Below are 359878 nucleotides of genomic sequence, written 5' to 3'. Positions count from 1 at the left end.
GCACGCCGCCAGCGTTCGTCCTGAGCCAGGATCAAACTCTCCAACAAAAACCTTGTCGAACAGCACATCCTGACAACAAACAAATGTTGCCAAAGGAATCCCAGCCGACCAAACCCGAAGATTCAGCCAACCCGGGGTATAAATCATCATTGGCACTGGCTTATCAAGCACCCTGTTGAGTTCTCAAAGAACAACCACACACCACCCGAAACCCCGCAACCGCAGAGCCCCGACCTGAGGTATCTCATCCACCGCACCTCACGCTCCCGCGCTTGGCACTTTTACTACGTTACCCGGTGGTATCCGCCATGTCAAACCGCTCTGTCGCGATCCACACCACTTCCACCACATTTTCCGCACACCACGAACACCCCGGCTCACACCGGAGACCCTCGTGATTTCCGACAGACCGGCCGCTGCGGTCACCCGCACACTCGCCCGATTTCCTGCCGGCGTCACACACTACCCGGTCGGTTTCGCCCCATCAAATCGACCCCTGGTCGATCCAGGACACCACCCGGACCAGACTCCACCGGAATCGATCCGTGAAGTCGGCACTACACTCCGCGCCCCGGCCTTCAGGGCATTCGCCCCACTTCGTCCGTTCCGCGCTGACAGGGAGAAAGTTACGCGCCGACCGAGAGCACCGTCAAATCGAGCGGACGCTTCCCCGGCCGCGATACCGGTACCACCCGGCGGACTGCGCCTTTCTGCCGCCGGCAGGCCCTCCGACGATCGCCTGGAGCTGGACAAAGACTACTGGGAGGACCGCCGGGTAGGCCGAACGGTCACATCCGGGAGCACGGTTGGCGTCGGCACGGCCGACGTCGGTTCTCCCGAGCCGACAGCGGCGCAGCCGGCCAGGCGTAGAGGCGGCCCTCCAGCCCGACAACGGCGCGACCCCTCCAGGCGGCGGACGACACCACCACGGCCCGTCACGCGGGTCGGCCCGCATCGGGCGCCGACCCGGCCGGCGTGGCCGGCACCGGGGCCGGCGACCGGGCCGGCAGCCGGGCCTGAGGGCACACCGGCCGGGGCGGACGGGGCCGACACCGGGGCCGGCGACCGGGCCAGCGGCCGGTCCAGCGGGCACACCGGCCGGGCCGGACGGTGCCGACCGGTCACCCGGATCGATGCGTGGACCGTACCGGGGTCCGGTCACCGGCGGCACCGGTCGCCGGTAGTGTCTCGCCCCATCGTGGCCCGCGGGGTCACCCACGCGGACCTGGGATCGCCGAGGATGACGGAGGCTGGCTATGTCCACCGGGGAGGAGTCGTCCGCGTCGCGTGACGACGGGACGTCACGGCCGAGCTTCGAGCTCGCGTTGCGCGGCTACGACAAGCGACAGGTGGACCGGTACGTCGAGCAGATGGACAGTGCGCTGTCCAGGCTGACCGCCGACCGTGCCCAGGCGGCCGGCCAGATCCAGGGGCTGACCACGCACATCCAGCGGCTGCAGGCGGAGCTGACCGAGCTGCGCCAACGTCCCACCCAGGTGGACCGGGCGTCCTTCCGCGACCTCGGGCCGATGGTGGACCAGATCCTCGCGTTGGCCGAGAAGCAGGCCGCCGTGATCACCGACTCGGCCGCCCAGCGGGCGAACCAGCTCCAGAGCGAGGCGGAGAAGACGCTCGGTGAGGCCCGGGACCGTACCGCGCAGGCGCTGCGGGACCTGGACGAGGAGTTGTCCGCCCGCCGGGACGAGCAGGAGAAGGCGTACCAGGAGCGGCGGTCGGCGGTCGACGCCGAGCTGGCCGAGATCCGCGAACGGGCCGAGAAGCTGCGGGCCGAGGGGGAGGCCGCCCACGAGCGGGCCCAGCAGGAGGCGAAGCGGATCAGCGAGCAGACCGCCAAGCAGATCACCCAGACCCGGGCCGCCGCCGAGGCGTTGACCAAGGCCGCGCGTACCCAGATCCAGCAGGAGATCCAGGCGGCCCGGACCCAGAGCCAGCAGGAACTGGCCCAGTGGCAGGCCACCGTGGAGCGGGAGGTCGGCGAGCGGCGGGCCGCGGCCGAGCAGGAGCTGGCCGAGCAACGGGCGGCGGCGGAGCGGGAGCTGACCAGTCAGCACAGCGCCGCCGAGCAGCAGATCGCCGCCCTGATCGCCGAGGCACAGCAGTACGCCACCGAGGTCCGTCAGCGGGCCGACGAGCAGACCAGCGGCCAGCAGGAACAGCTGGCCGTGGTGCAGCGGGAGATCGCCGAGCGGCAGAAGGCCCTCACCGAGGCGCAGGGTGAGCTGGAGACGGCCCGCGCGCAGCTGGCCGAGATCCAGCAGGAGGGCGACACCACCGAGCGGGAGCTGGCGCGGGCCCGGCAGCGGTTGGAGGAGGTCCGTCGGGACCTGACCGCCGAGAGCCGGCGGCTGGACGAGGCCCGGCAGGCCGCCGAGAGTGTGGAACGGCACGCCAAGGACGTCCGTGCCCGGGTGCAGCGGGAGGCGAAGCGGGTCGCCGACCTGGCCGCCGCCGCGGTGATGGCCGCTGCCGCCGGGGGTGGCGAGACCGCCGAGTATCCGACCGTGGCGGCCCGACCGGCCGTCGAACCACCGGCCGCCGCCGGCAGCGAGCCGCCGGTCCACGCCGGCAGCGAACCACCGGCCGGCAGGGTGCCGACCAACGCCTGACGGCAGCCGTACGGCCCGGAGCCAAATCGCTGTGCTCCGGGCCGGTGGGGACGTAGCCTGACGGCCCGTCCCCGCGACCCGATCGAAGGTGTATTTCCGTGCCCGTGCTCCGCGTGCCGACCGTCCGCCTCCCGCGTCCGTCCACGCATCCCCGGAGTCACCGACATGGACCTCGATCGTAGTTTCGTCATCCGCGAAGGCGACCTTCGCATCCTCAACCCGTTCGACGCCGACAAGCTCGCCACCCTGGGGCGGGCGATCCGGCTACGCCCCGACGACACCCTGCTCGACCTGTGCAGCGGCAAGGGTGAACTGCTCTGCACCTGGGCCCGGGCACACGGGGTCCGGGGTACCGGCGTCGACATCAGCACCGTGTTCACGGCCGCCGCCCGGCGGCGGGCGGTCGAACTCGCCGTGGCCGACCGGGTCCGGTTCGTGCACGACGACGCCGCCGGCTACCTCCACCCCGTGCCGGTCGACGTGGCCGCCTGCCTCGGCGCGAGCTGGATCGGCGGGGGCGTGACCGGCACCATCGACATCCTGGCACGGGCGCTGCGTCCGGGCGGGATGCTGCTGGTCGGCGAGCCGTACTGGCTACGGGAGCCGCCGGACCAGGAGACCGTCGTCGACTGTCACGCCACCGTCCGGGACGACTTTCACGACCTACCCGGCCTGGTCCACCGGATCCAGGCGCACGGGTGGGAGGTGGTCGAGATGGTCCTCGCCGACCGGGACAGCTGGGACCGTTACGCCGCGGCCCACTGGCTCACCCTGCGCCGTTGGCTGGACGCCCATCCGGACGACGATCTCGCCGGGCGGTTCCGGCAGGAACTGACCGAGGACCCGCTCCGGCACGTCCGGCACCGGCGGGAGTACCTGGGTTGGGGCGTGTTCGCCCTGCTGCGGCGGTGAACCGGCGGTGGCGGCCCGACTCCGGCCGGGCCGCCACCGCCGCCGGGCCACCGCCGCCGGAGCGGTGGCGGCGTGCGCGGTCAGCCGGCGGCGATCTCGTTCAGCACCCGCTGCTGGAACGCGCGGGCCGCGGCGTCGTCCGGCAGCGGTCCGCCCGCGCGGGCGTCGACACAGCGTCGTACCAGCTCCGGATCCCGGCCGAGGGCGATCACCCGGTGGCCGGCGGCGACCTTTGACAACCAGTCGCCGTCGTGGAGCCGGACCAGTGCCCGGCAGGCCCCCAGCACCGCGTCCACCGTCGCCGGGGCGGGGTCGTCGCCCGGCGGGGCGGAGCGGGCCAGCCACCAGCGCAGCGCCGCCACCAGCAGGTCACGGAGGTCACCCGGGGACAGCTCGGCGAAGACCTCACCGGCCGGCGGCCCGGTCAGCGGACGTCCCCGCTGGTGCAGGATGCTGCGGTCCAGGCCGTACCAGAAACGGCCGTCCGCGGCGGGCCGGTCGGCGGGGGTGAGGGTGGCCCGGAACGGCATCCGTGATCCGGTGTTCAGCTCCACCTCGAACCCCGGCTCGGGGGTGCCCGAGCCGGCCACCGCCCGCGTGTAGGCCACCAGTTCCAGGCCCCGTGCCGGGCAGGGCAGCGCCTCGTGCCGCAGCCGGGAAACCAGCTGCTCCCGTGCCCGCCGGGGCAGCGTGTCCCGGCAGACCAGGGCCACGTCCACGTCGCTGCGGCCCGGCCGGTAGGCGTCGAGCGCCACCGAACCGGCGGCGTAGACCCCGACCAGCTCCGGGCCGAGCACGTCCTGCACGGCGGTGACCAGGCCGTCGAGGTAGCGGCGTACGACGGGGTCCATGGCCGCCATCCTGCCGCTGCCGCCGGGCTCTGGCCGGGCCGGGGTCCGGTGCGGCGGGTGCGGCCCGCCGCCCGGTGTGGTCCGACCGGCGGCCACCCCTGGCGCGGACGCCGTCGGTGGGACAGACTTGAGGCCCGACACCGAGGACGGGGGCATGGGCAGCTCCACACAGGACGATGCGGCGACGGAATTCGTGCGGGAACTGACCCACTGGCGGCACCAGCGGGGGATGTCCAAGAAGGAGCTCGCCGAGCGCACCGGCTTCGACCCGTCGTACGTCAGCCACATCGAGAACGGGCGGCATCAGCCCACCGAGGAATTCGCTCGCCGGGTCGAGCTGGTCCTGGACAGCGGCAACCGGATCTGGCAGCAGTACGTGGCCTTCGCCGACAGTCGGGGCCAGGGTGGACGCCGGTCGCCGCTCGGCCCGACCGCGGTTCCGCCACCGGCCGGTTCGCATCTGGTGATCGAGGACGAGCAGGCCTCCCTCTCGTTGGTCGACGGCGTGTACGAGTGCCGGTTCCGACGGGTGCTGCACAGTGTCGGCACCGAGCCGATCACCCGGCACACCGTGCAGATCGACATCGACCGTTTTCCGGATGATCCGGCCCGGTCCACCGCCTTCCACAGCCGTCACCCCCTCACCATCGACGAGGTCGGTTTCCGGGCCACCATCGGCACCGAGCAACCGGAGCCGATGCGGTGGCGGGTCAGTCGCAGCCGGGACGCCTTCCTCAAGATCGTGCTGTTGTTGGACGGCGGGGGCACCCCGGTGCCGCTCTATCCAGGGCAGCGCACCGTGGTGGACTACGCGTACCGGGTGCCGGCGTGGAAGTTCGGCGACTGGTTGCAGCGCGACATCCGGCTGCCCACCCGTAACCTGGTGATCCGGCTCGACTTTCCGGCCGAGACCGGTCCCACCGTCTGGGGCAGCGAGACCTCGTTCACCTCGGAGACCACCGCCGAGGTGCACCCGGACCGCCGCGAGCGGCAGGGTCGGGTCGCGTACGAGTGGGCGGTGTCCCGGCCCCGGCTGCGGGCCCAGTACCGGGTCGACTGGCGGTACGCCGATCCCCGGGCGGCCCTCGTCGACGCTCCGACGGATATCCGACCGTTGGCCTGCTGAGGGCCGCCGCCGGAGCCGGGCCGCCGCCGCCCTCCCGGGGGGCCGGAAGTTCCCCTCGGACCGGCCGACACGGTGTCGTTTCCGACAGATCCGGCCGGTTGTCCCGACTCGGCATAGCGGTGCAGCGGGCGCGACCGTTAGGCTCAAAGGCTGAACGGGGTCGACGACAATATCGTTCCTGATCAATGCGGATTGCGAGTATTGGCTGGTTGTGGCACCGGAAGGCAGGCTGGAGTGACCCGAGAAGGTGAGCCTGGGCCTCGATTCGCCCACCGCGCGGACAACAAGCGGGTGGCGTACGAGGAGACCGGCGCTCCCGACGGGCTCCCCGTCTTCCTGATGCACGGCACACCGGGCAGCCGCCGGGGGCCGAAGCCCCGCGGGATCGTGCTCTACCGGTTGGGCATCCGGTTGATCGCCTACGACCGTCCCGGCTACGGCGACTCCGACCGGTTCGAGGGCCGCGACGTCGCCGACGCCGCCCGGGACGTGGAGGCCATCGCCGACCAGCTGGAGCTGGACCAGTTCGCGGTGGCCGGGCGCTCCGGGGGCGGGCCGCACGCGTTGGCCTGCGCCGCCGACGAGCGACTGCGCAGCCGGGTGACCCGGGTGGCGGTACTGGTGAGCCTCGCCCCGTCGGACGCCACCGGGCTGGACTGGTTCGACGGCATGAACCCCGACAACCAGCGGGGATTCGGCGCCGATCGACCCGACACCGACGCGGTGGTGGAGGAGATCCGGCAGCGGGCCACCCGGGCGGCCGAGGACCCCCGGTTCCTGCTACGGGACCTGATGGCGCAGATGGGTCCACCCGACCGGCGGGCGATCAACGACGCGGCCCTGCGCGGGATCATCTTCGACACCTACCAGGAGGCGCTGCGCGCCGGCCCGTACGGGTGGATCGACGACGTGCTGGCGCTGCGCCGGAACTGGAAGTTCGACCTCGGCGCGATCGACACCACGGCCACGCCGGTCCGCCTCTGGCACGGCGCGGAGGACACCTTCGCCCCGGCCAGCCACGGTCGCTGGCTCGCCCGCCAGATTCCCGGTGCCGAGATCGAGGTGCAGCCGGACGCGGCACACTTCGACGCCATGCAGCAACTGCCGCGCATCCTCCGCTGGCTCACCGGGACGGACGCGCCGGTGGGCACCGACGTGCTCATCGGCGCCCGGCCCGGTCAGTAGGGGTGCGGGTCGAGGACCCGGCGCACGTACCGCCCGTCGCGGAGGACCACCACGCTGGGATGCTCCTGGCCGATCAGGTCGGCCAGCCGGTCGGCCAGCCGCACCCGGCCGATACTCACCACTCCCCCGCTCGTCGCCTGGTGCGCGGTCTCCACGTTGCCGAGGCTGCGCAACGTGTCCGGGTGGTCGGGGCCCAGCGCCGCCGTCAGCCGGTCCACCACGGCCCGGAGCTTGACCAGCCCCTCCTCGTGCTGACCCCGCATGATCGTGAAGACCGCGACGTTGTTGTCCGCCCCCATGCTGAACGGGTGCGCCGCGCCGAGCACCTCACGCAACCCGTCGGCGGCGGCGACGGTGACCGTGAACGCCTCGTCCCGGTCCGCGGTGTCCCAGAGCGCCACCCCCCGGTTGATCCCGCACACCAGCGAGTACGGGTGCCGCGGGCCGAACACCTGGGCGAAGAGCTGCTCGATCTCGATCAAGTCGTGCCGGGCCTGCTCGTCCTGCCCTTCGAGCATCATGTTGGCCGCGCGGCTGAGCGCGGCGAGGAGGGTCTCCGGGTTGGTCGGCCCGAGGCTGGACCGTAGCCGTTCGGTGGCCTCGTCGAGCAGCCGGCCCGCCTCGGCGATCCGCCCGGTGCTGCGCAACGACGCCGCCAGGTTGGCCTGGGCGGTGAGCACCGGCCGGCCGTGCTCGCCGAAGATCCGGCGGTACCCCTCGACCACCTCCCCCAGCAACGCCACCGAACCCTGGTAGTCGCCGATCTCCCGCAGGTCACGGGCGTAGTTGTTGGCGGACAGCAGGGTCCGCGGGTGCTCCGGGCCGAGGACGACCCGCAGGCGGCGGTAGGTGGCCTCGTCGCTGTCGCGCGCCCGCCCGAACTGGCCCATCAGCCGGTGGGAGGCGGCCAGGTTGTTGACCGCGTTGAGCGTCCGGTGGTGGTCCTCGCCGAACACCTCGACACACGCGGAGTGACTGCGCACGTCCCGCTCGAGGGCGTCCTCGTACCGACCGAGCGCCCGCAGGTCCGCCGCGTACCCGCCGGCGGTCATCAGGGTGTAGGGATGGTTCGCGCCGATCAGCTCCTCCTGCTGGCCCAGGGTTTCCTGGTCGAGGCGGAGGGCCTCGGCGAAGCGGCCCAGGCTCCGCAGCAGGTTGGCCCGGTTGAAGCGCAGGCTGAGCAGTTGGATGCGCAGCGTACGGTGGGCGGCGGTCTCCGGGGACAGCCCTTCGAGCATGGTCGTCCAGGTCTTGTCCACCTGGTCGGCATACTGGGCGCCCTGCTCGAAGCCGCCGTTGAGGAAGATGTACCGGACCCGGTCGATGACCAGCTGACGCACCGTGTCGTCGTGGCAGGACACCGCCTCCGAACCGTCCAGGTGCGGCCACAGGTGCCGGTACCCGACCTGGAAGGCCGGATCGTCCACCTCGCCGGAGGGTCGTGAGCCGGCGAGGATCCGGTGCACGTCGTGCTTGACCTCCCGTAGCTCCGGTTCGGGCATCCGGGACCGCATCGCCGCCTGGAGCAGCCGGTGGATCTGGACCCGCTGGGCGTGCAGGTCCACCTTGATCAGCGCGAGCCGGTTGATCCGCTGAACCAGCGCGGCCGCGATGTCCCGCTCCGAGACCCGGTCGGTGACCTGGGCGGCGACCAGCGGATCGTGCGGGGCGATGACCTTCGCCACCTGGTCGCCGTAGAGCAGGTCGAGGGCGATGTCCGGGGCGAGCACCGAGCCGAGCTGCAACAGCCGGTAGGCGCCCGGGGACTGCTCCCGCAGACCGTCCAGCGAACGGCCCCACACGTCGCTGTCCGGACCGGTCCGCGCCAGGCCGGCCAGGTAGGTGGCGACCGAGTCGGGGCTCTCCGCCAGCCAGGCACCGGCCAGCGCCACCAGGATCGGGACGTCCTCCACCGCCTCGGCGACCTGCTGTGCCTCGGCGACCGTCATGCCCCGTCGGCCGGTCCGACCGATCAGGTGGGTGACGCTCTCGCCCCGCTGGAAGGCCTCCACGTCGACCGCCCGCGCCAGGTCCCCCCAGTCCGGGTTGCGGGTGGTCACCAGCACGTGCCCCTCACCGTGCGGGAGGAAGTCCCGGACGTGTTCGTACTGGTCGACGTTGTCGAAGACGACCAGCCAGCGACGAGGGGGCTCGTCGGCACTCCGCCGGCCGCCGTGGCCGAGCCAGTCCCGCACCGCCCGGATGTTGTCCGGCACGTTCTGCAGGTCCGGCAGGCCGAGCCGCCGGCCCAGGTCGGCGAAGCGGATGTCGATGAACTGCGCCGGGTCCGCGTCGATCCACCAGACGACGTCGTACGCGCCGTGGAAGCGGTAGGCGTACTCCATAGCGAGCTGGGTCTTGCCGATGCCCGCGCCGCCGCGCAGCGCCACCGGAACCCGCTCCCGCGCCGCCGTCTTCAGCTCCTCGCGCAGCGCCAGCAGCAGCCGGTCCCGGCCGGTGAACCGGACGTTGCGCGCCGGGGCGTAGAAGACCAGCGGCTCGACGCCCGGGTACCGGGTGGCCGGCACCGGCCGGTCGCGCCCGTCGGAGGGGCGTCCGACCAGCTCCCACACCTGTTCGGCGGCGGCGGTGGCGCCCCGCTCGTAGACGGTGGCCCAGCTGCCCGGCGGGGTCTCCACCGACGGGGTGGTGTCGTCCAGGTGCAGGGCGAGCACGGGGGAACCGGCCTGCCGGACGGCCCCGCCCGCCGCCCGGCGGGCGGCGAGGTAGGACCGCGACACCAGGTGCAGCTCGCGGGAGGCCGCACCGGCCGGCGGCGTCGCCGGGACACCCAGCGGGGTGGCCAGCACCCGCAGGTCGACGGCGTGCAGCGCGGACTGCGTCCACTCCGCCCAGGCCTGGTCCTCCGGCGCGTAGCGCAGCACGATCAACTCGTCCACGATCACCGGCTTGCGCTCGAACCGCTGGACGGTCTGCCGCCGCAGCCCGTCGTCCATCCGGGGCAGGCCGGTGACCGCGCCACCGGTGATGTGCCGGGCCAGCGCCTCGTACGCCGACAGCAGCCCGCGGCTGCCCGGCACGTCGCCGAAGGTCGCCAGGGTCTCCTCGTAGGCGTAGTACGCCCGGTAGGGCACCTCGACGGAGAGCCAGTAGTCCTGCCGTTCCAGCTCGGTCATGCCGCTGGGCAGCCCGACGAACCGCTGCATGGCCAGCGCCCGCCCGGCGTCGGTCTTGATCTTCTCGCCCTCGTCGACGCGCATCGGCACCGGCAGCACCCGGCGGGCCCGCCGTCCCTCGTAGCCCCGGACCCGGGCGGCGACCGTGGCCGCGCCGTCGATGCCCTGGTCGCTGAGGGTGAAGCAGTCGACCAGCACGTCGGGCAGGTGGATGGTGCAGATCTCGGCGACGTCGCTGATCCCGGTGCGGCTGTCGATCAGGGTGAAGTCGTAGTGCCGCTTCATGTCCGCGCGCAGCGCGTCGAAGAACTGCGCCCCACCGAGCCGGTTGTAGAAGTTGTCCCAGTTCAGCCCGGTGACGCTGGTCGCGTAGTCGGGATTGTGCCGGCCGGCGAGCAGCAGGTCGAGGGTGCCGCCGCCGGGGAACTCCCAGGTCACCGAGAAGGCGTACTTGTGGACCCGGGCGTACTGGCGGTGCCAGTCGCCGGGGCGGGTGTCCCCGCCCTCGGTCCGGCGGCGGACGTTCTCCCACTCGTACTCCAGGATCAGGTCCATCACGCCGCCGGTGGAGGCGACCTGCTCCGGGTCGAGGAACGGCGCGAAGAACCGGTGCAGGCCGGGGGATTCCAGGTCCCAGTCGGCGACGAGCACCCGGTGGCCGTTCGCGGCGAGGATCCAGGCGGTGTTCGCCAGCGCCATGGTGCGACCGGTGCCACCCTTGTACGAGTAGAAGGTGACGACCTGGCCGTCGCGGGGTGGAGTCATCGTTCTGCCTTCCCTCGCCGTACGTCGAACGGTCCGGCCGGCCCCAGGCTCGGCTTCGGATCGTGCGGGCCCTCCGGCGGGTCGACCGGACCGTGCCGGAGGAACTGTTTGCGCGCCTCGGTCACCAGCAGCGGCGCACAGCGCTCGAACTCGTCGATGGTGCGTACCGGCAGTACCCGGGGAAACCTGGCGTCCTGCAAGCTACCGGCGATCGCCTCGGGTGTCGTTTCGCCACGCGCGTGGTCGGCGGCGATGACGAGCGGGACCACCCACGGCGGCAGCCCGTCGAGGGCGGCGCGGGCCGCGTCCACCCCGACCCCGGCGTCCACCAGCACCACCGCCGGGCTGCGCGACGCCCGGTCCCGGGCCTCGGCCAGCTCGACCACCCGGGTGGGCAGCCCCAGCCGCTCGGCGGTCGCGGCCACGTAGTCGGCCACCGCCAGCTGGTGCTGGTCGCCGTACGGTCGCCAGCGCGCCCGGTCGGCGGCGAGCGTGGTCACCACCAGGGCGGTGCCCGGCCCGTCCGGGACCGGGCCGCTGGTCAGCGCCGCCGCCCGGGACGGCGCGAGCGGTTCGTGCTCGGCCACCGTGACGATCCGGTCGGCCAACGCCCCGAGCAGGCTGCGGTACTGCGCGCGGTAGGCGCTCAGCTTGCACAATGCGCGCAGCCCGTTGTCGGCGTAGTCGGCGCGGTCGTCGGGGTCGCCCACCAGCTCCAGCGCATGGACGGTCTCCGGACGGTCCTCCCAGGACGGCAGCGGCATCCAGAGCACCGGCAGCACGTGCCGCTGCGCCCGCGCCGCCGGCAACCGGACCAGCCGGCTGCGGAAGGACTCCCGTTCGCCCAGCGCCCATGCGTTGCGGAAGTAGTTCGGTGAGTAGAGCGGCACGAAGACGTGCGCGAGGCTCAGCGCGTCGGTGAGCATGCGGCGCAGGTCGACGCCGGGGCTGACCTGGCCGTCGAAGAAGCCCGCCTCGATCTCGGCGGCCCGGCGGGGATGGCCCCGGACCGCCTCGACGAGATCGTGGAAGAACTGGCCGACCCAGTAGTCGGTGTCCGGCCGGGCGGCGTCCGACAGCGGGACGGAGTGCGCGTAGCTGAGGAAGAAGTAGGTCTCCTGCCCGGCGACTCCGGCCGGGACGACGTCAGGCCAGCTCATGCCCGTCCTCCTCGAACCGGTCGTGCAGCAGCCGCAGGTCGGTCGGGACCATCGCCTCGACCCAGTGCGTGCGGTACGCCCGGGCGATCCGCTGGGCCAGCCGCCACACCACCGCGTCGTAGGCGTCCTTGCCGTTGCTGCCGAGGCTGAGCAGACCGTAGATGCCCTCCTCGTGGTACTGCGGGGCGATCTCCGAGGGTAGCCGGGTGGGGGTGAACATCTGCCGCCGCGACACGACCGCGGGCACCTGGGGACGTTCCACCACCGACCAGTTGACCGGGATCACCGGGGTCTCCCCCGCCGACGGTTCGGCGCCCGGGCGGGGTCGGGCCGTCCGCCGGGTGAACGCGTTCCACTCCCGGGCGCACCACTCGCTGCGCAGGTACTGCGGTGAGATCAGCGGAATGAAGACCTGGCAGTGGCCGGCGGCGAAGGCGAGGTCGTCGGTCCACAGCTGTCCCCCGTCGAGCATCCGGTCCATGAAGCCGGCCGTCCGGCCCGGACCCAGGCCGAGCAGCTCGACGACGTGGTCGGAGAGGTCGACGAAGAGCTGGAAGACCTTCTGGTTGGTGTCCCGTGGCGGCGCCCCCACCCGGTTGCGGCTGCGGGCATAACTGAGGAAGAACACGGGGGCGCTCTCGTCCTCCCGGAACTGATCCTCCGCCACCTACCGCTCCCGCCCGGTGTCGCCGCCCCCGGCCGACCACAGTATCGACAGGGGCCAAACCCGCGCTGTCCCGTTCACGCCAGTCGGTGCTCATCCATCCACTCCCGAGCGACGTCGACGGCGCGGCGCAGCCGGACGCGACGGCCGTCGGCCGCGCCGACCGGCCCGCACCGTACCGACCCGCCCGCCACCACGGCCGCGCCGATCAGCGGGAAGTCGCTGTCGTCGAGGTGCGGGGCCTGGAAGTCCCGGCGGATCCGCCGGCCCGCCGGGTCGCGGACATAGCACCGGTACGCCCGGCGCGGCGCGGGCCGCCGGCAGCGGTACTCGGCGAGGTGGAACGCCGTGCACACCGACCAGTCGACACCCAGCAGCAGCACCAGGGCGTCGGCGGCGTACAGCGCCCCCAGCGGCGACCGGTCGCCGAGGTGGCAGTCCAGGTCGTGCCGGGCGGTCAGCGCCGCGGCGGCCGGGCCGAACGCGGCGAACGAGGTCTGCGGGTGGGCGCTGCGGCGGGCACCGGCCTGCCGGCGGACGTGCTCGGCGAACACCCCCATCCCCTGCGCCGGGCTGCGCGCCGGGTCGAACGGCTCGATGGCCGCCTCGACGGCGGCGGCCCGGGCCGGGGTCAGCCCCGCCGTGGCGGCCCGGAACGCCGGCGAGGTCACCGAGTTGCCGGCCGTCTGGGTCGGCACGACCACGGTGCCGTCGTCGCCGAGGACGTCCCGCAGCGCCGCGAGCAGGGTGGCCGGGCCACCCGGGCCGGGCCGGACCCGGGACAGTGCGCTGTGCACCAGCACCGTCGCGCCCGCCGGCACCCCGAGCGCCCGCAGGTCGGCGGCGAGGGTGGACCGGCCGGTCACCGCCAGTCGTCCAGGGTGGCGCGCAGCCGGCGGACGAACCGTTCCCCGTCGACGGTGAGGCTGCCCAGGTCGAGCAGGGCGTCGACCGCCCCGTCGGTCCACTCCCGGTAGCGGCGGAAGTGCGCGGCCGCCGCGCTGCCCGGCCGGTGCCGCCACACGTCGGCGACGGCGAGGTGCGCGTAGACGCCGTGCAGCGCGCCCTCCACCGGGCGGGGGTCGTCGCGCCAGGGCACCCGCAGCCGCCGGGCGTCGGCGGGGTCGAACAGCTCACAGACGTCGAGGACCGCGTCGAGCTTGAGGTGCTGCACCTCGTGGACGAGCAGCACCGCCAGCGCGGCGTCGTCGACGACCGGCGTGACGGCCACCGCGCCGAACGCGGACCGGGCGGCGGCGCTGCGGGACCGGCCGGTCGGGTCGGGACGCAGCGGCACCACGGCGCGCAGGAGGGCACGGACGCCGGCCGCGTAGCCGACGGCCTCGGTGTCGAGGCGGTGCACCGCCCGCCGCACCTGGCGGGTCCAGCGGTCGGCGACCGCCGGGGTGAGCCGGGCGGCCACCGCCAGGTCGAAGCAGTCCCGGTCCGGGTCGGTGTCCTCCAACAGGACGGGCCCGCCGTCGGTGTGCACCGTCCGGGTCGGCTGCCACCGGTCCGGGTTCGGTTCGGCCCCCGGGCGGACCCGGACCCGGCGGCGGCCGGCCCGCAGCTCGACGACACCGCCGGAGATGACGACGGGCACGGTGTCGGCACCGGCGTCGACCACGATCGCCCCGAGCGTCGGCAGGTGCACGGCGCCGGCCCGTACCGGCAGCACGAGGTCGACGTCGACACCGGCCCGGACCGCGGCGGCGGCGGCCACCGCGGCGAGGTGGGGCAGCTCACCGGTCGCGCCGGCCCGGCACCGCTGCGCCCACCGCCGGACGAAGGGGTGGCCGAGCACCCGGTCGACGGCCTCGGGCGCGGACACGTCCAGGTTCACCAGGAGACGCCAGCCGGCCGCCGCGACCGGGTCGGCGGCCGCCGCCGGGCTGAGCGCGACGGTCAGCGCCCGGGTGATGCCGTGGTGGACGGCGGCGAGGTGGGCCACCGATTCGGCGCTGCCCCGGCCGGAGCCGAGGTCGTCCAGGACGGCGGGGGGCAGGGTGTCGACCGGGCGGTCCCCCTGCGGGTCGGCCGGGACGGCCGTGGCCCGGATCAACGCGGCCAGGTCGGCGCAGTAGGCCGACGGGTTGTCGAAGCCGGTGCCGGTCCGGTACCGGTGGGCGAGCAGACCGCCACCGCACCGACGGACCAGCGGGCACGATCGGCAGGTGGCGCAGAGCCCCGCCATTCCGGACTGCCGGACCACGATGCCGGGGTGGGCCGCCGCCTCGTCGACCCGGTGCCGGAACACGTCCAGGCCGGTGGCGGCAGCCCCGTGGAAGGCGGACTTGAGCGAGTCGACCTGCTCGAAGGTGCCGTCGGTCTCGACCACCACCAGGTCCACCGGGGCGAGCCCGACCGCCTCGGTGGCGGTGCTGCCGCCGGTGGCGGTGGCCAGCAGCGACTCCAGCAGCCGGATCGGCACCGGCTGCCCGTCGGCCAGCCAGGCCCGGTGGATCGTCAACAGCCAGTCCGCGTACGGGGTGGCGGCCCCGTCGGGTCGGGCGGGTGGCCGGTCCCAGTTGGCGTGCGGCAGCAGGAAGTCGATCGCGGGCGGGTCCTCGGCGAGCAGTGCCCGGTAGACCCGGATCGGGTCGTTGGCCAGGTCGACGGTGCACAGCAGCCCGGCGTAGACGCCGCGGTACTCGGGACGACGCATCAGCGCCAGCGCCCGTCGCACCTGGTCGTGGCTGCTCGCGCCGTTGGCGTACCGGCGGTGCCGGTCGTTGGCCGACCGGTCGCCGTCCAGGGAGATGCCCAGCCCGATGTCGTGGGTGACGAGGACGTCGGCGATCTCGGGGGTGAGCAGCACGCCGTTGGACTGCATCCGCAGGTCGAGGCGGGCCACCGGGCCGATGGCCCGCCGCAGGGTGACGGCGGCGGCGGCGATCCGGGCCGCGCCGGCGAGCAGGGGTTCCCCGCCGTGCAGGACCACCCGTACGGCGGGGAGCCGGTGGGCGGCGGCGTGCTCGGCGATCCGCCGGGCGGTGGCCTCGACCGTGTCGGACGTCATCAGCCGGGGCTGACGACGCCACGACTGGTCGGGGTGCTCGTAGACGTAGCAGTGGTCGCAGGAGAGGTCGCACCGGCTGGTCAGCTTGAGGACGTACTGACTGAGCGGGGCGATCGTTCCCGCGGGCGCGGCGGCGTCAGAGGTGCGAGCTGAAGGCGGCGACATCGACCCGGGTCGGGTGTGTTGCCCGATGATCGTCGATGCGGGCCACGGCGTTCGCCCGGTCGACCGGAATGCGGCCGAGCGGCGTGCGCCGCAGGTCGCTCAGCGGCGTCGGGAACGGATCGGACGGGGTTTGGGTGCGGTCCACGTCGGGCCCCCATCTGTGTCGGAGGTGGACGAACGTCCGTCCACGTCGACGGCCAATCACGGATATCGATGATGCTAGTCGCCACGACCCGTGATGTCACTGCTGCGCAGCGCCGTCTTCCTCGATCATTTTGGCCATCCAGGCCGCGTTGGACTGGGCGATGATCCGTTCGGCCTCGGCCACCAACGCGTCGTCGTCGCTCCAGCCGTGCCCGGCCGCCCGGGTCAGCCGCAGCCGGGTCAGCTGGTCGGCCGTCCGGGCGTACTCGAGGTGCTGTTGCTCGTAGCGTTGGGCGGCCCCGTAGCCGACCAGCGCCGTGGTGACCACCGCGGCGACCCCCACCCAGGCGGTCAGGCCCAGGCCGTCACCGAGCACCCCGGTGACCGCGGAGAGCAGGGCGACCAGGACGGTCAGCACCGTCGCGGTCCGGCCGATCCGGGCGGCGGACCGGCCGGCCCGCCGCGCGGCCGGCAGGTAGTAGCCGTCCACCTGCCGCTGCACCCGTTCGACGAGGTAGCTCGGCACGTCGGTGACGGCCGGCAGCGGGCGGTCGGCCGGCGGGTCGTCCAGGGTCTGCCCGACCAGGTCGCCGGCGTCCGCCATCAGCAGGTCGTAACGGCGCAGCAGGACGGCGTCGGCGTCGGCGTCGGCATAGGGGGCGGCGCGGGCGAGGTAGCGGTACAGTTCCGCCTTTGACGCCTCGGAGACCGCCCGGAGCCGGGTCCAGGTGGCCACCGCCTCCCGGGACGACCAGCGCCCGGCCACCGGCACCAGCAGCAGCGACGCGCCGGCGACGATCGCCAGCACCCGGCTGGCGGCCGGCGCGGCCGTCGCCAGCATCGCCGCCGCGGTGCCGGCGACGGCGGCGACGGCGGTGAGGGCGGCGACCAGCCGTCGCCCCCGGGTGATCCGTCGCTTCACCCGTTCGGCGGCCTGCGACCAGAGTGCCTGCCTCCGCCAGACCTGGGTGGCGGCGAGGGTTCCGTCGATGTCCGGCACAGCCGCATGGTAGGCGATCGGCGCCCGCCCGGGTCGTGCCCACCGGGCCGAGCACGACGGACATGACGACGTTGTCGTACTGCTGGCCGACCGGGCGTATGCGCAGCCGCCGCGCGTTCCGGCGAACACCCTCAACTGGGACGGCCGGCCGGAAAAGATCCAGCGGGGATCACCTGTTCAGGGCGGGGCGCACGACCACCGTTCATCGATGGGCAACAGTGGTTTCGACCACCCGACCGAATGGTTGCCCCGGTCAACCCATTGATATGGATCTCCACCCGTGTGATCGTGCCTCCAGCGGTCGCCAACCCCCGGCGACTCGTGACGGACGGTCACCCCCACCGGGCCCGCCGGCAGCCCGGAGACCCCCCGTCACCGCCATGCCTCAGCGCAGCACCGGCGCCGCGACCCCACCGGGCGCGGGCGCCGCCCGAGAACAGGAGCACCCCCCTTGAAGCTCTCACCCCGCCTCGTCGCGCTCTCCGGCGCGGTCGCGGCCGGTCTGATCGCCGCGGGCACCACCGCCGCGGTCCAGGCCGCGCCGGCACGTCCCGCCCCCGACCCGGCCCAGGCCCGCGCCACCGCCACCGGCGCGGCCGCCGCACTCGTCGCCAGCCGCCCCGGCTACCTGCACGCCAGCGCCGACGACGCGTTCGTGCAGCGGCCGGTCATCTCCTCCGAGGGCATCCAGTACGTGCCGTTCGAACGCACCTACAAGGGTCTGGCCGTGATCGGCGGCGACTTCGTCCTGGCGACCACCGCCACCGGGGAGGTCAGCTACGCCTCCGTCGCCCAGCAGCAGAGCATCGGCGACCTGTCCACCACGCCGAGGCTCACCGCCACCGCGGCCGAGCGGACCGCCCGCGCCCTGCTGCGGAAGGTCACCGGCGTCGAGGGCACCACGCTGGTCGTGCACACCCTCGGCGCCCGACCCGCACTGGCCTGGGAGACCACCGTCACCGGCACCGGCGCGGACGGCCCCAGCCGGCTCACCGTCGACGTGGACGCCGTCACTGGCGTGGTGCTCGGCACCCAGGAGCACGTCATGCGGGGCACCGGCACCGGGGCGTGGAACGGCCCGGTCACCCTGGCCACCACCCAGTCCGGCAGCACCTACTCGCTGAAGGACCCGGGCACCACCAACCTGAGCTGCCAGGACGCCGCGAACAACACGACCTTCTCCGGCCCGGACGACGTCTGGGGCAACGGCACCGGCACCAGCAGGGAGACCGGCTGCGTCGACGCGCTGTTCTCGGCGCAGACCGAGCACAAGATGCTGTCGCAGTGGCTGGGTCGCAACGGCGCGAACGGCAGCGGCGGCGCGTGGCCGATCCGGGTCGGCCTCAACGACCAGAACGCCTACTACGACGGCAGCCAGGTGCAGATCGGCAAGAACACCGCCGGGCAGTGGATCGGCTCGCTCGACGTGGTGGCCCACGAGATCGGCCATGGCATCGACGACACCACCCCCGGCGGCATCTCCCGGGGCAACACCCAGGAGTTCGTCGCCGACACCTTCGGCGCGGCCACCGAGTGGTTCGCCAACGAGCCGTCCACCTACGACGCACCGGACTTCCTGGTCGGCGAGAAGATCAACCTGGTCGGCAGCGGCCCGATCCGCAACATGTACAACCCGTCCGCGCTGGGCGACGCCAACTGCTACTCCAGCAGCATCCCGGGCCAGGAGGTGCACGCGGCGGCCGGCCCCGGCAACCACTGGTTCTACCTGCTGGCCATGGGCAGCAACCCGACCAACGGCCAGCCGACCAGCCCGACCTGCAACAGCAGCACGGTGACCGGCCTGGGCATCCAGAAGGCCATCAAGATCATGTACAACGCGATGCTGATCAAGACGACCAGCTCGTCCTACCTGAAGTACCGCACCTGGACGCTGCAGGCCGCCAAGACCCTCTACCCGGGCAGCTGCACCGAGTTCAACACGGTCAAGGCCGCCTGGGACGCGGTGAGCGTGCCCGCGCAGTCCGCCGACCCGACCTGCACCGGCGGCACCCCGACGCCCACCCCGACCGCGACCTCGACCCCGACGCCGACCCCCACCTCGGGCGTCTGCTCGGGCCAGAAGCTGACCAACCCCGGCTTCGAGTCCGGCGGCACCGGCTGGACCGCCACCTCGGGCGTGATCACCTCGTCGGCCAGCCAGGCCGCGCACGGTGGCTCCTACAAGGCGTGGCTCAACGGGTACGGCTCGACCCACACCGACACCGTCACCCAGTCGGTGGCCATCCCCGCCGGCTGCCGGGCCACCCTCTCCTTCTGGCTGCACATCGACACGGCCGAGTCGGGCAGCACCGCGTACGACAAGCTGACCGTCAAGGCCGGCGGCACCACCCTGGCGACGTACTCCAACGTCAACGCTGCCAGCGGCTACGTGCAGCGCAGCTTCGACGTCTCGGCGCTGGCCGGCGGCACCGTCACCATCTCGTTCAGCGGGGTGGAGGACAGCAGCCTGCAGACCTCCTTCGTGGTGGACGACACCGCGCTCACCCTGAGCTGACCCCGCACCGCCGGCAGCGGCCGGTCGTCGCCACGCGCGACGGCCGGCCGTCGGCGTTCCGGCCGCCGCATGTCGCCCGCAGATGCGATCCTCTCCCGACTTCCAATGGTGTCGTTGCGAGGGCTGATCACCCTTCCGGCCCGCACCTGCGAGCCGCTAGGGTAACCGGGTGAGTGTCTTCCGGATCCGCGAGGCCGCCGAGTTGCTCGGCGTCAGCGACGACACCGTGCGGCGCTGGGTGGACGCCGGCCGGCTGCCCGCCCAGCGGGACGCGCACGGTCACCGCCTCGTCGACGGCGTCGACCTGGCCGGCTTCGTCCGGGCCCAGTCCGCCGGGCCGGACGAGGGCGCCGAGTTCTCCTCGGCCCGCAACCGGCTCCGCGGGATCGTCACCGCCGTCGTCCGGGACACCGTGATGGCCCAGGTCGACATCCAGGCCGGGCCGTTCCGGATCGTCTCGCTGATGAGCCGGGAGGCGGTCGACGAGCTGGGGCTCACGGTCGGCTCGGTGGCCGTCGCGGTGATCAAGTCGACCACCGTCGTGGTCGAGCGACCCACCCCGGTCGGTGCCGCCAGGGGACGGAGCCAGCCGTGAGCCGTCCCGCCCGCGCCCTCGCCGGCCTGCTCGCCGCGACCGTCCTCGTGCTCGCCGGATGCGGTGCCGACACCCCGGCACCGGCCGCCGACGGCGACCCGACCGGCACGGTGACCGTCTTCGCCGCCGCGTCGCTGACCGAGTCGTTCACCGCCCTCGGCCGGCGGTTCGAGGCGGACCACCCGGGCACCACGGTGACCTTCAACTTCGCCGGCAGCTCCGCGCTGGCCACCCAGATCACCCAGGGGGCGCCTGCCGACGTCTTCGCCTCCGCCGCCCCGAGGAACATGGCCACCGTCACCGACGCCGGCCACGCCGCCGGCACACCCGCCGTCTTCGCCCGCAACCAGCTCGTCATCGCCGTACCCGAGGGCAACCCGCAGCGTGTCGCCGGGCTGGCCGACCTGACCCGGCCGGGGCTGAAGGTCGCCCTGTGCGCCGCCCAGGTGCCGTGTGGGGCGGCGGCGACCACCGCCCTGGATGCGGCCGGGGTCCGGCTCACCCCGGTCACCCTCGAACAGGACGTCAAGGGGGCACTGGCCAAGGTGAAGCTCGGTGAGGTCGACGCCGCCCTGGTGTACCGCACCGACGCCCGGTCGGCCGACCTCGACGTCGACGGCGTCGAGTTCCCCGAGTCCGCCCGCGCCGTCAACGACTGTCCGATCGTGGTGCTGGCCGACGCGCCGAACCCGACCGCCGCCCGGGCCTTCGTCGAGCTGGTCCGTTCCGCGCCCGGCCGGGCGGCCCTCACCGACGCCGGATTCCAGCCGCCGTCCGGCTCGTGAGCCCGCGCACCCGGCGGCGGCGCGGCACCGGTCAGCGGGTGCCGGTGGCGCTGCTCGTACCCGCCGCCCTCGGCCTGCTGTTCCTGGTGCTGCCGTTGGGTGGCCTGCTGCTGCGCACCCCGTGGACGTCGCTGGGGTCGCGGCTCACCGCGCCCGGGGTGCTCACCGCGCTGCGGCTGTCCGTCCAGTGCGCCACCCTAGCCACGCTGCTCTGCCTCGCCCTGGGCGTACCCCTGGCCTGGTTGCTGGCCCGGGTGGAGTTCCCCGGCCGGCGGCTGGTCCGGGCACTGGTCACCGTGCCGCTGGTGCTGCCGCCGGTGGTCGGCGGGGTGGCGCTGCTGCTGGTCCTCGGCCGGCGCGGGCCGCTCGGCGGCTGGCTGGACGCCACCTTCGGGGTCACCCTGCCGTTCACCACCACCGGCGTGGTGCTCGCCGAGGCGTTCGTGGCGATGCCGTTCCTGATCATCGCGGTGGAGGGGGCGCTGCGCGGCGCCGACCACCGCTACGAGGAGGCCGCCGCCACCCTGGGCGCCGGCCGGTGGACCACCTTCACCCGGGTCACCCTGCCGCTGGTCGCCCCCGGCATCGCCGCCGGGGCGGTGCTGTGCTGGGCGCGGGCGCTCGGCGAGTTCGGCGCAACCATCACCTTCGCCGGCAACTACCCGGGCCGGACCCAGACCATGCCGCTCGCGGTCTACCTGGCCCTGGAGACCGACCTGGAGGCCGCCGTCGTACTCAGCCTGGTGCTGCTCACCGTCTCGGTGGTGATCCTCGCCGGGCTGCGCGACCGCTGGATCACGGCTCCGTGACCGGCCCGCTGCTGGACGGTCACCTGGTCGTCGACCGGGCCGGTTTCCGGCTGGACGTCCGGCTGCGGATCGCCGCCGGTGAGGTGGTCGCGCTCCTCGGCCCGAACGGGGCCGGCAAGACCACCACGCTGCGCGCCCTCGCCGGGCTGCACCCGCTGACCGCCGGCTGGCTGCGCCTGGACGGGATCGAGCTGGACCGCCCGGACGCGCGGCGGTTCGTGCCGCCCGAGCGGCGACCGGTCGGCGTGGTGTTCCAGGACTACCTGCTCTTCCCGCACCTGACCGCCCGGGACAACGTCGCCTTCGGGCTCCGGCGGCAGGGGCTGCCCCGACGGGCCGCCCGGGAGCGGGCCACCGCCTGGCTGGAGCGGGTCGGCCTGGGCGCGCACGCCGGGCGGCGACCCCGGCAGCTCTCCGGCGGGCAGGCCCAGCGGGTGGCGCTGGCCCGGGCGCTCGCCGTCGACCCGACCCTGCTGCTGCTCGACGAGCCGCTCGCCGCGCTGGACGCCGGCACCCGGCTGGACGTCCGGGCCCACCTGCACCGCCACCTCACCGACCATCCCGGGGCCGCCCTGCTGGTCACCCACGATCCGCTGGACGCCCTGGCGCTGGCTGACCGGTTGGTCGTCGTCGAGGACGGCCGGGTGGTCCAGGAGGGGGATCCCGGCACCGTCACCACCCGGCCCCGCACCGAGTACGTGGCCCGGCTGGTCGGGCTCAACCTGTGCCGAGGCCGGGCGGACGGCCGGCGGGTCCACCTCGCCGACGGGTTCACCGTCCCGACCACCGACCGGCTCACCGGGGACGCCTTCGTGGTCTTCCCGCCCACCGCCGTCTCCCTGCGCCCGCAGCGACCCGACGACCCACGGACCGACGGTGGCCCGCCGCACGGCTGGCCCGCGACCGTCGCCGGGGTGCACCGGCACGGGGACCGGCTGCGGGTGCGGCTGACCGGGGCGGTCTCCGCCGCTGCCGAAGTCACCCCGGCGGTCGCCGCCGGGCTGCGGCTGCTCCCCGGGCAACAGGTCTGGGCGACCGTCCAGGCTACCGAGGCGCGTGCCTACCCGGCCTGACTGGCATCCGGTCGGCGGCCGTGGGCGACACGCTGACTCCTGTCGATCGGCGGAGTTCGTACTAGGGTGACCGCAGGTGTGCCGGGAAGACTGGTCGGCGTGCGCTAACCCGTGCCCGAAACACCTTCGAGGAGTCGCCGTGCGCGCCAAGGACCTGGCGGTGCCGTTTCCCACGATCACCGTCGACGCCCCCGTGCTGGAGGCGGCCCGGCTGCTCGCCGGGCACAACCTGCCCGGACTGATCGTCGTCGACGCCGCCGGTCGTCCCGTCACGGTCCTGCCGGGCACCCAGGTGCTGCGCCTAGTCATTCCCGGCTACTGCCGGGAGGATCCGACCCTGGCCCGGATGATCGATGAGCCGTCGGCGGACGTGTTCCTGCGCGGTGCCGAGGGCCGTACGGTGGCCGACCTGCTGCCCCACGAGCAGCCGGGACCACCCGTGGTCGAACCGCAGGCCACCATCCTGGAGGTCGCCGCGGTGATGGCCCAGAAACGCAGCCCACTGGTCGCGGTCGCCGCCCGGGGCGCGGCGATGACGGGCGGAATCACCCTGGATGCTCTGCTCGACCGGATGCTGGGCACGGCGTGAGCGGCCTGGCCTGGGCGGCAGTGGCCGTCTTCACCGTCGCGTACGTGCTGATCGCCACCGAGAAGATCCACCGGGTCGCCGCCGCCCTCGGCGGCGCGGCGGTGATGTTCCTGATCGGGGCCACCGACACCGAGCACGCCTTCTTCTCCGAGCGGTCCGGCATCGACTGGAACGTCATCTTTCTGCTCGTCGGCATGATGCTCATCGTCGCGGTGCTCAAACGCACCGGCGCGTTCGAGTACGTCGCGGTGTGGGCGGCCAAGCGCGCCCAGGGACGGCCGTTCCGGGTGATGGTGATCCTGGTGCTGATCACCGCCATCGCCTCGGCGGCCCTGGACAACGTCACCACCGTGCTGCTCATCGCCCCCGTGACGTTTCTGGTGTGCGAGCGCCTGGACGTGCCGGCGGTGCCGTTCCTCATCGCCGAGGCGATGGCGTCGAACATCGGCGGTACCGCCACCCTGGTCGGCGATCCCCCGAACATCATCATCGGCAGTCGGGGCGGGCTGAGCTACAACGACTTCCTGGCCCACCTCGCCCCCCTGGTGGTGGTGCTGCTGGTGGTCTTCCTGGGCCTGTGCCGGGTGCTGTTTCGGCGGGCTTTCCGCTACGACCCCACCCGCGCCGCGCAGATCGCCGCACTGCGGGAGAGGGACGCGATCCGGGATCCTCGACTGCTCGTCCTCGGGCTGACGGTGCTCGGCGCGGTGACCGCCGCATTCGTCCTGCACACCACGCTGCATCTCGAACCGGCGGTGGTCGCCCTGCTCGGCGGGCTGCTCCTGCTCGCGCTGTCCCGGCTGGACGCGGGGGAGGTCAGCCGGGACGTCGAGTGGCCCACCCTGGTCTTCTTCGCCGGCCTGTTCATCATGGTCGGTGCGCTGGTCAACACCGGGGTGGTCGAGCAGATCTCCCGGGCCGCGATCGACGCCACCGCCGACCGCCTGCTGCCCGCCACGATGGTGCTGCTGTGGGGATCGGCCGCGTTGTCGGCGATCGTCGACAACATCCCCTACGTCGCGACCATGAGCCCGGTCGTTGCCGACATGGTCAACGCCGACGGCGACACCGGCCAGTCCCGGGTGCTCTGGTGGGCGCTGGCCCTCGGTGCCGACCTCGGTGGCAACGCCACCGCCGTCGGCGCGTCCGCCAACGTCGTGGTGCTGGGGCTGGCCGAACGCGCCGGGCAGCGGATCACCTTCTGGCAGTTCACCCGGTACGGGCTGGTCGTGACCCTGGTCACGGTGGGGCTGGCCGTGCCGTACCTGTGGCTGCGTTACTTCGTGCTGGCCTGAGCGTCGTCGGCGTCGCCGGGCCGGTCGGCCCTGTCTCCCGGTCTCGGCCGGGAGACAGGCGAGGGGCGAGGGACAGCGCGTCGCCACCGGTGCACCACCCCGTGCCACGCCGGTGCCTCCCGGGCCTCGTCGAAGGCGCGCGCCACCACCACGTCGGTGGAGGAGTGCGCCAAAATCGAGATGACGATGGTCAGCGCGACCAGGTGGAACACCTCGTCACCGGCGGCGATGCCGGACTCCAGGACCAGCAGCCCGTAAACGACCGAGGCGAACCCCTTCGGCCCGAACCACATCGCGGCGGCCTGCTCGCGCAGGCTCAGCCCCGAGCGCAGGAAGGAGATCCACAACGCGAGCGGACGGGCCACCACGATCGCCAGCACCGCGAAGACCCAGCCAGCCCAGGAGATCTCGCCGAGGAACTCCACCGAGATCAGCGCACCGAACACCAGCAGTGCCGCCAGCTTCAACAACTCGGCGACGTTCTCCCCGAAGTGCTCGAACGCGGCCCGTTCCCGGGGCCCGAAGGTGGCCACCGTGATGCCGGCGGCGAAAGCGGCCAGGAACAGGTTGCCGTGGGTGACCTTGCCCAGCGCCAGCACGAGCAGGCCGATGGCGACCCCGTTGAGCGGCGCGTACGCCGCCGAAGCGGCGAACCACCGGGTCCGTTCCAACGCGATCGCCGCCAGCGGCACCAGCACCCCGATGAGCAACCCCACCGCCAACTCGGTGCCCAAATCCCCCAGGTGCAGGTCGGTAGAGCCAGCCGCGACCGCGAGCAGCACCACCACGAACGGCAGCGCCAGGCCGTCGTTGACCCCGGACTCGACGTTGAGCAGGTGCCGCAGCCGGGCCGGCACCTTGTCGTTGCCGACCAGCGCGGCGGCGAACACCGGGTCGGTGGGGGCCAGGATCGCGCCGATCAGCAGCGCCTCCGGCCAGTCCAGCCCGGCCACGTAGTGCGCCAGCACCGCCGTCACCAGCAGGGTCAGGGGCAGGCCCCAGCCCAACGCGCGGCCCGGCAGCCGCCAGGCCGCGCGCAGGTCGGCCCAGCCGACCCGCATCCCGTCGGTGAACAGCACCGCGAACAACGCCAGCTCGGCCAATTGCGCCACGATCGGCGAGTCGGCCCGCAGGTGCAGCACCCCGGTGGTGTTCTCACCGAGCAGAAACCCGGCGACCAGGAACAACGCCGCGGTGGACAGGATCGTCCGGTGGGCCAGGGCGGACACCAGCACTGCGGCGAGCAGGACGGCGGCGAAGCAGAGCAGCAGCACGGCGAGACCTTCCGGGGCACGGACCAGCACGGTGCCGACCAGACTTCCCGGCGCTCCTCGGATCGCGGTGATCATAGCGACCAGGTGGGGGGCACCGCTGCGGTGGCCGGGTCACCGCCCGGCGGGGCGCTCCGACTCCGGTTCGAAGACGTCCGGCACGCCGTCGCGGTCCAGGTCGACGCTCTCCGCGTCGTGCACCCGCCGGTAGACGCGCCCCCGGGCGCGCAGGATGACGCTGGCCAGCAGCGCAGACAGCAGCGAGCCGGCGAGTACGGCGATCTTGGCGTGGTCGTCCCGCTCACTGCCGAGGCCGAAGGCGAGTTCCCCGATCAGCAGCGAGACGGTGAAACCGATTCCGCCGAGCAGTGCGAGGCCGAGCACGTCGAGCCAGTTGAGGCCCTCGTCGAGGTCGGCGCGGGTGAACCGGGACACCAGCCAGGTCGCGATCAGGATGCCGACCGGCTTGCCGACGATCAGGCCGACGACGATGCCGACCGCGACCCGGTCGGTCAACGCGGTGGCCAGTCCGGCGATTCCACCGACAGTGACGCCGGCGGAGAGGAACGCGAAGAGCGGAACGGCGATCCCGGCGGAGATCGGCCGGACCCGGTGCTCGAAGTGTTCGGCCAGGCCGGGCCCGGCGTCCGGGCCACCGGCCGCCGCGCTGCGGACCACCGGGACGGTGAAGGCGAGCATGACGCCGGCCACCGTGGCGTGCACGCCCGACTCGTGCACCAGCACCCAGGTGAGGGCCGCCAGGGGCAGCAGCAGCCACCAGGACCGGACGCGACGCTGCACCAGGAACGCGAAGGCGGCGAGCGGCAGCAACGCGCCCAGCAGCGGGCCGACGGACAGGTCCGAAGTGTAGAAGACCGCGATGATCATGATGGCGAGCAGGTCGTCGACCACTGCCAGGGTGAGCAGGAAGGTCCGCAGCGCCGACGGCAGGAACCGGCCCACCACGGCGAGCACCGCCAGGGCGAAGGCGATGTCGGTGGCGGTCGGGATGGCCCAGCCCCGACCGGCGTCGGCACCCGCCCCGGCGGCGATCACGTAGTAGAGGACGGCGGGCACGACCACCCCGCCCACCGCCGCGGCCACCGGCACCGCAGCCCGGCGGGGGTCGCGCAGGTCACCGGCGACGAACTCGCGCTTGAGTTCCAGGCCGGCGACGAAGAAGAAGACGGCCAACAGACCGTCGGCGGCCCAGGTGGCGAGGCTGAGATCCAGGTGCAGCGCCGCCGGGCCGACGGTGAGGTCCCGTAGCGCCTGGTACTGCCCCGACCAGGGAGTGTTGGACCAGACCAGGGCGATCAACGCCCCGACGAGCAGGAGTGCCCCGCCGACGGTCTCCTTGCGGAGAATGGTGGAGATGCGGCTGGTCTCGCCCCACGAACGGCGGGCGAACAGGCTGGTACGGCGCCGGTCGGCGTCGGTCACGGAAACTCCTCGTCGGCAGGGGTCACGTCGTCCATCGCCGACCAGACTTCCCGGCACACCAGGAACCAGCCTATCCGCCGACGCGGCGGACACATCGACGTTCGCGAACTGGGCGCAGACCCGGGCGCTGTCGGTACCCGACGGCGGCCCGTAGCGGCTCCCGCGCGCCGGGGAATTCCCGGTGTGGCGCCGTACCCGGGTTCCTGACGTGGCCGACCAGGTGTCCCGCACACCCGGTGGGGGATTGGCCGTCCGGCCAGCGGCGCGGTGCATTCCCGGGCCGCTGACCGGCTGAACACCGGGCCTCGGCGCGGTCCGGCGAGGCGCGGCATACCGGTCCCGGCCGGGGGGTGCCCGGCCGGGACCGGAGCGGATCAGAGGGTACGGGCCAGCCGGTCGGCGAGCAGCCGGGCGAACCGGGCCGGGTCGGCCAGGTCGCCGCCCTCGGCCAGCAGCGCCGTGCCGTAGAGCAGCTCGGCCGCCTCGGTCAGCGACGACAGGTCGTCACCCCGCTGGTGGGCGGCCCGCAGACCGGTGACCAACGGGTGGGTCGGGTTGAGTTCCAGGATGCGCTTGATCGACGGCAGCTCCTGCCCCATCGCCCGGTACATCTTCTCCAGGGTCGGGGTGATGTCGTTCGCGTCGCCGACGATGCACGCGGGCGAGGTGGTCAGCCGGGAGGAGAGCCGGACCTCCTTCACCGTCTCGGAGAGCGCCTCGCCGAGGAAGGTGAGCAGCGTGGCGTACTCCTTGTTCTGCTGGTCCCGGGCGACCTCGGTGGCCTTGCGCTCCTCCTCGGTCTCCAGGTCCACCTGCCCCTTGGCGATGGAGCGCAGCGGCTTGCCGTCGAACTGGCCGACCCGCTCCACCCACACCTCGTCGACCGGGTCGGTGAGCAGCAGCACCTCGTAGCCCTTGGCCCGGAACGCCTCCAGGTGCGGGGAGTTCTCCAGCATGGTGCGGTTCTCGCCGGTGGCGTAGTAGATCTCGCCCTGGCCCTCCTTCATCCGCGCCACGTAGTCGCCCAGCGTGGTGGGCTCGGTGGCGTGGTGGGTGGAGGAGACCGTGACCAGGTCGAGGATGGTCTCGGTGTTGTCCGCGTCCTCCAGCAGACCCTCCTTGACCACCCGGCCGAACTCGGACCAGAAGGTGGCGAACCGCTCGGGATTGCCGGCGCGCATCTCCTTGACCGTGCCGAGCACCTTGCGGACCAGCCGGCGACGGACGATCTGGATCTGCCGGTCCTGCTGGAGGATCTCCCGGGAGATGTTCAGCGACAGGTCGTGGGCGTCCACCACACCCCGGACGAAGCGCAGGTAGCTCGGCATCAGCGCGGCGCAGTCGTCCATCACGAAGACCCGCTTGACGTAGAGCTGCACCCCGCGACGGCCGTCGGCCTGGTAGAGGTCGTAGGGCGCGTGCGCGGGCAGGAACAGCAGCGCCTCGTACTCGAAGGTGCCCTCCCCGCGCATGTGGATGGTCTCCAGCGGGTCGGTCCAGTCGTGGCTGACGTGCCGGTAGAACTCCCGGTACTCCTCCTCGGCGACCTCGTCGCGCGAGCGCGCCCAGAGCGCCTTGCGGGAGTTCAGGGTCTCCACGGTGGGTTCGCCGCCGTCGACGCCCGGCACGGTGGTACGGATCGGCCAGGCGATGAAGTCGGAGTACCGCTTGACGATCTCCCGGATGGTGCTCCGGTCGGTGTAGTCGTGCAGGCTGTCCTCGTCGTCGGCGGGCTTGAGGTGCACGGTGACCGAGGTGCCCTGCGGGGCGTCGTCGACCGTCTCGACCACGTACGTGCCCTCACCGGTGGACTCCCAGCGGGTGCCCTCGGTCTGCCCGGCCCGCCGGGTGAGCAGGGTCACCCGGTCGGCGACCATGAACGTCGAGTAGAACCCGACGCCGAACTGCCCGATCAGCTCGCCGCCGACGTTCTCCTTGGACTCCTTGAGCTTGCGCAGCAGCTCGGCGGTGCCGGAACGGGCGATCGTGCCGATCAGTGACACGACGTCCTCGCGGGACATGCCGATGCCGTTGTCCCGGATGGTGAGGGTCCGCGCCTCCGGGTCCGCCACCAGCTCGATGTGCAGGTCGGAGGTGTCGACGTCCAGGTCGGAGTCGACCAGCGACTCCAGCCGGAGCTTGTCCAACGCGTCGGAGGCGTTGGAGATCAACTCGCGCAGGAAGACGTCCTTGTGCGAGTAGATGGAGTGCACCATCAGGTGCAGCAGCTGGCGTGTCTCCGCCTGGAACTCCAGCGTCTCGGTCCGAGTGCTCACACCAACCTCCTCGTACGGGCGTGCCAGATCCGCGCAACAGAATAGAGGTGCCGTGGCGGCCCGGTCACGCCCGGTCGTCGTCCCGACGGACCAGCAGGCAGGCCTGCGGGGTGCGTTCGGTCGCGCCGTCGAACTCCTGCGGGGCGCGCAACATCCGGGCCCGCTCCGGCAGCCCGGCGGCGTGCAGCAGGGCGGCCACCTGGTCCGGTTGGCGGCGACGGAAGGCCAGGGAGACCGGGTCACCCCACGCCTCGGTGTAGCGGACCGTCTCGTCGCCGACCTGGAAGGCGACGAGCGCGTGCCCGCCGGGGGCGAGCACCCGGTGGAACCCGGCGAAGACCCGGGGCAGCCACTCGTCGGGCACGTGGATGACGCTGTACCAGGCGACCAGGCCGGCCAGGACGCCGTCGGCCACCGGCAGGTCCAGCATGGACCCCTCGACGAAACGCAGGTCGGGGTGGGCCAGCCGGCCCTGGGCCAGCATCCCCGGGGAGAGGTCGAGCCCGGTGACGCTCAGGTCGAGAGCGCGCAGGTGGCCGGTGATCCGGCCCGGGCCGCAGCCGACGTCGAGCACCGGTCCGCCCCCGCCGGCCAGGACGGTCTCGGCGAACGCGGCGAGCACGGCCCGGTCGACCGGGCGGGCGGCGAGTTCGGTCCGGAACCGGGTGGCGTACCCGGCGGCCATCGTGTCGTACGAGGCGCGGGTCTCGGCGAGGAAGTCGGCGTCGGTCACGGCCGCGGACCCTACCGGCCGGGCGGCGTCACCGGGGGCTGCGCCACACCGACCGACCCCGCCCCCGACGTCGACCCCGGGGGCCACCCGCGACCTCGGCTCGGGGGTCAGCGGGTGGTCGTCGGGCGGGTGACGTCGTGCACGTGGTGCTCCACGTCGTGCAGGAAGTAGACGGCGAAGCGACCGACGGTGAACACCGAACCGTTGCTGCGCCGGCCCGACCGGGCCCACTGCGCGGCCGTGACGGCGTCGAACGCGGCGGCGGTCGCCTCGGCCTGGTCGGCGAGTTCCCCGGCCACCCGTGCCGGGTCCTGGTGCAGGTAGTCGTCCTCGACGGCGGTGGCGTCCTGGTCCCAGTTGGGGAAGACCGGGTCGTCCTCGTCGAGCATCAGCGCCAGCCGGCCCCGGAAGATCCGGCAGGTGTCCCGCACGTGGCAGGCGTACTCCGTCGGCGACCAGACGGTCGGCGCGGGCCGCCGGGTCGCGTCGGGCCGGGACAGCACCGCTCGCCAGACCGGGACGGTGGCGCGCAGCCGGTCCCCGGTGGTGTCGGCCCGCTGCGGTACGAAGCCGCACTCGGCGCACCCGTCGTCGATGACGAAGGTCCAGTCCCGGTCCTCCGGGATGATCGCCGTCAGGTCGTCCATGCGGTGATCATGCCAGGTCGTCACGGACCGACGGGTCGGGCACGACCGGACGGTAGGGTGGACGCCGACGGACGGGCGGGGCGGGGAGGTCGTGGTGGCGCGGGACGCGGAGCGCAGGCCCATCGCCGTCAACAAGAAGGCCCGCCACGACTACACCGTCCTCAAGTCCTACGAGGCGGGCCTGGTGCTGGCCGGCACCGAGGTGAAGTCGCTGCGGGAGGGGCGGGTGTCGCTGGTCGACGCGTTCGCCCAGGAACGCGACGGCGAGCTGATGCTGTACGGCCTGCACATCGCCGAGTACGGCTACGGCACCTGGACCAACCACCAGCCCCGGCGGACCCGCAAGCTGCTGCTGCACCGGGTGGAGATCGCCCGGATCCTGGAGAAGCTGCGTGACCCGGGGGTGACCCTGGTGCCGCTGTCGATGTACTTCAGCAACGGCTGGGCCAAGGTGGAGATCGGGCTGGCCCGGGGCCGCCGGTCCTACGACAAGCGGCAGGTGCTCGCCGAACGCGACGCCAACCGGGAGATCGCCCGGGAGTTGGGCCGCCGGCTCAAGGGCTGCCGTCCGGCACACTGAGGCGTGCGCTGGACGCGTACTGGCGGCGGCCGGCCGGGCGGCGCGCAATCTCCGCAAGCCATTTTTTCGGTACGCCGAAACGGCTGACCGCCCTGCGCCGGGTGTGGGTGGCCGCACGGGCTTTCCCGCCCCAGGATCACTGAAGCGAATTTCTCGCTGGTCATGCGCGCTTTCGTGTGATCACCGCAAAGGCGGTCGACCCCGATCTCCCATTTTGGACGAATTCATTTATAGGACATAAAGCATAATATGGGACCACGAATCGGACAGCTGACAGCCAATAGCGTCGATGCGCTTCACCATGGTGAAGCGGCGCAAACAGGAGTTCGCCGCTTCCAACCATTCGGGGAGAAGTCATGCAAAGGCTCAAGCGAGCAACGATCACCGTCGGCGTGCTCATGGCGGCGACCGCGATCGTGCCCGTCGTCTCGGCAGGTCCCGCCTCGGCCCACGCCGCCTGCGGTGTGTCGGTCGACGACAAGGACAGCAGCACCTGGCGGGCCACCGGTGGTGGCGCCAACATGCGGTCCGGGTCCAGCACGTCGTGCAGCATCAAGGGCACGGCGGGCAGCGGGCAGCGGTTGGACTACCACTGCTGGACGCGCGGGAACGACGGCTACACCTGGACCTTCCTCCGCAACGACAGCACGGGCAAGACCGGGTGGGTCCGGGACGACCTGCTGTCCGACAACGGCAGTCTCGTCTACTGCGGGTTCTAGTACGGCAGCAGCCTCGCTGGACAAGGCATGGGTTCGGTCGAGGCGGCCCGGTGGCGACAAGCCGGTGTGCCTGGTGACCACGCAGTCTCCGCACATCGCATGATGGGCAGGTGACCGGGTCCGGCTCCCTGCCGCGTCATTCGTCAATGCGACGACAGGCCGAGTCGGCGTCGATCGACGATGGCCCCCCGAGACAATCTCGGGGGGCCATTCCGCATCTGTCTGGTGGATCGCCGTCTCCGCCGGCAACATGCGTTCATTGAACCGGGCGCCACCGACGAAGAATGTCGTTGATCTGTCGTCTACGCAATTCCGGCAGGCGCAGGGAAAGCTCGGTGGAAAACCTCGCGGCCACTGCGGTCAAATAATCTCGGCGTCGATAGACGTGCGGGGGAAGGTGAACTCCGACGTTTTGTGAGCTGGCGGGAATTGCTTCGGCGCGCGCCGCCGCGGCCCGTGAATGTCGCACACGCGCTGTCGATTGATTGCGGACAGGTTGCCACGTCCCGAATGGTTCACGCCGGGCCGCCCTCCGCACCGGCGGTGTCGGCGGTGCCCGGTGAGCTGGCCAGCACCACCGCCGCGGCCACGGTGGCCAGGGTGGCCAGGACCGCCCAGGGCAGCCAGCCGGCCCGCACCCCGTCGCCGAGCAGCAGTACCCCGGCGACCGACGGGACGACGATCTCGACCGCCCAGAGCACGGCGGTGACCGGCCCGACCTGCCCGTGCCGCAGCGCGTGGGCGTAGAGGATCGTCCCGGCCACGCCGGAGACGACCAGTCCCCAGCTGACCGGCTCCCGCAGCAGGTCCCACAGCACCGTGCCGGGCTGGCCCAGCGGGTCGGTCGGCGGGGTGAACGCCCGCGCGCAGAGCGCGGTGATCCCCCAGGACACACCGGCCAGGGTGGCGGCGACGATCGGCCGGGCCACCCGCAGGGCAGCGACCCCGGCGGCGGCGGTCAGCACCGCCGCGACGGCCAGGCCGTACCGCAGCGCCGTCGACGCGGCGACCGGCGGTTCGGGGCCGGCGGCCAGCGAGATCACGGTGAGGGCGGCGACGGTGAGCAGGATCGCCCCGGTGTCCCGGCGGCGCAGCCGCGCGCCGAGCACGATCCGGGCGATGACCACGGTGACGGCGAGGGAGCCGGCGGTCACCGACTGGACCGCGTACACGGGCAGCTTCTGGAGGGCGACCAGGGAGGCGAGCCAGGCCAGCGCGTCGCAGCCCAGCCCGGCGAGGTAGAGCGGGTGGCCGAGTGCCCGCAGGGTGCTGGCACCGCGCCGGGCCCCGACGGCCTGCAGGACCGAGCCGACACCGTAGCCGAGGGCCGCGCCGAGCGCGAAGGTCAGCGCGAGCCCGGACGTCACCGCCCGCTCCCGGCCCCGCCGGGTCCGGCCGCTACCGCCGATCCGCTCATCGACACCGCCTCCGGCTCACGGGCCGGCCGGTCCGCCGGCCGATGCTCCCGTCGGATTGTCCCCGCCCGGTGTGCGGTCCGCAGCGCGTCGACCGTCGGCCCGCCGCGCCCAGTTAGACAAGAAGTCTTGTACTTCAAGTGTTGTTCTTCTACCGTGGCGGTATGACGGAGGAGCACACCCGGCACCTGACCGACCCGCGGGCGATGCGTGCGTTGGCCCACCCGACCCGGTTGCGGCTGCTCGGCGAGCTGCGTGTGCGGGGCCCGCAGAGCGTCGGCATGCTCAGCGACGCCATCGACGAGGCGGTCGGCTCGGTCAGCTACCACCTGGGCAAGCTGGCCGAGCACGGCTTCGTCGAGGAGGCCCCCGAGCACGCCCGGGACCGCCGCGAACGCTGGTGGCGCGCGACCCACGCCCGGACGTCCTGGGAGCCGGTCGAGCTGCTCGCCGACCCCGAGCGGCGGGCCGCCTCCGACCTGCTGCGCCGCGCGGTCCTCGACCGGTACACGGAACGGCTCGGCCACTACCTCGACGTCGAGGCGACCCTCGACCCGCAGTGGGTGCGCGGCACCGCCAGCAGCGACTCCTGGCTGCACCTGACCAGCGACGAACTGATCGAGCTACGGGCCGACCTGGAGGCGCTGGCCGCCCGCTGGCAGGCCCGCAGCGACCCCGCCCGGCCGGGGGCCGCAACGGTGACGTTGATGTACCACGCCTTCCGGGACCAACGGTGACGAAAACCCGCCATCGCGCCCCGCTGGTCGGCCTGCTGGTCGGCCACACGGTCTCGCTCACCGGCAACATGCTCACCCTGATCGCGCTGCCGCTCTACGTGCTCGCCGAGACCGGCTCGCCCGCCGCCACCGGCCTGACCGGCGCGGTCGCCGCCGTACCGATGGTGCTCGGCGGCGCGCTCGGCGGGGTGCTGGTGGACCGGATCGGCTACCGCCGGGCCAGCGTCCTGGCCGATGTGGTCTCCGGGCTGACGGTCGCCGCGGTGCCGCTGCTCGACGCCACCGTCGGCCTGCCGTTCTGGGCACTGCTCGGGCTGGTCTTCGCCAGCGGCCTGCTCGACACCCCCGGACAGACCGCCCGCAACGCCCTGCTGCCGGAGGCGGCCACCGCCGCCGGGGTGCCGCTGGAGCGGGCCGTCGGCTGGTACGAGGCCAGCGAGCGCGGCGCCCGGCTGATCGGCGCACCGGTGGCCGGGCTGCTCGTCGCCACCCTCGGCGCCCTCCCGGTGCTGGCCCTGGACGCCGCGACCTTCGCGGTCTCCGCGCTGGTCGTGACGGTGCTGGTGCCCCGCTCGCTGCACCCGGCCCCGCCGACCGACCCGGCCGGCGGGGGCTACTGGCGGGACTTCGCCGCCGGGGTGCGCTTCCTGACCCGGGAGCCGCTGTTGCGGGCGGTGGTGCTGCTGGTGCTGGTGACCAACTTCTTGGACGCGACCAAGAGCAACGTGCTGCTGCCGGTGGTGGCAGACCGGGAACTCGGCGGAGCCACGGCGTTCGGCCTGCTGGTCGGCGCGATGGGTGGCGGCGCGCTGGCCGGCTCGCTGCTGTTCAGCGCGGTCGGCCACCGGCTGCCCCGCCGGGCCACCCTCGTCACCGCGTTCGCCCTGGCCGGTGCGCCACCCTTCTGGGCGCTGGCCGCCGCGCCGCCGCTGCCCTGGATCGTCGCGGTCTTCGCCACGTCCGGATTCGCCGCCGGTGCGATCAACCCGCTGCTCGGCGCGGTGGAGCTGGAACGGGTGCCGGCGCATTTGCGGGCTCGGGTCTTCGGGGTGATCGGGGCGGGCTGCTGGGCCGGCATCCCGCTGGGCGCGCTCGCCGCCGGGGTGGCCGCCGACCGCTTCGGCACCACACCTGTCCTGTTCACCGTGGGCTGCTGCTACCTCCTGGTGGTCCTCACCCCACTGCTGGGCGGCCCCTGGCGCACGATGGACCGCCCGATCACCCCCACCCGCCCGGCCCCCACCCCCACACCCGTCACCTGAGCCGAATCCCGCCGCCCGGTTCCCATTCCCGGTTCCCATTCCCGCCCTCGGTTCCCGCCCCCGGTTCCGGCCCCGGTTCCCGTTCTCGGTTCCGGCCCCCGGTTCCCGTTCTCGGTGATCAAGAGGTTTACGTCAACTTGAAGATCGAAGTTGACGCAAACCTCTTGATCAGCTGACGCAAACCTCTTGATCACCGGGGCGGGGCGGGGCGAGCGGGGTGGGGCGAGCGGGGAGCAGGGTGGGGCGACCGGGGTGGGAAGTGGAGTCGAGTGGGCACGACGCGTCTACCGGCGGGCGTGCCGGTCGTGGCACGGGTCGGGATCGCCCCGGGGGCGGGCGCGACGCGGGTCGGGCTGGGCGGCCGGGATGACGCGGTCACCGTGGACGTCGGGTGTGCCCGGGGTCAGTCGCGGCGGAGGTCGGTGTGGGCGGCACGGAGCCGGTCGACGGTCGGGTCGGTGCCGGGCGGGACGTGCCGGTCCAGCTCGGCCCAGACCTCGGCCAACGCATCGGTCACCGCCCGCAGCTCGGCGGCGTGCCGGCGGGCGCCCTGTCGGTGCGACTCCTCCAGGCGACGGGCCCAACCTGCGGTCACCGTGCCGAGGCGCTCGTCGTCGGCGCGGGCCTGGGCGGCGCTGCGCGCGGCGGGGGCCGGCACGATCGCGGCGACCGGCCGGGTGTCGCCGTCACGGGTGACCAGGGTGACCGTGTCGGTCAGCTCGGCCATCGCGATCAGCTGGGTCAGCCGGGTACGCAGCTCGCGCAGCGGCACGGATCGGGGTTGACCACTGTGGTGGGACAGCGCGGGGGCAGCCATGCCCACATCCTCCGATCCGGGTACGACATTTATCGCCATGACGGTCCGGATGGGGGAACCATGACGGTCCGGGTAGGGGAAAACAGGCGGTCCGGGTGGGGTGGACCAGGCGTCCACCCCACCCGGGTCGGTCAGCTCGCCTGCAACGTCACGTCGTCGATGACGAAGCTGGTCTGCAGCGAGGAGTCCTCGGTGCCGGTGAACTTCAGGGTCACCGTCTGGCCGGCGTACGCGCCCACGTCGAACGAGCGCAGCGTGTAGCCGGTCGCCTTGTTGAGGTTGGAGTACGTCGCCAGCGTGGTGCTGCCGACCTGGACCACCAGCTTGTCGTACGCCACGGTGGTGGTCCGCTCGGCGGTGTCGATGTGCAGGTAGAAGGCGAGGGTGTAGGAGGAGCAGCCGGCCGGCACGGTCACCGACTGGGAGAGCGTGTCGGTGCTGGTGCTGCCGTTGCCGTTGAGCCACGCCTTGTATGAGCCGGTACGGGCCGGCTGGCTGGACGAGTTGGTGATGACGCCGGTGGTGGCCGTCCACGGGCTGGTGCCCGACTCGAAGCCGCCGTTGCCGACGACCTGCCCGCCGGTGCAGCTACCGGTGCCGCCCGTGACGGTCAGGGTGTAGCTGGCCGTCCGGGTGGCCGAGCCGGTGCCGGTCACGGTGAGGGTGAAGGTGCCGAGGGCGGCGCTCGACGACGCGCTGACCGTCATGGTGGCCGAGCCGCCGGAGGTGACCGACGACGGGCTGAACGAGACGCTCACGCCGCTGGGCGCACCGGAGGCCGACAGGGCGACGGTCTGGGCGCTGCCGCTGGTGGTCGCGGTGCTGACCGTGGCGGTGGTGGATCCGCCCCGGGCGACGCCACCCGAGGTCGGGCTGACCGCGACGGAGAAGTCGTTGGTCGGGGTGCCGCCGCCGACCGCGAGGTCCCAGATGGCGTACGCGACGCCGTCGGCACTGCGGTTGAGCCCGGTGGCGTTGATGTTGCTGGTGGTGTCGCAGGACGAGTGGTAGCACGGGTCGTACGCCGCGTTGGCGGTGCCGCCCCACTTGCTGGCCTGCGAGCTGGTCTTACGGGCGCTGGCCCCCATCGCGTAACCGGAGGTCGGGATGCCGGCCTGCTGGAACGAGTAGTCGTCGGAGCGGCCCTGGCCCTCGGTGTTCTCCTCCGGCGACAGCCCGAGCGAGTCCCAGTACGCCTTGAGCGGCGCGGCCGTGCTGGAGGTGACCCGGTTGATGAAGTAGCCGCCGTTGGTCGAGGCGACCATGTCGAAGTTGTAGTAGCCCTTGATGTAGCCCTTCTGGGCGGTGGTCAGCGAGTTGACGTAGAACTTGGAGCCCTGCAGACCCTGCTCCTCGCCGTTCCACCAGGCGAACCGGACCCGCTTGGTCATGCCCGGGTTCTGCTGGGCCAGCACCAGGGCGTTCTCCAGCAGCACCGACGAGCCGGAGCCGTTGTCGTTGATGCCCGGCCCGGCGGCCACGCCGTCCAGGTGCGCGCCGAACATGACCACGTCGTCGGCGGGGCCCTGCGGCCACTCGGCGATCACGTTGTTGCCCCGGTAGGTGCAGGTGGTGCAGGTCTGTTCGGTGACCGTGTAGCCGGCGGCCTGGAGCTTGGACTTCACGTAGGCGACCGAGGCGGTGTAGCCGGCCGAGCCGGCCCGCCGGTTGCCGCCGTTGCTGGTGGCGATGCTCTGGAACTGGGCCAGGTGCGCCTGCACGTTGCTGACCGAGACGTCCGGCGCGGCGAGCGCGGCGACGGCCGGCGCGGCGGTGGCCGGCCGGGCGGTCGTGGCGGCCGTGGCCGGTGGCGCGGCCAGGGCGAACGTCACCGCGGTGACGGCGGCGATCGCCAGGGTTCTGCGCTTCATGCGTGCTCCTCATGGGGGTCGGCGGGGCATCCGCCCGGGCGTCACCGTCCCGTCTGTCGGCTACGACAAGGGGTGGACGGGAGCCCGCGGCCCGGGGGTGGGACCGCGGCGGAAACGCCGGGGAAGGAAACACTGACATGTATCAATCTGCGGGTCAATCCGTCGACCGGTGTCACATTCGCCGACGCCGGGGAGCGCACCGCCGGGAACCCGTCCCGACAAGGTCAGCGCGGGGTGTAGACAACGCATGTATACGCCGTGTGTATAGTCGCCGGCATGTCCATCGGCCAGACCTTCCTCGGCCTGCTGGAGGCGACCCCCCGGCACGGCTACGACATCAAACGGCGCTACGACGAACACTTCGGCCACTCCCGCCCGGTCGCCTACGGCCAGGTGTACGCGACCCTGTCCCGGCTGCTGCGCGGCGGTCTGGTCGAGGTGGAGGCGGTGGAGCCCGGCGAGGGCCCCGACCGCAAGCGGTACGCGATCACCGAGGCCGGCGTCGCCGACGTGGCCCAGTGGCTGGCCCGCCCGGAACAACCCGAGCCCTACCTGCAGAGCATCCTCTACACCAAGGTGGTGCTCGCCCTGCTCACCGGCCGCGAGGCCGCCGAACTGCTCGACGTGCAGCGCGCCGAGCACCTGCGCCTGATGCGGGAGCTGACCCGGCGCAAGCGCGACGGCGACCTCGCCGAGCAGTTGATCTGTGATCACGCGCTCTTCCACCTGGAGGCCGACTTGCGCTGGCTCGAACTCACCACCGCCCGCCTCGACGACCTGGCCGCGCGGGTGCGCGCATGAGCGCCCCGCTGCTGGTCGCCGAGGGCCTGTACCGCAGCTTCGGCGAGACCGTCGCGCTGGTCGACGCCGGGCTGCGCATCGACGAGGGCGAGGTGGTCGCGGTGCTCGGGTCGTCCGGCTCCGGCAAGTCCACCCTGCTGCACTGCCTGGCCGGGATCGTCCGCCCCGACCGGGGCCGGGTCGTCTTCGACGGCCAGGACCTGGTGACGATGACCGACGCCCGGCGCAGCGCCCTGCGCCGGGAGGCCTTCGGGTTCGTCTTCCAGTTCGGCCAGCTGGTGCCCGAGCTGACCTGCCTGGAGAACGTCGCGCTGCCGCTGCGGCTGGCCCGCGTCCCCCGCCGCGAGGCCGAGCAGCGGGCCGGGCAGTGGCTGGAACGGCTGGAGGTGACCGAGGTGGCCGGCAAGCGCCCCGGCGAGGTCTCCGGCGGCCAGGGGCAGCGCGTCGCGGTGGCCCGCGCGCTGGTCACCCGCCCCCGGGTGATCTTCGCCGACGAGCCGACCGGCGCGCTGGACTCGCTCAACGGCGAACGGGTCATGCGGCTGCTCACCGAGGCCGCCCGGGACACCGGGGCGGCGGTGGTCCTGGTCACCCACGAGGCGCGGGTGGCCGCGTACTCCGACCGGGAGGTCGTGGTGCGCGACGGGCGGACCCGCAGCCTGGAGGTGGCGGCGTGACCGGTCGGGGCGCGCTCGCGGACCTGGCGATGGGTGCCCGGATGGCCGTCACCGGCGGCCGGGAGGGTTGGACCCGGGCGCTGCTCACCGCCGTCGGCGTCGGGATCGGGGTGGCCATGCTGCTGCTGGCCACCGCCGTGCCCGGGGCGCTCGACGCCCGGCAGGCGCGCGGCGACGCCCGCGACGATCTGCGGTTCGGTGAGAAGATCGCGGCCGGTCCCGGCACCCTGCTGGTGCACGCGCTGGACACCGAGTTCCGGGGCCGGCCGGTGCGGGGCCGACTGGTGCGGCCGGAGGGACCGGCCGCCCCTGTCCCGCCGGGACTGACCGCCCTGCCCGCCCCCGGGGAGGTGGCCGTCTCCCCCGCCCTGCGCCGGCTGCTCGACTCCCCCGACGGCGCGCTGTTCGCTCCCCGGCTGGGCGGCGCGCGGGTCACCGGGACCATCGCCGACGAGGGCCTCGCCGGCCCCAACGAACTGGCCTACTACCAGGGCGACGGCCGGCTGTCCGACACGTCCGGGGCGACCCGGCTGGACAGCTTCGGCGGTGGGCTGCCCGGCGAGGGCCTGAGCCCGGTGCTGATGCTGCTGGTGGCGATCATCTTCGTGGTGCTGCTGCTGCCCATCGCGGTGTTCCTCGGCTCCGCCGTGCGCTACGGCGGTGAGCGACGTGACCGGCGGCTCGCCGCGCTGCGCCTGGTCGGCGCGGACACCACCATGGTCCGGCGGATCGCCGCCGGCGAGGCCGCCGCCGGTGCCCTGCTCGGGGTCGTCGTCGGCATCGGGTTCCTGCTCGCCGGCCGCCAGCTCGTCCCGCTGGTCACCCTCTACGACATCAGCGTGTACGCCGCCGACATCCGACCGCCCACCGCGCTGCTGCTGGCCGTCGTGCTGGCCGTGCCGGCGCTGGCCGTGCTGGTGGCGATGCTGGCGCTGCGTGCGGTCGTGGTCGAGCCGCTCGGCGTCGCCCGGCGCAGCACCCCGGCCCGCCGGCGGCTCTGGTGGCGGCTGCTGCTGCCCGCCGTCGGCCTGGCCATGCTCCTGCCCGTGGCCGGTCTGCGCGAGGGCGACGGCGGGGTCACCCGCTGGGTGGTGCCGGCCGGCGCGGTGCTGCTGCTGACCGGCACGGTCACCGTGCTGCCCTGGCTGACCGACCTGCTGGTCCGATGGCTGCGCGGCGGTCCGGTTTCCTGGCAGCTGGCGGTCCGCCGGGTGCAGCTGGACAGCGCCACCTCCGCCCGGCTGGTCAACGGCATCGCCGTGGCCGTCGCTGGCACCATCGGCCTGCAGATGCTCTTCGCCGGGATCGCCGGGGACTTCACCACCGCCAGCGGGCAGGACACCTCCCGGGCGCAGGTGCAGGTGCAGTTCCAGGACCAGCCGGACCTGGCCCGGGTGCTGCGGCAGCTCGGCGGGGCCGACGGGGTGACCGCCGCGACCGGCACCCTCAGCGCCGGGGCCAACGCCGGCTCGTCGGACGGCCCACCGGTGGAGATCCGGGTCGGCGACTGCGCCGCGCTGGCCGAGTTCGCCCGCCTCGACCGGTGCGTGGACGGCGACACCTTCCTGGTGTCCGATCCGGGTGACCCGGCGGTCGTCCCCACCGGCACGGTGCTCACCGGCGAGGACGGGTCACGATGGCGGGTGCCCGCCACGGCGCGGCCCGCGACGGCCCGACCCGACCCGGCCGGCTGGATGGCGAACGCGGTGCTGGTCACCCCCGGCGCGGTCGGCCCGCGGACCCTCGGTCCGCTGCGCTCGACCGTCTACCTCCAGCTCGACCCGGCCGCCCCGGACGCGGTCGAACACGTCCGCAACGCCGTCGCCGCGATCGACCTCACCACGCCCGTGTCCGTGCTGTCCTCGACCATCGTGTCGCCCCGGTTCGCCGACATCCAACGCGGCCTGGCCATCGGCACGGTCGTCACCCTGCTGCTGATCGCCACCAGCATGCTCGTCGGCACGCTGGAGCAGCTGCGGGAACGCCGCCGCCTGCTGGCCATGCTGGTGGCCGTGGGCACCCGACGCAGCACCCTCGGCTGGTCCGTGCTGTGGCAGACCGCCCTGCCGGTCGGGGTCGGGCTGGTGCTGGCCACCGGCTTCGGGCTCGGCCTCGGCGCGGCCCTGCTGCGGATGGTGCAGGCCCCCGTCACGGTCGCCTGGCCGCTGGTCGGCTTCGCCGTCGGCCTCGGCGGGCTGGCCGTCCTGGCGATCAGCGGGCTGAGCATGCCGCTGCTGTGGCGGCTCACCCGCGCCGACGGGCTGCGCACCGAGTGACCGCCCGGTCCGGGGCCGCCGTGCACCGGCGGCCCCGAACCGGAGGACCGATGATCAGCCGGCGTACGGGGTGGCGACGTCGAGGACCCAGGTGACGCCGAACCGGTCGGTGAGCATGCCGAACCCGGGTGCCCACGCCGACGGGCCGTACTCCTCGATCACCTGGGCGCCCTCGGCGAGCCGGTGCCAGAGCACACCGACCTCCTCGGCGCTGTCGCCCCGGACGGAGACGAAGAACCGCTCGCCGGTCAGCGTCGTGCCGTTCGCGCGGGTGGTGGCGGTCGGCGCGGCTGCGGCGGGGGCACCGGCGGGCACGTCGTAGGCCATGATGGCGAAGCCGTTGTCGGCGGTGACCTGACCGAAGACGACCTTGTCGGCGTCCGGCAGGTCCTTCGGCATCCCCAGGTCGCCGTAGCTGACGACGGTGCGGTGGCCACCGAACACGGCCTGGTAGAACTCCAGCGCCGCACGGGCGTCACCCCGGAAGTTGAGGTGTGTGGTGGCGGAGATGGCCATGGTCGACTCCTTGCTGATGGTGCTCGACGCCCGGTAGTGGGCTGGTCAGGAGCAAGATTCGCAGCAGTAGGTGACAGGGTGTGGCACCTACTGCGGGCAGAATCGGACTCATGCCGACCACGTCCGCCCGACTGCTCGCCCTGCTGTCGCTGTTGCAGACCCGCCGGGACTGGTCCGGCACCGTGCTGGCCGAGCGCCTCGGCATCAGCCTGCGTACCGTGCGCCGCGACGTCGACCGGCTGCGGGAACTGGGCTACCCCGTCGCCGCCGTCAAAGGTCCCGACGGTGGTTACCGGCTCGACGCCGGCACCGAACTGCCCCCGCTGCTGTTCGACGACGAGCAGGCCGTCGCCCTGACCGTCGCCCTCCAGGTCGCGGCGACCGGCGCGGACGGGGCGCTCGCGGACGCCGCCGCGCGGGCGCTGCACACCGTACGACAGGTGTTGCCGACCCGGCTGCGGCAGCGGGTCGGGGCGCTCAGCGTGACCGCCGTCGCGCGACCCGCCGGCACGCCGACCGCGCCGGTCGACGGCGGGGTGCTGCTGGCGCTCAGTGCCGCCGTGCAGACCCGCGAGATCCTGCGCTTCGACTACGGGACCGGCGGCACCGACCGACCGGCCCGGCACGCCGAACCGCACCACGTCGTCACCTGGGACGGCCGGTGGTACCTGGTCGCCTGGGACCTCGACCGGGCCGACTGGCGCACCTTCCGCGTCGACCGGATCACCCTGCGCCCGCCGCACGGGCCACGCTTCACCCCGAGACCCCTGCCCGGCGGGGACGTCGCCACGTACCTCACCGGGGTCTTCCGGGGGTCGGCCGGCGGGTCGGCGGACTGGCCCTGCCGGGGCACGGTGCTCCTCGACCTGCCCGCGGCGACCGTCGCCCGGTACACCCGCGACGGCCTGGTCGAGGAGATCGCTCCCGACCGGTGCCGGCTCACCCTCGGGTCGTGGTCCTGGGTGAGCCTGGCCGCCGCCGTCGCCCGGTACGACACCGGGATCACGGTGGTCGGCCCGCCGGCCCTCACCGAGGCGTTCGCGCTGCTCGCCGACCGGTTCACCCGCACCGCCGCCGGGGAACGGCCGGGCTCCGCCGCCCCGGCGCTATCCGGCGAGCAGCGGGAGCGCGCCGAAGGTGTGGTCCCGCCACAGCAGCCGTGAGGCGTCCTCCGGGTACGCGGCCACCGTCGACCGCTCGTCGAAGATCCGGGTACGGCGACCGGCGTCGTACAACGGCCAGCCGGGGTCGCCGGTCGCGGCGAACGTCGTCCACGCCCCGCGGAGCTGCCCGGACAGCTCGTGCGCCGCTGGGGTGGGCGGGTCACCGATCAGCATCGCGGGCTGCCCGCCGGTCAGGTTGCCGAAGACCAGCGGCACGTCCAGGCCGTGACAGGCACCGAGGCCGCCGCCCAGGCCCGGCGCCGGCCAGGTCAGCTCGTAGAGGTACGCCCGGCCGCCCCCGGCGAGCTGCGCGTCGGCCAGGTGCAGGCTCGGCATCCGGAACAACCAGTCCGCGTTGACCAGCTCGTACAACTGCTCGTCGGTGGCGTCCGGGAACGCCTCCCGGTAACGGCCGGCACCGTCCCGCCCCGGGGCCAACATCCGCAGCGCCGTCCCGGTCTGCTCCGGGGTGACCTGGCCGAGCACGCCGTCGAGCAGGCTGAACAGCCGGTGCTCGTCCCGGGTGTGCCCGACGAGCAGGTCGACGTCCCGCGCGGCACCGTCGGCCAGCGCCCGCCACGGGGTCGCCGGCAGCACGTCCCCGTCGACGACCGGCGCGAACGGGATCGGCCGGTGGGTGATCGACCCCCACCGCTCCCGCCACCGGACGATCCCGGCCGAGACCGCCTCGCCGACGGCCGGCAGCCGGGCCGGCGGCACCGTCGACAGGTCGGCAACGGTCGGTCGTACCCCCAGCTCGGCGGCGCAGGCGGCGGTGACGTCGGCGGCGAGGTCGGGTGAGAAGAACGTCCCCGGGACGCTCTGCGCGACCGCCCGCCGGAACAGCCCGGCGGCGCGCGGCATGGCCAGCAGCGCGGCGACCGAGCCGCCGCCGGCCGACTGCCCGAAGACCGTCACCCGGCCCGGGTCGCCGCCGAAGGCATGGATGTTGTCCCGCACCCACTCCAGGGCCGCCACCTGGTCGAGCAGCCCCCGGTTGGCCGGTGCCCCGTCGAGCTGCCCGAAACCCTCGAAACCGAGGCGGTAGTTGAGCGTCACCACCACCGTCGCGCTGCGGGCGAGGTGCCCGCCGTCGTACTGCGGCAGGCCGGAACAGCCGACGAGGTAACCACCACCGGGGATCCACACCATCACCGGCAACCCCGCCGCCAGGTCCGGCTCCGGCGTCCACACGTTGAGCGTCAGCCAGTCGTCGCCGGTGTCCTGCGGGGACGTCCCGAACGCGTCGGGCTGGGGCGGCGGCGGACCGAAGGCGACCGCCGGGCGTACGCCGTCCCAGTGGGATACCGGCTGCGGCGCGGCGAACCGGAGGGCACCGACCGGCGGCTCGGCGTACCGGATGCCCCGGAACACCGCCAGGCCCGCCTCCCGGCAGCCGCGCAGGACACCAGCCACGGTACGGACTTCCGGCTCGGACTCCGACGGCATGCTGGCCCCTCCCCGCTCCCGGTCGGCCGCAGCATCCCAGCGCCCGCCGACCCCCGGCAATCCATTTAGGGCCTTCGAACGACGTCGATCAGGTTGAACACTCAGGTCAGGTCGGCGAGGAGGCGGGCAACGTGCTGGCGGATCTCGTCGCGGATCTCGCGGACGACGGACAGCGGCTGGCCGGCGGGGTCGGTGAGTTTCCAGTCCTCGTAGCGTTTGCCGGGGAAGACGGGGCAGGTGTCGCCGCAGCCCATGGTGACGATCACGTCGCTGGCCTCGGCGGCGTCCCGGTCGAGGAGCTTCGGCTGCTCGGCGGTGATGTCGATGCCGACCTCGCGCATGGCGTCGACCGCGACGGGGTTGACGTGGTCGGCGGGTTCGGAGCCGGCGGAGCGGACCTCGACGGTGTTTCCGGCGAGGTGGCGCAGCCAGCCGGCGGCCATCTGGGAGCGGCCGGCGTTGTGGACGCAGACGAACAGCACCGATGGCGTGGTGGGCCGGGCGGGGGTGCTCATGGGTGGACCTCTTTCGGTGCTGCGGCGGTCAGGTGACGGTGGGGCTGCGGCGTTCGATCAGGACGACGTCGCGCCATCGGTCGTGGTGGCGGCCGAGGCGTTCGCGGACGCCGATGGTGCGGAAGCCGCAGGCGTGGTGCAGGGCGAGGCTGGCGGTGTTCTCGGGGAAGACGCCGGACTGGATGGTCCAGATGCCGGCCCGTTCGGTGGAGTCGATGAGCCGGTGGAGCAGGAGCCGGCCGACGCCTCGCCCCCGGGCGTCGGGGTGGACGTAGACGGAGTGCTCCACGACCCCGGCGTACACGCACCGGTCGGACACCGGGGTGCACGCGACCCAGCCGAGCACACGGTCGGCCGCCGTGTGGTCGACGGCGACCCAGCGGTGTCCGGGCAGGCGGGTGGCGGTGAACCGGGCCCAGGTGGGTGGTTCGGTCTCGAAGGTGGCGTCGCCGGTGGCGATCCCGTGCCGGTAGATGTCGAGCACTGCCGGGGCGTGCCCGTCGGTCATCGGCACGAGATCGGGGCGGGGCGGCCGGACGCCGGTCATGAGGCGGCCCGTTCCGGCTGCGCCGGTGCCAGCTCGACCGCCACCCCGTCCCGCTGTCGGACGGTCGGATACCACCAGGTGGTCGCGGCGACCGCGACCCCGACGGCGGCGAGTTGCGCGGCGACGAATCCGGCCGCCGAGGTGGGGGCGATGCCGGCGAAGGTGTCGGTGAAGATGCGGCCGATCGTGACGGCCGGGTTGGCGAACGAGGTGGAGGCGGTGAACCAGTACGCGCCACCGATCCACGCCCCGACCGCCGCCGGAGCGAACGCGGTCCGGCGGGTACGGGCCAGGGCGGCGACCAGCAGCAGGAGCCCGGCGGTCGCGACGACCTCGGCCAACCACAGTCCGCCCCCGTCGCGCTGGCGGGTGGAGATGGTGACGGCAGGCAACCCGAACATCAGGTGTGCCAGTACCGTGCCGCCGACCGCACCGAGCACCTGCGCCACGACGTACGCGCCGAGATCACGGGACGACAGACCGGCTCCCGTCCGGCGGGCCTGCCACCAGTCGGCGAGCGACACGACGGGGTTGAAGTGGGCGCCGGACACCGGGCCGAAGATCAGGATCAACGCGCCGAGGGCGAACGCGGTGGCGATGCCGTTCTCCAGCAGTTGCAGCCCCACGTCGCGCGGCGACAGGCGGGTGGCGGCGATCCCGGAGCCGACCACGGCGGTGACGAGCAGGCCGGTGCCGACCAGTTCCGCCGACGCCCGACGCAGCACGGCGTGCGGCGGGTCGGGCGTCACCGGGTCGGCCCGGTTGACGCGGCGGCAGCCGAGACGTCCAGGAGCTGGGACAGGACGGCGAGGCGGGCCGGGACGATCCAGTAGTAGACCCAGGTGCCCCGGCGCTGGCAGTCGATCAACCCGGCCTCGCGTAGCACCTTCAGGTGGTGGGAGATCGTCGGGCCGGTCAGGGTGAACGCGTCGGTCAGTTCGCACACGCACACCTCGCCGCCGGCCCGGGCGGCGATCAGGGACAGCAGCCGCAGGCGCACCGGATCGCCGAGGGCCTTGAAGCCGCGCGCCAGACCGGCGGCGGCGTCCTCCGTCAGGGCCTCGGTGACCATCGGCGCGCAGCAGGCCGACGGGTCGGCGAGCATCGGCAGTTCTTGTCTCGACACCCGTCTAGTTTGACAAACATCTAATCAGAGTGCAATTCTCTGCCTAGACAGTCATCTAAACAACCGGAGGTGTGGGATGTCCCGCGTCCAGCTCGCCCTGCGCGTCTCCGACCTGGAAGGGTCGATCGCGTTCTACTCGAAGCTGTTCGGCACCGAGCCGGCCAAGCGGCGACCCGGCTACGCCAACTTCGCCATCGCCGAGCCCCCGCTGAAGCTGGTCCTGCTCGAAGGCACCCCGGACCAGGCCACCGCGATCGACCACCTCGGCGTCGAGGTGTTCGACGGCGCGCAGGTCACCGCCGCCACCGACCGGCTCACCGAGGCCGGGCTGATCACCCTGACCGAGAACGACACCTCCTGCTGCTACGCCGTGCAGGACAAGGTCTGGGTTCGCGGACCCGGCGACGAGCGCTGGGAGGTGTACGTGGTCAAGGGCGACTCCGACCAGTACGGCACCTCCGCGCAGACCCCGCCCGCAGCCGGCGACGAACGCACATGCTGCGAGACCACCGCCCCGTAGCCCGCCCCGTTGCCACAACCCGGCGTCGTTCCGGTCCCGCGACCAGTCAGGAGTCGTCAGGGCCTGACGGCGCGGCAGGGAAGTCGAAGCACTGGCGCCTGGTGGTTATGCCGGTGGTGGGGGTGGGGTGAGCAGAGAGTTCAGGCGCCATCCCACTCCCCCCTTCCCGCATCTCGATAACGCCACATACACGAGCCCGACCAGAATCCGGATTCGCGTTCCGCGATGTGGCGGTATCCCCGCACCTTGGATACCGCCACATCGCGGAAACGTAGCCCTGTCGGCGGCCGGGGCAGCTGGCACGACCAGTGGGCGAGGGAACGCCGCCAGGCGTAGCGCCGCGTCGTCCAAGTCCATTGGCCGGCCCGCCACCGAACTGCCTGGCCCAACGCCGCGACCGTTCACGGTCATGCCACTAGCTGATAACCCACTTCGCGTAGTCGCCCGCCCCACTCGGAGGTGAGGATGGCGACGAAGAGGGAGAGGGTGCAGGGCTTCCACCCGCATTCAGACACGACATCAGCACGACGATGGTCCCCGGTGCCGGGTTATTCCCGTAAATAGAGAGACACCAACCGCCTGACAGACCGCTCAGCAATCTGCCACCATTGGTGAGGGTCCACTTTTGGTTGGGGTTGGTGGAGCCGCAGGTCTAGTCGAGCACGGAAGTTCCGTCGGCGGTCACGCCATTCAGGACATCGACACATCGACTCGGATCGGCTTGGGACGAGAGGTTGCCGGCGTTCCCGGCACTGAAAGCCCAGCTCATAGGCCTCCCACCTTGAGCGCATGGCATGACAACCAGCGGCGCCCCATCGAACATGTTGCCATTGTAGAGCGTCAGACACAATCCGGAGTCTGGATTCTTGAGCTGATAGTAGTTAGCGTTGACACCCGCCTGTGCGCCATTCCGATCGGACGCTTCCAGCTGCGCCGTCGCGCCGGCGGCCGGCCACACCAGAAGACTCAGCGCGAGAAGGACGGCTCCGAACCCTGCCGTGAGGGCACGACGATCACGATGGAGATGATTCATGCGTTGGTCCATTCGTAGATATGAATGCCACTCATGAGTATCCGGACGCGAGAAGGAGATTGCAATAGCCGTTCGACCATTGCATCGATCACCGCCCCTCCCCCTGATCGCCCAGCGATCTTTCCGAGACGCGGGTACCAGGCCACTGGCTCCGCGAGCACCAAACTCTTGTGACCGATCAGGTGGCCGGCGGCGGGTTCGGTGATCTCAAGCGTGGGAATGCCGGCATGCGGCAGGAAAACGCGGCGCTGCGGGCGGAAAAAAGCGACCGGTACTGGGCAGCGCGGAGCAGCAAGAAGACAGTGTAAGCGTCGACACAGCTCAACCTGCACCTGAACCAATGGCGTTCGGCACCTGCTCACGACCCGGAGCGTCACCAGTCGACAGGTTCAGGCCGCATCCCGCGGCGGGGCTTCCCAAAATTGGGCGAGGGTCAGCGATCCACGCGGCTACGGTCGGCGGCGTACAGCTCGCGGGGAGCCGTTCGGCGCGGAAGATCACGATGACCGGGATGCCCTCACCCATCTTCCAGCTCGCGTCGCTCGGCGGGGGCAGGCATCCGGGCGGTAGCGGTGTCGCCCTTGAGGAGAGTCACCGTTTCGGTCGGCTCGGTGGCGCGGACGAACGTGCCGCGCGGTGGTTCCACGATGACGAGCCCTTCCGACCGGAGCAGTGCCACCACTTGTCGGACGCTCGTACGACTCAGCCCGTACTCCTGAGCCAACCGCAGCTCGCTGGGCAGTGAGCCCCCCACCGAACCGACCCGCAACGACCCCAGGGGCCGGATGGCCGAGCGGGAGGGCTACCTACTCGACAACGAAGACGCCCACACCAGGCAGGGTCTCGGTCATGCCCTTGATCCGTAGCACCTGCATGGCGCGGTCGATGACGGGTTCCGTGACGTCGTACTGCTCGATCAACTCTCGTCGGCTGGGCAGCTTGGAGCCCGGCGGGAACTCGCCGGACTTGATGCGCCCGGCGAGGTCGTCGGCGATCTGCTCATAGCGGTAACGCGGTGGCACGGTGTTCTCCTCGGTTGGCAACACGAGTAGACCACCTACGCCGACCTGACTACCTAACGGCACCCGTGGAGAGTTGCTCACGGGGTCGGTTTTCGCGGATGCCGGGCGGGGCGGCATCAAGGCGCAGCGAGAATAGCTGCGGCCCGCTGGTCGAGCTGCTTCGCGAACGGGGGCAGGCGCGGGCCGAAGCTGCTGAGCCGGGTACGCATGTTCTTCACGGCCACGGTGGCACGGCCGGACCGGACGCCGACCATCGAGTCCAGCGCATCGTTCCAGCTTTCGGTCGCCTCGCGCAGCCGTCCTCGAACACACTGGACGTCGGCGAGGTTGGCCAACGTCAGGGTGTGGATCCGCCGGTAGGCCTCGGTGTCGCGGGTGGCGACCGAACGGCGCAGCTCGGCTTCCGCAGCGGGAAGATCACCCAGGTCACGCAATGCCTGGCCGGCCTGACTCGCCAGCGAGGTCGGGGTGAAACCGCTGGTCTGGATCCAGGTCGGCTCGTCGTCCGGGGACGCCTTCGCGAGGTGGGTCTCGGCAGCCCGGAGCGCCGCCGACATCTTGGCCCGGTCACCCGTCGCGGCGTGCCCCCGGGCGGTCAGAACGGTGAAGAGCGCGGTCGCCGCCGGGGTCGCCCTCCCCCGCGACCAGGCGAGGGCCGAATTGGCCAGTTGCAACGCCTCCGCACCATGTCCCAGGTCGACGGCCTGATGGGCCATCGCCCGAAGCGTGAAACCGGCCAACGCCCGATCGTCCGCCTCGTTGGCCAACCGCAGCGACTGGAGATAGTACCGCTGGGCCACCCCGTGCAGGGACGAGTCGAACGCCTTCCAGCCCGCGAGATAGGTCAACTCGGCGGCGGCACTGAACATGGCCCGACGGTCCTGGTCGGACGCGAAGGTGCCCTGAAGGTAGCCGGCCACGTCGGAGGTGAGGTACTGGACCACGGCGAGCCGCGCGTGCCCGCCGCCGAACCGCTCGTCGGCTCTGCTGAACACCGCAAGCATGTCACGCACGGCGTCGATCTCGCGGCGACCCACCGCCGCGCCCCCGCCTCGCGCCCGTCGACCCCGCTCCGCGATGTCCTCCCAGGAACCCAGCGGAACGGCAAGCGCAGCCAGCGAGTATAGGGCGGTGAATCCGAACGCCCGTCGTTCCACGTCGGCTCTCCCGAGCGTCAGGAGATCAGTGGCCGGGTCGCGCTTCCACCAATCCAGGCCGGTCAGATCAGGTTCCAGGCTATCGCCGACGACAAGCCCGAGATCGGCCGGACCGACGACCCGGCCCAACCGGCGGGAGAAGGCTTCGGCCAGGTAGCGGGAGGTCGTCTCGGTGGGCTTCACTCCGGCTATCCAGTGCCCCACATGGGAACGGTCGCAGGACGGGAGCGCGCCACCGTTTTCCAGCGCGATGGCGCGTACCGCAGCGGCACAGGCGTCATACGACCACCGGCACTCGCGAACGAGGGCCAGCAGCCTTTCGTTGCGTCGCCGTACTGCCATCGGTGGCCTTCCCCGTTGCGACTGCGTTCCACACGTTCAACATCAATGACACCCGGCGCGACTTCCGAGCGTCCGGGCATGCCCGTTTACTGCGAGTAGACCCTAGGGGACAGCGAGTGATCGGCGCAACGGTCGCCCGCTTCCCGACAGGCGCGGCAGAAAGCGAGAGCGCAGATGATTTCCCAGGTCCTGTCGGTCCTGTTCGGAGGGCTGGTGCCGGGCTTCCTGCTCGGGCTGCTCGCGTTCCGGGTCAAGTCCCGGTGGTGTCCCCGCTGCGGCGAGGCCACCCACGCCATGCCGGTGCCGGGGCACGACCGGTGACCGGCCCCGGCCGGCAGCGCCCCGGAAACGAGCCGCCGATCGGCCGCCGGATGGCCGAGTTACGGGCCCGCCGGGGCATGAGCCAGCAGGTCTTCGCCGACCGGATCGGCAAGTCCAAGAGCTGGGTCGACAAGGTCGAGCGCGGGGTGCGTACCCTCGATCGGCTCTCCGTCATCGACACCGTGGCCGGTGCGCTCGGCGTCGCACCGCAACTGTTGCTCGCCGGGCGGACCCCGCCGGCACCGGTCACCGACGTCGGAGCCGGCGTGGAACGGGTCCGGGCCGCGCTGGCCCGCCACGACACCCCGGCGTCCACCCCGGCCGGTCCCCTGCTGCGGCAGCTTGACGACCAGGCCGGGTACGCCTGGGCGGCGTACCGCAACGGCCAGCACCCCCAGGTGCTACGGATGCTGCCCGACCTGCTCGCCGACAGCCGTCACGCCGGCCACCCCGGCCCGGTGGACCCGCCCGTCCTCGACCTGCTGGTGCGGGTGCACCGGCTCACCGCCCAGACGCTGGTCAAGCTCGGCCACGCCCACCTGGCCTGGCTGGCCGCCGACCGGGCCATGATGACCGCCACCCGTGGCGACCCGATCCGGATCGGCCGGGCGGCGGTGACCCTCGCGCAGGTGCTCCGGGCGCTGCGGCGGGGCCGGCTGGCCAGGACCGCCGCCCTCACCGCCGTACGCCAGCTCGATCCGGCGGCGGCGCAGGGCGACCCGCCGGCGCTGGCCCTGACCGGGGCGCTGCTGATCGAGGCCGCCCTCGCCGCCGCCAGCTACGGCGATGCCGCCACCGCCCACGACCTGACCGAGCGTGCCGTCCCGCTCGCCACCGCCGACGAGCCACCCGACCCGGACGGCATCACGTTCGGCCCGACCAGCGTCGACCTCGCCCGCGCCCTGGCCGCCACCCACCTCGGCGACCACCATCGGGCCGTGGCCCTGCACCGCCGGGCCACCGAGCGGGACGGCTGGCGACAGCTCCCCGCCGAACACCGCGCCGCCCACCTCATCGACATCACCCGCAGCCACCTCGACCTGGGCGACCCCGACGCCGCCGGGCGGGCCCTGCTCACCGCCGACCGCACCGCCCCCGGTGAGACCCGCACCCGCCCGGCCGCCCGCGCCGCCCTGACCGCCGTGCTCCGCGCGGGCCCCACCCCAGCCGACGTCGCCCGCCTCGCCGCCACCGTCGGGCTGGCCCACCCCTGACCGGGGCGGGCCACGGAGCCGGGCGGGTGCCGGGCCACGACCGTTCGGGGTCGCGACCCCAGGTGGCCGGTCCGGGGGCCGGACCGGCCACCCCGACGCTCAGCTGGGCCCGACGCCGCTCACGGCCTCGATCCAACCGGCGATGAAGTGGGTCGTCAGGCCGTAGGCCAGGTTCGACTCGTTGTCCGCGATGTGGATACCGTAGATCTTGTCGAGCCAGTAGATTCCCGCCCCGGAATCACCGCTCGCCGTCACACCGCTTCCATAGCTTTCCAGGCGCATGGCGCTGTTGCCGGCCCCCACGATGTCGTGGTGAATGCCGTAGTCCGTCACCCGCATGCCGCAGATCTGCAGGGTGGAGGGCTGGGTGTAACTCCCGCGGGTGGTGCTCCCCCAACCGCTGATCGACGGGGTGGAGTTGATGGGGGGATATGCCGCCGAGTAGCCCACGGCGATGCGGGACCAGTTCGGGACGTCCTGCCAGAGGTTGAGGAGCATCGCGTCCTGGAAGGGCTCCTTGTAGATTCCGGCGATCGCCATCAGGTGGCCCCGGGCGAACCCGCGTTCGCCTGCGGCCACAAGGCTGTTGTTGACGTTGCCGCCCGTTCTGTCGAAACAGTGTTTGGCCGTGAGGACCCAGTTGCTGGCGATGAGCGTGCCGGTGCACTTGTAGGAGTCGTTGACGAAGATCTGCACCTGACCACGCAGGTACCCGGCGGAGTTTCCGCCGATGACGGCGCCGGCCGGCTGCGCGGTGCCGGCCACAGCGGCAAGGGGAGTCAGGGACAGGGTCACCGCGACGGCTACCCGCCGCAGTAACGATGGTGTACGCATACGTCTCTCCATTTCGGTACAGGTGTAGGGATTCCCGATGCCGTTTCGGCAACAGGTCGCCGGCTCGCGGAGATGCCGGCGACGAAGGGGACTTCTTGATCCTGTACTGCGCATGGGGATCGGCATATCCCGCCTGCTGGTCACCTCATGGTGGCGCAGGCCGTACGCCGGAACTCCAGAGTGGAGGATGACACCAGACGGCTCCGCATGGGATGGGGCAGCGGGTCTTCGACGCGTCCCGGGAGCCGCTGCGCTCAGCTGACGACGGTGGCCATCCGGCGTACCGCCTCGGTGAGCAGCTCCGGGGAGGTGGCCAGGTTCAGCCGGACGTGGCCGACGCCGCCGGTGCCGAAGGCCAGACCGGAGTTGAGCGCCACCCGGCCCCGGTCGAGGAAGGCGGCGGCGGGATCGTCGCCGAGGCCCAGCCCCCGACAGTCGAGCCAGGCGAGGTAGGTGGCCTGGCCGGGTCGGTACCGGACGGTCGGCAGGTGCTCGGCGAGGAGCGCGGCGAGCAGCCGACGGTTGTCGTCCAGACCCGTCAGCAGGGCGTCGAGCCAGTCACCTCCGTCCCGGAACGCGGCGGTGTGCGCGATCACCCCGAGGTGGCTGGTGCCGACGCTGACCTCGAAGGGAACCCGGGCGACGTCCCCGGCGGCGGCCGGGCCGGCGACGAGCAGCCCACCCCGCAGACCGGCCAGGTTCCACCCCTTGGAGGCGGACATCAGCGACAGGCCGTGCTCCGCGCCGGGCACCGAGAGGTACGGCACGAAACGCGCTCCCGCGCTGACCAGCGGCGCGTGGATCTCGTCGGCGACCACCCGCACCCCGTACCGCCCGGCCAGCGCGGCGACGGCGGTCAACTCGTCGGCGGTGTGCAGGACACCGGTCGGGTTGTGCGGGTTGCAGAGCAGGTACACCGCCGGTCGCCCGCCGGAGCGGGCCACCCGGAACGCCTCCTCCAGGGTGCCGAGGTCGATCCGCAGGTCGTCGCCGAGCGGTGCCTCCACGATCCGGCGGCCGGCGTACCCGACGAACCCGTAGAACGGCGGGTAGACCGGGCAGTTGACGACCACCGCGTCACCGTGCCCGGTGAGCAGCCGCAACGCCTCGACCACGCCGTGCATCACGTCGGGCACCAGCGCGGTCCGCTCCACGGCCAGTCCGTCCCAGCCCCACCGACGCCGGGCGAACTCCGCCAGCGCCTCCGGGTACGCCGTGCCGGCGGTGTAGCCGGTGTCCCCGAGCGCTACGGCGTCGGTGATCGCCCGCGCGACCGGCTCGGCGAGCGGCACGTCCATCTCCGCCACCCAGAGCGGCAGCACGTCGTCCGGGTACTCCCGCCACTTGACGCTCGTCCGTCGCCGGAGCTGGTCCAGCCGAAGCTGGCGCAGGGGATTCGCCTGGTCCCGGGAGCCCGGATGCTTACCACTCATGACATGAAGGATATTCCCCTGTCACGCCCGGGGGCGCCGAGCCACGACAACGACGACTGATCGGCAATTTTGGATCGCACTGATCGACATACGTCTGTCTGTTTCTCGACAGCGGCACTCCAACGATGTTCGACCCGGTCCAGAATGGCCGCATGACCAGCCGCAGAGGACCGAATATCGAAATCGACCGGGGAAATCCTCGGTATGTCATGCGGCCCGAGAAGAGGGATTTTCGATGAGAGCAGGAACAATCGTTGGTCGGCGCCGAAGGCACCCCATCCTGGCTCTGGCTCTGGCCCTGCCGCTGCTGACCGTCGGCCAGCCGGCGCAGGCGGCTCCGCACGCCGACGGTGACAGCATCCGTCAGGTGGGCACGACCGTCAGCGCCGAGGCGTGGGCGGCCGGCAGGCAGCGGTACGGCGCGCAGGTGACTGCCGACGCGGCGATCGAGGCGTACTGGACGCCCGAGCGGATGCGCAATGCCAGGCCCGTCGAGGAGTCTCCCTCGTACAAGGCCGCCGCACGGCGTTTCGCCCAGAGTGGAGGGACCTCGTCCGCCGCGCCGACCAACCGGTCCGCGCCGGTGGATGTGCCTCCGGTGGCGGGCCTGATGGGTACCCCGGGCATGTCCACGCAGGTCATCAACCCGAACCTCGGCTCCAACCACCCGACCGCCCGGTCCAACGGCAAGGTCTTCTTCACCATGGACGGCGGATCGTGGGTCTGCTCCGGCGCGGTCATCAACTCGGTTGGCTTCAACACCGTGTGGACGGCTGGCCACTGCATCCACGGCGGCCCCGGCAGCAGTCTCGCCACCAACTGGTCGTTCGTCCCGGCGTACGACGATGACCTGGCCGACCCTCGGCCGCACGGTACCTGGACGGCCCGCGAGCTGTGGACCTGGAGCAGTTGGATCGACAGCTCCAACTGGGAGGCCGACATGGCCGTGGCCATCATGAACACCCGGAACGGCGTCCACATCGTCAACCAGTTCGGGGGCCACGGCTTCCGTACGCAGCAGGGCTTCGCGGTCGGCATCAACAACTTCGGCTACCCGAGCGACGCGCCGTTCGACGGCGGCAACCTGTTGAGGTGCAGCGGCAACTCGACCCAGTCCGGGGCGCGGATCCGCATCAACTGCGACCTGACCGCAGGCGCCAGCGGCGGCCCGTGGTTGATCAACTGGGATGGGAACTGGGGCTACCTCAACGGGGTCAACAGCACGCTCAACTCGTACGCGGCCCCGACCTTGTGGTGGTCGCCCTATTTCGACGACACCGCGTCGGATCTGTACAACTTCACCGCCACTCACTGACCGGTGTCCGGCGACAGATATCTTGTTCCGGTATTACGCCCTTGACCTGAGCGGGCCTCCTCCAATGGCGAATGACCGAGCGACTTGTCGCCATTGGAGAAGGCCCGCGGCGTGTCGGGGCGTCACTATTCGTGAAAGCCTTCATCAAGCCCGGACCGGCACCGGGCCTGCTGTCCTCGTCACCCTGCACGACACCTCGACACGACCCCACCGCCGCGGTGACCAGCAACCACCCGACAACGCACATGACCCGGGGGCGTCGACCGGTCTAACCCTTCACACAGACCACCTGCTTGAGGTGGGCCACCACCTCGACCAGGTCGTCCTGCTGGGCCATCACCGCGGTGATGTCCTTGTACGCGCCGGGGATCTCGTCGACCACCCCGGCGTCCTTGCGGCACTCCACCCCGGCGGTCTGCCGGACCAGGTCGGCGGTGCTGTACGTGCGCTTCGCCTGCCCCCGCGACATCCGCCGACCGGCCCCGTGCGACGCCGAGCAGTACGCGTCCGGGTTCCCCCGACCCCGCACGATGTACGACCCGGTGCCCATCGACCCCGGGATGATCCCCAGGTCCCCCCGACCGGCCCGGATCGCCCCCTTGCGGGTCACCAGCACGTCCACCCCGTCGTAGCTCTCCTCCGCCACGTAGTTGTGGTGGCAGGAGATCGGCTCCCCGTAGCTGACCTGCGGGAAGGCGTCCCGCACCACGCCGCAGAGCATGGCCAGCATGACCGCCCGGTTGCGCCGGGCGTACTCCTGCGCCCACCACAGGTCCCGCCGGTAGGCGTCCATCTCCGGGGTGCCGGCGAGGAACACCGCCAGGTCCCGGTCGGGCAGGTCGGCGTTGTGCGGCAGGGTACGGGCCACCCCGATGTGCCGCTCGGCCAGCTCCTTGCCGATGTTGCGGGAACCGGAGTGCAGCATCAGCCAGACCTGCCCGGCGTCCGGGCCGTCCTGCTCGACGCAGACCTCGATGAAGTGGTTGCCCCCACCGAGGGTGCCCATCTGCTGCCGGGCCCGGGTCTCCAGCTGCGCCACCCGGCGGTCCAGGGCGGCGAACCGGCCCCAGAAGTCGTCCCAGCCGCGCTGCTCCAGGCCCCGGACCCGACGCGGGTCCACCGGGTCCGCCCGCTTGGCGAAGCCGACCGGCACCACCGCCTCGATCGCCGACCGCAGCGGCGCGAGGTTGTCCGGCAGGTCGGCAGCGGTGAGCGAGGTGCGGACCGCGCTCATCCCGCAGCCGATGTCCACCCCGACGGCGGCGGGCGAGACGGCCTGCCGCATCGCGATCACCGAGCCGACGGTGGCGCCCTTGCCGTAGTGCACGTCCGGCATCACGGCGACGCCCTGCACCCAGGGCAGCGCGCCGATGTTGCGCAACTGCTGCGCGGCCTGTGGCTCGATGCCGTACGGGTCGGTCCAGACCCGTACCGGGGCCTTCGTGCCCGGCAGCGGGGTGAATGCCATGGTCGTTCTCCTCGTTCGTGGGAGCAGGGGTGACCGGATTCGAACCGGCGACCGTCGGGTCGGGAATCCGGTGCGCCACCCGTTGAGCTACGCCCCTCGGCGGGTGTCGGGGTCGAAAAAGCCGCCCGGTCCCCTGGTGGGGTGGGCGGCTGCGCACGTCGCGCCGGCGCTATCCGCGCCGCCACCCCGATCGCCGCCGACAACCCCGGGCTCGTTCGCCGGCCGGCAACAGCACACCGCCGCGCGGCGTGGACCGCGTGGTCTCGGTGCTGAGGTACGGCGACACGGTGTGCTCCCCGGTTGGTCGGTGTGGCGTCGATGTCGAACCTAGGCGGACACCCGCACCGCCGCAACGGGATATCCGCTTTGGCCCGGGTGTCGGCGGGCCTGGCGACCGCCCCGGTGCCACCGGCGGCGACGTGACCCGCCGCCGCCCGTCAGGGGGTACGGTCCATGACCATGGCATTGCTGCGGTGCGACTTCGACTCCGAGGCGCTGGGCATGGGCACGTCGATGACGGTGATCCTGCCGCAGCCCGACCCGGCCCGGCCCACGGCGGCGACCGACGCGGACCCGCCGGTGCTCTACCTGCTGCACGGCCTCAGCGACGACGACACCGGCTGGACCCGCCAGACCTCGATCGAGCGCTACGTGTCGTCGCTGGGTCTGGCCGTGGTGATGCCCCAGGCGGGGCGCAGCTTCTACACCGACGAGACGCACGGCAACCGGTACTGGACCTTCCTCACCGAGGAGCTGCCCCGGGTCTGCCGGTCGTTCTTCCGGATCTCCGACCGCCGGGAGGACACCTTCGTGGCCGGGCTGTCGATGGGCGGCTACGGGGCGGTGAAGTGGGCGCTGCGGCAGCCGGAACGGTTCGCCGCCGCGGCCAGCCTGTCGGGGGCGCTCAACGTCGCCCACCGCCGGCACGCCCCGGACCGCCCGCTCGACCCGGACGTCTGGCACACCGTCTGGGGGGACGCCCCGACGGCCGGGGCCGACGACGACACGGTGGCGCTGGTGGGCCGGGCCGGGGCCGACACTCCCCCGCTCTACGTCGCCTGCGGCACCGAGGACTTCCTCTACGACGACAACGAGCGTTTCGTCGCCGCGGCCCGGGACCGGGGTGTGCCGGTGACAGTGGACTTCTCCCCCGGCGACCACGACTGGCCGTACTGGGACGCCCAGATCCAGCATGTGCTGGCCTGGCTGCCGCTGCGCACCCGGCCGCCTGTCAGCTGACCCGCCGGGTCGCACCGATGACGGGCGGGTCAGCGGGGCAGGGACGACCGCGCCACCGGGAAGTCGAAGTAGGTGTCCGGGTAGGGCTCGTCGGCGTACCGGTAGTGCCACCACTCCCGGTCGTAGTTGACGAAACCCTGCTGCGTCATCAGGCGTTCCAGCAGTTGCCGGTGGGTCCGGGCGGAGCCGGTGACCCGGGGGTCGGCGGTGTGCGCGAGCGGGTCGAAGCAGTCGAAGCCGGTGCCCATGTCGAGGCTGCCGTCGGCGAACCGCCGGTCGGCCGGGTCGGTGCAGGCCACCAACGGCTGGCCCGGGGCGTACGAGGCGCGGGCCGGGGCCGGACGGGGTTCCAGGGTCAGGTCGAGGGTGCTGCCCCGGCTGTGCGCGGTGGGCGCGCCGAGGTAGCCGTCGGCGAACAGCCGTGACTTGGCCACCCGGGGATAGAACTCCGCCTTCGTCTGCTGCGCGGCGGGGTCCTTCGCCCACCGGACGAACTCGTCGGCGGCGCGCTGCGGGCGGTAGCAGTCGTACACCCGCAGGCTGAGCCGTCGGGCGCGGGCGGCGTCCTGCACCCGGCGCAGCGCCTCGGCAGCGGTACGGGTGAGCAGGCACAACGGCTCGTCGTAGCCGTCCACCGGGCGGCCGACGAAGTTGTGCGGGCCGGCGTACCGGATGTCCACGACGATGCTCGGGTCGACCTCGGACAGCAGCACCACGTCGGCCGGCGCACGAGGCCCGGTCGGGGTGGGCAGGGCGGTCGGGGTGGGCGGCGTGGTCGGGGTGGGCAGGGCGGCGTCCGGCACCGGCTGCGGCGGCCGGTCGCAGCCCACCGCCACGGTCAGCACCGCGACGACCAGCAACCCGACCAGCACCCCCCGGGAGCGGTGCGCGCCGGCTCTCACCGTCGGCGGCGTCCGTCGTGGGGTCGGTGCCGCAGGGCGAACAGCAGCCCGGCGAGCCCGGCCACGACGGCCGCCAGGGAGACCGCGACCAGCGGACGTGACCAGGGGTGACCCGGCGGGTCGAGCCGGCCCGGACCACCGGCGGCGGCCAGCGGGGGCGGGGGGACGGCGGTCGCGGACGGGCCGGCGGTCAGCTCACCGGGGTTGACCAGGCGACCCACGGCCGCGCCCCGGGGCACCCCGAAGCCCCAGTCGAGCAGGGCCGCCCCCTGCTCCCAGCCCCGCTTGTCGACGACCTCCGCACCGAGCAGGGTGACCACCAGCCGTCGTCCGCCGCGTTCGGCGGCCCCGACGTAGGTGTGCCGGGCCAGGTCCGTGTAGCCGGTCTTCCCGCCCAGCGCCCCCGGGTAGCGGTAGAGCAGCTGGTTGTCGTTCTCGATCGGAAAGGCCTTCTCGCCCAGCGCCGGCTGGGCCGGGATCGTCACCTCCCGGGTGGTGTCGTAGCGGCGGAAGGTGGCGTCGGCGAAGCAGGCCCGGGCGATCAGCGCCAGGTCGTACGCGCTGGTGAACTGGCCCGGCCCATCCAGCCCGGAGGGGGTCACCGCGTGGGTCTGCAACGCGCCGAGGTGCCGGGCGTGCGCGTTCATCGCCCGCAGTCCGCCGGGCAGCCCGTCGGGGCCGCCGCCGAGTCGGGCCAGTGCGTTGGCCGCCTCGTTGCCGGACTTGAGCAGCAGGCCCAGCCAGAGCGTCTCGATCCGGTAGCGGCCGCCCTCGGCGAACCCCACGGCCGAGCTGCCGGGCTCGATGTCGAGGTCGCCGGCAGTGAGGGTGACCACCTGTCGGGGGTCGAGCGTCGGCAGCACGGTGGCGGCGAGCAGCAGCTTCTGCACGCTGGCCGGGGTGCCGTACTCGTGCGGGCCGCAGCCGCCGAGCACGTCGCCGCTGTCCAGGTCGGCGACCAGCCAGGAGGTGGCCTGCACGGCGGGCGGCACGCGCGTCCCGGTCGGCCGTACCTGCGCCCTGGTGGCCAGGGCGGGGCCGCCCACCGCGCGGGCGGCGGGATCCGCGCGCGGCGGCACCGGTCGGGGTGGCCGGGACGCCGCCGGCACGGGCGCGCACGGGCCGGTGGTCACCGCCCCGACGGCGGCGACGGCACCGGCGGGCACGCCGACCGGCGACAGCAGGAGGGCGGCGATGGCAGCCGCGGTACGTCCCCGAACTCTCACGCTGACGAACGTAGTGATGCCGGGTCCGGCGATCCGGTGATCCGGCGAACTCCACCCGGCGGAGCGTGCCGGGGCGGTAGCATGCCGCCTCCGGCGCGGTGAATCCGCCGGTCAGCGCGGGTCGAGGCGGGCAGGGGACGCGCCCGTCGGTCAGCCGGCCGGCGACGGGGAGGTGTCGACGACCGTCCATGGGGGTAGCGGAGGGTAGGACCGGTGAAGGAGGAGACCATGACCGACCCCCGTTACGCTCCGCTCGGCCTCGCGGTCGGCGGTGACCTGGTCGACGTCGACGACGTCGACACCCGTCCCGTGGTGGGCGCGGACGACGCCCGCGCCGACGCCGCCCGCGCCGGGGCGGAGGTGGACCTGTCCCACGCCGACCGGGACGGCGACGGCGTGCCGGTCGGTGCGGCCGACGCGGACGCCGACCGGACCCGCGCGGCGGGCGAGTAGGGCTGACCTCCGGGCGGGGGCGAGTGATCGCCCCCGCCCGTCAGGTGCGCCGGCCCGACGGGCCGGACCGCTCAGTGGCTCGGGGCCGGGCCGGACCGCTCAGTGGCCCCGGATGGCGCGGTGGATCTGCACCGGCAGGGCCGGAGCGCCGTCCACCGGGGCCGGGTCCTCCGGGGTGGGCGCGATGCCCCCGGCGGCGATCCGGTCCAGGGTGGCCAGCCCGGCGGCGTCGATGCTGCCGAACACGGTGTAGTTGGGTCGCAGCGCCGAATCCGACTGGACCAGGAAGAACTGGCTGCCGTTGGTGTCCGGCCCGGCGTTGGCCATGGCGAGCGTGCCCCGGGCGTAGAGCCGCCGGACCCCGGTGGGGTCGGTCGGCGCGGGCGGCAGGTCGGTGGGCAGCTCGTCGCGGTAGCGGTAGCCCGGCCCGCCCTCACCGGTGCCGGAGGGGTCGCCGCACTGGAGCACCTGCAGCGTCGGGTAGGCGGTCAGCCGGTGGCAGGGGGTCCAGTCGTAGAACCGGTGTCGCGCCAGGTGCAGGAAGCTCTGCACGGTGCACGGGGCCTGCTCCCGGTCCAGGGTCAGGCCGATCGGCCCCTGGCTGGTGCGCAGGGTGACCCGGACCGTGCCGTGGTCCGGCGTCCGGCGCGGGTCGGGCGGCAGCGGCACCGGCCGGGCCGGCGGCTCGTCGGGGGTGGACGTGTACGCGCACGGGCCCTTCGTGGTCCGGGCGATAACCGGCCCGTCGGCGGGTGCGGCGACGGCGGCCGTGCCACCGGCGACGACCAGCGTCGCCGAGGCCAGCGCCACCCCGGCGAGGCGGGCCAGCCGGCCGTGGGGGCGCGACCCGGCGGCGGACGGTCGGGGTTCACTCGACACTGTGGGTCCTCCTGGACTCGTGGTACCGGAGAGACGGGGACACCCGCGGAAGCGGGTGGTACCGGAACGACCGGAGTCTATGGACGGACGGCTGTCAGTCCCAGGCGACGCGCCGCCGGACCCGCCGCCGGCTCCGGCGGCGACGGCCGACCACGAGCAGGGCGACCAGCACCCCGACCAATCCCACGACGCCGCCGACCAGCACGCCACCGGGCGGGTGCGGTGCGCCCACCGGCGTGCGGGCGGGCTCCGGGGCGGCGGCCACCCGGGCGGGCGGCGATGCCGACGCGCTGGCGGCGGTCACCTCACCGGGGTCGACCAGCCGGCCCACCGAGGCGTCCCGGGGCAGGCCGAAGCCCCAGTCGAGCAGCCGCGCCCCCTGCTCCCAGCCGCGCACCGGGCGGGCCTCCGCGCCGAGCAGGGTCACCACCAACCGTCGACCACCGCGTTCGGCGGCCCCGACGTAGGTGTGCCGGGCCAGGTCCGTGAAGCCGGTCTTGCCGCCCAGCGCACCGGGGTACCGGTAGATCAACTGGTTCTCGTTCTGGATCTGGAAGCCGGGTTTGCGCAACGCCGGCTGGGCCGGGATCTGGGTCCGCTCGGTCAGCGCGTACCGGCGGAAGGTGGGGTCGGCGAAGCAGACCCGGGCGATCAGCGCCAGGTCGTACGCGCTGGTGAACTGGCCCGGCCCGTCCAGCCCGGACGGGGTCACCGCGTGGGTCTGCCCCGCGCCGAGGCGACGTGCCTCGGCGTTCATCTCGCGTACCCCGGCTGACGCGCTGCCCGCGCCGAGGCGGGCCAGCAGGTTCGCCGCGTCGTTGCCGGACTGGAGCAGCAGGCCGAGCCAGGCGGTCTCGACCGCGTAGCGACCACCGACGAGCAGGCCCACCGCCGAGCTGCCCGGCTCGATGTCCAGGTCCGCGCGGGTCACCGTGACCACCTGCTTCGGGTTCAGCCGGGGCAGCATGGTGGCGGCCAGCAACAGCTTCTGCACGCTGGCCGGGGTGCCATACTCGTGCGGGCCGCAACCGCCGAGGACCGCCCCGGTGTCCAGGTCGGCGACGAGCCAGGAGGCCGCGGTGACCGGGGGCGGCGTGGGCACGCCGGGCGGCACTGTCAGGCCCGGGGTGGCCAGTGCCTCGCCCCCCACCGCCTGCTGCGCGGGCACCGCCGGGGGCGGCACGGGCCGGGGCGGTCGGGTCACCTTCGGCGCGGGCAGCTTCGGGCACGGCACGACGGCGGCGCGGGCCGCACCCGCGTGGACCGGGGCGGCCGCACCCGCGTGGACCGGGGCGGGCGTGCCCGCGGTGAGGAGTACGGCCGCGACGGCGGCGGCCACGACCCGGGCTCTCATGGAGAGGCACCCTACCGATGCGGGACGCCCGTGCCCCGGGGGCCGCCCGACCGGCCACCGTCCGGCCCGTCCCGCCGAGAGAGCCGCCGAGGTGGCGCTGGATCACCAATCGATTACCCAGGGTGGGGAAAAATGCCGCCCAGGGCTGCCCCTGGAAGCGCTTCCACCGGCCCTGAACTGGCCTTTCTCTCCGTCACCACGCAGCGCGACGAGAGGCTCACGAAACTTCTTGAACGATCTCCGTGCGGTCGCCGTATCCATCGCCGCAAGGACGGATCGGGGCAGCCCCAGCGCCGCGGTCCTCGGGTGAACCCAGCCACCGTCGGGGCCCGGACGCGACACTCGTCGACGGCCCGCCGGAGATCAGAGGAGAGGTACATGGCCAGGCCAATGCGGAAGAATTCCGTCCTCAAGCTCGGCGGAGTCGGCGCCCTGGCGGTGCTGCTCCTGGGTGGCGGTCTGCAGCTCGCCTCCGCCGCCGAGAACACCGGCAGCAGCGCCGCGCAGACCGTGAACTGCCCCACGGTACGGGACAAGCTGCCGGCCGTTCCGGCGGCGGCCGCCGCCGGGGTGGAGCGGGAACTGGCCAACCTGGACGAGGAGATCGCCCGGCAGAACGAGCGGCTGGCCAAGCAGGCCGCCAACCCGCAGGGCGGCGCGAACTTCATCAACAACGCCATCCTCGGCCCGCTGAAGAGCAAGCGCGTCGCGGTGCTGGACCGTATCGAGATCAACTTCAACCGGGTCGGTGCCCAGCGGCCCAACCTCGACAGCCTCGCCACCTGCGGGCTGAACGCCCCGGGCGTCGCCAGCGCGTTGAACAGCTCCGTCAAGGCCGGCAACGCCGCGACGGGTGGCAACAACACCACGGCCGCCGCCCAGACGGTGAACTGCCCGACGCCGCAGATCCCCGCCGTGCCGGCCGCCGCCGCCGCGAACGTGCAGGCCGAACTGGCCAACCTCGACAAGCAGATCAACGAGGCCAACGCCCGCCTCGCCCAGCAGGCCGCCAACCCCCAGGGCGGCGCGAACTTCATCAACAACGCCATCCTCGGCCCACTGAAGGACAAGCGCCAGGCCGCCCTCGACCGCATCGAGATCGCCTTCAACCGGGTCGGCGCCCAGCGCCCCAACCTCGACAACTTCGCCGCCTGCGGCCTGAACGGCGCGGGCGCGGGCAACGCCGGAGCCGGGAACGCCGGTGCGGGCAACGCGGGCGCGGGGAACGCCGGAGCCGGGAACGCGGGCGCGGGCAACGCCGGTGCGGGCAACGCCGGTGCCGCCCGGACGGTGAACTGCCCGACGCCGCAGATCCCCGCCGTACCGGCCGCCGCCGCCGCGAACGTACAGGCCGAACTGGCCAACCTCGACAAGCAGATCAACGAGGCCAACACCCGCCTCGCCCAGCAGACCGCCAACCCCCAGGGCGGCGCGAACTTCATCAACAACGCCATCCTCGGCCCACTGAAGGACAAGCGCCAGGCCGCCCTCGACCGCATCGAGATCGCCTTCAACCGGGTCGGCGCCCAGCGCCCCAACCTCGACAACTTCGCCGCCTGCGGCCTGAACTGACCCCTCGCCCACGAGCGGCCCGGCGGACCATCCGCCGGGCCGTTCGGCGTTCCCGGTCAGCCCTCGTCGGCCGGCCCGGTCTCGGCCAGGTAGTCGTACAGTGCGGCGGAGGCCCGCAGCCGGCACAGGCTGCGGCGGTGCAGTTCCTGCTCCCGCCGGGCCAGCTCCGCCCGGACCCGGTCCGGTCGGCCCGTGCTACGCAGCTCGTCGAGGACCGCGGTGACGATGTCGAACGGATAGCCACCCCGGCGTAGCAGCGCGACCACCTGGGCCGCCCGCCACTCGGCCGGGTCGTACACCCGGTAACCGGTGCCCCGCTGCCGGTGCGGCCGGAGCAGCCCGCGCTGCTCCCAGAGGCGCAGCTGCGAGGTACGAACGCCGAGTTGGGCGGCCACCACACCGATCCGGGCGTCCCGGCGGGGCGCCGCCGCCACCGGACTGCCCAGCACCGTCTCGAAGGCCCCCAGCACCCGGGCGATCTCAGCCCGCTCGCGGTCCAGCTCGGCGTGCCCGGCGTCGAGCGCGGCGAGCGCCGCCGGCAACTCACCCCGGTGCACCGCGGCCAGCACCTCCCGGGTACGCGACCAGCCGTGCCCCTCGGCCATCCGGCGGGCCACCGAGAGGGCCCGTACGTGGTGTCCGGTGAGCATCCGGTAACCGCTCGCGGTGCGCCCGGCCGGCGGCAGCACCCCGTCGGCCAGGTAGTTACGCACCTGCTGGGTGGAGATCCCTGCGCTCGCCGCGACGTCGACCATCCGCCACCGTCGCTCCGCCACCCGTCCACCCTAGTGTTTGTTCCGTGGTTTGAGACTTTCCACCCGAGTCGCCCAGGGCGGGAGCGCTAATAGTCGACGAAAGTCCCTACAGGATCATGAATGAGAAAATTCAAGGTATGGAGCACTCAACCCAGCCCGCCGCCGACCGCCACGACGTGATCGAGGTCCGGGGCGCCCGGGAGAACAACCTGACCGGGGTGTCCGTCGACATCCCCAAGCGGCGGCTCACCGTCTTCACCGGCGTCTCCGGCTCGGGCAAGTCGTCCCTGGTGTTCGGTACCGTCGCCGCCGAGTCCCGCCGGCTGATCAACGAGACGTACAGCGCCTTCCTCCAGTCGTTCATGCCGACGCTGTCCCGTCCCGACGTCGACTCGCTGCGGAACCTGACCCCGGCGATCGTGGTCGACCAGGAGCGGATGGGGGCGAACTCCCGCTCCACCGTGGGCACCGCGACCGACGCGTACGCGATGCTCCGGATCCTGTTCAGCCGGCTCGGCGAACCGCACGTGGGCGGGGCCGGGGCGTTCAGTTTCAACCTCGCCGAGGGGATGTGCCCGACCTGCGAGGGGCTGGGCCGGGTCTCCGACCTGGACGTGTCGGTCATGGTGGACGTGGAGCGCTCGCTCAACGACGGGGCGATCCTGGTCCCGAACTTCGCCGTCGACTCCTGGTACTGGCAGATCATGGCCGGTTCCGGCCTGTTCGACCCGGACGTCAAGCTCCAGGACTTCACCGAGCAGCAGTGGGCGGACTTCCTGCACAAGCCGGCCACGAAGATCAAGGTGGGGAACAGCACCTGGACCTACGAGGGACTGGCGGTGAAGGTCCGCCGGCTCTACCTGACCAAGGAACGGGACTCCATGCAGGCGCAGCACCGTGCCTTCGTGGAGCGGGCGGTCACCCTGAAGACCTGTACCGCCTGCGGTGGTGCCCGGCTCAACGCGGCGGCGTTGTCGTCACGAATCGCCGGACGCACCATCGCCGAGTGCGCGGCCCTGCAGATCAGCGACCTGGCGCGGATGATCGGCGGGATCGACGCCCCGTCGGTCGCGCCCCTGGTGGCCGACCTGCGTAACTGCCTGGACTCGCTGGTGGAGATCGGCCTGGGCTACCTCAGCCTGGACCGGGAGTCGGGCACCCTCTCCGGCGGCGAGGCGCAGCGGGTCAAGATGGTCCGCCACCTCGGCTCCAGCCTCTCCGACGTGACCTACGTCTTCGACGAACCGACGGTGGGGCTGCACCCGCACGACATCGCCCGGATGAACGACCTGCTGCGGCAGCTGCGGGACAAGGGCAACACGGTGCTGGTCGTGGAGCACAAGCCGGAGACGATCGCGATCGCCGATCAGGTGGTCGACCTCGGCCCGGGTGCCGGATCCGCGGGCGGCCGGATCTGTTACACCGGCGATGTCGCCGGGCTGCGGCGCTCCGGCACGCTGACCGGCCGGCACCTCGACCACCGGGTGGCCCTGCGCCCGGCCGTCCGGCAGCCCACCGGCCACCTGGCGATCCGGGGTGCCGACCTGCACAACCTGCGCGACGTCGACGTCGACCTGCCGCTCGGGGTGCTCACCGTGGTCACCGGGGTGGCGGGGTCGGGCAAGAGTTCGCTGATCCACGGGTCGCTGCCCCGCCGGGACGGGGTCGTGGTGGTCGACCAGTCCCCCATCCGGGGCTCCCGGCGCAGCAACCCGGCCACCTGGACCGGACTGCTCGACCCGATCCGCACCGCGTTCGCCCGCGCCAACGGGGTGAAGGCGGCGCTGTTCAGCGCCAACTCCGAGGGGGCCTGCCCGACCTGCAAGGGGATCGGGCTGGTCTACACCGACCTGGCGACGATGGCCGCCGTCGCCACCGTCTGCGAGGCGTGCGAGGGGCGGCGCTACACCCGCGAGGTGCTGGGGTACACGCTGCGCGGCCGGAACATCAGCGAGGTGCTCGGCATGTCGATGACCGAGGCGCGGGACTTCTTCCCCTCCGGGCCGGCCCGGGTCGTGCTGGACCGCCTCGCCGAGGTCGGTCTCGGCTACCTGACCCTGGGGCAGCCGCTCACCACGCTCTCCGGTGGGGAACGCCAACGGCTCAAGCTGGCCGTGCACATGGCGGAGAAGGCCGGCACCTACGTGCTGGACGAGCCGACCAGCGGCCTGCACCTGGCCGACGTGGATCAGCTGCTCGCGCTGCTGGACCGCCTGGTCGACGCGGGCAACACGGTGGTCGTCATCGAGCACCACCAGGCGGTGATGGCGCACGCGGACTGGATCATCGACCTCGGCCCCGGGGCCGGTCACGACGGCGGGCGGATCGTCTTCACCGGCACCCCCGCCGACCTGGTCGCACGGGGCGACACGCTGACCGCCCGTCACCTGCGCGAGTACGTCGCCCGCCGGTAGCCGGCCCGGTCAGGGGGTGGGGAGCCGCCGCAGCCAGGCCCGCTGCCAGGGGGTCTCCACGGCCTTCGGGTGGTAGTGGTCGCGCACCCAGCGCACCGCCTGCCGGGCCGGCAGCCCGTCGAGGACCGCCAGGGCGGCCAGGGCGGTGCCGGTCCGGCCGATCCCGCCCCGGCAGGCGACCTCCACCCGCCGGCCGTCGTGCGCGCCGCGCAGCGCCTCGCCCAGGGCGTCCAGGGCGTCCGCGCGGTCCAGCGGCAGCCAGAAGTCCGGCCACCGGATGCGCCGGTACGGCCAGTCGGGGGTCGGCCCCGGCGCCAGGATCAGAGCGAAGTCGGCGGGCGACACCACGTCGGCGACCCGCCGGCCGCGAACGGTCACGCCACTGGGCAACGTCACCACACCGGGAGAGCTGGACCAGTCCACACCGGTCATTCTGCCCGGTACGCACACAGCGCGCCGCCCCCGACCCGGGTGGGTCGGGGGCGGCGCGTGTCGACGTGCGGGTCGCCTCTCGGCGCGTGGCGCAACGCGGCTCCAGCCGGACGGAACTCCGCGAGGGCGGTTCAGATGAGGCCCGGGGACACCGAACACATCGACACCCTGCACAACGCCGGACCCCGCGGGCTCCTTCCCCGCGCCGCGGTGACCCCGGTCACCCTCCCCGCCCGCCGACCACCGGTCCGGCGCGGTGGCCGCCGCCGAGCTGGGGATGGAGTGGGCGGTCGGTCACCCTCCCGGCCCGCCGGACACCGGTCCGGCCGGTGCCGACCCGCCGACGGCCGGCACCCCGGGTGGGGGTGCCGGCCGTCGGTGTCGTGCGGGTGGTCGTGTGCGGTCAGCTGTTCCAGTGGTCGGTGACGAGGTCGGCGGCCTGCTGTTCCCACTGGGCGTAGTGGTCGGGGTAGGCGGAGACCTGGACGGTCTGGGCGGCCTTGGTCAGGGGCATGTCCTGCCAGCCGTCGACCTGCTTGAGGCCCTTGAGGAACGCGGTGGTGGCGTACTCGGGGTCGGTGATCTGCTCGACGGTGCCCCAGCCGGAGGAGGGGCGTTGCTGGAACAGGCCCTGGGAGTCGTGGTCGTTGCGGTCGCCGAGGTGGCCGAGGTTCTCCAGCTTCGACTCCTGCAGGGCGGTGGCGATGGACACCACGGCGGCGCGTTCGTCCATGCCCGCCTTCTTCGTGGCGGCGATGATGGCCTTGACGTTGGCGGTCTGCTCGTCGTCGAGGTCGATGCGGGACTGCTCGCCCTGCACACCGTGCGGGATCAGCTTGTCCTTGTCCACGGCCGGCTTGTCGGCTTGGACGGTGGTGGTGACGCCGGTGGTGGGGGTGGTGGCGTGGGCGTGGGTGGCGGGGCCGGCGAGGATGCCGCCGGTGAAGGCGAGGCCGGCGATGCCGAGGGCGGTCTTACGCAGGATGGTGGTGTTCATGGGGGGCTCCTTCGGGGGTCGACACCCTGGCTCCCGGCCGGCGAGGGTCGGGGGTGCGCCTGTCCCGGGGGACTGGCGCGGCGGGTGTAGGCACCACGTCGGGCGCTCATGCGGGGGTGGGGTGCGGGGGTGCGGCGGGGCCTGCCCCTGGGGGCGGCCACTCGTGCCGAGTCAGGTGTAACGACCGCCGGCCCCGGGTCATTCCACCGGGGGCGACGGGACCTGCCGGGCGGGGGTGGGATCTGCCGGGCGGGATGCTGCTGCGGTCGTACGCAGGGTGTAACGCCGTCGGCCCGGCCGGGATTCCGGCCCGGGGATGCCGCCGGTCACGGCGAGCCGGTCATAACCCACCATATCCGGCATCCGGCGCAGGATCCCCCGGGGCACACCGCCCGTCGGACCACCGCAGGGGTCACCGGGCGATCCGGGACTCGACCTTCGCCGCGCAGGCGGTCACCACCGACCGGGCGTCCAGCCCCAGGCTCTCGATGGCGATCAGGGCGGTGAAGACCACGTCGGCCAACTCGGCGGCCACCTCCTCGTGGCTGTGCGTCACGCCCTTGCGGGGGTTCTGGCCGAGGACGCCGATCCACGCCCCGGCCGCCTCGCCGGCCTCCTCGCTGAGCTTGAGGATCCGGCAGGTCAGCTCGGTCCGGTCGGTGCCGTTGGCGGCGTCCAGCCAGGCACGGGCCGCACGGGCCGCGTTCCAGATCACCTCGTCCATCCGCCCAGTCAACCGGACACGGGTGCCCGCCGGCCCCAGCGGGGCCGGCGGGCACCTTCGCGTACCGGAGTGATCCGGGTCAGCGGGTCATGCCGAACCGGTGGCGACGCCGCCACCCGAAGGCGGTGAGCATCAGCACGACACCGGCACCGACCAGCCCGCCGCCGACCTTCAGCGGCGTGCTCAGGTTGTCACCGGTGACCGGCAGGTGCGGGTGCTTCTTCTTCGGCAGCACGGTGATCGTCGTGCTGGCCGTGCGACCCGAGGTACGCCCGGTCGCGGTGAAGGTGAGCCGCCCGACGTCGCTCGGCCGGTAGCTCACGGTGAAGTTGCCGTTCGCGTCGGTCTGCGCCGTGAAGTGCCGCGGCGCGGGCTGCGGCTGAGAATAGTCCACCTTCACCATCGCGACGGTGGTGCCGTCGCTGCGTCGGGCCGGCGCCTGCCCCGGCACGGCCGCGGCGAGGGGCGCCACGGTGACGTCGATGTCGACGATCTCGTTCGGCCCGAAGCCGGTGCCGGTGAGCACCACGGTCTCGCCGAGGAAGATGGTCGTCGGGTTGGCCGTCAGCGAGGGCGTGACGGGTGGGTACGGTGGCGGCTGCGGCGTGCTGTCGGCGGGTGGCTGCGGCTGAGCAGCCCCCGCGGCGGTCGGCACGGCCACGATGGCCAGACCGACCGTCAGCGCCATGAGAATGCGGGATAGCCGCATGATGGTCTCCTCCTACTGTTTGCAGCTAGGTGCGGGAACTACTTGGGTGGTCCATGGGGTGGCGGTCGGTGTGTGCCAGATGTCAGGGGTTCCGGCGGTGTTCCTGCTGGTCAGCAGGTCCACGTCGAGGGTTCGGGTGGCGTTGGGCGCGACGTCGACGGTCGCGATGACGACCTGCCGGCGTCGTTCGGTCCCGCTGCCCAGCGAGGTCGGTTTCCCGTCCAGCCGGGCGCCGAGGACCGTGCCGCCGGCCGGGCTGTAGATGGACACCAGGGTCCGGGCGGTGTACGGGTCGTCGGCCTTGGCCAGACCGAGCACCGACTTGCTGAGCCCGCTGTCGGGGGCCGAGGAGTGCAGGGTGAAGCGCAACCGGAGTTGCCGCCGCCCCTCGTCGGCGCAGTCACCCATGGTGAGGGTGGCCGCCGGCCGCAGGTAGTAGCCGAGCTTGGCGCCGCTGCCGTCGTTGAGGAAGACCCCGACGGTCGGTGCGGCCTCCTGTTCGGGAAGCACGCCGGCGAGCCGGGTGTCGTGGAACGTCCGCTGCTCCTCAGATCGGGCACTCCAGAACAATATCCGCCGTTCAGTGATGGAGCGGTCTAAAGCCGACAAAAGCCCTCTAGGGTTGACCTTCTTGGTGAGGAAGGCGTCGAAGACCGCGGACGCCGAGGCGGCGAAGAAGGCGTCCTGTCCGCTGTCGTCCCGCCCCTGGTAGGCATCACTGAGCAGGGTGCGGACCACCTGACTGCTGACCAGGGTGGCGTCGCCCGGCACCCGCACCGGGCCGGTGGCCTGGAGCAGGTACGAGAGCATCACCGGGTCGACGGCCAGCACCCCGTCGACGGTCTCGCCGCTGTGCCGTCGGTACATCTCCCGGTAGAGCTTCGCGGCGGTCGGGAAGTGCGGTGTGAGGTTGACGTCGGCGGGATAGATGCCGGGCAGGTCGGTGTAGATGCGGCGCACCTCCTCGGCCACCGGCAGGGCCGGGGTGAAACGACCGAACTGGGCGCTGGTGCCCTGCTCCCGCAGCCGGATCCGCCCGTCGTCGGCATGGATCACCGCGTACGCGCCGAACATGCCGCCGGTGGCCCGCAGCTCGGCGAGGTTCTGCGAGAGCAGCAGGTAGCTGCGCGGTCCGTCCGCCCCGAGCAGGGCGGGCAGCACCCGGGCACCCCGTTGCGCCGCGCCGGTCAGGCCGGCCAGCCGGTCGATCTCGGTGCGCAGTTCGCCCAGCGCGGTGCGGAGCTGGCTGACCAGATCCTCGGCGGGTACCGCGTCGAGATCGACCCGGGACCTGCGGACGGCGGCGTCCGCCTCCGTCAGGCCCGCCGAGGCGGCCTGCAACCGGGCCAGGTCGAGCCGCCCCTCGGTCGGCACCAGGGTGGCCAGGTCGGTACGGAGCAGGACCGGGAAGGCGTTCCGGGCGAGGTCGTCGATGGCGACCGCGATGCTCCGTACCGCCGCCACGTCGTCCCCGGCGTACGGGGCGTGCCGGGCGACCCACCAGCCGGGGTCGCCGGTGGCGGCCCGCGCCGCGCCGGCCTGCTCCTGCAACGCCGCCAGCGTGCGCTGGGCGCGGTCCAGGTCGCCGGCCAGCACCTGGGTGCTCAGCTCCCGGGCCAGCCCGGCCGCGTTGACCAGGTGCGCCCGCGCCTGCCAGCCACGGAACCCCACCCATCCCGCAGCGCCGAGCAGCACGGCCGTGACGACCAGGCCGACCAGCAGGACGCGACGGACCCGCCGCCGGGTCCGCCGGCGCAGCCGGCGTCGACCACGTCGTGACCCATGGCTCTCTGCCACGCCACACTCCGCTCCTACTTCGGGGGAAATGACCGTTCATGAGGTTTCTAGCACGAATGTCGGTGCTCTAGATTGATAACAGGTTCTTTGCCGCTTTAAGTCGGTTTACCGGGCACGATCCGGCCGGCCGGCGGTCGCCGCGACGTGGGTCAGCAGCGTCTCGATCCGGTCCACCCCGGCCCTCAGCGACATCTCCCGCAGGTACGTCTCCCGCCCCCGCCGGCCCATCTCCGCCCGCGCCGGTGGCGGGATCGTGGTGGCCAGCCAGAACCGGTCGGCCAGCGCGGCCCAGTCCTCCGGCGGGCAGGAGAGCCCGGCCCGGGCCCGCTCCACCAGCGCCGCGGTGTCACCCCCGGCCGAGGCCACCAGCGGCGCGGCGCAGGCCAGCGCGGACTGCACCTTGCTCGGCACCGTCCCGTGCAGCTCCGGAAGGTCACGCAGGGCCACCAGCTGGTAGTCGGCGGCGGCGTACAGCTCGGGCATGTCGGTCGGCGAGCGCCGCTCCAGGAAACGGACGTTGCCGGCCCCCAGCTCCGCGGCGAGCCCCCGGACCCGCCGCTCCTGCGCCCCGGATCCGACCAGCACCAGATCCATCCGGTCGTCGAGCGCCGCCGCCGCGCGGACCGCGGTCTCCAGCCCCTGGCGTACGCCGATCGTCCCGGCGTGCATGACCACGCAGCGGGCGTCCCGGCGCACCAGCTCCCAGGCGGTCCGGCCGGGGCGCACCGGTTGGAAGATCCGCTCGTCGGTCCAGTTGAGTACGGTGTGCACCCGCTCACCGGCGACCCCGTCGGCGAGCACCAGGTCCCGCATGGAAGGTGCGGTGACCGCCACCGCGTCGGCGGCGCGCAGCACCCGGCGCATCGTGGTGGCGACCCGGCCCTGCCCCTCCTCCCCGGCGGCCCCCTCCCCGGTCCAGAGGTCCTGCACGTGCAGGACCGTCGGCACCCGGCCGAGCAGCCGCAGCAACCCGGCCGTGGCGAAGGTGGTGGCGGGGAGCTGGAAGACGTACAGCACGTCGACGTCGGCCAGGTAGCGCCGTCCCACCAGGGCGGCGCTGCCCGCGAAGGAGAGATAGCCGGCCATCCGGGCGGCGGGCGAGGCGTCCCCACCGGCGTACCGCGGCACCCGGCGCACGGTCAACCGCTCGCTGCGGGTCAGGTGCCGCCAGCGCTGCCGCCAGCCCGGGTAGACGTGACCACCGGGATAGTCCGGGAACCCGGTCAGCACCCGGACCTCGTGCCCCCGACGGGCCAGCTCCTCGGCCAGGCTGCCGGGGATGAAGGCCGGTTCCGGCGGGAAGTGGTAGGACAGGATCCCGATCCTCATCGCCACCCGCTCCCCCGCCCCGCCGCCGACGCCCCACCCCACCGGGCGGTGGACCGGACGTCGGCGACGGAAACCGCGACGGCACTCACTGGGACAGCCGGGTGAGTTCCTGCGTCCGGTCCTCGACGGGGTGCAGGTCCTGGTCGCCGCGGTGGGCGGCGGCGCGGTCCGCCGGGACGGACGGCGTGGTGGTGGCCACCCGGTACGCCTCGTACTGGTAGGCGTCGACCCGGGCCACCTTGGCCATGTTGAGCACACAGCCGAGCAGCCGCACCGACACCGAGTGCAGGGAGCGGGCCGCCGCGGCGACCTGCGCCCGCGAGGTGCGGCCCTGCTGGGTGACCAGCAACGCGCCGTCGGCCTGCACGGCCACCACCACGCCGTCGGTGACGGCCAGCAGCGGCGCGGTGTCGATGACCACGATGTCGGCGGACTCGCGGAGCGCCAGCAGCAGATCCGCCATCGCCTTCGCGCCGAGCAGCTCGCTGGGGTTCGGCGGGGTCGACCCGCTGGGCAACACCAGCAGGGACTTGTCGCCCCAGCGCTGCACCACGTCACCGACCTGGACGTCGCCGACGAGCACGTCGGTCAGGCCGATCCCGCCGTCGATGCCGAGGTAGTCGGCGACCTTCGGGCGACGCAGGTCGGCGTCGACGAGCAGCACCCGCCAGCCCGCCTCGGCCAGGGCGATCGCCAGGTTGCAGGAGAGCGTGGTCTTCCCCTCGCCCTGCAACGCGCTGGTCACCGCGATCACCCGGGCCGGTTCGTGCACGTCCACGAACCGCAGGTTGGTCCGCAGCTTGCGGACCGCCTCCGCGCGGGCGGAGGTCGACGCCTCGCCGACGATCAACGGCTTCGCCTTGGCGGCCACGTCGAACGGGATGTCGCCGAGCAGCGGGCTACCGGTGGCCCGTTGCAGTCCGGCGGCGTCCCGCAGCCGGACGTCGACCATGCCGCGCAGCACCGCCAGGGCCGCGCCGAGCAGCAGCCCGACCAGCACCCCGAGGGCGATGTTGCGGTTCGGCTGCGGGGCGACCGGGCTGGCGCTGACCCGGGGGCCACCGACCACCTCGAGCCGGGTGGGGCCGGCCTTGCCGTCCGAGGTGGTCTCGATCTTCTGGACCAGCTCGACGAACTTCGCCGACAGGACCTCCGTCGTCTTCAGGGCGCGGGCCTGGTCGGTGTCGGTGACGTTGGCGCGCAGCAGCACGGTGCCGGTCTCGGTCGAGGTGGCCACCCGGTGCTGGATGTCGTCGGCGGTGAGACCGAGGGAGTTGTCGGCGACCATGGCCTGCGCCAGGCGGTCGCTGCGCAGCAGGTCGGCGTAGGACTTCACGCGCTGCTGGAGGAAGAGTTCGCCCTGGTAGGCGTTGGTGACGCCCTGGCTGGGGGCGGTGACGAAGAAGGTCACGGACGCCATGTACCGCGGCGGCGTACGGACCGTGACCAGGGCCGCGGCACCGACCGTGAGCATCAGGGTGACCAGGACGATCCACCAGTGTCGGCGGACCAGGCGCAGGCAGGTACGGACGTCCATCACGCCCTCCGTTCCGGCGGCGGAACGGCTAGCCGGTGAAAAAGCACGAAGTCTCCCTAGGTTCTGATAAGCACATGAGAGTATCTAAACCCTGCAAGTAGCCTGTTAAGCGGCAAACGCAATGTATACGATCGAAACCTCGTGCTCACGGTGAATCATCTCAATAACGGGACAAAACGTAGAGGACGCCCATGGATCACACCGACCCCCTCACCGACTCCACCACCCGACGCGACTGGGTCACCCGGCGTGCGAAGACCCTGTCCTTGCTAACGCTCGACACCGCCTCCTGGTGCGCGGGTTTCCTGGTCGCGTCCTGGGCCCGGTACGAATTCGGCATCACGCCGCGCCAGTGCGCGTCGGCCCTCGGCGCCGCCGGAGTCTGCGCCGTCGTCCACGCGGCGCTCGAACAGGTCCGCTTCACCGCCCGGGGTCGGCACCCGGTCGGCAGCGTCGGTGACGCACGCGACCTGGGTGGGATCGTGCTGATGACCGCTGTGGTCGCCCTGGCCGCGCTGCTGCCGATGACCGACCGACCGGTCCCGGCCAGCGTCCCGGTCCTCGGCGCGGCCGTCGCGCTGCTGGCGATGGGCGGCGGCCGGGTCTTCTACCGGTGGCGCCGCGACCGGGACGCCCGACCGGCCCGCTCGGCCGACCGGACGCTCATCTACGGGGTGGACGCGGCCAGCGAACGCCTGATCCGGGTGCTGCTCGGCGACCCCGCCAGCGGCTACCTGCCGGTCGGCCTGCTCGACGACGACCCGGAGCGGCAGGGGCTACGGGTGGCCGGGCTACGGGTGCTCGGCGGCCGCAACGAGCTGACCCAGGCGGTCCGGCGTACCCGGGCCAGCACGGTGATCTTCTCGATCAACGGCTCGGACGCCGCGCTGATGCGGGACGTCCGCAGCCGCACCCTCCAGTCGGGTGCGGCGTTCAAGGTGCTGCCTCCTGTCCGGGAGCTGCTGGACCGCCCGGTCACCGCCGACGCCGTCCGCGACCTGCAACTCACCGACCTGCTCGGACGCGCCCAGCGGGTCGCCGAACTGACCGTGGAGCGCAGCGGCCTGGCCGGACGCCGGGTGCTGGTCACCGGGGCCGGTGGGTCGATCGGCTCGGAGCTGTGCCGGCAGATCGCCCGCTGCGACCCGGGAGAGCTGATGATGCTGGACCGGGACGAGTCCGCCCTGCACGCCCTGCAGATGTCCCTGCACGGCCGGGCCCTGCTGGACGGCCCGGAGCTGATCCTCGCCGACATCCGCGACGCCGACGCCATCACCCGGATCATCGCCGAGCGGCAGCCCGACATCGTCTTCCACGCCGCCGCCCTCAAGCACCTCACCCTGCTGCAACGGCACCCGGGCGAGGCGATCAAGACGAACATCCAGGGCACCGTGAACGTGCTGGAGGCGTGCCGTGACGTCGCCGAGTTCGTGAACATCTCCACCGACAAGGCGGCCAACCCGATCAGCGTGCTCGGCTACTCCAAGCGGATCACCGAGCGGCTGACCGCGCACTACGCCGACCGGTACGACGGCGCGTTCCTCAGCGTCCGGTTCGGCAACGTGCTCAGCAGCCGGGGTTCGGTGCTCACCGCCTTCCAGGCCCAGGTCCGGGCCGGGCTCCCGATCACCGTGACCCACCCGGACGTGACCCGGTACTTCATGACCCTCCAGGAGGCGGTGCACCTGGTCCTCCAGGCCGCCGTCGTCGGCCGGGGCGGCGAGGCGCTGGTGCTGGACATGGGCGAGCCGGTACGGATCGCCGAGGTGGCCCAGCGCCTGGCCGCCGAAGCGCCGAAGCCACCCGAGATCGTCTTCACCGGCCTGCGACCCGGGGAGAAGCTGCACGAGGACCTGTTCGGCGTCGACGAGATCGACAGCCGCCCGCTGCACCCGCTCATCTCCCACGTCCGGGTGCCCCCGCTGGCCCCCGCGGAACTGGCCGGACTCGACCCGTACGGGGAGCCGGAGGAGCTGGTCAAGCGGCTGGCGGCATGCTGCGACCGCAGCCGTGCCCGGCTCGACGACGCCGCCCGGCCCGACGACGCCGCCCGGCTCTCGGCGCTGCCGGCGCCGCGCTGACCGGGCGTCCGCCCGGCACCCCGTGCGCGGGTGCCGGGCGGACGCTGGTCACCGGCCGCGCCGCGGCGCGGGATCCCGCCCGTCCGGCTCCGTCTCCTGCAGTGCCTCGGCGACCGGCTCGGTCAGGTCGTCCCCCGGCACCGCCACCGCCTCGGCCCGGTCCTGCTCGTCGGGGCGGGCGTCCGCCGGGGTCTGCGGGGCGGTCGCCCCGCCCGCGAAGCCGTACTCGTTCGGCTCGTCGTGTCGCCGCATAGCGGGATCCTTCCCGTCACGTCCGGTTCGTGCCCTGCTCGCCCCGGTGGGGGCCTGGTTGTCTTACCCCCCGCCGGGGGTCGGTAGTCGGCGGCGGGGACGGTCACCGCGGATCGCCGGTGCCCCCGGCCGCCCCGGCATGGAGCTGCCGTCGCTCGTGGCTGATCTCCCGGCGGAGCACGACGTTCAGCGCGGTCCGGATGGTGGCGATCGCCGCCAGCTGACCGAGCTGGGCGAAGCTCGGCGACACCGCGGTACGCAGGATGTCCGCCGCGAGCTGGAACTCCAGGCCGAGGGTCAGGAACCGGCCGAGGGAGAGCCGGATCGGGGTGAACACGGCGGCGCTGCGGTGCCTGAGCCCTTCGACCACACACCGCAGCGCCGCCCAGAGCGCACCGGCGACGATGGTCCCCGCGCCGAGCGCCTCCACCACCCCCACCGCTACCAGGTCACCGTGCCGCAGCAGCTCGTCCAGCCTCACCGCGGGGCGTTACCCGCCCCCGGACCCGCTAGTCGGTGCTCAGGACAGTTCCCGCACCGCCTCCAGGATCAGCCACAGACCGCAGACGGCGAAGAGCACCGCGGCGCCGTACCGGATGGTCCGCTCCGGCAGGTGCCGGCCGAGCAGCCGGCCGACCAGGATGGCCAGCGCGTCGGCGGCCACCATGCCCAGCGTCGAGCCGAGCCAGGTGCCGAACCAGCCGTACTTGGTGGCCAGGGTGATCGTCGCGAGCATCGTCTTGTCGCCCAGCTCGGCCAGGAAGAACGCCACGCCCACGGCGAAGACGGCCGACTTGCCGGTCTTCTCCGCCTTGCGCTTCTCCTCCTCGGTGAGCTTGTCCCCGCGCAGCGTCCAGACCCCGAAGCCGAGGAACGCCAGACCGGCGACCAGGGAGATCCACCCGGTCGGCAACGCGGCGTTCAGGCCCACCCCGATCGCCACCGAGGCCAGGTGCACGATCGCGGTGGCGACGGTGATGCCGATCAGCACCGGGACCGTCCGGAACCGGGTGGCGAACGTGAGCGCCATCAGCTGGGACTTGTCCCCCAGCTCGGCGACGAAGATGACGCCGAAGCTGACCACCAGCGCGACGAGAAAACCGTCCATGAGAACCTTCCCGATCAGGCCGGGAAGAGGTATGGGGCGCCCTCGACCCGGCTGCGACAGCCTGAGTCGAAGGTCTCGCCCGCCCCATCCGGGGATGGGGCCGCGTGGCCGGGTGCGGAACGCACCAGTGTGTCGACCACGACATTGGGGGCTACTCCCCTTCGCGCCCGCCAGCCTAGCCGACCGGCCCGCCGCCCCGGGGCCGGGGTGCGCGGCGTCACCCCGACCCGCCGGCGGGCCGGGTGCGCGGCGTCACCCCCACCCACCGGCGGGCCGGTCGGGTGACGCCCACCGGCCGGCGTGGCTCAACAGGCCCGCGCCAACGTCACCCCGAACAGGCCGTCGGGGTCGGTCCAGAACTCCGCCGGCACGAAGCCGGCCGCCGTCAGCTCGGCCCCGATCCCCTCCGGCCGGAACTTCGCCGACACCTCGGTAAGCAGCTCCTCACCCTCGGCGAAGTCGACACTCAGCCCGAGCGCCGCGATCCGCACCCGCATCGCACGGCTGGCCCGCAGCCGCATCTCGATCCACTCCCGGGCCGGATCCCAGACCGCCACGTGGGCGAACGCCGCCGGGTCGAAGTCGGCGGCCAGCTCCCGGTTGACCACCCGGAGCACGTTGCGGTTGAACTCGGCGGTGACCCCGGCCGCGTCGTCGTAGGCCGGCACGAGCACCGCCGGGTCCTTGACCAGGTCGGTGCCGACGAGCAGGTGGTCGTCCGGCTCCAGGGCCGCGCGCATCGCCGCCAGGAAGCCGGCCCGCTCGGCCGGCAGCAGGTTGCCGATGGTGCCACCCAGGAAGGCCACCAACCGCCGGCCGCCGGTCGGCAACCGGTCCAGCTGCCGGGTGAAGTCACCGACGATGCCGCGTACCCGCAACGCCGGGTAGTCGGCGGCGATCTGCGCGGTGGACTGCCGCAGCGCGCTCACCGACACGTCCAGCGGCACGAAGGTGCCCAGCCCGCCCTGCCGGGTGAACGCGTCCAGCAGCAGCCGGGTCTTCTCCGACGAACCGGAGCCCAGCTCGATCAGCGTCTTCGCCCCGGTCGACGCCGCGACGTCGGCCGCCCGGGCGGCGAGCACCGCCCGTTCCGCCCGGGTCGGGTAGTACTCCGGCAGCCGGGTGATCTCCTCGAACAACTCGCTGCCCCGGGCGTCGTAGAACCACTTCGGTGGCAGCCACTTCGGATCGGCGGTCAGCCCGTCCCGCACATCGGACCGCAGTGCCCGGTCGAGGTCCCGCTCCTCCAGGTAGATCTCCAGCGGTTCCGCGCTCATCAGTTCCCCTCTCCTGCGCCGACATCGTCCCGTTCCGCCCGGTCATTCCATTGCGCCGGGGCGCGCCCGGTCACCTTCGAGCGCCGAGGCGTGCCCGGTCACCCCAGTGCGCCGAGGCGCACGCCGTCCGGCCCGGCCCGCACCCACCGCCCGTCCGGCACTTCCCGCCATTCCGGCGCGTCGTCCACCGGCTCGGAGGCCAGCAGCACCGCCCCGGAGGTGACCCGCACCGACAACGCGTGGTCCCACACGCTCGCCACCACCGACACCCCGTCGGTGAGCAGCAGGTTCAACCGGGAACCCGGTGCCGCGGCGGCCACCTCCCGTACCGTCGCGGTGACCGCCTCGTCCATCGACGCACCGGCCCGCAGCCGGTGCCGGACCAGCGCCCACAGCAGCGCCGAGTCGGTCGGCGCGTCGAGGGTGAGCAGGTCCCGCACCGGCAGTGCACCGGCCGGCCCGAGCACCGAGTCCGGCCAGCCGCGCACCACCCCGTTGTGGCTGAACAGCCACCGCCCCTCGGCGAAGGGCGCCGCGGCGCTCTCCTGCACCGGCATGCCGGCCGTGCCGGAGCGCACCGCCGCCAGCACCGCGCCGGCGGTGGTCACCGCGGCCAGCTCGGGCAGGGTCGGATCGGACCAGATCGGGCCCGCCCGCCGGTACCGCACCGGGGTCGCGGTGCCGGGATACCAACCGACGCCGAAGCCGTCCGCGTTGACCGTCCCGCCGCCCCGCATGTCCCGCGGCGCCCAGGACTGCCGCACCAGCGAGTGCGGCGGGTCGTAGAGCAGCGCCCGCAGGGTCACCGCAGGTCCGAGGTACGCCAGGTGCCGGCACATCAGGCGACACCGCCGGTCACCCGTGGGCCTCCTCGGGCCGGGCGTCACGGGCGCAGCGGAAGCCGCTGAAGATCTGCCGCCGGATCGGGTGGTCCCAGTTGCGGAAGGTGCCCCGGCAGGCCGCCCGGTCGGTGCCGAACGACCCGCCGCGCAACACCCGGTAGTCCCCGCCGAAGAACACCTCGGAGTACTCCCGGTAGGGGAAGACGGCGAACCCGGGGTGGCCGTGGAAGCCGCTGGCCGTCCACTCCCAGACGTCGCCGACGAGCTGGTGCACGCCGAGCGGCGACGCCCCCGCCGGGTACGCCCCGACCGGCGCCGGCCACAGGTGCCGCTGCCCCAGGTTGGCGTGCTCGGCGGTCGGCTCGTCGTCGCCCCACGGCCAGCGGCGGGACCGGCCGGTCGCCGGATCCCAGCGGGCCGCCTTCTCCCACTCCGCCTCGGTGGGCAGCCGTTTGCCGGCCCAGCTCGCGTACGCCTGCGCCTCGTGCCAGCAGACGTGCACCACCGGCTCGTCGTCGCGGACCGGCGCCCACCGGCCGAACCGCTGGTAGGCCCAGCCGTCGCCGTCACGTCGCCAGTGCATCGGCGCGGTCAGTCCGGCCCCGGTGCGGTGCCGCCAGCCGGCCGCGCTCCACCAGCGCGGATCGTCGTACCCGCCGTCGGCGATGAACTCCCGGTACGCCCCGTTCGTCACCGGCGCCGCGTCGATGACGTACGCGGGCAGCTCGACGGTGTGGGCGGGCCGTTCGTTGTCCAACGCCCACGGGTCGGTCGAGGTGCCCATGGTGAACCGTCCCGCCGGCACCAGCACCTCGGCGGCGACCCGTGCCCGCGGCTCGGGGGGCGGTGGCGCGTCGAGCACCGGCGGGCCGGCCCGGAGCTGGTGGGTGGCGAGCATAATCTCGTCGTGCTGCTGCTCGTGCTGCACGATCATGCCGAAGACGAACCCGTCGGCAACCAGCGCCCGGTCGGTGAACCGGATCCCCTCCAGCAGGTCGTGGACCTTGTCCCGGACGGTCGCCACGTACGCCCGCGCCTCGGCCGGGGGCAGCAGCGGCAGCGCCGGCCGGTCCTTGCGGGGCTGCTTGAAGGCGTCGTACAGGTCGTCGATGTCCTGGCGGACGGGCGTCCGCCCACCCACGTCGCGGACCAGCCAGAGCTCCTCCTGGTTGCCCACGTGGGCGAGGTCCCAGACCAGCGGGGACATCAGGGTGGAGTGCTGGCGGACCAGGTCGTTGTCGTCGACGGCGGTGGTGAGCGCGTCGGTACGGGCCCGGGTGCGGGCCAGTTCGGCGGCGATCCGGCTGCGCAGCGACTCGGCCTCGGTGCCCGGCTGCTCGGTGGTGGTCACCGGTTCCCCCTCTCCGCGGCGGCGATCCGTCGCCGGATCCCGCGGTCGATCTCGTCGTGGGTCTGGGCCGGCAGGTCCAGTGCCGGCAGGTTCCGCCGGGCCAGGTCGAGCAGGGCAGCGGCGGCCGTGGCCAGCGGTGGATCGGCCAGGGCGTGCCGTGCCGCGCGGTGCCAGCGGTCGGCCACCGGGGTGGCGATCTCCCGGGCGGCCCGGACCGTCCGGTCGTCGTGCAGCAGCGCGGTCAGCACGGCCAGCGGGATCGTCCAGTCCCGGCCCGGCTGGGCGTCGAGGTAGCGGACCTCCAGGTAGCCGCGCGGACGCACCGGCGGGAAGAGCGTGCTGACGTGGTAGTCCAGGTCGTCGGTGGTGGGTGGGAACGGCAGCGCTCCGGCGATCCAGTCGGCGAAGGTGACCCCCGGTGGCGGCGTCCAGTCCGGGCCGGCGTGCCGCAGGCAGAGCAGCGGAGCGGCGAGGACGTACTCGGTCCAGGCGGCCACCGGATCCCGGTCCGGCTGGTGCGCCGACCAGACCGGCCCGGTGCGGGCCGGGTCGATGTCCAGCCAGGCGGCCATCCGGGCCGAGGCCCAGCCGGTGGGTCGGCCGGCGTGCCGGTCGGCGGTGGCGAACGCCGCCACCAGCGGCGGTCCCATCGCGTGCACCGCCGCCCAGCGGTCGGGCAGCCCGGCCGGCTCCCCGACGTCGAGGCAGACCTGGAGACCGGCGGTGCTGTACATCATGGTCTGCCCGGCCGGGCCGCGGCGGTCGAACACGCAACGCATGGCGCGGTAGCGCGGGGTGTCGACCACCGGGCGCGGGTTCCGCCACGGGTCGATGCCGCTGCGCCCGAGCACCAGCCCGGCCCGGCCGAGCAGGGCGTCGAGTTCGTCGATGTCGGCCTGGGTCGCCGAGACCAGCGCGGCGACCGAGGTTCGCGGCGCGGTGGACACCTCCACCTGGCCACCGGGCTCGACGGTCACGGTACTGCCGTGCCGGAGGGGGCGGGCCGGGCTGGTGTCGTCGAGGGTGGGTGGGCTGTGCGGCCCGAGTGCCGCCCGTAGCCGCGCCCGGTCCAGTGGCCGGGCGGGGTCGGCGGCGTCGTGGACGGTCCATTCCAGTTCGACGCCGGTGAGGGTCGGCGGCCCGGTCTTGAAGCAGATCCGGGCGAGATGTCCGGCGGCGCCGGACACCTCGCCGAGCACGATCGACCGGTCCAGCTCCGGCGATGTCACCACGGTGCGACCCCCTCCCGACAGGGGATCCGACCCCACCGGCCGGCCGGGCAGGCCGGCGGTGGAGACCGCCCCCGTCCCTCCATCCTCTGTCTAACGGACGGATACCGCAGGCCCGGGGAAAAGAAACATTCCGCGAAGCCTGGTCGACTAGTTCTTCGGGCCGGGGCTGGGCGTGCCGCCGGGGCCGCCGGCGGAGCCGGGGCCGGTGCCGCCCTTGGGACCGGCACCGCCCTTGGGGCCACCGGTGGCGGGGCCGGGCGCGGGACGGTCGGGGACGAGTGCCCGGCAGTACTCCTCCACCCGCTCGGGTCCACCGGCGGCGGCGACCAGGCCGGCGAAACCGGGCTTGGTCAGCGCCTTCGCCCGCTGCTCGGGCGGCTTGGCCAGGTAGGCCCGGCACTGCCCGGTCCATCCGCCGTTGCCGGTCGGCTTACCGTGGGACGGGGTGGCGGGAGGGACGGCGGTGCCCGGGGAGACGCCTCCCGGTGCGGCCGTGGGCCGGCGTGACGGGTCGTCCGGCCGGTGCGGGGTGGGGCTGGTGGACCCGGTGTCCGAGGCGGACGGGACGGGTCCGGGGGCGCGCTCGGCGGGCCGGTCGTCGAGGGTGACGGCGGCGAACGCCACCCCGGCGGTGGCGGTGACGGCCAGCCCGGCGATCCAGGCCACCACTCCGGTGGTCAGTCGACGCCGCCGCCGGCCGGGCACCGGGGCGGCGGCGCCCCGCGCGGCCCGGAAACCCGCCATCGCCGCCTGCTCACCGGCGAGTTCCCCGGGCCGGGCCGGGGCGGCGGCAGCAGCCAGGAGCCGGGCGAGCGGATCGTCGGCGGACGACGGCACGCCGAGAGCGGTCGAATCGAGCAACCGCTCGGCCTCGGCCCGGTCCACCGTCCGACCGGGCCGGGCCGACCGGCGGAAGTTCATCCAGTTTCCCCTCACGTCAGCCGTCCGCCGGCTCGGCCCGGGACGCGTGCGGCGCCGGCCGGGGTCGGGGCGGGGTGGCCCGTTCGTCGTCGGAGGGCTGCGTCGCGTCGCGCCGCTCCAGCAACGCCGCCAACCTGCGCAGCCCGCGGTGCGCGGCCGTCCGGACCGCACCCGGTCGCCGGCCGAGCACCTGTCCGGCGGTCTGGGCGTCCAGCCCGATCACCGCCCGCAGGAGCACCGCCTCGGCCTCCCGGGGCGGCAGGGTGGCGATCAGGGCCAGCGCGGACTCGGTTCCGATCGTCTCGCCGGCCCGCTCGGCGGTGTCGGCGTCCCCGGCGAGGTCGGTGAGCGCCTGCACCGGGACCGGCAGCGCCGGGCGGCGACGCTGCCGGCGCAGGTGGTCCATGGCCCGGTTCCGGGCGATCGTCACCGCCCAGCCGCGGAACTCGCCGCTGGTGAACCGGGACAGGTCCCGGGAGATCTGCAACCAGGTCTCGGAGGCGACGTCCTCGGCGTCGGGGCCGACGAGCGCGGTGAGATAGCGCAGCAGGCCCGGTTGGAGGCTCCGGTAGAGCAACCGGAACGACTCCTCGTCACCGGCCTGCGCCGCGGCGACCGTCGCGGCCAGGTCATCGGTCATGGTCGTACCGCTCCCACCGGCCGACCGGCCCGCTGCCGGACGGACGCGGGCCGCAGCCCGGCAGGCGGTTCCTCTCGCGCACCTTCAGTCCCCCGCTGACCCCGATCACACCCCGGCACCGCAGGCCGAGGACCCGTCCGCACACCGCCGCGAGAATACGGCGTCGTCGATGGCGACGCGGTACGGGCAGCAGGGCGGCCAACACTAGGAGCACACCGCCGGTGGAGGCAAGTCGACGGCGCAGCGGTCGGGCGGGAGGGATCCGGCCGGGTCGCCGGTGACGGCGAGTGGTCCACCGACCACCCAACGCCAGCCGCTTCGGCGGGCGGACCTGGGCGGGTCGCCCGGCGAGGACGCGGAAGGGATATCGGCATCTGCCGGACGGGAGGACCCTGGGTACGGTATGGGGGTGTTGTCATCCGAGCTCGTGCTCAGCGGTCGCTACCGCCTGGACGAACGTGTCGCCACCGGCGGCATGGGCGATGTGTGGCGGGCCACCGACCTGGTGCTCGGCCGCCAGGTGGCGGTGAAGGTACTGCTGCCGGCGCTCGTCTCGGACCCTGACTTCATCGCCCGGTTCCGCTCCGAGGCGCGGATCATGGCCGCGCTGCGCAACCCCGGCATCGTGCAGGTCTTCGACTGTGGCGAGGACCGCCTCGCCGACGGCACCCGGGCCGACTACCTGGTCATGGAGTTCGTCGAGGGCGAGCCGTTGTCCCGGCGGATCGAGTCGGCCGGCCACCTGGACGTGGCCGAGACGATGTCGATCGTGGCGCAGGTCGCACAGGCCCTGCACGCGGCGCACGCCGGCGGGATCGTGCACCGCGACGTCAAGCCGAGCAACCTGCTGGTGCAGGAGGACGGCACGGTGGTGCTGGTCGACTTCGGGGTCGCCCGCTCCACCAACGTGACGAGCATCACCAGCACCAACGCGGTGCCGGGCACCGCCCTCTACATGGCGCCGGAGCAGGCGTCCGGTCGGCCGGTCTCGGCCGCCACCGACATCTACGCCCTCGGCGCGGTGACGCACTGCTGCCTGACCGGGCAGCCGCCGTTCACCGGGGACAATCCGCTCCAGGTGGCCGTGCGGCACCTCGACGACGAGCCGCCGGAGTTGCCGGCCGACATTCCGGGGCCGGTCCGCGCCCTGGTGGCGCGGGCGCTGGCGAAGGATCCGGCGGACCGGTTCGCCACCGGCGCCGAGATGGCCGCCGCCGCCCGCGCCGCCACCGGAGACGGCACCGCCGCCCTGACCGCCCTGGTGACCCCGTCGCTGCGCGACCCGTCCGGGGCGAACGGCCCGCGCGTCGACCCGTCCCGCGCCCCGCGGACGGTGGTCGGCCCCGAGGCCCGGCGCAACCGCCGCGGCTCCCTGGTCGGCGCGCTGGCCGCGGTGCTGGTGGCGCTGACCGCGCTCGGTGCCGCGCTGGGCGCCACGAAGTCGCTCGACAGCGGCACGCCGAACATCCGCAACACCGGGCCGGCGGTGGCGCCCACCGACCAGAGCGCGGTCCCCACGGTCGTCGAGGAGACCGGCTCCGAGGAGCCGGACCGCACCAACCGCCCGGAATACCAGAACACGAAGCCGTCACCGTCGGTGTCGGTCAGCCCGACGCCGCTGCCGGGCGGCTCGTCCCTGCCGGCACCGACCAAGTCGGCCCCGGCCACCCCGGTGGACCCGCCGCCGACCACCGCGCCGACCCCGGTGGACCCGCCGCCGACCACCGCCCCCACTCCGGTGGACCCGCCGCCGACCACGGCCGACTCCGGCGGCGGGGGTGGCAACAATCCGCCGCCGGCCGGCACCTGACCCGCTCCGGATCCGGGGCACCCGGAAATACCAAAACGGACTTAGATCGCTATATCGCCAGTTAGGCTCCTCGGCGGGACACATCTGCCACGGGAGCCCAGGTGAACACAGAGAAGCTCGTCGTCATCGGTCAGGGATACGTCGGACTGCCGCTGGCCATGCGCGCCGTCGAGGCCGGGCTGGACGTGGTCGGGCTGGACGTCGACGCCGACCGGATCAAGCGGCTCGCCTCCGGTGAGTCGTTCGTCGAGGACATCCCGGCCGACCGGCTCGGCCGGGCGCTGGCCAGCGGCCGGTACCGGCCGAGCACCGAGTACCCGGACGCCGAGGGCTTCGACATCTGCGTCATCACCGTCCCCACCCCGCTGCGCGAGGGTGCCCCCGATCTGAGCTACGTCGAGCAGGCCGGCACCGCCGTCGGCCCGTACGTCCGGCCCGGCTGCACCGTGGTGCTGGAGTCGACCACCTACCCGGGCACCACCGAGGACCTGCTCCGGCCGTTGCTGGAGGCGGCGAGCGGACTGCGCAGCCCGGGTGACTTCCACCTCGGCTACAGCCCGGAGCGGATCGACCCGGGCAACCCCACCTGGCGGCTGGAGAACACCCCGAAGGTGGTGTCCGGGGTCGACGCGGCGTCGCTGGCCCGGGTGGACGGCTTCTACCGCCGGCTGGTCGAGCGGACCGTGCCGGTCGACTCCACCCGGGTCGCCGAGCTGACCAAGCTGATCGAGAACACCTTCCGCCAGGTCAACATCGCGCTGATCAACGAGCTGGCGATGGCCTCCCACCACCTCGGCATCGACGCCTGGCAGGCCATCGAGGCCGCGTCGTCCAAGCCGTTCGGGTTCATGCCGTTCCGCCCCGGGCCGGGCGTCGGCGGGCACTGCCTGCCGATCGACCCCTGCTACCTGTCCTGGCAGGTCAAGCGCACCCTGGGTCGGCCGTTCCGGTTCATCGAGCTGGCCGACGACATCAACCACCAGATGCCCGAGCACGTGACCCAGCGGGTGATGGCCGGGTTGAACCGGATCGGCCGGCCGGTCAACGGTGCCCGGTTGCTGCTGCTCGGGCTGGCGTACAAGAAGAACACCGGCGACATGCGCGACTCGCCCGCGGTGGACGTGGCCCGGCGCCTGCAGGCGCTCGGAGCGGACGTGCACGCGGTGGAGCCGTACGCCGCGCCGCAGCACATCCCGGGCGGGGTGGTGGTGGTCGACCTGACCGCCCGGGAGGTCGCGGCGGCGGACGCGGTGGTGCTGGTGACCGACCACGACAGCTTCGACTACGACCTGGTCACCCGGCACGCCCGGTACGTCTTCGACACCCGGGACCGGTGCCGGGGCGAGATGGTGGAACGGCTCTGACCGCTCTGCGCCGGCCGGCGTGGCGTGACCCCGGCCGGCGGCCCGCGGTCGGGGTCACTCCACGCCGAGCGCCTCGACCACCGGCCGGGACAGCGCCCGCCGGGCGGGCAGCACCGAGGCGGCCAGCGCGGCGAGCACCGCCACGGCCAGGATCAGCCCGAGCCGCCCCCAGGGCAGCACCAGCGTGAAGCCCCCGCCCAGCCGGGCCACGAAGGCCACCGTCCCGGCGCTGACGGCCACCCCCAGCGCGGTGCCGAGCAGCGCGCCGACCAGCGCGGTCAGCACCGCCTCGACGGCCAGCAGCAGGCGCATCCGGCCCCGGGACAGCCCCACCGCGCGCAGCACGGCGTTCTCCCGGGTCCGCTCCACCACCGAGAGGCTGAGCGTGTTCGCGACGCCGACCAGGGCGATCACCACGGCCAGGCCGAGCAGCGCGGTGACGAAGGCGAGCAGCATGTCCACCGTGCCGGTGAGCGACTTCTTGTAGGCCGCCTGGTCCAGCAGGTTCACCGTGGGATACCGGGCGACCACCGTCACGACGGCGGCGCGGGCCTGCGCGGCGGACACCCCTTCCGCCGGGTCGACCTCGACCAGGTGGCCGCGTTCACCGGGGTAGAGCGCGGTGAACGTGGCGTCCGCCAGGTCGACCACGTGCCCGGCGGGCACCCCGGGCGAGGTCGGGCCGTCGGCGGTGACCACGGCGGCCACCCGGAACGCACGCCCGGCGACGGTGACCGTCGAGCCCGCCCGCCATCCCCGGGCGGCGGCCAGTTCGCGGTGCACCAGCACCGACCCCGGCCCCAGGTCCGCGACGTCCCCGGCGTCCACCCCGGCGAGGGTGCGCCGCACCAGCGCCGGATGCGCCGAGCGCACCTCGACACCGTCGACGACCCGGCTGCGCTGCTCGTGCACCACCCCCACCTCGGGCCGGGCAGCCAGCTCACCGGCGAGCCGGGCGGGCAGCTCACCCCCGAGGCCGGTGACCACGTAGTCCACGCCGATCCGGGCGTCGACCCCGCGCTCGATGCCCACCTTGACGCTGCCCGCGCCGACCACGAACGCCGAGACCAGCCCGATGCCGATCACCAGGGCGGTGGCGGTGGCCGACACCCGACGCGGGTTGCGGGCCGCGTTGGCCACGGCGAGCGCGCCGGTGGCCCCCAGCACCGGCCGCAACGGCAGGCCCAGCACCCGCACCAGCGCCGGCACCAACCACGGGCCGAACAGGACGATGCCGAAGAAGGTCAGCACCCCGCCCACGGCGACCAGGGCGATCTGGCCGACCGCGGCGGCCCCGGCCAGCGCGGCGAGGCCGGCGACGCCGACCAGTGCGCCGACGGTCAACCGGATCCGCCCGGCGCCCCGGGCCGGCTGACCGGCGGCGGCGGTGAGGGCGGCTATCGGCGGCACCCGGGTGCCCTGCCAGGCGGGCAGCAGCGCGGACCCGACCGTGACCAGGGTGCCGAGCAGCAGGCTGAGCCCGATGGTCCGGGCGGTCAGCGTCAGGCCGTCGGAGACCGGCAGGTCGAGCCGAGGGGCCAGGGCCGCCGCCCCGGCGGCCAGCCCACCGCCGAAAGTCACCCCGAGGGCCGAGCCGACCAGGCCGAGCAGCACCGCCTCCAGCACCGCGGCCCGGAAGACCTGCCCCCGGTGGGCCCCCACCAGCCGCAGCAGTGCGGTCCGCCGGGCCCGCTGGGCGAGCACGATGGCGAACGTGTTGGCGATGACGAACCCGGCCACCACCACCGCCACCGCGGCGAAGAGGAGCAGCACCAGCCGGAACTGGTCGAGGTCACGCACCGCGTCCTCGACGGCCTCGTCGAGGATCCGCTGACGCGACTTCACCGTGGCGTCTCCGCCGACCACCGCGGTGACCCGGTCGGCCAGCGTCGACCCGGGCACCCCCGGCACGCCGGCCACCATGATCCGGCCATAGCCCGGTTCCCCGCTGGCCGCCAGCGCGTCCGCGCCGACCAGCCCGACGAACGGTCCGCCGATGTCCCGGCTGGTGCCGGCCACGTCGACCGTGCCGACCAGGGTGTACGGGCGGGCCGCGCCGGTGGCGCCGCCGACCGGGACCTCGCCGCCGAGCACGAAGCCCTCGGCGGCGACCGTGGGCGCGTCGAGGACCACCTCCCCGGGGCGGTCGGGCAGCCGGCCGGCCACCACGTCGTACGAGCGCAACGCGGGTTCGGCGGGGATCGCGGCGAGCATTCCGACGCCCAGCACGGGCCGGCCGTCGACGCCGACCACCCCGGCGAGGGCGGTCAGCTCACCGGCCGCCGCGGTGACCCCGTCGACCGTGCGGACCCGGTCGACCAGGGACGGCGGCAGGGCGGTCCGGCCGGCGTACACGCCCAGGTCGGTGTGCCGGTCGAAGGTGCCGGCCCGCTCGTACGCGCCGGCACGCATGCCGTCGGTGAGCATCAGCGTGCCGGCGAGGAAGGCGACACCGAGCACGATCGCCACCGAGGAGAGCAGCAGCCGCAGGGCGTCGGCACGCAGCGTACGCAGGGTCAGTCGCCGCATCGCGGTCACCGCCGACCGGTGGCGGGAACCGTGACCGCGACGGACCGGCCGGGCGCCCGGGGGTCGGCGGCGGGCGGGACCGGCGCGCGGGCGTCGGCGGCGGGCGGGACCGGCGCGCGGCGGCCGGCAGGGGTGACGGGAACGGGGACGGACATCGGGACTCCCGGGCGACGGAATGCGGGTCGCCTCCGACGCTAGGCAGCGCCGGACCGGCCCGCGTCCACCCGGACGCTCGGGCCGGCTGCGCCGTAGGTCGCCCCCGACCGGGGCGACCCGTACGACCCAGGTCGCACCCGGGCTCAGCGACCCTGTCGCCCCCGAGCCCGGCCGGCCCTGGTCGCCCCCGGCTCAGCCGCCGGGGGTGACCAGACCGCTCTCGTACGCCAGGACCACCACCTGGACCCGGTCGCGGAGCTGGAGCTTGGCCAGGATCCGGCCGACGTGGGTCTTCACGGTCGCCTCGGCGACGTGCACCCGGGCGGCGATCTCGGCGTTGGCCAGGCCCTGGGCGACCAGCAGCAGGATCTCCCGTTCCCGGTCGGTGAGCTGGGCCAGTCGCGGATCCTCGGCGGGGGCGGGACCGAGCCGGTCGGCGAACCGGTCCAGCAGCCGGCGGGTGATCGACGGGGCGACCACCGAGTCCCCCTCGGCGACCACCCGGATGGCGGCCAGCAGCTCCTCCGGGGGCACGTTCTTGAGCAGGAAGCCGCTGGCTCCGGCGCGGAGCGCGGCGAACGCGTCGGCCTCGGTGTCGAAGGTGGTGAGCACCAGCACCCGGGGCCGGCCGTCGGTGGAGGCGGCGCAGATCCGGCGGGTCGCCTCCACCCCGTCCATGGTCGGCATCCGCAGGTCCATCACCACCACGTCGGCCTCGACCGTCGCCAGCACCCGCAGCGCGTCCGCGCCGTCGATCGCCTCGCCGACGACCTCCAGGTCAGGTTGGGAATCCAGCACCATCTTGAAGCCGGCCCGGACCAGCGCCTGGTCGTCCACGATCACCACTCGTACGGTCATGCCGCGATCACCTCCGGGTCCGGGGTCGACGGTAGCGGCAGCCGGACCTCGACCTGCCACCCGCCACCGCGGCGCGGGCCGGCGACCAGCCGACCGTCGTACACCCCGACCCGTTCGCGCATCCCGACCAGGCCGTGGCCGCCGGAGGGGGCCGGACGGACCGGGGTACGCCCGCGCCCGTCGTCGGTCACCCGGACCACCAGGTCGTCCTCGACACCGAGCCCGACCGTGACGTCCGCGCCGACGCCGGCGTGCTTGAGGGCGTTGGTGAGGGCCTCCTGCACCACCCGGTAGACGGTCAGGTCGAGCCCCGGGGGCAGGGTGGCCGGCACGTCCTCGGCCCGGTAGCGGACCCGCAGGCCGGCGTCGCGGAACCGGCCCACCAGCGCGGGCAGCTCGGCGACGGTGGCGCGGCGGCGTTCCGGGTCGCCGGTGGGGGCGGTCGCGTCGGGGTCGGTCGCCGGCTCCGGCGGCTGGGGTTCCCGCAGTACGTCGACCAGCCGCCGCATCTCCTCCAGCGCCTGCCGTCCGGTGTCGGCGACCACCTTGACCGCGTGTCGGGCGGTCTCCGGATCCCGGTCGAACAGCAGCCGGGCCCCGTCGGCCTGGACGATCATCACGGCCATGCTGTGCGCCACCACGTCGTGCAGCTCGCGGGCGATCCGGGCCCGTTCGCCGACCACCGCCGCGCGGGCCTCCGCCTCACGCTCCCGCTCCAGGGTGGCGGCCCGTTCCTCCAGGCTGAGCACGTAGAGGCGGCGGGTGCGGACGTTCAGCGCGGCCAGCCACACCCCGCCGGTGACCAGCCCGAAGTAGATCGCGGTGGCCCACCAGACGACGTTGGCCCCGGCCTGCGAGGCGGCCAGCAGCACCCCGACGGCGGCCACCGCTCCGGCCAGCACCCCGTCGCGCAGCCGGTCGGCGTACTTGACCACGCTGTAGAGGGCGATCAGCACGGCGAGGTCGTAGGGCAGTGGACCCCAGCCGGCGAGCACCTGGATCAGCGCCAGCCCGGCCACCACCGTCGCGACCAGTGACGGGTGGCCGCGGCGGAACAGCAGGGCCACCGCCATGGCGAGGCCGACCAGGGCGACCGCCCAGCCACCGGGCACGGCCGACGTCGCGGGTTGGGCCGTCGTGACCAGGATGGAGAGCACCACCAGGGCGCTGACGGCGACGTCGAAGGCGACGCCGCGCAGCGGACGGCCAAAGAGGGTACGGCTCACGGTGACCGAGCGTAGTGCCCCGGCGCGGACGGCTGCCCCCGCTCGACGGGTCCGACGCTCGGCGGAGCCGGTCGGGGCGACGGGTCCGGTCGGGGCGGCGGTCGACGCGGAGCGGGCCGGGCCGGGCCGGTCGCCGGTCAGACCAGCTCGCGCAGCCGGGCGATCTCCACGGCCTGTTCGGTCGCGACCGCGTTGGCGAACTCGTTGAGCTGCTGGTCGGCACCGGCGGAGAGCAGTTCGGTGGCCATCGCCACCGCGCCCTCGTGGTGGGCCGTCATCAGCTGGACGAAGAGCCGGTCGAAGGCCGTCCCCCGGGCGTCGGTGAGTTGCCGGATCGCCGCGGGTGACGGCATGCCGCGCATCCCGCCGTGGTCGTGGCCGGGTTCGTCGGCGGGCAGGCCCCGGGTGTCGAGCCAGCCGCGCAGCAGCCCGATCTCCGGGCCCTGCGCGCCCCGGATCCGGGCGGCGATCGCCTTGACCTGCGCGCTGGCGGCCCGCTCGGGTGCCAGCTCGGCCATCTGGAGGGCCTGCTGATGGTGCGGGATCATCATCCGGACGAACCAGACGTCGGGGGTGTTGTACCGGGGCGGGCCGGCGTCCCGGGCCTGCTGCGCGGGCCGGGTCACGGCGGGCTCGCCCGGCCGGCCGGGCACGATCACCGCCGGGGCGTCGGTGGGGAGGGTGGGCGTCGGGGCGGCCGGGCGGCCCGCCGCCGGCTCCGGCCGGTCCTCCGCGCGCAGGGCGAGCCCGATCGACAGCAGGACGGCGACGGCGGCTGTGACGGCGAGCAGGACCCGTCCACGTCGGCCGGTCATGCGGCTCCCCCTCCGGTCGAGGTCGCCGCGATCGTATCCATTTACCATCACGATTATATGTGACGTGAATCACATCGATAGACTTCGTTGACGCGTAAGGTATCTGACACGCGTCGTCCCCTTTGAAGGGTTCTGCCGATGACCAGATTCCCCCTGCCCCGACGACGGCAGCTGAGAACCGTCAGCCTCATCGCCGCCGGCCTGCTGGTGGCCGGCGTCGCCACCAGCCCGGCGGGCAACGCCGCGCCGGCCACCACGACGCGGGACGCCCCGGCGGCGGCACCGAGCCTCGGCGTGGACGAGATCTCCAGCAGCCCCAACCTTCGCCAGGTCGCCAACCTGCCCAAGCAGGCCCCCTTCGACACCACCGGCGCGTTCGGCACCGACATGGCCTTCCAGGGCCGGTACGCCTTCGTCGGCAACTACAACGGCTTCGTCGTCTACGACATCGGCCGCCCCAACGCCCCGACGATCGTGTCGCAGGTGCTCTGCCCCGGTTCACAGAACGACATCTCGGTCTACGGCAACCTGCTCTTCCTCTCCACCGACTCCTCGCGCAACGACGACTCCTGCGCCAGCGTGACGCAGCCGGCGACGGTGAAGGAGTCCTGGGAGGGCATCAAGGTCTTCGACATCAGCGACAAGGCCAACCCGCGCTACGTCACGTCGGTCGAGACCGCCTGCGGGTCGCACACCCACACCCTCGTGCCCGGCAAGGACCGCAGGACGGTCTACCTGTACGTGTCGTCGTACAGCCCGCGGGCGGACTACCCGGACTGCCAGCCGCCGCACGACTCGATCTCGATCGTCAAGGTCCCGGTGCACGCGCCCACCGAGGCCGCGGTGGTGGCCACGCCGAACCTCTTCCCGGACGGCGGCTACGAGGGCATCCCGGGGCAGACCTCGGCCACCACCGGATGCCACGACATCACCGCCTACCCGACCAGGGACCTGGCCGCCGGCGCCTGCATGGGCGACGGCGTCCTACTGGACATCCGGGACCGCGAGGCGCCCCGGGTGATCAACCGGATCCGGGACACCGTCAACTTCTCGTTCTGGCACTCGGCCACCTTCAACAACGCCGGCACCAAGGTGGTCTTCACCGACGAACTCGGTGGCGGCGGCGCGGCCACCTGCAACGAGGTCGTCGGCCCGACCCGGGGCGCGGACGCCGTCTACGACATCACCGGCCGGGGCGACGCCCGGAAGATGGTCTTCCGCAGCTACTACAAGATCCCCCGGGCCAACGCCGACACCGAGAACTGCGTGGCGCACAACGGCTCGCTGATCCCCGTCCTCGGCAAGGACATCATGGTGCAGGCCTGGTACCAGGGCGGGGTCTCGGTCTGGGACTTCTCCGACTCGACCCGGCCGAAGGAGATCGGCTTCTGGGAGCGCGGGCCGCTGTCGGACACCCAGCTCACCACCGGTGGGGCCTGGTCGACGTACTACTACAACGGGCACATCTACTCCAGCGACATCCAGAAGGGGCTGGACGTACTGAAGCTCAGCGACTGGCGGACCTGGACGGCCGACCTGGTCCGGATCCCCGAGCTGAACGTCCAGACCCAGGCCGGCTACCTGAGCTGGTGACCCGGCAGCCCGGACGACCCGGCCACGACGGTCGGGCCGTTCGGGCGGTCCGGCGGCGGACCCGCACCGGCTGTGCGAGGATCAGGCGCCGTGACACCTGCCGGCGGCCCGCCGCCCGTACCGACCGACCGGCCCCGCCGTCCACGGCTGCACCCACTGGACCAGGTGGCGATCGGGCTGGCCCTGGCCGGCCTGGGCGCGGTGCTCACCGGCCTGCTCCCCCGGGCCGACGCCGCGGCGACACTGCACCGCGTCCTGCCGCTGCTGCTCTTCCTCGGCGCGGTGGTGGTGCTCGCCGAGCTGACCGCCGTCGCCGGGGTGTTCGACGTGCTGGCCACCCGGCTGGCGATCGCCGCCCGGGGCAGCTTCGCCGCGCTGTTCCTGCTCTGCGTCGGGTTCGCCGCGCTCACCACCATCGCCCTCAACCTGGACACCACCGCGGTGCTGCTCACCCCGGTGATGATCGCGCTGGCCCGTAAGCTGGGCACCGCCCCCGGGCCGCTGGCGATGACCACCGTCTGGCTGGCCAACACCGCCAGCCTGCTGCTGCCGGTGTCGAACCTCACCAATCTGCTCGCCGCCGACCGGGTCGACCTGACCCCGGCGGCGTACGCGGCCAGGATGGCGTTACCGCAGCTCGCGGCGATCGGGGTGACCATGGCGGGGCTGTGGTTCTGGCACTGGCGGCGGGGGCGGCGCGACGCGGACCGGTTCACCCCGCCCACGCCGCACCGGCCCGCGGACCGGCTGCTGTTCGGCACGGCGGTCGCCGGATGCCTGCTGCTCGTCGCCGGCATCCTGGCCGGGGTGGAGATCGGCGTCGCCGCCGCCGTCGCCGCCGGGCTGGTGGTGCTCGGCTTCGCGGTCCGCTCCCGGCGGACCCTGCGCCCGGCGCTGCTGCCCTGGCGGCTGCTGGTCTTCGTGACCGGCCTGTTCCTGGTGGTGCAGACCCTCGGCCGGCACGGGCTGGACGACGTGGTGTCGGTGCTGCTCGGCGAGGCCGGCGGCACGGTGGGGGCGCTGCGGGCCGGGGGCACCGGCGCGTTCCTGGCCAACCTGGTCAACAACCTGCCCGCCTACCTGGCCGGCGAGGCGGTCCTCCCGCCCGGCGACGAGACCCGGCTGCTGGCCCTGCTGATCGGCACCAACGTCGGCCCGCTGGCGGTCCCGTGGGCCTCGCTGGCCACCCTGCTGTGGTACGAGCGCTGCCGGGCTGCCGGGGTGACCGTGCCGCTGGGCCGGTTCGTGGCGACCAGCGCGGTGGTCGCGGTGCTCGCCACGCTGGCCGCGGTGCTGGCCCTGCTGGTGGCCGGCTGAACGGCGGCGGGAGCGCCCACGGCGCGCTGGGGCCGGTCACCCCGGACGGCATGGCGGGGCCGGTCCGCGCGGCGGGTCGCCGGGGACGGCCTCAGCTGCCCATCTCGGCCTCGTACGCCGAGCGCAGCCGGGTCCGGGCGGCCGGGGCCAGGCAGACGTGCCAGGTGGACCCCTCGTCGATGACGTTCACCTCACCGGCGGCCTGTCGGGCCAGCAGGATCTCGGCCAGCACGTCCCGCGCGCCGAACCGGGCGTACCAGGCCAGCTCCACGTCCACCGCCCAGCCGAGGCAGTGGCCGCTGGGGAGCATGGCCGGGTACCCGAGCCGACGCAACCGGTACTGGTGTTCGGCGCTGTGCGCCAGGCTGGTCACCCACAGCGGCGGGGTGTCCGGCGGGGCGGACCGGGCGAACTCCCGGGCCAGGTCGTTGAGGAGCGCGACGATCTCCCGGCGGGTCCGCCGGAAGGGCACCCCGGCGGTACGCGGGGCGGCCTCCGGCACCAGCCGCTGCCGCAGGCCACGCACGCCGCGACCGAGGACACCCGCCGGCTGCTCCCGGTAGCGGAAGCCGAGCAGGCCGCGACGGCGCAGCCACTCCAGGTCGATCAGGTCGGGGTGGGTGTCGACCTGCTCGTCGGTGCGCAGCACCGGGGCGTCCCGCCACCACATGAGGTCGATGCGGGAGAGCAGGTAGATCCGGACCAGCGCGGTCAGGTCCGGGGCCGAGGCGCGGGCGTCGGGTTGGTGCCGGGCCAGCTCCAGCAGCAGGCTCTCGCGGGCGCCGAGCAGGCCCTGCTCGGTCGCGTCGAGCACGTCGGCGATGGCCGGTTCGCGCAGCCGCTCGTCGAGCAGCACCTGACGGGCGGCGGTGGCGGTGACGCCGGCCAGCGCGCCCACCTCGACCAGCAGTTCCGCGACCGCCGTCCGGTAGGCGTCGAGGTCGGGGGCGACCAGCCGGTCGGCGCGGGTCGGCACGGGCGACCGCCGGGCCGGGGCGGGTGGGGTGACGCCGGGCTGGGGGCCGGGGCTTCGGCTGGGCACGCGCATGGTCGGTCCTCTCCCGGTACGCGGTGCGGATGAACCTGAACGCACCGTAAACGCTGTGAACCGGCAGAGAAGGAGCATTCCTCCCACGACCCTCGAAGGGCGACGTCCGGACACGGCCGCCGGGGCACCGGACCACGACCCGCCCCGGCCGGTCGGTGGGGACGCCGGACCACCCCGGGCCGCCCGCCGTGCGGCACGGGCGGCCCGGGGTGGACGTGGGGTCAGCGCAGCGTGCAGGCGGTCCCGTTCACGGCGAACCCGGTCGGGGTCGCGTTGGTGCCGGTGTACGAGGCGTTGAAGCCGAGGTTGACCGAGGCGTTCGGCGCGACCGCGCCGTTGTAGCTCTCGTTGGTCACCGTGACCTCGCTGCCGCTCTGGCTGAACCGGCCCGACCAGCCCTGGCTGATCTGCTGGTTACCGGTGAACCGGAAGGTCAGCCGCCACGACGACCAGGCGGCCGCGCTGGTGTTGGTCAGCGTGACGCTACCGGTGAAGCCGGTGCTCCAGCTGTTCGCCGAGTACGTCACCGCGCACCCACCGGCCGGCGGCGGCGTGGTGGTCGGCGGGGGCGTGGTGGTGGGCGGCGGGGTGGTGGTCGGCGGGGGCGGGGTGGTGGTCGGCGGCGGCGTCACCGTGGGGGTCGGCGTCGGGTCCGGCCCGGTGCCGGTGCCCGCCTGCTCGGCCGCCCAGTGCACCAGCCAGGCCATCGCCGAGTTCCAGTTGATCGCCACCTCGTTGACCGAGTACGCCCCGATGTCGTCGACGAAGCACTTCTGCGGCTTGCAGCCACCGAGCTGGGCCTGGACGACCGGGTCCTGCAACTCGCTGTTCGGGCCGCCGGAGAGCGAGCCGGGCGGCGCGGTGGGCAGTGAACCGTCGTTCTGGTTGGCCCAGAACCGGTGGTGCACGTTGCGCACCGGCTTGTCGCCGTAGCCGGCCACGTAGGACTGGTTGAGCGGGTTGCGGCCGAGCAGGTAGTCGTAGGCGGCGAAGGCCCCGTTGCGGTACTTCGTCGTGCGGGTCAGGTCGTAGGCCACCGCGAGGACGTTGGCGTTGTTGGCGACCGCGCCGTTGGAACCCCAGTAGTACGTGCCGTTGCCGCTGCCCGGGGCCGGGTAGCCCTGGTTGGCGATCTGGGCGAGCATCCGGTCGGCGAAGCCGACGATCGCCGAGCGGATCGCGCTCACGTCGCCACTGGCCAGACCGGTCGGCACCAGCGCCAGGGTGGTGTCGCCCAGCCCGGCCGTCCAGCTCCAGTCGTACGCGCCCCGGGTGAAGCTGGCGCCCCGGGCGTGCGGGGAGCTGCTGAGGTCGTTGCGGTAGCCGGTGTTGCCGGTGGTGGCGTACAGCTCCGCCGCGGCCCAGTAGAACTCGTCGGTGACGGTGTTGTCCTCGTACGCCCCGCCGCCGGTGTTGTCGGTGGCGGGGGCCAGCCGGTTCGGGTTGGCCTTCGCCGCCGTGTACGCCTTCTCGGCGGCGGCCAGCGCCCGGGAGGCGAAGGCGGCGTCGAACGGCTTCCACAACCGGGACGCCTGGGCGGCCACCGCGGCCATGTTGAGGGTGGCGGCGGTGCTCACCGGGGAGAGCAGCCGCGCCTCACTGTCCAGCTCGGGACGGGTGGGCAGCGCGGTCCAGTTCTGGTCGTGGATCTTGTGGTGGACCATGCCGGCGTTGGTCCGGCCGTCCGGCACCTGCATCTTGAGCAGGAACTCCAGCTCCCAGCGGGCCTCGTCGAGCACGTCCGGCACCCCGTTGGACCGCTCCGGGATGGCCAGCGTGCCGTCGGCGACGGCCGACTTGTCCGCCCCGGCGACGTGCAGGGTCCGCTCGTAGATGTTCTGGAGCTGCCAGGTGGCCAGGCCACCGTTGACCACGTACTTGCCCTGGTCACCGGCGTCGTACCAGCCACCGCGCACGTCCAGGGTGTAACCGCAGGAGGTGCGGCACGGGACGTTGTTGTCGCCTCGGTTCGGGGCGACGTTGACGTGCCCGGCCGGGCGGGCGTACCGGGAACCCACGTACTGGGCGTCGATCGGGGTGCCGCTGCGCTGGTGGTAGAAGAACGCCAGCGAGTCACCGCGCAGCCGGCGGACCGGGTCGGCGGAGATGTCGAACGGGTAGCTGTTGCTCCCGCCGACCGACAGCACGTAGCCCGTGCCCGGGGTGTCGTAGGCGGAGAAGTCGGCGATGTGCACCGAATCGCCGGAGAGCGCGTCGGTGCCCCGTACCGTGGTCTGCCCGGAGGCGACCGTGGCGCCGCCGGAGTTGCGCAGCGTCCAGCCGAGCGGGGAGTTCGCGGAGTTCACGACGGTGGCCTGCTTGGGCAGCCCTGGCACGTAGGCGACCTGGTTGACCTTGACCGGTGAGCCGGGGTCGGGGGCGGCGGAGGCGAGCTGCGGCACGGCCGCGAGCCCGCCGAGGGCGAGCAGGGCGGCAGCCGCGAGCGCGACCGGACGCCGTCGGGGATGCTGGGGCATGGGGCCTCTTCCGGTGGTGATGGCAGTGACCATCCGACCGGGCTCCAGCGCAGCATTGATCCGCCGGGCGGTCGGACAGACCGTCGACGGGAGCGCTCCACCCACCATAGAGCAGCGTCATTCCGTTGGGAAGCCACCGCCCAACGGCTGCACCGTCCGGGTGTCGCCGTCGTAACTGCGCGCCGCGACGAACCGACCCGCCGGCCGGTCGCCGTCGACCACCGCGCGGGCCAGCCGCCGGTCGTGGTCGCGGAAGCGCAACGCCAGGCTCAGGTGCGGAATCCAGTGGCCCGGGGCGTGCCAGGGCCGCCGGCCGTCTGCGCCGTCGAGCGCGGCCCAGACGGCCCGGTGCAGACCGGTCAGCGCCGCCGTGGGCCGCACGGGCCAGACCAACGGGGCGCTGCCGTCGAGCACCGTCGCCCGGTCCAGCCGGACCGGCAGGGGCAGCGCGTCGTCGAAGAGCCCGGCGAGCCGGTCCGCCGCGCCGGGCGGGAAGTCGTCCACCGCGGCCAGGGTCAGGTGCGGCCGGTTCGTCGGATGACCGTGCCGCGCCAGGCTGGGCAGCCCCGCCCCGGCCAACCGGCCCCAGGCGGCGCGGACCGCCTCCTCCAGCGCCGGACAGCAGAGCAGCTCGACCGTCCGCACGTCCGTCAGGCTATCGGGCGGTTCCCGCCGCCGCTGTGCCGACCGGCACGGTTGTGCCGGTCGGCGGAACGGCCCGACGGGGGTGATGGAAAACTTTGCCCCATGAGTTCCGCACCCACACCGACCGACCTCTCCGCGCCCGGCGAATCCGACGGGGTGCCCGCCTTCGTCGATCTCGGGCTGCGCGCCGAGCTGCTGGGCGCCCTCGCCGCCCTCGGCTACGAGGAGCCGACCCCGATCCAACGGGAGGCGATCCCGCTGCTGCTGGCCGGCCGGGACCTGCTCGGACAGGCCGCCACCGGTACGGGCAAGACCGCCGCGTTCGCCCTGCCCCTGTTGCAGCGGATGCCGGAGGATCGCAGCGGCGGCGACCCGGTGTCGCTGGTGCTGGTGCCCACCCGCGAACTGGCCGTCCAGGTCTCCGAGGCGTTCCACCGGTACGGCAAGGATCTCGGCGCCCGGGTGCTGCCGATCTACGGCGGCCAGCCGATCGGCCGCCAGTTGCGCGCCCTGGACCTCGGGGTGGACGTGGTGGTGGCCACCCCGGGACGGGCGCTGGACCACATCGCCCGGGGCACCCTGCGGCTGGGGTCGTTGGCCACGGTGGTGCTGGACGAGGCCGACGAGATGCTCGACATGGGTTTCGCCGAGGACATCGAGGCGATCCTGGAGCACGCCCCCGCGCAACGCCAGACGGTGCTCTTCTCGGCCACCATGCCGGCCCGGATCGACGGCCTGGCCCGTAAGCACCTGACCGACCCGGAGCGGATCCAGATCGGCCGCGAGCAACCGGTGGCCGGCGAGGCCCCCCGGGTGCGGCAGAGCGCGTACATCGTCACCCGGGCACACAAGCCGGCGGTGCTGGGTCGGGTGCTGGACGTGGAGTCCCCGACCGCCGCGATCGTGTTCTGTCGCAGCCGGGAGGAGGTCGACCGGCTGACCGAGACCATGAACGGGCGGGGCTACCGGGCCGAGGCGCTGCACGGCGGGATGAGCCAGGAGCAGCGGGACCGGGTGATGGGCCGGCTGCGCGCCGGGACCGCCGACCTGCTGGTGGCCACCGACGTGGCGGCCCGCGGGTTGGACGTCGAGCAGCTCACCCACGTGGTCAACTACGACGTGCCGTCGGCGCCGGAGTCGTACGTGCACCGGATCGGCCGGGTGGGTCGGGCCGGTCGGGAAGGGGTGGCGATCACCCTCGCCGAGCCCCGGGAACACCGGATGCTCAAGACCATCGAGCGGGTCACCGGCCAGCGGATCGACATCGACAAGATCCCCACGGTGGCGGACCTGCGGACCCGCCGGATGGCGCTGACCCAGGCGGCGCTGCGGGAGAGCCTGCTGGAGGACGATCTGGACCCGTTCCGGGTGATCGTGGAGTCGCTGTCGGACGAGTTCGACCTGATGGAGGTGGCGCTGGCGGCCGTCAAGCTGGCCCACGAGGCGGCCCTGCCCGGCTCCGACGACGAGGAGGAGATCCCGCAGGTGACAGTCCGCCCGCCCCGCGAGTCCCGGCCCGGGTTCGACGGTCGGGGCGGCGACCGGCGCGGCGGGGGCGGCCGCCCCCGTACCGGCGGCACCGCGCAGGTCTTCATCGGCCTGGGTCGCCGCGCCGGGGTCCGCCCGCAGGACCTGGTCGGTGCGATCACCGGGGAGACCCGGGTCAGCGGCCGGGACATCGGCTCGATCGAGATCGCCGACCGGTTCTCCCTCGTGGAGGTGCCGCAGGGTGTCGCCGACGAGGTGATCGCGGGACTGCGCAACAGCACCATCAAGGGCCGCAAGGCGACCGTACGGCGCGACCGCGGCGGCGAGGGGCACTGACACCCCCGGGTGACCGGCCCGCGCCCCGTCCCGGGCGCGAGCCGGTCGCTGGTGCTCAGAGCGGGTACGGCCCGAACCGGCCCCAGGCCACGATCGCCGCCAGCACCAGCAGCACCGCGGTCAGCGCGGTGCCGGGGTGTTCCTTGGCCCGGGCGTGCACCACGACCGCGCCGGCCATCACGATCACCAGCCCGACGGCGGCCAGCGGGGTGAGCACCGTGGCGATGCCGGTGAGGCCGGGCAGGACCAACCCGACCGCGGCCAGCACCTCGGCCGCGCCGAGCGCCTTGACCTGGGCGGGTGGCACGTTCTCCACCCAGCCCATCCGGTCGCGCAGCTTCTCCTTGGGTTGGCTCAGCTTGGTCAGTCCCGCGCCGGCGAAGAGTGCGGCGAGCAGGATCTGCAGGATCCACAGGAACACGTTCACGGAAGATCGCCTCCGGGGGGGTGCCACCGTGCGGTGACGGATGCGGGAAACGGGAACGTCCAGGCTACGGGCCGGTCCGCCCCCGACGCCCGGACGGGACGTCGGGAACGGACCGGTCGTCGGAGGGGACGGTGTGTCGGACGGGACGGTGTGTCGGACAGGACGCCTCAGGCGGCGCCGACCGGCTGACCGCCGAGCGCCCCGGCCTCGATCTCGGCCGGGCGCAACGCCAGGGCGAGCACGTCCGCGACGTCGGCCAGGGTGTGCACGGTCAGCGCCTCGCGGACCTCGGTGGGCAGGTCGTCGAGGTCCGGTTCGTTCCGGGCCGGGATGATCACCTCGGTCAGTCCGGCCCGGTGCGCGGCGAGCAGCTTCTGCTTGACCCCGCCGATCGGCAGCACCCGCCCGGAGAGCGTCACCTCGCCGGTCATCCCGAACTCGGGCCGCACCGGCCGGCCGGTCACCAGGGAGGCCAGCGCGGTGACCATGGTGATGCCGGCGCTCGGTCCGTCCTTCGGCACCGCGCCCGCCGGGACGTGCAGGTGGATCCGGTGTCCGGCGAGGACGTTCGGGTCCAGCCCGTACCGCCGTCCGTTGGCCCGCAGGTACGACCAGGCGATGTGCGCCGACTCCTTCATCACGTCGCCGAGCTGCCCGGTCAGGGTCAACCCGGGCTCACCCTCCATGCTGGTCGCCTCGATGAAGAGCACGTCGCCACCCGCGCCGGTGACCGCCAGGCCGGTGGCCACGCCGGGCACCGCCGTCCGCTCCGCCGACTCCGGGGTGAACTTCGGCCGGCCCAGGTAACGGGCCAGGTTGCCGGTGTCCACCCGGACCGGGGCCGGGTCGGTAGCCAGGGTGACCGCGACCTTACGCAGGATCTTCGCCAGCGCCCGTTCGAGCTGCCGTACGCCGGCCTCCCGGGTGTACTCCCCCGCGATCCGGGCGAGTGCCTCGTCGGCCACGGTGGCCTCGTCGGTGGTCAGCCCGGCCCGCTGGAGCTGCCGGGGCAGCAGGTGGTCGCGGGCGATGGCGACCTTCTCGTCCTCGGTGTAACCGTCCAGGGTGACCAGTTCCATCCGGTCCAGCAGCGGGCCGGGGACGGTCTCCACCACGTTGGCGGTGGCCAGGAACAGCACGTCGGACAGGTCGAGGTCGACCTCCAGGTAGTGGTCCCGGAAGGTGTGGTTCTGCGCCGGGTCGAGCACCTCCAGCAGGGCGGCGGCCGGATCGCCGGCGTACCCGACGGCCAGCTTGTCCACCTCGTCGAGGAGCACCACCGGGTTCATCGAGCCGGCCTCGCGCAGGGCACGGACGATCCGGCCGGGTAGCGCGCCCACGTAGGTGCGCCGGTGGCCGCGGATCTCGGCCTCGTCGCGGACGCCGCCGAGCGACACCCGGACGAAGTTGCGGCCCAGGGCACGGGCCACCGACTCGCCGAGGCTGGTCTTGCCGACGCCGGGCGGACCGGCGAGGGCGAGCACCGCGCCGGAGCCGCGTCCGCCGACCACGCCGAGGTTGCGCTCGGCCCGACGGTTGCGCACCGCCAGGTACTCCAGGATGCGGTCCTTCACGTCGGCCAGGCCGGCGTGGTCGGCGTCGAGCACCGCGCGGGCCGCCGCCAGGTCGGTGTTGTCGTCGGTACGCGTGCTCCACGGCATCTCCAGCACCGTGTCCAGCCAGGTGCGGATCCAGCCGGCCTCCGGGGAGGCGTCGCTGGCCCGTTCCAGCTTGCCGACCTCGCGCAGCGCCGCCTCGCGGACCTTGTCCGGCAGGTCGGCGGACTCCACCCGGGCGCGGTAGTCGGCGGAGCCGTCCGGCTCGTCCTCGCCCAGTTCCTTGCGGATCGCGGCGAGCTGCTGGCGGAGCAGGAACTCCCGCTGGGACTTCTCCAGCCCCTCCCGGACGTCGCTGTTGATCTGCTCGGTCACCTCCTGCTCGGCCAGGTGCTCCTTCACCCAGCCGACCAGGAGCTCCAGCCGGGCGGTGACGTCGGGCGCGGCGAGCAGCTCGGTCTTCTGCGGCAGGCTGAGCCAGGGCGCGTAGCCGGCCGCGTCGGCGAGTTCGGACAGGTCGGTCATCCGTTCCATCGCGTCGATGACCTGCCAGGCGCCCCGCTGCTGGAGGACCGAGGTCATCAGGGCGCGGTACTCCCGGGCCAGGTCGCGGGCGCGACCGGCGGGAGCGGGTTCGTCGAGTCGGGTGGCCTCCACCCAGAGGGCCGCGCCGGGGCCGGGAACCCCGGAGCCGATCCGGGCCCGGGCCAGGCCGCGCACCACCGCGGCGGGTTCACCGTCGGGGAGCCGGCCCACCTTCTCGATGGTGGCGATCGTGCCGACGGGGCCGTACTCGCCGTCGATACGCGGCACGGCGAGCAGGGTCTTGTCGCCGCTGGCCCGCGCCGCGTCCACGGCGGCCTGGGTGGTCGGGTCCAGGGTCACCGGGATGACCATGCCGGGCAGCAGGACGACGTCGGTGAGGGGAAGTACCGGAAGGGTTGCCATCGGACACCTGCCATCGGGTCTAGTTGAGCGTGTCTCACTCAAGTCACAAACCGTGCCCCGTGTTCCTCCCTGTGACCCAGGACACATCCCGGGTGCCGCCGACCGCAGTGCCCAGCATTGCCCGGTGCGGGATTTCCCAGGATTGGCGCGACCCGCCAAATGAAGGAGAGCCATTTTGTTGCGGATTTGCCGTCAGATACGTCAAACTCTTAGCACACCCCGCTCAACACAGGGAGTAATGGCGATGGCAAGGAAAGTAATCACCGTTCTGACCGACGACCTCGACGGCGGAAAGGCCGATCGGACCGTCGAGTTCAGCCTGGACGGGGCGGCGTACACCATCGACCTCTCCGACGAGAACGCGGGGGTGCTGCGCAAGGCGCTGGACGCCTACATCACCGCTGGCCGTCGAATGGGGCGCGGTGTGGTCGAGGCCGGCCGTCCGGCCCGCCGCCCAGCTCGGGCCGGTGTCTCGGGAATGGATCGCGAGCAGAACCGGGCGATCCGGGAATGGGCCACCAAGAACGGCCACGAGATTTCCGAGCGCGGCCGCATCCCGGTCTCGGTCGTGGAGGCGTGGAAGAACCGCTGACCGGCAGGTCGGATCACGATCGGGTGCGCCGGGGTCACGCTGGGATATCAGCGTGCCCCCGGCGCATTTGCGCTGTACACAATTTCCACGCGGTGGCGGGGCGGCGAAAACCGTTGCCGACCCACCCCGGGGGACGACACAGAGCTGCGGGCCGTCCCGGGGTCTCCCCCGGGACGGCCCGCAGCCGTCGTCCGTGTCGGTCAGTTGACCCGGATACGCACCACGTCGAAGGCGGGGGTCTGGTTGGCCCGCTCCATCATCGGCACTCGGTGCGAGCCGTCACCGGCCCAGACCGCGCACTGCGCCGTACCCGACTGCGGCAGGCCCGGGATCTGGATGGTCACGTCGTCGGACTGGTTGCCGCCCTTACCGTCCTCGGTGGCCACGAAGAACGCCGGGACGTCCTGCGGGTTGGACGGCGCCTGGTTGGTGTTCTGCAGCATCCGGCAGGCGGTGTGGAAGTGACCACGGGTCAGGCCCTGCCCGTTGAGCACCGAGCTCTCCAGGTAGTAACCGCCCTGCCCGGCCGCCAGGAAGCGGTCCCGGACCAGGTTACGGGTGGAGACCTTCAGGCTGAAGGCCTGGTTGCGCTGCACCTGGTTCGGGAACTGCGTGATCAGCAGCGACGGGTTGTTGGCCGCCGCGCCGACCTCGCCGAACGCGGTGCTGACGCAGCGGTTGCCGTTCTGGAAGCCGTCGTGCGGCTGCAACCGGCTGTTGGCGCAGTCCTTGGCGAGCACGCCCAGGGCGTTGCCGTTGTTGCCGTTCTGGCCGCCGTTGTTGCCGTTGTTGTTGCCGCCGTTGTTGTTGCCGCCGTTCTGACCGCCGTTGTTCTGGCCGCCGTTCTGACCGCCGTTGTTGTTGCCGCCGTTGTTCTGGCCGCCGTTGTTGGCCGCCACCTGGCAGCCGGCGAGCTGCTCCAGGCCCTGCGGGCGCTGGGCGAACCGGCCGATCGCGGTGGCGATCCGGTTCAGCGCGGACCGACGCTTGTCGGCCAGCGGGCCGAGGATGGCGTTGTCGATGAACGCCTTCCCGTTGCGCCCCTCGGCGGCCAACCGCTTGTTGGCGTCGTCGATCTGGGTCTTGAGCAGGGCCAGTTCCTTGTCCACCTCGGCCTTGGCCTGGGCCGGGATCTGCGGCAGCCGCGGGGTGACCTCCGGGCAGGCCACCGTGGAGGCCAGCGTGGTCACCGGGGCGTTGCCGGCCTTGACCGCCTGACACTCGGCGACGGACATCTGCCCGTCACCCCAGTGGTTCCGAACCCAGCGACCGTTCTGCCACGTCTGGGTGGTGCTGCCGCGCCCGCTCGGCGAGGTGGCACCGGGGCTCGGTGCGACGCAGGCCGACGAGACGTTGCGGGTCTGCTGCCGCGGCTTGTCCCCGGCCGATGAGATCTGGGTGACGGCGGCGATACCGCCGAAGACGACGAGCGCACCGACCGCCGCCAGCAGCCGCTTGCTCCGCGCGTTACCGGATGACCGGCGTGCCCCTGTGGACCTGCGCATCGAATTGCTCTCCTTCTCGATCCGGTACCTGACTCGTGTCCCCGACGAGGAGACGCCCATTCGGGTCCGTCGCCCCCGTCGAGGGGCACTGCGACGTTCCGGTCGCACGTCGATGGCCGACGATGCCTTTCCGCACCGTCCGCCGCGTCGGGTGGCGCGGCTGGGAAGATCCTGTCCATTCCCGCTTAGGTACGGGCCGGGTCGGGCGAAGGTTCAACACGATCCGAAGGAACCGGGACTGTTTTCCGGGCGGGCCGGAATGTCACCAACCGTCGCCGGTAAATGACGGCGGGTCGTTCCGATGGGTCAGTCCACGCAGAGATGGTCGAAGGCGAACGGCGTGCTCAGCTCGTCACGCCGGTCCCGCAGGGCACGGATCTGTCGGCGCAGCTCGTCCCGGTCGAGCAGGGTGGCGTCGTCGCACTCGACGTCGGCCAGCCGGTCGCCCACCGCCACGGCCGCGAGATCCTCGGCCAGCCGGCCGGGGTCCACCCCGCAGTGCAGCCGGCTGCCGTGCACGGTGACCCGTTCCACCAGGCACCGGCCGGGCCGCACCTCGACCCAGCTCCAGCCCTCGGCCACCGCACCGTGCCAACGCACGTGCAGTCCGCGCACGATCGGGTCACTGAGCCGCCGCGACACGTACGCCTCGACGGCCGCCGCCCGGGACAGCGCGCCGAGATCGTTGACCGGTCCCGTGCGCCCGTCCGGCAGCCGGCCGACGATGTCGCGGTAGTCGACCCGGGCGTCGTCCGGCTCGTCCGGGGCCGCACCGGCGGTGTAGGCACGCGCGTCGACCAGGTACGTGACGATCCGGCGGCCGTGTCCGGCGGCCCGCAGCGTCGGCGAGCCGATCCGTACCACCGGCAGGCCCACCGCCGCGCACACCGCCGCGCACGTCCGCTCGGCCCGCTGCCGCGCCGAACCGGCCGCCGCCACGGGGCCGACGGTCAGGGCGAACAACGGGACACCGGTGCCGGCGGCGCAGACGACGTGGTCGAACTCCTCCCGCACGGCCGAACTCCACTGGTGCCCGGTGACCCCGGCCGGCCGCCGCGCCACCAGGTCACCGAGCCGACGGGGGCCGTACACCGCCTGCCCGGCCCGGACGACCAGCGGCGCGGCACCGGCCGGCACCGGCCGCAGCCGGGCGTCGTCGGTGGCGGTACGCGTCATCGTCGGTCGGTCCGTCCGTGCTGGGGAGGGTGACCGCAGGAGTCTAGGACGCCGGACCCGGTTCCCGCCTCGCCGGTACCGCCGGGACCGGGCGGCACGTGCGGGCACCGACCGGTGTCTCTACGCTCACGGGGTGCTGCACGACGGACCGGCCCCCCAACTGTTGACCAAACGGAGTCTCGTCACGGTCTCCCACGCCATCGAGCGGTCGGCGCTGACCACCGCCGAGGACGGCCCGCTGGTGGTGATCGCCCTGTTCCAGCGGATGCCGTACTTCCTGCGGGAGCAGGAGCGCTACCGTCGGATCACCGCGGGCGCGGCGGTCACCGTGGTCGGGCTGGTCGGACAGACACCGCCGGAGCTGCCGCCCGGTGGGTACGCGGTGGCGCTGGCGGAGACCGAGGAGCTGGCCCAGGAGTGGAGCGTGGTCGCGTTGACCCCCCGGTTCGGGGCCAGCCTGGTGGCTCGGGACCAGCGGGCGGTGACGGTCGCCGGCACCCTGGAGGAGGGGCGACTCTTCTCCGGCCACTGGGGGTTCCGGCGGGACGAGGCGCTGCACGAGGTGATCCGGCTGCGGGCGCTGCTCGGCGACCGGCTGCCCCCGGCCGCGCTGACCGCGATCGACCAGGTGCTGCGCCGGGTCCTGGACCTGCCGGCGACCCCCGGCGAGAGCCGCGCCGAGGCGGCGCTGCGGCTGATGGCCGAGCGGGTCGACCGCGCCCACCACGGTGGGCCAGGACGGGCCGCCGTGGTGGAGGAGGGCGCGTCGGGCCTGGTCGACGAGGCGACGCTGCACCGCTGGACGGGGCGGGACGGGGTGACCGCCGCCGGCACCCTGCCGGTGGCGCTGATCGGGGTACGGGTCGGTGAGCCGGCCGGCGCCCCGGAGCGCTTCGGACGGCGCAGCGCGGCCCGGGAGGCGCAGGCGGTGATCGCCGCGTTGACCGCGCCGCTGCGCCCGGTCGACCGGGCGGTCCGCCTCGCCCCCGACGAGTACCTGCTGGTCCTGCCGTCGCTGAGCCGGCAGGAGGCGCTGGCGGTGGCCAGTCAGGTGCACACCTCGGTGGCCGGGCTGGCCCGGTCGTACCCGTTCGTGTCCTTCGCGGTGCACACGGCGGTCACGGTGACCGACCGACGGCCGCTGCCGGTGGCCGACGTCCGGCACGCCGTCGACTGGGCGGCTCGGGAGGGCGTCCCGGTGGCCACGGTCGCCCGGGAGGCCGTCGCGAGCGCCGTGCCCTGAGCGGGGGGACACCGGGGTGGTCCCTCGGGGACTGGGCGGTGGCGGCGGCTCAGGCCACCGGGGTCACTCCACCCGGCGTCCGGGCCGCCGCCTCGTCGTCCAGGTCGTACCCGATGGTGCTGGTGACCTGGACCACCCCGCTGACCTGGCCGGCGAGCTTCACCGCCAGCTCGGCGGCGGTCCGCCGGTCCAGCCGGCCATCCAACCGCACCGCCCCGTCGCGGACCTGCACGGTGACCAACCCGTCCCGGACCGCCAACACCCGCCGCAGCACCTCCTGCACCACGTCCTCGCGGATCTCGGCGTCGCTGCGCAGGTGCACCCGGAGCAGGTCGCTGCGGGTGACGATGCCGACCAGCCGGCCCAGGTCGTCGAGGACCGGCAGCCGCTTGACCGCCTCCCGGTCCATCAGCCGGGCCGCCGCCGGCAGTGACGCCCCCGGGTGGGTGGTGACCGCAGGCGCGGTCATCAGCTCCCCCGCCAGCAGCGCCTCCGCCTTCTCCCGGGAGGCCCGGCGTCGCCGCCCGGCGAAGGCCCGCCGCTCCTCCTGCACCCCGGAATGCTCCACCTTGTGCAGCAGGTCCGCCTCGGACACCACCCCCAGCACGCGCCGGAACCCGTCCACCACCGGCACCGCGCTGATGCCGCGCCGGACCAGCACGTCGACGATCGCCCGGTAGGGGGTCTCCTCCCCCACCGTGGCGACCTCCCGGGTCATCACGTCCTCCACCTGCCACGTCCTCATCACGACCTCCTCGGGGCTCTCGCGACCGACGCTAGGGCTGGCCGCACCGGTCGGGGCAGAGGCGGACGGACCGGGGCCGGCGGGGCCGAAGGTCCCGCCCGGAGGCCGGTGCCGGGGGACTTAGGTCCCGCCCCGGCACGGACCGGTCGGCCCTGCCGGGACGGCCGCCGTCGGCGTGGAATGTAACTGCCACCGGGAAGTGCGGTGCCAGGCAGAGAAGGGACGTGGAGACCATGACCGCGACGATCGAGCGGAACACCACCGCCGGGACCATCGCACCGGTGGCGGGAACCGAGACCACCCGGCAGCGGGCCGCCCGGTACGTCTGGGCCGGCACCCGGATCGCCCTCGGCTGGATCTTCCTCTGGGCGTTCCTGGACAAGCTGTTCGGCCTCGGTCACGAGACCGAGACGAAGAACGCCTGGATCAACGGCGGCAGCCCGACCAAGGGTTTCCTCGCCTTCGGCGCGAAGGGTCCGTTCCAGGGGCTCTACCAGGACATCGCCGGCGCGGCCTGGGCCGACTGGCTGTTCATGATCGGCCTGGCCGGCATCGGGGTGGCCCTGCTGCTCGGCATCGGGATGCGGCTCGCCGCGGTCGCCGGTGGCCTGCTCATGGTGCTGATGTGGACCGCCGTCCTGCCTCCCGCGAACAACCCCTTCATGGACGACCACCTGATCTACGCCGCGGTGCTGGCCGGTCTCGCCCTGGTCGGCGCGGGGAACACCCTCGGTCTCGGCCGGGTCTGGGCCACGCTCCCGCTGGTGCGCCGGTTCGGCTGGCTCAGGTGACCGACCGCACGGCCAGGGGCGCCACCTCGACGGTGGCGCCCCTCGCCGGGCGTCCGCCCCGGGTCGGGATTCCCGGCCCCGGGACCGCCGGGAATCGGCCCGTCACGATCGGGCAGGATCGACACCGACCGGACGATCGTGCGACGACGGAGGAGACAGCGATGAACACGCCCCAGGCAGGCAAGCCGGAGATCGGTCCGATCGAGGGCGCCCCGCCGGCCGACCTCGTGATCGAGGACCTCACGGTCGGCGACGGCCCCGAGGCCCAGCCGGGTCAGCTGGCCAACGTGCACTACGTCGGGGTGTCCCACTCCACCGGCCGTGAGTTCGACGCCTCCTGGAACCGGGGCGAGGCCTTCGAGTTCCCGCTCGGCGGCGGCCGGGTCATCGCCGGCTGGGACCAGGGCGTGGTGGGCATGAAGGTCGGCGGCCGTCGCCGGCTCACCATCCCGCCGCACCTGGGCTACGGCAGCCGGGGCGCGGGCGGCGTCATCAAGCCGAACGAGACCCTGGTCTTCGTCGTCGACCTGCTCGGCGTCCGCTGACCTGCGGTGGGGTCGCCGGCACCGCCCGGCGGCCCCACCGGCACGTCTACCGGAACCCCGGGCCGAACTGCCCGGGATCTACGGCCGGGCCGTACGCCGGACCCGGCACCGGACGGACACGGTGCGGGCCGGAGGCGATGCGGGACGGCCACGGCACCGGCCTGAGGCGGCACGGGCCGACGGCACGAACACGGCGCGGGCCGGAGGCGGGATCGTGGCGGTCAGGCGCAGGCGGCCAGGGGACGGTGCGTGACCTCGACCGGGGCGTCGCCGTGCCGGACCGCGATGATCCGGTGCAGGCCGGTGGCCCGCAGCACCCGGGCGACCACCGGATCGGGGTCGACCACCACCAGCTCACCGCCGCGGGCCCGCACCCTGAGGTGGGCGGCGACCAGCGCCCGCACCCCGGCGGCGGAGAGCACCTGCACGCCGGAGAGGTCGAGCCGGAGCACCGGACGGGCCGGTGCGGCCCAGAGCGCCGCCCGGAACGCGCCGACGGTGGCGATGTCGATCTCGCCGACCGCGCGCAGCTCGGCCACGTCGTCGGCCACCCTGAGCCGCACGTGGAAGCGGTCGTCCTCGCCCTGCGTCATGCCCCGAATCTAGCCCGTCCCCCCGACATTTCCGCCCTGCCCAGGGCGGGTCTCCGGGTAGTCCCAGGGTCGCCCCGGAGCCGACCCCTACTCCTCCTCAGGGTGGAGAGCCGCCGGCCACGCGCAGCCGCACCCGAGGAGCCCGTAAGGCGTACGGACCCCGGGCGGGAGGCGGTACGACCGGCCGCCGGTGACCGACGGGCCGGGCGTACCGCGATCGTCCTCCCCGGCCGGTGTCAGCCGCCGCTGGGCGACGGCGCGGGCGACGAACCGCCGGCGACCGCCCCCGGGTGCGACGGGCTGGTGGTGGGCGCCGGCTTCAGACCCGGCGGTACGGGCAGCGCGCTGCCCCGGGCGAACTCGGCCCAGCTGGTGTTCCAGGCCGTCCAGCCGTTGCCCGGCCGCAGCGGCACCTCGGTGCCCTTCACGGTGACCAGGTCGCCGACCTGGGTGACGCCCATCAGCCAGTCGGCGGCGGTGGACGAGACGTTGGCGCACCCGTGCGAGACGTTGGTGTACCCCTGGTCCCCCTCCGACCAGGGCGCGGCGTGGATGAACTCGCCGCCCCAGGTGAGGCGCTGGGCGTCCTCGACGTCGACCACGTAGCCGCCGTCCGGCTCACCCCGGGTGTCGAACCGGGTCTGCTGGTGCTTCTCCATGATCACCATCTTGCCGCTGGAACTCGGCGTGCTCGGCTTGCCCAGGCTGACCGGGATCCGGCGGACCAGCCGGCCGTCCTGGAAGACCGACATCTGCTTGGTGGCGTTGTCGATGTCCAGGGCCACCTGCCGGCCGATCTTCGAGGTGGACCGCCGGTCGGCGTCGCCGACGTACTCCTTGCCGATCGGCAGCCCCTCCAGGGCGGACCGGACGCTGATCGTCGTCCCGCTGCGCCAGAAGTCGGGCGCGCGGTAGTACACCTGACTGCCGTCCTCCAGCCACGACCAGGTGCCCGGCTGCGGCGGATCGGTCTCCACGAACAATCGTCGCTGCACGGCCGCCCGGGCCTCCCGGGGAATTGCCGGTTCGAAAGCCACCGTCACCGGCATCGCGGTGCCGTACGTCTGGTTACCGGCGAAATAGAGCACACTGGTCAACGCCTGCCGGTTCGTATTCGTCGCCGTGGTGAACGTGGTCCGCCCGACGGTCGTCCGGCCCGCGTCACCGGTCGCGGTCACCTCCGCGGTGTACGTCCGGCCGCCGGCCAGCGGGGCCGCCGGCACCCAGCTCGACCCGTCCTCCCTCGGCTCCCCGGCGACGACCTTCCCCTTGTCGTCGGTGAGCTTCACGCTGGTCACCCGCCCGCGCTGCACGACGGTGCCGACCTCGGCGCTGACCGGAACGTCCTTCGCCCGGTCGGCGGGCGTCACCGACACCGTGGGACCGGACGCCCCGCCGGTGGCCGCGCCGGCCGGCCGCTCCCGCTCGGCGGTGCACCCGCCGAGGGCCAACGGCGCGGCTGCGATGGTCACCGTCAGAAGCGTCAATCGCCGCCTCAGGTCCATATTCCGTCCCCCATTTCCAGTCCCCTTGGCCACATTCTGTACAGCGCTTCTCGGGCCGGGTCGTGCTTTTCGGGGAACCGGTCGGCCGACGCCGGGCATATGGACCCCGGCGATGTCGGACGGGGCGCAGTGGCACCGATGTCCGGGATCGCCCGTGCCGGGGCGGCACGGATCGTCAGTCCCAGTCCTGGTCACCGTGGTTGCGCAGCCAGCGCCCACCGACCGGCGGGGTGTCCAGCCGGAGCGCCGCCACCGCGTTGCCGGCGAGGTCGTTGTCCTCGACCCGGCAACCGACACAACTGCCCCGGGCGGTGATCCAGAAACCATGGGTCTGGGTGCGCTCGTCGTGGTTGTCCCAGATCCGGTTGCCCCGCACCGTCGCCCCGTCGAACGCCGCGTCGATCGCGATGCCGGCCCGGGTCGGCGGCGCGGCCGGCAGCTCGTACGGGGTGCCCGGCAGCGGGGTGTCCCCGCTCCAGGCGGTGAAGGCGTCGGGGCGGACCGGGGCGAGGTGCAGCTCGGTGGCGGTGTTGGCGGCCACCACCGCGACCCGCTGGCCGACCCGCAGCACCTTGCCCCGGTGGCTGTCCGACGCCCAGGTCGCCGAGCGGTCGACCAGGGACCGTTCGGCGTAGCGGACCGACTCGCCGCCCCCACGGGACGCCTCCGCGCACTGCCGGCCGTTGTTGCGGATGCGGTTGTCGAGCAGCATCGCGTCGGTCATCGGGCGGTCCACCCGGATCGCGTCCAGGCCGTTGCCCCAGAACTCGTTGCTCTCCACCACCACGTCCTGCGCCGGGTGCGGGTAGCCCCGGCCGAGATCGTGCTGGTGGTAGCCGTACCCGCCGTTGTCGCTGATCCGGTTGCCGCGCACCGTGTACGGCCCCGGGGTGTTGCCCACGCTGACCCCGTCGCCCACGTTGCCGTCGATCACGCAGTCGGTGAGCAGGCCGCCCCGGCCGGCGACACCGGCGGTGCCGTTGCCCGAGACGTCGTAGCCGGCCTCCAGGTTGCCGGTCATCGTGCAGCCGGTGACGATCAGCCCGTCGGCGCCCCAGTCGGAGATGCCGAACCGGTTGCCCTGGCTGTGGCAGCCCACGATCCGGTAGCCGCGCGGCGGCGTCCAGTAGTCCTTCTGGAGTTCGAGGAAGATGCCGTTGGTGCCGTTGGCCAGGGCGGTGCAGTTGGCGATGGTGAGCCGCTCCATGTCGCCCCAACCGCCGATGCCGATGCCGATGCCCGCGCCGCCCATCTGCTCGCCGTTGTCCAGCCGGCCGCAGCCGACCACCACCACCCCGTCGATCAGGGTGTCCTGGAGGAAGTCGCAGCCCAGCCCGCTCGCCCCGGTGTGGTGGATGTAGAGGTTGCGGAACACCCCGCGCACCACGTACTGCAGGCCCAGGCCCTTGGCCAGGTAGTTGTACTCGGCCATGGCCACCCCGGAGCCGTCGATCTCGAAGTCGGCGAAGGTGCAGTCGGCGATGTGCCGGTCCCGGTCCGCGCCGTGCTGGAGCACCGTCCAGAACGCCAGCGGGGTCGGGTCGCTGCGGTTGCCCTCGTTGCTGAGCAGGAACCGGGTGGCGGCCGGACCGGCGCCGATCAGGGACACCCCGCTGCGCCACACCGTGCCGGCGTCCCGGATGGAGTAGATGCCCGGCGGGCACCAGATCACCCGGGCCCGCCCGTCGGCCGCGTAGCCGGCACCGAGCCGGTCCACCAGGGCGGCCAGCGCCGGCTGGTCGTTGGTCACCCCGTCCCCGGTCAGGCCGTAGTCGTGGGCGTCGCACCACAGCGGCGCACCGGCGACGGGCGGACGGCGGTCCCGCAGGGCGACGGGCAGACCCTGGTACGGCACGGGGAACTCCTCTCGGCGGCACGGCCACGACCGACGGCGGTTTCCCGGCCCGCCGACCGGAAAACCCCGCCGCGACCCGCCGGCCGGACGAAGCGGACGAACGCCCGGCGCGACGACGGAGCCGGCCACCCCGCCCAGGGGTGACCGGCTCCGGACGTACCGCTCAGACGTTCGCCACCAGCAGCGCCGGCTGCTCGACGCAGTCGGCGACGTGCCGCAGGAAACCACCGGCCACCCCGCCGTCGCAGACCCGATGGTCGAAGGTCAGGCTGAGCTGGGTGACCTTGCGGACCGCCAGCTGCCCGTCGACCACCCACGGCTTGTCCACGATCCGCCCGATCCCGAGCAGCGCGGCCTCCGGGTGGTTGATGATCGGGGTGGAACCGTCCACTCCGAACACCCCGTAGTTGTTCAGGGTGAAGGTGCCACCGGTGAGCCGGGCCGGCGGCAGGGTGCCGGCGCGGGCGGCGGCGGTCGTCTCGGCCAGGGCGGCGGCCAGCTCCCGGGTGGTGAGCCGCTGGGCGTCGCGCAGCACCGGGACGAGCAGGCCCCGGTCGGTCTGCGCGGCGATGCCCAGATGCACCCCGGCCGACTGGACGATCCGCTGCCCCTCGGTGTCGACGTGCGCGTTGAGCTGCGGGAACCGCCGCAGCCCGCTGAGGCAGATCCGGGCCAGCAGGGCCAGCACGCTGACCGGGGCGTCCGGGGTGGCCGCGTTGATCGCCGCCCGGGTCGCCAGCAGCGCGGTGGCGTCCGCGTCGACCCAGATGGTCACCTCGGGGATCTCCCGGCGGCTGCGGGAGAGCTTGTCGGCGATCACCCGACGGATGCCGGTCAGCGGGATGACCACGTCGGACGCGTCGGCCGGGGCCGGCTCGCCGTGCGCCGCCGGGGCCGGTGCCGCGACGGCGGCGGGCCGGCCGGGGTCGCCGGTGTGCTGCTGCGGCGCGGCGGCCAGGGCGGCCTCCACGTCGGCCCGGCGGATCACGCCGCCGGGGCCGGTGCCGCGCAGCCCGGTCAGGACCACCCCGTGCTCGCGGGCGAGCCGGCGCACGATCGGCGAGATGACCAGGGGTGCCGTCGCGGCGGCCGGGACGGTGCCGTCCCCGGCCGGCGGGACGACGCCGTCGGTGGACATCCCGGAGGCCGGGGCGTCCCCACCCGCGTCGGCCGGGATCCTCGGCGCGGACGACGGGCCGACCGTCCCCACGGGGGCGGGGGGCACGGGGGACACGGCAGCTTCGGCCGCCGGCTCCGGCGCCAGGGTCAGCCGGGGGCGTCGCCGCCGCCGGGTGCCGCCGTGGCCGGTGCCGTACCCGATCAGGACGTTGCCCGAGCCGGCCCGCTCCTCCTCGCGGTAGGTGGCGTGCCCGGCGGGCTCGTCGCCGTCGTCGGCCGGCGCGATCGTGATCAGCGGTTGGCCGACCGGACGCGTCTCACCGGCCGCGCCGTGCAGGGCGACCACCCGGCCGGCGTACGGGCAGGGCACGTCGACCACGGCCTTGGCGGTCTCCACCTCCACCACGCTCTGGTCCACGGTGACCAGGTCACCGACGGCGACCTTCCACTCGACGATCTCGGCCTCGCTCAGCCCCTCGCCCAGGTCGGGCAGGAGGAAGACCCTGGTGCCGGTGGCGGTGCGGGCGTTCACGCCGCGCTCCCCTGGGCCAGCCAGCGCGGATCGGGCCGGTCGTCCCACTGGAGGCGGGCCACGGTGTCGAGGACCCGGTCCACCCCGGGCAGGTGGGTGTGCTCCAGCATCGGCGCCGGGTAGGGGATGTCCAGCCCGGACACCCGCAGCACCGGGGCGTGCAGGGCGTGGAAGCAGCGCTCCTGCACCCGGGCGGCGATCTCCGCGCCGACCCCGGCGAAGCCCTGCGCCTCGGTGACCACCAGACAGCGGCCGGTCCGGCGGACCGAGGCGGTGACGGTGGCGTCGTCGAACGGCACGATGGTCCGTACGTCGACCACCTCGAGGTCCCAGCCGTCCTCCCGGGCGGCCTCGGCGGCCTCCAGCGCGACCGGCACCGCCGGACCGTACGCGACCAGGGTGGCGTCGGTACCGGGCCGGCGGACCACGGCCCGGCCGAACGGCGCGGTCCGGGCCGGCAGCTCGGCCTCGCCGCTGGCGAAGTAGAGCTTCTTCGGCTCCAGGAAGACCACCGGGTCCGGGTCGGCGATCGCCTCCCGCAGCAGCGAGTACGCGTCCTCGACCGTCGCCGGGGTGACCACCTTCAGGCCGGGGGTGTGCGCGTAGTACGCCTCGGACGAGTCGCAGTGGTGCTCCACCCCGCCGATCCCACCGGCGTACGGCACCCGGATGACCATCGGCACGCTCAGCGCGCCCCGGGTGCGGTTGCGCAGCTTCGCCACGTGCGAGGCGATCTGCTCGAACGCCGGGTAGGCGAACGCGTCGAACTGCATCTCGACCACCGGCCGCAGCCCGGACATGGCCAGGCCGACGGCGAACCCGACGATGCCGGCCTCGGCGAGCGGGGTGTCGAAGCAGCGCTTGTCACCGAACCGGGCCTGCAACCCGTCGGTGATCCGGAAGACCCCGCCGAGCTGCCCGACGTCCTCGCCGAAGACGAGCACCCGCTCGTCGTCGAGCATCGCGTCGGCGAGCGCCGCGTTGAGGGCCTTCGCCATGGTCATGGTGGCCATCAGGCGTCCCCCTCCGCGTCGGCGGCCAGCTCGGCCCGGACCATCTCCCGCTGCTCCACCAGTTGCGGGGTCGGCTCGGCGAAGACGTGGTCGAACAGGCTCAGCGGGTCGACGACGGGTTGCGCGTTCATCCGCTCCCGCAGGTCGGCGGCGTACCGCTCGGCCTCGGCGGCGACCTCCGCGACGGCCGCGTCGTCCAGCTCGCCCCGGCCGCGCAGGTACGCCTCCAGCCGGGCCACCGGGTCGCGGTCCCGCCACGCCTCCACCTCGTCGGGATCCCGGTAGCGGCTCGCGTCGTCGGCGTTGGTGTGCGCCTCCATCCGGTAGGTGTGCGCCTCGACCAGGTACGGCCCGTGCCCGGCGCGGGCGTGCGCCACCGCCCGGCTGAGCACCGCGAGGACGGCCACCGGGTCGTTGCCGTCGACCTGTTCGCTGGGCACCCCGTAGCCGACGCCCTTGTAGGCCAGGCTCGGCGCGGCGGTCTGCCGGGACAGCGGGACGCTGATCGCGTACTTGTTGTTCTGCACGAAGTAGACGACCGGGGCCTTGAACACGGCGGCGAAGTTGAGCCCCTCGTGGAAGTCGCCCTCGCTGGTCGCGCCGTCGCCGATGAAGGCCAGCGCCACGGTGTCCCGCCCCTGGTAGGACTCGCCGTAGGCCAGGCCGGCGGCGTGCACGCACTGGGTCGCCAGCGGAGTGCACTGCGGCGCGGTGCGGACCACCGTCGGGTCGTACCCGCAGTGCCAGTCGCCACGCAGCAGGGTCAGCACCTCGACCGGGTCGATGCCCCGGGCGGTCAGCGCCATCGACTCCCGGTAGGTGGGGAAGACCCAGTCGTCGTCGCGCAGCGCGAGCACCGCACCCACCTGGCAGGCCTCCTGCCCCCGGGAGGACGGGTAGACGGCGAGCCGCCCCTGCTTGGTCAGCGCGGTGGCCTGCGCGTCGAAACGGCGGCCGACGACCATCCGACGGTACATCTCGCGCAGCACCCCGGCGGGCGGCTCGGGCAGGTCGGCGCGGGGCGGCAGCGGGGTGCCGTCGGGGGCGAGCAGCCGCACCGGCTCGATCTGCGGGAGCAGGCCGGCGGTGGGGTCGGGGGCGACCGGGGTGGCCGGTCGACGGGTACGCGGGGATGCCCTGCGGACCGCCTGGGGTGTGGTCGTCACGGCGGGGACCTCCTGGACGTGTGGTGGACCTATGCTCCTGCCGTTGGATGATTGACTCAACATCCGTGGTGAACGCGGGACGATTGGCCTACCGGGGAGTATCTGATGAGCCAGCAGACCAGCCCACCGCCGGGCCCGCCGGGCGGAACGGGACGTTCGGTCACCCCGCTGGACGAGGTGGACCGACGGGTCCTCGACGAGCTGACCCGGGACGGCCGACTGTCCATGCGTACGCTCGCCGAGCGGGTGCACGTCTCGCGCACCAACGCGTACGCCCGGGTGGAGCGGCTGCTGCGGGACGGGGTGATCACCGGGTTCCGGGCCCGGGTGGCGCCCGAGCCGGCCGGGCTGGGCACCTCGGCGTACATCTCGCTGACCATCCAGCAGAACACCTGGCGGGAGGTGTCGGCCGAGCTGGCCCGGGTGCGCTACATCGAGCACGTGGCGCTGCTCAGCGGGGAGCACGACGTGCTGGCCCTGGTCCGCGCGCCGGACAACGCCACCCTGCGGGACGTGGTGCTGAGCCGGGTGCAGGGCATCGCCGGGGTGCTCTCCACCCGGACCTGGCTGGTCTTCGACGAGTTCGACGGGGCCGGCAGCCCCTGGGCCTGAGTGGCGGCCCGCCCGGTGTGTCGGCCGGCCCGGCGCGGTCGGTGTGTCGGCCGGCCCGACGCCATCGGTGTATCGGCTAGCCCGACCGGGGCGGTCAGCGTTGCGGCGGAGCAGCCGTGCGGCCGGTCAGCGTTCGGGGCGGGCGGTCATGCGGGCGGTCAGCGTTCGGGGCGGGCGGTCATGCGGGCGGTCAGCGTTCCGGCGGGGCGGCCAGGCCGGCGCGGTCGGCCAGCGCCAGCAGCGGCTCCAGTGAGTAGCGGTCGCCGTCCAGGCCGGCGTGCGGGTCGCCGCGCTCGGCGAACCGGGCCGGCATGCTCAGCACGTCGAAGTCCTCCGGCCGAGCGTCGTCCAGCTCGGCCCAGTCCAGCGGGGCCGACACCAGCGCCGCCGGGGTGGGCCGGATCGAATACGCCGAGGTCACCGTGTGGTCACGGGCCATCTGGTTGTAGTCGATGAAGACCGGCTTGTCCCGCTGGTCGCGCCACCAGGTGGTGGTGACCAGGTCGGGCAGCCGCCGCGCCAACTCGTGGCCGAGGGCGAGCACCGCGCGCCGGCACTCGCCGAAGCTCCACCGGGGCTCGATGGAGAAGTAGACGTGCAGGCCGCGCCCGCCTGTCGTCTTCGGATAGCCGATCATGCCCAGCTCGGCGAGGAAGGCCCGGACCTCGTGCGCCACCGGCACCACCCGGTCGAAGCCGACCCCGGGCATCGGGTCGAGGTCGATCCGGAGCTGGTCGGGGCGCTCCACGTCGGCCGCCGTCACCGGCCACGGATGGAACCGCAGGGTGCCCAGGTTGGCCGCCCAGATCACCACCGCCAGCTCGCCCGGCGCGATCTCGTCGGCGGTACGACCGCTGGGAAAGGTGAGGTGCGCCGTACGCACCCAGTCGGGAGCACCGGCCGGCAGCCGTTTCTGGTAGAAGGCGTCACCCCGGTTGTCCTGCCGGGTGCCGATCGTCGCCCCCTCGAACACGCCGCGCGGCCAGCGCTCCAGCATCGTCGGCCGGTCCCGCAGGGCGCGCAGGATGCCGTCGCCGACGGCCAGGAAGTAGCCGACCACGTCCCGCTTGGTCAGCCCGCGCTCGGGAAAATACGGCTTGTCGGGGCTGGAGACGCGGACCAGCCGCTCCCCCACCCGGATCTCCTCGGCCGCCGTCGCCACGCCTCACACCGTAACGGCCACCCCCGACACCCGACGCCGGCTCACCGAATCGGACGCCGAGGCGGGCCACTGCCCCGCCTCGTGGTGCGTGGTTACGCCTCGGGTTGCCCGACGTAGGTCCCGCGCTGCGGCACCGTATAGACCAATCCGCGCTCGCGAAGCTCCGCGACGGCACGTCGGGCGGTTCCGCGGGCCACCCCGAACTCCTGCACGATCGCCGCCTCGCTCGGGATCGGTCGGTGCGCCACAAGGTCACCGCTGGCGATGCGCTCGGCCAGGATGTCCGCCACCTGCCGGTAGACCGGCACCGGGCCGTCTGGGTCGATCACGAGACGACGCTAATCGAGAAGAGGGTCTTTAGCTATCGCGCCCGAACGCCGAACCGTTCAGCGTTCGTCGTCGTCCGCGCCGCGCGGTTGATTCGGCCGGTACTTCCTGATCCACGCGTCGACCGCGGCGCGATCCCAGACGCGGACCTTGCCACTGGCCACCGTGTCGATCGGCGTCGGGAAGGTCGGACGGTTGGTGATCTCGGTGGCCCTGGTGCGCGACACGCCACCGAGCATGTCCGCGATGTCGGAGAGGGCTACGAGTCTCACGCTGCGACCGTAGGTACGTGCACCGTGCACACGTTGCCACTTCCAACCTTGACGGTGTGCACGTTGCAGGTGATGCTGAAGGGGCACATCCGGTGGCGGTCCGGGTGCCTGATCGGGGATCGGTGCCCGGACCTGCCTGTCGACGGGAGGCCGCTCATGCCGATGGACGAACCGATCACGCCCGCCCTGGTCCGGTGGACCGCGCAGCGGGTGTGGCCCAGCACCACGGGGCACCTGACGAGCCCCGACCGCTACGCCGCTGCTTCCAGTGCTGCGACGACGGATGCCACATGCTGACCTGGGCGCGCTCGGTGCTGCGGGCTCACCGGCAACCGACGCCGCTGCCCCACTAGGCTCGCCGCCATGGCGACCTATCTCGACGTACACCCGGAGAACCCGCAGCCCCGGACGATCGCCCGGGTGGTCGACCTGCTGCGCGGCGACGGCCTGATCGCCTATCCGACCGACTCGTGCTTCGCGCTGGGCTGCCAGCTCGGCAACCGGGACGGCCTCGACCGGATCCGGGAGATCCGGCAGCTCGACAGCAAGCACCACTTCACCCTGGTGTGCCGGGACTTCGCGCAGCTCGGTCAGTTCGTGCACATCAACAACGCGGTGTTCCGGTCGCTGAAGGCGGCCACCCCGGGCAGCTACACGTTCATCCTGCCCGCCACCAAGGAGGTGCCGCGCCGGCTGCTGCACCCGAAGAAGAAGACCGTCGGGGTACGCATCCCCGACCACCCGGTCGCGCAGGCGCTGCTGGCGGCGCTGGGTGAGCCGTTGGTGTCGAGCACCCTGCTGCTGCCCGGCGAGTCCGAGCCGATGACCCAGGGTTGGGAGATCAAGGAACGACTCGACCACGCGATCGACGCGGTGATCGACTCCGGCGAGTGCGGCACGCTGCCCACCACCGTGGTCGACTTCTCGGCCGACGAGCCGGAGATCGTCCGCTACGGCGCGGGCGACCCGACCCGCTTCGAGTAGCCGCGCGTCGACCTCGCGTCACACCCGCCACCTCGACCGGCCTATTACCCCTGCTCTGCTGCCCGCCGCACCCTGTCGCGTAACGGGCACCCCTGCTCTGCTGCCCGTCACGCGACAGGGCGTGGCGGGCGGGCGCACGGCCAGCCGTTGAGCTGGTCAGGAACCGGATTCGACAGGCGGCAGCGGCAGCGGCTCGACGACCGGGTCGACGTCGCGGGCAGAGTGGACAGGTGCCGGCCGGGCCGGACCCGTCGTCCGGCTGTGTCGGCGGCCCGCGCCCGCCGGCCCGGCGTGTCGGGCCACCTCACAAGTGACCAGGTAGATCGGGGCCGGCGGCACGGCGAACTTCCCCGGACCCCAGCGCACCCAGAGGGCGACCCGGCCGGCGGCGGCCTCCGCCGCGAGCTTCTCCCAGGTACGCCGCCGATCGGTGTGGTCGACCTCGATCACCACCGGCGGCCCGTCCCGGCGGGCACACGCCACGTCCAGCACCGAGTGCCGGTCGGACATCGGCGGGGGCAACGGCAGCACGCTCGCCGCCCGACGGTAGGACCGCCAGCCCTGCTCGGCGGCCCAGGCCAGCACGGCGTCGATGATCCGCCCGGTCACCTCGTCGGTGCCCAGGTCGGTGAACTCCAGCCGGCTCAGCCACCCGGTGAGCGATGCCGCCACCCGTTCGCCGCCCGCCCCACCATCCATCCCGCCGTCCACCACACTGTCCACCCCGCCGTCCACGCGCGCAGGGTATCGCCCGCCCCGCCCCACTCCACCACCCGAACCCCACCATTCCCACCCCACCACCCCCCACTCGGGGAGCGCCGCCTCCGCCGCCGCAGGGAGTCCTGTAGATCTTGGAAAATTCTGGCCCCCAGGGGGGCCGTTTGCCACCAAGATCTCCCGGCAGCAGGGCCGCTGACCGACTGAGTGGCGGGCCGACGCGCGGGCCACGGCAGGGCGGGCAGGGCGGGGCGGGTCAGGCGGGGCGGGCAGGTCGGGCAGGGCGGGGCGGGTGGACGGGGCGGGCGGGGCGGGCGGGGCGGGTGGACGGTTATCGGGGTGGAGGCGGGGGTAGGCATGGGGGCATGGCGGAACTGGCGGCGCTGTGGATCGTCCGGCACGGTGAGAGCACGGCGAACGTCGCCGCCTCGACAGCCGAGGCGAACGGCGCGGAGCTGATCGACCTGACCCACCGGGACGCCGACGTGCCCCTGTCGGACACCGGCGAGGAGCAGGCCCGGGCCACCGCCCGCTGGCTGGCCGGGTTGCCGCAGCGGCACCGGCCCGACGTGGCGGTCGTCTCGCCGTACCGGCGGGCGGCGCGGACGGCCGAGCTGGCGCTCGCCGGCACCGGCATCCCGGCCAGCGTCGACGAGCGGCTGCGCGACCGGGAACTGGGCATCCTCGACGGGCTCACCGGGCGCGGGGTGGCCCACCGGTTCCCCGAGGAGGCGGCCCGTCGGCAACGGCTCGGCAAGTTCTACTACCGCCCACCGGGCGGCGAATCCTGGACCGACGTGGCGCTGCGGCTGCGTACCCTCCTCGGCGACCTGCGCCGCGACCACGAGGGGCGGCGGGTGCTGCTGTTCGGGCACGACGCCCTGGTGTTCCTGCTCCGCTACCTGGTGGAGGGGCTGACCGAGGCGGAGCTGATGGGGCTGACCCGGGAGCACGTGATCGCCAACTGCTCGGTGACCGGCTGGTCGGCGGACGCCGGGGGCCGCCTCGTCCCGGACATCTTCAACGACGTCACCCACCTGCACGCGCAGGGCACCCCACCCACCACGGAGGACGAGATCCATGCCGAACCGGTCTGAGACCCGGGTCATCACCCCGGGGCTGCTGCGGGACTGGGCGCTGCCGGTGCCGACCGGCGGCAAGGACAACCGGGGCACCGTGCTGGTCGTCGGCGGTTCCCGGTTCACCCCGGGCGCGGTGCTGCTGGCCGGGGTGGCCGCGCTGCGCGCCGGGGCCGGGGTGCTGCAACTCGCCGCCGCCGAGTCCACCGCCGCCGCACTGAGCATCCAGGTGCCCGAGGCCATGGTCGTGGGCCTGCCGGAGACCGCCGACGGCGCGGTCGCCGGTGACCCGGGCGACCGGCTCGGCGAGCTGGTCGAGCGGGCCGACGTGGTCACCGTCGGGCCGGGCCTCAACGACATCGACCAGACCGGCGCGCTGCTGCGCCTGGTGCTGTCGGCGGCCGGGCCGCACACCGCACTGGTCTTCGACGCGTACGCGCTGGGCGCGCTCAGCCACGAACCGGACCTGCTGGTCGGCGCGGACCGGAAGGTGGTGCTGACCCCCAACCTGACCGAGGCCCGGCACCTGCTCGGCCGCGACCCCGGCGACGACCTGGACGCCGACTCCCGCGAACTGGCCCGCCGGTACGAGGCGGTGGTCTCCCTGTACGGGCACATCGCCACCCCCGACGGCCAGGGCTGGCGGGAGGAGAGCGGCGACGCCGGGCTGGGCACCTCGGGCAGCGGCGACGTGCGGGCCGGGCTGCTCGCCGGGCTGCTCTCGCGGGGCGCGGAACCCGCTCAGGCGGCCTGCTGGGCGGCGTGGGTGCACGCGGTCAGCGGGCAGCGGCTGGTGCCCCGGTTCGGCCGGATCGGGTTCCTCGCCCGCGAGCTGCTCGACGAGATCCCGCACACCATCGCCACCGTGTGAGGGTGTCGGACATTCGCCGCCCGCGATCCGTTTCCGCAGTTCATCCCGGGGTACCGGGATTGCCGTCAGCTGATCAAGGAGGTCCACCGTGTCCACCGACGCCATCGTCCTGCTCAAAGAGGACCACAAGGAGATGCGCCGTCTCTTCCGGGAGTTCGAGAAGGCGCAGGAGGGGCCGGCCAGCCGCCGCCGCACGGTGGTCGACGAGATCGTGGCCGCCCTGACGACGCACACCTACCTGGAGAACGAGGTGATGTACCCCGAGGTCCGCAAGCTCCTGCCGGATCTGGAGGACGACATCCTGGAGTCGTACGAGGAGCACCACGTCGCCGACGTGCTCTGCGCCGAGCTGGCCGCGATGGACGCCGACGACGACCACTTCGTCGCCAAGACCACGGTGCTGATCGAGAACGTCGAGCACCACGTCGAGGAGGAGGAGCAGGAGTGGTTCCCGAAGGTGCGGGAGGCGCTCGGCCGCAACCAGCTCCAGGAGATCGGCGAGCGGATGATCGCGCTGCGCCCGGACGCGCCCCGATCCCCCAGCGATCCCAAGGCGATCAGGAGCGCCCGGCACGCCACCACCGCCTGACCCCCCGCGTTCGACCCGTACCACGTCAGGAGGGGCCCGACCGTCGGTCGGGCCCCTCCTGACGTGGTCGGCGCGGGCGCTCGCGGTTCGCCCCGCGTAGCCCACCACCCACCGGTGGGCGCGGCCCGGAATTCGCGGTTCCCGCCCCGCGCGGCGCCGGTCACCCAGCCGGTCGGCTCGGCCTGGACGACGTCGCAGCGGCGACCGGGCGGCGGGCGGCGGCGAGCGCGGCCTCGTTGCCGACCGCCCAGTCGGCGAGGCCGGACAGCGGGCCGAGCAGGCTCTGCCCGAGCGGGGTGAGCCGGTACTCGACGCTGGGCGGGACGGTGGGATGCACCTCGCGCAGCACCAGACCGGCCGACTCCAGACCGCGCAGGGTACGGGTCAGCATGCGTTGGCTGATCCCCCCGATGGCGCGGTGCAGCTCGTTGAAGCGGTACGGCTGACGACCCAGCAGGACCAGCACCAGCATCGACCACTTGTCGCTGAGCAGCCGCAGCAGCCCGGTGACCGGGCAGCCGTCGTACTCGTCGGCCGGTACGGGCATCGGCAGGGCCGTCGCCACCAGGGAACGAACATCCGTGTTCGGTACGGACATGACACTGCCTTCTTCCGCTGTCACCGGCCTTCGCAGAGGATTGTGCCGGTCACGATCCGGGGTCGACGTCCGGTGCCCCACGGGGGCCGCCGGGCGACGGGAAGGGGCGGTATGCGGGTCACGGTCATCAGCGGCGGCACCGACGGCATGGGTCGGGGCACGCTCGAAGCCCGGCTCCGACGCGGGGACGAGGTCGTCGCCATCGGCAGCAACCCCGCGAAGGGGCGATCCGTGCAGGCGCTCTCCGACCGGGCGCACTTCCTCCGGGCGGACCTGCGCTCGGTGGCGGAGACCCGCCGGGCCGTCGACGTCATCCGGCACCGGTGGCCGACGGTGGACGCCCTGGTGTTGTGCGCCAACCGGCAGTCGCCCCGGCGGGTGGTCACCGACGAGGGCCTGGAGCAGACCTTCGCGCTGTACTACCTGAGCCGTTACCTGCTCAGCCACGGCCTGCGCGATCAGCTCGACACCGCCGAACGGCCGGTCGTCGTCAACGTGGCCGGCGTCGGCGTCACCCGTGGTGCGATCCACTGGGACGACCTCCAGCTCGCCGACGGGTACGGCATGGTCGACGCGCAGTTGCAGGCGGGCCGGGCGAACGACCTGCTCGGAGTGGATTTCGCGGCCCGCTCCGGCGGGCGGACCCGGTACGTGCTCTACCACCCCGGCTTCACCCGCAGCGGCGACCTGTCCACCCTGCCGGCACCGGTCCGTGGGGTGGTCCGGGCGGCGTCGGTGTTCGCCAGGCCGGTCGGGACGTCGATCCGCCCCATCGTGAGGTGGATCGACGACCCGCCGTCGGACGCCCTGACCGCCAACGACCGGGGCCGACCCGTACCCCTGTCGACCGGGACGCTCGACCCCGTTGCCGCCCGCCGTCTCGGGACGCTGACCGACCAGCTGCTCGCCCGCCTCGACGCCGGCTGAGCGGATGGTTCACCAGGCGGTCAGCGGGGTGCCCTCCGGGGCCGGCAGAATCCGCCGCACCCGACCCGGTGGGAGGCGGCGCTGCCGCCACTCCCGGGGGTAGCCCACCGAGACCTCCTCGAACCGCACCCCGTCCTTCCAGGTGGTACGCGGGATGTGCAGGTGCCCGTAGACGACCGCGGCGGCGGCGAACCGGCGGTGCCAGTCGGCGGTGGCGTCCGTCCCGCACCACTGCGCGAAGATCGGGTAGCGCAGCACCTCGGTCGGGTGGCGGTCCAGCGGCCAGTGGTTGACCAGCACGGTGGGCAGCGCCGGATCCCGGGCGGCCAACCGGCGGGCGGTCTGGTCCAGCCGGGCCGCGCACCACTCCTGCCGACTCGGGTACGGGTCGGGGTGCAGCAGGAACTCGTCGGTGCAGACGATCCCGGTCTCGTACGCCTCCGCCAGGGCGGCCTCCCGGGTGTCGAACCCGGGCGGTCGCCAGCTGTAGTCGTACAGCAGGAACAGCGGTGCCACCAGCGCCGGGCCGCCCGGCCCCCGCCACACCCGGTAGTCGTCCTCGGGGGTGACCACGCCCAGCTCCCGGCATCGCCGCACCAGCAGCTCGTAGCGGGCCACCCCGCGCAGGGTCACCGGGTCGGCCGGCGGGGTCCACAGCTCGTGGTTGCCGGGTGCCCAGATGACGGTGTCGAAGCGCTCGGCGAGCAGACCGAGCGCCCACTCGATGTCGGCCACGGTGTCCGCCACGTCACCGGCGACGATCAGCCAGTCCCGTGGCGAGGCGGGTCGTAGCGCCTCGACCAGGGCACGGTTCTCCGCGTACCCGACGTGGAGGTCGCTGATCGCGACCAGACTGCCCTCGGTGTCCTCCCCCAGCATCCGCCGATCGTATGGCAGAAGGTCACCCGGCGCCGTGCGCGCGGTGGCGACGCCGGGGTCCTCAGTCGGCGGAGCCGGGTTCGGCCATCCGACGGTGCTGCTCGGCCTTGAGCCGGTCCGGCGTGAGCCGGGCCGCCGCCGCCTGGACCCTGTTCTTCAGCGAGCCGGCGACGACCTTCTCCTCGCCCCGCATCATCGCCGCGAAGCCCTGCGCGGCCACCGTCGCCGGATCGTCCTTGTCGTCCGTGCCGACCTTCGTGTCGCCCATCTCGGCACGGTCGAAGAACTTCGTCTCGGTCGGGCCGGGCATCAGGGCGGTCACCGTCACCCCGGTCTCCTTCAGCTCGTTACGCAGCGCCTCGGCGAAGGACTGCACGAAGGACTTGGAGGCGTTGTAGACCGCCTGGTAGGGGCCGGGCATGGTGGCCGCGATCGACGAGGTGAACAGCACCCGGCCGGCACCCCGTTCGACCATCCCCGGCAGCACCCGCTTGGCCAGGTGCACCGTCGAGGTCACGTTGACGTCGATGATGTTCAGCTCGTCGCGCAGGTCGGTGCCGCCGACGAAGGCCCCGCCCGCGCCCCGTCCGGCGTTGACCGCCAACGCGTCGACCGGCCGGCCGGCCGCCTGCACCGCCTCGACCAGGGCCGTCACCCCGTCGGAGGTCGCCAGGTCGACCTGCACCGGCCGGATCTCGGCCTGGCCTTCGCGGCGCAGGTGGTGGGCCGCCTCGGTGATGCCGGCGTCTTCGGCGGCGATCACCACGTCGTAGCCGTTCCTGACGAACTCGCCGGCCAGCTCGTACCCGATGCCGCTGGACGCGCCGGTCACGACGGCCAGCGGTCGTCCCGTGGGGGGTGCGCTCATCTGCCTGGTCCTCTCCTCGGGGGATTCCGCCGCCCGGATGTCCCCTGCGCCTGCATTGCCCCGGATCGGGCCGGTCAACCATCCGGCCGGCAGCCCGCCGGAGGTGCTCCGGACGCCTTCGCCGGGCACCCGGTAGGATCGTCGCGGGCCGTGACTGGCGCGTGGGGATGGAGCACCATCGGGAAGCGGCCCCGTCATGAGGACGCACGCCGAGCGCCTGGGCCTTCCGTACGCCACCTGGAGGTCGCATGTCGCTGAACGCCGAATCCACCGCCTTCCGCAGCGCGCTCGAGGTGATCCGGGCCGTCGAGCCCCGGGTGGCCGACGCCATCGGCGCGGAGCTGGCCGACCAGCGGGAGTCGTTGAAGCTGATCGCCAGCGAGAACTACGCGTCCCCGGCGACCCTGCTGACCATGGGCAACTGGTTCAGCGACAAGTACGCCGAGGGCACCGTCGGCCGTCGCTTCTACGCCGGCTGCCAGAACGTCGACACCGTCGAGGCGCTCGCCGCCGAGCACGCCAAGGAGCTGTTCGGGGCCGCCCACGCGTACGTGCAGCCGCACTCCGGCATCGACGCCAACCTGGTCGCCTTCTGGGCGATCCTGGCCGACCGGGTCGAGTCCCCCGCGCTGAAGAAGGCCCAGGTGCGTCAGGTCAACGACCTGACCGAGGCGGACTGGTTCGCGCTGCGCCGCGAGCTGGGCAACCAGCGGATGCTCGGCATGTCGCTGGACGCCGGCGGCCACCTCACCCACGGTTTCCGGCCGAACATCTCCGGCAAGATGTTCGACCAGCGCAGCTACGGCACCGATCCGGCCACCGGCCTGATCGACTACGACCGGGTCGCCGAGGCCGCCCGGGAGTTCAAGCCGCTGATCCTGGTCGCCGGCTACTCGGCGTACCCCCGGAAGGTCAACTTCCGGATCATGCGGGAGATCGCCGACTCGGTCGGCGCGACCTTCATGGTCGACATGGCGCACTTCGCCGGCCTGGTCGCCGGGAAGGTCTTCACCGGCGACTTCGACCCGGTGCCGCACGCGCACATCGTCACCACCACCACCCACAAGTCGCTGCGCGGCCCGCGCGGCGGCATGGTGCTCTGCGGCCCGGAGCTGGCCGACCAGGTGGACCGGGGCTGCCCGATGGTGCTCGGTGGCCCGCTGCCGCACGTGATGGCGGCCAAGGCGGTCGCGCTGGCCGAGGCCCGTCGGCCCGACTTCGCCGACTACGCCCAGCGGATCGTCGACAACGCGCAGGCCCTCGCCGAGGGGCTGCTGCGCCGGGGCACCACCCTGGTCACCGGCGGCACCGACAACCACCTGGTGCTGCTCGACGTCTCCGGCTACGGGCTGACCGGCCGGCAGGCCGAGCAGGCGCTGCTCGACTCGGGCATCGTCACGAACCGCAACGCCGTCCCGCAGGACCGCAACGGCGCCTGGTACACCTCGGGCATCCGGATCGGCACCCCCGCGCTGACCAGCCGGGGTCTGGGCACCGCCGAGATGGACGTCACCGCCGAGCTGATCCACACCGTGCTCAGCCAGACCACGCCGGGGGCCAACGCCGACGGCACCCCGTCGAAGGCCAAGTACGTCCTCGACCCGGCGGTCGCCGACAAGATCAGTAAGCAGGCCACCGACCTGCTCGCCGGCTTCCCCCTCTACCCCACCATCACCCTGAGCTGACCCACCCTCCCCCTCGTTCCCCCTCCCCCGCCCCTTCCTCCCCCCGCCTGATCGTGGTGATCAAGAGGTTCAGGTCACGAAACCTCCCGCCGCTGACCGAAACCTCTTGATCACCCACACCCACCACCGGCCCCTCCGGTTGATCAAGAGGTTTCGGTCAGTGGAGGCGGGTGGGGTGACCTGAACCTCTTGATCAACCGGGGAGGGGCGGGCAGGGCGGGCGGGGCGGCGACGAGGGCGGGGGTGGGTACGGGGGCGGTGGGTTAGGGGAGGGGGCGCTTGAGGTGGTAGCGGTGGACCTCGGTGCTGCCCTGGATGTTGTTGACGTCCTCGGCGGCGGAGACCAGCTCCCAGCCCTCCCGACCCACCCGGTTCAGGTGGGCGATGGCGGTGTCGCCGTAGGCGGTGACGTCGGTGCGTGAACCGTCCGGGCCGTACCAGACGAACGAGACGTGGAACTGGCGTCCCTGCCCCTGGTAGCGGCGGACCAACAGGGCGTACTCCCAAGCGATCATGCGTCCATTATGGCCATCCGACCATCCAGCGCACAGCACAGCAGGTGGCGGCTCGACGACACCGGGTGGTGACCACCTACCGTGGACCGCCCGCCGGGAAGGCAGCAGAGCGGCAACGCGGGACAACCGCAGGACCGCACGCCCGGACAACCGCAGGACCGCACGCCGGGACAACCGCAGGACCGCATGCCGGGACGGCGACATCCGTTCGGGTGCGACGGCGGGAGCCGGTCGGGGCCACCGTCGCCGCTATCCGGCGGTCACCGGGCGGACAGGCGGGCCAGTTCGTCGGTGATCAGGGCGGCCAGCCGGTCCAGGCCGACGTCGATCTGCTCCGGGGTGACCGCGCTGACCGAGAGCCGCAGCGCGTCGACCGGGCGACCGTCGTCGTAGAAGTGCGCCATCGGGGTCCAGAGCACGCCGTACCGCTCGGCGGAGCGCCGCAGCAGCGCGTCGTCGACCGGGAACGGCACGGTGACCACGACGAAGAAGCCGCCGGCCGGGGCGTTCCAGCGCACCGGCGAGCCGGCCGGGAAGCGTCGGCGCAGCCCGGCCAGCAGGTGGTCGCGGTTGCGGGTGTACGCGGCCCGTTCCCGCCGGTTCGCGGCGACCAGCGAGCAGCCGTGCTCCAGCAGCGCCCCGCCGATCACGGCCTGGGCCAGCGGAGACGTGTTCACCGTGACCATGCTCTTGATCTTGGCGAGCTGGTCGGCGAACAGCCCCACCGTGCCGTCGGCACCGGCGACCCGCTGGTCGGCCACCAGATAGCCGATCCGGGCACCGGGCAGCACCGTCTTGGCGAACGAGCCGAGGTAGACCACCCGACGCCGGGTGTCCAGCGCCTTCAGCGTCGGCCGCCGGTCGGCGTCCCCGGCCGGGAACAGCCCGTACGGGTTGTCCTCGATGAGCAGCAGGTCCTCCTCGGCGGCCAGGTCGAGCAGGCGTCGACGGTCGACCACCGGGATGCTGGTGCCGGAGGGGTTGGCGAAGTCGGGCATCACGTAGCAGGCCCGGGGACGCAACCCCTCGGTGCGCGCCCGGCGCAGCTGGAGCCGCAGGTCGGCCAGGTCGATCCCGGTCGGGCCACCGGCCACCGGCCGGACCGGCAGGTCCACCAGCCGGGCCGCGCCGGTCAGCCCCACGTACGTCGGGGCGACGGCGAGCAGCACGTCGGACGGCCCGGCCCGCAGCGCCCGGAGCACCAGCAGCATCGCCTCCTGGCAGCCGACGGTCACCACCACCGCCTCGTCGTCGACGTGGACGTCCTCGTCCACGGCGAGGTTACGGGCGATCAGATGGTGGATGATCCCCTTCGTCCGGCCGTACTGGAACAGGGTGCGGCGGACCTGCTCGGGCTGCTGCCCGAGGTCGTCGGCGAGGTGCCGGCGGAACCGGTCCAGCCAGCGCCCCGGCGCGTCGTCGTCGAAGAACTCCTCGTACGGCCGCCCGGCCGCCAGCGACACCGCGTCGGGCCAGTGCCCGGCGACCTCGTTGAGGAAGTTCATCGAGTTCAGCGCCGGGTCGTCGACCGCCGGGTGCAGGGTCGCCAGGTCGAGGTCCACCGGATGGTCCACCGGGTCAGCCTCCGGTCAGGGTACGCAGCCGCCGGGCCTGCCCCGGGTCGGCGCAGCCGGTCAGGGTCAGCCCGTCGCGCAGCTCCACGGCGAGCAGATCGAGGGCGGCCTGTGCCCCGGCCCGGCCACCGACCGCCAACGCCCAGAGCAGGGGGCGGCCGAGCAGCACCCCGGTCGCGCCGAGGGCGAGGGCACGCAGCACGTCGGTGCCGGACCGTACCCCGCTGTCCACCAGCACCTCGATCCGGTCGCCGACGGCCGCGACCACCTCGGGCAGCATGGTGGCGGTGGCCGGCGCCCCGTCGAACTGCCGGCCGCCGTGGTTGGAGACCACCACCGCGTCCACGCCGGCGTCGGCGGCGCGGACCGCGTCGCGCGGGTCGAGGATACCCTTGACCAGCAGCGGCAACCGGGTACGACCCCGCAGCCAGGCCAGGTCCGCCCAGCTGAGCGCGGGGGCGAAGACGGCGCCGGTGTGCACGGCGACGGCGGACACCCCGGGGGTGCCGGCGTGCGCCAGGTCGTCGCGGCCGCCGGGCAGGTTGGCGGCGATCACCTCCGGCGGCAGGGCGAAGCCGTTGCGGGCGTCGCGCAGCCGCCGGCCGAGCACCGGCACGTCCACGGTGACCATCAGCGCGGCACAGCCGGCGGCGTGCGCCCGGTCGAGCAGGTCGGCGACCAGCGCCCGGTCACGCAGCCAATAGAGCTGGAACCAGACCGGCCCGTCGGTGGCGGCGACGACCTCCTCGATCGGCGCGCTGCTCAACGTGCTGAGCACATAGGGAACCCCGGCCGCGCCGGCCGCCGCCGCGAGGGCCGGCTCGCCGTCGGGGTGCAGCAGCCGCTGGTACGCCATCGGGGCGACCGCCACCGGCATGGACTGCTCCCGGCCGAGCAGCACCGCGTCGGTGCGCGGCTGTTCCACCCCGGTGAGCACCCGGGGCAGCACGGCGACCCGGTCCAGGGCGGCCCGGTTGGCGGCAAGGGTGGTCTCCACGCCGCTGCCTCCGCTGACGAAATCCCAGACCTCGGCCGGGAGCACCTCGCGGGCCAGATCGGCGAAGTCGGCCAGGCTGACCGGAGACCGGGCGAGCTGCCCGTCAGCGGGCCGGGGCGCCACCGTCACCGGCCCTCCCCCACCGAGGCGGCACCCGGGGCCTCGACCGGAGCAGCAGCCGGGGTCTCCACCTGGGCAGCGGCCGGGGCAGCAGGCGGGGCGGCGGGCTGGGTGCCGGCCGGGGCGGCGGGCAGCCCGAAGACGTCGCGGAGGAAGGCGGCGGCCTCGTCCTGGGCTCGGCGGCCGGCGTCGAAGATCCCGGGCATGGCGAAGAAGCCGTGGATCATGCCGGGATAGCGGCTGGCCCGCACCGGCACCCCGGCCTCCCGCAGCCGCTGCGCGTAGCGCTCCCCCTCGTCGCGCAGCGGATCGTGCTCGGCGGTGAGCACCAGGGCCGGGGGCAGGCCGGACAGGTCGTCGGCGAGCAGCGGCGAGGCCAGCGGGTCGGCCGCGTCCGCCGGATCGGCCAGGTAGTGACCGCGGTACCAGTCGACGGAGTGCCGGTTGAACAGGAGCGGATCCTGGTCGTCGGCAGGCCGGTCGGCGTCCGGTCCGTCCCCGGCGGGCCGGTGGGCGGCGCGCTGGTCGGTGTTCGGATAGACCAGCAACTGCCCGGCCAGCCGGGGGCCGCCCTCGGCGCGGGCCAGCAGGGTCACCGCCGCCGCCAGGTTGCCGCCGGCGCTGTCCCCGCCCACCACCAGCCGGTCCGGGTCCACCCCCAGGTCGGCGGCGTGCTCGGCCAGCCACCGGGTGGCCGCGTGACAGTCCAGCACGGCCGCCGGAAAGGGGTTTTCCGGGGCCAGCCGGTAGCCGACCGTGACCACCTGGCATCCGGTGGCGTTGGCCAGCCGGCGGCAGATCCCGTCGGCGGTCTCCACGCTGCCCAGCGTCCAGCCGCCGCCGAAGAAGTAGACCAGGGTGGGCAGCGGGCCGGCACCGGCCGGACGGTACACCCGGACCCGCAGGTCGCCGGCTGGGCCGGGGACGGTCGTGTCGCGTACCTCGTGGACCGGCTCGACGTCGCCGCCGCCGGCCCGGATCGCGGCGAGGTCGGCGGCGCGGGCCTCGGCGAGGGTCTGGGTGTACAGCGGCGGGGTGCCGGTGGCGGCCCGCGCGGCCCGGTAGGCGACCACCTGGGGATCGAGGGACATGGGCTGACTCCTAACCGCCGGTGGTGACGAAGAGCTTGTCGATGCCGCGCAGGAACAGGCTCCCGCTGTAGTCGGGCTGCCGGCTGACCGCGAGCCCGGGGAAGCGGGCGAACAGCCGGGGCAGGCCGATCCGGCCCTCCAGGCGGGACACCGCCGCGCCGAGGCAGAAGTGCGGACCGACGCCGAAGGCCAACGACGGCGGGCCGGCGCGGCGCGGGTCGAACCGGTCCGGCCCGGGGAAGCGGCGCGGGTCGCGGTTGGCCCCCGCGATGATCAGCAGCACGTTCTCGTCCCGGGCGACCGGCACCCCGCCCAGGTCGGTGTCCCGCGGCGCGGCGCGGGCCAGGAAGTGCACCGGGCTCTCCAGCCGTAGCACCTCGTCCACACAGCCCTGCGCCAGGGCGTCGTCGCCGGGCAGCGCGGCCACGGTGTCCGGGTGGTCGAGCAGCACCGGCAATCCGTTGCTGAACATGTAGACGGTGGTGACGAAGCTGGCGTTGAACAGCACGATCAGGTTGCTGATCAACTCCTCCTCGGTCAGGTCGACCTCGCCGGAGTCCAGCGCCTCGACCAGCCCGGAGATCAGGTCGTCGCCGGGTCGGCCCCGGCGGTGCGCGATCAGGTCCCGGTACAACGCCCGCAGCTCCTCGGCGGCCTGGTTGGCCAGCGCCAACCGCTGCGGGGTCTTGCCGGCGACGTCGAGGAACTCGTCGATCCAGTCGACCCGCTGCCGGTACCAGGCCAGCTCGCTCTCGGGCAGGCCGATGAACTCGGCCATCACCAGGGCCGGCGCCGGGTAGGCGAACTCCGCGACGAAGTCGACCTCGCCGCCGTCGGCGCCCGCGTCCGCCATCCGGTCCAGCAGGGTGTCGACCACCCGGACGATCACCGGCTCCAGGGCGCCCAGCCGGCGTGGGGTGAAGGTACGGGCGAAGACGCCGCGCATCCGGCCGTGGTCGGGCGGGTTGACGAACATCATCGACGACTGGAAGGTGCGCAGGATCTCCTGGTCCTGCCAGCCCGGCGGGGCCTGCTTGTACCACTCCGGGTCGCGCAGCACCTGGTCGACCAGGTCGTAGCCGACGGCCACCGCGGAGATCGTGCTGTGCTCCGGGCGGGTCGGAATGGCGCTGATCGGCCCGTGCTCGTGCAGGGCGGCGTACCACGGGTAGGGATGTTGCCGGCCGGCGTCGCTGTAGAGGCCGGTCATGATCTCGTCGACGTCCACGATGGTGCTTCCTCCCCAGGAAATGACCGGTGGGGCGGCGGGTCACCCCCGCCGCCCCGCCGGTGTCACAGACCGAGCAGTCGAAGGGGTACGGCGTCGGCCAGCGCCTGGTTGCCGGCGTCGTTCGGGTGGATGTGGTCACCGGCGTCGTACGCCGGCAGCAGCCGGCTCGGCTGGGCCGGGTCGCGCAGCACCGCGTCGAAGTCGAGCAGCCCGTCGAACTCGGCAGCTCCCGGGCCCCGCAGCCAGGTGTTCACCGCCTGTCGGGTGGTCTCCTTCTCCGGGGTCCACACCCCAGGGTTGCCGTGCCCCTCGTACGGGGTGAGGGTGACCGCGAGGCTGCGCAGGCCACGCGCCTTGGCCTGCTTGTTGATCTGCCGCAGCGAGGCGACGATCCGGTCGGCGGAGTCGTCGGACATCCAGATGTCGTTGATGCCGAGGTGGGTCACCAGGGTCTTCACCCCGGTCTGCGGGAAGACGTCCTCGTTGAGCCGGGCCAGCGCGTTCGGGCCCAGCTCGTAGTAGCCGGGGAAACCGCCCGCGCCGGGCTCGGTGCCCTCGTGGTTGAGCCGGTTGCCGGCCAGGCTCAGGTTGAGCACCCCGGGGGTACGCACCTCGGGGCGGGCCGCGACCAGCCGCCCGGCCAGCAGCTCCGGCCAGCGCTTGTTGGCGTTGACGGTGCTGCCGTTGGCGTCCCCGATCGAGTCGCTGAGCACCACCACCGCGCCGGGGCTCTGCGGCCGCAGCACGTCGATGCCGGACAGGAACATCCAGCAGCAGTCCGGGCGGATGGTGAAGCCGGCGCCGTCGGCGGCGGTGGTCAGGTCGTTCGCCCCGATGAAGGTGGTGACCTTGGACTGGCCGTGGAACGTGACCGGCCCGGTGAGCACCGGGAAGTGCAGGGTGACGATCAGGTCCTCCTGCTCGCCCACCGGGTAGGTCAGCGGGTCGCTGAGCAGCTCGGCGCCCTTGTTCATGGTCGCCGAGGTGGACCCGCCGAACTTCAGCTCCCGCAGGGTGCCGGGAAGGATGTCCGACCGGTCGGTGAGGGTGGCGGCGTTCGGGCGGGCGACGGTGGCGTGCCCCACCTGCACCGCCTGCTCGCCGTAGAGGTTGCTCAGCCGGACCCGCAGCCGCTCGCCACCCACGGTGGTCCGCACGGTCATCCGGATGCTCTGGTTGTTCAGGCCGGTGTTGGTCAGTCCGGCGGTGTTGCCGCGGGTGACCGCCGCGGCCCAGGTACCCGCCCACTGCGGCCGGGCGGCAGCCTCACCGCCGTCGGAGTCGGACGGACCGGCGCTGGCCACCACCGCCGGGGCGCTCACGACCAGCAACACGGCCGCGGACGCTATGACCTGCCATCTCTTCGGGGTCGACATTGAACCTCCATGGTTGGCCGCCCAGGGCCGGCGTCCATCGACGGCACCGCCCGGACGATGGTCCAGAAACCTAGCCGTGCCGTCTGACAGGCGTCAATCGCCCCGATAGACATGATCAAATGTCCATGGTGGCCGGCCCCTCGCCGTTCGGCCCTGTCCCCCGGCGACGCCGTCGGCCTAGGCTCGCAGACGGCGGCGGTGCGGTCGCCCACTCCCCGCACCCCGTCGCGGACCGGGCCGTGACCTGCCCGGACGCCATCCCGGCCGGTCGGCACGGCAGGCCCACCGGCCCGCCGACGACCCGCCGCTCGACCTGGGGGCTGTGCGATGACCGACGGGGCCGACGTTTCCACCACCTACGTGCACGACGCACTGGAGCTGTTCGCCCGGTTCGGCGACCGGGAGGCGCTGGTCGGCGACGGACGCCGGCTGACCTACCCGCAGGTCGCCGCCGAGGTACGCGGGCTGGCCCACGCCCTCACCGGCCACGGGGTACGCCCCGGAGCGGCGGTGCTGGTCATGCTGGGCAACGCCGTCGAGGGTCCGCTGCTCCAGCTCGCCCTGCACCTGCTCGGCTGCCGGAGCATGTGGATCGCCCCGGTCACCTCCCGTCGGGAGATCGACGAGTTCGTCCGGCTGGCCCGCCCCGACGTGTTCGTGCACCACGCGTACGCCCCGGACGGGCTGGGCGGTCAGATCGCCGCCTCGCTGCCCGGGGTGCCGGTGCTGCGGCTGGGTGTGGAGCTGACCGCCGACGCCCCGCCGGTCGAGCTGCCCGCCGTGGTGCCCGCCCCGGAGTCGTTCCTCCAGACCAGCGGCACCACCGGCACCCCCAAGCTGGTGCACCACCGGGAGAGCTTCTACCGGCAGGTGCTGGCGTTGGCGGCCGATTTCCGGGCCGCCGGCCTCCCGCTGCTGCGGCACCTGTCGCACTCCCCGATGTGGCTGGCCAGCGGGCAGATCACCACCCTGTTCAACCTGTTCACCGGCGGGGTGCTCTTCCTGCGCCAGCAGTGGGATCCGGCCGCGTTCATCGCCACCGTGGACGCCGAGCGGCTCACCTCGACCTTCGTCACCCCGCCGATGCTCTACGAGGTGCTCGACCATCCGGCCCTGCCCGGCGCGGACTTCTCCGCGATGTTCATGTTCAACGTGGGCGCCGGGCCGGCCGCGCCCGCCCGGCTGCGCCAGGCCATCGCCCGGTTCGGGCCGTGCCTGCGCATCGTGTACGGCCTCAGCGAGGCGGTGGTGATCTGCGCCCAGCCCGGCCTGACCGAGGACCCGGCGCACCCGGAGCGGCTGGGCTCCTGCGGCCGGCCGTACGGCGACGTCACGGTGGAGATCCGCGACGCCGACGGGCGGGTGCTGCCGGCCGGCACCGACGGCGAGGTGTGGGTGCGGACGAAGCTGAGCTTCCACGGCTACCACGGTCAGCCCGAACTGACCGCCGAGACGCTGGTCGACGGCTGGGTGCGGACCCGCGACATCGGCCACCTCGACGACGACGGCTTCCTCTACCTCGTCGACCGGTTACAGGACCGCATCCTCACCCGGCAGCGCAGCTGGCCGATCTACTCCCGGCCGATCGAGGACGTCCTCGCCGGGCATCCGCAGGTGCGCGCGGCGGCGGTGATCGGGGTGCCCGACCCGGTCGCCGGGGAGCTGCCGTATGCGTACGTGGTGCGGACGCCGGGGGCGACGGTGACCGGGGCGGAGCTGATCGGGCTGGTCACCGCCGAGCTGAGTGACACCTGGGCGCCGGGCGCGGTGGAGTTCGTCGACGAGCTGCCGCTGAACCGGTCGGCGAAGGTGGACAAGCGGGCGCTGCGGGACCGGTACGCGGCCGGGCGTCCCGCCGACCCGGTCGGCAGCCCGTCGTGACCGCCGACGCCGACGCCGGCCCCCGGACGACCACCGACCCCGTGCCCGACCCGTGGCCGGCCACCGACCCCGGGGCTGGTCCTGCCACCGACCCCGGGGCTGGTCCTACCGCCGACCCCGGTGCCGGTGCCGGTGGCCAGCCGCACGCCGGCCGGCGGGGGAAGTGGGCCGGCGGGATGCCGGCGGGAGAGGTCGGGTCGCCGGCCCGGCGGGCCGCACGGCGGGAACTGGTCACCCTGGTCGCCGCCGATCTGATCTCCAACCTGGGCAGTCGCATCTCGGTGGTGGCCATTCCCTGGCTGGTGCTCACCACCACCGGCAGCCCGGCCAAGATGGGCATCGTCGCGGCGGCGGAGTTCCTTCCGTACATGCTCTCCAGCTCGCTGGCCACCCCCTGGGCGGACCGGTTCGGGGTACGGCGTACCTCCATCGTGGTGGACGCGGCGAGCGCGGCCGTCATCGCGGTGGTGGCGCTGGCACCGTGGCTGGGGTTCGGGGCGCTGGTCGCCCTCGTCGCGGTGGCCGGCGGGCTGCGCGGCATCGGCGACCGGGTCAAGCACGTCATGTTCCGGCCGGCGGCCCAGCGCGCCGGGGTGGAGCTGATCCGGCTGACCTCCACCTACGACGGGCTGCTGCGCGGGGTGGCCCTGTTCGGCACGGTCGTCGGCGGCCTGCTCATCGACTGGGTGGGGGTGACCCGGGCGATCTGGATCGACGCGGGGACCTTCGCGCTCTGTGCGCTGCTGGTCGGGGTGCTGGTCCGGCCGCCCGCCGCCGACGCCCCGGTCGCCCCCCGCGAGGGCTACTTCCGGGCGCTGCGTACCGGCTTCGGCTATCTGCGCACCGACCGGGTGCTGCTGACCATGCTGGTGGTGGTCTCCGCGTTGAACATGTTCGCCGCCGCCAACACGGCGGTCTGGGTGCCGCTGTGGGTCCGCGACGAACTCGGCGACCCGGCCGGCTTCGGCCTGGTGCTGGGGGTGTTCGCCGGGGGCGCGTTGCTCGGCAATGTGGTCTTCACCGTGCTCGGCCCCCGGCTGCCCCGCACCCTGGTGTTCGCCGCCGGGGCGGCGCTGAGCGGCGCACCCCGACTGCTGGTCCTGGCGCTGACCGACCATCTGGTGGTGGTGCTGGTGGTGACGTTCCTGTCCGGGGTCGGGATCGCGGCGGTCAACCCCCTGCTCGGCGCCACCCTCTACGAACGGGTGCCGGACGAGTTGCAGACCCGGGTGCTGGGGATCTCGGGTTCGCTGGCGTTCGTCGGGCTGCCGGTGGGCGCGCTGCTCGGCGGCTGGTCGGTGGCGGCCCTGGGGCTGCGGCCGGCCCTGCTGGTGATGGCGGTGGTGTGCGCGGTGCTGACCGTGCTTCCCCTGGTCGCCGGGCCGCTGCGGATGGGCCGCTCCACACCCCCAACGGCGACCACGGCGACCTGACCGGGGCCGTCCGCCGGCCCGACCCCGGGAGCGGTTTTCCGGGAGCCGTCGGCCGACCGGTGGCGGGTCAGCGCTGGTGGCGCAGCATCACCACGCCGTTGCCGAACGCCCGGGTCTCGATCAGTCGCAGGTCGTCCGCATCGCCCACTCCGTCCGCCGTGTCCCGGCCGGTCCGCGTCGTCCGGTGCCGGCAACCTACCCGCGGGGTCCAACAGCATCGGCGGCACGGACAGCGTCGGCCGGGCGCGGACAGCATCGGCCGGGGGCGGACAGAATCGGCCGGGCGCGGACAGCATCAGTGGGGGCGGACAGCATCGGCCGGGGGCGGACAGAATCGACGCTCGGGACGGCTCGGCGCACCCGGACGACCATCAGGCGATCGGCGCGGTCACGGAGATCGACGCCACCGGTCGGGTCGGCTACATTGCCGCCCATGTCATCGACGTTGACCGAAGCCACCGATCCGTACTGCCTGCGTGAGGGGGAGAGCGCCGCGCTGTTGCACGGCCATCCGTGGCACCGGTTCGTGGTGCTCGGCGACAGCGTCGCCGAGGGGATGTGTGAACCGGTCGACGGGTACCCCGACGTGCAGTGGGCGGACCGGATCGCCGCCGAACTGTCGGCGGTGCGCCCCGGGTTGGCGTACCTGAATCTGGGTCGGCGCGGGCTGCGAGCGCAGCAGGTCCGGGCCGGGCAGTTGGACCGGGCGCTGGCCTTCTCCCCCGACCTGGCGCTGGTGGCCTGCGGTGGCAACGACGCCTTCCGGACGGCATTCGACCCGGACGCGGTCGACACCGAGCTGAGCGCGATCGTCGGCGCGTTGCGCGACGCCGGAGCGGACGTCATCACGGTGGGCATGTTCGACGTCTCGCACAGCCCGGCCGTCCCGCCGGCGCTGCGCCCCGGCCTCAACACCCGGATGCGGCTGCTCTCCTCGCGTACCGGCCGGCTCGCCGACCGGCTGGGCGCGTTGCACGTGCACCTGACCGATCATCCGGCCGGCAGCGACCCGTCGATGTACAGCAGCGACGGCCGACACGGCAGCGCCCGCAGCGACGCCATCGCCGCAGCGGAGACGATCCGCCGCCTCGGCGCCCACCTGGCCACCCGGCTCCCCCACCACCCCAACCCCTGACCTCGAACCCCCGCCAAACCCCTCTCCTCCCTTTCCATCCCCCGCCGGCCCGGCCGGACCAGGCGGTCGATCAAGAGGTTCAGGTCAGGAAAACGGCCCAGGCTGACCTGAACCTCTTGATCACCCCACGCAGGGGCGGGCCGGAGGGGTGGGGGGTGAGGGGTCAGGGGGTCAGGAGGATGCCGGTGAGGAGGACGCCTCGGGCGAGGTTGAGGACCTCGTCGCAGCCGGGGTAGCCGACCCGGGCCAGGGCGCCGGAGCCGGTGCGGCCGAACAGGTACGGGGCGATGCTGTACGGCACCTCGGCGGTGACCGTCTCGCCCGTCTCGATCTGCACGAAGTCCATCGCCACCCGGTCGGCGGGCATGTACCGCTGGAGGATGTCGCCGCCCCGGTCGAGGGCGGCGCGCAGCCCGTCCGCCCACTCCCCCGGGCTCAGCTCCCGGCCGATGAGCACCCCCTGGCCGGCCGAACCGTCGGCCGGCTTGGCGACCAGGTTCTCCCGGTCGGCCAGCGCCCGGTCCAGTTCGGCGGCGGTGAACGCCACCGTGTGCGGCACGTACCGGCGGATCAGGGCCTGGTCGGCGGCGGGCAGCAGGTCGAGGTCCTGGTAGAGCCAGGCAAAGTTGATCTTGTTGCCGAGCAGCCAGGCGGCGGCGCTGACGAACATCGGCAGGGTGCCCGCGTCGAGCGCCCCGGCCACCGCCGTCAGCCCGGCGCTCGGGGTGACCCGGTTGGGCACGAAGAGCCGGAACAGCGCGTCCACCAGGGCGCCGTCGACCACCAGCCGCCGGTCGGCGTCCAGGGTGGCCGTGGCGACCGGGGCGATGACCAGGTCGATGCCGAACGGGCGGGCCTGGTCGACCAGCGGTGACAGGATTCGGATGAACGTCTCCGGGTCGTCCAGCCCCGGGTAGTCGGCCTCGAAGTCCATCAGCAGCGCCACCCGGGCCCCCTCGGGCAGGCTCAGCTCGCTGCGGATCGCCACGAACCGCTGGTCCAGCAGGGACGGCGCGGGCCGGACCGGCAGCCCGTCGAGCAGCCCCCGCTCCCGGTAGAGCGCGCCGAACCGCTGGATCACCGTGTCGGCGTCGAAACCGCCGCCCAGGCTGCTGTCGATGTTGTACTCGACGATCCGCGGCTCCCCGCCGGAGAACAGCACGTCCGGCCGGTACGCGGCCAGCAGCGCCTCGGTCAGCGGCTCGTCCTCGTCCAGCAGCCGGGTCTGCCCCGCCGGCACCCCGAGCAACGCGCGCAGCTCACCGGCGGTGGCCGCGCGCCGACGGCAGGCGTCCAGGATGAGCTGGGCGATCCGGTCGCAGACCTCGTTCAGCTCGCGGAACGCGTCGGCGCTCAGCACCGGCGGCCGGGCCAGCCGCCACTGCTTGTTGTACGTCGCCCGGCCGTGGAAGATCCGCTCCCACTCCTGCGCCCCCGCGGCGACCATCGCCGTACGGCTCGACTCCGGCAGTTCCGCCCAGGCCCGGCCGGGCTCCGGCCACGGGTAGTTCACATCGATCATGGACAGTCCTTGGTCACGTGGTGGATGGCGGCGGTGAGGGCGGCCCGGCCGGGCTGTACCGCCCGGTCGAGTCCGGGCGCGAACGGCAGCACCGCGCCGTCCGGCCGGGTGACCCGACGGGGCGGCGCGGTCAGCGGCACCCGCTCCAGCACCGAGGTGATGATCTCGGCGGCGATGCCGCAGGAGCGGTTGGAGTCGTCGACCACCACCAGCCGGCCGGTGCGCGACACCGAGTCGACCAGCGCGTCGAGGTCGAACGGGTAGAGCGTGCGCGGGTCGAACACCTCCACCGACACCTGGTCGGCCAGCTCCTCGGCGACGGCCAGCGCGTCGTGCACCAGGTGCCCGACGGCGACCACGGTGACGTCGTCGCCGGCCCGGCGGACCACCCCGCGCCCGAGCGGCACCGGGGCGAGGGTGGCGAAGTCCACGTCGTCGCGGACGTCCAGCGCGGCGGCCGGGGCGAAGACCACCACCGGGTCGTCGTGCCGGATCGCCGACGCCAGCAGCCCGTACGCGTCGGCCGGGGTGGCCGGCACCACGGTGACGATCCCGACGTGCGCGAAGAGGGAGTACGGGTGGTCGGAGTGCTGCCCCGCCCAGCCCGTCCGGGAACCGGAGCCCGGCACCAGGTAGGTCACCGGCACCGAGCACTGCCCGCCGGTCATCATCGGGAACTTGTGCGCGTGGTTGACGATCTGCTCGAAGACCAGGAACAGCAGCGACGGGATCTGGAACTCCACCACCGGCCGCAGCCCGGCCAGCGCGGCCCCGGTGGCGAAGCTGGTGAACGCCTGCTCCGACAGCGGGGTGTCCAGCACCCGGTCCGGCCCGAACCGCTTCAGCAGGCCCGGGGTGACGTTCGACGCGCCCACCCGGATGTCCTCGCCGAGCAGGAACACCGACTCGTCCCGGGTCATCTCGTCGGTCAGCGCCCGGGTCAGCGCCTTGCGGTACGACAGCCGTGGCATCAGCTACCTCCCCGGGCGGTCAGCCCACTGGCGTACAGGTGGTCCAGCGCCCCGGCCGGGTCGGGCTCCGGGCCGGCCAGCGCGAACGCGACGGCCGCGTCGAGGGTCGCCTCCACCTCGGCGTCGACGGCCTCCCGGGCGGCGGCCGGCAGCCGGGCACCCTGGATCTCCACCGGATCCCGGGACCGGCCGTCGGCCACCTCCTGCGGCGTGCGGTAGTCGAGGCGTACCGAGTGTTCGAAGGTGTGGTGGGCGTCGAACCGGTAGGTACGGGCCTCGACCAGCTCCGGCCCGCCGCCGTCGCGCATCCGCGCGACGGCGGCGGCGGTGACCCGCCGGACCGCCTCCGGGTCCTGCCCGTCGACGACCACGGCCGGGATGCCGAACGCCTCGGCCCGGCCGGTGATGGTGCCGGCGACCGCGCCGGCCACCGGCATGGTGGTGGCGTAGCCGTTGTTCTCGCAGACCAGCAGCACCGGCACCCGCCAGAGCGCGGCCAGGTTGAACGCCTCCAGCAGCATCCCCTCGTTGACCGCGCCGTCGCCGAAGAAGCTCGCCCCGACCACCGCGTTGCCGCGCCGCCGGTGCGCCCACACCGCGCCGGTGAGGATCGCCGGGGACGCGCCGACGATGGCGTTCGCGCCGAGCACCCCGATGGACAGGTCCGCCGCGTGCATCGAGCCGCCCCGGCCCCGGTTCAGTCCGGTTTCCCGGCCGCACAGTTCGGCCATCATCCGGGCCGGGTCGGCACCCTTGGCGAGCACGTGCCCGTGCCCGCGGTGGGTGCCGGTGACCAGGTCCCCCTCGCCGAGGGCGGCGCACACGCCGGCGGCGATCCCCTCCTGACCGAGGTAGGGGTGGATGCCGCCGACGATGTGCCCGGAGCGGACCAGGGCGATGGCCCGCTCCTCGAACCGACGGATCAGCCGTACCGTGCGGTAGAGCCGGGCCGGGTCGGCGTCGGTCACCGGTCGCGGCCCTCCTTGACGGCGGCGAGGATGTCGTCCCAGAGCTGCGCGCGGGCGGTCAGCGCCAGGTTGACCGTGTCGGCGCACTCCTGCCACTTGGTGTCGTCGTCGCCGCACAGGTCGGCGAGCATCTGCATCGCCATCGGGGTGTGCTGCTCGCCGTCGACCTCGATGTGCCGTTCCAGGTAGTCGACGAAGGTGTGCAGCCGGTTGCTGCGCTCGTTGACCGCGACGACCTGGGTGAACATGTCGGGGATCAGGTCCTCCCGGCCGAACGCGAAGGCGGCGGCCTGGCAGTGCACCGGGGTCGAGGAGATGATCTGCCAGGTGGTGGCGGCGAAGGCCCGCGACGGCGCGGGCACACCGGCCTCGACCAGCGCGTCGGTCACCGACGCCCCGCCGCGCAACAGCTCCACCAGCCGGTCGACGGCGGTGGTGTCCGCGCCGGCCTCACCCATCCCCCGCACGTACAGCTCGAAGTGGCTGATGAAGCCCTCACCCAGCTCGTCGCTCTCCTCCACCATCACGATGTCGTTGATCAACCGGCGGCTGCCGGTCGGCCCGGTGGGGATCCAGGGCACGTCGACGCAGGTGAGCTGCCGCTGCAACGACTTCAGCAGGGACATGAAGTCCCAGACCGCGAAGACGTGGTGCTCCATGAAGGTCACCAGCGCCTCGTGGGTGTCCAGGTTGGCGTAGAGCGGGTGCTTGACCACCACCTCGCGACGGGCGGTCACCGCCTGCTCCAGCCGCTCGATGCCCGGGTGTGTCTTACCCCAGTCGTACCGTGACATGTTCTAGCCTTCCTGCTGGGCGCGCTCGCGCCAGATGACCGGGCAGTAGTCGGGATCCGCGTAGTCCGGCCGCCCCTCGGGGGTACGCCGGACCAGCACGTCGTGGTTGTACGCGGCGAGGGTGCCGTCGGAGAGCGGGAACTCCCGGTGGGCGTTGTCGCCGTCCTGCAGGTGCAGCGAGATCGCCCGACGCGGGCGTCCGCTGACGTTGGGGCCGCTGCCGTGATAGGTGCGGCAGTGGTGGAAACTCAGGTGTCCCTTGGGGATCACCATCGGGATCTTGCGGATCTGCGCGCCGTTGTGCGCGGCGTTCTCGGCCAGCATCTCCTCCAGCTGGTCGCGGTCGCGCTCGGCGAAGTGCCGGACCACGGTGTCGTCCGCGCCGGTCTCCGACCACCGGTGCGAACCGTCGACCATGGTGATGGTGCCCATCTCCTCCCCGCAGTCGTGGAACGGGATGAACGCGGTGAGCATCTGCTCCGACGACGAGGACGACCAGTAGTGCTTGTCGAAGTGCCAGGGCACGATGTTCGACGGCTCACCGGAGATCGGCGGCTTGTAGATCAGGGTCGACTGGAAGATCCGGATCTCGTCGGCCCGGGCCAGCCGGGCGGCCACCGCGCCGATCAGCGGCTTGCGCAGGATCGCGGCAATGCCGTCGTGCTCGTAGTGGACGTAGTCGTTGTGTCGCTGCACCGGCCCCTTCGACGGCTCCCAGTAGGCCAGTTTCGGCGGGCGGACCGGCAGGGTGCGGTCCCGCTCGCCGTCGTAGTAGCGGTCGGTGGCCGCGGTCAGCGCGTCCACCTCGGCGTCGGTGAGCAGCTTCTTCGACAGGTACCAGCCGTGCTCGGCGTAGTGGCGCACGTCGGCCTCGGACGGCAGCAGCGCCGCCTCCTGCGCCGTCAACCCCGGATGCGTCGTGGTCATGCCCAACTCCTCATGCCGTGCCGGCCGCGACGGCGGGGGTCGCCCCCGCCACGGCCAGCTCCCGTTCCTTGGCCTCGTAGAGCGCCCTGATGTTGCCGCTGCCGAAGGTGCGCGCCCCACGCCGCTCGATGAGTTCGAGGAACAGGGTGCGCCGGACGTGCATCGACTCGGTGAAGATCTGCAGAAGCTGCCCGCCGTGGTCGGCGTCGACCAGGATGCTGAGGTCCCGCAGCTGGTCCAGGGGCGCATCGACCTTGCCGACCCGCTGCTCCAGCGTGTCGTAGTAGGCGGCGGGGGTGCCGGCGAACCGCACCCCGCGCGCCCCGAGCGCGCCGACCGCGCCGACGATGTCGTCGGTGCGCAGCCCCAGGTGCTGCACCCCGGCCCCGTGGTGCTCGGTGAGGAACGCGTCGATCTGACCGGGACGCCGGCCGGCGTCCGGCTCCAGCAGCACCAGGGTGACCCGCCCGGAGGCGTCCTGCACCACCTTGGAGTTCATCGCCTGGCCGGCGACCTCGATGTGCTCCTCGAAGATCTGCGCGAAACCGAAGACCCGCTCGTAGTGCGCGACGGTGGCGTCGAGCTGACCGGGCGGCACACAGACCGCCAGGTGGTCGATCTCGGCCAGCAGCCGCGGGTCGGCCCCGCCGGGCGGCGCCGCCTCGATCCCGCCGGGCAGGAAGTCGTCGGCGTCACCGCGCCGCTCCACCAGCCGGTGCAGCACGTCCCCGAAGCCGCCCACCTCGGCGGTCACCACCTCGGCGTCCGCGCCGGTCCAGGTGCGCGGTGGGGTCACCGGCGTGGCACCCCGCTCCACCAGCTCCGCGTACGCCCCGGCGGCGTCGCCGACCTCCACCGCCACCACCGCGATCCCGTCACCGTGCCGGGACACGTACTGCGCGGCGGGGTGCTCGGCGGTGAGGCCGGTGGTCAGCAGCATCCGGATGTCGGCCTGGCCCAGCAGCAGGGAGCGCTGCCCGGCCAGCCCGGTCTCCGGCCCGCCCTGCCCCCGCAGGGTGAAGCCGACGGCGGTCCCGAAGTAGAAGGCCGCCTGTCGGGCGTCCCCCACGTACAGTTCGATGTGGTCTATTCGACGAATGTCCATCTCTCCAGCCCTTCCCCATGTCCCCCCGTGACTGCCGTCCGGGCACGTGCGGCCCGGGTCGCAGGACCGATCACCTCCCCGGCACGGCGGGTCGGGCATCGGCGCCGGTGGTCCGCCGCAGCAGCAGGCTCACGTTCTGCCCGCCGAATCCGAAGGAGTTGGTGAGCGCGAGATCGGTCCGGGTGTCCCGGGGGGTGTCCCGGACGTGGTCCGCCGGGCAGTCCGGGTCCGGATCGTCCAGGTGGTACGTCGGCGGCAGCAGACCGGCCCGCAGCGCCAACGCGCACGCCGCCGCCTCGACCACCCCGGACGCCCCGAGCAGGTGCCCGGTGAGCGCCTTGGTGGAGCTGACCGGTACCCCGCCGACGCCGAAGACCTTGCCCAGCGCGGCGCTCTCGGCGATGTCCCCGAGTTTGGTGCCGGTGCCGTGGGCGTTGACGTAGCCGACCTCGGCCGGTGCGACGTTCCCGCTGGCCAGGGCGGCGCGCATGCAGTCGGCCGCGCCCTCGCCGTCGGGCCGGGGGATGGTCGGGTGGTGGGCGTCGGTGGTGCTGCCGTAGCCGGCCACCTCCGCGTACGTCCGGGCGCCCCGGGCGGCGGCGTGGCCGGCGCGTTCCAGCACCAGCAGCGCGGCGCCCTCGGCGAGCACGAACCCGTTGCGCCGCCGGTCGAACGGCCGGCTCGCCTCGGCCGGGTCGGCCCAGCCCCGGGCCAGCGCGCGGGCGTTGCCGAAGGTGTCGGCGAAGGTCGGGAAGAGCGGCGCCTCGCTGGCCCCGCAGAGCACCACGTCGGCCTCACCGGCCCGGATCAGCCGAGCCGCGTCGGCGACCGCCTGGGCACCGGAGGCGCAGGCCGTGCCGACCGCCGAGCTGTAGCCCCGGATGCCGTGGGCGATGGCGATCCGCGCCGACGCCATGTTGGGCAGGATCCCGGTCAGCAGGTACGGGCTGACCGCCGAGCGGCCCCGGGCGACCCGGGCGATCACCTGGCTCTCCAGGGTGGCCATCCCGCCGACCCCGCCGACGATGACGCCGATCCGCCCCGGGTCGACGTCCCGGCCCACCTCGATGCCCGCGTCGGCGAGCGCGTCGGCGGCGGTGAGCAGGGCGAACAGCACCACCCGGTCGAGCACCCTGGTCTCCGGCCCGGTGGCGACGGTCCGCGCGTCGATCGGCGGGAGCACCCCGGCGACCTCCAGCGACTCCCGGGCCGGGTGCCCCTCGGGCGGTCGGCTCAACCCGGAGCGGCCGGTGGTGAACGCGGCGAAGGTGGCGTCCACGCCCCGTCCGACCGGGCTGAACAGGCCCATCCCGGTGATCATGACGGTCATGACGACGACCCGGCCAGATAGCGCTCGCGCAGCGCCACCTTGCGGACCTTGCCGGTGACGGTGACCGGGATGTCGTCGGCGCGGACCGGCACCACCCGGCGCAGGGTCGCCCCCACGTCCGCCCCGAGCGCGGCCCGGATCGTCGCGGTACGGTCGACGGCCGGGTCGGCCCCGGCGGCCAGCTCCAGCAGCACGTCGGTGGTGACCGTGTCGCCGTCGGCGACGATCAGCACGGTGCAGTCGGCGACGTCCGGGCAGGCGGCGAGGATCCGCTCCTCGGACAGCGCGGTGAAGAACCGCCGCCCGTCGGGCAGCGTCACCGAGTCCACCGCCCGGTCCAGGTGGTAGTAGCGGCCGTCGGCGTCGGCCTGGACCAGGTCACCGGTCAGGTACCAGCCGCGCAGCCGGAACCGGTAGCTGGTGGCCGAGTCGTTCCAGTAGCCCCGGAACAGCGACGGCGAGTCGACGCCGAGGAAGCCCACCTGGCCGGGGGGCAGCTCGTTGCCCTCGGCGTCGAGGACGGCCACCCTGGCGAACCGGTAGGGCCGGCCCACGCAGCGGCCGTACCGGTCGGTGTCGACGGTGTGCGTGATGTGGAAGATCGAGTGCCCCATCTCGCTGGAGCCGAGGCCGTCGATGAAGACCGAACCGGGCACCCGGGTGACGCCCTGCCGGGTGGACACGTCCCGCGAGCCGACCGCGACGAGCCGGCGGACGTGCGGCTCGTGCGAGCAGTCGCCGGTGTTGAACCACAGCCGCACCGACTCCAGGTCGTACCCGCCGAGGTCGAAACGGGCCAGCTCGGCCCAGGTCACCGAGAAGCCGAACACGCCGTCGGGCCGCCACCCCTGGATGGCGTCGAGGACCCGCTCGCCGCCCTGCTCGGACAGCAGGAGCATCTCCGCCCGGTTGCCCAGCGCCTGGTTGACCATGAGCACCGTCGCGGTGTGCGGGGCGGGCAGCGCGTTGAGGATCCGGCGGGTGCCCTGCGCCTGCGGCATGGACAGCAGGTGCCGGGTGGCGGCGAAGAGGCTGGCGTGCGAGTGCAGCACCGCCTTCGGCACCCCGGTGGTGCCGGAGGTGTGGGTGATGACGATCGGGTCGTCGGGGTGGTGCCGGTAGTGGGCCGGTGCCTGCGCCGGGTCACCGCCGCCGGCCTGTTCCGGGGTGCCCAGCAGCGGTACGCCGAGGTCGTGCCCGGCCAGCAGGTCGGTGTGCGCGGCGTCGGCGAGCACCCCGACGCCGCGCAGCCGACGGACGTACTCGGCGGCGATCTCGGGGCGCAGCCTGCCGTTCATCAGCGCCGGGATCGCGCCGAGCCGGGTCAGCGCCAGGAAGCTCAGCACCATGTCGGCGGCGGCGGTGGCCCAGACGGCGACCGGGTCACGCGGTCGCACCCCCCGGTCGTGCAGCCAGGCCGCCCGGGCGGCGACCCGTTCGTCGAGCTGGCCCAGGGTGAGCGGCTGCCCGGCCGGACGTCCGTCGACCGGCGTGTCGAAGGTCAGCCCCGGCCCCTGCGGATCCGCGCCGTGGGCCAGCACCCGGGCCAGCACGTTCCCGGCACCGAGTTGCGGATCGGCGGCGAGCACGCCCCGCAGTCCCCTCGTCCTCATGGACCGTCTCCTCCCCCCAGCAGCACCGCGACCGCACCGGTGGGCGTCGCGTCGGGTGCCTCGTCGATCAGGACCAGCAACGCCTCGTCGGCGTCGCCGTCGTACAGCAGCAGTTCCGCCTCGGCGGTCGCGTCGGCGCGGGGGTCGCCGGTCGGGCTCAGGCAGACCACCGGGCCGGTCAGCCCCCACCGCGCGGCGACCTGCCCGGCGACGCTGTTGGGCACCGACTGGAAGAAGAACAGCGGGCCGACCCGTCCCCCGGCGGCGACGACGGACCGGACGTGCGTGGCGCTGGGCCGGTCACCGGCCGCGCTGACCAGCACCACCGCGCAGCGGGTGCCGGCCGGGGCCGGGGCGGGCCGGCGGTGCAGGCACCGCCCGGCCGCCGCCGCGACCAGCGGCGCGAACGTCGAGTGCACGAATCCGGGCAGCGGCGGCGGCGGTCCGTCACCCGGCTCCGGCCAGCGCGCCTGCGCCAGCATCCGGGATGCGCCGTGGCCGGCCGGACGGCCCGGGACGATCCCGGGCCCCGGGCCGCGCGTGCCGGTCACGGCGCACCGACCAGCAGGGCGGTGTTCGCGCCACCGAAGGCGGCGTTGAGGCTGAGGGCGTACCGGCTGGTCACCGGGCGGGGCGCGGCGACGACCACGTCCAGCGGGCAGGCCGGGTCGGGGCCGAGCCAGCCGGCGTTGACCGGCAGCTTCCCGTGCCGCAGCGCGGCCACGGTGACCACCAGTTCGAGCAGTCCGGACGCTTCCAGCGCGTGCCCGTGCAGGGCCTTGGTGGAGCTGACCGGCACCTGTCCGGCCCGCTCCCCCAGCGCCGACCGCAGCGCCGCCGCCTCGGAGGCGTCGCTGTATCCGGTGCCGGTGGCGTTCGCGTTGACGTAGCCGACCACCCCGGCGGGCAGGTCGGCGCGGTGCAGCGCCGCACCGATCGCCCGGGCCAGCCCACCACCCTGCGGATCGGGCTGGCAGGGGTGGTGCGCGTCGCCGGCCCGCCCCCAGCCGGCCAGCGTCGCCACCGGGTCGCCGCCCCGGGCGCGCAGCGCGGCGGCGGACTCCAGCACGACCGCGGCCACCCCGTCGCCGAGCAGCAAACCGGTGCGCCCGGTGCTGAACGGGCGGACCGCGCCGTCGACGGCGAGCGCCCGGCCGGTGTCGAAGAGCGCGAACTGGTCCGGCTCGACCAGGTAGCCGGCGGCCACCACGACCCGGTCGGTGTCCCCCCGGCGGATCGTCGCGGCGGCGTCGGCCACCGCGCTGGTCGCCGAGACGCAGGCGGTGGTGTAGACCCGGGTCGGGCCGCCGAGCCCGCACCGGCGGGCCAGCCGGGCGGCCAGCGTGGGCAGCTCCGGCCAGGCCGGACCGTCGTCGGCCCGCTCGCCGCCGGCCCACCACGGGTCGTCGGTGTCCGCGACCGGCCGGTCGTCGGCGTACGGGCCGGGCAGCGTGGCGGGGCCGCCGTGGGTGGCCAGGAACAGCGCCGACCCGGCCCGCTGCGCGGGGTCGAGCCCGGCCGCGTCGCAGGCGGCGTCGACCGCGTCGGCCAGCTCCTGCGGCAGGGTGGCCACGTCGGGCCGGGTGGCCGCGACGGTCACCCGGCGGCCGGTGGTGGCGAAGCGGCGGACCGGCCGGAACGTCGGCGTTCCGGACAGCACCCCGGCCAGCAGCGCGTCCACCCCCCTGCCGAGGGCGCTGACCGCGTACGTGCCGGAGATCGTGACGGACGCCCGCTCAACCATCAGCGGCGGCGGTCAGCGAGGCGTGGAACACGGTCAGGGCGTCGTCCACGGTACGGATGCCGGCGAGCTGGTCGTCGGTGAGATCCATCCGGACGTCGTAGCGCTGTTCGACCAGGTGCACCAGCCAGGCCAGCTCCATCGAGCCGAGCCGGTGCGGGATCTGGTCGGCGGGTTTGCCGGTTAGCTCGGCGAGCATGCCCACCAGGTCAGCTCGCCCCAGGTCGGGCTGACCGGACATCAGCGGTTGTCGGTGGTCGCCCCGGCGACCCGCTCGGCGACCATGGTGGTGAACTCCCCCACCGTCATCAGGGCCAGCTTCTCCGACTCGTCGTCGGCGAACCGCAGCCCGTACCGGTCCTCCACCCGGACGGACAGGTCGGACAGCGCGAGGGACTCCAGGTCCACCCCGGACGGGCCGAGGGTGGTGTCGTCGTCGATGCCGTCGACGTCGTAGTTCATGTCCTGGAGCTGGTCGATGACGAAGGTGCGGACCTTGTCTCGCATGGCGGTAACCTCTCTCGGTGGGCGAGTCGCCGGTGCCCGGTCGGGGCATCGGGCACGGGTGGTGCGGGCGTACCACCGACGGTCGGCCGGTGGTGACGCGGTGCTGCCGCCCCGGCGGTCCCCGGGGAGCGTCCGGTGGGCGGGGTGCAGCGGACCGGTCACGGCGTCACCGTGCGCAGCACGTCCAGCGAGCGGACCAGCTTGCCGGTGGTGGTCCGGGGCAGCTGTGCCACCAGGTGCAGGGTGCGCGGCCGCTTGTAGCCGGCCAGCCGTTCGGCGAGCAGCGTGTCCAGCGTGTCCTCGGTCAGCGGCCCGTCGGGCTGCACGTACGCGGTGATCCCGTCGTCGTAGGCGACCACGGCGGCGGCCACCCCGGGCAGCCCGGTGAGGGTCGCCTCGACCTCGGTGAGATCGACCTTCAGGCCCCCCACGGAGACCTGCGAGTCGAGCCGGCCCCGGACGGTGACCAGACCGGTGGCCGGGTCGACGGTGCCGGCGTCGCGGGTCCGCAGCCAGCCGTCGGCCCAGCGGTCGGGGTCGCTGAGCCCCACGTACGGCGAGGCGGGGCAGCTGATCAGCAGCTCACCGCCGGACTCGCGGACCTCGATGCCGGGTGCGGGCGCGATGGCCGGGCGGTGCAGGCCGTGCAGGTCGGTGCCGATGACGCCGACCTCGGTCATCCCGTACATGTTGCCCAGGGGTACGCCGTACCGGTCGGTGAACGCCTGCACGACGGCCGGCGGGACAAGCTCCCCGCCGGTGGTCATCCGCGCGAACTGGGGCAGCGGCCGGTCGGGGCGGGTGGAGGCGAGCAGTCCGATGTGGAAGGGCACCCCCAGTACGGTGGCCGGGGTGTCCTGGGCGGCGATGGCGGCCAGCACGGCGTCGCCGCCGAGCCGCTGCGGCGGGACCAGCTCGACGCCGGCGTGCAGGCCGTAGAGCAGCCCGCCGACCAGGCCGAGCACGTGCACCATGGACGGCAGCAGGATGATCCGCTCACCGGGGCGGGCCACCCCGTCGATGCGGGTGTAGCGGTGCACCTCGGCGACCAGGTCGGCGGCGGTGCGTCCGATCACCTTGGACGGTCCGGTGGAGCCGGAGCTGAGCTGGATCACCGCGTGGCCGCTGACCGCCGGGCGGTCCGCGTAGCCGGTGACGGTCTCGGTGACGTCGACGAAGACCTTCAGCGCGCCCCCGCCGGTACGCTCCGGTGACACCACCACCTGCGGGGTGAGCCGCCGCAACGCCCGGTCGACCTCGTGGTCGGTGAGCCGGTGGTCGAGCAGGACGGCCTGGCCGCCGCAACGCCAGGTCGCCAGCAGGTTGACCACGTAGGACAGTGACGGGGGCAGGCGCAGCGCGGCGGCCCCACCGGGGCGCAGTCCGGCAGCGCCGAGCCGGGCCTGCGCCGCGGTGACCAGGCGGTGCAGGGTGGCCCGGTCGACCGGCTCGGGCAGTCGGAGACAAACGTCGGTCGGACGGCCGACGAACAACACGTCGTCCACCCAACCGGGGTCTTGCGCCGCAGGATCTTCCGTCGGGCGATTACTGGTCACCGCCGGCCACCGTCCAGCATAGAATCGGGCTGAATCCACCCAAAAGTGATGTCTCTTGGCGTGCTCACGGAACCCTACGACAGCCGCGAACAGCATTACTAGATGCGAATGGCTAGATCAGAAAAGGCGGCCGGTTGGATTGCCGCCGCTCGATCGGCGGGGCAGGATCAGGCGCGTGCGCCGGCCCGCGACCGTACCGCCGGCCCCGCCGTGCCCGCCCCTCCACAGTGGATCGATGCATGATCGGGCAACTCGGCGGAGGCCGGGCCGCCGGGCCGGGCCGCCGGGCCGGGCCGCCGGGCCGGGCCGCCGGGCCGGGCCGCCGGGCCGGGCCGCCGGGCCGGGCCGCCGGGCCGGGCCGGGCCGCCGGGAACGCAAGATCAGATTGCCGTCCCGCGCATCGTCCCCGGCGTGTCGGCCACCTTTCGGCAATCTGATCACGAGACGAGACGGAGCGCGCCACGATGGGCAGGCCCGGACCCGGCGCGGGCGGACCGGCGCGGGCGGACCGGCGCGGGCGGACCGGCGCGGGCGGACCGGCGCGGGCGGACCGGCGCGGGCGGGGGCGGGGGCGGTGGGGGGCTGGCAGGTGAGGGAGGCGGGCGGGGCCAGGTGAGGACGGACGGACCGGGGGCGCGGCAGTGGCGGGTGCGGCGGCCGGGGGTGTCACGCCGCCCTGGGCCGGGGGTGTCAGGCCGCCCCGGGCGGGGGTGCGCCGTGGAGCACCAGCGCGCTGTTGAACCCGTCGAAGCCCCGCGCGCAGACCAGCGCCACCCGGCTGCCGGGCCGGCGGGGGGCACGCAGGAAGTCCAGCTCACAACCGGGGGCAGGATCGACCGGTCCCGCCGAGACGGGCAGCGTGTCGTGGCGGAAGGCGAGCAGGGCGGTCGCCACGTCCAGGGCCGACCCGCCCTGGTGCGCCCGGCCGGTCAACGACTTGTGGGTGCTCACCGGTGGCGGCCGGTCACCGAAGACCGCCCGCAGCGCCGTCGCCTCGCTCCGGTCGTAGCGGGCCACCCCGAGCGCGTCGGGGACGACCAGATCCACCTCGTCGGCGGTGTTCCCGGCGCGGGCCAGCGCCAGCCGCATCGCCCGCGCGTACGTCGCCGGGTCACCGGCGGTGTCCGGGCCGGTGTGCACGGCGTCGTGGGTGGCCGCCCAGCCGGTCACCTCACCGTAGACCCGGGCACCCCGGGCCAGCGCGTGCTCCCGCTCCTCCACCACGAAGACCGCGCCCCCCTCGGCGGGCACGTAGCCGCCGGCCGCCCGGTCGAACGGCCGGTACGCCAGCGCCGGGTCGCCGACCTCGCTGAGCAGCCCGGAACGGAGCTGACAGGCCAGCGCGTACGGGCTCAACGGGCACTCGGTCGCCCCGGCGACCACCACCGACGTGCCCCGCCGGATGGTGCGTACCGCGTGCGCCAGGCTGTCCAGCCCGCCGGCGGCCTCGGCGACCAGCACCCCGGACGGCCCCTTGAACTGGTGGTGGATGGAGAGCTGCCCGACGCTGGCCGCATAGAACCAGGCGATCGACTGGTACGCCCCGACGGTGCGGCTCGACCCGCCCCAGAGTCGTTGCAGCTCCCGCTGCCCGAACAGGTTCCCGCCGGACGAGCTGGCCAGGGTGACCGCCCAGTCGTACGGGTCCGGGGCACGGGCGGGCAGCCCGGCGTCGGCGAGCGCCAACGCGGTGGCGGCGAAGCCGAGCTGGGTCCACCGGTCGGTCTGCACGAGCTGCCGGGCGTCGACGTAGGCGGCCGGGGCGAACCCGGGCACCTCCCCGCCGATCCGGGTCGGGTAGCCGGCCGGGTCGAACAGGGTGATCGGTCCGGTCCGCCGGATCCCCCCGGTCACCGTACGCCAGTGGGCGTCGACGCCGATGCCGCTGGGCGCGACCACCCCGATCCCGGTGACCACCGCCCGCGCCTGCCCGCGGCCCGCTCCACCGGACCGGGCCGCGCCGGGAGCGGTCGTGCGGAGTCGCGGGGCCGGCGCGGTCACGACGCCGCCAGCCGACGGAACAGCATCGCGGACTGGAAACCACCGAAGCCGCTGCCGACCGACAGGGCCACGTCGACCGGGGTCTCCCGGGCCACGTTCGGCACGTAGTCCAGGTCGCACTCCGGATCCCGGGTGGTCCAGTTGGCCGTCGGCGGCACCACCCCGTACTCGATGGCCAGCGCGCACGCGGCCATCTCGATGGCGCCGATCGCGCCCAGCGAGTGCCCGACCATCGACTTGATCGAGCTGACCGGCACCCGGTACGCCGTCGGGCCGAGCGCCCGTTTGAACGCCGCCGTCTCGTGCCGGTCGTTCTGCCGGGTGCCGGAGCCGTGCGCGCTGACGTAGGAGACCGCCGACGGGTCGAGCCGCGCCTGCCGCAGCGCCGCCGTGATGGCCAGGCCCATCTCCACCCCGTCGGGCCGCAGCCCGGTCATGTGGAAGCCGTTGCTGCGACCGGCGTAGCCGGCCACCTCACAGTAGACGTGCGCGCCGCGCCGTCGGGCGTGCCCCCACTCCTCCAGCACCAGCACCGCCGCCCCCTCGGCGAGCACGAAACCCTGCCGGTGGGCGTCGAAGGGCCGGCTGGCGTGCGCCGGGTCGTCGTTGTCCGGGCTGGTCGCCCGGATCGCGTCGAACGAGGCGACGGTGACCGGGGAGATCGGCGAGTCGGCCGCCCCGGCCAGCACGATGTCGGCCTCCCCGTCGGCGACGAGCTGGTGGGCGTAGCCGATGGCGTCGATGCCGGAGGTGCAACCGGTGGAGATCACCTGCGCCGGGCCGTGCAGCCCGTGCCGGCAGGCCACGTCGGCGGCGAGGCTGCTCGGCACCAGCGCCTGGTAGAGGTACGGCCCGCCGAGGGCGTGGTCGACCAGCCAGTGCCGGCCCGAGTCGCTGACCCGGACGTACTCCTGCTCCAGGGCCGTGGTGCCGCCGACGGCGGTGCCCAGCACCACCCCGGCGACGTCACGGTCGGCGTCGGTCAGGTCGAGCCCGCTGTCGGCCAGCGCCTCGGCGGCGCAGGCGAGCGCGAACTGCGCGTACCGGTCGGAGCGTTGCCGCTGCGCCGGGGTGAGTCCGGCGGCGTCCGGGTCGAAGTCGCACTCCGCGGCGATCTGCGACCGGTACGGCGACGGGTCGAACAGGCTGATCCGTCGGGTGGCCGTCCGGCCCTCGGCGAGGGTCTTCCAGAACCGGTCCCGGGTGACGCCGCCCGGGGCGACCACCCCGATTCCGGTCACCACCGTGCGCCGGCCGGTCACGACGGTCCCCGCTGCTCCACCAGTTCGGTGTCGACGTGGCCGAGCTCCGGGCGGGGGGCGAGCGGACCGAGGTGGAAGACCACCTCGGCGGTGGCGTCCCCGGTGTTGCGCAACCGGTGCCGCACGTTCCGCGGCACGAACAGCGCCTCCCCGGCGGCCAGCGGAACCGGCTCGTCGTCCAGGTCGACGGTGATCGCGCCCCGGACGAGATAGAGGAACTCCTCGCTGTACGGGTGGTAGTGCTCGGCCACCCGGTCACCGGGAGCCACCGTCACCACCCCCATGAACCCCGAGGTGCTGCCGACGGTACGCGGGCCGAGCAGCACCCGCAGCTCCCCGCCGCGCCGCCGGTCGGCGGGCACGTCCCGGGCCGCGACCAGTCCGGTGGTGACCTCACTCATCGCCGGCCTCCGCGTACGCCCGCTCGATCCGCTCCTTGATCAGCGCCAGTTGCGTCCGGCTGTTGGTGTTGATCCGCTCGGTCATCGCCGCGTCGTCCACCGGGGCGGTCGGCTTCATCGCGAAGTCCTGTACCCAGGTCATCCGGGTGCCCGCAGGCTCGGTGTCGTAGTACCAGTGGATCCGCATGTACTCGAACGGGCCGGTCTCCACCCGCCGAGCCCGCACCTGCCAGGTCGTCGGGTCGGCGGTGCGTTCGCTGACCCAGCTCCAGGCGACGCCGTTCTCGTCGGGGTGCATGGTGAGCCGGAAGCGCACCGTGTCACCCTCGCGGTGCAGGATCTCCACCACCGCGTACTCGGTGAACAGCTCGGTCCAGCGCGGCACGTCGTTGGTGATCTCCCAGACCAGTTGCAGCGGGGCGGCGATCACGATGCTGTTCTCGGTGTGCCCGGCGTCGGTGGCCGCCGGGTCGCCGACCGTCGGTCCGGCGGGACCGGCCCCGGCCACCAGGTCGGCCACGCCGGCGATGCTGAGCCGTCCGGCCTGTTCGGGGATGCGTACCCGCCAGCGGTCGGCGACCACGGCGGACAGTTCCAGCAGCGCCAGCGAGTCCATCCCCAACTCCTCCAGGGTGGCGGCGGGCGCGCGGGCGGCGGCATCGGCGTCGAGGCCGCAGTGGGTCACCAGGATCTCGGTGATCTCACCGGTGAGCGGTCGGCCGTGGGTGACGGTCATCTCGGGTCCTCCTCGGTTACGGGTCCAGCGCTGCTCCCCGGCGGCCGTCGCCGCGCGGGCCACCCGGCGGTCGGGACGATCAGCGGACGGTCCATCGGTGCGGCCTCCCCACGGCGTACCTCCACCGGGCGACTGGCCCCGGTGTCCGACACCCTGCGGCCGGTCCCGTCACCCGGGCGTCACCCGACAGCCCGTCTCATGGTGACGGTGCGTTGACGCAGGCTGTGTAACAGCTATGCGCTCGCTGTCCATCGCGACGACACTTCGCAGTTCAGGAGCATTACGGCCCAGTCGCGATACTTACACCTTCATTGACCGAGAGTAATCACATTGGTAGTGTTCGTGCCGGTCGGCCCGGCAGGCACGGCGCCGTCGCGGAGCGACCAGGCCACGGCGTCGCGGGAGACCGCGTCGAGGCACCGGACGGGCTGAACCCAGGTTCTCCGTGCAGGGGGTGCGCCAGTGACCGGTCAGGCCAGCCCGCCGACCAGCGACGTCCCGGGCGACCCCCCCGTACACCTGCATCTGCTCGGCGGTTTCCGGCTGTTGCACGGCGACACCCCCGTGGTGGTGCCCCGGGGGCTGCAACGGGTGATCGCCGTGATCGGGCTGCGCCCCGGCGCCACCCGCAGCAACCTGGCCGGTCTGCTCTGGCCGGACGTGCCGGAGGAGCGGGCGCTGTCGTCCCTGCGCACCGCCCTGTGGCGACTCCGCCAGGACCCGTGCTGCCCGCTGCTGGCCAGCGGTGACACCGTCCGTCTCGACCCGACGGTCCGGCTCGACGTGGACGACCTCGTCGCCGCCGCGGCCCGGGTCCGCAGCGGCGACGACCCGCACGCCGCCGCCCTCGCGCTCGCCGCCGGAACCCGCGACCTGCTCCCCGGCTGGTACGACGACTGGGTGCTCCTGGACCGCGAGCGGCTGCGCCAGCTCCGCCTGCACATGCTGGAACAACTCGCCGCCGACCAGCTCGAGGCCGGCCGGCACGGCGAGGCGTTGCAGGCCGCCCTGGAGGCGATGGCCGCCGAGCCGCTCCGCGAGACGCCGCACCGTCTGGTGGTACGCATCCACCTCGCGGAGGGCAACGCGTTCGAGGCGGTGCACGCCTTCTACGTCTATCGGGACCTGCTCATGCGGGAGCTGCGGCTGGAACCGTCCCCGGCGATGTGCGCCCTGGTCGACGAGACCCTCGCGCCGATCCGGCAGGCCACCCGCCGCACCCCGGCCACCCGCCGTCACGATCCCTCCGAACGGCGTGACGAGCAGGTGACAGCACCACCGCCAGGGTGGACCCACCGTGAGCCCCGCACCGACCGGGGCACACCACCGGCGAGAGGGGTACGATGAGCCGTCTGGTGATCGTCAGCAGGATCATTCCCGGCGCGGAGGGGCGGGTCGCCCAGATCTTCGCCGAATCCGACGCGACCGAACTACCCGCTCTCACCGGGCTGCGGCACCGCTCCCTGTACCGTCTGCACGACCTGTGCGTGCACCTGATGGAGACCACCGACGTGGACGTCGACACCCTGGTCACCGCCCACCACCACCCGCTGTACCAGCGGACCAACGAGCGGCTGTCGGCACACACGTCGTCGTACCTGCCGACCTGGCGGTCGCCCCGGGACGCGCCGGCCGGCTGCTTCTACAGCTGGGACGTCGCCGACGCGACCACCCCGGAGGCCCTGCGCTGAACCGTCCCGCCGTCGCCGTCGGGGAGCGCCGTCGCCGTCGGGCCGAACCGGCACCCCCGGGCAGCGCCGCGCCGTCGGGCCGAACCGGCACCGCCGGGGAGCGCCGTCGCCGCTGGTGGGGGCGCTGCGGCGGGCGCGGCCGCGACGACACCGCGTCGCGGTGTCGGCACCGCCCGACACCGGGCATTCCACCTGCGCAACGAGGGGCGGTCCTCCCTGTCGTCCGACATACGCGTGTGCGAAGCTGCGGCGGGTCTTCGCGTTTTCCTCGCGACGACGACATACGCAATAGGGAGGTAGCCGTGCCGTCGACTTTCGGGCAATGGCTGATCGTGATTCTGGCCCTGCTGGTCGGCCTGGCCGGCGGGTGGGCGCTGTGGGGACGGCAGAAGCCGACCGTGACAGCGCCCATCGTGGAGGGTGACCCGGTCGTCGGGCTCTCCCCCGAGGAGAAGGCCGCCGCCACGATCGACGCCCCGCGCCCGGACGCCACGGTCGACGCCGCCCCGCTGCCCGCCGCCGTCGTGGACGAGCCCGCCCCGCACCAGGCCACCACCGCGCCGGCCACCGGTGACGCCGCCGCGACCACCGGCCCCGCCGCACCCGTCGACGACACCCCCCTGGCCGACCGGGTCACGGCCGACCCGACCCCGGTCGACCAGGTTCCCGTAGCCGTCGACGGCACGCGCACCACCGTCGCCGCCGACCGGCCCGTCCCGCTGACCGACATCGAGGACGAGCCGGCCGCCGCCGACCGCACCGTCGCTGACCCGACGGCCCCGGTCACCGTCACCGACGGGAGCACCGCGTCGGTCCCCGCCCCCCGGACCGCCGTCGAGGACACCCCCGACCCGGCCGCCGACCTGCCGGAGCCGACCCCGGCCGACGCGGAACCCACCGCCACCGGACCGGCCGCGAGCGACCCGGTGACCGAGCGTCCCGCCGAGCCGACGGCCGAGGCCGCACCGGCCGACCCGGCGACCGCGCCGGACCCGGCCACCGCGCCGGACCCGGCCACCGCGCCGGACCCGGCCACCCGTACGCCGATCACCGGCACGGAGCCGGAGCCGGCCACCCCCGACGACGCGCCGGCCGCCCCCGACACCGACGACGCACCGACCACCCTGGTCACCGCGCCGGAGTCCACCACCCCGGCCGCCGCCGACACCGACGACGCGCCGGCAACCCCGGCAGCCGCGCCGGAGCGCACCGACCCGGTGGCCGCCGACGTGGATGGCGCGCCGGCAGGCGTGGCGGCGGTGGTCCCGACGCAGCGCACCGAGCCGGACCGCGCCCCCGTCGCGGGCACCACCCCTCTCCAGGACACCGCCCTTCTCCAGGACGCCGCCACCGGGCAGGACGAGCCGGCGGACGACTTCCGCCGCATCCAGGGCGTCGGCCCGAAGATCGCCGCCGCCCTCCAGGCTGCCGGTGTCCGCACCTACCGGCAGCTCGCCGAACTCGACGAGGCGAGCCTGCGGGACACGATCCGCGCCGCGGGGCTGCGCGCCACCGCCAGCCTGGCCACCTGGCCGCAGCAGGCGAGGGTACTGGCCGGTGCGGGTGCCGAGGCCACCCGGGTGCTGCCGACGCCGACCGGAGGCGACGCCCAGGACTGATCGGCTCGGCCGCGGGGGCCGGTGGGGCGTACCCGGCACGTGCCCACCGGCCCGCGCACCCACCGGCCGGAAACTGACCGTTCCGGAATACCGTTTATCCGGTCCCGACCGGTGGGTACATGGGCGTCACCTCAAATACAACACCAGCCGGGAGGCACCCCCATGCGCGGTTCGTCGATCCTCGGAGTCATCGTCGTCATCTGGTTGATCATCGGTGCTGTCGCCGCCGGTCAGCGCGGTTACTACGGAAACGACGACACCAACTGTGCCGAGGCCGGCACCATCCTGGTGACCATCGTGGCCGGGCCGCTCAACTACATCGGCGCCAACCCGAAGATCGACTGCAAGCTCCCCGAGCCTTCGAAGTAGACCGCGCCCGCCCGGCCCGCGCCCACCCCTCGGGGCGCGGGCCGCCTCATGTCCGCTCCAGATCACTACCCGGTCGCCCACTCCACACCCGCTGACCTTCCTAGGAACCCACCCTGCATCCTCGATCACCTCATCCATCGACGCCCACCACTCGTCGATCAAGAGGTAATGGTCAGCATGGCGCGCTCTGGTGACCTGAACCTCTTGATCACCGGCGCAAGCACGGGCGGGAGCCGGAGCGGGGCGGGAGCGGGGTCAGCCGGCTACGTGGATGCCGGGGCGGCGGGAGGGGTCGGGTTCGCTCTTGCGGATGATCTCCCGGACCACCGGTGGGGTGTCGCCGCGGCCCAGGATCAGGTAGCGCAACAGATGGGCGATCGGGTTGCCCTCCGACCACTCGAAGTGGGCGTGCGGGCGGACGCCGGTGCCGTCGCGCAGCGCCAGCAGGATCGCGGCGATCGCGTTCGGCACCGCCGGGCTGCCGGCCCGCAGCACCCGGAACCCGCCCACCTCGACCCCGCGCACCCGGAGCACCCGACTGAACTCCGAGGGATCCACCACGTCGATCTCCAGGAAGAGCACGTCGGAGGCGCCGGGCACCGGGTTCATGCCCCGTTGCGCCCGCTCCTTGACCCGGTACTCCTTGAGCGCGCCGCTGTCGCGCTTGTGGGCGATCAGGTGCAACCGGCCGTCGTGGGCCAGCGACTCGGCGACGAAGCGGCGGGCCGGCTCGTCGAACTCGATCCGCTCGGCCCGCAGCTCGGTGGTCCGGGTGACCCGGGAGACCAGCGAGACCACGACGATGCCGGCGACGAACAGTCCGGAGATGGCGATCCCGTCCGGCTTCGCGATCACGTTCTCGGTCAACGCGTAGAGCAGCACCGCGGTCAGCACCGTGAAGCCGACCGCGGCGAACCGGTGGTGGGCCCGGACCGCCGCGATGGTCACCGCGACCGCGCCGGAGACCATCATCGCCAGGATCCCGGTGGCGTACGCGCCGGCCTGGGCGTTCACGTCGGCCCGGAAGGCGACGGTGAGGATGATGCTGATCAGCGTGTACACCAGGACCACCGGCCGGACCGCCCGCCCCCACTCGGGCGCCATCCCGTACGACGGCAGGTAGCGCGGCACGATGTTGATCAGGCCGGCCATCGCCGACGCCCCGGCGAACCAGAGGATCAACACGCTGCTGATGTCGTAGACCGTGCCGAAGCCCTCCCCGAGGTGCGCGTGGGCGAGCCAGGCCAACGCCCGGCCGTTCGCCGCGCCCCCGGGTTGGAACTCGCGCGGCGGGATCAGCACGGTGGTGACGAACGCGGTGGCCAGCAGGTACACCGACATGATCAACGCGGCGGCGGTGAGCAGCCGCCGGGTGTTGCGGATCCGCGCGGCCAGCCGCTGCTGGCGATCCGCCCCCGCCCCACGGACCAGCGGCATCATGCTCACCCCGGTCTCGAAGCCGGACAGGCCGAGGACCAGCAGCGGGAAGGCCAGCACGGCCGGGCCGAGCACGGCACCGAACCCGTCGCCCCCGGCGGTCAGCGCGGCCGTCCAGTCCGTTACGGCGGCCGGGTCGGCGGCGATCTCGGCCAGACCGGCCGCCACGGTCACCGCGTTGAGCGCGAGAAAGACCACGACCAGCGGTACGGCCACCAGCACCGCCTCGCTGAACCCGAGCAGGAACACCCCGCCGAGGACGAGCAGCAGCGCCACCGTCACCAGTACGGCCGTCCCGGTGCCGTGCGGTGCCGACGACGGCAGGTACGGGTTCTCCAGCAGGTGCACCGTCGCGTCGGCGGCGGACAGGGTGATCGTGACGATCCACGAGGTGGCGACGAAACCGAGCAGCACCAGCACGAAGAGCTTGCCCCGCCAGAACGGCAGCAGCCGCTCCAGCATCGCCACCGAACCCTGCCCGTGCGGGCTCTCCCGGGCGACCCGGCGGTACATCGGCAGCATCCCGAACAGGGTGAGCGCCACGATCAACAGGGTGGCCAGCGGGGAGAGCGCGCCGGCGGCCAGCGCCGCGATACCCGGCAGGTAGGACAGGGTCGAGAAGTAGTCGACGCCGGTCAGGCACATCACCTGCCACCAGGGGTGTCGGCGCTGGCTGCCCTCCTCGGTCTCCGGGCCGACCGGCTGCACCCGGTGCGCGAAGAGCCACCGGCGCAGCCCGCCCTGGGGTCGCGCCGGCCGGGCGTGGCTCTCCACGCACTCCGGCAGCCGCACCGGCCCCGGCCGGGTGCGCTCACCCTGGCCGGCGGACCGGGCCTCCCGCAGCGCCCGCCCGTGCCCCGGCGACGGCGTGCTCCCCCGTCGTTCCCGGGGCCGCCGTTCGCGTGCGCCGTCCCGCCCGTCCACCGTCCCCCCGACCGCCCTGGTAGCCCCTGTTCCCGACGGTAGGCGCTGGCACCGGCTCCGCCGGCCGGAACGGGGAAGCCGGGCGATCCCTCAGGCCGGGCACATCGTCAGGCCGGGTGGGTGGCGGTCGGTGGCGCGACGGACAGGGCCGCCAGCAGGGCGTCGGGGTCGGTGACCGTCACCGTGGCCGCCGGGTGGCGCAGCCACCGGCCGGGGGCCAGCCCCGGCACCGGCGAGCCGAACCGCAGGCACACCCCGGCCGTGGTGCCGGTACCGAAGGTCACCCCGCCGTCGGCCAGCGACAGGTGCGGCCCGACCACCCGCCACCAGCGGTACGGCCCACCGCGCCGGGCACCGACCACGTTCCCCCGCGCGGTACGCAGCCGCCAGGGGCCGAACCGGATCGCCACCATCTCGTCGTCGACCACCACGGCACAGGTCTGCGGCCGGATGCCGAGCAGCGCCAGCGGGGCCTGGAACCTGGGGTCGAACCGGAACGCGAACCGGTGTACGGGCATGGCCGACGGATACCCGGTGCACGTCACCCGACACCCGGCCCCGCCGACGGGTGGCCCGGACTCCAGGAGCGCGGACCGGCAGCGGCCACGGACCGGACCGGCACGCCGGCCCCCATGCCCGGACCGACACGCCTTCCGGCCAGCATGCCGGCCCCGTGCCCGGACCGGCGGGTGACGGCGGGAAGGTGTCAGGTCAGGGCGCGGGTCCAGTCGTCGACGTGTGCGGTCAGGTGGTCGGCGACCGACCGCCAGTAGGGGCCGTCCTCGGCGTGGATCCTGGCCCACGGCTGCACGCCGTCCCGGGCGCCGTCGCGCAGCAGGTCGTACATCGCGCGGGCCCGGGGACCGAGGGTCGCGGCGAGCGCGGGACACTCCGCCGCCGGCAGGCCGTAGCCGTCGACCAGGACCCGCAGCCGGTGGGCCGACTCCGCGACCGGCCGGTCGGGGCGCATCCCGGCCATCGCCTGCGCGGCGTACGCCAGCTCCCAGCGGCGGGTGCCGGGGCCGGCGCCGTCCCAGTCGATCAGCACCCAACCGCGCGGGGCGCGGACCAGGTTCCACGGTGCCGCGTCGTGGTGGCAGATCAGATCCGTGCCGTCGGGGCGGATCGGCACCTGCCACCGGGCCGACGCCGGGGGCACGAAGTCGGCCACCGCGCGGTGCAGGTCGGCCAGCAGGCGACCGATCGAGGCCAGCTCGGCGGTCCGGTACCGGCCGGCGGGGTGTCCGCACTCTCCCGGCACGTACTCCAGCACCTGACGGCCCCGGTCGTCGCGGCCCAGCGGCCGGGGCGCACCGTCGAAGCCGGCGTCGTGCAGGTGGGTCAGCAGTGCGTCGACCGCATCGGTCCACGGGCCGACCGGCCGGCGGACGGTGTCACCGACCCGGACCACCCCGGTGGTCACGTTGCCGGGCAGCGGCTGTTCGTCGGGGCGCATCGCACCATCCTGGCCGAACGGACGCGTCCCCGCGCGCCGGTTTCCCGGCGCGCGGGGACCCCCCGTCGCGGCTGCTACTGCAGGAACGCCCCCAGTGGTGACAGCAGCAGCCGACCGAGCGCAGCGGCGTTGTCGTCCAGCCGGGTGCGCTCGCCGTCACGGGCCTGCGGATCGTGCCGGCAACGCCAGATCTTCTGCGCGTTGCGCCAGGCCACGTCCCTGGTGTACTCGACCAGTTCGCCCTGGTACCAGTCGTCGATGTCCCCGTTGAGCATGTCGAGGAGCAGCTGCCACCGCTCCAGGTAGCCGCGCCGCAGCGAGGGGATCTTGTCGGCGAAGATGTCGTTGATCTTGAGGTAGTCCCGGTGCTGCTCGGTGCCGTCCACCGGCTCGGACTCCAGGTGGTCGAACGTGGTCACCAGGGCGAACGGCAGGTCGAAGTTGATGTGCGCGTTCACCCCCGCCGCCGCCGACGGCAACGGCCGGGCGTCCGGGCCGCGCATCCGCTGGAACAGGCAGGACCAGGCGCGCGGGGTGGTCGGGCTCGACTCGGTCCACAACCGCATCGCGTCGAAGTAGCGGGCCGCGAACTCCACGTCCAGCCGGGACAGGAAGACCGGGTCGGCGAAGTAGTCGTCGTAGAGCCCCTCCAGCACCCGGCTGGTGATGGTCAGGTAGAGCCGGTTGAAGTCGGCCAGCGGGCAGCTCCGCTCCAACGGCGGCATCCGGACCAGCAGATCCTGGAGCTTGGTGAGGTGGTCGACCACCGCCGGCACGTCCTCCGGATGATCGGCGAGCAGGTCGACGATGTCCGCGTGCACGGGCCCCCAGACCGGTTCCCTCATGACTCCTCCACAGTGGTCGGGGCAGCGCCGCGCCGTCGTTGTCGAGGGACAGCCTGTCAGCGCCGGTGTCGTACCGGATCAGTAGAACGACGTATTCGACACCGCGCCGGACGTACGCTCACGCGCCCCGGGTGCGCAGGTGGATGGCGCTGGCCTGCACCCTCGTCCGCACCTGGAGCTTGTCGAAGATGTGCGACACATGCACGCCGATGGTGCGTTCGCTGATGAACAGCCGCTGGCCGATCTCCCGGTTGGTCAGCCCCTCGGCCACCGCGGCGAGCACCTCACGTTCCCGTGCGGTCAGCGTGGTCAGCTCGTCGGCGTCCGACCCGGACGGTGCGCCGGCCCCGTCCGCCCCGCCGGCACGGGCGCGGCCCGCCCCGGCCGGCCGGCTCCGACCCGCCCGCGCACGCGGGACACCCGTGGCCGGCGCGGACGGGGCGCGCTCGGTCAACTCCACCCGGGCCCGCCCGGCCAATGTCCTGATCTCGCTGGTCAGCGGCACGGCCCCCAGGCCCTGCGCCATCTCGTGGGCCTCCCGCAGCAGCCGGCCGACGGCCTTGCCCCGGCTCCGCCGGGCCAGCAACGCCTCGGCCTGCCGCAGTCGCGAGTAGGCCGCCGGGTAGGGATGGTGCCGCTTGTCCCACTCCGCCGCCGACCGGGCCCAGGCCTCCGGGTCGCCCCGCCCGTCGAGCCGGGTCAGCTCGGCCATGCTCAACACCAGGAAACCGTCGGCGCTGAGCCGGACCGGACCGGCCGCCGTCGTGCTCTTGCTGGCCACCCGGTCGAGCGCGTCGCGCAGCCGGCGGACCGCCGTGGGGTCCACCGCGACGGTCCGGCTGGCGTGCGCCTCCGCCTCGGCCCGCAGCCCGTGCCAGGCCAGCGTGCCCAGCAGCACCACGTCGTCGGAGCGGCTCTCGGTCAGCCCCCGCTGCACCGCCTGTCGGGCCACGTCGTGCCGGCCCTGCCACATCGCCAGGCCGGCGCGCAGGATCAGCATCGGCAGTACGTGCCGGGGTGCGCCACCACCGGCGAGCATGGTCGCCACCGCCTCCAGGTCCCGGTCGGAGGCCTCGACGTCGCCGTACCCGACGGAGAGCCGGCAGCGGGCCAGCAGCAGCTCCACCGCGTCGGCCCCGGACGGACGGTGCCGCAGCGCCGCCGCGACCACCTTCTCCGCCTCGGCCCACTGGCCGACCCGGAACAGCCCGTTGGTGGCGATGGCCAGCAGCCGGGTCTCGTAGGTGCGGCCCAGCCCCAGCTCGGCGACCCGCTCGGCGCCCCGCCGGGCCACCACCACCCCCTCCTCGAGGTTGTTCAGCGGCCCGGTCATCAGCTCCGCCAGATGCAGGTACGCGCAGGCCACGTCCTCGGGGCCACCGGAGCGCTCGGCGGTGTCCAGGGCCCGGCGGACCACCGCCAGGCCCGCGTCCGGGTCCTCCAGGAACGCCTCGCTGAAGCCCAGCGCGGAGCTGGCCAGTACCACCTCGGTGGTGCTGCCGCCGACCGTCGCCGCCAGCTCCAGCGCCTCGCGGGCGCGCTGCCCGGCGTCGGCGTACCGGCCCAGGTGCAGCAGCAGCTCGGCGAGGCGGGCGGCGGCCGTCGTCCGTTCCCGGGTGGTGCACTCGGCGGATTCCAGCACGCTGCGGTACTCCGCCTCGGCGGGGGCGGACCGGCCCGCCGCGGCGAGGTAGCGGGCCCGCCGGATGCGCAGCCCGCAGGACGGGTCGAGCGGTTCGCCGCCGGTCAACTCGGTCAGCAGGGACAGCGCGCGGGCGTGCTCGCCGCTCTGGTGGGCGGTCTCGGCGGCGTGCTCCAGCAACACCGCCCGGTCCACCTCGGGCGGGGTCGCCCCCGGTCCGCTGACCGGGGTGGCGGCGAGCTGCAACGCCGCCGTCCAGTGCCGGTGCGCCTCGGCGAAACCGTAGAGCCGTTCGGCCTCCCCGGCGGCGGCCATCGCCGCCGGCAGGGCGCGGCCGGGCTCGCCGGCCAGCCGCCAGTGGTGTGCCAGCCGCGCCTGGTGCAGCTCCGCCGGTGCCCGGGTGAGCGCCTCTGCGTAGCGGCGGTGCAGACCGGTCCGCTCCGCCGGGAGCAGCTCGTGGGCGAGCACCTCGGCGACCAGCCGGTGCCGCAGCCGGTAGCCGTCGTCCGCACCGACGAGCAGCCGGTGGGCGACCGCCTCCCGGAGCGCCTCGATCAGCTCCGCCTCGGGCAGGCCGAGCACCTCGGCGAGCAGCCAGTGCTCGACCGGTTCGACACCGACGGCGACCGCGTGCACCGCCGCGTGCGCGTGCCGGGGCAGCGCGTCCACCCGGGACAGGAAGATCTCGCGCAGCGTGTCGGACAGTCCGGCGCGGCCGTCGCGCAGGTCACGGGCCAGCTCCTCGACCACGAACGGGTTGCCGCCGCTGCGCTGCCAGATCTGCTCGGCGGCCTCCGGCGCCAGCGGCGTACCGACGATCTCGACGGCCAGCCGGTCGGTGTCGGCCCGGTCGAGCGGGGCCAGGTCGAGCACCCGCACCGACCGCAGCCGGCGCAGCTCGGTGAGCACCCGACGCAGCGGGTGTGCCCCCTGCAACGACTCGGCCCGCACCGCCGCCAGCACCGACAGTTGCAGGTCACCGAGGCCGGCGAGCAGATAGAGCAGCAGTTGCCGGGTGGTCCGGTCCACCCACTGGAGGTCGTCGAGGACGAGCACCAGCGGACGCCCCTGGGCGATCATGCTCAGCCCCCGGGAAACCCGCTCCAGCAGTGCCCCGGCGCTGTCGGCTCCCCCGGTCTCCTCGACGAAGGTCCGCAGCAGGCCGCGCACCGTCGACGAGGTGCGGGCCTGACCGGCGGCGAGCTCGGCGTCGAACCGGCGCAGCGCCTGGAGCACCGGGTGCAGCGGTGAGGCGTCGCCGATGTCCAGGCAGGAGCCGGTGAGCACCACCGCCCCCGCGTCCCGTAACCGGGCCGCCGCCTCGGTGAGCAGGCGGGTCTTGCCCACCCCGCTCTCGCCGCTGACGAAGACCGCGGCGGTCTGCCCGGGACCGATGTCGTGGTGGAGCGCGGCGCACAGCACCGCCAGCTGGTCGGCGCGGCCGACGAGCGGTGCGGTGTCCACATCGCTGGCCATGTCCGCAGCCTAGTCACAGGTCCCCGCACCCTTCTACGGGCTTAATACCTCACCGGTACCTCTCGCGTCGACATTGCGACTAAAGGTGCTGTCGCGCCGACATACGTCGTTCGGCAGATCCCCCGTCAGCCCGGTGGTGGAAGTCTCCGATCGTCGTCAACACCACTGCGGATGAAGGGTGGGTGGGATGCCACTGTCCACGGTCGGTACCGGTCGGGAAGACGTCACCACGTCGCCCTGGCCGGTACCGCAGGAACGGCGGACACTGACGGTGCTCTTCGCCGACATCGTCGGGTCGACCGCGCTGACCGAACGGCTGGACCCGGAGGACGTCCGGGCGGTGCAGTTCGCCTACTTCGACATCGTCGCCGGTGTGCTGCGCCGCTGGCAGGGCACGGTGGAGAAGTACGTCGGTGACGCGGTGATGGCCTTGTTCGGCGCCCGAACCTCCGACGGGCTCGACGGCTACCGGGCCGTCCGGGCCGCCCTGGAGATCCAGACCGCGCTGGACCGGCGGGTGCTCCCCGGCGGGGTGCGGCTGCGGGTCCGGGTCGGTGTCGCCACCGGCGAGGCGGTGGTCGACCTGGCCGGCGTCCGCGACGGCGGCCACGGCATGGCCTCCGGCGCGGTCCTCACCACCGCCGCCCGCATCCAGGAGTACGCCCCGGCGGGTGGCGTGGTCGTCTGCGCCGCCACCCACCGGGCCACCGCCGGCCTGGTCGACCAGCACGCCCTCGCCCCGGCCACCCTCACCGGCAAGGCGCTGCCGGTCGACGTCTGGCGGGTCACCCGCACCGGACATCCGCGCCCCACCCGGCACCACGGCCCGCTGATCGGCCGGCGGCGCGAGGTCGCCACCGTCCGTGACCAGCTCACCCGCGCCGCCCGCGAGCACCGTCCACGGTGGGTGGCCCTGGTCGGGCCGGACGGCATCGGTCGCAGCCGGCTGCTGGCCGAGCTGCGCCACCGGCTGCCGGAGGTCGACGGCACCCCGGTGTGCTGGACGGTGGCGCACTGCCCGCCGTACCCGGAGCAGGTGCTCGGGCCGGTCGCGGAGCTGCTGCGGGACCTCGCGGGGCTGGCCGCCACCGACCCGGCGGAGACCGTCCACGCCCGGCTGGCCGCCCTGGTCGAGGGCCTGCTACCGGCGCACCGGGCGGCGGTGACGGTGGCGGCGCTCGGTGCGCTGCTGGCCGCCCCGGACCGGTCGGCGGAGACCGGGGCCGCAGCGGTACGCCAGGTGCTGCTCGCCCTGGCCGCCCGCCGACCGGTGGTGGTCGGCGTGGACGACCTGGACCGGGCCGCCCCGCAGGTGAACCACTTCCTGCACACGCTGTTCGCCACCGCGACCGCCCGGGGGCTGCCGTTGGCGGTGCTGGCCACCCACCGGCCGGAGCACGTGGACCCGCTGCCGCTGCCGGGGCACCGCCGCCAGCCGGTGGAACTGCCACCGTTGGACACCGTCCACACCGGCCGGCTGCTGCGTCGGCTGGTCGCCCGGGCCGGTCGACCGGCCACGGACGTCGTCCGGCTGGTGCCGCTGGTCGCCGGCCGCCCCGGCTACGCCGCCGCCTACGTCGACGCCGCGCGACCGGGCACGCCGCAGCCGCCGGCCGGCCGGTCGGCCGAACCGGCGCTGCCCGAGTCGCTGCGCCGCCGCGCCGCCGCCCGGCTGGACCGGTGCGACGGCCCGCACCGGGCGGTGCTGATGGCCGCCGCGACCCTCGACGGCGAGTTCACCGCGTCGGCGGTGGCCGGGCTGCTCGGCTGGACGCCCGGTCGGGTGGCGGACAGCCTGCGCCGGCTCACCGACGCCGGGCTGGTCCGGCCCGGCGCGCGGGGCGGCCACGTCATCGCCGACCCGGCCCTGCGCCGCTGCGCGTCCGACCGGCTGCCCCGGACGGTCCGCGCCGACTTCGCCCGCCGGGCCGGCACCGCCCTTCCGGCCGCCCACGCCGACTTCGCCCGCCGCGCTGGCACCACCCTCCCCGCCGCCCACGCGGACCTCGCCCACCGGGCCGGCACCGCCCTACCCGCCGCGTCCGCCGGCCGCGGCGACCTCGCCCACCGGACCGGGGTCGGGCGGGCGGTCCCGGGTATCCGGCCGATCGGCGGGTCGACCACGGACATCCGGTCGATCGGCGGGTCGACCACGGACATCCGGTCGATCGGCGGATCGACCACGGGAAGCCGGTCGCCGTGGCGGCGGGCGGTCGTCACGGCAACGGCCGGTGACACCTTCCGGCTGCGGACGGTCCCCCCGGACGCCATCCCGTCCCACGACCCCCGCCGGGTGCCGGTCAACGTCGACGGACCACGCCGGTTCGACCCGCTGCGGCGGTCCGGAGGGTCCGGGGACCGCGATCCACGGCCCGGCGCCGGGGTGGCGCGCGCGGGCGCGGTGGTCGTGCCGCTACCGGTCCGGGTGGCCGCCGCGCCGGCCGGTCCCCGACCGGGCACCGGTGGCCGGCGACGACGGGGGGAAGGGGTGCCGCGCCCGGCCGTACCGTTACCGGCGCGGGCCGCCTGACCGTCACCGGCGCTCAGTGGATCGCCCCGGTGACCGGTGGGGGCGGGTCGTCACGCATGGCGCGTACCGCCACACCGGCGAAGAGACACGCGGCGTGGTGACCGGGGGCCACCTCGACCGCGGGCGGATCCGTCTCGGCGCAGTCGGGACGGGCCTGCGGGCAGCGGGTCCGGAACCGGCAGCCGCTCGGCGGGTCGGTCGGGCTGGGCAGCTCACCACGCAGGATGATCCGTCGCCGGTCGCGCTCCACCCGGGGGTCGGCCACCGGGATCGCCGACAGCAGGGCCGCCGTGTACGGGTGTGCCGGCTCCCGCCAGAGCTGCGCCGGGGTGCCCGTCTCCACGATCCGTCCCAGGTGCATCACGGCGATCCGGTCGCTCAGGTGCTCCACGGCGGCCAGGTCGTGCGCGATGAACAGGTAGGTCAGCCCGAGGTCACGTTGCAGCCGGCGCAGCAGGTTCATGATCTGCGCCTGCACGCTCAGGTCGAGCGACGCGATCGGTTCGTCGAGGACGATCAGGTCGGGCTCACCGGCCAGCGCCCGGGCGATCCCGACCCGCTGGCGCTGGCCGCCGGAGAGTTCGTGCGGGTGCCGGCCGGCCGTCTCGGGTCGTAGCCCCACCAGGTCGAGCAGCTCGGCGACCCGACGCCGACGGGCCTCGGCGCTGCCCGCGAGCCGGTGGACGACCAGCGGCTCGGCGATGCTGGCGCCGACGGTGCGGCGCGGGTCCAGCGACGCCTGCGGGTCCTGGAACACCATCGCCACCCGGCGACGCAGCCCGCGTAGCCGACGACGCGACCAGCCGGTGACGTCCTGTCCGCCGACCCGGATCCGCCCGGCGGTCGGGTCGACCAGTCGCAGCAGCGCCAGACCGGCGGTCGACTTGCCGCTGCCGGACTCACCCACCAGCCCCAGCGTCTCGCCGGCCCGCACCGCCAGCGACACCCCGTCCACCGCACGGACGGGTGGGCCGCCGGGGCTGGGGAACCAGACGGTCAGGTCGTCGAGTTCGGCGACGGGTGCCGTACTCATCAGCCCTCCGGGATGGGTCGGTCGTGGCCCGTGCCGGCGGTCGACACACCGGTGGACCGGTCGTCGCCGGTGGCCGGACGGGCACCGGTGGGGAAGCCGTCGGCGGTGGGGCGGTCGCCGCCGGTGGGGCGGTCGCCGGCGGTGAGGAGGCCGTCGCCGGTGGGGGAACAGAAGGTGCGGACCCGGTGCGCGGGGGCGATCGGGATCAGCGGCGGCAGTTCGTGGGCGCAGCGGGGGTCGCCGCGCACCGGGCAGCGGGGCCAGAAGGCGCAGCCCGGCGGCAGGGCGAGCGGGCTGGGCGGCGCACCGGGGATCGCGGCCAGCTCCTCCCCCGCCATGCCGGGCCGGGGCCGGGCGGCCAGCAGACCCCGGGTGTACGGGTGGCCCGGCGCGGCGAAGACCGCGTCGACCGGCCCCTGCTCCACGATCCGCCCGCCGTACATCACCGCGACGGTGTCGGCGATGCCGGCCACCACGCCGAGGTCGTGGGTGATCCAGACGACCGCGGTGCCGAGCCGGCGGCGCAGGTCGGCGACGAGCTCGACGATCTGCGCCTGGGTGGTGACGTCCAACGCGGTGGTCGGCTCGTCGGCGATCAGCAGCTCCGGCTCGCAGGCCAGCGCCATCGCGATGACCACCCGTTGCCGCATCCCGCCGGAGAACTGGTGCGGATGGGCGTCCACCCGGCGTTCGGGCGACGGGATGCCGACCAGGTCGAGCAGCTCGACGGCTCGGGACCGGGCCTGCCGACGGCTCATCCCGAGGTGCTCCTCGCACGCCTCGGTGACCTGCCGGCCGACGGTCAGCACCGGGTTGAGGGTGGTCATCGGGTCCTGGAAGACGAAGCCGACGTGCCGGCCGCGCCAGCGGCGGCGGTCCGCGCCGGACATGGCGGTCAGCTCCCGGCCCAGCAGCCGGACCCGGCCGGTGACCGTGGCGGAACGCGGGGCCAGGCCGGTGGCGGCGAGCACGGTCATGCTCTTGCCGCTGCCGGACTCGCCGACCAGGGCGAGGGTCTGCCCGGGGGACACCGACCAGTCGACGCCCGCGACCGCCCGGGCCGGGCCGTCGCGGGTGCCGAGGGTCACCGTCAGGTCGCTGATCTCCAGCACCGGCGTGTCCCCGGCGGCCCGGGGCGACGGCACGACGGGTCCGCTCACCGGATGCTCCTGCGGGCTTCGCCGAGGGTGAGCCGACGGGGGTCGAGCACGTCCCGCAGCGCGTCGCCGACCAGGTTGAAGGCGAGCACGGTCAGGAAGATCGCCGCGCCGGGGAAGACCCCCAGCCACCAGGCGTCGGTGACGAACCCGCGCCCGTCGTAGAGCATCCGGCCCCAGGCCGGCGCGGGTGGCTGGACGCCCAGCCCGAGGAAGGACAGCGCCGCCTCGGACAGGATCGCGAAGGCCAGCGACAGCGAGGTCTGCACGATCAGCGGCGCGGCGACGTTGGGCAGCACGTGCCGGCGCAGGATACGCAGGTCCGAGGTGCCGATGGAGACGGCGGCCCGGACGAAGACCTGTTCCCGGACGGCGAGCACGCCGGCCCGGGTCACCCGGGCGAAGATCGGGGTGTAGACCACCCCGATGGCGACCATCGCGGTGACCAGCCCCGGGCCGAGCACCGCGACGATCGCCACGGCGAGCAGCAGCACGGGGAAGGCGAACAGCACGTCCATGCCGCGCATGAGAACGGTGTCCGCCCAGCCGCCGTACCAGCCGGCCAGCAGGCCGACGGTCACCCCCACGGCCAGGGCGATACCGACGCTGACCAGGCCCACCTGCAACGACACCCGGGCCGCCACCAGCACCCGGCTGAGCACGTCGCGGCCCAGCTCGTCGGTGCCGAACGGGTGCGCGCCACTGGGTGGGCGGAGCATCCCGTCGACGTTCACGTCGTTGATCCCGGCCGGCGCGAGCCACTGCCCGGCCAGCCCGACCACCAGCAGGACCAGCAGCACCACCGTGCCGGCGACGGCCGGCGGGTCGTGCCGCAGCGCGGTCAGCGTACGCCGCAGGGCACCCGCCGGGGCCACCGTCGGCCACGGGTTCCCGTCGACCGGGCCGCCCGGCGGCGGGGTGACGGACGACGGGTCGCGAGCGCCGTGCCACGCGCCGGTGGGCGGCGTCCGGTCCCGGGCGCTCATCGCAGCCTGATCCTCGGGTCGAGGCGGGCGTACAGGACGTCCACCAGCAGGTTCGTCAGCAGGAAGAGGGTGGCCACGAAGAGCACCGCGCCCTGGAGCACCGGATAGTCCCGGGCCTGCACGGCGTCGTAGGTGAGCCGGCCGATGCCCGGCCAGGCGAACAGCACCTCGATCACGATCACCCCGCCGACCAGGCTGGCCAACTGCACCCCCACCACGGTGACCACCGGGATCAGCGCGTTGCGCAGCACGTGCCGGACGACCACCACCCGCCGGCGCAGCCCCTTGGCCTCGGCGGTACGGACGTAGTCCTCGGCGAGCACCTCGAGCACCGAGGAGCGGATGAAACGGGTGAGGATGGAGGCGGTGACCAGGCCGACGGCGGCGGCGGGCAGCGCCACGTGGGACGCCCAGCCCGCCGGGTCGTCGGTGAGCGCCACGTAGCCCGACGGCGGCAGCCAGCCGAGCACCCCGGCGAAGAGCAGGATGCCCATGATGCCCGTCCAGAAGTCGGGGACGGAGACCCCGAACTGGCTGAACACCCGGGCGGCGTGGTCGACGAACGAGCCGCTGCGCACCGCGGAGAGCACGCCGAGGGGGAAGGCGACCAGCAGGGCGAGCAGCACGGCGGTCACCGCCAGCGACCCGGTGGCGGGGAGCCGCTCCAGCACGATCGTGGTGACCGGCTGGCCGCTGCGGAAGCTGACCCCGAGGTCACCGGTGAGCGCGTGGCCGACGTAGCTGAGGTACTGCACCACCAGCGGCCGGTCCAGCCCCGAGCGTTCCCGCAGCGCGTCGTAGGTCTGCTGGTCGAAGCGGGTGCCGAGGGAGACCCGGACCGGGTCGCCGGGGACCAGTTGCAGCAGCAGGAAGACCACCAGGGTCACCCCGAGCAGGACGACGACCGACTGGAGCAGTCGCCGCAGGACGAAGCGTCCCACCCCGCCCCCCTCAGCGGCCCAGGGCGACGTCACGGAACCGGATCGCCCGGTCGGTGCGGACCCGGTAGCCGGTGACCTTCGTCGACCAGCCCTGCACCACGTCCGGGTTGTAGAGGTAGATGTAGCTGGCGTCGTCGACGATCTGCTTGGCCGCCCGGGCGTACGTCTGCTGGCGTACCCCCTTGTCGGTCTGGGTGCGGGCCTGGTCGAGCAGGGTGTCCACGGTGGGGTTGCTGTACCCCTGGAAGTTGAACGTGCCGCCGGTACGGTGCTGGGCGTAGTAGAAGTCGTCCGGGTCGATGTTGCCGAGCCAGCCGAGCAGGAAGGCGTCGAAGTTCCCCTTGCCCTGCTCGTCGAGCCACTGGGCGAAGTCCAGGGTACGGATCTTCACGGTGATCCCGACCTCGGCGAGCTGGGCCGCGATCACCTGCGCGGCGGTGACCGTCTGCGGGTACTCGCTGGTGACCATCAGGTCCATGGTGCGGCCCGTGACGCCGGCCCCGCCGAGCAGCCGCCGGGCCTGCTCCGGATCGTGCCGGTACGGCGCGTAGTCGTAGTGCCAGGAGCTGCCCCGGGGGATCGCGGTCTGGTTGGCGGTGGCCTGCCCGAACGTGGCGGCCTTGGTGATCGCCTCCCGGTCCAGGGCGAACGCGACGGCCCGGCGGACGTTCGCGTCGTCGTACGGCTTGCGCCGCTCGTTGAGGGCGAGGTACCAGTAGTCGGTCGAGGGGGTGGTCTCGACGGTCACCCCGCCGGCCTCCTTCAGCGCCGGCACCTGCTGCGGCGGCAGGTTGTCGGTCCACTGCACCTCACCGCCGCGCAGGTTCTGCAGGGCGACCGTCGGGTCCTTGACGAAGGTGAAGGTGACCCCGTCGAGCTTCGGTTTCTGCCCCCAGTAGGCGTCGTTGCGGGCCAGCCTGATCGTGTCGCCGGCGGTGTAACCGGCCACCGTGAACGGTCCGCTGCCCACCGGCCTGGTCTTGATCGCACCGGACTCCACGTTGGACTTCTCGACGATCGCGACACCCTTGTATCCGCCGAGGTTGGCCAGCAGGTTCGGTGTCGGCGCGGTCAGCGTGACCACCACCGTCGCCGGGTCGGGCGCGATCACCGACCTGACGGTGGCAAACCGGAACGACGCGTTCAACTTCTCCCTGATGATCCGCTGGTACGAGTAGACGACGTCCTCCGAGGTCAGTGGCGACCCGTCGGAGAAGGTCACGCCCTCGCGGAGGGTGAACGTCCAGGTGAGCTGGTCACTGCTGGTGGTCCACCTGGTGGCCAGCGCCGGCCCCATGGTCAGGTCGGCGTCCGGCTCGACGAGGGTGTCGTAGACGTTCTCCAGCACCTCGAAGCTGTGGTAGGCCGAGGTCTTGTGCGGGTCGAGCTGGTCCGGCTCGCCGCCGATGGCGGCGGTGAGCGTGCCCCCGGCCGCCGGGCCGGCGGACGGGCCGCCCCCGTCGACGTCGACGCTCTCCCCCGCGCTGCATCCGGCGAGGCCGGTCAGGGCGACGACGAGCGCCGCCGCGGTGATCCTCGATCTGGTCATGGACACGGTCACCCTCCGTCGCCTGGCAGATCAAAACGCGAGTCTTCTCCGCCAATGAGGACGATGTCAATGAAATCAGCGCAATTCCCCGATCACCGGCCGTCCGTCCGATCGGGACCGCGCAGCGTGGACCGTGGACACCACGGTGCACCGGTTACCGTTTCCTGTCCACCGCCGGTCAAACCTCATTCCACCGACGGGATCCGGACCGCCGCCGGACGGGCCTGGCCACCACGGACCCGCCCCGGCCGGGTGACGGTACGGCTCAGCCCTCGACCGGCCGGGAGGGTACGGCTCAGCCCTCGACCGGCCGGTCGAGGGTGCGGCTGCGGCCACGGAACTCGGCCACCACCTCGTCGCCCCGGGAAACGGTGACGTCGTAGATGCCGCTGCGGCCGTACCGGACACGTTCGGTGGCGTACGCGGTCAACAGGTCGCCCTGGCGGACCGGACGCAGGAAACTGATCTCACCGCCGGACGCGACCGTCGCCGGGCCGTGGGTGTTGCAGGCCAGCGCGAAAGCGGTGTCGGCGAGCAGGAACAGGAAACCGCCGTGGCCGATCCGGTGCCCGTTGACCATCCCGGCGGTCACCCGCATCCGGGCCACCGCCGCCCCGTCGCCGGCGGAGACCAGCTCGATGCCGAGGCCCCGGGACGCCACGTCGGCGTCGAACATGTCGTGGGCGGCCGTCCGGCCCGCCCCGGGTTCCTCCGCCACCCGCCCGCCGGGCTCCTCGGTCCCGGTCCCGCCGGGATTCTCCGTCACGACCCCGACGGGAGCCTCCGTCACGACCCCGACGGGAGCCTCCGTCACGACCCCGACGGGAGCCTCCGTCACGACCCCGGCGGGGGCCTCCGTCACGGTTCCGCCGGGAGCCTCCGTCACCTCCCCGGGCGGGTCCGGGAGCCGGCCGTCCCGCCACCCGTCGGTCCGCTCGACGACATCCGGATCGCTGGGGCGTGGGCTACGGTCCGGCACGGTTCCTCCTGGGTCACCCGGCGCGACGCCCGGGGCCGACGCCGGTCGCCGCTGCCGACCGTACGCCGCCGGGTCGGCGACCACCTGTCGCGGGTGCCGGGCGCGATCCGGCCACCCGCCCCACCACCATCTCCTCCGGCCATCCGCCCCACCACAACCTGCTCCGGCCGCCCGCCCCACCGCCACCTCCTCCGGCCGCCGGGACCGGCGGGCGGCGTTATGCTCACGGACGTGCCGGCGGTGCGGCTGCCGTCCCGGCCCCGGCCGGGAGAACCGCGCCGGACGCGCCGACGGCCCCTGCCGGTGGTGCACGTACCGGTGGGGAGGGCTCCCGATGTCGCGGTGGTCAGCGCGGCGCGTCGACCCCGACGTCGACCTGCGCGTTCCGGCCGACCGGGGTGAGCTGACCGCGCACCCGGCCGCCGTGCTCGGCGCGATCGCCGCCGGTGGGGTGCTGGGTGCGCTCGCCCGCGCCGGGGTGCAGACCGCCCTGCCCCACGCGCCGACCGGGTTCCCCTGGTCCACCTTCGCCGTGAACGTCACCGGTTGCCTGCTGATCGGGGCGCTGATGGGGGTGCTCGGCCGGCGTCGGGCCGGTCCGCTGGTCCGGCCGTTCCTCGCCGTCGGGGTTCTCGGCGGCTTCACCACCTTCTCCGCGTACGTGGTGGACGTGCACCGGGCGCTGGCCGCCGGGGCCGCCGGGACGGCCCTGGGCTACCTGGCCGCCACCCTGGTCGGCGGACTGCTGGCGGTCGCCGTCGGTGACGCGCTGGTCGCCCGGTGGTGGGGCACGGACGCCGGCCGGGGCCACCGCGCGCCCGGATCCGGCCGGAGCGCCCGGCGGCCCGGATCCGGCCGGAGCGGTCGACGCCCCGGGTGGGGACGGGACGACCGGCCGCCGGGTCCGGGCCGGCCGCAGCGGGAGGTCCCCCGGTGACCGTACTGCTCATCGCGCTGGGCGCGGCCCTCGGTGCGCCCCTGCGCTACCTCACCGACCGGGCCGTGCAGGCCCGGCACGACTCCCGGTTCCCGTGGGGGACGCTGACCGTCAACGTCGCCGGCTCGCTGCTGCTCGGCGCGGTGGTCGGGGCACCCGTCGGGCCGGCGGTGACCGCGCTGGTCGGCACCGGCTTCTGCGGCGCGCTGACCACCTGGTCCACCTTCGGCTACGAGACCGTACGGCTGGCCCGCACCGACGCCCGGCGGCAGGCGGTGGCCAACGCCCTGACCAGCGTCGTCGCCGGTCTGGGCGCGGCCAGCCTCGGCTTCGCCCTGGCCCGGGCGCTCACCGGCTGACCGGCCTCAGCGGACCGTCGTCACGTCCCGCCCGGTGGTGTGGTCGTGTCGGTGCCGGCCGTCGTGCCCGTGCTGACCGGCGTGGTCGTGCCGACCGGCGTGGTCGTGGCCGTCGTGCCCGTGCTCGCCGGCGTGATGGTGGTGGTGGTGGCCGTGGCCGTCGACCGGGTCGTCGGGGTGGTCGTGCGGGGTCTGCGGGCGGCCCACCTTGTCGGCGAAGCCGGGCATCAGCACCCGGTACGCACAGGTGTCGCAGTTCATCCGGATGTCGCCCCGCAGCGCCTCGGCGTGCCGCTCCAGCACCAGGTCGGCCAGGGCGTCGCAGTCACCGATCAGGTCGGCGACCCGGACGTCCAGGTCGGGACGGTCCGCGGCGAACGCCTGCGACTGGGCCACGATCCGGTCCGGCAGCACCCCGGCGAACAGGAAGTAGGGGGCCACCACGATCCGGCGGGCACCCAGCCGGACCAGCCGGTCGAGCACCGCCGGCACGGACGGCTCGGCCAGCGAGATGAACCCCGGTTCGACGCCGGCGTAGCCGCGCCCCTCCCACAGCAGCCGGGCCACCTTCGCCACCTCGGCGTTGGCGTCCGGGTCGGTGGCGCCGCGCCCGATCAGCGCCACCCAGGTGCCGGCCCGGTCCGCCCCGTCCAGCGCGGCGTCGATCCGCTGCTCCAGGATGGCGTGCAGCAGCGGGTGCGGGCCGAGCGGCCGGCCGTACCGGTAGGTCAGGCCGGCGTGCCGCTCCTGCTCGCGGGCCATCGCGGCCGGGATGTCGCCCTTGCCGTGGCCGGCGGCGGTGAGCACCAGCGGCAACGCGACCAGCGACCGGTGGCCCCGGGCGACCAGCGCGGTGACCGCATCGGTCAGCGGCGGCCGGGACAGCTCGATGAAGCCACCCTCGACGTCGCCCCCGGCCCGGCCCCGGACCCGGTCGACGAGGGCGGCGAACTGGTCGACCCCGGCCGCGCTGCGCGTACCGTGCCCGACGATGACCAGTGCGGTCATTTTTCCTCCTGGTAGAGCAGGGCGTTGAGGGCGGCGGCGGCGACCGCCGAGCCGCCCTTCTCGCCGACGTTGGACACGGCGGGCAGGCCGCTGGCCCGCAACGCCGCCTTGGACTCGGCGGCCCCGACGAAGCCGACCGGCAACCCGACCACCAGCGCCGGGGCGGCGCCCACCGTGATCAGTTCGACCAGGGCGGTCGGGGCGCAGCCGACCACCCAGACCGCCCCCGGGCCGACCCGCTCCAGGGCGATCCGGACGGCCGCCGCCGACCGGGTCAGCCCGGACCGCCGGGCCAGGGCGGCGGCGGCCGGTTCGGCGACCGGGCAGACGATCTCCCGCCCCGCCCGGGTGATCCCGGCGGCGACCATCGCCACGTCGGTGACGATCGGCGCACCGGCCCGCAGCGCGGCCAGCCCACCGGCCAGCGCCGCCTCGTCGCAGACCAGGTCGGCGACGTAGTCGAGATCGGCGCTGGCGTGCACCACCCGCTCGACGACCGCGCGGGTCAACGGCGGCAGCCGCCCCAGGTCGACCCGTTCCCGCAGGATCCGGTACGACTCCTGTTCGATCGGATGGACGACCCGGCTCATCGCCCGCCTCCGGCGGCCGGTCGGTCGGTGACGGTCATGGTGCTCCTCGTCGCTCGGTGGTGACCCGGATCGCGTCCACCGGGCAGATCTCCAGACACTCCAGGCAGCCGGTGCAGCGGTCGGCCCGGACGGTCAGCCCGCCGGGCACCGGGCGGATCGCCCGGGTGGGGCAGGTCCGCAGGCAGGCCCCGCAGCCCTGACAGGCGTCGATGACCACCGGCGCGGCGACCGGGCCGCCCGCCACCACCGGAGCCGTCCCGGGTCGGGGCGCGGCGACCGGGCCGGTCGGGGACACGGCGGGGGTCATCCGCGCCACCGGTAGCCCCGGGGGGTGACCATCCGGCCGCCGACCAGCCGGGTCTGCGAGCTGCCCACCACCACCAGGCCGTACATGTCGACCACGCCCGGGTCGAAGGTGGCCAGGGTGGCCAGGTGGACCTGCTCGTCGGGTCGGCTGGCGTTGCGGACCACACCCACCGGGGTGTGCGGCGGGCGGTGCTCGGCGAACGTCGCCAGCACCGCGCCGAGCTGCCAGTCCCGGGCCCGGCTGCGCGGGTTGTAGAGCAGCGCGACCAGGTCCGCCTCGGCGGCGGCGGCGACCCGCCGTTCGATCGCCGCCCAGGGCGTGTGCAGGTCGGACAGGCTCAGGTAGACGTGGTCGTGTCCGATCGGCGCGCCGAGCAGTGCGGCGGCGGCCAGCGCGGCGGTCACCCCGGGCACCCCGACCACGTCGATCCGCTCGTCGGCGTACTCCAGGGCGGGGCTGGCCATCGCGTACACCCCGGCGTCGCCGGAGCCGACCAGCGCGACGGCGTGCCCGGCGGTGGCCTCGGCGACCGCGCTGCGGGCCCGTTCCTGCTCCGCGCCGAGCCCGCTGGCCAGCACCCGGGTACCCGGCCGCAGCAGGTCGCGGACCTGGTCGACGTACTGGTCGAGGCCGACGACCACGGCGGCCCGGCGCAGCTCGGCGACGGCACGCGGGGTACGCAGGTCGGCCGCGCCGGGGCCCAGGCCGACGATCGCCAACCGGCCGCGCGGGGCCTGCCGGGCGACCGCGACGGTGGCCATCGCCGAGGCGGTCTTCGGCACCAGCAGGGTGCCGCCGTCGTGCAGCGCCGCCGCCTCGGCGACGCTGGGCGTGCCGACAGCGGCCCGGACCACCTCACTGGGGTGCGGCACGTCGACCGTGGCCAGCTCCGCCGCCGGCCAGGTCCGCAGGGGTACGCCGAGCGCCTCGGCGGTGGCCCGGATGCCCTCCTCGTCGGCCTTCACGTCGACACTGGCCAGGCAGCGCAGACTGGCCGGGCTCAACCCGGCGGCGGCGAACGCCCGGCGCAGCAGCGCCGCGACCTCGGCGGCCAGCACCCCCCGGCTCGATCCCACCCCGGCGACCAGGGACGGCGGTCGCAGCACGACGGTCCGGTCGTCCACCGGCACGATCCGGTCGGTGACCAGCACCCGGTAGCCGCCGGACTCCGGGCCGGTGGCCGTGGGGTCCACACCCGCCGGGGTTGCGAGGTGGACGTTCGACGGCAGGGCGGGCAGCGGCCAGACCGCGTCGGCGACCAGCCGGACCGGTTCCCCGTCGAGGATCGCCCGGGACACCGCGGCCACCGCCCCCTCGACCGGCCAGCCGAGGGTGTCCAGGCCGGGCAGGTCGACCGCGTCGGTGGCGGTGGTGACCACCGGCCGGGCGTCGAGCAGCGCGGCCACCTCGGCGGCGAGCGCGTTCGCGCCCCCGGCGTGGCCACCGAGCAGGGCGACGGCGTGCCGGGCGGCCTCGTCGACCACCACCACCGCCGGATCGGTGCGCTTGTCGTCGAGCAGCGGTGCCAGGATCCGTACCACCGCCCCGGTGGCCAGGAAGACCACCACCGCGTCGTACGCCGCCCAGGCGGCGCGCAGCGCGTCGGCGACCCCGTCGGCCTCGACCAGCCGGGCGTGCGGCCAGGCGTCGGCCAGGGTCCGGGCGTGCCGACGACCGGCGGCGGTGGCCGCGACGAGTCCCACCCGGTGCGGACCGACGCCGGTCACCGGTGCTCCCCGGGTCGACGTGGTGCGGTGCCGGTCACGGGCGGTCGCCCGTGCCGACGTGGTGCGGTGACGGTCACGGGCGCTCCCCGGTGAGGACGACCACCGGGTTGGTGGCCGCGAGTCGGATGGATCCGTCGGGCAGGTCGGCCAGGCGGGCGGCGGTGAGCTGGCTGCCGGTGACCGTGTAGCCGGCGGCGCGCAGCAGGTGCACGGCCGGGGCGATCCGGTCCAGGGCGGCGAGGGTGACCACCACCCGGGCGGGGCGGCGGTCGGCGACGGCGGTCAGCACGGCGGTCCCCCCGCCCCCGACGAAGACGGCGTCCGGGTCGGGCAACCCGCGCAGCACGGCCGGGGCGTCGCCGGTGACCACCCGCACGTCGACACCGTGCCGGGCGGCGTTGACCGCGATCGGTGCCGCCGGATCCCGCTCCACGGCGATCACCGCCGCGCCGAGCAGCGCGCACTCGATGCCGACCGAGCCGCTGCCCGCGCCGACGTCCCAGACCAGTCGACCGAGCCGGGGCCGCAGCCGGGCGACGGCCAGCGCCCGTACCTCGGCCTTCGTGATCATCGAGTCCCGGTGCCGGTACGCCGACTCGGGCAGCGCCCAGCCGTCGGCGGGCGCGGCGGCCGGCTGGTTGTCCGCCCGCACCGGCCCGACACCGATCGGCGTCGCGGGCTCGACAGCGGCCGGCGTCGCGGGGTCGGCGTCGCGGTCGGCACCGGCGGGGGCCGCCAGGCTGAGCAGGACGTGCGGATCGGCCCAGCGGCGGGCGGCGGCCTGCTCCGGGGTGGCCCAGGTGACCCGCTCGGCGGCGCTGCCGAGGTGTTCGGCCACCACCAGCCGGCGGGACCAGCCGGCCAGCCCGGCCCCGATCTCGGTGGCACCGGCACCCGGCGCGGTGAGCACGGCGACGGCCGGTAGCGCCCGGCAGGCGTGCAGCGCCGGACCGAGGTCCCGGCCGTGGGCGGTGACCACCACGGTGCCGTCCCAGTCGAGCCCCGCGCGGGCGAACGCGGCGGCCACGCTGGACACCGCCGGCAGCACCCGCACCGGCAGCCCGGCGGCGCGCAACCGGCGTACCACGCCGAAGAAGCCGGGGTCGCCGCTGGCCAGCACCACGGTCGGCAGCCCGGCGGCGTGGGCGGCGGTGAGCCGGTCCAGCGCGGGGGCGAGCGGCCCGAGGACGACGGTCTCGACGTCGGGCGGCACCGGCACGGCGGCCAGGTGCCGGGCCGCCCCGACCACCAGCCCGGCCCCGGCCAGGGCGGCCAGCGCCGCCGGTGGCCACGGCCGACCGGCCGCGTCGACCCCCAGCACCAGCACCGGCACCGCGCCACCGGCCACCGGCACGGACCGCACCGCGCCGTCCGCCACCGGCACGGACCACGCCGCGCCGTCCGCCGCCGGATCCCAGCCGGTCGCCAGGTCCCGGCCGGTCGCCGGATCCCGGCCGGTCGCCGGATCCCGGCCGGTCGCCGGATCCCGGCCGGTCGCCGGATCCCGGCCGGTCATGCCGGCCACCGGCCGGAGGAGGCCACCAGGTGGTCGCCGGTGAAGTCGACCATCGCCACGTCGACGGTGAGCGCCGGCCCGGCGAAGCGGCGCAGCACCTGCCGGACCCGGCCGCAGAGCAGGTCACCGGCGGGACGCAGCAGGCCGGCGGCCTCCCACAGCTCGTACGCGTGCCGCCCGGTGTTCGCCGCGACCACCGCCGCCACCAGGTCGGCGTCGCCACCGGCCTCGGCGGTCACCGCACCGAGCAGCGACAGGTCCACCTTCGACCGGGTGTAGTGGGTCATCAGGATGCCGGCGGCGAGCTTCGCCAGCTTGCCGGCCATCCCGACGAAGACCACCCCGGTCATCGCGTCGCCGACGGCGGCGGTGACGGCCGCGCCGGTGAAGTCGCCGACCTCGACGAAACACACCTCGGGCAGCTCCGGCAGCAACGCGCGGGCGGCCCGTTCGGTGCGCCCGCCGGTGCACAGCACCACGGTCCGCTGGCCCTGGGCGGCCATCACGTGCACCGCCTGCACCACGCTGGCCCGCCAGGAGGCGGTGGAGAACGGCCGGACGATGCCGGTGGTGCCGAGGATCGAGATGCCGCCGACGATGCCGAGCCGCCGGTTGGTGGTCTTGCGGGCCATCACCTCGCCGTCCGGGACGCTGATCACCACCCGGACCCCCACCTCGGTCAGGTCGACCACCTCGGCGACGGCCTGGCCGATCATCCGCCGGGGCGTGTCGTTGATGGCCGGCCCGCCGACGGCGAGGCCGAGCCCGGGGCGGGTGACGGTGCCGACGCCCGGGCCACCGGCCAGGTCCAGGCCGGGGCGGGGCCGCCAGCCGACGGTGGCGGTGAGGTGTGCGCCGTGGGTGACGTCCGGGTCGTCCCCGGCGTCCTTGACCACCACCGCCTCCGCCGTCGGTTCGGGTCGGGCGGTCAGGTCGCAGCGGGCCACCGGGAAGGTCACCCGCCGCCCAGCGGGCAGCCCGATCTCCACCTCCCGCTGGGGCACCCCGGTGAGCAGCGCGGTCACCGCCGCCTTCGCCGCCGCCGTCGCGCACGCGCCGGTGGTCCAGCCGGTGCGCAGCGCGACCGGCCGGACCTTCGCGGTACGCGGCAGGTCCGGCTCCCGCAGCGGCGGCTCGGGGTACGTCACGGTGCCGCGTCCTCCGCGGCGGCACGGGACCGGCGCAGCTCGGCGCGGGCGGTCGGCTCGGCCCGGCGGAAGGTGTGGAAGTGCCCGGGGTGGTAGAGGTGGGAGCGGGTGCCGCTGGCGGCGAGCGCCGGGCCGACCAGGAACAGGGTGTGCTTCCACAGCCGGTGTTCCTTGACGGTGGCCGCCAGGTCGCCGAGCGCGCACCGCACCACCAGCTCGTCCGGCCAGGTCGCCTGGTAGGCCACCACGACCGGGGTGTCGGCCGGGTAGCCGCCGGCGAGCAGTTCCGTCTGGGCCTGCCCGGCGCGGGCGGCGGAGAGGAACAGCGCCATGGTGGTGCCGTGCCGGGCGAAGTCGCGGACCCGTTCCCCCGCCGGCATCGGCGTCTTGCCCCCCTCCAGCCGGGTGAGGATCACCGACTGGGCCACCTCCGGGATGGTCAGTTCCCGGCCGACGATCGCGGCCACGGCGGTGAACGAGGAGACCCCGGGGACGATCTCCACGGCCAGGTCGAGCGCCCGGCACAGGTCGAGCTGTTCCTGCACGGCACCCCAGAGCGCCGGGTCGCCGGAGTGGATCCGGGCCACGGTGAGCCGGTCGGCGGCGGCCCGCCGGTACAGCGGCAGCACCCCCTCGATGGGCAGCTGCGACGAGTCGACGATCTCGGCGTCGGGGCGGGCGTGGGCCAGCACGTCGGCGTGCACCAGGCTGGCCGCCCAGACCACCACGTCGGCGGCGGCGATCACCCGGGCGGCGCGCAGGGTGAGCAGGTCGGCGGCGCCGGGTCCGGCCCCCACGAACCACACCTTTCCGGTGGGCGTCACAGTTTTCCTCCCCGCCCGTCCCGGCGGGCCGGGACCAGCAGCGTCGACAGGTACGGCAGGTCGTCGTCGGCCGGCCCGACCGGCCCGACCCACTCGTCGGGCAGGCCGAGGCCCCGACCGAGCACCGCGTCGTCGAGCCGGTCGTGCCGGCGCAGCTCGTCGACGAGTTCCCGGTGCCGACGCCAGCCCTTGTAGACCACGACGGTGCCCGGACCGGCGAGGGCGTCGGCGACCAGCTCCGGGCCGGCGGTGGCCGGCAGCAGGGTCAGCGGCTCCCGCCCCTGGCAGAGCGGGACGCCGCTGCGGGCGGCCAGCTCCTGCATGGCGGTGACGCCGGGCACGGTCCGCACCCGTACCGCCGGACGCAGGGCGCGGACGCCGTCGGCCAGGTAGGTGAAGGTGGAGTAGACGTTGGGGTCGCCGATGGTGGCGAAGGCGACCGACCGGGCGCCCGCGTCGATCGCGTCGACGACGGCGCGGGCGGCCGCGTCCCAGGCGGCCTCCCGGCGCGCGGTCACCCCGCCCCGGTCGTCGAGGGCGAACGGCAGCCGGCGCAGCCGGTCCGCCGGTACGTGTGCGCGGACCGTCGTCTCGGCCCGGCCGGGGGGCGTGGCCGGGTCCGCCGCCAGCCGGTCCAGCACCGGTACGACCACCAGGTCGGCCTCGGCCAGCACCCGCACCGCCCTGAGGGTGAGCAGTTCCGGGTCACCCGGCCCGACCCCCACCCCGGTCAGCGTGGCGGGCGGCGGCGCGCTCCCCGCAGCGGCGGCTTCAGCGGGCGCGCTCCCCGCACCGGCGGCGTCACCGTGCGGACGACCCGCACCGGCGGCGGTCACCGGGCCGCCGCCTCGACCAGCCGGCGGGCGGCCCGGGGGTGACCCGCCCAGTGGGTGTGCAGGTAGGAGGCGTGCACCTGGCCGGTGACGAAACCGTGGCCGGTGCCGTCCCAGTGCCAGGCGGGCCGGTCGCCGTGCCCGGGGTCGGTGACGGTGCGGTGGAACTCGTGGCCGCGTACCGGCTCACCGGCCGGGTGGACCGGGGAGTCGGTGGCGGCGACCGCCTCGCGGTAGCCGAGGGTGAGCCGGCCGGTCATCCGGGCGTGGTGGTCGAGCCGGCCGCACATCGGCACCCCGTCCAGGGAACGGCCGAGGTAGAGCAGCCCGGCGCACTCGGCGACCACCGGCCCGGCGAAGCCGGCCAGCTCGGCGCGGAGCCCGGTGTTGGCGCTCAACGCCTCCACGTGCACCTCGGGGAAGCCGCCACCGATGACCACCGCCCGGGTGCCGGCGGGCAGGGCCGGATCCCGCAGCGGGTCGAACGGCGCCACCGTCGCCCCGGCCGCGGTGAGCAGTTCGGTGGTCTCGGCGTACGAGAAGGTGAAGGCCGCTCCGGCGGCGACCGCGACGACCGGACGGTCCCCGCCGGCCGGGCCGCCGACGGCCGTCACCGGATCCCAGGCGTCCACTGTCAACGGGGGTGCGCTGCGGGCCAGGGCGAGCACCGCGTCGAGGTCGACGGTGGACTCGACGAGACCGGCGAGCGCCTCGACCACGGCCAGCGACTCCGGGGCCCGTTCGGCGACCGGCACCAGCCCCAGGTGCCGGGCCGGCGCGGCCACCTCGACGGCCCGGGTGACCGCCCCGAGCACCGGCACGTCCACCTCGGCCAGCGCGTCGCGCAGCAGGGTCTCGTGCCGGGACGAGCCGACCCGGTTGAGGATCACCCCGCCGATCCGTACCGCCGGGTCGAAGGCGCGCATGCCGAGCACCAGCGCGGCGGCCGACCGCCCCTGCGCGGTAGTGTCCAGGACCAGCAGCACGGGCGCGTCGACCAGTGTGGCGACGTGGGCGGTGGAGGCGTACCCGGCCCGGCCGACCGCCCCGTCGTGCAGCCCCATCACCCCTTCGACCACCGCGACGTCGGCGGGGACGGGGACGCTCGCGCCGTGCCGCAGCAGCGGGGCGACCAGCTCCTCGCCGACCAGCCACGGGTCCAGGTTGCGGCCGGGACGACCGGCGGCCAGCGCGTGGTACCCGGGGTCGATGTAGTCGGGGCCGACCTTGTGCGGGCTGACCGCGAGACCCCGACGGCGCAGCGCGGCGAGCAGACCGGTGGTCACCGTGGTCTTGCCGTGCCCACTGGCCGGGGCGGCCACCACCAGCCGCGGCAGCGCCGTCACCACTCGATGCCCTTCTGGCCCTTCTGGCCGGCGTCCATCGGGTGCTTGACCTTGGTCAGCTCGGCGACCAGGTCGGCCGCCTCGACCAGTCGCGGGTCGGCGTCCCGGCCGGTGATCACCACGTGCTGGAAGCCGGGTCGGTGGGTGAGGGTGTCGACCACCTCGTCGACGTCCACCCAGCCCCACTTCATCGGGTAGGTGAACTCGTCCAGGACGTACAGGCCGTAGCGCTCCGCGGCCAGGTCGCGCTGGATCTGCCGCCAGCCCTCCAGGGCGTCGGCGGCGTGGTCGGCCTCGCCGCCGCGCTGGATCCACGACCAGCCCTCGCCCATCTTGTGCCAGGCGACCGGGGCACCCTGGCCGGTGTCGGCGTGCACCTGCCCCAGTGCCCGGAAGGCGTTCTCCTCGCCGACCCGCCACTTGGCGCTCTTGACGAACTGGAACACCCCGATCGGCAGCCCGGCCGTCCAGGCCCGCAGCGCCAGGCCGAAGGCGGCGGTGGACTTCCCCTTCATCTGTCCGGTGTGGACGATGGTGAGCGGGCGGTGCCGCCGCTGCCGGGTGGTCAACCCGTCGGCGGGCACGTGCTCCGGCTTTCCCTGTGGCATCAGCGCACCCTCCCGGGCGATCCGACGGTGGCGAGACCGGCCAGCGGGTCGGCGGCCACCGTGTCGAGATGGTGATGGGCCGCGCCGAGCTGGCCGGCGAGCCGACGGGCCAGGTGCAGCCGGACCGGACCGGCCTCGCAGTCGACCACCACGCACGGCGCACCGGTGGCGGCCAGGACGGCCGCGGCTCGCGCCGACCGCTCCAGCGGCCGGGTGCCGGCGGTGGCCCGGCCGTCGGTGACCACCAGCACCAGCGGACGCCGCCGCGGATCCCGCAGCCGCTGCACCCGCAGCAGGTCGGCGGCGGCGAGCAACCCCTCCGCCAGCGGGGTACGCCCGCCGGTGGGCAGCTCGGCGAGGCGCGCCGAGGCGGCCAGCACCGAGGAGGTCGCCGGCAGCACCACCTGTGCGCCAGTGCCCCGGAAGGCGACCACCGCCACCGTGTCCCGGCGCTGGTAGGCGTCGGTGAGCAGGGCGAGCACCGCGCCCTTCACCGCCGACATCCGCTGCCGCGCCCCCATCGACCCGCTGGCGTCGACCACGAACAGCACCAGGTTGCCCTCGCGGCCCTCCCGGACCGCCTCCCGCAGGTCGTCGGGGCGCACCAGCAGCCGGCCCCCGCGCCGGCCCCGCCCGGCCTGGTGCGGGGCGGCGGCGCGCAGGGTCGCCGGCAGGTGCACCGCGGCGGGCCGACCGGCCGGCACCCGCGCGCCGGTGGTCCGCCCCCGCCCGGTCCGGGCCCGCGACCGCCGGCCGGGCACCCCGTCACCCACCCCCGGCGCGGTGAACAACCGGGCCGTCATCCCCCGCCGGGGTACGGCCACCGAGGACGCACCCGCCGCCGGCTCACCGGCGTCCGTGCCGCCGCCCGGCCGACCGGGCCGCCCCGCACCGCCCTCGGACCGGTCGGACCCGGCCCCGGACGCTCCCGACCGCCCGTCGGCCCGGGAGTCGTCGCCCTGGTCCGGCCCACTGTCGCGGAGGTCCCGGTCATGGGTCGACCGGTCCCCGGCGGGACGCTCGTCGGCGGTGTCCGCCGGCCCGCCGCGGTGGTCACCCCCGGCGTGCGGCCCGTCAGCGCCGGGGTACGGCCGGTCGGCACCGGGTCCACCCGGGCCGGTCCCGCCGGTCGGAGGGCCGCCCGGCCCACCCGGGCCGGAGCCGTCCGGCCCGTCGGAGGGGTCGTCCGGGCCGGACGGGCCGGTGCCGGGCGGCTCGTCGTCGGGGTGCTCGTCGCGGGCCCGCTGCAACGCCTCGTCGAGGCGCTTCTCGTCCAGGCCCGGGGTGTCGAACGGGTCGCGGCGACGGCGGTGCGGCAGGGCGAGCCGGGCGGCGACCCGCACGTCGTCGGCGGTCACCCGGTCCCGGCCCTGCCAGGCGGCGTGCGCCACGGCGGTGCGGGCGGTGACGATGTCGGCGCGCATCCCGTCGACGTCGAACGCGGCACAGACCTCGGCGATCTGCCGCAGCGCGGCGTCGGGCAGCAGCACCCGGTCGAGCCGGCCCCGGGCGGCGGCGACCCGGGCGGCCACCTCGGCGTCGGCGGCGGCCCACCGGGCGGCGAACCCGGCCGGATCGGCGTCGGCGGCGAGCCGTCGGCGCACCACCTCCACCCGGACGGCCGGATCACGGCTGGCGGCCACCTCGACGGTGAGACCGAACCGGTCCAGCAGCTGCGGACGCAGCTCCCCCTCCTCCGGGTTCATCGTGCCGACCAGCAGGAACCGGGCGGCATGGCTGACCGAGACCCCTTCCCGCTCGACGTGGCAGCGGCCCATCGCCGCGGCGTCCAGGAGCAGGTCGACCAGATGGTCGTGGAGCAGGTTCACCTCGTCGACGTAGAGCACCCCCCGGTGCGCGGCGGCGAGCAGGCCGGGCTCGAAGGCGCGTACCCCCTCGGCGAGAGCCTTCTCCAGGTCGAGCGAACCGACCACCCGGTCCTCGGCGGCGCCGACCGGCAGCTCCACCAACCGGGCCGGCCGCCGCTCGACCGGCCTGGCCGCCGGATGCGGGCCGTCCGGGCAGGTCGGGTCGGGGGCGGCCGGGTCGCAGCCGAACCGGCAGCCGGCGACCCGGTCCACCGGCGGGAGCAGGGCGGCCAGGGCACGCACGGCGGTCGACTTGGCGGTCCCCTTCTCGCCCCGGACGAGCACCCCGCCGATCGCCGGGCTGACCGCGTTGAGCAGCAGCGCCAGCCGCATGTCGTCCATCCCCAGCACGGCCGAGAACGGGTAGCCGCCCCCGTCACTCCGCACCCCCACCGGCTCACTCCTCGCGCTCACTGTGGTCCTTCCGTTCGCGACTGCGAAGCTCGCAACACCGGCTCACTCCTCGCGCTCACCGGCATTCCTCCGCTCGCGACTGCGGGGCTCGCAACACCGGCTCACTCCTCGCGCTCACTGTCGCTCCTCCAGGTCGCCCTCGGTGGCCAGGTAGGTCTCGCGGAGACGGTCCAGGGTGGCGGGGTCGGGTGCGGCCCACAGGCCCCGGTCGGCGGCTTCCAGCAGCCGTTCGGTGATGCCGCGCAGCGCCCACGGGTTCGACCGTTCCAGGAACTCCCGGGTCGGCTCGTCGAACAGGTACGCCTCGGCGAGCTGCTCGTACATCCAGTCGTCGACGACGCCGGCGGTGGCGTCGTAGCCGAACAGGTAGTCCACGGTGGCGGCCAGCTCGAACGCGCCCTTGTAACCGTGCCGGCGCATCGCGGCGATCCACTTCGGGTTGACCACCCGGGCCCGGAACACCCGCCGGGTCTCCTCGCCGAGGGTGCGGGTGCGTACGTCGTGGGGCATCGCCGAGTCGCCCACGTAGGCGGCCGGGGCGGCCCCGGTGAGGTGCCGGACCATCGCCACCATCCCACCGTGGTACTGGAAGTAGTCGTCGGAGTCGACGATGTCGTGCTCGCGGGTGTCCTGGTTCTTGGCCGCCACCGCGATCCGGGCGAAGGAGCGTTCCATGTCGGCCCGTGCCTCCCGCCCGTCCAGGCCCCGGCCGTAGGCGTAGCCGCCCCAGACGGCGTACACCTCGGCGAGGTCGGCGTCGGTACGCCAGTTCCGGGCGTCGATCAGCGGCAGCAGCCCCGCCCCGTACGCCCCCGGCTTGGAGCCGAAGATCCGGGCGGTGGCCCGCCGCTCGTCGCCGTGCGTGGCGAGGTCGGCGGCCACGTGCGCCCGCAGGTAGTTCTCCCCGGCCGGCTCGTCGAGGGCGGCGACCAGCCGGACGGCGTCGTCGAGCAGCGTGACGACGTGCGGGAAGGCGTCCCGGAAGAAGCCGGAGATGCGGACCGTCACGTCGACCCGGGGCCGGCCCAGCTCCGCCGTCGGCACCACCTCGACGCCGGTGACCCGCCGCGACCGGTCGTCCCACACCGGCCGGCAGCCGAGCAGGGCCAGCACCTCGGCGATGTCGTCGCCCTGGGTCCGCATGGCGCTGGTGCCCCAGACGGTCAACCCGACCGACCGGGGGTACTCCCCGGTGTCGGCGCGGTAGCGGGCGAGCAGCGACTCGGCCAGCGCCACCCCGACGTCCCAGGCGTTGCGGCTGGGGATCGCCTTCGGGTCGACGGAGTAGAAGTTGCGGCCGGTGGGGAGCACGTTGACCAGGCCCCGGGTGGGCGACCCGGACGGCCCCGGCGGCACGAACCGGCCGGCGAGCGCACCGAGGGTGTGGGTGATCTCGTCGGTGGTGCGGTCCAGCCGGGGCACCACCTCCCAGGCGGCGAAGCGCAGCACCTCGACGACGTCGGGGCAGCCGTCACCGGTCACCTCGGCGACCACCGCGTCGGCCCGGTCGGCGTCCCACCCGAGGGTCTCCATGCCGAGGACGAGCCGCCGGGCCAGCGCCTCGATCAGGTCCACGGCGTCGGCGGCGGTGACCGCCGGCCCGTCCACGACGTCGGTCAGCGCCGCCGGCACCGCCACCCGCGCCCCGGGCTCGGCGAGCAGCGCCTGCTCGTCCAGGCCGTAGCCGGCGGCGAGGGCCTGCCGCAGGCCGGGCAGGGTGCGGGTGCCGCCCCACACCTGGGGGGCGCGCAGCACGGCCAGGACGAGGTTGACCCGGGCCTCCCCGGTGGGCACCTCGGCCAGGATGTGCAGTCCGTCGCGGATCTGCACGTCCTTGACCTCGCACAGGTAGCCGTCGAGGTGCAGCACGAAGTCGTCGAAGTCGTCGGCGGCGGGCATCGCCTCGGTGTGCAGGTCGTGGTGCAGTTCGGCGGCGCGCACCAGCTCCCAGATCTGGCCCCGGACCACCGGCACCTTCGCCGGGTCGAGCGCCTGCACGGTGGCGTACTCGTCCAGGAGCTGCTCGAGTTTGGCAAGGTCGCCGTAGGTCTCGGCGCGGGCCATCGGGGGCACCAGGTGGTCGACCACGACGGCGTGCGCCCGCCGCTTGGCCTGGGTGCCCTCGCCGGGGTCGTTGACGATGAACGGGTAGACCAGTGGCAGGTCGCCCAGCACGGCGTCGGGGGCGCAGTCGGCGGCCAGGCCGAGGCCCTTGCCGGGCAGCCACTCCAGGGTTCCGTGCTTGCCGAGGTGCACCACCGCGTCCGCGCCGAAGCCGCCGTCGGCGACGGGTGCGGCCAGCCACCGGTACGCGGCCAGGTAGTGGTGGCTGGGGGGCAGGTCGGGGTCGTGGTAGATGGCGATCGGGTTCTCGCCGAAGCCGCGCGGCGGCTGGATGAGCAGGGTGACGTTGCCGAACCGCAGCCCGGCCAGGACGATGTCGCCGCCGTCGGTGTAGAGCTGGCCGGGTGGCTCGCCCCAGTGTTCCCGCATCCGGTCCCGCAGGTCGGCCGGCACCTGGTCGAACCAGCGCCGGTAGGTCTCCCCGGGCACCCGGGCCTCGGCGGCGGACAACTGCTCCGGGGTGAGCCACTCCACGTCGTGGCCACCGGCGGCGATCAGCGCGTGGATCAGCGCGTCGCCGTCGGTGGGCGGTGGCGCGTCGCCGAGGTGGTAGCCGGCGGCGGCGAGGGCGGCGAGCAGCCGGACCGCCGAGGCCGGGGTGTCCAGCCCGACGGCGTTGCCGACCCGGGAGTGTTTCGTCGGGTAGGAGCTGAGCACGATCGCCAGCCGCCGGTCGGCGGGCCGCAGGTGGCGCAGTCGGGCCTGCCGGACGGCGATCCCGGCGACCCGGGCGGCCCGCTCGGCGTCGGCGGCGTAGACCGACAGCCCGTCGGCGTCGATCCGTTTGAACGAGAACGGAACGGTGACGATCCGGCCGTCGAACTCGGGGATGGCCACCTGCATCGCCGCGTCCAGCGGGGAGAGCCCGGCGTCGCTGCCGGCCCACTGCTCACGGGTGCTGGTCAGGCAGAGCGCCTGGATCACCGGCACGTCGAGGGCGGCCAGCGCGCCGACGTCCCAGGCGTCCTCGTCGCCGCCGCCGGAGGCGTCGGCGGCGACCGTCCCCCCGGCGGCGAGGACGGTGACGACGAGGGCGTCGCAGCGGGCGAAGAGGTCCAGCGGTCCGTCACCGGGGGTGAGCCCGCGCAGCGAGCCGCAGAAGATCGGCAGCGGGTCGCCGCCGGCCACGTCGACCGCGTCGGCGAGGGTCTCGACGAAGCCGGTGTTGCCGGCCAGCGCGTGCGCCCGGTAGAAGACGATCCCCACCGTGGGCCGCCCGTCGCCGTCCGATGGTCCCCCGTGCCCGGTGGCCGGGCGGAGGGTGGGGCGGCGGTCGAGGATGCCGTACGGCGGGGTGGGGGTGGGCGGGGCGAAGCCCTCGCCGGTGAGCAGGACCGTGTCGGAGAGGAACCGGGCCAGCTGGGCGAGGTTCTCCGCACCCCCTTCGACCAGGTAGGACAGGGCTTCGGTGGCCACTCCGGAGGGCACCGTCGAGGCCGCCATCAGCTCCGCGTCGGGCACCGCCTCGCCGCCGAGCACGATCGTGGGCACGCCGGAGCCGAGCACCGCGGCGAGGCCGTCCGGCCACGTCTGCCGGCCACCGAGCAGTCGTACGACGGCCAGGTCCACCCCGTCGAGCAGGGTCGGCACGGCGTCCAGCTCGACCCGGGTGGGGTTGGCGAGCCGGTAGTGGGCGGCGCTGGCGCGGGCGGCGAGCAGGTCGGTGTCGGCGGTGGACAGCAGCAGGATGTGCACGTGCGGCTCCGGAGAGTGACGAACGGCTCGACCACGGGGCCGGGCCGGTCGGGGCGGGAGGGACGCCGGTCAGCGGCGACGGGGGTCAGGACCACCCCGCCGGACGGCGGGACGGCCGGACCGGGCGTCAGCGGTGTCCGGCGGGCCGACCGACCCGGCGACGGCCGACGGTGGGAACGGTGCCGGCACGCGGCGGCACACGCTCGGCGATGCTGCGGGGATCACCGGCCGTCATCGGGCCGGTGGCGACGCTGCGCGTCATCGGGTCCTCCTCGGGTGTCCACGCCCTGGGGTTCTCTCCGACGGCCGAAGTATCCTGGCTCCCGGATCGACGCTCACCCCCGGCCTTCCAACCGCACACGCACGGTCGTGACCCACGAGGGGGGATCGCTCCCCGGTGACAGTGGCGGGACCGCGTCGGAATCGCACCGACTTCCTTCACTGCCGTCAGGCCGCGAATGCTGCCACACTCCCCACCCCGGGTCAACGGCGGCAGCCAGCCCGGCGGCGCACCCGGCGCCCCCGTGACGAGGCCGAACAGCACCGACCGCCGCAGCCGTGCCGCTGGCGGCAGGTGGCTACGGCGGTCGGCGGACGCGGCGGTCAGCGGACGCAGCGGTCGGTGGAGGCAGCGCTCAGTGGAGGCAGCGGTCAGCGGACGCAGCGGTCGGTGGAGGCGGCGCTCAGTGGGGGCAGCGGTCAGCGGAAGCGGCGCTCGGGGTGGAGCCGGTTCCAGGCGCGCATCCGCTCCGGATAGCCGATCTTCGCCGCCTCGTAGAGCGGCACCGCGTGCCGGTGGGCCAGCTTCGCCGCCGCCCGCGGGGAGCCGGTACGGCGGCGGATCCACTCCCCGTCGTGCGCGATCGCCACCACTGTGGTGTCGGTCGCGGTGGTCTCGGGTTCCAGGTAGAACTCCACCCCCCGGTGGGTGGTCACGAAGTCCGTCAACGCGGTCAGGTCCTCCCGGGTGGCCTCCCGGTCGAGCCTGGTCGGGATGCTCTCGGCGACCCAGGGCCGCCGGTTGATCCAGCCCATCTGCCCGCTCCTCTCCTCGGCGTCCCTCCAGTGCAGCATCCGTACCTGGTAGGACACTGCGAACTCGGTGACAGTCTGCTGCGAACCCGTCACGACCGGTCGAGGGCGTTCAGGTCGTCGGGGGTGAGCCGCAGCGCGCCGGCGGCGACGTTCTCGACCAGGTGGGCCGGATCCCCGGTGCCGGGGATGGCCAGCACGTGCGGACCCTGGTGCAGGATCCAGGCGAGCCGCACCTGTTGCGGGGTGGCGTGGTGGGCGCGGGCGACGGCGAGGACCGCCGGGGCGTGGTCGGTGCGCGCCCCGCCCTCCCGGTTGGTCCCGGCCAGCGCGAAGTACGGCACGTAGGCGATTCCCCGGGCAGCGCACTCGCGGATCAGGGCGTCCTGGTCACCGCGGTTGTCCAGCGCGTAGTTGTTCTGCACGCAGACCACCGGGGCGATGCCCTGCGCCTCGTCGAGGTGGTCGAGGCGGGCGTTGGACAGGCCCAGGTGCCGGATCAGTCCGGCGTCGCGCATCTCGGCCAGCGCGCCGAAGCGTTCCGCCATCGAGTCCGGTGGCGGGCGCCTGACGATCCGCAGGTTGACCAGGTCGAGGTGGTCGCGGCCCAGGCGACGCAGGTTCTCCTCCACCTGGGCGCGCAGCTGCGCCGGGCCGGCCTCCTCGTGCACGCCGAGGGCCGGGTCGTACCGGATGCCGACCTTGGTGGCGACGACCAGGTGTTCCGGGTACGGGGCGAGCGCGGCGCGGATCAGCTCGGTGGCGTACCGGGCGGGGCCGGTGCCGACCCCCAGCGTGCCACCCGGCGAGACGTAGAAGGCGGCGGTGTCGAGGTGGTCGATCCCCAGGTCGACGGCCTGGCGCAGCAGGCGGACCGCCCGGTCCCGGTCGGGGTTCACGGTGATCCGCATGGTGCCGAACCCCAGTCGGTGCACGGTGCGGTCACCCAGGGTCCAGCGGTCCGCCGCTGCGGCGGTGATCTCGGTCGGCATCCGGCGACCCTAGCCAGCACCGGCCGCCCGGGTGATCGGGCGCGCAGCCGATACCGGTGACGGTCAGTGACTGCTAGCTTTTTACTGTCGGCGCGGTGGGCTTCGGGCCGGCCGGCGGGCGGGTCGCCGGCACCAGGGCCAGCGTCGGGATCAGCAGCACCGGCACCACCAGCAGCGCGTGCAGGATGCCGACCCGGTCACCGAGCAGACCCAGCAGCGGCGGGCTGGCCAGGAACGACGTGTAGCCGATCACCGCGACGACGCTGACCCGGGCCGGCGCCCGGTCCTCCTCGTCGGCGGCGGCGCTCATCCCGACCGGGAAGCCGAGGGACGCGCCGAGCCCCCAGAGGACCACCCCGACGACGGCGAGCGGGCCGGAACCGGCCAGCACCGCCAGCAGCGAGCCGGCGGCGGCGAGCAGGATCGTGCCGATCAGCACCGGCACCCGACCCCAGCGGTCGATGGCCACGGTGCCGGCGGTCCGGCCGATGGTCATACCGGCGACGAAGACCCCGAAGACGGCGGCGCCGGCGGCCTCGCTGACCCCGTAGCCGTCGACGAAGGCGACCGCCAGCCAGTCGTTCGCGCTGCCCTCGGTGAACGCCATCACCAGCACCAGCGCGCCGATGAGCAGGGTGCGCGGTTCCCGCCAGGCCGCGAGCAGGCCGCCGCGACGGGTCGACCCGCCCTCGGCGTGCCCGGCGGGCAGGAACCGGCTGGCGCCGAGCAGGGTGCCGCCGAGCACCAGCGCCGCCAGCACCGCGAGGTGGACGCTGATCGGCACCCCGAGCCGGGCCGCGCCGGCACCGAGGCCCGCGCCGGCCACCGAGCCGAGGCTCCAGGCGGCGTGGAACCGGGGCAGGATGGTGCGACCCAGGCGTTTCTCGACCGCCGCGCCCTCGACGTTCATCGCCACGTCGCAGGTGCCGGAGCCGTAGCCGAGGGCGAACAGGCCGACCGCGACGCCGGGCAGTGACTCGAACGGGCCGGCGGCGAGGCCCACCCCGGCCAGACCGGCCGCGACCAGCACCGTCGAGCCGACCGCGGTGCGGGCCGGGCCGAACCGCTGGGTCACCAGGCCGGCGCTGGTCAGCGCCAGCACCGCGCCGCCGGACATGGCCAGCAGCAGCAGCCCGAGCCGGCCGGCGCTGAGGCCGAGCGCCTCACGGACCGCGGGAACCCGGGCGAACCAGGTGGCCACGGCGAGCCCGTTGAGGGCGAAGACCATGGTGACGCCGTTGCGGGCGGCCAGCACCGCTGCGGGTACGGTGCTGGGGGGCGGGCTGGTTACGCTCACGAGGGTGGGGTCCTTCCAGGTTCGACGTTCCCGCCGTTGATCCCACACCGGATCGGTCACGCCCACAAGCGGTATGCGCTCCTTACCACAGGCGCGTCAGACCGCGGGCAGCCCGAGCGCCTCGTCCACCCGGGCCAACACGGCGGCGTCGTCGTCGGCGCGTACCCCGCGCAGCAGGTCGATGGCGGTGGCCCGGATCTGGCCGACGATCATCGCCAGCGGCAGGCTCTGGCCGGGGGTGAAGAGCCGCCCGGCGGTCCGCACCGCCGCCAGGGCGGCCCGGTCGGCGTCCTCCGCGTGCCGGTCGCCGGCCTCCTCCGCGCCCTCCAGGTCGGCCGCGAGCGCCCGACCGGCCGCCTCGACGGCCCGGGACAGGTCGCGCAGCGCGGCGCCCAGCTCGGGCGGGACGGGAGTGGGCAGCCGGCTGAACGTCACCCCCGCCCTGGCCAGCACCCGGACGTTGCGGACCGCGTAGTCGAGCTGGCCGATGGAGGCGTCCACGCTGCGGAGCCGGCCGATGTGCCGGCGACGGCGGACGTGCAGCCGGACCGCCTCACCGGCGGCGAGGACGGCATCGCGCAGCGGCTCCACGTCGAGCTGCCGGGCCTGCTCCAGGGCGGCCACCGCGGCGGACGCGTCGTGCCGGTCGAGGGCGGCGGCCACCTGCTCCAGCACCGCGGCGAGGTCGTCGAAGGTCCGCCGGAACGCGGCGACCAGCGGGGCGAGCGGCCGGCGCACGTCGACGAGCTGGCTGGCCACCACCGCCACCCCGCCACCGATCAACGCGTCGACGAACCGGAACGGCACCAGCGACTCGGTGACCGGGGAGACCACCACCAGGTAGAGGGCGGAGACGGCGGCCTGCACCACCGAGACGGTGCTCGCCCCGATCGCGACCGCGAGGGCGATGGTGAGCAGGATGACCGTGAAGACCGTCCAGGTGGTACGCGGCCCGAGGGCCTGGACCACCAGGTCGGCGACGAGCACACCGGCAGCCACCCCGAGCACCACCTCGACCGCGCGGCGCACCCGCTGACCCCGCGCCTGACCGAGAACGATCAGGGCGGCGGCCGGGGCGAAGAAGGGCTGCGGGTGGCCGACGATCCGGGTGGCCAGCACCCAGGCCACGGTGGCCGCCAGGGTCGTCTCGACGACCGGCCGCCAGCCGTCGCGCAGCCGGCCGGCGGCGGTCCGCAACCAGCTCCACCGCAGCATGCCGCCTCCTCGGGTCGCCCCTCACGCTACGGCCCGCGCCGGGCGCACCCCGACCCGGCACGGCACTGCTGGCCAGCGCGGGGAGCTGGGCGTCGGCGACGTGGGCCGGGTCAGCGAGCCGTCCGGCCGGCGCGGCGGCCACCGGGCGCCGGTCGACGTGGTGTCAGGGCACGTGCGCGAGGTAGGCGTCGATGGTGGCGGCGAGGATGTCCGGGCCGGGCCGGGACCAGAGCGAGGCCTGGAACACCTCGACCTCGACCGCCCCGGTGTACCCGGCGGCGTCGACCGCCTCGCGCAGCCGGCGCAGCTCCACGCAGCCCTCGCCGGGCAGCGCCCGACCGAGCAGCACCCCCTCCGGCAGCGGGGTCACCCAGTCCGCCACCTGGAACGCGGCGATCCGGTCACCGGCGCGGGCGAGCTGCGCGTACACCGTGTCGTCCCACCACACGTGGTAGGTGTCGACCACCACCCCGACCACCGCCGGGTCGAAGCGTTCAGCGATGTCGAGCGCCTGCCCGAGGGTGGCGATCACGCACCGGTCGGCGCTGAACATCGGGTGCAGCGGCTCGATGGCCAGCCGTACCCCGGCCGCCGCCGCCACGTCGGCGAGCGCGGCGACCGCGTCGGCGACCTGCCGCCGGGCCCCGTCGAGGTCGCGGCTGCCGGCGGGCAGCCCACCGGAGACCAGGACCAGTTCCCGGGTGCCGAGGGTGGCCGCCTCCTCGATGGCCCGCCGGTTCTCGTCCCACCAGTCCGGGGCGGTGAAGAACCCGCCCCGGCACAGTGAGGTGACGGTCAGCCCGGCGGAGCGGACCAGCCGCGCCGCCCGGTCGAGGCCGTACTCCTGGACGGGTTCCCGCCACAGCCCGATGCCGGTCACACCGGCCGCCGCGCAGCCGGCGACCGCCTCCGCCAGCGGCCAGTGCTGCGCGGTGGCCTGGTTGAACGAGAACCGCTCCAGCCCGGGGGCCGGCACCACCCGCCCGACCGGCGTCGCCGCGCCGGCCGTCGGGCCGCCGTCGGGCGGCGCGGGGGCGGTCACTGGGTCACCCCGGCGACCGTGAGGTACGCCCGCGCCCGCGCGGCGGCCAGCTCCGCGTCGGGGAGCAACCCGGCGTCGTCGGCGAGGACGAGCAGCCGGGCCAGGTGCGCCGGGGAGCGGCCGGACTGCTGCCCGGCCAGCATGGTGAAGTGCTCCTGGTGCCCGGCCAGCCAGGCCAGGAACACGATGCCGGTCTTGTAGAACCAGGTGGGCGTGGCGAACAGGTGCCGGGCCAGCGGCAGGGTCGGGGCGAACGCCGCGTCGTAGCGGTCCGGGTCGCCGGCGTCGAGGGCGGCCAGGGCGGTGGCGGCGACCGGGGCGATGGCGGCGAAGACACCGAGCAGCGCGTCGGAGTGGCCCTGCGCGTCCCCCCGGATCAGCTCCGGGTAGTGGAAGTCGTCGCCGGTGTAGAGGCGTACCCCGGCGGGCAGCCGGCGGCGCAGCGCGACCTCCCGGTCGGCGTCGAGCAGGGACACCTTGATCCCGTCGACCCGGCCCTGGTGCTGCTTGATCAGGTGCAGCACCGTCTCGGTGGCCTCGTCGAGGTCGGCCGAGCCCCAGTAGCCGGACAGCGCCGGGTCGAACATGTCGCCGAGCCAGTGCAGCACCACCGGCTGGTCGGCGGCGGTGAGCAGCTCGTCGTACACCCGCAGGTAGTCGTCGGGGCCGGTGGCGGCGGCGGCCAGGTGCCGGCTGCACATCAGCACCGGCCGGGCTCCGGCGGCGCTGACCTCGGCGAGCTGCTCGGCGTAGGCCCGGGTCACCTGGGGCAGCGTCGCCGGCCCGGGTGGGAGCTGGTCGGTGGCGACCCCGGCGACGATCCGGCCGCCGACCGCGCGGGCCTCGGCGGCGCTGCGCCGGATCAGCTCCCGGGTGGCCGGGTGGTCCAGGCCCGCGCCGCGCTGCGCGGTGTCCATCGCCTCGGCCACCCCGAGGCCGTACGACCAGAGGTGGTGCCGGAAGGCGAGCGTGCCCTCCCAGTCGACGGTGGCCGGGGCGCCGGGGACGTTCTCCGCGCGCGGGTCGGCGACGACGTGCGCGGCGGCGTACGCCACCCGGCTGGTGGCCGGGCCGGCGGGCCGGGCGTGGCCGGCGCCCCCGCGCAGCCGGTGGGTGCTGCCGTCGGGCAGCCGGACGGCGGTCACCGGGACAGCTCCGGCACCTCGACCCGGCGGCCCTCGCGGGCCGAGCGCAGGCCCAGTTCGGCGAGTTGCACGCCGCGCGCCCCGGCCAGGAAGTCCCAGCTGAACGGGGCGCCGGTGACGACGTGCCGCAGGAACGCCTCCCACTGGGCCTTGAAGCCGTTGTCGAACTCCTCGTTGTCGGGCACCTCGGTCCACTGTGCCCGGAAGTCCTCGGTGGTCGGCAGGTCCGGGTTCCAGACCGGCATCGGGGTGACCGCCCGGTGCTGCACCCGGCAGCGGCGCAGTCCGGCGACGGCGCTGCCCTCGGTGCCGTCGACGTGGAACTCGACGAGTTCGTCGCGGTGCACCCGGGTGGTCCAGGACGAGTTGAGCGCGGCGACCACCCCGCCGTCGAGCTCGAAGATGCCGTACGCGGCGTCGTCGGCGGTGGCCCGGTAGGGCCGGCCGGCCTCGTCGACCCGCTGCGGCACGTGGGTGGCGGCGACGCAGGTGACCGCCCGGACCGGGGCGAACAACTCCTCCAGCACGTACTGCCAGTGCGGGAACATGTCCATCACGATGCCGCCGCCGTCCTCGGCGCGGTAGTTCCACGACGGCCGCTGGGCGGGCTGCCAGTCGCCCTCGAAGACCCAGTAGCCGAACTCGCCGCGGACGGACAGGATGCGGCCGAAGAAGCCGCCGTCGATGAGCCGCTTGAGCTTGCGCAGCCCGGGCAGGAAGAGTTTGTCCTGCACGACACCGGTGCGGATGCCGGCGGCGTCGGCGGCCCGGGCCAGTTCCAGCGCGGCGGCGCTGGACTCGGCGAGCGGCTTCTCGGTGTAGACGTGCTTGCCGGCCTCGATGGCCTGGCGGATCGCCTTCTCCCGCTGCTGGGTCACCTGGGCGTCGAAGTAGATCTCCGCGTCGTCGCGGGCCAGGGCGGCGGCGAGGTCGGTGGTCCAGTCGGTGAGTCCGTGCCGTTCCGCGACCGCCCGCAGCCGGGTCTCGTCCCGGCCGACCAGGATCGGCTCGGGCCAGATCCGGGTGCCGTCGCCGAGTGCCAGGCCGCCCTGCTCGCGGAGGGCGAGCAGGGAGCGGACCAGGTGCTGGCGGTAGCCCATCCGACCGGTGACGCCGTTGACGATGATGCCGATCGACCTTCGGGTCATGGTCGTTCTTCCCCTTCTGCAACACGTGGGTAAGCGCTTTCCTAGCAGCCTAGGTGGCAGTCCGACCACGGGGCAAGGGTCGGCCCGGACCGTTGCGGTAACCTGTCCGCTACCGCGCGCCCCGGCCCGGGGCCGGACACTTTCGGGGGTGCCCATGGCGACGCTGGCCGATGTCGCCCGCCGGGCCGGGGTCTCCCCCGCCACCGCCTCCCGGGTGATCAACGGCAGCAGCAAGCCGGTCGCCGACCGGCTGCGCGAACGGGTGCTGCGGGCCGTCGCCGAGCTGCGCTACGTCCCCAACGCGCACGCCCAGCTGCTGGCCCGACCGCAGCGCAGCGTGGTCGGCGTGGTGGTGCACGACGTCTCCGACCCCTACTTCGCCGAGCTGACCCGGGGTCTGCAACGGGTCGCCACCGACCACGGCCGGCTGGTCATCATCTGCAACAGCTACCGCGACCCGGAGCGCGAGCTGGAGTACGTCGAGATGCTCCGCGCCCAGCAGGTCGCCGCGATCGTGCTGGCCGGGTCCGGCTACCACGACGCCACCTTCACCGCCCGGCTCGCCGAGAAGCTGGCCGCCTACCAGGCCACCGGCGGCCGGGTCGCGGTGGTCGGCCGGCACGAGCACCCGGGCGACGCGGTGATGCCGGCCAACACCGACGGCGGCCGGCTGCTCGGCGCGGAGCTGCTGCGCCAGGGGCACACCCGGATCGGGGTGGTCGCCGGCCCCCGGGTGCTCACCACCGTCACCGACCGGCTCGACGGGCTGCGCGCCGCGCTCGCCGACGGCGGCCACCCGCTGCCCGAGGAGCGGATCCGGTACGCCGACTTCGACCGCGACGGTGGCGCCCGCGCGGCCGGCGAACTGCTCGACGCCGTCCCCGGGCTGACCGCCCTGGTGGCGTTGAACGACTCGATGGCCGTCGGCGCGCTGACCCTGCTGCGCGCCCGCGACGTCCCGGTCCCCGGACGGGTGTCCGTGGTGGGCTTCGACGACATGCCGGTCGCCGCCGACGTCACCCCGGCGCTGACCACCGTCCGGCTGCCGCTGGTGGAGCTGGGCGCGCGGGCGATGACCCTGGCCCTCGGCCCGGCCACCGACCGGTCCCGGGTGGAGGTGCTGCCGGCCACCCTGGTCGTCCGGGACAGCCTCGGCCCGGCCCCGGCCTGATCCGCGCCGGGGCCACCGCGCAGCGGTCGATCCGCCCACCGGCTCAGGCCGGCGTGGCGGCCAGCTCGGCGAGCCGGTCGATCTGCCGGGGGTCGGACAACGCCGAACCCACCGCCACCACCCGCACCCCGGCGGCGAGGAAGTCGGCGGCGTTACCCGCGTCGATCCCCCCGGTCGCCACGAACCGCAGCTCCGGCAGCGGGCCGGCGACCGCCTTGAACCACTGGGGGCCGAGACTGACGGCGGGGAACGCCTTGAGCCAGATCAGCCCGTGGTCGAGCGCCTGCTGCGCCTCGGTCGGGGTGGCCACCCCGGGCAGGTGCGGGATGCCGTAGCTGATCGCCGCGTCGGCCACCGCCAGGTCCAGCCCGGGGGCGACGGTGAAGGCCGCCCCGGCGCTGGCGGCCTGCCGTACCTGGGCGGGGGTCCGCACCGTGCCGGCCCCGACCCGGCGGCCCCGGTCCTTGCCGGCCTCCACCGCCGCCCGCAGGGCGAGCGTGGCGTCCGGGGTGCGGATCGGCACCTCGACCACGTCGATGCCCAGGTCCCAGGCCCGTTCGGCGAGCCGGACGGTCTCCATCGGCGGCAGGTCGCGCAGGATCACCATCACCCGCGCGGTGCCGAACAGCGGTGCGAAGTCGTGCGCGGTCATCGACCGTTCCTTCCGGTGGCGGTGGTGGTGAGCAGGCCGACGCCCACCGGGTCGAGGCTGGCCCAGTCCGGTGCCGGCAGCGCGAGGAGCCGATCGGCCAGGGCCCGGTGGGGCGGCGGGGCGGTGTCCCCCGCCACGGTCAGCGTGGGGGCCGCGCAGAGATGCCCGAGCCGCAGGCAGCGGCCCAGATCGAGACCGCGCAGCAGCCCCGACAGGAAGCCGGCGGCGAAGGCGTCGCCGGCCCCGACCGGCTCGTGCACCGGCACCCGCAGGGCGGGGACGAAGACGTCCGGTCCGGTACGGGGCAGCGCGGTGACGCCGACGTCGGCGTCCTTGACCACCACCAGGTCCGGGCCGGGCAGCAGGTCACGCACCGCGGCCGGGTCGGTGACGCCCCACAGGGCGCCCGCCTCGTCCAGCCCGACCAGCACCACGTCGGCGGCGTCGGCGAGCCCGCGCAGCACCGGCGCGGCGACCTCGGCCGACCAGAGCCGGGCCCGGTGGTTGACGTCGAAGGCGACCCGGGCGGCGGGCAGCGGCCGGTCGGTGACGGCCCGGCGGACCAGGGCCGCGCAGGACGGCGAGAGGGCGGCGGTCACCCCGGACAGGTGCAGCAGCCGGGCCTCGGCCAACGCCGGGTCGTCCAGTGCCTGCGGGCCGAGCCGGGAGGCCGCCGAGCCGGACCGGTAGTAGTGCACGGCGGTGCCGCCGGGCGTCGGGTCCTTGAGGTAGACGCCGGTCGGCGCGCCCGGGTCGACGGCGACCAGGCTGGTGTCCACCCCGGCGGCGGCGACGTGCCGCAGCACCCGCCGGCCGAACGGGTCGTCGCCGATCCGGCTCACCCACGCCGTCCGGTGGCCGAGCCCGGCGAGCGCGGCGGCCACGTTGGACTCGGCGCCGCCGACCGAGACGCCCAACCGGTCGGCGGCCTCCAGCGGCCCGGTCGGATCCGGGCTGAGCACCACCATCGACTCACCGACGGTGACCACCTCCGGCCCGACCGACCGCCCCGGGTCCGGCCGGTCGGTGGTCACGCCGACTCCGCGGCGGCGAGCAGGGCGGTCACGCCGGCCCGGTCGCGTACCCCGTCGGCGACCAGCACCCGGTGCTGCCCGGTCCGCCGGCCCCCGGCGGGCACCACCGCCGGCCGGTCAAAGGCGAAGGCCACGCAGACGCCCGGGTACATCGCCGTCCGCACGAACCACCGGTCGCCCAGCCCGAGCCCGGTGAAGACCAGGGTGTACGCCCCACCGCCGGGCGCGACAGCGGTCAGCGCCACCCAGCGGGCGGCACTGCCGTTGACCGCCTGCTCCCCGTCGGCGTCCATGGTGAACGCCGTCGGCTCGCCCTCGGCGACCGCCCGCCAGAAGAACCCGCCGTAGCCGGCCCCACCGGGTCGGCCGTTGGTGGCCGGGCTGCCCAGCGGGACGTCCCGTTGGGCCGGGGCGGTGAGGGTGTAGTCGACGTCGAGCGCCCAGGCGTCCGCCGTCACCGGGGTCGCGGCGAGCCGGCGGTGCTCGGTGAGCAGCACCCCGCCGGCCCGGTCGCGCCACTGCAACGTGTGCGCCAACCGGTCCGGGGTGCGCTCGCGCCACTGCGTGTGCGCGATCACCCCGTGGTCGTCGCGCCAGGTGTAGCCGGTGCCGCGCACGTACGTCCGGCCACCCCACAGATTGGTGCCGTCGACGTCCTGCACGGCCAGCGACGCCCCGAGGTGCCAGACGTGGTCGGCGGGGAACGCGTCGGTGACCGGGGTGCCGGCCAGCGTCCGCACCGGGTGCAGGTAGGGCCGGGGGCCGTGCCGGGGATCCAGGTCGGGACGGACCACGTACCGGGCCACCTCGACGTCGCCGAGGTGCAGTGCGGGATCGTCGTCGCCCGGGTCGGCCGGGTGCGGGTCGGCCCCGGCCTGACGCGGGACCGACCCGGTCGGGTCCGGGTCGGCGCGGGTCGGGCTGGGCTGCGGGTGACCGGTCACGGTGCCTCCATCCGGGGGGCGGGACGGCGGGCGGCGACGGCGTGCAGGGCGGCCAGCGCATAACCGGCCAGGATCGGCACCGCCACCGGGGTGACCAGTATCCCCAACAGTGCGGCCACCGCGCAGACCCCGCCGGCCGCCGCCCAGGTCCCCGGCCGGGCCAGGCCGGTCCGGGCGGCGGCGCGGGCCGCGTCCCGCCAGCCCCGCCCGCCGGTCCGGCCGACCGCTACCACGGTCAGCCCGGCGTACCCGGCCAGCGCGGCGGTGACCACGGCGGTGCCGGCCAGCGCGACCCTGCCCCCGGGCACCCGGCCGGTGGCCAGGGCGACCAGGTCGACGCCGAGCGCGACGGCGACGGCCACCCCGACCGCGCTGGCGGCCAGGCCGGCGGGAAGCGCCCGACCGAACCGGGACAGCGTGGTGCGCAGGTCCGGCCAGCCGCCGAGGGTCAGCCGGTCGTGCAGGGCGGCGCTGGCGGCGGCCAGGGCCGGCGCGACGGTGAGCACCGGCAGCGCCGCCAGGGTCAGCGCGAACCCGAGCAGCGCCAGGTCGGTGGCGTCGCGCAGGGTGTCCCGCCAGTCCCGGCGCGGGGGCGCCTCGGCCGGCTCCGTCACCCCCACGGCGGTCATCCCTTCAACCCGCTGGTGTTGATGCCCTCGACCAGCATCCGCTGGAAGGCCAGGAAGAACAGGAAGACCGGCAGCAGCGACAGCACCGACATGGCGAACATCGGGCCGACCGCGCTCTGGCTGGTGGAGTCGATGAACAGGGTCAGCGCCACCGGCACCGTGTAGTCGTCCAGGCTGGACAGGAAGACCAGTTGCCGGAAGAAGTCGTTCCAGGTCCAGATGAACGAGAAGATCGCCGTGGTCACCAGCGCCGGCCGGCTCAGCGGCAGGATGACGTGCCGGAAGATGCCGTACGGGCTGGCCCCGTCGATCTTGGCGGCCTCGTCCAGCTCGCGCGGGATGCCCCGCATGAACTGCACCATCAGGAACACGAAGAACGCCTCGGTGGCCAGGAACTGCGGGATGAGCAGCGGCAGGTAGGGCCACTCCCCGCCGACCAGGCCGAGGCTGCGGAACAGGATGTACTGCGGCACGATCAGCACGTGCCCGGGGAGCAGCAGGGTGCCGATCATGACGGCGAACCAGATCCCCCGCAACCGGAACCGCAACCTCGCGAAGGCGTACGCGGCGAGCAGGCAGGACACCGCGTTGCCGACCACGGTCAGCAGGCTGACCATGGCGCTGTTGAGGAAGAAGGTGCCGAAGCTGAGGTCGAAGTTGCCCCAGCCGGCGGTGTAGTTGCCCGGGGTGAACCGCTCGGGCAGCAGGCCGATGTTGTTGACGATCTCTTCCGGCGACTTGACCGAAGTGCCCAGCATCCACAGCAGCGGATAGAGCACCACCGCCACGATCACCACCAGCACGAGCAGCCGTACCGCCTGCCGGCCGCGCTGCCGGCGACGGCCGGGCCGCCGCGCCGTCGAGGTCACCGCCACCATCACTTCTCCCCGTCGGCGTAGTGCACCCAGAACCGCCCGGTGCTGAAGAAGATCGCGGTGATCAGGCCGATCGCGATCAGGAAGACCCAGGCCATCGCCGAGGCGTAGCCCATCTCCAGGTCGGTGAAGCCGGAGATGTAGAGCTTCAGGGTGTACATCAGGGTGGAGTCGACCGGCCCGCCGGTGCCGTTGCTGAGCACGAACGCGGCGGTGAAGCCCTGGAAGCCGTTGATCGTCTCCAGCACCAGGTTGAAGAAGATGACCGGGGAGAGCATCGGCAGGGTGACGTGCCAGAACTGCGACCACCGGCCGGCGCCGTCGACGGAGGCCGCCTCGTACAGCTCGGTGGGCACCTGCTTGAGCCCGGCCAGGAAGATCACCATCGGGGCGCCGAACTGCCAGATCGCCAGCACCATCAGGGTCTGTAGCGCCCAGTCCGGGTCGCTGACCCAGGGCAGCCCCTCGATGCCGAACAGCGCGAGGAACGAGTTGAACGCGCCGTCCCGGTTGAACATGTTGACCCAGACGATGGCCAGCGCGACGCTGCCGCCGAGCAGCGACGGCAGGTAGAACAGCGCCCGGAACAGGCCCACCCCCCGCCACGCCCTGTTGAGCAGCATCGCCACGCCGAGCGCGGCGGCCAGCTTCAACGGAACGGCCACCAGGGCGAAGGTCAAGGTCACCCGGACCGCGTGCCAGTACGACGGGTCGGCGGTGAACATCCGCTCGTAGTTGGCCAGCCCGACCCACTCCACCTCGGACAGCGGGGTGAGGATGTCGTAGTTGGTGAAGCTCAGCCAGAGCGAGAGCAGCATCGGGACCGCCGTGACGCCCATCAGTCCGATGAGCCACGGCGAGAGGAATACGTAACCCGCCAGTCCTTCGGCGTGCCGGTCCCGCCCGGCCCGACGCCGGTTGGCGTGGGGCCGGGCGGAACCGGTGCGTCCGGTCCGGCCGGGTGCCGTGGTGAGGGCCACGGGGCCGGCTCCTTTCGTCGACCGCGACGGGTCGGTCAGGCGATCGCGGACTTGCAGGCGGCGATGAACTGCTCGGCCGCCTGCGCCGGGCTGGCCCGCTGGTACTGGACGTTCTCGGCGGCCTTGACCAGCTCCGACTTGACCTTGCTGTGTCCCTTGATCGGCACCTGCGGGGACTGACCGAACTTCTGCGCCAGCTCGGACTCGACCTGGATGGACTGCTTCATCGCCGGGTCGGTCACCGTCTGGCTGACCGTGGCCCGCAGGTCCATGTTCGACGGCAGGCCCCGGTCGGTGCCGAGCAGCGCCACCGCCTCCGGGTCGTTGGCCAGGAAGTTGATCACGTCGACCGCGGTGTCCCGGTGCTTGCTTCCCTTGAACACCGACCAGTACATCGAGGCGCGGGCCCACTGGGCGCTCGGGTCACCGGGGTAGGCGACCACGCCCAGCTCGTCCTTGGTGTTCTTCTTCAGGTCCGGCATCTGGTTGACCCAGACCCAGGAGGTCGCGGCCTTGCCGGTGACCACGAGCTGCTTGGTCACGTCGCTGGCGTTGCCCTCGTGGATCACGTCGGCGGTCGGGGTGGCGCCCCGGTCCCGGGCGCCCTTCCACAGGGTGAACCACGTCGTCACGTCCGCGGCGGTGAAGCCCAGCTCGTTGCCGTTGTAGAGGTCCTTGCCCTGCTGGCGCAGCCAGACCCAGAACGCCTTGTAGTCGGCGCTCGGGTCCTGGGTGCCGGGGACCTTGGCCTTCTTGGCCACCTGCTCGGCCCAGGCGATGTGCTCCTCCCAGCTCTGGCCGGTGGTCGGCTCCGGGAGGTTGTTCTTGGTCAGCAGGGTCTTGTTGTAGACCAGGCCCTGGGTGTTCTCGCCGGCGGCCACCCCGGCCAGCTTGCCGTCCACCACGCCGTACTCGAGCAGGCTCTTGGGGAACTTCGACACGTCCAGCTTGCCGGAGTCCTGGTAGCTCTTGAGGTCGAGCACGGTGCTGCGGCCGGCGTACTCGGCCAGGTAGTTGTCGTCGATCTGGAACAGGTCCGGCGGGTTGCCGCCGGCGGTCAGGGTGGCCAGCTTGTCGAAGTAGCCCTGGTTGGCCTGCCAGGTCTTCTCGAACGTCACGTCCGGGTGCTTCTTGGTGTAGAGGGCGAGGGCGTCCTCGGTGAGCTTGGCCCGCGCCTCACCGCCCCACCAGAAGACCGAGAGCTTGACCTGGCCGTCGCCGGCGGAGTCGTCGTCGCCGCAGGCCGCCGCGCCGAACATCAGCGGTACGGCGACGACGGCGGCGACCATGCCGCGCAGGAATCGACGGCGGGGTGCGGGGGTACGGTGGGGCGGTTCGGCCGGCGTGCCGGCGGTGGGGGACGTTGCGGGGTGCATCTGCGCTCACTCCTCGGGTTAGGAGGCGACGACGCCACCGGTGGTCACGGTCGGGCCGCCCGGGTCCGCAAGGCGATGCGGGCCCGGGCCATCCGGAACGGAGCCGGGACGGGATCGACCGGGTACAGGTCCGGTCGAGTCGCGAATGACCAGTTCGGTCTGGAGCAGTACCTGTGCGGTGGTGCGACGGTCGCCGACGGCCGCTGCCCGTCCCCCGCCGCGTGGGCGGGGTTCGGAGTCGTGCTGCAGCAGCATGTCGACGGCCGTTCGGCCGGCGGCCGCGGTCGGCGTGGCCACCGTCGTCAACTTGGGGCGGGTGAGTCGGCTCAGCGCGATGTCGTCGACCCCGATCACGCTGACGTCCTGCGGCACCCGGACGCCGAGGTGGTCGAGCCCCTCGATCAGCCCGATCGCCATCAGGTCGTTGTAGGCGAGCACGGCGGTGACGCCGCTGCGGCGGACCTGTTCGGCCAGCGCGCTGCCGCCGGTCTCGGTGGGCGGGTTCGGCCCGAGCACGGTCAGCTCGGCCCCGCCGGTGCGGGCGGCGGCCCCGGCCGCCCGGCGCATCTGCTGGTTGGTCCAGGACCCGCGCGGGCCGCCGAGCAGGGCGAGCCGCCGGTGGCCGAGGCCGAGCAGGTGGTCGATCGCGGCCCGGGCACCCTGGCCGACGTCCATCACCACGCAGGGCAGCCCGGTGACCTGGCGGTTTATCACCACCACCGGGACCTCGCGGCTGACCTGCTCGATCAGCGCGTTGCTCATCCGGGGGCTGCACAGCAGCACCCCGTCGACCTGCTTGGCCAGCGCGTGGACCAGCTCCTCCTCGGCGGCCGGATCCTCGTTGGTGTCGGCCACGAAGACGTGGTAGTCGCGGTGCCGGGCCTGCCCCTCGGCCGCCTTGATCAACGGCGGGAAGAACGGGTTGGCGATGTCGGCGATGATCAGGCCGATGTTGTGGGTCCGCCCGGTGATCAGGGCGCGGGCGGCCCGGTTGGGCCGGTAGCCGAGGTCCTCGGCGCAGGCCAGCACCCGGACCCGGGTCTCCGGGTTGACCAGGTGCGGCGCCGAGAAGGTGCGGGAGACGGTGGAGATGTGCACGCCCGAGGCCCGCGCGACGTCGCGGATGGTGGCTGGCACGGGCGGCCCTCTCGTCGATGGTGTGGTCGGGGTCACGTGGGTGCCGCCAATTAATGCAAACGGTTGCTCCACTGTCAACGGGAGTTCGTTACGGATCGATTGCAGGGAGGCTCTCCCCATGCCCCCTTAAGCCCACGAATCGGGATCTATAACGCGGGATTGGCATCGATCGTTGACGTCGTCTTCATCATCGTGGTTTCTTCACTGCAAACCTTTGCAGCAGCCGCCGGGAGGACCACCCGATGTCACCACCAACCGCGCACCGCCGTCGACACGCCCTGGTCGGCACCGGGGCGCGGGCCGAGATGTTCGTCCGGGCCCTGGTCACCGAGCACGCCGACACCGCCGCACTGGTCGCCTTCGCCGACGTCAACCAGACCCGGATGGACGCCCACAACCGGTGGCTGGCCGAGCTGGGCCACCCGGCCGTGCCCACCTACCGGGCCGACGACTTCGCCGCCATGCTCGCCCGGGAACGGGTCGACGTGGTGCTGGTGACCAGCGTCGACGTCACCCACGACGAGTACATCGTGGCGGCCCTGCGGGCCGGCTGCGACGTGGTCACCGAGAAGCCGATGACCGTCGACGCGGCCCGCTGCCGGCGGATCCTCGACGCGGTCGCCGAGACCGGCCGGCAGGTCACCGTCGCCTTCAACTACCGCTACAACCCGTTGCACGAGCAGGTCCGCCGGCTGCTCGCCGACGGCGCGGTCGGCGAGATCGGCTCGGTGCACTTCGAGTGGCTGCTCGACGTGCGGCACGGCGCGGACTACTTCCGCCGCTGGCACCGGGACAAGGCCAGCTCCGGCGGGCTGATGGTGCACAAGGCCAGCCACCACTTCGACCTGGTCAACTGGTGGCTCGACGCCACCCCGGTCGAGGTCTACGCCGCCGGCCGGCTGTTCTTCTACGGCGACGGGGGCCGGCGGCACGGTTACGCCCGCGACTACGACCGGGCGCACGACTCCCCGGCCGCCACCGACGACCCGTTCGCCCTGCGGCTGGCCGAACACCCCCGGCTACGCGAGCTGTACCTCGACGCCGAGGCCGAGGACGGCTACCACCGCGACCAGAACGTCTTCGCCCCCGGCGTCACCATCGAGGACGACATGGCGGTGCTGGCCCGCTACTCCACCGGCGCGACGATGACCTACCACCTCACCGCGTACGCCCCCTGGGAGGGCTACCGGGTGATGGTCAACGGCAGCCGGGGCCGGCTCGAACTGGAGGTCACCGAGAGCGACTTCGTCAGCCCGGCCGCCGCCGGTGCGCTCAAGGGCGCTGCCCTGCACGGCGACGAGGCCGCCGCCGAGAACGGCGCGGCGACCCTCACCCTGCGCCCGTTCTGGAGCCCGCCCACCCGGATCCCGGTCGAGGGCTACACCCGACAGGGCCACGGCGGCGCGGACGCCCGGATGACCCGGGTGATCTTCGGCGGTGAGCCGGACCCGCTGGACCGGGCCGCCACCGCCCGCGACGGGGCGCTCGCCCTGCTCACCGGCCTGGCCGCCAACCGCTCCTTCGCCACCGGCGACCCGGTCCGCGTCGCCGACCTGCTCACCCTGCCCTGACCGCCGTCCCGCCGACCCGACCGGTCACCCCGACCGCCCGCCGCCGTCCCGCCGACCCGACCGGCCGTCCCTGCCCCGACCGCCCGTCGACCCCGCCCGACCTGCCCCGCCCAACCTGCCCCGACCGCCCGCCGACCCCGCCCGACCTGCCCCGGACCGCCGACCCGTCGCCCGCAACCGAGGAGTCCTCCGCCGTGCCGACCTCTCCTGATCTGCTCCTGCCGACCGACCCGGGCGTCCGGGCGATCGCCCGCGAGCTGTACGCCCTGGCCGGGCCGCAGCCGATCATCTCGCCGCACGGGCACGTCGACCCGGCGCTGCTGGCCGAGGACCAGCCCTTCCCGGACCCGGCCCGGCTGCTCATCGTGCCCGACCACTACCTCACCCGGATGCTGCTCAGCCAGGGCGTCCCCCCGGCCGAGCTGGGCGTGCCCAGCGTCGACGGCAGCCCGGTGGAGACCGACGGCCGGACGATCTGGCGACGCTTCGCCGCACACTGGCACCTGTTCCGGGGCACCCCGTCCCGGCTGTGGCTGGAACGCACCTTCAGCGAGGTGTTCGGGGTGGACACCGCGCTGACCCCGGCCACCGCCGACGCCGTCTACGACGAGCTGGCCGCCCGGCTGGCCGAGCCGGAGTACCGGCCCCGGGCGCTGTTCGAACGGTTCCGGATCGAGGTGCTGGCCACCACCGAGTCGCCCCTGGACGACCTCGGCCGGCACGCCAAGCTCGCCGCCGACGGTTGGGGCGGGCCGGGCGGCCGGGTGGTCACCACGTTCCGGCCGGACAACGTCGTCGACATGGAGTTCGACGGCTGGGCCGACAACGTGGCCCGGCTCGGCGAGGTGGCCGGCGTGGACACCGGCACGTACGCCGGCTACCTGGACGCGCTGCGCGCCCGCCGGGCGGCGTTCGTCGCGGCCGGCGCGACCTCCTCCGACCACGGCCACCCCACCGCCCGGACGCTGGCACTGACCGCCGACGAGGCGGCGCGGCTCTACGACCGGGGCCGGCGCGGGCTGGCCGACGCCGCCGACGCCGAGGCGTTCCGGGCGCACATGCTGGTGGAGTTCGCCCGGATGTCGCTGGACGACGGCCTGGTGCTGCAACTGCACCCCGGCGCGGTCCGCAACCACAACCGCCGGCTGTACGCCACCCACGGGCGCGACGTCGGCGGGGACGTCCCGCACGCCACCGAGTACGTCCACGCGCTGGCCCCGCTGCTCGACGCGTACGGCAACGACCCCCGACTGCGGGTGGTGCTCTACACCCTCGACGAGTACACCTTCACCCGGGAGCTGGCCCCGCTGGCCGGCGGCTACGCCGCGCTCTACCTCGGCGCGCCCTGGTGGTTCCTGGACTCCCCGGAGGTGCTGCGCCGGTTCCGGGAGGCGGTCACCGAGTCCGCCGGGTTCTACAACACCGCCGGGTTCGTCGACGACACCCGCGCGTTCTGCTCCATCCCGGTCCGCCACGACGTGGCCCGCCGGATCGACGCCGGTTTCCTGGCCCGCCTCGTCGCCGAGCACCGGCTGAGCGAGGCCGAGGCCGCCGAGACGGTCGTCGACCTGGCGTACCGGCTGCCCAAGAAGGTCTTCAAGTTCGAGGGGTCCGCATGAGCACCAGGATCACCGACGTCGACGTGCACGACGTCCGCTTCCCCACCGCGGCGGCCGGCGACGGCTCCGACGCGATCAACCGGGGTGACTACTCGGCCAGCTACGTCGAGCTGCGCACCGACGACGGCCCGACGGGGGCCGGGTTCACCTTCACCAACGGCCGGGGCAACGAGATCACCTGCGCGGCGATCGAGGCCCTCGCCCACCACGTGCGTGGGCGCACCGTCGAGGAGATCGCGGCCGAGCCGGTGGCGTTCTGGCGCTCGCTCACCGCCGACGTGCAGCTGCGCTGGCTGGGGCCGGAGAAGGGGGTCATCCACATGGCCGCCGGGGCGCTGGTCAACGCGGTCTGGGACCTGCGGGCCAAGCTGGCCGGCAAGCCGATGTGGCGCTACCTCGCCGAGCTGTCCACCGACGAGCTGGTCGCCAACGTCGACTTCCACCACATCACCGACGCGCTCACCCCCGACGAGGCGGCCACCCTGCTCGACAAGGGGCTGGTCGGGGCGGCGGACCGGCTCGCCGTGCTGGAGCAGGACGGTTTCCCGTCGTACACCACGTCGGTGGGGTGGTTGGGGTACCCGGACGAGAAGGTGCGGGCACTGACCCGCGAGGCGTACGCGCAGGGGTGGCGGGCGATGAAGATGAAGGTCGGCGGCCCGCCCGCCGACGACCTGCGCCGGGCGCGGATCATCCGGGCCGAGATCGGCCCGGACGCGCTGCTGATGATGGATGCCAACCAGGTGTGGGACGTCGACGAGGCGATCACCAACATGACCGCGCTGGCCGAGGTCGACCCCTACTGGATCGAGGAGCCGACGCACGCCGACGACATCCTCGGCCACGCCCGGATCGCCCGCGCGGTGACCGGGCTGACCGACGGCCGGTGCCGGGTCGCCACCGGCGAGGTGGCCGCCAACCGGGTGATCTTCAAGCAGCTGCTCCAGGCCGAGGCGATCGGGGTGATGCAGATCGACGCCTGCCGGGTCGCCGGGGTCAACGAGGTGCTGGCCGAGATCCTGCTGGCGGCGAAGTTCGGGGTGCCGGTCTGCCCGCACGCCGGTGGCGTCGGCCTCTGCGAGTACGTGCAGCACCTGGCGATCTTCGACTACCTGCGGGTCGGCACCAGCCTGGACGGACGGATGGTCGAGTACGTCGACCACCTGCACGAGCACTTCGTCGACCCGGTCCGCACCCGGGGCGGCCGGTACCTGCTGCCCACCGCGCCCGGCTACAGCGCCGCCATGCGTCCCGAGTCGATCGCCCGGTTCCGTTTCCCGGACGGGCCGGCATGGCGGTGAACGGGGACACCGACCGGCTGGGCCTGGCCACCCTGCACCGGCTGCCCGCGCAGAGCCGGCCGCTGGTCCGGCCGGGCACCGTGCCGGCCGGCATCGTCCACCTCGGACTGGGCGCGTTCCACCGCGCCCACCAGGCGGTCTACACCGAGGCGGCGATCGACGCGGCCGGCGGCGACTGGGGCATCGTCGGCGTCGCCCCGCGCAGCACCGCGCTGGTCGAGGCCCTCGCCGCGCAGGACGCCCTGTTCAGCGTCACCACGCTGGCCGCCGACCGGTCGCAGACCCGGGTGGTCGGCGCGTTGGCCGGGGTACGGCACGCGGCCAGCGACCCGGCGGCGGTGGTCGCGCTGCTGGCCGACCCGGCGATCCGGGTGGTGACGCTGACGGTGACCGAGAAGGCCTACCAGCTCGACCCGGTCTCCGGGGCGTTGCGCGCCGACCCGGAGCTGACCCTCGACCTGACCACCGACCGGCCCCCGGTCACCGTGCCCGGCCTGCTGGTGCGCGGGCTGCTCGCCCGTGCCGCCGCCCAGGCTGGCCCGATCGCGCTGGTCAGCTGCGACAACCTGCCGGCGAACGGGAGCCGGCTGCACAGCCTGGTGCTGCAGGCGTTGACCCTGGCCGGGGCGTCGGACGCCGTGCTGGACTCGCTCGCCGGGCAGGTGAGCTTCCCCGGCACGATGGTGGACCGGATCGTCCCGGCCAGCACCGACGCGACCCTCGCCGACGCCCGCGCCGCGCTGGGGGTGGCCGACCTGGCGGCGGTGGCCGCCGAGCCGTACCTCCAGTGGGTGGTCGAGGACGACTTCCCCGGCGGCCGGCCGCGGTGGGAGCGGGCCGGCGCGGTGCTCACCACCGACGCCGGGCCGTGGGAGCGGCTGAAGCTGCGCAGCCTCAACGGCGTGCACTCGGCGGTGGCCTACCTGGGGGCGGTGGCCGGCCGCGAGACGATCGCGGACGCGCTGGCGCTGCCCGGCCTGACCGACGTGCTGCGCCGGTTCGTCGCCGACGACGTGGCCGCCAGCTTCACCCCACCCGACGGGGTACGGGTCACCGACTACGGCGACGAGGTGCTGGCCCGGTTCGCCAACCCGGCGATCCGGCACCGCACCCTCCAGGTGGCGATGGACGGCTCGCAGAAGCTGCCGCAGCGGGTCCTGCACACCGCCGCCGACCTGCGGGCGCAGGGCCGGTCGGCGTACTGGTCGGCGCTGGTCGTGGCGGCCTGGCTGCGGTTCCTCGACGGGCAGGCCGACGACGGCACGGTACTGCCGCTGGACGACCCGCTGGCCGGGCGGATCACCACCGCGCTCGCCGCCGCCGACGGCACCCCCGCCGGCACGGTCGGGGCGCTGTTCGCGCTCTCCGAGGTCTTCCCGGCCGCGCTCGCCGACGACGACGGGTTCCGCGCCGACGTCGCCGGGTGGCTCGGCGCACTGCGCACGCACGGCGTCCCGGCGGTCCTGGCGGGAGCGGCGTGACCGCCCCGCTGCCGCCGGCCGCCGCCGACGGGACGACCGCCCGGGGCGCACCGGCCTATCCGGTCACCGGGGCGTCGCCGACCGCCGTGCCCCGGGTGGCGATCGTCGGCGCGAACGGGCACGGCCGCTGGCACCGGCGGACCGTCGCCCCGCTGCACGCGGCCGGGCGACTGCGGCTGGTGGCGCTCGTGGACGTCCAACCGGTCGCCGACGAGCCGGCGGCACCGGTCCCACCCGGGGTCGGCGTGCACACCGACCACCGGGAGATGCTCGCCGCCGCCCGACCGGACGTGGTGATCGTGTGCACCCCGCCGCACACCCACCTGCCGATCGCCCTGGACGTCCTCGCCGCCGGTGCGGACCTGCTGCTGGAGAAGCCCCCGGTGCTGTCCACCGCCGAGCACCGGGAGCTGGCCGGGGTGCTGGCCGCCACCGGCCGGGCCTGCCAGGTGGGCTTCCAGGCGCTCGGTTCGGTGGCGCTGGCCGAGCTGTCGGCCGCCGTCGGGCAGGGCCGGCTCGGCACCGTCACCGGCATCGGCACGGTCGCCGCCTGGCAACGGCCGGACGGCTACTACGCCCGCTCCCCGTGGGCCGGCCGGCGCACCCTGCACGGTCGACCGGTGCTGGACGGGGCGCTGGCCAACCCGCTCGCGCACGCGGTGATGCAGTGCCTGGCGGTGGCCGAGACGGTGACCGGCACGCCGGTCCGGCCGTCCCGGATCGAGCTGGAGCGCTACCGGGTCCGGCCGATCGAGGTCGACGACACCGCCACGCTGCGGATCGTCACCCCCGGCGGGCCGCCGATCGTGGCGGCGGTGACCCTGGCCGGGGAGGACTTCGTCGCCGGCGAGGTGATCGTCACCGGCACCGCCGGGCGGGCGGTGCTGGAGTACCCGACCGACCGGCTGCTGCTGCCCGGCGACCCGGAACCCCGGGAGGTGCCGGGGCGGCGGGGGCTGCTGGAGAACCTGCTCGCCCACCGCGCCGACCCGGCCGGCACCCCGCTGATCGCCCCGCTGGCCCGGACCGCGCCGTTCACCGCCGTGCTGGAGCGGGTGCGGCAGGCCCCCGAGCCGACCCTGCTCGACGGCGACCTGGTCACGGTGACCGGCAGCGGGCCGGAGCGGGTGGTGACGGTACGCGGGATCAACGCGCTGCTGCGCCGGGCCGCCGAGCAGGGCGCGCTGCTGTCGGAGCTGGCCGTGCCGTGGGCGGTGCCGCCGGTGTGTACGGAGCTGGCGGCGCTGGACGACTGACGCACCATCCACCACCACCTTCCGGAGAGTCCCATGCGTCCACGAACCACCGGGGCGGCCCTGGTCGCCCTCTCCCTCCTGCTGACCTCGGGCACGGCGGCCCACGCCGCACCCGGCCTGACCACCGACGGGGTGCCCCGGGTGGTCGAGCGGCTGGCCCGGCAGACCCTGCCGGCCGGTGACGGCTGGGCGGCCGACGGCCCCGGCACCACCGGCGGGGCGGCGGCCGCCCCGGACCAGGTCCACCTGGTGCGCAGCCGGGCCGACCTGGTCCGGGCGCTGGGCGGCGACAACGCCACCAACAAGAGCAACGCCACCCCGAAGGTGATCGTCGTGGACGGCACCGTCGACGGGTTCGCCGCCGACGACGGTCACCTGCTCGGCTGCGCCGACCTGGCCGACCCGGAGTACAGCCTGCCGGCCTACCTGGCCGCGTACGACCCGGCGGTGTGGGGCATGGTGCCGCCGACCGGGGCGCTGGAGGCCGCCCGGGTGCGCTCGGTGGCCAACCAGACCCGGCAGACGCAGATCAACGTGGGCCCCAACACCACCATCGTCGGCCGGCACGGGGCCGTCCTCACCGGACTGACCCTGATGATCGACGGGGCCAGCAACGTGATCGTCCGCAACCTGACCTTCGACGACGCCCGGGACTGCTTCCCGGCCTGGTCGCCGACCGACGGCGCGACCGGCAACTGGAACTCCCAGTACGACCAGATCTCGGTACGCCGCAGCGAGCACGTCTGGGTCGACCACAACACGTTCACCGACGGCGACAACCCGGACAGCGCCCAGCCGGTCCACTTCGGCCGGCCCTACCAGGTGCACGACGGGTCGCTGGACGTCACCCACACCGCCAGCCTGGTGACCGCCTCCTACAACCGGTTCACCGGGAGGGACAAGCTGATGCTGATCGGCTCGTCCAACACCGTCGGGCCGGACGTCGGCCGGTTGAAGGTGACGCTGCACCACAACCTGTTCGACCGGGTCCTCCAGCGGCTGCCCCGGGTGCGCTTCGGCCAGGTCGACGTCTACAACAACTGGTACCGGCTGGGCGGCGACGACTTCGTGTACGCGATCGGGGTGGGGGTGCAGTCCGCCGCGTACGTGGAGAACAACTTCTTCACCCTCGACGCCGGCATCGCCCCCGGCGACCTGCTGTACGACTGGGGTGGCACCGCCGTCACCACCCGGGGCAACTGGGTGGACGCCGACCGCGCGCTGCCCCGCCCGGTCGACCTGGTGGCCGCGTACAACGCGACCCACGATCCGGACCTGGGCGGCGACGCCGGGTGGACGCCGGCCCTGCGGGCGCCGCAGGCGGTGCCCGCGCCGCTGGTGCCGCTCGTGGTGGGGCCGTTCGCCGGGGCCGGTCGACTGCCGCTGTGAGCCCCTTCCGGTCGGGTCGGACCACCGCCGGGGTGCGGGCCGGCCCGACCGGAAGCGCCGGCCGCACCGGCGCGCGGACGGATCAGGAGGTCGCCGGCCTGGTGAGCACCTCGGCGCCGTCGGAGGTGATGGCGATGGTGTGCTCGCTGTGCGCCGTCCGGCAGCCGGTGGCGCTGCGCAGCGTCCAGCCGTCGGCGTCGGTGACCAGGGTGGCGGTGTCGGCCATCACCCAGGGTTCCAGGGCCAGCAGCAGCCCGGGGCGCAACCGGTAGCCGCGACCGGGGCGGCCGGAGTTGGAGACGTGCGGATCCTGGTGCATCGTCGAGCCGACGCCGTGCCCGCCGAACTCGGTGTTGACCTGGTAGCCCGCCGCGCCGAGCACCGTGCCGATGGCGTGCGAGACGTCGCCGACGCGGGCGCCGGGGCCGGCGGCGGCGATCCCGGCACGCAGCGCGCGTTCGGTCGCGTCGATCAGCGCGACGCTCTCCGGGGGCCGGCTGTCACCGACCACGAAGCTGACGGCCGAGTCGGCGACCACCCCGCCGAGGGAGACCGCGAGGTCGAGGGAGAGCAGGTCACCGTCGGCGAGCGGATAGTCGTGCGGCAGCCCGTGCAGCACCGCGTCGTTGACCGACGTGCAGATGTAGTGGCCGAACGGGCCGCGCCCGAAGGACGGCTCGTAGTCGACGTAGCAGGACTGCGCGCCGGCCTCGACGATCATCTGGCGCGCCCACTCGTCGATCTCCAGGAGGTTGGTGCCGACCGCGCTGCGGCCCTTCAGTGTCTGGAGGATCTCGGCGACCAGGGCGCCGGTGTCCCGCGCCCGCCGCACGTCTTCGGCGTTCAGGATCTCGATCATGCAGCGCCCCCTCGGACTACCAATAAATATCCCGGCCATATTATCCCGGTACTAGAATCGTCGTCATGGTCAGGTTGCCGCTCACTCCCGCAGAGGTGGCACGCGGACGACGCCTCGGTGCCCTGCTGCGCCGCGCCCGGGGCCAGCGCTCGATGCTCACCACCGCCCTGGCCGCCGGGCTCTCCCCGGAGACGCTCCGGAAGATCGAGTCCGGCCGGGTGGCCACCCCGGCCTTCCCGACCATCGCGGTCCTCGCCGACGTGCTCGGCCTCTCCCTCGACGCGGTCTGGTCGGAGATCAACCGGTCCGACGGCGCGGTCGACCTCGCCGGCCCGGCCCGTGACCCCGGCCACCGGCTGGCCTCGTAGCCCGTTGCCGCCCCACCGCGCGCCACCCGCCGCTGTCCGTCCGGGGCCGGCGCTCGGCGACGAACCGGGGCCGGCGCTCGGCGACGAACCGGGGCCGGCGCTCGGCGACTAGCCGGGGCAGGGAGAATGGCCCGGGGTGACGGCCCGGGCTCCCCGGCCCCGGCGACGCGGATCAGCGGGAGGTGAACCCGGGTGACGGGTGGACGCGACAGGGACGCGGGCTTCCCGGACCCGCCGGCCCACCTCCTCCCGGCGGACGACCCTGGCGGCACCACCCCGCCGACCGACCCCACGCCACCGGCCGACCCGCACCGCACCACCCCGCGAGCCGGCACCGCACCGCCCGCCGGCACCACACCACCGGCCGGTGCCGCACCGCCGAACGACACGGTGGACCGTGACGCGCCACCGGCGTTCCGGGCCGCGCTGGACGCCGATCCGGCGCAGCTCTCCCCCACCCGGGAGGCGTTGCGGGCGTGGCTGACCACGCTCGGTGCGGGCGAGGCGGACGTGGAGGTGGCGCTGATCGCCGTCGGTGAGGCGTGCGCCAACGCCATCGAGCACGGCTACCGGTTCGCCGCCGGGTCGACCGTCCTGGTGCGGGGACGGCTGCGCGGCGACCGGTTGGAGATCGAGGTCTCCGACACCGGCGGCTGGCGTGGCCCCCGCGCGGACGGTGGAGACCGGGGCCGGGGCGAATTGATCATGACGCGGCTGATGGACGAGGCACGCATCGACGGCACGCCCGAGGGGACGACGGTACGGCTGGTCAAGCACCTCGCCGACCTGGGATGATGCGGTCACATGCCCGACGACAGGATCAGGGTGGCAGTGAAGATCGGCTATAAGTAGGCCATGGAGTTCCCGCCGTACCTCGCCACCATGCCGCTGCACGCGATCACCGAGCTGCACGGTGAGCCGGGTCTGCTGGCCCGGTTCCGGCTGGAGCTGCCGGCCTTCCCGGCGGCCGAGCAGGACCGGCTGACCACCGCCCTGGACCTCGCCGCCGAGCTGCACCGCGAGGACCGCCGGTCCCGGGAGCCGTACCTCAACCACCTGTTGCGGGTGTCGATCCGGATGGTCCACCACTACCGGGTGCGCGACGCCGACGTGATCGTCGCCGGGCTGCTGCACGACGCGGTGGAGGACCACCCGGGGGAGCTGGCCGGCGCCGGGGCCGCCGACCCGACGGCGGCCGCGCTGGCCACCCTGACCGACCGGTTCGGGGCGCGGGTGTCCCGGCTGGTCGCCGCGGTCACCAATCCGGTGTACGACCCGGAGCGGGATCCGCACGTGCAGTACCGCGAGCACGTCGCGGCCAGCCTGGACCGGGAGCCGTGGGCCCGGGTCATCAAGATCTCCGACTTCACCGACAACGGCGTGGGGGTGGTCTACGCGGTCGGGCCGAAGGTGGCCCGCTCGGCGGCGAAGTACCGGCCGCTGGTGCCGGTCTTCCGGGAGCTGATCGCCCGACCCGACACCCCGCTGTCGGCGCCGGTGAAGCGGCACATCTTCGCCCAGCTCGACCTGGCCGAGGAGCGCTTCAGCGCGATCCTCGACCACGCCGGCTGACCCGCGCCGCACCACACCCCCGGTGCCCGGCACACCGCACCCCCGCCGCTCGGCACAGCGCACCCCCAGTGCTCGGCGCACCGCACTCCCTGTGCTCGGCGCACCGCCCCCCCGGCGCTCGGCGTCGATGCCAAGGGCGCGGTCAGGCGCGAGGTGGGATGGCCACCCCGCACCCGCCGAGCACGGCGGCGAGCCGGTCCCGCAGGGCGGGCAGCCGCTGCGGGGTGTCCCGCAACACCAGCCGGACCGGCTCCCGGGCACCGGCCGAGACCCCGCCGACCACGTCGAGCAACGTGCCGAGTTGGCCGGGCGGCTCGTCGGCCAGCAACAGGCCCGCCTCGGTCACCTCCAGGGTGAGCGGGCCGACGTCGAGCCGGTCGGCCAGCACGTCGGCGAGCGCGTCCCAGTTGCGGCCGAAGTGTCCGGGCAGGTCGAGGGCGTCGGTGAGGGCGTCGAACAGCGTGGCGCGGGTACGGGCCACCGCCCCGGCCACGGTGACCGACGGCGTCGGGGCTCCCGACGGTGGTGTCTCGTCGGTCACCCGCAGCCACCCGGGCTGGCGCTGTCCGGTCATCGTGCATCCTCCTGCTCACCCCGGGGTGGGGTCGGCGGACCGCCCCACCCCGATGGTCCTCGGTCAGATCCGGTAGAAGTTCGCGTAGTGGTCGGGCGAGAACCAGGTCGCCCCGGTGCTCCTGTTCACCACGATGCGGTACGCGTCCCGCGCCGCGCCGGAGACCCGCGGGTAGACGTCGTACTCGTGGTAGGTGGCGTTGCCGGGGAGCTGGCCCTCGTAGTTGTGGAACTGGCCACCGGCGAAGTTCGACAGCCCGCCGCTCCAGGCGTACCAGCCCCGGCTGGTGGGGAAGCCCTTGGCCGACCAGCCGGAGCGGGCGGCGCGGGCGTCCGCGCAGCGGGACATCGTGCAGGAGCCGTAGACCGCCGCCGAGGCGGGGTCGGTCAGCCTCGGCGCCACCACGGACGGCCCGACCAGCACCGCCGCGATCATCGCGGTCAGCAGGGCGAACGTGCCCAGCAGCCGGCCGGGCCGGGTACGGCGGGTCGGAACGACACCGGCGGTGGCAGCGATCGGGACGCCGACAGGGGTGACGGGGATCGGGGCGGGGGCGATCGAGGCGGGGGCCGTGACAGTCGCGCCGGTGGCGGTGACGACGGCAGTGGCGGCGGTGGCGGTGACGGGGTTCGCGGGAGTGCGCAACGGGTCCTCCGGGTCGCGGGGGCCGACAGGAATGCATCGATCGGGATGGTTATCCCGATCAGCCACATTCTGGCGGGAGACGAACCCCGCCGACCAGAGGTCAGCCTGGCAACCGTGGATGAACGCGCCATGATCGGCACGCCACCGCAGGCTGAATGGTCGACCGGCCAGACACCCCGATCGCCCACCCAGGGCCGGCAACCCGGCCAGCCACCTACGGCCGGGCGGGAAGACCGGGTCGCGGGGCCGGGCGGGCCGATCAGAGCCGCCCGGCCCCGGTGGGCTCAGCAGCCGATCCGGCTGCTGCCCAGCGCCACGTCGTCGTACCAGATGGTGTCCGCGCCCTCGCCGTAGCTCTCCCAGCCCAGCTTCAGGTCGGTCAGCCGGGGCCGCCAGGTGCGGTTGTACCACTGGCCGTCGATGTCATGGGTGGGCACCCCGTCGGCGGTCAGGCCGGTGACGGCGGTGCCGTCGAGCCAGGTCCGCAACTGCCCCTGGTTGCCGTCGACCATGAACTCCAGGCACGTCCAGCGCCCGGTGGGCAGCGGCACGCTCAACGCCACCCCGGACGGGCTCTGCTCCGGCAGGGTCGCGTCGTCGGAGGCCCGGTTCCACTGCAACGCGCCGTTCTGGCCGCCCATCCGCAGGTCCTTGTTGCCGTCGGCGGCGTCGGTCATCGCCGTCATGGTGACGTGCTGGGTCGGCAGGGCGGTGGTGTGGCGCAGCCAGATCCGACCGTAGCGGACCGTGCCCACGGCGCTGAGGTCCCTGGTGGACCGGACGAAGACGTGGTTGCAGTAGCCCGCCGCACCGTCGATCCGCAGCGAGCGGCTGCCACTGTGCGTGGTCGTCGTGTCCACCGCCGCCCGGCCCGCCCCGGAGCAGTCCGGGTTGACCACGCTCCAGTCGCCGGCCGGCGTCGAGCCGGTCTGGTTCTCGAACCCGTCACAGAGCACCGCACCGGCGCACCCGGCCGGCGGCGGGGTGGTCGGCGGCGGCGTCGTCGGAGGCGGGGTGGTCGGGGGCGGCGTGGTCGGGGGCGGCGTCGTGGGCGGCGGCGTAGTGGGCGGTGGGGTGGTCGGCGGCGGCGTCTTGGGCGGGATTGTCGTGGGCGGCGGCGTGGTGGTCGGCGGCGGAGCGCCGTTGCACGGTACGCCGTTGAGCGTGAACCCGGTCGGCGCGGCGGAACCCGAGGTGCTGGTGCCCTGGACGCCGAACTCGGTGGAGCCGCCCGCCGGGACGCTGCCGTTCCAGGCGGCGTTACGGGCGGTGACCTCCGTGCCGGCCTGGCTGACCTGGGCGTTCCAGCCACCGGTGAGCCGCTGCCCGCCCGGGTAGGACCAGGTGACGGTCCAACTGCTCAGGGCGGTGTCGCCCGGGGAGACCCGGACGTTGGCGGTGAAACCGCCGGTCCACTCGTTGGGCTGGTAGTCGATCCGGCAGCCCTGGGCGGCCGAGGCGGTGCCGGCGAGCACGGTGGTGACGGCCGCCGCCAGCGTGACGGTGGCGGCCACGGCGGCGGTGATGCGGGTACGGGAAATCCTCACAGGGGTCCTTCCGGCTGGCCATCGGAAATACACCGACGGCGCAGGAGCAACGACGTCGCTCGCGCGTCGACATGCCTTGTCGGCACGTGGACAACGGCCCGGCTCAGGCCACACAGCCGCCTGGCAACTCGGCGGCACCCGAACCCAATGTAGTGATGGTTGCCTATGGAAACAAGTCCATCGTCGACTCAGAGGTAGGCGAACCGGACTGGCTCCCGTAACACCGCGGCAGCGGCATCGACATCGGCGAGCCGGGCCGCGAGGGTGGCGGTCGCCAGGCGGATCGGCAGCGCACCGCTGAACTTGAGGCCGACCAGGGCCTTCTCGCTCACCTCCGGCAGACAGATCCGGTGTTGCACGTCGGCCGTTGCGGCCCGCCACATCTCCCGGTCCAGGTCGGCGCGCAGTCGGATACTCACGTCGTCGTACCGTTGGGTCGGGTCGGCCAGCTCGCTCAACGTGGCGACGAGGGTGGCGTTGGCCCGGAACCCGCCCCACGTCCACCAGCGCACCTCACCCTCCCGGTCCCGGACGATTACCGAACCGCCCGGATGGGCGGTGGACGAAGCATCCGACCGGAGCGTGCCGAGCCGTCCCACCGCACGCGCGGTGAGAACGACCTTCGGGTCCGCCCCGGCCAGCACGTCCCTCATCGCCCGGACCATCCGGTGCGACAGCCCCTGCGGGGCGGCCCCCGTCATCCACAGCGCCTTTCCACCCCCGTCGGCCGGCTCGACGAAGCAGCGACGGCGTTTCCAGTCGATGTGGTTGACCCGCCAACTCCGGCCCGCCAGCAGCAACAGCCGGGCGCCCTCGACCTTGGCGGTCAACAGGGCGGGATCGGTCCTGCCGATCTCGTGACGCCCGGCGAGCACGGTGAACTGCGGCGGCGCCGTGAAGACGGCGAGCATGTCCATGAAATGACGGCGTCCGAAACGCAGCTCCGCCTCCGGGCCGAGAAACAACATGCCGGAGTCCGAGTCCAGATATCCGTGCTCGACCAGGTGTCGCACGATGACCTGTGCGCTGCGGTCGAACGGGGCGAGTCCGTTCCACTCCTGCTGCCACAGCTGGTCACCGATCTGGTGACGTTGCAGGCAGAGGGCGAGCACCTGCTGCGCCACGATATGGCGTGGTTCCGGGGGTACGGTGACCGGCTCGACCCATCCCTGCGACCAGAGGTGGAGCAGCCCGGCCGCCCGCAGCAGCCCTACCCCGTCCAGCGCGAGGAACAGACAGTTGCGGCCACTGCCTGGCCGTCTACCGGTGCGCCCGATGCGCTGGAGAAACGCGGCGACGGTTCGCGGCGCGTCGATCTGGATGACCCGGTCGAGGTCACCCACGTCGACACCCAGTTCCAGGGTGCTCGTCGCCACGATCACGCAGTCCCGCTCCTGGGCGAACGCCTCCTCGGCCCGATGCCGCTCGTCCGCCGAGAGCGACGCGTGGGAGAGGTACGTCTTGACCCCCAGTTCGCGGAGCTTCTGACCGAGTTCCTCCACCAGTGCCCGCGACTCGCAGAACACCAGTCGCTTCTCGCCACGGTGCAGCGCGGCGACGACCCTTGCCGCGTTGTGCACGGAGCCGACGTAATCCAGTTCCACCTCGCCGGGCGGCGGTGAGACGGCGGCCGCTGCGGCGGCGGGTGCCACCACGCGCGCCGGTCGGCTGCCCCGACCTGCCCCCTGGAGCCAGCACAGAAGATCGTCGGGGTTTCCCACCGTCGCGGAGAGCCCGACCCGCTGGACCGGCCGGCCGGTGACCCGGCTGAGCCGTTCCAGCAGGGCCAGCAGGTGCCAGCCCCGGTCGTCGCCAGCGAAGGCGTGCACCTCGTCCACGACCACCGCCCGGACCCCCCCGAGAAACGTCGTTTCGTCCACCGTCGCGCTGACCAGCATCGACTCCAGAGACTCGGGGGTCGTGAGGAGCACATCGGGTCGGTCACGCAGAATGGCCCGCCGTCGCCCTGCCGTCACGTCGCCGTGCCACAAGGCCGCCCGCCGGCCCAGCCACCCGGTATAGCTCTCCAGCCTGGGCAGCAGATTGTTGAGCAGCGCCTTCAGCGGGCAGATGTAGAGCACCGAGGTGCCCGACCAACTCTCCTGCTCCATCCGGGACAACAGCGGGAACATCGCCGCCTCGGTCTTACCGCCTGCGGTCGGGGCGAGCAGCAGCGCGTCCTCGCCGCCCAGCAGCGGACCGACCGCGGCCTCCTGGAGGGACCGCAGGCCGGGCCATTGCAAGGAGTTCACCACGTGGTGCAGGACCACGGGGTGTAGCAGCTCGGCTCCGCTCATCGCTCGTCGGCTGCAAGGTCGAGGGCTACCTCGCCGGCGCTTGTCGCGTTCCGTTCCACGTCGGTCATCTCGGTAGCGGTCAGGGTGAGCGCATAGTCGCGGCGTGGGTCGAAGTCGGAGAACTGGTCGACCCGGTCAAGCACCTCACCCACCAGCTTCTTGAGGAACAACCGGGGCGCCACCCCCACCTTGCCACCCAGCCCGCCGGCGACCGCGCCCGCCAACTGGGCCAGGTAAGCGTCATCGACCAGGGAACGAACCCGGGCAGATGCGGCCGAGCCGTCCGCGTAGAGGTCTCGCACCCGACCGCCGAGTTCGACCAGGGACTCGACGGCGAAGCCCGGGAGGCGGATCTGCACGGCTCGGGGGTTGTCGAACCGGGCGTGGGTGTTGAAGTCGACCGCGAGGCGCTGGGCCAGCGGGGCAAGCCGCTGCACCCCCTGCGGCCCGTCGTAAAAGGCCGGGGTGCCAGTGATCACGAGGTAGAGACCGGGAAAGCGACCCGAGTACACCTCGTCGATGAGCTGACGCAACGCGTTCAACGCTTTGTCCCGGGCATCCGAACGGACCCGTTGTAACGTCTCGACCTCGTCAAGCACCAGCAGCAGCCCGGGATGGCCGCTGTCCCGGAGCACGACAAGGAGGCCCTGCAGGAAACTCAGCGCGGCGAAGTGGTCGAGGTCGCCCCGGACACCCGCCACCCGGCGGGCCGAGGCCGCGACGTGTGGCTGGCCGCCGAGCCAGGCGAGCACCGCATCGGCGGTCGACGGGTCGCCGGCAAGGGACGCGGCCCGGTATCCCCGCAGCGCGGCGGCGAACGCGGGCGCGCTGCGACTGACCACGGCGAGCCGTTGGTCGAGCAGCGTGGTGACCGCCCGGTCGAGCGCTTCGACGTCGTCCGGTGCCACCGTCTCCGCGGTGAGGACGTCCTCCTCCAGCGCGTAGTACCAGCCGTCGATCACCGGCCGTATCGCGCTGGGCGGGAAGGTCGCGGTGGTGAGCCGCTCGGTGAGTCGGCGGTACACCGTCTCCAGCTTGTGCAGTGGGGTCTCGTTCTCGGAGACCTGCACCTCGGCGGTGGCGAAGTTGGCCCGTTTGGCGCTCTCGGCGATCCACCTGGTGAAGAAGGTCTTTCCTGAGCCGTACTCGCCCCGGACGGCCTTGAACACCGCTCCTCCGGCGGCGACGGTGTCGAGGTCCTCCCCGACAGCGGTGGCGAATCGGTCCAACCCGACAGCGAGGAGGTCCAGGCCCGCTGACGGGACGGCCCCACGGCGCAGCGCATCGATCACCTCACGGCGACGGGCGACGCTCACCCCGGTCACGACCCACCCCCCGGCAGCCCGAACTGGGTTCGCAACAGCGCAATGTCCAGTCGCACGGTACGTCCATCGTCGATCATCGTGAGCACGGGATAGTTGTCGATGTTGAAAATGCGCTGCATGGTGGCGACAAAGCCGCCGGCCCGGACGGGCAACTCTCCTGCCCGTTGGGCCAGCACGGCGACGGGCAACACCCCTTTGGCCTCCACCAGCGCACGCAGCGCCGCCTCGACCTTCCTGCGGTCCACCCGGCGTGGGGTGAGCCCGTGTTGCGCCTCGAAGAGTTCGGTGTCCAGCAGCACGGTCACCAGGTCACCGTCGCCGGAGGTGTGCGCCGTGCCCGGCGCCGCCGTTTGCGCTGGGATATCGAACAGCACCTCCCCCCTGAGCGGGGCCACCTTGCGGCGTGATTTGGGAGCGGATGGGCGGGCGGGTGCGATGGTGGCGGGCTGCTCCGTTGCCGCCGGCTGCCACCAATCGGGCCGCTGCCCCTGCACGGGTACCCACCCGGCCGGCACGGCAGTGACATTGGGCAGTAGGTAGGCCAGCAGGGGGATGGTCACCTCGGCCAGTGAGACGCCGCCGTGGTACCCGGCCTTGCTGGGACGGTAGCGTCGGAGTGGATCCCACAACGCGATGATCCGCTGCCCCTCCGCGAGCACCCGGGGACCACGCAGCTCGATTTCACCGGGGCCGACCGGCGCTGCGCCCGTGCGGTGCCGGGCCGATGCGGCATCAGGGGCCTTGACCAGTTCGCCGCCCCGCTCCAGCACGTGACCGTGGTCGCTGGTGATCAGCACGGCACGGCCGGAGTAACTGGCGAGATCGAGCAGGCTACGCAAGAATCCCAGGTCGTTGAGCTGCCAGCCGGCCTCGTCGCCCTCTCGGCCGTGCGCCAGCGACTCGTCCACAGTGTTGATCACAACGGCGACCAGCTGCGCGGGATCCGCCATCGCGGTCCGCAGGTCCTCGGAGAGGACTTCCCCAGCCGCACCCCGGGCAGGCCCCTTGTGGAAAATCCGGGCGCCGTGGCCCCAGCGCCCCTCGGCGAACATCCGCTTTTCGTGCTCCTGACTTCCGCTACGCAGCGCCCCGGCGAAGAGCGAGGTCCGCGAGGTAGCGGTCAGGGTGGGTAGGGCAGCGACGACTCCCCGGCGGCGACCGACGACGCCCGCGCCCAGCGGGTCGTACTCGACCCACTGCTGCGACAGTTCGTCGGCCAGCTCCACGGCCACTGCGGCACTCATTCCGTCGAGCACCACCAGCAGCACCGGATACCTGGCCCGGATCAACGGTTCCACCACGGTGGGCAGCAGATTCTCGATGGTCAGTAGGCCAGCGTCGTTACCCGGACCGGCGGTAGCCCAAGCGGCGAGTCGACCCGCGAACGCCTCGTCCAGGTCACGCCGGCGCTGCTGGACCCGATCGTGGACCTCCCGGAACACCTGTTGCAGACCGAGGTGGATGTCGTCGCCGGCCCACACCTGATGCAACGCCCGGTCAACCCATCCCCACTCAGCGATCTGCCGCTGGATACCATCTGCGACGCTGGCCGGAGCAGCGGCCTCGCCGCCGAGCCAGCGGACGAGCCGTTGGGCCATCCGGATTCGCCGGATCCGGATGGCTTCCGAGTCCGCCAGCAGGTGGGCGGCCACGTTCTCGACGGCCGGCGCCAGCGCCGGATGGGCCGGGTCGGCGAGACCGGCCCGCAGCGCCCGGGCGACCTCGTCGACACGGTGGATGAATCCGGTACGCAGGATCGTGCTCTGTCCGGCGCTTCCGACGCCCCCGAACTGGACCAGCAGTTCCTCCGCACGGTGCAGCACTGCGTGCCCCTGCCTATTGACGGCGGCTTCCCGTGCGGTCACCATGCCCACCACCACCTCGACGGTGGCATTGGCGAAACCCCGTACGGTGGTGTCGTCGTCGAGGTGCCCGAAGTACTGGTCGATCCGGCCCTGCACCCGGGCTGCGTCCACCGCGTCCCTGGTCCAGACCGCGTCGCAGACCAGACCCAGCGGCAGCGCGTCGACGCCGTGCCCGACACCGACCAGCGCGAACAGTGCCCGCGCCGGTCTGCCGAATTGTTCCACCAGCCAGCGCACCAGGCCGTCCCGTTCCGCCGGGCGCAACAGACCGAACGCCTGCACCGCCCCGGGCTCGACGCTCCAGCGCAGCAGTGCGGCCACGTCCAGGTCGTCGGCGTTCTCGCCCCTGCGTTCCAGACCGAGCCGGACAGCGGCGAGGTGGCGCAGTGCCACGTCACGCGTCAACACCCGGGTGCTGAGCCTCGGCCACCCGGCCGGCGGCATGGCGTCCAGCAGGGCCTCACCGGCCCATGACTCCAGTTCCAGCGCGCTGTCGGGTAGCTGTGCGCCGAAGGCGTCGACTACCAGGTCCCAGGATTCGACCGGGATCACCTGCTGCCGGAAGATCCGGCTCCGAACGCCCTGCCCGAGCTGGGATTCCGGGATGTCGGTCAGGACCACCAGCACCTCGTCCTGGCGATCGGCGACGAGATGCTCCCACACGGACAGCGGCGAGATGCCGGGCACCACCCGGGCCTGGCGGCCGTCGGGCAACAGCACCGTCGGTTCGTACGGCCAGTTCGGTTCGGCCCGCAGCACCAACACCGGGTACGCGTCTCCGTTGCGGTGCCGTGTCAACTGTTGCCCGACCTTCTGCCGCAGGGCCACCGGGTTGATCCGCAGTGTCTGCGCTGGCGTGGTTGCCTGGGTCACTTGATGATTCTCCAGGTCACCTCGATGGTCGCGTCGTCGTGGCTACTCGCGAAGGCGCGCAATTCGCTGAGTGCGTCGTCGAGTGCGCCGGCGCGGACCTGACGGCTACCGGCCGGCGGGGCAGGGCGTGTCCCCGGTCCGTTACCGCCGACCGCGCCGGTGGAGCCGCTGCCCGAGCCTGCGGCCCCACCATCCGGTCCGGCACCACCGCGGTTGCGTCCCGAACTACTTGCGGTGACGTTACGCAGCAACGCCGTGGCCGCGCTCTGGGCCCGCCGCAGCGCCGGAGCCAGTGGTGCGGTCAGCTCGTCCGCCTGGGCCACCGCCCGCAGCTCACCGAGAATGCCGTCGGCCTGTGCCCGGTGCGGCTCGGGCAGGCCCGCGACGATCTCGAAGGTGTCCCAGGGAGCAGTCGTCAGCGCGGTGGCGACCTGCGCGGCGCTGCTGATGCTCCGACCGGTGCGGTCGGCCGGTCCGGCGAGGTCGGCACGGGCGAGTCGTTCGACCGCCTCCTTTGGCGTAGCCGCGGCGACCAGTGACTCCAGCAGGTCGGCGGCGGCGCGCGCGGTGGCGAGCCGGCCGGTCTCCTGATCCAGCGTCAGCCTGACCGCTCGCTCTTCGAGCAGCGTCACCAGGGTGTGCGCGTTGTCCCGGTGTCGGGTCGCGGCGATGCTCAGGTCCCGGGTGAACATCGCCACCAATCGACCTCGACGCAGGGCGAGTTGGTGGAACCCGAAGATCGCGGCGGCTCGGGCCCGGGCGGTCTCCCAGTCGGCTTCGGAGGGCAGGCTCTCCTCGCGCAGCACCAGGTCCGGGGTGATCTTGCCCAGTTCCGGGGTTACCGGGCTGCCGTGCAGATAGAAACCCCGGTCGGTCTGCTCGGCAAAGGTCGCCACCACCAACTGGGCCACCACCGGGTCCAGCCCTCGTGCCCGGGGCTCGTCCATCCAGCGAAGCAGGTCCGTCACCCGTAGCTCACCGGTGATGCCCTCGCTGGCGGCTTTCTGGTGGAAATGCTGCGCCCACTCCCCTTCGACGACGAAGGCCGCCTCGTGCATCGTGCCCAGCTTCAGCGGGTTGGCGATCCGACGCATGGTCTGCCGGTGTGTCCGTTCCACCTCGACGCGCCCCTCGGGCGACTCGACCGCACGCCGCACGTAGTCGAGCACCACCCTGACGTCCGGCAGACGCACCGGGTCGCCCTTGCGGTCGGGGTCGAAGTCCGGGTGGGCCGGGAACTGCTCGCTGAGCATCTGGTCGCCGATGCTCCGCAGCGCGTCGTTGAAGGTCGCGCCCATCGGCAGCGTCGGTTCCAACGCCCGGGTCAGCGACTGGAGGTGGTCGTCGAAACCGAGCTGTATGTCATTGGGTTGCTTCGCGGCCAGTCCGTACGCCTGCCGGAGCACGCCCTGCATCTTGACGAGCAGCGCGCTGCGCTGGTTGGTGAGCGCACCATGTGCGCGCCGGCGGTCGTCCGGGTTGAGGTGTTCGGCGTGGCTGTCGAACCGCTGACCTTCGAGCAACTTGTCGATGATAACCAGCTTGCCCAGCTCGTTGCGGCGTTCGACGGTCAGCGCCGCCGGGATCCAGCAGATCGTCCGGGCCGTGGACCGGCCGAGGAGATCCTGCACCCGCTGGCGGTCGTCGGCCGGGCCGTGGCTGCCGTCGTCGAACGGATAGTCAATGATCATGCGCCAGCCGTCAGGGGCATCCGGGTGGAACGCCGCGTCGCGGATGTCGTTCGGGTCGCGGACGTTGCCGTAGACCAGCTCGACGACGCGACGGCTGCCCCGCCAGGCGAGCCCCGCCTCGGCAAAGAACGAGTCGCTCCACGGCACACCGAGCTGCTGCCAGAGCAGCCGTTGGACGATGTGCTTGCGAGACCCGTCGTTGTCGTAGTGCTTGGCGGTGGCGAGGACGCTGTCGACGTCCACGCCGACCAGTTCCAGCGCGACGACGGGGTCGTCGCCCTCACCGATGCGAATCTCCGGGAACTGGCCGGCCCAGTCGGCGAGCTTGCGGTTGACCTGGGCGACCTCGCCGCCGGGAATCGGGCTGGTGATGCTGCCGTGGTTCAGCGCCGAGAGGCGTCGCCCCGTGAGGTTGCGCAGCGCCGGCACGCTGGGGGCCAGAGCCGCCAGCAGCAGGGTCTTGACCAGCCGGTCGTCGCCGGTGAACGCCCGCACCCGGCCGGCAGCTTCGGGCGACAAGGGGTCGCCGCGTCGGGCGGCGTCGAGATCGTCCTCGGTCAACCCGTGCTGACCGAGCAGGTGGGGTCGAAGCTTGAGGTCATAGAGCTTCTGCGCCATCTCGAACTCGGCCTTGAGCTTCTCGGTGAAGGGCTGGTCGCCGCCGGTGCTGATCACGTCGTAGAGGTCACCCAGCGGCACGAGCTGCCCCAGTCGCAACGTTTCCCGCCGGTCGACCAGGAGCTGACGCATGAGCTTCAGCGCGGTACGGGAGCGCTGCAGCGCGCTGGAGACGTGGACCAGGGTGGAGACGAAGGCCGGGCTGAACGGATACGTCGAACGGAACGCGTCCACGTCGGCCCCGCTGCCGGAGTCGCTGCCGAGGAGGGTGTCGAAGACCTCCCGGCGTACCTTGGTGGTGGCGTCGAAGGCCCGTCGGATGGCCTCGGCGGCCTCGTCGGTGCGGGGTTTGAGCAGCCGACGGCGGGCGATCTCCGGCAGGTTGCGGTCCTCCAGCTTGATCACGTCGAACCGGCCACTGGCCAGGTTGAGGGTGTCCTGATAGCTCAGCTCGTTGGCACCGACGACCTCTTCACCGACCAGTTCCCGCAGGTCACGCTGCCGGGCGATAAAGCTGATCACCGGGATGGGCCGGCGGGTGTCGCCGCCCTCGACAAAATTGGTGATCTTCTGGATCTCGCGCGAGACGAACTGCTGGTCGCCGATGGAGTTGGCCAGCCAGAGGATCAGCTCGTCGAGGAAGAGGACCAGTCCGTCGTAACCGAGCTCCTTGGCGTGGCGGCTGATCTCGGTGAGACCGGGGTCCAGGGAGACGAACGCCTCGGCGTCCTCCCGGGCGTTGCTGAAGAAGCCGGCGTTCCAACTGGTCAGCAGGTCGTTGACGAGCTTGCGACGCAGCTCGTCGCGGTAGGAGCCACCGAACGCCTCGTCGAGGCGCTCCGGCGTCCAGAACGCCTCGGTGTCACCCCACTCGTCCTCGGCGTCACCGCCCGGGAGCCCGGCGATGAACTGCTGGTCGCCGATCTTCTCCCGCAGGGAGGCGGCCTGGGCGAGCAGGGCGTCGGTGCGGTGGACCGCCGGGATGGGCGCCGCCGGGTGCAGGGCGCGCACCCGGTCCACGTAGCCACCGAGCACTCGCTGCTCCAATGACCGCGCGTCGAGCAGGTGGTACGGGATCAGCAGGAACTTCCGCCCGTCCAGCCAGACGCTGTGCTTGGCGACCAGCGGTGCCAGCTCGTCCCGGCCCCGGGCGACCGGCGCACCACGCAGCAGGGCATGCAGCACGGCCATGAAGTGCGACTTGCCCGAGCCGAAGGAGCCGTGCAGGTACGCCGCCTTCGAGGCGTGGCCCTCGACGGCGGAGCGGATCAGGCCGAGCGCCTCGTCGAAGTTCCCCAGCAGCCGATCCGTGACGACATAATCACGGAGGGTGGCGTCCGCGTCGGCGACGCTGTCGGCGAGCTTGAGCACGAAGTCGCTGGTGCTCGTCCGCTCCGGAATGTCGATGTAGTTCCGGAGCAGCGGTTCTGGGGTGGGCGCAGACATGCCGCCTACCGTACCGATCGGCCGACGGTCACCCGGGGCGGCACGAACTGTTGTCGGCGGAGATCGGCCTGTCAGGCGAGTTGGCTGGATCCAGACGTACCGCCCGCTCGCCGCTTCCGGGGACCGAAACAGCCGACTGCGGGGTGGACACTCTCATTCCCGGCACGGTAGGAAACATCGAGCCCCGTCGGAACGCCGCATCCCCTTCCACACCAGGGTCGGCTGCCGCCGTGCTGGCTCACCATGCGCGCAATTGGCTGACCTGCGTCGACAGCAGCCATGACGAAGAGGGCTGTAGATGCACGTAGACAGGATCGACCGGTCGATCGGCGAGCTCATCGACCAGATTTCCAACGCCGAGATCCTGCTCCCGGAGATTCAGCGGGAATATGTCTGGAAGCCGACACAGGTCGCCAAGCTGATGGATTCGATCTACCGCGGCTATCCCTTCGGCTCGCTGCTGTTCTGGGAAACCGACGAGGCACCACAGATCCGCGAGATGTCGGTGACCGGCGCCGGCTCCGGCCCACTCCGGCCACCGTTGTTCCTGCTGGACGGGCAGCAGCGCCTGACGTCGCTGCACCGCGTCTTCAGGGACCACCCGGAGGCGCAGGTCGTCTTCAACGTCGAGGCGCAGAAGTTCCAGAACCAGAGCGCGGCGACTCAACGCGACCCGAGGTGGATCAAGGTGGCGGACGTCCTCGATCCGAAGGCGAGCATGCTGCGACTGACCAAACAGCTCCTCGACGCGAACTCCACGCTGCCCGACCACGAGATCGAGGAGCGACTCGGCCGGATCAAGGGGCTCCGGGACCGCAGGTTCGTGATGGAGGTACTCAAGGGCTTTCCCTACGAGGAGGTCGCCGAGATCTTCGTACGGGTCAACAGCGGTGGGCGACGACTCGGCACCCTCGACCTCGCCATGGCGACCCTCTCGACCCGCTGGACCGGGGTGCTCGCCAAGCTGCAGGCCGAGGCGAAGCAGTGGGCGCAACAGGGGTATGCCGACGTCGACGTCAACTTCCTCTCCCGCGCGTTGGCCGGGGTGGTGCTCGGTCGGGGCCTCTCGGTGTGGTCGCACAGCCGTCTGCGACAGACCGAGGACGTCGAGTTGGAGCGTGGCTGGGCGGTGGTCCAGCGTGGCCTGCGGCGGCTGATCCCACTCCTACGGACCAACCTGGGCCTCACTCGCTCTGATCCACTCCCCTCGATGGTGGTCCTCATCCCACTCGTCGTCCTGCTCGGTGAGCGAAACGACGAGCCGATCGACCGTGCCACCAGCGACGGAATCATCTACTGGCTTCTCCTGGCCACGATCCAGACCCGCTACAGCGGCTCCACGGACACCAAGCTGAGTCAGGACATCCGCTCAGCTCGACAACCCGATCCCGTGGGGACGCTGCTCGCCGGGCTGAACGTCGAGCAGTCCCGGGCCGAGGTCACCGACCGGGCGCTGCGCGGCCGCACCAAGGAGAGCCCCTACTTCTTCCTCAGCCTGCTGGTCGCACTCGCCAACGGGGCCCGGGACTGGTGGTACGGCACTGAGATTCTGCCCGGGCACGACGAGGGACAGAAGCTCGAGCATCACCACATCCACCCGCCGAACACGCTCGACGACCGGTTCGACAAGGGCACCGTCAACGATCTCGCCAACCTTGTGTTCATCTCGACCAAGGCCAACAAGCAGATCAACGGTCGCAGCCCGGCCGACTACCTCCCTGGTTTGGAGGAGCGGGAGTTGCGCGCGCACTGCGTGCCGATGGACAAGGCTCTGTACGACCCGGACGGCTACGCGCGTTTCCTTGTCGAACGCCGGCAGTTGCTTGCGGATGCCATGAACGACCTCTTGGACCGGTTCCGGCCCGTGCTTCTCGACGAGGTACCGGCCGGGCCGGCCGACCCGAACGCCGGCTTCTCGCTCGACCTGGCACTGTACGAGAGCCGCCGGGACGGCGGACAGATGGTCTTCAGTGCCGTCGGCGACGGCATCACCTGGGTCGGCTCCGCCACCATGGGCGAGCTGGAGAATGCCATCGAGTCGGCCCGGATCGCCGGCATCGACAGCGACGTGACGATCGCCGGAGAGTCGGTGCCCGTCCAGATGATCGAGGAATCCCTCCATGTTCCCATCGGTCCGTTCCTGGTGACCGGCACGCCGGAGGAATGGCGTGCGGTGTTCGACCGGGAGCGACTCAGCTCCCAGCCACTGTCGGCGGCCCCGACGCTCGACCAGCCGACACCGTGGACCGGTGAGCGGATCAAGTTCCCCGTCACCAGCACCGATTGAGGAGACCTGTGACGCAGGCATGGATCGTCCGTACCGGGCGCGACGACAGGTACGAGGACCTGGCTCTCCAGAAGAACCTGATCGCGGTCGGTTGGGCGGCGACGGGTGACCTCGGCGACACGACGACGCTGTCGGGTGTTCGGCAGCGGGTCCGGTCGGCGTACCCGGACATGGGCCGGCGCACGGGGGACAGTCACGCCATCCAACTGTTCGCCTTCCGGGACCGGATGGCGCCGGGTGACGTGGTGCTCCTGCTTCGGAGGTCCAGCCCGGACGTCGCCCTCGGCCGCATCACCGGCTCCTACGAGTACCGACAGGATCTGGCCCGCGGCATCGCACACGTCCGTACGGTCTCCTGGGCCCGTACCGATCTGCCACGCGCCTCGGTGGAACGGGAGTTGGCCACGCTCCCGAGCCTGACCACCGTCTATCGGATCAACCAGGCGGAGGTGACCGCCCGTCTCCTGCGACTCGCAGGCGATCCCCTGTCGGCGCCCGCCCCGGGTGTCGTTCCGCCCGGGGCCGTGGCCTCGCCCGGTCTGTCCGAGGGAGCATCGGAGCCGTTCGCCAACCTCAAGCGGAACCTCAACTATGCCCGTAGTCTCGCCACCGCCGGGCAACACCTGGCTCTGTTGAAGGTCGGCGCGTTCGAGATCACCGACGTTTTCCGTGCTGCCTGGGTACAGAGCGTCGCGGCCCTGGATCACTGGGTACGTCAGGAGATCCGGGCCCGGATGCTCCGGCTGGCCGCCCAGCCCGACGCCGTGAGACCGCAGGCGTTCGCAGCCTTCCCGCTCTCCCTGGGATTGGTGGAGCAGGTGCAGCTGGGCAAGGTGACACTTGTCGACGCCGTGGACCAGCAGCTGCAGAGTCGGGGCCATCTCGTCTACCAGAACCCCACCAAGATCCGGGAAGGGTTCGCACTGGTCGCCGACGTCAACGGGTTCTGGAACAGGGTCGCCAAGGTGCTCACCGAGCAGAATGGTGACGGTGTCTCCTTCACCGGGGTCGAGGTACAGGATCAGCTCAGCCAGATCGCGCAGCGCCGACACAAGATCGCCCACGAGTACGACGAAGACCCTGACGACCCGACCAAGAAGCGGCCTATCGACGCGTCGAGTGCCACTCAGACGATCGACTCGATCGAGCAGCTGGCAGCGGCCATCCTCGTCGTCCTCGATGGGATCACCTAGATCGGGAGGTGGTCCCGAATGCCAACACCCGCTCTGGCATTCGGGACGGATCGGTACGAGTGTCACGGTTGATATGGCGGTCCCCGACATGACAGGCTCCGCGCATGACACCCTCGGCGCGCCGTCGACACCCACGAGCGCACCGGGCGCCCGTCGCCCGTGCACGCTGGCGATGAGGTTCGGGCTTCGCCGGAACCGGCTCGACCACCAGGAGTGTGCCGCGCTCATCGCGGCGGCAACGACGCTCTGCGCTGCGGCGCACATCGCCTGGAAACTGGACCGTGTCGCCACCGATCCGGGGTTCGTGACGCTGTCGGAGCGCCTCCAGGAAGACCGCCGACAGGGGCGCACGTTCGTTCTTCCGGGCACCGCCCGCTCCTGGTTCCCGCTGCGGTACGCCGATCCGGATGCCGCCCTCGCGCTGGCGCTGGTGCTGCTGTGGGCCTTCGGCACCGGTCCCGTCCATGGCCACGGGTCGGACCGGCTCGATCACGTGGACATCGCCCTGTGGCACCTGCGGGTCCTGCTTCCGCCGACCGCGCACGGCGCGTTGCCGGCCGTGGCCGCCGCCTACGCCGCACACCGGGCGTCACTGCCGGCGGTGGCCGGGGCGGATGACGGGGTGTCCCGCCGCTAGCGTCTGCGCAACGCCCGTTCCAGGTGCATCAGCAGCAGGAACGGGCGGGCCCGTTGGGCGGCCCGCCGCCAGGTGAGGGCGCGGAGTCCGTACTTGAGGACGACGGTGGACGGGACGGTCGCGCCGAGCACGTCCCAGACCACCTCCTCGACCGCCTGGTGGGCTACCCGGGGGCGGGCGAACTCGGCGACCGTCTCCCGGTACCGGCGGGCGATCTCCCGGGCCGTCGCCTCCGGAGTCAGGACCGGATCGTAGCCCCGGGAGACCGCGAGCAGGGACTCGTCCAGGAGCTGACGGAAGTCGGCGTGGTATCGACGGGACTCGACGATCTGCGAGACGGTCAACTGGTCCAGCGAGCCGAGCTGGAGCTGCCCGAGCACGTCGCGCACGACCGCCGCGTCGAAACGCTCCGCCGGTGGTCGGGCGACGCTGGTTGCCAGTTGCGTGCCGACCGCGGGATTGGCGAGCAACCCGTCCTGTTCGAGTTCGGACGAGATCACCAACGACGCCATGTGGTTGCGCAGGCTGACGATCTCGGCCGCGCCCTGTCTGAGCACCGGGCGGCCGACGGCCACGCCCCGGTACGCCTCCTCGCGGATGCCCCGCATCACCTCGTCCATCCGGGTCAGGTTCTCCCGGAGCTGCCCCTGCGCGATCACCAGGTCCGCCTGTCGACCGGTCGACCTGCCACGTCCCACCCGCACCCGGCCGGCATCGTCGACCTCGTACTCGTGCCCCCAGAGCCGTAGCAGGCCCGCATCGTGCAGCTCGTCGACCCGACGGTTGATCTCGGCGGCGCGCTGCCGGTGGGAGGCGGCGATCTCGAACGAGGCCCGCAGCACCACCTGGTCGGAGAAGAAGACCACCGACTGGAGAACCTTGTCGATCGTCCGGGCATCGATCACGCCGCTGTCCAGCAGGGTGAGGGATCGGCTCATGTCGGCCCTGCCAGGTAGGTGAGGTAGTCGACCTCGTACAGGTGTGCGCTCCACGAGTGGTGGCACAGCCGGCTGCCGGTGAGGCCCAGTTCCAGGGCCGCGTCGGCAGCGAGCTGGGCGAAGGTGAGCAGCTCCGGCACCAGGCCGACCCACACGTCGACGCTGCGTGCGGTCAGGAAGAGCACGAGGTCGTCGCCGACGATGCGCAGCGCGCCGCCGACGGGCGACACCGGGAAGCGGCCGCCGAGGTCCTCCTCCGGACGCCAGAGCGAGAACACCGCCGACCGGCTGTGCTCGTCGCGGCGCAGCAGCTCCACCGCCTGCGCGAACTGGTCGACCGGCGGCCCGTCACCGTCGGCCCAACGCCGCATCCGCTGGTACAGCAGTGATGCTTCCCGCTGGTCACCGAAGATCCGATCCCGGTAGTCCTTGATCAGCTCGGGATACAGGTAACCCTGCGGCGGGGTGAGGTCCGCCGGGTTGCGCAGCCAGACGGTCAGGCCCGGAATGTCGAAAGAGACCCCGTGCCGGGTGGCGATCCTGGTCGGCGGCTGCCGCGCGAACAGCGCGATGACCTCGTGCCAACCGGCGGCTACGGTCGACGCCTCAATCTCCATCCCGCACCGCCTCCTGCCGTTGGAGCACCCGGTTGGACTGGTAGAACGACTCCACGCTGCCCCGCTCCCACCAGCCGTCCAGCTCCGGCCGGACGATCAGGTCGGGCCGGTGGAACGGCACCACGGACGAGTCGAGTCGGTCGCCCAGTTCGCCGGCCGCACCGTCGCCGCCGCGCCGGAGGCGCACCAGCCGGTCGCCGGCGAACCAGCGGCCGAGCCGGACCAGGGTCCGCCGCACCGCCACGTCCTGGAGGTGGTGGCCGCTGCCGCGCTGGCGGGCGTAGTCGAGCCGGGAAACGACGTCGGACGGATCCCGGTCGTAGACGTCGCGGGCGGTCCGGATCAACCGGTGCCGCAGGTCAGGATCGTCGCTCAGCCGCCGGTGGTAGGCGTCCTCATAGAGGCAGAGCGCCGCCTCCCACGGATGGACGACCGCGCCGACGCGCCAGACGAGCCGCCATCGCCCCGGCCCGAACTCCGCCTCCCACGCCGCCGTCCGATCGCGTCGTCGTGACCCCAGGTGGCCCGGCCGCCCCACCTCCACCCAGCCACCGTCGGCAGCGTGCACCGGGGTCACGCCGTCGCCGCCGGGACGGCACAGAAGCTCGGCATGCCCAGCTCGGGCAGCGAGGACACGGCGAGGGGGCCGAGCGCGGCAGGGTGCGGGGTGCGCGCGACAACGCAGACGTCGGTCGCCAGCAGGGGTACGTCGTGGTCGAGGCCGTTCGCCCGCAGGGTCTCCCCGGAGGTGACCAGGAGCACCCCGCCCCCGGTGGGGTCCGCCCTGATCACCCCCTCGGTGGAGCCGTGCAGCGGCACCACCCGGGCGGTGCGCAGCGTCGGGCTGTTCACCGTCCAGGCGCGGGTGATCGCCGGATACTCGGTCCAGACGGTGCTCACCGCGCGCCCGACCACCGTGCAGAAGGTGACGAAGGAGGTACGGACGGGCGGCAGCGCCCACATGAACAACGGCTGGCCGTGCGCGAGCGACCACTCGACACACACGTCGTACCCGGCGATGCCGAGGTCGGCTGCGCCGGAGGCGACCAGTTGCGGCACGTCGAAGCCACGGCAGCGGATGAGGGCGTGGTCGGTGGACCGGTGCCACAATGTCCGGGGATACTCGTGGGCCAGTTCCGGGAACAGCTCCTCCACCAGGGCGGCCACCGGCGCGTGTAGCCGACTCGACGGGGCCGGGGCTGCGATGATCACGAAGCCGCGTCCCGCTGTGCCCGGCCGATCAGCTGCACCTTCTCACTGATCTCCGCGACCGGCACGACGGCGTCGACCAGTGCCCGGACGGCGAACTCGGTCGGTTCCTCCGAACAGAGCACCACCTTGTCCAGCGCGTACGCGTAGCCCACCTCGATGCAGACGCTGACCCCGGCGTATCCGCCGCTGGCGATCACATACACGGCGTCGGACCGGGCGACCTTGGCCAGGAACTCGTGGGTCAGGCGGATCTTGTCCGGCTCCCCGACCACCACGTGTTCCTCGTTGTAGTCGAATCGCGGGGTGTGGACGGTGAGCCCCAGCGCCCGCAGGGCGTCTGCAGCGTGCTGCGCCCGATCGTAGAACTTCGAGCTGCTACACACCGTCACCGAGCTGATCATGCGGTTCTCCATTATGTCCGTTATGAGGCTTAAGCACTATTTAGGTGTACCAAATGTCGGGGTAAATCCAGATATCGCACGCCGAGGTGTCGGAGCAGAATCTGCTCCCACCGCAGCGAAGGCGACTCGCTTCCGCCGGCACGGGGCAGACCACGTCGGTCGGCGAGGACCGGATAGTCGAGCTGGAACGGACGCACCGCCAGCCGCCTCGGCAGCGCGGGATCGATCGCGGACAGCTCACCGAAGAGGGATTCCAACTGCTCAGTCGTCCAGTCGTTGGCACCCACCGCCGGGAAGACATCGAAGCCCAGCTCGATGGCGCCTTCGAGACCACGACGGATCATCGGCCAGACGGCGCTGCCCGGCGGACTGTGCAGCGTGCTGTGCACTTTTACCCGGCGCAGCGCGGCCCCCTCGTCCGCGTCCAGTGTCAGCGCACTCTCCCGCCACGCGTACGGCAGGGCGGACAGATTGGACTCGACCTTGAGTATCGCGTCGTCGAGCAGACCACGCCGCCGCATCTCGCGGTGGACACCGAGGACGAGAGCCGGGGCCAGCAACGGCTCGCCACCGCTGAGCCGGAGCAGGCTCAGTCGGCGACCGGTGTCGGTCACGGTGTGCCGAAGCCGGACGAACTCCTCGACAACCCGCTCCGCGGTGGTGACGAAGCTGTCCCGGCCGGCGAGGTGCCGGAAATCGACATAGCAGTACGCGCAGCGAAAGTTGCAGGCGGCGACGTGGGTGATCGCCGCCAGATTGTGTTCGCTCCAGTGGCCGCCCAGCTCAGCCGCGACGGTGACCGGGCTGTCCGACAGGTTGGCGACGTGCCGCAGCTCGGCGAACTCGGGCAGCGAGGTGGGCAGCCGCATCCGGTCCCGCTTGACCGGGGTGAACAACCGGAACTGCCGATTCTGCACCCCACCCAGTGCGGTACGCGTCAGGTCGGTGAAGGCGAAATCGTCACCGCCGACGTTGACGATCGAGTGAGATCTGACGAGCATCGGCAGCTCGTCGGCCGAGTGGTCGGTCATATCGTTGGTCCGTACCGGACGGTCATCTCACGTCTCATCCTCGAACAGCGGTTCCAGGTGCTTCAGCAGGACCGCAGTGCTGACATTGCGCGGCAGGTCCAATCGGAGATCGACACCCGGTCCCTTGACGGTCAGCACCACAGTCGGCCGGTCGTCGCGCAGCCGCCAGTTGCGGATCGCGTTGACCAGCGCACCCAACTGCGGCTGGAGCCCGGCCAGGGTGGCCAGGTTGGCCAGCACCGCGGTCCCCTCGATCGCCAGCGTGAGGGCGGAGACATCCCGGGCCCCCTCGTAGGGCAGGTCGACCTCGTCGAACACGTCCGCCGGCAACAGGAGTTTCACACTGGTCATTGCTCACCTCCCGCGAGCGCCGCGATCCGTTCCTGGACGACCGCGTCGAGTGGGTGCAGGCTTCCCGAGGCCGGCGCACCGGAGAAGAAGCCCTGCACGTGGTGGATGCCGAGTTGGTAGATCTGCCGGAGACTCACCGGCGCCTTGTCGTCGTAACCCTCGACGATGACGGTCCTCGGCGACGACGCGTGCCCCTGGTTGCTGGCGTACCGGGCAACCTGTACCACCAAGGTCAACTCGTCCACGGCGAGGGGGTGGTGCAGGATCTCCCGATCCACCTTGATCTGGGTGAGCCGCAGCTCCGCCATCCGGGCCAGTGACGCGTGACCCACCCCGAAGTCGTCGACCGCGAAGTTGATATGCAGGTCACGGGTGAGCGCGGTGAGCCGCTGGTGAAAGTACACAAGTGGCTTCTGGGACCACAGCTCTCCAGGACCCGGAATGATCTCGTCCTGCTCGGAGATCTCCAGGGTGAGGGTGCGCGGCGACAGCCTCGCCTCGGCCAGCGCTCTGGTCACCTGCTGCAGGTAGGCGTCACTGAGCAATGAGCGCACCGCCACGTTGACCGACAGGGGTTTCGTCCCCTGCCACGGCGCCACGGCATCGGCCTCGGCATAGGAGTGGATCGCCTTGGCCGCCAGCAGGGCGTCGCGTTCGACGATGAAACGGTCACCCCAGTCGTGCGCCATCCGCAGCGCCGGCAGTGGCGCGCGGCTCTCCCGTTCGTTACGGCGGGCCAGGGCCTCGAAACTGTGGATGCTCACCCCGGCGGCACGCAGACCCAACTCGACCACCGGCTGGAACACCATGGTCATCGACGAGACCAGCTGCCGGTAGAGGCTGAACGCATAGTCGTAGAGCGTGGTGGGCAGGCGTCCGTAGGCGGTTCGCAGCGCCGTCAGGACGATCATCTCCGCCTCTACCGGGTCGCCGAAGAGGTCGGATTCCCAGACCGCGCGCAGCATCACCGCCAGGGGTTCCCCCATGTCCAGCTGCGCCAGGGCGGGATCGACCACGACGAGGGCCACGACCCGCTCGTCGGGGTGGGACACGGGGACACAGAGCATCCGTCGCCGTGGCCCGTGCGAGATGATGTGGCCGGGCATGGCGGTGCGGTACCGCGCGGCCTCGACGGCGGCGAGATCCAGCATCGGCTGGAGCAGTTCCCGGTCGAACCGGGGAGTCGCGCTCACCGTCTTGCAGTCGGTGCCAACGAACTGCACCACCGCCACCGACTCGGCGTCCAGGGCGTACCGCAGGAGTTCCACCCGCTCGGTCTGGTCGCCCTGCTGGCTGTGGTGCGACGGCCGGTTCTCGGCCCGGAACATCCGGCCCAGCAACTGCATGATCGAGTTGCTCTGGTCGTCGAGCGGGTTCTTGCAGGGGCGGAACCTAGCGGGGTTGGCCGGAGCGTTCAGCGCCAGCCGCTCGTGCCGGGAGACCGGTGGCTGGGTCAGCACGGTGGTCGGCCCCCACGTCGTCACCCACTGCGACGGCGGCGGCTCCATTCCCTGGTCGGCGACGAACGCCGCCATATCCGCGAACGACACCCGCTTCAACTCGTCCGCCGCCGCGCCCCGCAGCGCCCGCAGCACGTGGTGGGTCAGCACACCGTGCCCGTACTCCTCGCTCTCCCGGGCCACCGCCCCCCGCGGGCAGGCGAGCAGGGCGCTGTGCCGGTCGACGTGGGTGCGGTAGGTCTGCATCGCGGCGGCGTGCCGCCGGTCGGCGTCGGCGTAGATCCCCGCCTGGCAGCAGTCGAGCACGAGGAACGAGGTGCCCGCGAACGCCTCGAAGACATCCCGCTTGAGAAACGACATCCGTAGCCCGCTCTCCGGTTCCTGGCGCAGGGCCGCCGGGTCGAGATCGGCGGTGACCAGGTACGCGTCGAGTTGGTCGTTCCACTCCGGCACCAACGCGTGCCCAGCGAAGTAGACAAGCAGGACGTCCGACGGCCCGGACTCGACAGCGATGTCGCGCAGGTGGGCCTTGATGCTCTTCGAGGTGGCCTTCACTCCGGTGAACAGTGCGACGTCACCATCCTGAAAGGTGCCGTTGTCCTCGTCGAGGAGCACGCGACGGAGCGCCTGCACATCGCTCTCGGCGTACTTGAGAGCCGGCATCTGCACATCGTTCCCGCAGTGGTTGACTCCGATCAGGACGGCCCGTCGTTTGCTCGGTGCCACGGCACACCCCCGGAAGTGATCCGTCGTGCGGTCACGGCGTGAAGCCGTCTCAACACAGAAGGCGACCCTATCGGCTGACATCGACAGGCCTCGTCCGAGCGAACGGTCAGATATCTGTCATCTGTCGCAGAATTGCAGGTCACGGGCCGTCCACATCGGTGCTGCCGCACACGGAGTCCGACTCGCTCCACCCGACACGTCGTCACAGCCGCGCTTCTCATACCGACTGGCGCGGCGTGACCATCGCCGGGTCGGCCCCACGCGGCGACGCGCCATGCCGGTAGACCGCGCGGAAGCCGAGGTGCTGGGCCATCGGTGCCCAGCGGGCGGATCTGAACAGCGCCTCGGCGCTGTAGGTGCTGCCGCCGTTGACGAGTCGTTCGACAAGGACCGTCTCGAAGGCCGCCGACTCGACCCAGTCGACGTTCTTCGTAAAGCCGCAGACCATTGCCGCCCCGGTCTCCCGGAGGAAGGCCCGGAGCGCCTCCTCCGGAGCCTGCAGTGTCGAGCAGCTACCGAAATACAGCCGCTTACCGGTGCACCGGCCGGCCATCCAGCCGGCCATCTCGTCGAGTTCGACGGATTGCCTGCCGGAAAGATGCAATGTGGTCGGTGAGCCGTGCAGCGCGAAGAAGCCGACCTCGTAGGAGGCGTAGCGTTGCGACGACAGCCAGCGGTCGAGGAAGTACCGCAGCTCCTCGACCGTGGCCGTGTCCCGGTGGATGAAGCGGAGTCTTCCGAGCCGTTCGAGGAGCTCCAGCGTCGGCAGCACCGACCCGCGTTCGGCAAGGTCGGCGTGCCATTCACCCTCCACGCAGAAAACACCCTTGGGCTTGGCCACGTCGAGGTCTCCTCCAGCGCCGGGAACAGCCGAGGCTAGCCGTCCGGCTCAGATCCCGGGATCGGCCAACTGGTCCATTGTGGAAAGTTACATGACGGACGCGCGAGCGGTGCCGCACCGCCCGACGTTTCTCGTTCAGCGATTGCGGCGATGCGGGCGAACGAACGTGTATCCATCAGGGAGCGGCCGGTTGACCACGCGCTTGGCGCGTACCGCTTCCTGATGCAGTTCAATCTGCTCGTCGGACGCCTGCCGACCTGCCGGAAGACGTCGCACGAAGCCGCCCACGACCTGCTCGCCGCCCCCGACGTGTTTCGGACTCTCCTGTGGCGGCGGCACGAGGCGTTCCACCCGAGGAACATAGCGGAGGAGTTTCGCTCTGGTCTCGCCGGGCCGTGGCGGATGACTGGGCTGACCGTTCGCATCAACGCTGCCGGCGACCCGCCCCAACTGCCGCTTCGTGAGCATCCGCTCGACGGCAGGATGGACCCGGTCGACACGGCTCCTGGGCATGCCGAGTTCCAGACAGTTACTGACAAGCGCTTCCTCCGCGAGGATCGCGCTGCCGTCGGCACTCAGGTGGCCGAGGGTACGCAGTGTACGCATCACCCAGGCGCTGTCCGACAGGTCGAGCCCTTCGCCATCTTCACCTACACCAGGAGCGCCGTCGCGGGTGACCGCCCCGATGTCGTACCGGTGCTGATAGGTCACGTCGTCGACCCGATGCGGGTGCGGCAGTAATTCGGTGCTGGCCGTGATCAGGTGCTGGTACACACGCCACCGGAAGGTGATCAGCGTGCCCGGAAGGAGCTTCTTGGGCCACACCACACCGTGCAGCTCCCACCTGTCACCGATGTGACGAAGCAACACCTCACTCTCCGTTGTTTTCGTCGGGGATTGCCGAACGGGGTGGTTGATGACCAGTCGAAGGCGTCGCATAGCCGAGGGCTCCGCCCGCAGACCGACGGGAAGCGCGGTCCAACCACCCGAGACCTGGGCTCTTCGCACCGGGGACTGCCAGCCGACGTCTCCCGCATCGGACTCTCCACCGGTCAACCAGCGGGCTCCACCATCGTTCTCCCGGGACGGCATATCGGTTGCCTGCGCCAGGCCACGGATCGCTTCGGAGATCTGCTCCGCCGCCGCGGCAAGCACCTCCGGTCCACCTGCCTGGTGGGCGGTGAGTGCCAGATCAGCAAGCTGCGCTGCACCCGCGACGCCCCGGTGGCGCTCCGGGCAGTCGTTCGCGGCAGCGGAAGCCCTACCGCGACAACGCATCAGGTGCGCCAGGAGTTCGCGCGTGCGTTCAATGACGGGGAATCCCAGTTCCTCGGCGATCAACCTGACCTTGAGGACATGGTTCACGACGGAGGCTGCTCGTGCGTCGCGGCAGATGACCTGGGTGCGCGCCATCCCACCGCCCAGTTCCAGCACCGAGCTGCACACGGCCTGGAGCCAGGCGTCATGCACGTTGACTGCCTGCCCGTCCCCCGTCCCCCACTCTCCGTAGGCCGTCAACCAGGCGAAGCCGAAGCGGCCCGTCGTGTCGTCGTACCGCACCTCGGTGACCCCGACCAGCCCTCCTCCCGTCGGGGCACAGGTGAAGGAGTCGGGGCTCACGGAACAGGGAGAGCGTTGTTCTGCCTGGGCTTCCTCGCTGGGAACATTCGCCGCCACAGCGGGTGCCAACCGGGCTCGAACACCCGTCGACCGGGATGACGACATGCGTTCGCGCACTAAGGCCGCCACCTCCGGGCCGCATCCCAAGCAGGGGTTACGCGCCGAATGGTGCCGGCAGGTCACGCGGTGTTCGGCAACAGCGCGGCTGACCTCCGTCGCCAGCATGGGCTCGGCCCGGCAGATCGCCTCTGCCGCCTCCTTCTGCCGGGCGAGCCGGTAACGCTGGAACGGTTCCTGCCAGTACGTCCGCACGATCTGTAGTCGGAGATCCTTCAGGAGAAGGTCTGCCATGAGGCTCCGCGCCGAGATCATCGCGTGCGCGTCGACGGCGACGCGCAGCCTTTGAACCGCGCTGCCGTGCTGTCCCTTCGGCAACCGGCCCCGCCGGGCATTCGCCGCCTGGTCACGAGCGGCACGAAGCTGCGTCTCCACCTTGACGGCGGCGGCCGCCCAGCGTTCCACGACAGCGGGGTGTTCGAGGTCCACGTTCGGCTGTGACTGCTTCGCATCGGCGATGACGATCCGCAGGAACGCCGCGTCGTTCATGTCGATCAGGTGGCGTACCTGGCGGGGCAGGGGCGTGATGGCGCGGCCCTGTTCGCCCCCCGCGCTGTCAAGCCACTCCCAGAGATTGACGATAGGCAGGCTGAGCGCATCGGCACGCAACCCTCGTTGGCTCAGGACGGCGGTGAGCGCGCGATCGAAACTCTCACCGGCGATCTCCCGCACCACCAGGATGCTCAACCAAGCCTGGATCGCGCCTGTCTCGCGGGCTTCGGCGAGGTGCCGCGAATGGCGTTTCTCCCAACGTCGCACGGCGTCGATGCGCTGCTGGGTCAGCCTACGGACGCTCGCCGAAACGGATGTTCTCGCGGAACCTTCCAGGGCTTTGCCTTCAGCAAGTAGCTCCGCATAACGCAGAGCTGCCGGAAGGGCCGCAGTGTCACCGAGGGCTTCGATTGCCCGCCGCTCGTCGAGGCTAAGGACCGCGCCGTCGGCCCGCCGCCGGAGGATTTCAGCCAGACGCCTGAGGGACAAGCGACGAGGTTCAGGAGGGTCGCGCCGTTCGGTTCGCTTCGTTGGTGCCTTGGTAGCCGCCACACTCTCACGAACGGCTGGTTGTCGTGGTTCGGGCACCGACGGTCGCCAAGGCTCCAGGACGAATGGCCCGGTCGGCTCTGCGACCGGAGCGGTGGACAGCTCAGCATGACAGCTCTCACAAACGGGAGCGGCCCAGTCCCAGTCGATCGTCGCCACCGACCGTGTGGTGGTCTCACGGCGACATCGTCCACAGCTGAACGAGACATCGGATTCAAGCTGATACCGCTGTAGCCGCCCTCGAACAGGATGCATCATGCGGATACGCCAGCCGGCCGGGATGTTGTTCGCCATCGCCGTTCCCTTCATCCCGGCCGGCAGGCTGGCCGACCTCGCATCGAGGACAGGTCCCGTGTGCTGCGGTTACACCTTCGCCTTGCGGCCACGGGTGGCGGTCGGGGGTCGCCACGACGTGAGCGCCTCGTCGGTAAGGTGCAGCCGGTTGGTGGTCTCGGTGAGGAAGCTGGCGTAGATGTCCGCCGGGGAGGCAGCCCACTCCGGGTCGAACTCGCCGTGCCACTGGCGTACCCAGGGGAGGATCTCGCGCAGGCCGGCGACCAGCGGGAGCAGCCGGTCGGCCGACCAGCCGTCCTCCTGCTCGCGGGCGACGATCAGGGTGGCCAGGGCCTGGGCCTGCTCCCGGTGGTCCCAGCCGGCCCAGCCGATTAGCAGCGACGGGTCACCGTCGCGGCCGGCACCGGGGTAGGAGACGAACCGTTCCTTCGGTACGTCGAGCTTGCCCCGGTGCTTCCAGTAGCTGGCCTTGCGGAAGTCGGCCGAGGTGTACTTCGGCGGCACCGGGATGCCCTTGCGGAACTCCCGCCGGGCCGCCTCGTCGGGCAGCGCGTCCTCGGCCCGTTGCAGCTCCCACACCTGCTCCCAGTCGGCGCGCTTGCCGAGGCCGGAGTCCTTGTAGCGCAGCGCCGCCAGGTGCGGCACGTGCTCGTCGGCGACCAGGCCGGCGATCACCGTGCCGAGATCCTGACCGGGGGCGTAGAGGCCGGCGACGGTGAGCACGTCGGCGTCGCGGCGCAGCTCGTCGGCGAGCTGCGCGGTGGTCAGCGGGCGCGGCTGCTCCACCCCGTCGACGTGGTGGTACCACAGCTCCCGCGCCTCGCACCGGTCAAGCAGCCAGTCCCGCAACGCCTTGGCCTGCATGGCGTCCCAGCCGTCGGTGGCCCAGCGCCGCTTGCACTCCGGCCGCTCGATCAGCCCGATGTTGCGGTTGGCCTCGATAACCTCGATCCGCCGCCGCACCACCGCCCGGTAGTCGTCCGACCAGTGGGCGGGCAGCTCGGTGATCGGCGTCGAGGAGTGCCGGGCGAACCACTGCGTCTCCGCCTCACCGGCGGCCACCCGGCGGGCGAGCACGATCTCGAAGGCCCGCTCCCCCAGCTTCAACTCCGGCACCGTGTGGGCGGGCGCGGTCAACTCGTCGTCCAGCAGCCCGTAGAGCGAGTAGACCTGCCAGTCCAACTCCTCCTGCAACGCGATCATCCGCGCCCGGGTCGAGTGCCACTCCCGCTCGGCGGCATAGAGCCGCTCCCGGGTCGGCACCCCGGACCCCGCGACCGCCGCCGGACTCACCGCCCCGAGCCGCTGCGCCAGCCCGTCGATCTCCCGGCTCAACTCCAGGGGGTACGCCGCAGGCAGCGGAAACCGTCCGACGTTCGACCCGTTGAATTGGTAGAACCTCTCCCAGTCATTGCTGGTAAACCCGCCACCTTCACCCCGGATTCCTTTGTCGTGGCTAACCTGCTTGAGCCAGAAGCAGGCGGTCGAGCTGTTGAGCACCCCGAGCAGCCGCAGATGCTCGTCCTCCGACGCCCCCTTTGCCAGCTTGATCACCGGCGCAGTCTGCTTGAACACCCTTCCACCCCGATCCAGCACAAAATGGCTGTGCGTCGCCACCTCAGCAAACGAAATCGAAAACGGCGTCCGGTAGGCGGAGGCGGTGTGCTGCATGTACTCCCACCAACGCAGTCCCGCGTCGGCCATGGTTCCTTGGAACGTGCGGCGTTCCTCAAGGAGATGCCGCCATGGCCACAGTTCGTCGGCAAGGCCATCGTTTCCCAGCGATGGCTCGTAGGGGTACCAGATAGCGTCTTCCGGCTGGGCCACCCAGTCACGTAGGGCTTCACCAACCATCAGCGGTCTCAGCGCGGATATTGTGACCATCGTTCGCAACTGACGATGGAGCGGACGCATGAAGGCCTCGTCCGCTCCTGCCCGGATCGCTCGCCCGACCGGCGCTTCAATCTCTCGGGTCAGCACCTTGCCGGTAGCGGCCTGAATAGCCTCCGTCAAGGCTGCGGCTCCGCCGCCGCCGAGACTCCACGGGTGACGTTCAAGACGGGAGCGGTCCAGGTCAGCGACGCTGACCCAATCGCTCTCCGAGCCGGGGCGATCTACCTGATCAACGATCGCTCGCCATACATGGCCCAGTCTCGGATTATCCGGGGCGCTTGGCTCGCCTCGGATCCCCATGACAGCCCGCACTGTGGCCGATCGCTTCCGCTTACGCTGGCGACCCACCAGAATAACTGTTGGCGTTCCATGGCCCGGAATATAAGAACCAGACGTGTCAAGCACGTGTGTCAGATCGATTTCATGGGCAAAGAAATCCTGGACGAGCTTCTTTCCGAACTCTCGCTTGGCAAAGGAGTTGGCTGTGATCTGACCGACGTAGCCAGCCCCGCTGCCGCCCTCGCCATCCGGCCTGGCAAGTTGAAAGAACCGCTGCGCGAACGGAACCGAGAGTGCGTAGGTGCCAGCACAGGCGCTGTAAATCTCCCGATAAAGCTCGTTGAGAGCCCTGTCCTTGACTGTAATGTAAGGCGGGTTGCCGACGACGACATGGTACCGGCCCTCTTCAAGAATTCCGGAATGGCCCTGCACATCTTCAGTGCTGTATTGAAGATCCGCCAGCTCGTTCAAGTCGTCGAAGAGCAGCAGTTGTCGAGCCTTGATCAGGGAGTCGCCGATGGCGAGGTGGAGGGGGAGGGTGTAGCCGGCGGAGTCGGCGAGGGTTTTGATGTCGCTGGCGCGGAGGGCGGCGACCAATAGGCGGAAGCGGGCGATGGCTACCGCGAAGGGGTTGATGTCGACGCCGTGCACCGCGTCGAGGGCGAGGCGGACCCGCTCGTGGAGATCCCGGTTGGGGGCGTGCTGCTCCCACTCTTTCAACAACCGGTGGAAGGCTCCGAGGACGAAATGGCCGGAGCCGCAGGTCGGGTCGATCATCTTGACCACGTCGTGGCCGAACTCGTCGATCGCCGGGGTGAGCGTCAGGTCGAGGATGAACTCCTCGACGAATTCCGGCGTCTGGAGCAGCGCATAGGTCTTGCGGGCCGCCTCGGACAGATCCTGGTAGAGGTCACCGAGGAAACGGGTGTCCCACAGCTCGTCGCGAAACTTGTGCACCAGCTCGCCCTGCTCGGTGCGCCGACGCCAGAAGCCGATCAGGTCCTTGGCAGCATCGTGCGAGAGCGGGATCTGATAGAGCGGGTTGTGCCGCTCGTCGAACAGCGACCTGCCGGCCTGGGTGCTGGCAATGGCGTCGAAGCCCTGACGCAGCCAGCCGCGCAGCGTCTCGTTGGGCTGGTCGCGGAAGAACTGTGCCTCGGCCTCCTCGGCGAAGACCAGGCGGTCCCCCGGGCCGGCGAGGTAGGGGTCGGGCAGCAGCCCGTTGTCCTCGCAGAAGCGGACGAAGACGGTGCCGAGCACCCAGGCCACGGCGACCTGGGTGACCCGTTCGTCCCGCCAGGCCGCCCAGGTGGCGGCGGTGCGCCCGACCTTGAAGGCGTGGTCGTATTCGCCACGCAGGCGCAGCCGCACCTCCTCGACCGATTCGGCCTGCTCGCGCAGGTCTTTTTCCAGGTTCTTGACCTGCTTCTGCAAGTCGGACAAGAGCAGTTTCCGGTCGATCACGTAAAAACTCTAGTGACCCCGTCCCCACGAACGGAATGACCCTCCGGTGCGGTCGGCCCGCGAACGGGCCGACCGCCCGGTGTCTCAACGGCCAGCGGTGAGGCTGGCGCAGTCGGTCTCGTCGGGCAGCAGCGGGCGAAAGGTGATCGCCCAGCGCTTCCCGCCGGAGGTCCACGGCGTCGCCGCGTTGGCCTTGTCGGCGGCGGCGATCACCTGCTGCACGGCAGCACCGGTGACCGTCACGCAGCCCAGTTGGAGTCCCTCGCCGAGGCTGGTGCCGGGCAGCGCCGGGCCGGGCCACTCCACCCTGGGCTGCTTCGCGGTCTCCGGCGTGGCGACCCACGGCCCGGCCACCGCCGCGATGGCAGTCGGCTGGTACGGCTGCGTCGCCGCGTTCCCCGGGTCGGTCAGCTTGTCGGCGAACGCCCGCAACTTCTCCCGGGCAGCCTGCTGGGCGGCGGTCAGCCCCGACTCGGGGCCGGTCGCCTCGCCCAGCGCGTAGACCTCCAACCGCTCGGTGCCGACCGACCCCCGGATGGTGAACCGGGTGGTGGCCACATCGGTGATCGACGGGGTGCCCACGTCGACGGAGCTGCCCACCCCGGCGGCGCGGGCCTGCTCGACCAGCTTCGCCACCTCGGCCGCGCTGATCGTGCGGACCTGGATGTTGGGCAGCGCCGGTCCGGGATAACTCAGGACGGTCGGGCCTTCGGTGATCACCCGGCCGTCGCCGTAGACGCTGACGGCCGGCAGCCGGGTCAGGTTCGTCTCGGGCCGCACGAAGCCACCCGTGTAGTCGATCCGGAGCACCGGCACGTCAGCAGCAAAGGTAGGCGCGGCATCCTCGGCCGCACCAGTCGGCTCACCCTGCCCTGCGCAGGCAGCCGTGAGCAGAAGCAGCGGTACGACCGCCACCCACATGCCTCGAAAACTAGTCATACCCCTTGGACGCCCCCAGACCCCCCACGGCTCCCCCCACTTTTCCCACCCCGCCCGCCCCTCAAAGAGGCTCGCCCCCACCCACCCAACTCAACCCAGACCAACCCAGCCCAGCTCAATCCGACCCGCCCAGCCCAGCCCGACCCAGCTCAATCCGACCCACCCCTTGATCAAATTACCGAAATGCAGACGACACGCCGGGGAAAGTACTCGAAAATGCAATCTGATCTTGATGCCTCGCAACAGAGTTCCGGGCTGCGCGGAGGAGGTCCCCCAGAGGCAAGGCGAGCGAACAAGCGTGCGCCCGGTGATCAAGAGGTTTACGTCATCGGGGAGATCAAACTTGACGCAAACCTCTTGATCACCGGGGAGATCGGAGCAAGCGGGGCGGAGCAGGGGCGCGGCAGGGCAGGGCGAAGCAGAGCAGGGCAACGGGGTCAGGGTTCGCGCATCCAGAGCTTCGGGTCGTTGACGAAGACGCCCTTGCCCTGCTGCCGCCGGATGATCCGCAGTGCTTCCAGTCGGGCATAGGACATCTGCACAGTGCCGTGGCTGACCTCGTATTTCTGGCGCAGCTCGGCGATCGAGGGCAGCTTGTCCCCCGCCTTCAGCCTCTCGGCTCTGACGTCGGCGATCACATCATCGGCGATGCGCCAGTAATCCGGCACTTCTCGCATGGCACTCCTCGCGTGGCAACCCGATTCGATCACACCGCGACGCACCTAACAAGCAGCGTTGACTCATCCAGCATGTCTAGATATGTTGGACACCGAACCGCTCCTCGCGTGGCAACGAGAACGGTTTCCCCCGGTCGGGGCGGGTGTGTGCCCGCCCCGACCCCGTCCTGCTGCTCTGCTGTCGTACCGCCGAAGTGGGCTGCGACCGCCGAGCCGGCGGGTCGTCCGCCGCCGGCTGCGGACGACCCGCCTCCCAGCACCACCGGAAGGACCATCCCCCCTCCCAGCACCGGAAAGGACCCCCGTGGCCCAGGTGTATCGCGGTGGCCAGCCCTACGGGACCGGCCACCCCGCCCTGCTGACCCCCCACGAGGTACGCACCCACGAGTTCCCGCCCCGACGACACGGCGTCGACCCCGACGAGGTGCGCCGGTTCCAGTCCCGGCTCGCCGACGAGCTTGCCGCGCTCTACCAGGAGATCCGCGTCCTCGCCCAGGAGAACGACAGGCTCAGACGCGCCCTGCACGACTGGCAGACCCGACCGGCCACCCAGACCCGACAGGCCACGCAGCCCCGACAGACGAGGCAGTATCCACCGCGCAACGGCGGGCGATGGTGAACGAACGACCCCGCCCCGGTGACCTGCTGATCGTCGACCGGGCTGCCTCGGTGCAGTTCGCCGGGGAGCGTGCCCTGCGGCTGCGGGTGGTGTCGGTGTGCGACCGGCCCACCTACGACGGGTGGGTCTGGCTGACCGGTTACGTGCTCGACCGGCGCGGCGAGGCCACCGCCAAACGGGAGGTCTTCGTCCAACTCGCCGGCCTACGCCCCGCACCCACCACACCACCCGCCCAGGTCAGGAAGCGACAAGCGACTGCCCGCCCCGCAGCGGCCAGCCAGCCCCGACGCACCGGCAGCACGCGGGGTTGAGGGTTGCTCAGGCCACCGCCGTGCTGCGGTGCGCGTTCACCACCCAGGCGTCCGGCAACGCGATCCACTCGTTGTCGCCCACCCGCACCACCGCGCCGTCCAGCTTCGGCAGCACCGCCGGGTCGTCCATCGGGCAGAGCAGCCACACGTCACCGGCCCCGCCCCGGGCCGCCTCCGCCAGCTCGTACAGCCGCTCCATCGCCCGGTAGCGGGTCAGCACCGCCGCGTCGTGCAGCAGCACCGGCCCGGCGTCGGGCGACAACGCGGCCCGCAGCTCCGGGGCGGCCAACTGCCAGGCCCGTTCGACGTACTCGGCCAGCTTGATCGCCGGCCGGGTGTTCGGCTCGGCGTTGTCCGCCCCGAGCACGGTCTCCCAGGTCGGCTTCGGCTGGGCGTCCACCAGGGCGTGCAGGTGCGCCAGGAAACGGGCCGCCACGTTCACCGGGCGGGCGTCGAAGCGGCGGACCAGCTCCTCGCGGGCCGGGGCGTACCGGTTGAGGCGTACCGTCAGGGCGCGGAAGCCACCGGCGGACCGCGCCCCGGCCAGCCGTTCCTCGGCCCGCATCGCCTCGGCCAGCTCCGGCGACTCGGCCGCCCAGCGGCTCGGCACGTTCGTCGCCGACGGCCGGCGCTGCACGATCGACATCGACGACGACCCGGCCCGGGGCGGCGGCGGGACGTACCGGTCCCGCTCCCAGCGCAGCTCGAAACCCGCCTCGGCGAGCAGCCGGTCCAGCTTCGGATGCGGCGGCAGCGGCGGCAGTTCGGGGAAGCGTGCGGCGACCCGCTGCGCCACCTGCTCCGGCGGCAGACCCCGCCGGCCCTCCGCCGTCGACCGGGGCGGCACCACCCCGGCCTGGGCCAGCCGCAACGCCCGCACCGGGTCCAGGTCACGCGGATACAGCTCCAGCCGGGCCGTCGCGGCGGCCCGGTCCGACGCCACCGCGGCCAGCAGCACCCGCCGCCGCTCGTCGATCACGTCGGCCGCGCCGCCGGGGGCGTGCACCGCCGCGAGGGTACGCAGCACCGTCGCCGCGCTGGGCAGCACCTCGCTCGCCGCCAGCCGGTCGGCGGCCTTGCCGAGCGCGTCGGCGTAATCCAGCAGCGCCGGTGCGGCCGGGGTGTCCGGCGCGTCGTCGTCGCCGGCCTCCAGGGCGACCAGCAGGCGGTCACCCCGTTCGTCGGGCCGACCGTCGACCTCGGGGCGGGTGTGCCGGCGCAGCAGCAGGCGCGGTTCGTCGGCCACCGCGTCGGTCTCCACCGCCGCGCGTACCGCCGCCAGGGCGACGGCCTGGCGCAGCCGGTCGCCGGTGCGCAATGACCCCCGACTGCCCAGCAGCGCCGCCGCCAGCTCCGTCACGCCCATCACCCGGCCGCCGTCGCGCAACAACTCGATGACCTGGGTACGCACACTGCCCAGCACCGCGATGCCCTGCCAGCGTTTGCGCTGCTTACCGAGGATCTGCGCGACGCGGCCCGGGGTGACCCCGACCGCCGTGGCCACCTGCGGCTGCTGCGGCCACGGCGGCAGCGCCGGCAGCACACCCGTGTTGTCCGGCAGCCGCAGCAGCAGCCGGGTCGCCTCCACCTCGGCGGCGTTGCGGCCGTTCTTCGCCGGCACCAGCAGGGTGGCGATCGCGTCGAGCCCGACCCGGAGCAGATCGGAGCCGCCGTCGGCGCTCACCTCGGCCGCCGCCTCGACGGCGGCAGCCTTGCGGGCGGTCGACGAGGTGGGGACGATCTCCCGCTCGCCCAGCCTCGTCCGCCACTCCTTGACCCGACGCTGCAACTCCTGGCGGGTCTTGGCGCCCAGACCCGGCAGGTGGGCGAGCTTGTTGGCGACCGCCAGCAGCTCCCCGACGGTGCTGGCGTCGAGGCGGTGCGCCGCGGAAACCGCCCGGGGGGTCAGCCCGGCCGCCTCCAACGCCGTCGCCCGGGTGGCCCGGCCGGCGGCGTCCTCCCGGGCCGCCTCGGCGACCTCGACATCCGGCTCGTCGGCGTCGACCTCCGGGTGGTCGGTGCCGACCGGGGTGCTGGCGTCGGAGCGGCGGAACACCTGCTGCCAGGCGTCCCGCAGATCCTTCAGCGAGGCGAACCGGCGGCGGTGGTCGCGGTGCAGGGCCTGCTGGAAGAACTCCACCAGGCCGTCGCGGATCGCCGGGTCGAACGCCTCCACCGCCAGCACCGGCGGGCCGTCGGTCAACTGTGGTTCGGTGCCCCCGTCACCCCACACCGGCAGCTCACCCGAGGCCATCTCGTGCAGGGTGACCGCCAGGGCGTACCACTCGGCGTGCTTGTCGTAGACCTGCCGGCTGGCCGTGCCGAGGAACGGGTCCAGGTAGCGGGGCGTCCCGGCGGTGATCTCCTTGACCGACACCCCGGCCAGGGAGAAGTCGAACAACACCAGCTGCCGGGTCCGGTTCGGCCGGACCCGGACGGCGATGTTGTCGGGCTTGATGTCCCGGTGGTAGACCCCCTCGCCCTCCAGGTAGTCCAACGCCCCGATCAGGTAGTCGCTGTAGGTCTCCAACTCGTCGACGGTGAGCCGGCCGTCGTCGCGCAGCTTCCGGGCCAGGGTCAGCTCACCGGCGTGCTCCAGCACGATCACCGTGCGGTTGGCGATCCGCAGCGGCTCCGGACGGGCGAGCCGGATCACCCGGGAGTCGGTCAACGGGCGCAGCACCCGCGCCTCGTGGGTGAGCCGGGCACCCTTCTCGTCGGAGAGCCCGACCTTGAGCACCTCGTCCCGGCCGGTGCGCTCGTTGTGGGCGAGGAACGCCCGGCAGGTCGACCCGGTGCCGAGCCGCTTACGGATCGTCCACTCGTCGACCCGGTCACCGCCGCGCGCCTCCAGCGGGTCCACCGGCTCCGGCTCGGGCTCCTGCGGGTGCACCGAGGCCGACGGCGGGGCGGTCAGCTCGTTCTCGACCTCCTCCAGCATCTCGATGAACTCGCTGACCGTGGTGAGCCGCTGCGTCGGCACCGGCGCGGTCGCCGCCTGGATCAGCTCGTCGGCGAAGTCGGAGATCCCGTCAGCGACCGCCGAGGCCCGCAGCCCGTTGTCCCGGGCGATCCGGCTCAGCAACTCCTGCCGCTTGGCCGCCGGCGGCTCGCCGGTCAGGATCAGGTACGCCAACGCGCCGAGCCCGAACACGTCCATCGCCACCGGGTCCGGGCGGGGCGCGGTCAACTCGGGTGCCAGGTACGCCTGCGCGGAAAGCTCGATGTGCGCGCCCGCATTCGTCGACAGGGTGACCGGGTCACCGCTGCTCCCACCGGCCGAGTCGGCCGCCCGGGTGGCCGCCTGCCAGTCGCTGATCTGCAACTGCGGGACGAGCCACGCCTCCTCCTCGCTACCGCCGCGCCGCACCCGTCCCGGGCTGACCAGGACACTGCGCGCCGACAGGGCGCGGTGGTGCAGGTGCCGACGGTGCGCGTAGGCGACCGCCTCCGCGAGCTGCCGGATCATGGACAGCCGGCTCAACGCGTCCAACCGGTCGTGGTGCTGGGCCAGGTAGTGGTCCAGCCGCACGGCACGCGGATCGTGCCGAAAGATCAACGCCGGCCCGGCCTCGTGTGACTCCATCGAGTCGACCCGCACGATCCCCGGATGGTTGATGCCGTGCAGGGCGACCATCTCCCGCTTGGCGGCCCGCTCGATGCTCGCCCGCTCGGCCTGCACCGCGTTGCGCTCGACCAGATAGATGCGGACCCGTCGGTGCTCCCGTTCCAGCTCACGGTGGCGGGCGTGATGGTCCTGCCAGGTGGGGCCGAGATCGAACGGCCGGGTCTCCAACTCCCACGAGCCGACCTGGTAGTGCTTACGGCTGCGGGCGATGCCGACGGCCTTGAGCAGCTCCGGCAGCGCCGAGGACAGCTCCCGGGTCACCCGGTGCCGCTCGTCCTGCGGGGGGCGCTGCACCAACGAGGTGATGGTGGGCAACGGGCCGGGCTGGTGCCCCGGCGCGGGCTCCGGCCCGTAGATGCCGTGCAGGTGATGCTCGGAAAGGTCGACGTGCAGCCCCGGCTTGGACAGGAACACCGCCGCCTGCACGAACGGGATCCTGAGCGCCGGCCCCTTCCGCTGCGATGCCGCCACCTGCAACAGCGCCTTCAGCTTCTTGGCCTTGGCGTCCGCCAGGTGCAGCGGATTGTCGAAGGTCCGGGTGCGGCTCGGGTTCGACAGGATCCAGTTGGAGCCGCTGGAGACCAACCTGCCGGTCAGGCTCTTGACCTCGATGAGATACAGCCCGCTCGGCGCGGCGACCAGCAGATCCACCTCGTAGGGGTGACCGGTCTGCGCGGTGAACGTGAAGTTCGACCAGGCCCGGTAGGGCTCGTTGTCCGGCAGCAACGCCTGGACGTGCGCCAGCGCCTCCCGTTCGTGTGTGAACTGCGACGGCGTGATCGTCGTCCACCGGCCCTCTTGCATGGCAGCGATCCTAAGGGCAACCCGTCACCGGGCCGGACCTCCCACCACCGGCCGTCGGTCAGCGTGCACCCGACCCAGCGTCGCCTCGAGACGCCTCAGGACGGCTGGGACTGGCGGGCGCGCAGGAACGGGCCGAGGCCCATGCCGTCCTCGGTGGCCAGGAACGCGCCGCGCGCGGTGAGCAGCGTCTCGTCGGCGTGCGCCATGCACCCCCACACGGTGTCGCCCCACGAGTCGGCGAGCTTGACCTCCGCCGGTTCGGTGCAGGATTCGCCGCGCGGGCCGCCGATCTGGCAGCGGGCGGGGGCTCCGCCGCGCCGGCCGACCGCCTCGGCCGCCTCCCGGATCAGCGAGAACCGCGCCTCACCGCCCGCCTGCGGATCCCGCTCCTGCTGCGGTACGGCCTGCCGCTGCCCGAAGGCGACCACGTTGCCGTCGGGGTCGGTGACCCGGCACTCGCCCCCGGGGGCGTGCTCCGGGTAGCCGCTCTTCTCGACCGGGTGCCCGGCGGCGGTGAGCCGCTCGGCGGTCGCGGTCAGGTCGTCGACGTACAGGTAGACGAGCAGGGGTAACTCGACGGTGACCAGGCGGGGGGTGACCGCCGCGAGCAGCAGCGTCAACTCCCCGCACCGCAGGTACGACCAGTGCGATCCGCCGTCGCCGCCGCTCCGGATCTCGGTGTAGCCGAAGTTCTCGTAGAACCGTCGGGCCGCGTCGGCGTCCGCCACGTACAGCACCGGCACCTGGGACCGCACACCACTTTGCACGGCGTCACTCTAGTCACCGGTGATCGACGACTCACGTCTTGCCGATCCGGCTTTTCCATCCGTCGGGTCGCCCCCGGTCAGCCGGCCAGGGTGGCGTACCGGCCGGCACGGGCCAGCAGCGTCTCGTGGGTGCCGGACTCGACGATCCGACCGTGGTCGAGCACCGCGATCTGGTCGGCGTCGCGCACCGTGGAGAGCCGGTGCGCGATGGTGATCACCGTGCGTCCCTCGGCGAGGGTGTCGAAGGCCCGTTGCACGGCGCGTTCGGTCTCGGTGTCCAGCGCGCTGGTCGCCTCGTCCAGCACCAGCACCCGGGGATCGCGCAGCAGCGTACGGGCGATGGCCAGGCGCTGCTTCTCGCCGCCGGAGAACCGGTGGCCCCGGGAGCCGACGACGGTGTCGTACCCGTCGGGCAGGGCGGCGATCAGGTCGTGGATCTGGGCGGCGCGGGCGGCGTCGACCAACTGGGCATCGGTGGCGTCCGGGCGCGCGTACCGCAGGTTCTCCCGGATCGTGGTGTGCAGCAGGTAGGTCTCCTGGCTGACCACGCCCACGACGGCGGCCAGGTCGGTCAGCCGCAGGTCGCGCAGGTCGACGCCGTCGATGGTGATCCGGCCGGCGTCCGGGTCGTGCAGCCGGCTGACCAGGGCGGCCAGGGTGCTCTTGCCGGAGCCGGTCTCGCCGACCAGGGCGAGGCTGGTGCCGGCCGGCACGTCCAGGCTGATGCCGGCGACGGCGGCGGTGTCGCTGCCCGGGTAGCTGAAGGTGACGTCCTCGACGCGCAGGTGCCCGCGAACCCGGGCCGGGTCGACGGTCACCGGCCGGGCCGGGTCGTCCACCTCCACCGGCAGGTCGAGGTATTCGAAGATCCGGGCGAACAGCGCCAGCGAGGCGGTCAGCGTGACGCCCACGTTGAGCAGCCCCATCAGCGGCCGGAACAGCCCGCCCTGGAGGGCGGTGAAGGCGACCAGGGTGCCGATGCTGAGCGTGCCGGCGGTGCCGGGCAGCCCCGCGCCGAGGTAGATCACCGCCGGGATGGCGGCGAAGATGATAGTCATGGTGGCCATCCGCCAGCGGCCGGCAAGCTCGGAGCGCAGCTCCAGGTCGACCAGCCGGGCCGAGCTGGCGGTGAACCGGTCGATCAGCGTGCCACCCGCGCCGAGGGTCTTGCTGAGCTGCACGCCGCTGATCGACAGCCCCTCCTCGATGGTGACGTTGAGGTCGGCCAGCTCCCGCTGGCGCTGGGCGGTGATCTCGCGGCGCATCGCGGCGACCCGGCGGGTGAGCCAGATGGCCGGCGGCAGCACCACCAGCGAGACGAGGGTGAGTCGCCAGGACAGCGCCACCATGGCGACCAGGGTGGCCACCACCGTGGTCAGATTGGACGCGATCGAGGTGGCGGTGGAGGTGACCACGGTCTGCATGCCGCCGATGTCGTTGGTGATCCGCGACTGCACCTCGCCGGTGCGGGTGCGGGTGAAGAACGCGATCGACTGCCGGTGCAGGTGGGCGAAGACGTCGGTGCGCAGCCGGTGCATCACCAGCTGCCCGACCCGGGTGGAGATCCAGGTCTGCGCCACGCCGAGCACGGCGGTCACCGCCGCGACGGCGATCATGCCGGCGACCAGCCAGGCCAGCAGGGTCAGGTCGCGCTCCGGCAGCGCCCGGTCGATCACCGCCCGCAGCAGGAAGGGCGAGGCCATCGCGACCACCGACGACACCACGATGATCGCGGTGACCACGGCCAATTGACCACGGTACGCGGTGAACAGCCGGCCGATCCGGCGCAGCGAGACCGCTCTGGCCTGGGACTTCTCGGCGGCACTGACGGTCCGGGGGGCGCCGCCGTGGCCCTCCCGGTGGTTCTTGGTGGCGTCCAAGGGGTTCCTTCTCTCGTTCGGGGGTGCTGGTTCGGGGGTTCCAGGTTCAGGTGATCCGTGATTACTGAGGTTACCTCATCATGAGGTAGCAACAGTGAGTGCTGCTACCGTATTCCGGTGACCGGTGCGACATCCGACCCGCCAGCCGACCCGGCCGCCCATCGCGCGGAACCCTCAGCCGGCCCGGCCGCCCATCGCGCGGAACCCTCAGCCGGCCCGGCCGCCCATCGCGCGGAACCCTCGGCCGGCCCGGCCGTCCATGGCGCGGAGCCCTCAGCCGACCCGGCCGCCCGCTGCACCGGCCCGGCCGCCCATCGCGCGGAGCCGCCGGCCGAGGAGAGCCTCGCCGAGTTGTTCTGGGCGGTGGCGCGACGGCTGCGCCACCAGTCCCGACGCACCCTCGAACCCTGGGACGTCAACCCCGGCCACGCCCGCGCCCTCGCGGTGCTCACCCGGCACGGGGCGATGCGGCTCAGCGCACTCGCCGAGCACCTGCACATCGCGCCCCGCTCCACCACCGAGGTCGTCGACGGCCTGGAGGAACGCGGGCTCGTCGCGCGCCGACCCGACCCGGACGACCGGCGGGCGACCCTCGTCGCGCCGACCGAGGAGGGTACCCGGGTCGGTGCGGCTATCAGGTCCGCCCGCACCAGCGAGGCGGAACGCTTCTTCGGCCACCTCTCCCCCGCCGACCACGCCGACCTCAGCCGCATCCTGCGCACCCTGCGCGACTGACCGTCGTCGCCGCCCGTACACCCCACCGGCCCCGCGTCTCCCACACCGTCGCCGCCAGCCCACGGCTCTGCATCCCTGCCGTCCCGCGCACCGCCGCACCCCGTGCGCCATCGAGCCCATTCCGCATCCCTGTCGTCCCGCGCACCGCCGCACCCCGTGCGCCATCGAGCCCGTACGGCCGTGCCGCCCGCTTCACTCCGCCCGACGCGTGGGCGGGGCAGGACCGGTGTCCCGGGTAGCGCATCTGCCGGGCACGGAGGACCGACCCCTGATCAGGTACCGCCGTCTCGCCTCCGGGTGGCGAGGATCGTCCGCACCTCGTGGCGAACCACCTCGGGCTCGTGGAGGAGGCGGTGACGGGCGAAGCGCACCACCATGATGCCGACGGTGGCGAGCAGCGCATCCCGACGCAGGTCCAGCTCGCGTTGGCGGGGATCTCCGTGGGTCGTCGCGCCGTCGAGCTCGAAGTCCACCCGCTCCCGCTCGGCGTAGACGTCGAGATACATGGTGCTGCGGCCGACGACGATCCGGGCCTGCCGTCGGAACGCGGGCATCCCCGGGCCGGTGAAGACATGGTCGTGCCCCCAGATCTCCAACGGACTACGACATCCGGCGGTGAGCCGGTCGAGCAGTTTGCGCAGTTGCGCCCGGCCGGTCAGCCTCGGCACGGCGGCGAGCGCCGACCCGATCCGCGCCGGGGTGGTGAGCCGGTCGTTGACGGCCCTGATCACCGCGACGGGGCGCTCCGGCGGGGGCAGCAACGGCCAGGAGTCGACAAGCGCCCGTTCCAAGCGTACCACCGGCAGGCCACGCCGGGTCACCACCCGGGGTGGAGCGAGGGAGAAGCCCTCCCGGTGGTGGACCAGCAGGTGTGGTCGGGGGCGCAGCCCGCAACCGGCGATCACGTCCAGGTGCACCGGCTCCCCGTCCGACTGCCCGCGCGCACCCCACACGTCCAGCGCGGTGGGACCGCCCAGCGCCGCCCGCCCCTGCGCCCAGGCGAGCGCCGCTCGGATGCGCCGGTCGGCGTCGAGCAGCGGGAACGTCGCACCCCCCGTGGTGAGGGCAGCAGCGGGGACCAGGGTGATGTCGACGTAGACACCGGGCAGCACGCGCCGGAGTTCGCCGACCCGATCAGCCTGCGCGAGTACCCAGGGCGGAACCACCTGGACCGCCGCTCGTCGGGTCACCACGCCACCCCCCTCGTCGACGAGGGACCGCAACACCGGATGCATGGTCCGAGGCTGGCCCGGGCACCCGCAGCCCCGCGACTTGCCGCCCTCAGCCTGTGGACACCGGGTGCCCCTGTGGACGACCGACCGTGCCGCGCGGAACTCTGCTATGGCGGACCCGGATCAGATGACGATTCGTTGCACCCTTCTCGGCGTGTCGTCTACATTTCGGCAATTTGATCATGAGCCTCGGAGGAGGCGCGAAGTGCGGCGATAGATAATCTTGATTGCGCGTATTGAAAACTATCTCCAGGCGTGACCTAATACCTGACAGTTCCTTTCGTCGCTCCCGCCGTACCCGTGCGGCATCCCCCAGGGAGGAAAGATGAACCGTCTCCGTGCGGTCTCGGGCACGCTGCTGGCGACCGCCACCGTGGTCGCCGCCGCCACCCTCGGCGTCGCCACCCCCGCCGCCGCCACCCCGGCCGCCCCCGTCGCCCCCGGCGTCGTCACCCCGGCCGCCGCCCCCATCGCCAGCCTCGGCGCCGTCACCCCGGCCGCCGCCGGCGGCGTCGTCATCGCTGCCGCCGCCCCCGCCGGGCTGTCCGGCATGGACGTCTCCAGCTACCAGGGCAACGTCAACTGGTCCGCCGCCTGGAACAACGGTGCCCGGTTCGCCTACGTCAAGGCCACCGAGGGCACCTACTACACCGACCCGTACTTCGCCCAGCAGTACAACGGGTCGTACAACGTCGGGATGATCCGGGGCGCGTACCACTTCGCCCGGCCGGACACCACGACCGGCGCCACCCAGGCCAACTACCTCGTCGACCACGGCGGCGGCTGGTCGAAGGACGGCCGGACACTGCCCGCCGCGCTCGACATCGAGTACAACCCCTACGGGGCGACCTGCTACGGGCTCAGCCAGAGCGCGATGCGCAGTTGGATCACGTCCTTCGTCAACCAGTACCACGCCCGCACCGGGCGCTGGGCGACCATCTACACCACCACCGACTGGTGGACCACCTGCACCGGCAACTACAGCGGTTTCGCCGCCACCAACCCTCTCTGGATCGCGCGGTACGCCGGCACCGTGGGCACCCTGCCCGCCGGCTGGTCCACGTACTCCTTCTGGCAGTGGGCGTCGTCGGGCACCCTCCCGGGCGACCAGAACGTCTGGAACGGCAGCCTCGACCGACTCCGGGTGCTGGCCTGCAACGGCCCCTGCTGACCCCACCGACCCTCACCCGGCCCACCCCGGAACCGGAACGCCGGTCCACCCGGCGACATCCACCGCCACCCCGGAACCGGCCCGCAGGTCCGCCCGTCGGCATCCCCCGTCACCCGGGACTGGAACGCCGGTCCGCCCGTCGGCATCTCCCGTCACCCCCTGAGGAGCCCGCCATGCCCCTACCCGTGTCCCGGCGCAGCGTGCTGCGCGGCGCGGTCCTGCTCGGCACCGCCGGAGCGCTCGTGCCGACCCCGCTCGGCGCAACCGCCGCGAGCGCCACCGCCCCCGGCCCGCCGCTGAGCACCGGCACCACCCTGAGCGCCGACACCGCCCCGACCACCGGCAACGCCTCCGTCACCGGCCGGGCCGCGCTCGGCCGCGTCGACCAACCGGTGATCGCCAACTGCGCCACCTGGGGTGCCCGGCCGCCGTCGTCGCCGGTGAGCGTGGTCGCGAGCCGACCCAACAAGATCATCGTGCATCACACCGCGTTCCCGAACTCGACCGACTACAGCCTGGCCCAGGCGTACGCCAACTCGCGCGAGATCCAGGACCTGCACATGGACGGCAATGGCTGGCTGGATTCCGGGCAGCACTTCACCAACAGCCGGGGCGGCCACCTCACCGAGGGCCGGCACGGCAGCCTGTACGCGCTGCTGCACGGTCAGACGATGGTGCAGGGCGCGCACTGCGTGGGGCAGAACAGCCAGGCCATCGGCATCGAGAACGACGGGATCTACGTCGACGTGCAGCCGCCGCAGGCGCTGTGGGACAGCCTGGTGGTCTTCTGCGCGTTCACCTGCCAGCAGTACGGCATCCCGGCCAGCCAGATCTACGGTCACCGGGATTTCGCCAGCACCCAGTGCCCCGGCCTGCTGCACGACCGGCTGCCCGAGCTGCGGACCGCCGTCGCCGCGCGACTAGGGTGATTGCTTATATAAGCCATGACTGATACAAAGGGCACCGTGCACGCCTTCGACGTCCTCGGCGACCCGGTACGCCGGCGCATCCTCGAACTGCTCGCGCAGGGAGAGCGGAGCGCCGGTGGGGTCTGCGCGGTCATCCAGGAGGAGTTCGGGATCACCCAGCCCGCCGTCTCGCAGCACCTCAAGGTACTGCGGGACAACGGGTTCGCCACCGTCCGCCCGCAGGGCGCCCGGCGGCTCTACGCGGTCGACCCCGCCCCGCTGCGCGAGGTCGACCAGTGGCTGGAGGGGTTCCGCCGGTTCTGGACACCCGCGCTGGACGCCCTGGCCACCGAGCTGGCCCGAGGCCGGCGCGAACGGCGGTCGCACAACCCGACGGGCAACCCGACCGAGCACCGGAGCACTCATGATCGAGACGACACACCAGATCAACGCCGTACGGCGGACCGTGGGCAGCCGCACCCTGGAGGCGGGTGAGGCCCGCGTGCTGACCATCAGCCAGACGTACCGGGCGACGCTGGACGACCTCTGGGACGCCTGCACCAACGTCGACCGGATCCCCCGCTGGTTCCTGCCGATCTCCGGCGACCTGCGACTGCACGGCCGCTACCAGTTCGAGGGCAACGCGGGTGGCGTGGTGGAGCGCTGCGACCCACCGAAGAGCTTCGCCGCCACCTGGGAGATGGGTGACGAGGTCAGCTGGATCGAGGTGCGCCTGACCCCGGAGGGCGACGAACGGACCCGGTTCACCCTCGAACACGTCGCCCACGTCGACGACCAGCGGTGGACCGAGTACGGCCCCGGCGCGGTCGGTGTCGGCTGGGACTCCGGCCTGCTCGGGCTCGCCAGCCACCTGGACGCCGACGGTGGCGGGGTCACCCCCGACCAGGCCGCCGAGTGGATCGGCTCGGAGGACGGCCGGCGCTTCATGACGCTCAGCGGCGAAGCCTGGGCCGAGGCCGACATCGCCGGCGGCACCGCACCGGAGGCCGCCCGGGCCGCCGCCGCCCGGACCATCGCCGCCTACACCGGCGCACCACCGGCCTGACCCGTCCGCCCGGGTCACACCGCCGATCGGCGCGCGGCCCGGGCACCGTTCCGTCGGCGGAGAGCGCGGGACACCCCGCCTCCCCGCCGGCCCGGCCCGAGGGCTCCCGCCGGCCCGGGAATCCCCGCCGGCCCGGCCCGGGGCTCCCACCAGCCCAGGAGTCCCCACCGACCGGGGAGCCCCACCGGCCCCGGGATCCCGTCGGCCCGGGCATCCGGCCCGCGGGAGAAATCCCGGCGCGTGTTGTCGGTGCCGGCAGGGAGACTGTGCGGCATGCCGCTGCGCTGTGCCGTCGACGTCCTCGCCCGGTCCGCCGCCGGGCACCGGGTGCGCTACCTCTGCTTCTGGGGGCACCGGCCCCGGCGGGACGGCACCGTCGGGCAGAGCTGCCTGAGCCAGTGGTGGCCGGCGCCGTTCACCGTCGACGGGCGGCGCTTCGCCACCGCCGAGCACTGGATGATGTGGCGCAAGGCCTTGCTCTTCGACGACGCCGAGGCCGGGGAGCGGGTGCTCGCCGCCGGCCATCCGCAGCAGGCCAAGGCGATCGGCCGGGAGGTCCGTCGCTTCGATCCGGCGGTGTGGGAGGCTGCGCGGTATTCCGTCGTGCTGGCCGGCAGCCTGGCCAAGTTCGGTCAGCACGCCGACCTGCGGGGGTACCTGCTCGGCACCGGGGACCGGGTGCTGGTGGAGGCCAGCCCGGTCGACCGGGTGTGGGGGGTGGGGCTGGCCGCCGACGACCCGCGCGCCGAGGATCCGGCCCGCTGGCGCGGGCTCAACCTGCTCGGCTTCGCCCTGATGGAGGCCCGCGACCTGCTGCGCGACGACCCACCGGCGGCGGGGTGGAGCGGTCGACCTGCCCCGGGCGGCGTACGCCCGGGGCGGTAACGTGCGGCGGCATGACCGTCCTCCCGTACGCCCACTGCCACTACTGCGGCGCGGCCTATCCGGCGGACGCCGGCTGGCCCCGGCTCTGCCCGACCTGCGGGGAGACGGTGTGGCGCAATCCCACCCCGGTCGCGGTGGCGCTGCTGCCGGTCCGCACCGACGCCGGCCTCGGCGTGGTGGTGGTCCGCCGGGACATCGAGCCGGCCCGCGGCCAGCTCGCCCTGCCCGGCGGTTTCGTCGAGTACGGCGAGGAGTGGTCCGAGGCGCTGGTCCGGGAGTTGCGCGAGGAGACCGGCCTGGTCGACGAGGCGGAGCGGGCGCGGCTGTTCGCGGTGCACGGCGCACCACGTGGCGGCACCATGATGATCTTCGGGGTGCTGCCGGAGCGCCCGGCCTCGGGGCTGCCCCCGTCGACGCCCACCGAGGAGGCCACCGAGTGGCTGGTCCTCACCGAGCCGGTCGAGCTGGCCTTCTCGACCCACACCCGGGTGCTGGCCGACTTCTTCGCCGGCCAACCCTGACCGCCCACCGACGAGGACCCACCCGCCCCACCGACCCCTGCGGCCGGGGCCGGTGGGGCGCGCCGTCGGCGGTCAGACCCGGGCCGGTCGGGGGGCGAACGGGATGCTCGCCGTCACCTCGGTCACCGGGTCGCCCGCCGGATGCCGCCACAGCCCCCGGGACCGCAGGATCGGCAGCACCCCCTCACCGAACCAGTACGCCTCCTCCAGGTGCGGGTGGCCGGACAGGATGAACTCGTCGATGCCGAGCGCGTGGTACTCGGCGATCCGGTCGGCGATCTCGGTGTGGCTGCCCACCAGGGCGGTGCCCGCGCCGCCCCGGACCAGCCCGAATCCGGCCCAGAGGTTGGGGGCGACCTCCAGCGCGTCGCGGCTGCCGCCGTGCAGGGCCAGCATCCGGCGCTGCCCCTCGGACTCGCTGCGCCGCAGCCCCTCCTGGGCGGCCCGGACGTCCGCCGCGTCGATGCCGTCGAGCAGCCGCCCGGCCTGCGCCCAGGCCTGTTCGGCGGTGTCCCGGGCGATGACGTGCAGCCGGATGCCGAAGCGCAGCTCCCGACCGACGCCGGCCGCGACGGCGCGGATCCGGTCGAGCTTCTCGGCCACCTGGGCGGGCGGCTCACCCCAGGTCAGGTAGACGTCGCTGTGCCGGGCGGCGACCGGGCCGGCGGCGGCGGACGACCCACCGAAGTAGACCGGGGGCACCGGGTCGGGCACCCGGGACAGCCGGGCGCCCTCGACCCGCAGGTGCGCCCCGGCGTGGTCGACCGTCTCACCCCGCCACAGCGCCCGGACGATGTGCAGGAACTCGTCGGTACGGGCGTACCGGGCGTCCTTGTCGAGGAAGTCGCCGTAGGAGCGCTGTTCGACCGCCTCCCCGCCGGTGACCACGTTGAGCAGCAGCCGGCCGCCGGAGAGCCGCTGGAAGGTGGCGGCCATCTGGGCGGCGAGGGTGGGTGAGAGCAGGCCAGGGCGGAACGCCACCAGGAACTTCAGCCGTTCGGTGACCTCGGAGAGCATCGCGGTGGTCAGCCAGGCGTCCTCGCACCAGGCCCCGGTCGGGGTGAGCGCGCCGACGAAGCCGAGCTGCTCGGCGGTGCGGGCGATCTGCCCGAGGTAGGCGACGGTGGCGGGGCGGGCTCCCCCGGCGGTACCGACCGCGACGCCGTGGCCACCGCCGACGATGTCGCGGCTGTCGCCGTAGGTGGGCAGGAACCAGTGGAAGGTCAGCGGCATCGGGGGTCCTCCTGAGGGATGGGACGGCAACCACGACAGGCTACCCATAAAACCTATCGGCTTGGTAGGTTACTGCCCGCCGCCGACCTCCGGCGTCGCGAGCAGTCCGTCCACTCCCGAGGAGCCGACATGTCCACCCCGCCGAGGAGCCTCCGCCGCCTGGTCACCGCCGTGTTCACCGTCCTGTCACTGGTCGCGGTCGGCGGGATCGCCGGCTGCGCCGACGCCGCCGACGCGGGTGGCGGCAGCACCGGCCCGCTGCGCGTCGGCTACCAGCGCTTCGGCGGGCTGAGCCTGGTCAAGGCCCGCAACGCCGCACCGGACGTGCAGTGGTCGCTGTTCGAGAGCGGTCCCGCCCTCACCGAGGCGCTCAAGGCCGGCGCGATCGACATCGGGCAGGTCGGCGAGGCACCACCGGTCTTCGCCGCCGCCGCGAAGATCCCCTTCTCGGTGATCGGCACCTCGGCCCCCATTCCGCAGGGCGAGGCGGTGCTGGTCAAGCAGAGCAGCGGCCTGAAGACCTTCGCCGACCTGCGCGGCCGGACGGTGGCGCTGAACAAGGGCAGCAACGTGCACTGGCTGCTGGTCCGGCTGCTGGCGGCGAACAACATGACGCTCAAGGACCTCAACGTCAAGTACCTCAAGCCGGCCGAGGGGCGGCCGGCGTTCGACAACGGCCAGATCGACGCCTGGATCATCTGGGATCCGTACTTCGCCCTCGCCGAGCAGCCCGGGGTGAAGGTCCTCGCCGACGCCACCGGGCTGGCCAGCAACCGGGAGTACGTGCTGGCCGCGCCCGGGGCGGTGCGGGACCGCGCCGACGACGTCCGCGCCTTCCTCACCACGTACCGGCAGGTGACCGACTGGGGTATCGCCCACCCCGGGGAGCGCGCCGCGGTGCTCGCCCCCGAGCTGAAGATCCCGCTGGACGTGACCACCCGGGCGCTGGCCCGCAGCGCCCGCCCACTGGCCCCGGTCACCCCCGCCGTCGGCGCCGAACTCCAGGCCATCGCGGACGGCTTCACCACCCTCGACCTGGTGCCCGGGCCGGTAGACATCTCCGGCCGGGTCGACGACCGGTTCAGCGCGGTGTTCCAGTGAGCAGCGCCGTACTGGCCACCGCGTCGCCGACCGCCGGCACGGCCCCACCGGCCGCCGGTCGGCGACGCCGCACCGGCCCGCGCTGGTGGCGGCTGGTCAGCCCGGTCGCGCTCGTCGCCGGCTGGGAGGCCGCCGCCCGCGCCGGGCTGCTGGCCCCGGAGAAGCTGCCCGCGCCCAGTCAGGTGCTCGCCACCGGCGTACGACTGGCCGCCGACGGCACCCTCGGCGTCCACCTGCTCGACTCGCTCACCCGGGCCGGCGTCGGGCTGCTCCTGGGCGGGGTGCTGGCGCTGGTGCTCGGCGCCGCCGCCGGCCTGCTGCGCCTCGGCGACGACCTGGTCGACCCGCCGGTGCAGATGGCCCGGATGCTGCCCCACCTGGGACTCGTCCCGCTGCTGATCATCTGGGTCGGGATCGGTGAGCCGCTGAAGATCACCCTGGTCGCGCTCGGGGTGTTCTTCCCGATCTACTTCAACACCTACGCCGGCATCCGGGACATCGACGAACGGCTCGTCGAGGCGGCCCGTACCTGCGGGCTCGGACCCGCCGCCCGGCTGCGGCACGTGGTGCTGCCCGGCGCGCTGCCGTCGCTGTTCCTCGGGCTGCGGCTGGCGATCGGGGCGGCCTGGCTCAGCCTCGTCGTCGGCGAACAGGTCAACGCCCAGACCGGCATCGGCTTCCTGATGATGGAGGCCCGGGAGTTCAGCCAGACCGACGTGGTGGTGCTCGGCCTGGTCGTCTACGCGCTGCTCGGGCTGCTGTCCGACCTCGCCCTACGGATGCTGGAGAGGAGGACCCTGACATGGCGACGCGGCCTGCGGGCGACCTGACCGACCCGGCCGGCACGGCAGCCAGTGGCACGAGGCCGGCTGTCGGCGGCACGGGCGGGCCGAGCGGCGATCCGGGCGCGGCGGCCGGCGACGCGGGCAGGGCAGCCGACGCCGCGGCGGTGCTCACCGCCCACGCGGTGCGGCGGGCCTTCGACGACCGGCCGGTGCTCGCCGGGGTCGACCTGACCATCGCCGCCGGTGAGGTGGTGGCGCTGCTCGGCGGCAGCGGCTCCGGCAAGAGCACCCTGCTGCGCATCCTCGCCGGACTGGACGCCGAGGCCACCGGACGGACCCGGCTGCGCGGCACCGCCGCCGTGGTCTTCCAGGAACACCGGCTGCTGCCCTGGAAACGGGTCGGCGACAACGTCGCGCTCGGGGTCACCGGCCCGGACGTACGCGCCCGGGTGGACCGGGCGCTGGCCGAGGTGGGGCTGGCCGACCGCCGGCGGGCCTGGCCGGCGGAGCTCTCCGGTGGCCAGGCGCAACGGGTCGCGGTGGCCCGCGCCCTGGTCCGGGAGCCGGACCTGCTGCTGCTCGACGAGCCGTTCGGGGCGCTCGACGCGCTGACCCGGCTGCGGATGCAGTCCCTGCTGCGGCGGCTACGCGCCCAGCACGGCTTCGCCGCCCTGCTGGTCACCCACGACGTGGAGGAGGCGCTGCTGCTCGCCGACCGGATCCTGCTCCTCGACGAGGGGGTCATCGCCGAGGAGATCCCGGTCGACCTGGATCCCGACCAGCCCGGGGACCGGCCACCCGCCCGCTCCCCCGACCATCCCGCCTTCGGCGCGCTGCGCCGCCGCCTGCTGGACCGCCTCGGCGTACCCGCCGCCTGACCACCGGAGGACCGCATGACCCGATGGACACCCGACCCGAGCTTCTACCCCTCCCCCCGCGAGGCGTCCACCGCGCCCGCCGAGAAGCTGGCCTACGTCGCCGCGTTCGACCGTACGGCGCAGCGGCCGGACGCGATCGTCGTGCTCGACACCGATCCGGAATCCGCCGACTACGGCCGGGTCGTCGGCTGGACCGACCTGCCGGGAACCGGCGACGAGGTGCACCACTTCGGGTGGAACGCGTGCAGCAGCGCGCTCTGCCCGACCGCCCCGCACCCGCACGTCGAGCGGCGCTACCTGATCGTGCCGGGGCTGCGCTCCTCCCGGATCCACGTGTTCGACACCCGGCCGGACCCGCGCGCCCCGCAGCTGGTCAAGGTGATCGGTGCGGAGGAGCTGGCCGGACGCGCCGGCTACTCCCGCCCGCACACCGTGCACTGCGGCCCGGACGGCATCTACCTGTCGGCGCTCGGCGGCGTCGACGGCGCGCAGGGCACGAGCGGCGTCGACGGCGCGCAGGGCACGAGCGGCGTCGACGGCGCGCGGGGCACGAGCGGCGTCGACGGCGCGCAGGGCCCCGGCGGCATCGCCGTGCTCGACCACACCACCTTCGAGGTCCGCGGTGCCTGGGAGGCCGACCGGGGACCACAGTTCCTGGCGTACGACGTGTGGTGGCACCTCACCCAGGACGTGCTGGTCACCAGCGAGTGGGGCACCCCGTCGATGATCGAGGACGGCATCGTCGGCGAGCTGCTGTTGGGGCGCAAATACGGCCACGCGATCCACTTCTGGGACCTCGCCAAACGCCGGCACGTGCAGCGGGTCGACCTCGGCGACCAGTACCAGATGCCGCTCGAACTGCGTCCCGCCCACGACCCGACGCAGTCGTACGGCTTCGTCGGGGTGGTGATCAGCGTTGAGGACCTGTCGGCCTCGGTCTGGTTGTGGCACCGCGACGGCGCAGGCGCGCACGCCCTGTGGGCGGTGACCAAGGTGATCGACATCCCCGCCGAGCCGGCCGAGCCGGCCGACCTGCCCGAGCTGCTCAAGCCGTTCGGGGCGGTGCCTCCGTTGGTCACCGACATCGACCTGTCGGTGGACGACCGCTTCCTCTACGTCTCCTGCTGGGGCACCGGTGAGCTGCGCCAGTACGACGTCCGCGACCCGTTCCACCCGGTGCTGGTCGGCTCGGTGCGGCTCGGCGGCATCGTGGCCCGCACCGCCCACCCGGCCGCGCCGGACGAGTCCCTGGCCGGTGGCCCGCAGATGGTGGAGGTCAGTCGGGACGGCCGGCGGGTCTACGTCAGCAACTCGCTCTACGGCTCCTGGGACGACCAGTTCTATCCCGACGGGGTGGGTGCCTGGCTGGCCAAGCTGGACGTCGACCCGGAACACGGCGGGCTCACCCCGGACGAGCGGTTCTTCCCGCACGGCGCGGAGTTCCGAGGGCTGCGGGTGCACCAGACCCGCTTGCAGGGCGGTGACGCCAGCTCCGACTCGTACTGCTTCCCGTGACCGGGCGGACCCTGCTGGCGTTGGCGGCGCTCGGCGCGTTCCACGGGCTGAACCCGGCCATGGGGTGGCTGCTCGCGGTCGCCCGGGGGTTGCAGCAGCGCCGCCGGGCGGCGCTGCTGGCCGCGCTGCCCCCGGTCGCGGCGGGTCACCTGGCCTCGGTGGCGGTGGTCGCCGCGCTGGTCACCGCCACCCGGTCGGTCGGGGTGAGCACCGCGCTGACGGTGACCGGCGGGACGGTGCTGGTCGGCTTCGGGCTGTGGCGGCTGCTGTCGCAGCGGCACTTCCGCTGGGCCGGGATACGCCTGTCGGCGGCCCAGGTGGCCGGCTGGTCGTTCCTGATGTCGTCGGCGCACGGGGCCGGGTTGATGCTGCTGCCGGTGCTGCTGGCCGACCCCCCGCCGACCGGCGGGCACGCCGGGCACCTGGCGGCGGCCCCGGCCGGCGCGCTGCCCGGCCTGGCCGCGGCCGGGGTGCACACGCTGGCCATGCTGGTGGTCGCGCTGGTCGTCGCCCTCGTGGTGTACGAGGTGTTCGGGGTCGGGATGTTGCGCCGGGCCTGGTTCAACGTGGACCGGCTCTGGGCCGGGGCGCTGGTCGCGGCCGGGGTGGTGACGTTGGCCGCCGCGGTCTGACCGCATGGCCGCGGCAGTGGCTGGCAGGCCCGGCCCGGCGGGATGTCCCGCGTCGAGCTGGTCGCACCGGACACGGCGATGCCGGCGGCGGGTCACCCCCGCCGCGTGGATCGGTCGGCCGCCCGGGTGCGACGGGCGGCCGACCGTGCCGGCGCGACGGGCGTCGCCGTCGTGCCGGGGTCCGGGATCGGACCGGGCTCAGGCGTGGGCGCAGGTCGCCGTGCCGGTGGGACCGTCGCCGGTGCCCTGGAAACCGAACTCGGTGCCGACCCCCGCACCGATGGAGCCGTTGTAGCCGACGTTGCGGAAGCTGACGTCACCGGCGGTGCCGGCGTGCTGCGCGCTCCAGGCGTTGGTGACGGCGGCCCCCGACGGCAGGGGCAGGCCGACCACCCACCCGTCGAGCCCGGCCGGGCCGGCGGTGACCGTCACGGTGGCCACGAAGCCGCCGGGCCAGGAGCTGAGCGACACCGACGCGGTGCAGTGACCGTCAGCGGGCGGCGGAGCCGTGGTGGGCGGCGGAGTGGTCGTGGGCAGCGGAGCCGTGGTGGGCGGCGGGGTGGTAGTGGGCGGCGCAGCCGTCGGCGGCGGCGGGGTCGGCGGGACGGTGGTGCCGCCCGCGTTGAGCGCGTCCAGCGTGGAGGTGTACGCGGCCTTCTTGGTGCCGTTGCCGTCGAAGAGCAGCGGCGTGGCGCTGGACCGCCACGAGTCGGTGTCCCGGATGCCGGAGACGGTGATGCCGGTGCAGCGGGAGATCGCCAGGCAGGCCCTGACCACGCGGGAGTAGCTGTCGGCCTGGGAGCTACCGGAGCCCTCGACGTCCAGCTCGGTGATCTGCACCTCGACGCCGAGGTCGACGAAGCGCTGGAGGTTGGCCTGGTAGTCCGCCGGCACCGGCGACTGCGCGGTGAAGTGGGACTGGAAGCCGACGCAGTCGATCGGCACGCCCCGGGCCTTGAAGTCCTGGACCATGGCGTACACGCCGTTGCTCTTCGGGTTCTGCCCGTCGGTGTAGTAGTCGTTGTAGCAGAGCTTCGCGCCCGGGTCGGCGGCCCGGGCGGCCCGGAACGCCGCCTCGATCCAGTCGTCACCGGTGCGCTGCAGGTTGGAGTCACGACGCCCACCGCTGCCACCGTCGGCGAACGCCTCGTTCACCACGTTCCACGCGTCGATCCTGCCCCGGTAGTGGGTGGCGACCTGGGTGACGTGGTTGAGCATGGCGTTGCGCAGGGCGGTGCCGGACAGGACCGCCGTCCAGCGGGGTTGCTGCTGGTGCCAGGCCAGCGCGTGACCGCGGACCCGCATCCCGTGGGCCTCGGCGTGGCTGACCAGCTTGTCGCCGCTGGTGTAGGTGAACTGGTTCGGGCTGGGCTCGGTGGCGTCCCACTTCATCTCGTTCTCGGCGGTGACCGAGGTGAACTCACGGTTCAGGATGCCGACGTAGCCGGAGTCGGAGAGCCGGTTCACCGCCACCGCGGCGCCGAAGTAGCGGCCCGTCTCGGCGGCGGCGGCACCGAGGGTGGTGCCGGCGCTGGCACCGGAGGCGAGGGCGACGGTGGTGCCGACGGCGACCACGCCGGTGGCGATCGAGACCAGCGCGGCCCGCAGCCGCGGTGGTGTCGTCCGACGCCCGCTGCCGCGGGCGGACACAGGGTTCATGGCAGCAGCCTTCCAAGACGGTGGGGGTGCACCGTCCCGACCTTTCGCCCGAGTGCGGTGGCCGGCCCGGGGAGGCGGTGTGGCCGCCCGGAGGCCACACCCGCCCGCGTCGTCGCTCAGCCGCCACCGCCGAGGTCGAGCGGTTACCCGGGTGACGCTATCGAAACATCCCCCAGAGTTCAATGAACGTCGATGTCTGAGTCGCGCTGCCCGGCCGGTGACACCGGAGCCGCCGCTACTCGGTGGCGGCGAGGTAGCCGCTCGCCTGCAGGGCGAACAGCTCCCGGTAGGGCCCGTCGGCGGCCATCAACGCGTCGTGGTCGCCCTGCTGCACCAGCCGACCGTGGTCCATCACGAAGATCTGGTCGGCGTGCCGGACGTTGGCCAGCCGATGGGTGATCAGCACGACCGTCCGGTCGGGCCGCCGCCGCAGCTGCTCGAAGAGCGCGTGTTCGGCGCGGGCGTCGAGGGCGGCCGACGGCTCGTCACAGATCAGCAGGCGGGCGTCCCGGTAGAGGCCCCGCGCGGCCACCAGTCGCTGCCACTGCCCGCCGGAGAGGTCGTGGCCGTTCTTGAACTCCCGGGCCAGCAGGGTGTCGTAGCCGAACGGCAGCCCGGCGATCATGTCGTGCGCGGCGGCCGACCGGGCGGCGGCCTCGACGGTGGGCCCGGCCGCGTCCGGAGCCCGGTCGTACCGGCCGATACGGATGTTCTGCGCGGCGGTGAACGGGAACTTCCACCACTCCTGGGTCACCACCGCCACCTGCGCGGCGGTCGATGCCGGGTCCAGCTCGGCCACGTCGACACCGTCCCACCGGATCGCCCCGCCGGTGGGGCGGTAGAGACCGGCGATCAGCTTGGCCAGGGTGGTCTTGCCGGAGCCGTTCTCCCCGACCAGCGCGACCACCTCGCCCCGCCGGACGGTGAGGCTGACCTCGTCGACGGCCGGGGCGTCGGTGTCCGGGTAGCGCAGGCTCACCCGGTCCAGCTCGATGCTGTCGAACCCGGTGGCGGGCCGTCCCGTCCCGGTGCCGCTGCGCCCCTCGGCGCGGTCGAGGAAGTCCCGGTAGTCCTGGTAGTAGAGGGCGTCCTCGTAGAGGTTGTTGGTGGCGAAGACGGCGAGGCCCAGGCTGCTGCGGGCCGACTGCAGGGCGAGCAGCGCGGTCGCCGCCGCGGCCAGCGCGACGAGGCCGGCGAGCAGCAACCCACCGAGCATGGCGTAGACCGCGAAGGCGGCGATCCCGCCGACGGACATCCCGACGGCCCGGGTCCGGCTCTGCGCGCGGGCCAACCGCAGCAGCGCGGCCGTCTCGGTGTTCATCATCCGACGGAACTCGGTGAGCAGGAAGTCGCGCATCTGGTAGGCCCGCACCTCGGCGGCGGTGTGCCGGTTGGCCATCAGGTTGGCCAGCATCCACATCCGGCGACGCCGGTTGATCCGGGCCAGCATGTCCAGGTACTGGCGGCGGGCCATCCGGACCGCGGTGACCGCCTCGGGCACCGCGGCGAGCAGCAGGCACGGCAGCAGCAACGGCTGGATCACGGTCACCGCGGCGGCGGTGGCCAGCACGCCCACCACCCCGGTGATCAGGTTGACCGTGTGGTCGACGATGGACGCGGCCTCGGCCACGCCCCGGTCACGGACCCGGTCCATCTCCTCGGCGAAGCCGGCGTCGTCGAAGGCGGCCAGCTCGACCGCCGTGGTGGTCTCGAACAGCCGCAGCTCGACCGCGTAGGTGATCTGCGGGATCAGCCGGGCCTGCGCCCAACCGGCGGTGACGGTCAGGGTGCCCTTGGCGGCCACCGCGGCCGCGGCCAGCACCAGCGCGGGCAGCGCGGCCCGGACCCGGTCCGGCGTCGGGCCGGCGGCGAACAACTCCCGCAGCACGCCGGTGGTGGCGAGCAGGCCCAGCGTGGTCATCACCCCGGCGGCGAGGTTCAGGCCGATCGCGGCGAGGGTGTCGCGCCGGCTGGTGGCCCAGGCCAGCACGACGGCCTCGCGCACCAGCCGGGGCAGCCGGCGGGCCACCGCACGGAAGCTGGTGTGCGCGAACGCGGTGGCGTGGTGCATCCAGGCGCCGTCGGCCAGCTCCGGCAGGTCGAGCCCGGCGTCGGTGGATTCGGCATCGGCGGGCTCGTCCGCGCCGGCCGCTCGGCGGGGACCGGTCACCGTCGCCATGGTTCCTCCCGGGCCGAAGGGGGCGGGGCACGGGCGAGCCTACTGTCAGCGACGACGGGCTGTCTCGCCGTGGCGGCGTGTCGTACACCTGTCGCATTGGCGTGTCGCGGGGCACGCCGCGCCGCCCGGTGCGCCGGGTCGCGTCGCGGGGCCGGGCCCCGGGTGGCAGGCTGGGACGCGAACCGTCGGCGGCACCACGCGCCGACGACCGTCGTGAAGGAGAAGATCGACCCGATGGCTGCGAGTGTGACCACCACCGACGAATGGCAGGCGCTGCGCAAGCACGCCGAGATGATGCGCGGCACCCACCTGCGGGAGCTGTTCGCGGCCGACCGGCAACGGGGTGAGCGGCTCACCGGCGAGGTCGCCGACCTGCACGTCGACTACAGCAAGAACCTCGTCACCGACGAGACGATCGGGCTGCTCACCGCGCTGGCCGGGCGGGTCCGGCTGACCGACCGGATCGCCGCCATGTTCGCCGGGGAGCACATCAACACCACCGAGGACCGGGCCGTGCTGCACACCGCGCTGCGGCTGCCGCGCGACGCCGCGCTGACCGTGGACGGGCAGGACGTGGTGGCCGACGTGCACCGGGTGCTGGACCGGATGGCCGCGTTCAGCGAGCGGGTCCGCACCGGGCAGTGGCGCGGGCACACCGGCGAGCGGATCCGCACGGTGGTCAACATCGGCATCGGCGGCTCCGACCTCGGGCCGGTGATGGCGTACGAGGCGCTCAAGGCGTACCGGGACGCCGGGATCCACTGCCGGTTCGTCTCCAACATCGACCCGACCGACATCCACGACAAGACCCACGACCTGGACCCGGCGAGCACCCTGTTCGTGGTGGTGTCGAAGACCTTCTCCACCCAGGAGACGCTGGCCAACGCCGAGCAGGCCAAGACGTGGCTGCTGTCGGGGCTGGACGCCGACGACGACGCGGCGATCGCGAGGCACTTCGTGGCGGTGAGCACCAACGCCGACCGGGTCACCGCCTTCGGCATCGACCCGGAGAACATGTTCGGTTTCTGGGACTGGGTGGGTGGCCGGTACTCGCTGCCGTCGGCGGTCGGGCTGTCGGTGATGCTGGCGGTCGGGCCGGACCGGTTCCGCGAGCTGCTGGCCGGCTACCACGCCGTCGACGAGCACTTCCGCACCGCGCCGGTGGAGCGCAACGTGCCGGCGCTGCTCGGGCTGCTCAACGTCTGGTACGTCGACTTCCTCGGCGCGCAGACCCACGCCGTGCTGCCCTACTCGCAGTACCTGCACCGGTTCCCCGCCTACCTGCAGCAGCTCACCATGGAGAGCAACGGCAAGTCGGTGACGCTCGACGGCACGCCGGTGGACCACCCGACCGGGGAGATCTTCTGGGGCGAGCCCGGCACCAACGGCCAGCACGCCTTCTACCAGCTCATCCACCAGGGCACCCTGCTGATCCCGGCGGACTTCATCGCGTTCAGCCAGCCCAACCACGACCTGGGCGAGATGCACGACCTGTTCATGTCGAACTTCTTCGCGCAGACCGCCGCGCTGGCCTTCGGCCGGACGAAGGAGCAGGTCGAGGCGGAGGGCACGGCCGCCGACGTGGTGCCGCACCGGGTGATGCCGGGCAACCACCCGACCACCTCGATCATCGCGCCGAAGCTCACCCCGGCGACGCTGGGCCAGCTCATCGCGCTCTACGAGCACATCGTGTTCACCTGCGGCGCGATCTGGGACATCAACCCGTTCGACCAGTGGGGGGTGGAGCTGGGCAAGGTGATGGCCAACCAGCTCGCCCCGAAGCTGACCGGTGACGCGCCGGAGCTGTCCGACGTCGACTCCTCCACCGCGGCGCTGATCCGCCGTTACCGCTCGGAGCGCGGCCGGGCCTGAGATCCCGGGCGGGTGGCTGCCGGGCGGTCCCACCGCCGGCGGCCACCCGGCCACCCCCGGTCGGGCCTCGACCGGCAGCGCGGTCGGCACCGGCCGCGCTCAGCCGAGGGCGGCCACCAGGGTCTCCGGGGGCACGGTGGACGGGCGGTCGCTGACCTGTCCGTCGCCGATCTCCACCAGCCGCCACCGGCCGTCGGCACGCAGCGCCAGGTCGGCGGTGACGAAGGGCAGGCCGAGCGCGGCCACCACGGAGGTCAGCGGGTCGGTGTCGACCGGGGCGTCGGGCAACTCGTCCGGGGTGTCCGGGTGCGGGCCGGTCAGCACGCACCGGCCGTCGACCCACCAGGTACGCACCTCCGCCCCGGCGAGGGGCTCGAACCGGCGCAGCACGAAGCCGCCGGTGAAGTCGTCGTCGCGCAGCTCGCGCAGCCGGCTCGCGATCCGCCAGGCGGCGTCGCCGTCGGCCAACTCGGGAACGAAGCACGCCTCGTGCCAGTGGTGCTTGGCGGACTTGGTCCAGTCGCGCAGCACCGCCGGACCGCCGCCCAGCCCGGCCCGGGCCCGCTCGAAGTCGGCCCGGTCGTCCCCGACCGTCCACCGGGACTCCGGGGTCAGCGCCGCCGCGGCGGCGTACCAGCCGGGCAGCTCGTGTGCCCGCCGGTACTGGTCGGGGCCGGTGCGCAGGGTCACCTGCCGGGCGGCCGACGCCTCGGCGAAGCCGGCGTAGCGGGCGGCGGAGAGCATCCAGCCCCGGTAGACCGCGTCGTCGGCCGCCGGCACGGCGGCGACCGCCCGCGCGAGGTCCCGGCCCGCCGCGAGCGCATCGTGGTCGACCACGGCCACCGGGTGCCCGGCCTCCCGGGCGGCCCGCGCCTCCGGCGCGAAGTGCGGGTCCGGCCGGCGGGGCCGCAGCGGGTCGGCGGGGACGATCAACAGCATCTCCGCATCCTCCCCCACCCGTGCCACCGCGACCGGATCCCGGACCCGGGGTACGTCCGAAACGGCGGCCGACGGTACCGGACAGGTCGCCGGACCGGGCCGTGGTGGTGATTCCCACCCCAGGTCATTGGTTTTGCCACCGGACAGGCTGGAGACTCTTCCTCGGTACCGACAAAGGGGGAGACCGTGTCCGACGCCCACCACACACAGCGACATACCCGCACCGCCGCGCCCGCCGGGGTGACCGATCCGCTTCTGTGGCGGCTCGCTCTCGACGTGATCGACGCGCACCACCCGGACCAGTCCGGGCGGTGCGACAACCTGCTCTGCGAGCACCAGGACTGGCCCTGCGACGCCGCGCGTAACGCCCGGCGGGCGCTGAGCATGGCCGGCGACGCGGCCCTGGACACCGCCGACGACCGGCGTACCGGACGGGAGCAGGCGGGCCTGTCCCCGCGCCGGTCGCGTACCGCCGAGGCGGCCTGACCCGTCGCTCGTCGTCCCCTCGCCACCGGCGGCTGGCGCACCGGCCGGCGGGGGGACACCACACCACCGCCCCGGCCGAGGGAGGCGACACCCCCCGGTCCAGGGAGGCGACACCGCCCCGCCCCGGCCGAGGGAGGCGACCCGCCGGGTCGAGGAGCCGGCCGGAGGCCGGTCAGCCGAGGCGCTTGGCGGAGCGGATTGCGGTGGCCAGGTTCTCCAGCAGCGGCGCCGCGCCCGCGTACGAGAAGCGGGGCACCGCGTCCCACGGGGTGACCTGGTTGGCCCTGACCGCCGGGAGCTGCGCCCAGGTGGGCTTGGCCGCGAGGTCCTTGGGCTGCAACGCGGTGGAGCGGTTGTCCAGCAGGATCAGGTCGGCCGGGAACTTACCGGCGTTCTCCCAGCTCAGCGCCTCGAAGTAGTCACCGGCTTCGAGCTTGGTGGGGACCACGATCTCGACGCCCAGCTCGGCGAAGTACATCAGGTCGGTGCTGACCTTCGGGTTGGAGACGTAGAACAGGTCGGGGCTGCCGGACGAGGCCATCACCCGGATGCCCGGGTTGGCCTTGACCGCCGCCCGGACCTGCTCGGCGGCGGCCTCGAACCGGGTCTTGGCCGCGGTGACCTTCGCGGCGGACAGGTCCGCGCCGAGCGAGCGGGCCAGCTCGGCGTAGCGCTCGATCGGGCGGGTCATCGGGGTCCGGGCGGTGGTGACGGCCACGCTCGGCGCGAGCTGGAGGATCTTGTCGCGGCTCTCGTCCGGGACGTACCAGAGGGCGTCCGGGTCGTACATGTGGGTGACCAGCAGGTCGGGGCGGAGCCCGGCGTACTTCTCCACGTTGAACTCGCCCCAGACGTTGCCGAGCACGGTGACCCGGTCGACGTCGAGGTCCCCGGCCTGCGGGTCGCGGGAGCCGTCGGTCCGGGTGGTCTCGCCGAACACCCCGACGAGCTGGGAGTCGAGTCCGAAGTCGACGAGCGCGGCGGCCACCCCGGTGAAGGCGACCACCCGGGTCGGGGTGCTGGCCGCCTCGACCTTGCGCTGCCGGTCGTCGGTGAAGCTCCACGGGCCGGCGGAGCCGTTCGCGGTGGGCTCCGCCGGGTCGTCGCCCCCGCCGCAGGCGGCGAGGAGAGCGGTCAGGGCGGCCCCGCCACCGGCGGCGAGCAGGCCCCGGCGGGAGAATCGGGGTGAGGACGAGGAAGGCAGCATGTGACGTCTTTCGGTCAGGCCCGGACCACCGCGATCCGCGACGACAGGGTTAGGTTAACCTAACCTAAATCACTGTCAACGGGCGGCGCACGCCGCACTCGCCTCGGGAGTCGACACTGTCCGCCACCCTATCCGTACCCACCGTTCCACCGGGGACGGTGGCCGCCCGCCGACGAACCAGGGTCCGGGCCGCCGGACTCGGGGCGGGTCTGCTGCTGCTCGTCACCGTCGTGGTGCTCAGCGTAGCCGTCGGCGCGCGACAACTCACCCCCGTCGAGGTGTGGCAGGGCCTGTTCTCCGCCGCCTCACCCGAACACGCGGTGGTCCAGCAGATGCGGCTGCCCCGCACGCTGCTCGGCCTGCTCGCCGGCGCGGCCCTCGGCGTGGCCGGCGCGCTCATGCAGGCACTCACCCGCAACCCGCTCGCCGACCCGGGCCTGCTCGGCATCAACGCCGGCGCGTCCGCCGCGGTGGCCACCGCCACCGCGCTGTTCGGCGTCGCCACGGTGCGCGGATGGATCTGGTTCGCCCTGCTCGGAGCGGTGGTCGTCACCGTCGCGGTACACGCCGTCGGCGGCGGCCGGCAGGCCACCCCGGAGCGGCTGGCGCTGGCCGGCGCCGCCCTCAATGCGGTGCTCTACTCGTACGTCAGCGCGATGATGCTGCTCGACTCCGCCGCGCTGGACCGGCTGCGGTTCTGGACCGTCGGCTCGCTGGCCACCGCCGACTTCACCACCGTCGGCACGGTGGCCCCGTTCATCCTGGCCGGGCTCCTGGTCGGACTGGCCGGGGCCCGCCCGCTCAACGCCCTGGCCCTCGGCGACGACGCCGCCCGCGCCCTCGGCGCGCGACCCGCCCTGGTCCGGGCCGGCACCGTCACCGCGGTCACCCTGCTCTGCGGCGCGGCCACCGCCGCCTGCGGCCCGATCGTCTTCGTCGGTCTGCTCGTCCCCCACCTGGTACGCGCGCTGACCGGCCCGGACCTGCGCTGGCTGCTGCCCTACGCCGCGGTGCTCGCACCGGTGCTGCTGCTCGGCGCCGACGTGCTCGGCCGGGTCCTCGGTCGACCCGGTGAACTCCAGGTCGGCCTGGTCACCGCCGTGCTCGGCGGGCCGCTGTTCCTGCGCCTGGTGGCCCGCCGATGACCCGCACCGGGTCCACCGACCCGTCGACCCGCACCGGGTCCACCGGCCCGATGCCCCGTACCAGGTCCGCCGGCCCGTCGACCCGCCCCCGCCCGCCGGTGCGGGTGGTCCGGCTCGGCGGACGGTCGGTGCGCTGGCGCGGCCGGTCCCTGGTCGTCGGGCTCGGTGTCGCCGCCCTGGTCGTCGTCCTCGGGGTGGCCGCGATCGGCGGCGGTGACTACCCGATGAGCACCGCCGACGTGCTGCGCACCCTCACCGGCGGCGGCACCCCTGCCGAGGACTTCATCGTCGGCGAGCTGCGGCTACCCCGGCTCGTCACCGCGCTCGGCGTCGGGGCCGCCCTGGCGCTGTCCGGCGCGATCCTCCAGTCCCTGGTCCGCAATCCGCTGGGCAGCCCCGACGTGCTCGGGGTCACCCAGGGCGCGGCCACCGGCGCGCTGGTCGTGGTGGTGCTCGGCGGCGGCACCCTGCTGCTGTCCGGGGCGGCGCTGCTGGGCGGGCTCGCCACCGGCCTGCTGCTGTGGGCGGTCGCCGGCCGGCACGGCCTGCCCGGCTACCGGCTGGTGCTGGTCGGCATCGGCACCACGGCCATCCTCACCGGCGTCAACGGCTGGCTGCTCACCCGGGCGCCGCTGATGGACGCGGCGCGGGCGGTGCTCTGGCTCACCGGCAGCCTCGACGGTCGGGGCTGGGAGCAGGCCGTCCCGCTGCTCGGCCTGCTGGGGCTGCTGACGACGGTGGTGGTCGGCGTGGCCCGTCCGCTGTCCATGATCGAGCTCGGTGACGACACCGCCACCGCGCTCGGCGTGCCGGTGGCCCGGGTCCGGCGCCTGCTGCTCGCCGCGGCGGTGCTGCTCGCCGCCGGAGCGGCGGCCGCCGCCGGCCCGGTCTCCTTCGTCGCCCTGGTCGCGCCGCACCTGGCCCGCCGGCTGACCCGGGCACCCGGGCCGAACCTGGCCGCCGCCGCCGGCACCGGAGCGGTGCTGCTGCTCGCCGCCGACCTGGCCGCGCAGCGGGCGGTCGACGGCCACCAGCTCCCCGTCGGGGTGGTCACCGGCCTGATCGGCGGCGGCTACCTGGTATGGCTGCTCGCCGCGCGACGCCGCGCGGCCCGGATCTGAGGAGGACGTGGTGACACCGGAGAGTCGGCTGGGCGGGGTCGGGCTGACCCTGGCCTACGATCGCCGGGTGGTGGCCCGGGACCTGTCGGTGGCCGTACCTGACCGGTCGTTCACGGTGGTGATCGGCCCCAACGCCTGCGGCAAGTCCACCCTGCTGCGCGCCCTGGCCCGGACGCTGCGACCGGCCGCCGGGACGGTGCTGCTCGACGGCCGGGACATCCACTCGCTGCGCTCCCGCCAGGTGGCCCGCACCCTCGGCCTGCTGCCGCAGTCGTCGGTCGCACCGGAGGGCATCACGGTGGCCGACCTGGTCGCCCGGGGCCGCTACCCGCACCAGGGCCTGCTCCGCCAGTGGTCCACCGAGGACGAGCAGGTGGTGACCCGGTCGATGGCCGCCACCGGCGTCGGCGAGCTGGCCGACCGGCCCGTCGACGAGCTGTCCGGTGGGCAGCGGCAACGGGTCTGGATCGCGATGGCGCTGGCCCAGCAGACCGACCTGCTGCTGCTCGACGAACCCACCACCTACCTGGACGTCGCCCACCAGATCGAGGTGCTCGACCTGTGCGCCCGGCTGCACGAGGAGCAGGGCCGGACCCTGGTCGCGGTGCTGCACGACCTGCACCACGCGGCCCGGTACGCCACCCACCTGATCGCCCTGCGCGACGGTCGGGTGGTGGCCCAGGGCGACCCCCGCGAGGTGGTCACCGCCGCCCTCGTCGAGGAGGTGTTCGGGCTACCCTGCCGGATCGTCGAGGACCCGGAGACCGGCACCCCGCTGGTCGTCCCCCGTGCCCGGCGGCGCGGTCAGTCCGGGCCGGTGACCGCGGGGTAGTCGGCGGCGGTCAACGGGCCGGCCGACAGCGAACCGTCGGCCCGGGGCACCTCCAGCGGCCCACCGCGCAGCAGGAACGACACCCCGGAGACGTCGGCGCGACTGTCCAGGGTGCAGACGATCTGCCCGTACGCCAGCACCTCGTCGCTGCGACCGGACTCCTCCCCCAGCGGCTCGACCTCCACGTGCGCCCGCCCGTCGACCAGCCGCGCGCCCAGCACGTGCACCGCGCCCGGCAGGGCGGTGCCGAGGCCGGCCGCCCGCTCGGCCCGGGTGGGGCCGGCCAGCAGCCGACGCAGGTGCCCGTCCACCCCACCGGCGGCGTCGACCTGCCGGACCGTCCGGACCAGTCGTCCGTCGCGGACCAGGCAGAACGCCTGCTCCACCCGGCCCGGGACGCTGCTGGCGGCCGGAGCGGCCGGGGGCCCGAACGGCGGTTCGACGCCCCGGGGCCGGTCGTCGACCGGCACCCCGCACCCGGCCGGCAGCAGCAGCGCCACCACCGGCAGCAGCACCCACCACCGCACCGACGGCGACACCCGCCGGTACGCGCCCCGGCGGTACACGTCCCGGCGGTACACGTCCCGGCGGTACGCGCCCCGGGGGGCGCGCCCGGTCACGTCCGGCTCCCCGCGCCCGGTCACGTCCGGCTCCCCGGCAGCTCCACCCGGAACCGGGCACCGCCGCCGGGCCGGTCGCCGACCGAGGCCCGACCCCCGTGGGCGGCCGCATGCTGGGCGACCAGCGCCAGTCCCAACCCGGTGCCGTCCCCGCCGGCCCGGTCGTGTGCCGCCCGCCCCCGGACGAACCGGTCGAAGACCACCTCCCGGTCGGCCACCGGCACCCCCGGACCCTCGTCGTCGACCTCCACCATCCCGACCCCGTCGCGGACCCAGAGCCGCACCGCGACCGGGCCGCCGCCGTAGCGGACCGCGTTGTCCAGCAGGTTGACCAGCACCTGCTCCACCCGCCGGGGGTCCACCGACCAGAGTCCCGGCGGGGGCGGGCCGGCGTCCACCAGCGACTCGGGCAACCCCCGCCCCCGGCACACCGCCCGGGCCAGCGCCAGCACGTCGACCTCCTCCCGCTGCACCGGCCGGTCGCTGCGGGCCAGTTCGATCAGGTCGTTGACCAGCCGCTGGAACCGGGTGATCTCCTCGCTGACCAGACCGGCGGCGGTGGCCGTGCGATCGTCCAACCCGTCCCGACGCCGGGACAGCACGCTCGCCGCCGCCGACAGCGTCTGCAACGGTGAGCGCAGCTCGTGGGCGACGTCGGCGGCGAACCGGCGGTCCCGTTCGATCCGCACCGCCACCTGGTCGACCATCCGGTTGAACGAGGTGGAGAGCCGGGCCAGGTCCGGGTCGGTGCCGGGGGCGAGCCGGGCGGTGACGTCCCCCGCCGCGATCTTCTCGGCCGCGTCGGCCACCGCCGTCAACGGGCGCAACCCGTGCCGGGTGGCGTACCAGCCCAGTGCCGCACCGGAGCCGGCCACGGTCACCGCCACCACGGTCAGCGCCAACGCCAGCACCTGGAACGTCTGCTCCAGCTCCCGCAGCGAGGTGATCTCGTAGTAGCCGGTCGACTCCGCCAGCGGCACCCCGACCAGCAGGGCGGGCTGCCCCTCGACCCGGATCCGCTGCACCCCCGGCTCGCCGTCGGCGACCATCGCCATCAGCCCGGCCGGCACCGCGCCGGACGGCCCCTCGTCGGCGGTCCGGGCGTACCAGCGGCCGTCGCGGTACACCAGCGCCCGACGGCTGCCACCGGTGTCCAGGGTGCGCAGCACCTCGTAGACGTCCGGGGTGTCGGTGTCCAGACCGGCGCGGACCACCGCCGCGTCGAAGTACGCCGCCCGCAGCGCGGTCCGCTCCCGCTCGTCGAGCAACGAGCGGCGCACCAGCTCGTACGAGATCAGCGCCATCAGCGCCGACAGCAGCAGCGCACCGACCGCGAACGCGGCGGTGACCCGGGCCCGCAGGCCGAGCCGCCTCATCGTTGCAGCTTGTAGCCGAGGCCCCGCAGGGTGACCAGGTGCCGGGGGTTGGCCGGATCGGCCTCGATCTTCTGCCGCAGCCGGCCCACGTGCACGTCGACCAGCCGCTCGTCGCCGGTCTCGTAGCCCCACACCCGGCTGAGCAGCTGCTGCCGGGACAGCACCCGCCCGGCGTGCTCGGCCAGCTCGCAGAGCAACCGGAACTCGGTCCGGGTCACCGGCACGGGCCGCCCGGCCCGGCGTACCTCACCGGCCTCCGGGCTGATCTCCAGCGCGCCGAAGGCCAGCACCGGCACCGTCGCCGCGGTCACCGACGCGACGCTGCGGCCCCGGCGGCGCAGTGCCCGCAGCCTCGCCGAGAGCTCCTTGATGGCGACCGGCTTGACCAGGTAGTCGTCCGCGCCGGCCTCCAGCGCGGCGACGATGTCGTGGGTGTCGTCGCGGGCGCTGACCACCACGATCGGCACGTCGTCGTGGCGGCGTAGCTGCCTGATGCACTCGAAGCCGTCCAGGCCGGGCAGCATCAGGTCCACCAGCACGTAGTCGGCGGTGTCCTGCCGCTGCGCCCGCAGCCCCTCCTCGGCCGTGGCCGCCCCGCGCGCCAGGTAGCCCTCGTCCTCCAGGGCCAGCAGCAGCGCCAGACGGATCCGGTCGTCGTCCTCGATCACCAGTACGCCCGCCATCGGCAAATCGTGCCCGGTGCGCTCCGGCGATGACGACCCGCCTACGGGGTACGCGAAATTTGTCACGCAACTGACATACGTCTGCGCGGCCCCCGCCAACCTCGCCCAGCAGGCTGGAATCCGGACAGCGAACCGGAAGGAGGGCGATCGTGGGAGCGTCCCGCCCGGAGTGCACCGTACCGCTGGTGGAGGTGTGCGTCACCGACGACCTGGACCTGGCCGCGCTGGCCCGGTCCCGGCAGGTCTTCGACCGGCTCGTCGAGCTGCGCCCGGCACACGTGGTGGTGGACCTCTCGGCATGCCGGCACCTCGACGCCGCCGCCGTCGGGCTGCTGCTCGACGTGCACCGGCAACTGGCCCGCCACGGCGGTGTGCTGACGCTGCGGGATCCCAGCCCCCGGGCGATGCGCGTGCTGAGCGCCGCCCGGGTGTCCCGGGTGCTGCCCATGGTCACCACCCCGAGGGCACTGCCGGTGGACGGCGGTCTGGTCCCGCCGGCCGTCCACCGGCAGCCCGCCCTGCCCCGGCTGCGGGAGCACAGCCGGTGAGCGGCACCGGGATCGTCGCCGCCGTCGTGGTCGGGCTCGTGATCGGCGCGCTGGGCCGGCTCGTCGTCCCCGGCCGCACCCAGCTGCCGCTCTGGCTCACCCTCGCCGTCGGTCTGGTCGCCGCGCTGCTCGGCACCATCCTGAGCCGGCTGGTCGGCATCGACGGCGACGGCTACACGCTGCGGCAGCTGATCGTGCAGGTCGGCCTGGCCGGGGTCGCCGTGGCGCTGGTCGTCGGGACCGCCGGCGGCCGTGCCGAGCGCTGACCCACCCGATCCGGTCGTGACCCGGCGCGCGGGGTATCCGGTCGACCACCGCGCCGGGTCATGACCACCGGGCCACCGACGTCGACCCTTCAAGGAGGAGACCGATGACCGTCGTACCGGACGACCCGCTGATGACGCTGATCTGCGACAGCTGCGGGACGGTGGCGAGCGGCCCGGCCTGCGTCCTGCCCGACGCCGAGGTGGTCTGGACGTTCGTCGCCGAGCAGGGCTGGACCGGTTCCCCGTTCGCCACCGGCCCGCACCGCTGCCCCCGCTGCGAACTCCTGCCGGCACCGGCGCCGCAGGCCCGCGCGCCGCGCCGCGCCGACCCGCTCGGTGTGCTCGGCGTCGAGCACCTGGACGAGGTGGCGATCGTCACCGCCGCCGGGGACCTGGACATCGCCACCGGCGACGACCTGCACGGGGTACTGGCGGAGGCGGTCGACGCCGACCGGCACGTGGTGGTCGACCTGGTCCGGGTGCACCTGATCGACTCCACCGCGCTCGGGGTGCTGGTCCGGGCCCGGCAGGAGGCCCGGCACCGCGGCCGGCGGCTCAGCCTTGCCGGGCCGTCCCGGTTCGTCCGCACCGTGCTGCACACCATGCGGCTGGACCGGGTCTTCCCGGTCTTCGACACCCGCCGGGACGCGGTGGACTGGTCCCGGTCCGCCGGGTCCGACCGCTCCCCGGTCAGGAGCACGGCACGGTGATGCCGGGGCTGCGGCCCGACGGGGCCCGGTTCCGCCGGGCGTCCCGCGTCACGGGGGTGTCAGCGCGGGGCCGCCACGTGGGCCGGCGGCTGGGGGCCGAACGTGTCGAGGAACCGGTCCCGGAAGGTGTCCATCCGCCACACCGGCGCGTCCGGGCCGGGGCGCAGGCCCTCCTGCCAGCCCCAACCGGCCACCCGGGCCAGCACCGCCGGATCGCGGGCGACCACGGTGATCGGCACGTCCCGGCTGGCGTTCGGGCCGGTGACCAGCGGGGACGGTTGGTGGTCGCCGAGGAAGACCAGCACTAGGTCGTCGTCGCCGTAGGTCTGGACGTAGGAGATCAGGCTGTTCAACGAGTATTCGATGGCCCGGCGGTAACCGGTGCGTACCTCGGTGGTGCTCCGCCCCACCACGTCCTTGGGGTTGAACGCCACCGACGTCGGGCGGCGGTAGATCGAGCCGTCCCCGACGTGGTCCCAGTCGAGCATCCGGGGGATCGCCGCCCACGGTGAGTGGCTGGAGATCAGCGGGATCTCCGCCATGATCGGCGCGCGGTCCGGGGTGGCCCGCTCCCGACGCTGGAAGGTGGACAGGGTGTACTGGTCGGGCATCGGCGCATAGCTGAACTGCGGCCCCCGGTATTCCAGCCCGGCCGCGTCGTGGTAGCGGTCGTAGCCGAAGAAGGCCCCCTCCGGCCAGGGCGAGGTGGCCGCCGGCATCACCCCGACGGTGTCCCAGCCGGCCCGCTGGAACGCCCTGTTGAGGGTGAACCGGTCGCTGGCCAGCAGGCTGTCGTGCCGCTGCTGGTTGTCGATCCACAGCCCGGACAGCAGCGTGTCGTGGGCCAGCCAGCTTCCGCCACCGGCGGTGGGCGAGGTCAGGAAGCCGCTGCGGGCGGTGAAGCCGGCGGCGGCCAGCCGCCGGGTGCCGCCGTCGAGCACCGCGCCGACCTGCCCGGCGAACTCCGGGTCCTCGACCGCGTCCCGGCCGTAGCTCTCCACGAAGGCCAGCACCACGTCCTTGCCGCGCAGCGCGGTGAGCAACTGGTCACCCGGGGTGTCCCGGTAGGCGTCCCGGGCGACCTGGCCGGCGAACTCCCGCCGGTCCCGCAGCCCCGCGCCGACCTGCCCGACATGCTGCCCGACCAGGATGGCGGTGCCGGAGTCGGCGACCGGCACGCCGAGGGTCGCGGCGGCCACCCAGAGCGCGGTCAGCCCGGCGACCACCCGGACGGCGGCCCGGCGGTGCCCGGTCGCCGCCCGGGTCAGCCGCTGCACCGACCGGACGGTGAGCACCAGCAACGCGACCACCAGGGCGACCAGGCCGACGGCGGCGGCGAGCGCACCGCCGCCGCCCACCGCGTCGGTGACGAAGGCGTACCCGTCGTCCAGCAGCACCCAGTCGACGACCAGGTCGAACGGGCGGGCCAGGCTGGCCGACATGCCCAGGTCGAGCACCTTGACGATGGCGACCAGCCCCAGCGCCACCCCGACCGGCACCGCGACCAGCCGCCGTGCCCGACCGGGCAGCGCCAGCAGCAGGCCGGCGGCGACCAGCCCCTCGATCGGCACCCCGAGGAACGCCGTCGGGGTGAGCTGGTCGTACCGGTCCGGCGCGGTCAGCACGACCAGGACCAGCAGCACGGCCAGCCCGGTGGTCACCCGGGCGGCGGCCCGCCGCCCACGCGCCACCGGCACGATGGGCTCGGCCGACGCGGTGGGCTCGGCCGACACGGTGGGCTCAGCCGAGGCGGTGGGCTCGGCGGACACGATGGGCTCGGCCGAGGCGGTCGGCTCGGTTGTCGGAGTGGGTCGGTCGGTCCCGGTGGCGGGATTCCCGGCTACCGTGCTCGGCCGACGCAGACGTGACAACAACGACACTCCGAATGGTCCTTCCTGGGCAGGTCCCGGCCCGCGGCCGGGTCGGCGGTCCGACTCAGACCGGCTGGTGGGCGGCGAACGGACGGTCGGCGATGGCGTCGACCCGGGGCCGCAGCGATGGTACGGACGGCAGCGCCGCGACCGACGGCCCCCGGGGCAGGGACAGCGGGCTGGCGGTCGTCGGGGCGGCGGTGCGGGCGACCCGGGCGGGTCGGTGCCACCAGAGCCAGCCCACGTCGTGCCCGAACGACTCGACCAGCAGCGCCAACGCCACCGCGGCCAGCACGGCGGCCGCCGGCCGGGCCAGCAGGTCCGCGGCGACGACGAGCAGCAGCACGCCCTGCGCGGCGGCGACCACCTTGCGCCAGAAGCGCGGCGGCAACGACCCCCGCAGCCAGGGCAGCAGCCGGCCGGCGGCGACGAAGGCGTACCGCAGGCCGCCGATGGCGAGCACCCACGGCCCCACCGCGGGGGCCACCTGGACGCTGAGCACCAGGATGAGGAACGCGTCGACCTCCATGTCGAACCGGGCGCCGAGCGCGCTGACCGTGCCGGTGCGCCGGGCCACCCAGCCGTCCACCGCGTCCAGGGCCAGTGCCACCGCGGTCATCGGCACCAGCACCCCCAGCGGGGTCGCGCCGTCCAGGCCGGTCACGACCAGGGCGGTCACCCCGCCGACGAGCACCCCCCGGGCCAGCGTCACCCGGTCCGCCGGCCCGAGCCGGTCGGCACCGCCACGGCGCAGACCGCGCCGCAGCGCGACGCAGGTGACCACGCCGTACCCGAGGCCGGCCAGCCAGCCGGCGACGTCGAGCCCGACGGTCGCGGCCAGCCCGGCCAGCAGGACGGTCTGTACGGTCAGGCCGAGCACCGGACCGGTTCGAACCCTGGACACCCTGCCTCCGTGTTTATGATCGACGACCTCGGTAATGGGTACGCAGGACGCCGCCGATTCGTTCGGTTCCGCCGGCAGATGAGGAGAAAACCGCGTGATCCGCGACGCCCAGGCCTTCTGGCTCCGTGCTCCCGGGGTCGGTGAGCTGAGGCCGGTCACCCTGCCCACGCCCGGCCCCGACGAGGTGCTGGTCCGCAGCCGCTACTCCGGCGTCAGCCGCGGCACCGAGACGCTGGTCTTCACCGGCAGTGTGCCACCGAGCCAGTACACCGCGATGCGCGCCCCGTTCCAGGAGGGCGACTTTCCCGCCCCGGTCAAGTACGGCTACCTCAGCGTCGGGGTGGTCGAGGCCGGTCCGGCGGCGTTGCGCGGCCGCACGGTGTTCTGCCTGCACCCGCACCAGAGCGCGTACGTGGTGCCGGCGTCGGCGGTGACCCCGGTGCCCGACGGCGTGCCGGCGGCCCGCGCGGTGCTGGCCGGCACGGTGGAGACGGCGGTCAACGCGCTGTGGGACGCCGCGCCGCTGGTCGGCGACCGGGTCAGCGTGGTCGGCGGCGGGATGGTGGGGTGCAGCGTGGCGGCCCTGCTGGCCCGCTTCCCCGGGGTCCGGGTCGAGCTGGTCGACACCGACCCGGCGCGGGCGGCGGTCGCCTCGGCGCTGGGGGTCGACTTCACCCCGCCCGAAGCGGCGACCGGCGGGCGGGACCTGGTGGTGCACGCCAGCGCCACCGCCGCCGGGTTGCAACGCAGCCTGGACCTGCTCGCCCCGGAGGGCACCGTGGTCGAGCTGAGCTGGTACGGCGACCGGCCGGTCGAACTGTCACTGGGCGGGGCGTTCCATGCCGGCCGGTTGACCGTCCGCAGCAGCCAGGTCGGCACGGTCTCCCCGGCGCGGGCGTCGCGGCGGAACTTCGGCGACCGGCTGGCGCTCGCCCTGGAGCTGCTCGCCGACCCGGTGTTCGACACGCTGCTGACCGGGCGGTCCCGCTTCGCCGAGCTGCCCGACGTGCTCGGCCGGCTGGCCTCGGGGGAACTGCCCGCGCTGTGCCATCTGATCACCTACGACGAGGAGACACCGTGTTCAGCGTGACCGTACGGGACCACATCATGATCGCGCACAGCTTCCGGGGCGAGGTGTTCGGGCCGGCGCAGAAGCTGCACGGGGCGACCTTCGTCGTCGACGCCACCTTCCGCCGTCCGGAGCTGGACGACGACGGCATCGTGGTGGACATCGGCCGGGCGATCGACGAGCTGAAGGCGGTGCTGGCCGACCTGACGTACCGGAACCTGGACGACGAGCCGGCGTTCGCCGGGCAGAACACCACCACCGAGGTGCTGTGCCGGGCCATCGCCGACCGGCTCGCCGACCGGGTGCACGCCGGTGGCCTGGGCACGGGCGCCCGGGAGCTGTCCGGGATCACGGTCACCCTGCACGAGTCGCACATCGCCTGGGCCAGCTACGAGCGGTCGTTGTAGCCCGTGCCGGCGGTGCACGTCGTCCTGCCGGGGGACATCGACGACCCGGCCACGCCCAGCGGCGGCAACGCGTACGACCGGCGGGTCTGCGCCGGGCTCGGGGTGGCCGGCTGGACGGTGCACGAGCACGGCGTACCCGGGGACTGGCCGCACCCCGACGAGGCGGCGCGGGCGCGGCTGGCCGGGGTGCTGACGGCCCTGCCGGACGGCACGCTGGTGCTCTACGACGGGCTGGTCGCCTCGACCGTGCCGGAGCTGCTGGCGGCACAGGCCGGTCGGCTGCGTCAGGTGCTGCTGGTGCACATGCCGCTGGACGACGAGGCCGAGGCCCGCGCCCTGCCGGCGGCCGACGCGCTCGTCACCACCAGCGGCTGGACCCGGGAGCTGCTGCTGGCCCGGCACCGGATCGACCCGGCCCGGGTGACGGTGGCCACCCCGGGGGTCGACCCGGCCGACGTCGCCCCCGGCACGGCCGCCGGCACCGCGCTGCTCTGCGTCGCGGCGGTCACCCCGGTCAAGGGGCACGACGTGCTGCTCGACGCGTTGACCGGGCTGGTCGACCGGCCGTGGACGCTGGACTGCGTGGGCGCGCTGGACCGTGACCCGGCCTTCGTGGCCGGGCTGCGCATGCGGGCGGACCGGGAGGGGCTGGCCGGGCGGGTGCGCTGGCACGGACCGGTGACCGGGCCGGCGCTGGACGCGGCGTACGCGGGGGCGGATCTGCTGGTCCTGCCGTCGCGGGCCGAGACGTACGGGATGGTGGTGGTCGAGGCCCTGGCCCGGGGGCTGCCGGTGCTGGGCAGCACGGTCGGCGGGGTGCCCGAGGCGCTGGGCCGGGCCGGCGACGGTGCCGCGCCGGGGGTGCTGGTGCCGCCGGACGACCCGGTGGCGCTGGCCGGGGCGCTGCGCCGCTGGCTGCACTCGGCCGACCTGCGGGACCGGCTGCGCCACGCGGCCCGGGGCCGGCGGGCCGCCCTGCCGGGCTGGCCGGCCACCGTGACGATCATCTCCCAGGTGCTGGACGGAGTGAGGACATGACCGCGTACGCCACCGAACCGTTCGCCGACTGGCTGCGGCTGCGGGAACCCGCCGACGCCGACGCCCGCAGCGGGGAGCTGGTCGACCTGCTCCGCGCCCGGCTCACCGGCACCGGACCGGCCGCCGGTGCCGGTGCGCCGGACCGGTCGCCGGCCGGTGAGGGCGAGCCCGGGATGCTGATGGCCGGCGGCGGATCGGTCACGTCGCTGCGCGGGGACCGGCCGTGGGTGGTGCACGACCTGGGCAGCGGCACCGGGTCGATGCTGCGCTGGCTGGCCCCGCTGCTGCCCGGCCCGCAGCGCTGGGTGCTGCACGACCGGGATCCGGGGCTGCTGGAGCGGGCCGGCGCGGCGGTGCCGGTGGCCGCCGACGGCAGCCCGGTCGAGGTGACCACCCGGCAGGGCGACATCACCCGGCTGACCCCCGCCGACCTGGCCGACGCGGACCTGGTCACCGCGTCGGCGCTGCTGGACATGCTCACCGCCGACGAGATCGCCCGGATCGTGGCCGCCTGCGCGGGCGTCGGCTGCCCCAGCCTGTTCGTGCTCTCCGTGGTCGGTCGGGTCCGGTTCGACCCCGCCGACCCGCTGGACGCCGAGGTCGCCGCCGCCTTCGACGCCCACCAGCGGCGTACCGTCGACGGCCGGACGCTGCTCGGCCCGGACGCCGCCGGGGTGACCGTCGCCGAGTTCGCCCGGCACGGGATGCCGGTGACCGTGCGGTCGACCCCGTGGCGGCTCGGGCCGCAGCGGGCGGAACTGATCGTGGAGTGGTTCGACGGCTGGCTGGAGGCGGCCGTCGCCCAGCGCCCCGACCTGACCGACCGGACGGCCGGGTACGCCCGGTGGCGGCGGGCCGAGGCGGTGGCCGGTCGGCTCACCGTCACCGTCGGCCACGACGACCTCCTCGCCGGGGTGGAATGAACCGATTCGCCGGCCGGTACGTGAGAAGGGACAGGATCTCCGGAGGAGGAACCGCGTGTCACCCGACGCCACCGGCACGTCACCCGCCCGCGCCCGTACCGCCTGGGCCTGGCTGAGCAACCTGGGCGGGGTGGCCCTGGTCGGCGCGCTGCTGTGGTGGCTGGGCACCGGTCCGGCCCTGGCCGGACTGCGCCGGATCGACGCCCCGGCGGTGCTGGGCGCGCTGGCCCTGGGCGCGCTGGCCACGGTCGGCTGCGCGTGGCGGTGGCGGTTGGTCGCCGGCGGGCTCGGCATCCGGCTGCCGCTGGGCACGGCGGTGGCCGACTGCTACCGGGCGGTCTTCCTCAACGCGACGCTGCCCGGCGGGGTGCTCGGCGACGTGCACCGGGCGGTGCGGCACGGTCGGGAGGCCGGTGACCTGGGCCGGGCCGTGCGGGCGGTGGTCTGGGAACGGACCGCCGGGCAGCTGGTCCAGGTGGTGTTGGCCGCGGCGCTGCTACTCGCGCTACCGTCGCCGGTGCGGCCGTACCTGCCGGTGGCGGTCGCGGTGGCGGCGGTGGTCGGCCTGGTGCTGGCGGTGCTGGTCCGGGCGCTACCCCGGTCGGGGCCGTCGCGGCGGGCCCGCGCGGTGCGGGCCGCCGCCGCCGACGTGCGGGCCGGGCTGCTCGGCCGGCGCACCGGGCCGGGGGTGCTGCTCGCCTCGACGGTGGTGGTCGGCTGCCATCTGGCGACGTTCGTGCTGGCGGCCCGGGTGGCCGGGGTCACCGCGTCGCTGACGGTGCTGGTGCCGCTGACCCTGCTGGCGCTGCTGGCGATGGCGCTGCCCGCCAACGTGGCGGGTTTCGGCCCGCGCGAGGGCGTCGCCGCGTGGGCGTTCGGGGCCGCCGGGCTGGGCGCGGCCGAGGGCGTGGCGACCGCCCTGGTGTACGGGGCGCTGGTGCTGGTCGCCGCGCTGCCGGGGGCCGCCGTGCTGGTGCTGCGGGGTCGCCCGTCCGCGCTGCGCGGACGGGCGGGTGACCGTACGGTGGGAACCCAGGGTGGTTCCTCACCGGTACCCGCTGCCGGGCTGGCCGGCAGCGCCTGACGGAGGAGACACATGTACGAAGCACTGCCGACAGCGACGGTCCGGACACAGGTCACGGTGCCGCTGCGGTTTCCCGACGGGTACGCCACCACGGCCCGGGTCTTCTCGTTCGACGGGCTGGTCGACGGTCGGGAGCACCTGGCGTTCGGGCTGGGCGACTGGGCGGGTGCCCTGCGCCGGCACGCGGCGGGCGGGACCGCGCCACTGGTCCGCCCGCACAGCGAGTGCCTGACCGGGGACGTCTTCGGCAGCCAGCGCTGCGACTGCGGGCCGCAGCTGCGCGAGGCGGTCCAGCGGATCACCGAGGCGGGCGGGTTCCTGCTCTACCTGCGCCAGGAGGGGCGCGGGATCGGCCTCTACCCCAAGCTGGACGCGTACGCCCTGCAGGACGCCGGGCTGGACACCTACCAGGCCAACGTGGCGCTCGGGCACGACGAGGACGAGCGCGACTACCGGGCCGCCGCGCAGATGCTGGCGGTGCTGGGGGTGCCGGAGCTGGTGCTGTTGAGCAGCAACCCGGACAAGGCCGAGCAGTTGACCCGGCTGGGGGTGACGGTGGCCGAGGTGGTGCCGACCGGGGTGTTCCTGTCCCCCGCCAACGCCGACTACCTGGCGGCGAAGGCGAGCCGGGCCGCGGGCCGGGCCGTCGACCTGCCGTCGTTGAACTGAGATGGGTGTCGTGCCGGTCGGGACGGCGGACACCGCCGTCCCGGCGTCGACCGGGCGGCCGTACGTGCTGCTCAGCTGCGCCACCTCGATCGACGGGTACATCGACGACGCCACCGAGCAGCGGCTGCTGCTGTCCAACGCGGAGGACATGGACCGCATCGACGCCGTGCGGGCCGGCTGCGACGCGATCCTGGTGGGCGCGGGCACGATCCGGGCCGACGATCCCCGGCTGGTGGTCCGGTCGGCACCGCTGCGGGCCGCCCGGCAGGCCGCCGGGTTGCCACCGTCGCCGGTGAAGGTGACCCTGACCGCCCGGGGACTGCTCGACCCGACGGCCCGGTTCTTCACCGTCGGCGATGCCGACAAGATCGTCTACTGCGCCACCGCGGCGGTGGACAAGACCACCGAACTGCTCGCCGGGCTGGCCACCGTGGTCGACGCGGGTGACCCGCTGGACCCGGCCCGGGCCCTGGCGGACCTCGCCGCGCGCGGGGTGGGCCGGCTGATGGTGGAGGGTGGCGCGTCGGTGCACGCCCAGTTCCTCACCGCCGGTCTCGCCGACGAGCTGCACCTGGTGGTCGCCCCGTTCTTCGTCGGGGACCGGCGGGCACCCCGGTTCGTCGGCGACGGGGCGTTCCCGTGGCACCCGGGCCGCCGGGCCAGGATCGCCGAGGTACGCCAGATCGGCGACGTGGTGCTGGTGCGCTACGCCCTGTCGGAGCGTTGCGCCGACGGGCGACCCGGATGAGCGACAATCGCCGGATGCGGTGCGAATCGTGGCGGGAGATCCTGTCGGCCCAGCTCGACGGGGAGGAGACCGCCGAGGAGCGGACGGCCGTCCAGGCCCACCTGGAGGGCTGCGCGGACTGCCGGGCGTGGCACGAGGTCGCCGCAGGGGTGACCCGACGGGCCCGTACCCGGGTGGTGACGGCGGTGCCCGACCTGACCGACACGATCCTCGCCACCGTGCCGCTGCCCCGCCGACCGCTCGCCGGCCGGTGGCGCGGCGGGCTGACCAACGGCCTACGGGTGACCCTGGGGCTGCTCGGCGCGGTCCAGCTCGCCCTCGGCCTGGCCCAGGTGGGCCAGGGGGTCAACGCCGACCATCTACACCCGACCGGGCAGCACCTGTGGCACGAGTCGGCGGCGTGGAACGTGGCGGTGGGCGCCGGCTTCCTCTTCGTCGCGCTGCGCCGCACCCCGCCGGCCGGGTTGTTGCCGATGCTCAGCGCCTTCGTCGCCACCCTGGTCCTGCTCTCGGTCAACGACCTGGTCACCGCGCAGGTGGCGGTGCCCCGGCTGGTCAGCCACGGGTTCCTGGTCGGCGGCTACCTGATCACCGTGCTGCTGTTCCGGCTCGGTCCACGTCCGGCCGGCCCACCGCACGGCCGGCGCACCGGCCGGTCCCGGTGGCGGCTGCGGCTCGACGAGGTCGACGAGCCGCGCCGGATGGCGGCCCAGCCGTACGGCGCGCAGGCCCGCCACCGCCGGGCGGCCTGAAACCACCCTCCCGGGGCCACCGGTCCCGCCCGCGACGACCCTCCCGCTGCCGCCTCCCGGGGTCACCGGTCCCGCCCGCACCCGGGGCGGGACGCCCTGCGCTGCCGGCCCGCGCGGGGCGGTTCAGTCCAGGCCACGGATGAGGTGCGGCTCGGCGTCCGGCTCCGACCAGTCGCACTGTCCGCGCCGGTTGGCCCGTCCCCAGGCGTCGAGGGCGGAGGGTGCCCGTACCGTGTCGGCCGGCCGGCGTCCGCCGGGGCGGCGAGGGCCGGACCGGGGTGTCTCGTCGGTGCTGTCGGTCGTCGCGTCCCCCATGTCGGGACACCTCCCGTCGCGGCACCCGGCCCCGGGCCGGACGTACCCTCGTCGCGGCACCCGGCCCCCGGGCCGGACGCACCTTCGTCGTTGCCCAGGTCAACGGCCGAGTCGTCGTACGGCGACGGCCGGCGGACAGGTATCGCACTTCCGACATCGCCCCTCGGACCAGGACCGTCGGGGCACCGGCCGGCAGGGCGGCAGGAGTGCCCGGACGGACGGGAGTCGACCGGGCACCCCCGCCCCTGCGGTGCTGGGACAATCACCGTGACCTCTGGAGGTGCGGTGAAGTATCTGATCCTGATCAGCCACAACGAACAGTCCCGTGAGGTGTGGCAGGGGCTGTCCGACGCCGAACGGCAGCAGGGCGTCCAGGCCCACACCGCCCTGCTCGAGGAGCTGGCCGGCGCCGGTGCGCTGCGTGCCGCCGAGGCGTTGGCCGACCCGGGCACGGCCCGCCGGGTGCGGGTCGACCGGGGCCGCACGATCGCCACCGACGGCCCTTTTCCCGAGGTGAAGGAGTATCTCGCCGGCTTCTACCTGGTGGAGTGCGACAGCATCGGGCAGGCGGTGGCGTACGCCGCCCGGGTGCCCGAGGCGCGGTTCGGCCTGGTCGAGGTGCGGCCGGTACGCGGCGACGGGCGACCGGACGCGTGACCGGCACGCCGGCCGTCGAGGACCTGTTGCGCGCCCACGCGCCGCAGGTGCTCGCCACCCTGATACGCCGGTACGGCAGCGTCGACACCTGCGAGGACGCCGTGCAGGAGGCCCTGCTGGCGGCGGCGGTGCAGTGGCCGCGGGAGGGGCTGCCGGCGAACCCCCGGGGCTGGCTGACCACGGTCGCCGCCCGCCGCTGGACGGAGTCCTGGCGCACCGACGCCGCCCGCCGACGCCGGGAGCGTACGGTGGCCGCCCTGACCACGCCGGGGTCGGCGCCGGTCTCCGCGGTGGACGACACGCTGACGGTGCTGCTGCTCTGCTGCCATCCGGCGCTGAGCCGGGGCTCCCAGGTGGCGCTCACCCTGCGGGCGGTCGGCGGCCTGAGCACCGCCGAGATCGCCCGCGCCTTCCTGGTGCCCGAGTCGACGGTCGCGCAACGGATCAGCCGGGCCAAGCAGCGGATCCGGGCCGGTGGCGTCGAGTTCCGGCTGCCCAGCGCCGGGGACCGCCCGGCGCGGGTGGCCGCCGTGCTGGAGGTGCTCTACCTGATCTTCAACGAGGGCCACACGGCCAGCTCGGGGCCGGCACTGACCCGGGTCGAACTCACCACCGAGGCGATCCGGCTGACCCGGCAGCTGCACCGGCAACTACCCGACGACCCTGAGGTCACCGGCCTGCTGGCACTGATGCTGCTCACCGACGCCCGTCGGCCGGCGCGGACCCGGCCGGACGGGTCGCTCGTCGCGCTGGCCGAGCAGGACCGGTCCCGGTGGGACCGGTCGGCCATCGCCGAGGGCGTCGCGCTGATCACCCGTACCCTGACGGACGCGCCGGTGGGGCCGTACCAGCTACAGGCCGCTATCGCGGCGGTGCACGACGAGGCGCCCCGGGCGGAGGACACCGACTGGCCGCAGCTCCTCGGCCTCTACAACCTGCTGCGGCACCTCGCGCCCGGCCCGATGGTCACGCTCAACCGGATCGTCGTGCTCGCCATGGTGGACGGGCCGCAGGTCGCGCTCGCGGAGCTGACCGCCGCCCAGGCCGACCCCGGGCTCGCGGGCAACCACCGTACGCAGGTCGTCCGGGCGCACCTGCTCGACCTGCTCGGCGACCGGACGGCGGCCCGGCGGTGCTACCTGCTGGCCGCCCAGGCGACGCTCAGCGTGCCGGAGCAGCAGTTCCTGCGTATGCGCGCGGCCCGGCAACCCGATCACCGTCGCCTTCCCTCCGGCGGCGCGGCCTGATCCCCTCCCCCGCTCGGGGGCCGGGCCGTTCCGCCGGGGCGCATCGGCCCGGCGTCGATGGTGCAGCCGGATGTCGAAGCCGGCCCGGTGGTCTCGACATCCGGGTGAACGTCGTCGAGCCTTCGGGAGGCCACCATGAAGTACCTGATCATGATCAGTCACGACCAGCAGGCGCGGGACGCCTGGCAGGACATGTCCGACCCGGAACGCGAGGCGGGCGTCCGGGCGCACACCGCGCTGGTGGAGGATCTCACCGCGTCGGGCGAGCTGATCGTCGCCGAGGCGCTCGCCGACCCGGGTCAGGCCAAGAGGGTGCTGGTCAGCGACGGTCGGACGGCGACCGCCGACGGCCCGTTCCCCGGTGCCGAGCCGTACCTCGCCGGCATCTACCTCGTCGAGTGCGACAGCATCGCGCGGGCGGTCGGGCAGGCCGCCCGAATCCCCGAGGCGCGCTTCGGCCTGGTCGAGGTCCGTCCGGTGCGGGACGCCGGCCGCCCCGACAGCTGAGGACCCGCAGCGGCGACGGGCCGGTGGCACCGCGCGGTGCCGCCGGCCCCTCCCTCCGGCGTGCGTATCGGCGCCGACCAGGGGTAATCCGGCCTACGACGCCCGAGGGAGGCCACCTCCCTCGCGGTGGGCACCCGTAAGGGGCACGAAAGCTATTGGCATTAGCTTTTTGCCTAGCTAAGCTAGCTGCATGACCGCACCCCAGCACACCTCCCCGTCGACGACCCGCTTCCTGCACCGTGAGGAGGGTCGCCTCGCGTACGACGTCCAGGGCAGTGGACCGCTCGTGCTCCTCGTGCCCGGTATGGCGGAGCTGCGCAGTTCGTACCGTTTCCTGGCCCCTGCCCTGGTCGCCGCCGGTTACACCGTGGTCACCACCGACCTGCGGGGCCACGGCGACAGCGACACCACCTTCACCTCCTACGGCGACCCCGAGACGGCCTCCGACATCAGCGCGCTGATCACCGAGCTGGGCCGACCGGCGGTCGTGGTCGGTAACTCCCTCGCCGCGGGGGCGGGCGTCATCGCCGCCGCCGACCACCCCGAGCAGATCGCCGGTCTCGTCCTGGTCGGCCCGTTCGTGCGCAACCCCACACTGCCCCCGGGGATGCGGAGCCTGTTCCACGTGATGACGTCGCCGCTGTGGGTGGCCACCGTCTGGAAGGCCTACATGCCCTCCCTCTACGCCGGCGCCAAACCCGCCGACTTCGCCGCCTACCGGGCGGCCGTCGTCGACCGGCTCCGCCAGCCCGGTTACGGCAGGGCCTTCTCGCGCACCGCCCGGCAGGCCGATCACGCATCGGCCGAGGCACGACTGGCCGAGGTGGACACGCCGGTGCTCGTCGTCATGGGTGACCGGGATCCCGACTTCAAGGACCCGGCGGCCGAGGCAGCGTGGATCGGCGAGGCGCTGCGCGGCGAGGTGGTGATGGTGCCCGACGCCGGCCACTACCCGCACGCCCAGCAGCCCGAGCCCACCACCCGCGCGGTGCTCGGGTTCCTCGCCACGGTGCACCCGGGTGCCTAGGGCCGGCCTCACCACCGAGGTCGTCATCGAGCGGGGCAGCCGACTCCTCGAGGCCCACCCCACCGACGAGCTGACCCTCGCCGCGCTCGCCGAGAGTCTCGGCGTCCGCGTCCCGTCCCTCTACAAGCACGTCGACGGCCTACCCGGGCTCCGCCGTGGCATCATGCTGCGGGCGAAGGAGAAGCTGGCGGCGGCCCTGACCGAGGCCTGCATCGGCCGTGCCCGTGCCGACGCGGTCCGCAGCCTGGCCGCCGCCTACCGGGCCTGGGCGCGGGAAAACCCGATGCAGTACCCGATGACGATCCGCGCGCCCGACCCTGACGACGCCGAGGACCAGCGGGCGAGCGCCAGCGCGCTCCACGTGGTCTACACGGTGCTGGCCGGTTACCACCTCGTCGACGACGACGCGATCGACGCCACGCGTTTCCTGCGCGCCGCGATCCACGGCTTCGTCAGCCTGGAGACCGCCGGCGCCTTCAGGCTCGCCGCCGATCTCGAACGCAGCTACGACCGCACGATCGACAGCGTGGTGACCGCCCTCGAAACCTGGCCACGCCCATGACCCCACCCCACCGACGCCACTTTCCCACCCGGGCCACCCCCGTTGACCAAAAGGTTCAGGCCATAGTTGATCTCCAACATGACGCAGACCTCTTGATCACCGGCGCGAGTCGCGGGTGGGCGGGCGGCGTGAGGGTGAGTTTGGGTTCGGGGGTCAGGAGGGTGGGGGGGCGACGCTGGCCCGGTGGACCAGGGTGGGGGCGATGGTGAACCGCTCCACCGTCCCCGGACCGTCCTCGATCTGCCGCAGCAGCATCGCCAGGCCGGCCCGGGCCACCGCGTCGAAGTCCGGCCGCACGGTGGTCAACGGCGGGATGAAGTACCCCGCCTCCGGCACGTCGTCGAAGCCGACCACGCTGATCTCCTCCGGCACCCGCCGCCCGCGCTCGCTCAACGCCCGTAGCACCCCCAGTGCGAGGTGGTCGTTGGCCGCGAAGACCGCCGTCACCTCCGGCATCCGGGCCAGCATCTGCCCGCACCGGTAGCCGGATGCCGCGCTCCAGTCGGCCGCCAGCACCGGCGGCACCTCGGCCCCGGCCGCCCGCAGCGCGGCCCGCCAGCCCTCGACCCGCCCGGCACTGTCGAACCAGTCCGCCGGGCCGGAAACGTGCCAGACGGTACGGTGTCCGGCGTCCAACAGATGCCGGGTGGCCAGCCCGGCCCCCGCCGCCTGGTCGACGGTGACCAGCGCCGCCTCCCGGGCCGGGTCGCCGTCGACGGTGACCAGCGGCACACTGTGCGGGAGGTGGTCGAGCGCCTCGTCGGCCGAGGCCACCGGAGCGATCACCACGATGCCGGCGACCCGGTGGTCGAGGTGCCGCTCCACGGCGGCGGAGATGGACCGCCGGTCGAGCGTGCTGACACTGCCCACGCTGACCGCGAAGCCGGCCGACGCGGCGGCCTGCTCCAGGGCCGCCAGCAGCGACGCCGGGCCGTACAGGGTGCTGTTCTGGGCGACCACGCCGATGAGCTGGGACCGGCCGGTGACCAGCGCCCGGGCCGCCCGGTTCGGTCGGTAGCCCAGCTCGGCGATCGCCGCACGGACCCGGACCCGGGTCTGCTCCCGGACGTTGGGGTGGTCGTTGAGCACCCGGGAAACCGTCTGGTGGGAGACTCCCGCCAGGCGGGCGACGTCCGTCATCGCAGGACCACGCATGCGGGCCATTATCCACCGGCGCGATCCCACCGGTCGTCGGTGGTCAGGCCTGTCGGCGACCGGAAGTTCCGGCGGGACGGCCCGCCCCGCCGAGCCGGGAGCCCCGACGGCACGGCCCGCCCCGCCAGCCCGGAAGTTCCGGTGGAAAGGTCCGTCTTGCCAAGCCGGCGCGGGGATAACGATACTCATGGATGTTCCTGAGCCGGACACGATCGAGCGCCGGGCAGCCTCGATCGACACCGTCGCATGTCCGCGATCCTCCGGAGGAACCCGTCCATGAGATCCAGGATCAAACTCCTCGGCACCGCCCTGGTCGCCGCCGCGCTCACCGCACTGGCGGCGATCGCCGCCCCCACCCCGGCCTCGGCGGCGACGCTGACCCAGGTGACCAACTTCGGCGCCAACCCCAGCAACCTGCAGATGTACCTGTACGTGCCGAACACCGTCGCGGCCCGGCCGGGCCTGCTGGTGGCGGTGCACTACTGCACCGGCAGCGGCCCGGCGTTCTATTCCGGCACCCAGTACGCGGCCCTCGCCGACCGGTACGGCTACATCGTCATCTACCCGTCGGTGACCCGCAGCAGCAAGTGCTTCGACGTCTCCTCCCCGCAGGCGCTGCGCCGCGACGGGGGCAGCGACCCGGTGGGCATCAAGTCGATGATCGACTATGTCCGGGGCCGGTACCCCGTCGACCCGAACCGGATCTTCGCCACCGGCACCTCGTCCGGGGCGATGATGACCAACGTGCTGCTCGGCGACTACCCGGACGTGTTCGCGGCGGGAGCGGCCTTCGCCGGGGTGCCGTTCGGCTGCTTCGCCACCACCGACGGCTCGGAGTGGAACAGCCAGTGCGCCAACGGGCAGGTCACCAGGACCGCGCAGCAGTGGGGCGACCTGGTCCGCAACGCCTACCCCGGGTACACCGGCAAGCGGCCCCGGATGCAGCTGTGGCACGGCACCAACGACGAGACCCTGCGCTATCCGAACTTCGGCGAGGAGGTCAAGCAGTGGACCAACGTGCAGGGGCTGAGCCAGACGCCGACCTTCACCGACAGCCCGCAGGCCGGCTACACCCGTACCCGGTACGGCGGTAGCGGCGGCACCGCCCCGGTCGAGGCGATCAGCATGCAGGGCGTCACGCACAACCTGCCGGTCGACGCGGCGCAGGCGATCCGGTTCTTCGGTCTGGACGCCCCGCCGACCACCACCCCGCCCCCCACCACGGCCCCGCCGACCACCCCGCCCCCGACCACCCCGCCGCCCACCACCACGCCGCCTCCGACCACCCCGCCGGTGCCGACCACCACGCCGCCGACGCCGTTCCCGCCCACGCCCACCACGCCGGGCCCGGGAGCCGAGTGCCGGATCGGGTACACCGTCAACGCCTGGAACACCGGTCTGACCACCGAGATCACGATCACCAACAGCCGGGACACCGGGATCAACGGCTGGAACCTGGCGTTCACCCTGCCCGCCGGGCAGACCATCATCGGCGGCTGGAACGCGACCTACTCGCCGACCAGCGGAGCGGTCACCGCCACCAACGTCTCCTACAACGGCTCGATCGCACCGGGTGCGTCGGTCAGCATCGGTTTCCAGGCCAACCACACCGGCAACACCGCGAAGCCGGCCTTCTTCACCCTCAACGGCAGCCCCTGCGCCGTCGTCTGAGACCACACCCCCGGGCGGTGATCAAGAGCTGTGCGTCACCCGGACCGGTTCCGGTGACGCCAACCTCTTGATCACCGCCGCTCCCCCGCACGGTCCGAGCGGTGCGGTTGTCGCCGTTCCCCGGCCCCGGCCGGGCGAGCGGTGCGGTTGCCCGCGCGGGCGGGTGGGGGTGGGGTGGTTCGGTGGATGTGGGGGTGCGGGCAGATCGATAGGGTGGCCGTGACGGGGGGTCGCCTGGGGTCGCGGGCCGGGTTCGCCGGCCGCGCGGGAACGGGCGGGGTGTGCAGCCCGGTGGACCAGCCGCAAGCCGACCGCGCCGTCGTCACCACCGATCGTCCACAAGGGAGCCTCTATGCGTCTGACTCTAACGGTGAAACTGGTGCGGCGGCGGCTGCCCGCGTTCGCTCTCGGCCTGGGCGCGGTCGCGCTCGTCGCCACCCCCGCCGCCGCCGTGCCGGCGGGCACCCACCCGGCGGGCACCGCCACGGGGGTCACCGCCGCAGCCGCCCGGCCCCCGGCCGCGCGGGCGGCGGGCTGGACGCCGGTGCCGGGCACGGCGCAGGCCCGATCCGCGCCGGCCACCGCCACCTACGGCGGCGACCTGCACGTCTTCGTGCAGGGCCCGGACGGGCAGGTGCGGGTCGACCGGTACGACACCAACACCGACGCCTGGTCCGGCTGGTCCACCGTCCCCGGTGACGCCATGGCGACCTCGGCACCGGCGGCGGCCGTCTACGGTGGGGAGCTGCACCTGTTCGTGCAGGCCGACCAGAAGGTCCGCACCAACCGGTATGCCCTGGACACCGGCGCCTGGTCCGGCTGGAGCACGATCGGTGGCACCACGTCCGCGTCGTCGGCCCCGTCCGCCGCCGTCTACGGCGGTGACCTGCACCTGTTCGTCCGGGGCGCGAACGGCAAGGTCCGCACCAACCGGTACACGCTGGGCACCGCCACCTGGTCCGGCTGGGCCACCCTCGCCGGCCCGACCGGCGCCAACTCGGCCCCGTCGGCCGCCATCTACGGCGGTGACCTGCACGTCTTCGTCAGGGGCACGAACGGCAACGTCCGCACCAACCGGTACTCGCTGGCCACCGGGGCCTGGTCGGGGTGGAGCGACGTGCCCGGGACCGCACGTGCGGCGTCCGCGCCGGCAGCCCTGGTCTACGGTGGCGGGCTGCACGTCTTCGTCCGCACCGGCGGCGACGACCTGCGCACCGCCTGGTACCTCCAGGACTCCGGCGCGTGGACGGGCTGGAGCACGATCGACGGCCCCGGCGCGTCGATCTCCGCCCCGGCGGGGAGCGTCTACGGCGGGCTGGTCCGGCTGTTCGTCCGGGGTGCCGACGACGAGGTCTACCAGGGCCAGCCCTGACCGGTGCGGCTGCGCCGCCGCCCCGTCCACCGCTGCGGTGGGCGGGGCGGCATCGTGTCGCGGCCGGACGGCCCATGCTGCCCAGCGTGGAGCGGGCCGCCGACGTGGTGCGCGACTGTCTGCGTACCCGGCCGGCGGTGGTCTCCCGGCCCCGCCGGATGGCGGCGGTGGTGCGGGTGGCCGGGGTCGCGGCGCGGGTGGCCGCCCGGCGGTGAGGGCCGCCCGGCGGGACGGGGAGCACCTTGAATTCGCCACGATCGTCGTGGGATTCTGATGCGTCGATGACGTGCCGCGCGTGGGGCTGACCGTCGTCCAGGGCAACCGGGGGCCGCTGGGGTTCCGGGGGACGGCGACGAGCACGACGGAACGACGCCAGTACTCCCGTCCACCAGTCCCGCCCGCCGTCTCGACGCCCTCGTGGGCGACGCCACCCCGACCGGCCGGGCGGTGCTGTGGTGACCCCCGAAGGAACCCGTATGAACAGAGTTTCCGCCCCACTGTCGCGTCGCGGCCCGGGGCGCTGGACGGCGCTCGCCGCGAGCCTGCTGCTCGCCACCGGCGTGCTCGCCGTGACCGGCCCGTCGCCCGCCGACGCGGCGGCGGACCCGGTGGCCGTGACCGTCAACGCCAACGCCGGGCTGGCAGGCGTGCCGGAGACCGCGCTGGGCGTCAACCATGCCATCTGGGACTCCCAGCTCGGCACGAACGAGACGTCGGACCTGCTCAAGGCCGCCGGGGTGCGGATGATGCGCTACCCGGGCGGCTCGTACGCCGACATCTACCACTGGCGCGACCACACCGCGCCCGGCGGGTACGTCGCGCCGAACACCGACTTCGACACCTTCATGGCCGCCGCCCGCCGGGTCGGCGCGCAGCCGATGATCATCGCGAACTACGGCACCGGCACCCCCGCCGAGGCCGCCGACTGGGTGCGCTACGCCAACGTCACCAAGGGGTACGGCGCGAAGTGGTGGACGGTCGGCAACGAGAACTACGGCAACGGGCACTACGGGTCGGCCTGGGAGGCCGACGACCACCCCGACAAGAGCGCCAGCCAGTACGCCCGACTGGTGGTCGACTACGCCGACGCGATGAAGGCGGTCGACCCCACGATCAAGGTCGGCGCGGTGCTGACCATGCCGGGCAACTGGCCGGACGGGATCACCGCCGGCAGTGACCCGGGCCCGTGGAACCGGACCGTGCTCTCCATCGCCGGCCCGAAGATCGACTTTGTGGACGTGCACTGGTACCCGGGTGGCACCGCCGCCGAGTCGCTGGCCCGGACGGCCCACATCGACGACGCGGCCCATCTGCTGCGCGACCAGCTCGCCCGGTACGCCGGCCCGAACGCCGCCCGGATCGGCATCAGCTTCACCGAGCTGAACGTCGGCACCGGCCAGAACACCCAGCCGGGCGCGCTGTTCCTCGCCGACGCCTACAGCGACCTGCTGGAGAACGGCGTCTTCACGGTCCAGTGGTGGAACGTGCACAACGGCATCGGCACCGTCACCGAGGTGGCCGGGCAGACCGACTACGGCGACTTCGGGCTGCTGTCCAGCGGCACCTGCACCGCCGACAACTCGGTCTGCGAGCCGCCGCTGAACACCCCGTTCGCCCCGTACCACGCGCTGTCGATGATGAACCTGTTCGCCCGGCCGGGTGACCAGTTCGTCCGCGCCGCCACCGACCAGCCGCTGGTCACCGCGCACGCCGTGCGGCGGGCCGACGGGGATCTCGCGGTGCTGCTGGTCAACAAGGACCCGGCCAACGCCCGCCCGGTCACCATCGACTACGCCGGCTTCACCCCGTCGGCTGCCGCGCCGACCACGTACTCGCTGACCAACGGGGCGTCCGGCGTGGTCACCGGGCAGTCGGGCAGCGCCGCCAGCCGGACGCTGCCGGCGTACTCGCTGACCACGCTGGTGCTGCGGCCGTCGTCCCCGGTCACCGCGCACCCGGCCCCGCCGGGGCAGCCGACGGCGAGCGGGGTGACCGACCGGTCGGCGACGATCTCCTGGTCGCCGGCGCCGCCGAAGGGCGCCCCGATCGCCAAGTACGAGGTGTACCGGCAGAACGGCACGGTCAGCGAGCAGCTCGGCGAGACGGCCGGCACCTCGTTCACCGTGGACAACCTCGTGCCCGGCACCCGGTACACGCTCAACGTGCTGACCCGGGACACCGCCGGGAAGGTGTCCTGGTCGTCCTCGCCGGTCACCTTCACCACCACCGGCCCGGCCGAGAGCAGCTGCACCGTCCGGCTCACCACCGCCAGCGACTGGGGCAACGGCTGGGTCGGCAACGTCGAGATCGTCAACAACGGGGCGAACCCCGTCGACGGCTGGACGCTGACCTGGAGCTGGCCGACGAGTTGGCAGCAGGTGAGCAGCGGCTGGAGCGCCACCTGGACGCAGACCGGGCGTACCGTGACGGTCGCCAGCACCGACGACAACCGGCGGATCGCCGCCGGGGGCAGCACCACAGCCGGTTTCGTCGGGTCCTACAGCGGCCCGAACGTCCCGCCCACCGGTTTCGTGCTCAACGGCACCCCCTGCACGGTGGGGTGACCGGGGCCGGGTGGCCGTCGGCGCAGCGGTGCTGCGGCGGCGGCCACCCGGGGAGCGGTCAGAGACCGGCCGCGTGGGCGGCGGGGGTGCCGCCGACCACCGGAAGAACGATCTTGCTGCTCTTCAGGGCGACCTGGATGTTCGCGGCGGTGGTGTCCGCCTGGCTGGAGTACTGCGGGTAGCTGGCCACGATGATCACGCCGATCCGGTGGCCCGGCTTGAAGACGTAGTCCTCGGGCAGCATCGGGAAGGTGAAGTTGTACGACTCCCCCACCACCAGCGGCACGGCGGTCCGGATCGACTGCCGGTTCTGGGCGTCCATGATGCCCTTGGTGACCAGCTCGTTGTCGGCGGTGGCGACCCGCTTGGCGGTCTGCTTATAGCAGCCGTCGTCGGTCGGGCTGTTCAGCCCCCAGCAGTCCTCGGTGGTCAGCGTGACGATGCCCTCACCGGAGGCCCGGTGCGCCACCCGCTCGTCGGTGCCGTAGTCGACCAGGATCGCCCCGAAGTTGGTGTCGGTCTGGTCGGCCGAGGCCCGTAGCTGCACCGTCGGCGTGCCCGAGATGTGCAGGGGCGCGGTCAGCGGCGCGGACAGGAACGCCAGCCGGTTCGGCTGGACCGTGTCCGGGTTGAGGATCATGGTGTTCTGGCTCTGGGTGCGGCTGTCCTGGAACGCGCCGGTCGCCGGCTTGGCGGTCGGCACCAGCTTCAGGCCACCGGCCCCGGTGGTGCCGGGCTGGAGGAACACCTCGGTGTCGGCCTTGCCGGGGATCGGCCAGTCGGCGTGGGTCTCCCACACGTCGGCGGCCCGCTCCAGGTCGACCCGGGGCTCGTCCATGATGCCGTTGGCGATCCCGTGCAGCCAGAAGTCGAACCACCGGTGCAGGGTGGACACCCAGACCGCCCGCCGCGAGTCGAACGGGTCGACGTGCCCCTCCTGGGAGAGCCACAGCTTACGCTGGACGTTGTTCTCCGCCAGGGCGTACCAGAACTTGCTGAAGTGGTCCGCGCGGACGTTGTCGTCGTTGAGACCGTGGTAGAGCAGCACGCTGGCGGTCATGTTCGGGACCTTCTTGACGTAGCTGCGCTCGTTCCAGAAGGCGGTGTAGTCGCCGGTCTCGTCGCCGTCGGCGGCGGCCATCGCGTCGCGCACCGGCTTGCAGTACTCCCGCCGCTCCGGGTTGGTGACCGTGTTGGCCAGCGACGCCACGTAGCTGTTGCCCCGGGTGACCACCCCGTTGCTGCGCACGTAGTCGTAGTACTCGGTGGGGCCGCTGATCGGCACCACCGTGGTCAGGCCCTTCACGCCGGTCACCGCCGTCGCCATCGCCAGCGAGCCGTCGTACGACTTGCCGATCATGCCCGACTTGCCGTTGTGCCAGTCGGCGGTGACCACCTGACCGGCGGCGTTGCGGGCGGTGGCCCGGCCGTTGAGCCAGTTGATCGCCTGCTTGGCGCTGAGGTTGTCCTGGTTGGCGTTGGTGGTGGGGCAGCCGGTGGAGTTGTTGGTGCCCACCATGTCCAGCAGGATCACCGCGTAGCCGCGCGGGACGAAGTAGTTGTCGTAGAACAGCGGCCACTTGTCGAGCAGGCCGTCGCCGTCCAGGTCGGCCTTGCACTCGGACTCGTTGCCCCGGCAGACCGTCGAGTAGTATGGGCTGGCGTCCATGATCACCGGCACCTTGAGCCCGTTCGCGGTGGCCGCCGGTCGCATCAGGTCGAACGCGATGATGTCGCGCACGCCGTCGTTGTCGCTGTCGAAGGTGGAGTCGATGAACAGCCGCTCCCGGATGGCGTCGCCGTAACCGAAGACCGGCTGGGTGACCCCGTCCTGGACCACGATCGTCGGTACGTCCGGTGCCGCCACCGCCGGTGGCGCCGCGCCCAGGGCGGCGAGCGCCAGGGCGGACAGTGCGGCCACCCCGGCGCGGAGGGGCATTCCCATTACAGCCATGCAGTCTCCTTGAGAGTCCCGAGACCCGGCACGTTATGGGCGGACCGACCGGCACCACCACCTGCACCTGTAGGAACTTTGCCCACGTCACCCCGACGACGCCGGCCACCGGGCGGACGGGGGCGCCCCGGGACGGCAGGACGCCGAGACGGGGACGACCCGGGACGCCGAGACGGCGGTGCGACGTGACGGTAGCCGACGGGCGGCGGCGGTGCGGTCCGCCGGTCAGTCCCGGTAGCCCCACTGCCGCAGCGGCTTGTCCAGCACCCGCTCCACGGCGGCGAGCTGCGCGTCGCCCAACTCCCCGTGGTAGGCGGCCTGCCGCCCGGCGTGGAACCGGTACCGCCCGAATCCCCTCTCGAACGCTGGTGACCAGTCCAGGTGGAGGAAGTCGAGCATCCGGGCCACCTCGGCGCGCGGGTCGGCGAGCAGGTCCTCGTAGCGCACGTCGAGCCACTGCCCCTCGGGGTGCGCGGCGCGGGCCTCGGCGAACCGGTCCATCAGCATCTTCCAGCCCAGCGCCGCGAGCACCGGGAACGACCGGTCGTACTCCTCCCACTCCCGGCGCAGGTCGGTCGGCAGCGGCCCGAGGAACCAGTTCTCCGGCCCGCGCCAGCCGTCCCACCAGCCCATCTGGAGCCAGGAGTTGGTCACCGCCCGACCGTCGCGGACCACGTTGACCACCCGCAGCTCCGGGTAACCGGCCCGCAGGAACCCCGTCCTCGGCCATCCGGTCACGTGGTGCAGCAGCAGCCGGCAGCCCTGCCGTTCGATCCGGGCGTCGAAGAAGGCGCGCAGCCGCCGCCGCAGGTAGGGGGTGAGGTCCTCGGCGGTCAGGTCCCGGCACGGGCGGGAGAAGCCGGCCACCACGTGCCGGTCCAGCAGGTGGTACGCCTCGGACGGGGCGACCCGCAGCCGACCCTTCTCCAGCAGCCGGCGGCTGTGCCGCAGCGAGGTCATCCCGGCCGGGCGGGGTGCGGACCGCCGGTACAGCGACCCGTTGAACCGGCCGGCGAGGTTGAGCCGGGACAGCTTGTCGTCGACGCCGGAGACGAATCCCACCCCCGGGTGCCGGGACAGCAACTCCTGCACCAGGGTCGAGCCGCACCGCCCGGTGCCCACCACCACCGCCAACATCCCTCAGCCCTCCTCTTGCCCGACCGCCACCGACCGGCCGGCGGCCGACCGCCCGGATCCCGCCGACCCGCCGGCCGCCGCCGGACCGCCCCGACGCCACGGGTAGCCGAACCGGCGCAGCCCCACCGCGGTCAGCCCGGTGACCAGCGCGTACGACCAGCGGGACAGGTCCCGCCGCCACTGCACGTCGGCGGTGACCGGCACCGGGCCGGTGCGGTGCCGGGACGGGTTGCCGGCCACCGAGTGCGTCGGCGCCAACCGCACCGTCGCCGGGCCGGTGAACGGGCCGCCGTCGGCGTCGACCCCGGCGAAGCCGAGGATCCGGCGCAGCGTCGGCTCCGGATCGGCGGTCAGGTCCTCGTAGCGCACCCGCAGGTAGCCCGTCGGGGCGTCACCCCACAGCCGGACGGTGACGGTGTTCCAGACCAGCCAGAGCAGGGCCGCCTTCCACACCGGCGGCCGGCTCATCAGCTCCGGGTCGGTGTCACCGTCGAGGCCCCGGCGGCGACGCCAGGAGAACGCGGTGGCCCGGGGGTCGCGGACCAGGTGCAGCACCCGCAGCTCGATGCCGGGCAGCGCGCCGACCAGCGCGCCGTACGGGGGCAGCTTGGACGAGTCGACCACCACCCGCGCCCCGGTGTGCCGGGCCACGGCGGTGTACAGGTCGGCCAGGGCCGCGTCGTCGGGGTGCGCGGGCACCGGCCGTCGGCCCCGCCGGTGCCGGCGCAGCAGCGCGGGCAGGCCCCGCATCCGCAGCCGGCCGCGCAGCCCGGCGGCGATTGCGGCGGCCCGGTCGGTGGGCAGGTCCTGGCGCACCTCGCCCCAGAGCGGGCAGTCCCGCAGCGGCAGCCCGCAGCCGCAGGGCCGGTTCTCCACCTCGCCGCGCTGCCACAGGTAACGCAGCTCACCGGCGGCGAAGACCCCGGCGTACTGGCCGAGCACGGTGGTGACCAGGGTGCTGCCGCTGCGTCCGCTACCGGCCAGGTAGAGCACCCGTACCGGCGGGTTCACACCGGCTCCCGGACGGCCCGCGCGGCGGTCGCGTAGACCTCCCGCAGCCGGGTCAGGTGCGCCTGCGGGGAGAAGTCCCGCTCCACCCGCGCCCGCCCGGCCCGCCCCATCCGGTACGCCCGCGCCGGGTCGGCCAGCACCCGGCCCAGCCCGGCGGCCAGCGCCACCGGATCGTCGGCGGGCACCACCTCGCCGTCCACCCCCGCGGTGACCAGCTCCGGCAGCCCGCCGAGGTCGGAGGCGACCACCGGCACCCCGCAGCCGTACGCCTCCAGCACCGCCATCGGCTGGTTCTCGTTCCACCGCGACGGCACCGCCACCACCGTGGCCGAGCGGACCAGCTCGTGCAGCCGGGCCTTGTCCAGCCGGCCGTGGAACCGGACCCGGCCGGGCGCCCGCCGCCGGGCCAGCTCGGTCAGCCCGTCGCGGGCCGGACCGTCGCCGGCCACCTCCAGCACGACGTCCTCGGGCAGCCGGGTGAGCGCCTCGATCAGCACGTCGACGCCCTTCTCCGCAGCCAGCCGGCCGGCGAAGACCACCGGGCCGCCGGGTGCCGTCTTGACCGCCGTCGTGGCGACGTCGACGAAGTGGGACACCACGTGCATCCGGTCGGGGAAGACACCGGCCCGGCGCATCACGTCGGCCAGGAACCGGCTGGGGCTGACGAACGCCTGCACCGGCCCGTACGCCCGGGTGGTGCGGTGCAGCCAGGACTCGACGGCGAGCAGTGAGCTGGCCCCCAGCGAACCGTCCTTGCAGCGGCGGCGGGCCGCGCGCAGCGGCCCCCCGGTCACGCAGGCGTCGCAGACCGCGCCCCGGTCGAGCATCTGGTAGCTGGGGCAGGCCAGCTTGTAGTCGTGCAGGGTCATCACCGCCGGCACCCGGGCCGCCCGCACCGCGGCCAGCACCGACGGGGAGAGCTGGTGGTAGATGTTGTGCAGGTGGACCACGTCGGGCCGGAAGTCGTCGAGCACCCGGGCCAGGCCCCGCCGGCTGGCCGGCGACCAGATCATCCGGGCCGCCGCCACCGCGCGCGGTCCCGCGCCGCGCGGCGCCGGGTCCAGCTCCACGTGGGACGGGAAGTGCCGGGCGTACCGGGCCGGGGCGTCGTTGTCCGGGTGGGTCATGCCGAAGAAGGCCACCTCGTCGCCGTCGCCCCGTTGCAGCTCGGCGACGTCGAGCAGGTAGCCCTCGGCGCCGCCGCGCCGGTAGAGGAACTTGTTGACGTGGAGGACACGCATCGGCCTGCTCCGGGGGTGGCTGCTGCGGCCCACTGGGGTCGGGGGTGGGACGGTCGCCCCGGACAGCAGCGGTGACCAGGGGCCCCACCGTATGCAACACCGGCGTCGTGAGTCCAGTTCATGATCCCCAAGTAGCCACACGGCCCATCGCCGGCTGACCACACGGCCACGTGGCCAGCCGCGATGATCTGCCGGTACCGTGTGCCCCACCCCGCCCGACGTGCCCGAGGAGGACCCGGTGCCCCACCCCGACGAACCCTCGGCGCTGGCGTACACCGCCCGACGGGTCCGCCGGCACCTGCGCTGGGCGCGTACCGAGGGGGTCCGGCGGCTGGTCGAGGAGGACCGGCTCGACCCGGTCGAACGGACCCGCACCGCGCTGGCCAAGTGGCGGTGGCGACGGACGCATCCCGGGCCGCCCGGCCGGGCCGTCCCGGTCTACCTGGTGGGCCTGCAACGCTCCGGCACCAACATGCTCACCCGGGGGCTGGACGCGGACCCCTCGGTGGAGGTGCGCAACGAGAACGACCGGGCCGTGTTCCACCGCTTCCGGTTGCGCCCCGACCCGGTGCTCACCGCCGTCATCCGCCGTAGCCGGCAACGGTTCGTGCTGGTCAAGCCGCTGTGCGACACGCACCGGGTGGACGAGCTGCTCGGCCTGGCCGGGGTCGCGCCGGGGCGGGCGCTGTGGGCGTACCGGGACGTCGACGACCGGGCGCGCTCCGAGGTGGCCAAGTTCGGCGACGCCAACCTGCGGGCGCTGCGGGCGATCACCGACGGCACCATCGGCGACCGGTGGCAGGGGCAACGCCTGGACGCGCCGACCCGGGACCTGGTCGCCGGCTTCGACTACGACCGGATGACCCCGCACACCGCCGCCGCCCTGTTCTGGTACGTCCGCAACTCGCTGTTCTTCTCGCTCGGGCTGGCCGACCGCCCGGACACCCTGCTCTGCGCGTACGACGCGCTGGTCGCCGACCCGGCCGGGTACACCCGGCGGCTGTGCGCGTTCCTCGACCTGCCGTACGACCCGGTGCTGCACGCGCACGTCGGCGTGCGTACCCCGCCACGGCCCCGGCTGGAGATCGACCCCCGGGTACGGGCGCTCTGCACCGAGCTGACCGGTCGGTTGGACGCGCTCGCCGGACGGCACGAGGCGGTGGAGCATGGCTGACCCCGCCGGCCCGGTCCCGCACACCGCACCCGCCGACAGCACACCCACCGGCACCGCACCCGCCGACATGCCGGCCGCCGACAGCCGGGGGGATCGCCCGCAGGGGCCGATCTTCCTGGTCGGGTGCCAGCGGTCCGGCACCACCATGCTGCGGCTGGTGCTCGACTCGCACTCCCGGGTGAGCTGCGGCCCGGAGACCCGGTTCCTGACCGACATGCGACGCATCGTCGGGCGGGACTGGGAGCGGCTGGCCCGCTTCGGGTTCCCCCGGGAGTACTGGCTGGGCCGCATCGCCGACTTCTTCGGCGGCATCCAGGCCGACTACGCCCGCTCCCGGGGCAAGACCCGGTGGGCCGACAAGACGCCGCTGTACGCGCTCTCCATCGACTTTCTGGCCGAGGTCTTCCCCGACGCGCAGTTCGTGCACGTCATCCGGGACGGCCGGGACGTGGTGGTGTCGCACCGTAAGCGGTTCGGCTACTGGTCGGCCGTCAAGTGCGTGGTGAAGTGGCCGCGCTACATCCGCGTCGCCCGCGCCGCCGGGGCCCGGCTGCCGGCCGGGCGCTACCACGAACTGCGGTACGAGGAGACGGTCACCGATCCGGAGAAGGCCATGCGCGGCCTGTTCGAGTTCCTCGGCGAACCCTGGGAGGCTGGCGTGCTCGACTACGACGGCAAGCAGCACGACGTGGCGGGCAAGTACACCGCCGAGGCGGACCGACGGCGGGCCGCCGCCGGCACCGACGCGCCGATCTACGGTTCCCGGGTCGGCACCTACCGTCGGGAGCTGGACCCCTTCCTGCGGGTGCTGGTCCGGGTCTTCTCCGGTGCCACCCTGCGCGAACTGGGCTACCGGTGAAGCGCCGGGCCGGGCGGCGGGTGCTGGTCGCCGGGGCGCTGCTGTTCGCCCTGGTCGCCGGGGCCGCCTGCTCGGACGACCCCGACCCCGGGCCGGCCCCCTCGGCGACCGCGCCCTCGGCCGCCCCGTCGGCCGGCGCCACCGGCACGCCGCTGCCGGCCGGTGCGCCGGTGCGCAACCCGTTCGGCGCGCACTGGGACTTCTCCCGGCACGACCAGTTCGTGCCCTACCTGGAGAAGCTCACCGGCTCGACGACGTACCACGAGCTGAGCTGGTGCGACATCGAGAAGACCCAGGGCAGCCCGGACTTCTCGGCGGTGGACCAGATCGCCGAACGCAGCCGCAAGCTCGGCATCACCCTGCACCTGAAGATCCGTACCGGGGTGTGCTGGGCGACCGGCGGGACGGCGAAGTTCACCCGGGGCCAGGCCAACAAGACCGAGTCGGCGATGCCGACGGACCTGGCCGCCTACCAGAACTTCGTCCGCACGCTGGTGCAGCGGTACGCGCCGTACGGCGTCGGCGAGTACGCCGTCGAGAACGAGGTCAACGCGCAGCAGTACTGGGCGGGCAGCCCGGAGGACTACCGCCGGCTGGTCACCGCCGCCGCCGAGGCGATCCGGTCGGCCGACCCGAAGGCCAAGGTGGTCGACTCGGGCATGAGCAGCGTGGCGTACGGGATGGGGGTCGCCGACCGGCTGCTGCGGGCCGGCCAGCCGGACCAGGCCGTCGCCGCCTACCAGGCGTACTTCCAGCGGCGGATCGGCACCCGGGGTCGGCTGATCCCGGCGGTGAACGACCCGACCGCGTTGCGTGCCGCGTTGGACAACGCGCAGAACTCCCGCAACCTGGCCTACCTCGCGGTCACCGAGAAGCTGCTCGACGACCGGGTGGTCGACGTCCGGCAGCTGCACTTCTACGAGCACTTCTCCGGGGTGCCGGCGCTGCTGGACTACCTGCGGTCGGAGACCCCGGCCGGGGTGCCGGTGCAGGCGTGGGAGGTCGGCCAGTTCTGGAAGGACGGCGACGACGACGCCGCGGCCCGGGGCGACGAGATGGTCAAGGTGGTCAGCATGCTGGTCGCCGGGGGCATCCACGAGGTGCTCTGGCTGCCGCTGGCGTACAACCCGAACAACCGGGCCGGCGCGGAGGTCCGCTACGGGCTGCTCGACCCGGACGGCACCCAGCGGCAGGCCGGCGCGATGATGGCCGCCCTGGCGGCGGCGGCCCGGGACGCGACCGTCGAGCCGGTGAACGGCAAGGGCCTGACCGGGGTGGCGTTCCGGCGGGGCGCGGAGAGCACGCTGGTGGTCTGGTCGACCTCCACCGGCACGGTGTCGTTGCCGGCCACCGCCGGCCTGACCGGCGGCCCGGTCGGTGCCGCGCCGACCGCCCGCACCGGCGCGCTGCCGATCGGCCCGAGCCCGGTGCTGGTACGCGCCAGCGGCGACCCGGCCGCCGTCCTCGCCCCGATCCGCTGACCTGCTCCCCCACCCGCCGAACGGGCCGGGCCGGTCGCTCGCCGGGCCGGTCCCGTCGGGCTGCGGGTGGTGACCGCGGGGGCACCATGATCACATTGCGACTCTGCGCAGTGTCCTCGGCGTGTCGTCTGCGAAAACGCAATCCGATCATGGTCCCGGGCAGTGACGCGGCGGCCGTTCATCAGGTGCAGGCGAGCCGAGCGGGTCACCCGGTTCGGGTGGCGTAGACGGCGGTGGCGTCGTCGCTGCACTTGTTGCGTGCCCAGCGTAGGCACGACGGATCCGCCGCCTCGACGGCACGCACCCGACGAATCAGCGCCACCGGACCATCCCGATCCAGGGCATCCAGAACGTCGGCCCAGGTCGACAGGCCGAACAGCGCCACCGACCGGGCAGCACCGTCGGTCAACACCGCCAACCGCCGTACGCTGTCGAGCGGCACGTCACCGGTGATCGCATAGCTGGCGGCGGTCGGGGCGGCGGCGGCCACCCAGTAGCCCCCAGGTCGGTTTCGGGCAGCCAGTTCAGCATGCTTCATCCGCAGCAGCGCGGCCCGCTTCGCCGCCGAGCCGAACGGGTGACGGTCCGCCTCCTCCCGTTCGGCACGCGCCGTCCCGTCCACCCGGTCGTCGGTGACGACCCTGATGCCGTCGGCGGTGTCGATGACGACCGTCACGTCACCGAGCACCAGGAACTCCAGCGAGCCGTCGCGGGGCCGCAGCACCGCGGTCGCGGCGGACGGGGTGCCCGGATGGTCGAGGTCGCACGAGTGCCGATGCAGCTCGGCAACGCTGCGGATGCCCTGGGCCAGGGCGTCGACCAGCGGGGTGTCCCGATCCACCGCGAGGCCGGCGAGCGCTGAGCCGAGCTTCGCGGCGTACCAGGCGACGCCGTGCTCGCAGCCGGTGCCGGTGCGGGCGGTGGCCCCGTCGAGCACGAGGATGAGGCGCTCTCCGGCAACAGCCCAGTCCTCGTTGGGCACCATCGGGTCACCCCCTTCCGACGCGGTGCAGACGCGCATCACGACCCCCCTTCGCCCCGGTGGATCGACGTCAGGGCCTCGACCTTCTCGATCGTCCGCTTTCGCGGGTCGTAGGTGCAGGCAACCAGGAGGGAGAAACGCCGGTTCTTCACCTCGCGGTACAACTCGTCGAGGTGGTCGTGCAGGTATCGGGCGACACCGAGGGTGCCCATCGCGTGAATGCCGGCGAGATACAGGAACGTGCCGCGCCCATCAGGTCGGGGAAGTCGACCGAGGTAGCCGTAGTCGACCGGTTCACCCGAGTCTGACGGCGAGCGAAACGCCTCGCTGGTCTGGTGGTTCACCAGGTAGTGGCCGTCGTCGTCCGCGCGGAATCCGAACCTGGTGTCGGCGGCGACCACCTGACCGACGAACGGCAGTATCCCCCCCGTCACGCCGCTGCGGACTGTTGACGGCGTGTCCCGCTCGGTCACCAGGTGCGGGGCCAGCCGAGCAGGTCGGCGAGGCGGGCGTTGTGCGGGGCGAACCCGGCGGCCAGTTCGGCCCGCAGCGCGGCGGTGAGCTGGGACGGGCCGGTGTCCGCCCGCCGGGTGTGCCGGGCGAACTCCGGCGGGGTGAACGGGGCCAGCCCGAGGAACCGCAGCACGCCCGCGTAGCTGGCCGCCGGGTCGGCGTACAGGTCCTCGCTGCGGATCACGTGCAGCCGTTCGGCGGGCAGGTGGGCGTACCAGCGGTCGAGTTGTTCGGCGTAGCGGCCCCGGGCGGCGTAGGAGAAGTTGCGCAGCGTGTGGTGCGCCGCCGGGGTGTCCGGCCCGTCGGCCAGCGCCGCGGCCAGCCGCCCCGGCTCGGCGGCCAGCGCCGCGGCGAAGTCCAGCGGCTCCACCCCGTACGAGCGGGTGTGCAGGTAGTGCGAGTAGGCCCGCTCCACCGGGTCGCGCAGCAGGGCGACGAACCGGGCCTCGGGCAGCGTCGCCGCCACCCGGGCCGGGACGCTGGGGTGGAACAGGTAGTAGGGGCTGGCCTCGAAGCTGCGCCGACCCGGGGCGGCCGGCGGGAAGTGCGCCCGGTACCAGCGGGTTCCCCGGCCGAAGTGCAGGCTGAAGAACTGGAGTTCCTTGCCGGTGGCGGCCCGCACGTCGGGGTGCGCGGCGAGGTAGTGGTGCAGCGAGGTGGTGCCGCACCGCTGCCCGCCGATGATCAGGAAGTCGGGCAGCGCGCCGACCCGGCCCGGCAGCGCCGCCCGTGACCAGGCGCGGGTGCCGCGTACCAGCCGGCGCAGGCGGTCCACGGTGGTCCGGCGCGACCCCGCGCTCACTGCGCCACCGCCCGGCCGGGGGCGCCCCGGCCGTCCCCGGCCGGACCGCCCCCGGCCCGGTCGGACCCGGGCAGCCCGGACCTGGTCGGGCCATCGCCAGCCGGGTCGGGATCCGGCCGGTCGGACAGGGCGCCGCCCGACCGGTCGGGCGACGTGGGGTCTTCGCCGGTGGTGCCGGACGGGTCGCCGCGACGGCGACGGCGGGCCAGGGTGCGCAGCACCATCACGTCCTCCCGGCTGAGCCCGAGCGCCAGCACGGTCCCCAGGTAGACCGCGACGATCGTGGTCAGCCCGGCGACCGGCCGCCACGGCCAGCCCGGCACCAGCCCGCTGACCAGCAGCCCGGCGGCCAGCGCGGCCACCCCGGCGGCCAGCCCCTTGGCCATCCCGACGGTGAACGGCAACGCGCCGGTCAGGTGACGGACCTGCACGACCCGGGCGATGTTGACCACGATCAGCGAGGCGCTCCACGCCGCCGCCGCGCCGACGATCCCGTACGCGGGGATGAGCCACAGGTTGAGCAGCACGTTGAGCACCAGGGCGACCAGGTTGTCGGCCATGTTGAGGGCCACCCGGCCGGACATGTTCAGCACCGTGCCGCACGGGCCGGTCGCCGCGTTGACGAGCTGGCCGAGGGCCAGGATCACGGTCACCGCCGCGCCGGTGGCGACCTCGCCGCCGAAGACCCGCAGCAGGTCGCCGGGGAGGACCAGCAGGGCCACGAACGCCGGCAGCGACAGCCGGACCACCCAGCCGGTGGCCACCGCGTAGACCCGGCGCACGTCGTCGAGGTCCCCCCGGTGGTACAGGTGCGCCAGGTACGGGCCGAACGCCGCGTTGACCGGCGCGAGGACGAAGATGGCCACGGTGACCAGCCGGGTGGCCACGTTGTAGACGCCGATCTCCGGGTTGGCGAAGAACCCGAGCAGCAGGGTGTCGACCCAGATCAGCCCGGTCGACGACAGCGACGACACCCAGCTGACCGTGGAGAAGCGGAACAGGTCCCCGGGCCGGTGCACCGGGCGGGCCGGCGGCACCCGGCGCACCAGCCGGGCCAACGCCACCAGGGCGAGCACGGCGGCCGACCAGCCGGCCGCCACCAGCGCCCAGAACGCGCCGGTCAGCCCGGCGCCGGTGGCCAGGGCGAGCACGGTGAGCAGCAGCCGGGTGCCCGGCTCGTAGAGCTGGCCGATGAAGGTGAACGGCCGCTGGGTACGCCAGCCCCGGGTCGCCGCCAGGGCAGCCTCGCAGACCGTCGACGCGGGCAGGGTCAGCGCGACCAGTCGCAGCCCGGTGACCAGCCCCGGGTCGTGCAGCCGGTCGGCGAGCCAGGGTGCGCCCCAGGCCAGCGCCCCGGCGAGGACGACCGACGAGCCGGCCGACACGACCAGCCCCAACCGGATGGTGCCGCGCAGCGCCGGGGCGTCGTCGTCGGCCAGGTGCACCGCCACGAACCGGGTCAGCCCGGCCCGGAAACCGGACAGCGACAGCAACCCGGCCAGCGACAGCACCGCGTAGCACTGGGCGTACCGGCCGACCTCCCGGATGCCCAGCACCCGGGCCAGCAGCAGCATGATCAGGAAGACCGCCGCCTGGCTGAGCAGGGCGCCGACCAGGTTGAGACCGCCGCCCCGGGCCATCCCCCGGACGTGCTGGTCACCCCGCGCCGTGTCCCCGGCGGGCCGGTCGCCCCGGGCGGACGCTGCGGGCACCCCGGGCCTACCGGTGCCGGGAGTGCTGCTCGGGCGTGGTCGTGCGGACCGCCGGCAACACCACCGTGTCGTCGCTGCCGCGCCGGACCACCGTGTCGTCACCGCCGCGCCGGACCACCGTGTCGTCGCTGCCACGCCGGCCACCGCCCGGGGCCGGGGTGGCCCGGCCGACCGCCGCCGGCTGCCCGGCCCGGCGGCTGCGGGTCAGCCACTCCAGCACCGCCACCAGCAGCACGGCCAGCAGCAGGCCGGCACCGGACACCGGGAGCACCAGCGCGACCAGCGCCTTCGTCCGGGACACCGGCTGCGCCTCGCCGACGCTGGTGACCTTGTCGGGGTCGGCCGCCTGGGACTGCGCGCGGGCCTGCTGCAGACCCTGCCGGGCCGAGGCCAGCGCGCTGGTGGCGCTGTCCCGCTGGGCGATCAGCGCCTGGTAGTCGGGCAGCTTCGGGCCGAGTTCGTCGAGCCGCTTCTGCCCGGCGCTGATCGAGTCGGCGGCGGCGTCGGCGCCCCGGCTGTTGCCGACGGCCTGCATCTGCAACCGCTGCTGCCGCAGGCTGGCGATCTCCTGGAGGGTCGACTGGTAGAGCTTGTCCGGCTGGCTGACCTTGTTGGTCTTCTCCCAGTCGTTGATCGCCCGGGTGGCGGTGGTCAGCTCGTCGGTGGCCGCCTTGACCTCGTCGGTGGCGATGTTGACCTGGCTGGTGAACAGGAACGCCAGGGCACGCTTGCCGGTGGCGGCGAGCACCGGGGCGACGGTGGAGCGGGCGTCGGCGGTGTAGGTCAGGGTGAGTTGACTGCTCGCGCCGACCTGCTTGACCGCGAGCCCGTCGCGCAGCGTGTCGGCCGGCACCCCGGTGTCGGTGGCCACCTGGTCGACCACCTGCGGGGAGGTGACCGCCGCGGCGAAGGCCGCCGCGAACTGGTTGGCCGCCTGGGTGCCGGTGTACTGCTGGGCCGCGCTGCCGCCGACCAGGGCGGGCGCGGCGACGTACGAGGTGGCGGCGTACCGCTGCGGGCCGAGCAGGACGACCAGCGCCGCTACCGCCCCGGCCACCAGCGGAATGCCCACCAGCAGCCAGAGTCGACGCCGCGCGACCCGCAGATAGTCGACGATCTCCACCCTGCCGCTCCCCACTGCTCGATCGTTCATCGGTTGTGCCACCCGGTCCTCACCGGTCGGGGCGTCGCCGCCCGGGACGGCTCGGCCGGTAGCCCCCGGGCGACCGCGCCGGCTGCCGCGGCGAACGCCGCGAAGTACCACAGGGTGACCACGTTCGAGATCACGTTGGACGCCGCGCTGACCGCGACGAAGGCGACCGCGCAGCCCAGGAAGCCGACCGCGATGCCCCGGCCGAGGGTGCCCGGGGGTGCCCGGCGCAGCGCGTTCAGGCCGGTGTGCAGGCACAGCGCCATCATCGCCAGGTACGCCAGCAGCCCGGCCAGCCCGGTCTCGACGTACGCGCGCAGGAAGTCGTTGTGCGGCTTCTTCGCCTCGTCGGCCTCGAACTTGGTCATGTTGGGGCCGATCCCGGTGACCGGGTTGCGGTTGGCCAGCGACACGATCTCCGACCAGTAGTCGACCCGCCAGGCGAGGGTGTTGCCGGTCGGGCCGCCGCCCACGGCGCTGCTGTCGGCGAGCTGCCCGAAGCGGTGCGCCACGCTGGGCAGCAGGGCCAGCCCGGCCACCGTGACCAGGCAGAGCGCCACCAGCATCCGCCGGCTGCGGTGCAGCACCGCGACCACCAGCAGGCCCAGCCCCGCGCCGAGGATGGCGCTGCGGGTGTTGGTGAGCAGCAGGAACAGCAGCGACGCGGCGAGCAGCGCGCCGAGGCCGAGGCGGAGCCGGCGGTCCAGGTAGCGGTAGACCCCGAACCCGAAGATCACCATGAACATCAGGTAGCGGCCGAACGTGGTGGACTGGCTGAACGGTCCACTGATCCGGGTGAAGTCCCCCTTCACCTCGGCCGGGGGGTGGCCGAGCAGGGACAGCACGGCGGTGTAGCCGACCGCCAGCACCAGCGAGACGTACGCGGCGAGCAGCACCCGGCGGACCGCCGGCAGGTCCGGCATCAGCTGTTCCAGCACCACGAACATCACCACCACGGTGCCGATCCGCAGCGCCTCCAGGGCGCTGGGCACCGGCTGGGCCGCGCCCGCCGCGCTGACCAGCGAGGTCGCCCCGACCAGCAGCATCGCCACGCCGAGCGGGGAGCCGCGCAGCCGGCCCCGCTGCCGCAGCTGGGCGGCGAGCCAGAGGCCGGCGGCGAGCAGGAACAGCACCGCCAGGATCGTCGACGGGTCCATCGCCCGGGTGGCCGCCGCGCCGTCGGCCCGGCCGGCGGTCGGGCCGCTGAGCTTGAACAGGTCGACGCAGGACCGGACCGCCAGCATCAGCAGCACGTACGCCGCGAAGCGGGTCAGCGCGAGCGCCCCGACGGCCAGCCCGGCGAGGACCACCAGGGGCAGCACCACGCCGATCCGGCCGCCACCGGTCGCGGCCAGCCCGACACCGACCGCCACCACGGCGCAGAGCAGCGCCGCGCCGCCGGTCAGCAGGCGGGTGGCCCGGTCACCGGCGGACCACCGGACGGGTTCCGCCGGGGGCAGGGCGCGGTCGCCCTCCGTGCCGTGTCGCTGTCCGTCCACCGCTCGCCGACCACTCGTTTCCACAGGAGGTGTTGCCGGTCGCCGCCGACGGCCGGGAGAACGGCCTAATCTAACGGTCGCCGCCGGGCCGGGGCATGGGCCGTTACGCCGACCGTGGGCGACTTTACGTCCCGAACCGGGCGGGGCACACGCAGGGCCAGCGAGAAGTAGAGTCGCTCCAGCTCGCGGGCGGCCGCGTCCCAGCTGTAGTCGGCGAGCACCCGGTCGCGCAGCAGCGCGGCCCCGGCCCGCTCGGCCGGCACGTCGGCGGTCACCGTGGTCAACGCCCGGAGCAGGTCGTCAACGTCGCCGTCGCGGAACAGCCGCTGTCCCGGGCCGTCGTGGTCCAGCACCTCCCGGTGCGGTTCGATGTCGCTGGCGACCACCGGCAGGCCGTACGAGGCGGCCTCCAGCAGGGTCAGCGGCAGCCCTTCCAGCCGGGACGGCTGCACGAAGGCCGCCGCGTGCGAGTACAGCTCGGCCAGCAGGTCGCCGTAGACGAAGTCGGTGAACACGATGCGCGGGTCGTCGCCGGCGGCCTCGCGGAGCCGGGCGACGTACCCGTCGGTGAAGGCGGAGCCGCCGACGATGGCCAGCCGCAGGTCGGTCGGCAGCCGGCGGAACGCCCGGACGAGCAGGTCGGCGGCCTTCTCCGGGACCAGCCGGCCGACCAGCAGCAGGTATCCCCCGGGGTGCAGGCCGAACCGGGACAGTTCCCGGGGCGGCCGGTGGGTGGGGGTGGCCACCCCGTTGGGGATGTAGCGGGCCGGGCGGCCGAACCGGCTGGTGTAGTGCGCCGCCAGGCCCTGCGACACGGTCACCCGGGCGTCCGGCAGGTGACCGCTGAGCCGGTACGCGGTGCCGAGCACGGCCCGCGCCGCCCGGCCCCACTTGTCGCGCTGGTTGTCCAGCCCGTGCACGGTGAGCACCACCCGGGCCCGGGAGGCGTAGCGGGCCAGCGGCGCGGTCAGCACCGGGCCGAGCCCGTGGTAGTGCACGATGTCGGGGCGCTCGGTCAGCGCCGCCACGGTGGAGGTGGCCGAGTGCACGATGGCGTCGAGGTGCTTGCTGGGCACGGTGCGGGCCCGCCGCAACCGGATGCCCCGGTGCTGCTGGGCCTCCACCGCGCCGTAGCTGTCCCGGCAGTAGACGGTGACCTCGTGGCCCAGCCCGGCCAGTCGGCTGGCCATCTCCTCCACGTGCCGCTCGATCCCCCCGTAGGTGGCCGGCACGCCCTTCTGGCCGATCATCGCCACCCGCAGCGGACGCCACCCGGGTGGACAGGTCACGGTCGGCCCCGAGCGGTCCGGGCGGAGTTGCTCTCCCCGGTCGGCGGCATCGTCACGGAACGGCACTGTCCCCCCTCGTTTTCGCTACCCACCGGGGCGGTGGTGCAGCCCCCGGCGCACGGGACGCTAGATCATCGACGACTGACCGGCCACTGGCCGGTCAGTCAGACCTGACCGGCCGGCGTCGGTGTCCGGCCTGGCCGGACACCGACGGTGGCGACCGGCCGACCGCCGGTGGTCGGCCGGTGCCGGAACGACGCCGGGAGGACGGAGTCTCCGTCCTCCCGGCGACCGCAGGGTGACGTCAGGAGGTCGGGCCGCCGAACTCCACCCAGTTGAGGTTGAACAGACCGGTCGTCGGCCCGCCGGTGACGGGCTTGAAGACCAGGTACAGCGCGTGCGTGCCGGCGGCCTGGCTGACCGGGAAGGTCTGGCTGGCCCAGGCGCTGGTGCCGGCGGTCGCGTTGAGCGTCGCGCTGGTCACCAGCTCGCCGGTCGGCGAGTCGAGCCGCAGCTCGACGATGCCGCGCGGGGTTCCGGTGGTGGCCGTGGAGCCACCCGCGTACCGGAAGGTGATCTTGTCGATCCCACCCAGGTTGATCGGGTCGAGCGCGATGTGGTCACCGCTGTCGATGCCGGCCACGTGCTGGCCGCCCCCGGCGTCGGTGGTGTTGGCCAGGGTGACACCCTGCTGGACCTGGGCGAACTCGGCCTGCTGCCGGAAGGTCTGCAGGACGATCTGGTCGAGCGAGGACAGCGCCGGCTGGCCGTTGGCGCCCTTGTCGGTGTAGGTGGCGCTGATCGCGCCGTACAGGTAGCCACCGGCGTGGTCGGCGCCGTCGGCCGGGGTCTCGAACGAGCCGGAGCAGCCGTTGGCGTCGCTCATGCCGTGGCCGTGGGTGTCGTGGCCCAGCACGAAGGAGACCGTGACCCGGCTGCAGTCGATCGGGCCGTCCTCGGGGTCGGTCACGGTGACCGTCCACGGCACGGTGTCACCCCAGTTGAAGAAGGTGCCCGACAGCGGCGAGGTGACCTTCACGGTGGGCGCGGTGTTGCCCACGGTGATCTCGCGGGTGAGCACCGCCGTCTTGCCGCTGGTGTCGGTGACCGTCAGCTTGGCGGTGAAGACCCCGTTGGTGGTGTAGGTGTGCGACGCGTCCCGCTGGGTCGAGTCGGTGCTGCCGTTGCCGTCGAAGTCCCAGGCGTAGGTGATGGTCTCACCCGGGTCCGCGTCGTAGGAGCCCTCGGCGGAGAACTGCACGGTCAGCGGCGCCTGGCCGGAGGTGGGGCTGGCCTTCAGCTCCGCCACCGGCGCCCGGGTGCCCTTGGCGTACCGGATCACCGACAGCGCGGCGTCCGGGTTGGCCCGGAAGAAGCCGTCGCCGTACTCCAGCAGGTAGAGGTTGCCGTCCGGGCCGAACTCCATGTCCATCGGGTTGTCGAAGACGAAGCCCGGCAGGAACTGCTCGACCCCGACCAGCTTGCCGCTGCCGTTGGTCCGCATCATGTAGATCTTGTCCCGGGTGAACTCCCCGAAGACCACCGCGTCGTGGTAGTACTCCGGGAACTTGGTGTCCGAGTCCAGCGCGGCGTCGTACTTGTAGACCGGGCCGCCCATCGGGCCGACGCCACCGGTGCCGAGCACCGGCCACTGGAACTCACAGGTCCCGGGCGGGGTGCTCAGGTACGCCTCGGCGCAGGTGGTGGTCGCCCGGAAGGTGTAGTTGAGCTGCGGGTCCTGCACCGGCGGGAGGACCCGACGGCCGGTGTTGCGCGGCGAGTCGTTCACCGGCGCGGCGCAGTTGAACGCCCCCTTCGACTGCTTGGTCACGAAGTCGTAGTCGATGTACGGCAGGGTCGGCGAGTAGCAGTACGGCCAGCCGTAGTTGCCGGCCTTGTTGGCGGCGATCCACCGACCGGTGCCCTCCGGCCCGCGGGCCGCGTTCGGCACCTGCGAGTCCGGCGAGTAGTCGCCGATGTAGACGAAGCCCCGGGAGTCCACGTCGAACCGGAACGGGTTACGCAGACCCATCAGGAAGATCTCCGGGCGGGTCTTGTCGTCCCGGTCCTCGGCCTCGGGGAAGAGGTTGCCGGCCGGGACGCTGTACGACCCGTCGGCCTTCACCTTGATCCGCAGCACCTTGCCCCGCAGGTCGTTGGTGTTGCCGGCGGAACGCTGGGCGTCGTAGCCCGGCCCCTGGGTCGGCGACTCGTTGATCGGGGTGAAGCCGTCCGAGCCACCGGCGTTGGTGTCGTCGCCGGTGACCAGGTAGAGCAGCCCCTTGCCGTCGAACTTGATCTCACCGGCGACGTGGCAGCAGACACCCCGGTCGGTGTCGACCTTCATGATCTTCTGCTCGCTGGCCAGGTCCAGGTGCGGCGTCGGCTCCTCGACCCACTTGAACCGGGAGAGCTGGTTGTGCCCCTTGTAGGCGTCCCACGCGCTCGGGTCGGTGCTGGTCACCGGCGCGTCGGTGATCGGGGTGTCGAGCTTCGGGGCGTAGTAGACGTACACCCACTTGTCGGTGGCGAAGTCCGGGCCGACGGTGACCGACTGGAGGCCGTCCTCGTCGTGCTGGTACACCGGGATGGTGGTGATGACCGGGCTGGCGCCGGTCTTCGGGTCGTAGAGGCGGATCTCCCCGGCCCGGGTGTTGTGCAGCACCCGGCCGTCGGGCAGCACCGACAGGGTCATCGGCTCGCCCGGCTCGTCGTTGAGGATGACCTTCTCGTAGTTGGCCTTGACCGTAGCCCCGCAGTCGCCCTGCACCAGGCCGGCCGACCACTGGATAGCGCCGAGCAGGTGCTTGCGGAAGGTGCCGTTGGCGTACGTGTCGGCGGAGTCGCCGAGTCCGGTGTAGAACGACCGGCCGCCCTGGAAGTCCTTGCACCAGGAGATCGGGTGGTCGTAGCCCATGGTGCCGCCGGTGAAGGACTTCTCGTCCACCGTGGCCAGCACGTGCGCGGTGCCGCGGACGTTGGTGGTGAAGTTGTACCACTGGTCGTTCAGGTTGAACTGCCGGGCCAGCGGCTTGCTCGCCGGGTGTGCCCGGTCGGCCACGTCGATGCTCGCCGCGCCGCTCGACGCCGTACCCGCCGCCGTGGTGCCGACGATGTCACGGTAGAAGGTCCACGACGGCTCGGCCTCGACCGCGGCGTGCACGCCGAGGTAGCCGCCGCCGTTGCGGATGTACCGCTCGAACGCCGCCTCCTGGCCACTGTCGAGCACGTCGCCGGTGGTGTTGAGGAAGACGACCGCGCCGTAGCTGGCCAGGTTCTGGTCGGAGAAGGCGGTGGAGTTCTGGGTGACGTCGACGGTGAAGCCGTTGCCCTTACCCAGGGTGCGGATCGCGTTGACGCCCTTGTCGATCGAGGCGTGCCGCTCACCGGCGGTCTTGGTGAACACCAGGACGCTGGTCTGGTCCTGGGCCGGCTGGGCCAACGCCGGGGCGGTCGCGGCGAGCGGGATGACGATCCCGACCCCTGCGATCGCGGCGAGCCATCGGTGTACCGATCTTGCCATCTGGTTCCTCCGGTGGGGGGACGATGTGCTGGCTACGCCGGGCGGGTGCCGGGGCCGCCCGGGGTGGTGCGGGTGCTGCGCGTCGCTCTCCGGTAGGGGGCGGGACGACGCCGTCCCGCCCCCGGTGCGGTTCGCCGACCGGGGAGCTGCCGTACGGCCGTGGGGCCGTGCGGCCCGTGCTGCGGGCGCGCGACGACGCGGCCCGGGGTACGGGTCGGAAGAGGTGGTGCGGTGTGGCGGGGGTGGCTCGCCCGGGGCCGGCGTGGCCGGTCGGTTCCGGCGCGGCCGGGGCGGGAGCGGACAGCTCCCGCCGGGGCGGGGCGACCGGTCGGGTCCGGGTCTGCCGGGGCGGGACCGGGCCGGTCGGGGGGAATGGTGGCGGTCGCGTCAGCTGACGCGACCGCCACCCGGATGCCGTCGGCGGTGGTGCGGACCGCCGTCGGCGCCCAGCTGCGGCCGTGGTCCGGCCGGCGGAGCGGTCAGTCGTTCTGGTAGATGGTCAGGTCGGCCATGTTGGCGTAGCTGAGCCGGGCGAAGTCCAGCGACTGGGCGGGGTTGGCGGTGCCGCCGGGGGCGGTGTCCATCTCCCAGTTGGCGTGGTGGAAGTCGCTCTCGCCGATGGTCTGGAAGAACTGCTGGAAGTTGATGTCGCCCTCACCCAGCGGGATCATCTCGTAGCCGTTGGGCAGCGCGGTGTTGCGGTTGCCGTCCTTGGCGTGGAACAGCGGGAACCGCTTGGTGCGCCGGGCCACGTTGAGGATCGGGTCGAACAGCGAGGTCTTCTGCTGGCCGGCCGAGTTGGTGTACGTGCGGTGCTTGTGCCGGGCCACGTACGCCCAGTAGATGTCGCACTCGAAGTAGACGTACTTCGGGTCGGTCTTGGCGAAGAAGTACTCCAGCCGGCGGACGCCGGACGAGCGGGTCGGCTTGCCGTTGGCGTCCAACGGGCCACTGTCGAGCAGGAACGAGTAGGCCACGTCGTGGTTGTGGGTGTAAAGGCGCATCTTGCGCTCCTTGGCCTGCCGGCCCAGCTCGTTCCACAGGTCGGCGGCGGCGTCCCAGTCGGCCTGGTAGGCGCTGTTGGTCGGGTCGCTGCCGGTGCCGATGTTCTTCATGCCGAGTTCCTCGGCGATGTCGAGCTGCTGCTGGAAGGTCGCCGCGTTGATCGACGTGTGGGTGCCGTTGGCGACCAGGCCGTTGTCGTCCAGGATCTTGCGGATCTCGGTCGGGGTGATCTGCCGGCCGAGGATCGAGGTGTGCTGGTTGTAGCCGGCGAACTCGATCTCCTTGTAGCCCATCTCCGCCAGGCTGGCGAGCACCCGCTCGAAGCCGTAGGGCACGCCGCTGTCGTCCGGCGCGGCGGAGATCCGGTCCCGGACGCTGTAGAGGATGATGCCCCGGTTCTGCGTCGGGATGAGCGGGTCGACCCGCCACTTGCCGTCGGCGCGGGCCGGCCCCTTGGTCTGGAGCACCGGCAGTCCGGCCGCGCCGAGCACGGCGGCGGCACCCGCCGACGCGGCCAGCAGCCGGCGACGGGTGACCTGGGCGCGGTACTGGGGGTCGGCGGCCATGCGGCGCTGTTCCTCGTTCACGATGTTCCACCTTTCGAGGGCGGCCCTGGGGCCGCGGGGACTGCGAGTCCTGCTGGGAGGGTCGGAGGACCTGCGCCGCCGAATACGCGTGGCCCGGTGGATGACTGGTCAATCAAGGGGGTGTGTCAACCGTGTTACGTCCGTGAACCGGACACTAACGGTGGCTGACGGCTAAAGATAGACCTCGAACGGAGAAACTTTTGTTCGTGCGAACAAAAGTTCCCGATGGTCGGAGCCCCGGCCGGGACAACCGACCGCATCCGGCTCCCCCGTGGATCCACCGGCCCCCACCAGCACGAATACCGAACGACACCGGGGCGTGGGCAGCCGGACACGACGCGGGGCGCGGTGTCGACCCGTCATCGAATCGACACCACGCCCGACGCGTCGCCGGATCCGCCCGGCACCGGACCGGTCGGCTAGCCGGAGGCGGCCACCACCAGCTCCCCGAGCCGCTGGTCGAGGGCGGCGGCGTCGAGGCCCCCCGGCCAGCCCCGCAGCAGCGCCCCGCCCTTGGCGACCAGCACGACGGCCGGTGGTTCCCGCACCGCGTACGACCGCCAGACGGTCTGCTCCCCGTCCACCACCACGGGATACTCCACCCGGTGCGTCCGCAGGTAGTCCTGCAACTCGTCGGCCTGGTCGGCCCCGGCCACCCCGACGAAGACCACCCGGTCCCGGTAGCGGCGGGCCAGGTCGCTCAGCGCGTCCTGCCGTTGCGCGCAGGTGGTGCACCAGGAGCTGAAGAAGGTGAACACCACCGGCCGGTCCGCCCAGAGCCGGGCCGCGGTCAGCGGGGTGCCGTCGGTGAGCGCGCCGGTGAACGCCGGGGCGGCCGGCGCGGTGCCGGGCGTCGGGCGCAGCGCCAGGTCCGCCGGGACCGGACCGGGCAACGCCGCGGCGCCCCCGGCCAGCGCCGGCCCGGGTTCCGCGGCCGGCCCGGCGGTGCAGCCGGCCAGCACCAGCACCGCCAGCAGCAGCGCGAGCAGCCGCCTCATGCCGGCACCACCGCCACCAGCGCCGGCCCCTCGCTGCTGTCCGGGGTCAGGTCGAGCGGTGCCCGGCCGGCGACCTCCAGCCGGTACCCGGTCCGCTGCGGCACCCGCACCGGCACCGCGAACGCACAGTAGGTCGGCACCCGCTCGACCGCCAGGTCCTCGGCGAAGGCGGCCACCGCCGTGCCCGCCGGCAGCGTTCCGGTCACCAGGGCCGCGCCGTCCGGGTCGAGCAGCCGGAACGCCGCCCGGTGGTGGAAGTACTGGTACGGCCCGGTGCCGGCGCAGTCCACACCCTCGGCCCGGATGTTGATGTCACGGACCAGGACCCGGACGGTGGTCGGGGTGACCGCCTCCGCCTCGTCGGCGCTGCCACCGCATCCGCCCGCCCCGGCCAGCAGCAGGGTCAGCAGCGCGCCGACGCCGCGCCGGGCGCTCGTGGACAACCGCACCTCGTCTCCTCCCACCCGCACGTCGGGTCCGGGGCGACGGCTGCCGCCCCGGACCCGACGCGATGATCGATGCCGGTCAGGACTTCTCCACCCGGCACTGCTTGGTCACCGTCTTCGACGGGTCGCTCTCCGACGTCGCGGTGAGCTTGACGAAACCGGTGTCCGCGGCGGTGGCGGTGGCGCCCACCGACACCCGGACGGTGGTCGACTTGCCGAACTGCGCGGTGGCGAGCGGGTTGGGCACCCAGGTCCGCCAGCCCCGGCCGGCCACCTCCGCCGAGAGGCGGTAGACGTCCGACTTGAGGTAACCGGCGACGTTCTCCGGGTGCTGCTGCCCGCCGGCCGAGTACGTGCCGCTGTTGGTCAGCTCGAACGAGCAGGTCACGCCCCGGTTCGTCGGCTTGCCGGTGCTGGTCACCTCGCCCTTGCCCAGGCTCACGCCGTGGCTGCTCGGCCCCCCGGTGCCGTCCAGCGACCGCACCGCCACCGTGTACGACAGCGAGCCGGCCGCGTCCCGCTTGAGGTCGATGACGTAGAAGTGCAGCCGGTTGGCCTGGTCGACGTACTCGTACTGGCTGCCGGTGTCCGCCCCGGCGTGGAACAGCGCGTCGGAGAGCTGCCGGTAGTCACCCATGGTGATCTTCTGCGGGGTACCGTCCGGCCGGTAGAAGTCGATCATGTCGATGTCCTGCGGGTTGGCGTCCACCACCCACTGGAACGGCGCGCTGTCGGCGTTCTTGGTCTTGCTCAGCAGCACCCCCCGGTCCGGGGTGAACGAGTCGGCCCCCATCCGGTCGACGACCTCGACGGTGTAGTTGTTGAAGCCGCCGCCGTCGCACAGGGGATTCGTGGCGACCGTGCAGGCCGGCGAGAGGTCCTTGTTCAGGGCGATGTTCACGCCGGTCAGCCCCTTCGGGCCGGCGTCGACCGCGCGGGCGGTCACCTCGGCGACGACCAGGCCGGACGACGCCAGCGCCTCCCGGGACAGCCGCAGCACGTGCTCCTCGCCGAGCAGACCGATCTTGAGCTTGTCCCGCACGGTGTGCAGCGAGCCCATCGAACCGCCGTTGGTCGGCGGGATCTGCCAGCGGGTGTGCGGTCCACCGGGGCCGTTGAACGACCCGCGCGACATCATGCTCCAGATGCCGGTGTACGCCCGGCGTAACGGCTCGCCGTACGGGTTGTTGTAGTTGTCGCCGATGCCGAGCAGGTGGGTCAGCTCGTGGGCGTACACCCCCATGCCGGAGCTCTCCCCCTGGGTGGACGAGCCGGAGCCGGCGTTGGGCCACAGCGTCGCCGCCGCCTTCCACGAGGTCCACTCCACGTAGCGGGTCTTGGCCCAGTTCGGCAGGTTGGGGTCCGGCGGCCCCCAGGAGTCCGGCACGTCCTCCTTGTTCTGGAAGATCATCTGCCCGAACTCCTGCCAGGTGGACGACTCGTCCTGCCCGGCGCTGAGGATGAAGACCAGCTCGTACTGGTTGGCGACCTCGTCACCGACCGCCGCCCGCCAGGCCCCCAGGCCGTCGGTGCGGATGTTCTTGTTGCAGGTGTCCCCGCTCGGGCAGGCCCCGGGGTTGAAGCTGTTGTCCAGCCCGTACTGGTACGACTTCGCCGGCATCTGGTACGGCCCGAACCCGGCCAGGTCCACGCCGTACCGCCCGTTGGAGTCCTGCATCCAGTACTCGTGCAGGGTGTGCCCCTTGTTCAGGGTGTTCGGGGTGTTGAGGAAGTCCTGGTAGAACTTCGGCACGTCGGCGCGGGGGATGTTGGCCGCGACCGACTGGGGGTTGCCGAAGACCGTCGAGCGGGCCCGCTGGGACACCGCGAACGTCTGGTCCGGATAGTCGAGCGCGACCAGGGCGATCTTGAAGTTGCGGATCGCGCCCCGCACGCTCGGGTCGGCCCAGTTCCGGCCCGGCACCGCCTGGTAGTCGTCCCAGGTCATGGTGTCCGGGTTCTGCCAGGCCTGCGGGTCGAGGACCTGGAACGGCGCGGTGCCGCCGGCCGGGTTGGCCGGGGCCGCGGCGGCCTGCGCCGCGCCGGTCACCACGAGCGTGCCGGCCAGGACAGCGGCCAGCACGGAACGCCTCAGTCGGGGTCGTTGGGGGGTAGCACGGTGCACAGGTTCGCCTCTCGTCGGGAGGGACGCGGCGTCCGGTGTCCGGTGGTGTCCCGAGGGGTGGCTGCCGAGACACCCGTCACCGGGCCGCGCAGCGAATCTAGGAGGACGGGCCGGGGCCGGTCACCGTGCAGATGTCGGCAGGTGGACCGGCGGCTTCCGACACCTGAAGGACCGGCACCGGGTCGACGGTGGCCGCCAACGCCCGGCCCAGGTCCCGGCGCAGCCGGGCGGCGGCCGGTCCGGCCAGCGGCCCGCGCGGCGGACGGCACCGGCCACCGAACCGCCCGGCGCACTCCATCGCCAGCTTGATGGCCTGCACGGACTCCGGCCGGGAGTCCCAGCCGAAGGCCGGGTGCAGCTCGGCGTAGAGCGGCAGCGCCCGGCCCAGGTCACCGGCGACGCAGAGGTCGTAGAGCCGCAGCGCCTGGCGGGGCAGCGCGTTGGACAGGCCGGCGACCCAGCCCCGGGCACCGCAGAGCACCAGTTCGAGCAGCACGTCGTCCGCCCCGGCGAGCACGTCGAGGTGCGGGCAGAGGTCCCGGATCCGGTGCAGCCGCCGGACGTCGCCGGAGAACTCCTCGACCGCGACGATCCCGTCGGTCTCGGCGACCCGGGCGAGCAGCTCCGGGGTCAGGTCCACCCGGGTGTCGTGCGGATCGTTGTGGGCGACCACGGGCAGGCCGACGGCGGTCACCTCCCGGTAGTGGGCGACCACCTCGGCGTCGCCGGCCGGATAGCCGTCGGGGGGCGGGGCGAGCACCGCGCCGGCACCGGCGGCGGCGGCCTGCTCCACCCAGCGGCGGGACTGCCGGCTACCGTAGCCGCCGACCCCGGGCAGCACCGCGCAGCCCGGCGGCGCGGCCTGCACCGTCGCCCGTACCACGTCGGCCCGCTCGTCGTCGGACAGCGCCCGGTACTCCCCCACCGAGGCGCACGGGGCCACGCCGTGGCAACCCGCCTCGGCCAGCCAGCGCACGTGTTCCTGGAGCCGGTCGAAGTCGACGCCGAGATCGTCACGGAACGGGGTGGGGATGGCGACCAGCACCCCCCGCCAGGGCCTACCAGCTGTCACTCGGGCCTTCCCTCCTGCGCGCCGGCGGCCCGCTGCCCACCGCACCGGAACCTTACGATCGTCGATCACCGCGGCTCTTCGGACAATTGCCGGAACAGTCGCCACCGGGGCCGTCCTTTTGTCGGTAGATCTCCGGTGGACCTTGCGCACAGGCCCACCGGCCACCCAGGGTAGGCACTGGCTGCCGGGCACCCCGATCGCGCAGCCAGCCAGGGGAGATCCATGCATGGTGAGCTTCAGCGCATCGTCGACGCCGTCGCCGCCCGGGTGGGGCGTCCCGCGCTCATCGAGGACCGGCGGCAGCGGGTCGTCGTCTACAGCGAGCACGACGGTCCGATGGACGAGGTGCGCCGGATGTCGATCCTGCGCCGACAGACCACCCCGGAGGTGATCGCCTGGTTCCGCCGGATGGGCGTGCTCACCGCACGCGAGCCGGTGCGGACCCCGGCCGACGTCGACCTCGACCTGCTCCCCCGGGTCTGCGTGCCGATCTGGCACGACGACCTGCTGCTCGGCTTCGTCTGGTTCATCGACGACGACGGGTCGATGACCGACGCCGACATCGCCACCGCGACGGGCGCCTTCACCGACCTGTCGTTGGCGCTCTACCGGGAGAACCTGCTCGGTGAGCTGGCCTCCCAGCGGGAGGCGGAGGCCACCCGGACCCTGCTGGTGGAGAGCCCGCAGGCCCGCGCGCACGCCGTCCGGGCGCTGCTGGAGGAGGGCACCGTGGCCGGTGACGGCACCACCACCGCCGTGGTGGCGCAGCTCGCCCCGGCCGCCGGGCAGCACCCCGACGAGGTGGCCAGGATCGCCCTGGAGCAGGCGCTGGTGGCCACCCGCCGGTGGCTCGGCGTCCGGGAGTCGCTGCACATGGTCTGGCCCGACCACGGGGTGCTGCTGATCTGCGGCGGCCGGATCGCGGGCCGCCCCACCCCGCAGAGCGCGGCCGACCACCTGGACGAGGCGCTGCACAACGCGACCCGGGGCCTGCCCTCGGTGGAGCGGACGGTGACCGGCATCGGTCAGTCCCGCCCGGGGCTGGTCGACGCGGTGCAGTCGTACCGGGAGGCGGCGCAGGCGGCCCGGGTCGGTGTCCAGCTGCCGGCGCTCGGCCGGGTGGTGTCCTGGGCCGGCCTCGGCATCTACCGGGTGCTGTCCCAACTGGACGCCCGGCACCTCGACGTCGCCGGGGTGCACCCCGGGTTGGAACGGCTGCTGCGCGACGACGCCCACCAGGTGCTGTTGGAGACCCTGGAGGCCTACCTCGACCTGGCCGGCAACGCCCACGCCACCGCCGAGAAGCTGCGGCTGCACCGGACCACGCTCTACTACCGGTTGCAACGGGTCGAGCAGCTCGCCGACACCGACCTCAAGGACGGCAACGAGCGGTTGTGCCTGCACCTGGCGATGAAGCTGGGCCGGCTCACCGGCCACTACCGCACCCCGTCCTGACCGCGCAAGCGGTTCCGCCGACCGTCGGAAGAGGACACCCGCGCTGCCGAGCTGTGACAGCCCGTGTCCGGCCGGACAGATCATTGACAGATCCGAGCGGGTACGGCCAGGATGGGCGCACCGATCGGCAATGCCCCCACGACCGACCGTAACCAGGTACGCCCCCGCCCCGTCACGCAGACCGGATCGGCGCCGGTCGGCAGCCTCCGCGCGAACGCCGAGACCCCCCGGGTCTCCGTCCGGCGGCAGGCAGCCGTCGTGACCGGCCGTCCACCGTCGCCCGACTGTCGACGACCGACCCTCCCGTTTCGCACCCCGCCCGACGGCGGGCGCTGGCGCGCGCCGTCGGTCCGTCTCGCACCCCAGGAAAGGTGGCCCGAGATGTCCCGTTCCGCGCTCCCCCGCCGGTGGCGGCGGTTACCCGCCGCGACGGCTGCCGGTGTGGCGATGCTGCTGCTCGCCGGCCCGGCGACCGCCGGCACCGCCGCCCCGCCCGACCGGGAGGCCGACGCCCCGGTCGTGCTCGAACGCTCCGCCGACGAGCAGGCCGACGTGGTGGAGGTGACGGTCGACGGCACCGCCCAGCTCGACGCGCTGGTCGCCACCGGGGTCGACCTCGACCACCACGTCACGCCCACCGGGGCGGGCATCGTGGTGCACGCCGTGGTCACCCCGACCGAGGTCGCCGCGCTGAAGCGGATGGGCTACCGGGTCGGCGCGGTGCTGCACGACGCGGCCGACTCCGCGCAGCGGATCAGCGAGCGGGACGCGACGATCGCCGCCCACCGGGCCGAGAACCGGGCGTACACGGCGACCCTGGAACGCAGCGCCGCCGCCTCCGACGTGAAGATCATCCGGGCCGACTACTACACCTCCGGCACCAACCAGGTGCTCTCGGTCGAGGCCAAGTGGGCCCAGGGGCAGACCTCCACCAGCACGCTGACCGTGGCCCGGGACAGCGGCCCCGGCACCGAGATCGGCTCCGGCGGCACCCAGAGCATCAGCCGGTTCGTCGACGCCGGGGTCTACCTCTACCACCGGGGCGCCGCCGCCGTCACCGCCCGGCCGCAGCGCATCCAGATCACCAGCCCCACCGGAGACGTGGCGGTCGCCGAGGTGAAGGAGTGGCTGCCCATCCCGGCCGACAGCCCGGAGGGGCCGGGCTACCAGAAGGACTTCGTCACCAGCTACCTCACCCCGACCGAGCTGTACGACCGGATCAAGCGGCTGGCCGACGCGTACCCGCAGCTCGCCGAGGTGGTGAAGCTGCCGTACCAGACCAACGGGTACCGGCGTAAGGCGCAGGTGGTGCTCGGCGGGACCGCCGCCACCCGGGTCGCGGTGGACTCGCTCGCCTGGGGACACGAGGGCGGCAACGACGTCACCGTCGAGCTGGTCGACCCGGGCGCGGCCGACCGGCCGCTCGCGGTCACGGTGACCGGCAAGGCCATCCGGGTCAGCCTGGCCACCGACGCCGCCGGCACGGTGACCAGCACCGCGGCCCAGGTCGCCGCGGCGCTGACCGCCGAGGCGGGGGCGCTGGTCACCGCGTACACCTATCGGGGTGACGCCGGTGCCGGCGTGGTCGCGCCGGTCGCGCCGACGCCGCTGTCGGACAACCTGAAGGCCCCGGCCGGGGTCTCCCGCGACCCGCACCCGGTGTACGCCATCCGGATCGGCAAGTACCGCGACGGCTCCCGTACCGGGGTGCTGGCCTACGCCCAGGAACACGCCCGGGAGTGGGTACCGCCGCTGGTGACCATCGAGACCGCCGAGCGGCTGCTGCGCAACCACGCCACCGACGAGAACACCAAGCAGCTGCTGCGCACCCTGGACATCTGGATCGTCCCGTCGATCAACCCGGACGGCGGGCACTACTCGTTCTACGACTACGCCTCGCAGCGGCGCAACATGACCAACCACTGTGCCCCGGGTGGCGCGACCGACGCGCTGGCCCGTAACTCGTGGGGGGTGGACAACAACCGCAACTACACCGAGTACAGCCTCTTCGACGGCTACTCGGGGGCGTCGGCGAGCTGCACCGGCGACACCTACGCCGGGCCGAGCGAGCTGTCCGAGCCGGAGAACCGCAACGTCGACTGGCTGGCCCAGCGGCCGAACATGAAGTTCTCGATGAACCTGCACTCCTCCGGCAACTACTTCATGTGGTCGCCGGGCGCGTACGCCACCCCGGGCCGGATCTCCGCGCCCCGGCCGACGCTGGCCGAGGAGTCGTTCTTCTGGGGCGCGTCGTCGCGGATCCTCACCGCGATCAAGCGGCACCGCAACATGGCGGTCACCCCGGCCCGGACCGGCCCGATCTCCGACGTGCTGTACTCGGCGGCCGGCAACTCCGGGGACATGCTCTGGTACAGGTACAGCATCTACGCGTGGAACTTCGAGGTCGGCACCAGCTTCCAACCCACCTGGGACGAGGCGCACCAGGAGACCATGGAGTTCAGCAACGGCCTGGTCGAGCTGCTCCGGGTGGCCCGGGACTACGACAAGGACAAGAAGCGGCCGACCAGCACCCTGGCGGTCACGCCGAGCCCGACCGAGGGCACGGTCAGCGTCCGGTTCGACGTCAGCGAGCCGGCCGCGGTGTTCTACACCCTCGACGGCTCCCGGCCCACCTTCGGGTCCACCCTGTACGCCTCGGCGGGCATCCGGGAGGGGGCCGAGACGCTGACCGTCCCGGTCGGCACCAGGGTCCACTGGTTCTCGGTGGACGCCGCCGGCAACATCGAACGTAACTACCGGCCGGACGACGACGAGAGCAAGACGTTCAACCGGGGCTGGGCGACGCCGCCCACCGGCTGAGGTCCGGGTACGCCAGCGGGGGTCCGCGCCGCCGGACCCCCGCTGGCCGCCCGGTTCAGTCCTCGGCCCGCCACCGGTAGAACTCGGTGGCCACCGCGTCCACCGGGCTGCCCCAGGTGTCCGGGTCGAACGGGCTGATGTACGGGCTGAGATCGTCCATGATCTTGCTGAAGGCCGGCTGGTCGTGCTGTTCCTCGACAGCGCCGTCGAACTCCTCGCCGACGCGCTCCAGCACGTGCAGATAGACGTCGTCGATCGAGTAGAGCCACCGCCCGGTGACCCCCATCAGGGTGGGCAGCGGGCCGGCGTCGGACTCGGCGAAGATCTGCGCCACGGTGGGTTCCGCGCCGGGTTTGATCCGGGCGACGATGACCGTCCGGCTCGGCTCGGCCGCACCGGCCGGCGGCTCGACCGCCCTGGCCGGCGTCCAGGAGTAGAACTCCTTCGCCACCGAGTCCGACGGGTTCTGCCAGTCCCTCGGGTAGGGCGTCACGTACGGGCCGATCTTCTCGGCGATCTGCTGGAAGGCGGGCAGGCCCCGGGTCTGCCCGGTCACCTTCGGGTCGGCGTTCCGTTCGATCAGGTGGATGTAGAGGCCGTGGAAGGACAGCAGGGTCCGCCCGACCACGCCCAGGTCCTGCGGCCGGGTGGTCCGGTCGTAGTACCCGAACACGTCGGCGACGGTCTGCTCACTGCCCGGCACCATGCGACAGACGATCACGTTGCGGAAGGTCATCGAAGCTCCTCGGAGATCAGGCGGTAGGGGTCGGCTCGGTGGGGCGGGGGCGACGGGCCGGCGGGGCCGGCACCGGCGGGGCCGAGGCGACGAACCGGACCGGCAGCTCCAGCAGGCCCCGGAACGGTGACGCCGCCGGCAACCGGCGCAGCTCGTCGACCGGCACCGCGAGGCGCAGCCCGGGGAGCCGGCGCAGCAGCACCGCCAGCGCGATCTGGGCCTCCATCCGGGCCAGCGAGACCCCGAGGCAGTAGTGCACGCCGTGGCCGAAGCCCAGGTGCGGCCCCCGGACCCGCCGCAGGTCCAGCCGGTCCGGGTCGACGAAGTGCGCCGGGTCGTGGTTGGCCGCGTTGAGCGCCACCCCGACGATCGACCCGGCCGGGATGTGCACCCCCCGGTACTCGACGTCCTCGGTGGCGACCCGGGGGCTGGCCACCGGCAGCGGGCCGTCGAAGCGCAGCAGCTCCTCGATCGCCGAGGGCAGCAGCTCGGGGGTGTCCCGCAGCAGGTCGAGCTGGTCGGGATGGGTCAGCAGGGCCACCGTCGCGTTGCCCAGGAAGTCGGCGGTGGTCTGGTGCCCGGCGAACAGCAGCAGGAACGTGGTGGTGACCAGCTCCGCCTCGGACAGGCTGCCGTCCTGGTCACAGGCGTCGATCAGCGCGCTGACCAGGTCGTCGGCCGGCTCGGCACGCTTGGCTGCCACCAGCCCTGCCAGGTAGTGGTGCAGCCGTACCTGCGCCTCGCCCACGGCCGCCCGCTCCTGCGCCGGGGGCCGCCGTGACGACCCGGAGGTCCGGATCACCTGGGTCCAGTCGAGGACCTGACCCTGGTCGGCCCGGGGCACCCCGAGCAGCTCGCAGATCACCACCATCGGCAGCGGGATCGCGAAGTCGTGCATCAGCTCGGCCCGCCCCTGGGCGACGAAGCCGTCGATCAGGTCGTCGACGATCTGCCGCACCCGGGGCCGCAGCGCCTCGATCCGGCGCGGCGCGAACGCCTGCGACACCAACCGGCGCAGCCGGGTGTGCTCCGGCGGGTCGGCGTTGAGCATGTTCCGGTTCAACGCCTCCGAGTTCGGGCCGAAGATCTGCAGGTAGTGCTGGCCGGGGCCGTAGAGGTCCTTGGACAGTCGCGGGTCGGTCAGCGCCGCCCGCGCGTCGTCGAACCGGGTGAGCAGGTACGAGTCGAACCGGGGCGAGCTGACCGGGCAGACCGGCGCGTCCGCGCGGAGCCGGGCGAGAGCGGGGTAGGGGTCGGCGGCGAACTGGTCGGTGTAGAGCTGCGACGCGGGCAGCGGCTCGGTCATCGCGCCTCCCCGGGCACCCGGGGCATGCTGTGCAGCACCTGGTAGGTGTGCCGTTCGGCGGATTCCCGCAGCTCACGTACCACCCGCAGCAGCCGGTCGCGGTGTTCGCTGCGCCCGAAGGCGTCCAACCGTTCCCGGTCCGCCCAGTCACTGATGATCAGATAGCTGCGCGGGTCGTCGGCGTCGCGGACCAGATCCTGCCGCAGGCACCCGTCGAGCCGCCGGATCTGCTCCGCCGCCGAGAGCCACTCCGCCTCGAACCGCTCCGCGCAGCCCTCCCGGGTACGCATCGCGAGCACCGTACGCACCGCCGTCATCGCGCACCGCCGAACACCAGGTGCAGGTTCTTGCGCAGCGCGTCGGCGTCGACCGGCTGGCTGCGGAAGCCGACGTGCCCGTCCGGGCGGATCAGGTACAGCGCGGTGCCGGCCACCCCGTACCGGGCGCGGAACTCACCCCCGGCGTCGCGTACCACCGGTGGCGCGGGCAGCCCCGGTTCCCCGGCGTCCGGACTGAGCAGCAGGTAGACGTCGACCTCGCCCCGGGTCGCGGCGCGGACGTCGGCGCAGAGCCCCGGTACGGCGGCCACCGCCGCCGGCTCGGCGGAGGCGTCCGCGTAGACCAGCAGGGTGTGCCGGGTGCCCCCGGTCAGGTCGCGCAGCCGCAGCGGATGCCCGACCCCCCGCCGGGTCAGGCCGCCCAGGTCGGGGGCGCGGTCACCGGGGCGGGGGCCGTCACGCAACGCGTCGGGATCGGTCACGCACTCGCCGACCAGCGGGCTGTCGGCGTAGCTGAGCAGCAGGGACATCTCCTGGAGGAACTGCCGTTCCAGGTCGGCGCGGTCCAACTCGTCGGTGAACGCCAGCCGTACCGCCCGGCCGACGATCTCCTCCCCCTCCGGGCGGCGTTCGGCCTCGTAGCTGTCCAGCAGCCCGGGGGCGGCGAGCCCGCGCACCGCCAGCGCCACCTTCCAGGCCAGGTTCCAGGCGTCCTGGATGCCGGTGTTCATCCCCTGCCCCCCGGCCGGCGGGTGCAGGTGCGCGGCGTCACCGGCCACGAAGACCCGGCCGTGGCCGTACCGGTCGACGATGCCGTGGCTGATCCGGAACACCGACGACCAGCGCAGGTTCGCCGCCCGGGTGCCCGGTGGGGCGAGCCGGTCCAGGGCCGCCTGCACGTCGTCGAGGGTAGGTTCGGCCAACTCCTCGCTGAACCCGGGCGGGGCGTCCCGGCCGCCGGTCTGGGCGAAGAACCGGGGCGGGGCGAGGGTCGCGATCCGGTACCGGCCCTCCCCCCGCAGGGGTACGCAGACCAGCATGCCGTCCATCCGGCCGTCGGTCTCGTGCAGGAAGCGCAGCAGATGCCCGTCGGGCATGTCCCAGTTCACGTCGACGTCGGCGAGCATGAACAGCTGCGGGAAACGGCCCAGCCCACCCGAGAACGTCAACCCGAGCAGCTCCCGGACCCGGCTGTGCGCCCCGTCCGCGCCGATCAGGTACTTCGCCCGAATCGTCTGCGTGCTGCCGTCCGCGCCGGTGAGGGTGGCCAGCACGCCGTCCACGCCCTGGGTGAAGCCGGTCAGCTCCGCACCGCGCTGCGGCCGGACGCCGAGGGTGGCCAGCCGTTCGGTGAGCAGGCGCTCGGTCTCGTACTGGGGCAGGCCGAGGTGCGCGTACGGCAGTCCCGGCAGCTCCCAGCTCATCCGGTGGGTCTGCGTGCCGTTGACGAACACCACGTTGCCGGTGAGCCAGATCCCGGCGTCCATCGCCTCCCGGGCGATGCCCTGCTCCGCCCAGATCTCCATGGTGCGGCAGTGCACCCCGATCGCCTTGTCCGCCTGGGCGGGCGGCACGGCCAGCTTCTCGACCAGCCGGCAGTCGATGCCGCGCCGGGCCAGCTCGACGGCGGCGGTCAGCCCGGTCGGCCCCGCCCCGACGATGAGTACGTCCGTTGTCGTGTGCACGTCGGTCTCCCTACCGGTACTGGCTGCCCGGTCGGCGCCGGGATGAGCCGCGAGGTGGAACAGTCGGCGGCGGAAGTCGAGCAGGAACGGCGCGATCGGCCCGGCCTCCTCCCGCGCGTGGGCCGGGTTGGCGACCCAGCGGTGGAACTCCGCCGCGGTCCGCCACTCGGCGAAGATGTGGTGGACGTCGGTGCCGGGCTCGCGGAGCAGTTCCTCGCGCAGGTAGCCGGGAACGCCGGCCATCCGGGCGGTCACCTCGGCGTGGCCCCGCCGGAACTCGGCGAGCCGGGTGGCCGGCACGGTGACCTCCACGTCCACCAGGATCGTCGGGTGCCCGCCCGGCTCGTCGCGCATCACCCGCTGGTCGTCGGCGGTGCCCGGCAGGCACCGGTCGCGCAGGGCGTCGGCGAGGCGGGCCGCCACCGGGCCGTTCTCGTAGCCGAGCAGGGCGGCGTCGTCGGCCCATTCGGTGGCGACCACGAAGGTGCGCGGGTCGTTCGCGTCCAGGAACAGCTCCCGCCGCAGGTTGCCGGGGAGCGCGCCGATCTGTCCCGCGGCCGTCCGCCAGGCCGCCCGGATCTCCTGTTCGGCGCCGGGACGCGCGCGGATCCGGAGCATCGTCCTGATCATGGGGTCTCCCTTGACGGCCTGCCCGTGACGGGGGTCCGCGACCACCGGCACCCGGCGCGTCGTCGTTCGACCCTGTCGCAGTGCGCGTCACCGCGCCGTCACCACCGGGCTCTCCCCGGCCACCCCGCGTTGACGCCGCCGCGACGACCCACCCGTCCCCGGCCGCCCGGCCCCGGCACGACACGCACACGGCTCAGCCACGGCGGACGCCGCCGGATGCGCGGCTCAACCACGGCGGACGGCGCTGGACGCGCGGCTCAGCGGCGGCGGACGGCGCTGCCCGGACGACTCAGCGGCGGCGGACGGCGCCGCCCGGACGACTCAGCGGCGGCGGTTGCCGCTGCTCGCGCGGACGACGAGGACCGGCTCGACCTGGGGCCGGGGCGTGCTCGCGCCGGTGCCGTCGAGGAGTTCCAGCAGCGCGGCCACGCACCGGCGGCCGACCTCGTCGAAGTCCTGCCGCACGGTGGTCAGCGGCGGGGAGAGGTACTCGGCCTCGGGGATGTCGTCGAAACCGACCACGCTGACGTCCTCGGGGATCCGGGCGCCCCGCTGGTGCAGGGCGCGCAGCAGGCCGAGCGCCTGGTGGTCGTTGGCGCAGAACACCGCGGTCACGTCCGGGCGGGCGGCGAGCGCCTGGCCCAGCTCGTAACCGGCCCGGGGGCTCCAGTCGCCCACGATGACCGGCGGAACCCGGCGGCCCGCCTGCTCCAGGGTCTGCCGCCACCCGTCGACCCGGTCCCGGGCCTCCAGCCAGTCCCGGGGGCCGGCGATGTGCCACACCGTCTCGTGCCCGAGGTCGAGCAGGTGCCGGACCGCCAGCCGGGCGCCGGCCACCTGGTCGACGGAGATGCTGGGCAGTTCACCGCGCTCCCCGCTGGCCTCCACCACCACCGCCGGTACGCCGGTGGGCAGGCCGTGCACGGCGACCGACGCCGTCATCATCGGGGTGATGGCGACGACGCCGGCCACCGACTGCTCGGTCAACGCGTCGATGGCGGACCGCATCCCGCTGCGGTCCAGCTGTTCCAGGGTGACGATGCTGATGCCGTACCCGGCGGCGCGGGCGGCCCGTTCGATGCCCAGCAGGGTGGCCGCCGGACCGAACAGAATGGTGTCGAAGCTGACCACACCGATGACCCGGGAGCGCCGACCGGCCAACCCCCGGGCCAGGGCGTTGGGCCGGTAGTTGAGCTGGTGCACGGCACGCAGCACCCGCTCCCGGGTCTCCGGCCGGACGCTCGGATGGTTGTTGAGCACCCGGGACACGGTCTGGTGCGACACCCCGGCGAGTTGCGCGACGTCGCTCATCACCGCGGCGCGGTCGCGCCGCTGCTGGCCCATGGCGGCTCAGAAACCCCGGGCCAGGCGGTAGTAGGCCTGGTTCCAACGGAGTTCGTCGGCCAGCCGCCGGGGGGTCGTGTCGGCGTCGATGACGACCAGTTCGGTGCTGACCATCTCGGCGAGGTCGTGCAGCTCCTCGACCCCGACGGCCTGGGACAGCACCGTGTGGTGCGGGGCACCGGCGGTGAGCCAGGCCTCCGCCGAGGCGGCGAGGTCGGGCCGGGGCCGCCACACCGCCCGCGCCACCGGCAGCTTCGGCAGCGGGTACGGCGGGGCCACCACGTCGATCTCGTTGGCGACCAGCCGGAACCGCTCCCCCATGTCGGCCAGGCCGAGCACCACCGCCGGGCCGGGCTGGGCGTCGAAGACCATCCGGACCGGGTCCTCCCGCCCGCCGATGCCCAGCGGGTGGATCTCGACGTTCGGGGTGGCCGCCGCGATGGTCGGGCAGACCTCCAGCATGTGCGCCCCGAGCACCAGTTCCCGGCCGGGGGTGAGGTCGTAGGTGTAGTCCTCCATGAACGAGGTGCCGCCGGTGGTGCCGACGGACATCGACTTGAGCGTGCGGACCAGCACCGAGGTCTTCCAGTCGCCCTCGCCGCCGAAGCCGTAACCGTCGGCCATCAGCCGCTGCACCGCGAGACCGGGCAGCTGCCGCAGCCCGCCCAGGTCCTCGAAGTTGGTGGTGAAGGCACGGAACCCGCCGGCCTCGAGGAAGTCCCGCAGACCCGCCTCGATCCGGGCGGCGTAGCGCAGCGACTCGTGCCGGTCGCCGCCGGAGCGCAGCGCGGGGACCAGCCGGTAGCTGTCGTCGTACTCCTTGACCAGCTCGTCGATGCGGGCGTCGGCGACCGCGTCGACGGCGTCGACCAGGTCGTTGACGCCGTAGGTGTTGACCGAGACGCCGAAGCGCAGCTCGGCCTCGACCTTGTCCCCCTCGGTCACCGCGACGTCGCGCATGTTGTCGCCGAACCGGGCCAGTCGCAGCGACCGCATCTCGGCGTGCCCGATCGCGGCCCGGGTCCAGGCGCCGATCCGGGCGGCGACCCGGGGGTCGCTGACGTGCCCGGCGACGGTCTTGCGGGCGACACCGAGCCGGGTCTGGACGTACCCGAACTCCCGGTCGCCGTGGGCGGCCTGGTTGAGGTTCATGAAGTCCATGTCGATCTCGGACCAGGGCAGTTCCACGTTGGCCTGGGTGTGCAGGTGCAGCAGCGGGGTCCGCAGCGCGTCCAGCCCGGAGATCCACATCTTGGCCGGGGAGAACGTGTGCATCCAGGCGATCACCCCGACCGCGCCCTGTACGGCGGCGTCGCGGCAGACGGCCAGGATCTCGGCGCTGGAGGTGAGCACCGGCTTCCAGACCACCCGGGCCGGGACGGCCGGGTCGGCGTCGAGCCGTTCGGCGATCCGCCGGGACTGCTCGGCCACCTGGCGCAGGGTCTCCGGGCCGTACAGGCCCTGACTGCCGGTGAGGAACCAGACCTCGGCGACCGGTGATGGGTTGGTCATGGGCGTTGCCTTCCGGTGGGGCTGGCGAGGGTCACTTGGTGCGGATGCCGACGAGGCGTTGGAGCAGGATGAACACGAACAGCAGGCCACCGATGACGATCTTGGTCCACCACGAGTTGAGGGTGCCGTCGAAGGTGATCAACGTCTGGATGATGCTGAGCACCAGCACCCCGAGCAGGGTGCCGAAGACGTAACCGGACCCGCCGGTGAGCAGGGTGCCGCCGATGACGACCGCCGCGATCACGTCCAGCTCCATGCCCACCGCGATCAGCGGGGCACCGGACAGGGTGTAGAAGGAGAGCAGGATCCCACCGATCGCCGAGCAGAGCCCGCTGATGGTGTAGACCGCGATCTTCGTACGCCCCACCGGCAGGCCCATCAGCAGCGCGGACTGCTGGTTGCCGCCGATGGCGTACACGTTGCGGCCGAGCCGGGTGTACGCCAGCACGGCGGCCGCCACGGCCACCACCGCGACGGCGATCAACGCGCCGACCGAGACGAAGTTCTCGCCCAGGTGGATGCGGTGCTGGGCGGCGCTGGTCCAGAACCCGTCGGTGATCGGGATCGAGGTGGTGCTGATCCAGGTGCACACGCCCCGGGCGAAGAACATCCCGGCCAGCGTGACGATGAAGGGTTGGATGTCGAAGAAGTGGATCACGCAGCCCATCGCGAACCCGAGGGCCGGGCCGAGCAGCAGCGCGATCACCAGCACCAGGGCGGGGTGCAGGCCGTCGCCCAGCAACGAGGCGGACACCATAGCGGTCATCGCCACCACCGACCCGACCGACAGGTCGATGCCGCCGGTGAGGATCACGAAGGTCATCCCGACCGCGACGACCAGTAGGAAGCCGTTGTCGATGAAGACGTTGAAGACGACCTGGATGTTGGAGAACGCGCGGTACTGGGAGACGCCGATGGCGTACATCACCAGCAGCAGCGCCGCGGTGGCGAGCACCGGCACGTGCCGGGGTGGCACCCGCCACCAGGCACGGCCCGGACGGGCGGCCAACGGGGTCGTGGTCATGCCGGAACCTGCTCCTTCTCTGTGCCGACCGGCTCCAAAGGAGTCACCGGGGCGCTGCGCCGACGGCGGAACCGGGCCCGGAAGGCCGGGGCCTGGATGAGGCAGACCACGATCACCACGACCGCCTTGAACAGCAGTGAGGTCTGCGGGTCGATGTTCATGGCGTACACCGAGGTGGTCAGGGTCTGGATGAGCAGCGCGCCGACCACGGTGCCGCCGAGGTAGAACCGGCCACCGGCCAGCGCGGTGCCGCCGATCACCACGGCCAGGATGGCGTCCAGCTCGACCCAGAGGCCGACCGCGTTGCCGTCGGCGCTGGAGACGTTGGCCGTCATCATGAACCCGGCGATGGCCGCGCAGGCGGCGCTCACCACGTACACCAGGAAGGTGATCCGCCGGGAGCGGATGCCGGCCAGCCGGCTCGCCTCGGCGTTCCCGCCGACCGACTCGATGATCATGCCGAGCGCGGTACGCCGGGTCAGCACCGCCACCAGGACGGTCACCGCGAGCGCGATGACGATGGCGAACGGCAGGGTCAGCAGGTGCCCCACCCCGATCACCTTGTACGGCCCGCTGTTGATGGTGATGATCTGCCCCTCGGCGATCAACTGGGCCAGCCCGCGACCCGCCACCATCAGGATCAACGTGGCGATGATCGGTTGGATGCCGATCCCGGCGACGAGGATGCCGTTCCACGCGCCGAGCACCAGGGCGACCCCGAAGCCGAGCGCCACCGCGGTGAGCACCACGCCCAGGCTGTTCTGGTCGGGCTGCTTGCTGATGTAGAGGCAGGCCACCGCGCCGGCGACCGCCGCCACCGCGCCCACCGACAGGTCGATGCCGCCGGTGGCGATCACCAGGGACATCCCCAGGGCGACCAGGATCAGCGGGGCGCTGAGCCGGACGATGTCGACCAGGCTGCCGTAGAGGTGGCCGTTCTTCAGCTCGATCGACAGGAAGCTCGGCCGGTAGACGGCGTTCGCCACCAGTAGCAGCACCAGCACCACGAGCGGCCAGAACAGCCGGTGGCTGGTGACGCCCGCGACGCGGGCACGTACGGTGCTCATGCCGGCACCGACCCTTCCTGGGAGCTGCCGCTGGCGATGACCTGCATGACGCGGGCGGCATCGAGGGTGTCGTCGTTGGTGAGTTCGGTGACCAGCTGCCGGTCGCGCATCACGGCGACCTTGTGGCTGAGCCGGAGCACCTCCTCCAGCTCGGCGGAGATGAACAGCACCGCCATCCCGCCGTCGGAGAGCTGCGCCACCAGGCGCTGGATCTCGGTCTTGGCACCGATGTCGATGCCCCGGGTCGGTTCGTCGAGGATCAGCAGCCGCGGTTCGGTGATCAGCCACCGGGCCAGCAGCACCTTCTGCTGGTTGCCGCCGGACAGGTTGCGCACCGGCATCTCCGGATCGGCCGGCCGGATGCTCAACGCCTTGATCCAGTGCTGGACCAGTTCGTCCTGCCGGCGGCGGGGCACCGGCCGCAGCCAGCCCCGGGCCGCCTGCATGGCCAGGATGATGTTCTCCCGCACCGACAGCTCGCCGACCAGACCCTCGGTGCGGCGGTTCTCGGAGCAGAACGCGATGTCCCGGTCGATGGCGGCCACCGGGTTGCGGATCGTCACCGGGCTGCCGTCGACGGCGAGCCGGCCGGCGTCGGCGCGGTCCGCGCCGAAGAACAACCGGGCCACCTCGGTACGCCCCGAGCCGAGCAGCCCGGCCAGGCCGACCACCTCGCCCTGGTGGATGGTGAGGCTGAACGGCGCGACGGAACCGGACCGGCCGAGGCCGTCGGCCGCCACCAGCGGAGTGCCCGACTCGATGGCCGCCCGGTCGTCGCCGCTGGTGGCCTCGTCGAGGCGTTCCAGGGCGTCCAGCTCCTTGCCGATCATCTTCTCCACCAGCGCGATCTGCGGCAGCTCGCTGGTCAGGTACTCGCCGACGAGCCGGCCGTTGCGCAGCACGGTGATCCGGTCGGCGATCGCGTACACCTGGTCGAGGAAGTGGGTGACGAAGATGATCGCGATGCCGTCGTCGCGCAGCTGCCGCATGATCCGCATCAGCTGGGCCACCTCGTCGGCGTCCAGGCTGGAGGTGGGCTCGTCGAGGATCAGCACCCGGGCGCGGATGTCGACCGCGCGGGCGATGGCCACCATCTGCTGGACGGCCAGCGAGTAGTTGCCGAGGAGTTCGGTGACGTCGATGTGCAGGTCGATGCGGGCCAGCAGCTCCTGTGCCCGACGACGCATCTCGCGCCAGTTGACCGCGCCGAGCCGGCGCGGCTCCCGGCCGATGTAGATGTTCTCCGCCACCGACAGGTTGGGCAGGAGGTTGACCTCCTGGTAGACGGTGCTCACCCCGGCGGCGGTGGCCTGCATCGGGCCGGAGAAGGACACCTCGTCGCCGTCGAGGGTGATGGTGCCGGAATCGGTGCCGTAGACGCCGGTCAGCACTTTGATGAGGGTGGACTTCCCGGCGCCGTTCTCGCCCATCAGGGCGTGCACCTCACCGGGGAAGAGCCGGAGGTCGACGCCGTCGAGGGCACGGACCCCGGGGAAGATCTTGCTGATCGCGGTCATCGTCAGGACCGGATGCCTATCCGACATCCCACCGAACCTTTCCTCGGAAGCGGAGGCCGCCGCGCCGAACGCGGCGGCCTCCCGGTCGGATCAGTACTTCCGGTTGGGCAGCGCGGTCTTCGCCTGCTCCTGGGTGAAGGTGGTCTCCTCGGTCTCGACCCGGGCCGGGACCTCCTCGCCGGCCTTGACCTTCTTGGCCAGGTCCATCAGCTGCGGGCCGAGCAGCGGGCTGCACTCCGCGATGAAGTTGAACTTCCCGTCGGCCAGCGCCTGCATGCCGTCCTTGACCGCGTCGATGGTGATGATGGTGATGTCCTTGCCGGGCGTCTTGCCCGCCGCGGTGATCGCCTCCAGCGCGCCCAGGCCCATGTCGTCGTTGTGCGCGAAGAGCACGTCGATCTTCGGGTTGGCCTTGAGGAACTGCTCCATGACCTGCTTGCCGCCGGCCCGGGTGAAGTCACCGCTCTGGGAGGCGACGACCTTCAGGTTGGGGTTGGCGGCGATCGCCTCGGCGAAGCCCTTCTTGCGGTCGTTGGCCGGGGCCGAACCGGTGGTGCCCTGCAGCTCCACGATGTTCACCGGGCCGGTCGCGGCCGACTTCTCCTTGACCAGCCACTCGCCGGCGAGCTTGCCCTCCTTGACGAAGTCCGAGCCGATGAAGGTCTTGTAGAGGCTCTTGTCGGCGGAGTCCACGGCCCGGTCGGTGAGGATGACCGGGATCTTGGCGTCCTTGGCCTCCTTGAGCACGGTGTCCCAACCCGACTCCACCACCGGCGAGAAGGCGATCACGTCGACCTTCTGCTGGATGAAGTTGCGGATCGCCTTGATCTGGTTCTCCTGCTTGCCCTGCGCGTCGTCGAACTTCAGCTCGTAGCCGGCCTCGGCGGCCGACTCCTT

Annotated in this window: 306 protein-coding genes, 1 rRNA gene, 7 pseudogenes and 2 riboswitches (2 of these 316 running past the window's edge); of the genes and pseudogenes, 111 read left to right on the top strand and 203 right to left on the bottom strand. The window is 73.4% G+C overall.

Going from position 1 to position 359878, the window contains the following annotated elements:
- Window positions 1-47: ribosomal RNA gene (locus O7625_RS21630) — 16S ribosomal RNA — on the bottom strand; it reaches 1468 nt to the left of the window's first position.
- A gap of 1209 nt (window positions 48-1256) precedes the next feature.
- Between O7625_RS21630 and O7625_RS21625 the strand changes: the two genes are divergently transcribed.
- Together O7625_RS21625 and O7625_RS21620 are read left to right on the top strand one after the other, a co-directional pair.
- Window positions 1257-2627 carry a DivIVA domain-containing protein gene (locus O7625_RS21625; RefSeq protein WP_282341013.1) on the top strand — a complete coding sequence of 457 codons (1371 nt, stop codon included), beginning with the start codon at window positions 1257-1259 and terminating at the stop codon, window positions 2625-2627.
- 165 nt (window positions 2628-2792) lie between these two features.
- Window positions 2793-3539 (top strand): methyltransferase domain-containing protein, encoded by a 747-nt coding sequence (locus O7625_RS21620; RefSeq protein ID WP_282341012.1) that lies wholly within the window; start codon window positions 2793-2795, stop codon window positions 3537-3539.
- A gap of 80 nt (window positions 3540-3619) precedes the next feature.
- Here O7625_RS21620 and O7625_RS21615 read toward each other — a convergent pair whose 3' ends face one another.
- Entirely contained in the window at window positions 3620-4390 is a 771-nt protein-coding gene (locus O7625_RS21615) for a nucleotidyltransferase domain-containing protein (RefSeq protein WP_282341011.1), read from the bottom strand.
- A gap of 154 nt (window positions 4391-4544) precedes the next feature.
- Between O7625_RS21615 and O7625_RS21610 the strand changes: the two genes are divergently transcribed.
- Both O7625_RS21610 and O7625_RS21605 read left to right on the top strand, forming a co-directional pair.
- The gene (locus O7625_RS21610) at window positions 4545-5516 is read left to right on the top strand and encodes a helix-turn-helix transcriptional regulator (protein WP_282341010.1); all 972 of its coding nucleotides are present in this window, start codon (window positions 4545-4547) and stop codon (window positions 5514-5516) included.
- Window positions 5517-5750: 234 nt separating this feature from the next.
- Entirely contained in the window at window positions 5751-6701 is a 951-nt protein-coding gene (locus O7625_RS21605; RefSeq protein WP_348773964.1) for an alpha/beta hydrolase, read from the top strand.
- On the opposite strand, the gene fxsT is transcribed toward O7625_RS21605, so the two are convergent.
- The 7 genes from fxsT to O7625_RS21570 all read right to left on the bottom strand — a co-directional run bounded on the left by fxsT (window position 6695) and on the right by O7625_RS21570 (window position 16755).
- Complete coding sequence (gene fxsT / locus O7625_RS21600; RefSeq protein ID WP_282341008.1) at window positions 6695-10603, bottom strand: FxSxx-COOH system tetratricopeptide repeat protein; 3909 nt, start codon at window positions 10601-10603, stop codon at window positions 6695-6697. The two genes, O7625_RS21605 and fxsT, sit on opposite strands and share 7 nt — an antisense overlap.
- The gene (locus O7625_RS21595; RefSeq protein WP_282341007.1) at window positions 10600-11763 is read right to left on the bottom strand and encodes a TIR-like protein FxsC; all 1164 of its coding nucleotides are present in this window, start codon (window positions 11761-11763) and stop codon (window positions 10600-10602) included. Before O7625_RS21595 ends, fxsT begins: the two co-directional genes overlap by 4 nt.
- Window positions 11750-12430: a TIR-like protein FxsC gene (locus O7625_RS21590; RefSeq protein ID WP_282341005.1), complete on the bottom strand. Its 681-nt coding sequence runs from the start codon at window positions 12428-12430 to the stop codon at window positions 11750-11752. Before O7625_RS21590 ends, O7625_RS21595 begins: the two co-directional genes overlap by 14 nt.
- A 74-nt stretch (window positions 12431-12504) precedes the next feature.
- Window positions 12505-13293: an AAC(3) family N-acetyltransferase gene (locus O7625_RS21585; RefSeq protein WP_282341003.1), complete on the bottom strand. Its 789-nt coding sequence runs from the start codon at window positions 13291-13293 to the stop codon at window positions 12505-12507.
- Complete coding sequence (locus tag O7625_RS21580) at window positions 13290-15611, bottom strand: FxsB family cyclophane-forming radical SAM/SPASM peptide maturase (protein WP_282341001.1); 2322 nt, start codon at window positions 15609-15611, stop codon at window positions 13290-13292. The genes O7625_RS21585 and O7625_RS21580 overlap by 4 nt, the downstream gene beginning before the upstream one ends.
- On the bottom strand, window positions 15583-15756 hold the full coding sequence (locus O7625_RS21575) for a hypothetical protein (RefSeq protein ID WP_282340999.1): 174 nt from the start codon (window positions 15754-15756) through the stop codon (window positions 15583-15585). Before O7625_RS21575 ends, O7625_RS21580 begins: the two co-directional genes overlap by 29 nt.
- A 96-nt stretch (window positions 15757-15852) precedes the next feature.
- Complete coding sequence (locus tag O7625_RS21570) at window positions 15853-16755, bottom strand: DUF4231 domain-containing protein (protein ID WP_282340997.1); 903 nt, start codon at window positions 16753-16755, stop codon at window positions 15853-15855.
- 451 nt (window positions 16756-17206) lie between these two features.
- Between O7625_RS21570 and O7625_RS21565 the strand changes: the two genes are divergently transcribed.
- From O7625_RS21565 to O7625_RS21535, 7 genes are all read left to right on the top strand, one after another.
- Window positions 17207-19270 carry a M4 family metallopeptidase gene (locus O7625_RS21565; protein ID WP_067308635.1) on the top strand — a complete coding sequence of 688 codons (2064 nt, stop codon included), beginning with the start codon at window positions 17207-17209 and terminating at the stop codon, window positions 19268-19270.
- Between the two features lie 169 nt (window positions 19271-19439).
- Window positions 19440-19865 carry a TOBE domain-containing protein gene (locus O7625_RS21560; protein ID WP_067308638.1) on the top strand — a complete coding sequence of 142 codons (426 nt, stop codon included), beginning with the start codon at window positions 19440-19442 and terminating at the stop codon, window positions 19863-19865.
- Window positions 19862-20650 (top strand): molybdate ABC transporter substrate-binding protein, encoded by a 789-nt coding sequence (modA, locus tag O7625_RS21555; protein WP_282340995.1) that lies wholly within the window; start codon window positions 19862-19864, stop codon window positions 20648-20650. The genes O7625_RS21560 and modA overlap by 4 nt, the downstream gene beginning before the upstream one ends.
- Entirely contained in the window at window positions 20626-21459 is an 834-nt protein-coding gene (locus O7625_RS21550; RefSeq protein WP_282347044.1) for an ABC transporter permease, read from the top strand. The genes modA and O7625_RS21550 overlap by 25 nt, the downstream gene beginning before the upstream one ends.
- Window positions 21441-22532, top strand: a complete 1092-nt coding sequence (locus O7625_RS21545) for an ABC transporter ATP-binding protein (protein WP_282347043.1) — start codon at window positions 21441-21443, stop codon at window positions 22530-22532. The genes O7625_RS21550 and O7625_RS21545 overlap by 19 nt, the downstream gene beginning before the upstream one ends.
- Window positions 22533-22671: 139 nt before the next feature.
- On the top strand, window positions 22672-23121 hold the full coding sequence (locus tag O7625_RS21540; protein WP_282340994.1) for a CBS domain-containing protein: 450 nt from the start codon (window positions 22672-22674) through the stop codon (window positions 23119-23121).
- Window positions 23118-24416 (top strand): ArsB/NhaD family transporter, encoded by a 1299-nt coding sequence (locus tag O7625_RS21535; RefSeq protein ID WP_282340992.1) that lies wholly within the window; start codon window positions 23118-23120, stop codon window positions 24414-24416. Before O7625_RS21540 ends, O7625_RS21535 begins: the two co-directional genes overlap by 4 nt.
- Here the strand turns inward: O7625_RS21535 and O7625_RS21530 are convergent.
- From O7625_RS21530 to O7625_RS21510, 5 genes are all read right to left on the bottom strand, one after another.
- Entirely contained in the window at window positions 24398-25690 is a 1293-nt protein-coding gene (locus O7625_RS21530) for a cation:proton antiporter (RefSeq protein ID WP_282347042.1), read from the bottom strand. The genes O7625_RS21535 and O7625_RS21530 overlap by 19 nt on opposite strands.
- A 111-nt stretch (window positions 25691-25801) precedes the next feature.
- Window positions 25802-27130 (bottom strand): Na+/H+ antiporter NhaA, encoded by a 1329-nt coding sequence (nhaA, locus tag O7625_RS21525; protein WP_282340990.1) that lies wholly within the window; start codon window positions 27128-27130, stop codon window positions 25802-25804.
- A 374-nt stretch (window positions 27131-27504) separates the two neighbouring features.
- Window positions 27505-29406 (bottom strand): molecular chaperone HtpG, encoded by a 1902-nt coding sequence (htpG, locus tag O7625_RS21520; protein ID WP_084261314.1) that lies wholly within the window; start codon window positions 29404-29406, stop codon window positions 27505-27507.
- Between the two features lie 64 nt (window positions 29407-29470).
- On the bottom strand, window positions 29471-30139 hold the full coding sequence (locus O7625_RS21515) for a class I SAM-dependent methyltransferase (RefSeq protein ID WP_282340987.1): 669 nt from the start codon (window positions 30137-30139) through the stop codon (window positions 29471-29473).
- A 107-nt stretch (window positions 30140-30246) separates the two neighbouring features.
- Window positions 30247-30786, bottom strand: coding sequence for a DinB family protein (locus O7625_RS21510; RefSeq protein ID WP_282340985.1), 540 nt, complete (start codon window positions 30784-30786; stop codon window positions 30247-30249).
- A gap of 94 nt (window positions 30787-30880) precedes the next feature.
- On the opposite strand from O7625_RS21510, the gene smpB reads away from it, so the two are divergent.
- Window positions 30881-31366, top strand: coding sequence for an SsrA-binding protein SmpB (gene smpB / locus O7625_RS21505; RefSeq protein WP_282340984.1), 486 nt, complete (start codon window positions 30881-30883; stop codon window positions 31364-31366).
- 356 nt (window positions 31367-31722) lie between these two features.
- Window positions 31723-32085, top strand: coding sequence for an SH3 domain-containing protein (locus tag O7625_RS21500; RefSeq protein WP_282340983.1), 363 nt, complete (start codon window positions 31723-31725; stop codon window positions 32083-32085).
- 515 nt (window positions 32086-32600) lie between these two features.
- On the opposite strand, the gene O7625_RS21495 is transcribed toward O7625_RS21500, so the two are convergent.
- Complete coding sequence (locus O7625_RS21495; protein WP_282340982.1) at window positions 32601-33452, bottom strand: hypothetical protein; 852 nt, start codon at window positions 33450-33452, stop codon at window positions 32601-32603.
- A 212-nt stretch (window positions 33453-33664) separates the two neighbouring features.
- Here O7625_RS21495 and O7625_RS21490 point away from each other — a divergent pair, with 212 nt between their 5' ends.
- Together O7625_RS21490 and O7625_RS21485 are read left to right on the top strand one after the other, a co-directional pair.
- Window positions 33665-34237: a helix-turn-helix domain-containing protein gene (locus O7625_RS21490; RefSeq protein ID WP_282340981.1), complete on the top strand. Its 573-nt coding sequence runs from the start codon at window positions 33665-33667 to the stop codon at window positions 34235-34237.
- Window positions 34234-35499 (top strand): MFS transporter, encoded by a 1266-nt coding sequence (locus O7625_RS21485; RefSeq protein ID WP_282340979.1) that lies wholly within the window; start codon window positions 34234-34236, stop codon window positions 35497-35499. The genes O7625_RS21490 and O7625_RS21485 overlap by 4 nt, the downstream gene beginning before the upstream one ends.
- A 403-nt stretch (window positions 35500-35902) precedes the next feature.
- On the opposite strand, the gene O7625_RS21480 is transcribed toward O7625_RS21485, so the two are convergent.
- Both O7625_RS21480 and O7625_RS21475 read right to left on the bottom strand, forming a co-directional pair.
- On the bottom strand, window positions 35903-36316 hold the full coding sequence (locus O7625_RS21480) for a type II toxin-antitoxin system Phd/YefM family antitoxin (RefSeq protein ID WP_282340978.1): 414 nt from the start codon (window positions 36314-36316) through the stop codon (window positions 35903-35905).
- Between the two features lie 131 nt (window positions 36317-36447).
- Entirely contained in the window at window positions 36448-38187 is a 1740-nt protein-coding gene (locus tag O7625_RS21475) for a M28 family peptidase (protein ID WP_282340976.1), read from the bottom strand.
- A 276-nt stretch (window positions 38188-38463) separates the two neighbouring features.
- Between O7625_RS21475 and O7625_RS21470 the strand changes: the two genes are divergently transcribed.
- From O7625_RS21470 to O7625_RS21460, 3 genes are read left to right on the top strand one after another with little or no spacing between them, the layout of a single operon-like run.
- Window positions 38464-38988, top strand: coding sequence for a PadR family transcriptional regulator (locus O7625_RS21470; RefSeq protein WP_282340974.1), 525 nt, complete (start codon window positions 38464-38466; stop codon window positions 38986-38988).
- Window positions 38985-39665 (top strand): ABC transporter ATP-binding protein, encoded by a 681-nt coding sequence (locus tag O7625_RS21465; protein ID WP_282340972.1) that lies wholly within the window; start codon window positions 38985-38987, stop codon window positions 39663-39665. The genes O7625_RS21470 and O7625_RS21465 overlap by 4 nt, the downstream gene beginning before the upstream one ends.
- On the top strand, window positions 39662-41941 hold the full coding sequence (locus tag O7625_RS21460) for an ABC transporter permease (RefSeq protein WP_282340970.1): 2280 nt from the start codon (window positions 39662-39664) through the stop codon (window positions 41939-41941). The genes O7625_RS21465 and O7625_RS21460 overlap by 4 nt, the downstream gene beginning before the upstream one ends.
- A gap of 54 nt (window positions 41942-41995) precedes the next feature.
- Here the strand turns inward: O7625_RS21460 and O7625_RS21455 are convergent, their stop codons facing one another.
- Complete coding sequence (locus O7625_RS21455) at window positions 41996-42457, bottom strand: VOC family protein (RefSeq protein WP_282340969.1); 462 nt, start codon at window positions 42455-42457, stop codon at window positions 41996-41998.
- Window positions 42458-42567: 110 nt separating this feature from the next.
- On the opposite strand from O7625_RS21455, the gene O7625_RS21450 reads away from it, so the two are divergent.
- Complete coding sequence (locus O7625_RS21450; RefSeq protein WP_282340968.1) at window positions 42568-43620, top strand: WYL domain-containing protein; 1053 nt, start codon at window positions 42568-42570, stop codon at window positions 43618-43620.
- Here O7625_RS21450 and O7625_RS21445 read toward each other — a convergent pair.
- The 5 genes and pseudogenes from O7625_RS21445 to O7625_RS21425 all read right to left on the bottom strand — a co-directional run bounded on the left by O7625_RS21445 (window position 43564) and on the right by O7625_RS21425 (window position 47203).
- A complete protein-coding gene (locus O7625_RS21445) occupies window positions 43564-45069 on the bottom strand; it encodes a carboxylesterase family protein (protein ID WP_282340967.1) in 1506 nt (501 codons plus the stop codon). The genes O7625_RS21450 and O7625_RS21445 overlap by 57 nt on opposite strands.
- A 101-nt stretch (window positions 45070-45170) precedes the next feature.
- A complete protein-coding gene (locus O7625_RS21440; protein WP_282340966.1) occupies window positions 45171-45584 on the bottom strand; it encodes an arsenate reductase ArsC in 414 nt (137 codons plus the stop codon).
- A gap of 28 nt (window positions 45585-45612) precedes the next feature.
- Window positions 45613-46092 carry a GNAT family N-acetyltransferase gene (locus O7625_RS21435; protein ID WP_282347041.1) on the bottom strand — a complete coding sequence of 160 codons (480 nt, stop codon included), beginning with the start codon at window positions 46090-46092 and terminating at the stop codon, window positions 45613-45615.
- Window positions 46093-46220: 128 nt separating this feature from the next.
- Window positions 46221-46880: pseudogene (locus O7625_RS21430) on the bottom strand (aquaporin); the annotation flags it as partial.
- Window positions 46877-47203 (bottom strand): metalloregulator ArsR/SmtB family transcription factor, encoded by a 327-nt coding sequence (locus tag O7625_RS21425; protein WP_204960779.1) that lies wholly within the window; start codon window positions 47201-47203, stop codon window positions 46877-46879. The pseudogene O7625_RS21430 and the gene O7625_RS21425, both read right to left, overlap by 4 nt.
- A 130-nt stretch (window positions 47204-47333) precedes the next feature.
- Between O7625_RS21425 and O7625_RS21420 the strand changes: the two genes are divergently transcribed.
- The gene (locus tag O7625_RS21420) at window positions 47334-47777 is read left to right on the top strand and encodes an ArsI/CadI family heavy metal resistance metalloenzyme (protein WP_282340964.1); all 444 of its coding nucleotides are present in this window, start codon (window positions 47334-47336) and stop codon (window positions 47775-47777) included.
- 652 nt (window positions 47778-48429) lie between these two features.
- Here O7625_RS21420 and O7625_RS21415 read toward each other — a convergent pair.
- The 5 genes from O7625_RS21415 to O7625_RS21395 form a co-directional block, all read right to left on the bottom strand.
- Window positions 48430-48810 carry an RICIN domain-containing protein gene (locus O7625_RS21415; protein WP_282340963.1) on the bottom strand — a complete coding sequence of 127 codons (381 nt, stop codon included), beginning with the start codon at window positions 48808-48810 and terminating at the stop codon, window positions 48430-48432.
- Window positions 48807-49142 (bottom strand): hypothetical protein, encoded by a 336-nt coding sequence (locus O7625_RS21410; RefSeq protein ID WP_282340962.1) that lies wholly within the window; start codon window positions 49140-49142, stop codon window positions 48807-48809. The genes O7625_RS21415 and O7625_RS21410 overlap by 4 nt, the downstream gene beginning before the upstream one ends.
- A 185-nt stretch (window positions 49143-49327) precedes the next feature.
- Window positions 49328-49564, bottom strand: coding sequence for a GntR family transcriptional regulator (locus O7625_RS21405; RefSeq protein WP_282340961.1), 237 nt, complete (start codon window positions 49562-49564; stop codon window positions 49328-49330).
- 52 nt (window positions 49565-49616) lie between these two features.
- Window positions 49617-49856, bottom strand: a complete 240-nt coding sequence (locus tag O7625_RS21400) for a GntR family transcriptional regulator (RefSeq protein WP_282340959.1) — start codon at window positions 49854-49856, stop codon at window positions 49617-49619.
- Window positions 49857-49948: 92 nt separating this feature from the next.
- Window positions 49949-51172 carry a Tat pathway signal protein gene (locus tag O7625_RS21395; RefSeq protein WP_282340957.1) on the bottom strand — a complete coding sequence of 408 codons (1224 nt, stop codon included), beginning with the start codon at window positions 51170-51172 and terminating at the stop codon, window positions 49949-49951.
- Window positions 51173-51505: 333 nt separating this feature from the next.
- Here O7625_RS21395 and O7625_RS21390 point away from each other — a divergent pair, with 333 nt between their 5' ends.
- On the top strand, window positions 51506-51652 hold the full coding sequence (locus O7625_RS21390; protein ID WP_282340955.1) for a hypothetical protein: 147 nt from the start codon (window positions 51506-51508) through the stop codon (window positions 51650-51652).
- Window positions 51653-51702: 50 nt separating this feature from the next.
- A complete protein-coding gene (locus O7625_RS21385) occupies window positions 51703-52866 on the top strand; it encodes a helix-turn-helix domain-containing protein (RefSeq protein WP_282340953.1) in 1164 nt (387 codons plus the stop codon).
- Between the two features lie 99 nt (window positions 52867-52965).
- Here the strand turns inward: O7625_RS21385 and O7625_RS21380 are convergent, their stop codons facing one another.
- Together O7625_RS21380 and O7625_RS21375 are read right to left on the bottom strand one after the other, a co-directional pair.
- Entirely contained in the window at window positions 52966-53631 is a 666-nt protein-coding gene (locus O7625_RS21380; RefSeq protein WP_282340951.1) for a trypsin-like serine protease, read from the bottom strand.
- Between the two features lie 323 nt (window positions 53632-53954).
- Window positions 53955-55133, bottom strand: a complete 1179-nt coding sequence (locus tag O7625_RS21375) for an aminotransferase class I/II-fold pyridoxal phosphate-dependent enzyme (RefSeq protein ID WP_282340949.1) — start codon at window positions 55131-55133, stop codon at window positions 53955-53957.
- Window positions 55134-55368: 235 nt separating this feature from the next.
- Here O7625_RS21375 and O7625_RS21370 point away from each other — a divergent pair, with 235 nt between their 5' ends.
- Entirely contained in the window at window positions 55369-56448 is a 1080-nt protein-coding gene (locus O7625_RS21370; RefSeq protein ID WP_282340947.1) for a hypothetical protein, read from the top strand.
- A gap of 268 nt (window positions 56449-56716) precedes the next feature.
- Here the strand turns inward: O7625_RS21370 and O7625_RS21365 are convergent, their stop codons facing one another.
- Window positions 56717-57916 (bottom strand): RtcB family protein, encoded by a 1200-nt coding sequence (locus tag O7625_RS21365; RefSeq protein WP_282340945.1) that lies wholly within the window; start codon window positions 57914-57916, stop codon window positions 56717-56719.
- Window positions 57917-58375: 459 nt separating this feature from the next.
- Between O7625_RS21365 and O7625_RS21360 the strand changes: the two genes are divergently transcribed.
- The gene (locus O7625_RS21360) at window positions 58376-59155 is read left to right on the top strand and encodes an alpha/beta hydrolase family protein (protein WP_282347040.1); all 780 of its coding nucleotides are present in this window, start codon (window positions 58376-58378) and stop codon (window positions 59153-59155) included.
- A 29-nt stretch (window positions 59156-59184) separates the two neighbouring features.
- Here O7625_RS21360 and O7625_RS21355 read toward each other — a convergent pair whose 3' ends face one another.
- Together O7625_RS21355 and O7625_RS21350 are read right to left on the bottom strand one after the other, a co-directional pair.
- Window positions 59185-59958 (bottom strand): M15 family metallopeptidase, encoded by a 774-nt coding sequence (locus O7625_RS21355; RefSeq protein WP_282347039.1) that lies wholly within the window; start codon window positions 59956-59958, stop codon window positions 59185-59187.
- A 95-nt stretch (window positions 59959-60053) separates the two neighbouring features.
- Entirely contained in the window at window positions 60054-61283 is a 1230-nt protein-coding gene (locus O7625_RS21350; RefSeq protein WP_282340943.1) for a serine hydrolase, read from the bottom strand.
- Window positions 61284-61511: 228 nt separating this feature from the next.
- Here O7625_RS21350 and O7625_RS21345 point away from each other — a divergent pair, with 228 nt between their 5' ends.
- Window positions 61512-61736, top strand: a complete 225-nt coding sequence (locus O7625_RS21345; RefSeq protein ID WP_282340940.1) for a hypothetical protein — start codon at window positions 61512-61514, stop codon at window positions 61734-61736.
- A 99-nt stretch (window positions 61737-61835) separates the two neighbouring features.
- Here O7625_RS21345 and O7625_RS21340 read toward each other — a convergent pair whose 3' ends face one another.
- Window positions 61836-62615, bottom strand: a complete 780-nt coding sequence (locus O7625_RS21340; protein WP_282340938.1) for a peptidylprolyl isomerase — start codon at window positions 62613-62615, stop codon at window positions 61836-61838.
- 94 nt (window positions 62616-62709) lie between these two features.
- Window positions 62710-63969 carry a serine hydrolase gene (locus O7625_RS21335; RefSeq protein WP_282340937.1) on the bottom strand — a complete coding sequence of 420 codons (1260 nt, stop codon included), beginning with the start codon at window positions 63967-63969 and terminating at the stop codon, window positions 62710-62712.
- 378 nt (window positions 63970-64347) lie between these two features.
- Here O7625_RS21335 and O7625_RS21330 point away from each other — a divergent pair, with 378 nt between their 5' ends.
- The gene (locus O7625_RS21330) at window positions 64348-65541 is read left to right on the top strand and encodes a hypothetical protein (RefSeq protein ID WP_282340935.1); all 1194 of its coding nucleotides are present in this window, start codon (window positions 64348-64350) and stop codon (window positions 65539-65541) included.
- A gap of 56 nt (window positions 65542-65597) precedes the next feature.
- Here the strand turns inward: O7625_RS21330 and O7625_RS21325 are convergent, their stop codons facing one another.
- A complete protein-coding gene (locus tag O7625_RS21325; RefSeq protein ID WP_282340933.1) occupies window positions 65598-66317 on the bottom strand; it encodes a MerR family transcriptional regulator in 720 nt (239 codons plus the stop codon).
- Between the two features lie 116 nt (window positions 66318-66433).
- Here O7625_RS21325 and O7625_RS21320 point away from each other — a divergent pair, with 116 nt between their 5' ends.
- The gene (locus tag O7625_RS21320; RefSeq protein ID WP_282340931.1) at window positions 66434-68710 is read left to right on the top strand and encodes an excinuclease ABC subunit UvrA; all 2277 of its coding nucleotides are present in this window, start codon (window positions 66434-66436) and stop codon (window positions 68708-68710) included.
- Window positions 68711-68719: 9 nt separating this feature from the next.
- Here O7625_RS21320 and O7625_RS21315 read toward each other — a convergent pair whose 3' ends face one another.
- The 7 genes from O7625_RS21315 to O7625_RS21285 form a co-directional block, all read right to left on the bottom strand.
- Entirely contained in the window at window positions 68720-69142 is a 423-nt protein-coding gene (locus tag O7625_RS21315) for a protein phosphatase (RefSeq protein WP_282340929.1), read from the bottom strand.
- Between the two features lie 403 nt (window positions 69143-69545).
- Window positions 69546-70139, bottom strand: a complete 594-nt coding sequence (locus O7625_RS21310; RefSeq protein WP_282340927.1) for a hypothetical protein — start codon at window positions 70137-70139, stop codon at window positions 69546-69548.
- A gap of 412 nt (window positions 70140-70551) precedes the next feature.
- A complete protein-coding gene (locus tag O7625_RS21305) occupies window positions 70552-70863 on the bottom strand; it encodes a MazG-like family protein (RefSeq protein ID WP_282340925.1) in 312 nt (103 codons plus the stop codon).
- Between the two features lie 79 nt (window positions 70864-70942).
- On the bottom strand, window positions 70943-71572 hold the full coding sequence (locus O7625_RS21300) for a hypothetical protein (RefSeq protein WP_067310349.1): 630 nt from the start codon (window positions 71570-71572) through the stop codon (window positions 70943-70945).
- Window positions 71573-71584: 12 nt separating this feature from the next.
- Entirely contained in the window at window positions 71585-73369 is a 1785-nt protein-coding gene (locus O7625_RS21295) for a DUF4012 domain-containing protein (protein ID WP_282340923.1), read from the bottom strand.
- Window positions 73370-73474: 105 nt separating this feature from the next.
- Window positions 73475-74698, bottom strand: coding sequence for a glycosyltransferase family 4 protein (locus tag O7625_RS21290; RefSeq protein ID WP_282340922.1), 1224 nt, complete (start codon window positions 74696-74698; stop codon window positions 73475-73477).
- A gap of 85 nt (window positions 74699-74783) precedes the next feature.
- The gene (locus O7625_RS21285) at window positions 74784-76235 is read right to left on the bottom strand and encodes a polysaccharide biosynthesis tyrosine autokinase (protein ID WP_282340921.1); all 1452 of its coding nucleotides are present in this window, start codon (window positions 76233-76235) and stop codon (window positions 74784-74786) included.
- 191 nt (window positions 76236-76426) lie between these two features.
- Between O7625_RS21285 and O7625_RS21280 the strand changes: the two genes are divergently transcribed.
- Window positions 76427-78316 (top strand): nucleoside-diphosphate sugar epimerase/dehydratase, encoded by a 1890-nt coding sequence (locus tag O7625_RS21280; protein ID WP_282340920.1) that lies wholly within the window; start codon window positions 76427-76429, stop codon window positions 78314-78316.
- Window positions 78317-78364: 48 nt separating this feature from the next.
- Here the strand turns inward: O7625_RS21280 and O7625_RS21275 are convergent, their stop codons facing one another.
- The 9 genes from O7625_RS21275 to O7625_RS21235 form a co-directional block, all read right to left on the bottom strand.
- Complete coding sequence (locus O7625_RS21275) at window positions 78365-78568, bottom strand: hypothetical protein (protein WP_067310354.1); 204 nt, start codon at window positions 78566-78568, stop codon at window positions 78365-78367.
- Window positions 78569-78671: 103 nt separating this feature from the next.
- On the bottom strand, window positions 78672-79049 hold the full coding sequence (locus tag O7625_RS21270; protein ID WP_282340918.1) for a DUF1622 domain-containing protein: 378 nt from the start codon (window positions 79047-79049) through the stop codon (window positions 78672-78674).
- Window positions 79050-79088: 39 nt separating this feature from the next.
- A complete protein-coding gene (locus O7625_RS21265) occupies window positions 79089-79676 on the bottom strand; it encodes a TMEM165/GDT1 family protein (protein WP_089003911.1) in 588 nt (195 codons plus the stop codon).
- A 305-nt stretch (window positions 79677-79981) separates the two neighbouring features.
- A complete protein-coding gene (gene egtD / locus O7625_RS21260) occupies window positions 79982-80953 on the bottom strand; it encodes an L-histidine N(alpha)-methyltransferase (protein WP_282340917.1) in 972 nt (323 codons plus the stop codon).
- Between the two features lie 98 nt (window positions 80954-81051).
- Window positions 81052-81792 carry an ergothioneine biosynthesis protein EgtC gene (gene egtC, locus O7625_RS21255; RefSeq protein WP_067310367.1) on the bottom strand — a complete coding sequence of 247 codons (741 nt, stop codon included), beginning with the start codon at window positions 81790-81792 and terminating at the stop codon, window positions 81052-81054.
- 16 nt (window positions 81793-81808) lie between these two features.
- Window positions 81809-83146 carry an ergothioneine biosynthesis protein EgtB gene (egtB, locus tag O7625_RS21250; protein ID WP_282340916.1) on the bottom strand — a complete coding sequence of 446 codons (1338 nt, stop codon included), beginning with the start codon at window positions 83144-83146 and terminating at the stop codon, window positions 81809-81811.
- Complete coding sequence (egtA, locus tag O7625_RS21245) at window positions 83143-84378, bottom strand: ergothioneine biosynthesis glutamate--cysteine ligase EgtA (protein ID WP_067310373.1); 1236 nt, start codon at window positions 84376-84378, stop codon at window positions 83143-83145. The genes egtB and egtA overlap by 4 nt, the downstream gene beginning before the upstream one ends.
- Before the next feature lie 147 nt (window positions 84379-84525).
- Window positions 84526-85299, bottom strand: a complete 774-nt coding sequence (locus O7625_RS21240) for a hypothetical protein (protein WP_282340912.1) — start codon at window positions 85297-85299, stop codon at window positions 84526-84528.
- 16 nt (window positions 85300-85315) lie between these two features.
- Entirely contained in the window at window positions 85316-85939 is a 624-nt protein-coding gene (locus tag O7625_RS21235; RefSeq protein WP_282340910.1) for an RNA polymerase sigma factor, read from the bottom strand.
- Between the two features lie 403 nt (window positions 85940-86342).
- Here O7625_RS21235 and O7625_RS21230 point away from each other — a divergent pair, with 403 nt between their 5' ends.
- On the top strand, window positions 86343-87749 hold the full coding sequence (locus O7625_RS21230) for a serine/threonine-protein kinase (protein ID WP_282340908.1): 1407 nt from the start codon (window positions 86343-86345) through the stop codon (window positions 87747-87749).
- 101 nt (window positions 87750-87850) lie between these two features.
- Window positions 87851-89113 (top strand): nucleotide sugar dehydrogenase, encoded by a 1263-nt coding sequence (locus O7625_RS21225; RefSeq protein WP_067310386.1) that lies wholly within the window; start codon window positions 87851-87853, stop codon window positions 89111-89113.
- 54 nt (window positions 89114-89167) lie between these two features.
- Here O7625_RS21225 and O7625_RS21220 read toward each other — a convergent pair whose 3' ends face one another.
- The 4 genes from O7625_RS21220 to O7625_RS21205 form a co-directional block, all read right to left on the bottom strand.
- Window positions 89168-91642 (bottom strand): FtsX-like permease family protein, encoded by a 2475-nt coding sequence (locus O7625_RS21220; protein WP_282340906.1) that lies wholly within the window; start codon window positions 91640-91642, stop codon window positions 89168-89170.
- Between the two features lie 348 nt (window positions 91643-91990).
- A complete protein-coding gene (locus O7625_RS21215) occupies window positions 91991-92656 on the bottom strand; it encodes a response regulator transcription factor (protein ID WP_282340904.1) in 666 nt (221 codons plus the stop codon).
- Window positions 92653-93882 (bottom strand): sensor histidine kinase, encoded by a 1230-nt coding sequence (locus O7625_RS21210; RefSeq protein ID WP_282340902.1) that lies wholly within the window; start codon window positions 93880-93882, stop codon window positions 92653-92655. Before O7625_RS21210 ends, O7625_RS21215 begins: the two co-directional genes overlap by 4 nt.
- Before the next feature lie 137 nt (window positions 93883-94019).
- On the bottom strand, window positions 94020-94697 hold the full coding sequence (locus tag O7625_RS21205; protein WP_282340900.1) for a DUF305 domain-containing protein: 678 nt from the start codon (window positions 94695-94697) through the stop codon (window positions 94020-94022).
- Between the two features lie 138 nt (window positions 94698-94835).
- Between O7625_RS21205 and O7625_RS21200 the strand changes: the two genes are divergently transcribed.
- Both O7625_RS21200 and O7625_RS21195 read left to right on the top strand, forming a co-directional pair.
- On the top strand, window positions 94836-96290 hold the full coding sequence (locus tag O7625_RS21200) for a hypothetical protein (protein WP_282340898.1): 1455 nt from the start codon (window positions 94836-94838) through the stop codon (window positions 96288-96290).
- Between the two features lie 90 nt (window positions 96291-96380).
- The gene (locus O7625_RS21195) at window positions 96381-97607 is read left to right on the top strand and encodes an SLC13 family permease (protein WP_282340896.1); all 1227 of its coding nucleotides are present in this window, start codon (window positions 96381-96383) and stop codon (window positions 97605-97607) included.
- Between the two features lie 91 nt (window positions 97608-97698).
- On the opposite strand, the gene O7625_RS21190 is transcribed toward O7625_RS21195, so the two are convergent.
- The 3 genes from O7625_RS21190 to O7625_RS21180 all read right to left on the bottom strand — a co-directional run bounded on the left by O7625_RS21190 (window position 97699) and on the right by O7625_RS21180 (window position 101777).
- A complete protein-coding gene (locus O7625_RS21190) occupies window positions 97699-98655 on the bottom strand; it encodes a hypothetical protein (RefSeq protein WP_282340894.1) in 957 nt (318 codons plus the stop codon).
- A gap of 221 nt (window positions 98656-98876) precedes the next feature.
- On the bottom strand, window positions 98877-101132 hold the full coding sequence (locus O7625_RS21185; RefSeq protein ID WP_282340891.1) for a glycoside hydrolase family 9 protein: 2256 nt from the start codon (window positions 101130-101132) through the stop codon (window positions 98877-98879).
- Between the two features lie 117 nt (window positions 101133-101249).
- The gene (locus tag O7625_RS21180) at window positions 101250-101777 is read right to left on the bottom strand and encodes a 2'-5' RNA ligase family protein (RefSeq protein ID WP_282340888.1); all 528 of its coding nucleotides are present in this window, start codon (window positions 101775-101777) and stop codon (window positions 101250-101252) included.
- A gap of 102 nt (window positions 101778-101879) precedes the next feature.
- Between O7625_RS21180 and O7625_RS21175 the strand changes: the two genes are divergently transcribed.
- Window positions 101880-103601: a DEAD/DEAH box helicase gene (locus O7625_RS21175; protein WP_282340886.1), complete on the top strand. Its 1722-nt coding sequence runs from the start codon at window positions 101880-101882 to the stop codon at window positions 103599-103601.
- A 55-nt stretch (window positions 103602-103656) separates the two neighbouring features.
- On the opposite strand, the gene O7625_RS21170 is transcribed toward O7625_RS21175, so the two are convergent.
- Complete coding sequence (locus tag O7625_RS21170) at window positions 103657-104028, bottom strand: DoxX family protein (protein WP_282340884.1); 372 nt, start codon at window positions 104026-104028, stop codon at window positions 103657-103659.
- Between the two features lie 167 nt (window positions 104029-104195).
- Entirely contained in the window at window positions 104196-106532 is a 2337-nt protein-coding gene (gene lon, locus O7625_RS21165; RefSeq protein ID WP_282340882.1) for an endopeptidase La, read from the bottom strand.
- A gap of 244 nt (window positions 106533-106776) precedes the next feature.
- On the opposite strand from lon, the gene O7625_RS21160 reads away from it, so the two are divergent.
- Complete coding sequence (locus O7625_RS21160) at window positions 106777-107124, top strand: Lsr2 family protein (protein ID WP_067308934.1); 348 nt, start codon at window positions 106777-106779, stop codon at window positions 107122-107124.
- A 200-nt stretch (window positions 107125-107324) separates the two neighbouring features.
- Here the strand turns inward: O7625_RS21160 and O7625_RS21155 are convergent, their stop codons facing one another.
- Window positions 107325-108629 carry a hypothetical protein gene (locus O7625_RS21155; protein ID WP_282340878.1) on the bottom strand — a complete coding sequence of 435 codons (1305 nt, stop codon included), beginning with the start codon at window positions 108627-108629 and terminating at the stop codon, window positions 107325-107327.
- 306 nt (window positions 108630-108935) lie between these two features.
- Window positions 108936-109805 (bottom strand): hypothetical protein, encoded by an 870-nt coding sequence (locus O7625_RS21150; RefSeq protein WP_282340876.1) that lies wholly within the window; start codon window positions 109803-109805, stop codon window positions 108936-108938.
- Between the two features lie 133 nt (window positions 109806-109938).
- On the opposite strand from O7625_RS21150, the gene O7625_RS21145 reads away from it, so the two are divergent.
- Window positions 109939-111048 carry a DICT sensory domain-containing protein gene (locus tag O7625_RS21145; RefSeq protein WP_282340874.1) on the top strand — a complete coding sequence of 370 codons (1110 nt, stop codon included), beginning with the start codon at window positions 109939-109941 and terminating at the stop codon, window positions 111046-111048.
- Window positions 111049-111097: 49 nt separating this feature from the next.
- Here the strand turns inward: O7625_RS21145 and O7625_RS21140 are convergent, their stop codons facing one another.
- Window positions 111098-111793 (bottom strand): CBS domain-containing protein, encoded by a 696-nt coding sequence (locus O7625_RS21140; RefSeq protein WP_282340872.1) that lies wholly within the window; start codon window positions 111791-111793, stop codon window positions 111098-111100.
- Window positions 111794-112017: 224 nt separating this feature from the next.
- Between O7625_RS21140 and O7625_RS21135 the strand changes: the two genes are divergently transcribed.
- Together O7625_RS21135 and O7625_RS21130 are read left to right on the top strand one after the other, a co-directional pair.
- The gene (locus O7625_RS21135; protein WP_282340870.1) at window positions 112018-112584 is read left to right on the top strand and encodes a DoxX family membrane protein; all 567 of its coding nucleotides are present in this window, start codon (window positions 112018-112020) and stop codon (window positions 112582-112584) included.
- 161 nt (window positions 112585-112745) lie between these two features.
- The gene (locus O7625_RS21130) at window positions 112746-113129 is read left to right on the top strand and encodes an FKBP-type peptidyl-prolyl cis-trans isomerase (protein WP_282340868.1); all 384 of its coding nucleotides are present in this window, start codon (window positions 112746-112748) and stop codon (window positions 113127-113129) included.
- A 221-nt stretch (window positions 113130-113350) separates the two neighbouring features.
- Here O7625_RS21130 and O7625_RS21125 read toward each other — a convergent pair whose 3' ends face one another.
- The 6 genes from O7625_RS21125 to pdhA all read right to left on the bottom strand — a co-directional run bounded on the left by O7625_RS21125 (window position 113351) and on the right by pdhA (window position 120945).
- On the bottom strand, window positions 113351-113722 hold the full coding sequence (locus O7625_RS21125) for an STAS domain-containing protein (RefSeq protein WP_282340866.1): 372 nt from the start codon (window positions 113720-113722) through the stop codon (window positions 113351-113353).
- Window positions 113723-113958: 236 nt separating this feature from the next.
- The gene (locus O7625_RS21120) at window positions 113959-115227 is read right to left on the bottom strand and encodes an Ig-like domain-containing protein (protein WP_282340864.1); all 1269 of its coding nucleotides are present in this window, start codon (window positions 115225-115227) and stop codon (window positions 113959-113961) included.
- Window positions 115228-115402: 175 nt separating this feature from the next.
- Window positions 115403-117082, bottom strand: a complete 1680-nt coding sequence (locus O7625_RS21115; protein ID WP_282340862.1) for a right-handed parallel beta-helix repeat-containing protein — start codon at window positions 117080-117082, stop codon at window positions 115403-115405.
- Window positions 117083-117245: 163 nt separating this feature from the next.
- Window positions 117246-118733: a dihydrolipoamide acetyltransferase family protein gene (locus tag O7625_RS21110; RefSeq protein ID WP_282340860.1), complete on the bottom strand. Its 1488-nt coding sequence runs from the start codon at window positions 118731-118733 to the stop codon at window positions 117246-117248.
- Window positions 118730-119746 (bottom strand): alpha-ketoacid dehydrogenase subunit beta, encoded by a 1017-nt coding sequence (locus tag O7625_RS21105; protein WP_282340858.1) that lies wholly within the window; start codon window positions 119744-119746, stop codon window positions 118730-118732. The genes O7625_RS21110 and O7625_RS21105 overlap by 4 nt, the downstream gene beginning before the upstream one ends.
- Window positions 119746-120945, bottom strand: a complete 1200-nt coding sequence (gene pdhA / locus O7625_RS21100; RefSeq protein WP_282347038.1) for a pyruvate dehydrogenase (acetyl-transferring) E1 component subunit alpha — start codon at window positions 120943-120945, stop codon at window positions 119746-119748. Before pdhA ends, O7625_RS21105 begins: the two co-directional genes overlap by 1 nt.
- A gap of 72 nt (window positions 120946-121017) precedes the next feature.
- Between pdhA and O7625_RS21095 the strand changes: the two genes are divergently transcribed.
- Complete coding sequence (locus O7625_RS21095; protein ID WP_208570688.1) at window positions 121018-121524, top strand: Lrp/AsnC family transcriptional regulator; 507 nt, start codon at window positions 121018-121020, stop codon at window positions 121522-121524.
- A gap of 190 nt (window positions 121525-121714) precedes the next feature.
- On the opposite strand, the gene O7625_RS21090 is transcribed toward O7625_RS21095, so the two are convergent.
- From O7625_RS21090 to O7625_RS21080, 3 genes are all read right to left on the bottom strand, one after another.
- Entirely contained in the window at window positions 121715-122686 is a 972-nt protein-coding gene (locus O7625_RS21090) for a DNA primase small subunit domain-containing protein (protein WP_282340853.1), read from the bottom strand.
- A gap of 92 nt (window positions 122687-122778) precedes the next feature.
- Complete coding sequence (locus tag O7625_RS21085) at window positions 122779-123015, bottom strand: winged helix-turn-helix domain-containing protein (RefSeq protein ID WP_282340851.1); 237 nt, start codon at window positions 123013-123015, stop codon at window positions 122779-122781.
- A 57-nt stretch (window positions 123016-123072) separates the two neighbouring features.
- Window positions 123073-123285 (bottom strand): hypothetical protein, encoded by a 213-nt coding sequence (locus O7625_RS21080; protein WP_282340849.1) that lies wholly within the window; start codon window positions 123283-123285, stop codon window positions 123073-123075.
- Window positions 123286-123648: 363 nt separating this feature from the next.
- On the opposite strand from O7625_RS21080, the gene O7625_RS21075 reads away from it, so the two are divergent.
- The gene (locus tag O7625_RS21075; RefSeq protein WP_067308857.1) at window positions 123649-124269 is read left to right on the top strand and encodes an L-threonylcarbamoyladenylate synthase; all 621 of its coding nucleotides are present in this window, start codon (window positions 123649-123651) and stop codon (window positions 124267-124269) included.
- Window positions 124270-124425: 156 nt separating this feature from the next.
- On the opposite strand, the gene O7625_RS21070 is transcribed toward O7625_RS21075, so the two are convergent.
- A complete protein-coding gene (locus tag O7625_RS21070; protein WP_282347037.1) occupies window positions 124426-124968 on the bottom strand; it encodes a hypothetical protein in 543 nt (180 codons plus the stop codon).
- Between the two features lie 383 nt (window positions 124969-125351).
- On the opposite strand from O7625_RS21070, the gene O7625_RS21065 reads away from it, so the two are divergent.
- The 3 genes from O7625_RS21065 to O7625_RS21055 all read left to right on the top strand — a co-directional run bounded on the left by O7625_RS21065 (window position 125352) and on the right by O7625_RS21055 (window position 127525).
- Complete coding sequence (locus O7625_RS21065) at window positions 125352-126083, top strand: histidine phosphatase family protein (RefSeq protein ID WP_067315277.1); 732 nt, start codon at window positions 125352-125354, stop codon at window positions 126081-126083.
- A complete protein-coding gene (locus tag O7625_RS21060) occupies window positions 126067-126936 on the top strand; it encodes an NAD(P)H-hydrate dehydratase (RefSeq protein WP_282340843.1) in 870 nt (289 codons plus the stop codon). Before O7625_RS21065 ends, O7625_RS21060 begins: the two co-directional genes overlap by 17 nt.
- 88 nt (window positions 126937-127024) lie before the next feature.
- Window positions 127025-127525 carry a hemerythrin domain-containing protein gene (locus O7625_RS21055; protein ID WP_282340841.1) on the top strand — a complete coding sequence of 167 codons (501 nt, stop codon included), beginning with the start codon at window positions 127025-127027 and terminating at the stop codon, window positions 127523-127525.
- Between the two features lie 160 nt (window positions 127526-127685).
- Here O7625_RS21055 and O7625_RS21050 read toward each other — a convergent pair whose 3' ends face one another.
- Window positions 127686-128123, bottom strand: a complete 438-nt coding sequence (locus O7625_RS21050) for a helix-turn-helix domain-containing protein (RefSeq protein WP_282340839.1) — start codon at window positions 128121-128123, stop codon at window positions 127686-127688.
- Window positions 128124-128234: 111 nt separating this feature from the next.
- Between O7625_RS21050 and O7625_RS21045 the strand changes: the two genes are divergently transcribed.
- Window positions 128235-129050: an SDR family NAD(P)-dependent oxidoreductase gene (locus tag O7625_RS21045; protein WP_282340837.1), complete on the top strand. Its 816-nt coding sequence runs from the start codon at window positions 128235-128237 to the stop codon at window positions 129048-129050.
- A gap of 9 nt (window positions 129051-129059) precedes the next feature.
- Here O7625_RS21045 and O7625_RS21040 read toward each other — a convergent pair whose 3' ends face one another.
- Both O7625_RS21040 and O7625_RS21035 read right to left on the bottom strand, forming a co-directional pair.
- Complete coding sequence (locus O7625_RS21040; RefSeq protein WP_282340836.1) at window positions 129060-129929, bottom strand: metallophosphoesterase; 870 nt, start codon at window positions 129927-129929, stop codon at window positions 129060-129062.
- Window positions 129930-129990: 61 nt separating this feature from the next.
- Window positions 129991-130797, bottom strand: a complete 807-nt coding sequence (locus O7625_RS21035; RefSeq protein WP_282340834.1) for an SDR family NAD(P)-dependent oxidoreductase — start codon at window positions 130795-130797, stop codon at window positions 129991-129993.
- 140 nt (window positions 130798-130937) lie between these two features.
- Window positions 130938-131027: riboswitch (ZMP/ZTP riboswitch) on the top strand.
- 18 nt (window positions 131028-131045) lie between these two features.
- Here O7625_RS21035 and O7625_RS21030 point away from each other — a divergent pair.
- Window positions 131046-132482, top strand: a complete 1437-nt coding sequence (locus O7625_RS21030) for a glycine hydroxymethyltransferase (RefSeq protein WP_282340832.1) — start codon at window positions 131046-131048, stop codon at window positions 132480-132482.
- Between the two features lie 263 nt (window positions 132483-132745).
- Here the strand turns inward: O7625_RS21030 and O7625_RS21025 are convergent, their stop codons facing one another.
- The 6 genes and pseudogenes from O7625_RS21025 to O7625_RS21000 form a co-directional block, all read right to left on the bottom strand.
- Window positions 132746-132997: a hypothetical protein gene (locus O7625_RS21025; RefSeq protein WP_089003913.1), complete on the bottom strand. Its 252-nt coding sequence runs from the start codon at window positions 132995-132997 to the stop codon at window positions 132746-132748.
- Between the two features lie 260 nt (window positions 132998-133257).
- Window positions 133258-134571, bottom strand: coding sequence for a PLP-dependent aminotransferase family protein (locus O7625_RS21020; protein ID WP_282340829.1), 1314 nt, complete (start codon window positions 134569-134571; stop codon window positions 133258-133260).
- 4 nt (window positions 134572-134575) lie between these two features.
- Entirely contained in the window at window positions 134576-135691 is a 1116-nt protein-coding gene (locus tag O7625_RS21015; RefSeq protein WP_282347036.1) for an alpha-hydroxy acid oxidase, read from the bottom strand.
- A gap of 146 nt (window positions 135692-135837) precedes the next feature.
- Window positions 135838-136779 (bottom strand): annotated as a pseudogene (locus O7625_RS21010) (alpha/beta hydrolase); the annotation flags it as partial.
- Between the two features lie 10 nt (window positions 136780-136789).
- Window positions 136790-138010: a cytochrome P450 gene (locus O7625_RS21005; protein ID WP_282347034.1), complete on the bottom strand. Its 1221-nt coding sequence runs from the start codon at window positions 138008-138010 to the stop codon at window positions 136790-136792.
- 62 nt (window positions 138011-138072) lie between these two features.
- Window positions 138073-139359: an SGNH/GDSL hydrolase family protein gene (locus O7625_RS21000; RefSeq protein ID WP_172898495.1), complete on the bottom strand. Its 1287-nt coding sequence runs from the start codon at window positions 139357-139359 to the stop codon at window positions 138073-138075.
- Between the two features lie 354 nt (window positions 139360-139713).
- Here O7625_RS21000 and O7625_RS20995 point away from each other — a divergent pair, with 354 nt between their 5' ends.
- The 3 genes from O7625_RS20995 (at window position 139714) to O7625_RS20985 (ending at window position 143835) form a co-directional block, all read left to right on the top strand.
- On the top strand, window positions 139714-141267 hold the full coding sequence (locus O7625_RS20995; RefSeq protein ID WP_282340827.1) for an AMP-binding protein: 1554 nt from the start codon (window positions 139714-139716) through the stop codon (window positions 141265-141267).
- A 176-nt stretch (window positions 141268-141443) separates the two neighbouring features.
- On the top strand, window positions 141444-142700 hold the full coding sequence (locus O7625_RS20990; RefSeq protein WP_282347033.1) for an MFS transporter: 1257 nt from the start codon (window positions 141444-141446) through the stop codon (window positions 142698-142700).
- Between the two features lie 433 nt (window positions 142701-143133).
- Window positions 143134-143835, top strand: coding sequence for an SGNH/GDSL hydrolase family protein (locus tag O7625_RS20985; RefSeq protein WP_067308388.1), 702 nt, complete (start codon window positions 143134-143136; stop codon window positions 143833-143835).
- 163 nt (window positions 143836-143998) lie between these two features.
- Here O7625_RS20985 and O7625_RS20980 read toward each other — a convergent pair whose 3' ends face one another.
- The 17 genes from O7625_RS20980 to O7625_RS20900 form a co-directional block, all read right to left on the bottom strand.
- Window positions 143999-145357, bottom strand: coding sequence for a hypothetical protein (locus O7625_RS20980; RefSeq protein WP_282340824.1), 1359 nt, complete (start codon window positions 145355-145357; stop codon window positions 143999-144001).
- Window positions 145354-146328 carry a transketolase C-terminal domain-containing protein gene (locus tag O7625_RS20975; RefSeq protein WP_067308394.1) on the bottom strand — a complete coding sequence of 325 codons (975 nt, stop codon included), beginning with the start codon at window positions 146326-146328 and terminating at the stop codon, window positions 145354-145356. Before O7625_RS20975 ends, O7625_RS20980 begins: the two co-directional genes overlap by 4 nt.
- Window positions 146328-147296 carry a thiamine pyrophosphate-dependent dehydrogenase E1 component subunit alpha gene (locus O7625_RS20970; protein ID WP_282340822.1) on the bottom strand — a complete coding sequence of 323 codons (969 nt, stop codon included), beginning with the start codon at window positions 147294-147296 and terminating at the stop codon, window positions 146328-146330. The genes O7625_RS20975 and O7625_RS20970 overlap by 1 nt, the downstream gene beginning before the upstream one ends.
- Window positions 147293-148090, bottom strand: coding sequence for a DUF3050 domain-containing protein (locus O7625_RS20965; protein ID WP_067308400.1), 798 nt, complete (start codon window positions 148088-148090; stop codon window positions 147293-147295). The genes O7625_RS20970 and O7625_RS20965 overlap by 4 nt, the downstream gene beginning before the upstream one ends.
- A gap of 3 nt (window positions 148091-148093) precedes the next feature.
- Window positions 148094-149017 (bottom strand): phytanoyl-CoA dioxygenase family protein, encoded by a 924-nt coding sequence (locus tag O7625_RS20960; protein WP_282340820.1) that lies wholly within the window; start codon window positions 149015-149017, stop codon window positions 148094-148096.
- Window positions 149018-149027: 10 nt separating this feature from the next.
- Complete coding sequence (hppD, locus tag O7625_RS20955; protein WP_282340818.1) at window positions 149028-150122, bottom strand: 4-hydroxyphenylpyruvate dioxygenase; 1095 nt, start codon at window positions 150120-150122, stop codon at window positions 149028-149030.
- Window positions 150123-150192: 70 nt separating this feature from the next.
- The gene (locus O7625_RS20950) at window positions 150193-151452 is read right to left on the bottom strand and encodes a beta-ketoacyl-[acyl-carrier-protein] synthase family protein (protein ID WP_282340816.1); all 1260 of its coding nucleotides are present in this window, start codon (window positions 151450-151452) and stop codon (window positions 150193-150195) included.
- A complete protein-coding gene (locus tag O7625_RS20945; RefSeq protein ID WP_282340814.1) occupies window positions 151449-153065 on the bottom strand; it encodes a class I adenylate-forming enzyme family protein in 1617 nt (538 codons plus the stop codon). Before O7625_RS20945 ends, O7625_RS20950 begins: the two co-directional genes overlap by 4 nt.
- On the bottom strand, window positions 153062-153547 hold the full coding sequence (locus O7625_RS20940; RefSeq protein WP_282340812.1) for a beta-ketoacyl synthase chain length factor: 486 nt from the start codon (window positions 153545-153547) through the stop codon (window positions 153062-153064). Before O7625_RS20940 ends, O7625_RS20945 begins: the two co-directional genes overlap by 4 nt.
- A 65-nt stretch (window positions 153548-153612) precedes the next feature.
- The gene (locus tag O7625_RS20935) at window positions 153613-154809 is read right to left on the bottom strand and encodes a beta-ketoacyl synthase N-terminal-like domain-containing protein (protein WP_282340810.1); all 1197 of its coding nucleotides are present in this window, start codon (window positions 154807-154809) and stop codon (window positions 153613-153615) included.
- The gene (locus tag O7625_RS20930; RefSeq protein ID WP_282340808.1) at window positions 154802-155047 is read right to left on the bottom strand and encodes an acyl carrier protein; all 246 of its coding nucleotides are present in this window, start codon (window positions 155045-155047) and stop codon (window positions 154802-154804) included. Before O7625_RS20930 ends, O7625_RS20935 begins: the two co-directional genes overlap by 8 nt.
- The gene (locus O7625_RS20925; protein WP_282340806.1) at window positions 155047-155313 is read right to left on the bottom strand and encodes an acyl carrier protein; all 267 of its coding nucleotides are present in this window, start codon (window positions 155311-155313) and stop codon (window positions 155047-155049) included. Before O7625_RS20925 ends, O7625_RS20930 begins: the two co-directional genes overlap by 1 nt.
- A 158-nt stretch (window positions 155314-155471) precedes the next feature.
- Window positions 155472-156818, bottom strand: a complete 1347-nt coding sequence (locus O7625_RS20920; RefSeq protein ID WP_282340804.1) for a class I adenylate-forming enzyme family protein — start codon at window positions 156816-156818, stop codon at window positions 155472-155474.
- A 741-nt stretch (window positions 156819-157559) separates the two neighbouring features.
- Window positions 157560-158786 (bottom strand): beta-ketoacyl synthase N-terminal-like domain-containing protein, encoded by a 1227-nt coding sequence (locus O7625_RS20915; RefSeq protein ID WP_282340802.1) that lies wholly within the window; start codon window positions 158784-158786, stop codon window positions 157560-157562.
- A gap of 80 nt (window positions 158787-158866) precedes the next feature.
- Window positions 158867-160132: a beta-ketoacyl-[acyl-carrier-protein] synthase family protein gene (locus O7625_RS20910; RefSeq protein ID WP_282340800.1), complete on the bottom strand. Its 1266-nt coding sequence runs from the start codon at window positions 160130-160132 to the stop codon at window positions 158867-158869.
- Complete coding sequence (locus tag O7625_RS20905; protein ID WP_282273683.1) at window positions 160129-160533, bottom strand: cupin domain-containing protein; 405 nt, start codon at window positions 160531-160533, stop codon at window positions 160129-160131. The genes O7625_RS20910 and O7625_RS20905 overlap by 4 nt, the downstream gene beginning before the upstream one ends.
- The gene (locus O7625_RS20900; protein WP_282340798.1) at window positions 160526-161269 is read right to left on the bottom strand and encodes an SRPBCC family protein; all 744 of its coding nucleotides are present in this window, start codon (window positions 161267-161269) and stop codon (window positions 160526-160528) included. The genes O7625_RS20905 and O7625_RS20900 overlap by 8 nt, the downstream gene beginning before the upstream one ends.
- Before the next feature lie 462 nt (window positions 161270-161731).
- Between O7625_RS20900 and O7625_RS20895 the strand changes: the two genes are divergently transcribed.
- From O7625_RS20895 to O7625_RS20880, 4 genes are all read left to right on the top strand, one after another.
- Window positions 161732-162616 carry a BTAD domain-containing putative transcriptional regulator gene (locus O7625_RS20895; protein WP_282340796.1) on the top strand — a complete coding sequence of 295 codons (885 nt, stop codon included), beginning with the start codon at window positions 161732-161734 and terminating at the stop codon, window positions 162614-162616.
- Entirely contained in the window at window positions 162613-162960 is a 348-nt protein-coding gene (locus tag O7625_RS20890) for a TcmI family type II polyketide cyclase (RefSeq protein ID WP_067308435.1), read from the top strand. The genes O7625_RS20895 and O7625_RS20890 overlap by 4 nt, the downstream gene beginning before the upstream one ends.
- A gap of 302 nt (window positions 162961-163262) precedes the next feature.
- Window positions 163263-164579: a hypothetical protein gene (locus O7625_RS20885; RefSeq protein ID WP_282340793.1), complete on the top strand. Its 1317-nt coding sequence runs from the start codon at window positions 163263-163265 to the stop codon at window positions 164577-164579.
- 162 nt (window positions 164580-164741) lie between these two features.
- Entirely contained in the window at window positions 164742-164948 is a 207-nt protein-coding gene (locus O7625_RS20880) for a hypothetical protein (RefSeq protein ID WP_067308441.1), read from the top strand.
- Window positions 164949-165203: 255 nt separating this feature from the next.
- On the opposite strand, the gene O7625_RS20875 is transcribed toward O7625_RS20880, so the two are convergent.
- The 5 genes from O7625_RS20875 to O7625_RS20855 all read right to left on the bottom strand — a co-directional run bounded on the left by O7625_RS20875 (window position 165204) and on the right by O7625_RS20855 (window position 172728).
- Window positions 165204-167171 carry an amino acid transporter gene (locus O7625_RS20875; protein WP_282347032.1) on the bottom strand — a complete coding sequence of 656 codons (1968 nt, stop codon included), beginning with the start codon at window positions 167169-167171 and terminating at the stop codon, window positions 165204-165206.
- 245 nt (window positions 167172-167416) lie between these two features.
- On the bottom strand, window positions 167417-167827 hold the full coding sequence (locus O7625_RS20870; RefSeq protein WP_282340789.1) for a hypothetical protein: 411 nt from the start codon (window positions 167825-167827) through the stop codon (window positions 167417-167419).
- Window positions 167828-168015: 188 nt separating this feature from the next.
- Complete coding sequence (locus O7625_RS20865; RefSeq protein WP_282340787.1) at window positions 168016-168765, bottom strand: phosphotransferase; 750 nt, start codon at window positions 168763-168765, stop codon at window positions 168016-168018.
- A 74-nt stretch (window positions 168766-168839) separates the two neighbouring features.
- Window positions 168840-169610, bottom strand: a complete 771-nt coding sequence (locus O7625_RS20860) for a DUF5995 family protein (protein ID WP_067314589.1) — start codon at window positions 169608-169610, stop codon at window positions 168840-168842.
- A gap of 118 nt (window positions 169611-169728) precedes the next feature.
- The gene (locus O7625_RS20855; RefSeq protein ID WP_282340784.1) at window positions 169729-172728 is read right to left on the bottom strand and encodes a LuxR family transcriptional regulator; all 3000 of its coding nucleotides are present in this window, start codon (window positions 172726-172728) and stop codon (window positions 169729-169731) included.
- Window positions 172729-172915: 187 nt separating this feature from the next.
- Here O7625_RS20855 and O7625_RS20850 point away from each other — a divergent pair, with 187 nt between their 5' ends.
- Complete coding sequence (locus O7625_RS20850) at window positions 172916-175258, top strand: adenylate/guanylate cyclase domain-containing protein (RefSeq protein ID WP_282340781.1); 2343 nt, start codon at window positions 172916-172918, stop codon at window positions 175256-175258.
- A gap of 13 nt (window positions 175259-175271) precedes the next feature.
- Here the strand turns inward: O7625_RS20850 and O7625_RS20845 are convergent, their stop codons facing one another.
- The 6 genes and pseudogenes from O7625_RS20845 to paaI all read right to left on the bottom strand — a co-directional run bounded on the left by O7625_RS20845 (window position 175272) and on the right by paaI (window position 181600).
- Window positions 175272-176291, bottom strand: coding sequence for an ABC transporter ATP-binding protein (locus O7625_RS20845; RefSeq protein ID WP_282340779.1), 1020 nt, complete (start codon window positions 176289-176291; stop codon window positions 175272-175274).
- Window positions 176292-176461: 170 nt separating this feature from the next.
- Window positions 176462-177451 (bottom strand): annotated as a pseudogene (locus O7625_RS20840) (ABC transporter ATP-binding protein); the annotation flags it as partial.
- Window positions 177448-178434, bottom strand: a complete 987-nt coding sequence (locus O7625_RS20835; RefSeq protein ID WP_282340777.1) for an ABC transporter permease — start codon at window positions 178432-178434, stop codon at window positions 177448-177450. The pseudogene O7625_RS20840 and the gene O7625_RS20835, both read right to left, overlap by 4 nt.
- On the bottom strand, window positions 178431-179375 hold the full coding sequence (locus tag O7625_RS20830) for an ABC transporter permease (RefSeq protein WP_067312652.1): 945 nt from the start codon (window positions 179373-179375) through the stop codon (window positions 178431-178433). The genes O7625_RS20835 and O7625_RS20830 overlap by 4 nt, the downstream gene beginning before the upstream one ends.
- A gap of 10 nt (window positions 179376-179385) precedes the next feature.
- On the bottom strand, window positions 179386-180924 hold the full coding sequence (locus tag O7625_RS20825) for an ABC transporter substrate-binding protein (RefSeq protein WP_282340775.1): 1539 nt from the start codon (window positions 180922-180924) through the stop codon (window positions 179386-179388).
- A 295-nt stretch (window positions 180925-181219) separates the two neighbouring features.
- Window positions 181220-181600: a hydroxyphenylacetyl-CoA thioesterase PaaI gene (paaI, locus tag O7625_RS20820; RefSeq protein ID WP_282347031.1), complete on the bottom strand. Its 381-nt coding sequence runs from the start codon at window positions 181598-181600 to the stop codon at window positions 181220-181222.
- A gap of 637 nt (window positions 181601-182237) precedes the next feature.
- On the opposite strand from paaI, the pseudogene O7625_RS20815 reads away from it, so the two are divergent.
- A pseudogene (locus tag O7625_RS20815) lies at window positions 182238-182666 on the top strand (CrcB family protein); the annotation flags it as partial.
- 170 nt (window positions 182667-182836) lie between these two features.
- Entirely contained in the window at window positions 182837-183199 is a 363-nt protein-coding gene (gene crcB / locus O7625_RS20810) for a fluoride efflux transporter CrcB (protein WP_282340773.1), read from the top strand.
- 132 nt (window positions 183200-183331) lie between these two features.
- On the opposite strand, the pseudogene O7625_RS20805 reads toward crcB, so the two are convergent.
- The 20 genes and pseudogenes from O7625_RS20805 to O7625_RS20710 form a co-directional block, all read right to left on the bottom strand.
- Window positions 183332-184207 (bottom strand): annotated as a pseudogene (locus O7625_RS20805) (sirohydrochlorin chelatase); the annotation flags it as partial.
- Window positions 184204-184797, bottom strand: coding sequence for a precorrin-8X methylmutase (locus O7625_RS20800; protein WP_067312638.1), 594 nt, complete (start codon window positions 184795-184797; stop codon window positions 184204-184206). The pseudogene O7625_RS20805 and the gene O7625_RS20800, both read right to left, overlap by 4 nt.
- Window positions 184798-184831: 34 nt before the next feature.
- Window positions 184832-185104, bottom strand: a complete 273-nt coding sequence (locus O7625_RS20795; protein WP_331715198.1) for a 4Fe-4S binding protein — start codon at window positions 185102-185104, stop codon at window positions 184832-184834.
- Entirely contained in the window at window positions 185101-186831 is a 1731-nt protein-coding gene (cobJ, locus tag O7625_RS20790) for a precorrin-3B C(17)-methyltransferase (protein ID WP_282340768.1), read from the bottom strand. The genes O7625_RS20795 and cobJ overlap by 4 nt, the downstream gene beginning before the upstream one ends.
- 73 nt (window positions 186832-186904) lie before the next feature.
- Window positions 186905-188356 (bottom strand): precorrin-6y C5,15-methyltransferase (decarboxylating) subunit CbiE, encoded by a 1452-nt coding sequence (cbiE, locus tag O7625_RS20785; protein WP_348773962.1) that lies wholly within the window; start codon window positions 188354-188356, stop codon window positions 186905-186907.
- On the bottom strand, window positions 188344-189495 hold the full coding sequence (locus O7625_RS20780) for a cobalt-precorrin-5B (C(1))-methyltransferase (RefSeq protein ID WP_282340763.1): 1152 nt from the start codon (window positions 189493-189495) through the stop codon (window positions 188344-188346). The genes cbiE and O7625_RS20780 overlap by 13 nt, the downstream gene beginning before the upstream one ends.
- The gene (gene cobM, locus O7625_RS20775) at window positions 189492-190319 is read right to left on the bottom strand and encodes a precorrin-4 C(11)-methyltransferase (protein ID WP_282340761.1); all 828 of its coding nucleotides are present in this window, start codon (window positions 190317-190319) and stop codon (window positions 189492-189494) included. The genes O7625_RS20780 and cobM overlap by 4 nt, the downstream gene beginning before the upstream one ends.
- Window positions 190316-191053, bottom strand: coding sequence for a precorrin-2 C(20)-methyltransferase (gene cobI / locus O7625_RS20770; RefSeq protein WP_282347029.1), 738 nt, complete (start codon window positions 191051-191053; stop codon window positions 190316-190318). Before cobI ends, cobM begins: the two co-directional genes overlap by 4 nt.
- Window positions 191054-191151: 98 nt before the next feature.
- A complete protein-coding gene (locus O7625_RS20765; RefSeq protein WP_282340759.1) occupies window positions 191152-192501 on the bottom strand; it encodes a cobyrinate a,c-diamide synthase in 1350 nt (449 codons plus the stop codon).
- Entirely contained in the window at window positions 192495-193106 is a 612-nt protein-coding gene (gene cobO, locus O7625_RS20760; protein WP_282340757.1) for a cob(I)yrinic acid a,c-diamide adenosyltransferase, read from the bottom strand. Before cobO ends, O7625_RS20765 begins: the two co-directional genes overlap by 7 nt.
- Entirely contained in the window at window positions 193106-195316 is a 2211-nt protein-coding gene (locus O7625_RS20755) for a VWA domain-containing protein (RefSeq protein ID WP_348774022.1), read from the bottom strand. The genes cobO and O7625_RS20755 overlap by 1 nt, the downstream gene beginning before the upstream one ends.
- A gap of 186 nt (window positions 195317-195502) precedes the next feature.
- Window positions 195503-199207, bottom strand: a complete 3705-nt coding sequence (gene cobN, locus O7625_RS20750; protein WP_282340755.1) for a cobaltochelatase subunit CobN — start codon at window positions 199205-199207, stop codon at window positions 195503-195505.
- A gap of 127 nt (window positions 199208-199334) precedes the next feature.
- A complete protein-coding gene (locus O7625_RS20745) occupies window positions 199335-199469 on the bottom strand; it encodes a hypothetical protein (RefSeq protein WP_282340754.1) in 135 nt (44 codons plus the stop codon).
- Window positions 199470-199516: 47 nt separating this feature from the next.
- Window positions 199517-199646, bottom strand: a riboswitch (cobalamin riboswitch).
- Between the two features lie 260 nt (window positions 199647-199906).
- Complete coding sequence (locus O7625_RS20740; protein WP_282347028.1) at window positions 199907-200242, bottom strand: hypothetical protein; 336 nt, start codon at window positions 200240-200242, stop codon at window positions 199907-199909.
- Between the two features lie 89 nt (window positions 200243-200331).
- Window positions 200332-201231, bottom strand: coding sequence for an aldo/keto reductase (locus O7625_RS20735; protein ID WP_282340753.1), 900 nt, complete (start codon window positions 201229-201231; stop codon window positions 200332-200334).
- Window positions 201232-201304: 73 nt separating this feature from the next.
- On the bottom strand, window positions 201305-202528 hold the full coding sequence (locus tag O7625_RS20730; protein WP_282340752.1) for an MFS transporter: 1224 nt from the start codon (window positions 202526-202528) through the stop codon (window positions 201305-201307).
- Window positions 202529-202624: 96 nt separating this feature from the next.
- The gene (locus O7625_RS20725) at window positions 202625-203743 is read right to left on the bottom strand and encodes an FUSC family protein (RefSeq protein ID WP_282340750.1); all 1119 of its coding nucleotides are present in this window, start codon (window positions 203741-203743) and stop codon (window positions 202625-202627) included.
- Between the two features lie 163 nt (window positions 203744-203906).
- Complete coding sequence (locus O7625_RS20720) at window positions 203907-204704, bottom strand: sugar phosphate isomerase/epimerase family protein (protein WP_282347026.1); 798 nt, start codon at window positions 204702-204704, stop codon at window positions 203907-203909.
- A gap of 77 nt (window positions 204705-204781) precedes the next feature.
- Window positions 204782-205891 carry a dihydrodipicolinate synthase family protein gene (locus O7625_RS20715; protein WP_282347025.1) on the bottom strand — a complete coding sequence of 370 codons (1110 nt, stop codon included), beginning with the start codon at window positions 205889-205891 and terminating at the stop codon, window positions 204782-204784.
- Between the two features lie 35 nt (window positions 205892-205926).
- Entirely contained in the window at window positions 205927-207078 is a 1152-nt protein-coding gene (locus O7625_RS20710; RefSeq protein ID WP_282340748.1) for a Gfo/Idh/MocA family oxidoreductase, read from the bottom strand.
- Between the two features lie 154 nt (window positions 207079-207232).
- Here O7625_RS20710 and O7625_RS20705 point away from each other — a divergent pair, with 154 nt between their 5' ends.
- On the top strand, window positions 207233-208249 hold the full coding sequence (locus O7625_RS20705) for a LacI family DNA-binding transcriptional regulator (RefSeq protein ID WP_282347024.1): 1017 nt from the start codon (window positions 207233-207235) through the stop codon (window positions 208247-208249).
- 43 nt (window positions 208250-208292) lie between these two features.
- Here O7625_RS20705 and O7625_RS20700 read toward each other — a convergent pair whose 3' ends face one another.
- From O7625_RS20700 to O7625_RS20665, 8 genes are read right to left on the bottom strand one after another with little or no spacing between them, the layout of a single operon-like run.
- Window positions 208293-208901 (bottom strand): bifunctional 4-hydroxy-2-oxoglutarate aldolase/2-dehydro-3-deoxy-phosphogluconate aldolase, encoded by a 609-nt coding sequence (locus tag O7625_RS20700; RefSeq protein WP_282340746.1) that lies wholly within the window; start codon window positions 208899-208901, stop codon window positions 208293-208295.
- Complete coding sequence (locus O7625_RS20695) at window positions 208898-209935, bottom strand: sugar kinase (RefSeq protein ID WP_282340745.1); 1038 nt, start codon at window positions 209933-209935, stop codon at window positions 208898-208900. Before O7625_RS20695 ends, O7625_RS20700 begins: the two co-directional genes overlap by 4 nt.
- Window positions 209932-210879, bottom strand: a complete 948-nt coding sequence (locus tag O7625_RS20690; protein WP_282340744.1) for a PmoA family protein — start codon at window positions 210877-210879, stop codon at window positions 209932-209934. Before O7625_RS20690 ends, O7625_RS20695 begins: the two co-directional genes overlap by 4 nt.
- Window positions 210876-211508: a hypothetical protein gene (locus O7625_RS20685; RefSeq protein ID WP_282340742.1), complete on the bottom strand. Its 633-nt coding sequence runs from the start codon at window positions 211506-211508 to the stop codon at window positions 210876-210878. Before O7625_RS20685 ends, O7625_RS20690 begins: the two co-directional genes overlap by 4 nt.
- Window positions 211505-212386 carry a carbohydrate ABC transporter permease gene (locus O7625_RS20680; RefSeq protein WP_282340741.1) on the bottom strand — a complete coding sequence of 294 codons (882 nt, stop codon included), beginning with the start codon at window positions 212384-212386 and terminating at the stop codon, window positions 211505-211507. Before O7625_RS20680 ends, O7625_RS20685 begins: the two co-directional genes overlap by 4 nt.
- Window positions 212386-213363: a sugar ABC transporter permease gene (locus O7625_RS20675; RefSeq protein WP_282340740.1), complete on the bottom strand. Its 978-nt coding sequence runs from the start codon at window positions 213361-213363 to the stop codon at window positions 212386-212388. The genes O7625_RS20680 and O7625_RS20675 overlap by 1 nt, the downstream gene beginning before the upstream one ends.
- Window positions 213364-213398: 35 nt before the next feature.
- Window positions 213399-214739, bottom strand: coding sequence for an ABC transporter substrate-binding protein (locus O7625_RS20670; RefSeq protein WP_282340739.1), 1341 nt, complete (start codon window positions 214737-214739; stop codon window positions 213399-213401).
- Between the two features lie 18 nt (window positions 214740-214757).
- Window positions 214758-215876 carry a LacI family DNA-binding transcriptional regulator gene (locus O7625_RS20665; RefSeq protein ID WP_282273648.1) on the bottom strand — a complete coding sequence of 373 codons (1119 nt, stop codon included), beginning with the start codon at window positions 215874-215876 and terminating at the stop codon, window positions 214758-214760.
- 242 nt (window positions 215877-216118) lie between these two features.
- Between O7625_RS20665 and O7625_RS20660 the strand changes: the two genes are divergently transcribed.
- The 6 genes from O7625_RS20660 to O7625_RS20635 all read left to right on the top strand — a co-directional run bounded on the left by O7625_RS20660 (window position 216119) and on the right by O7625_RS20635 (window position 224493).
- Window positions 216119-217447, top strand: a complete 1329-nt coding sequence (locus tag O7625_RS20660; RefSeq protein ID WP_282340737.1) for a Gfo/Idh/MocA family oxidoreductase — start codon at window positions 216119-216121, stop codon at window positions 217445-217447.
- A gap of 194 nt (window positions 217448-217641) precedes the next feature.
- Window positions 217642-219066: a glucuronate isomerase gene (uxaC, locus tag O7625_RS20655; RefSeq protein WP_282340735.1), complete on the top strand. Its 1425-nt coding sequence runs from the start codon at window positions 217642-217644 to the stop codon at window positions 219064-219066.
- Window positions 219063-220367: an enolase C-terminal domain-like protein gene (locus tag O7625_RS20650; protein ID WP_282340734.1), complete on the top strand. Its 1305-nt coding sequence runs from the start codon at window positions 219063-219065 to the stop codon at window positions 220365-220367. The genes uxaC and O7625_RS20650 overlap by 4 nt, the downstream gene beginning before the upstream one ends.
- Window positions 220358-221848 (top strand): mannitol dehydrogenase family protein, encoded by a 1491-nt coding sequence (locus O7625_RS20645; RefSeq protein WP_282340733.1) that lies wholly within the window; start codon window positions 220358-220360, stop codon window positions 221846-221848. Before O7625_RS20650 ends, O7625_RS20645 begins: the two co-directional genes overlap by 10 nt.
- On the top strand, window positions 221845-223104 hold the full coding sequence (locus O7625_RS20640; RefSeq protein ID WP_348773961.1) for a Gfo/Idh/MocA family oxidoreductase: 1260 nt from the start codon (window positions 221845-221847) through the stop codon (window positions 223102-223104). The genes O7625_RS20645 and O7625_RS20640 overlap by 4 nt, the downstream gene beginning before the upstream one ends.
- Before the next feature lie 33 nt (window positions 223105-223137).
- Entirely contained in the window at window positions 223138-224493 is a 1356-nt protein-coding gene (locus tag O7625_RS20635) for a pectate lyase (protein WP_282340732.1), read from the top strand.
- A gap of 82 nt (window positions 224494-224575) precedes the next feature.
- Here O7625_RS20635 and map read toward each other — a convergent pair whose 3' ends face one another.
- Window positions 224576-225352, bottom strand: a complete 777-nt coding sequence (gene map / locus O7625_RS20630) for a type I methionyl aminopeptidase (RefSeq protein WP_282340731.1) — start codon at window positions 225350-225352, stop codon at window positions 224576-224578.
- Window positions 225353-225417: 65 nt separating this feature from the next.
- Between map and O7625_RS20625 the strand changes: the two genes are divergently transcribed.
- From O7625_RS20625 to O7625_RS20615, 3 genes are all read left to right on the top strand, one after another.
- The gene (locus tag O7625_RS20625; protein ID WP_282340730.1) at window positions 225418-225720 is read left to right on the top strand and encodes a helix-turn-helix transcriptional regulator; all 303 of its coding nucleotides are present in this window, start codon (window positions 225418-225420) and stop codon (window positions 225718-225720) included.
- 192 nt (window positions 225721-225912) lie between these two features.
- A complete protein-coding gene (locus tag O7625_RS20620; protein ID WP_282340729.1) occupies window positions 225913-226515 on the top strand; it encodes an ATP-binding protein in 603 nt (200 codons plus the stop codon).
- A 60-nt stretch (window positions 226516-226575) separates the two neighbouring features.
- Window positions 226576-227292, top strand: coding sequence for an HD domain-containing protein (locus tag O7625_RS20615; RefSeq protein WP_282340728.1), 717 nt, complete (start codon window positions 226576-226578; stop codon window positions 227290-227292).
- A 142-nt stretch (window positions 227293-227434) separates the two neighbouring features.
- Here the strand turns inward: O7625_RS20615 and O7625_RS20610 are convergent, their stop codons facing one another.
- The 7 genes from O7625_RS20610 to O7625_RS20580 form a co-directional block, all read right to left on the bottom strand.
- Entirely contained in the window at window positions 227435-227866 is a 432-nt protein-coding gene (locus O7625_RS20610; RefSeq protein ID WP_282340727.1) for a barstar family protein, read from the bottom strand.
- 63 nt (window positions 227867-227929) lie between these two features.
- Complete coding sequence (locus O7625_RS20605) at window positions 227930-228511, bottom strand: ribonuclease domain-containing protein (protein WP_282340726.1); 582 nt, start codon at window positions 228509-228511, stop codon at window positions 227930-227932.
- Between the two features lie 284 nt (window positions 228512-228795).
- Window positions 228796-230058 (bottom strand): cellulose-binding domain-containing protein, encoded by a 1263-nt coding sequence (locus O7625_RS20600; protein ID WP_282340725.1) that lies wholly within the window; start codon window positions 230056-230058, stop codon window positions 228796-228798.
- Between the two features lie 188 nt (window positions 230059-230246).
- Window positions 230247-232355, bottom strand: a complete 2109-nt coding sequence (locus O7625_RS20595) for a DEAD/DEAH box helicase (RefSeq protein ID WP_282340724.1) — start codon at window positions 232353-232355, stop codon at window positions 230247-230249.
- On the bottom strand, window positions 232352-233680 hold the full coding sequence (gene brxD, locus O7625_RS20590; protein WP_282340722.1) for a BREX system ATP-binding protein BrxD: 1329 nt from the start codon (window positions 233678-233680) through the stop codon (window positions 232352-232354). The genes O7625_RS20595 and brxD overlap by 4 nt, the downstream gene beginning before the upstream one ends.
- A complete protein-coding gene (gene pglZ / locus O7625_RS20585; protein WP_282347021.1) occupies window positions 233677-236373 on the bottom strand; it encodes a BREX-2 system phosphatase PglZ in 2697 nt (898 codons plus the stop codon). The genes brxD and pglZ overlap by 4 nt, the downstream gene beginning before the upstream one ends.
- A 41-nt stretch (window positions 236374-236414) precedes the next feature.
- Window positions 236415-240173: a hypothetical protein gene (locus tag O7625_RS20580; RefSeq protein WP_282340721.1), complete on the bottom strand. Its 3759-nt coding sequence runs from the start codon at window positions 240171-240173 to the stop codon at window positions 236415-236417.
- 298 nt (window positions 240174-240471) lie between these two features.
- Between O7625_RS20580 and O7625_RS20575 the strand changes: the two genes are divergently transcribed.
- From O7625_RS20575 to O7625_RS20565, 3 genes are all read left to right on the top strand, one after another.
- Window positions 240472-242460 (top strand): DUF262 domain-containing protein, encoded by a 1989-nt coding sequence (locus O7625_RS20575; protein ID WP_282340720.1) that lies wholly within the window; start codon window positions 240472-240474, stop codon window positions 242458-242460.
- 8 nt (window positions 242461-242468) lie between these two features.
- Window positions 242469-243653, top strand: a complete 1185-nt coding sequence (locus O7625_RS20570) for a hypothetical protein (RefSeq protein WP_282340719.1) — start codon at window positions 242469-242471, stop codon at window positions 243651-243653.
- A 172-nt stretch (window positions 243654-243825) separates the two neighbouring features.
- Window positions 243826-244290, top strand: coding sequence for a hypothetical protein (locus O7625_RS20565; RefSeq protein ID WP_282340718.1), 465 nt, complete (start codon window positions 243826-243828; stop codon window positions 244288-244290).
- On the opposite strand, the gene O7625_RS20560 is transcribed toward O7625_RS20565, so the two are convergent.
- The 13 genes from O7625_RS20560 to O7625_RS20500 all read right to left on the bottom strand — a co-directional run bounded on the left by O7625_RS20560 (window position 244287) and on the right by O7625_RS20500 (window position 260191).
- Window positions 244287-245228: a hypothetical protein gene (locus tag O7625_RS20560; RefSeq protein WP_282340717.1), complete on the bottom strand. Its 942-nt coding sequence runs from the start codon at window positions 245226-245228 to the stop codon at window positions 244287-244289. The genes O7625_RS20565 and O7625_RS20560 overlap by 4 nt on opposite strands.
- Window positions 245225-245845 (bottom strand): thymidylate synthase, encoded by a 621-nt coding sequence (locus tag O7625_RS20555; protein WP_282340716.1) that lies wholly within the window; start codon window positions 245843-245845, stop codon window positions 245225-245227. The genes O7625_RS20560 and O7625_RS20555 overlap by 4 nt, the downstream gene beginning before the upstream one ends.
- Complete coding sequence (locus O7625_RS20550) at window positions 245835-246413, bottom strand: hypothetical protein (protein ID WP_282340715.1); 579 nt, start codon at window positions 246411-246413, stop codon at window positions 245835-245837. The genes O7625_RS20555 and O7625_RS20550 overlap by 11 nt, the downstream gene beginning before the upstream one ends.
- A gap of 5 nt (window positions 246414-246418) precedes the next feature.
- Entirely contained in the window at window positions 246419-247057 is a 639-nt protein-coding gene (locus tag O7625_RS20545; protein ID WP_282340713.1) for a hypothetical protein, read from the bottom strand.
- Window positions 247054-247458, bottom strand: coding sequence for a hypothetical protein (locus tag O7625_RS20540; protein ID WP_282340712.1), 405 nt, complete (start codon window positions 247456-247458; stop codon window positions 247054-247056). The genes O7625_RS20545 and O7625_RS20540 overlap by 4 nt, the downstream gene beginning before the upstream one ends.
- A gap of 29 nt (window positions 247459-247487) precedes the next feature.
- Window positions 247488-248489, bottom strand: coding sequence for a hypothetical protein (locus tag O7625_RS20535; protein WP_282340711.1), 1002 nt, complete (start codon window positions 248487-248489; stop codon window positions 247488-247490).
- 27 nt (window positions 248490-248516) lie between these two features.
- The gene (locus tag O7625_RS20530) at window positions 248517-248840 is read right to left on the bottom strand and encodes a hypothetical protein (RefSeq protein ID WP_282340709.1); all 324 of its coding nucleotides are present in this window, start codon (window positions 248838-248840) and stop codon (window positions 248517-248519) included.
- Window positions 248837-250963 (bottom strand): EAL domain-containing protein, encoded by a 2127-nt coding sequence (locus O7625_RS20525; RefSeq protein WP_348773960.1) that lies wholly within the window; start codon window positions 250961-250963, stop codon window positions 248837-248839. Before O7625_RS20525 ends, O7625_RS20530 begins: the two co-directional genes overlap by 4 nt.
- Before the next feature lie 280 nt (window positions 250964-251243).
- A complete protein-coding gene (locus O7625_RS20520) occupies window positions 251244-251867 on the bottom strand; it encodes a DUF6642 family protein (RefSeq protein WP_282340705.1) in 624 nt (207 codons plus the stop codon).
- A gap of 135 nt (window positions 251868-252002) precedes the next feature.
- Window positions 252003-254585: a hypothetical protein gene (locus O7625_RS20515; RefSeq protein ID WP_282340703.1), complete on the bottom strand. Its 2583-nt coding sequence runs from the start codon at window positions 254583-254585 to the stop codon at window positions 252003-252005.
- Between the two features lie 423 nt (window positions 254586-255008).
- On the bottom strand, window positions 255009-258575 hold the full coding sequence (gene pglX, locus O7625_RS20510) for a BREX-2 system adenine-specific DNA-methyltransferase PglX (RefSeq protein ID WP_282340702.1): 3567 nt from the start codon (window positions 258573-258575) through the stop codon (window positions 255009-255011).
- 84 nt (window positions 258576-258659) lie between these two features.
- Window positions 258660-259514, bottom strand: a complete 855-nt coding sequence (locus O7625_RS20505; protein ID WP_282340700.1) for a hypothetical protein — start codon at window positions 259512-259514, stop codon at window positions 258660-258662.
- 437 nt (window positions 259515-259951) lie between these two features.
- Window positions 259952-260191 carry a winged helix-turn-helix domain-containing protein gene (locus tag O7625_RS20500; RefSeq protein WP_282340698.1) on the bottom strand — a complete coding sequence of 80 codons (240 nt, stop codon included), beginning with the start codon at window positions 260189-260191 and terminating at the stop codon, window positions 259952-259954.
- Window positions 260192-260495: 304 nt separating this feature from the next.
- Here O7625_RS20500 and O7625_RS20495 point away from each other — a divergent pair, with 304 nt between their 5' ends.
- Entirely contained in the window at window positions 260496-260810 is a 315-nt protein-coding gene (locus O7625_RS20495; protein ID WP_282340696.1) for a DivIVA domain-containing protein, read from the top strand.
- Window positions 260804-261121 (top strand): hypothetical protein, encoded by a 318-nt coding sequence (locus O7625_RS20490; protein ID WP_282340694.1) that lies wholly within the window; start codon window positions 260804-260806, stop codon window positions 261119-261121. The genes O7625_RS20495 and O7625_RS20490 overlap by 7 nt, the downstream gene beginning before the upstream one ends.
- A 7-nt stretch (window positions 261122-261128) precedes the next feature.
- Here the strand turns inward: O7625_RS20490 and pglW are convergent, their stop codons facing one another.
- The 3 genes from pglW to O7625_RS20475 form a co-directional block, all read right to left on the bottom strand.
- Window positions 261129-265553 carry a BREX system serine/threonine kinase PglW gene (pglW, locus tag O7625_RS20485; RefSeq protein WP_282340692.1) on the bottom strand — a complete coding sequence of 1475 codons (4425 nt, stop codon included), beginning with the start codon at window positions 265551-265553 and terminating at the stop codon, window positions 261129-261131.
- 95 nt (window positions 265554-265648) lie between these two features.
- Window positions 265649-266320: a VOC family protein gene (locus O7625_RS20480; RefSeq protein WP_282340690.1), complete on the bottom strand. Its 672-nt coding sequence runs from the start codon at window positions 266318-266320 to the stop codon at window positions 265649-265651.
- Window positions 266321-266397: 77 nt separating this feature from the next.
- Window positions 266398-268200 carry an ABC transporter ATP-binding protein gene (locus O7625_RS20475; protein ID WP_282340688.1) on the bottom strand — a complete coding sequence of 601 codons (1803 nt, stop codon included), beginning with the start codon at window positions 268198-268200 and terminating at the stop codon, window positions 266398-266400.
- 351 nt (window positions 268201-268551) lie between these two features.
- Here O7625_RS20475 and O7625_RS20470 point away from each other — a divergent pair, with 351 nt between their 5' ends.
- Entirely contained in the window at window positions 268552-268935 is a 384-nt protein-coding gene (locus O7625_RS20470; RefSeq protein ID WP_282347020.1) for a MarR family transcriptional regulator, read from the top strand.
- A 272-nt stretch (window positions 268936-269207) separates the two neighbouring features.
- Here O7625_RS20470 and O7625_RS20465 read toward each other — a convergent pair whose 3' ends face one another.
- A complete protein-coding gene (locus O7625_RS20465; RefSeq protein ID WP_282340687.1) occupies window positions 269208-270170 on the bottom strand; it encodes a DUF559 domain-containing protein in 963 nt (320 codons plus the stop codon).
- Window positions 270171-270492: 322 nt separating this feature from the next.
- Here O7625_RS20465 and O7625_RS20460 point away from each other — a divergent pair, with 322 nt between their 5' ends.
- From O7625_RS20460 to O7625_RS20435, 6 genes are all read left to right on the top strand, one after another.
- Window positions 270493-271338 (top strand): lysozyme, encoded by an 846-nt coding sequence (locus O7625_RS20460; protein WP_282340685.1) that lies wholly within the window; start codon window positions 270493-270495, stop codon window positions 271336-271338.
- A 173-nt stretch (window positions 271339-271511) separates the two neighbouring features.
- Window positions 271512-272267 (top strand): peptidoglycan recognition family protein, encoded by a 756-nt coding sequence (locus O7625_RS20455; protein ID WP_282340683.1) that lies wholly within the window; start codon window positions 271512-271514, stop codon window positions 272265-272267.
- A gap of 36 nt (window positions 272268-272303) precedes the next feature.
- A complete protein-coding gene (locus O7625_RS20450; protein ID WP_282347019.1) occupies window positions 272304-272741 on the top strand; it encodes a metalloregulator ArsR/SmtB family transcription factor in 438 nt (145 codons plus the stop codon).
- The gene (locus tag O7625_RS20445) at window positions 272671-273312 is read left to right on the top strand and encodes an SRPBCC family protein (RefSeq protein ID WP_282340682.1); all 642 of its coding nucleotides are present in this window, start codon (window positions 272671-272673) and stop codon (window positions 273310-273312) included. Before O7625_RS20450 ends, O7625_RS20445 begins: the two co-directional genes overlap by 71 nt.
- Before the next feature lie 273 nt (window positions 273313-273585).
- On the top strand, window positions 273586-274197 hold the full coding sequence (locus O7625_RS20440) for an NADAR family protein (protein WP_282340681.1): 612 nt from the start codon (window positions 273586-273588) through the stop codon (window positions 274195-274197).
- Window positions 274198-274208: 11 nt separating this feature from the next.
- Complete coding sequence (locus O7625_RS20435) at window positions 274209-274718, top strand: NUDIX domain-containing protein (protein WP_282340679.1); 510 nt, start codon at window positions 274209-274211, stop codon at window positions 274716-274718.
- Window positions 274719-274790: 72 nt separating this feature from the next.
- Here O7625_RS20435 and O7625_RS20430 read toward each other — a convergent pair whose 3' ends face one another.
- Entirely contained in the window at window positions 274791-275951 is a 1161-nt protein-coding gene (locus tag O7625_RS20430; RefSeq protein ID WP_282340677.1) for an LLM class flavin-dependent oxidoreductase, read from the bottom strand.
- 129 nt (window positions 275952-276080) lie between these two features.
- On the opposite strand from O7625_RS20430, the gene O7625_RS20425 reads away from it, so the two are divergent.
- The 5 genes from O7625_RS20425 to O7625_RS20405 are packed head-to-tail and all read left to right on the top strand — an operon-like array spanning window position 276081 to window position 280862.
- Complete coding sequence (locus tag O7625_RS20425) at window positions 276081-277052, top strand: aliphatic sulfonate ABC transporter substrate-binding protein (RefSeq protein ID WP_067306358.1); 972 nt, start codon at window positions 276081-276083, stop codon at window positions 277050-277052.
- On the top strand, window positions 277049-277882 hold the full coding sequence (locus tag O7625_RS20420) for an ABC transporter permease (RefSeq protein ID WP_282340675.1): 834 nt from the start codon (window positions 277049-277051) through the stop codon (window positions 277880-277882). The genes O7625_RS20425 and O7625_RS20420 overlap by 4 nt, the downstream gene beginning before the upstream one ends.
- Complete coding sequence (locus O7625_RS20415; protein WP_282340671.1) at window positions 277855-278715, top strand: ABC transporter ATP-binding protein; 861 nt, start codon at window positions 277855-277857, stop codon at window positions 278713-278715. The genes O7625_RS20420 and O7625_RS20415 overlap by 28 nt, the downstream gene beginning before the upstream one ends.
- A 15-nt stretch (window positions 278716-278730) precedes the next feature.
- Entirely contained in the window at window positions 278731-280230 is a 1500-nt protein-coding gene (locus O7625_RS20410; protein WP_282340668.1) for a selenium-binding protein SBP56-related protein, read from the top strand.
- Entirely contained in the window at window positions 280227-280862 is a 636-nt protein-coding gene (locus O7625_RS20405; protein ID WP_282340666.1) for a hypothetical protein, read from the top strand. Before O7625_RS20410 ends, O7625_RS20405 begins: the two co-directional genes overlap by 4 nt.
- A gap of 198 nt (window positions 280863-281060) precedes the next feature.
- On the opposite strand, the gene O7625_RS20400 is transcribed toward O7625_RS20405, so the two are convergent.
- Together O7625_RS20400 and O7625_RS20395 are read right to left on the bottom strand one after the other, a co-directional pair.
- On the bottom strand, window positions 281061-282521 hold the full coding sequence (locus tag O7625_RS20400; RefSeq protein WP_282340664.1) for an endo-1,4-beta-xylanase: 1461 nt from the start codon (window positions 282519-282521) through the stop codon (window positions 281061-281063).
- 235 nt (window positions 282522-282756) lie between these two features.
- Window positions 282757-284700: an ABC transporter ATP-binding protein gene (locus tag O7625_RS20395; protein ID WP_282340662.1), complete on the bottom strand. Its 1944-nt coding sequence runs from the start codon at window positions 284698-284700 to the stop codon at window positions 282757-282759.
- A gap of 234 nt (window positions 284701-284934) precedes the next feature.
- Here O7625_RS20395 and pgi point away from each other — a divergent pair, with 234 nt between their 5' ends.
- Window positions 284935-286572 (top strand): glucose-6-phosphate isomerase, encoded by a 1638-nt coding sequence (pgi, locus tag O7625_RS20390; RefSeq protein ID WP_282340660.1) that lies wholly within the window; start codon window positions 284935-284937, stop codon window positions 286570-286572.
- A gap of 99 nt (window positions 286573-286671) precedes the next feature.
- Here pgi and O7625_RS20385 read toward each other — a convergent pair whose 3' ends face one another.
- The gene (locus O7625_RS20385; protein ID WP_282340658.1) at window positions 286672-287511 is read right to left on the bottom strand and encodes an ATP-grasp domain-containing protein; all 840 of its coding nucleotides are present in this window, start codon (window positions 287509-287511) and stop codon (window positions 286672-286674) included.
- Between the two features lie 186 nt (window positions 287512-287697).
- Between O7625_RS20385 and O7625_RS20380 the strand changes: the two genes are divergently transcribed.
- Window positions 287698-287997 (top strand): hypothetical protein, encoded by a 300-nt coding sequence (locus O7625_RS20380; protein WP_282340656.1) that lies wholly within the window; start codon window positions 287698-287700, stop codon window positions 287995-287997.
- Between the two features lie 172 nt (window positions 287998-288169).
- Here the strand turns inward: O7625_RS20380 and O7625_RS20375 are convergent, their stop codons facing one another.
- On the bottom strand, window positions 288170-289204 hold the full coding sequence (locus tag O7625_RS20375) for an ABC transporter substrate-binding protein (protein WP_282340655.1): 1035 nt from the start codon (window positions 289202-289204) through the stop codon (window positions 288170-288172).
- A gap of 158 nt (window positions 289205-289362) precedes the next feature.
- Here O7625_RS20375 and O7625_RS20370 point away from each other — a divergent pair, with 158 nt between their 5' ends.
- From O7625_RS20370 to O7625_RS20360, 3 genes are all read left to right on the top strand, one after another.
- Complete coding sequence (locus tag O7625_RS20370; protein ID WP_231932675.1) at window positions 289363-290349, top strand: iron chelate uptake ABC transporter family permease subunit; 987 nt, start codon at window positions 289363-289365, stop codon at window positions 290347-290349.
- Window positions 290350-290447: 98 nt separating this feature from the next.
- Window positions 290448-291470, top strand: a complete 1023-nt coding sequence (locus O7625_RS20365) for an iron chelate uptake ABC transporter family permease subunit (protein WP_282347018.1) — start codon at window positions 290448-290450, stop codon at window positions 291468-291470.
- A gap of 43 nt (window positions 291471-291513) precedes the next feature.
- Window positions 291514-292302 carry an ABC transporter ATP-binding protein gene (locus tag O7625_RS20360; RefSeq protein WP_282347016.1) on the top strand — a complete coding sequence of 263 codons (789 nt, stop codon included), beginning with the start codon at window positions 291514-291516 and terminating at the stop codon, window positions 292300-292302.
- Here O7625_RS20360 and O7625_RS20355 read toward each other — a convergent pair.
- The 3 genes from O7625_RS20355 to O7625_RS20345 form a co-directional block, all read right to left on the bottom strand.
- Window positions 292275-292829, bottom strand: a complete 555-nt coding sequence (locus tag O7625_RS20355; protein ID WP_282347015.1) for a GerMN domain-containing protein — start codon at window positions 292827-292829, stop codon at window positions 292275-292277. The genes O7625_RS20360 and O7625_RS20355 overlap by 28 nt on opposite strands.
- A gap of 113 nt (window positions 292830-292942) precedes the next feature.
- Entirely contained in the window at window positions 292943-294298 is a 1356-nt protein-coding gene (locus O7625_RS20350; protein ID WP_282340648.1) for a HAMP domain-containing sensor histidine kinase, read from the bottom strand.
- On the bottom strand, window positions 294295-294981 hold the full coding sequence (locus O7625_RS20345; protein WP_282340646.1) for a response regulator transcription factor: 687 nt from the start codon (window positions 294979-294981) through the stop codon (window positions 294295-294297). Before O7625_RS20345 ends, O7625_RS20350 begins: the two co-directional genes overlap by 4 nt.
- Window positions 294982-295130: 149 nt before the next feature.
- Here O7625_RS20345 and O7625_RS20340 point away from each other — a divergent pair, with 149 nt between their 5' ends.
- The 3 genes from O7625_RS20340 to O7625_RS20330 all read left to right on the top strand — a co-directional run bounded on the left by O7625_RS20340 (window position 295131) and on the right by O7625_RS20330 (window position 296505).
- Window positions 295131-295529 carry an STAS domain-containing protein gene (locus tag O7625_RS20340; RefSeq protein ID WP_282340644.1) on the top strand — a complete coding sequence of 133 codons (399 nt, stop codon included), beginning with the start codon at window positions 295131-295133 and terminating at the stop codon, window positions 295527-295529.
- Complete coding sequence (locus O7625_RS20335) at window positions 295526-295795, top strand: transglycosylase (protein ID WP_067306388.1); 270 nt, start codon at window positions 295526-295528, stop codon at window positions 295793-295795. The genes O7625_RS20340 and O7625_RS20335 overlap by 4 nt, the downstream gene beginning before the upstream one ends.
- 104 nt (window positions 295796-295899) lie before the next feature.
- Window positions 295900-296505, top strand: a complete 606-nt coding sequence (locus tag O7625_RS20330) for an STAS domain-containing protein (RefSeq protein ID WP_067306392.1) — start codon at window positions 295900-295902, stop codon at window positions 296503-296505.
- Between the two features lie 59 nt (window positions 296506-296564).
- Here the strand turns inward: O7625_RS20330 and O7625_RS20325 are convergent.
- Together O7625_RS20325 and O7625_RS20320 are read right to left on the bottom strand one after the other, a co-directional pair.
- Window positions 296565-298184: pseudogene (locus O7625_RS20325) on the bottom strand (sulfatase-like hydrolase/transferase); the annotation flags it as partial.
- A gap of 421 nt (window positions 298185-298605) precedes the next feature.
- Window positions 298606-299280: pseudogene (locus tag O7625_RS20320) on the bottom strand (CDP-alcohol phosphatidyltransferase family protein); the annotation flags it as partial.
- Window positions 299281-299374: 94 nt separating this feature from the next.
- Between O7625_RS20320 and O7625_RS20315 the strand changes: the two are divergent.
- Genes O7625_RS20315 through O7625_RS20280 form a run of 8 tightly spaced genes read left to right on the top strand, consistent with a single transcriptional unit; the run spans window position 299375 to window position 305970 of the window.
- The gene (locus O7625_RS20315) at window positions 299375-300370 is read left to right on the top strand and encodes a zinc-binding alcohol dehydrogenase (RefSeq protein ID WP_282340639.1); all 996 of its coding nucleotides are present in this window, start codon (window positions 299375-299377) and stop codon (window positions 300368-300370) included.
- Window positions 300358-300756: a 6-carboxytetrahydropterin synthase gene (locus O7625_RS20310; RefSeq protein WP_067306398.1), complete on the top strand. Its 399-nt coding sequence runs from the start codon at window positions 300358-300360 to the stop codon at window positions 300754-300756. Before O7625_RS20315 ends, O7625_RS20310 begins: the two co-directional genes overlap by 13 nt.
- A gap of 3 nt (window positions 300757-300759) precedes the next feature.
- The gene (locus O7625_RS20305; RefSeq protein WP_282340636.1) at window positions 300760-301794 is read left to right on the top strand and encodes a glycosyltransferase family 4 protein; all 1035 of its coding nucleotides are present in this window, start codon (window positions 300760-300762) and stop codon (window positions 301792-301794) included.
- The gene (locus tag O7625_RS20300; protein ID WP_282340634.1) at window positions 301791-302717 is read left to right on the top strand and encodes a class I SAM-dependent methyltransferase; all 927 of its coding nucleotides are present in this window, start codon (window positions 301791-301793) and stop codon (window positions 302715-302717) included. Before O7625_RS20305 ends, O7625_RS20300 begins: the two co-directional genes overlap by 4 nt.
- A 55-nt stretch (window positions 302718-302772) precedes the next feature.
- The gene (locus O7625_RS20295; RefSeq protein ID WP_282340632.1) at window positions 302773-303801 is read left to right on the top strand and encodes a lysylphosphatidylglycerol synthase domain-containing protein; all 1029 of its coding nucleotides are present in this window, start codon (window positions 302773-302775) and stop codon (window positions 303799-303801) included.
- Between the two features lie 12 nt (window positions 303802-303813).
- The gene (gene ribA, locus O7625_RS20290) at window positions 303814-304470 is read left to right on the top strand and encodes a GTP cyclohydrolase II (protein ID WP_282340630.1); all 657 of its coding nucleotides are present in this window, start codon (window positions 303814-303816) and stop codon (window positions 304468-304470) included.
- A 10-nt stretch (window positions 304471-304480) separates the two neighbouring features.
- Window positions 304481-305218: a dihydrofolate reductase family protein gene (locus O7625_RS20285; protein WP_282340628.1), complete on the top strand. Its 738-nt coding sequence runs from the start codon at window positions 304481-304483 to the stop codon at window positions 305216-305218.
- A 14-nt stretch (window positions 305219-305232) separates the two neighbouring features.
- A complete protein-coding gene (locus O7625_RS20280) occupies window positions 305233-305970 on the top strand; it encodes a zf-HC2 domain-containing protein (RefSeq protein WP_282347014.1) in 738 nt (245 codons plus the stop codon).
- Window positions 305971-306093: 123 nt separating this feature from the next.
- Here O7625_RS20280 and O7625_RS20275 read toward each other — a convergent pair whose 3' ends face one another.
- A complete protein-coding gene (locus O7625_RS20275; RefSeq protein ID WP_282340626.1) occupies window positions 306094-306285 on the bottom strand; it encodes a hypothetical protein in 192 nt (63 codons plus the stop codon).
- A gap of 285 nt (window positions 306286-306570) precedes the next feature.
- Here O7625_RS20275 and O7625_RS20270 point away from each other — a divergent pair, with 285 nt between their 5' ends.
- From O7625_RS20270 to O7625_RS20250, 5 genes are all read left to right on the top strand, one after another.
- The gene (locus O7625_RS20270; RefSeq protein WP_282340624.1) at window positions 306571-306942 is read left to right on the top strand and encodes a YciI family protein; all 372 of its coding nucleotides are present in this window, start codon (window positions 306571-306573) and stop codon (window positions 306940-306942) included.
- Window positions 306939-308189: a DUF6596 domain-containing protein gene (locus O7625_RS20265; protein WP_282340623.1), complete on the top strand. Its 1251-nt coding sequence runs from the start codon at window positions 306939-306941 to the stop codon at window positions 308187-308189. Before O7625_RS20270 ends, O7625_RS20265 begins: the two co-directional genes overlap by 4 nt.
- Before the next feature lie 135 nt (window positions 308190-308324).
- The gene (locus O7625_RS20260; RefSeq protein ID WP_067307771.1) at window positions 308325-308696 is read left to right on the top strand and encodes a YciI family protein; all 372 of its coding nucleotides are present in this window, start codon (window positions 308325-308327) and stop codon (window positions 308694-308696) included.
- A 190-nt stretch (window positions 308697-308886) separates the two neighbouring features.
- Window positions 308887-309723: an alpha/beta hydrolase gene (locus O7625_RS20255; protein WP_282340620.1), complete on the top strand. Its 837-nt coding sequence runs from the start codon at window positions 308887-308889 to the stop codon at window positions 309721-309723.
- Window positions 309716-310285, top strand: coding sequence for a TetR-like C-terminal domain-containing protein (locus tag O7625_RS20250; RefSeq protein WP_282340619.1), 570 nt, complete (start codon window positions 309716-309718; stop codon window positions 310283-310285). The genes O7625_RS20255 and O7625_RS20250 overlap by 8 nt, the downstream gene beginning before the upstream one ends.
- A gap of 153 nt (window positions 310286-310438) precedes the next feature.
- Here the strand turns inward: O7625_RS20250 and O7625_RS20245 are convergent, their stop codons facing one another.
- Entirely contained in the window at window positions 310439-311440 is a 1002-nt protein-coding gene (locus O7625_RS20245; protein WP_067307795.1) for a LacI family DNA-binding transcriptional regulator, read from the bottom strand.
- Between the two features lie 276 nt (window positions 311441-311716).
- On the opposite strand from O7625_RS20245, the gene O7625_RS20240 reads away from it, so the two are divergent.
- The 4 genes from O7625_RS20240 (at window position 311717) to O7625_RS20225 (ending at window position 317047) form a co-directional block, all read left to right on the top strand.
- Entirely contained in the window at window positions 311717-313111 is a 1395-nt protein-coding gene (locus tag O7625_RS20240; protein ID WP_282340617.1) for a PHB depolymerase family esterase, read from the top strand.
- 352 nt (window positions 313112-313463) lie between these two features.
- Window positions 313464-314483, top strand: a complete 1020-nt coding sequence (locus tag O7625_RS20235; RefSeq protein WP_282340615.1) for a hypothetical protein — start codon at window positions 313464-313466, stop codon at window positions 314481-314483.
- A gap of 74 nt (window positions 314484-314557) precedes the next feature.
- Window positions 314558-314698: a hypothetical protein gene (locus O7625_RS20230; RefSeq protein WP_282340613.1), complete on the top strand. Its 141-nt coding sequence runs from the start codon at window positions 314558-314560 to the stop codon at window positions 314696-314698.
- 261 nt (window positions 314699-314959) lie between these two features.
- Window positions 314960-317047 (top strand): cellulose binding domain-containing protein, encoded by a 2088-nt coding sequence (locus O7625_RS20225; RefSeq protein WP_282340611.1) that lies wholly within the window; start codon window positions 314960-314962, stop codon window positions 317045-317047.
- A gap of 58 nt (window positions 317048-317105) precedes the next feature.
- Here O7625_RS20225 and O7625_RS20220 read toward each other — a convergent pair whose 3' ends face one another.
- The 4 genes from O7625_RS20220 to O7625_RS20205 all read right to left on the bottom strand — a co-directional run bounded on the left by O7625_RS20220 (window position 317106) and on the right by O7625_RS20205 (window position 322390).
- On the bottom strand, window positions 317106-319001 hold the full coding sequence (locus tag O7625_RS20220; protein ID WP_282340609.1) for a CocE/NonD family hydrolase: 1896 nt from the start codon (window positions 318999-319001) through the stop codon (window positions 317106-317108).
- 225 nt (window positions 319002-319226) lie between these two features.
- Window positions 319227-320138 (bottom strand): sulfotransferase, encoded by a 912-nt coding sequence (locus O7625_RS20215; RefSeq protein ID WP_067307753.1) that lies wholly within the window; start codon window positions 320136-320138, stop codon window positions 319227-319229.
- A 3-nt stretch (window positions 320139-320141) separates the two neighbouring features.
- Complete coding sequence (locus O7625_RS20210) at window positions 320142-321149, bottom strand: sulfotransferase (protein WP_282340606.1); 1008 nt, start codon at window positions 321147-321149, stop codon at window positions 320142-320144.
- The gene (locus O7625_RS20205; protein ID WP_282340604.1) at window positions 321146-322390 is read right to left on the bottom strand and encodes a glycosyltransferase; all 1245 of its coding nucleotides are present in this window, start codon (window positions 322388-322390) and stop codon (window positions 321146-321148) included. The genes O7625_RS20210 and O7625_RS20205 overlap by 4 nt, the downstream gene beginning before the upstream one ends.
- Before the next feature lie 238 nt (window positions 322391-322628).
- Here O7625_RS20205 and O7625_RS20200 point away from each other — a divergent pair, with 238 nt between their 5' ends.
- Genes O7625_RS20200 through O7625_RS20190 form a run of 3 tightly spaced genes read left to right on the top strand, consistent with a single transcriptional unit; the run spans window position 322629 to window position 325904 of the window.
- On the top strand, window positions 322629-323564 hold the full coding sequence (locus O7625_RS20200) for a hypothetical protein (protein WP_282340602.1): 936 nt from the start codon (window positions 322629-322631) through the stop codon (window positions 323562-323564).
- Window positions 323557-324423, top strand: a complete 867-nt coding sequence (locus O7625_RS20195) for a sulfotransferase (RefSeq protein WP_282340600.1) — start codon at window positions 323557-323559, stop codon at window positions 324421-324423. The genes O7625_RS20200 and O7625_RS20195 overlap by 8 nt, the downstream gene beginning before the upstream one ends.
- Window positions 324420-325904: a hypothetical protein gene (locus O7625_RS20190; protein ID WP_282340598.1), complete on the top strand. Its 1485-nt coding sequence runs from the start codon at window positions 324420-324422 to the stop codon at window positions 325902-325904. Before O7625_RS20195 ends, O7625_RS20190 begins: the two co-directional genes overlap by 4 nt.
- Window positions 325905-326109: 205 nt before the next feature.
- Here the strand turns inward: O7625_RS20190 and O7625_RS20185 are convergent, their stop codons facing one another.
- From O7625_RS20185 to O7625_RS20125, 13 genes are all read right to left on the bottom strand, one after another.
- Window positions 326110-326889, bottom strand: coding sequence for a protein phosphatase 2C domain-containing protein (locus tag O7625_RS20185; protein ID WP_282340596.1), 780 nt, complete (start codon window positions 326887-326889; stop codon window positions 326110-326112).
- A 35-nt stretch (window positions 326890-326924) separates the two neighbouring features.
- On the bottom strand, window positions 326925-327359 hold the full coding sequence (locus O7625_RS20180) for a hypothetical protein (protein WP_282340594.1): 435 nt from the start codon (window positions 327357-327359) through the stop codon (window positions 326925-326927).
- Window positions 327356-328201, bottom strand: a complete 846-nt coding sequence (locus O7625_RS20175) for a sulfotransferase (protein ID WP_282340592.1) — start codon at window positions 328199-328201, stop codon at window positions 327356-327358. Before O7625_RS20175 ends, O7625_RS20180 begins: the two co-directional genes overlap by 4 nt.
- Window positions 328198-329913 carry a flippase gene (locus O7625_RS20170; protein WP_282340590.1) on the bottom strand — a complete coding sequence of 572 codons (1716 nt, stop codon included), beginning with the start codon at window positions 329911-329913 and terminating at the stop codon, window positions 328198-328200. The genes O7625_RS20175 and O7625_RS20170 overlap by 4 nt, the downstream gene beginning before the upstream one ends.
- A 7-nt stretch (window positions 329914-329920) precedes the next feature.
- Window positions 329921-331051, bottom strand: coding sequence for a Wzz/FepE/Etk N-terminal domain-containing protein (locus O7625_RS20165; RefSeq protein WP_282340587.1), 1131 nt, complete (start codon window positions 331049-331051; stop codon window positions 329921-329923).
- Window positions 331052-331062: 11 nt separating this feature from the next.
- On the bottom strand, window positions 331063-332562 hold the full coding sequence (locus O7625_RS20160) for an O-antigen ligase family protein (RefSeq protein WP_282340585.1): 1500 nt from the start codon (window positions 332560-332562) through the stop codon (window positions 331063-331065).
- A gap of 65 nt (window positions 332563-332627) precedes the next feature.
- Window positions 332628-333851, bottom strand: coding sequence for a glycosyltransferase family 4 protein (locus O7625_RS20155; RefSeq protein WP_282340583.1), 1224 nt, complete (start codon window positions 333849-333851; stop codon window positions 332628-332630).
- Between the two features lie 304 nt (window positions 333852-334155).
- Entirely contained in the window at window positions 334156-337374 is a 3219-nt protein-coding gene (locus O7625_RS20150) for a ThuA domain-containing protein (protein WP_282340581.1), read from the bottom strand.
- Window positions 337375-337853: 479 nt separating this feature from the next.
- Entirely contained in the window at window positions 337854-338966 is a 1113-nt protein-coding gene (locus O7625_RS20145; protein WP_282340579.1) for a sugar phosphate isomerase/epimerase, read from the bottom strand.
- 419 nt (window positions 338967-339385) lie between these two features.
- Window positions 339386-339964, bottom strand: coding sequence for a TlpA disulfide reductase family protein (locus O7625_RS20140; RefSeq protein ID WP_282340577.1), 579 nt, complete (start codon window positions 339962-339964; stop codon window positions 339386-339388).
- Complete coding sequence (locus tag O7625_RS20135; protein ID WP_282340575.1) at window positions 339961-340413, bottom strand: hypothetical protein; 453 nt, start codon at window positions 340411-340413, stop codon at window positions 339961-339963. Before O7625_RS20135 ends, O7625_RS20140 begins: the two co-directional genes overlap by 4 nt.
- Before the next feature lie 76 nt (window positions 340414-340489).
- The gene (locus O7625_RS20130; protein ID WP_282340574.1) at window positions 340490-342493 is read right to left on the bottom strand and encodes a M6 family metalloprotease domain-containing protein; all 2004 of its coding nucleotides are present in this window, start codon (window positions 342491-342493) and stop codon (window positions 340490-340492) included.
- A 139-nt stretch (window positions 342494-342632) separates the two neighbouring features.
- Window positions 342633-343607 (bottom strand): dihydrodipicolinate synthase family protein, encoded by a 975-nt coding sequence (locus O7625_RS20125; protein WP_282340572.1) that lies wholly within the window; start codon window positions 343605-343607, stop codon window positions 342633-342635.
- Between the two features lie 222 nt (window positions 343608-343829).
- Here O7625_RS20125 and O7625_RS20120 point away from each other — a divergent pair, with 222 nt between their 5' ends.
- Both O7625_RS20120 and O7625_RS20115 read left to right on the top strand, forming a co-directional pair.
- Window positions 343830-345062, top strand: coding sequence for a PucR family transcriptional regulator (locus tag O7625_RS20120; RefSeq protein ID WP_282340570.1), 1233 nt, complete (start codon window positions 343830-343832; stop codon window positions 345060-345062).
- 381 nt (window positions 345063-345443) lie between these two features.
- A complete protein-coding gene (locus O7625_RS20115) occupies window positions 345444-347882 on the top strand; it encodes a M14 family metallopeptidase (RefSeq protein ID WP_282340568.1) in 2439 nt (812 codons plus the stop codon).
- A 55-nt stretch (window positions 347883-347937) separates the two neighbouring features.
- Here O7625_RS20115 and O7625_RS30295 read toward each other — a convergent pair whose 3' ends face one another.
- The 10 genes from O7625_RS30295 to O7625_RS20060 all read right to left on the bottom strand — a co-directional run.
- Entirely contained in the window at window positions 347938-348618 is a 681-nt protein-coding gene (locus O7625_RS30295; RefSeq protein ID WP_348773959.1) for a TcmI family type II polyketide cyclase, read from the bottom strand.
- A 16-nt stretch (window positions 348619-348634) separates the two neighbouring features.
- Window positions 348635-349924, bottom strand: coding sequence for a cytochrome P450 (locus O7625_RS20100; protein WP_282340566.1), 1290 nt, complete (start codon window positions 349922-349924; stop codon window positions 348635-348637).
- Window positions 349921-350241 (bottom strand): antibiotic biosynthesis monooxygenase family protein, encoded by a 321-nt coding sequence (locus tag O7625_RS20095; RefSeq protein WP_282340564.1) that lies wholly within the window; start codon window positions 350239-350241, stop codon window positions 349921-349923. Before O7625_RS20095 ends, O7625_RS20100 begins: the two co-directional genes overlap by 4 nt.
- A complete protein-coding gene (locus O7625_RS20090) occupies window positions 350238-352517 on the bottom strand; it encodes an FAD-dependent monooxygenase (RefSeq protein ID WP_282340563.1) in 2280 nt (759 codons plus the stop codon). Before O7625_RS20090 ends, O7625_RS20095 begins: the two co-directional genes overlap by 4 nt.
- A gap of 321 nt (window positions 352518-352838) precedes the next feature.
- Window positions 352839-353861 (bottom strand): LacI family DNA-binding transcriptional regulator, encoded by a 1023-nt coding sequence (locus O7625_RS20085; RefSeq protein WP_067305744.1) that lies wholly within the window; start codon window positions 353859-353861, stop codon window positions 352839-352841.
- 6 nt (window positions 353862-353867) lie between these two features.
- Window positions 353868-355373, bottom strand: coding sequence for an L-arabinose isomerase (gene araA, locus O7625_RS20080; RefSeq protein WP_282340560.1), 1506 nt, complete (start codon window positions 355371-355373; stop codon window positions 353868-353870).
- 31 nt (window positions 355374-355404) lie between these two features.
- Window positions 355405-356397 (bottom strand): galactofuranose ABC transporter, permease protein YjfF, encoded by a 993-nt coding sequence (yjfF, locus tag O7625_RS20075; RefSeq protein WP_067305750.1) that lies wholly within the window; start codon window positions 356395-356397, stop codon window positions 355405-355407.
- On the bottom strand, window positions 356394-357464 hold the full coding sequence (locus tag O7625_RS20070) for an ABC transporter permease (protein ID WP_282340558.1): 1071 nt from the start codon (window positions 357462-357464) through the stop codon (window positions 356394-356396). The genes yjfF and O7625_RS20070 overlap by 4 nt, the downstream gene beginning before the upstream one ends.
- The gene (locus tag O7625_RS20065) at window positions 357461-359008 is read right to left on the bottom strand and encodes a sugar ABC transporter ATP-binding protein (protein ID WP_067305756.1); all 1548 of its coding nucleotides are present in this window, start codon (window positions 359006-359008) and stop codon (window positions 357461-357463) included. Before O7625_RS20065 ends, O7625_RS20070 begins: the two co-directional genes overlap by 4 nt.
- Window positions 359009-359071: 63 nt before the next feature.
- On the bottom strand, window positions 359072-359878 hold the 3' portion of the coding sequence (locus O7625_RS20060) for an ABC transporter substrate-binding protein (RefSeq protein ID WP_282340554.1). It continues 213 nt past the right edge of the window; the window shows 807 of its 1020 coding nt (coding positions 214-1020); its start codon lies off the right edge, out of view; it ends in the stop codon at window positions 359072-359074.

This window comes from Micromonospora sp. WMMD714, from assembly GCF_029581315.1.
In the GTDB taxonomy this organism is placed as follows: Bacteria; Actinomycetota; Actinomycetes; order Mycobacteriales; family Micromonosporaceae; genus Micromonospora; species Micromonospora rifamycinica.
Note: the sequence above shows the minus strand (reverse complement) of the source record. Positions and strands in the feature narration are given on the sequence as shown.

Coding starts and splice junctions, on each gene's coding strand:
- O7625_RS20440 (WP_282340681.1), top strand. CDS start 273,586: ATGCCGCTGCGCTGTGCCGTCGACGTCCTCGCCCGGTCCGCCGCCGGG.
- O7625_RS20435 (WP_282340679.1), top strand. CDS start 274,209: ATGACCGTCCTCCCGTACGCCCACTGCCACTACTGCGGCGCGGCCTAT.
- O7625_RS20225 (WP_282340611.1), top strand. CDS start 314,960: ATGAACAGAGTTTCCGCCCCACTGTCGCGTCGCGGCCCGGGGCGCTGG.
- O7625_RS21235 (WP_282340910.1), bottom strand. CDS start 85,939: ATGACCGATGACCTGGCCGCGACGGTCGCCGCGGCGCAGGCCGGTGAC.
- O7625_RS21185 (WP_282340891.1), bottom strand. CDS start 101,132: ATGCCCCAGCATCCCCGACGGCGTCCGGTCGCGCTCGCGGCTGCCGCC.
- O7625_RS21455 (WP_282340969.1), bottom strand. CDS start 42,457: ATGGCCATCTCCGCCACCACACACCTCAACTTCCGGGGTGACGCCCGT.
- O7625_RS20985 (WP_067308388.1), top strand. CDS start 143,134: ATGTCATCGACGTTGACCGAAGCCACCGATCCGTACTGCCTGCGTGAG.
- O7625_RS20855 (WP_282340784.1), bottom strand. CDS start 172,728: ATGGCCAGCGATGTGGACACCGCACCGCTCGTCGGCCGCGCCGACCAG.
- O7625_RS20345 (WP_282340646.1), bottom strand. CDS start 294,981: ATGGCGGGCGTACTGGTGATCGAGGACGACGACCGGATCCGTCTGGCG.
- O7625_RS20560 (WP_282340717.1), bottom strand. CDS start 245,228: ATGAGCCGATCCCTCACCCTGCTGGACAGCGGCGTGATCGATGCCCGG.
- O7625_RS20870 (WP_282340789.1), bottom strand. CDS start 167,827: ATGCCCGTACACCGGTTCGCGTTCCGGTTCGACCCCAGGTTCCAGGCC.
- O7625_RS20800 (WP_067312638.1), bottom strand. CDS start 184,797: ATGAGCCGGGTCGTCCATCCGATCGAACAGGAGTCGTACCGGATCCTG.
- O7625_RS21230 (WP_282340908.1), top strand. CDS start 86,343: ATGGGGGTGTTGTCATCCGAGCTCGTGCTCAGCGGTCGCTACCGCCTG.
- O7625_RS21120 (WP_282340864.1), bottom strand. CDS start 115,227: ATGGACCTGAGGCGGCGATTGACGCTTCTGACGGTGACCATCGCAGCC.
- fxsT (WP_282341008.1), bottom strand. CDS start 10,603: ATGACTCCACCCCGCGACGGCCAGGTCGTCACCTTCTACTCGTACAAG.
- O7625_RS20900 (WP_282340798.1), bottom strand. CDS start 161,269: ATGACCGTCACCCACGGCCGACCGCTCACCGGTGAGATCACCGAGATC.
- O7625_RS20525 (WP_348773960.1), bottom strand. CDS start 250,963: ATGCCGGCTCTCAAGTACGCCGAGAGCGATGTGCAGGCGCTCCGTCGC.
- egtD (WP_282340917.1), bottom strand. CDS start 80,953: ATGAGCGCGGAACCGCTGGAGATCTACCTGGAGGAGCGGGACCTCGAC.
- O7625_RS21510 (WP_282340985.1), bottom strand. CDS start 30,786: ATGGACGACCTGACGGCGATCATCCCGGAGGACCGGGACTGGACCTTC.
- O7625_RS21470 (WP_282340974.1), top strand. CDS start 38,464: ATGTCCATCGGCCAGACCTTCCTCGGCCTGCTGGAGGCGACCCCCCGG.
- O7625_RS20705 (WP_282347024.1), top strand. CDS start 207,233: ATGGCGACGCTGGCCGATGTCGCCCGCCGGGCCGGGGTCTCCCCCGCC.
- O7625_RS21030 (WP_282340832.1), top strand. CDS start 131,046: ATGTCGCTGAACGCCGAATCCACCGCCTTCCGCAGCGCGCTCGAGGTG.
- O7625_RS20710 (WP_282340748.1), bottom strand. CDS start 207,078: ATGACCCGAAGGTCGATCGGCATCATCGTCAACGGCGTCACCGGTCGG.
- O7625_RS20645 (WP_282340733.1), top strand. CDS start 220,358: ATGGCGGTGAACGGGGACACCGACCGGCTGGGCCTGGCCACCCTGCAC.
- O7625_RS20150 (WP_282340581.1), bottom strand. CDS start 337,374: ATGGCAAGATCGGTACACCGATGGCTCGCCGCGATCGCAGGGGTCGGG.
- O7625_RS20825 (WP_282340775.1), bottom strand. CDS start 180,924: ATGACCAGATCGAGGATCACCGCGGCGGCGCTCGTCGTCGCCCTGACC.
- O7625_RS20425 (WP_067306358.1), top strand. CDS start 276,081: ATGTCCACCCCGCCGAGGAGCCTCCGCCGCCTGGTCACCGCCGTGTTC.
- O7625_RS20280 (WP_282347014.1), top strand. CDS start 305,233: ATGCGGTGCGAATCGTGGCGGGAGATCCTGTCGGCCCAGCTCGACGGG.
- O7625_RS20455 (WP_282340683.1), top strand. CDS start 271,512: ATGCCCCTACCCGTGTCCCGGCGCAGCGTGCTGCGCGGCGCGGTCCTG.
- O7625_RS20415 (WP_282340671.1), top strand. CDS start 277,855: ATGGCGACGCGGCCTGCGGGCGACCTGACCGACCCGGCCGGCACGGCA.
- O7625_RS21375 (WP_282340949.1), bottom strand. CDS start 55,133: ATGAGTGGTAAGCATCCGGGCTCCCGGGACCAGGCGAATCCCCTGCGC.
- O7625_RS21285 (WP_282340921.1), bottom strand. CDS start 76,235: ATGGACGTCCGTACCTGCCTGCGCCTGGTCCGCCGACACTGGTGGATC.
- O7625_RS21150 (WP_282340876.1), bottom strand. CDS start 109,805: ATGACGCGTACCGCCACCGACGACGCCCGGCTGCGGCCGGTGCCGGCC.
- O7625_RS20990 (WP_282347033.1), top strand. CDS start 141,444: ATGCCGGCGGGAGAGGTCGGGTCGCCGGCCCGGCGGGCCGCACGGCGG.
- O7625_RS21420 (WP_282340964.1), top strand. CDS start 47,334: ATGTCCCGCGTCCAGCTCGCCCTGCGCGTCTCCGACCTGGAAGGGTCG.
- O7625_RS20845 (WP_282340779.1), bottom strand. CDS start 176,291: ATGAGTACGGCACCCGTCGCCGAACTCGACGACCTGACCGTCTGGTTC.
- O7625_RS20120 (WP_282340570.1), top strand. CDS start 343,830: ATGCATGGTGAGCTTCAGCGCATCGTCGACGCCGTCGCCGCCCGGGTG.
- O7625_RS20860 (WP_067314589.1), bottom strand. CDS start 169,610: ATGAGGGAACCGGTCTGGGGGCCCGTGCACGCGGACATCGTCGACCTG.
- O7625_RS21580 (WP_282341001.1), bottom strand. CDS start 15,611: ATGTCGCCGCCTTCAGCTCGCACCTCTGACGCCGCCGCGCCCGCGGGA.
- O7625_RS20680 (WP_282340741.1), bottom strand. CDS start 212,386: ATGGTGGCGGTGACCTCGACGGCGCGGCGGCCCGGCCGTCGCCGGCAG.
- O7625_RS21160 (WP_067308934.1), top strand. CDS start 106,777: ATGGCAAGGAAAGTAATCACCGTTCTGACCGACGACCTCGACGGCGGA.
- O7625_RS21265 (WP_089003911.1), bottom strand. CDS start 79,676: ATGGACGGTTTTCTCGTCGCGCTGGTGGTCAGCTTCGGCGTCATCTTC.
- O7625_RS20925 (WP_282340806.1), bottom strand. CDS start 155,313: ATGCGAGACAAGGTCCGCACCTTCGTCATCGACCAGCTCCAGGACATG.
- O7625_RS21500 (WP_282340983.1), top strand. CDS start 31,723: ATGCAAAGGCTCAAGCGAGCAACGATCACCGTCGGCGTGCTCATGGCG.
- O7625_RS21095 (WP_208570688.1), top strand. CDS start 121,018: ATGAGCCAGCAGACCAGCCCACCGCCGGGCCCGCCGGGCGGAACGGGA.
- O7625_RS20430 (WP_282340677.1), bottom strand. CDS start 275,951: ATGCCGCTGACCTTCCACTGGTTCCTGCCCACCTACGGCGACAGCCGC.
- O7625_RS20240 (WP_282340617.1), top strand. CDS start 311,717: ATGAGATCCAGGATCAAACTCCTCGGCACCGCCCTGGTCGCCGCCGCG.
- O7625_RS20945 (WP_282340814.1), bottom strand. CDS start 153,065: ATGAGGACGAGGGGACTGCGGGGCGTGCTCGCCGCCGATCCGCAACTC.
- O7625_RS20445 (WP_282340682.1), top strand. CDS start 272,671: ATGATCGAGACGACACACCAGATCAACGCCGTACGGCGGACCGTGGGC.
- O7625_RS20975 (WP_067308394.1), bottom strand. CDS start 146,328: ATGCCACGGCTGTCGTACCGCAAGGCGCTGACCCGGGCGCTGACCGAC.
- O7625_RS21335 (WP_282340937.1), bottom strand. CDS start 63,969: ATGAGAGCCCGGGTCGTGGCCGCCGCCGTCGCGGCCGTACTCCTCACC.
- O7625_RS20065 (WP_067305756.1), bottom strand. CDS start 359,008: ATGTCGGATAGGCATCCGGTCCTGACGATGACCGCGATCAGCAAGATC.
- O7625_RS21465 (WP_282340972.1), top strand. CDS start 38,985: ATGAGCGCCCCGCTGCTGGTCGCCGAGGGCCTGTACCGCAGCTTCGGC.
- O7625_RS21275 (WP_067310354.1), bottom strand. CDS start 78,568: ATGCGGCGACACGACGAGCCGAACGAGTACGGCTTCGCGGGCGGGGCG.
- O7625_RS21125 (WP_282340866.1), bottom strand. CDS start 113,722: ATGACGCAGGGCGAGGACGACCGCTTCCACGTGCGGCTCAGGGTGGCC.
- O7625_RS21315 (WP_282340929.1), bottom strand. CDS start 69,142: ATGACCGGTGTGGACTGGTCCAGCTCTCCCGGTGTGGTGACGTTGCCC.
- O7625_RS21320 (WP_282340931.1), top strand. CDS start 66,434: ATGGAGCACTCAACCCAGCCCGCCGCCGACCGCCACGACGTGATCGAG.
- O7625_RS20500 (WP_282340698.1), bottom strand. CDS start 260,191: ATGCGAGAAGTGCCGGATTACTGGCGCATCGCCGATGATGTGATCGCC.
- O7625_RS21140 (WP_282340872.1), bottom strand. CDS start 111,793: ATGAGGACGTGGCAGGTGGAGGACGTGATGACCCGGGAGGTCGCCACG.
- O7625_RS20575 (WP_282340720.1), top strand. CDS start 240,472: ATGCACGTAGACAGGATCGACCGGTCGATCGGCGAGCTCATCGACCAG.
- O7625_RS20660 (WP_282340737.1), top strand. CDS start 216,119: ATGTCACCACCAACCGCGCACCGCCGTCGACACGCCCTGGTCGGCACC.
- O7625_RS20195 (WP_282340600.1), top strand. CDS start 323,557: ATGGCTGACCCCGCCGGCCCGGTCCCGCACACCGCACCCGCCGACAGC.
- O7625_RS21215 (WP_282340904.1), bottom strand. CDS start 92,656: ATGACCGTACGAGTGGTGATCGTGGACGACCAGGCGCTGGTCCGGGCC.
- O7625_RS20650 (WP_282340734.1), top strand. CDS start 219,063: ATGAGCACCAGGATCACCGACGTCGACGTGCACGACGTCCGCTTCCCC.
- O7625_RS20115 (WP_282340568.1), top strand. CDS start 345,444: ATGTCCCGTTCCGCGCTCCCCCGCCGGTGGCGGCGGTTACCCGCCGCG.
- O7625_RS20465 (WP_282340687.1), bottom strand. CDS start 270,170: ATGCATCCGGTGTTGCGGTCCCTCGTCGACGAGGGGGGTGGCGTGGTG.
- O7625_RS20685 (WP_282340742.1), bottom strand. CDS start 211,508: ATGACCGCCGTGGGGGTGACGGAGCCGGCCGAGGCGCCCCCGCGCCGG.
- O7625_RS20865 (WP_282340787.1), bottom strand. CDS start 168,765: ATGCGCCCCGACGAACAGCCGCTGCCCGGCAACGTGACCACCGGGGTG.
- O7625_RS21075 (WP_067308857.1), top strand. CDS start 123,649: ATGGCGACCTATCTCGACGTACACCCGGAGAACCCGCAGCCCCGGACG.
- O7625_RS20725 (WP_282340750.1), bottom strand. CDS start 203,743: ATGCTGCGGTGGAGCTGGTTGCGGACCGCCGCCGGCCGGCTGCGCGAC.
- O7625_RS20205 (WP_282340604.1), bottom strand. CDS start 322,390: ATGCGTGTCCTCCACGTCAACAAGTTCCTCTACCGGCGCGGCGGCGCC.
- map (WP_282340731.1), bottom strand. CDS start 225,352: ATGATCGAGATCCTGAACGCCGAAGACGTGCGGCGGGCGCGGGACACC.
- O7625_RS20400 (WP_282340664.1), bottom strand. CDS start 282,521: ATGAACCCTGTGTCCGCCCGCGGCAGCGGGCGTCGGACGACACCACCG.
- O7625_RS20795 (WP_331715198.1), bottom strand. CDS start 185,104: ATGACCCCCGCCGTGTCCCCGACCGGCCCGGTCGCCGCGCCCCGACCC.
- O7625_RS21625 (WP_282341013.1), top strand. CDS start 1,257: ATGTCCACCGGGGAGGAGTCGTCCGCGTCGCGTGACGACGGGACGTCA.
- O7625_RS20580 (WP_282340721.1), bottom strand. CDS start 240,173: ATGTCTGCGCCCACCCCAGAACCGCTGCTCCGGAACTACATCGACATT.
- hppD (WP_282340818.1), bottom strand. CDS start 150,122: ATGGACATTCGTCGAATAGACCACATCGAACTGTACGTGGGGGACGCC.
- O7625_RS21595 (WP_282341007.1), bottom strand. CDS start 11,763: ATGAGCTGGCCTGACGTCGTCCCGGCCGGAGTCGCCGGGCAGGAGACC.
- O7625_RS21310 (WP_282340927.1), bottom strand. CDS start 70,139: ATGAACACCACCATCCTGCGTAAGACCGCCCTCGGCATCGCCGGCCTC.
- O7625_RS20140 (WP_282340577.1), bottom strand. CDS start 339,964: ATGAGGCGGCTGCTCGCGCTGCTGCTGGCGGTGCTGGTGCTGGCCGGC.
- O7625_RS20595 (WP_282340724.1), bottom strand. CDS start 232,355: ATGAGCGGAGCCGAGCTGCTACACCCCGTGGTCCTGCACCACGTGGTG.
- O7625_RS20090 (WP_282340563.1), bottom strand. CDS start 352,517: ATGATCAGGACGATGCTCCGGATCCGCGCGCGTCCCGGCGCCGAACAG.
- O7625_RS20930 (WP_282340808.1), bottom strand. CDS start 155,047: ATGTCCGGTCAGCCCGACCTGGGGCGAGCTGACCTGGTGGGCATGCTC.
- O7625_RS21450 (WP_282340968.1), top strand. CDS start 42,568: ATGCCGACCACGTCCGCCCGACTGCTCGCCCTGCTGTCGCTGTTGCAG.
- O7625_RS20095 (WP_282340564.1), bottom strand. CDS start 350,241: ATGACGGCGGTGCGTACGGTGCTCGCGATGCGTACCCGGGAGGGCTGC.
- O7625_RS21445 (WP_282340967.1), bottom strand. CDS start 45,069: ATGCCGTCGGAGTCCGAGCCGGAAGTCCGTACCGTGGCTGGTGTCCTG.
- O7625_RS20905 (WP_282273683.1), bottom strand. CDS start 160,533: ATGAGTGAGGTCACCACCGGACTGGTCGCGGCCCGGGACGTGCCCGCC.
- O7625_RS21440 (WP_282340966.1), bottom strand. CDS start 45,584: ATGAGCACCCCCGCCCGGCCCACCACGCCATCGGTGCTGTTCGTCTGC.
- araA (WP_282340560.1), bottom strand. CDS start 355,373: ATGACCAACCCATCACCGGTCGCCGAGGTCTGGTTCCTCACCGGCAGT.
- O7625_RS20735 (WP_282340753.1), bottom strand. CDS start 201,231: ATGCCGACCGAGATCACCGCCGCAGCGGCGGACCGCTGGACCCTGGGT.
- O7625_RS20330 (WP_067306392.1), top strand. CDS start 295,900: ATGACCGTCGTACCGGACGACCCGCTGATGACGCTGATCTGCGACAGC.
- O7625_RS21220 (WP_282340906.1), bottom strand. CDS start 91,642: ATGCGGCGACTGACCCTGCGTACGCTGCGTGCCGACGCCCTGCGGCTG.
- pgi (WP_282340660.1), top strand. CDS start 284,935: ATGGCTGCGAGTGTGACCACCACCGACGAATGGCAGGCGCTGCGCAAG.
- O7625_RS20185 (WP_282340596.1), bottom strand. CDS start 326,889: ATGGTGCCCAACGAGGACTGGGCTGTTGCCGGAGAGCGCCTCATCCTC.
- O7625_RS20220 (WP_282340609.1), bottom strand. CDS start 319,001: ATGGCTGTAATGGGAATGCCCCTCCGCGCCGGGGTGGCCGCACTGTCC.
- O7625_RS21175 (WP_282340886.1), top strand. CDS start 101,880: ATGAGTTCCGCACCCACACCGACCGACCTCTCCGCGCCCGGCGAATCC.
- O7625_RS20835 (WP_282340777.1), bottom strand. CDS start 178,434: ATGAGCGCCCGGGACCGGACGCCGCCCACCGGCGCGTGGCACGGCGCT.
- O7625_RS20940 (WP_282340812.1), bottom strand. CDS start 153,547: ATGCTGGCGCAGGCGCGCTGGCCGGAGCCGGGTGACGGACCGCCGCCG.
- O7625_RS21415 (WP_282340963.1), bottom strand. CDS start 48,810: ATGAATCATCTCCATCGTGATCGTCGTGCCCTCACGGCAGGGTTCGGA.
- O7625_RS20260 (WP_067307771.1), top strand. CDS start 308,325: ATGAAGTACCTGATCATGATCAGTCACGACCAGCAGGCGCGGGACGCC.
- O7625_RS21425 (WP_204960779.1), bottom strand. CDS start 47,203: ATGGTCACCGAGGCCCTGACGGAGGACGCCGCCGCCGGTCTGGCGCGC.
- O7625_RS20555 (WP_282340716.1), bottom strand. CDS start 245,845: ATGGAGATTGAGGCGTCGACCGTAGCCGCCGGTTGGCACGAGGTCATC.
- O7625_RS20635 (WP_282340732.1), top strand. CDS start 223,138: ATGCGTCCACGAACCACCGGGGCGGCCCTGGTCGCCCTCTCCCTCCTG.
- O7625_RS20235 (WP_282340615.1), top strand. CDS start 313,464: ATGCGTCTGACTCTAACGGTGAAACTGGTGCGGCGGCGGCTGCCCGCG.
- O7625_RS20625 (WP_282340730.1), top strand. CDS start 225,418: ATGGTCAGGTTGCCGCTCACTCCCGCAGAGGTGGCACGCGGACGACGC.
- O7625_RS21070 (WP_282347037.1), bottom strand. CDS start 124,968: ATGGATGGTGGGGCGGGCGGCGAACGGGTGGCGGCATCGCTCACCGGG.
- O7625_RS20100 (WP_282340566.1), bottom strand. CDS start 349,924: ATGACCGAGCCGCTGCCCGCGTCGCAGCTCTACACCGACCAGTTCGCC.
- ribA (WP_282340630.1), top strand. CDS start 303,814: ATGTACGAAGCACTGCCGACAGCGACGGTCCGGACACAGGTCACGGTG.
- O7625_RS21060 (WP_282340843.1), top strand. CDS start 126,067: ATGCCGAACCGGTCTGAGACCCGGGTCATCACCCCGGGGCTGCTGCGG.
- O7625_RS20740 (WP_282347028.1), bottom strand. CDS start 200,242: ATGGGCTGGATCAACCGGCGGCCCTGGGTCGCCGAGAGCATCCCGACC.
- O7625_RS21040 (WP_282340836.1), bottom strand. CDS start 129,929: ATGCTGGGGGAGGACACCGAGGGCAGTCTGGTCGCGATCAGCGACCTC.
- O7625_RS20505 (WP_282340700.1), bottom strand. CDS start 259,514: ATGACTAGTTTTCGAGGCATGTGGGTGGCGGTCGTACCGCTGCTTCTG.
- O7625_RS30295 (WP_348773959.1), bottom strand. CDS start 348,618: ATGACCTTCCGCAACGTGATCGTCTGTCGCATGGTGCCGGGCAGTGAG.
- O7625_RS20460 (WP_282340685.1), top strand. CDS start 270,493: ATGAACCGTCTCCGTGCGGTCTCGGGCACGCTGCTGGCGACCGCCACC.
- O7625_RS21305 (WP_282340925.1), bottom strand. CDS start 70,863: ATGGACGAGGTGATCTGGAACGCGGCCCGTGCGGCCCGTGCCTGGCTG.
- O7625_RS21045 (WP_282340837.1), top strand. CDS start 128,235: ATGCGGGTCACGGTCATCAGCGGCGGCACCGACGGCATGGGTCGGGGC.
- O7625_RS21155 (WP_282340878.1), bottom strand. CDS start 108,629: ATGCGCAGGTCCACAGGGGCACGCCGGTCATCCGGTAACGCGCGGAGC.
- O7625_RS21240 (WP_282340912.1), bottom strand. CDS start 85,299: ATGAACTTCCGCCGGTCGGCCCGGCCCGGTCGGACGGTGGACCGGGCC.
- O7625_RS20565 (WP_282340718.1), top strand. CDS start 243,826: ATGAGGTTCGGGCTTCGCCGGAACCGGCTCGACCACCAGGAGTGTGCC.
- O7625_RS21200 (WP_282340898.1), top strand. CDS start 94,836: ATGACCAGATTCCCCCTGCCCCGACGACGGCAGCTGAGAACCGTCAGC.
- O7625_RS20245 (WP_067307795.1), bottom strand. CDS start 311,440: ATGCGTGGTCCTGCGATGACGGACGTCGCCCGCCTGGCGGGAGTCTCC.
- paaI (WP_282347031.1), bottom strand. CDS start 181,600: ATGTTCGACGCCGACGTGGCGTCCCGGGGCCTCGGCATCGAGCTGGTC.
- O7625_RS20535 (WP_282340711.1), bottom strand. CDS start 248,489: ATGACCGACCACTCGGCCGACGAGCTGCCGATGCTCGTCAGATCTCAC.
- O7625_RS20275 (WP_282340626.1), bottom strand. CDS start 306,285: ATGGGGGACGCGACGACCGACAGCACCGACGAGACACCCCGGTCCGGC.
- O7625_RS20255 (WP_282340620.1), top strand. CDS start 308,887: ATGACCGCACCCCAGCACACCTCCCCGTCGACGACCCGCTTCCTGCAC.
- O7625_RS20610 (WP_282340727.1), bottom strand. CDS start 227,866: ATGACCGGACAGCGCCAGCCCGGGTGGCTGCGGGTGACCGACGAGACA.
- O7625_RS20745 (WP_282340754.1), bottom strand. CDS start 199,469: ATGACGCGCAGCGTCGCCACCGGCCCGATGACGGCCGGTGATCCCCGC.
- O7625_RS21035 (WP_282340834.1), bottom strand. CDS start 130,797: ATGAGCGCACCCCCCACGGGACGACCGCTGGCCGTCGTGACCGGCGCG.
- O7625_RS21615 (WP_282341011.1), bottom strand. CDS start 4,390: ATGGACCCCGTCGTACGCCGCTACCTCGACGGCCTGGTCACCGCCGTG.
- O7625_RS21365 (WP_282340945.1), bottom strand. CDS start 57,916: ATGGCATTCACCCCGCTGCCGGGCACGAAGGCCCCGGTACGGGTCTGG.
- O7625_RS20995 (WP_282340827.1), top strand. CDS start 139,714: ATGACCGACGGGGCCGACGTTTCCACCACCTACGTGCACGACGCACTG.
- O7625_RS20350 (WP_282340648.1), bottom strand. CDS start 294,298: ATGAGGCGGCTCGGCCTGCGGGCCCGGGTCACCGCCGCGTTCGCGGTC.
- O7625_RS20070 (WP_282340558.1), bottom strand. CDS start 357,464: ATGAGCACCGTACGTGCCCGCGTCGCGGGCGTCACCAGCCACCGGCTG.
- O7625_RS21290 (WP_282340922.1), bottom strand. CDS start 74,698: ATGAGGATCGGGATCCTGTCCTACCACTTCCCGCCGGAACCGGCCTTC.
- O7625_RS20385 (WP_282340658.1), bottom strand. CDS start 287,511: ATGCTGTTGATCGTCCCCGCCGACCCGCTGCGGCCCCGCCGGCCGGAC.
- O7625_RS20085 (WP_067305744.1), bottom strand. CDS start 353,861: ATGGGCCAGCAGCGGCGCGACCGCGCCGCGGTGATGAGCGACGTCGCG.
- pglW (WP_282340692.1), bottom strand. CDS start 265,553: ATGCAAGAGGGCCGGTGGACGACGATCACGCCGTCGCAGTTCACACAC.
- O7625_RS21435 (WP_282347041.1), bottom strand. CDS start 46,092: ATGACCGACGGGCACGCCCCGGCAGTGCTCGACATCTACCGGCACGGG.
- O7625_RS21360 (WP_282347040.1), top strand. CDS start 58,376: ATGGCATTGCTGCGGTGCGACTTCGACTCCGAGGCGCTGGGCATGGGC.
- O7625_RS21280 (WP_282340920.1), top strand. CDS start 76,427: ATGGATCACACCGACCCCCTCACCGACTCCACCACCCGACGCGACTGG.
- O7625_RS20880 (WP_067308441.1), top strand. CDS start 164,742: ATGCGCGGTTCGTCGATCCTCGGAGTCATCGTCGTCATCTGGTTGATC.
- O7625_RS20850 (WP_282340781.1), top strand. CDS start 172,916: ATGCCACTGTCCACGGTCGGTACCGGTCGGGAAGACGTCACCACGTCG.
- O7625_RS21130 (WP_282340868.1), top strand. CDS start 112,746: ATGAACACGCCCCAGGCAGGCAAGCCGGAGATCGGTCCGATCGAGGGC.
- O7625_RS20950 (WP_282340816.1), bottom strand. CDS start 151,452: ATGACCGTCATGATCACCGGGATGGGCCTGTTCAGCCCGGTCGGACGG.
- O7625_RS20375 (WP_282340655.1), bottom strand. CDS start 289,204: ATGCTGCCTTCCTCGTCCTCACCCCGATTCTCCCGCCGGGGCCTGCTC.
- O7625_RS20935 (WP_282340810.1), bottom strand. CDS start 154,809: ATGGTTGAGCGGGCGTCCGTCACGATCTCCGGCACGTACGCGGTCAGC.
- O7625_RS21065 (WP_067315277.1), top strand. CDS start 125,352: ATGGCGGAACTGGCGGCGCTGTGGATCGTCCGGCACGGTGAGAGCACG.
- O7625_RS21480 (WP_282340978.1), bottom strand. CDS start 36,316: ATGGCTGCCCCCGCGCTGTCCCACCACAGTGGTCAACCCCGATCCGTG.
- O7625_RS20965 (WP_067308400.1), bottom strand. CDS start 148,090: ATGTCACGGTACGACTGGGGTAAGACACACCCGGGCATCGAGCGGCTG.
- cobO (WP_282340757.1), bottom strand. CDS start 193,106: ATGCCACAGGGAAAGCCGGAGCACGTGCCCGCCGACGGGTTGACCACC.
- O7625_RS21205 (WP_282340900.1), bottom strand. CDS start 94,697: ATGACCGGCCGACGTGGACGGGTCCTGCTCGCCGTCACAGCCGCCGTC.
- O7625_RS20540 (WP_282340712.1), bottom strand. CDS start 247,458: ATGATCAGCTCGGTGACGGTGTGTAGCAGCTCGAAGTTCTACGATCGG.
- O7625_RS20215 (WP_067307753.1), bottom strand. CDS start 320,138: ATGTTGGCGGTGGTGGTGGGCACCGGGCGGTGCGGCTCGACCCTGGTG.
- O7625_RS20755 (WP_348774022.1), bottom strand. CDS start 195,316: ATGGACGACATGCGGCTGGCGCTGCTGCTCAACGCGGTCAGCCCGGCG.
- O7625_RS21490 (WP_282340981.1), top strand. CDS start 33,665: ATGACGGAGGAGCACACCCGGCACCTGACCGACCCGCGGGCGATGCGT.
- egtC (WP_067310367.1), bottom strand. CDS start 81,792: ATGTGCCGGCACCTGGCGTACCTCGGACCTGCGGTGACCCTGCGGGCG.
- O7625_RS21385 (WP_282340953.1), top strand. CDS start 51,703: ATGGCCGAGTTACGGGCCCGCCGGGGCATGAGCCAGCAGGTCTTCGCC.
- yjfF (WP_067305750.1), bottom strand. CDS start 356,397: ATGACCACGACCCCGTTGGCCGCCCGTCCGGGCCGTGCCTGGTGGCGG.
- O7625_RS20670 (WP_282340739.1), bottom strand. CDS start 214,739: ATGCACCCCGCAACGTCCCCCACCGCCGGCACGCCGGCCGAACCGCCC.
- O7625_RS21025 (WP_089003913.1), bottom strand. CDS start 132,997: ATGATCGCTTGGGAGTACGCCCTGTTGGTCCGCCGCTACCAGGGGCAG.
- O7625_RS20890 (WP_067308435.1), top strand. CDS start 162,613: ATGAGCCGTCTGGTGATCGTCAGCAGGATCATTCCCGGCGCGGAGGGG.
- O7625_RS21330 (WP_282340935.1), top strand. CDS start 64,348: ATGGCCAGGCCAATGCGGAAGAATTCCGTCCTCAAGCTCGGCGGAGTC.
- O7625_RS20490 (WP_282340694.1), top strand. CDS start 260,804: ATGGTGAACGAACGACCCCGCCCCGGTGACCTGCTGATCGTCGACCGG.
- lon (WP_282340882.1), bottom strand. CDS start 106,532: ATGGCAACCCTTCCGGTACTTCCCCTCACCGACGTCGTCCTGCTGCCC.
- O7625_RS20700 (WP_282340746.1), bottom strand. CDS start 208,901: ATGACCGCGCACGACTTCGCACCGCTGTTCGGCACCGCGCGGGTGATG.
- O7625_RS21620 (WP_282341012.1), top strand. CDS start 2,793: ATGGACCTCGATCGTAGTTTCGTCATCCGCGAAGGCGACCTTCGCATC.
- O7625_RS21190 (WP_282340894.1), bottom strand. CDS start 98,655: ATGCGCGTGCCCAGCCGAAGCCCCGGCCCCCAGCCCGGCGTCACCCCA.
- O7625_RS21345 (WP_282340940.1), top strand. CDS start 61,512: ATGACCGACCCCCGTTACGCTCCGCTCGGCCTCGCGGTCGGCGGTGAC.
- O7625_RS21475 (WP_282340976.1), bottom strand. CDS start 38,187: ATGAAGCGCAGAACCCTGGCGATCGCCGCCGTCACCGCGGTGACGTTC.
- O7625_RS21390 (WP_282340955.1), top strand. CDS start 51,506: ATGATTTCCCAGGTCCTGTCGGTCCTGTTCGGAGGGCTGGTGCCGGGC.
- O7625_RS20980 (WP_282340824.1), bottom strand. CDS start 145,357: ATGATCGATGTGAACTACCCGTGGCCGGAGCCCGGCCGGGCCTGGGCG.
- O7625_RS20230 (WP_282340613.1), top strand. CDS start 314,558: ATGCTGCCCAGCGTGGAGCGGGCCGCCGACGTGGTGCGCGACTGTCTG.
- O7625_RS21370 (WP_282340947.1), top strand. CDS start 55,369: ATGAGAGCAGGAACAATCGTTGGTCGGCGCCGAAGGCACCCCATCCTG.
- O7625_RS21105 (WP_282340858.1), bottom strand. CDS start 119,746: ATGGCCACCATGACCATGGCGAAGGCCCTCAACGCGGCGCTCGCCGAC.
- O7625_RS20410 (WP_282340668.1), top strand. CDS start 278,731: ATGACCCGATGGACACCCGACCCGAGCTTCTACCCCTCCCCCCGCGAG.
- O7625_RS20300 (WP_282340634.1), top strand. CDS start 301,791: ATGACCGCGTACGCCACCGAACCGTTCGCCGACTGGCTGCGGCTGCGG.
- O7625_RS20960 (WP_282340820.1), bottom strand. CDS start 149,017: ATGACCACGACGCATCCGGGGTTGACGGCGCAGGAGGCGGCGCTGCTG.
- O7625_RS21300 (WP_067310349.1), bottom strand. CDS start 71,572: ATGCGGCTATCCCGCATTCTCATGGCGCTGACGGTCGGTCTGGCCATC.
- O7625_RS20395 (WP_282340662.1), bottom strand. CDS start 284,700: ATGGCGACGGTGACCGGTCCCCGCCGAGCGGCCGGCGCGGACGAGCCC.
- O7625_RS21610 (WP_282341010.1), top strand. CDS start 4,545: ATGGGCAGCTCCACACAGGACGATGCGGCGACGGAATTCGTGCGGGAA.
- O7625_RS20615 (WP_282340728.1), top strand. CDS start 226,576: ATGGAGTTCCCGCCGTACCTCGCCACCATGCCGCTGCACGCGATCACC.
- O7625_RS21050 (WP_282340839.1), bottom strand. CDS start 128,123: ATGTCCGTACCGAACACGGATGTTCGTTCCCTGGTGGCGACGGCCCTG.
- O7625_RS20530 (WP_282340709.1), bottom strand. CDS start 248,840: ATGACCAGTGTGAAACTCCTGTTGCCGGCGGACGTGTTCGACGAGGTC.